This window comes from Virgibacillus sp. NKC19-3 (assembly GCF_019837165.1).
GTDB lineage: Bacteria > Bacillota > Bacilli > Bacillales > Amphibacillaceae > Virgibacillus_L > Virgibacillus_L saliphilus.
Map to the genome: position 1 here is coordinate 1,671,829 of NZ_JAGYHC010000001.1, position 461,373 is coordinate 2,133,201.

Annotated in this window: 434 protein-coding genes, 9 tRNA genes, 1 other RNA gene, 16 pseudogenes, 3 riboswitches and 6 other annotated features (2 of these 469 cut by a window edge); of the genes and pseudogenes, 344 read left to right on the forward strand and 116 right to left on the reverse strand. The window is 38.2% G+C overall.

Features of this window, described 5'->3' with window-relative positions; all coding sequences use genetic code 11:
• Together sigI and KFZ56_RS08040 are read left to right on the forward strand one after the other, a co-directional pair.
• A protein-coding gene (gene sigI / locus KFZ56_RS08035) for an RNA polymerase sigma factor SigI (protein WP_222641399.1) crosses the window boundary here: on the forward strand, window positions 1–341 show its end. The gene continues 505 nt to the left of window position 1, outside the view; 341 of the gene's 846 nt are visible here — the last part of the coding sequence; its start codon lies off the left edge, out of view; it ends in the stop codon at window positions 339–341.
• Window positions 268–942: an anti-sigma-I factor RsgI family protein gene (locus tag KFZ56_RS08040; RefSeq protein ID WP_446053752.1), complete on the forward strand. Its 675-nt coding sequence runs from the start codon at window positions 268–270 to the stop codon at window positions 940–942. Before sigI ends, KFZ56_RS08040 begins: the two co-directional genes overlap by 74 nt.
• Before the next feature lie 123 nt (window positions 943–1,065).
• On the opposite strand, the gene KFZ56_RS08045 is transcribed toward KFZ56_RS08040, so the two are convergent.
• On the reverse strand, window positions 1,066–1,302 hold the full coding sequence (locus tag KFZ56_RS08045) for a YhdB family protein (RefSeq protein WP_222641403.1): 237 nt from the start codon (window positions 1,300–1,302) through the stop codon (window positions 1,066–1,068).
• Between the two features lie 165 nt (window positions 1,303–1,467).
• Here KFZ56_RS08045 and KFZ56_RS08050 point away from each other — a divergent pair, with 165 nt between their 5' ends.
• From KFZ56_RS08050 to KFZ56_RS08085, 8 genes are all read left to right on the forward strand, one after another.
• A complete protein-coding gene (locus tag KFZ56_RS08050) occupies window positions 1,468–2,136 on the forward strand; it encodes a YhcN/YlaJ family sporulation lipoprotein (protein ID WP_222641405.1) in 669 nt (222 codons plus the stop codon).
• A gap of 157 nt (window positions 2,137–2,293) precedes the next feature.
• Entirely contained in the window at window positions 2,294–2,941 is a 648-nt protein-coding gene (locus KFZ56_RS08055) for a class I SAM-dependent DNA methyltransferase (RefSeq protein ID WP_222641407.1), read from the forward strand.
• A 2-nt stretch (window positions 2,942–2,943) separates the two neighbouring features.
• Window positions 2,944–3,405, forward strand: a complete 462-nt coding sequence (locus tag KFZ56_RS08060) for an S-ribosylhomocysteine lyase (RefSeq protein WP_222641409.1) — start codon at window positions 2,944–2,946, stop codon at window positions 3,403–3,405.
• A gap of 13 nt (window positions 3,406–3,418) precedes the next feature.
• Window positions 3,419–4,345 (forward strand): PLP-dependent cysteine synthase family protein, encoded by a 927-nt coding sequence (locus KFZ56_RS08065; protein ID WP_222641411.1) that lies wholly within the window; start codon window positions 3,419–3,421, stop codon window positions 4,343–4,345.
• 2 nt (window positions 4,346–4,347) lie between these two features.
• The gene (locus tag KFZ56_RS08070) at window positions 4,348–5,484 is read left to right on the forward strand and encodes a bifunctional cystathionine gamma-lyase/homocysteine desulfhydrase (protein ID WP_222641413.1); all 1,137 of its coding nucleotides are present in this window, start codon (window positions 4,348–4,350) and stop codon (window positions 5,482–5,484) included.
• 87 nt (window positions 5,485–5,571) lie between these two features.
• Window positions 5,572–6,945: a dipeptidase gene (locus tag KFZ56_RS08075; RefSeq protein WP_222641414.1), complete on the forward strand. Its 1,374-nt coding sequence runs from the start codon at window positions 5,572–5,574 to the stop codon at window positions 6,943–6,945.
• A gap of 63 nt (window positions 6,946–7,008) precedes the next feature.
• Complete coding sequence (locus KFZ56_RS08080; protein ID WP_222641415.1) at window positions 7,009–7,758, forward strand: (S)-benzoin forming benzil reductase; 750 nt, start codon at window positions 7,009–7,011, stop codon at window positions 7,756–7,758.
• A gap of 85 nt (window positions 7,759–7,843) precedes the next feature.
• Window positions 7,844–7,966: a YjcZ family sporulation protein gene (locus KFZ56_RS08085; RefSeq protein WP_222641416.1), complete on the forward strand. Its 123-nt coding sequence runs from the start codon at window positions 7,844–7,846 to the stop codon at window positions 7,964–7,966.
• Window positions 7,967–8,582: 616 nt separating this feature from the next.
• Here the strand turns inward: KFZ56_RS08085 and KFZ56_RS08090 are convergent.
• Genes KFZ56_RS08090 through KFZ56_RS08100 form a run of 3 tightly spaced genes read right to left on the reverse strand, consistent with a single transcriptional unit; the run spans window position 8,583 to window position 10,943 of the window.
• On the reverse strand, window positions 8,583–9,443 hold the full coding sequence (locus KFZ56_RS08090; protein WP_511262240.1) for a permease-like membrane multi-spanning protein: 861 nt from the start codon (window positions 9,441–9,443) through the stop codon (window positions 8,583–8,585).
• A 59-nt stretch (window positions 9,444–9,502) separates the two neighbouring features.
• Window positions 9,503–10,225, reverse strand: a complete 723-nt coding sequence (locus KFZ56_RS08095) for a hypothetical protein (protein WP_222641418.1) — start codon at window positions 10,223–10,225, stop codon at window positions 9,503–9,505.
• Entirely contained in the window at window positions 10,218–10,943 is a 726-nt protein-coding gene (locus KFZ56_RS08100; RefSeq protein WP_222641419.1) for an ABC transporter ATP-binding protein, read from the reverse strand. The genes KFZ56_RS08095 and KFZ56_RS08100 overlap by 8 nt, the downstream gene beginning before the upstream one ends.
• Window positions 10,944–11,089: 146 nt before the next feature.
• On the opposite strand from KFZ56_RS08100, the gene map reads away from it, so the two are divergent.
• The gene (gene map, locus KFZ56_RS08105) at window positions 11,090–11,842 is read left to right on the forward strand and encodes a type I methionyl aminopeptidase (protein WP_222641421.1); all 753 of its coding nucleotides are present in this window, start codon (window positions 11,090–11,092) and stop codon (window positions 11,840–11,842) included.
• A 293-nt stretch (window positions 11,843–12,135) separates the two neighbouring features.
• Here the strand turns inward: map and nhaC are convergent, their stop codons facing one another.
• Window positions 12,136–13,500, reverse strand: a complete 1,365-nt coding sequence (gene nhaC, locus KFZ56_RS08110; protein ID WP_222643943.1) for a Na+/H+ antiporter NhaC — start codon at window positions 13,498–13,500, stop codon at window positions 12,136–12,138.
• A 369-nt stretch (window positions 13,501–13,869) separates the two neighbouring features.
• On the opposite strand from nhaC, the gene KFZ56_RS08115 reads away from it, so the two are divergent.
• On the forward strand, window positions 13,870–14,601 hold the full coding sequence (locus KFZ56_RS08115; RefSeq protein ID WP_222641422.1) for an AzlC family ABC transporter permease: 732 nt from the start codon (window positions 13,870–13,872) through the stop codon (window positions 14,599–14,601).
• A pseudogene (locus tag KFZ56_RS08120) lies at window positions 14,598–14,890 on the forward strand (branched-chain amino acid transport AzlD family protein). The gene KFZ56_RS08115 and the pseudogene KFZ56_RS08120 overlap by 4 nt, the downstream one beginning before the upstream one ends.
• A gap of 59 nt (window positions 14,891–14,949) precedes the next feature.
• On the opposite strand, the gene KFZ56_RS08125 reads toward KFZ56_RS08120, so the two are convergent.
• Window positions 14,950–15,819: a cation diffusion facilitator family transporter gene (locus KFZ56_RS08125; protein WP_222641423.1), complete on the reverse strand. Its 870-nt coding sequence runs from the start codon at window positions 15,817–15,819 to the stop codon at window positions 14,950–14,952.
• A gap of 232 nt (window positions 15,820–16,051) precedes the next feature.
• On the opposite strand from KFZ56_RS08125, the gene KFZ56_RS08130 reads away from it, so the two are divergent.
• From KFZ56_RS08130 to KFZ56_RS08140, 3 genes are all read left to right on the forward strand, one after another.
• Window positions 16,052–16,285, forward strand: a complete 234-nt coding sequence (locus KFZ56_RS08130; protein WP_222641424.1) for an IDEAL domain-containing protein — start codon at window positions 16,052–16,054, stop codon at window positions 16,283–16,285.
• A gap of 184 nt (window positions 16,286–16,469) precedes the next feature.
• The gene (gene fumC, locus KFZ56_RS08135; RefSeq protein ID WP_222641425.1) at window positions 16,470–17,855 is read left to right on the forward strand and encodes a class II fumarate hydratase; all 1,386 of its coding nucleotides are present in this window, start codon (window positions 16,470–16,472) and stop codon (window positions 17,853–17,855) included.
• A 259-nt stretch (window positions 17,856–18,114) separates the two neighbouring features.
• A complete protein-coding gene (locus tag KFZ56_RS08140; RefSeq protein ID WP_222641426.1) occupies window positions 18,115–18,312 on the forward strand; it encodes an alpha/beta-type small acid-soluble spore protein in 198 nt (65 codons plus the stop codon).
• A 243-nt stretch (window positions 18,313–18,555) separates the two neighbouring features.
• Here KFZ56_RS08140 and KFZ56_RS08145 read toward each other — a convergent pair whose 3' ends face one another.
• On the reverse strand, window positions 18,556–19,653 hold the full coding sequence (locus tag KFZ56_RS08145) for an oligosaccharide ABC transporter ATP-binding protein MsmX (RefSeq protein WP_222641427.1): 1,098 nt from the start codon (window positions 19,651–19,653) through the stop codon (window positions 18,556–18,558).
• 90 nt (window positions 19,654–19,743) lie between these two features.
• A complete protein-coding gene (locus KFZ56_RS08150; protein WP_222641429.1) occupies window positions 19,744–20,634 on the reverse strand; it encodes a PucR family transcriptional regulator in 891 nt (296 codons plus the stop codon).
• A 585-nt stretch (window positions 20,635–21,219) separates the two neighbouring features.
• Here KFZ56_RS08150 and KFZ56_RS08155 point away from each other — a divergent pair.
• Together KFZ56_RS08155 and KFZ56_RS08160 are read left to right on the forward strand one after the other, a co-directional pair.
• Entirely contained in the window at window positions 21,220–21,579 is a 360-nt protein-coding gene (locus KFZ56_RS08155; RefSeq protein ID WP_222641431.1) for a YlbF/YmcA family competence regulator, read from the forward strand.
• Between the two features lie 515 nt (window positions 21,580–22,094).
• On the forward strand, window positions 22,095–22,865 hold the full coding sequence (locus KFZ56_RS08160; protein WP_222641433.1) for an enoyl-CoA hydratase-related protein: 771 nt from the start codon (window positions 22,095–22,097) through the stop codon (window positions 22,863–22,865).
• Between the two features lie 47 nt (window positions 22,866–22,912).
• Here the strand turns inward: KFZ56_RS08160 and KFZ56_RS08165 are convergent, their stop codons facing one another.
• Window positions 22,913–23,098, reverse strand: a complete 186-nt coding sequence (locus KFZ56_RS08165; RefSeq protein WP_222641435.1) for a YhzD family protein — start codon at window positions 23,096–23,098, stop codon at window positions 22,913–22,915.
• 228 nt (window positions 23,099–23,326) lie between these two features.
• Here KFZ56_RS08165 and KFZ56_RS08170 point away from each other — a divergent pair, with 228 nt between their 5' ends.
• The 7 genes and pseudogenes from KFZ56_RS08170 (at window position 23,327) to KFZ56_RS08200 (ending at window position 31,703) form a co-directional block, all read left to right on the forward strand.
• Window positions 23,327–24,226 carry an ABC transporter ATP-binding protein gene (locus KFZ56_RS08170; RefSeq protein WP_222641436.1) on the forward strand — a complete coding sequence of 300 codons (900 nt, stop codon included), beginning with the start codon at window positions 23,327–23,329 and terminating at the stop codon, window positions 24,224–24,226.
• Window positions 24,219–25,468 (forward strand): annotated as a pseudogene (locus KFZ56_RS08175) (ABC transporter permease). Before KFZ56_RS08170 ends, KFZ56_RS08175 begins: the two are co-directional and overlap by 8 nt.
• A 99-nt stretch (window positions 25,469–25,567) precedes the next feature.
• The gene (locus KFZ56_RS08180; protein ID WP_222641437.1) at window positions 25,568–26,794 is read left to right on the forward strand and encodes a metallophosphoesterase family protein; all 1,227 of its coding nucleotides are present in this window, start codon (window positions 25,568–25,570) and stop codon (window positions 26,792–26,794) included.
• 20 nt (window positions 26,795–26,814) lie between these two features.
• Window positions 26,815–29,778 carry an ATP-binding protein gene (locus KFZ56_RS08185; protein WP_255585318.1) on the forward strand — a complete coding sequence of 988 codons (2,964 nt, stop codon included), beginning with the start codon at window positions 26,815–26,817 and terminating at the stop codon, window positions 29,776–29,778.
• A 47-nt stretch (window positions 29,779–29,825) separates the two neighbouring features.
• A complete protein-coding gene (locus tag KFZ56_RS08190) occupies window positions 29,826–30,374 on the forward strand; it encodes a GbsR/MarR family transcriptional regulator (protein ID WP_255584938.1) in 549 nt (182 codons plus the stop codon).
• 111 nt (window positions 30,375–30,485) lie between these two features.
• Window positions 30,486–31,436 (forward strand): 3'-5' exoribonuclease YhaM, encoded by a 951-nt coding sequence (yhaM, locus tag KFZ56_RS08195; RefSeq protein WP_222641440.1) that lies wholly within the window; start codon window positions 30,486–30,488, stop codon window positions 31,434–31,436.
• Between the two features lie 66 nt (window positions 31,437–31,502).
• Window positions 31,503–31,703, forward strand: a complete 201-nt coding sequence (locus KFZ56_RS08200) for a sporulation YhaL family protein (protein WP_222641441.1) — start codon at window positions 31,503–31,505, stop codon at window positions 31,701–31,703.
• Between the two features lie 307 nt (window positions 31,704–32,010).
• Here the strand turns inward: KFZ56_RS08200 and KFZ56_RS08205 are convergent, their stop codons facing one another.
• The 3 genes from KFZ56_RS08205 to KFZ56_RS08215 form a co-directional block, all read right to left on the reverse strand.
• A complete protein-coding gene (locus KFZ56_RS08205; RefSeq protein ID WP_222641443.1) occupies window positions 32,011–32,985 on the reverse strand; it encodes a peptidylprolyl isomerase in 975 nt (324 codons plus the stop codon).
• Window positions 32,986–33,078: 93 nt separating this feature from the next.
• Window positions 33,079–33,264: a hypothetical protein gene (locus KFZ56_RS08210; protein ID WP_222644070.1), complete on the reverse strand. Its 186-nt coding sequence runs from the start codon at window positions 33,262–33,264 to the stop codon at window positions 33,079–33,081.
• A gap of 750 nt (window positions 33,265–34,014) precedes the next feature.
• Window positions 34,015–34,935 carry a glycine betaine ABC transporter substrate-binding protein gene (locus KFZ56_RS08215; RefSeq protein ID WP_255584940.1) on the reverse strand — a complete coding sequence of 307 codons (921 nt, stop codon included), beginning with the start codon at window positions 34,933–34,935 and terminating at the stop codon, window positions 34,015–34,017.
• 532 nt (window positions 34,936–35,467) lie between these two features.
• On the opposite strand from KFZ56_RS08215, the gene KFZ56_RS08220 reads away from it, so the two are divergent.
• Window positions 35,468–36,370, forward strand: coding sequence for a glycine betaine ABC transporter substrate-binding protein (locus KFZ56_RS08220; RefSeq protein ID WP_222641445.1), 903 nt, complete (start codon window positions 35,468–35,470; stop codon window positions 36,368–36,370).
• A 216-nt stretch (window positions 36,371–36,586) separates the two neighbouring features.
• On the forward strand, window positions 36,587–36,943 hold the full coding sequence (locus KFZ56_RS08225) for a DUF1878 family protein (RefSeq protein WP_222641446.1): 357 nt from the start codon (window positions 36,587–36,589) through the stop codon (window positions 36,941–36,943).
• An 8-nt stretch (window positions 36,944–36,951) separates the two neighbouring features.
• Here KFZ56_RS08225 and KFZ56_RS08230 read toward each other — a convergent pair whose 3' ends face one another.
• On the reverse strand, window positions 36,952–37,455 hold the full coding sequence (locus tag KFZ56_RS08230) for a GbsR/MarR family transcriptional regulator (protein WP_222641447.1): 504 nt from the start codon (window positions 37,453–37,455) through the stop codon (window positions 36,952–36,954).
• Window positions 37,456–37,954: 499 nt separating this feature from the next.
• Between KFZ56_RS08230 and KFZ56_RS08235 the strand changes: the two are divergent.
• From KFZ56_RS08235 to KFZ56_RS08245, 3 genes and pseudogenes are all read left to right on the forward strand, one after another.
• Window positions 37,955–39,168, forward strand: a pseudogene (locus KFZ56_RS08235) (quaternary amine ABC transporter ATP-binding protein).
• Complete coding sequence (locus KFZ56_RS08240) at window positions 39,161–40,003, forward strand: ABC transporter permease (protein ID WP_222641448.1); 843 nt, start codon at window positions 39,161–39,163, stop codon at window positions 40,001–40,003. The pseudogene KFZ56_RS08235 and the gene KFZ56_RS08240 overlap by 8 nt, the downstream one beginning before the upstream one ends.
• 81 nt (window positions 40,004–40,084) lie before the next feature.
• A complete protein-coding gene (locus KFZ56_RS08245; protein WP_222641449.1) occupies window positions 40,085–41,047 on the forward strand; it encodes a glycine betaine ABC transporter substrate-binding protein in 963 nt (320 codons plus the stop codon).
• Between the two features lie 130 nt (window positions 41,048–41,177).
• Here KFZ56_RS08245 and KFZ56_RS08250 read toward each other — a convergent pair whose 3' ends face one another.
• Both KFZ56_RS08250 and KFZ56_RS08255 read right to left on the reverse strand, forming a co-directional pair.
• Window positions 41,178–41,537: a YtxH domain-containing protein gene (locus KFZ56_RS08250; RefSeq protein ID WP_222641450.1), complete on the reverse strand. Its 360-nt coding sequence runs from the start codon at window positions 41,535–41,537 to the stop codon at window positions 41,178–41,180.
• Window positions 41,538–41,718: 181 nt separating this feature from the next.
• Window positions 41,719–42,150 (reverse strand): HIT family protein, encoded by a 432-nt coding sequence (locus KFZ56_RS08255; protein WP_222641452.1) that lies wholly within the window; start codon window positions 42,148–42,150, stop codon window positions 41,719–41,721.
• 486 nt (window positions 42,151–42,636) lie between these two features.
• On the opposite strand from KFZ56_RS08255, the gene KFZ56_RS08260 reads away from it, so the two are divergent.
• Both KFZ56_RS08260 and KFZ56_RS08265 read left to right on the forward strand, forming a co-directional pair.
• Window positions 42,637–43,383: an ABC transporter ATP-binding protein gene (locus tag KFZ56_RS08260; protein ID WP_222641454.1), complete on the forward strand. Its 747-nt coding sequence runs from the start codon at window positions 42,637–42,639 to the stop codon at window positions 43,381–43,383.
• The gene (locus KFZ56_RS08265) at window positions 43,376–44,587 is read left to right on the forward strand and encodes an ABC transporter permease (RefSeq protein ID WP_222641455.1); all 1,212 of its coding nucleotides are present in this window, start codon (window positions 43,376–43,378) and stop codon (window positions 44,585–44,587) included. Before KFZ56_RS08260 ends, KFZ56_RS08265 begins: the two co-directional genes overlap by 8 nt.
• 42 nt (window positions 44,588–44,629) lie before the next feature.
• On the opposite strand, the gene KFZ56_RS08270 is transcribed toward KFZ56_RS08265, so the two are convergent.
• Together KFZ56_RS08270 and KFZ56_RS08275 are read right to left on the reverse strand one after the other, a co-directional pair.
• Window positions 44,630–45,799: a M20 metallopeptidase family protein gene (locus KFZ56_RS08270; RefSeq protein ID WP_304956680.1), complete on the reverse strand. Its 1,170-nt coding sequence runs from the start codon at window positions 45,797–45,799 to the stop codon at window positions 44,630–44,632.
• Window positions 45,800–45,910: 111 nt separating this feature from the next.
• Window positions 45,911–46,345 carry a ferritin-like domain-containing protein gene (locus tag KFZ56_RS08275; protein ID WP_222643945.1) on the reverse strand — a complete coding sequence of 145 codons (435 nt, stop codon included), beginning with the start codon at window positions 46,343–46,345 and terminating at the stop codon, window positions 45,911–45,913.
• A 143-nt stretch (window positions 46,346–46,488) separates the two neighbouring features.
• Here KFZ56_RS08275 and KFZ56_RS08280 point away from each other — a divergent pair, with 143 nt between their 5' ends.
• From KFZ56_RS08280 to KFZ56_RS08290, 3 genes are all read left to right on the forward strand, one after another.
• Window positions 46,489–47,124, forward strand: a complete 636-nt coding sequence (locus KFZ56_RS08280; RefSeq protein WP_222641456.1) for a phosphatase PAP2 family protein — start codon at window positions 46,489–46,491, stop codon at window positions 47,122–47,124.
• 111 nt (window positions 47,125–47,235) lie between these two features.
• On the forward strand, window positions 47,236–47,667 hold the full coding sequence (locus tag KFZ56_RS08285) for a disulfide oxidoreductase (RefSeq protein WP_222641457.1): 432 nt from the start codon (window positions 47,236–47,238) through the stop codon (window positions 47,665–47,667).
• Between the two features lie 3 nt (window positions 47,668–47,670).
• Window positions 47,671–48,150 carry a thioredoxin family protein gene (locus tag KFZ56_RS08290; protein WP_222641458.1) on the forward strand — a complete coding sequence of 160 codons (480 nt, stop codon included), beginning with the start codon at window positions 47,671–47,673 and terminating at the stop codon, window positions 48,148–48,150.
• Window positions 48,151–48,546: 396 nt separating this feature from the next.
• Here KFZ56_RS08290 and KFZ56_RS08295 read toward each other — a convergent pair whose 3' ends face one another.
• Window positions 48,547–49,056 (reverse strand): antibiotic biosynthesis monooxygenase family protein, encoded by a 510-nt coding sequence (locus KFZ56_RS08295; RefSeq protein ID WP_222641459.1) that lies wholly within the window; start codon window positions 49,054–49,056, stop codon window positions 48,547–48,549.
• A 145-nt stretch (window positions 49,057–49,201) separates the two neighbouring features.
• Here KFZ56_RS08295 and KFZ56_RS08300 point away from each other — a divergent pair, with 145 nt between their 5' ends.
• The 4 genes from KFZ56_RS08300 to hemY all read left to right on the forward strand — a co-directional run bounded on the left by KFZ56_RS08300 (window position 49,202) and on the right by hemY (window position 54,928).
• Window positions 49,202–51,427, forward strand: a complete 2,226-nt coding sequence (locus KFZ56_RS08300; RefSeq protein WP_222641460.1) for a transglycosylase domain-containing protein — start codon at window positions 49,202–49,204, stop codon at window positions 51,425–51,427.
• A 105-nt stretch (window positions 51,428–51,532) separates the two neighbouring features.
• Window positions 51,533–52,567: a uroporphyrinogen decarboxylase gene (hemE, locus tag KFZ56_RS08305; protein ID WP_222641462.1), complete on the forward strand. Its 1,035-nt coding sequence runs from the start codon at window positions 51,533–51,535 to the stop codon at window positions 52,565–52,567.
• Window positions 52,568–52,589: 22 nt separating this feature from the next.
• Entirely contained in the window at window positions 52,590–53,525 is a 936-nt protein-coding gene (gene hemH / locus KFZ56_RS08310) for a ferrochelatase (RefSeq protein ID WP_222641463.1), read from the forward strand.
• Entirely contained in the window at window positions 53,525–54,928 is a 1,404-nt protein-coding gene (gene hemY, locus KFZ56_RS08315) for a protoporphyrinogen oxidase (protein ID WP_222641465.1), read from the forward strand. The genes hemH and hemY overlap by 1 nt, the downstream gene beginning before the upstream one ends.
• Before the next feature lie 208 nt (window positions 54,929–55,136).
• Here hemY and pepF (KFZ56_RS08320) read toward each other — a convergent pair whose 3' ends face one another.
• Together pepF (KFZ56_RS08320) and yhfH are read right to left on the reverse strand one after the other, a co-directional pair.
• The gene (gene pepF / locus KFZ56_RS08320) at window positions 55,137–56,951 is read right to left on the reverse strand and encodes an oligoendopeptidase F (RefSeq protein ID WP_222641467.1); all 1,815 of its coding nucleotides are present in this window, start codon (window positions 56,949–56,951) and stop codon (window positions 55,137–55,139) included.
• 202 nt (window positions 56,952–57,153) lie between these two features.
• Entirely contained in the window at window positions 57,154–57,282 is a 129-nt protein-coding gene (yhfH, locus tag KFZ56_RS08325) for a protein YhfH (RefSeq protein ID WP_222641468.1), read from the reverse strand.
• A gap of 98 nt (window positions 57,283–57,380) precedes the next feature.
• On the opposite strand from yhfH, the gene KFZ56_RS08330 reads away from it, so the two are divergent.
• The 18 genes and pseudogenes from KFZ56_RS08330 (at window position 57,381) to KFZ56_RS08415 (ending at window position 84,283) form a co-directional block, all read left to right on the forward strand.
• Window positions 57,381–58,109: an MBL fold metallo-hydrolase gene (locus KFZ56_RS08330; RefSeq protein ID WP_222641469.1), complete on the forward strand. Its 729-nt coding sequence runs from the start codon at window positions 57,381–57,383 to the stop codon at window positions 58,107–58,109.
• A 197-nt stretch (window positions 58,110–58,306) separates the two neighbouring features.
• Window positions 58,307–60,871 carry a type I restriction-modification system subunit M gene (locus KFZ56_RS08335; protein ID WP_222641470.1) on the forward strand — a complete coding sequence of 855 codons (2,565 nt, stop codon included), beginning with the start codon at window positions 58,307–58,309 and terminating at the stop codon, window positions 60,869–60,871.
• Window positions 60,871–62,133, forward strand: coding sequence for a restriction endonuclease subunit S (locus KFZ56_RS08340; RefSeq protein ID WP_222641471.1), 1,263 nt, complete (start codon window positions 60,871–60,873; stop codon window positions 62,131–62,133). Before KFZ56_RS08335 ends, KFZ56_RS08340 begins: the two co-directional genes overlap by 1 nt.
• Before the next feature lie 15 nt (window positions 62,134–62,148).
• Entirely contained in the window at window positions 62,149–65,235 is a 3,087-nt protein-coding gene (locus tag KFZ56_RS08345; protein ID WP_222641472.1) for a type I restriction endonuclease subunit R, read from the forward strand.
• A 159-nt stretch (window positions 65,236–65,394) separates the two neighbouring features.
• Window positions 65,395–66,402 carry a hypothetical protein gene (locus KFZ56_RS08350; RefSeq protein WP_222641473.1) on the forward strand — a complete coding sequence of 336 codons (1,008 nt, stop codon included), beginning with the start codon at window positions 65,395–65,397 and terminating at the stop codon, window positions 66,400–66,402.
• Window positions 66,403–66,482: 80 nt separating this feature from the next.
• Window positions 66,483–68,612, forward strand: coding sequence for a DEAD/DEAH box helicase (locus KFZ56_RS08355; protein WP_222641474.1), 2,130 nt, complete (start codon window positions 66,483–66,485; stop codon window positions 68,610–68,612).
• A gap of 75 nt (window positions 68,613–68,687) precedes the next feature.
• Entirely contained in the window at window positions 68,688–68,930 is a 243-nt protein-coding gene (locus tag KFZ56_RS08360; protein WP_255584942.1) for an AbrB/MazE/SpoVT family DNA-binding domain-containing protein, read from the forward strand.
• Window positions 68,930–69,267 (forward strand): annotated as a pseudogene (locus tag KFZ56_RS08365) (type II toxin-antitoxin system PemK/MazF family toxin). Before KFZ56_RS08360 ends, KFZ56_RS08365 begins: the two are co-directional and overlap by 1 nt.
• A 545-nt stretch (window positions 69,268–69,812) precedes the next feature.
• The gene (gene lplA / locus KFZ56_RS08370) at window positions 69,813–70,808 is read left to right on the forward strand and encodes a lipoate--protein ligase (protein ID WP_222641478.1); all 996 of its coding nucleotides are present in this window, start codon (window positions 69,813–69,815) and stop codon (window positions 70,806–70,808) included.
• A gap of 203 nt (window positions 70,809–71,011) precedes the next feature.
• Window positions 71,012–71,527, forward strand: coding sequence for a competence protein ComK (locus KFZ56_RS08375; protein WP_222641480.1), 516 nt, complete (start codon window positions 71,012–71,014; stop codon window positions 71,525–71,527).
• A gap of 458 nt (window positions 71,528–71,985) precedes the next feature.
• Entirely contained in the window at window positions 71,986–72,645 is a 660-nt protein-coding gene (locus KFZ56_RS08380; RefSeq protein WP_222641481.1) for a TVP38/TMEM64 family protein, read from the forward strand.
• A gap of 254 nt (window positions 72,646–72,899) precedes the next feature.
• Window positions 72,900–76,388: a helicase-exonuclease AddAB subunit AddB gene (gene addB / locus KFZ56_RS08385; RefSeq protein ID WP_222641483.1), complete on the forward strand. Its 3,489-nt coding sequence runs from the start codon at window positions 72,900–72,902 to the stop codon at window positions 76,386–76,388.
• Window positions 76,388–80,110 (forward strand): helicase-exonuclease AddAB subunit AddA, encoded by a 3,723-nt coding sequence (gene addA, locus KFZ56_RS08390; RefSeq protein ID WP_222641485.1) that lies wholly within the window; start codon window positions 76,388–76,390, stop codon window positions 80,108–80,110. The genes addB and addA overlap by 1 nt, the downstream gene beginning before the upstream one ends.
• A 297-nt stretch (window positions 80,111–80,407) precedes the next feature.
• Window positions 80,408–80,569: a hypothetical protein gene (locus tag KFZ56_RS08395; RefSeq protein WP_222641486.1), complete on the forward strand. Its 162-nt coding sequence runs from the start codon at window positions 80,408–80,410 to the stop codon at window positions 80,567–80,569.
• A gap of 13 nt (window positions 80,570–80,582) precedes the next feature.
• Entirely contained in the window at window positions 80,583–81,050 is a 468-nt protein-coding gene (locus KFZ56_RS08400; protein ID WP_255584943.1) for a cytochrome c oxidase subunit II, read from the forward strand.
• A 24-nt stretch (window positions 81,051–81,074) separates the two neighbouring features.
• Window positions 81,075–82,748 carry a cbb3-type cytochrome c oxidase subunit I gene (locus KFZ56_RS08405; protein WP_255585320.1) on the forward strand — a complete coding sequence of 558 codons (1,674 nt, stop codon included), beginning with the start codon at window positions 81,075–81,077 and terminating at the stop codon, window positions 82,746–82,748.
• 341 nt (window positions 82,749–83,089) lie between these two features.
• Window positions 83,090–83,722 carry an SCO family protein gene (locus tag KFZ56_RS08410; RefSeq protein ID WP_222641488.1) on the forward strand — a complete coding sequence of 211 codons (633 nt, stop codon included), beginning with the start codon at window positions 83,090–83,092 and terminating at the stop codon, window positions 83,720–83,722.
• A 3-nt stretch (window positions 83,723–83,725) separates the two neighbouring features.
• Entirely contained in the window at window positions 83,726–84,283 is a 558-nt protein-coding gene (locus tag KFZ56_RS08415; protein ID WP_222641489.1) for a hypothetical protein, read from the forward strand.
• 88 nt (window positions 84,284–84,371) lie between these two features.
• On the opposite strand, the gene KFZ56_RS08420 is transcribed toward KFZ56_RS08415, so the two are convergent.
• The gene (locus KFZ56_RS08420; RefSeq protein ID WP_222641490.1) at window positions 84,372–85,565 is read right to left on the reverse strand and encodes an ornithine--oxo-acid transaminase; all 1,194 of its coding nucleotides are present in this window, start codon (window positions 85,563–85,565) and stop codon (window positions 84,372–84,374) included.
• A 150-nt stretch (window positions 85,566–85,715) separates the two neighbouring features.
• Between KFZ56_RS08420 and KFZ56_RS08425 the strand changes: the two genes are divergently transcribed.
• Entirely contained in the window at window positions 85,716–86,081 is a 366-nt protein-coding gene (locus tag KFZ56_RS08425) for a YisL family protein (protein ID WP_222641491.1), read from the forward strand.
• A 170-nt stretch (window positions 86,082–86,251) separates the two neighbouring features.
• Window positions 86,252–87,739: an alpha-amylase family glycosyl hydrolase gene (locus KFZ56_RS08430; RefSeq protein WP_222641492.1), complete on the forward strand. Its 1,488-nt coding sequence runs from the start codon at window positions 86,252–86,254 to the stop codon at window positions 87,737–87,739.
• A gap of 23 nt (window positions 87,740–87,762) precedes the next feature.
• Here KFZ56_RS08430 and yppF read toward each other — a convergent pair whose 3' ends face one another.
• Window positions 87,763–87,945 (reverse strand): YppF family protein, encoded by a 183-nt coding sequence (gene yppF, locus KFZ56_RS08435; protein ID WP_222641493.1) that lies wholly within the window; start codon window positions 87,943–87,945, stop codon window positions 87,763–87,765.
• Between the two features lie 138 nt (window positions 87,946–88,083).
• Window positions 88,084–88,944, reverse strand: a complete 861-nt coding sequence (locus KFZ56_RS08440) for a fatty acid kinase binding subunit FakB (RefSeq protein WP_222641494.1) — start codon at window positions 88,942–88,944, stop codon at window positions 88,084–88,086.
• Window positions 88,945–89,156: 212 nt separating this feature from the next.
• Here KFZ56_RS08440 and KFZ56_RS08445 point away from each other — a divergent pair, with 212 nt between their 5' ends.
• The gene (locus KFZ56_RS08445; RefSeq protein WP_222641496.1) at window positions 89,157–89,999 is read left to right on the forward strand and encodes a YitT family protein; all 843 of its coding nucleotides are present in this window, start codon (window positions 89,157–89,159) and stop codon (window positions 89,997–89,999) included.
• 86 nt (window positions 90,000–90,085) lie between these two features.
• Here the strand turns inward: KFZ56_RS08445 and KFZ56_RS08450 are convergent, their stop codons facing one another.
• From KFZ56_RS08450 to KFZ56_RS08465, 4 genes are all read right to left on the reverse strand, one after another.
• Window positions 90,086–90,349, reverse strand: coding sequence for a NifU N-terminal domain-containing protein (locus tag KFZ56_RS08450; protein ID WP_222641498.1), 264 nt, complete (start codon window positions 90,347–90,349; stop codon window positions 90,086–90,088).
• 159 nt (window positions 90,350–90,508) lie between these two features.
• A complete protein-coding gene (locus KFZ56_RS08455) occupies window positions 90,509–90,709 on the reverse strand; it encodes a DUF3813 family protein (protein ID WP_222641499.1) in 201 nt (66 codons plus the stop codon).
• A complete protein-coding gene (locus KFZ56_RS08460; RefSeq protein ID WP_222641500.1) occupies window positions 90,710–90,859 on the reverse strand; it encodes a hypothetical protein in 150 nt (49 codons plus the stop codon).
• A 109-nt stretch (window positions 90,860–90,968) separates the two neighbouring features.
• Entirely contained in the window at window positions 90,969–91,802 is an 834-nt protein-coding gene (locus KFZ56_RS08465; RefSeq protein WP_222641501.1) for a Cof-type HAD-IIB family hydrolase, read from the reverse strand.
• 136 nt (window positions 91,803–91,938) lie between these two features.
• Between KFZ56_RS08465 and KFZ56_RS08470 the strand changes: the two genes are divergently transcribed.
• Together KFZ56_RS08470 and KFZ56_RS08475 are read left to right on the forward strand one after the other, a co-directional pair.
• Window positions 91,939–92,700: an alpha/beta fold hydrolase gene (locus KFZ56_RS08470; RefSeq protein ID WP_222641502.1), complete on the forward strand. Its 762-nt coding sequence runs from the start codon at window positions 91,939–91,941 to the stop codon at window positions 92,698–92,700.
• Window positions 92,701–92,814: 114 nt separating this feature from the next.
• Complete coding sequence (locus KFZ56_RS08475) at window positions 92,815–93,126, forward strand: metal-sulfur cluster assembly factor (protein WP_222641503.1); 312 nt, start codon at window positions 92,815–92,817, stop codon at window positions 93,124–93,126.
• Window positions 93,127–93,245: 119 nt separating this feature from the next.
• On the opposite strand, the gene KFZ56_RS08480 is transcribed toward KFZ56_RS08475, so the two are convergent.
• Window positions 93,246–93,938, reverse strand: a complete 693-nt coding sequence (locus KFZ56_RS08480; protein ID WP_222641505.1) for a Crp/Fnr family transcriptional regulator — start codon at window positions 93,936–93,938, stop codon at window positions 93,246–93,248.
• Between the two features lie 233 nt (window positions 93,939–94,171).
• On the opposite strand from KFZ56_RS08480, the gene KFZ56_RS08485 reads away from it, so the two are divergent.
• Entirely contained in the window at window positions 94,172–95,308 is a 1,137-nt protein-coding gene (locus tag KFZ56_RS08485) for a TIGR04053 family radical SAM/SPASM domain-containing protein (RefSeq protein WP_222641507.1), read from the forward strand.
• A 50-nt stretch (window positions 95,309–95,358) separates the two neighbouring features.
• On the opposite strand, the gene KFZ56_RS08490 is transcribed toward KFZ56_RS08485, so the two are convergent.
• Window positions 95,359–96,171, reverse strand: coding sequence for an undecaprenyl-diphosphate phosphatase (locus KFZ56_RS08490; RefSeq protein WP_222643947.1), 813 nt, complete (start codon window positions 96,169–96,171; stop codon window positions 95,359–95,361).
• A gap of 151 nt (window positions 96,172–96,322) precedes the next feature.
• On the opposite strand from KFZ56_RS08490, the gene KFZ56_RS08495 reads away from it, so the two are divergent.
• Window positions 96,323–96,655 (forward strand): hypothetical protein, encoded by a 333-nt coding sequence (locus tag KFZ56_RS08495; protein ID WP_222641508.1) that lies wholly within the window; start codon window positions 96,323–96,325, stop codon window positions 96,653–96,655.
• 72 nt (window positions 96,656–96,727) lie between these two features.
• On the opposite strand, the gene KFZ56_RS08500 is transcribed toward KFZ56_RS08495, so the two are convergent.
• Window positions 96,728–96,907, reverse strand: a complete 180-nt coding sequence (locus KFZ56_RS08500) for a YjzD family protein (protein ID WP_222641509.1) — start codon at window positions 96,905–96,907, stop codon at window positions 96,728–96,730.
• Between the two features lie 122 nt (window positions 96,908–97,029).
• On the opposite strand from KFZ56_RS08500, the gene KFZ56_RS08505 reads away from it, so the two are divergent.
• The 4 genes from KFZ56_RS08505 (at window position 97,030) to fabF (ending at window position 101,043) form a co-directional block, all read left to right on the forward strand.
• The gene (locus KFZ56_RS08505; RefSeq protein WP_222641510.1) at window positions 97,030–97,641 is read left to right on the forward strand and encodes a hypothetical protein; all 612 of its coding nucleotides are present in this window, start codon (window positions 97,030–97,032) and stop codon (window positions 97,639–97,641) included.
• 118 nt (window positions 97,642–97,759) lie between these two features.
• Complete coding sequence (locus KFZ56_RS08510) at window positions 97,760–98,719, forward strand: BMP family ABC transporter substrate-binding protein (protein WP_222641511.1); 960 nt, start codon at window positions 97,760–97,762, stop codon at window positions 98,717–98,719.
• A 119-nt stretch (window positions 98,720–98,838) separates the two neighbouring features.
• Entirely contained in the window at window positions 98,839–99,777 is a 939-nt protein-coding gene (locus KFZ56_RS08515) for a beta-ketoacyl-ACP synthase III (protein WP_222641512.1), read from the forward strand.
• A 30-nt stretch (window positions 99,778–99,807) separates the two neighbouring features.
• Window positions 99,808–101,043 carry a beta-ketoacyl-ACP synthase II gene (gene fabF / locus KFZ56_RS08520; RefSeq protein ID WP_222641513.1) on the forward strand — a complete coding sequence of 412 codons (1,236 nt, stop codon included), beginning with the start codon at window positions 99,808–99,810 and terminating at the stop codon, window positions 101,041–101,043.
• A 202-nt stretch (window positions 101,044–101,245) separates the two neighbouring features.
• On the opposite strand, the gene KFZ56_RS08525 is transcribed toward fabF, so the two are convergent.
• A complete protein-coding gene (locus KFZ56_RS08525) occupies window positions 101,246–102,751 on the reverse strand; it encodes a tetratricopeptide repeat protein (RefSeq protein WP_222641514.1) in 1,506 nt (501 codons plus the stop codon).
• A 372-nt stretch (window positions 102,752–103,123) separates the two neighbouring features.
• On the opposite strand from KFZ56_RS08525, the gene KFZ56_RS08530 reads away from it, so the two are divergent.
• From KFZ56_RS08530 to KFZ56_RS08565, 8 genes are all read left to right on the forward strand, one after another.
• A complete protein-coding gene (locus tag KFZ56_RS08530) occupies window positions 103,124–106,798 on the forward strand; it encodes a nitrate reductase subunit alpha (protein ID WP_222641515.1) in 3,675 nt (1,224 codons plus the stop codon).
• Window positions 106,788–108,263 carry a nitrate reductase subunit beta gene (narH, locus tag KFZ56_RS08535; protein ID WP_222641517.1) on the forward strand — a complete coding sequence of 492 codons (1,476 nt, stop codon included), beginning with the start codon at window positions 106,788–106,790 and terminating at the stop codon, window positions 108,261–108,263. The genes KFZ56_RS08530 and narH overlap by 11 nt, the downstream gene beginning before the upstream one ends.
• Before the next feature lie 41 nt (window positions 108,264–108,304).
• Window positions 108,305–108,880: a nitrate reductase molybdenum cofactor assembly chaperone gene (gene narJ / locus KFZ56_RS08540; protein ID WP_222641518.1), complete on the forward strand. Its 576-nt coding sequence runs from the start codon at window positions 108,305–108,307 to the stop codon at window positions 108,878–108,880.
• Window positions 108,881–108,979: 99 nt separating this feature from the next.
• Window positions 108,980–109,645 (forward strand): respiratory nitrate reductase subunit gamma, encoded by a 666-nt coding sequence (gene narI / locus KFZ56_RS08545; protein ID WP_222643948.1) that lies wholly within the window; start codon window positions 108,980–108,982, stop codon window positions 109,643–109,645.
• Window positions 109,646–109,733: 88 nt separating this feature from the next.
• Window positions 109,734–111,056, forward strand: a complete 1,323-nt coding sequence (locus KFZ56_RS08550; RefSeq protein WP_222641519.1) for an MFS transporter — start codon at window positions 109,734–109,736, stop codon at window positions 111,054–111,056.
• Window positions 111,057–111,116: 60 nt separating this feature from the next.
• Window positions 111,117–112,391, forward strand: coding sequence for a DUF438 domain-containing protein (locus KFZ56_RS08555; protein ID WP_222641520.1), 1,275 nt, complete (start codon window positions 111,117–111,119; stop codon window positions 112,389–112,391).
• 233 nt (window positions 112,392–112,624) lie between these two features.
• Window positions 112,625–112,831, forward strand: coding sequence for a YuzI family membrane protein (locus KFZ56_RS08560; RefSeq protein WP_222641521.1), 207 nt, complete (start codon window positions 112,625–112,627; stop codon window positions 112,829–112,831).
• Between the two features lie 77 nt (window positions 112,832–112,908).
• Window positions 112,909–113,670 (forward strand): YjbA family protein, encoded by a 762-nt coding sequence (locus KFZ56_RS08565; protein ID WP_222641522.1) that lies wholly within the window; start codon window positions 112,909–112,911, stop codon window positions 113,668–113,670.
• A 45-nt stretch (window positions 113,671–113,715) separates the two neighbouring features.
• Here KFZ56_RS08565 and trpS read toward each other — a convergent pair whose 3' ends face one another.
• Complete coding sequence (trpS, locus tag KFZ56_RS08570) at window positions 113,716–114,714, reverse strand: tryptophan--tRNA ligase (protein WP_222641523.1); 999 nt, start codon at window positions 114,712–114,714, stop codon at window positions 113,716–113,718.
• A gap of 53 nt (window positions 114,715–114,767) precedes the next feature.
• Window positions 114,768–114,947, reverse strand: a binding site (T-box leader).
• A 186-nt stretch (window positions 114,948–115,133) separates the two neighbouring features.
• On the opposite strand from trpS, the gene KFZ56_RS08575 reads away from it, so the two are divergent.
• The 7 genes from KFZ56_RS08575 to pepF (KFZ56_RS08605) all read left to right on the forward strand — a co-directional run bounded on the left by KFZ56_RS08575 (window position 115,134) and on the right by pepF (KFZ56_RS08605) (window position 123,415).
• Window positions 115,134–116,342, forward strand: a complete 1,209-nt coding sequence (locus tag KFZ56_RS08575; protein WP_222641524.1) for a putative glycoside hydrolase — start codon at window positions 115,134–115,136, stop codon at window positions 116,340–116,342.
• Window positions 116,343–116,540: 198 nt separating this feature from the next.
• On the forward strand, window positions 116,541–117,134 hold the full coding sequence (locus KFZ56_RS08580) for a GNAT family N-acetyltransferase (protein ID WP_222641525.1): 594 nt from the start codon (window positions 116,541–116,543) through the stop codon (window positions 117,132–117,134).
• Between the two features lie 298 nt (window positions 117,135–117,432).
• On the forward strand, window positions 117,433–117,828 hold the full coding sequence (gene spxA, locus KFZ56_RS08585) for a transcriptional regulator SpxA (RefSeq protein WP_222641527.1): 396 nt from the start codon (window positions 117,433–117,435) through the stop codon (window positions 117,826–117,828).
• Between the two features lie 348 nt (window positions 117,829–118,176).
• Complete coding sequence (mecA, locus tag KFZ56_RS08590) at window positions 118,177–118,857, forward strand: adaptor protein MecA (protein WP_222641529.1); 681 nt, start codon at window positions 118,177–118,179, stop codon at window positions 118,855–118,857.
• A 138-nt stretch (window positions 118,858–118,995) separates the two neighbouring features.
• Window positions 118,996–120,222 carry an ISL3 family transposase gene (locus KFZ56_RS08595; RefSeq protein ID WP_222640277.1) on the forward strand — a complete coding sequence of 409 codons (1,227 nt, stop codon included), beginning with the start codon at window positions 118,996–118,998 and terminating at the stop codon, window positions 120,220–120,222.
• Between the two features lie 115 nt (window positions 120,223–120,337).
• Window positions 120,338–121,525 carry a competence protein CoiA gene (locus KFZ56_RS08600; RefSeq protein ID WP_222641530.1) on the forward strand — a complete coding sequence of 396 codons (1,188 nt, stop codon included), beginning with the start codon at window positions 120,338–120,340 and terminating at the stop codon, window positions 121,523–121,525.
• 69 nt (window positions 121,526–121,594) lie between these two features.
• Window positions 121,595–123,415, forward strand: coding sequence for an oligoendopeptidase F (gene pepF, locus KFZ56_RS08605; protein WP_375540673.1), 1,821 nt, complete (start codon window positions 121,595–121,597; stop codon window positions 123,413–123,415).
• Window positions 123,416–123,724: 309 nt separating this feature from the next.
• Here pepF (KFZ56_RS08605) and KFZ56_RS20200 read toward each other — a convergent pair whose 3' ends face one another.
• The 4 genes from KFZ56_RS20200 to KFZ56_RS08620 form a co-directional block, all read right to left on the reverse strand.
• A complete protein-coding gene (locus KFZ56_RS20200; protein WP_255584946.1) occupies window positions 123,725–123,937 on the reverse strand; it encodes a hypothetical protein in 213 nt (70 codons plus the stop codon).
• A 700-nt stretch (window positions 123,938–124,637) separates the two neighbouring features.
• Window positions 124,638–125,531: a ClpXP adapter SpxH family protein gene (locus tag KFZ56_RS08610; RefSeq protein WP_222641532.1), complete on the reverse strand. Its 894-nt coding sequence runs from the start codon at window positions 125,529–125,531 to the stop codon at window positions 124,638–124,640.
• A gap of 17 nt (window positions 125,532–125,548) precedes the next feature.
• Complete coding sequence (locus KFZ56_RS08615; protein WP_222641533.1) at window positions 125,549–125,935, reverse strand: globin domain-containing protein; 387 nt, start codon at window positions 125,933–125,935, stop codon at window positions 125,549–125,551.
• Between the two features lie 81 nt (window positions 125,936–126,016).
• On the reverse strand, window positions 126,017–126,583 hold the full coding sequence (locus tag KFZ56_RS08620; protein WP_222643949.1) for a CYTH domain-containing protein: 567 nt from the start codon (window positions 126,581–126,583) through the stop codon (window positions 126,017–126,019).
• Window positions 126,584–126,719: 136 nt separating this feature from the next.
• On the opposite strand from KFZ56_RS08620, the gene yjbM reads away from it, so the two are divergent.
• The 3 genes from yjbM to KFZ56_RS08635 are packed head-to-tail and all read left to right on the forward strand — an operon-like array spanning window position 126,720 to window position 129,071.
• Complete coding sequence (gene yjbM / locus KFZ56_RS08625) at window positions 126,720–127,328, forward strand: GTP diphosphokinase (protein ID WP_304956681.1); 609 nt, start codon at window positions 126,720–126,722, stop codon at window positions 127,326–127,328.
• Between the two features lie 34 nt (window positions 127,329–127,362).
• The gene (locus KFZ56_RS08630; RefSeq protein WP_222641535.1) at window positions 127,363–128,172 is read left to right on the forward strand and encodes an NAD kinase; all 810 of its coding nucleotides are present in this window, start codon (window positions 127,363–127,365) and stop codon (window positions 128,170–128,172) included.
• Window positions 128,169–129,071: an RluA family pseudouridine synthase gene (locus KFZ56_RS08635; RefSeq protein WP_222641537.1), complete on the forward strand. Its 903-nt coding sequence runs from the start codon at window positions 128,169–128,171 to the stop codon at window positions 129,069–129,071. Before KFZ56_RS08630 ends, KFZ56_RS08635 begins: the two co-directional genes overlap by 4 nt.
• On the opposite strand, the gene prpE is transcribed toward KFZ56_RS08635, so the two are convergent.
• Window positions 129,052–129,795 (reverse strand): bis(5'-nucleosyl)-tetraphosphatase PrpE, encoded by a 744-nt coding sequence (prpE, locus tag KFZ56_RS08640; RefSeq protein WP_222641539.1) that lies wholly within the window; start codon window positions 129,793–129,795, stop codon window positions 129,052–129,054. The two genes, KFZ56_RS08635 and prpE, sit on opposite strands and share 20 nt — an antisense overlap.
• A gap of 130 nt (window positions 129,796–129,925) precedes the next feature.
• Here prpE and mgtE point away from each other — a divergent pair, with 130 nt between their 5' ends.
• Both mgtE and KFZ56_RS08650 read left to right on the forward strand, forming a co-directional pair.
• Complete coding sequence (mgtE, locus tag KFZ56_RS08645) at window positions 129,926–131,308, forward strand: magnesium transporter (RefSeq protein ID WP_222641541.1); 1,383 nt, start codon at window positions 129,926–129,928, stop codon at window positions 131,306–131,308.
• A gap of 205 nt (window positions 131,309–131,513) precedes the next feature.
• Window positions 131,514–132,038, forward strand: a complete 525-nt coding sequence (locus tag KFZ56_RS08650; RefSeq protein WP_222641543.1) for a CotO family spore coat protein — start codon at window positions 131,514–131,516, stop codon at window positions 132,036–132,038.
• 73 nt (window positions 132,039–132,111) lie between these two features.
• Here KFZ56_RS08650 and KFZ56_RS08655 read toward each other — a convergent pair whose 3' ends face one another.
• Window positions 132,112–132,567 carry a CotY/CotZ family spore coat protein gene (locus KFZ56_RS08655; RefSeq protein ID WP_222641545.1) on the reverse strand — a complete coding sequence of 152 codons (456 nt, stop codon included), beginning with the start codon at window positions 132,565–132,567 and terminating at the stop codon, window positions 132,112–132,114.
• Between the two features lie 190 nt (window positions 132,568–132,757).
• Here KFZ56_RS08655 and KFZ56_RS08660 point away from each other — a divergent pair, with 190 nt between their 5' ends.
• Window positions 132,758–132,961 (forward strand): hypothetical protein, encoded by a 204-nt coding sequence (locus KFZ56_RS08660; protein WP_222641547.1) that lies wholly within the window; start codon window positions 132,758–132,760, stop codon window positions 132,959–132,961.
• 248 nt (window positions 132,962–133,209) lie between these two features.
• Here the strand turns inward: KFZ56_RS08660 and KFZ56_RS08665 are convergent, their stop codons facing one another.
• From KFZ56_RS08665 to KFZ56_RS08690, 6 genes are all read right to left on the reverse strand, one after another.
• On the reverse strand, window positions 133,210–133,923 hold the full coding sequence (locus KFZ56_RS08665; protein WP_255584947.1) for a DUF421 domain-containing protein: 714 nt from the start codon (window positions 133,921–133,923) through the stop codon (window positions 133,210–133,212).
• Window positions 133,924–134,060: 137 nt separating this feature from the next.
• Complete coding sequence (locus tag KFZ56_RS08670) at window positions 134,061–134,489, reverse strand: GNAT family N-acetyltransferase (RefSeq protein ID WP_222641548.1); 429 nt, start codon at window positions 134,487–134,489, stop codon at window positions 134,061–134,063.
• A complete protein-coding gene (locus KFZ56_RS08675; protein WP_222641549.1) occupies window positions 134,486–135,004 on the reverse strand; it encodes a YjcG family protein in 519 nt (172 codons plus the stop codon). Before KFZ56_RS08675 ends, KFZ56_RS08670 begins: the two co-directional genes overlap by 4 nt.
• A 243-nt stretch (window positions 135,005–135,247) precedes the next feature.
• Entirely contained in the window at window positions 135,248–135,979 is a 732-nt protein-coding gene (locus KFZ56_RS08680) for an alpha/beta hydrolase (protein WP_222641550.1), read from the reverse strand.
• Between the two features lie 74 nt (window positions 135,980–136,053).
• Entirely contained in the window at window positions 136,054–137,874 is a 1,821-nt protein-coding gene (locus tag KFZ56_RS08685) for an ABC transporter ATP-binding protein (RefSeq protein ID WP_222641551.1), read from the reverse strand.
• The gene (locus KFZ56_RS08690; RefSeq protein WP_222643951.1) at window positions 137,864–139,546 is read right to left on the reverse strand and encodes an ABC transporter ATP-binding protein; all 1,683 of its coding nucleotides are present in this window, start codon (window positions 139,544–139,546) and stop codon (window positions 137,864–137,866) included. Before KFZ56_RS08690 ends, KFZ56_RS08685 begins: the two co-directional genes overlap by 11 nt.
• Before the next feature lie 375 nt (window positions 139,547–139,921).
• On the opposite strand from KFZ56_RS08690, the gene KFZ56_RS08695 reads away from it, so the two are divergent.
• Together KFZ56_RS08695 and KFZ56_RS08700 are read left to right on the forward strand one after the other, a co-directional pair.
• Window positions 139,922–139,993, forward strand: a tRNA-Val gene (locus KFZ56_RS08695).
• Window positions 139,994–140,375: 382 nt separating this feature from the next.
• Window positions 140,376–140,534 (forward strand): hypothetical protein, encoded by a 159-nt coding sequence (locus KFZ56_RS08700; RefSeq protein WP_222641552.1) that lies wholly within the window; start codon window positions 140,376–140,378, stop codon window positions 140,532–140,534.
• Window positions 140,535–140,594: 60 nt separating this feature from the next.
• Here the strand turns inward: KFZ56_RS08700 and KFZ56_RS08705 are convergent, their stop codons facing one another.
• Window positions 140,595–141,221 (reverse strand): metal-dependent hydrolase, encoded by a 627-nt coding sequence (locus KFZ56_RS08705; protein WP_222641553.1) that lies wholly within the window; start codon window positions 141,219–141,221, stop codon window positions 140,595–140,597.
• Window positions 141,222–141,413: 192 nt separating this feature from the next.
• Between KFZ56_RS08705 and KFZ56_RS08710 the strand changes: the two genes are divergently transcribed.
• From KFZ56_RS08710 to KFZ56_RS08720, 3 genes are all read left to right on the forward strand, one after another.
• Window positions 141,414–141,626: a YjzC family protein gene (locus KFZ56_RS08710; RefSeq protein WP_222641554.1), complete on the forward strand. Its 213-nt coding sequence runs from the start codon at window positions 141,414–141,416 to the stop codon at window positions 141,624–141,626.
• Window positions 141,627–141,844: 218 nt separating this feature from the next.
• On the forward strand, window positions 141,845–142,828 hold the full coding sequence (locus KFZ56_RS08715) for an ornithine cyclodeaminase family protein (RefSeq protein WP_222641556.1): 984 nt from the start codon (window positions 141,845–141,847) through the stop codon (window positions 142,826–142,828).
• Window positions 142,829–142,878: 50 nt separating this feature from the next.
• Window positions 142,879–143,061: a hypothetical protein gene (locus tag KFZ56_RS08720; protein ID WP_222641557.1), complete on the forward strand. Its 183-nt coding sequence runs from the start codon at window positions 142,879–142,881 to the stop codon at window positions 143,059–143,061.
• 75 nt (window positions 143,062–143,136) lie between these two features.
• Here the strand turns inward: KFZ56_RS08720 and KFZ56_RS08725 are convergent, their stop codons facing one another.
• Window positions 143,137–144,024: a fructose bisphosphate aldolase gene (locus KFZ56_RS08725; protein WP_222641559.1), complete on the reverse strand. Its 888-nt coding sequence runs from the start codon at window positions 144,022–144,024 to the stop codon at window positions 143,137–143,139.
• Between the two features lie 348 nt (window positions 144,025–144,372).
• Between KFZ56_RS08725 and KFZ56_RS08730 the strand changes: the two genes are divergently transcribed.
• Both KFZ56_RS08730 and KFZ56_RS08735 read left to right on the forward strand, forming a co-directional pair.
• A complete protein-coding gene (locus tag KFZ56_RS08730; protein WP_222641561.1) occupies window positions 144,373–145,317 on the forward strand; it encodes a threonine ammonia-lyase in 945 nt (314 codons plus the stop codon).
• Window positions 145,318–145,369: 52 nt separating this feature from the next.
• Window positions 145,370–146,080, forward strand: coding sequence for an MOSC domain-containing protein (locus tag KFZ56_RS08735; RefSeq protein ID WP_222641563.1), 711 nt, complete (start codon window positions 145,370–145,372; stop codon window positions 146,078–146,080).
• 367 nt (window positions 146,081–146,447) lie between these two features.
• Here KFZ56_RS08735 and KFZ56_RS08740 read toward each other — a convergent pair whose 3' ends face one another.
• Together KFZ56_RS08740 and KFZ56_RS08745 are read right to left on the reverse strand one after the other, a co-directional pair.
• On the reverse strand, window positions 146,448–148,367 hold the full coding sequence (locus KFZ56_RS08740; protein ID WP_222641566.1) for a vWA domain-containing protein: 1,920 nt from the start codon (window positions 148,365–148,367) through the stop codon (window positions 146,448–146,450).
• Between the two features lie 247 nt (window positions 148,368–148,614).
• Complete coding sequence (locus KFZ56_RS08745) at window positions 148,615–149,487, reverse strand: AAA family ATPase (RefSeq protein ID WP_222641568.1); 873 nt, start codon at window positions 149,485–149,487, stop codon at window positions 148,615–148,617.
• A gap of 387 nt (window positions 149,488–149,874) precedes the next feature.
• On the opposite strand from KFZ56_RS08745, the gene KFZ56_RS08750 reads away from it, so the two are divergent.
• The 6 genes from KFZ56_RS08750 to KFZ56_RS08775 all read left to right on the forward strand — a co-directional run bounded on the left by KFZ56_RS08750 (window position 149,875) and on the right by KFZ56_RS08775 (window position 156,620).
• Complete coding sequence (locus KFZ56_RS08750; RefSeq protein WP_222641570.1) at window positions 149,875–150,150, forward strand: hypothetical protein; 276 nt, start codon at window positions 149,875–149,877, stop codon at window positions 150,148–150,150.
• Window positions 150,151–150,234: 84 nt separating this feature from the next.
• The gene (locus tag KFZ56_RS08755) at window positions 150,235–150,501 is read left to right on the forward strand and encodes an atypical membrane-integrating protein (Mistic protein) (RefSeq protein WP_222641573.1); all 267 of its coding nucleotides are present in this window, start codon (window positions 150,235–150,237) and stop codon (window positions 150,499–150,501) included.
• A 217-nt stretch (window positions 150,502–150,718) separates the two neighbouring features.
• Window positions 150,719–152,305: a BCCT family transporter gene (locus tag KFZ56_RS08760; RefSeq protein ID WP_222641574.1), complete on the forward strand. Its 1,587-nt coding sequence runs from the start codon at window positions 150,719–150,721 to the stop codon at window positions 152,303–152,305.
• Window positions 152,306–152,440: 135 nt separating this feature from the next.
• Window positions 152,441–153,700, forward strand: coding sequence for a YeeE/YedE family protein (locus KFZ56_RS08765; protein WP_222641576.1), 1,260 nt, complete (start codon window positions 152,441–152,443; stop codon window positions 153,698–153,700).
• Between the two features lie 289 nt (window positions 153,701–153,989).
• Window positions 153,990–155,201, forward strand: coding sequence for a hydroxymethylglutaryl-CoA synthase (locus KFZ56_RS08770; RefSeq protein WP_222641578.1), 1,212 nt, complete (start codon window positions 153,990–153,992; stop codon window positions 155,199–155,201).
• A 297-nt stretch (window positions 155,202–155,498) separates the two neighbouring features.
• Entirely contained in the window at window positions 155,499–156,620 is a 1,122-nt protein-coding gene (locus tag KFZ56_RS08775; RefSeq protein ID WP_222641580.1) for an MFS transporter, read from the forward strand.
• A gap of 131 nt (window positions 156,621–156,751) precedes the next feature.
• Here the strand turns inward: KFZ56_RS08775 and KFZ56_RS08780 are convergent, their stop codons facing one another.
• Both KFZ56_RS08780 and KFZ56_RS08785 read right to left on the reverse strand, forming a co-directional pair.
• Window positions 156,752–157,633 carry a GNAT family N-acetyltransferase gene (locus tag KFZ56_RS08780; protein ID WP_222641582.1) on the reverse strand — a complete coding sequence of 294 codons (882 nt, stop codon included), beginning with the start codon at window positions 157,631–157,633 and terminating at the stop codon, window positions 156,752–156,754.
• Window positions 157,634–157,710: 77 nt separating this feature from the next.
• Window positions 157,711–159,090 carry a sigma-54 interaction domain-containing protein gene (locus KFZ56_RS08785; RefSeq protein ID WP_222641584.1) on the reverse strand — a complete coding sequence of 460 codons (1,380 nt, stop codon included), beginning with the start codon at window positions 159,088–159,090 and terminating at the stop codon, window positions 157,711–157,713.
• A 259-nt stretch (window positions 159,091–159,349) separates the two neighbouring features.
• Between KFZ56_RS08785 and pruA the strand changes: the two genes are divergently transcribed.
• From pruA to KFZ56_RS08835, 10 genes are all read left to right on the forward strand, one after another.
• The gene (gene pruA / locus KFZ56_RS08790; RefSeq protein WP_222641585.1) at window positions 159,350–160,897 is read left to right on the forward strand and encodes an L-glutamate gamma-semialdehyde dehydrogenase; all 1,548 of its coding nucleotides are present in this window, start codon (window positions 159,350–159,352) and stop codon (window positions 160,895–160,897) included.
• A 369-nt stretch (window positions 160,898–161,266) separates the two neighbouring features.
• Window positions 161,267–162,262: a proline dehydrogenase family protein gene (locus KFZ56_RS08795; RefSeq protein WP_222641587.1), complete on the forward strand. Its 996-nt coding sequence runs from the start codon at window positions 161,267–161,269 to the stop codon at window positions 162,260–162,262.
• A 167-nt stretch (window positions 162,263–162,429) separates the two neighbouring features.
• Window positions 162,430–165,162 (forward strand): UPF0182 family membrane protein, encoded by a 2,733-nt coding sequence (locus KFZ56_RS08800; protein ID WP_309228279.1) that lies wholly within the window; start codon window positions 162,430–162,432, stop codon window positions 165,160–165,162.
• 124 nt (window positions 165,163–165,286) lie between these two features.
• Window positions 165,287–165,393, forward strand: a riboswitch (SAM riboswitch).
• Between the two features lie 122 nt (window positions 165,394–165,515).
• On the forward strand, window positions 165,516–166,064 hold the full coding sequence (gene ssuE / locus KFZ56_RS08805) for an NADPH-dependent FMN reductase (protein ID WP_222641589.1): 549 nt from the start codon (window positions 165,516–165,518) through the stop codon (window positions 166,062–166,064).
• A 353-nt stretch (window positions 166,065–166,417) separates the two neighbouring features.
• Complete coding sequence (locus KFZ56_RS08810; RefSeq protein ID WP_222641591.1) at window positions 166,418–167,323, forward strand: hydroxymethylglutaryl-CoA lyase; 906 nt, start codon at window positions 166,418–166,420, stop codon at window positions 167,321–167,323.
• 53 nt (window positions 167,324–167,376) lie between these two features.
• Entirely contained in the window at window positions 167,377–167,985 is a 609-nt protein-coding gene (locus tag KFZ56_RS08815; RefSeq protein WP_222641593.1) for a helix-turn-helix domain-containing protein, read from the forward strand.
• Between the two features lie 443 nt (window positions 167,986–168,428).
• The gene (locus tag KFZ56_RS08820; RefSeq protein ID WP_222641594.1) at window positions 168,429–170,021 is read left to right on the forward strand and encodes a glutathione ABC transporter substrate-binding protein; all 1,593 of its coding nucleotides are present in this window, start codon (window positions 168,429–168,431) and stop codon (window positions 170,019–170,021) included.
• 82 nt (window positions 170,022–170,103) lie between these two features.
• A complete protein-coding gene (locus tag KFZ56_RS08825; RefSeq protein WP_255584950.1) occupies window positions 170,104–171,894 on the forward strand; it encodes a S9 family peptidase in 1,791 nt (596 codons plus the stop codon).
• A gap of 215 nt (window positions 171,895–172,109) precedes the next feature.
• Window positions 172,110–173,699: a glutathione ABC transporter substrate-binding protein gene (locus tag KFZ56_RS08830; protein ID WP_222641595.1), complete on the forward strand. Its 1,590-nt coding sequence runs from the start codon at window positions 172,110–172,112 to the stop codon at window positions 173,697–173,699.
• A gap of 76 nt (window positions 173,700–173,775) precedes the next feature.
• On the forward strand, window positions 173,776–174,984 hold the full coding sequence (locus KFZ56_RS08835; RefSeq protein WP_222641596.1) for a M20 metallopeptidase family protein: 1,209 nt from the start codon (window positions 173,776–173,778) through the stop codon (window positions 174,982–174,984).
• A 193-nt stretch (window positions 174,985–175,177) separates the two neighbouring features.
• Here the strand turns inward: KFZ56_RS08835 and KFZ56_RS08840 are convergent, their stop codons facing one another.
• The 3 genes from KFZ56_RS08840 to KFZ56_RS08850 all read right to left on the reverse strand — a co-directional run bounded on the left by KFZ56_RS08840 (window position 175,178) and on the right by KFZ56_RS08850 (window position 177,916).
• Window positions 175,178–175,342, reverse strand: a complete 165-nt coding sequence (locus tag KFZ56_RS08840) for a hypothetical protein (protein WP_222641597.1) — start codon at window positions 175,340–175,342, stop codon at window positions 175,178–175,180.
• 81 nt (window positions 175,343–175,423) lie between these two features.
• On the reverse strand, window positions 175,424–176,956 hold the full coding sequence (locus KFZ56_RS20165) for a multicopper oxidase family protein (protein ID WP_222641598.1): 1,533 nt from the start codon (window positions 176,954–176,956) through the stop codon (window positions 175,424–175,426).
• A 183-nt stretch (window positions 176,957–177,139) separates the two neighbouring features.
• Entirely contained in the window at window positions 177,140–177,916 is a 777-nt protein-coding gene (locus tag KFZ56_RS08850) for a 2-keto-4-pentenoate hydratase (RefSeq protein WP_222641599.1), read from the reverse strand.
• A gap of 139 nt (window positions 177,917–178,055) precedes the next feature.
• Between KFZ56_RS08850 and KFZ56_RS08855 the strand changes: the two genes are divergently transcribed.
• Entirely contained in the window at window positions 178,056–178,424 is a 369-nt protein-coding gene (locus KFZ56_RS08855; RefSeq protein ID WP_222641600.1) for a YuzC family spore coat inner layer protein, read from the forward strand.
• Between the two features lie 129 nt (window positions 178,425–178,553).
• Here KFZ56_RS08855 and dpaA read toward each other — a convergent pair whose 3' ends face one another.
• Entirely contained in the window at window positions 178,554–179,426 is an 873-nt protein-coding gene (gene dpaA, locus KFZ56_RS08860; protein ID WP_222641601.1) for a dipicolinic acid synthetase subunit A, read from the reverse strand.
• Window positions 179,427–179,612: 186 nt separating this feature from the next.
• Window positions 179,613–181,580, reverse strand: coding sequence for an acetate--CoA ligase (gene acs, locus KFZ56_RS08865; protein WP_222641602.1), 1,968 nt, complete (start codon window positions 181,578–181,580; stop codon window positions 179,613–179,615).
• 257 nt (window positions 181,581–181,837) lie between these two features.
• Here acs and KFZ56_RS08870 point away from each other — a divergent pair, with 257 nt between their 5' ends.
• Window positions 181,838–182,452: a YitT family protein gene (locus tag KFZ56_RS08870; protein ID WP_222641603.1), complete on the forward strand. Its 615-nt coding sequence runs from the start codon at window positions 181,838–181,840 to the stop codon at window positions 182,450–182,452.
• Window positions 182,453–182,459: 7 nt separating this feature from the next.
• Here KFZ56_RS08870 and KFZ56_RS08875 read toward each other — a convergent pair whose 3' ends face one another.
• The 7 genes from KFZ56_RS08875 to KFZ56_RS08905 form a co-directional block, all read right to left on the reverse strand.
• On the reverse strand, window positions 182,460–183,698 hold the full coding sequence (locus KFZ56_RS08875) for an MFS transporter (RefSeq protein WP_222641604.1): 1,239 nt from the start codon (window positions 183,696–183,698) through the stop codon (window positions 182,460–182,462).
• A gap of 12 nt (window positions 183,699–183,710) precedes the next feature.
• The gene (locus KFZ56_RS08880; RefSeq protein ID WP_222641605.1) at window positions 183,711–184,211 is read right to left on the reverse strand and encodes a DUF3231 family protein; all 501 of its coding nucleotides are present in this window, start codon (window positions 184,209–184,211) and stop codon (window positions 183,711–183,713) included.
• Between the two features lie 111 nt (window positions 184,212–184,322).
• Window positions 184,323–184,595, reverse strand: a complete 273-nt coding sequence (locus KFZ56_RS08885; protein ID WP_222641606.1) for a YqhV family protein — start codon at window positions 184,593–184,595, stop codon at window positions 184,323–184,325.
• Window positions 184,596–184,725: 130 nt separating this feature from the next.
• On the reverse strand, window positions 184,726–185,325 hold the full coding sequence (gene cysC, locus KFZ56_RS08890) for an adenylyl-sulfate kinase (RefSeq protein WP_309228348.1): 600 nt from the start codon (window positions 185,323–185,325) through the stop codon (window positions 184,726–184,728).
• A complete protein-coding gene (gene sat, locus KFZ56_RS08895; RefSeq protein ID WP_375540698.1) occupies window positions 185,325–186,479 on the reverse strand; it encodes a sulfate adenylyltransferase in 1,155 nt (384 codons plus the stop codon). Before sat ends, cysC begins: the two co-directional genes overlap by 1 nt.
• Entirely contained in the window at window positions 186,475–187,566 is a 1,092-nt protein-coding gene (gene cysP, locus KFZ56_RS08900; protein ID WP_309228281.1) for a sulfate permease, read from the reverse strand. The genes sat and cysP overlap by 5 nt, the downstream gene beginning before the upstream one ends.
• A gap of 16 nt (window positions 187,567–187,582) precedes the next feature.
• The gene (locus KFZ56_RS08905; RefSeq protein ID WP_222641609.1) at window positions 187,583–188,299 is read right to left on the reverse strand and encodes a phosphoadenylyl-sulfate reductase; all 717 of its coding nucleotides are present in this window, start codon (window positions 188,297–188,299) and stop codon (window positions 187,583–187,585) included.
• A 218-nt stretch (window positions 188,300–188,517) separates the two neighbouring features.
• On the opposite strand from KFZ56_RS08905, the gene KFZ56_RS08910 reads away from it, so the two are divergent.
• From KFZ56_RS08910 to KFZ56_RS08920, 3 genes are all read left to right on the forward strand, one after another.
• On the forward strand, window positions 188,518–189,213 hold the full coding sequence (locus KFZ56_RS08910; protein ID WP_222641610.1) for a 2-phosphosulfolactate phosphatase: 696 nt from the start codon (window positions 188,518–188,520) through the stop codon (window positions 189,211–189,213).
• Window positions 189,210–189,974 (forward strand): phosphosulfolactate synthase, encoded by a 765-nt coding sequence (locus KFZ56_RS08915; RefSeq protein WP_222641611.1) that lies wholly within the window; start codon window positions 189,210–189,212, stop codon window positions 189,972–189,974. Before KFZ56_RS08910 ends, KFZ56_RS08915 begins: the two co-directional genes overlap by 4 nt.
• A gap of 845 nt (window positions 189,975–190,819) precedes the next feature.
• Window positions 190,820–192,934, forward strand: coding sequence for an FIMAH domain-containing protein (locus KFZ56_RS08920; RefSeq protein ID WP_222641612.1), 2,115 nt, complete (start codon window positions 190,820–190,822; stop codon window positions 192,932–192,934).
• Window positions 192,935–193,234: 300 nt separating this feature from the next.
• Here KFZ56_RS08920 and thpD read toward each other — a convergent pair whose 3' ends face one another.
• Entirely contained in the window at window positions 193,235–194,137 is a 903-nt protein-coding gene (thpD, locus tag KFZ56_RS08925) for an ectoine hydroxylase (protein ID WP_222641613.1), read from the reverse strand.
• A 381-nt stretch (window positions 194,138–194,518) separates the two neighbouring features.
• Window positions 194,519–195,265, reverse strand: a complete 747-nt coding sequence (locus KFZ56_RS08930) for an SDR family NAD(P)-dependent oxidoreductase (RefSeq protein WP_222641614.1) — start codon at window positions 195,263–195,265, stop codon at window positions 194,519–194,521.
• Window positions 195,266–195,833: 568 nt separating this feature from the next.
• Between KFZ56_RS08930 and ectA the strand changes: the two genes are divergently transcribed.
• The 3 genes from ectA to KFZ56_RS08945 are packed head-to-tail and all read left to right on the forward strand — an operon-like array spanning window position 195,834 to window position 198,082.
• Window positions 195,834–196,364: a diaminobutyrate acetyltransferase gene (gene ectA, locus KFZ56_RS08935; RefSeq protein WP_222641615.1), complete on the forward strand. Its 531-nt coding sequence runs from the start codon at window positions 195,834–195,836 to the stop codon at window positions 196,362–196,364.
• A 4-nt stretch (window positions 196,365–196,368) separates the two neighbouring features.
• Entirely contained in the window at window positions 196,369–197,643 is a 1,275-nt protein-coding gene (gene ectB, locus KFZ56_RS08940; protein WP_222641616.1) for a diaminobutyrate--2-oxoglutarate transaminase, read from the forward strand.
• 52 nt (window positions 197,644–197,695) lie between these two features.
• Window positions 197,696–198,082, forward strand: a complete 387-nt coding sequence (locus KFZ56_RS08945) for an ectoine synthase (protein ID WP_222641617.1) — start codon at window positions 197,696–197,698, stop codon at window positions 198,080–198,082.
• Between the two features lie 321 nt (window positions 198,083–198,403).
• Here KFZ56_RS08945 and KFZ56_RS08950 read toward each other — a convergent pair whose 3' ends face one another.
• Window positions 198,404–199,798, reverse strand: a complete 1,395-nt coding sequence (locus tag KFZ56_RS08950) for an FAD-binding oxidoreductase (protein WP_222641618.1) — start codon at window positions 199,796–199,798, stop codon at window positions 198,404–198,406.
• A gap of 206 nt (window positions 199,799–200,004) precedes the next feature.
• Window positions 200,005–200,112, forward strand: a riboswitch (TPP riboswitch).
• Window positions 200,113–200,224: 112 nt separating this feature from the next.
• Here KFZ56_RS08950 and tenI point away from each other — a divergent pair.
• The 4 genes from tenI (at window position 200,225) to KFZ56_RS08970 (ending at window position 202,914) form a co-directional block, all read left to right on the forward strand.
• Window positions 200,225–200,842 (forward strand): thiazole tautomerase TenI, encoded by a 618-nt coding sequence (gene tenI, locus KFZ56_RS08955; protein WP_222641619.1) that lies wholly within the window; start codon window positions 200,225–200,227, stop codon window positions 200,840–200,842.
• A gap of 83 nt (window positions 200,843–200,925) precedes the next feature.
• A complete protein-coding gene (gene thiS, locus KFZ56_RS08960) occupies window positions 200,926–201,129 on the forward strand; it encodes a sulfur carrier protein ThiS (RefSeq protein ID WP_222641620.1) in 204 nt (67 codons plus the stop codon).
• 1 nt (window position 201,130) lies between these two features.
• Window positions 201,131–201,895 (forward strand): thiazole synthase, encoded by a 765-nt coding sequence (locus tag KFZ56_RS08965; protein WP_222641621.1) that lies wholly within the window; start codon window positions 201,131–201,133, stop codon window positions 201,893–201,895.
• Window positions 201,895–202,914 carry a thiazole biosynthesis adenylyltransferase ThiF gene (locus KFZ56_RS08970; protein WP_222641622.1) on the forward strand — a complete coding sequence of 340 codons (1,020 nt, stop codon included), beginning with the start codon at window positions 201,895–201,897 and terminating at the stop codon, window positions 202,912–202,914. Before KFZ56_RS08965 ends, KFZ56_RS08970 begins: the two co-directional genes overlap by 1 nt.
• 53 nt (window positions 202,915–202,967) lie before the next feature.
• On the opposite strand, the gene KFZ56_RS08975 is transcribed toward KFZ56_RS08970, so the two are convergent.
• Window positions 202,968–204,272 (reverse strand): S8 family peptidase, encoded by a 1,305-nt coding sequence (locus tag KFZ56_RS08975; RefSeq protein WP_222641623.1) that lies wholly within the window; start codon window positions 204,270–204,272, stop codon window positions 202,968–202,970.
• A gap of 479 nt (window positions 204,273–204,751) precedes the next feature.
• Between KFZ56_RS08975 and KFZ56_RS08980 the strand changes: the two genes are divergently transcribed.
• From KFZ56_RS08980 to KFZ56_RS09030, 12 genes are all read left to right on the forward strand, one after another.
• Window positions 204,752–205,147, forward strand: coding sequence for a cytosolic protein (locus KFZ56_RS08980; protein WP_222641624.1), 396 nt, complete (start codon window positions 204,752–204,754; stop codon window positions 205,145–205,147).
• A 24-nt stretch (window positions 205,148–205,171) separates the two neighbouring features.
• The gene (gene nrdR, locus KFZ56_RS08985) at window positions 205,172–205,636 is read left to right on the forward strand and encodes a transcriptional regulator NrdR (RefSeq protein WP_222641625.1); all 465 of its coding nucleotides are present in this window, start codon (window positions 205,172–205,174) and stop codon (window positions 205,634–205,636) included.
• A 28-nt stretch (window positions 205,637–205,664) separates the two neighbouring features.
• On the forward strand, window positions 205,665–207,023 hold the full coding sequence (locus tag KFZ56_RS08990; RefSeq protein WP_222641626.1) for a replication initiation and membrane attachment family protein: 1,359 nt from the start codon (window positions 205,665–205,667) through the stop codon (window positions 207,021–207,023).
• A 4-nt stretch (window positions 207,024–207,027) separates the two neighbouring features.
• Window positions 207,028–207,954 (forward strand): primosomal protein DnaI, encoded by a 927-nt coding sequence (dnaI, locus tag KFZ56_RS08995; RefSeq protein ID WP_222641627.1) that lies wholly within the window; start codon window positions 207,028–207,030, stop codon window positions 207,952–207,954.
• Between the two features lie 135 nt (window positions 207,955–208,089).
• A complete protein-coding gene (ytxC, locus tag KFZ56_RS20050) occupies window positions 208,090–208,722 on the forward strand; it encodes a sporulation protein YtxC (RefSeq protein ID WP_375540674.1) in 633 nt (210 codons plus the stop codon).
• The gene (gene ytxC, locus KFZ56_RS20055) at window positions 208,671–208,946 is read left to right on the forward strand and encodes a sporulation protein YtxC (protein ID WP_375540675.1); all 276 of its coding nucleotides are present in this window, start codon (window positions 208,671–208,673) and stop codon (window positions 208,944–208,946) included. The genes ytxC (KFZ56_RS20050) and ytxC (KFZ56_RS20055) overlap by 52 nt, the downstream gene beginning before the upstream one ends.
• A gap of 343 nt (window positions 208,947–209,289) precedes the next feature.
• A complete protein-coding gene (thrS, locus tag KFZ56_RS09005; RefSeq protein ID WP_222641628.1) occupies window positions 209,290–211,236 on the forward strand; it encodes a threonine--tRNA ligase in 1,947 nt (648 codons plus the stop codon).
• 327 nt (window positions 211,237–211,563) lie between these two features.
• Window positions 211,564–211,690, forward strand: a sequence feature (ribosomal protein L20 leader region).
• Window positions 211,691–211,764: 74 nt separating this feature from the next.
• Window positions 211,765–212,268, forward strand: coding sequence for a translation initiation factor IF-3 (gene infC, locus KFZ56_RS09010; RefSeq protein WP_222643955.1), 504 nt, complete (start codon window positions 211,765–211,767; stop codon window positions 212,266–212,268).
• 29 nt (window positions 212,269–212,297) lie between these two features.
• Entirely contained in the window at window positions 212,298–212,495 is a 198-nt protein-coding gene (gene rpmI / locus KFZ56_RS09015) for a 50S ribosomal protein L35 (protein ID WP_222641629.1), read from the forward strand.
• Between the two features lie 29 nt (window positions 212,496–212,524).
• A complete protein-coding gene (rplT, locus tag KFZ56_RS09020; protein WP_222641630.1) occupies window positions 212,525–212,881 on the forward strand; it encodes a 50S ribosomal protein L20 in 357 nt (118 codons plus the stop codon).
• 67 nt (window positions 212,882–212,948) lie between these two features.
• On the forward strand, window positions 212,949–213,227 hold the full coding sequence (locus KFZ56_RS09025) for a DUF1294 domain-containing protein (protein WP_222641631.1): 279 nt from the start codon (window positions 212,949–212,951) through the stop codon (window positions 213,225–213,227).
• 67 nt (window positions 213,228–213,294) lie between these two features.
• Window positions 213,295–213,867 carry a TVP38/TMEM64 family protein gene (locus tag KFZ56_RS09030; protein ID WP_222641632.1) on the forward strand — a complete coding sequence of 191 codons (573 nt, stop codon included), beginning with the start codon at window positions 213,295–213,297 and terminating at the stop codon, window positions 213,865–213,867.
• 37 nt (window positions 213,868–213,904) lie between these two features.
• Here KFZ56_RS09030 and KFZ56_RS09035 read toward each other — a convergent pair whose 3' ends face one another.
• Window positions 213,905–214,297: a sigma-w pathway protein ysdB gene (locus KFZ56_RS09035; RefSeq protein ID WP_222643956.1), complete on the reverse strand. Its 393-nt coding sequence runs from the start codon at window positions 214,295–214,297 to the stop codon at window positions 213,905–213,907.
• A 118-nt stretch (window positions 214,298–214,415) separates the two neighbouring features.
• On the opposite strand from KFZ56_RS09035, the gene KFZ56_RS09040 reads away from it, so the two are divergent.
• Both KFZ56_RS09040 and KFZ56_RS09045 read left to right on the forward strand, forming a co-directional pair.
• Entirely contained in the window at window positions 214,416–214,901 is a 486-nt protein-coding gene (locus tag KFZ56_RS09040; RefSeq protein ID WP_222641633.1) for a dUTP diphosphatase, read from the forward strand.
• A gap of 66 nt (window positions 214,902–214,967) precedes the next feature.
• A complete protein-coding gene (locus tag KFZ56_RS09045) occupies window positions 214,968–216,053 on the forward strand; it encodes a M42 family metallopeptidase (RefSeq protein WP_222641634.1) in 1,086 nt (361 codons plus the stop codon).
• Between the two features lie 463 nt (window positions 216,054–216,516).
• Here the strand turns inward: KFZ56_RS09045 and KFZ56_RS09050 are convergent, their stop codons facing one another.
• The 5 genes from KFZ56_RS09050 to sspI form a co-directional block, all read right to left on the reverse strand.
• Window positions 216,517–217,188, reverse strand: a complete 672-nt coding sequence (locus KFZ56_RS09050) for an ABC transporter ATP-binding protein (RefSeq protein WP_222641635.1) — start codon at window positions 217,186–217,188, stop codon at window positions 216,517–216,519.
• Window positions 217,181–218,320, reverse strand: coding sequence for an ABC transporter permease (locus KFZ56_RS09055; RefSeq protein WP_222641636.1), 1,140 nt, complete (start codon window positions 218,318–218,320; stop codon window positions 217,181–217,183). Before KFZ56_RS09055 ends, KFZ56_RS09050 begins: the two co-directional genes overlap by 8 nt.
• Entirely contained in the window at window positions 218,317–219,540 is a 1,224-nt protein-coding gene (locus KFZ56_RS09060) for an ABC transporter permease (protein ID WP_222641637.1), read from the reverse strand. Before KFZ56_RS09060 ends, KFZ56_RS09055 begins: the two co-directional genes overlap by 4 nt.
• A gap of 51 nt (window positions 219,541–219,591) precedes the next feature.
• A complete protein-coding gene (locus KFZ56_RS09065; RefSeq protein ID WP_222641638.1) occupies window positions 219,592–221,184 on the reverse strand; it encodes a DUF6583 family protein in 1,593 nt (530 codons plus the stop codon).
• A 250-nt stretch (window positions 221,185–221,434) separates the two neighbouring features.
• The gene (gene sspI / locus KFZ56_RS09070; protein WP_222641639.1) at window positions 221,435–221,659 is read right to left on the reverse strand and encodes a small acid-soluble spore protein SspI; all 225 of its coding nucleotides are present in this window, start codon (window positions 221,657–221,659) and stop codon (window positions 221,435–221,437) included.
• A 100-nt stretch (window positions 221,660–221,759) separates the two neighbouring features.
• Here sspI and KFZ56_RS09075 point away from each other — a divergent pair, with 100 nt between their 5' ends.
• From KFZ56_RS09075 to KFZ56_RS09090, 4 genes are all read left to right on the forward strand, one after another.
• A complete protein-coding gene (locus KFZ56_RS09075) occupies window positions 221,760–222,533 on the forward strand; it encodes a TrmH family RNA methyltransferase (protein WP_222641640.1) in 774 nt (257 codons plus the stop codon).
• Window positions 222,534–223,052: 519 nt separating this feature from the next.
• Window positions 223,053–224,087, forward strand: coding sequence for a phenylalanine--tRNA ligase subunit alpha (pheS, locus tag KFZ56_RS09080; RefSeq protein WP_222641641.1), 1,035 nt, complete (start codon window positions 223,053–223,055; stop codon window positions 224,085–224,087).
• A gap of 15 nt (window positions 224,088–224,102) precedes the next feature.
• Entirely contained in the window at window positions 224,103–226,529 is a 2,427-nt protein-coding gene (pheT, locus tag KFZ56_RS09085) for a phenylalanine--tRNA ligase subunit beta (protein WP_222641642.1), read from the forward strand.
• 910 nt (window positions 226,530–227,439) lie between these two features.
• Complete coding sequence (locus tag KFZ56_RS09090) at window positions 227,440–227,943, forward strand: DUF2798 domain-containing protein (protein WP_222641643.1); 504 nt, start codon at window positions 227,440–227,442, stop codon at window positions 227,941–227,943.
• Window positions 227,944–228,326: 383 nt separating this feature from the next.
• On the opposite strand, the gene rnhC is transcribed toward KFZ56_RS09090, so the two are convergent.
• Entirely contained in the window at window positions 228,327–229,259 is a 933-nt protein-coding gene (gene rnhC / locus KFZ56_RS09095) for a ribonuclease HIII (protein WP_222641644.1), read from the reverse strand.
• A gap of 172 nt (window positions 229,260–229,431) precedes the next feature.
• On the opposite strand from rnhC, the gene zapA reads away from it, so the two are divergent.
• The 11 genes from zapA to uvrC all read left to right on the forward strand — a co-directional run bounded on the left by zapA (window position 229,432) and on the right by uvrC (window position 242,298).
• Complete coding sequence (gene zapA, locus KFZ56_RS09100; protein ID WP_222641645.1) at window positions 229,432–229,695, forward strand: cell division protein ZapA; 264 nt, start codon at window positions 229,432–229,434, stop codon at window positions 229,693–229,695.
• A gap of 3 nt (window positions 229,696–229,698) precedes the next feature.
• Window positions 229,699–230,250 (forward strand): CvpA family protein, encoded by a 552-nt coding sequence (locus KFZ56_RS09105; protein WP_222641646.1) that lies wholly within the window; start codon window positions 229,699–229,701, stop codon window positions 230,248–230,250.
• A gap of 65 nt (window positions 230,251–230,315) precedes the next feature.
• Entirely contained in the window at window positions 230,316–232,034 is a 1,719-nt protein-coding gene (gene polX, locus KFZ56_RS09110) for a DNA polymerase/3'-5' exonuclease PolX (protein ID WP_222641647.1), read from the forward strand.
• A 33-nt stretch (window positions 232,035–232,067) separates the two neighbouring features.
• Window positions 232,068–234,410, forward strand: a complete 2,343-nt coding sequence (locus KFZ56_RS09115) for an endonuclease MutS2 (RefSeq protein WP_222641648.1) — start codon at window positions 232,068–232,070, stop codon at window positions 234,408–234,410.
• Between the two features lie 269 nt (window positions 234,411–234,679).
• Entirely contained in the window at window positions 234,680–236,374 is a 1,695-nt protein-coding gene (locus tag KFZ56_RS09120) for a long-chain-fatty-acid--CoA ligase (protein ID WP_222641649.1), read from the forward strand.
• Between the two features lie 123 nt (window positions 236,375–236,497).
• Complete coding sequence (fadR, locus tag KFZ56_RS09125) at window positions 236,498–237,085, forward strand: fatty acid metabolism transcriptional regulator FadR (RefSeq protein ID WP_222641650.1); 588 nt, start codon at window positions 236,498–236,500, stop codon at window positions 237,083–237,085.
• Window positions 237,086–237,136: 51 nt separating this feature from the next.
• Window positions 237,137–237,907: an enoyl-CoA hydratase gene (locus KFZ56_RS09130; protein WP_222641651.1), complete on the forward strand. Its 771-nt coding sequence runs from the start codon at window positions 237,137–237,139 to the stop codon at window positions 237,905–237,907.
• 24 nt (window positions 237,908–237,931) lie between these two features.
• Window positions 237,932–238,705, forward strand: a complete 774-nt coding sequence (locus tag KFZ56_RS09135) for an electron transfer flavoprotein subunit beta/FixA family protein (protein WP_222641652.1) — start codon at window positions 237,932–237,934, stop codon at window positions 238,703–238,705.
• 30 nt (window positions 238,706–238,735) lie between these two features.
• On the forward strand, window positions 238,736–239,710 hold the full coding sequence (locus KFZ56_RS09140) for an electron transfer flavoprotein subunit alpha/FixB family protein (protein ID WP_222641653.1): 975 nt from the start codon (window positions 238,736–238,738) through the stop codon (window positions 239,708–239,710).
• A gap of 358 nt (window positions 239,711–240,068) precedes the next feature.
• The gene (gene trxA / locus KFZ56_RS09145) at window positions 240,069–240,383 is read left to right on the forward strand and encodes a thioredoxin (RefSeq protein ID WP_222641654.1); all 315 of its coding nucleotides are present in this window, start codon (window positions 240,069–240,071) and stop codon (window positions 240,381–240,383) included.
• A gap of 136 nt (window positions 240,384–240,519) precedes the next feature.
• A complete protein-coding gene (uvrC, locus tag KFZ56_RS09150; protein WP_222641655.1) occupies window positions 240,520–242,298 on the forward strand; it encodes an excinuclease ABC subunit UvrC in 1,779 nt (592 codons plus the stop codon).
• A gap of 15 nt (window positions 242,299–242,313) precedes the next feature.
• Here uvrC and KFZ56_RS09155 read toward each other — a convergent pair whose 3' ends face one another.
• Window positions 242,314–242,751, reverse strand: coding sequence for a YslB family protein (locus tag KFZ56_RS09155; protein ID WP_222641656.1), 438 nt, complete (start codon window positions 242,749–242,751; stop codon window positions 242,314–242,316).
• Between the two features lie 318 nt (window positions 242,752–243,069).
• Between KFZ56_RS09155 and KFZ56_RS09160 the strand changes: the two genes are divergently transcribed.
• Genes KFZ56_RS09160 through sdhB form a run of 3 tightly spaced genes read left to right on the forward strand, consistent with a single transcriptional unit; the run spans window position 243,070 to window position 246,255 of the window.
• Window positions 243,070–243,690, forward strand: coding sequence for a succinate dehydrogenase cytochrome b558 subunit (locus tag KFZ56_RS09160; RefSeq protein ID WP_222641657.1), 621 nt, complete (start codon window positions 243,070–243,072; stop codon window positions 243,688–243,690).
• Between the two features lie 33 nt (window positions 243,691–243,723).
• Complete coding sequence (gene sdhA / locus KFZ56_RS09165; protein WP_222641658.1) at window positions 243,724–245,475, forward strand: succinate dehydrogenase flavoprotein subunit; 1,752 nt, start codon at window positions 243,724–243,726, stop codon at window positions 245,473–245,475.
• A 15-nt stretch (window positions 245,476–245,490) separates the two neighbouring features.
• Window positions 245,491–246,255 carry a succinate dehydrogenase iron-sulfur subunit gene (sdhB, locus tag KFZ56_RS09170; RefSeq protein WP_222641659.1) on the forward strand — a complete coding sequence of 255 codons (765 nt, stop codon included), beginning with the start codon at window positions 245,491–245,493 and terminating at the stop codon, window positions 246,253–246,255.
• A 58-nt stretch (window positions 246,256–246,313) separates the two neighbouring features.
• Here sdhB and KFZ56_RS09175 read toward each other — a convergent pair whose 3' ends face one another.
• Window positions 246,314–246,538, reverse strand: a complete 225-nt coding sequence (locus KFZ56_RS09175) for a helix-turn-helix domain-containing protein (RefSeq protein ID WP_222641660.1) — start codon at window positions 246,536–246,538, stop codon at window positions 246,314–246,316.
• A 351-nt stretch (window positions 246,539–246,889) separates the two neighbouring features.
• Here KFZ56_RS09175 and KFZ56_RS09180 point away from each other — a divergent pair, with 351 nt between their 5' ends.
• The 13 genes from KFZ56_RS09180 to yihA all read left to right on the forward strand — a co-directional run bounded on the left by KFZ56_RS09180 (window position 246,890) and on the right by yihA (window position 259,258).
• A complete protein-coding gene (locus tag KFZ56_RS09180) occupies window positions 246,890–247,342 on the forward strand; it encodes a MarR family winged helix-turn-helix transcriptional regulator (protein WP_222641661.1) in 453 nt (150 codons plus the stop codon).
• Between the two features lie 21 nt (window positions 247,343–247,363).
• A complete protein-coding gene (racE, locus tag KFZ56_RS09185) occupies window positions 247,364–248,173 on the forward strand; it encodes a glutamate racemase (RefSeq protein ID WP_222641662.1) in 810 nt (269 codons plus the stop codon).
• 154 nt (window positions 248,174–248,327) lie between these two features.
• Window positions 248,328–249,419 (forward strand): GerMN domain-containing protein, encoded by a 1,092-nt coding sequence (locus tag KFZ56_RS09190; protein ID WP_222641663.1) that lies wholly within the window; start codon window positions 248,328–248,330, stop codon window positions 249,417–249,419.
• A 193-nt stretch (window positions 249,420–249,612) separates the two neighbouring features.
• A complete protein-coding gene (gene rph / locus KFZ56_RS09195; protein WP_222641664.1) occupies window positions 249,613–250,362 on the forward strand; it encodes a ribonuclease PH in 750 nt (249 codons plus the stop codon).
• A 10-nt stretch (window positions 250,363–250,372) separates the two neighbouring features.
• Window positions 250,373–250,984 carry an XTP/dITP diphosphatase gene (locus tag KFZ56_RS09200; protein WP_222641665.1) on the forward strand — a complete coding sequence of 204 codons (612 nt, stop codon included), beginning with the start codon at window positions 250,373–250,375 and terminating at the stop codon, window positions 250,982–250,984.
• A complete protein-coding gene (locus KFZ56_RS09205) occupies window positions 250,981–251,493 on the forward strand; it encodes a metallophosphoesterase family protein (protein WP_222641666.1) in 513 nt (170 codons plus the stop codon). Before KFZ56_RS09200 ends, KFZ56_RS09205 begins: the two co-directional genes overlap by 4 nt.
• A 247-nt stretch (window positions 251,494–251,740) precedes the next feature.
• A tRNA-Gly gene (locus tag KFZ56_RS09210) sits at window positions 251,741–251,811 on the forward strand.
• A gap of 16 nt (window positions 251,812–251,827) precedes the next feature.
• Window positions 251,828–251,901, forward strand: a tRNA-Arg gene (locus KFZ56_RS09215).
• A gap of 128 nt (window positions 251,902–252,029) precedes the next feature.
• On the forward strand, window positions 252,030–253,022 hold the full coding sequence (locus KFZ56_RS09220) for a tetratricopeptide repeat protein (protein ID WP_222641667.1): 993 nt from the start codon (window positions 252,030–252,032) through the stop codon (window positions 253,020–253,022).
• Between the two features lie 135 nt (window positions 253,023–253,157).
• A complete protein-coding gene (tig, locus tag KFZ56_RS09225) occupies window positions 253,158–254,447 on the forward strand; it encodes a trigger factor (RefSeq protein ID WP_222641668.1) in 1,290 nt (429 codons plus the stop codon).
• A 376-nt stretch (window positions 254,448–254,823) separates the two neighbouring features.
• Window positions 254,824–256,104 carry an ATP-dependent protease ATP-binding subunit ClpX gene (gene clpX / locus KFZ56_RS09230; RefSeq protein ID WP_222641669.1) on the forward strand — a complete coding sequence of 427 codons (1,281 nt, stop codon included), beginning with the start codon at window positions 254,824–254,826 and terminating at the stop codon, window positions 256,102–256,104.
• A 252-nt stretch (window positions 256,105–256,356) separates the two neighbouring features.
• The gene (gene lon / locus KFZ56_RS09235; protein WP_222641670.1) at window positions 256,357–258,687 is read left to right on the forward strand and encodes an endopeptidase La; all 2,331 of its coding nucleotides are present in this window, start codon (window positions 256,357–256,359) and stop codon (window positions 258,685–258,687) included.
• The gene (gene yihA / locus KFZ56_RS09240) at window positions 258,674–259,258 is read left to right on the forward strand and encodes a ribosome biogenesis GTP-binding protein YihA/YsxC (RefSeq protein ID WP_222641671.1); all 585 of its coding nucleotides are present in this window, start codon (window positions 258,674–258,676) and stop codon (window positions 259,256–259,258) included. Before lon ends, yihA begins: the two co-directional genes overlap by 14 nt.
• A gap of 539 nt (window positions 259,259–259,797) precedes the next feature.
• On the opposite strand, the gene KFZ56_RS19860 is transcribed toward yihA, so the two are convergent.
• Window positions 259,798–260,001, reverse strand: a complete 204-nt coding sequence (locus tag KFZ56_RS19860) for a LiaI-LiaF-like domain-containing protein (RefSeq protein WP_309228282.1) — start codon at window positions 259,999–260,001, stop codon at window positions 259,798–259,800.
• A gap of 228 nt (window positions 260,002–260,229) precedes the next feature.
• Between KFZ56_RS19860 and hemA the strand changes: the two genes are divergently transcribed.
• From hemA to KFZ56_RS09280, 7 genes are all read left to right on the forward strand, one after another.
• Window positions 260,230–261,603: a glutamyl-tRNA reductase gene (gene hemA / locus KFZ56_RS09250; RefSeq protein ID WP_222641672.1), complete on the forward strand. Its 1,374-nt coding sequence runs from the start codon at window positions 260,230–260,232 to the stop codon at window positions 261,601–261,603.
• A 142-nt stretch (window positions 261,604–261,745) separates the two neighbouring features.
• A complete protein-coding gene (gene hemC, locus KFZ56_RS09255) occupies window positions 261,746–262,675 on the forward strand; it encodes a hydroxymethylbilane synthase (RefSeq protein WP_222641673.1) in 930 nt (309 codons plus the stop codon).
• Window positions 262,675–263,439, forward strand: a complete 765-nt coding sequence (locus tag KFZ56_RS09260) for a uroporphyrinogen-III synthase (protein WP_222641674.1) — start codon at window positions 262,675–262,677, stop codon at window positions 263,437–263,439. The genes hemC and KFZ56_RS09260 overlap by 1 nt, the downstream gene beginning before the upstream one ends.
• A gap of 2 nt (window positions 263,440–263,441) precedes the next feature.
• The gene (gene hemB, locus KFZ56_RS09265) at window positions 263,442–264,416 is read left to right on the forward strand and encodes a porphobilinogen synthase (protein ID WP_222641675.1); all 975 of its coding nucleotides are present in this window, start codon (window positions 263,442–263,444) and stop codon (window positions 264,414–264,416) included.
• A gap of 30 nt (window positions 264,417–264,446) precedes the next feature.
• Entirely contained in the window at window positions 264,447–265,739 is a 1,293-nt protein-coding gene (hemL, locus tag KFZ56_RS09270) for a glutamate-1-semialdehyde 2,1-aminomutase (protein WP_222641676.1), read from the forward strand.
• A gap of 136 nt (window positions 265,740–265,875) precedes the next feature.
• On the forward strand, window positions 265,876–266,913 hold the full coding sequence (spoVID, locus tag KFZ56_RS09275; protein ID WP_222641677.1) for a stage VI sporulation protein D: 1,038 nt from the start codon (window positions 265,876–265,878) through the stop codon (window positions 266,911–266,913).
• A 64-nt stretch (window positions 266,914–266,977) separates the two neighbouring features.
• Window positions 266,978–267,979 carry a protein kinase family protein gene (locus KFZ56_RS09280; RefSeq protein ID WP_222641678.1) on the forward strand — a complete coding sequence of 334 codons (1,002 nt, stop codon included), beginning with the start codon at window positions 266,978–266,980 and terminating at the stop codon, window positions 267,977–267,979.
• On the opposite strand, the gene KFZ56_RS09285 is transcribed toward KFZ56_RS09280, so the two are convergent.
• Complete coding sequence (locus tag KFZ56_RS09285) at window positions 267,976–268,164, reverse strand: YszA family small membrane protein (RefSeq protein ID WP_222641679.1); 189 nt, start codon at window positions 268,162–268,164, stop codon at window positions 267,976–267,978. The genes KFZ56_RS09280 and KFZ56_RS09285 overlap by 4 nt on opposite strands.
• 138 nt (window positions 268,165–268,302) lie before the next feature.
• Window positions 268,303–268,528, forward strand: a binding site (T-box leader).
• Window positions 268,529–268,671: 143 nt separating this feature from the next.
• On the opposite strand from KFZ56_RS09285, the gene KFZ56_RS09290 reads away from it, so the two are divergent.
• Window positions 268,672–271,317, forward strand: a complete 2,646-nt coding sequence (locus KFZ56_RS09290) for a valine--tRNA ligase (RefSeq protein WP_222641680.1) — start codon at window positions 268,672–268,674, stop codon at window positions 271,315–271,317.
• Between the two features lie 20 nt (window positions 271,318–271,337).
• Here KFZ56_RS09290 and KFZ56_RS09295 read toward each other — a convergent pair whose 3' ends face one another.
• Entirely contained in the window at window positions 271,338–272,207 is an 870-nt protein-coding gene (locus tag KFZ56_RS09295; RefSeq protein WP_222641681.1) for an ATP-grasp domain-containing protein, read from the reverse strand.
• Window positions 272,208–272,216: 9 nt separating this feature from the next.
• Window positions 272,217–273,101: an ATP-grasp domain-containing protein gene (locus tag KFZ56_RS09300; protein ID WP_222641682.1), complete on the reverse strand. Its 885-nt coding sequence runs from the start codon at window positions 273,099–273,101 to the stop codon at window positions 272,217–272,219.
• Between the two features lie 57 nt (window positions 273,102–273,158).
• Between KFZ56_RS09300 and KFZ56_RS09305 the strand changes: the two genes are divergently transcribed.
• From KFZ56_RS09305 to yajC, 27 genes are all read left to right on the forward strand, one after another.
• Window positions 273,159–274,436, forward strand: coding sequence for a bifunctional folylpolyglutamate synthase/dihydrofolate synthase (locus KFZ56_RS09305; RefSeq protein WP_222641683.1), 1,278 nt, complete (start codon window positions 273,159–273,161; stop codon window positions 274,434–274,436).
• Between the two features lie 115 nt (window positions 274,437–274,551).
• Window positions 274,552–275,400, forward strand: coding sequence for an SPOR domain-containing protein (locus tag KFZ56_RS19865; RefSeq protein WP_222641684.1), 849 nt, complete (start codon window positions 274,552–274,554; stop codon window positions 275,398–275,400).
• Window positions 275,401–275,896: 496 nt separating this feature from the next.
• Entirely contained in the window at window positions 275,897–276,586 is a 690-nt protein-coding gene (radC, locus tag KFZ56_RS09315) for a RadC family protein (RefSeq protein WP_222641685.1), read from the forward strand.
• A gap of 421 nt (window positions 276,587–277,007) precedes the next feature.
• Window positions 277,008–278,048: a rod shape-determining protein gene (locus KFZ56_RS09320; protein ID WP_304956683.1), complete on the forward strand. Its 1,041-nt coding sequence runs from the start codon at window positions 277,008–277,010 to the stop codon at window positions 278,046–278,048.
• A 12-nt stretch (window positions 278,049–278,060) separates the two neighbouring features.
• A complete protein-coding gene (gene mreC / locus KFZ56_RS09325) occupies window positions 278,061–278,930 on the forward strand; it encodes a rod shape-determining protein MreC (protein WP_222641687.1) in 870 nt (289 codons plus the stop codon).
• Window positions 278,930–279,469 (forward strand): rod shape-determining protein MreD, encoded by a 540-nt coding sequence (mreD, locus tag KFZ56_RS09330; RefSeq protein ID WP_222641688.1) that lies wholly within the window; start codon window positions 278,930–278,932, stop codon window positions 279,467–279,469. The genes mreC and mreD overlap by 1 nt, the downstream gene beginning before the upstream one ends.
• A gap of 29 nt (window positions 279,470–279,498) precedes the next feature.
• Complete coding sequence (minC, locus tag KFZ56_RS09335; RefSeq protein WP_222641689.1) at window positions 279,499–280,185, forward strand: septum site-determining protein MinC; 687 nt, start codon at window positions 279,499–279,501, stop codon at window positions 280,183–280,185.
• Window positions 280,178–280,975 carry a septum site-determining protein MinD gene (gene minD, locus KFZ56_RS09340; protein ID WP_222641690.1) on the forward strand — a complete coding sequence of 266 codons (798 nt, stop codon included), beginning with the start codon at window positions 280,178–280,180 and terminating at the stop codon, window positions 280,973–280,975. The genes minC and minD overlap by 8 nt, the downstream gene beginning before the upstream one ends.
• A 121-nt stretch (window positions 280,976–281,096) precedes the next feature.
• Window positions 281,097–281,864: a M23 family metallopeptidase gene (locus KFZ56_RS09345; RefSeq protein WP_222641691.1), complete on the forward strand. Its 768-nt coding sequence runs from the start codon at window positions 281,097–281,099 to the stop codon at window positions 281,862–281,864.
• Window positions 281,854–282,714, forward strand: a complete 861-nt coding sequence (locus KFZ56_RS09350) for a M50 family metallopeptidase (protein ID WP_222643957.1) — start codon at window positions 281,854–281,856, stop codon at window positions 282,712–282,714. The genes KFZ56_RS09345 and KFZ56_RS09350 overlap by 11 nt, the downstream gene beginning before the upstream one ends.
• A gap of 70 nt (window positions 282,715–282,784) precedes the next feature.
• Window positions 282,785–282,858 (forward strand) — a sequence feature (ribosomal protein L21 leader region).
• A 13-nt stretch (window positions 282,859–282,871) separates the two neighbouring features.
• The gene (gene rplU / locus KFZ56_RS09355) at window positions 282,872–283,180 is read left to right on the forward strand and encodes a 50S ribosomal protein L21 (RefSeq protein ID WP_222641692.1); all 309 of its coding nucleotides are present in this window, start codon (window positions 282,872–282,874) and stop codon (window positions 283,178–283,180) included.
• 12 nt (window positions 283,181–283,192) lie between these two features.
• A complete protein-coding gene (locus KFZ56_RS09360; protein ID WP_222641693.1) occupies window positions 283,193–283,522 on the forward strand; it encodes a ribosomal-processing cysteine protease Prp in 330 nt (109 codons plus the stop codon).
• Between the two features lie 14 nt (window positions 283,523–283,536).
• Entirely contained in the window at window positions 283,537–283,827 is a 291-nt protein-coding gene (gene rpmA, locus KFZ56_RS09365) for a 50S ribosomal protein L27 (RefSeq protein WP_222641694.1), read from the forward strand.
• Between the two features lie 143 nt (window positions 283,828–283,970).
• Complete coding sequence (locus tag KFZ56_RS09370) at window positions 283,971–284,495, forward strand: Spo0B domain-containing protein (protein ID WP_222641695.1); 525 nt, start codon at window positions 283,971–283,973, stop codon at window positions 284,493–284,495.
• 14 nt (window positions 284,496–284,509) lie between these two features.
• On the forward strand, window positions 284,510–285,790 hold the full coding sequence (gene obgE / locus KFZ56_RS09375) for a GTPase ObgE (RefSeq protein ID WP_222643958.1): 1,281 nt from the start codon (window positions 284,510–284,512) through the stop codon (window positions 285,788–285,790).
• A gap of 59 nt (window positions 285,791–285,849) precedes the next feature.
• Window positions 285,850–286,701 carry a prephenate dehydratase gene (gene pheA / locus KFZ56_RS09380; RefSeq protein WP_222643959.1) on the forward strand — a complete coding sequence of 284 codons (852 nt, stop codon included), beginning with the start codon at window positions 285,850–285,852 and terminating at the stop codon, window positions 286,699–286,701.
• A 127-nt stretch (window positions 286,702–286,828) separates the two neighbouring features.
• Entirely contained in the window at window positions 286,829–287,821 is a 993-nt protein-coding gene (safA, locus tag KFZ56_RS09385) for a SafA/ExsA family spore coat assembly protein (protein ID WP_222641696.1), read from the forward strand.
• Complete coding sequence (locus tag KFZ56_RS09390) at window positions 287,808–288,773, forward strand: phosphotransferase (RefSeq protein ID WP_222641697.1); 966 nt, start codon at window positions 287,808–287,810, stop codon at window positions 288,771–288,773. The genes safA and KFZ56_RS09390 overlap by 14 nt, the downstream gene beginning before the upstream one ends.
• Before the next feature lie 25 nt (window positions 288,774–288,798).
• Window positions 288,799–289,560: an NAD(+) synthase gene (gene nadE, locus KFZ56_RS09395; RefSeq protein WP_222641698.1), complete on the forward strand. Its 762-nt coding sequence runs from the start codon at window positions 288,799–288,801 to the stop codon at window positions 289,558–289,560.
• A gap of 52 nt (window positions 289,561–289,612) precedes the next feature.
• Window positions 289,613–290,176, forward strand: a complete 564-nt coding sequence (locus tag KFZ56_RS09400; protein ID WP_222641699.1) for a YhcN/YlaJ family sporulation lipoprotein — start codon at window positions 289,613–289,615, stop codon at window positions 290,174–290,176.
• 103 nt (window positions 290,177–290,279) lie between these two features.
• On the forward strand, window positions 290,280–291,011 hold the full coding sequence (locus KFZ56_RS09405; protein ID WP_222641700.1) for a YebC/PmpR family DNA-binding transcriptional regulator: 732 nt from the start codon (window positions 290,280–290,282) through the stop codon (window positions 291,009–291,011).
• A 93-nt stretch (window positions 291,012–291,104) separates the two neighbouring features.
• Window positions 291,105–291,707, forward strand: a complete 603-nt coding sequence (ruvA, locus tag KFZ56_RS09410) for a Holliday junction branch migration protein RuvA (protein WP_222641701.1) — start codon at window positions 291,105–291,107, stop codon at window positions 291,705–291,707.
• A 12-nt stretch (window positions 291,708–291,719) separates the two neighbouring features.
• Complete coding sequence (ruvB, locus tag KFZ56_RS09415) at window positions 291,720–292,727, forward strand: Holliday junction branch migration DNA helicase RuvB (protein ID WP_222641702.1); 1,008 nt, start codon at window positions 291,720–291,722, stop codon at window positions 292,725–292,727.
• Window positions 292,724–292,921 (forward strand): DUF2905 domain-containing protein, encoded by a 198-nt coding sequence (locus KFZ56_RS09420; RefSeq protein ID WP_222641703.1) that lies wholly within the window; start codon window positions 292,724–292,726, stop codon window positions 292,919–292,921. The genes ruvB and KFZ56_RS09420 overlap by 4 nt, the downstream gene beginning before the upstream one ends.
• 19 nt (window positions 292,922–292,940) lie before the next feature.
• Window positions 292,941–293,969, forward strand: coding sequence for a tRNA preQ1(34) S-adenosylmethionine ribosyltransferase-isomerase QueA (gene queA, locus KFZ56_RS09425; protein WP_222641704.1), 1,029 nt, complete (start codon window positions 292,941–292,943; stop codon window positions 293,967–293,969).
• A gap of 17 nt (window positions 293,970–293,986) precedes the next feature.
• On the forward strand, window positions 293,987–295,126 hold the full coding sequence (gene tgt / locus KFZ56_RS09430) for a tRNA guanosine(34) transglycosylase Tgt (RefSeq protein ID WP_222641705.1): 1,140 nt from the start codon (window positions 293,987–293,989) through the stop codon (window positions 295,124–295,126).
• A gap of 30 nt (window positions 295,127–295,156) precedes the next feature.
• Window positions 295,157–295,414, forward strand: coding sequence for a preprotein translocase subunit YajC (gene yajC, locus KFZ56_RS09435; RefSeq protein WP_222641706.1), 258 nt, complete (start codon window positions 295,157–295,159; stop codon window positions 295,412–295,414).
• 224 nt (window positions 295,415–295,638) lie between these two features.
• On the opposite strand, the gene KFZ56_RS09440 is transcribed toward yajC, so the two are convergent.
• On the reverse strand, window positions 295,639–296,019 hold the full coding sequence (locus KFZ56_RS09440) for a TIGR04086 family membrane protein (protein ID WP_222641707.1): 381 nt from the start codon (window positions 296,017–296,019) through the stop codon (window positions 295,639–295,641).
• A 602-nt stretch (window positions 296,020–296,621) separates the two neighbouring features.
• On the opposite strand from KFZ56_RS09440, the gene KFZ56_RS09445 reads away from it, so the two are divergent.
• Window positions 296,622–297,920 (forward strand): ArsB/NhaD family transporter, encoded by a 1,299-nt coding sequence (locus KFZ56_RS09445; RefSeq protein ID WP_222641708.1) that lies wholly within the window; start codon window positions 296,622–296,624, stop codon window positions 297,918–297,920.
• A 51-nt stretch (window positions 297,921–297,971) separates the two neighbouring features.
• On the opposite strand, the gene spoVB is transcribed toward KFZ56_RS09445, so the two are convergent.
• Window positions 297,972–299,522, reverse strand: a complete 1,551-nt coding sequence (spoVB, locus tag KFZ56_RS09450; protein WP_222641709.1) for a stage V sporulation protein B — start codon at window positions 299,520–299,522, stop codon at window positions 297,972–297,974.
• A gap of 116 nt (window positions 299,523–299,638) precedes the next feature.
• Here spoVB and KFZ56_RS09455 point away from each other — a divergent pair, with 116 nt between their 5' ends.
• The 8 genes and pseudogenes from KFZ56_RS09455 (at window position 299,639) to dtd (ending at window position 308,508) form a co-directional block, all read left to right on the forward strand.
• Window positions 299,639–299,935, forward strand: a complete 297-nt coding sequence (locus KFZ56_RS09455; RefSeq protein ID WP_222641710.1) for a post-transcriptional regulator — start codon at window positions 299,639–299,641, stop codon at window positions 299,933–299,935.
• Between the two features lie 71 nt (window positions 299,936–300,006).
• A pseudogene (gene secDF / locus KFZ56_RS09460) lies at window positions 300,007–302,264 on the forward strand (protein translocase subunit SecDF).
• A gap of 103 nt (window positions 302,265–302,367) precedes the next feature.
• Window positions 302,368–302,691 (forward strand): LapA family protein, encoded by a 324-nt coding sequence (locus tag KFZ56_RS09465; RefSeq protein ID WP_222641712.1) that lies wholly within the window; start codon window positions 302,368–302,370, stop codon window positions 302,689–302,691.
• 62 nt (window positions 302,692–302,753) lie between these two features.
• Window positions 302,754–304,541 (forward strand): single-stranded-DNA-specific exonuclease RecJ, encoded by a 1,788-nt coding sequence (recJ, locus tag KFZ56_RS09470; RefSeq protein ID WP_309228284.1) that lies wholly within the window; start codon window positions 302,754–302,756, stop codon window positions 304,539–304,541.
• On the forward strand, window positions 304,535–305,071 hold the full coding sequence (locus KFZ56_RS19870; RefSeq protein ID WP_309228285.1) for a single-stranded-DNA-specific exonuclease C-terminal domain-containing protein: 537 nt from the start codon (window positions 304,535–304,537) through the stop codon (window positions 305,069–305,071). Before recJ ends, KFZ56_RS19870 begins: the two co-directional genes overlap by 7 nt.
• Complete coding sequence (locus KFZ56_RS09475) at window positions 305,061–305,573, forward strand: adenine phosphoribosyltransferase (protein WP_222641713.1); 513 nt, start codon at window positions 305,061–305,063, stop codon at window positions 305,571–305,573. The genes KFZ56_RS19870 and KFZ56_RS09475 overlap by 11 nt, the downstream gene beginning before the upstream one ends.
• Window positions 305,574–305,840: 267 nt before the next feature.
• Complete coding sequence (locus KFZ56_RS09480) at window positions 305,841–308,042, forward strand: RelA/SpoT family protein (protein ID WP_222641714.1); 2,202 nt, start codon at window positions 305,841–305,843, stop codon at window positions 308,040–308,042.
• Between the two features lie 19 nt (window positions 308,043–308,061).
• On the forward strand, window positions 308,062–308,508 hold the full coding sequence (gene dtd, locus KFZ56_RS09485) for a D-aminoacyl-tRNA deacylase (RefSeq protein ID WP_222641715.1): 447 nt from the start codon (window positions 308,062–308,064) through the stop codon (window positions 308,506–308,508).
• Between the two features lie 30 nt (window positions 308,509–308,538).
• Here dtd and KFZ56_RS09490 read toward each other — a convergent pair whose 3' ends face one another.
• A complete protein-coding gene (locus KFZ56_RS09490) occupies window positions 308,539–309,567 on the reverse strand; it encodes an N-acetylmuramoyl-L-alanine amidase family protein (RefSeq protein WP_222641716.1) in 1,029 nt (342 codons plus the stop codon).
• Window positions 309,568–309,646: 79 nt separating this feature from the next.
• Between KFZ56_RS09490 and KFZ56_RS09495 the strand changes: the two genes are divergently transcribed.
• The 4 genes and pseudogenes from KFZ56_RS09495 (at window position 309,647) to ssrS (ending at window position 313,471) form a co-directional block, all read left to right on the forward strand.
• Window positions 309,647–309,820, forward strand: a complete 174-nt coding sequence (locus tag KFZ56_RS09495; RefSeq protein WP_222641717.1) for a hypothetical protein — start codon at window positions 309,647–309,649, stop codon at window positions 309,818–309,820.
• A 66-nt stretch (window positions 309,821–309,886) separates the two neighbouring features.
• Window positions 309,887–310,106, forward strand: a binding site (T-box leader).
• Window positions 310,107–310,162: 56 nt separating this feature from the next.
• Window positions 310,163–311,446: a histidine--tRNA ligase gene (gene hisS / locus KFZ56_RS09500; protein WP_222641718.1), complete on the forward strand. Its 1,284-nt coding sequence runs from the start codon at window positions 310,163–310,165 to the stop codon at window positions 311,444–311,446.
• Window positions 311,446–313,211, forward strand: a pseudogene (gene aspS / locus KFZ56_RS09505) (aspartate--tRNA ligase). The gene hisS and the pseudogene aspS overlap by 1 nt, the downstream one beginning before the upstream one ends.
• Before the next feature lie 66 nt (window positions 313,212–313,277).
• Window positions 313,278–313,471: non-coding RNA, 6S RNA (gene ssrS, locus KFZ56_RS09510), on the forward strand.
• Window positions 313,472–313,948: 477 nt separating this feature from the next.
• Here the strand turns inward: ssrS and KFZ56_RS09515 are convergent.
• Both KFZ56_RS09515 and KFZ56_RS09520 read right to left on the reverse strand, forming a co-directional pair.
• A complete protein-coding gene (locus KFZ56_RS09515; protein ID WP_222641719.1) occupies window positions 313,949–314,620 on the reverse strand; it encodes an RsfA family transcriptional regulator in 672 nt (223 codons plus the stop codon).
• A gap of 80 nt (window positions 314,621–314,700) precedes the next feature.
• Window positions 314,701–315,984: a replication-associated recombination protein A gene (locus KFZ56_RS09520; RefSeq protein ID WP_222641720.1), complete on the reverse strand. Its 1,284-nt coding sequence runs from the start codon at window positions 315,982–315,984 to the stop codon at window positions 314,701–314,703.
• A 141-nt stretch (window positions 315,985–316,125) separates the two neighbouring features.
• On the opposite strand from KFZ56_RS09520, the gene cymR reads away from it, so the two are divergent.
• The 17 genes from cymR (at window position 316,126) to mtnN (ending at window position 332,604) form a co-directional block, all read left to right on the forward strand.
• Entirely contained in the window at window positions 316,126–316,545 is a 420-nt protein-coding gene (gene cymR, locus KFZ56_RS09525; RefSeq protein ID WP_222641721.1) for a cysteine metabolism transcriptional regulator CymR, read from the forward strand.
• A 179-nt stretch (window positions 316,546–316,724) separates the two neighbouring features.
• The gene (locus KFZ56_RS09530) at window positions 316,725–317,867 is read left to right on the forward strand and encodes a cysteine desulfurase family protein (protein ID WP_222643960.1); all 1,143 of its coding nucleotides are present in this window, start codon (window positions 316,725–316,727) and stop codon (window positions 317,865–317,867) included.
• 15 nt (window positions 317,868–317,882) lie between these two features.
• Window positions 317,883–318,995, forward strand: coding sequence for a tRNA 2-thiouridine(34) synthase MnmA (mnmA, locus tag KFZ56_RS09535; protein ID WP_222641722.1), 1,113 nt, complete (start codon window positions 317,883–317,885; stop codon window positions 318,993–318,995).
• Between the two features lie 17 nt (window positions 318,996–319,012).
• On the forward strand, window positions 319,013–319,669 hold the full coding sequence (locus KFZ56_RS09540; RefSeq protein ID WP_222641723.1) for a tetratricopeptide repeat protein: 657 nt from the start codon (window positions 319,013–319,015) through the stop codon (window positions 319,667–319,669).
• Between the two features lie 29 nt (window positions 319,670–319,698).
• The gene (gene recD2, locus KFZ56_RS09545; protein WP_222641724.1) at window positions 319,699–322,014 is read left to right on the forward strand and encodes an SF1B family DNA helicase RecD2; all 2,316 of its coding nucleotides are present in this window, start codon (window positions 319,699–319,701) and stop codon (window positions 322,012–322,014) included.
• Window positions 322,015–322,082: 68 nt separating this feature from the next.
• On the forward strand, window positions 322,083–322,274 hold the full coding sequence (locus tag KFZ56_RS09550; RefSeq protein ID WP_222641725.1) for a YrzR-like zinc ribbon domain: 192 nt from the start codon (window positions 322,083–322,085) through the stop codon (window positions 322,272–322,274).
• Window positions 322,275–322,323: 49 nt separating this feature from the next.
• On the forward strand, window positions 322,324–323,394 hold the full coding sequence (locus KFZ56_RS09555) for an AI-2E family transporter (RefSeq protein ID WP_222641726.1): 1,071 nt from the start codon (window positions 322,324–322,326) through the stop codon (window positions 323,392–323,394).
• 43 nt (window positions 323,395–323,437) lie between these two features.
• Window positions 323,438–323,646 (forward strand) — a binding site (T-box leader).
• A gap of 179 nt (window positions 323,647–323,825) precedes the next feature.
• On the forward strand, window positions 323,826–326,465 hold the full coding sequence (alaS, locus tag KFZ56_RS09560) for an alanine--tRNA ligase (protein ID WP_222641727.1): 2,640 nt from the start codon (window positions 323,826–323,828) through the stop codon (window positions 326,463–326,465).
• 175 nt (window positions 326,466–326,640) lie between these two features.
• Window positions 326,641–326,907, forward strand: a complete 267-nt coding sequence (locus tag KFZ56_RS09565) for an IreB family regulatory phosphoprotein (protein WP_222641728.1) — start codon at window positions 326,641–326,643, stop codon at window positions 326,905–326,907.
• Window positions 326,908–327,321: a Holliday junction resolvase RuvX gene (ruvX, locus tag KFZ56_RS09570; RefSeq protein WP_222641729.1), complete on the forward strand. Its 414-nt coding sequence runs from the start codon at window positions 326,908–326,910 to the stop codon at window positions 327,319–327,321.
• 12 nt (window positions 327,322–327,333) lie between these two features.
• Window positions 327,334–327,624, forward strand: a complete 291-nt coding sequence (locus KFZ56_RS09575; protein ID WP_222641730.1) for a DUF1292 domain-containing protein — start codon at window positions 327,334–327,336, stop codon at window positions 327,622–327,624.
• Window positions 327,625–327,776: 152 nt separating this feature from the next.
• Entirely contained in the window at window positions 327,777–328,895 is a 1,119-nt protein-coding gene (mltG, locus tag KFZ56_RS09580; protein WP_222641731.1) for an endolytic transglycosylase MltG, read from the forward strand.
• Between the two features lie 34 nt (window positions 328,896–328,929).
• The gene (locus KFZ56_RS09585; protein ID WP_222641732.1) at window positions 328,930–329,571 is read left to right on the forward strand and encodes an O-methyltransferase; all 642 of its coding nucleotides are present in this window, start codon (window positions 328,930–328,932) and stop codon (window positions 329,569–329,571) included.
• A 13-nt stretch (window positions 329,572–329,584) separates the two neighbouring features.
• On the forward strand, window positions 329,585–330,214 hold the full coding sequence (udk, locus tag KFZ56_RS09590; protein WP_222643961.1) for a uridine kinase: 630 nt from the start codon (window positions 329,585–329,587) through the stop codon (window positions 330,212–330,214).
• 198 nt (window positions 330,215–330,412) lie between these two features.
• Entirely contained in the window at window positions 330,413–330,889 is a 477-nt protein-coding gene (gene greA, locus KFZ56_RS09595; protein ID WP_222641733.1) for a transcription elongation factor GreA, read from the forward strand.
• A gap of 320 nt (window positions 330,890–331,209) precedes the next feature.
• A complete protein-coding gene (locus tag KFZ56_RS09600; protein ID WP_222641734.1) occupies window positions 331,210–331,896 on the forward strand; it encodes a YrrS family protein in 687 nt (228 codons plus the stop codon).
• Window positions 331,897–331,911: 15 nt separating this feature from the next.
• Complete coding sequence (mtnN, locus tag KFZ56_RS09605; protein ID WP_222641735.1) at window positions 331,912–332,604, forward strand: 5'-methylthioadenosine/S-adenosylhomocysteine nucleosidase; 693 nt, start codon at window positions 331,912–331,914, stop codon at window positions 332,602–332,604.
• Window positions 332,605–332,715: 111 nt separating this feature from the next.
• On the opposite strand, the gene sigK is transcribed toward mtnN, so the two are convergent.
• From sigK to KFZ56_RS09650, 9 genes are all read right to left on the reverse strand, one after another.
• Window positions 332,716–333,420, reverse strand: coding sequence for an RNA polymerase sporulation sigma factor SigK (sigK, locus tag KFZ56_RS09610; RefSeq protein ID WP_222641736.1), 705 nt, complete (start codon window positions 333,418–333,420; stop codon window positions 332,716–332,718).
• A gap of 133 nt (window positions 333,421–333,553) precedes the next feature.
• Window positions 333,554–335,020, reverse strand: coding sequence for a UDP-N-acetylmuramoyl-L-alanyl-D-glutamate--2,6-diaminopimelate ligase (locus KFZ56_RS09615; protein WP_222641737.1), 1,467 nt, complete (start codon window positions 335,018–335,020; stop codon window positions 333,554–333,556).
• Window positions 335,021–335,142: 122 nt separating this feature from the next.
• A complete protein-coding gene (gene mnhG / locus KFZ56_RS09620) occupies window positions 335,143–335,514 on the reverse strand; it encodes a monovalent cation/H(+) antiporter subunit G (protein ID WP_222641738.1) in 372 nt (123 codons plus the stop codon).
• Window positions 335,498–335,806 carry a Na(+)/H(+) antiporter subunit F1 gene (locus KFZ56_RS09625; RefSeq protein ID WP_222641739.1) on the reverse strand — a complete coding sequence of 103 codons (309 nt, stop codon included), beginning with the start codon at window positions 335,804–335,806 and terminating at the stop codon, window positions 335,498–335,500. The genes mnhG and KFZ56_RS09625 overlap by 17 nt, the downstream gene beginning before the upstream one ends.
• The gene (locus KFZ56_RS09630; RefSeq protein WP_222641740.1) at window positions 335,803–336,279 is read right to left on the reverse strand and encodes a Na+/H+ antiporter subunit E; all 477 of its coding nucleotides are present in this window, start codon (window positions 336,277–336,279) and stop codon (window positions 335,803–335,805) included. Before KFZ56_RS09630 ends, KFZ56_RS09625 begins: the two co-directional genes overlap by 4 nt.
• A gap of 7 nt (window positions 336,280–336,286) precedes the next feature.
• On the reverse strand, window positions 336,287–337,768 hold the full coding sequence (locus KFZ56_RS09635; RefSeq protein WP_222641741.1) for a Na+/H+ antiporter subunit D: 1,482 nt from the start codon (window positions 337,766–337,768) through the stop codon (window positions 336,287–336,289).
• Window positions 337,761–338,099 carry a Na(+)/H(+) antiporter subunit C gene (locus KFZ56_RS09640; protein ID WP_222641742.1) on the reverse strand — a complete coding sequence of 113 codons (339 nt, stop codon included), beginning with the start codon at window positions 338,097–338,099 and terminating at the stop codon, window positions 337,761–337,763. Before KFZ56_RS09640 ends, KFZ56_RS09635 begins: the two co-directional genes overlap by 8 nt.
• The gene (locus tag KFZ56_RS09645; protein WP_222641743.1) at window positions 338,100–340,421 is read right to left on the reverse strand and encodes a Na+/H+ antiporter subunit A; all 2,322 of its coding nucleotides are present in this window, start codon (window positions 340,419–340,421) and stop codon (window positions 338,100–338,102) included.
• A gap of 392 nt (window positions 340,422–340,813) precedes the next feature.
• A complete protein-coding gene (locus tag KFZ56_RS09650) occupies window positions 340,814–340,978 on the reverse strand; it encodes a sporulation histidine kinase inhibitor Sda (protein WP_222641744.1) in 165 nt (54 codons plus the stop codon).
• Between the two features lie 369 nt (window positions 340,979–341,347).
• On the opposite strand from KFZ56_RS09650, the gene KFZ56_RS09655 reads away from it, so the two are divergent.
• From KFZ56_RS09655 to KFZ56_RS09705, 11 genes are all read left to right on the forward strand, one after another.
• Window positions 341,348–341,863 carry a YqeG family HAD IIIA-type phosphatase gene (locus KFZ56_RS09655; protein WP_222641745.1) on the forward strand — a complete coding sequence of 172 codons (516 nt, stop codon included), beginning with the start codon at window positions 341,348–341,350 and terminating at the stop codon, window positions 341,861–341,863.
• 3 nt (window positions 341,864–341,866) lie between these two features.
• Window positions 341,867–342,967: a ribosome biogenesis GTPase YqeH gene (gene yqeH / locus KFZ56_RS09660; protein WP_222641746.1), complete on the forward strand. Its 1,101-nt coding sequence runs from the start codon at window positions 341,867–341,869 to the stop codon at window positions 342,965–342,967.
• 11 nt (window positions 342,968–342,978) lie between these two features.
• Window positions 342,979–343,821, forward strand: a complete 843-nt coding sequence (gene aroE, locus KFZ56_RS09665) for a shikimate dehydrogenase (RefSeq protein WP_222641747.1) — start codon at window positions 342,979–342,981, stop codon at window positions 343,819–343,821.
• Window position 343,822: 1 nt separating this feature from the next.
• On the forward strand, window positions 343,823–344,113 hold the full coding sequence (gene yhbY, locus KFZ56_RS09670) for a ribosome assembly RNA-binding protein YhbY (RefSeq protein ID WP_222641748.1): 291 nt from the start codon (window positions 343,823–343,825) through the stop codon (window positions 344,111–344,113).
• A gap of 25 nt (window positions 344,114–344,138) precedes the next feature.
• On the forward strand, window positions 344,139–344,708 hold the full coding sequence (locus KFZ56_RS09675) for a nicotinate-nucleotide adenylyltransferase (RefSeq protein WP_222641749.1): 570 nt from the start codon (window positions 344,139–344,141) through the stop codon (window positions 344,706–344,708).
• Window positions 344,695–345,270 (forward strand): bis(5'-nucleosyl)-tetraphosphatase (symmetrical) YqeK, encoded by a 576-nt coding sequence (gene yqeK / locus KFZ56_RS09680; RefSeq protein ID WP_222641750.1) that lies wholly within the window; start codon window positions 344,695–344,697, stop codon window positions 345,268–345,270. Before KFZ56_RS09675 ends, yqeK begins: the two co-directional genes overlap by 14 nt.
• Window positions 345,271–345,627: a ribosome silencing factor gene (gene rsfS, locus KFZ56_RS09685; protein ID WP_222641751.1), complete on the forward strand. Its 357-nt coding sequence runs from the start codon at window positions 345,271–345,273 to the stop codon at window positions 345,625–345,627.
• A 3-nt stretch (window positions 345,628–345,630) separates the two neighbouring features.
• On the forward strand, window positions 345,631–346,383 hold the full coding sequence (locus tag KFZ56_RS09690) for a class I SAM-dependent DNA methyltransferase (RefSeq protein WP_222641752.1): 753 nt from the start codon (window positions 345,631–345,633) through the stop codon (window positions 346,381–346,383).
• 143 nt (window positions 346,384–346,526) lie between these two features.
• Window positions 346,527–347,126: a helix-hairpin-helix domain-containing protein gene (locus KFZ56_RS09695; RefSeq protein ID WP_222641753.1), complete on the forward strand. Its 600-nt coding sequence runs from the start codon at window positions 346,527–346,529 to the stop codon at window positions 347,124–347,126.
• Window positions 347,127–347,231: 105 nt separating this feature from the next.
• Window positions 347,232–347,798 (forward strand): ComE operon protein 2, encoded by a 567-nt coding sequence (locus tag KFZ56_RS09700; RefSeq protein ID WP_222641754.1) that lies wholly within the window; start codon window positions 347,232–347,234, stop codon window positions 347,796–347,798.
• Between the two features lie 19 nt (window positions 347,799–347,817).
• Window positions 347,818–350,106, forward strand: coding sequence for a DNA internalization-related competence protein ComEC/Rec2 (locus KFZ56_RS09705; protein ID WP_222641755.1), 2,289 nt, complete (start codon window positions 347,818–347,820; stop codon window positions 350,104–350,106).
• Window positions 350,107–350,374: 268 nt separating this feature from the next.
• On the opposite strand, the gene KFZ56_RS09710 is transcribed toward KFZ56_RS09705, so the two are convergent.
• On the reverse strand, window positions 350,375–350,509 hold the full coding sequence (locus tag KFZ56_RS09710; protein ID WP_222641756.1) for a YqzM family protein: 135 nt from the start codon (window positions 350,507–350,509) through the stop codon (window positions 350,375–350,377).
• 404 nt (window positions 350,510–350,913) lie between these two features.
• Between KFZ56_RS09710 and holA the strand changes: the two genes are divergently transcribed.
• Complete coding sequence (gene holA, locus KFZ56_RS09715) at window positions 350,914–351,933, forward strand: DNA polymerase III subunit delta (RefSeq protein WP_222641757.1); 1,020 nt, start codon at window positions 350,914–350,916, stop codon at window positions 351,931–351,933.
• A gap of 36 nt (window positions 351,934–351,969) precedes the next feature.
• Here holA and rpsT read toward each other — a convergent pair whose 3' ends face one another.
• Window positions 351,970–352,236, reverse strand: coding sequence for a 30S ribosomal protein S20 (gene rpsT, locus KFZ56_RS09720; RefSeq protein ID WP_222641758.1), 267 nt, complete (start codon window positions 352,234–352,236; stop codon window positions 351,970–351,972).
• A 187-nt stretch (window positions 352,237–352,423) separates the two neighbouring features.
• On the opposite strand from rpsT, the gene gpr reads away from it, so the two are divergent.
• The 37 genes and pseudogenes from gpr (at window position 352,424) to KFZ56_RS09900 (ending at window position 389,938) form a co-directional block, all read left to right on the forward strand.
• Window positions 352,424–353,527 carry a GPR endopeptidase gene (gene gpr, locus KFZ56_RS09725; RefSeq protein ID WP_222641759.1) on the forward strand — a complete coding sequence of 368 codons (1,104 nt, stop codon included), beginning with the start codon at window positions 352,424–352,426 and terminating at the stop codon, window positions 353,525–353,527.
• Between the two features lie 118 nt (window positions 353,528–353,645).
• A complete protein-coding gene (gene spoIIP / locus KFZ56_RS09730) occupies window positions 353,646–354,827 on the forward strand; it encodes a stage II sporulation protein P (RefSeq protein WP_222641760.1) in 1,182 nt (393 codons plus the stop codon).
• A 12-nt stretch (window positions 354,828–354,839) separates the two neighbouring features.
• Window positions 354,840–355,127, forward strand: a complete 288-nt coding sequence (locus KFZ56_RS09735) for a hypothetical protein (protein ID WP_222641761.1) — start codon at window positions 354,840–354,842, stop codon at window positions 355,125–355,127.
• Between the two features lie 161 nt (window positions 355,128–355,288).
• Window positions 355,289–357,097, forward strand: coding sequence for a translation elongation factor 4 (gene lepA, locus KFZ56_RS09740; RefSeq protein WP_222641762.1), 1,809 nt, complete (start codon window positions 355,289–355,291; stop codon window positions 357,095–357,097).
• A 174-nt stretch (window positions 357,098–357,271) separates the two neighbouring features.
• The gene (gene hrcA, locus KFZ56_RS09745; RefSeq protein ID WP_222641763.1) at window positions 357,272–358,303 is read left to right on the forward strand and encodes a heat-inducible transcriptional repressor HrcA; all 1,032 of its coding nucleotides are present in this window, start codon (window positions 357,272–357,274) and stop codon (window positions 358,301–358,303) included.
• Window positions 358,304–358,405: 102 nt separating this feature from the next.
• Window positions 358,406–358,984 (forward strand): nucleotide exchange factor GrpE, encoded by a 579-nt coding sequence (gene grpE / locus KFZ56_RS09750; RefSeq protein WP_222641764.1) that lies wholly within the window; start codon window positions 358,406–358,408, stop codon window positions 358,982–358,984.
• Window positions 358,985–359,016: 32 nt separating this feature from the next.
• Complete coding sequence (gene dnaK, locus KFZ56_RS09755) at window positions 359,017–360,852, forward strand: molecular chaperone DnaK (protein WP_222641765.1); 1,836 nt, start codon at window positions 359,017–359,019, stop codon at window positions 360,850–360,852.
• Between the two features lie 140 nt (window positions 360,853–360,992).
• The gene (gene dnaJ / locus KFZ56_RS09760; RefSeq protein WP_222641766.1) at window positions 360,993–362,123 is read left to right on the forward strand and encodes a molecular chaperone DnaJ; all 1,131 of its coding nucleotides are present in this window, start codon (window positions 360,993–360,995) and stop codon (window positions 362,121–362,123) included.
• Between the two features lie 61 nt (window positions 362,124–362,184).
• Window positions 362,185–363,123, forward strand: coding sequence for a 50S ribosomal protein L11 methyltransferase (gene prmA / locus KFZ56_RS09765; RefSeq protein ID WP_222641767.1), 939 nt, complete (start codon window positions 362,185–362,187; stop codon window positions 363,121–363,123).
• A gap of 19 nt (window positions 363,124–363,142) precedes the next feature.
• Window positions 363,143–363,889 carry a 16S rRNA (uracil(1498)-N(3))-methyltransferase gene (locus KFZ56_RS09770; protein WP_222641768.1) on the forward strand — a complete coding sequence of 249 codons (747 nt, stop codon included), beginning with the start codon at window positions 363,143–363,145 and terminating at the stop codon, window positions 363,887–363,889.
• A gap of 34 nt (window positions 363,890–363,923) precedes the next feature.
• Window positions 363,924–364,577, forward strand: coding sequence for a deoxyribose-phosphate aldolase (gene deoC / locus KFZ56_RS09775; RefSeq protein ID WP_222641769.1), 654 nt, complete (start codon window positions 363,924–363,926; stop codon window positions 364,575–364,577).
• Between the two features lie 184 nt (window positions 364,578–364,761).
• Window positions 364,762–364,938: a 30S ribosomal protein S21 gene (gene rpsU, locus KFZ56_RS09780; protein ID WP_072887896.1), complete on the forward strand. Its 177-nt coding sequence runs from the start codon at window positions 364,762–364,764 to the stop codon at window positions 364,936–364,938.
• 15 nt (window positions 364,939–364,953) lie between these two features.
• Window positions 364,954–365,400: a GatB/YqeY domain-containing protein gene (locus KFZ56_RS09785; protein ID WP_222641770.1), complete on the forward strand. Its 447-nt coding sequence runs from the start codon at window positions 364,954–364,956 to the stop codon at window positions 365,398–365,400.
• 229 nt (window positions 365,401–365,629) lie between these two features.
• On the forward strand, window positions 365,630–366,961 hold the full coding sequence (locus KFZ56_RS09790; protein WP_375540676.1) for an NfeD family protein: 1,332 nt from the start codon (window positions 365,630–365,632) through the stop codon (window positions 366,959–366,961).
• A gap of 41 nt (window positions 366,962–367,002) precedes the next feature.
• Window positions 367,003–367,998 (forward strand): flotillin-like protein FloA, encoded by a 996-nt coding sequence (gene floA / locus KFZ56_RS09795; RefSeq protein WP_222641771.1) that lies wholly within the window; start codon window positions 367,003–367,005, stop codon window positions 367,996–367,998.
• Window positions 367,999–368,028: 30 nt separating this feature from the next.
• A complete protein-coding gene (locus KFZ56_RS09800; protein ID WP_222641772.1) occupies window positions 368,029–368,532 on the forward strand; it encodes a YqfB family membrane protein in 504 nt (167 codons plus the stop codon).
• 126 nt (window positions 368,533–368,658) lie between these two features.
• Window positions 368,659–368,940, forward strand: a complete 282-nt coding sequence (yqfC, locus tag KFZ56_RS09805; protein ID WP_222641773.1) for a sporulation protein YqfC — start codon at window positions 368,659–368,661, stop codon at window positions 368,938–368,940.
• A gap of 25 nt (window positions 368,941–368,965) precedes the next feature.
• Window positions 368,966–370,198: a sporulation protein YqfD gene (gene yqfD / locus KFZ56_RS09810; RefSeq protein WP_222641774.1), complete on the forward strand. Its 1,233-nt coding sequence runs from the start codon at window positions 368,966–368,968 to the stop codon at window positions 370,196–370,198.
• 2 nt (window positions 370,199–370,200) lie between these two features.
• Window positions 370,201–371,169 (forward strand): PhoH family protein, encoded by a 969-nt coding sequence (locus KFZ56_RS09815; RefSeq protein ID WP_222641775.1) that lies wholly within the window; start codon window positions 370,201–370,203, stop codon window positions 371,167–371,169.
• Window positions 371,170–371,227: 58 nt separating this feature from the next.
• Window positions 371,228–373,360 carry an HD family phosphohydrolase gene (locus KFZ56_RS09820; RefSeq protein ID WP_222641776.1) on the forward strand — a complete coding sequence of 711 codons (2,133 nt, stop codon included), beginning with the start codon at window positions 371,228–371,230 and terminating at the stop codon, window positions 373,358–373,360.
• Window positions 373,360–373,824 (forward strand): rRNA maturation RNase YbeY, encoded by a 465-nt coding sequence (gene ybeY / locus KFZ56_RS09825; protein ID WP_222641777.1) that lies wholly within the window; start codon window positions 373,360–373,362, stop codon window positions 373,822–373,824. Before KFZ56_RS09820 ends, ybeY begins: the two co-directional genes overlap by 1 nt.
• Window positions 373,814–374,176, forward strand: coding sequence for a diacylglycerol kinase family protein (locus tag KFZ56_RS09830; RefSeq protein WP_222641778.1), 363 nt, complete (start codon window positions 373,814–373,816; stop codon window positions 374,174–374,176). The genes ybeY and KFZ56_RS09830 overlap by 11 nt, the downstream gene beginning before the upstream one ends.
• 735 nt (window positions 374,177–374,911) lie before the next feature.
• Window positions 374,912–375,814, forward strand: a complete 903-nt coding sequence (gene era, locus KFZ56_RS09835; protein ID WP_222641779.1) for a GTPase Era — start codon at window positions 374,912–374,914, stop codon at window positions 375,812–375,814.
• A gap of 97 nt (window positions 375,815–375,911) precedes the next feature.
• Window positions 375,912–376,058 (forward strand): YqzL family protein, encoded by a 147-nt coding sequence (locus KFZ56_RS09840; protein ID WP_222641780.1) that lies wholly within the window; start codon window positions 375,912–375,914, stop codon window positions 376,056–376,058.
• An 84-nt stretch (window positions 376,059–376,142) separates the two neighbouring features.
• Window positions 376,143–376,901, forward strand: a complete 759-nt coding sequence (recO, locus tag KFZ56_RS09845) for a DNA repair protein RecO (RefSeq protein WP_222641781.1) — start codon at window positions 376,143–376,145, stop codon at window positions 376,899–376,901.
• Between the two features lie 289 nt (window positions 376,902–377,190).
• Complete coding sequence (glyQ, locus tag KFZ56_RS09850) at window positions 377,191–378,069, forward strand: glycine--tRNA ligase subunit alpha (RefSeq protein WP_222643963.1); 879 nt, start codon at window positions 377,191–377,193, stop codon at window positions 378,067–378,069.
• Window positions 378,070–380,154 (forward strand): glycine--tRNA ligase subunit beta, encoded by a 2,085-nt coding sequence (glyS, locus tag KFZ56_RS09855; RefSeq protein ID WP_222641782.1) that lies wholly within the window; start codon window positions 378,070–378,072, stop codon window positions 380,152–380,154. It begins immediately after the preceding gene.
• Window positions 380,155–380,240: 86 nt separating this feature from the next.
• Window positions 380,241–380,870 (forward strand): transcriptional regulator CcpN, encoded by a 630-nt coding sequence (ccpN, locus tag KFZ56_RS09860; RefSeq protein WP_222641783.1) that lies wholly within the window; start codon window positions 380,241–380,243, stop codon window positions 380,868–380,870.
• A 15-nt stretch (window positions 380,871–380,885) separates the two neighbouring features.
• Window positions 380,886–381,687 (forward strand): annotated as a pseudogene (locus tag KFZ56_RS09865) (pyruvate, water dikinase regulatory protein).
• A gap of 405 nt (window positions 381,688–382,092) precedes the next feature.
• Window positions 382,093–383,072 (forward strand): annotated as a pseudogene (dnaG, locus tag KFZ56_RS19875) (DNA primase); the annotation flags it as partial.
• A gap of 39 nt (window positions 383,073–383,111) precedes the next feature.
• Window positions 383,112–383,903, forward strand: coding sequence for a DnaB-like helicase N-terminal domain-containing protein (locus KFZ56_RS19880; RefSeq protein WP_511262241.1), 792 nt, complete (start codon window positions 383,112–383,114; stop codon window positions 383,901–383,903).
• A 30-nt stretch (window positions 383,904–383,933) separates the two neighbouring features.
• Window positions 383,934–385,061 (forward strand): RNA polymerase sigma factor RpoD, encoded by a 1,128-nt coding sequence (rpoD, locus tag KFZ56_RS09875; RefSeq protein ID WP_222641784.1) that lies wholly within the window; start codon window positions 383,934–383,936, stop codon window positions 385,059–385,061.
• Between the two features lie 302 nt (window positions 385,062–385,363).
• Window positions 385,364–385,777, forward strand: a complete 414-nt coding sequence (locus tag KFZ56_RS09880) for a c-type cytochrome (RefSeq protein ID WP_222641785.1) — start codon at window positions 385,364–385,366, stop codon at window positions 385,775–385,777.
• Window positions 385,778–385,849: 72 nt separating this feature from the next.
• Window positions 385,850–386,586 (forward strand): annotated as a pseudogene (locus KFZ56_RS09885) (tRNA (adenine(22)-N(1))-methyltransferase).
• Window positions 386,555–387,667, forward strand: coding sequence for a Nif3-like dinuclear metal center hexameric protein (locus KFZ56_RS09890; RefSeq protein WP_222641786.1), 1,113 nt, complete (start codon window positions 386,555–386,557; stop codon window positions 387,665–387,667). Before KFZ56_RS09885 ends, KFZ56_RS09890 begins: the two are co-directional and overlap by 32 nt.
• A 39-nt stretch (window positions 387,668–387,706) precedes the next feature.
• Window positions 387,707–389,020 carry a DEAD/DEAH box helicase gene (locus KFZ56_RS09895; RefSeq protein WP_222641787.1) on the forward strand — a complete coding sequence of 438 codons (1,314 nt, stop codon included), beginning with the start codon at window positions 387,707–387,709 and terminating at the stop codon, window positions 389,018–389,020.
• A gap of 24 nt (window positions 389,021–389,044) precedes the next feature.
• Window positions 389,045–389,938: a deoxyribonuclease IV gene (locus tag KFZ56_RS09900; RefSeq protein ID WP_222643964.1), complete on the forward strand. Its 894-nt coding sequence runs from the start codon at window positions 389,045–389,047 to the stop codon at window positions 389,936–389,938.
• A gap of 39 nt (window positions 389,939–389,977) precedes the next feature.
• Here the strand turns inward: KFZ56_RS09900 and KFZ56_RS09905 are convergent, their stop codons facing one another.
• Window positions 389,978–390,265 carry a DUF2624 domain-containing protein gene (locus tag KFZ56_RS09905; RefSeq protein WP_222641788.1) on the reverse strand — a complete coding sequence of 96 codons (288 nt, stop codon included), beginning with the start codon at window positions 390,263–390,265 and terminating at the stop codon, window positions 389,978–389,980.
• A 151-nt stretch (window positions 390,266–390,416) separates the two neighbouring features.
• Between KFZ56_RS09905 and KFZ56_RS09910 the strand changes: the two genes are divergently transcribed.
• Window positions 390,417–390,812, forward strand: a complete 396-nt coding sequence (locus KFZ56_RS09910; protein ID WP_222641789.1) for a hypothetical protein — start codon at window positions 390,417–390,419, stop codon at window positions 390,810–390,812.
• 35 nt (window positions 390,813–390,847) lie between these two features.
• On the opposite strand, the gene yqfZ is transcribed toward KFZ56_RS09910, so the two are convergent.
• Window positions 390,848–391,192 (reverse strand): protein YqfZ, encoded by a 345-nt coding sequence (yqfZ, locus tag KFZ56_RS20205; RefSeq protein ID WP_511262242.1) that lies wholly within the window; start codon window positions 391,190–391,192, stop codon window positions 390,848–390,850.
• A 66-nt stretch (window positions 391,193–391,258) separates the two neighbouring features.
• Here yqfZ and KFZ56_RS09915 point away from each other — a divergent pair, with 66 nt between their 5' ends.
• The 11 genes and pseudogenes from KFZ56_RS09915 to KFZ56_RS09965 all read left to right on the forward strand — a co-directional run bounded on the left by KFZ56_RS09915 (window position 391,259) and on the right by KFZ56_RS09965 (window position 399,003).
• Window positions 391,259–391,891, forward strand: coding sequence for an NfeD family protein (locus KFZ56_RS09915; protein WP_222641790.1), 633 nt, complete (start codon window positions 391,259–391,261; stop codon window positions 391,889–391,891).
• A gap of 218 nt (window positions 391,892–392,109) precedes the next feature.
• Window positions 392,110–393,734, forward strand: a pseudogene (locus KFZ56_RS09920) (Na/Pi cotransporter family protein).
• Between the two features lie 246 nt (window positions 393,735–393,980).
• Window positions 393,981–394,055: transfer RNA gene (locus KFZ56_RS09925), tRNA-Asn, on the forward strand.
• Between the two features lie 3 nt (window positions 394,056–394,058).
• Window positions 394,059–394,132 (forward strand) — tRNA-Met (locus tag KFZ56_RS09930).
• Between the two features lie 20 nt (window positions 394,133–394,152).
• Window positions 394,153–394,228, forward strand: a tRNA-His gene (locus KFZ56_RS09935).
• Between the two features lie 31 nt (window positions 394,229–394,259).
• Window positions 394,260–394,336, forward strand: a tRNA-Ile gene (locus tag KFZ56_RS09940).
• Between the two features lie 10 nt (window positions 394,337–394,346).
• Window positions 394,347–394,439: transfer RNA gene (locus tag KFZ56_RS09945), tRNA-Ser, on the forward strand.
• 114 nt (window positions 394,440–394,553) lie between these two features.
• Window positions 394,554–394,626 (forward strand) — tRNA-Phe (locus KFZ56_RS09950).
• Between the two features lie 231 nt (window positions 394,627–394,857).
• Window positions 394,858–395,468: pseudogene (locus tag KFZ56_RS09955) on the forward strand (superoxide dismutase).
• Window positions 395,469–395,599: 131 nt separating this feature from the next.
• Complete coding sequence (locus KFZ56_RS09960; protein ID WP_222641791.1) at window positions 395,600–396,871, forward strand: MFS transporter; 1,272 nt, start codon at window positions 395,600–395,602, stop codon at window positions 396,869–396,871.
• Between the two features lie 80 nt (window positions 396,872–396,951).
• Entirely contained in the window at window positions 396,952–399,003 is a 2,052-nt protein-coding gene (locus KFZ56_RS09965) for a peptidoglycan D,D-transpeptidase FtsI family protein (RefSeq protein ID WP_222641792.1), read from the forward strand.
• A gap of 73 nt (window positions 399,004–399,076) precedes the next feature.
• Here KFZ56_RS09965 and KFZ56_RS09970 read toward each other — a convergent pair whose 3' ends face one another.
• Window positions 399,077–399,601, reverse strand: coding sequence for a hypothetical protein (locus KFZ56_RS09970; RefSeq protein ID WP_222644071.1), 525 nt, complete (start codon window positions 399,599–399,601; stop codon window positions 399,077–399,079).
• A 25-nt stretch (window positions 399,602–399,626) separates the two neighbouring features.
• The gene (locus KFZ56_RS09975) at window positions 399,627–399,857 is read right to left on the reverse strand and encodes a hypothetical protein (protein ID WP_222641793.1); all 231 of its coding nucleotides are present in this window, start codon (window positions 399,855–399,857) and stop codon (window positions 399,627–399,629) included.
• A gap of 283 nt (window positions 399,858–400,140) precedes the next feature.
• Between KFZ56_RS09975 and rpmG the strand changes: the two genes are divergently transcribed.
• From rpmG to KFZ56_RS09990, 4 genes are all read left to right on the forward strand, one after another.
• Window positions 400,141–400,290 carry a 50S ribosomal protein L33 gene (gene rpmG, locus KFZ56_RS09980; RefSeq protein WP_010530995.1) on the forward strand — a complete coding sequence of 50 codons (150 nt, stop codon included), beginning with the start codon at window positions 400,141–400,143 and terminating at the stop codon, window positions 400,288–400,290.
• 185 nt (window positions 400,291–400,475) lie between these two features.
• A complete protein-coding gene (locus KFZ56_RS09985) occupies window positions 400,476–400,964 on the forward strand; it encodes a 5-formyltetrahydrofolate cyclo-ligase (RefSeq protein ID WP_309228351.1) in 489 nt (162 codons plus the stop codon).
• A gap of 83 nt (window positions 400,965–401,047) precedes the next feature.
• On the forward strand, window positions 401,048–401,248 hold the full coding sequence (gene yqgO / locus KFZ56_RS20210; protein ID WP_511262239.1) for a protein YqgO: 201 nt from the start codon (window positions 401,048–401,050) through the stop codon (window positions 401,246–401,248).
• A 97-nt stretch (window positions 401,249–401,345) separates the two neighbouring features.
• Window positions 401,346–402,896, forward strand: coding sequence for a rhomboid family intramembrane serine protease (locus tag KFZ56_RS09990; protein WP_222641794.1), 1,551 nt, complete (start codon window positions 401,346–401,348; stop codon window positions 402,894–402,896).
• A gap of 281 nt (window positions 402,897–403,177) precedes the next feature.
• Here the strand turns inward: KFZ56_RS09990 and KFZ56_RS09995 are convergent, their stop codons facing one another.
• Window positions 403,178–404,035 (reverse strand): hypothetical protein, encoded by an 858-nt coding sequence (locus KFZ56_RS09995; protein WP_222641795.1) that lies wholly within the window; start codon window positions 404,033–404,035, stop codon window positions 403,178–403,180.
• Window positions 404,036–404,260: 225 nt separating this feature from the next.
• On the opposite strand from KFZ56_RS09995, the gene KFZ56_RS10000 reads away from it, so the two are divergent.
• On the forward strand, window positions 404,261–405,232 hold the full coding sequence (locus KFZ56_RS10000; RefSeq protein WP_222641796.1) for an ROK family glucokinase: 972 nt from the start codon (window positions 404,261–404,263) through the stop codon (window positions 405,230–405,232).
• A 550-nt stretch (window positions 405,233–405,782) separates the two neighbouring features.
• On the opposite strand, the gene KFZ56_RS10005 is transcribed toward KFZ56_RS10000, so the two are convergent.
• Window positions 405,783–405,956 (reverse strand): DUF2759 family protein, encoded by a 174-nt coding sequence (locus KFZ56_RS10005; protein WP_222641797.1) that lies wholly within the window; start codon window positions 405,954–405,956, stop codon window positions 405,783–405,785.
• 166 nt (window positions 405,957–406,122) lie between these two features.
• Between KFZ56_RS10005 and KFZ56_RS10010 the strand changes: the two genes are divergently transcribed.
• Entirely contained in the window at window positions 406,123–406,743 is a 621-nt protein-coding gene (locus KFZ56_RS10010) for an MBL fold metallo-hydrolase (RefSeq protein WP_222641798.1), read from the forward strand.
• Between the two features lie 137 nt (window positions 406,744–406,880).
• Here the strand turns inward: KFZ56_RS10010 and KFZ56_RS10015 are convergent, their stop codons facing one another.
• From KFZ56_RS10015 to comGA, 8 genes are all read right to left on the reverse strand, one after another.
• Window positions 406,881–407,123 (reverse strand): DUF2626 domain-containing protein, encoded by a 243-nt coding sequence (locus KFZ56_RS10015; protein ID WP_222641799.1) that lies wholly within the window; start codon window positions 407,121–407,123, stop codon window positions 406,881–406,883.
• Between the two features lie 72 nt (window positions 407,124–407,195).
• A complete protein-coding gene (locus KFZ56_RS10020) occupies window positions 407,196–407,894 on the reverse strand; it encodes a helix-turn-helix transcriptional regulator (RefSeq protein WP_222641800.1) in 699 nt (232 codons plus the stop codon).
• A 93-nt stretch (window positions 407,895–407,987) separates the two neighbouring features.
• The gene (locus KFZ56_RS10025; RefSeq protein WP_222641801.1) at window positions 407,988–408,383 is read right to left on the reverse strand and encodes a hypothetical protein; all 396 of its coding nucleotides are present in this window, start codon (window positions 408,381–408,383) and stop codon (window positions 407,988–407,990) included.
• Window positions 408,355–408,807: a competence type IV pilus minor pilin ComGF gene (locus KFZ56_RS10030; RefSeq protein ID WP_222641802.1), complete on the reverse strand. Its 453-nt coding sequence runs from the start codon at window positions 408,805–408,807 to the stop codon at window positions 408,355–408,357. The genes KFZ56_RS10025 and KFZ56_RS10030 overlap by 29 nt, the downstream gene beginning before the upstream one ends.
• Window positions 408,755–409,096 (reverse strand): type II secretion system protein, encoded by a 342-nt coding sequence (locus KFZ56_RS10035; protein WP_222641803.1) that lies wholly within the window; start codon window positions 409,094–409,096, stop codon window positions 408,755–408,757. The genes KFZ56_RS10030 and KFZ56_RS10035 overlap by 53 nt, the downstream gene beginning before the upstream one ends.
• Window positions 409,083–409,814: a competence type IV pilus major pilin ComGC gene (comGC, locus tag KFZ56_RS19885; protein ID WP_222641804.1), complete on the reverse strand. Its 732-nt coding sequence runs from the start codon at window positions 409,812–409,814 to the stop codon at window positions 409,083–409,085. Before comGC ends, KFZ56_RS10035 begins: the two co-directional genes overlap by 14 nt.
• Window positions 409,815–409,844: 30 nt before the next feature.
• On the reverse strand, window positions 409,845–410,897 hold the full coding sequence (gene comGB / locus KFZ56_RS10045) for a competence type IV pilus assembly protein ComGB (protein ID WP_222641805.1): 1,053 nt from the start codon (window positions 410,895–410,897) through the stop codon (window positions 409,845–409,847).
• A complete protein-coding gene (gene comGA / locus KFZ56_RS10050) occupies window positions 410,860–411,870 on the reverse strand; it encodes a competence type IV pilus ATPase ComGA (protein ID WP_222641806.1) in 1,011 nt (336 codons plus the stop codon). The genes comGB and comGA overlap by 38 nt, the downstream gene beginning before the upstream one ends.
• A 157-nt stretch (window positions 411,871–412,027) precedes the next feature.
• Between comGA and KFZ56_RS10055 the strand changes: the two genes are divergently transcribed.
• Window positions 412,028–412,207, forward strand: coding sequence for a YqzE family protein (locus KFZ56_RS10055; RefSeq protein WP_222641807.1), 180 nt, complete (start codon window positions 412,028–412,030; stop codon window positions 412,205–412,207).
• Window positions 412,208–412,238: 31 nt separating this feature from the next.
• Here KFZ56_RS10055 and KFZ56_RS10060 read toward each other — a convergent pair whose 3' ends face one another.
• Both KFZ56_RS10060 and KFZ56_RS10065 read right to left on the reverse strand, forming a co-directional pair.
• Window positions 412,239–413,027, reverse strand: a complete 789-nt coding sequence (locus KFZ56_RS10060; RefSeq protein ID WP_222641808.1) for a YqhG family protein — start codon at window positions 413,025–413,027, stop codon at window positions 412,239–412,241.
• 14 nt (window positions 413,028–413,041) lie between these two features.
• Window positions 413,042–414,676, reverse strand: coding sequence for a DEAD/DEAH box helicase (locus KFZ56_RS10065; RefSeq protein ID WP_222641809.1), 1,635 nt, complete (start codon window positions 414,674–414,676; stop codon window positions 413,042–413,044).
• Window positions 414,677–414,819: 143 nt separating this feature from the next.
• Window positions 414,820–414,909: riboswitch (glycine riboswitch) on the forward strand.
• Window positions 414,910–415,094: 185 nt separating this feature from the next.
• Here KFZ56_RS10065 and gcvT point away from each other — a divergent pair.
• From gcvT to gcvPB, 3 genes and pseudogenes are all read left to right on the forward strand, one after another.
• Window positions 415,095–416,208 (forward strand): annotated as a pseudogene (gcvT, locus tag KFZ56_RS10070) (glycine cleavage system aminomethyltransferase GcvT).
• Window positions 416,209–416,221: 13 nt separating this feature from the next.
• A complete protein-coding gene (gcvPA, locus tag KFZ56_RS10075; RefSeq protein ID WP_222641810.1) occupies window positions 416,222–417,571 on the forward strand; it encodes an aminomethyl-transferring glycine dehydrogenase subunit GcvPA in 1,350 nt (449 codons plus the stop codon).
• A complete protein-coding gene (gene gcvPB, locus KFZ56_RS10080; protein WP_222641811.1) occupies window positions 417,564–419,021 on the forward strand; it encodes an aminomethyl-transferring glycine dehydrogenase subunit GcvPB in 1,458 nt (485 codons plus the stop codon). Before gcvPA ends, gcvPB begins: the two co-directional genes overlap by 8 nt.
• A 39-nt stretch (window positions 419,022–419,060) precedes the next feature.
• Here gcvPB and KFZ56_RS10085 read toward each other — a convergent pair whose 3' ends face one another.
• On the reverse strand, window positions 419,061–419,432 hold the full coding sequence (locus tag KFZ56_RS10085) for a rhodanese-like domain-containing protein (RefSeq protein WP_222641812.1): 372 nt from the start codon (window positions 419,430–419,432) through the stop codon (window positions 419,061–419,063).
• 370 nt (window positions 419,433–419,802) lie between these two features.
• Between KFZ56_RS10085 and KFZ56_RS10090 the strand changes: the two are divergent.
• From KFZ56_RS10090 to KFZ56_RS10100, 3 genes and pseudogenes are all read left to right on the forward strand, one after another.
• Window positions 419,803–422,363 (forward strand): annotated as a pseudogene (locus tag KFZ56_RS10090) (vitamin B12-dependent ribonucleotide reductase).
• 138 nt (window positions 422,364–422,501) lie between these two features.
• Window positions 422,502–422,924 carry a transcriptional regulator MntR gene (gene mntR, locus KFZ56_RS10095; RefSeq protein WP_222641813.1) on the forward strand — a complete coding sequence of 141 codons (423 nt, stop codon included), beginning with the start codon at window positions 422,502–422,504 and terminating at the stop codon, window positions 422,922–422,924.
• Between the two features lie 107 nt (window positions 422,925–423,031).
• The gene (locus tag KFZ56_RS10100; RefSeq protein ID WP_222641814.1) at window positions 423,032–423,925 is read left to right on the forward strand and encodes a patatin-like phospholipase family protein; all 894 of its coding nucleotides are present in this window, start codon (window positions 423,032–423,034) and stop codon (window positions 423,923–423,925) included.
• A 167-nt stretch (window positions 423,926–424,092) separates the two neighbouring features.
• Here KFZ56_RS10100 and KFZ56_RS10105 read toward each other — a convergent pair whose 3' ends face one another.
• Window positions 424,093–424,476, reverse strand: coding sequence for an SA1362 family protein (locus tag KFZ56_RS10105; protein ID WP_222641815.1), 384 nt, complete (start codon window positions 424,474–424,476; stop codon window positions 424,093–424,095).
• 284 nt (window positions 424,477–424,760) lie between these two features.
• Between KFZ56_RS10105 and KFZ56_RS10110 the strand changes: the two genes are divergently transcribed.
• The 24 genes and pseudogenes from KFZ56_RS10110 to spo0A all read left to right on the forward strand — a co-directional run bounded on the left by KFZ56_RS10110 (window position 424,761) and on the right by spo0A (window position 445,800).
• Window positions 424,761–425,276: a YqhR family membrane protein gene (locus KFZ56_RS10110; RefSeq protein WP_222641816.1), complete on the forward strand. Its 516-nt coding sequence runs from the start codon at window positions 424,761–424,763 to the stop codon at window positions 425,274–425,276.
• Between the two features lie 95 nt (window positions 425,277–425,371).
• Window positions 425,372–426,433 carry a M24 family metallopeptidase gene (locus KFZ56_RS10115; RefSeq protein ID WP_222641817.1) on the forward strand — a complete coding sequence of 354 codons (1,062 nt, stop codon included), beginning with the start codon at window positions 425,372–425,374 and terminating at the stop codon, window positions 426,431–426,433.
• 31 nt (window positions 426,434–426,464) lie between these two features.
• Window positions 426,465–427,022, forward strand: coding sequence for an elongation factor P (gene efp, locus KFZ56_RS10120; RefSeq protein ID WP_222641818.1), 558 nt, complete (start codon window positions 426,465–426,467; stop codon window positions 427,020–427,022).
• A gap of 141 nt (window positions 427,023–427,163) precedes the next feature.
• Window positions 427,164–428,597 (forward strand): stage III sporulation protein AA, encoded by a 1,434-nt coding sequence (spoIIIAA, locus tag KFZ56_RS10125; protein ID WP_222641819.1) that lies wholly within the window; start codon window positions 427,164–427,166, stop codon window positions 428,595–428,597.
• Window positions 428,598–428,621: 24 nt separating this feature from the next.
• Window positions 428,622–428,828, forward strand: a complete 207-nt coding sequence (gene spoIIIAC / locus KFZ56_RS10130; protein WP_222641820.1) for a stage III sporulation protein AC — start codon at window positions 428,622–428,624, stop codon at window positions 428,826–428,828.
• A 5-nt stretch (window positions 428,829–428,833) separates the two neighbouring features.
• Window positions 428,834–429,226, forward strand: coding sequence for a stage III sporulation protein AD (spoIIIAD, locus tag KFZ56_RS10135; protein WP_222641821.1), 393 nt, complete (start codon window positions 428,834–428,836; stop codon window positions 429,224–429,226).
• Window positions 429,227–429,262: 36 nt separating this feature from the next.
• Window positions 429,263–430,453 carry a stage III sporulation protein AE gene (spoIIIAE, locus tag KFZ56_RS10140; protein ID WP_222641822.1) on the forward strand — a complete coding sequence of 397 codons (1,191 nt, stop codon included), beginning with the start codon at window positions 429,263–429,265 and terminating at the stop codon, window positions 430,451–430,453.
• A 10-nt stretch (window positions 430,454–430,463) separates the two neighbouring features.
• Window positions 430,464–431,090 (forward strand): stage III sporulation protein AF, encoded by a 627-nt coding sequence (gene spoIIIAF, locus KFZ56_RS10145; RefSeq protein WP_222641823.1) that lies wholly within the window; start codon window positions 430,464–430,466, stop codon window positions 431,088–431,090.
• Window positions 431,087–431,725: a stage III sporulation protein AG gene (spoIIIAG, locus tag KFZ56_RS10150; protein ID WP_255585080.1), complete on the forward strand. Its 639-nt coding sequence runs from the start codon at window positions 431,087–431,089 to the stop codon at window positions 431,723–431,725. The genes spoIIIAF and spoIIIAG overlap by 4 nt, the downstream gene beginning before the upstream one ends.
• Window positions 431,726–431,741: 16 nt before the next feature.
• Window positions 431,742–432,344: a SpoIIIAH-like family protein gene (locus KFZ56_RS10155; protein ID WP_222641825.1), complete on the forward strand. Its 603-nt coding sequence runs from the start codon at window positions 431,742–431,744 to the stop codon at window positions 432,342–432,344.
• 147 nt (window positions 432,345–432,491) lie between these two features.
• The gene (gene accB / locus KFZ56_RS10160; protein WP_222641826.1) at window positions 432,492–432,995 is read left to right on the forward strand and encodes an acetyl-CoA carboxylase biotin carboxyl carrier protein; all 504 of its coding nucleotides are present in this window, start codon (window positions 432,492–432,494) and stop codon (window positions 432,993–432,995) included.
• A 13-nt stretch (window positions 432,996–433,008) separates the two neighbouring features.
• The gene (gene accC / locus KFZ56_RS10165) at window positions 433,009–434,367 is read left to right on the forward strand and encodes an acetyl-CoA carboxylase biotin carboxylase subunit (RefSeq protein WP_222641827.1); all 1,359 of its coding nucleotides are present in this window, start codon (window positions 433,009–433,011) and stop codon (window positions 434,365–434,367) included.
• 37 nt (window positions 434,368–434,404) lie between these two features.
• The gene (locus KFZ56_RS10170; RefSeq protein WP_222641828.1) at window positions 434,405–434,794 is read left to right on the forward strand and encodes an Asp23/Gls24 family envelope stress response protein; all 390 of its coding nucleotides are present in this window, start codon (window positions 434,405–434,407) and stop codon (window positions 434,792–434,794) included.
• A gap of 299 nt (window positions 434,795–435,093) precedes the next feature.
• Window positions 435,094–435,474, forward strand: coding sequence for a transcription antitermination factor NusB (gene nusB, locus KFZ56_RS10175; RefSeq protein ID WP_222641829.1), 381 nt, complete (start codon window positions 435,094–435,096; stop codon window positions 435,472–435,474).
• A 15-nt stretch (window positions 435,475–435,489) separates the two neighbouring features.
• A complete protein-coding gene (gene folD, locus KFZ56_RS10180; protein WP_222641830.1) occupies window positions 435,490–436,347 on the forward strand; it encodes a bifunctional methylenetetrahydrofolate dehydrogenase/methenyltetrahydrofolate cyclohydrolase FolD in 858 nt (285 codons plus the stop codon).
• On the forward strand, window positions 436,344–437,540 hold the full coding sequence (gene xseA, locus KFZ56_RS10185; RefSeq protein WP_309228286.1) for an exodeoxyribonuclease VII large subunit: 1,197 nt from the start codon (window positions 436,344–436,346) through the stop codon (window positions 437,538–437,540). The genes folD and xseA overlap by 4 nt, the downstream gene beginning before the upstream one ends.
• A 145-nt stretch (window positions 437,541–437,685) precedes the next feature.
• Window positions 437,686–437,918: pseudogene (gene xseB, locus KFZ56_RS10190) on the forward strand (exodeoxyribonuclease VII small subunit).
• Window positions 437,919–437,920: 2 nt separating this feature from the next.
• On the forward strand, window positions 437,921–438,808 hold the full coding sequence (locus KFZ56_RS10195; protein WP_309228287.1) for a polyprenyl synthetase family protein: 888 nt from the start codon (window positions 437,921–437,923) through the stop codon (window positions 438,806–438,808).
• Between the two features lie 691 nt (window positions 438,809–439,499).
• Window positions 439,500–440,093: a hypothetical protein gene (locus tag KFZ56_RS10200; RefSeq protein ID WP_222641832.1), complete on the forward strand. Its 594-nt coding sequence runs from the start codon at window positions 439,500–439,502 to the stop codon at window positions 440,091–440,093.
• 20 nt (window positions 440,094–440,113) lie between these two features.
• On the forward strand, window positions 440,114–440,938 hold the full coding sequence (locus KFZ56_RS10205; RefSeq protein ID WP_222641833.1) for a TlyA family RNA methyltransferase: 825 nt from the start codon (window positions 440,114–440,116) through the stop codon (window positions 440,936–440,938).
• Between the two features lie 35 nt (window positions 440,939–440,973).
• On the forward strand, window positions 440,974–441,423 hold the full coding sequence (gene ahrC, locus KFZ56_RS10210; protein ID WP_222641834.1) for a transcriptional regulator AhrC/ArgR: 450 nt from the start codon (window positions 440,974–440,976) through the stop codon (window positions 441,421–441,423).
• Between the two features lie 26 nt (window positions 441,424–441,449).
• Window positions 441,450–443,183: a DNA repair protein RecN gene (gene recN, locus KFZ56_RS10215; RefSeq protein WP_222641835.1), complete on the forward strand. Its 1,734-nt coding sequence runs from the start codon at window positions 441,450–441,452 to the stop codon at window positions 443,181–443,183.
• Between the two features lie 275 nt (window positions 443,184–443,458).
• Window positions 443,459–444,739 (forward strand): SpoIVB peptidase, encoded by a 1,281-nt coding sequence (gene spoIVB / locus KFZ56_RS10220; RefSeq protein ID WP_222641836.1) that lies wholly within the window; start codon window positions 443,459–443,461, stop codon window positions 444,737–444,739.
• A 278-nt stretch (window positions 444,740–445,017) separates the two neighbouring features.
• A complete protein-coding gene (gene spo0A, locus KFZ56_RS10225) occupies window positions 445,018–445,800 on the forward strand; it encodes a sporulation transcription factor Spo0A (protein WP_222641837.1) in 783 nt (260 codons plus the stop codon).
• A 301-nt stretch (window positions 445,801–446,101) separates the two neighbouring features.
• Here the strand turns inward: spo0A and KFZ56_RS10230 are convergent, their stop codons facing one another.
• Both KFZ56_RS10230 and KFZ56_RS10235 read right to left on the reverse strand, forming a co-directional pair.
• A complete protein-coding gene (locus tag KFZ56_RS10230) occupies window positions 446,102–447,448 on the reverse strand; it encodes an aspartate kinase (RefSeq protein WP_222641838.1) in 1,347 nt (448 codons plus the stop codon).
• A 101-nt stretch (window positions 447,449–447,549) separates the two neighbouring features.
• Window positions 447,550–447,789 carry a DUF2627 domain-containing protein gene (locus tag KFZ56_RS10235; protein WP_222641839.1) on the reverse strand — a complete coding sequence of 80 codons (240 nt, stop codon included), beginning with the start codon at window positions 447,787–447,789 and terminating at the stop codon, window positions 447,550–447,552.
• A 135-nt stretch (window positions 447,790–447,924) separates the two neighbouring features.
• Here KFZ56_RS10235 and KFZ56_RS10240 point away from each other — a divergent pair, with 135 nt between their 5' ends.
• The 10 genes and pseudogenes from KFZ56_RS10240 to KFZ56_RS10285 all read left to right on the forward strand — a co-directional run bounded on the left by KFZ56_RS10240 (window position 447,925) and on the right by KFZ56_RS10285 (window position 459,651).
• Window positions 447,925–449,988, forward strand: coding sequence for a sigma-54 interaction domain-containing protein (locus KFZ56_RS10240; protein WP_222641840.1), 2,064 nt, complete (start codon window positions 447,925–447,927; stop codon window positions 449,986–449,988).
• A gap of 119 nt (window positions 449,989–450,107) precedes the next feature.
• Complete coding sequence (gene yqiS / locus KFZ56_RS10245; RefSeq protein ID WP_222641841.1) at window positions 450,108–451,019, forward strand: phosphate butyryltransferase; 912 nt, start codon at window positions 450,108–450,110, stop codon at window positions 451,017–451,019.
• A gap of 11 nt (window positions 451,020–451,030) precedes the next feature.
• A pseudogene (locus KFZ56_RS10250) lies at window positions 451,031–452,124 on the forward strand (Leu/Phe/Val dehydrogenase).
• Window positions 452,125–452,152: 28 nt separating this feature from the next.
• Window positions 452,153–453,243, forward strand: a pseudogene (gene buk, locus KFZ56_RS10255) (butyrate kinase).
• 12 nt (window positions 453,244–453,255) lie between these two features.
• Window positions 453,256–454,677: a dihydrolipoyl dehydrogenase gene (gene lpdA, locus KFZ56_RS10260; RefSeq protein ID WP_222641842.1), complete on the forward strand. Its 1,422-nt coding sequence runs from the start codon at window positions 453,256–453,258 to the stop codon at window positions 454,675–454,677.
• 21 nt (window positions 454,678–454,698) lie between these two features.
• Window positions 454,699–455,691 carry a thiamine pyrophosphate-dependent dehydrogenase E1 component subunit alpha gene (locus tag KFZ56_RS10265; protein WP_222641843.1) on the forward strand — a complete coding sequence of 331 codons (993 nt, stop codon included), beginning with the start codon at window positions 454,699–454,701 and terminating at the stop codon, window positions 455,689–455,691.
• Between the two features lie 15 nt (window positions 455,692–455,706).
• On the forward strand, window positions 455,707–456,690 hold the full coding sequence (locus KFZ56_RS10270; RefSeq protein ID WP_222641844.1) for an alpha-ketoacid dehydrogenase subunit beta: 984 nt from the start codon (window positions 455,707–455,709) through the stop codon (window positions 456,688–456,690).
• A 17-nt stretch (window positions 456,691–456,707) separates the two neighbouring features.
• Entirely contained in the window at window positions 456,708–457,964 is a 1,257-nt protein-coding gene (locus KFZ56_RS10275; protein WP_222641845.1) for a dihydrolipoamide acetyltransferase family protein, read from the forward strand.
• A gap of 102 nt (window positions 457,965–458,066) precedes the next feature.
• Window positions 458,067–458,498, forward strand: a complete 432-nt coding sequence (locus KFZ56_RS10280; RefSeq protein ID WP_222641846.1) for a BrxA/BrxB family bacilliredoxin — start codon at window positions 458,067–458,069, stop codon at window positions 458,496–458,498.
• Window positions 458,499–458,679: 181 nt separating this feature from the next.
• The gene (locus KFZ56_RS10285) at window positions 458,680–459,651 is read left to right on the forward strand and encodes an aromatic acid exporter family protein (protein WP_222641847.1); all 972 of its coding nucleotides are present in this window, start codon (window positions 458,680–458,682) and stop codon (window positions 459,649–459,651) included.
• 40 nt (window positions 459,652–459,691) lie between these two features.
• On the opposite strand, the gene prli42 is transcribed toward KFZ56_RS10285, so the two are convergent.
• Window positions 459,692–459,829 (reverse strand): stressosome-associated protein Prli42, encoded by a 138-nt coding sequence (gene prli42, locus KFZ56_RS10290; protein WP_222641848.1) that lies wholly within the window; start codon window positions 459,827–459,829, stop codon window positions 459,692–459,694.
• 220 nt (window positions 459,830–460,049) lie between these two features.
• On the opposite strand from prli42, the gene KFZ56_RS10295 reads away from it, so the two are divergent.
• Window positions 460,050–461,174: a M20/M25/M40 family metallo-hydrolase gene (locus KFZ56_RS10295; protein WP_222641849.1), complete on the forward strand. Its 1,125-nt coding sequence runs from the start codon at window positions 460,050–460,052 to the stop codon at window positions 461,172–461,174.
• Between the two features lie 94 nt (window positions 461,175–461,268).
• Window positions 461,269–461,373, forward strand: partial view of a DNA polymerase IV gene (locus KFZ56_RS10300; protein WP_222641850.1) — the start only. 1,152 nt of this gene lie beyond the right edge of the window; only the first 105 of its 1,257 coding nucleotides appear in the window; its start codon is at window positions 461,269–461,271; its stop codon lies off the right edge, out of view.

Below are 461,373 nucleotides of genomic sequence, written 5' to 3' on the forward strand. Positions count from 1 at the left end.
CTCGTGATTCTGCTGTTCATACAGCTAGGGTGATCAATGAGAATGAAGAACTGCGGGAATATGTTCAACGGAAGAAAAAATTGCCAATTAAGCGTTTAATGAATGATGTGGATGTCAGTAAAAAAACATTGGAACGAAACCGGAAATTCATATTAGCAATGTTTATTGTTCTCAGTGAAGATTATGTATATCTTAAAGATTATTTAAAGGGGTGGGTAGGTGAAAAAAGGGATCGTTATGGAGCAGCATCGTCTTTATACTATTATTATGACCAGAGATGGAGCGTTTCAAAAGACGACTCCAATCAAAGATGCTGTTATCGGCGCGGAGGTTTCCTATAAAGGATGGGTCTCTATCATCTTTTATTCTATACCAATACGATTACTTGTGATGGTATGTGTATTGGTATTATTTCTTGCGCCTTTTTATTTCATGATGGGTGAAAATGAAACATATGCATATGTCAATGTGGATATTAATCCAAGTATTGAATTAGAGATTGATGAAGATCTTGATGTTTATTCCATTCGTCCTGTAAATAAGGATGCAAAGGAACTTGTGAATGAACTAATAGAGTATCAAGATGCACAATTGGAAAAAGTCATTAGCATGATTATGGAAAAATGTGAAGAAAAGGAATTACTAAATGGAGAAAAAAATATGCTTGTTGGCTTCAGTTATATGAATAATGAGTCCGACAATAATCCTATTTCTGATCATTTGGAGCATCTTTCAATGGAGAGCTCAAATTGGGAAGTCGCAACCTTTCGTGTCCCAAAGGATGTAAGAGAAAAAGCGGAAAAAGAAAACAAATCAATGAACGAGATGATGGCAAAAACAATGATGGAAGATTCTGCGAAACAGACTGATTCGATGAATGAGGAAGAAAAAGCAATTATACATACATTTTATCATACCGAAAAAGAAAATCATTCAAGATGATGAGGCGGAACCTAAAGAGGCCCACACTAATCGGTGTGGGCCTCTATGCACTTGGTAAATGTTTCTTTTGTTAGCCAGTTGAGACTTGTTTCATTTTGAGACAAAGAATGGACAACATACATCCTATACTTCCATTATTATCTCTGGTTCGTGTTTCATTGCGTGGTCTATATAATAAAGAAGATTATCGTGGGAATTCATTATTTTTTCCTGATCGAGTGAATAATGGTAGGCATTTAAGAAAAGCTGGATTTTTTTTGACAGCATGTCATCGTCCGTTCTTACCATAACCACAAGTAAGTCATCCCACTGTCCCCAGAGCGTGTAGTATAACGCTTTATCGTAATCCGGAATATCCATTTTTCCCCTCCTTAAATAGTAAGGATACTACTATCTTTCCCGTATTTTATATATAATGACAGAAAGAAAAATGGTGTGCTTACCATAAATAGGTTTTCAAACAAAATAAGTATAATCCTGTTTCATTGTTACATACTAAAAGCAAATTAGTAAGGAGGAATTGCAATGAAATGGAAATTTTTTAGTGTTTTAGCTGTGCTTATATTAGCGCTTGCAGCATGTCAAGGTGATGGAACAGATAATAATGAAGGAACAGATGACAATAACGTTGAACAAACGCGGTATAATAACAACACCGGGGATGGCATGACTGATCGTGATAATACCATGCGAAGAGATTCAGAGCGAGGTCAGGATTCAAACCGAAACGACAATCAAGAAAATAATCAGTATGATGTTGCTGAAGAGGCTGCGGATCGGATAACAAATGAAGTAGATGATATCGATCAAGCATATGTCCTTACAACAGATAATAATGCATATGTAGCAGCTGGATTAGATGTTGACCGCAACGAGCGGAATGATGATACAGGTAACCAAAATAATGATCAACAAGGTGATGCAAGCATCAGTCAGAATAATAATAACGATGATGCCAACAATCAGAATAATGACAGGTATGATGATGAATTAAGCGATGATGTGAAAGAAGAAATATCAGAAATTGTAAAGTCCGTAAACAATGATATAGATAATGTATATGTTTCCACGAACCCTGAGTTCTTTGATTTAACCAATAATTATGTGGATGATGTCAATGAAGGTAGACCAGTTCGAGGGTTCTTTGATCAATTTGGTAATATGATTGAACGATTATTCCCTGAGAACAGCTAGTATCAATCAAATAAATGACGGGTATCCTTTCGAAATGGATACCCGTTTTTTCGTTTGCACTAGAAAAAGTCAGCAACATATGCTATTCTTATACATATAATTCATACTATCCATAGTAATTTACTGTGGTTTAATAAATTAATGGAGCTGAATGCCTATGGGACGGGAGTTTCTTGATATATTTGATGAATGGGCCAAAGATTATGATACCAGTGTGGCAGGGCTGGATCCACAATATGAAGAAGTATTTAAAAATTATGAAAATATTTTGAATGAGGTGGTTCAACATTCAGCTGGAACTGTGCTTGAATTTGGGGTTGGCACCGGGAACCTAACGGAAAAACTTCTCCGAGCCGGGCATCAGGTTATAGGAGTGGAGCCATCATATGCCATGCGAGAAATAGCATCAGCAAAATTATCTGATCTTACATTGTTGGAAGGGGATTTTATCACGTTTCCAAAGGTAGCATCGATAGAGACCATTGTAAGTACGTATGCATTTCACCATTTAACAGATCATGAAAAAGATACAGCAATCAGGCAATTCGCTGAAATATTACCGGAAAATGGAAAAATTGTGTTCGGTGATACGATGTTTACATCCATCGCGGCGAAGGAATCGATGATTGAGGCTGCAGAAACAAAAGGATTTACCCATTTAGCTGAAGATCTCCGGAGAGAATATTATCCAACAATCGATGTATTGCAAAACATTTTTGTTAAGCATCACTTTGATGTAACATTTAATCAGGAAAACAATTTTGTATGGATTGTAAAAGCAAATAAACGGAAGAGGAGTGACTAAACATGGCAGAGAAAATGAATGTAGAAAGCTTTAATCTTGATCACACAAAGGTGAAAGCACCATATGTAAGACTCGTCGGCATAACGGAAGGTGCAAATGGAGATAAGGTGTATAAGTATGATATTCGTTTCAAACAACCAAATAAAGCGCATATGGAAATGAGCGGGTTGCATTCGATCGAACATTTAATGGCGGAAAAGATTCGAAATCATATGGATAATGTTCTTGATATCGGACCAATGGGTTGCCAAACCGGTTTTTATTTATCCATTATAAACCATGATAATTATGATGAAGTATTGGATGCATTGGAAAAAACATTAATAGACGTGTTACAAGCGAATGAAGTTCCTGCATGTAATGAAGTGCAATGTGGCTGGGCTGCCAACCACAGCCTGGAAGGTGCCAAGGAAATTGCCCGCGAAATGTTGGATAAAAGAGCGCAGTGGCACGAGGTTTTTTAAGTGAGGCGAGCATATGGCAATTTATAGGTCAATTCAAGCATTAGTTGGGAAGACGCCTCTATTGGAAATTACCAGTTTCCCACTTCCAAAAGGCGTGCATTTGTTTGCAAAACTGGAATTTTTCAATCCGGGAGGAAGTGTGAAGGATAGGCTTGGTGTTGAATTGATTGATGATGCATTAGCAAGTGGTGCCCTTAAGGAAGGTGGTACGCTCATCGAGCCCACTGCTGGAAATACCGGTATAGGATTGGCACTTGCAGCTCTAGATAAAAACGTTTCCGTCATATTTTGTGTTCCGGGGCATTTTAGTCAGGAAAAGCTATCCATCATGAAGGCACTTGGAGCTCGTATTATTCAGACGCCTAAAGAGAAAGGCATGTCAGGTGCTATCGAAAAAACGAAACAACTCGTGAACGAAATACCTAACAGCTTTGCGCCACATCAATTTTCGAATCCTGCTAATCCAAGAGCTTATTATAAAACACTGGGACCTGAGATATGGAATGATTTAAATGGGAAAGTGGATGTATTTATTGCAGGTGCAGGAACTGGTGGTACGTTTATGGGAAGTGCGCAGTATTTGAAAGAAAGGAGTCCGGACGTAAAAACAGTGATCGTTGAGCCAGAGGGATCCATTATCGCAGGCGGAAAGCCAGGTGCCCATCTGACAGAAGGTATAGGGATGGAGTTTATGCCGGAATATATGGATTACTCCTATATGGATCAGATTCATACAGTATCAGATAATGATGCATTTCGGCTTGTTCAAGAACTTGCAAAAACAGAGGGTATACTTGTTGGCAGTTCTTCCGGATCAGCGATGTATGCCGCATTACAAGAAGCGAAAAATGCAAAGCCGGGAATGAATATTGTAACCGTTTTTCCCGATGGAAGTGACCGTTATTTAAGTAAACATATTTATTCAGATAAAGGAGAATAGGGATGCGAGCGAAGACAAAAATGATTCACGGCGGAATTACGAGTGATAAGGAAACAGGAGCTGTTTCTGTACCGATCTATCAGGTAAGTACGTATGAACAGGAAAGTGCAGGTAATCATAGTGGCTATGAGTATTCACGTACAGGAAATCCGACAAGACATGCGTTAGAGACTGTAATTGCCAATCTGGAAAATGCTACATCCGGTTTTGCCTTTGGCTCAGGAATGGCTGCCATAACCTCTGTGATGATGTTATTTGATACGGGGGATCATATTGTCATGACAGATGATGTATATGGTGGCTCTTACCGGCTAATGACTAGTGTGATCAATCGCTTTCAATTAGACCATACCTATGTGGATACCAGTTATCCCGAGAAAGTGGAAGCAGCAATTCAAGAAAATACGACAGCGATATTTATCGAAACACCGACAAATCCCTTATTAAAAATAACGGATCTTAAGAAAATGGCCGAAATCGCCAAAAAGCATAATCTATTTTTAATTGTTGATAATACATTTGCGACTCCATATTGGCAGCAACCGCTTGACCTTGGAGCAGACATTGTACTGCATAGTGCCTCGAAATATATTGGTGGTCACAGTGATGTCGTAGCAGGATTAGTGGCAGTAAATACTGCTGACTTAGCTGAAAGGCTTCATTTTATCCAAAATTCAGTTGGTGCAGTGCTCGGACCACAGGATTCATGGTTATTGATGCGCGGAATTAAAACGCTTGGCTTGCGTATGGAAGCAATGGAAACAAATACGAAAAAGATCGTAGAATTTCTGCAAGATCATGATCACGTTTCTAAAATATTTTACCCCGGTCTAAATGATCACCCTGGGCATGATGTTGCTGCAGGTCAAGCAGCGGGTTTTGGCGGTATGCTGTCCTTTGATGTAGGAAGTGGAGAGAAAGCTGATAAGGTATTGGATAAGGTAAATTATTTTACATTAGCTGAAAGTCTAGGTGCGGTAGAAAGTTTAATCTCTATCCCAGCAAAAATGACCCATGCTTCAATACCTAGGGACAGACGGTTGGAATTAGGAATAACCGACGGACTGATCCGTTTATCTGTCGGCATTGAAGATATCGATGATTTGATCGAAGATTTGAAAAATGCATTAGAAAGATAAGAAAGGATGGCCTGGCGGGCTGTCCTTTTTGCTTTATGGTATGCTATGCTAAAATAAGTATGATATTAGTCTTAGGAGGAATGACAAATGAGTGAAAAGGCATTGACCTATCTCAAGAAAAATCGTGATGATTTATTAGAGCGATTAAATAATTTTTTATCAATTCCAAGTGTAAGTACAGACAGCGCCCATAAACAGGATATAGAGGAAGCAGCAGGATTTTTGGTTACATATTTAAAAGATATCGGTTTTGAAAATGTAGAAAAGCAGGAAACGGCCGGACATCCACTTGTATATGCGGAATATAATGGGGCAGGTTCTAATGCGCCGACTGTATTGTTCTACGGCCATTATGATGTGCAACCAGCTGATCCACTTGAGTTATGGAATAGTGATCCATTTAAACCAGAAATAAGAGATGGGCGTTTATTCGCGCGGGGCGCTAGTGATGATAAAGGCCAGGTATTTATGCATCTTGCTGTTTTCGAAGCTTATATGAAAACAGAAGGAAAGCTACCACTAAATGTAAAAGTATGTATTGAAGGAGAAGAAGAGGTTGGTAGTGAGAATTTATATGACGTGTTGCATGCGAAAAGGGAGCAATTTGAAGCTGATTTCGCAGTAATCTCTGATTCCGGGATGGTTGCAGAAAATCAACCAACCATTTTATATGGCTTAAAAGGTTTCACGGGGATCGAAATTAATGTAACAGGGCCAGACCATGATCTGCACTCAGGGATGTATGGCGGGGCAGTTCGCAACCCAATTATGGCATTAAGTCACATCCTTGCTTCCATGAAAAATGAAAACGAGGTCATTACGATTGATGGTTTTTATGATGATGTAGAACCTCTAACAGATGAAGAGAGAAAATTAATTGCAGATGTTGAGGGAGAAGATTATCTTGAAGCAACGGGCGCGCCTGAGATCGTCTCAGAGAAGGGCTATACTGCAAAAGAACACACAATGGCACGCCCTACCTTTGAAATCAATGGAATCTATGGTGGCTATCAAGGAGAAGGAACGAAAACAATTATTCCATCATCAGCTACTGCAAAAATCACCTGTCGCCTTGTGCCGGGACAAGATCCGGAAAAAATTCAAACTTTGCTTGAGGACCATGTAAAGCAGGTAGCTCCAACAGGTGTAACGGTTGATGTAAAAAAAGAAAAATTATCATCAAAAGCCTATAAAGTGGAACCGAATCACGATTTGATTACGAAGGCAGCACACAGCTATACAAAGGCATTTGATAAAGAAACAGTATATATACGAATGGGCGGTTCCATCCCCGTTGTCGAGTGGATTGAGGGAATCTATGATATACCGATTGTGTTAATGGGCTTTGGAACACCTGATGATCGTTTGCATTCTCCGAATGAAAGCTTTCCATTGGATAGCTTTGATAAAGGAATGGAGACCTTGGCTTATTATTGGCAAGAAATCAATGGAAACAATTAGATGATTACCCATGTTCTCATGATTCAAGATAAACACGATGTGTACGAGGGGGGAATATAGAAAATGAAGGTTGCGATTATTACAGGAGTTTCGAAAGGCTTGGGCGAATCTGTTGCAACATTATTTTTGGAATCTGGCATAGATGTAATTGGAATTTCACGGAGTTCAAATGAGAAATTATCGAAACTTGGCTATAAAAACAATACAACATATCTTCATTATCCTTGTGATTTAGGGAATATAGCCGATTTAGAGAAAACATGTGAAGCGATTCATGAAGAAGTTTTCACAGAAGAGCTTACATCACTCTATGTCGTCAATAATGCAGCTGTAGTAGAACCCGTTGATCAAGCGATGAATATAGAAGCGGAAAGGTTAGCCCATCATATACAAGTCAATGCAATTGCTCCAATGGCTTTGATGAATTTATGTTTGAGGAAAGCTACAGATGCGCGTGTCCCTCTTTTCGGTGTGAACGTTACTTCGGGTTCTGCTGATAGGCCGGTGCACGGTTGGAGTGCCTACTGTAGCTCAAAAGCAAGTATCAATATGTATACACAAACGGTTGCACTGGAACAAGGAAACACAGAAAATAAAGTTATTGCATTCAATCCTGGTATTATGGATACAGAGATGCAGGAGCAAATTCGGGAAAGTTCGAAGGAAGCATTTACGGAAGTAGAAACGTTTCAGGATTATAAGAGGAATAATGTATTAAAAGACACTGATGCTGTTGGCAGTGTACTTGTAGATATCCTTACAGATGATGATATTGAAAATGGCAAAATATATAGTGTAGCCGATTATTTATAATTATTCATTTATACTTGTTCATGTCCCCTTCCTCATTCCTTTTCGTTGCATACACTGTATAGTAATCTGACAGGGAGGGGATTAAATGGGTGAAGGTGCAGCAGGGTATGGGTCTGGCCTTACGCTTATAGTCGTACTTTTTATATTGTTGATTATTATCGGTACCACTTATACAAGAGGTACCGGCGGATACAGTGGAGGATGTTAATAAAAAAAGAGAGGTGGCGGATCTTGAGTTTCTGCTGCCTCTTTTTTATTCGATTTTAAATGAATGGAGACGGAAGAATCTACCCGAGAAATCCGCTTTTCCGGAGCTGTTTTCTAAAAAAGTGTTGTCCTATGACACAAAATATATAAACAGCGACGTAACTACTATTTGCTATAATCGCCGTTCGGGTCAGCGAAGGGCGGATGCGCACCCTTAGGGCAAAGCCTCAGCTTCCTCGCGGAAAAACCGACGCTGCTTAAGTTTTCGGACACGTTGTTCTGAGCAGGAGCCACTGCCCTTCGCTGCCCCGAACTGGTGAGGAAGGCGGCAGCTACCACACTATTAGCGGAGGAAACGCACGTAGACTCCTGCGGGAGCAAAGGCCTAGATGAGACCCCGAAGTGCGCCAGCACGAGGTGGCTCATCAGCCCCCGCGGAAAGCGAAGTGTGTTTCCGGAGCGAATCCCTGCTCTCAATGAGTATTTGCAAAGGAATTATCATTACGTCGGTTTCCATCAACAGCGAAGATTGAAAAGCAACAATGCATACGAAAAGATCCTTTTTCCAATGATCCGACTTTGGTCTTCTGATTTCAAAAAAGCATGCGTAACGTTTTTTAAATCCGTTGCTGTTCATTCGCGTTGATTTTTCGCCGGAGTAATTGGTGAACGATACCTATAGCAATAAGCAGACAAACAAGTAAAATCAGTGAAGTCATCCATAGACCTTGAATGGTATTCATACTCCATATAAACAATACCATAACACCGAATAAACCTACCGTGTACAAAAGAGAGAAGATGCCGGTCATTCTAGCCTTAAATACTTCCTGTTCATCTGTCCAGTTTAGCTTAGGGGCTAAGAAATCAAGATAAGTACCCAGCGCGCTCGTAAACCAATTTGCAATTAAACTGAGAATCAGCCAACATGAAATCATCATTGCCGGAATTTGCAGGATCGTAATGAACACAATTAAAAATAATACAATCGCAATTAAATTGATGATCCAGGCTGTAGCTATTTTACTGAAGAAAACCTGCTTTGGATATAGTGGAAGAAATAAATTAGCCTCCCAGTTCTTTCCTTCCCGTGAAATAGATGAGATAGATGTAGCATTTGCAGCTAAAATAAATATTGCAGCCATAAACAACAGGAGTAAACTTTCTTTTTCAGAAAACATACGCATAAAACCTGCCAGTGAATCATTACGGGAATCGAGCATTAAAATAATTACAATAAAAACAGGGCCAAATAATCCCTGAATCACACATTGCATCAAGAATGTTGGTGTTCGGAAAATAATCCGTAATTCCTTTAGCATATAGGCCAACCATACAGGTCGCTTGGTTATTTGTTTTTTTACTTTCTTTTGCGATATTCTCCTTTTATTACTACTCCCACTACCTAATACCCCTTTTAGATAAAGCAATTGACCCATCCAAATGAAGAGAAAAAAAGCTCCTATACTGATCCCTATTAAAACAGCAAAAGAAAGAACACCTACCCAGGTTGTGCTTTCTGAAAGTGCTAATGTACTTACGAATGCAGGGGATAGGAAGCTGTAATCAGTTGCAGGAGGTCATCCCTTTCCTGCATAAAGGACGCAAAATTTCTAGTGATAACCTCATTATTTATATTAAGTCGCACGAGCACATTGATTAAGATAATAAAGAATAACGATAATATGCCTGCAAAAACTTTTGAGCGATCTTTATTTTTAGCAACATTGACAAAGCGCATAACAAGCATGACTAGGATGGAAGCAATCGTAAACGGAATAATGGGTAGCAACAAGAATAGGATAACTCCGAATAAATAATATAAAATAGAAGCTCCGCTTACACTTCCGTAAAAGTAAAATGCGGGTAAAAAGACAGCCCCGGCAGTGACATACAAGTACAAAAAAGGACTGGCTGCTTTTCCGAGCAATAATTGATAAGGCTGAAGCGGAAATGGAATAAACGAATGAATATCCTCTGCGAAATAAAACGCACTTATCACAGTTGCAATACTAATGAAAAATAAAAGCATATGAAGGCTCAAAAACAGTATTCCAAGGATAAGGGACTCCTGTCCGAATGGTTGTAGGAATTCATATAAGGCCTCAACCATAGTATGGATAAAGATTATATAAAAACCTAAAAATGGCAATAAGAAAAAGGCCGCCATAACATAAAGCCCAATTCGAGTACTGCTTTTACCGGCTTTCGAATATTGCATCTTAAGCATCGTTTTCATAACAAGTCGTGTTTTATTCATTATTCGTCAACTCCAGAAACACTTCCTCCAACGATTGATCGGATTGATATTGATCACGCAACTCATGCATGTCTCCATGAAAAATAAGCTGTCCATTATTAATGATTGCAACCTCATCGCATAATTGTTCGACAACCTCCAGGCCATGACTGGAGAAGAATACAGTATTTCCCTCATTGGCATGCGTGCGCATCATTTCTTTTAACATATACGAAGATTTTGGGTCGAGTCCGGTTAATGGTTCATCCAAAATCCAAATGGCAGGATCATGGATTAATACACCGGTAACAATAATTTTTTGACGCATACCATGAGAATAGGTTTGAATATAATCACCCAGTGCTTCGTAAATATTAAATTGCTTTGTTAGTCGCTCTATTCTTTCTTCTCGAATTTGCTTTGGGACGTCAAATATATCACCGATAAAATTTAAATATTCGATCCCTTTTAACCGTAGGAACATATCAGGTTGATCCGGCACATAACCGAATAGTTTCTTTGCAGCAATGGGCTTTTTTTCAATATCCAGGCCGTTTAATGTAACTTGCCCGCTGCTAATTGGTAAAATTCCTGTTAACATTTTAATCATTGTAGATTTTCCGGCACCATTAGGCCCTAAAAACCCAATAATTTTACCATCAGGAATAGTTAAATTTAACGAATCAATCGCTCTTTTTTCCCCTGGAAAATCCTTGGTAACGTCTTTAATTTCAATCAATGCGATTTCCCCCTACGTAATGTTTACTTACTGAAAGTGGTTTTGTTTTATGGTACACTCTATAGTGTAGATTTGATGCGTAACATGTATAATCAATAGTTTACCATATCTTTTAATGTATTTTGATGCATAGAAAGGAAGTAATTATGATTACAAGAAAAAGTAAGCGAGAAATTGAAAAAATGCAAGCTGCAGGTGATTTACTTGTTCAAGCACATAAGGAAATTGCTAAGATGATGAAGCCGGGTATTACTACAATGGAAATCGATACATTTATAGAGAAATATTTAGCTGAACACGGAGCTACTCCGGAGCAAAAGGGATTTAATGGTTATCCATATGCTATTTGTGCGTCAATGAATGATGAGATTTGTCATGGTTTCCCTAGGGAAGAAAAATTAAAAGAAGGGGACATCGTAACCATTGATATGGTCGTCAATTTAGATGGAGGTTTAGCCGATTCTGCATGGACCTATGCTGTAGGAAATGTGGATGAAAAAGGAAAACGCCTGATGGAAGTGACAAAAACATCATTAGATAAAGCGGTTGAACAAGCAAAAGTTGGAAATCGTATCGGTGATATTGGTCATGCCATTCAAAGTTATGCGGAAGGGGAAGGGTTTTCGGTAGTACGTGATTTTACCGGACATGGTATTGGGCCAACATTACATGAAGAACCAAATATTCCGCATTTTGGTCTCCCGAACAAGGGACTTCGTTTAAAAGAAGGCATGGTTATTACCATTGAACCGATGATCAATGAAGGCAGCTGGCAAAGCCAGATGGATACGAATAACTGGACAGCCAGAACTGTTGACGGAGGACGATCTGCACAATATGAACACACAATTGTAATTACAAAAGACGGTCCGCTTTTGACAACGGATCAGGATAAGTGAGTTCCCCTTAGCTGCGTGTAGTGTGTTTTCTGGAGCGAGGTTTATTATATTATTACTCCAATTCAATTGGAAGAATCGCAGCCGATATCAAAAAAGTAATGGTTACTTTAACGGCAAAGCATTAGAAGAAGGGGAATATTGAGGATAGCAAGCCATGTATGAATAAAAAGGTTGCCTGCTGGAAATTTCCGTAGGCAACCTTTTTCGTACACGTCTTTTCGCCAGAGTTGTTGCTTTTATGTCATAGGCACAACCGTTTAGAAAATACTTCGTGTAAAGCTCATGCACCATAGTTAACTTTTCAATGATCTGCCTCCAAATATAATGGTAATGATAGGACTGATTAAACAAAAGAAAGCAAATGGTAGATATGTGAGTACGGGAACATTGAGTACATCTGCGATAAAGACGCCACATACACTCCAGGGAACGAGTGGGTTGATGACAGTCCCGGCATCTTCTAGCGTTCGTGAAAGCGCCTTTTTGGAGAGCCCAGCTTTTTGATAAACGCCCTTATATGTTTCCCCTGTAAGCATAATGGAAAGATACTGTTCCCCGATTAATACGTTTACCCCAATGGCAGTTGCTGCAGTTGAAACAATAATGGTTCGTATTTTCTTGAGTTTTTCCTGAAAAGCAGCCAAAATACTTGGAATAATTCCGGTTACAAACAGGAGTCCGCCAAATCCCAAAGCTAAAATAACGAGAGATACCGTAAATAGCATGCTATTTATGCCACCTTTTGTTAATAACTCATTCACTGGCTCAAATTCTGTTGTAGCTGTGTATCCATTAAACCAAATATTCCATATTTCCGTCCATCCAAGTCCGCTCGTGATGCCTGCAAGTAATGTGGCAATCGAGCTACTGATACCCAGGGCAATAAATGCAGGTATCTTAAAAATGGTACAGATAACCAATATAAGTAAAGGAATCCATGACGTCCAATGGATGAGGTTGGTTGCGTCCAGCGCTGCTTGATAGTGATTTCCACCTTGTGTTGAAACGGCCTGATCCGGTGATAATAGCACAAATAAAATAAAAGCGATTATAAATGCCGGAATGGTAGTTAAACTAATATGTTTAATATGATCAAACAAATCCACCCCTACAATCGTCGATGCCAGATTGGTGGTATCAGATAATGGAGACATTTTATCACCGAAGAAAGCACCTGAAACAATCGCACCAGCTGTGATCGCCATAGATGCATCCATTGCACTGCCCATTCCAATAAAAGCGACACCAATTGTTGCCGTTGTTGTCAGGGAACTTCCGAGCGAAACGCCAATAATGGCTGTAATAGCAAATACGATTCCATAAAACCATGTACCACCAATAAAAGAAAACCCTACATTGATTAAAGCAGGAATGGTACCGCTAATCATCCAGCTGCTGATTAGAATTCCGATTAATAAAAATAAGAAGACAGCACCCATACCGGATTTTGCTCCGGTGATCATAGCTTCCTCCAGCGCTTTAAATGGAATTTGCCGTATTAATCCATACGCAACAAGAATGAATATACCAAGTAGTATGGGAATATGTGGATCTGTTCCTAATTCGACGATAAAATAACTAATTAAACCAATAATGACAATAAAAAAGATAATTGATTCTGTAACTGAAGGGTTATATTTCGGTTTGACCGGAAACATGCGTAAATCTCCTTTCTTCTTAAAATAAAAAAGCTCCATCCCTACATAGGGACGAAGCTCATTCTCCGCGTTACCACCCTGGTTGATGAACATGATCGTTCAACCACTCTCGTAAAATCCGTTATCGTGAATGTGTAATTCAATTATTTTCTGCCAAAGCTTGCACCAACCGCTCCGTCTCTTTAACTGCCTTTTAAAAATAACCTACTTCGCATTCTTGGATCATCGTATTCTTTTTTGTGACGTGATTAATATTGAATATACACGGTAAGTTGACCGTATGTCAACATTAATTTTCAAGGCATGGCTTTTTTATTTTTAAAAAATCAGATATAATAGTCTATAATTTTGGTTCAAGGGGGATAGGAAATGGGAACGAATGCAGCTGAAAATCAACATACAACACCATCTATACATATGTTCAGAAAAGGGCTTACAACCGGATTTCCCATTATGCTTGGTTACCTGCCAATTGCGATAACGTACGGAGTTCTAGCGAAACAGGCAGGGATGACTTTATCCGAATTAACGCTGATGAGCGTCATGGTTTTTGCAGGAGCCAGTCAGTTGATGGGTGCGAATATGATTGCTGTTGGCGCGGGTGCGTTGGAAATAATTATTGCCACATTTGTACTGAATTTTCGGCATTTTGTAATGAGCTTGTCTTTTATGAATCAATTGCGAAGCATCAGCTTAAAATGGAAGGCTCCATTGTCATTGGGATTAACAGATGAAACATTTGCTGTGGCTGCTTTAAATTCGAAAGAAGCAAAAATGGAAAAGGGCGTTCTTTTTTATACTGCAATTATTTTAATGGCTTATTTGTCATGGGTTTTCGGTTCTTTTCTAGGCGGAGTACTAGGGGAAGTTATTCCGGATCGATTGAGTCAGAGTATGGGAATTGCATTATATGCGATGTTTATCGGTCTATTAGTTCCTTCGGTGAAGAAAGAGCTAAAAGTTGGCTTTATTGCAATTATAGCGATGTTGATTAATACAATCTGTGTCTATTTGGGGATGAGCACAGGATGGGCTATTGTATTTGGTACGATTATTGGGGGAGCGAGTGGAATCTATTTACTAAAGGAGGAGCGGTCATGATTTTCTTCATTATTATTGGAATGTCGCTTGTTACCATGATCCCAAGGGTGATTCCTGCATTTGTTATCGATAAATTAGTATTTCGTGAGTGGATAAATCGCTGGTTAAATGCAATCCCCTATGCAGCTTTGGGGGCCCTTATTTTCCCGGGAATTTTATCCGTTATTCCGGATCGGCCGTACATTGGATTAATAGGGGGATTGTAGCCATTGGACTGGCATATATCGGTTTAAATGTTATCCTGGTAGTCATTGGAGGAATTATTACTGTATTTCTATTATCCATGTGATCTGGATAGGAATACGTATGTAAAACAGTTAAACAGGCTGTCCGCCCGTGACTGCCTGTTTAGTTATAATATGGTTCAATATGAATATGCGCGTACGTGATATGATATTGGTTGGCCAAATAATTTTCAATACGGTCTGTAATATCATGGCTTTCTTGAACATTCAATTTGGGATCCACCAGAATCGTAATTTCAATAAACGATTGATTACCATGTATACGACCTTTAATATCAACCACTTCTTTTACGTCCGGATCCTTGGAGATACTTGATTGTATTTGTTCAATTTTTTTCTCGTCAAAGCCATCTGTCAGCGTGTGCGTCGCATCTTTAAATATATCCCAGGCTGTCTTGCAAATAATGATTCCTACGATTAATCCTGCTAACGGATCTAACCAGAAAAGGCCAAATTGTGCTCCTATAATACCGATAAATGCACCAATACTTACTAATGCGTCGGAACGATTGTCCTGTGCTGCTGCATATAAAGCACTGCTTTCGGTTTTTCTGGCGAGCTGTACATTGTAGAAGTAAACGAGAAACATAACCAGTGCAGAGCCAAGTGCAACCCAGGCTGTTAGCAAATCAGGCTTTATAGATTCTTGTTCTATTACTTGTTGAATGGTGTTAAAAATAACCTGTAATCCAATAAATATCATAATAAACGCTGCAAATAAGGATGCAACGGTTTCTGCTCGATAATGTCCATAATGATGGTCTTCATCAGGCGGTTTTCTAGAAATTTTTAGGCCGACTAGAACGGCAATGGATGCCACCACATCGGTGGAATTATTTAAACCATCCGCACGTAAGGCTTCTGAATCGCCAATCTCGGCAACAATCAATTTAACAATGGCTAGAATGATATAAGCGCCAATACTAAGCCAAGCCCCTTTTTCTCCTCTTTTTAAGTTATCTGTATGATTCATAGTATAGCCTCCCGTGATCTTTAACATTCTAACAAAGGAGTATGTGGTGGGTCTAGAGAAACATTCAAGCAGCATGTTTAATGTATTGGAAAAGACAAAGTAAGTTTAGTATGGGAAAAATAAACAAGGGACATACGGACATTTACCTAAATTTAAAAATATACGTATTTTATATTGCAATTATTTGAAAAATCTAAGATAATAGGGAAAAGGAACAAAGGGGGCGTGTTCCGTGAAAAAGGAAAAGCGGCTGTTGCGATATTATCGCTATGAGGGAGAAATCCTTAAAGCCAGAAAAGAAATCCCGTTTGAATTTAAACTTACAGCGCGAATGATGTTAGATGAACAATGTTTTATATGGAATAAGGAAAAATTGGAAAAAGCAATTAATAATGCTATTGAAACTGGAAATAAACAGGAATTTATAAACTTAAGTGAATTGTTCAAGCAGTATGTATGGGAATAATACCAGATGCAAATAGCCTTGCCTTTGTTGGGCAAGGCTATTTTACTGGATAAGCGTAGCCGGAGAGGCGATAGAAAATGATTACGAAAACGATTTAATAAACGATGGTTTCATTATTTTAATCTCCATAAAATTTGATACAATAGAATGAGATTGAAACCAAGTACATAGGGAGGATAAGATAATGGATTATCGCATAGAAAAAGATACATTGGGAGAGATACATGTACCTGCAACTAAATATTGGGGTGCGCAGACACAGCGGAGTAAGCAAAATTTCCCAATCGGAAATGAACAAATGCCAACAGAAATTATCAAGGCATTTGCGATATTGAAGAAAAGTGCGGCAAAAGCTAATAACGACCTTGGCCTACTCGATAATAAAAAAGCAGAGGCTATTTTCTATGCAGCTGACCAAATTCTGGATGGTAAATTAAATGATCATTTTCCATTGGTGGTTTGGCAAACAGGTAGTGGTACACAATCGAATATGAATGTCAATGAAGTGATGGCATATGTAGGCAATCTATGGCTGGAGGATGCTGGCAGTGATTTAAAACTTCATCCAAATGATGATATCAATAAATCACAGAGTTCCAATGACACCTACCCAACAGCCATGCATATCGCTTCTGTTTTAAAACTGGAGGATACCGTACTTCCGGCTGTGCGCACATTAAAAGATACATTAAAAGTAAAAGTCGATGCATTTGAGGATATTGTAAAAATTGGACGGACACATTTGCAGGATGCAACCCCATTAACACTCGGGCAAGAGATAAGCGGATGGCATCGCATGCTGGAAAAATCCGAAATGATGATTAATGAAAGCACGCATTATTTAAGGGAGCTTGCTATTGGTGGAACGGCAGTAGGGACAGGCTTAAACGCACATCCAGATTTTTCAGAGAAGGTTTGTGCGGCAATTAATACATTTACAGGGAAAAATTTCATCTCCGCACCAAATAAATTTCATGCATTAACAAGTCATGATGAAACTGTTTATGCGCACGGATCATTAAAAGCACTGGCTGCAGATATGCTGAAAATAGCCAATGATGTTCGTTGGTTGGCAAGTGGCCCTCGTAGTGGTATTGGAGAAATTACGATCCCGGCAAATGAGCCTGGTAGTTCCATTATGCCAGGGAAAGTAAACCCAACACAGAGTGAGGCAGTAACTATGGTAGCAGCTCAAGTAATGGGAAATGATGCAACCATTGGTTTTGCAGCAAGCCAAGGGAATTTTGAATTAAATGTATTCAAGCCAGTGATTGCTTTCAACTTCTTGCAATCCTGTCAAATTTTGGCAGACAGCATTCTTTCATTTGATGAACGCTGTGCTCAAGGCATTGAACCAAATCACGAGCAAATCGAAAAATATTTAAACGATTCATTGATGCTTGTAACTGCATTAAATCCGCATATAGGCTATGAAAATGCAGCTAAAATCGCAAAAAAAGCATTTAATGATAATACCACGCTTAAAGAAACAGCGGTAGAACTGGGATTGCTGACTGCAGAGGAATTTGAAAGATACGTTAATCCTGAAGAAATGACATATCCAAAATAAAGAACAACAGCGGAAGCGCCCGGTTAGTAATGTACAAACCGGGTCATTCCGCAACAGTATTAGATGAATTTGACCTATCGCCCATTAACGGCTACTGCATTATCCGTCATCAAACTTGATAATTCCTATGTAAAAAATGTAAAACGGCTGTCCATCCTTTCATGATGGGACAACCGTTTTTTTGAACAATTTACCAACGATAATTTGTGATAAGTTACAGTAATTTGCTCACACTATTGATTACAGGGAGGTGAAAAACATGGCTAATAACAATTCAAATCAACTAGTTGTACCTGGCGTACAGCAAGCACTTGATCAAATGAAAACTGAAATTGCTCAAGAATTTGGCGTTAATTTAGGCGCTGATTCAACTTCACGCTCTAACGGGTCTGTTGGTGGTGAAATCACGAAAAGACTTGTTCAAACTGCTCAACAACAAATGAATGGACAACAATAATAATAACGATGGCTATTAGAGGTATCAACCTCTAAGTGATAGAGGGAGAGCTCACCGAAGCTTTCCCTCTATTTTAATATCCAACACAAAGATCACACGAACTGAAATAAATTGCTTACTGCTCATTTCTGGGCTTTATCATCTTTTTGGCTGAAACTAGAGTATACGCTTCCTATGCTAAGTTTGGCAATGTTTGTCATTTTTAATGAAACACTTTTGTATTGTCCAACCCTCTAATAAAAATTATCTTATCCGTAATTCTGTTTCCTGATCAAAGAAATGAGCGCCGTTTAAATCAAATGCCAAATCGATACTGGCACCACCCTTTATATCTGATCTTGAATCGACTTTTGCCACAAAGTCCTGCCCTTTTACTTTTGAATAAAGATATGTTTCTGCCCCCATTAATTCCGCAACGTCAATTTCTGCTGTAATTTTAGTTTCTGGTGAAGCATTAAGAAATGCTGGCTCATCATGAATATCTTCCGGGCGAATGCCAAGGGTCACCTTTTTGCCAACATAACCCTGATCACGCAACGTTTTCATTTTACCTTCCGGGACCTTTATTTTTATTTCTTCTAATTCGAAATGTCCTTCCGTTAATTCTCCGGTAAGGAAGTTCATAGATGGGGAGCCGATGAATCCGCCAACAAATATATTTTCAGGGTTATCATAAACCTCTTTCGGTGCACCAACTTGTTGGATAAATCCGTCTTTCATGACAACAAGTCGGGTTGCCATGGTCATTGCCTCTGTTTGGTCATGGGTTACATAGATTGTGGTTGTTTTTAAACGTTGATGAAGCTTTTGAATTTCAGCACGCATTTGTACACGTAGTTTAGCATCCAGGTTTGATAATGGCTCATCCATTAAGAATACCTTGGCATCCCGAACAATAGCACGTCCCAAAGCTACACGCTGACGTTGACCTCCTGATAAAGCTTTTGGTTTACGATCCAGGTATGATTCCAAACCTAAAATTCCAGCAGCATTATTCACACGTCTTTCGATTTCATCTTTCTTAAATTTGCGAAGTTTTAATCCGAATGCCATGTTATCATAAACGTTCATATGTGGGTACAATGCATAGTTCTGGAAAACCATAGCAATGTCACGATCTTTCGGTGCAACATCATTCATTTTCTGGTCATCAATATATAATGCACCCTCTGAAATTTCCTCCAGGCCTGCAATCATTCGTAATGTTGTTGATTTCCCGCAACCAGATGGTCCAACAAATACGATAAACTCTTTGTCTGTAATATCTAAATTAAAATCATCTACTGCAGTAACTTTCTTGTCATAGGTTTTTTGTATATTTTCCATACGTAATTCAGCCATTGTAAATCTCCTCCATTTATGTAAACGATTTATTAACCTAATTGTATAAAAGGAAGGACAAATAAGGAATAGGAAACATGCCCAAATATATCACTTGCTTTTGTGCATGTTTGCTAGTAATGCTAAATAAACAACCATTGCCTGGTTAAATTGGCGTACATCCATATCTGTTTTTTCGATAAATTTATCCAATCGATATTGCAGACTATTGCGATGCATATATAATTCTTTCGCTGCAAGGGATACATTTAAGTTGCATTCGATAAAAGTTTTGATTGTATGTAGGACGTCTTCATCTGTTGCAAATTCTTTTAGTACGATTGCAGTTATTTCACGCTTTAATTTTACATCTACTTGATCAAGTAGGTTATAGGTAATAGCATCGGTATAAGTAATAACTGATTTATCCGAGTATGTAAATGCTATTTCAGCTCCTTTTAGAAACAAATGGTAATAGCGGTGTATATCCTTTAGATTATCTAAATAAGGACCAACCAGGAATTTAATTTTTACATAGAGGTCACTCATTAATACATCAATAATTTGTCCATAGGAAATGTTCTCTTCTGTTTCAGCTGTTTGTTCTTCAATGATGATGCCTTCATTTTCGTTTTCCCATAAAATGGGGACGGATTTTGTAAAAAATGCATCGAGTGCCTCTTTAAATGATTTGGGATCTGTCTGGTTTTTCTTAATGGAAAAATAGACAAAACGATAAGGTGTTACTGCTTCGTTTTGGGCACCATTATTTATGCGTTGTTTCCATGTCTTTTCATTTTCTGTAGGTACGGGAAATTGTATATCATAGGGTGTTAGAAAAGCAGTTAAGATCGAAATATCTTTGGTTGTTAATTCGTCTTTATCAATACCGATAATGTTGTTCATATCGGTAATGAACCATTGATAATTGTCATTTATGTTATGGTCATGATCGTTATATTTAATCATTGATGGAAAAATGTTTTGCAATTGGTTAAGCATGTTAAAACCTCTTTTTGGTAGGCTGTTTTCTAAAAAGAATTAATGTTTTCGACACAAAAGATAGAAACTGCGACGTAACTTGAAGTATGATGCCCCCGCTCCGGTAATACATTTCGCTTTCCGCGGGCGGCTGGTGAGCCCTCTCATGCTAACGCACTTCGAGGTCTCACCTAGGCCTTGCCTCCCGCAGGAGTCTCCATGTATTTCCTCCGCTGGCAGTGAGTTTACTGTATTATTAACGAAGCAGTTTCATGCTGTCAGTAGTCCGGGTGAGTGGAGGGCAATCGACTCCTGCGGGAATAGCACGTGTCCGAAGACCCCGCAGGAAGCGGTTTTCTTCCGAGGAGGCTGAGGCCGTGCCCTAAGGTCCGCGATTGCCCGTAACGATCCCGGACGGTGGCAAATATTGCACACTACGTCGCAGTTTATATCAACTACGAAGATTTAAAAGCAATAATACTTACGAAAAGAGCCTTTTTGTTTTAGAAAAGAAATATCTGATTTAATAGATCTTTCACGAATTAGTATACATGAATCTTTACGTTTGTTATAGTTATTTTTAGAATAACTTAAGGAGGTAATGTCGTGCCAAATATTTATGATAGTGCATATGACTTAGAAAAAGCAATTCGTGAAAGTGATGAGTTTAAAAATCTGCAAGTAGCCTATGAAGCGGTGATGGCTGATGAATCTGCTAAGCAAATGTTTAACAATTTCCGTGATACCCAAATGAGTTTACAGGAAAAACAAATGCAGGGACAGGAAATCACCGAAGAAGAGGTACAAAAGGCACAACAGGTTGTCGAACTCGTTCAACAACATAGTGAGATTTCCAAATTAATGGAAGAGGAACAGCGATTGAACACAGTAATCAATGATGTGAGTCGTATTATTACTGCACCATTAGAAGAGCTGTACGGCAATCCGGAAGAAACAACAGAATAATAAAAAGAAACTTACAGGATTTGATTCTGTGAGTTTTTTTATTGCCTATGAAATTATAAAATGATTTGCTTGGGCATAACGTATTATTGATTAATGGCTACGTCCAGCTACAAGCGCCAAAAACGAGGAGATAACACGAGAGCTCCCTACGATAAAGAAGACTTGGCGACTGACAGGCCAACAGGCGCAGGCAGAGCCATAGTCGCACTTATGCCTGTGGCGAAAGTCATGATCGGTTCACTTGACAAAGGAAGGCCAACTAAGAACGGCCTTGCCGGCCAACGCACGGCTCCCCTGATGCAGGGGCATGATTCCTTTTCGCTTTCCAAGCATAAGATTCACGTAGATTTTCGCCATTCATTGGCGACAAGTCACGTTCATCTAATCTCAGTTGCAACGCGGGGGTCTCTACGTTTTAAAAAGGCGCTTTTCGCTTTTGTTCTTCTTAGCAGGGTTATGCAAAACAGTGTCGAATAGGTTAAAGGAGATAGACATTAAAAGGAGTTGTATTTATATTGGACACGGTAATATTGGAAAGCTATAACCATACTTCGTTTATTTATTTGAATCGCCCAGAGCGCTATAATGCATTTAACAAAAAAATGCTGAAAGAATTATGGAACGTCTTGGAAACGGTTGAGAAAAATGATGATAAAATTGTTATGTTAGCCGGATATGGAAATGCCTTCTCTGCTGGTGGAGATGTCGGGATGATGAAGGATTTTGCGGATAAGGAATTCTTTGATGATGTCATGAAGACGATTGGAAAAATTGTACTAAAACTCTATATGATGCCAAAGATTGTTCTTTCCGCGGTTCATGGGTCTGCTGCCGGATTAGGTCTTAGTTTAGCTTTGACGGCAGATTACGTCATTGCTCAACATGAAACGAGGTTGGGGATGCTATTTCTTGGAATCGGTTTAGCACCAGATGGTGGAGGTCATTTTTTACTGAAAGAGCGTCTTGGCACGAATAAGGCCAAGCAGTTCACATGGAACTTGAAACAAGTCGATGGGCAACAGGCAATGGCAATGGGACTTGTTGATATATTGACAGACAAACAAGTAGTTAAAGAAGCAATAGATATCGGACAAAAGCTTCTGGATATGCCATTAACGGCAATGCTTAAAACAAAAATGATATACCATATGAAGCAAAGAAAACTACTCGAGTATTATGTAGAGGAAGAAAGAAAAGCACAATGGGAACTGAGACATACGATGGACCATCAGGAAGGTGTACAGGCATTTTTAGAAAAAAGAAAGCCGGAATTTAAAGGGGAGTAAACGAAAAACGACTTCACTAAAAAATGGCTGAAGTCGTTTTAACTTTCTTACCGATGAAATAATATTAATTTGGCATCTGACGTTACACATCGGTGAGTATACTCGCTGTATCCTTCTTTTTCCAATCGTGATTGACCAATTTCCTTTGCTTCGTCAACGCTTCCCGCCTCAAAGGACTCATCCAGTAATTTTTCACCAGTTTGAGAGAAGACAGTTAATGCATATGATTTCAATGGAAAACCCTCCTTGGCCTGCTTTGTATTATATATTCTTGATTCATTCCAAAAAATCCTGCTTCAAGTCTAAATGAGAAAACATTTATCTTCAAAAAACGAAACTATTCATAAGTCAAAACGTATAGTATTATTGTTGACAGGTAAGTACGCATAGGGGCAGGTTTTGGCATCCGTCGTTAAAAGTGTGGGCATGCCAGGGTTTTTAATCGGGAAGGAGAGAGAAAGTTGACATTGAAAATCAAAGATGTAACAAAGCGGTTTGGTAATCATATGGCGGTCGACCATTTATCACTTGAAATACCAGAGAAAGAAATGTTTGGTTTTTTAGGCGGAAATGGAGCAGGAAAGACAACGACCTTCCGCATGATCTTAGGACTACTGGACATTACAGAAGGGGAAATTTCCTGGAATGGGGAGAGGATTAATTATGATAAAAGTCATTTGATCGGTTACCTGCCGGAAGAGAGAGGACTTTATCCGAAATTAAAGGTAAGAGAGCAAATTGTTTATCTTGGCAAATTACGAGGAATGCGTAAAGATGCGATAATCACTGAACTAGAGGCATGGCTCAATCGATTCAAAGTACCGGAATACATGGATAAAAAAATAGAAGAATTATCGAAGGGAAACCAGCAAAAAATCCAATTTATTTCGGCGATTATCCATAAACCAAAATTACTAATCTTAGATGAGCCGTTTTCCGGCCTCGATCCGGTTAATGTAGAAATGTTGAAAGAAGCTGTGATTGACTTGAAAGAAAGAGGAACATCGATTGTATTTTCATCCCATCAAATGGAGCATGTAGAGGAGTTATGTGAGCACTTATGCATTCTACATAAAGGTAAACCAGTAGTTCAGGGGACGTTACCGGAGATAAAACGAGCTTATGGCAGGAAGAGCTTAGTTATTCATGCTGATTTTCCGTTAGAATTTTTACAGGATTATCCCGGTATCGTTAGTTATAAAAGGGTAACAGAAGGCTGTGAGTTGGAGATTGAAAATGAGACAGTCGCGCGAGGTGTCTTTACGGAATTGCAAGGAAACGGATTTGTTCGTAAATTTGAGCTTGAAGAGCCCACGTTAAATGATATTTTCATTGAGAAAGTTGGTGCTTCTTATGAATAAATTCTGGATCATACTGTCACATACGTATATGACACGTGTGAAAACAAAGGCATTTTTAATTAGTACGATCATCACACTATTATTTATGGCTGGAGTCGCTAATATTCAACCAATTATGGACGCCTTCTCGGATGGGAGCAAAGATCAGATTGCTGTCATAGACGAATCGGGAGAGTTATTTGATCCTTTAAGCCAACGTATGGAACAAACAGATGAAAATGTAGAACTTGTTTTATTCGATGATACAGAAGAAGAGGCGAAAACAGCTGTTCAAGAGGAAGAATATCAGGCGTTAATAGTATTAACATTAAACGATAATCAATTACCCGAAAGCATCTATTTCGCAAATGATATTTCGGACAGCGGTAATCAAATGGTTATTGAGCAGCAACTGCAGCAATTAAAAGTAGCATTGTCCACACAGCAAGCGGGTATTGATGCGGAGACATTAGAGGAAATATATGCACCGGTGATGTTTGAGACGGTAGCATTAGATGAAACGGCTAAAACTTCAGAAGAGCTCAATCAAACGAGAGGAATTGTCTATATCATGCTTTTTGTCTTATACCTTGCAATCATTATTTACGGACAGATGATAGCAACGGATGTAGCAACGGAAAAGTCATCAAGAGTGATGGAAATTCTGGTATCCAGTGCTCCTCCTGTAACGCATATGTTTGCAAAGATTGCCGGTATAGCGTTACTGGGATTAACCCAAGTAGGTTTATTTGTTGGAATCGGGTATGCGTTAATTATGTCCAAACAAGAGGCATTGACAGGGGGGTTTTTGAATATCTGGGGATACAAGATGGTTCTATATCGGTATATATTTATGCGTTTGTGTTTTTTATACTTGGCTACTTGCTATATGCAACACTTGCAGCAATGCTTGGCGCACTGGTCAGCAGAGTAGAAGACGCAAATCAAATGATGATGCCAATGATTTTGTTAATTATGGTTGCATTTTTCATTGCGGTTTATGGCTTGAGTATTCCAGATTCTGCACTTGTTAAGGTAACTTCCTTTATTCCGTTTTTTGCACCGATGATCATGTTTTTACGTGTCGGAATGCTGGATATTCCAGCATGGGAAGTCGTCTTATCTATTGGATTATTAGTAGGAACTATTGTTCTGTTGGCGATTATCGGTGCACGTATATATAAAGGTGGTGTTCTCATGTATGGGGGAACGAACTCGTTAAAAGATGTGAAAAGAGCATTTACGTTATCGAAGAAGGAATAGAATTTAGTAAAAGGTCACTTGTGAGTGGCCTTTTGATTTCGAACGTGCATTCGCTATTCGTTTTTGCTAAAATAAGAGGGAAGAATAGAGGTGTAAAAAATGGCGAATCAAATTTCATTTATCCATGCAGCAGATCTGCATTTAGATAGTCTGTTTAAAGGATTAGCAGGTGCGCCTGATCATATTTTTCAGGAAATACTGGAAAGTACATTTACTGCGCTTGACTATTTGATCCAGGTCGCGATTGATAAACAGGTTGATTTCGTGCTTATAGCAGGTGATTTGTTTGATAATGAAAAACAAAGCTTAAAGGCACAGGTACGCTTGCGACGCGCTTTTGAAAAACTTGAATCCCATGACATACATGTTTATGCGTCGCATGGGAACCATGATTACATAAATGGAAACATGCATCCGGTTACCTATCCGGATAATGTGCATATTTTTCCGGATGAGCAGGTGAGGCAATTTGTGTATCATAAAGATGATCAAACAGAGGTGGCTATTTATGGATTTAGCTATGAAAATCGTGCAGTATTAACGAAGAAAGTGGATGAATATAGGGTGACAGATCCTTCTATTCCATACCACATCGCCATGCTACATGGGAGTGTTCAAAGTAATACAGAACATGATACTTATGCCCCTTTCCAAGTTCAAGATTTAGTGGAATATCCCTTTGACTACTGGGCACTTGGTCATATTCATCAGCGAGAGATATTAAAACAAGATCCGCCGATTGTTTATCCTGGAAATATTCAGGGGCGACATCGAAAAGAAACCGGTGAAAAAGGCTGCTACCATGTTGTACTAACAGAAACAGGTGCTGACATGACTTTTATTCCACTTCAAGCCATACGATTTCATATACTAACGGTTGATGTATCGATGTGCAATGAAATTCATCAAATCGAAAATAAAATTCAAGAAGCGTTGAAAAATTGCGTTTGCTCTACACCAATGCTTATTGATCTGACGTTAACCGGCGACAATTCAAAGCTCAAGGAATGGGAGAATGAAAACGATCTTGACGAAGTTATCGAACTTGTTAATGAAACACGAACCCATCAACAAAATTGGAAGTTTATTTTCAGATATTCCTTGGAAACGTATCATTCTTTGTTAGATACAGATTTATATAAAGGCGAACATTTCATTGGAGAATTAGCTCGTCATTTTGAAGAAGTAGCGATCCAGCCTTTTTTGAAAGAATTATATCAGCATAAACAAGCGCGAAAATATATCGAACCATTAAACCAAACAGATGAGGAGTTCGTAAAAACACAAGCAAAGCAACTATTATTCATGGAGCTACTTAAAGATTGAGGTGAGTTAGGTTGAAGTTAATGCATGCAACGATTTATGGTTTTGGTAAATGGGTTGATTATGACATTGATTTTACGAGTGAATCCGTTCAAATCATCTATGGAGAAAATGAATCTGGGAAAACAACCTTGCAGAAGTTCATTCTTTTTATGTTATTTGGCTTACCACCGAAACAGCGTGCTTTTTACCGTCCAAAAACAAGCGGGAAAATGGGTGGTAGATTGACCATTGTTGATCCGATCGAAGGAACATATACAATCGAGCGACTGGATGAGGTCAGAAATGGTGCGGCAATATGTTTCACTGATGATGGACAAGAACATGATGAAACGTGGTTAAAAGATCGTTTGAATGGGATGACATACAGCACGTATCAATCCATTTTTTCCTTCTCGGCTTTCGATTTACATGCACTTACAGAAATGAAAGAGGATGATTTTGGGGAAGTGTTGCTCGGTATTGGTTTAACCGGGTCAAATAATATTTATGCGATTGAAAAAAAGTTAGATAATCAAATTGGCGAGTTATTCAAGCCCTATGGAAAAAAGCCAGTAATGAATCAGCAACTTGAGGTATTGAACGAACGCTTTAAACATTTACATACGTTTCAAGCTGAGGAGGCGCAATACCGGGAAAAGAAAGCAAAAGCAGCCTCCTTAACAGATGAAATCAATACATTGCATCATGAGCTGCAACAGGAAAAAAAGAACCTGCTTTCGATAGAAAAGCATCAGCATGCATTACCGATTATTCATGATTATCATCATTGCTCCAAACAATTGGCAAGCTATCCTGCTGACATTGATTTCCCTGAAAATGGTGTCGATCGTCTGGAAAAAGTAAATGAAAAATTACTTCCTTTAACGAGTGAACTTGCTGCCTGGGAAGATAATCAAAAACAGTATCAGGAAAAAATATCAGCCCTAAAAGAAGAGCTGGAGAATAAATCTGTTCACAACCATGGGCAAGAACTACTCCGAAAAAAGGAACAATATAAACAAAATGAAAAGGACCTGGAAAGACTGCAAGCCGCAATCCATAAGAAAGACATGCAAATAAATGCAGGACTTGATGAATTGAATATCGCGTTAAACGCAGTTGATTTAGCTTCTATTGAATTTCCTTTTTATATCGAGAAAACATGGAATCAGCTGAAAAATGATGCCGATCAGCTGCACTTAGAAGAAAAACAATTGCAGCAAGAGAGAAACCAGGCAAAACAGCAACGAAATTATGTGATTAATCAGCAGCAAGAACTGGAAGAAGGATTGCTAACGGAGGAACGTTACCATGAACTGCATGAAAAAATAAATGAACAAAAAGAACATGATGTATTACAAAAGCTAAAACGTTATGCTGCCGATAAACGAAATGAATGGGAGGAAATCAAACAGGCGACAGACAAGAAAAGTAGGAATCTTTTGCTTGCAAGCATCTTATTCTCGTTATTGGCAGGTATAGGCGGGATCATTACAAATAGTATATGGATTTTCTATCTTATACCACTATTTGTTATCATCGGCATCGGGGGATGGCTATGGGGGAGAAGCACCATCACAAATATAGAAAATATGTTACTCCAAGAAAATCCCCAAGCACCTGCAATGCAGGCGACAGATGAAGAAAGAGAAGAGGCAGAAAGGTTACTTGCTCTCCATGATAAATATGCCAATGAATTACAGTCTTTAAAAGAACAATTAAAGGCTATCGATATCCAGTTTATTCAATGGGATGAAAAGCGTCGAATACATGTGGAGAGGGAAGAAGAATTAAATGCGCGAATAGCTGCCCAACACGAAACTTATCCATTTTTACGTGACATCGAAATCAGTTACTGGCCTGAATGCTTTCATCATTTGAGGCGCCTTTTAAACTTAGATCAAGAACGCCGGCACAATGACAGAGAATTCTACCAACTACAAGTAACCCAAGAAGAGATACGCCAAGAAGCTAATGCGTTTTTACAATCAACAAAATGGGAAACTCCTGCTACAACGATGGATGATGCATTTGCAACGATTGAACGGTTAATAAATACGTATCAAACTGCAATGAAGCAGTTGGAAAACTACGAAAACTTAATTGCAGAAAACAGGCAACAACAACGCGCTCTCAAACAAAAGATGCGCACGTATGAAAAAGAAATAACGGCTTTACTGGACATCGCGCAGGTAGAAAGTATCGATGCATTTTATAAGAAAGCAAAACAATTGGAGGAGAAACAAGAGATTGAAGCAACCATCAAACAGAGTCTTGAACAGCTTAGTGTGACCTTTTCACAAGCTGCTTTGAAACAAGCGCTTGAAGAAAACAATGATCAAGATACAATGGAAATCATGCATCAGCAATCGCAATCTAAAATTGATCAAGTGGAATTAAATATCAATGAAAAACGGCATCAACTTGCTGAAATAAATGCAACACTTAAGACATTGGAATCATCTGAGTCGCTTTCTGAAACGGCCCATCGATTTCAAATGGAGACGGAGTATTTAAATAAACAGGCGAAACAATGGGCTATTGTAAAGACAGCGAAGGAAATGCTTATCGAAACAAAGCGTAACTACCGGAATAAATATATAAATAGAGTGATCGATCAAGCGACCCACTATTTTGAAAAAATAACAGGAAACGCATATATCAAGATTTATGCGCCTACTGCTAATAGGCCATTTCAAGTAGAAGCAAATGATCATCTACGTTATACAGTGAATGAATTATCTCAAGGAACCATTGATCAATTGTATATTGCACTACGGATAGCAATAAGTGAGATAATGAGTGACAGGCATCAATTACCATTTATCATTGATGATGCGTTTGTACATTTTGATACCATGCGTACAAATCGGATTATGGAAATTATGGAGGAAATCGCCAAAGAGCAACAAATGATCATTTTTACGTGTAAGGACGAAGTGGTTGAATGTTCAAAAAGTGCTGAAATTATGCGTTTGGGGAATACAGTTCGCATAAATGAATAAATAATGATAAACTATTTTTAGAAATTATGCAGATGGAGGGACATCCATTGCCAGAGAAAAATGAGGCCAAAAACTGGGAAAAATATGATGATACGATTCAACGATTCATTCAAGTCATTGCAAAAAACATGAATTTGTATGGCATTACACCCTCTGTAGGACGATTATATGGCGTCTTGTATTTTTCCGGTCAGCCGATGACACTGGATGATATGCGAGAAGCATTGGTAATGAGTAAAACAAGTATGTCAACAGGGGTCCGAGCATTGAGCGAGATGAGAATGGTAGAATCTACCTTTAAAAAAGGAATTCGTAAAGACCTGTACGAATCAGAAGAAGACTGGTATAAATCCTTCACTTCTTTATTTGGTAATCGCTGGCGTCAACAAACAGAAACAAATATTGAAGAGGCGGAAGAAACCATCGCTGTGTTATATGAGCTATGGGATGAAACAGACGATGAGGAGTTAAAAGTTAAAATAGAAGATGATGTAGAAAGACTCCATTATGCAAAAAATTATTATGAATGGTTAATGAAATTCATTAATGTCATGGAATCTGGAGAGATTTTTAACTATATTCCAAAAAACCAATAAACATTACTGTAGGGATTGACATAAAAGAATAGGTTTGCATGCAATGAAATGATTGCATCAGCCAATTTTTCGTCGGTCTCTTTTTATTTAACAGGGGAAGGAGTTTTTTCAATGGGAAGGGGAATTGGATATACTGCCGTTGGCGATTCATTTGACGGTTATATGTTAATTAAAGAAGCGACAAAAGGTGTTGCAAGCAATGGAAAGCCTTTCTTAACCTTAATATTAAGAGATGCTACAGGTGAAATTGATGCAAAGCTTTGGGATGCATCCAAGGAGGATGAAACCGTATTTATACCGGAACAAATTGTTAGACTTAGCGGTGAAGTTAATCAGTTTCGCGGGAGAGCACAACTGAAAATCAAGTCTGTACGTCTTGCTCAACCTACAGATGGCGTTCGTGTCTCAGACTTTGTTGAAAAAGCTCCAGTTGAAAGGGAAATTTTATCGGAACGGTTAACGGAGGTCATTTTTGAAATGGAGAATCCGGTAATGCAGCGAATTGTCCGTGCATTTATTACAAAGTATCAAGAAGGAATATTAACGTACCCCGCGGCTTCTAAGAATCATCATGAATATGTCTCCGGACTGGCTCATCATATTGTAAGTATGCTTGCCATTGCCAGAGAATTACATAATCTATACCCGGAACTTAATAAAGATTTATTATATGCAGGAATTATATTACATGATCTCGGTAAGCTAAAGGAACTATCTGGTGTAGTGACAACAAGCTATACAACAGAAGGGAAACTGTTGGGGCATATCCCGATGATGGTAGAAGAAATCGGGCAAATGGCAAAAGAACTGCAAATGGAAGGAGAAGAAGAGGTGTTAATTTTACAACATGTCGTGTTAAGTCATCATGGAAAAGCAGAATGGGGGAGCCCAAAGCCGCCATTAGTTCGTGAAGCGGAAATCCTGCATTTCATCGATTTAATAGATGCGAAAATGAATATGTTAAATCGGGCATTGGATAAAGTTAAACCAGGTGAATTCACCGAGAGATTATTTGCTATGGATAATCGGGCATTTTATAAACCCCTATTTGAAGAAAAATAAGGTCATTTTTTCGCCTCTTTGTACATATATATGGGATTATGAGGATGGACAAGGGGGGCTGTATAAATGATACTTGGATTACCTTGGTGGGTTTTTGTTATGATCATTTGCATATTTCTAAGTGGTTTTATGGCGTTTAAAGCAATGCAGACAGATCGACGTCTCCAGAAACAGTCTATTGAACGTGAGGGGAAGGTATACATGGATCGCATAGCAGCAGAGCGCCAGTATAGAAATGAACAAAGAAAACGGCAAATGTCCGATTAAAGGAGAGGCTAGGACAAAAGTATTTTTAACAAATAGATTCCGAACATACATCGCTTCGGAAATATACTTCGCGCACCTTAGGGCGGCTGGTGAGCCCCCTTGTGCGCTTCGTGTTGCAAGTGGCTTCGAGGGGCAGCACTCCTCGCAAAAAAAGATTGCTATCGCACTTCGGTGTCTCACCTATGCCTTTCCTCCCGCTGGAGTCTCCGCATATTCCCTACGCTAAGTTTGATAATGTTCGTCTTTTTAATGAAACACGTTTGTTTTGTCCCAGCCTCATTAACTTGAACCGAAGGGTTGCAAAATATTAGCCCTCCGCGCCCTCATCATTATTCTCTTCTGTTTCAGCATCATCTGATTCCGTATCTTCAGATTCACCTTCCGATTCTGTATCACCGGATTCTTCCGGGTTTTGCTGTGCTTCTTCCGGTGGATCAAACAAGCCTTCAAATTCGTCAAGTTTCACATCTATATTTGCATTTTCCATTAATTCGCTTATTTTTTGTTGTGACTCGGCTGGATCTATTTGTTCAAGCGCCAGATCCTCACGAATACTGTCTTTCATATCTTCATATTCGCCAATTGATTCTTCTGCCTCACGTTTATCATTTACTTTAATAATATGAAATCCGTTCTCTGTGGCAACGGGGTCACTAATTTCTCCCTCTTCCATGCTGAAGGCTGCTTCTTCAAATGGAGGTACCATATCACCTACAGAGAAATAACCAAGATCGCCACCGTCTTCTGCGCTACCATCAATAGAATATTCACTGGCTAGCTCTTCGAAATCAGCGCCATCATCGAGTTGTTCCTTTACTTCACTCGCTGTTTCTTCATCTTCAACTAAAATATGTTGTGCGTCAATTTCTGTATTCCTGCGATCATATTCTTCCTGAATTTCTTCTTCTGGAATGTCTACATCTTCTGTAAGAGCTTGCTGCTGTAGCATACTAATACGTACTACTTCTCTGTATTCATCCTCATCTGTGATACCTTGTTGCTGAAGTGCCATATCAAATTGATCGCCAAGCTGATCTTTTGTAGCTTGTACTTCTTCATCGACTGCATCTTCGTCTACTTCATAGTTCTCTTCTAATACCTGCACGGTTACTAATTCCTGCAATAAGGCTTCACCATGACGGTCCTTTAACTCCTGATAAAACTCGTCCTGCGTAATCGTTCCTGCATCTGATTCAACAACTGCTTCATCTCCTGAATCAGAGCATGCTGCTAATGTGAATACGCCTGCTGTAATTGTTACAGCCATTGCCAGTTTTTTCATTCTACGAACACTCCTAATCTTATTATCACATTTTATGAACATATAAATAAATATACCATATTTTTGTGGCAGAAAAGTAGTTTTTATGTATAATTAGACCATTACATTTAAAACGCGTATATAGCCATTTACAAGTAAGATGAAAAGCATAAAATTAATGACCCGAAAAAACTTTCTCTGCTCTGCTATTTTCATTTCCATGATGCGGCAGAATTTATCATTTAATACGTTAAAAATAAGCAAGACAGCTAGCCCGAAAATAATAAAATAAAAAATCAATAAAAAAACCTCCCCCCAAAAGGTGCTTAGAAGCTTTAGACCAAAGCCGCTCCAGAAATATACTTCGCATACCTAAGGCGGCTGTCGGAGGCTCACCTATGCTTTTCCTCCCGCTGGGTCTACGTATATTTCCCCCGCTCAGCGGTATATCATTCGTCTAAGAGTTACTAATTTTTACTATCGTCCAAAGCACCTAATATTTCTCTATATATAAATATAACTTTACCAAAATATTAACAAGATGAACAGTGTGGATTTGAAATTGAAGGGAATAAAAATATGGAAGAGGCTCGGAGCAAGATCGTTGCGGCTCCATTTGAGGGAGGTGGGGATGTATATTTGGCGTTTAGTAGACCGTGTTCGGCATTCAATGCGTGCATATCGGGTTTCAACATTCAACGTTCGGCGTTCGTTGATTCTGTTTCGGGCTTCAGAGCTTGGACTTCGGCATTCGATGGACTACGTTCGGTATTTGCGCCTGGAATCGAGTTTCAGCGCATCGGATTCTTATTCTATGGTACATGGCTGGGACGGAACGGGTATATGCATGTATCATAGAATCATTCTATGGTACATGGAAAGGGGTAAAATTAGCATATCATGTACCATAGAAAGCACGCAGATTTAGGTTTCAACACTTAGACGACGATACTATCTATTTTCGCATCGTGATACCGGCTATGGTTAGGCTTCATGTCCCACACAGCAAAAAGATAGAACCGGGATGACGCAACATCCCGGTTCTATCTATTATTCTTCTCTTGGAATACCGTCAAGCCATTCGTCAACTTGATCGGGGTTATTTTCAATATATTCTTGGACCACATCAGCGGGATCCTGTTCTTCTTGGTGAACTTTTGGCATCATTTCTTCAATCATTTCATAATTCTCATCATATTGTTCTAGCACTTTATAAGCTCGTGGGGCGTCTTCTTCCAGATCATTACGGGCAACTGTATAAATTTGGTCGCCGTCCCCGCCGTATATTTCTTGTGGATCTTCAAGCATTTTCAAATCCATTGTGCCAAAGGCCCAATGTGGTTTCCACAATGGTACTACAATAGGTTCTTCATTATCAATGGCTGCTTGAAGTTGCGTAAGCATTGCTGCTTCGGAGCTTGCTGTCAATTCCCAATTATCCAAACCATAGTCTTCTATAACTTCCTGCGTATTTTCCATGATGCCAGCACCCGGGTCTATTCCGACAATTTCCCAATCGACGGATTCGCCAAGTTCCTCATTGTCCTTTAGATCCTCTATGGTATTTACATCTTCCATGTAACTTGGGACAGTTAAGGCGAGTGGTGCACTATCAAGTACTTGTTTGACTTGCGTAATATCTTCTTCATATTGTTCCCAGTACGATGCGTGCGTTGCTGGAAGCCATGCGGACGTATGGAAATCAGCTGAACCATCAGCAACACTAGACCACATCGCCCCAGCCTCTACTTGTGACAATTCAACATTATAGCCCACCATCTCAAGCAGGGCACCCAACATATGTGTACTAACTGTTTCTCTTGCCCATGCCACGTATGGTTGGGTCAAATCTTCCTGACCTATTTCAGGTCCTTCACTTGTCTCCTCAGAGCCCTCATCAGCAGAGGCATCATTGCTTGTTTCCTCGCTGTCATCCCCACCACATGCTGCTAAAAATAAGATAAGAATCAAGACGAAAAAACCCGAGATAAATTTAAATTTACGATTTGTAAATATGATAAAAACCCCCTTCATTAATATTTAGATTTGCGTATGTAACAGTTCTATAAAGTCAAGAACATTGTTAGTGTTTAACTATACGGCAGCACTAGTTAAACCAGCAAATTCACATAACTGCTTTTCATCATATCAAACTAGCAGCTATCATCAAAATGAGTATTTCCAAGCTATCAAGCTTATACAAAAATCTAAGGAAGATAGGGCCTATTAAATGAATATATTGAACTATTTTCATTTTATTTTTAAAAATAACCCGAAATTCACTATATTCTCTTTAATATCATAAAAAAGTTAACAAATAGAAGTTTACTAAAGGAAAATAGAGGTATTTTAAGCATGTACAAATTAAATGAACAGCATTTTATGATTATACAATTGAGTAGAGGAAGAAATTGATTTTGGACTTTGATATTGTAGCTCTGGAACGCTTATACTAATTAATAGTTTAAAAGTTGGAAACGAATAACCAAGGAGGAGAAACATCATGTTAAAACAAATTTTTGGGGGAATAGCTGTTTTGGCTATGTTGATAGCCTTAACAGCTTGCGGAGAAAACGAGGAAGCTAATGGTGAAAATGCTTCTATTGGCGAAGAACTTGATTATAATATCACAGGAATTGATCCAGGCGCAGGTATTATGGATATGACAATCGATGAAGTATTGCCTGCATATGGTATTGACGACACATGGGAAGTTCAGGAATCCTCTGAGGCTGGTATGTTAGCGGAGTTAACGAGTGCGATAGAAGAAGAGGAGCCAATCATTGTGACAGGCTGGATTCCACATTGGATGTTTTCCAGATTTGATCTGAAAATGCTGGAAGATCCTGAAGGGGCCTTTGGTGGGGAAGAAGATATAAACACCCTTGTACGTCTTGGTTTAGAAAAAGACATGCCTGGTGCATATACGTTCTTCGATCAATTCCAGTGGGAACCGGACCACATGCAAGATGTTATGATGAAAATTGAAGAAGGTCAATCCGAACAGGACGCAGCACAAGAATGGGTGGAAGATAATGAAGACCTGGTAGATTCCTGGACGGAAGGAGTCGAGCCTGGGAACGGGGCGGATGTAAAGATTACATATGTTTCTTGGGCCGATGTGATAGCAAGTTCTAATGTTGTAAAATACGTATTGGAAAATGAATTAGATTATTCCGTTGAATTAATACAAGTGGAACCAGGTCCAATGTTTGCCGGTGTTGCTGATGGTAGTGCAGATGCTACAATAGGTGCTTGGATGCCTACAACACACGCCTCGTATTATGAAGAGTTTGAAGGAGACTTTGAGGATTTAGGGGCTAACCTGACCGGTACACGAAATGGACTAACAGTTCCGGAATATATGGATATTGATTCCATTGAAGATTTAATAGAGGATGATTAAACGAATATATGTACAAATATACGTAGATCGTGAATCCATTTTGATTCGTCTCAAAATGGATTCATTTTTATTTTGTTGCTTTTTTGAAACGTTTTAGAAAAAAGAAGACTATTTTCATCTATTAGTGATTTTACGCTTTTATTCCCTAAAATTAGTGGTAAAATATTTAAGTGAATCCAGTATTTTTAAATCCGCTATTTGAGGGGGAGTTCATCATTGACAACGTTAAATAATAACGACACAACGTCCTTTCATTTACAATTACTTTCCACAATTATAGATCTGAATGCGTATCCATTTATTAACCTGATTATAGAAAATAATGTTACATATAAAGAGTTTAAGGAATTGTTTCATTTATTACAAACATTAGAAGCGCAATATAACATTCAAAAAGAAGAAGGGTTTTTGGATTTCACTTCTTTATTGGTACAATTTGCCGGCATGCTTACCGAGAAACTAGATCCCAACAGTACCATTTATGCATTAAAAAAAGAGGGATACTATCCTTCTTTACTAGCGGAATTCACAGTTATTATAGAGCGCGAAGAAAAAAGAATGAGAAGAGGATGAAATTTGGATCAGTCCGCTTCATCTATTCCCGTTTCCTTCATACTTCTAAATAACCTTTCTACAAGTATATGAAATTCTAAAATGTCATGCATACGCTCATACAGATTTGAGAGTTCTTCTGACGATTCTTCTTTCCTTTTCTGATCAATTAGATGTTTATTATTTTCCAGAGCATCTTTTTGGTGTTTGGTCGTATCAATCCATTTATTTATATAGGAGTTCATAAATGTTTTAAATAATTGATTATTAGCTTGATATAAATCCTTTCGAACCCCTTTTTTCCATACACGTGTAACAAGATTTAAATCTGATAAGGTGCGTACGCTTGTGCTCATGGAAGTTTTACTCTTACCCAAGGCCTCACTCATATCATCAAGTGTTAATGGTTCCTTTGAAAGATATAGATGAGCAAATAAACGTGCTTCCACGGGGCTTAAACCAAAATTCCCAACTGTTTTTGAAAATTCGATCATTAGATTATCTCTAATTTCTTCATTCTTAGGGATGCTCATATAAACCCTCCTAAAACATCGCTAAAATAAGGTTACACCAAATTCCATTATATTGAAAATTGATAGTTTGGTAGGAATTTTAAGGAATCTGGAGTAAATCGAAGGAATACCTATATAAATTCCGTACAGAATAAACTGTACAAAAATATATACAAAAACAACAGGATTTAATGGTTGTAATATAATTGCAATATGGTATATAGTATGAAGAGTGATTGAGACGAGGCAACTAAACGTAGCGTTTAATCCAATATAGTGTATTGGTGTTGTTTTATGGATTTATTCTAATAAAAAAGTCGCATGACTATTATCCTCGTTGTACAAGATTGCTAAAAAAGGGGGAAAATGGACATGGCAGGGTTCGGTGCTCTGTGGCTATGGGCAAACTCTAGTAAAGTTTGTTAATCAATTAAATGGATCATGCAGTATTTGTGAGAAACTAAAAACTATATAAAAGATTAACGGCATGCAAGTTTTCGTCGTTAAGAGAGGTGAAAAAATGAGTAAAATAAAGGTAGATCGATTAACGAAAGTTTTCGGCAGGCGCCCGAAACAAGCTGTCAAATACCTGGATGAAAACAAGGGTAAAGATGAAATTCTGGAGTTAACCGGAATGACAGTGGGTGTTAATCAAGCTACATTCGATGTTCAGGATGGCGAGGTCTTTGTGATCATGGGTCTATCCGGTAGTGGTAAATCCACACTAGTCCGCATGCTGAATCGATTGATTGAGCCAACTTCAGGTGATATTTGGTTCGATGGTGAAAACATAACAAAAATGAATAAGGAGCAACTGCGGCAAATGCGCAGGAAAAGAATGAGCATGGTGTTCCAAAACTTTGCTTTATTGCCGCACAAAACAATACTTCAGAATGCTGAATACGGCTTGGAAATTCAGAAAACAGACAAAGCTGAACGAGAAAAGAGAGCTAGTGAAGCGCTTGAACTAGTTGGTCTCGGTGGTTATTTGGATAAGTACCCAAATGAGCTTTCTGGAGGTATGCAGCAGCGGGTTGGTTTGGCAAGAGCTTTAGCTAATGACCCGGATATCCTTCTAATGGATGAAGCATTTAGTGCATTGGATCCATTGATACGCAAAGATATGCAGGATGAATTGATGGATTTGCAGCAATCCGTACACAAAACCATCATTTTTATTACACATGATCTGGATGAAGCACTTCGGATCGGAGACAGGATTGCGCTGATGAAAGATGGTGCGATTGTACAAATAGGTACAGCTGAAGAAATTTTAATGGATCCTGCTAATGATTACGTGGAGCGCTTCGTCGAGGACGTTAATCTTGCCAACGTATTCACAGCGAGTCATGTGATGAAGCGTGCCGAAACAGTGACCGTTGATCGGGGCCAAATGTTGCTCTTCGGTTAATGAAAGAAAATGGTGTATCCACGATTTATGTGGTTGACAAAAAACATAAATTACTTGGTTATGTAACGGCAGAGCAGGCTGCATCGGCATCCAAGGAAAGTAAAGGCCTTGAGGATATTGTAATAACTGATATTCCAACTGTACATCCGGACACATTGCTTGGGGATATATTTGAACCGATGGCAGATGATAAGGCACCATTATCCGTAGTGGATGATGAAGGTAGGTTGGTTGGAATTGTTGTTAGAGGAGCAATTATCGCCGCTCTTGCCGGTGATAATAAGGTATTGAACGGAAATGGGGGTGAAGAAGTACATGAATGATGCAGAAGGAACACTTTTCCCAAAACTTCCGTTGGCAGAATGGGTGGAATTGTTTGTTGACTTTTTAACGGACTCATTATCACCAGTATTTGATGCTATTTCTTCTGTAATTGGATTGATTACAGAGAATTTTGTGGTAGTGCTTGAGTTTGTTCCCCCTATTTTGCTGATTGTAATAATAGCACTTCTGGCATGGTGGGTTTCAAGTTGGAAACTCAGTTTGTTTGCACTTCTTGGTCTCGGTCTTATTAATAATCTTGGCTACTGGCCGGAAACGCTGGAGACCGTGTCATTGGTTATTGTCTCGGTTGTCGCATCAATGATCATCGGAATTCCAATTGGTATTTGGATGTCCCAGAAAAAAGCTGTGGAGACGGTGTTTACTCCGATTCTGGACTTTATGCAGACGATGCCTGCATTTGTTTATTTGATTCCAGCGGTTGTCTTCTTCAGCCTAGGGATGGTGCCTGGAGTTGTAGCTACGATTATATTCTCCATGCCGCCTACGGTAAGACTCACAAACCTTGGTATCCGACAAGTTGATGAGGAACTGATTGAGGCATCCAATGCATTTGGTTCCTCAACTGGTCAGAGGTTAGGTAAAGTACAAATACCACTTGCTATGTCAACCATCATGGCAGGGATTAACCAAACAATTATGCTTTCATTATCGATGGTTGTTATTGCCTCAATGGTTGGGGCTCCCGGTCTTGGTACAGTTGTATATAGAGCTGTAACACAGGTTGCAATTGGACCAGGCTTTGAAGGTGGTTTGTCTCTTGTTATCGTTGCGATGTTACTTGACCGTCTAACGCAAGGGGCAAATAAAAAGTAAGCATGTTTCCGGAATCTGTATCTTTATGGTGCAGATTCCGAACATATAAATAAATATTATATTAAAGGAGGTCAATTTCTTATGATTAAGAAATTTAGAGTGTTAGGCTTAGCTGTCGCGCTTGTGCTTGTTATGGTACTTGCAGCATGTGGCGGCGGAGATAGTGAAGAGGGAAGTGACAACGACTCCGGCGACAACGGCAGCGATGGCGGTGACGGCAATGGCGGCGTTGAACTTGGTGAATCAGATCTTGAGTTAACTTACGTTTCTTGGGCAGGTGCGTTGGTACGTACGCCTTTAATCCAAGAGCTATTGGAGGAAATTGGTTACGATGTTGAAGCCACACAAGTTGAAGGTGGTGCGATGTGGACCAGTGTTGCTCAGGATGATGCATCGTTTATGACGGCTTCATGGCTTCCAGTTACACATCAGGAGTATCAAGAGCAATATGATGATGACACGGAAGAGATCGGTGTATTCGTAGAGAAAGCACCACTGTCTATGACAGTTCCATCTTATATGGAAGATGTTAATTCGATTGAAGATCTTAAAGACAACGAAGAGCTAGGTGAAGCACTTGATTGGACGATTACAGGTATCGATCCTGGTGCTGGTGTTATGAATAGTACCGAGAATGCTCTAGAGGAATATGGATTGGACAACTGGGAACTTCAGTCAAGTTCTGAAGCAGGTATGCTATCTGAATTGCAGTCAAAAATTCAAAATGAAGAGCCAATTATTGTAACAGGCTGGAGACCACATTCGATGTTTTCAGAATTTGATCTAAAAATGCTTGAAGACCCTAAAGAAGTGTATGGTGGTGAAGGTGACCGAATCGGAGCTGTAGCACACACAAGCTTTGAAGAAGATTCACCGGCAGCATATGAATTCATTCAGCGTTTTACAGAAGACTATGACGAAGAAATGGAGACGGAGCTGCTTGTAGCTGTGAACGATGGAGCTACCGAAGAAGAAGCAGCAAGCCAATTCATTGAAGACAATCCTGACCTTGTTGAAAAATGGACAGAAGGTCTTGGCGAATAAAACATGAATGATTGAAAAAATAAAGCTGTCTCATCTTAAGATGAGGCAGCTTTATTACTGTCTTGATTCATGGAAGTAGGATACTTTAAAATCAGAACCTATTTGATAGAAGTGGATGCTTCCTGATTTTCTATTGCTTTTTAACCTTATCTTCAAGGTCTTTTAAACTTGTTTCGATCTGTTCAAGGTACTGATAGATGTTATCCTGATGAGGTTCTACTGTTTCCTTCCATTCTGTTACCGATTTTTTCATTTCCTTGGTAAGCTCTTTGATTAATACGGCTCCTTCTTTTGAAGTTTCGGTGATTTGGTTCCTTAGGCGCAGTCCGTCTTGCTTTAAGTTATTGATTAATGTTTTCATTTCTGTACCTTGCTCTCTAACCCGTCCGCGCAATTCACTACCGGATGTTGGGGTACTTAGCAAAGCAGCAGCGGCGCTTACTGCACCTCCAACCATAAATCCAAGTACAAATGATTTGCCTTTTGACATAAAAATATGCTCCCTTCACGCTACTTTTTATATCTATTTCTCTTTTTAGCTATGATCAAACATCTTTTTTGAAAAAAACCTCTGACATACGGTGTGCCAGAGGTTTTATAGATTTCCAGCTGCTTTTATTATACCAGATAGTTTCGTCAATAATAAGTACTAATTTTCAGATACAGGGATTTCAGGATTCAATTGTGTCTTTAATTTCCTTAGCCATTTGCTGCAAATCTTCTGATGAATAGTTGTCCGTATGCACGGTCCAATTGGATGAATAACCATCTCCATCTCCGTAACGCGGAATAACATGGATATGTAAATGGAATACGGATTGATCTGCAGGCTCTTCATTATTATTTAGTAAATTCATGCCAATTGGTTTATAAACGTCTTTAATGCCGCTGGCGATTTTGGGAACACGAGCAAATAATTCCCTGGCAACTTCCGGGGGAGTTTCATAAATATTTTTCGTGTGTGTTTTTGGAATTACGAGTGTATGCCCTTTCGTTACTTGGCTAATATCAAGGAAAGCATACACGAACTCATCTTCATACACTTTGGCTGAAGGGATTTCCCCATCAAGAATTTTACAAAAAATACAATCATTATGACTCATTAACGCTCACCACTCCTTCTTATTCTATATACTAATTGTATATAGAAAGGAGGTGGAATGTAAAGCTATACACTATTAAACAGGCATAACCCGCATATTGTGCGGGTCAGCCTGCCTTAAGAAGAAGGAGGATCGTAATATTTACGCTTCTGGACATTTCGTAAACAATACTGTTAAATTGCATTCGCTACTTAACTTTATTTGGTTTACAAAAACAGTTTTGTCAGCGTCTCAGCATGAATGGAGACTATCCTGGCAAAAGTGTTTTATATTATAGAAATGCCGATCACTAACACCTCATTTGTGGTTGACACGAATTACTTGCAGTGACTATCCTCGCTTCTTCAGTCCTTAGTTTGAACCGATTTTATTTTTTTATACGTACAGATTAAAAAATGTCGAAAAGAAGTGGACAGTTTCTTTTGGTATTGGGATGTAAAAGGTGATAAAATTTAGTATAAGTGATGAAAGCTGGGAGGAAACATTGTGGAACCATTGTTACATATTGAAAACCTCTACGGGGGATATACGCATAAAAATGTTTTACATGGCATTTCGTTTGATGTTTATCCAAAGGAAATTGTTGGGATGATTGGCTTGAACGGTGCCGGGAAGAGTACATCCATTAAACATGTTATTGGCTTGATGCACGCTAAAAAAGGAACGGTGGCGATTAATGGACAAACATTCACAGACAACCCCGCATCGTATCGAAATCAGCTGGCTTATATCCCGGAGATGCCGATATTGTACGATGAATTAACGCTTTATGAACATCTTCGCTTAACAGCAATGGCTTATGATATTGCTGAAAAAGATTTTGAAAAAAGATTGACGCCGCTCTTAAAGGAATTTCGAATGGAGAAAAAATTAAACTGGTTTCCTGTCCATTTTTCGAAAGGGATGCGGCAAAAGGTAATGATTATGTGCGCGTTTCTGATCGAGCCACCTTTATATATTGTGGATGAACCATTTGTTGGTTTAGATCCGTTGGGAATTCAATCGTACCTACAATTAATGGACGAGATGAAAAATAATGGATCCGGTGTATTGATGTCTACGCATATTTTAGCTACTGCAGAACGTTATTGCGATCGTTTTATTATTTTGCATGATGGCTTAATCCGAGCAAATGGAACATTGGAAGAGCTTCGGGAAGATTTCAATATGCCGCATGCTACGTTGGATGATTTATACGTGCAATTAACGAAGGAAGAAGATAGCCATGTTTAATTCTCAAGCATTTTTTAAACAGCGTCTTTCTGCGCATATGAAAGAATTGAGCCGTTATTTACGTTATATGTTAAATGGACATTTGATGATTGCACTATTTTTCTTTATTTCCGCCGTCGCTGTCTATTACCAGCAGTGGTTAGCACGTCTTCCGGAAGATTTCCCTACTTCGTTGATCATTGGTGTGCTGCTTGGCTTATTGGTAAGCTACAGTCCTGTTCGAACACTATTAAAGGAACCTGATCTGGTTTTTCTTATCGCTGCTGAAAATAAAATGCATGCTTATTTTCGTAATGCCCTTATATATAGTTTTGTGATTCAGCTATACGTCGTGTTGCTCCTTGTTGCTGCACTTGGGCCATTATATTTCGCTTCGTTTCCTGAGCGATCTGGAAATATGTATTTACTTATGATTGCTATTGTTCTTATCTTTAAAGTGGGGAACCTTATGGCAAATTGGTGGATGCTTAAAATAAGAGAACCAGGAATAAGGCAAATAGATCTGACGGTTCGTACATTGCTAAATATGACTGTATTCTACTTTATTACTCAGGGAGATATGCTGCTGGCAGGGATAACGACAGTATTATTTGCGGGATTATTTCTGTATGACTTTTATGTTTCCAGGAAGCAACCAGGAGTCGTTTGGGATCTATTAGTGGAAAAGGACCAACTTCGGATGCAGTCCTTTTATCGGATTGCCAATATGTTTGCGGATGTCCCTCATTTGAAGAATCGAATTAAAAAGCGACATTGGCTTGTATCTATCGTAAGCAGAATTCCTTTTGCACAAAGCTATACATTTGACTATTTATATCGTATTACGTTTGTACGCAGTGGGGATTATTTAGGGATGTACATTCGATTGTTTATCATCGGCGGGTTGTTTATTTATTTCATTCCTAATGTCTGGGTGCAAGTCTTGTTTGTACTGCTATTCTTGTATTTGAGTTGTTTCCAGATGATGACATTATATCAGCATCATCGGACCACGATGTGGCTTGATATTTACCCGGTAGGCAAAGATATTCGGCAACAGGCTTTGATTAAATTATTGTTTCAGCTAACGCTTTTTCAAACCGTATTATTTTCTTTGCTGTTCCTAATCATGCAGGAATATACCGGATTCATAATTGCCTTAATAAGTGGGACGGTGTTTACGTATCTTTTTATGAATGGATATGTGAAACGCAAACTTACGTAGAAAAGGGAAGCTCCAACGCTGGGGCTTCCTTTAGTATTAGTTTTATTTCCTTTGGTATGCAAAATAGGCCTGAATCAATGTTTTAGCGGCAATAGGTAGTGCGCGTTCGTCAATATCGAATTTCGGATGATGGTGCGGGTAAGGGTTGCCATCAAGATTTGCTCCAGTGAAAAAGTACGCTCCCGGTTTTTGTAAGGTGTAATAAGCGAAGTCTTCTCCCCCCATTACCGGAACCACTTCCTCGGCTTTATGAATTTCTTCCACTTCTTTGCTCGCTTCAAGTACTAGCTCTGCTTCATTTTTGTGATTTACTAATGGTGGATATCCTTTGACGTAATCAAAGGTATAAGAAGCATCATTCGTTACACATATTCCTTTGATTACTTTCTCCATTTCGGCAATGATTTTTTCCTGAATGTCTGGATTCAAGTACCGAACTGTACCGACTAATTTTGCCTGATCCGCTATAACATTGAAAGCATTGCCAGCTTCAAAAATTCCAACCGTTACAACGGCAGTTTCAAGTGGGTCTACGCGCCTACTCACAATTTGCTGGAGATGTGAGATCACATCAGATCCAAGAACAATCGCATCCTTTGTTTCATGTGGGTAGGCTCCATGCCCACCTTGACCTTGAATGACGATCTCAAACCGGTCAGCACCAGCCATGAAAACATCTTTAGATGTTTCCAAAACACCAAGAGGCGTTGTTGCCCAGAGATGTGTACCAAAAACAGCGTCGACGTGATCAATCGCACCAGAATCGACAATCGGTTTCGCTCCACCTGGTGCATATTCTTCTGCATGCTGATGCAGGAATTCAATTGTACCCGGCAGCTCTTCCTGGTATTCTTTCATTACCTTTGCAAGTGTAAGCAATGTAGCTGTATGCCCATCATGCCCACATGCATGCATTACGCCATCCACTTTTGATTTGTACGGTACATCTTTTTCATCTTGGATGGGAAGGGCGTCAAAGTCAGCTCGCAGCGCGACTGTTTTTCCGGGTTTTCCTCCTTTCAATGTTGCAATTATCCCATTGCCACCAACCTTTGTTTGATAAGGTATCCCTAACTTTTCATAAAAGGTTGCAATATAATTTGCGGTTTCGGTCTCTTGAAAGGAAAGTTCCGGGTGTTGATGTAAGTATCGTCTTATTTCCACCATTTCAGGGTATAAATTATCAATGGATTCATGTATGTTTTTAAGCAATGATGGTCCTCCTTTTGTTAATTGATGATGAAGCTAGTATAACACTTTTGATGGAAATGGGGGACCAAAAATAAAAAGATGCCCCGGATGGGACATCTATGACAAATTTTATTAAGATAGTCTAGGATCATCTAACAAGCGTTCAATTTCTTCTTTGTGATTGGTTTCATCAGCAATGATATCTTCCAGTTTTACAACTAGCTCTGTAAAACCTAATTCATCTGCTTGTTTTCTACGTTTTTCATATCGGTCAATTGTATCTGATTCTGCTTGAAGGGATGCTTCTAAAAGATCCTTCACTTCCGTTGGCCGTGGCACTTCAGCAGAAGCTGTTGTCGGTGTGCCACCAAGTGCGCTAATTTTTTCGGATAAATATAAAGCATGTCCCATCTCATCTGAGATTTCTGATTCGAAAAACGGCTTTAGTGCAGAACGGTATAAGCCTGAAACGACAGAGGCACTATACGTATACTGAATTGCAGCTCCATATTCATGTGCCAAATCCTCATTTAATCCATCAATTAAATTTTGCAAGCTTTTATCCATTTTAAGTACTTCGTTACTCATCATAATCCCCGCCTTTTTAAATTTTTTGTTTCATATACTACTTTTACATTTACTATTTTCCCCTTATATTTTTTTTCAAACATAATTTAAGCTATTATTTATATAGAGAGGGGCCAGATGATATGAAAAATAAGTGGGTACTTTTTATTTTTTGCCTGTTCGTATTGATGCTCTTTGTCGTAGGAGGATGGATAGGAAGGATCCTTAGTGGAGATGTTCCATATGTGGATCGGTGGACATATGGTCTTGTGGCGGGTCTGGAAGATTCCTGGATATATACCTTTTCTCGAGTCATGACTGAATTTGGTTCTTGGTCCTTTCTGCTGCCATTTACGATTATAATGGCTCTTATTTTGTGGCGGGTTTTTAAGGACTGGTTTCCAGCGTTGATTTTCAGTGGGGGAACCCTGATGAGCCATTTGTTAAATTTACTAATAAAGGAAATGGTTAAAAGAGAAAGACCGAGTATTCTGGAAGCAGCTAATGCAGAAGGGTATAGCTTTCCGTCGGGACACGCGATGATAGCAATGGTTTGTTATGGTTTATTGTCCTATTTTCTTGTGAAACAGTTAGCCTCATCCAGAGCTGTATTCGTTACACAATTTTGTTTTGCGTTTGTTGTTTTTCTCATTGGCATCAGTCGTTATCTCATTAACGTGCATTATGTAACAGATGTTGTTTCCGGTTTTTTTATTGGCTTTCTTTGTTTGATAGGATTCATTTACCTGTATGAATGTATTCAGAAGCAGCGCAGGTAAAAAATTCAAGAAATAGTCACAGTAGCCTATTTTTTTAAGCAAGGTTTTTGTTTTATTTCCGTAATATTTGTATACTATGAGGGTAATCGATAAGAGAGGATTTGTTTGTAGATGGGGAAAATGACCAAAAAGGGAGAAAACCTGTTATTACTGATGTGGGTACAAGCATTTATTGCTCTTTCAGGTAGTTTGTTTTATTCAGAGGTGATGGGATATATTCCGTGTGAACTTTGTTGGGTACAACGAATTTTCATGTATCCGTTAGTTATTATATATGGCGTAGCAGCGATTAAAAAGGACATTTCCATTGCTTTACCAGGTTTGATTTTAAGTGGGATCGGTATGTTTGTTTCCGCTTATCACTATTTGATTCAAAAGTTACCCGCATTGCAAGAAGCAGGGGACGCTTGTGGCCTTGTACCATGTAATGCAGCATATGTGAACTACTTTGGTTTTATTACGATTCCGTTCTTAGCCGGACTCGCATTTATTATTATTTTTGTATTACATCTTATGCTTCTAAAAACAACAAGGGGGAATTAATGTATGAAGAAGAAATTGTTTATCTTTGGTGGCATCATCATCGTATTATTTGTTGCGTTATACTTTGTCACGAGTTACCAGAATAATCAAACGGTCGAAAATGTGGATAATCCGTATGGAACAACTGATTTAGAACAGGGAACCATTGATCAGTTAGATGATCCAAATTATGACAACCAGGTTTTGCCTGACGAACTAAGTGAGACGATGGACAATGGAGAAGAAGTTACGGTTTATTTTTACAGCCCGGATTGCTCCTATTGTCAACAAACAACTCCTTACTTGGCTCCACTAGCTGAAGATATGGACGTGGATATGAAAAAATTCAACTTGTTGGAATTTGGTCAAGAAGGGATGGAATACGGTATTGAATCAACACCAACGTTAGTACATTATGAAAGTGGAGAAGAGGTTGCACGTTTAGTAGGTCAGCATCCTGAAGAGGAGTACGAATCATTTTTCGATCAATATGTTTTGAATTAAAAGGCTGTGACACAAAAGATATAAAACAGCGACGTAATGACAATTCTCTTTCAGGTAAAGTTTGTTGTTCTAATGATAGTTGAGTGCTTGGATACCGCTAAATTGTTCATAATCACTATTAAAAATTTCAAACCGCCTCTCCAGTTCGGGCGAGCGCAGGGTGGTGACTCCTGCGGGAATAGCACGTGTCTGAAGACCCCGCAGAGCGGTTTTCTCGAGGAGGCTGAAGCCGTGCCCTAAGGATGCGCATCCACCCGGAGCGATCCCGAACGGCGATTATAGGAAATACTTGTAGCACTTGCGTCTCATTTTATATCACATAAGATTTAAAAGAAACAATCCTTATGAAAAGAACCTTAAATAAAAAAGCTAACTAGGCAGCTAGTTAGCTTTTAGCTATTGATCCTCATCTTCCTCCGGCTCATGCATATGGTAAGTTGTGATAAACGGTTTGTTCGGGAAATATGCGGGTGGTTTGCTGGCTTGTCCCTGATGGGCTTTTTTAAATGCTTCGGAGTTTTTCCAGTTCTCAAAGTCTTTTTCGGACTTCCATTGTGTTAGCACAACATACGTATTCCCTTTCATAGGTCGCAAAAAGCGAAAGGCTTGAAATCCGGGCATCTTATCGGCGACATTTTGTCGGTTTTTAAAGCGGTCTTCAAAGATAGCTTTTCCGTCATCTGTTACAGGAATATTATTCATGACGACATACCCTTTTTCTTCCATGTAGCCACTGCCAATGATGATTTCATATGCTTTTCCCGATGAAAAAATGTTCTTGGATTCATCTTCATAATAAGCTAGTGTTCCTTCCTTGCTATTCATGAAGTAAATGTGAATTTCCTCATGTTTAGCTGCGATTTTTTGCAGGAAATCAACCGTCCCAATTGTCATAAATGCTTTCATATTCCATTCCCCTCTCAACATTGAATTAAATTCATCGTACCTCATAGAGGGATACATGATCAACTTGCAACCTGTGAAGATGTGTGACTTTCGAACTGTAGAAAATTGTCGTATAATGGGTGTGTTAATGTGCAGAGGTGAACAAATGGATAATGAATACAGGAGATTTGAAGGACCAAAACGATCTGATAAACATAAAAAGCATAAAGCTTTCGAGAATAAGAAACGGCGCCTACCCTGTAGACTTAAAATCTTTCTGATTACAATTGGAATTATATTAATCCTAGGATTGACCGGATATGGTACGATTTTAGTTGGTGGAGAATGGATTGTCGATGAGGAAGATTTAGTGCTGGACGCGACGACTGTGATTGAAACAACCGATGGAGAAGTTATCAGCAAATTATATGATGAAAATCGTACTCCCGTCTCGTTGGAAAAGATACCGGAACATGTTCAACATGCATTTACTTCTATTGAGGATAGGCGGTTTTATGATCATGGAGGGATTGATTTTAGATCCGTATTCCGTGCCGTTTTCCAGAACATTTTAGCGATGAATAAGGTAGAAGGTGCTAGTACAATAACACAGCAAGTTGCCAAGAATTTATTTTTAACGAATGACAAAACATGGGCGCGTAAAACGAAGGAAGTCATGGCTGCGTTAAATCTGGAACGTAAATATTCAAAAGATCAAATATTAGAATTGTACTTGAATGATATGTACTTTGGGGAAGGTATTTATGGAGTGGAAACAGCTTCCAATTACTTTTTCTCCAAACCCGTTGATGATTTAAGTGTTGCGGAAGGGGCGCTTTTGGCCGGGCTTGCGAAGGCGCCGAATGGCTACTCCCCCATCAACCATGCGGAAAAAGCATTAGACAGAAGAAATGTTGTGCTAAATGCCATGGAAGAAACAGGTGCTATTTCAACGGATAAACGGGTTCAAGAGCAAGAAAAACCCTTAGACCTGGATGTTGAGGAAAGAGAATCGAATCCATGGGTGGATAGCTATGTTGACCTTGCCATGAAGGAAGCTGCTGATAAACATGAATTATCCGTTAATGAACTAAAACGTGGGGGGTACCGGGTCATTGTAAATATGGATGAAGGTGCACAGCAAACTGCCTATGAACAATTTCAGAATGAGGATTACTTTCCAGGAAATACGGAAGGAACTCAAGGTGCCTTTGTTATGATGGAACAGGAAACCGGCAAAATTATCTCAGCTATTGGTGGCAGAGATTATCAGATAGGCGATTTGAATCGGACAACAGTGACAAGACAACCGGGTTCTACGATGAAGCCTATCGCAGTATATGGTCCGGCGATGACGCAAGAATACACGCCATTTACACTTATACCTGATAGACAAATGGACTATGATGATTATACAGTCACAAATGTCGATGATCAATACGAGGATATGGTAACGATGTATGATGCTTTGCGAACATCCAAAAACACTTCTGCGGTATGGTTGCTTGATCAAATAGGCGTAGACTATTCCAAAGAGTATCTTGCGCAATTGGGCATCAACTTAGAGGATGATGGTTTATCGATTGCATTAGGAGGATTAAGTGAAGGTCTAACTCCCATTGAACTCATGGAAAGCTATGGTATGTTTGCTCGTCACGGATCCATGATTGAATCATCTACGATTGACCGTATTTATGATCGGGATGATGAGATGATTGTTGAATCCAGTCCAAGTTCGCATGAAGTATTTAGTCCCCAGGTAGCGTGGAACATGACAGAGATGCTATTGGATACCGTAGAAAGTGGCACGGCAAAACATGGTGACTACAACAAGGCACTTGCAGGGAAAACCGGATCAACACAGCATGCTTTTGTAGAAGGAGAGACCAATGATGCTTGGTTTGTAGGTTATACACCTGAGTATACGACTGCATTATGGATGGGATATGATGAGGCGAGTGAAGATCAATATTTAACAGGTGGAAGTGAGTATCCGACAAGGCTGACAAAAGCTATATTAAGGGAAATGGATAATCAGGAAGCACTGACAGAAAGTTTTGCGAAACCTGATGATGTAGATGCACTTCCGGAGCCCATCGAGTTACCTCAAATAACAAATGTGAATGCCGATTATTCATTTGGAAACGGATCTCCTGGGTCTTCTTTGCTTCAAGGGAAATTAACGTGGGAGGGATCAACTGATGATCGCGTCGTTTACCGTGTTTATCGCAAGCAGGAAGGGATAGATAAGCGAGTGGGAGAAGTAGAAGGACAGACTGAATTTGAAATAGATACATTTGAACTTTTCGGTTCCAATACGTATTACGTTGTTCCCTACGACCCATTAACCAAATTGGAAGGGGAGCGGTCAAGTACCGTGAGCTTGCCTTGATAATTTAAACAAATTCATGACAAATATGTGCCATTACTGTACAGTCATTATATAAATGGATATAGTAAGTAAGGGAGTTAAGTAAGAAAAAGGATGAATGATGAGATGGGTAAAAGCATAAACAACACACTGATTAAGGCGTACAAGGGGGAAACCGTCGATTATACGCCTGCATGGTTCATGCGTCAGGCTGGAAGATCACAGCCGGAGTATCGCGAACTAAAACAAAAATATTCCTTATTTGAAATCACACATCAGCCTGAACTGTGCGCATATGTGACGCGTCTGCCTGTTGAGAATTACGGGGTTGATGGAGCAATTCTTTATAAAGATATTATGTCACCATTGCCTGCACTCGGTGTAGATGTCGAAATCAAGTCAGGAATCGGCCCAGTTATTCATAATCCGATTACCGAATATCAGGATGTTGAAAAACTAGGCATGATTAATCCAAGATCGGATGTTCCCTATGTGCTTGATACGATTAAGCTTTTAACAGAGGAACAGTTGGATGTACCTTTAATTGGTTTCAGCGGTGCTCCCTTTACGCTTGCAAGCTATATGATAGAAGGCGGATCGTCCAAAGATTATAGAAAAACGAAGGCCTTCATGTATCGCCATACGGATGCGTGGTTTGCGTTAATGGATAAACTGGCAGACATGACGATAACGTATGTAGAAGCACAAGTTGAAGCCGGAGCAAAGGCCATTCAGGTTTTTGATTCGTGGGTAGGCGCATTAAATGCCGCTGACTACCGTGTGTTTATAAAACCGGTTATGACAAGAATCTTTTCTGAATTACAGAAGTTGGATGTTCCATTGATCCTATTCGGGGTAGGAGCACGCCATTTATTGCTGGAATGGAACGATTTGCCTGTCGATGTGATCGGCCTGGATTGGCGCACAACGATTACGGAAGCACGTGAAATGGGTGTGACAAAGACTCTCCAAGGTAATTTGGACCCAGCTTTGTTGTTGACAAATTGGGAAACAATCGAGAAACGAACAAAGGTAATTTTGGATGACAGTATGAAAGATGGGAACCATATATTTAACTTAGGGCATGGCGTAACACCGGATGTCCATCCAGAAACATTGAAAAAGTTGACTAAACTAATTCATACGTATTCTAAAAGATAATATTCATGAAGAGGTGCTGAAAATGGGAAGAAAAAAAATAGGATTATTAGTAATGGCGTATGGAACGCCATATAAGGAAGCGGATATTGAACGTTATTATACACATATCCGTCATGGCAGAAAACCTGATGAAGATGCATTGCAGGATTTGAAAGATCGCTATAAAGCAATAGGTGGTATCTCACCATTAGCCAGAATTACCGAACAACAGGCAAAAGCAATCGAAGAAAATCTTAATGCCAAACAGGATGAATACGAATTTAAAGCATACATTGGTCTAAAGCATATTGAACCCTTCATTGAAGATGCAGTAGAAGAAATGGCGAAAGATGGAGTTGAGCAAGCTGTTTCGATTGTATTAGCACCGCATTATTCTACATTCAGTGTAAAGGCGTATAATCAACGTGCGAATGACGAAGCTGAAAAACATGGTGTCACACTCACTTCTGTGGAGAGCTGGTATAATGCACCAGGATTTATTGACTATTGGGCAATGCAAATTGATCGGGTTTATCGGCAAATCCCTGCAGATGAGAAGGAAAAAGCTGTATTAGTTGTTTCTGCACATAGTTTACCGGAGAAAATCTTGCAAGATGGAGATCCATATCCCAAACAGCTGGCTGAAACTGCGAGATTAATTGTTGAAAAAACCGCTATTAAAAATTATGAAATCGGATGGCAAAGCGAAGGTAACACGCCTGATCCATGGCTTGGACCGGATGTGCAGGACTTAACGCGTGATCTTTACGAACAAAAAGGATATCGCTCATTTATTTATGCTCCTGTTGGCTTTATTGCAGATCATTTGGAAGTTTTATATGATAATGATTATGAATGTAAAGTTGTCTGTGATGAATTGGGGGCAAATTATTATCGACCTGAAATGCCAAATGTACATCCGCAATTTATCGATACACTAGCTGATGTTGTTTTAAAAAAAGCAACGAGTGATGCGTGATGAAATATAAAAATATTGTTATTGTAGGTGGCGGTATTACAGGATTAACTGCAGCTTACTATTTACAAAAAGAGATAAAAGAACAAAGACTGCCATATAAAGTGAGAGTAGTGGAAGCAAGCCATCGACTAGGTGGAAAAATCAAAACGATGAAACGGGATGGCTTTACTATTGAACAGGGTCCTGATTCATTACTGGCAAGAAAACAACCTGTAGTAAAGCTTGTTGATGAGTTAGGGCTCCAGGATCAAGTTATTCGAAATGCCACCGGTCAATCTTATATTTTAGTGAAAAATAAATTGCATCAAATACCAAAGGGAACATTTATGGGAATCCCGAAAAATATACGTCCGTTGTTGTCTTCCAATTTAATTTCCGCTAAAGGGAAGCGAAAAGCGTTAATGGACTTAATTTTACCAAGAGGAAAAGAAACAGCTGACCAATCTCTTGGTACTTTCTTCCGACGTCGTTTCGGAAATGAATTGCTAGTCAATCAAATTGATCCGCTATTATCCGGAATTCATTCCGGTGATATTGATGAACTGAGCCTGAAGGCAACTTATCCTATTTTTCATCAACTAGAGCAAGAATACGGCAGTGTGTTGAAAGGTTTAAAGAAAACAATGCCAGAGCCAGCTAAAAGCAAGGAAAAAAATCCGACTGGTGCCTTTTTCTCGTTTGAAAATGGTCTTGAAACGTTAATTGATAGCCTTGCTGAGAATTTGGATGAAGGAACTGTAACGGTGAATCATGCAGTAGACCATGTGGAGAAAAAGGATTATGGCTACCATCTTTTACTAAGCAATGGAGAAGTGGAAAAAGCAGATGCTGTTATCATGGCTACCCCGCATTTCACGGTACCACAAATGTTTAGTCAATATGATTTCTTTAAACCGCTCGAATCCATGCCGGCAACGTCAACAGCAAATGTTGTTCTAGCTTTTGACCAATCAGCGATTAAAAAAGACATTGACGGGACAGGTTTTCTTGTATCCAGAAGCAGCGATTATCGAATTACCGCATGTACATGGACACATAAAAAATGGCCGACAACGACGCCGGATGGAAAAGTGTTATTGCGTTGTTATGTAGGCAGACCTAATGATCAGTCTGTTGTAGATATGTCTGATGCAGAACTGACCGAAATGGTCTTGAAGGATTTAAGGAAGACAATGAAAATAAAATCCGTTCCGGAATTCAGTGTGATTACACGCTGGAAAGATGCAAGACCACAATATACAGTAGGGCATTTGGAACGAATTACAGCAATTCGTAATCAGACAAGAACCCATTTGCCTGGTGTGATTTTAACCGGAAGTTCTTATGATGGTGTTGGGATTCCGGATTGTATTGATCAAGGTGAAAAGAGTGCTCGTGAAGTGGTAGAATTTTTGCAAAGGTAAATAAGACTGGCTCCAACTAAAGTTGACTTGGTTGGAGTCATTTTTTTATACAGGTAAGAAAGTATAAAATACTTTCTTACCTGTATAAGTGCACACTTGATTCTGAAGCAACATCGCCCGAATATACAAGAACATCACCCGAATGAACACAGCTGCTAAGACGAAATAAAGAATGGCCAGAAGTCTTTCCGGCCATTCAATACATCATCTATTCATAACTTTTTTCCAATTCATCAACAAGCGAACCAACGAAGGCGACAGCTTCTTTAATGGCGTCAGGTTTTGACATATCGACACCTGCTTGTTTGATAAGATCAAGTGGTTTTTTCGTACCGCCAGTTTTGAGTACATCAAGCCAACGATCGACTGCTGGTTGCCCTTCTGTTTGTATTTTACGGGAAACCGCAGTAGATACGGTCAAACCTGCAGAATACGTATATGGATATAGCCCCATATAATAATGCGGCTGACGCATCCACGTAAGACCTGCACCTTCGTCTAATGTGACCGTATCCCCCCAGAAGTTTTCCAGTGTTTCATATTTTTGTTGTGATAGAACCGTTGCAGTGAGTGGGGTATCCGCTTCTGCTAAATTATAGATTCGTCGTTGGAATTCACCTTCCAGTAAATGGGTAACGAAATTATGGTAGTACGTGCCGAGCAGTTGTGTGATAACCCAGCGTTTCATCCGTTTGTCATCGGTTTTGGCGAGTAAATGATTTGCTAACAGCATTTCGTTCATGGTTGATGGTGCTTCCACAAAATAAGTCGATGGACGCGTATTCACGAGTGATTGATTTTGACCCGCAAGATAGAAATGTCCTGCATGCCCTAATTCATGTGCTAGGACAAAAGCGCCACGCATGGTATCTGTCCATGTTATTAGAATATACGGATGAACACCATATGGGCTTGAGCAAAATGCGCCGGTTGATTTACCTACATTATCAGCGAAATCCACCCAACGATCTTGGATTGCTTTCTTCATTATTTCCACATATTCAGGGCCCATTACCTCGAGTGCTTCCAAAATCGTGGATGTGGCTTCCTCGTACGTCGTTTCCGGGTTAAAGTCGGGATCCAGGGGTGCTTTTAAATCGCTGAAATGTAGCTTATCCAGGCCAAGCTTTTCCTGTTTTAATTTTGCATAACGGCGCATATGCGGAGCCAATTCCTGTTGTATAACATCCAGTTGATTGTGATACATATCTTTGGTTACCTGTTGCGGTTGCAGGAGCATATCTGTTACAGATTCATAGGAACGCAAGCGTGCCATCGTAACTTGTTTTTTTACTTCTGTTGCATAGGTTGCAGCAAACGTATTTTGATACTGCTTTAATGTTTTGATAAATGAATCATATGCATTACGCCGTGCCTTTGTATCTGCAGTGAATTCATAGCGATCTTCATATAACGCAGCTGACATTGGGAGTTTAGCTCCATCTTCACCAGTAATTGAATCGAATTCCATATCAGAGGATTTGCTACGCTCGTAAATCATGTATGGAGCATTATGTACTTCACTAAGTGCTGCTAATGTTTCCTCGAGTTCAGGCGTAAGCGTATAAGGCCTTTTCTCCGCTATGTCCTGCAATGCTTTTTGATAAGTTTGCAACTTAGGTTCGTCCTGTAAAAATTTATCCATTGTTTCATTTGAAAGATGTAATAGTTCGGATTGCACAAAGGATAGTTTGGTTTGAATCGTTGCAAGTGCTGAAGATACTTTTGCCGAATCACGTTGATTGTCAGGATTCGTCCCATCAGCACTAGACTTTAAAGAAGCATAGGTTGCTACTCTGGTAATCCTTTCTTCGAGTTGCTCTTGGGCTGTGAGACCATTTAATAAGTTCGCGGCACTTGCACCCAATTGTCCTTTAAATTGTGTTACATTACTGACATCCTCCTGGACTTTGGCTAATTCGTGCTCCCATGCCTCATCAGACGTAAATAAATCGGTTAAGTCCCATTTTTGTTCTTCAGGAACCTCGTCGCGGCTCCATCTTTTCGTTGAAGTAGTTGTCATTTTCGTTCCCCCTCCACGATTATTTCGATGCTCTAAATAATTGTAATATAAAAACAATAGAAAAACAAAAAGAATGATACAAGTTTTCTGTTTTATTTGCGAGGGAAGAAAGTAGGGGAACCGTTCCCAAGTTTCCCGAACGATTCCCCTGTTTGTTGATAGGAAGTATCATGTTATAGTACAGTGAATAGGAAAAGACTCATTACCGTGCTGGGTGATCACAATCGTCACATAGGTTGATATAACAATCAGCTTTTTCGTGAATGTCATGGCCGCAATGTGCACATTTTTTACGAGGCAGGTTTCTAAAAAATTCAACAACGTTAATCATGGATATCCCCTTTGACTTGTTAAAAACATTGTACTATAACAGTATTAATCTAGTCAACAGTGTGTTACAACAAATTTAAAAAATGGAGTGATTTTTCGATGAAATTAACTGTAATTGGGTGCTGGGGTGGTTATCCTGCCCCAAATGGCGCAACATCTGCGTATTTAATTGAAAAAGATAATTTTGCGTTGCTGGTCGATGCAGGAAGTGCTGCTTTGTCCAAATTACAAACATACAAACAGGTCTCCGATATCGATGCAGTTCTCCTATCTCATTATCATCATGACCATGTTGCAGATATCGGTGTATTGCAATATGCCAAACGCGTACAATCTTACACGTTGGGGAATAAGGAAATATTGCCGATCTATGGCCATACGGATGATAAACAAGGTTTTGCTAAACTAACAGATGATTACACCAAAGGAATGGTTTATGATCCAAACACATCCCTGGAGTTAGGACCGTTTTCGATTACCTTTTTGCATACGGATCATCCCGTTGCCTGTTACGGCATGCGGATTACCGATGGAAAGAGCACGCTTGTTTATACTGCAGATACCAGCTTTAAAGAGGAATGGATTGATTTTGCCAAGGGAGCGGACTTGCTTATTACGGATTGCAATTTTTATGCGGAGCAGGATGGTTCGCAGGCGGGTCATATGACGAGTCGAGAGGGTGGTATGATTGCTGAAAGAGCGAGTGCAGGCGAATTGATGTTAAGCCATTTGCCGCAGTATGGAGAAAGGTCGCAGTTAGTAGGGGAAGCAAAGCAGAATTTTAAGGGTGTTGTTCATTTGGCGGAAGAAGGATTTCGGTGGGGATAGTTTTACAATAATAAATACAAAAAGTAATTTAGCTGTAATAGGAAAGATATTTTTAATGAGATTATGGTCCATAAGTATTACAATGGATGCAGCATACATTATTAAAAGAGGATATGAAAACTAAAAACAGGGTTTATTCAATTAAATATGAAATAACAGATATACACCAGAAAATGCAAATACAAGGGGAATAAATAATGATTACATCAGAAGAGATAAAAGGAAGACTTTGGGATGGTGCAAATAGATTAAGAGGATCAATGGATGCAAGTCGTTATAAAGACTATATGTTAGGTTTAATGTTCTATAAATTCCTAAGTGATAAAACGTTAGAGGCTTTTAAAGTAACGAGTGGTGAGCAAACAGATGACGAAACGGAATTGGTTGAATCATATCGGGAAGCCTATAAAGAATACGGAGAAGATTTAGTAATAATGATTCGTGATGTGTTAGGTTACTATGTGCTGCCCGATTATTTATATCAAACATGGTTGCAGGATATTCAAACGGGAGATTTTGAAGTACAAAAGGTAACAGATAGTTTAAATAACTTCGAACGAACAGTTGCAATCTCAAATGACTCTGATGATTTCAAGGGATTATTTGCTAATTCTACACTTGATTTGACTGATACGGCTTTAGGGAGCAATTTAAATGAACGTAGTAAAAATATAAAGGCCCTCATTTTACTTTTTGTCGATTTAGATATGGTTGCTTTACAAAAAGGTGATGTTTTAGGTGACGCATATGAATACTTAATTGGACAATTTGCAATGGAGTCAGGAAAAAAAGCTGGAGAGTTCTACACGCCACGTCAAGTAAGTGAAGTGATGGCACGAATTGTAGCGGAAACATCAAGCATCAAGTCCATTTATGACCCAACGGTTGGTTCAGGCTCGTTATTATTAACAGTTGGAAAGCATCTAACAGAAGAAGCACAAAAAAATATTCATTATTATGGCCAGGAAAAAAACACAGCGACCTATAACCTAACACGTATGAACTTACTTTTACATGGAGTACGCCCTGAGAATATGACTGTTAAAAATGGGGATACATTAGGACAGGATTGGCCGGAAGATCCACAGCGGCCAAATGAAGGGGTACTGTTTGATTCGGTGGTAATGAATCCACCATATTCCGCTAAAAATTGGAATAATGAAGAGCTAAAAGTAAGTGACCCACGGTTTGAAGTTGCAGGTGTCATCCCGCCTGATTCAAAAGGAGATTATGCATTCCTGTTACATGGATTGTTTCACCTGGGTCAAAATGGAACAATGGCAATCGTTCTGCCACATGGTGTGTTGTTTAGAGGTGGGACAGAAGGTGAGATACGGAAACGGTTATTAGAGAAGAACTATATCGATACGATTATCGGCTTGCCTGATAAAATGTTTACCAATACAGGCATCCCAGTTACAGTTATCATTTTGAAGAAGAATCGTGAGCTTGGTGCGCCTGTTTTAATGATTGATGCTTCTAAAAGCTTTATTAAAGTAGGAAAACAAAACGTCTTACAAGAAAAAGATATTGCGAAGATTGTCGATATATATACAGAACGTAAATCCGAAAAAGGATATAGCTATTTAGCAGAACAAAAGGATATAATTGAAAATGAATATAACTTAAACATTCCCCGTTATATTAACTCGGTTGAAGATGATATTGCACAGAATGTAGATGCACATCTATATGGTGGGATTCCACGTGCTGACATTGAACAATTAAACGTGTTACAGCAAACAGTACCGAATCTTTTGGAGCAATCACTAGAGGAGATTCGTCCCGGCTATGTTACGTTAACAAAAACAATTGATGAACTGATGAAGGTAGTTTTACAAGATGACCGTGTCGAGAAAAAGGCGGAAGAAATGAAAGCAAGTATAAAGGAATATACGGATGGATATTGGGAAGTGCTTAAAAATATCACAGATCTAAGTGATATACCGGATGTAAAAGAACGTATGTTAACGGATATTAAAAATACTCTATCATTGTTTAATCATGTCAATACGTATGATGGTTATCAAGTTATTGCAGAAATTTGGGAGGAGATGTTAATAGAAGATACAGAGAAGATTGCAAACAGTGATTTTTATACAGTTGGTCGTAAACGTGAACCGAATATGGTGACAAAAGGTTCAGGCAAAACGAAACGTAACGAACAAGATGGTTGGGTCGGTATGATTGTTCCGAATGACTTAATTAAAAATCATTTGTATGCAGATGATTTGGCTCAAATCGAATCGAAGAGGGAACGGTTACAAGAATTTGAATCACAATTGGCAGAATTAGTTGAAGCTACAAAAGTGGAAGAGAGCGAAGAAGAATTTGCGTTAAGTGATGCACTCAATGCAAATGAAGATGGATTTACGGCTAGTGGAGTAAAGGCAGAATTAAAAGCGACAAAAAAGGACTCATCAGCTTATGCGTTATTAAAAACAGTAGAAAACATGATAAGTGAAAAGTCAAAGTTAGATAAAGATGTGAAAGCATCGGAAAAGGAACTAAAAGTGCAGACAGAAGACCGTATTTTAGCCTTAACAGATGAGGAAATTGATTTTCTTGTGTATGAAAAGTGGTTCGGGAACGTGACGGAAAAAATGATTCGTTTGATTGAAGCCCCATTAAAAAATGAGATTCAAGCGGTTGAAATGTTACAAGAACGCTATACAAATACATTAACGTCAATCGAAGAAGAAAGTGAACAATTAGAAAATGATTTTGAAGAAATGATGCAACAATTGGTGGTGACTGACTAATGGAGCAAAGGAAATTAGTACCGAGGAGAAGGTTTGCAGGGTTTGTGGATGAGTGGAGTGAACGGAAGTTAGAAAAGACTCTTGATTTAATCAAAGATGGAACTCATGGCACACATAAAAATGTTGAGAATGGCGTTTTCCTTTTAAGTGCGAAGAATATAAAAAATGGGAAAATACATATAGATGATTCTGATAGAAAAATTTCTGAAGTTGAATACGAAGCCATTCATAAAACATTTGAACTTAAAATAGGTGACGTTTTATTAACCATTGTTGGCTCTATTGGGGAAAGTGCAATTATTCATGATGCAGTCGGCTTTACATTTCAACGTAGTGTTGCTTACCTTAGGCCAAATGAAAAAATTGTTTCAGAGTTCTTATATGCAATCATTAACACTAGTGAATTTCAGAAGGAATTAAAAAATAAACAAGTAAACTCAGCGCAATCTGGGATTTATTTAGGAGATTTGTCAGAAATACCGATTTTTTTTCCATGTATTGAAGAACAACAAAGAATTGGTAGTTTTTTCAAGCAACTAGACGAGATGATTGGAACCCAACAACGTAAAGTAGAGAAAGTAAAAGCGTTAAAATCTGCTTATCTTGCTGAAATGTTTCCTGCTGAAGGTGAATGTGTGCCGAAAAGACGATTTGCAGGGTTTACGGGGGCGTGGGAAGAACGATATTTATTTGATAACATAAAAAGAATTATTGATTTTCGAGGAAGAACCCCAAAAAAACTAGGTTTAAAATGGAGTGATATAGGATATCTTGCTTTATCTGCATTGAATGTTAAAAATGGCTATATTGATTTTAAAGCTGATGCTTATTATGGTAATCAAGATTTATATGATAAATGGATGCTAGGAAGTGAATTAAAAAAGGGGCAGGTTTTATTTACGACAGAGGCACCTATGGGAAATGTGGCACAAGTACCTGATAATAGGGGCTATATATTAAGTCAACGGACAATAGCCTTTGTTGTTATTCCCGAAAAGATTACTGACGATTTTCTTGCTGTACTTTTGCATTCACCTAGAACGTTTGCAAAACTATCTATATTGTCCAGTGGTGGAACAGCTAAAGGGGTGAGTCAAAAATCATTAGAACAATTTAAAGTTGCTGTACCAGTAAATTTAAAGGAGCAACAAAAAATCGGCAAGTTTTTCAAACAACTAGACGATAAAATCACCAATGCTGAACGAAAATTAGAAAAGCTAAAAGCGATGAAACAAGCGTTTTTACATGAGATGTTTGTATAGATGGGAGTGAGTAATGTGAGTAATGCACCAAAGAACGCTTCAGAGAAGACGTTCCAAGACAATTTTGTCAAAGAGATGCAAAAGTATAAATGGGAAGCACCTGACTTTTTAAATGGTAATAAACAAAAAGTTACTGTGAAACGTTTGATCGATCACTGGCGGGATGAGATAAACCGTATTAATGCCGACCAATTGGAAGGTGTACCATTAACAGATAATGAGTTTAGCCAAGTGATGGCACAAGTGAAGCAAATTGCGAATAGCTATGAAGCAGCTAAAATATTAGCGATGGAACAATCAAAAGGAAAGATTGATGGCATATACCGTGACGACCATCCCGACATTACAAGACAACAAATTACGCTAACGATTTTCAAAAAGGCACAGGTTAGTGGTGGTGATTCAAGTTATCGTATTGCTAGAGAAGTAGAATCACAAAATGATAACCGTTTTGACCTAGTGTTACTTATTAATGGTTTGCCACTCATTAATATCGAACAAAAACGAACAGATAAGACGTTAGATGAAGCATTTAATCAGTTCAAGCGTTATTACCGTGATGGAGAATACACCCATAATTTCATGGCTTTTTCTCAAATGATGGTTATTACATCGGAAGTTGCGACTCGTTATTTTGCAACACCAAAAACTATTAAGGATTTTAACCCAAGCTTTGTATTCCATTGGGCTGATGAAAATAATAAACCGGTCAACCATTGGGAAGATGTTATCTGCCAATTTCTGATGATTCCGATGGCACATCAAATTGTTGGTGACTATTTAGTTATTGATGAAGCCAAAGAAGAAGAAAATAGACGTCATATGATTATGCGGCCATATCAAGTACATGCTCTACAAGCAGTAGAAGGCGCTGCATTTGGATGGGATAACGAAAATAGAATTCCACATGGTGGTTTTGTTTGGCACACTACGGGGTCAGGAAAAACGATTACGAGTTTTAAAACAGCTTTATTTTTATCAACTCGAGGAGGATTCGACAAAGTCGTGTTTCTAGTTGACCGTAGAGAGTTGGATAACCGGACGAGTGAGAACTTTAAAGCATATGCTGCATATGAACCTGTTTCTGTTGATGATACAAAGCATACATATCAACTTAGAAAAATACTGAAATCATCTAACGGTGGGATTGTCGTCACAACGACATTCAAATTGAATGCGTTAGTAAAAGAGCTAGAAGAAGCACAAGATGAAAGTATAGCAAACAAGCGGATCGTTTTTATCATTGATGAGGCCCATCGTACGACAATGGGGAATATGATGGGAACGATCAAACAGTATTTTAGAAAAAATGGATTTTTCTTCGGCTATACAGGAACACCTTTATTTGATGAGAACAAAATAAAGGGAAAAATTAACGAAAAAAGTGAAGTAATCAATACAACAGAGAAATTATTCGGTCCGCAACTTCACCAATATACCATTGATGAGGCAATTGGTGATAAAAACGTGCTAGGTTTTTATGTCGATTATATGAATACAGGCGAATTTTCGAGTTATGATGATTTAAGAGAACAAATTATGGAACAGTTGAAACAAGAGCAACCTGATATGGCCGAACGGGAAATGGAACGCCTTGTATATAGTTGGTCAGAATTGGAAGTGGAACAGCAAGCACAAAAAAGAGACATCCTTGTGTATCACGATGATACGCATATTCCACGTGTGGTAGAGGAGATATTAAATAAATGGCCATCCCAATCACAGGGACAAGTATTCAACGCCATTTTGACAGTTGCCTATAAAAAGCGAGTGATTGCTTTTTATGATGAATTTAAGAAGCAATTAGAAGGTCGTAATGATATTCAATTAAACGTGGCGATGACGTTTAGTTTTGGAGGGGATGAAGAAAACGAACCGGTAGATCCAAGTGTCATAGAAGAGATGTTTCGAGATTATGCTTCTTTTACAGGGATTGAATTTGTCGCCGACGATAAGAAGCATGGGGAAGATGCTTACTATGAAGATGTTGTCGAACGGGCAACACGTGGTGGTAGTGGAAGAAATCCGAAGAATATTGACCTAGTTATCGTTGCAGACCAATTACTGACAGGATATGATTCCAAATTCATCAATACGTTATACGTGGACCGTCCACTTGAACTACAAAAACTTGTTCAAGCTTATTCTAGAACGAATCGTATATACGGTGAAGAAAAAGAGTTTGGCTCGATTATAAATTTTAAATATCCAAGAATCACAGAGGATATGGTTAATCAGGCACTAAAATTATATGGTAGTGGAGGCAAAAGTAGTAAGGCCATTGTTGAACCTTATGACACAGCCGTAGAAAAGTTCGCAATCAAAGTAAGTGAAATGACTCCTACGCTGCCTAACCCAACGAGTTGGCAAGAGATCACACATGATCAGGAGAAAAAAGAGGCTTTTATTCTTGCATACAAAGACAGTTCGGAGCAATTAAATTTCGTGGAACAGTATTATGAGTTTAAATGGGATGAACAAACGTTTGGTATCGATGAACATACATGGTTGCGCTATGTAGGTGCATATAAAAATTTAACTTGGGAAGAAAGAGACCCTGATCCTGTTACATCTCCAAACGCTCTAGCCGGAAAAACAAAGCTAGCAGGCACGCAAGTAATCGATGCTAATCATATCCTTAATTTAATTGGGGAAAAGGCTGTTTCATCTGATGGTAAACAAACCGTTGATACAGAAACATTACGTATCATTTATCAGCAAATAGAAGAATTAAGTAACATGGGGGATCATGAACAAGCAGAGCTTTTAAAAGAGTTTGTAATAGAGGAACTTGAGCCCGGAAATGTGTCAAGTGGAGTTAACTTTGACGAAGCGTTTGATAATTGGAAGAATGATAAAATGAAAGTAATACTCCAAGAGTCTGCTGAAGAATGGGGAGTAGATGGTGATATTCTTAAAGATTCAGTTGAAGCATATTCTGTTACAAGATCTGATGATATCCCCTTTAAAGATGACTTATTTGGTAGTGTGGAATTTGAATCGGCAATGAACCAAAAGGGAAAAAATAAGTTAGAACATAATATTGAGTTAATGAAATTTCTTCGTGAGGAAATACCGAAAATTAAATCGAAATATGATTAATTAAATAAGTTTCCTGTATATAGCCTGCCAGCGTATATTTTGACTACCTTTTATGAAAAATCCGTTTAAACTTGGGAAAACGTTGATTTAAACCGGTATGTGAATTTTCCATGTAATATGGAATAAATTAAAAATATACAAGGATTTGGAGGAACATCATTGAAAGTAAACGAACTCCGAGCAAAAACAGACAACATGAAGAAAGATGAACTCCAGGTACTGGTCGCTGAGATGTACAAACAAATACCGAAAAAGGTACGTGAAGAAAAACAAATTGATACACTTATCGATAATCCGCAAGTTTTCAAACAGGAAAAGAAAAAGGGGAAACAAGCAAAGGAAAAACCGGATTTTGCAAGTGTCGAGGATGAAGCGAAAACGTTTATGGAAAATGCCTGGGAGCAAAATTATTTTGCACCTAACCGCGAAATTCCTAAAAAAGAACGTTCCAAATGGCGGTTTACAGCTAAACGATTGGTGGATCAAATAACGGAACTCGGCCGCGAACCGGAATACCGCATGGAGTGCATCCACCTTTTAGAAGAATTATATCGGTTGTTTACGTATGCTTCGGGACATGTTGTATTTTCGAGTGATGAGCCTTTTTACACGATGCGAATTCCGCAGCTGGACTTCTTGAATCGTTTAATCACACTAAAAAAAGAAGAACAGGTGCCAGATAAATGGATTTCCGACTCCCTACAACTAATTGCAGGTAATGAAAACAATCATAATATATTACCCAGTGAATTGCTGGGGATGATGACTGGTATGTTAAACAATGCCCCACTCAAAGAGAAGGCTGGCCAGATCGCAGAAGATTTAGTTTACAAAAAAGAGACATACATAAAACAAACGAAGAAAATGGACTGGAGAGCAAAGTACGAAGCCGAGGAATATATTAACATATTGGTAGAAATGGTGTTCATATTGCAAAGTGAGCTTGGTGAATACGATACAGCAATCAACTTTTACAAAAAACGTCATCGCAAATTAAGAGATGAAGTGGATCTGTACATTTTACTGGAATGGATACGCCAATATCAGAAACGCTCGAAAGAATGGATGCGCGAATACGAGCAAGCCATTGAACGTGGTATCGAACCTCGTAGCACCCTAAAAGCGATGTATGATTATGTGAAGCAGGGAAATGAGTTACCTGAATAAATTCCTTTCTATACAGGGAGCACTGGTTCATGATCGAATGGGGAATAAAAAGAAATCGATCTTAAAAAAGGGGCTTAACCATGATCAACAACAAAAAAGATGTAAAACGCCTCGAATCAGAAGTTAATCACATCCTAGAAAATTGCAATCTCTTTTCCGAGGAGCATTTTAACAACCAAATCAAAGATGCCTGGCAAACGTTAAAGAGAATCAAAGTGCGGGAGAATGTAAAGACGATTCCGATCGACACGATTTCTACCTTGGAAAAAGGATTGCCGGTCAACGTATTAGTGGAGAACGGCTTCAGGAGTCTCTATGACATTCGTGATCAATCAGCTGCCGATCTGATGTACATTGATGGTATTGGTGAGAAATATGCTGATTCGATTGCAGAAGCTGTATCCAAAATTACAGAATCTGTTTATCAGCAGGCAAAGCCCAGAATCGATCCGGATGACTTATCTGGGGCTGAGATCGACCTGCTTGAGTCTATTTACAGGAAATGGGAACTCTTACCGACGTTGGAATCATTGCACACGGATGCTGACTATTTACATCAAACGATCATCCCTGATATGGAAACAGCGAAGAACAAGAAAGGCTTTGTAGGATCCCTTTTTCAATCAAAGACCGAAAAAGAACAAATCAAGGCAGCTTTTGATCGATTAAATGCTTACCAAGAGAATCTGGAATCTATTTACCAAAAACTGGATAAAATCATTCCATATACCGTGGACAGAGATGCGTTAATCCAGCATTTTGTGAAGGAGAACGCCGCTTATTATACGGAAATTGAAAAAGTAACGGACTTTGAACAGACGGAAGAAGCAGAAGATTTACCAGCAGGGATTGTAGAAACAATAAGAAATACAACACTCGATACGACAGGGCTGAAAATAGCATTAAGACAGTATCAGACATTTGGGGCAAAGTATGCCTTATACTACAGGCGAACATTGCTTGGCGATGAAATGGGACTGGGTAAAACCATTCAAGCGTTGGCTATGGTGAATCATTTATCCCAACGTAATCAGAAATATGCATTGGTTGTTTGTCCATTAAGTGTGCTTGCAAACTGGAAGCGAGAAATTGAGCAGCATTCGGAACTAAAAACGTTTATTTTCCACGGTCGCAATCGTGATGCGGAATTTGCAAAATGGCAAGCTCAAACCGGTGTTATCCTTACGACCTATGAGCATACATTACATATGAATCTTGAAGAAGAACAGCCTGTGGATGCACTAATTGTAGACGAAGCACACTATGTTAAGAACCCAGAGGCCAAGCGTTCCCAGCGAATCTATCAACTTGCAGCGAATGTCGAGTATGTTCTGTTTATGAGTGGGACACCACTGGAAAATAGGCTGGATGAAATGAAACAGTTAATGTCCGTCCTGCAACCGGATATTGCTGAAAAGTTATCGGAAAAATTACACTTACTGATGCCAAATGAATTTAGACAGCTCGTTGCTCCGGTTTATTTAAGGAGAAATAGAAAAGATGTATTAGCGGAGTTGCCCGAACTGGAAATCATACCACAGTGGACCAACTTTGGGGAAGAGGAAGAAGAGCACTATCAACAGGCGGTTATGGCAGGTCAATTAATGCTTATGCGGCGTGCTGCATGGTTGGGTGGCACACCAGGAAAATCACCTAAACTGGAAAAACTGTTGGATATATGTCAGGAAGCCTATGAGAATGGGCAAAAGGTATTGGTATTTTCCTTTTTCCGAGATGTCATCGACACCATCCAGCGGCATGTAAATGATAGAACATTTGAAGCCATAACGGGAGATGTTTCCAATGCAAGAAGGCAAGAAATCATTGATGCATTTACGGATGCACGGCCCGGATCTGTTTTGGTGAGTCAAATTAGTGCGGGTGGCGTTGGATTGAACATACAGGCTGCCAATATTGTGGTTTTGTGTGAGCCACAATGGAAACCGTCTACCGAAGAACAAGCTATAAGTCGTGCCTATAGGATGGGTCAATCGCGAAATGTGATTGTCTATCGGCTTCTGACAGAAGAAAGCATTGATGGAACGATGTTGGAGATATTGGGTGAGAAGGCTAATTTATTCGACCTATATGCCAGAGAATCCGATGTTGCTTCCCTTGCATTGCAAGAACATGAGGAATCGGAAGAAGAATCGATCAAGAAGAAAGTGTTGAAATTGGAGCAGGAACGGTTGGAGCAATATGTGGGGTGAGATTGAAGTGAAGATAGTTAGTAAAAAAGAAAGGACGGTACAATGTATTCAGAAAATAAAAAAGGGGTGTTCTCGATGACCGTTACAGCCAGGAAATGGGGAAACAGTATCGGTGTAAGTATTCCAGAATGGTTGGCAAATAAATATGACCTTGTCAATGGTTCGCAAATGGAAGTTGTCGATGGAGGAAATGGGATTATATTAAAACCGGTGGTGGAAGACGACCCTTCCCTTGATGAATTGCTATCTATGATCACGCCCGAAAATGAACATGAAGAGATTGACTTCGGGAAGCCAGAAGGAGCTGAGATAGGCTAATGCAAGCGCCAGAAAGAGGAGATTTAGTGACATTGAATTTCAGCCCTCAATTCGGGCATGAACAGGCAGGATTTAGGCCTGCTATCGTTTTATCACCAAAAAAATTCAATCAGGCACAGAAGTTTGCCTTTTTATGCCTTATTACAACCAAGAAAAAGGGTTATCCTTTCAAAATTGAACTACCCGAGGATCTGCCGGTTTATGGTGTTATTTTATCTGATCAAATTCGTAGTTTAGATTGGAGGTTCAAGGAAAAGCACCTGTCGAAATTGTAAATATATGTATTAAACGCATTCAAAAAATTCTATATGTGAGTGAATATACACGGGATAATTAGAGAATAGATATCGTCATCTAAGATCCTTCAATATGTATAATAAGATTTTTACACGGATAGAGTATAGACAAATAGATGCTTATTGCATATGTTTGTCTTAAAGATCCCCCAATTTGATAAAAGTTGCAGGTTAAACGATGAAAAACGATGAATGATTTGATGACGAAAGATGAGAACAAGGAGAAATAAGTTTCGGTATTGGATAAAAGCGGTGACATAGAGGATTATCTTATGTCACTTTTATTGTATGGATACATCAAAAAGATTCACCTTGTTGAAAAACACTCATGCTAAAGTTGAAGGCGCCTAAAACAACTGATTTACATAATCTAGTAAAGAAAGAAAACATAGGAGCGATAGAAATGGCGATAGATGTAGGGACCCTCTACACACATAAAGGCCGGATCTCATTTTTCGACGGCGGGTTATTTCAGTTCATCGGCGCAGAGTACAACTTTTGTGAATTGACCATGTATATTCATTGATTGCCATTATTATTTCCAGTAAACTATTTATAGGTGAAATGAAGAGAGAGGTGCTTACTAGTGAAATTTATAGACAATCAAGGGATTACAGATCCAACAATTAACCTGGCATTGGAAGAGTACGTTTTAGAAAACTTTGGCGAGCAGGATTCTTATTTATTGTTTTATGTGAACAAGCCTTCGATTATTATCGGTAGGAATCAGAACTCCGTTGAAGAAATTAATACAGAATATGTTGATGAGAACGGAATAAAAGTTGTTCGTCGTCTGTCAGGTGGAGGAGCGGTATATCACGATGAACAGAACCTGAATTTCAGTTTTATTACACAGGATGATGGAAATAGCTTTCAAAATTTCCAACGGTTCACGCAGCCAATCGTAGATGCATTAAATAAAATCGGTGTACCAGCGGAGTTACATGGAAGGAATGACCTGGCAGCCAATGGACGTAAAATTTCCGGTAACGCCATGTTTTCAACGAGAGGACGGATGTTCAGTCATGGCACGCTGATGCTTGATTCACAAATTGAAAACGTTGTTTCTGCTTTAAATGTCAATAAAGAAAAAATTGAATCCAAAGGGATCAAATCCATTCGTAGCCGTGTAGCCAATATCTCTGAATTTCTAGATGAGAAAATTAGCATGGATGAATTCAAAGCACTTATTTTGCGACATGTATTTGATGTGGAAGATGTTAAGGACGTTCCGCAGCATGAATTAACGGAAAAAGATTGGGAGAATATCCACCAAATCTCCAAGGAACGTTATCAGCAGTGGGATTGGAATTATGGTAAATCACCATCCTTTAATATTCAGGCATCCCATAAATTTGACGCTGGTCTGGTGGACGTTCGTCTGGATGTTAAAAAAGGCGTTATCGAAAATTGCAAGATTTATGGTGATTTCTTTGGTGTTGGAAATGTAGGAGTCATCGAGGATAGCCTGACCGGGGTTCGTCACGAGCGTAAAGCGATTGAAGAAGCATTGGCAGATGTTGATGTTCCACATTACCTAGGTCGAATTACGAAAGAAGAATTCATTAATTTAATCTATTAAGTGTCAGGCAGCTCATGGTAGAATGAGCTGCTATTTTTTATCAAAATAGAAATAACTCGAAAAATCAACTATTCCATTTGAAATTGTTATAAAATAAAAAGTTTTTTCACGGAAGGCTATTTTTTTGTAGCTTTTTATGTGGAAATTTGGTAAATTAATATTTAGCCACTTTCTTTTCGTTTAAAAACGAAAGGATGATAAACATGTATAATGATTTTTATACTCCAACTTATGAAATTACCCCAATGACCATGGCGGTTATCGTTCAACTCAGTGATAATGGCAATTCAATCAAAACCATATTGGAAGAAGACTTCGAATATATTGTCGACCAACCTCCTACTAAAATTATTGATTCAGCTTGCAAGTTCTTTGGGGCCAGCCTAAAAGGCAGACAGGACGGAACTCGCGATATTTGTGGATTAACACATAAAGCGCCTATCTCAATTGACCCTTCTAGCGGGATGTATTTTTTTCCGACATCCTCTCCAGCTAATGCTAAATGTTCTTGGATTGCTCATTCCCATATTGACCAAATCAATAAAGCTCCAAATCATCGTACAGAAATTAGTTTTAAAAATGGGAAGCAAGTTACGCTCGATGTCTCTTTTGGTTCCATGCTAAATCAAGTGCAGCGAACTGCGCAATATCGGTATCTACTTGATAATCGTATTAAATTTTTGCAAAAACATAAGACCGATATGGTAGCTGAGACGTAATCATGCGTTCTTGGGCCATTGCTTCTACTTTATTTCAAGTCACGGGATGAAAGTAGTTTCAACCATGTACTTAAAAATGAAAGCGATTCATTTCTGTTTTTCGTATTTCCATTTCTTCCGCTTCTTATTTTTTAAAAACACGACTTTAGTGCTTTAACCAAGCCTAGATTGAATGTCTATGCTGTCCGTTAACTGTTATCACCACTGAAAGAAAAAGGAATCATGAAGTCTTACTCGCAGATCTTCATCTATAAGATAGCGCATAAGTGAATCCCTTTATTGTATAAGAGCCTTAGTTCCGTGTATATATTATATAATGATAGAAAAATACAACCTAAATGGAAAAGAAAGTGGCTACATTTGACATATAACTATGCATTTTAAAATGTTTACATTAAAATAATATCATGGAACGAAATAAAAGGCGTTTGTATACATGAATGAGGAGATTTAACTTAATGTACTTAATGAACATCAATTTTTATGATTGGAAAGGGATTGTTGAAGACGAGGGCTGGGAGGAATTCATTCAGCAGTTGCTGCATGAGTATGAAAGTCTTGGACCGTTGCCGGGAGTTTTATTACCTTTTATTGAAGCACTTCTTCCTTTTCTGCCATTAGTCGTGTTTGTTATTGCAAATGCTGCAGCATATGGGCTATTGGAAGGATTTCTATTATCTTGGATTGGAGCCAGTTTAGGAGCTACTGTTGTTTTTCTCATTATACGTAAGCTCAGAAATACGAAAATCGTGAAATCAATACGCAAAAATAAACAAGTAAAGAGCGTAACGACGTGGCTGGAACGACATGGATTTGGTCCTCTTTTTCTACTCATGTGTTTTCCATTTTCACCATCTGCTGTTATTAATGTGGTAGCTGGTTTATCAAAGATTAGCATTCAGCAGTTTATTTTAGCTATTCTACTTGGGAAATCAGTGATGATCTTTTCAATTGCCTATGTTGGAGCAAGTATAACGGAATTTGCCAAAAACCCGGTACGAACCATTGTAGTTGGTATTTGTATTGTATTATTTTGGATAATAGGGAAATATATTGAGAAGAGATTGGAAAAAAAATCTTACTTAAAAGACAATCCGAGCATTCACCAAAAGGATTAAAAGCTTTCACACAGGGTATTAGGATGAATAGAATACAAAAATACCCCGAAGGAAGAAGTTGAAATGAAAAAATTATTGACTGCTAAATCAAACAAGGTTCTTCCTCGGCAAATAGCTATGTTAGAACTTGTATCTTTGATAGAATAAAGATACAAGTTCTATTTTTTAGGTTCTTTTTGTTAGTAATAGCTTTTAAAGCTTTGTAGTTGATATAAATGTGACGTAATTAACGTTAACATGAATGGGGGATGACGATGGGAATCCGATTTTTATTGGGAAGAGCTGGAACTGGAAAAAGCGGCAGGTCCCTTGATGAAATAAAAGAAAAATTGTTGGATGACCCACAAGGTCCGCCAATTTTTTATATTGTTCCGGATCAAATGACATTTCAGCAGGAATATGCCCTTTTCAACGATAGGGAGATAAAGGGAAGTATCCGCGGGCAAGTTGTTAGTTTCTCCAGGCTGGCATGGCGAGTACTCCAAGAAACTGGTGGTGGAACCAGACAATTCATTAGCTCTGTCGGTGTGCAAATGATGCTTCGGAAAATCATTGAGGAAAGACAGGGAGAATGGCGTATTTTTCAAAAAGCCATGGAGAAACATGGATTTCTACAGCAATTAGAGAACATGATTACCGAATTCAAACGATATGAGGTTACGCCGGATACGCTCGAAACTCAAATACATCAAATAAAGCAGTATGTACATAAAGAGCCTGGGGAAGAGGCTCTAGCTGCAAAGTTAGACGATTTGGCTTATATCTATGAAAAATTGATGCAGGCGCTTGAAGGTAATTACATGGATAGTGAAGATCAATTGAAGCTACTGGCAGCAAAGATTCAGGATGCAACATTACTGAAGGATGCTGAAATATATGTTGACGGGTTTCATCGTTTCACACCAACAGAGCTGACGGTAGTAGAAGCCTTAATGAAAAAATGTAAATCTGTCACAGTCACATTAACAGCGGATCCTCAGCATACAGAAGTATCCGAGCTGGACTTGTTTTATCAGACGACAGAAACCTATCATATATTACGAGAAATAGCCCAAAATAATCAAATTGATATTGAAGAAACAGTTAAACTGGATCCGTCGAATGGCAGATTCAAGGATCGCCCGTATTTAGCTCATTTGGAGCATAATTTCGACGTTAGACCTCCTGCAGTTTTTGACGGGGAAGTACCACTGCGTATTGCAGAGGCTGTTCATCCCCGAGCGGAGGTAGAGGGAGCCGCGCAGGAAATTATCCGGCTTGTTCGTGAGGAGAACTATCGATTTCAGGATATAGCTGTATTCATCAGAGAAACAGAAACCTATCATGATTTAATTGATACGATATTTCAAGATCATGATATCCCTGTATTTATCGATGAAAAAAGAACCATGCTCAACCATGCTTTGATCGAGTTTATTCGATCCGCATTGGATGTCGTTGAAGGTAATTGGCGTTATGATGCTATTTTTCGCTTGTTGAAGACAGGTTTTATTCCTTCCTCGGACCCCGATTTTCCCTTAACCAATGATGCCATTGATGAACTCGAAAATTATGTGCTGGAATATGGCATTCGTTCCAGATCGAGCTGGACCGGTGAGAAGGAGTGGATTTTTCAGCGTTTCCGAGGGTTCGACCAGGCAGCACAAACCGATGCGGAAAAAGAAATACAACAACGTGTAAACAAGTACCGCTATCAAGTCACGCGAGCACTGGCTCCCTTTGATGAGCAACTTAGAAATGCTAGCACGGTACAGGAATTATGTGAGATAACCTATACATTGTTGGAAAATCTTGATGTACCAACGCGCTTGGAGCATACAAGAGAGCGATACGATGATCGAGGAGAAGTAGAAAAAGGCAGGGAACAGGAACAAGTATGGAATGCAGTGATTCAGCTATTTGATGAAATGGTTGAGCTAGCTGGTGAAGAAAAGATGACATTATCGACATTTCGAACAACTTTAGATGCTGGGTTGGAAACATTAAAATTCGCACATGTCCCACCAACGATTGATCATGTGATCGTTGGTACGATTGACCGATCAAGAATTAGCGGAATTACGTGCGCCTTTTTGCTAGGGGTTAATGACGGTGTTTGGCCCATGAAGCCGGATTCGGATGGGATGATTAATGAACAGGAAAGAGAATTATTGGCCGGACATGGAATGCAATTAGCTAGTAGCAGCAAGCAACAATTACTGGATGACTGGTTTTACATGTATATTGCCTTTACAGCAGCCAAAGATCGAATTTGGGTTAGCTATCCACTGAGTGATGAAGAGGGTAAATCGAAAATGCCATCACAGCTGATCAAACGAATGGAAGACTTATTTCCGGCAAGACGTGATCATATTTTACTGCAAGATCCGGATGAATTGATAGAAGCAGATCGTTTTATTACTACCCCGTTAAAAACAAGGTCAGCATTAACAGCTCAATTAGCACGCGGGCGAAAAGGGTACCCGATCCATTCGATTTGGTGGCATGTACTGAATTGGTATATCGATCATTATCCGAAATACGGCATGACTCACACGATTTTACAGAGCTTATATTATCAAAATAAACCTATAAATCTAGCTTCTGAGACGGTAGAAAAATTATACCCTCAACAGGTAAAAGCAAGCGTATCTCGATTGGAATCCTATTATCGATGTTCGTTCCAGCATTTTGCAAAATATAGTTTAAATTTGGATGAACGAAAAACATATAAATTGGATGCTCCTGACATCGGACAGCTTTTCCACGAAGCTCTAAAAACAATTACAGAATGGATACAAGCCGATGGGAGAGAGTTTGCGCAACTATCGAAGCATGAAACAGATGATTATGCACAAAAAGCGGTGATCCATTTGGCGCCTATCCTGCAGCATCAAATATTACACAGTTCGAATCGTTATCAATATATACAAAAGAAATTACAGGATGTTATTGCAAGAGCAGCTTTTGTATTAAGCGAACAAGCAAGAAGAAGTGATTTTTCACCTGTAGGATTGGAAGTTGGATTTGGAAAGGGTCAAACACTTCCACCGCTTACACTTGATTTGGAAAATGGGTATGAACTTATGCTCCGTGGGCGAATTGACCGTGTGGATAAAGCAGTAAATGAAGAAGCATTATTCCTTCGCATTATTGATTACAAATCGAGTGCTAAGGGCTTAAATCTTCTAGAGGTTTATTATGGGCTCGCGTTGCAAATGTTGGCGTATCTGGATGTTGTACTATCGAGTTCCGAGCAGTGGCTGGGTTCCAGGGCCACACCAGCAGGAGTGCTTTATTTCCATGTGCATAATCCGATGATTTCCAAAAATGAAAAGGTGAACGATGAAGCCATTGAACAGGAAATTTTTAGAAAGTATAAAATGCAGGGCATGCTTTTGTCAGATGAAGAAATGATCAGGCAGATGGATACATCACTGGAATCAGGCTCAAGTCAAATTATTCCGGCTGGCGTCAAAAAGAATGGTGGTTTTTACAGCTATTCGAAAGTAGCGGATAAGGATACTTTTACGCGTTTGCAGAACCATATTCATCAATTAATGATGCAAGCAGGTATTGATATGACAGAAGGCGGCGTTCATTTAAATCCATATCAGCATAAACAGGAAATTGCTTGTACGTATTGCCCGTTTCATTCACTTTGCCAATTCGATCCAATCTTAGAAACAAATAATTACCGAAAACTGACAGATATGAAAGATGAGGATATTTTAGACAGACTCCGTAAAGGGGAGGGAAAATAATGGCCGCGTGGACAAAGGAACAAGAGGAAGCTATTTATACGGACGGCAGTGATGTGCTTGTAGCAGCGGCTGCCGGTTCTGGGAAAACAGCTGTATTAGTAGAGCGGATTATCCAAAAGCTGTTAAAAAAAGATAATCCGACTGATATCGATTCCCTGCTTGTTGTTACATTTACCAATGCTGCGGCACAAGAAATGCAGAGTCGCGTCGGATTGGCTCTTGAAGCAGCATTAGCAAAAGACCCAACATCTAATCACTTGAAAAAACAGCTATCGTTATTGCAAAAAGCTTCCATATCTACATTACATTCTTTCTGCTTGGACGTTGTTAAACAACATGCGTATTTGCTTGATATTGATCCGGCTTTTCGTATCGCAAATGATATGGAAACTGACCTGATCAAACAAGAAGTAATTGATGATTTATTTGAGGAATGGTATGGAGAAGAAGAGGAAGGGCTGGAAAATTTTTTCCCTGTTGTTGATCGTTTTTCAAGTGATCGTAGTGATGTGGAGGTAGAAGATTTAATTCTAAAATTATATCATTTTGCCATACAGAATCCATGGCCGGATCATTGGCTGGATCATCTAGCAGATGTGTATGAGATTCCTCAGGATTTTCGAGAATCTGAGTTACATTGGTTGACTATTATGAAACGTGAGATAAGCAGTCAATTTACTGCAATCGAGGAAGAAATGAATCAAGCCCTTGCATTAACGAAAGAAAGTGACGGACCTTATCCGTATGCAGATGCGATAGAATCTGATTTATCCAGCTTGCAAGAAGCGTTAGCCTCGCTCGAGTCTTGGGATGATTTACAAACTTTTATGGCACATCATTCGTTTGCAAAATTATCATCCAAACGAACGGATTGTGATGAAGCAAAGAAAGATAGCGTACAAACCCTGAGGAAAAGCTACAAAAAGCGTTGGAATGACATGCGGGATAAATGGTTCAGTCGCAATTTGGTGAGTCATATTGAAGATATGCGCGAGCTTGCGCCTATTATTCGGAAATTAACCGACTTAGTGAAACAATTTAAAGCACGTTTTACAGAACAAAAACGGGAAAAAGCGATTGTTGACTTTTCCGACTTGGAACATTTCTGTCTTGAGCTTCTTGTTGATAATTCATCAACGTTTGATAAACCTGTTCCGTCCCGAGTTGCTCATACATTGAAGGAGCAATTTAGTGAATTATTAGTAGATGAATATCAGGATACGAATCTGGTTCAGGAGACTATATTGACATTAATTAGTGATCAAATGGGTCCAGGAAACCGGTTCATGGTAGGTGACGTGAAGCAAAGTATTTACCGATTTCGACATGCGGAACCGTCGCTTTTTATACAAAAATATAAACAATTTGCACGACAAGATCATGTGGCTAAGCGTATTGACTTAGCTAGTAACTTCAGGAGCAGGGAGTATGTTTTAAACGGAACGAATTACATTTTCCGCCAGATTCTTGATGAAGAATTAGGGGAGATACGTTATGATGCAGATGCAGAACTGATTTATGCGAACCAGATGTACGATACATTAACGAACACAGAGGCAACCCCTGAGCTTCTTATTATTGACAGGGAAGCGGGGGATGACGACCCGCAGGAAGAGGAGGATTATCAAGATTTAGAGAAAGCACAACTAGAAGCAAGAGCTTATTCGGAGAAAATAAAATCCTGGATTGGCCAGAAAGATAACAAACCGCTCCAAGTTGTTGATAAAGAAACACAGGTTAAGCGTGATATGCAGTATCGTGACGTCGTTATTTTAATGCGTTCAATGACATGGGCACCAACCATTGTCGATGAATTAAAAAAGCAGGGTATTCCTGTATATGCTGAGCTTTCTACAGGTTACTTCGAAGCCATTGAAGTCAAAATTATGATTAGTTTACTGAAAGTTATTGATAACCCGAGACAGGATATTCCGTTAGCTTCCGTTCTTCGCTCGCCCATGGTTGGATTGAATGAAGAGGACTTAGCAACCATTCGACTTGCAGATAAAAACCATGCTTTTTACGATGCGGTGCAGAAGTTTAAGAGACAGAACACCGGCAGGCTGGCTGAAAAGATGGAACAGTTCCTTTCCCTTTTGGAGGAATTTCGCTTAGCAGCTAGACAAGGAGCTTTATCAGCGTTGATTTGGGATATTTATCGTGAGACAGGGTACTATGATTTTGTCGGTGGTATGCCAGGAGGACGTCAACGTCAGGCGAATTTGCGTGCACTATACGACCGGGCGAGAGGTTATGAAACAACTTCATTTAGAGGATTATTCCGCTTCCTGCGTTTTATTGAGCGAATGGAAGAGCGCGGAGATGATCTTGGTTCTGCAAGGGCGCTTAGTGAGCAAGAAGATGTCGTTCGAATTATGACGATTCATAAAAGTAAAGGACTCGAATTTCCGGTAGTCATCCTTGGAGCAATGGATAAGCAGTTTAATTTACAGGATCTAAGGCAGAAATATTTATTGCATAAAGATTTGGGCTTTGCAAGTAAATACATTGATCCCGTCAAACGCATTACGTATCCAACCCTATTTTACCATGCCGTACAGAACGAAAAATTACGCGAATTGTTGGCAGAGGAAATGCGAGTTTTATATGTGGCATTAACGCGCGCAAAAGAAAAATTAATAATGATCGGAAACGTTGCTTCATTTGAGAAAAAGCAACAAAAATGGCAAAAAATGAACAATCATGCAAATTGGGTGTTACCTGCACATTTCCGAAAAGAGTCTAAGACTTATTTGGACTGGGTCGGACCCGCCTTAATCCGGCATCAGGCAAATAGTGCGCTACGAACGGAAGACATTAGTGACGTGGTTCTGGATGATATACAAATGGATCCTTCCGACTGGGATGTTTCTATCATCCATGGCAGCTCGTTAGCTAATTTAGAAGAAACTGCAAGCGAGACAGAATTACAGTTGAAGGAAAATATTGTGAATTGGCAACCTGTGGAAGTTTATAATGGTTCGCTTGATAAGAAAGTTGATGAACGTCTGTCTTTCCACTATCCTTTTGAAGAAGCTGCCAGATCCCGAGCAAAGCAGACTGTAACAGAAATTAAGCGCCAACGCGAGATCAAGGATGAATATAGCGGGGATCAACTTGTTCAGGGCCCTCAGGCGCCAATTGTGAAACGGCCAACTTTCATGCAAAAGGAAAAAACTATTACTTCGGCAGAAAAAGGTACGGCAATGCATACCGTGATGCAGCATCTGCCAATGACGAAGCCACTATCCCGTGTTGAAATTGAAGAGAAAGTGGAAGCAATGGTGGAGAGTGAGCTACTGACGAAACAGGAAGCAGAAATAATTGATTTAGCTGCGATTGAGCAATTTTTCACAACAAGAATTGCTAAGCTAATGATGGAATCTTCTTCTATTTTACGTGAAATACCATTCAGTCTTACATTGCCAGCTAGAGAAGTATATGCGGCGTGGACAAGTGAAACAGATGAAAATGTCCTCATTCAAGGTGTAATCGATTGCCTCATACCAAGTGAAGCTGGTTGGATTTTAATTGATTATAAGACAGATGCCATTGTAGAAGCGGAATTTTCCGTCGATAAAGTAAAAGAAAAGCTAGTGAAAAAATATGAAACACAAATGAATCTGTACCGACATGCCATTGAGGAGATATGGAAACAGCCTGTAAAAGAAGCCTATCTTTATTTCTTTTCCAGAAATTTAGCGTTGCATGTGCCTAATTAAGTCAATATATATTTATAAGATCAGCTTTCTAATCAAGAGAGAGCGGATCTTTTTTTTATTCATTTTATTCGTCGATGTTCGTTTGTTCATCATTTGTTCACATGTGATAAGCAAGCGATTGTGATGAAATAGGAATTCCAATACTAAGTTTGTGAGTGTTGATAAGGTGTAAAACAGAGTAATTGCTTTAAAAACAATGTTATCTAAATCACAGATTAATGTGATTTAGATCACAACACAAAGCTTCGTTTCAACCTACAATATGAAGTAAGTTAACAGTAAGGAGGGGGATTTCAGATGGAAGCACCAAAAGATATGATCCCAAAGGATGCACAAGAGCAGGGAAAAGATGATGTGAAGTCGCTAAAGGGAACTTTATTCTCTTCCATCGTATTTGTTGGAGGTGGAATCACATTATTTATTGTCTTATTGTTTGTGATTTACATGATTCGAATATAAGGGAGGTTATCATTTGAAACTACATCGCTATGAAGAAATATGGCTTATTTTGGGTGTTGGAATTCTCGTTCTTTCGATGGTTATAACCGGTTACCAAACATTTGCACAAGGAATGGGACCACCTAGTGATACAGCACAGATTGATCCGCAGAAGGTGAATGAAACAGCACCTTTTGATAATCCTGGTGTATTTGAAGTAGGGGAGAATGAATACGAAGTTGTTATGACACTGCAAGCATTTGGATTTACGCCAAATGAAATTGAAGTACCTGCAGGAGCTGAAGTCACGTTTATAATGACGACAGAAGATGTGATACATGGCTTTCAAATCGCTGGAACGAATGTTAACGCGATGGTCGTTCCCGGGCGTATTCAAACAATAACAGAAACATTTGATGAACCTGGTGAATACTTGATTTTGTGTAATGAATACTGTGGGGCCGGGCACCAAATGATGAGTGCAACGATTACAGTTCATTAAAGAAGGGAGGAAAATATGTTGGAAATGGCAGCAAAAGAAACATTTAAAGAAAAAACAAATAAAGCATTGGGTGTGAATCCGGATGACGCACGCCTTACATTAACTTATTTTTCACTAGCATTTATTGTATTGTTTATCGGAGGAACGTTAGGACTTTTGCAAGGACTTAATCGTGCAGGATTGTTGGAATTGCCTGCTTGGTTTAATTATTATCAGGTATTGACAGCACATGGGATCCTCTTAATCCTTATATTCACTGCATTATTTATGGTTGGCTATTTCTATGCAGCTATGTCCCATACGCTTGGTGGTCTTATTTCTAAGGTTCGCAAAATGGGATGGATCGCGCTAGGGTTGATGTTAATAGGAACTGTATTGGTTGTTACAACTGTTGTCATGGATAAAGCGACAGTACTGTACACTTTTTATCCACCAATGCAAGCATCCCCCTGGTTTTATATCGGTTTAGTATTTATCGTATTCGGTGTTTGGACAGCTACACTTGGTGTATTCACAAATGCAGCGAGCTGGAAGAAGCGAAATAAGGGTAAGCATTTGCCTTTACTGTCTTTCTTTGCAGTAGGCGCATTCCTTCTCCTGCTCTTTGGATCTATTGGCGTTACGATTGAAGTTTTAACACTTATCCCATGGGCTTTTGGCTGGACAGAGACGGTTAATGTGATGCTTAGCCGGACTTTGTTCTGGAGTTTTGGACACACTTTGGTAAACGTTTGGTATTTCACCACAATTTCAGCATGGTATGTTATTGTACCAAGGCTCATCGGCGGAAGATTATTTAGTGATACATTGGCTCGGGTTGTTGTCATTTTATTGGTTATTTTAAACGTACCTGGTGGATTTCATCATCAGATCGTTGACCCTGGATTTACAGAAGGATTGAAATTCATGCATGTGTTTATGAGTCTATCCATTGCGTTTCCATCTTTAATGACAGCATTTGCGATGTTCGCTGTATTTGAACGTACCGGCAGGAAAAAAGGTGCAAAAGGTTTGCTGGGCTGGGTTAAGAAGTTACCATGGGGTGATGTTCGTTTCCTTGCACCAATGATTGCAATGATTGCTTTTATTCCAGCTGGAGCAGGTGGAATTGCCCAGACGAATAATCAATTAAATCAAGTTGTTCATAATTCCCTTTGGATAACCGGTCACTTTCATTTAACAGTTGGTACAACAGTAGTATTGACTTTCTTTGGAATTATGTATTGGTTAATACCACATTTAACGAAACGTGAACTTACACCTAAAATAAATAAACTGGGTATTATTCAAACGATTACGTGGACGGTGGGTATGCTATTTATGGCTGGAGCAATGCACTGGGTAGGGCTCTTAGGTTCTCCGCGCAGAACGTCTTACACCACTTACGGGGATAATGCAACAGCACTTGATTGGGACCCATACCTGTTCTTCCTGGCGATTGGTGGGACGCTTTTGTTTATAGGCGTTATTCTCATGGTCTATATTGTTTTCCATCTCATGTTTAAAGCTCCCAAGGGAAATACAGTGTTTCCTATTGCCCAACCGGAAGATGATGCATCCACACCGCCAAAATGGACGGAACGCTGGGGACTTTGGGTTGTGTTAGCAATAGCAGTTATCTCGATGGGTTATCTCGTACCAATTGTTGATCTGGTCGTTAATGCACCTCCAGGGTCACCACCATTTCAAACATGGTAATGAATGGAAATGAGAGACAGCTTTCCAATCGATGCATTTTTTAAGTTGCTTTTAAATTTTCGCCATTCCTATAAACTGCGGGCGTAGTGTGCCATACTCCTGTCGCTGTTCGGGTGTGCATCCTCAGGGAGCGACCTCAACCCCCCTAAGGTGCGAAAAATATATTTTCGTAGCGAATCTAAGCATCCAACTATCATTAGAACGGTTGGGGATTGCCACTACGTCGTTATTTTATATCTTTTTTGTCAAAGCGACAATGGTTTGAAATCGGCTTTTCGATAAGAAGGGTTATCTCTTTTCCCATCGTGTTTTTAAAAAATAGATTTCGGGGAGTGATCTCCATGGTTAAAAAAAGGCGTAATATAGTAGCAATTATTTTGACATTATTATTCGGTGTTGTGCTTTTTTATATAGGCACAGATGGTTTTCAAGCCTATACTGCCGAAAGTGCAAGAACAAAGGAGTTAATTGAAGAGCAGCCTGAATTTCCTGAAGTAACATTGGAAGATAGTAATGAAAGGGTCTATCCTTTTTCAGCGTTTGAAGATAAATATGTTATGCTTACCTTTATTTATACTTCTTGTACGGATGTATGTCTGGAATTGGAAATGAATCTGGCGCAAGTTTATAATCAGATACCAGCGGAATATATCGGAGAGGATATTGTTTTCTTAAGTATTAGCTTTGACCCAACAAGAGACGATCCGGAAACATTGACCAAATATAGAAATTATTTTAATAGTGATGGGGAAACGTGGCGAATGGCAAGAATAGCGGATCAAGAAGAATTGGATTATCTGTTGGACGAATTTGGTGTTATTGTTATACCAAATGGAAACGGAGACTTTACACATAACTCTGCATTTTATTTAGTGGATCCTAATGGGACATTAGTTGATGTGATGGATTATACCAAAATTGATGAAGCTGCAGCTAGAGTGACGTCCATTCTAAATAACGAAGAGGAGGGGTAACGGATGAAGCAAGCAATCTATGGACTAGGGCTGTATATCTTCTTATGCCTTCCTCCTGTTATTACGTTACTAGAATCCATTATGAGCTTCCATATGCATATGCAAATGCCTTTTCTCATTGTGGCAGGATTTCTAATGGCTCCCTTTTTTCAAAAACAATTTCCATATCTTTTTGAAAAGTGGAATCATAATGGTATTCCTGGGATCCTTCTATTTACTATTATTATGGCATACTGGTTAATTCCACGCACCATGGATGAAGCACTAACCATACATGCTGTTGAAATATTCAAATTCATTAGCCTCCCTTTTTTAGCTGGTGTGCCATTACGTGATAGTTGGAGAAAACTAAGTAAACTAGGTAAAAATATAATTTATATCGTTTTTAGTATCATGTTTGGGGTCATGGGCTGGTTATATGTTGCTTCACCTACTCAACTATGTAATAATTATTTAATCGTTGAACAAAAAACGCTTGGATGGGGATTTTTTGCCTTTGCGCTATGTATTATTATTTATTTTATACAATTGCTTTTTATCGATGAATCGGAATATGAATAAGTAACAGGAAAGAGTTGAAATGAAAGCTGGCTCTTTTCGAATGAAAACCACTCTTTTTTTTAGAGTGGTTTTCATTACATTCCTTATTTTATTGTAATACTTCTTTAATTTGATCCAGAGCCCAGTCCAAATCCTCTTTTTCAATAATGAGAGGGGGTGCGAAACGAATGACGTTTTCGTGTGTCTCTTTACATAATAGTCCTTTTTCTTTTAATGACTCACAATAGGGACGTGCACTTTCTGTTAATTCGACACCGATAAATAGGCCTTTTCCGCGAACTTCTTTTATGGTCGAATTATCTATTTTCTTTAATTCTTCTATCATATAATTTCCGAGCTCAAGAGAACGCTCATCCAGTTCTTCTTCTTCAATCACTTCGAGTGCTGCAAGGGAAACGGCGCATGCAAGCGGATTTCCGCCAAATGTAGAACCATGGGAACCAGGGTTGAATACACCAAGAATATCTTTGTTTGCGGCAATGCATGAAATGGGGAGGACACCGCCGCCTAATGCTTTGCCCAATATGAGAATGTCTGCTGTTACATCCTCCCAATCGCAGGCAAATATTTTCCCACTGCGTCCAAGTCCTGCCTGAATTTCATCCGCGATGTATAATACATCATTTTCGGTACAAATAGCACGTGCCTCTTTCAGAAAACCATCAGGTGGTATGTTAATGCCAGCTTCTCCTTGGATCGGTTCGAATAGGAAACCCGCAGTGTTTTTATGAATAGCTGCTTTTAATGCTTCACTATCACCATAAGGAATAATTTTAACCCCGGGTAGCAATGGTCCGAACCCGCGTTGATATTCTGCTTCTGAAGATAAAGATACTGCTGTCATTGTCCGTCCATGAAAATTGCCTTCACATACAATAATTTCAGCTTTATTATCTTCAACTCCCTTGACATCATACGCCCAACGGCGAGCTGCTTTAACAGCAGTTTCAACTGCTTCGGCGCCAGTATTCATTGGTAGTACCATTTCCTTGTTTGTCAGCTTACAAATTTTTTCATACCACAGTCCCAATTGGTTATTATGAAAAGCGCGTGAGGTCAGCGTTACTGCATCTGCCTGTTTTTTTAATGCATCAATGATTTTTGGGTGGCGGTGACCTTGGTTTAGTGCGGAATATGAACTTAACATATCCATATAGCGATTGCCTTCCGGGTCTTCCACCCAGATACCTTCAGCCTTTGATATTACGACAGGAAGCGGATGATAATTTTTTGCACCATATTCCTGTGCTTGGTCAATAAAATCCTGGCTGGAATGCATCATTAATCCCCCTCCAATCTCAACATAGATTCATATTTAGTATATCATTTTTTGGATCTAAGAAATACGAATAACTTTCCTGTGAAATTGCAATCATGATATGATAAGTTAAGTATAAGGAAAAAGATTACTGATTTTAAAGGAGGCAGATTCATGAATACACATTTACATGTCACGTCCTGGGTTCTTGCATTTATTTTGTTTGCAGTAGCGTACATATTACATAAACAAGGTAAGGCGAAAGGTGCGAAAATTGTACAGATGATATTACGATTGGATTATCTGTTGATTTTATATTCAGGTGGGGCGTTACTGGTAAATTATTTTAACAGTCCTATGATGGGTGAAGCTATTTTTAAAGGAATTGCCGGTATTTGGGCAGTGCTTGCTATGGAAATGATTTTAGTGAAAATGTCAAGACGTGAGCCAACGAAAAGTTGGTGGATTCAAGCTATTATTGCAGTACTTATCACAATTATTTTAGGATTTGGACGACTGCCAGGTGGCTTTTTACCATAAATATGTATAGTGAAGATGAAAAGGTTGTCTCAAATACAGAGGCATCCTTTTTCATTTAAGGAAAAATGAAATATTTTCAACAATATAAGGACTATTATTGACTATTTATAGGAAAAGTTAATAATAGAATAAGGTAATGATGACTGTTTATGATTATTTGGAGGGTCTACATGAAAAAAATAGCATTTATGCTTGTTACTATATGTCTAATTCTTTTGCATACAATTCCAATTGCTGCACAGGAAGAGAGTGCGGTGCAGGAAGAGATTATATACAATATATTAGTGGATCGTTATAACAATGGAAATGCGGATAACGACGATCAAGTTCAGATTGATGATCCCAAGGCATATCATGGAGGAGATTTAGAAGGTGTGATAAGCAAACTGGATCAATTGCAGGAAATTGGCATTACAACGATTTCTCTTTCCCCCATAATGGAAAATGCACCCGATGGTTACCATGGCTACTGGATTGAGGATTTTTATAATGTGGAGGAACAGTTTGGTACAATGGAGGACCTTCATACATTAATAGAAGAAGCACATGAACGAAATATAAAGGTGGTTATGGAATTTGTTACCAACTATGTTGTATCGAGCCACTCTCTGCTGAATGACTCTGAAACAGAAGATTGGGCAGAGGAAAGTAATGATTTAAACGTTGATTGGGCGGACAATGTTGCTGTATTAAATCAGAACAATCCGGAAGTGGAAGATTTTTTACTTGATGCTGCATCATTCTGGATGGATGAAACAGACATCGATGGATTTAAGCTTCATGCTGTTGATCAGGCATCGGAAAGCTTTCTTCAACATTTCACAGCACAACTAAAAGAAAAGGATGAGGATTTCTATTTACTCGGGGATATTTTACATACGGATGAGCGCGTCTCCGATTTAAAAGAAAACACGGACATTGATTTAATAGAGAATCAAGATCTTTATGAGACAATGACCGACGTTTTTTCAGAGGAAGGAAAACCGGTCTTAGATGTAGTTGAAACATGGGAAGAAAGTGGGGGAGATTCAGATATATTGTATGTGGACAACATGTATACAGAACGTTTTACTCAAAAATTCACAGAAAATGGCCGTAATGCTTTAACGACATGGACATTGGCCTTAACATATATGTATACAACACCTGGAGTTCCCAGCTTGTTTCAAGGGTCTGAGATACCGGTATACGGGGTGGACGCTGAGGCATCCCAAAGGCTTGTTAATTTTAACAGTGGTAATGATGAAATAAAAGAGTTCCTCTCCCAACTCTCTTCACTTCGAACGGAATTTCCGGTTCTATCCCATGGTGATTTCGAGCATGTTGGTTCCAGTGGTGGAATGACTGTCTTTAAGCGAACATATGGAGATGAATCCATATATATAGCTATTAACAATGATACGGAGCTCCAATCTGTTACTGTTAGTGATATTGAATCAGGGATGCAGCTTCGCGGACATCTTGGTGATAATATTGTACGGGAAAATAAGGACGGGGAATATAAGATAGGATTGGAAAGAGAGGTTGCTGAAGTTTTCGTGGTTGAACCTGATACAGGATTTAACTGGGCTTTTATTGGTGTCTTTGGAGGTATATTTCTTTTATTTGTTGGGGGAATTATTTATTTAACCCGCAAACAGAAAAAGAGAAGCGCGTAATGGGCTTCTCTTTCTATTGAACATTAAGCATATTCATGTACGGATATGGCACCTTCTTCATGTAAATAATAATAGGCTTTTCGATAATAATGAATACTAATTTGTCCAGTGACATATTTTCCTTGGTAAAAATCCAATAAATCGTTCGTCGATTCAGGGGATTGTTCTCGTTCGTTTTCATACGTATTCTTTAGTTCATCCCACATATCAAATCACCCCCATATATGTTATGTACAACCTTATATAAAATATATGTGGCATCTATTTGGTTCATTCCATTTCAGTTGATTAGAATGATTAAAAATACTGATTCAAGCAAATTTGCTTGAATCAGTATTGGAAAGTTATTTATTCATATTATTCATGAAAAAGAGTGCGATTGTTCCAGGGCCGGCATGGGCACCAATGACGGAACCTACCATTTCGATAATGACATCTTTAGGTTTAAATCTTTCTTTAATCATGGCAGCTAATGCTTCTGCCCTTTCGATATCATCACCATGACTAATTCCAATTGTTTGATTTTCAAGGTCAGTACCGCGTTCTTCCATGATTTCCAGCATACGCGGAAACAGCTTTTTGGATCCTCTTATTTTTTCAAGGGGGACTAATTTTCCGTCCTCCACGTGGAGAATCGGTTTGATTTTAAGTAATGAGCCGACAAAAGCTGCCGTTTTGCTGACACGACCACCACGGAGAAGATACTCCAAATCATCAACGGTAAAGATGTGCTCCATATGTGCTGCTTGATAAGAAGCAGCTTCATTGATTTCCTCAGCAGTGGCACCTTCTTTTGCAAGCATAGCAGCGTGCAAGACAATTAGGCCATAGCCGATGGATGCACATTTTGTATCGATTACATGCAACACTGCCTCAGGATATTCATCCTTTACTTCCATTTCCATCATTTTTGCTGTTTGATAGGTGCCGGATAGTCCGGATGAGAAAGCGATATACACTAAAGGTTGATTTTTCTTAGCGTAGGATGTAAAAATGGATTTGAAGGTTTGTGGTGGGACTTGTGATGTTTTTGGAGTCTTACCTTCTCTCATTGCATTATAAATTGTTGTTGGATTAATGTCTTTGACATCTTTATATTCTTTTTCATTGAGATGAACCGTTAATGGTACCATTTCAATATCATATTCGTTATAATGGTCTTTTGACAAATCACACGCAGAATCTGCCATAATTTTAGTGTTCATTTTTTTCACCTGCATTCATTATATGTATTTCTTTTAGTTTAAAGCTATCGAAGCCGATAGTCAAAGTATTTTTGGCGGATAGGAAAGGATGTACTTTCCTATCTGTTTCGTGTAAGGAAGGCCGGTTTCATTCTCTCAATTTTTTAACGGATATTACGTTTTCTTTTAAAATTGTAAAAATTTTATTTAAATTGCTGAACAAGGAGGTAGCTATGTTTATATTTGAAGCAAAGCGTATTGCTATTGTTATATTTGGTGCTGCATTAAATGCGATGTCATTGAATTTCTTTCTAATCGGCGCCAATGTTTATGCCAGTGGATTTACAGGAGCTGCCCAATTAACGGCTAGTATATTTAATGACTACTTAGGGTTAGGGGTTACTACAGGTATATTGTTATTTGTGTTCAATGTCCCTGTATTTATTTTAGGCTGGTTTAAGGTAGGTAAGGGATTTACTGTTTATAGTATGGTTTCTGTTTTATTTACCACTTTATTTTTGGAATTTATACCGGTAATTACATTCTCTGATGACATTATTTTAAATGCCGTATTTGGTGGTGTACTCGCAGGTGCTGGTGTTGGACTAACCTTGAAATTAGGGGCGTCAACAGGCGGCATGGATATTGTGGCAATGTTATTATCCCGTATGAGAGACAAGCCAATAGGAAATTATTTTTTACTGTTAAATGCAATTATCATCGTTTTTGCAGGAATCTTCTATGAACCGGAAAACGCACTTTATACAATGTTGACGTTATACGTAACGACACGGATTATCGATGCTATTCATACAAGACATCAGAAACTTACTGCGATGATCATTACACACAAAGCAGTGGAATTACAACATGAAATTCATAAGACTATGGTTCGCGGCATCACTATCTTACCTGCGAGGGGAGCCTATACAAATACAGATCAGAATATGGTTTACCTTGTCATAACCCGTTATGAATTATATGATTTGGAAAGAATTATTCATGAAGTTGATCCGAAGGCATTTACAAATATCGTCCAGACCACTGGTATATTTGGCGTCTTCCGGAAAGACTAAAGTTAAGGCCAGCTTGTAAGCAGCTGGCCTTAACTTTAATTACTGTATTATTTTTGAAGTTGTCTTACTGTTACGGATGTATGTACTTAATAACCGTATTTTTCAATAACTTCGGTGACTTTTGGTGTTAAATCATCCCACTGTGTACCAAATAGTTTATTTATCGTGATAAAATTTTGATATCCAAAAACATTATCAACACCTTCAAGTTGCATTAATTCATTCATAATTTCGTGTTCGCTTGTATCTCCGGGCATAACAGAAATACTGTTAGTGCCTTCGAATATAAGCTTATCTGATGTAAATTTTAATGCGTTTGGGTTTGGCGTAGCTTCAACATGTACAGCCATAAGTAATCCCTCCTAATCATACTTACCTTTATATTAGCAGAAATAGATAAAAGAAAAAAGTAAAAATTACCCCCATCAGGCGGATAGGGGTAATTGCCTGCTTGTTGTAAATCCTCCTCATCCCAAGAATGAGTTGGCAATTACTGTGCAAGACGAAAGTTAGCTTAACTGATTATGCTGTTTGAGCTGTTGCTCCAACTGTTGTAATTGTTGTTGCTCTTCGGGAGATGCATTACTTTTAGCATTTTGTATAGCATTTTGGGCAGCTTGTTTATCTTGCTCTGTCGTGTTATTTCCTGATTGGTCGTTCATGAAATTAGTAACAGCATTTTTAGCTTGTTGAAATAAATTGTTTTCCAACTAAAACCCTCCTACAGTGTGGTTGTCCGCTTCCGTACGTTTCCGCTCTACATCTGAGAAACGAGCTCGGTAAGGGAAACGTTCGTCATGTTTTCTGACAGAATCAACGTTATGTTGACTAAATCGTTTTGATTTACTCTGTTTTCCCATGATGATTCCTCCTTGAACGTACAACAAAAGTGAACGTTTAAAACGCTCACTTCTAGTATGGATTATTTTTTAAAATATATAGATGGAAATATACGGATTACAAATAAGTTTAAACGGATGGAACCTCCAGTTTTAAATATTCTTCCAGAAAAATACCGATTCCATCTTCTTCGTTCGTACTTGTAACATGATTTGCAATGGCTTTTAATTCATCAATGGCGTTGCCCATTGCTACACCAACACCAGCATAGTCGATCATTTCCAGATCATTATCCTCATCTCCGAATGCGATTATCTTATCTGGCTGAATATTAAAATAGTATGCAATCTTTTGAAGGCCGATCGCTTTATTCATGCCTTTTTTTACAATTTCAATAATATTCCAAGGGGCACCCCATTTGCGATGTTCGATAAGCTCTGCATGATAATCATCCAAGTGACGTCGCAGCTGATGAATATGATCTTCTTTCGGGTGAATAAGTAATGATGTCGGATCTACCTGCAGTTTATTTTTCAAATTACCAATCGTAAAAGGGGGATCATTTTGGGTATCCTGAAAGATCTGAAGGATTTGCTCGTCATATTGGTCAAGATAAATATCATCCATGACCTCTGCTAAAATGTTATTGACACCTAGTTCCATACTGGTGTCGATAATTTTATGTGCTGTTCGTATAGGCATGGGGTTATGGAGCGCGTTCCACTTATTATTTCCGGGATGATGGATAAGTGCACCATTAAAGTTAACCATCGGTGTGGTCAGTCCAAGATCCTGATAGTAGTTAATACTAGCACGATGTGGTCTGCCAGTGGATATAACGATAATATGCCCGACTTGCGCAGCTTTTCGTATCATTTGTTTGGTGTATGGACTAATTTCTTTTCGATCTGTTAATAGCGTTCCATCTAAATCTAAAGCAATTAAATGTTGTTTATTTTCCATTCATTTCACCTCGTCTGACAATAGTTTATAAGGGAATGCTACAGATGTAAAGCGTTTTTCTTAATTAGTTGCAATAGGATCAAACAAGATATTAGAATAAAGATAATCGAATAAATGAATAGTAGGAGACATGATGATGATAGGAGTTTACGAAGAGAATATAGGTAGGATCCCAAGTTTAATTGTCGTTGATTCGAAGAAAGAAAATCAAGCTTTACCTGTTCTTACATATTTCCACGGATTTACGAGTTCGAAAGAGATTAATTTGCCGCTTGCTTATTTATTGGCTGAAAAAGGATATCGGGTTGTGCTTCCTGATAGCCGATACCACGGTCAACGGGAGACGGATATCTCATCAGTTAAGAAGCAAATTTCATTCTGGGACATTGTGATGCAAAATGTAGAGGAACTAGAGACAATTAAAGATTTTTTCGACCAAAAAGGATTGATTTTAGATCAGCGATTCGGAGTAGCCGGAACAAGTATGGGAGGTATTACAACTTCTGCCGCCTTAACACAATATCCATGGATTAAAGCAGCTGCGGTACTAATGGGTTCTCCGAAAATAACCATTTACGCCAAAACATTGGTTAACAACTTTAAGAAAATGGGAGATCTCCCTATAACAGAGGAAATGATAGGAGATTTATACGAACAACTGGCTTATTATGATCTTTCCACACAAGCGGAAAAACTAGAAGGACGCCCCCTTTTATTCTGGCATGGTGAGAATGATGATGTTGTACCATTTGATCATGCGTATACATTCTATCAAGAGGCAAAAGAGCTTTATGAAAACCTGGAAAATATCAAGTTCTTGAAAGAACCCAAACGCGATCATAAGGTGAGCCGATATGCTATTCTAGAAACAGTGAAATGGTTTGAAAATCATTTATAATCAAGGTTTTAAATTTGTTAAAATGTATGTATTAAAGTGAGTTAAATCATTTAAAAAACGAAAAAATTGTGTTTAAATATAAATATATATATTATGAGGGAGGTTAGGCGAATAATGGATGAAGCGTTAAAGGAAAATATGTTGGGCGCGCTTGAAAATGTAATTGATCCGGAGTTGGGGATTGACATTGTTAATCTTGGATTAATATATGATGTGGATTTAAATGAAGAAGGTCTATGCACAGTAACAATGACACTAACTGCAATGGGCTGTCCACTGGCAGCACATATAGAACAAGATGTAAAAGGTATGCTGGAAGATATCCCCGAAATTAAAGATATCGATGTTAATATTGTTTGGAATCCACCATGGGGTAAAGATAAAATGTCACGTTATGCCAAGATTGCCTTAGGTATTCCGGATTGATATTGAACTTCTAAGGTTGACTCATGAATATAAAAAGGAGATGGCGCCATTAGCTGCTATCTCCTTTTTTTCGTTTTAGGCTGCTTCCTCCGCTAATACCCCAGCGCAAGAACTCTGTTTTACAAGAACTCATCTTCCAATGCTTCTATATTCAAAATCATAAAGCCTGCTTTATCTGTCGTGAAGCAATTTTTCTTTTTGAGCTGTGTCAAAGTACGGCTTACTGTTTCTCGACTGGATCCAATCATATTTGCTAATTCTTTATTGGTGAAGCGTGTGGTTACACGAATTTGCTGATCACTTATTTTCTTTCCATAATTTCTGGATAGGCGCAATAATAGCAGAATAATTTGTTCGTATGTATTACGCAAAACCTTCTCCTCAAGACGACCCTGCAAATCAACAATGATATCTCCTAGCACGCGCAATAATTTAACAGTGATTTCCGGATGTGTAATAAGAAATTGCTCGAATGAATGAATCGGAATATAGATCAGTGTTGCTTCTTCTAAAACTACCGCATGTGCAGGATAGTCATCCTGTCTAAAAAAGCCTTGATGTGGGAACATGTCGCCAGCTTGTAAGATATTTACAATTTGTTCTCGGCCTTGAAAATCTGTTTTATATATTTTTATTTTACCTTGATGTATGAAATAAACATTTGTTAATGGATCACCTTGCATGAATATGTGCGTTTTTTGCTGGTAAATTCGATTTTTAGCTAAATCAACAATCGGCTCCATTTCAAAGTCTGTGAGGTCTTTAAACATAGGAAACCGTTGTAAAAGTTCCTGAACGGATTGGTTTCTCATTCGGAAGCTCCTTTCAATCACTTCAAATACGGAGAATTTCTACTACTGCGATTATATCATGTGGGTACGTACAATAGCTTCTCAAATGTGACAAATTTTTAATTACATCGTGAAAATCGTATTTAACTGTGGGGAAACGCACATCTAGTTCATAACAAAGAAGTTATACTGTAACAGTAACCACACTTCAATTGTATTACAGTGAATAAAAAATGTTTAGGAGGGCAAACACAATGTATTCTCGTGATTATAATAAAAATCCGTTTATTGTGATTTGGGAGTTAACTCAAGCATGTCAATTAAAATGTCTACATTGTCGTGCAGAAGCTCAACATCACAGGCATCCGTTGGAATTAACATTTGAAGAAGGTAAAAAGCTGGTTGATGATATATATGAGATGGATAATCCAATGCTTGTATTTACAGGTGGGGATCCACTGGAGCGACCGGATGTTTTTGATATTGCTGAATATGCTGTTCAAAAGGGTGTTCGTGTATCAATGACACCATCAGCTACACCAAATGTAACAAAAAAGGCGATGAAAAAAGCAAAAGATGTAGGATTAGCAAGATGGGCATTCAGTATTGATGGTCATTGTAAGGAAATACATGACCATTTTCGTGGTACAGAAGGATCGTTTGATTTAACGATGAATGCGATAAGTTACTTAAATGAACTGGAAATGCCACTTCAGGTCAACACCGTTATCTCTACCTATAACTATAAATACTTAGAGGAAATGGCTGAAATGGTGGAAAATCTTAATTGTGTGTTATGGAGTGTATTTTTCCTTGTTCCTACAGGGCGAGGAAAGGAATCTGATATGATTTCACCAGCAGAGCATGAACGAGTGCTACGCTGGCTGTATATGTTATCCAAACGTGCTCCGTTTGATATAAAAACAACTGCTGCACAACATTATCGTCGTGTCGTTATACAAGGAAAAATGCGAGAAAGTAAAGGAAAAAGTGATAAGGAACGTATTTTCTATCAAGATGCATTAACAAACGGTAAAACCGATCAAATTGATGGACTAGGCCGTGCTCCTAAAGGGGTGAATGACGGAAATGGGTTTGTGTTTATTTCCCATACTGGTGATGTTCTGCCCAGTGGTCTGCTGCCAATCAAGGCAGGAAATATCCGCGAAACACCACTTGCAACGATTTACCGCACGTCAGAGGTATTCCAAAATTTACGCAATCCGGATAATTATAAAGGAAAATGCGGGATATGTGAATTCCGTCATGTATGCGGTGGCTCTCGGTCCAGAGCATACAATGTTACAGGAGATTATATGGAAAGTGAACCTTACTGTGTTTATATTCCAAAAGCAATGCGACAGAAGAAAAAGGTTAGGGAAGTAAAATAGAGAAAGGCTTCTGGCGTGTCGCTTGTAGAGATGCCGAAGCCCTTTCATATTTATAAAAATAAAATAACAAGTAAACCTACAACGACACAATAGTAGGAGAAATATTTCAGGTTCCCTTTAGCCATTATATTGATAAAGCCTTTTAAAGCAAAATATGTTGCTATAAACGCAGCTATAAATGCGATTATATATGGAATCATCAACGCACTAAAGTTTGGATCACGTATTATCTCAGGAACTTCTAAAATTGTTGTTCCTAAACTAACCGGGATATACAATAGGAATGAAAAGCGAAGTGCTGTTTCCTGCTTCATCCCGACTAGCATTGATGCAACAATGGAGGCTCCGGAACGGCTAATACCTGGAGTCACAGCAATGGTTTGAGCTAGTCCGACAATAATAGCATCTTTGGAAGATAGATCACCATCGTTTTTTCTGCCCCTAAGATTTCGAATCATCCAAATTGCCATAGCTGTGATCAGCAAGGTGAAACCAACAACGCTTGTACTGCTAAGTGTATCACCGATAATATCCCCAAACAATAAACCAACGATCCCTACTGGAATTGTACCGATTAAAAGGTAAAAAATAAATTGGAAATCGCTTTTGGCCTTTTTATCCTTTTTCGTTATAAAAAGAATGCCATGTTTGCTTAACCGATAAATATCGTGACGATAGATAAGGAGAACCGCAAGAAGGGAGGCAAAGTTAACAAATATTTCAAAAGAGAGCCCTCTTGCTTCAATTCCAAACAGCTCACGAACGATGATGATATGTCCACTCGAAGAAATAGGGAGCGGTTCTGTAATACCTTGAACGAAACCTAACAGTAGATATTGTATTAATGTCCACAGTTCTGTCATGAATTCCATGGAAAATCCTCCTTATAATTATGAGGTAAAGTCACCAAAAAACTTGATAAATATCATGTTTTCTTTATCCTTTTTTCATATATGATACAAGTCACCATCCACTGTCTAGTTGAATAGTCTAGATGGTGAGGAGGTTGAAAAGATGAATATGAATAACGACTATAATCATATATACGAATTATGTAAAAGTCATATGCATTCCTATGTGCTTGCTGAAATGGTTGATGGTACAAAGGTAGATGGTATCGTTACAGGATTGGATAATGAATATGTTTATATTGCTGTACCTATAGGTAATGGAGAGCCAACACACAACCACCATCATCACGATATGAATCGTCAATTTGGTTATGGTTTTGGCTATGGATACCCCGGTTATGGTTATCCAGGATATGGAGGGCCGCCAAGAAGGTTTAATAGGCTTGTATTGCCACTTGTTGCACTCACTGCATTAAGCGTATTACCATGGTATTAAGTCATTAGAATAACTATCTTTAAAAAGCAAACCCTTGCCAATCAGTTGCATAGGCAAGGGTTTATAATCCTTTCACTGTTCTTTTCTTTTCGGTAAAACAACTTCAGCTAAAACAATTGCTGCTACAGCAAAAATACCGGCTAAAATAAGGGTATCTGTAAAAACAAATGGTGAACCAGCCATACTGGTTAAAACATAGGAAACGACAGTACTAATTGCCACTGCCCAAAATATTGTCATTATGTAGCGCATTATTAACACCTCGTTTTTAAATATAAGATTCGTACATTTAAGTTCATATACTTTAATATAGTTTATCAAAAGAACGTATAAAATTAAAGTATTTATTTATCTTTACATATGGGGGGAATTTTATGTCCATGTTAATAGCTAATTGTGATCATTGGATTGGGTTTCATATTGCAAGTGTTTTACTTGAAAGAAGTTATACAGTTGATGGAATTGGCGATGAAAATAGTGATTTAGCAATGTTTTTGGGAAGGAATAGTTCATTTCACTTTGTAAAGTCGGACGTGAGCAAACAGTATGCGTTTGCGATTGTTATTGGTGACCAAGAAGGAAGTGATCAGTTTCAATCAGGGTACACATTGATGATCAATCCCACAAGGAAGGACAGAGTTAGCAATAGGGTAATAATAAATGCTCCATTACTCTTTGGGGAGTGGATGCCAATGAACGAACAGGGGGTTTATTGTAATAACTCATTTATTACGTTTGATTCTGATTATTTTCAAACAGAAGCTATTTACATTAAAGATTTTACAAATGGATTGCTGCAATGGTTAAAAACGGAAGAGCTTCCATCCCATTTGGAAGTACGGTCAGAAAAAAATAAAGAAAATCAGCATGTAAAACTTGAAAACGCCATCTACATTCGTGACAATAGACCTATGGAAGAAAAAGTGAGCAATGTATTGGAACATTATCGCATGTATAGCAATTTTTATGAAAATCTTTACGTATAAGCCGAGCTTTAGTTGTTATATACTCTTTAAATCGATAAAATGAATGCAATTGTTTAGAATAGATGTATAGGTGAAATTCTTTTACGAATGCCAAGTTTCTAAGATTGGAGTTTGCACAATGCTGAAAAATGTTTCAAGCCTTTTTATAGTAATATTTGTACTGATCATTTTATCAGGCTGTAGCAACTATTTTGACGGTGGGCAAATTCAAAATGTTGGTATGCTTGTGGATAGCTCCATCGATGATCAGGCATTGGCGGAAAAAGGATATGAGGGATTACAGGACATTGGTGAAAAGTATGAAGTAGACGTATTTTATGAGGAAAATGTAATGACAGAAGAAGAAACCATTGAAGCTGTAGATGCGTTCGTGGAAGACGGAGTAAATCTTATATTTGGCCACAGCAATATTTATGGGGCGCACTTTGCAGACATAGCGTCATCATATCCGGATGTTCACTTTGTCTATTTTAATGGTGGGTATGTTGATGAAAATGTTACTAGTTTGAATTTCGACTCACATGCGATGAGTTTCTTTGCAGGGATGGTAGCAGGTGAAATGACAGAGACGGATCAAATTGGAATGATATCCGCTTACGAATGGCAACCGGAAATTGAAGGTTTTTATGAAGGGGTGAATTATCAAAACCCTTCTGCTGAGGTACAAATCAAATTCAATAGTGATTGGAATGAAACAAATTCCGCACCGGAAATTTATGAAGATATGCGTGATGATGAGGTAGATGTATTTTACCCAACAGGAGATGCATATAGCACAGGTGTAATCGAGGAGGCCGAGGAAGACGGCTTATATGCTATTGGATATGGGTCGGATCAGTCGAAAATAGCTGAATCGACCGTGCTAACCAGCACAGTTCAACATATTGATAAGTTGTACGAGTTAGTTGCTGATGAATTTAATACAGAATCCCTCGAGGGAACTATTATGACATTTGACTTTCAGGATGAATTTATTTCATTGGGCCAGTTTAGCCCGGATGTCCCTAGGTATTTTCAGAACGAGGTAAAAGAAGCGGTCGATGAATATATAAATAATGACTTGTTGCCCAACCAATAGAAAAAACTGGTGCATATACATCAGTTTTTTTCTTGCCATATAAGCCAATATACATTATTATTAGTACCAAGTCATAATAATTACTAATAATATTTTTATGTATAAAAGGGGATGCGAATATGAGCGTTGGCGTACTTGGTACTGGACATTACGTACCGCCAAAAGTAGTTACAAATACGGATTTAGAAAAGCTTGTAGATACAAGTGATGAATGGATTCGTAGTCGAACCGGGATAGAAGAAAGAAGAATTGCCGATGATGATACAGATACATCTGACATGTCTTTTTTTGCTGCACAAAATGCATTAGACGAAGCAAATGTTAAAGCAGAGGACATCGACCTTATCTTAGTTGCAACGGTAACGCCGGATACGCCTTTTCCATCCGTATCCTGTATGCTTCAGGATAAGCTGGGTGCGAGAAAAGCTGCAGCGATGGATATTAGTGCTGCCTGTTCAGGATTTATGTATGGAATGGTCACTGCCAAACAATTTGTCGACACAGGAGTATATAAAAATGTACTAGTAGTTGGTGTTGAAAAGTTATCCAAAATAACCGATTGGTCTGATCGCAATACCTGTGTGTTATTTGGTGATGGAGCCGGTGCTGCAGTGATTGGTGAGGTTACAGAAGGAAAAGGCATTCTATCATTTGACCTTGGAGCAGATGGTAGTGGAGGCAAAGAATTATATCAGGATGAAAATGATTACCTTCAAATGAATGGCAGGGAAGTCTTTAAATTTGCGGTAAGACAAATGCCTGAATCATCGGTAAAGGTAATTGAGAAAATAGGTTATAATGAAGCTGATGTAGATTATTTAATCCCACATCAAGCGAATATACGGATTATGGAAGCGGCAAGAGAAAGACTTGGAATTTCTGAAGATAAGATGGCTTATTCCGTGAAAAGGTATGGAAATAATTCATCTGCATCGATTCCTATTGCCTTATCAGAAACTGTAAAAGATGGTAAAATAAAAGATAATGATTTAATTGTGTTAGTCGGATTCGGTGGTGGACTAACATGGGGTGCGATAGCACTGAAATGGGGCAAATAGGTTCACAATTGGATAGGGAGGTATACCTTTATGAATGACAGAAGAGTAGTTGTAACAGGAATGGGAGCAGTGACACCAGTAGGTAATGATGTTGAAACAATGTGGGATAGTATTATAGCAGGAAAATCAGGTGTTGATTTTGTAACAAAGGTTGACAAAGAGGCGTTTCCTGCAATTATTGCTGCAGAAGTGAAGGGTTTTGATCCTACTGATTATATGGAAAAAAAGGAAGCCAGGAAGATGGATCCATTTGCCCAATATGCCGTAGCTGCTGCAAAGATGGCCGTACAAGATGCAGCATTAACCATTGATGAAAATAATGCAAACCGTGTCGGTGTGTGGATCGGCTCCGGGATTGGCGGTATGAAAACCTATGAAGAACAGCATTCAAAGTTTAATGAAAAAGGCTATAAACGTGTGAGTCCCTTTTTCGTCCCAATGATGATACCTGACATGGCTGCGGGTCAGGTATCCATTCAATTAGGAGCAAAAGGAATTAATTCTTGTAGCGTCACAGCTTGTGCATCTGGATCCAATTCCATTGGAGATGCGTTTAAAGCTGTGCAGCGTGGTGATGTGGATTACATGATTGCAGGGGGAACAGAAGCCCCAATTTCCAATATGGCATTTGCCGGTTTCTCTTCAGCAAAAGCATTGTCTTTAAGCGAAAATCCGAAAGAGGCGAGCCGTCCCTTTGATAAAAATCGTGATGGTTTTGTAATGGGAGAAGGTTCCGGTTTATTAATCCTTGAAACGTTGGAAACTGCTCTAGAGCGCGGTGCGCATATTTATGGTGAGATTGTTGGATATGGCGCAACAGGTGATGCCTATCATATTACAGCCCCTGCGGAGAATGGGGAAGGAGCCGCTCGCGCTATGCAGCATGCCATTGATGATGCAGGTATTTCACCTGAAGACGTTGGTTACATTAATGCACATGGTACAAGCACTGCTCTCAATGATAAATTCGAAACCGTTGCGATAAAAGACGTTTTTGGGGAACATGCGAATAAGTTAGCGGTCTCTTCAACAAAATCGATGACAGGCCATTTACTAGGTGCCGGTGGTGGGGTGGAAGCTGTTATTTCCATAAAAGCAATGGAAGAAGGTATGATTCCAGCAACTATTAATTACGAAACCCCGGATCCGGATTGTGATCTTGATTATGTGCCGAATGAAGCAAGAAAACAGAATGTTGATGTTGTTGTCAGCAACTCATTCGGCTTTGGCGGACATAATGTATCGCTCGTGTTTAAAAAATATTAGAAAACGTGGTTGTCGCCTAGTTTTTGGGTGACAACCAAAGTTCGCACTTATGCAGTAAGAAAGTATTTGAGACTTTCTTACCTGCTAAATAAGTGATTGTAGAAATCGGGTTGCGTATGCTCGGTTTCTTTTTGTACGTTAGGAAAGTATAAAATTTGAGCACATGGGAATTTCAGCGTTGTAAAAATGTTTTCAAAGTGGTCTATACAAGGGATTGGATTTTGGCTAATTCATTCTCGTAGTCCTCTTTTTTGGCCAGTTGCCCTTGTCGAGTATAAAACTCAATGATCATAGATAAAGCCTCTTCCTTCAATCTTACATCGTTTGTTGTCTTCATCATTTCATAGCCCTTGTCATAACACTTTTCAATCCCTTCCTTGCTGCTTTCTGCTAATTTTTCTTGGCAGAAAGCAAGATGAATATAAGTCGTCCCTATTTCCACATCTTTTCCCGTAATCGAAAGTTGCTTATAAATGGAAAGAGCTTCATCATAATAAGGCAAAGCTTGCTTCCATTTTTCTTGCTTTGAAAAGTTAGCGGCGATGGCTTGTAATGTATTGCCATAATTTTTGGATGTCTTATGACCTTGCTGTTCCAATAATTTTAGAAGCTTGGTATACAGTGAATTGGCTTTTGCAAATGCTTGTTCCTGAGAATGGGCTTTACCCAAATAAAGAAGAAATTGTGCCCGTATTCGCGGAAGGTGCACAGAAAGAGGTAGTCCTTTCTCTAAATATTTTTTCGCTTGATCGAATTGTTTGCTTCTAAGGGAGAGCATGCCTAGTTTTACATAAGTAAGGACTGCTTGAGATTGGTTTTTCATTACCTGCAAAGCTGAATCATAGTAGTGTATCGCCTGCATGTCATTTTTTATAGATTCCTCTAATTCACCGAGCATGAGATAAGCTTTCATCAGGAGTTCCTCTGCTGTATCATCAAGCGATAAAAATATATTTTTCGCTTCTAATATGGTGTTATGTGCCTTTCTTAAATCGATATAATAATAAACTTCGCCTATATTTAACATGGTTTTTCCATATGTTTCCTTATCTTTCTCTTGGTTCACATTTTTCAACTGATTTTGATAAAGGGCTAAGGCATTATCATAGTCTTCCATTTTAATATAAGCTTTGGATATAGCATGAATGGTTTCAATCCTAAGCGGGTGGTTTTCAGGAAGATTTTTGCTGAAATATGCTAGGGCCTTTTTCATATGGTCAATTCCGCTTGCTATATCCTCTTCGTCCAAGAATAATTTACCAAGATGGCTATACACGAGACCGTACGCTGTTTCATCTTCTGGTCGCTTTTTATCCAACCAGTATAAAAGTTTTGCGAGGATCATCCTGGCCTTTTTTTCTTGGGCATATTCCCTTTCGAGCGCAGCATGTTTCAAGTAAGCGTCAATAATATGAGCCCCATCTTCTTCATTTAACTTCCCCACTAAGTTCAGCGCTTTACGAAAGTTGTGTGCTGCTGCTCCATAATTTGATTTGTTTTTATAATAAGTTGCTAATGTTATGAGTGATTTAAATGTTGTACTTGTGTTCATTTGTGATTCGTTTATAAGTTTAAGTTTATCCTCTATTTTATTGATCGATACCATGACTTGTTCTGTGTCTTGATGACCGGCGTGTATGTTTACTTCAGTGATGAGCGCTTTAAGTTCTTCGTCCAGGCCTATCTGCGTCCCTTGTTTATATTGCAACGTTCTTCACATCCTTTACCATTTTATAGCCGAATTGTAAAAACAAATGAACAACGAATCACTTTCATTTTATCAATAACGGTTCAAATATGGTGTGAACTATATCACATCCTTTCATGATGTAAAAAGTTATATCAATAAGCGTGGCGTTAATAGGTTTTCTTTATATCAGTTGTCATTTCTACGAAGCTTTGTTGTTTTGGTATTTATTTTTATCATGTTTTCAACACACACGTCTAATTCTATTTGTGTCAGCTTATTTACAAAAAATGAACGAAATAGTTACAAAAGTCACGATTGTGATCCAGCTCACATCAACCCGATTTTAAAAACGTCTAAACTTGGAATTAGAAACAAGGAGGAGGGGTTGATTTGAAAAAGAAAGTATCACCGCTTTGGCAAAAAATAAAATATTTGAAGCCTAAAGAAAAACACTCAGAAAACCATAGTGAATTACATGAAGGAAAACGTGAATGGGAAAATGTTTATCGAAATAGATGGCAGCATGATCATGTCATCCGGAGTACTCACGGTGTCAACTGTACAGGATCATGCAGCTGGAATATCTTTGTAAAAAATGGCGTTGTCACATGGGAAGGGCAGGCCTTGGATTATCCGTCCACAGACCCTGATATGCCGGAATATGAACCACGGGGCTGTCCAAGAGGAGCAAGTTTTTCTTGGTATATTTACAGTCCGCTGCGTGTGAAATACCCGTATGTCCGTAAACAATTATCCGACTTATGGCAGGAAGCTAAAGAACAACACAATAGTCCACTTCAAGCATGGGAAAGTATTGTAGAAAATAAAGATAAAGCCAAACGTTTCAAACAAGCACGTGGAAAAGGTGGGTTAGTCCGCGCTGAGTGGGACGATGTATTAGAAATCATTTCGGCCTCCATGTTGTATACGATTAAAAAATACGGTCCGGACCGTAACGTTGGATTTTCTGTTATCCCTGCGATGTCGATGCTCAGTGCTGCCTCGGGAATGAGATTTATGTCATTGATGGGCGGGGAGATGCTCAGTTTTTATGATTGGTATGCGGATTTGCCCCCAGCATCTCCGCAAATTTGGGGAGATCAGACAGATGTCCCTGAAAGTTCAGATTGGTTTAACTCGTCCTATATTATGACATGGGGCTCCAATGTTCCATTAACACGGACACCAGATGCTCATTTTATGACGGAAGCACGTTATAGAGGGGCCAAAGTCATCTCGGTCAGTCCGGATTTTGCAGAATCGACCACGTTTGCTGATGAATGGCTTTCCGTCAGACAAGGAACAGATGGTGCTTTAGCTATGGCCATGGGTCATGTCATACTAAATGAATTTTATGAAAAAAATCCAACACCTTATTTTATTGACTATTCGAAGCAATATACGGATTTCCCATTTGTTGTTCAGTTAGAAGAACAAAATGGAGCATTCACTGCTAATCGATATATGCATGCTGTCGATTTAGGAATGGAAACTGAAAACAATGAATGGAAACCAGCTATGTACAACAAAAATACAGATCGTTTCTCCATTCCGCAGGGAACAATGGGCTCCAGATGGGATGAGAGCGGTAAGTGGAATCTGGAACTAATTGATGAAAACACGAACGAAGCGATTGAACCTGCGTTAAGTTTTCTGGGAATAGAAGATGACGTCATTCAAATACAGATGCCGTATTACGACGAGCATACGAAAAAAGTATTGAAGCAAGCAGTTCCTGTTAAAAAAATAGAGTTGGATAACGAAACGAAGTATATAACGACGGTATATGATTTAATGACCGCTCATTATGGGATTGATCGGGGAATTGGTGGTGAAGTTGCTCATTCATATGAAGATATGGTGTCTTATTCTCCGGCATGGCAGGAGCAGATTACAGGGGTTGACCAAAACCTTGTTGTAAAAATTGCCCGAGAGTTCGCACAAAATGCGATTGATACAAAAGGTCGTTCCATGATTATTCTCGGTGCAGGGGTAAACCATTGGTATAATGCGGATGTCGCTTACCGAACGATCATTAATCTAGTCTTGATGGTCGGAGCGCAAGGCGTCAACGGCGGAGGCTGGGCCCACTATGTTGGTCAAGAAAAACTTCGTCCAGTTGAAGGGTGGACAACAATTACCAATGCAAAAGACTGGGGGGCTCCTAAATTGCAAAATGGTACTTCATTCTTCTATTTCCATACAGACCAGTGGCGATATGAAGAAGAACCTGTCAGCAATCTAGCTGCCGCAACAGTTGATAAAACCCGGTATGACCATCCTGCTGATTATAATGTACTCGCAGCAAGACTTGGATGGTTGCCATCTTATCCGACTTTTAATAAAAATGGCCTTGATATTTATAAAGATGCTGTTAATAACGGTTATGAATCAAAAGAAGAGATTGGTCAATATGTTGCAAAACAATTAAAAGATAAGAAATTAAAATTTGCTATTGAGGATCCAGATAATCCGGTGAACTTTCCACGAAATCTTTTTGTATGGCGAGCAAATTTAATTTCCAATGGAAAAGGTCATGAATACTTTCTGAAACATTTGCTCGGCACAACACATGGAATGTTGAATACGGAAAATGATTCCCTTCAACCTGAAGAGATCAATTGGCGTGACGAAGGTGCGGAAGGGAAGCTTGATTTATTAATCAATCTTGATTTTCGTATGTCTGGGACAGCACTTTATTCAGACATTATCTTACCAGCTGCTACCTGGTATGAAAAACATGATTTATCAAGTACAGACATGCATCCATTTGTTCATCCATTTAATCCGGCCATTACACCTCCATGGGAATCAAGATCCGACTGGAACATATTCCGTTCCTTAGCAAAAACTGTATCCAATATGGCAGAGGAACTCGATTTAAAGCCTGCTAAGGAAGTTTTTGCTGCACCCATTCAACATGATTCTCCGGGAGAGATGGCTCAAGCCATGGGGAAAGTGAAAGACTGGTCCAAAAATGAATGTGAACCTGTTCCGGGAAAGACAATGCCGAATATTAATGTAATTGAACGTGATTATAAAAATACGTATAACAAATTCATTTCCCTTGGACCAAATGTTGTTAACCAGCCTTATGGCGATAAGGACATGACATGGAATATGGAAGAAGCATATGAGGAACTGAAAAAACGTCTCGGGACGATAAATGGAACGGTTGGAGATGGCTGTCCGGATATTACCGAAGCCAAAAGTGCGAGTGAAGCTGTTCTGCTCATGTCTTCTACCACTAATGGAAAACTTGCTGTCAAGGCATGGGAATCGCTTGAAAAGAAAACCAACTTGGAGCTTAAGGATTATGCAGCAGGGAGAGAAGAAGAATTACTTGACTTTAAGCAAATTAATGCACAGCCGAAAACAACGATCACTTCACCGGCATTTACTGGTTCGATGAAGGAAGGAAAGCGCTATTCTCCATTTACAACAAATATAGATCGGCTTATCCCTTTTCGGACATTGACGGGAAGACAATCATACTTTATGGATCATGACATCATGAAGGAATTCGGAGAGTCGTTTGCAATTTATAAGCCGATATTGAATCTGTCACCGTTTAGATCAGATCGTCCAAAACCAGAAGGAAAAGAGATTACATTGAACTATCTTACCCCCCATAATAAATGGTCGGTTCATAGTATGTTCTTTGATTCACAACCTATGTTGACATTATTCCGCGGTGGACCAACGATTTGGCTAAATAAAGACGATGCGGAAGATATTGGTGTTGAAGATAATGATTGGATTGAGTGTTTTAACCAAAATGGTGTAGTTGCTGCCCGAGCAGTTGTCACGCACAGACTGCCAAAAGAGATTGCTTTTATGCACCATGCTCAGGATCGCCATATTTACGTACCTGGATCAAACCTATCTAAAAACCGCGGTGGTACGCATAATAGCCCAACAAAAATTTATATGAAACCAACGCATATGATCGGTGGTTATGGTCAACAGAGTTATGGATTTAATTATTACGGCCCGACTGGAAATCAACGGGACGTCAATGTTGTTATCAGAAAAATGGAGGAGGTTGATTGGCTTGAGGATTAAAGCGCAAATCGGCATGGTGATGAATCTTGATAAATGTATTGGATGTCACACATGCAGCGTGACATGTAAAAATACCTGGACTAACCGTCCAGGTACGGAATATATGTATTTTAACAATGTTGAAACAAAGCCAGGTATAGGTTATCCAAAACGCTGGGAGGATCAGGAAACATATAAGGGTGGCTGGGAACTTAGTGAAGGAGAGTTGCGCTTGAAATCCGGATCGAAAGCAACTAAGATGATGCAGCTTTTCCATAACCCTGATCAACCTGAATTGGATGATTATTACGAGCCTTGGAATTACGATTATGAGACGTTGATCGACAGTCCAGAGAAAAAATATCAACCGGTGGCTCGTCCAAAATCGGCTATCACAGATGAATTTATCGATCTTGAATGGGGGCCCAACTGGGAAGACGACCTTGCCGGTGGACATATTACGGCCCCTCGAGATCCGAACGTGGAAAAAATGGAAGAAGCGATTAAAACAGAATTTGAAGATGTTTTTATGATGTATCTACCGCGTATTTGTGAACATTGTATTAACCCAGCCTGTGTTTCTGCGTGTCCATCGGGTGCGATGTATAAAAGAGATGAGGATGGAATTGTTCTTGTTGATCAAGATTCTTGTCGTGCATGGCGGCATTGTGTATCATCTTGTCCTTATAAAAAGGTTTATTTTAACTGGAAAACAAATAAAGCAGAAAAATGCACCATGTGCTATCCACTTATAGAAAATGGGAAACCAACTATTTGTTCAGAAACTTGTGTCGGCCGAATTCGTTACGTAGGCGTAATGCTCTATGATGCGGATAAAGTTTTAGACGCAGCCTCTGTTGAGGACGAGCAGGAACTCTACCATTCCCAACTGGACATTTTACTAGATCCATTCGACCCGGAAATTATGAAACAAGCGAAAAAGGACGGTATTCCTGAAGATTGGATTAAAGCAGCACAACAGTCACCTATTTATAAAATGGTTGTCGACTGGCAAATTGCCTTACCACTTCACCCTGAATACCGGACAATGCCAATGGTTTGGTATGTACCTCCATTAAGCCCAGTTATGAATACAGTAGAAGGGAAAGGAAGTTCATTTGATAAAGATGATATTTTCCCCGCCATTGATAATTTGCGTATTCCAATTGAATATTTGGCAAATTTGTTGACTGCCGGGAATACGAAACAGATTCGCACTGTCCTTAAAAAATTAGCTGTTATGCGGAGTTATATGCGCGCTAAAACATCAGGAAAAACATTTGACCATGCGCTGGTTGAAGAAATCGGCATGAATGATGAAGAAATAACGAAAATGTTCCGTCTATTGGCTATTGCAAAATATGAAGATCGGTTCGTTATTCCAAAAAGTCATCGTGAAGATGTCTCCGATTTATATGACGAACAAGGTGTTTGTGGACTAAACTTTGATGGTGGTCCTGGGAGTTGTGGTGTGCTGATGAATTAGGTGCGTATCTCGCATGGAAAATGAATGAGAAGGTGATGTCTATGAAACAAAATGAACGTTCAAATGTTTATCAACTTATATCTTTTCTGTTTGAATATCCGTCACAAAAAATGCTGAAAAACATGCCTGAGATTAAAGAAGAAGTCGGCAAGCTACGTAATAAAAATATAAAAGAATCATTAACAACTTTTATTGCATCTATGGAAAACAGTAATTTAAATGATTGGCGTGATCAATATATTGCCTATTTTGATTTTGGCCGTTCCACCAACCTCTATGTGACTTATTCGCGATTAGGGGAGCAACGACAAAGAGGAATTGAACTATTAAAACTTAAAGAATTTTATCAGGCTTCTGGGTATGACGTCACGGATCTTGAATTACCTGATTATTTACCCTTAATGATAGAGTTTTGCAGCCAAGTTTCTGCTGAAACAAGCAACCAATTATTTAAAAAATACAAGGGTGAGATCAATTCAATTAGAAACAGTCTGGCTGAGAAAGGAGGCCAGTTCACCCCCTTATTTGATGCCTTGAACTTCCAAATGGAAGAAGATGGCGTGTTGCCGGAAAGTAATAAGAATGGTAATGAAATAGAGCCTATTTCAGAAAAATGACCGATATTGAATTGAAATGATGACTTCGGAGTGATTATCCATGCAGTCCAAAGATCATGTATGAGGAGGCAAGGGAATGGATTTATTAAATCTTGTTTTATGGGGGTTCTACCATATATTGTTCTCACGATTTTTATCGGGGGACACATATACCGCTATCAAAAGGATCAGTTTGGATGGACGACGAAATCCAGCGAATTTTTGGATAAGAAAAGTTTGAAAATCGGTTCTCATATGTTCCATTGGGGAATTATTTTCGTTTTTCTAGGACATGTTTTAGGGATTATCGTCCCTGCTGGTTTCTATGATTCAATAGGAGTTTCTGAACAAATGTATCATGTTGTTGCTCTCATTTTTGGAATACCTGCGGGATTGATCGCTTTAGTTGGACTCGTCTTACTTTGCTGGAGAAGGATAAACATGAAACGAATTAAAAAGACAACATCAACAAGTGATTGGGTGACACTTATTGTTTTGCTTGTTGTTATGGGGACTGGTTTAATCGCAACCTTTTTCAATGTTGATTCAAGTGGGTTTGACTATCGAACGACTATCGCCCCTTGGCTTAGAGGACTTTTCATCTTTAATGTCAATCCAGAATTGATGGTAGAAGTGCCGGTATGGTTCAAAATTCACGTTCTATCTTCTTTTTCTTTATATGTCGTCTGGCCATTCACGCGTCTTGTCCATGCGTTCAGTCTACCATTTATGTATTTTCGTAGAAGTTATGTCGTATACCGTAAGCTGGATAAAAGTCATCCTTGATAGAAATATGACGTTGAGACTCAGCAAATAGCGATTTATATTTTTCCATTTCCTTTTTTAAGGAAAGGTTAAGGAGGTTAATGTAAGAATGAAACAGTCTAACATTGAAGATAAACAACCTGAAATACTAAAGAAAGAGTATCGTCTTAAAGGAAGTCCGAATAGGGGCTTGCTTATGGCAACATTTGGATTTTTCATCGGATTTTCCGCGGTATCTTTGTTTGGAACAGTTGCTTCAGAGTTTAATAAGTTTTTAGGATTATCCGGTATCATGCTAGGATTCTTAGTGGGATTGCCGCAACTGCTCGGATCATTACTCCGCATACCTTTTGGTGCATGGGTTGATAAGGTCGGTGGAAAAAAACCAATGCTTATTTTACTTGGCATCTCAATTGTCGGGATGGTCGGATTAACGTCTATTCTTTACACGGGAGAATTAACAATGGGGAAATTCCCGTGGGTTTTATTGTTTGGCTTGCTTGGAGGTGCAGGTGTTGCGACGTTTTCTGTCGGAGTACCGCAAACGAATTATTGGTTTCCGACGAATAAACATGGGTTTTCATCTGGTGTTTACGGTGGTTTAGGTAATTTAGCTCCAGGGATTTTTAGTTTGATTTTGCCTACAATACTTGCCTTATATGGACTGGCAAATACTTATTTGATATGGCTCCTTTTTCTGATTGCTGGAACGATTATTTATGCCGTCTACGCTAAAGATGCTTATTCCATTCAAATCACGAATCAAGGGGTCAATGAAAGGGAAGCGAAGCGGGTAGCAAAAAAACTCGGACAGGAAGTGTTTCCTTCGGGTAATGCCGTTGATGCTTTGAAAAAATCAGCTAAAAACCCGCGTACATGGGCTTTGATTGCACTCTATTTCACTTCATTCGGAGGGTTTTTGGCTCTAACAACTTGGTTGCCAACTTATTGGACAGAGTTTCACGGACAGAGTGTTCGGATGGCAGGTGTTCTGATGGCCATCGGTTTCTCGATATTTGCTTCACTTATACGAGTATATGGTGGGAAGGCAAGTGATGATCATGGCGGGGAAAAGGTAGCCATAATCAGTTTTGCAGTTGCACTCCTTGGTGCATTAATGTTCGTAGTAACATCTACCTTTTGGATCGCTTTGCTGGCGGAGGTTATTCTTGCTGCAGGTATGGGGATTGCTAATGCTGCTATATTCAAACTGGTGCCAACCTATGTCAGCGACGCACCAGGCGGAGCCAGCGGCTGGGTTGGTGGCCTGGGAGCCTTTGGGGGATTTGTAATTCCACCGGTTATGGGATTGTTTATTGATATTTTTGGCGTATCTGGTTATCAGTATGGTTTTTTAGTTTTTGCAGCCTTGGCTCTTCTCTCGATAATCATATCCTACAATTTAATGAAAAATAATCCAGTGAAACAATAACAATAGGATTACGCTTATATTTTAACCAATGGAAGGAACCTAGCACAATGAGGTGAGAAAATGGCTAAAGCACAATATAACATGAAATTAATTAATATTTTAAAAGATATATTACATCGTTTACATGATACGGGTCCGTCAGAATCTATTCAAGAAGAGTTTGACCGACATTTTAAAGATGTGAATGCTGTTGAAATATTGTTGATTGTGCAGGAATTAAAAAGTGGAGACTATGGTATTACATCTCAGAATGTTAAGGAGTTATTCCGTGTTTATGCTCAATTGTACGGCCATTCAATGAATGAATGGAATATTCCTGAAACGCAACATCCAGGTCACCCAGTCCAAATTTTCGCAAATGAAAATAAAGCATTTTTGGAAATTTTTACTGAAATGAATAGTCTTTTAGAATTATTGGAAAAAAACCAACACCAATTGCAAGAAGATACGTTAGAAAGACTCAAGGAGCTTATGTCTTCATTAGGACAGTTCTATAACCACTATAATCGTAAAGAGAAGCTATTTTTCTCAATTTTGGAGCGATATAGGCATTATACGCCATCCAGAATCATGTGGAGGGATGATGATCGAATCCGTAACCTATATAAGGGAACCAAAAAAATGATGGAACGTATACCTGATATAGAATTTAAATACTTGAAGAAAACGTATCATTTATTTGAACGTCAATTTAAGGAAATGATTTTTGAGGAAGAATCATTTTTATTACCAATGCTTGCGTTAACCTTTCAAGAAGATGATTGGCTGGCTATCGCAAAGGAAAGTGACGCATATGGCTATTGTTTTGGTGAGCCGGAAGAAAAATGGGTGTCTCAACGAACGTCATTTATCGATGAGGAAGATGAAACGGATACAATAAATCATGCGAAAGATGCTGATATTCCAAGCCTTCCCTTTGGAGGTGGCTACTTAACAACACATGAAGCCAACCATATTCTTAACCATTTGCCACTAGAAATAACATTTGTGGATAAAAACGGTTTATTTAAATACTTTAATGAAAGAATCGATTCATCTGAGATGATGCTTGTACGGACACCAAGCTCAATTGGCCGTTTCGTAGCCAATTGTCATCCACCTAATAGTTTAGAGAAGGTTATGAACTTAATTCATGATCTGCAGTCAAAGAAACGCTCTTCTGAAAGTATGTGGTTTAAGAAAGGGGGGCGTTATGTTTATATCACGTATAAAGGTGTATTTGATGAGAATGGAGAGTACTTAGGAATTTTGGAGTACGTTCAAGATATTCAGCCTTTCTTAGATCTAACACGTGAAGTGAAAAAAGAACTTAGTCAACTAGATGAATCGTTTTAAGAGGAGGAAGTCCAGATTTAGTCTTGTTGACAATAATGAAAGGGAGGCGAAACAGCATATCTATTGGTATGCTGTTTCGCCTCCCTTTATATTTGGAATCTTTGAATGTGAGTCAATACCGAACCGGGGCTCACCCGAAACCCCTTTAGTAAATTACTAACCCCATTCATTTATTCATTTGTACAAGCATAAATTAGAATAATAGATAAGGACAAGCAGGGGACGGGATAAAGATGGGGTATGTATTTTTATTTTTAATCGGCTTTGGGATGGCTGTTTCCGGGGGAGTCACCATCATAGCATACATGAATTTACTACCAGCGGGATTAACATGGACGGATTATTTTATTTTTATAGGAGGCAGAATAGAATGTTACTTTCTGCTGATTGGATTTTTGATCATGGCGTTCGTCATTTATCGTATGCCAAACAACCTTTAATCTCATTTCATTCGAATATTTTTTTAAAATAATGGTCATAATGTATGTTAAGTTACGTTAAAAAGTGAGGGTTGTTTATGTTATATTTGCATGATGTTTGGGTGAATTGGTTTGAAGGAGAAGAAAACGGGTATAGCGTCTGTTACTTTCATGAATGGCGCAAAGATGACAAGATTGAATTATTAGATCAGGTTCCATTATTGTACATAACAGATGACTTATACAATTATATTGAAAATGACATGAATGAGCTACCTATAGTACTGCTTGATACGATTTATAAACGTGCTTATTCCCGCAAGGGTCAGGATCGAACCGTACTTGAATATGCTTGTATCATCACAGATGGCAAAGAAATACTGGCTCTTGATACCATTGGCTATCAAATTCCTATTCGTAAAAGCCGTTTAATACCAAGACAGGAGCAACTTGTATTCGATATGATTGAAAATAAAAAAGCCCAATCCTTTAAATTCGATGGTACCTCTTATGAGAAAGAGTACCACATGTTATCAATGCCACCTGAACTAGTTTTTGGCTTAACGAGAAGGGAACGTCAATTGAAGCAGCTGCTTATGATAGGGTTGGATCAGTTACGAACGACCAACAATTTAAAAGAGTTGCGGTATTGGCTTACCGAATGGGATCCAAAAAACTATCCATTTATCCGATTCATGAATGAAGATAAAGTATGGGACGCCCTTTATAATGGGGTGAAGCAAGGATGGAGCATGGCACATGAAGAATTATGTGCAAAATTAATCAAGGGGCAGCCTTTCCTTGAAAAAATGTTTGAAGCGGAAAATAATCAAGAGCAAAATACGTCGAAGCAAAAGTAAATCATTCAGTGAGACGGGGGATTCTCGCTCACTGAATGATTTTTTCTAACGTTTTTTCTTTTTGACCCTTCCTAATCCCATCGCTTTTTTTGCCTTGGCAACTGTTTTATTCGCCGTAAAAGCAGCTTTGTCTGCTCCCTGATCCAATATCTCATCTAATTTTTCCGAGTCGATTAATGCGTAATACCGGTCCTGAATGGGTTTTAGAACTTGAACAACTGCATTTGCGGTATCTTGCTTGAACACTCCATATCCTTTATCTTTATACGTGGATTCAAGGGATGCTATAGATTCTCCTGAACAGCTTGAATAAATGGTTAATAAGTTTGCTACACCTGGTTTATTTTCCTTATCAAATGCAACAATTCCATCTGAATCCGTAACAGCACTTTTAATTTTCTTCTCAATCCTTTTCGGTTCATCAAGCATGGAGATGAACCCTTTTTCATTGTCATCTGACTTGCTCATTTTCTTGGTAGGGTCCTGGAGCGACATAATACGTGCGCCGACTTCGGGAATGCTGATTTCAGGTATGGTAAAAATATCATTGAATTTATGATTAAAACGCTGTGCAAGATTTCTGGTAAGTTCTAAATGCTGTTTCTGATCCTCACCAACAGGGACTATATTTGTATTGTACAAAAGAATGTCTGCTGCCATTAGGGAAGGATAAGTTAACAATGCTGATGACACTGCTTCATTACCTGTCGATTTATCTTTAAATTGGGTCATTCGTTCCAATTCTCCAATATAGCTTATCGATTGCAGCATCCATCCTAGTTGTGTGTGTGCAGATACTTCTGATTGGATAAATAACGTAGCTTTTTCCGGGTCTAATCCAGATGCAAGGTACAGTGCTGCTAGTGAGCGAATATTATTTCTTAATTTCAATCGATCTTGTGGTACTGTAATAGCATGTTCATCGACAATGCAATAATAACATTGGTAATCATTCTGTAATTGGACAAATTGCTGCATAGCCCCTAAGTAATTTCCAATTGTCAATGTGCCGCTTGGCTGGATACCTGAAAAGATGGTTTTCATTTTACTTCACTCCGATTCTTTATTCTACATAAAAAAAGCCCATTTATCCCTCAAACAGGGACGAATGAACCGCGGTGCCACCCTTATTATCTTCACATTCTTTGTAAAGACCACTTTAAGTTACATCAGTTCCAAAGTCCAATTCCAAATTACCCTTGATACTTGTTTCCACCAACCACAAGTTCTCTAAAAACCAATAAGTAATTGTACTACGCCTTTTTCATCACTTTATATTCCATTTTTTTATTATTATATATAGCATTGTTGTCAAATGCAAGTAACTAGCAAAAAAGTCTTTTCCGTACTCCTCTTTATCCTTCTAAAAACTAAAAAATTCGACTTAATCCTCCATTTGTTGTTCAAATCTGACTTCATTTCGTATATACTAGGTTTAAAATACGTATTGGAGATTGAATGTGATGGAGAGAAAACGGCTTACGGCTTTTACATTTATAAGTATACTTCTCCTGGGGATAATGCTACCTATAAGTAGTAGTGGAGAAGAAGTACAAACAGCAAGTGCACATAAGGAAAGACAAACCAATATTAAATCGATTGATACAAGTGAAAGAATACAGCGTTTTACATATGATTCAGGCTATGATTTTGAATATCCTGATGCGGTGAGGGGTATCTATGTTACTGGAAATTCGGCAGGTGGCAGTCGCTTTGAGAGCCTCTTGGATTTAATTGACACAACAGATCTAAATACAATGGTAATTGATATCAAAGAAGATAATGGTAATTTAACGATGATACCCGAAGAGGGATCCCCGTATGAAGATATGGCGAAAAATTATATAGATGACCCTGATGAGATGATGCGGGTCTTAGAAGAGAAGGGCATCTATCCAATCGCGAGAGTTGTTGTTTTTAAGGATAGTGTGCTATCTAAGGAGCGCCCTGATCTGTCCTTTCAACAAAACGGAGAAGTATGGGTGAATAATAAAGGGGAAGCATTTTTAAATCCGTTTGAACAAGAAGTATGGGAATACAATGTTGAAATTGCGAAGATGGCTGCAGAAATGGGCTTTCAGGAGATCCAGTTCGATTATGTACGTTTTCCTGAAGGTTTTGAAAACCGGGATTCTGAGCTGGAATACACACTTGGGGATTACGAAAACTCCGAACTTGATGACGTGAAAAAACGTGTAGAGGCTGTAACGGACTTCGTAGCGTTTGCTCGAGAAGAATTGGCGTATTATGATGTTGACGTTGCTGCAGATATATTCGGTTACGCAGCTACGATTGAAGAAACACCAGGTATCGGCCAAAACTTTTCTAAGATATCGGAAAATGTCGATATCATTTCATCGATGATCTATCCCAGTCATTGGAGTCCCTATTTTGGTATAGAAAAGCCCGATACAGAACCATATAAGCTTGTTAACGAATATGCTCAAGTGGAAAATGAGGTGTTGGATGCCTTGGAAGAGACTCCAGTTTCAAGACCGTGGTTACAGGATTTTGAAGCACCTTGGTTATATAGTGGAGCAACCAAACAATATGGAAAAGAGGAAGTTGAGGCGCAAATCAAAGCATTGTATGAAAATGGGATTGATGAATTCCTGTTATGGAATTCCGGGAATACGTATACTGAAAATGTAGACTATATGATCGGAAAATAAGTTACAAAGCGAATCTCGTTACAAGATGAAGATTCGCTTTATTCTCGTAGACAGAGAAATATAAAGGAAATGTCATGTTTCCTAATAGGTAATCTTTCAGTTGGGAATGCTAAAATTAGTACTTATTTCATGCAGATTTAACAAAGGATCGTTTTTTCGTTATACTAAAAAAATCAATAAAAAATAAGGAGTTATGTTATGAATTGGTATGATAAGTTAAGTAAGTATTTCCCCGTAGAAGAGATGAAATCAAAAGCGCATATGGAAATGCTCTTAGATGAAAAGGGGGATGTTTACCATAAGGATGAAAGTTCCTTACATGTCTTAATGTTTGCGGAATTTGACTCATTCGTTTTTATTGACTATGTATGGGTTTCACCAGATGCAAGAGGGCAGGGAACAGGACATAAGTTAATGGAAAAACTAAAAAATAAAAACAAACCAATTATTTTGGAAGTGGAGCCAGTAGATTATGATGATTCAGATTCAGAGAAACGACTTCACTTTTACCACAGAGAAGGCTTCGCTCACGCGCAAAAGATTGATTACAATCGTCGTTCCCTGGCTACAAATGAGGATACCGCAATGGAAATCTTGTATTGGTCTCCAACGGATGATTCCGAAGAAGTGATTTTTCAAAAGATGAAAAAGATGTACGAGGATATTCATACGTATAAAGATAAAGAAATATATGGCAAGTCCTATCAATCGGTCGATGAAGTTCTAACGTATGAGAAAGACCGAGATTCCAAGGATATATTAGAAGGCATACATACAACAGAAAAATCCTAAAAAGTCCTTTTACGGAAATTCCCGTACACTAAGTTGTTGTATTTGTTTTGCTTGATTTTAAAAATATTTTCACGTGGCAGGTTTAATTGAAAATGATATAGGGTATGTTACTACTACATTGATAAATGTAAACAATTCATGAACATTTGAAAAAACCTTGATTTTTCTTGGAAATCCTCTACCTTTTAATTGACAAATGTAGTATAATTTACATATAGGGTTAATTAAACTTATTTTAATCTAATAAGTAGCTCAATGTTTATGAAAATACCCATTTTAGAATGAGGAGTGAAGTTTCATGGTAACACTTTATACCTCACCAAGTTGTACATCTTGCAGGAAGGCAAAAGCGTGGCTTGAGGAGCACAATATCCCATTTAGAGAAAGGAATATTTTTTCCGAACCATTAACGTTGGATGAAATAAAGGAAATATTACGGATGACGGAAGATGGAACTGATGAGATTATCTCGACTCGCTCAAAGGTTTTTCAAAAATTGGATGTTGATATTGATCAATTACCATTAAAAGATTTATTTAATTTAATCCAACAAAACCCAGGCTTATTGAGAAGACCAATAATTTTGGATGAAAAACGATTGCAAGTTGGATATAACGAAGATGAGATTCGACGGTTTTTACCAAGAACAGTACGTACTTTTCAACTACGTGAGGCGCAGCGAATGGTCAACTAATTCGTTCACAACTTTTAGGAAATACGAAATACAAATAAAAACGCAGATCCCTTTTTACTGGTCTGTGTTTTTGTTATATTAGGGTCAGGTGTCCCTTTAAATATTATGGGTGACAAATGTTTAGGAATGCTTTAAAATATGATATTAACCATTCATATAACAATTTATAAATTTGTAGGCATATTAATTTCCAAGAAGAATGAAGCTATCATACAATGGCAGTAGAAATATAAATATGAATGGTTAGAAATGTACGTTAACGGGAAATGGAATGGTAAATGATTTCACTATATATAAAGGTGAAGTGGTCTCTTCCACTTAACTATTTATAGAAGGGAGAGAAACAAAATGGAAATAGAAAGAATCAATGAAAATACGGTAAAGTTTTATATTTCTTATTATGACCTTGAAGATCGTGGGTTTGAGCGTGAGGAAATCTGGTATAATCGGGAGCGAAGCGAGCAATTGTTTTGGCAAATGATGGATGAAGTGAACTATAAAGAGGACTTTACGGTAGAAGGTCCGTTGTGGATTCAGGTTCAGGCAATGGATAAAGGATTGGAATTCGTTGTTACCAAAGCACAAGTCTCCAAAGATGGGGAGAATATTGAATTACCGACAGAAGATGGTGAAACAGTAGACGTACCTGTTGATAAGAAAATAGAAAATATGCTGGAAGATAAATATGGAAAAAGTCATGACCAAAGTGAGGAATTGGAAGAAGACAACCTATCAATTATTGTAAGGTTCCATGATTTCGAGGACGTCATTCAATTAAGTCATTACTTTGCAGCTTTCACAGGAAGTGCCCAAGATTCCCTGTATCACTATGATGAAAGCTATTACTTGTATATGGAGTTTTCTCATGAATTACTGGATGACGACGTACAAGAAGATTTCATTAGCCAAGTATTAGAATTTGCAGACGATACAGACGTGACCATTCACTTATTAGATGAATATGGGAAAAAGATATTTGAAACGGACACCTTTGCCCAAGTCAGATCTTATTTTCCAGTTGAAGTCTAGACACTCGAAAAAGGGTGTCTTTTTTTATGGTTCTACAATATATGTTGGGGTGTGAATCATTTTCTGAATAATATAAAGCACGCGAGCTCCTTATTTGTTAAACTGAAGTTAGCGAAAAAACAGATACAAAAGGAGTGCGTGCAATTGAATTCTAACATTCATTTACCAGGATTTGAAGCCTTTACGATCCAAAAGTCAGAAGAAGTTGACGGCATCTATTATCTTCATGTTGATAGGGAAGTAAAAAACCATCGTTGTCCGGCTTGTGGTGCTTATACATCAAATGTCCATGATTACCGGGTACAAAAGATTCAACATACCCGTATATTTGGCAGACAGGTTTATGTTTTCTATCGTAAGCGACGCTATGTTTGCCGATCCGGTTGCGGGAAGCGTTTTTATGAGGATAACCCCTTAGTGGAGCGTTATCAGCGACAGTCCATGGAGATGAAACAGGCCGTAGCGATGGAGCTTATTCACGGAAAAAGTTTCAGGGATGTTGCTCATCGATTTGATACATCCCCAACCACCGTTATTCGACGGTTCGATTATATTACGGCCCCGCTGTTGGATGAAACACAAACATTACCGGATGTGATTGCCATTGATGAATACAAAGGGGATGCCGGTGGAGAAACATATCAGACGATTATTGCCGATCCCGTAAATAGAAAACCGTTGGAAATACTGGCAGACCGTAGGAAAGAAACGGTAAAGAATTATTTACGGAAACATGGTGAACGCGTAAAGATGGTCGTGATGGATATGAGCCATTCGTTTAAGGCCGCTGTTGATCAAGCTTTGGGGCATCCTATTATCATCGCGGATCGCTTCCATTTTTGTCGGTATATCTATTGGGCTTTAGAAAGGGTCAGAAGACAGGAACAAAATGCTTTTGATGATTATGATCGCAAAAAATGTAAACGGATGAAACATGTATTTTATAAACAGCCGGAGACATTAACAGACAAACAAGCCTGGTATCTGGAACGATACTTACAAAAATCCGCCTATTTGAAACGGGCTTACCAACTTAAAGAGGCTTATCGATTATGGTTTGAGACAGCTAAAGAGAATGGCTCGAAACACTTGGGTGCAACGAAAGCGCATCTTTATGAATTCTATGACCTAGTTCGAGAATCGGGTGTTACGGAATTTGAACAGGCTATCGGGACCCTGCAGAATTGGCAGAAGGAAATTATGAATACGTTTGGTTTTGAACTGCATAACGGCTATATTGAGGGGATTAATAACCAAACCAAGGTTCTTAAGCGTAATGCATTTGGCTTTAAACGATTTGATCGCTTTCGGGCGAAGGTATTACTGCATCATCAATATAAAAAGCTGGATATTCGGGTGGCATAATAATAAGGAGTGAGCATACGCTCACCCCAACATTTGACAGAGAACCTTTTTTATTATTTTGCAGGAATTTATCCATCTCTGTCGAATTGGTATATATAGGAGGTGGTTTTATTCCATGTTACAGGCTCTAACAGAAAAGGGCAATGTGATTATGCTGTACACGCTGCCAAAAATAGAGATTGAAAAATTAAAACGCCAGTCGTTTTTTTGCCCTGCATGTAAGCAACCAGTAATTATCAAAGCAGGATTAAAAGTAATCCCTCATTTTGCACACCGTTCCACAACAAATTGCTCCACACACGAAGGAGGGGAGGGGGCTTACCATGAAAAGGGGAAATTACTACTGTATAAATGGTTAATCCATCAACAATTGGATGTTCAGCTTGAGACATTCATCCCGGAAATTAACCAGCGGCCAGATTTGTTGCTGTTGATAAATAGGAAAAGAATTGCTATTGAGTATCAATGTGCAAGAGTACAACCTGAGCAGATAAGACAGCGGAACGTGGGATATGCGCATGCCGGGATAACACCAATATGGATCCTGGGGGAAAATTTACTCCAAAGACAAACGAAACATCATCTGAAAATTGATCAGTATTCCCAACAGTTTATCCATCAATTTTCTTCTGATACCCCATTAATTTTATTTTACTTTTGTCCGCACACCCTTCAATTTATAACATTTCAGGATATTTTTTTTACACAAGCAAGACAGGCTATCGGTAAACTGAACGTTATACCATTAAAGCAAATGAATTTCACGCATATATTTATGGAAAAGCCATTTACACAAATGGAGCTTTATCAATTATGGAAAAAGGAAAAGTACAAATTCCGTTTAAAACCAGGAAGTCATTTATATGGGAAAGAATTAGCTTGGCGTCAATGGTTATATTTAAAAGGAACCCATATCGAATATTTACCGTCTATTATATTGTTGCCAATACCTGCTCAATACCGGATGAAGACTTCTTCATGGGACTGGCAGAGTCGGATAGCCATTGATCTATTAGCCCCGTTACCCATAGGAAGTGCTATTTCCACTACATTAGCGAAGCATTTTTTACAGCAACAACTTCTCAGTAAACAATATTTTCCCTTAATTTATTCTACTGAAAATCCTGTTATGCAATATCTACAGCTTTTAGCCCGCTTAAATATCGTGAGACAGAAAACAACCCATTCATTTACAAAAATCAATCCCATTAAATTTCATAAAAATATAGAAGAAGCTTTAAAGGCGGATAAAGCAATAATGGATTTTTTAATTGCAAAGGCTTCAAACAAAATCCAAGCATGATTTATGCATAATTCGTTATACTACTAATATGATCTTTGTTAAAGCGTTGTTCAAAAAGGAGGAAATATGTTGGCTAAAACGTCAAAAGAATTACCAAAACGCAGTGAATTACCTAAAGAAATGACATGGGACTTGGAAGCAATTTTTGCGACAGATGAAGAGTGGGAAGAAGAGTTAATGAAACTGAAAGCGGATATTCCTGAAATCGAGAGCTATCAAGGCAAGCTTTCTGAATCCGCTCAAAACTTGTATGACCTGTTTCAGTTGCAGGATAAGCTCTCGATGAGGCTTGGGAAGCTGTTTACATATGCGCATATGCGTTATGATCAGGATACAACAAATTCATTTTACCAAGCGTTGAACACGAAAGCTGAAAACCTACTTACGATAGCTTCTAGTTCCATGAGTTTTATTGTACCAGAAATTCTGGAAATGGATGAGGCTACCATAAAAGGGTTCCTTGAGGAAAAGAAAGAATTACAAGCATATCAAAAAACATTGGATGAAATTAATCGTCAGCGCCCCCATGTATTAAGTAAGCGTGAGGAGGCTTTACTGGCTGAGGCGTCTGAACCGATGTCAAATGCTTCGCAAACGTTCAGTATGCTCAATAATGCAGATCTAACCTTCCCTTCCATTACAAATGATGATGGGGAAGAGGTCGACTTGACACAGGGCAGGTTTATTGGATTTTTGGAATCACAAAATCGTGATGTTCGTAAGGAAGCTTTCAAAGCGATGTATGATACGTATGGAGCGTTTATTAATACATTTGCATCCACACTGATTGGAAATGTGAAGACCAATAATTTTAATGCGAAAATCCGAAACTATACATCAGCTAGGGAAGCAGCGCTTGATGATAATCATATTCCGGAACAAGTGTATGATAATCTGGTTGAAGCAGTTAATGAAAAACTGCCATTACTTCATCGTTATGCGGCATTGCGAAAAAAGGTATTAGAGCTAGATGAGTTGCATATGTATGACATGTATACACCACTTGTTAAAGATGTTGACATGAAAATACCTTATGAAAAGGCGCAACAGTATGTGCTTGAAGGTTTATCTCCACTTGGAGATGAATATATAGATATTTTGAAAGAGGGCTATGAGAATCGCTGGATTGATGTGGAGGAGAATAAAGGAAAGCGCAGTGGTGCCTATTCCTCGGGAGCATATGGCACAAATCCGTATATCCTGTTGAACTGGCAAGATAGTCTGAATGATACGTTCACACTTGCACATGAGCTTGGACATTCCGTGCACAGTTACTATTCCAGAAAAACACAGGACTTCCGCTATGGGAATTACTCAATTTTCGTAGCAGAGGTGGCATCAACAACGAATGAGGCCTTGCTGAATGATTATATGCTTAAAAATCTTGATGATGAGAAACAAAAGCTGTATTTGCTCAATCATTATCTGGAGGGCTTTCGTGGTACCGTATTCCGTCAAACCATGTTCGCTGAATTTGAACATGATATTCATAAACGACTGCAGGAAGGCGAAGCATTAACTGCGGAAAAACTAACGGAAATTTATTACGACCTAAATAAGAAATACTTTGGCGATGATGTTGTCTCAGATGAAGAAATTGGATTGGAATGGGCAAGAATCCCCCATTTTTATATGAATTATTATGTATATCAATATGCAACAGGGTATTCAGCTGCGACTTCCCTTGCCAATCAAATATTGGAAGACAAAGATGGTAAAGATGGTGCAGTAGAACGTTATATCAATTTCTTGAAGGCGGGAAGCAGTGAATATCCAATTGATATACTAAAGAAGGCCGGTGTGGATATGACATCCAAACAGCCCATTTTAGATGCCATGGATGTTTTTGAGGAAAAATTAAATGAATTGGAAGCATTATTGCTAAAATGAGCAGAAAACGAGACTGGAACAAAACAAACATGTTTAACTAAACGGACATTTCCCAAATTAGTGTAGGAAATATACGTAGATTCCATTGGGAGAAAAGGCATAGGTGGAACCTCTTGAAGACGGCAGCAATCTTTTTTACGAAGAGTGCTGCTCTTCAAATCACTTGCAACACGACGAGCATAATGGAGTCCCCTAGCCGTCCTAAGGTGTGCGACGTATATTTTTAGGAGTGGTATATATTCGGGATTTGATTTGTTCAACACCCTGTTGTCCCAGTCCCTCCTTTTAGTTAGTTGGTATAAATAGAGCTTAACCTCTAACTCTAGTAAACCCTGGGTGCTTTTTAACCTTTTGTCCATGGTACATACGCCTGTGGGCGAATGAATAAATGGTCATAAAAAGGCTTAAAAATAATAAAGGCAAGGTGATATACAACGGAATAATTTTCATGAGTCCAAGTATATTTAGGATGAGAGCAAATACGCTCAGTAATAGGAAAAAAAGGGGAAGAAGACGTTGCATTTTATTCAACTCCTGTCAATGTCATCGTTGCTTGTTACATTGTATGTGTCTTTTTTTGGAATAGAAGTGACATTTCTGTGAAACCATGCACAAACTTATTGCTTCTAATTCATTTTACTGGTATATTTAATTTGTAAGATAAACACAAACAAAACCCCTTTGTTTGATCATGAAACTTTCTCCCATCCCCCTTTGTATCTTACAAAGAGAGAGAATGAAAGGATACACGCTGCCCCGTGTATCCTTTATTTTTTTCTGTCATAGCAGAACAAAAGCGAAAAGCGCCTGGTTAAAAACGTAGAGACCCCCGCGTTGCAACTGAGATTAGATGAACGTGACTTGTCGCCAATGAATGGCGAAAGTCTACGTGAATCTTATGCTTGGAAAGCGAAAAGGAATCATGCCCCTGCATCAGGGGAGCCGTGAGTTGGCCGGCAAGGCCGTTCTTAGTCGGCCTTCCTTTGTCAAGTGAACCGATGATGACTTTCGCCACAGGCATAAGTGCGACTATGGCTCTGCCTGCGCCTGTCGGCTTGTCAGTCCCAAGTCTTCTTTATCGTAGGGAGCTCTCGTGTTATCTCCTCGTTTTTGGCGCTTGTAGCTGGACGTAGCCATTAATCAATAATAAGTTATGCCCAGGCAAATAATTTTATAATTTCTAGGCAACAAAAAAGTAAGCCTTTAGATGAAGGCTTACCATTTAATAGATATATTTCCAGAAAGACCCATATTTAACGGGGATCCTTTCTACTTTTTGTACCAACTGCAATTTTTTCATTTCTTTTTCTGCTTTTGCCTGTGTCCAATCATAGACAACTGCAATTTCTTTATTGCCAACAATACCATAAAAGGAAAGAAAATCTTCCAATGGTGGCTTTTCAGAAGGAATAGGCTCTTTTTGCAACATTTCTGCCAACACAAGTACATAAATATCATATGGATAAAGGCCGGATATCTTAATACCTTCTTGCTCAATGCTTTGATTGAAGAACACAATAGTTGGAATATAGTCTACTTCCATTTCCTTTGTTAATTTTAAATCAAGCTGTAGTGCTTTTTTGGCTGATTCTGAATATAAATCTTCTTTAAATTCATTTAAATCCAATTTTGCTTCCCTGGCACATTGGAATAAAACGTCTTCTTCCGAGATATTCTGTTTTTTAAGGAATACATTTTCCTGTACTCTGCGGAGAAAAATTCTCCCGGATTTTTTCCCTTGAAGTTCTGCAGCCTTTATTGCCAATGATGCAACCCATGGAAAAGAAACAGGATTCTCCATCCATAAATCACCATCACAGCTCATTCCGGTTCGTTTTGCCGTTTTTTCCCATATATCTTTTAGCTTTCTAGGTTTATCAAATGGCTCTTTGTTTAGTGTATTTAATTGCCCGCTTATGATCGGGCGAATCGTGAAAAATCGTCCATACTCAATTGACAGTTTTTTTAGGTATGGTTCTAAAGACCAACATTCCGGGCAAAGAGGATCAACAAAGACATAAATCTCAATTGGCTTTTGTACAAAATTAAAAAAGCTGTAATTAGCCGATGTGTGTGTCCGATTTGAGCATCTGAGCCCAGTTTGATTCCAACTCACATCGATTCTCCTTTCTCTTATTCCGGTGTGTTCATCATGTGGTTCGCAGTTAAAGTTAGCTTCTCAAATATGACTGTACGATAGGGTTCTTCTATTTCGACCGCTTGTAATGCCTCTTCCATACATGCAAGCCAAGCGTCTCTTCTTTCCGGTGTTATTGGAAAAGGTAAATGGCGTCTTCGCAGCATTGGGTGACCCCGCTCTTCAGAATAAACCTTAGGCCCTCCGAAAAACTGTGTTAAAAATAATCGCTGCTTTCTTGCAGTTTCGGTTAAATCATCAGGGAAAATAGGGATCAATGATGGATGTTGGGCAACACGGTTATAAAAGTGAGTTACAAGTTTATCGATTTGGTCAAAGCCACCAATAGCTTCGAATAGGTTTCCATGTTCAATCTGTGCCATTACTATTTCTCCTTGATAGTTTGTATATTATATTGTAGCAACAGAGTGATCTGTGAGCAACTTATCTGATTTACCTTTCCGTTATATGGTTTGGAAAAATCGTTCAATTTTATTAGGGGTATCTCTTTGTTGTATATCATGTTCTTTTAAAAGCGATTCAAATGCTTGTATCCCAATTTCTTGAGATGTTGCCTCCACTTCCAGCTCATAATCTTCTTTGCCATTAAATGTACTATAATCCAGTACAATAACGATGTTCGCATTCTTTAATTCATGGCGCTTTGTGGTCAAACGACCATAATAATGAAGATTTTGCGTTGAAATGGATTTATTTTTTAATTGCTTTGTTGTATGCGTTTTTGCTATGATATTACCTTGCATCCAGTTACGCACTTCCTCTTTCGTCAATGAATCATGCGTTTCAAGTAATCCATCTTTATGGGGTTCTTTCAAGGTTAATTGATATACGCCGTTTTTTTCTCTAATTCGCAGGGCGCATCCATTCTTTTTCAATGCAAAGTCGGTTGTCTCAAAGTAATAATTTGTTTGAGTTTGGCTATATTCAGGAAAAGGTAAATGGTATAATAGGCGATCAAATTCATCTTTTGTTAACATATTTTTATATTCAATTTCAATTTCTTGAGCCATTGGCAAAATGAAACCTCCTTATTTAAGGCGTATCGTTAGTATCGATTATGCAGAAGAAGAGGTGCATATGCAATGATTAGCCATTTTCGTATGTTATAATAAAATAAGTTTGAGATGAATGATAGGCGGTGTTGACTTGAATTGGAAAGCGTTACTTGCACCATATGCACAAGTTGTTGAAGAATTGAAAGTGAAACTAAAAGGAATGCGAACACAATTTGAATATGAATCCAGTGATTCACCGATTGAATTTGTTACAGGCAGGGTAAAACCGGTCGCCAGCATATTGGAAAAAGCGGAAACGAGACAAATATCGTTGGAAAACCTAGAAAAAGAGATGCAGGATATCGCGGGAGTTCGTGTGGTCTGTCAATTTGTTGATGATATATATACCATTGTTACGATGCTACGGGCACGAAAGGATTTATCTATCTTAGAAGAAAAAGATTATGTCTCTGAAAAGAAAGACAGTGGTTATCGTTCTTACCACATGATCATCGAATATCCGGTCGAAACCATTATGGGAGTTAAGATGATTATTGCGGAGATCCAAATACGTACCTTGGCAATGAATTTCTGGGCAACAAACGAACATTCTCTAAATTATAAGTATAAGGGTCAAATACCTAAAGAGATTAAAGGAAGATTACAGCGTGCTGCAGAGGCGGCTTTTAAATTAGATGAAGAAATGTCCAAAATAAAAAATGAAGTACAGGAAGCCAAACGGATTTTCCACCGGAAGTAAGTATAAGCCGGGGAGACGAGGAGGAGGGAAGCAAATGAAATTTAAAATCGTATCCAAAGGGGATGAAAAATCCAATGCGATTAAAGCAACTATGAAACAGTATCTTACTGACTTTCAGCTAGAATATGACAGAGAAAGGCCGGATCTTGTTATTTCAGTTGGTGGGGATGGAACATTTCTAGAGGCATTTCACAGATATTTACATTGCCTCGAATCGACGGCTTTTATTGGCATACATACAGGACATTTGGGCTTTTACGCGGATTGGACACCTGAGGAAGTTGAGAAATTAATTATTGAAATTGCAAAAACGCCATATCAGATCGTGGAATATCCATTATTGGAAGTGATCATCCGTCCTAAATCAGGTGGGAAGGAAGAGAGTTTTCTTGCTTTGAACGAAACGATGATCAAAACAACAGAAGGCTCCGTTGTATTTGATGTGAAAATAAAGGGAGAGCATTTCGAAACATTTCGTGGAGATGGTTTATGTGTTTCAACCCCTTCAGGAAGTACGGCTTACAATAAAGCGCTTGGTGGAGGAATTATCCATCCATCGCTTGAAGCGATACAGCTGACCGAAATGGCTTCCATAAATAATCGCGTGTTCCGTACAATCGGTTCTCCATTAATCTTACCTAAGCATCATACCGCATTACTGGAACCGATGGTCGACAGGAGTTTTTTAATTGCGATTGATCATTTTACAGCGAATTTTACAAACGTCAAATCCATTGAATGTCGTGTAGCAAAAGAAAGGATACGATTTGCACGATTCAGACCTTTTCCTTTTTGGAACAGGGTTCGAGACTCATTTGTTGCAGATGACGACACGTCAGTATGAATAGGAATGAATTAACGTGGATCATCAGTCAAGAGCATGACGGCATGCTTATACGTGATTACTTACAACGTATTCGAGGATTCTCAAGAAAAATGATCAAAACAGTGAAATTCAATGGTGGAAAGATTTTCGTTAACGGATCTATTCAAAATGTGCGCTACCTTTTATCAACTGGTGATGCATTGTTTGTACAATTTCCTGAAGAGAAAATTGGAGATAATATAAAACCGGAAGATATGGAGCTCACCATCGTATATGAAGATGAATTTATCATCGTCATTAATAAGCCTGCTGGGATTCCAACAATTCCATCTATGAAACACCCGTCAGGAACGGTTGTAAATGGAGTATTAGGTTATTATAAAAAGAATAATATCCCTTACACGGTCCATATTGTTACAAGGCTTGACATGAATACCTCCGGACTTGTTTTAATCGCAAAACACCGATGGAGTCATTCATTGCTTTCTGCCTCCCAGAAGTCCGGAAAAATATATCGGAAATATAAAGCTGTGATTGAAGGGCATCTTATGAAGAAAGAAGGGACGATAGACGCTCCTATTGGTCGGAAAGATGATTCTATTATTAAACGTACCGTGACCGAGACAGGGAAAAGAGCGGTAACCCATTATAAGGTTATTCGTGAACTCTCGGATCACTCTTTTATCGAGGCTGAATTGGAAACAGGTAGAACGCATCAAATTCGTGTACACTTTTCTCATTTCGCCTCGCCGATTGCCGGAGATGATTTATATGGTGGATCTACAGAAAAAATAGGGCGACAGGCATTGCATTGTTTTGAAATCAGCGTGGAACATCCGTTAACAAAGGAAATGATGGCCTTTCAAGCACCCCTTTTAGAGGATATGACAAGGTTGATTACGATGGAAAAGATCTAAATTTATCAGCCATATATGGCTGATTCGATGGAACGGCTATTATTTTCTCTTCAGGTAAACGAAAGGCGCTTAGCGCATTACCGAATACACATCCTGTATCGATGTTGATGGTTTTATTTACAATGCGCGGTTTATTCACAGGAGTGTGTCCATACACAATCCATTCGCTGCCGTGATAGTCTTGCGCCCAGTCTTTGCGTATCGGACGACCATGCATATCAGTATTACCAGTAACATCACCATAAAGAACAAAGCTTTCTACTTTTTTATCTGCATGACCAATATAAGATTCTTTTATGCCCGCATGTGCTACAATTGCCTGTACTTCTGGGATCTGCAGGTAGAGAGGGGCTTGCTCAACCAATGTCATGAATTTTCTTTTAATGCGTTCCTGTTCTTTCTTGCTACAAGCGTTGTATTCTGCAACTGTGGTCTCCAGTCCATGACGGATTTGAACATTGTTTCCCAAAAAGTAACGATACAGCTTGTTGCAATGGTTGCCAGGTACATATTTTGCTTTATGGTGTACGACGACCATATCATAAATAAGGTTGATAACCTGGATTGAAGCAGGGCCTCTGTCAGTGATATCTCCTAGAAATATAGGAATCCTTGCATCAGGATGGATATAAATCTTATTTTGTTTCCAGTAGCCCAATGCCTTAAACAGTTCATGCAATTCTTCCGTGCAGCCATGCACATCACCAATAACATCAATTTTCATCATCATTTCCACCTTGTCTTATTTTTAAGTTCACGTCATATAGTGTTGATTAAGATGCGTATATGTATAAGTGTACATGAGTTTAAATCATTTTTTAAGTAAATTTTTAGTGTAGAAAGGATGTGATGAAATGGATTCAACGAACAATTATAATGAAAATGATGATGTAACATATACAGAGCATTGGGAAAAGTTGCAAGTAGCATTAAAAGAGGAAGAAACGGCAGATTTTCGCAATGAATTTCTGGACTTGCATCCATATGATCAGGCTGTGTTTTTTTTCGAACAGTCCAAAGAAACCCGCTTGCAAATATATACCTATTTATCTCCGGAAGAAGTAGCAGAAATGATGGAAAACATTGAGTTAGACGATACGAAGATCTTTTTTGCGGAAATGGATCCACGTTTTGCGTCGATGGTGCTAGCGGAAATGGCAGCAGATAATGCAGTAGATATATTGAATGAACTGGATAAAGATCAGGTGGCCAGTTTTTTAACAATTATGGATAAACCTGCCGCCGAAGAGATTAAACAATTGTTGCATTATGAAGAAAAAACAGCCGGAAGTATTATGACAACTGAATTTATAGCTATTATGAAAACAAAGACGGTTAAACAAGCTATGCATCAATTAAAAGAGGAAGCACCAGATGCAGAAACGATTTATTATATATATGTGTTGGATGAAGATAAATGTTTAGTCGGTGTGCTCTCGTTACGTGATTTAATTATAGCGGATGAAGATGTTCATATTGAAGCAGTGATGAGCGAGAAAATTGTTTCCGTATCTGTGGCGAAAGACCAGGAAGATGTCGCCCAAATGATCCGAGATTATGATTTTCTAGCAGTGCCGGTTGTTGATTTTCAAGATCATTTACTTGGCATTATTACCGTTGATGATATTCTGGATGTTATGCATGAGGAAGCAAGCGAAGATTACTCCAAGTTGGCAGCTGTGGCTGATACGGACAGTCGCGATGATAGTGTGTTTATTTCAGCAAAGAAACGTCTCCCATGGCTGATTATCTTATTATTTTTAGGTATGTTTACCGCAAGCTTAATTGGGCAATTTGAAGATGCGCTTGAGCAGGTTGCTGTATTGGCTGTGTTTATTCCGTTGATTGCCGGAATGGCAGGAAATACGGGGACTCAGGCACTTGCAGTAGCTGTAAGAGGTCTGTCAACGGGGGATTATGGAAAGCAAAAGAAATCCAAATTGTTCTTGAGAGAAGCAGGGACTGGGTTGATCAATGGTATAGTATGTGGCATATTGATCACTATTGTTATTTATCTGTGGCAAGGGGATATTTTTCTTGGATTGCTGGTAGGAATTTCGATCATGGCTACGTTAATTGTAGCAACGCTTGCAGGATCGATACTTCCAATTTTAATGCACCGTTTTAACATAGACCCTGCAGTAGCATCAGGACCATTTATTACAACGATCAATGACATTATTTCCATTTTGATCTATTTTGGCATGGCAACCACGTTTATGGATTTTTTGATTTAACATGAAGGAAGCATCTCTTTACAGGGATGCTTTTTATATAGCGTGTGGAGAATCGACTCCCAGCATGAAAGTCACATCAAAGAGGAGAAAGAATCGACCGCAGGGCTAGAGAAAAGAACCCACGTAGACAGTCCCCTTAAGAACACATTTCAATTCCTGGGTTCATATAATGGGGTGACGCATTTTATAAAGGAGAGGTTATCGAATGAGAAAGAAGAAATTTGCGAAGGACCCATTGCTATACATTCATCAACCATCTACAAAAACACCAAAAGCGCCAATGCAGCATAATTATACGTCACCTCAAAGAAAGCGAAATAAAGAAGTGGAAGCTAGTACAGCAGATCCACAGACGCAATATGTTCCAAAAAAGTCACTGAATCGAAGTTTTTACAAGGAAGAAGCACTTTATTTTGATGAAATGGAATCGGAAGTGGAAACAAATGAAAGTGAAGAAAACGAAGATGATGAGGATAAAGAACCTATAGATGAAGAAAAAACGGAAAAAAGATTTAAAGATATGACATTGGATGAGAAGGTTGCTTATTTTGTAGATGCTCCGGAGTATGCGCCGAAATTAAGGTGTGAAGTCAAAACAGAGAAAAGGTCCTATCGTGGTGTCATTACAGACTCAAATGATGATGAGGTATTTATTCGAGTAGGGAAACGTTCTTCTAGTACAGCAGTTCCGATGGAAGAAATCATATCGATCCGATTGTTAGGATTTTAATGAAAAAATACACCAGGGAAAGGAGGAGGATTTCCCCCTTTTCAATGGTGTCATTTTTATTTTATCTTGTTAGTTAAAGTGCATTTACTGCTGGCAGGCAAGTAACATGGCAGAAGCAGCTAACATCTACAGTCATGCAGATACCAGTAGCAAGTAATGGTTTTGTATCTTGCTCACACGGGCTTTTCGGATCTCTGTTTCCATCTTTCGGATCTCTTAATAGCTCCAGTGTTGCACAGCAATCTTTTGTTACTTTTTTCACTCTAAAGTAGAAGCTCGATGTTATATCACCAATATCGTTCGGATTTGCACCATACCCTTTAAATGGCTTGCAACCATCCTTACAATATAAAATGATTGGTACTGTATCCAAACCATTACTATTATCTGATTCACCCAGTAAGTCGTTAATCGATTGTTCGCAGCTTGTGTCACAGCAATTCTCTACGACATCACTCTGCGCTTCTGAAATCTCTCTTAAAATGTCACATACACAGTTACCTGTGTCAAAATCTTTTCCACAACCCATGAATTATAACCCCTTCCAAAGTGTATTGACTTAGTTGTCTTTAATAGAATATGTGTTAAGACATGGATTGTGTGGGCGTTCAACTTAATTATCGAGATATTTAACCTATCATTTTACAGGTAGGTGAACACACCAAGATACCAAAGTGACATAGAATAATAACGATCCATATTCGTTAGGAGTGATTCAAGTGTCGGATAAAAAACAAGTTATCCATGTTAAGGATTTGGTGATTAAAGCGGATAACGTTCATATTGAGCGACCCCGTCATGATCCATTTTTTGGTCCTCTTCGGGGCGAACGTAACGTTGATGTAAAATCATCGGATCGTAAAAACGATGATAAAGAAGAAAACAGTGAAAACAAACCTGATCGAAGGTCTTTCTGGTTTTAAACGCCATTTCAGCCACTTTTCTTTATGTTAAATAAGAAAAGTGGCATATTTTTTCTTAAAATAGGGTAAATGCATACGTAAAAGGCCACTGTTGAGATGTGGTAATTTAGCGGTAACATCATATCAGTATAATAAACAAAATCGAATCAGTGCAGATAAACAAATCTTTTATTATGTGGAAACCCCATACTTTAGCTAGTGTTGTATAGAAACGAATTACACAACTGCTTCAATGAGAGGCGGTGTTTTTAGACATCATACTTGTCATGGTTTCTATTTACAAATGGCAACACGAACAGCTTTTTATCCTTTATATATTCTGCATAAAATACATCTTCTACTGTATTGAAATCTTGCTCTTTTAATTGTTCTAACAGCCATTCTTCGGTGAGATTTTTCTCTTTTAGATTATCGTAAATAATTTCGCCATCATTAATAAGTGATGTGGCAAGTTTAACATCTTGTGGTGAAGGTGAGACGTTCATATCACTCTTTGTAGGCGATTGGAAAGGTGATTTTTTTAAAACGGAAACAGTTCCGTTTGTTTCCAGTATGGCATGCTCGACTTCCTGAATTGAAAAAACATCTTTCGCTCGCAGTAAATTTTTTAGTTGATGAACATCAAGCTTATTCTTTTTCATCACATCCCGAATTAATTTACCGTTATAGATAATAATTGCTGGGCTTCCTTCTATGAGTGAACGTGTGCCTTTAAATTTCTGTGAAATAATTTCGGTTAAATATAATAAAGCCCCCCATAGTCCAATCACGAATGCTATTTGAGGTATTCCTGCTTTATCATCAAATAATGCATTCCCAACGAGTTCCCCTAAAATCAAGGATGCAATAAAATCAAAAGCTGTTAACTGTGAAATTTGAGTTTTCCCCAGTACTTTTGTCAATATAAATAAGGCAAAGAAGCCAAATAATGTTTCCCACAGCATTGGTAAATAATTTGTCAATTTATATGTCCCCCTATAAACATTTACGCTTTAGCATTACCGAATAACGCGAAAGTCATTCATTTTCAACAAGCAAAAAAAGGGGTTCGTTATGATTTATAACGAACCCCTTTTTCGTATCTAGCTAGTCGAACTAATTATTCGGATAAATGTTTAACCATAGTCACATGTGGAATACCGGCATCCATAAATTCGCCGGAAACGACCTCATAACCTAGACGTTGATAAAATTTTACTGCGTGTGTTTGTGCATTTAATTTAGCTTTCCTATAACCTTTGCTTGAGATTACCTCTTCCATTTGACGGATAATCTTTGTCCCATGTGATTTACCGCGATGTTTCTTTAGTATACAAATTCTCTCAAGCTTACCATAGTTGTCAGTAAATCGAAGACGGCTAGCTGCAATTGGTTCCTCGTCTTCATACCCAACAAAGTGGAGACATGTTTTGTCATGTTCGTCCACTTCTTCGTCAGGTGGAACTTTTTGTTCGTCAACAAATACAGTCATACGAACTTGATAAGCTTGATTTATGTCATTGCTGGTTTGGGCTAATTTAATATTCACACGTATTCCTTCCCAAATACAAATGTTTCATGCACCGACCATGAGCCATTATCCAATTGATATAACAGTTGAAACCGGTCAATTTCATCTTCAAATTGAATGTTTTTCATTTTTAGGCTTCCAAATACGTCGGAATATTCATCATTAGCTAGCTCTTGTGCGATTGTTATATGGGGAACAAAGGAATATGATTGATTCTCAGGAAATTTACCTTGCTGCATTTTTTTATTTAGGTCGATAAGTTCTTGAATCGGTTCCACTTTGAAATAAATGGTGTTTGTGACAGGGTAGAAGGTACTGACTTTGTTTACATTTATCGTAAAAGGTTCAAACTCGTTTGCTATCTTTTTCAACTCTGTCACCAGTTCTTCTATTTGCTTATCATTCGCTTCAAAAGATTCTTTTAACGTAATATGTGGCGGTACTAAATCATATCGTGGATCATAGCGCATTCTGTACGAATTTGCCTCATCTTGTATTGATTTTGATGGGAAAATAGCGATACCATATTTCATCATTAAAACCTCCTATAATAGTAATGATTATTTTCGTGCTTACGCTATATGATGGATATGTTTGTTCTTAGCAGGTAAGAGAACATAAAAATTCCTATCTGCATGAGTGCGAGCTTTGTATCACTGTAAAGGTTGACGATAACAAGTCCTTTAAAGTGAATAAATGAACATGGATTATATTTTATTATAACAGAAATCCCTATTAAATAGGAAGGTTATTTTTTGCAAGTTTTCTAAAACCCATTAAAACCCACCAAACATCGATGTCAACACACGCTTCATATCTTTTTGCCAATACTTCCATGTGTGCTGGCCACCCTCTAATTCATGATATGTATAACTCGCTCCTTTTTCTTGCAGGTAGTTGTTTAATGTCCTATTTGGTGTTAAAAAATCGACTTGACCATCAGATGTAGTATCAACAGCTGTCTCCTCTGTACCAATAGTATGGTAGATATCAATGGAATAGATATCTTTTGCATTTTCAGCTGCTGCTAATACATCCTCATCCACTAATGGGGACTGCATGATTACTTTGCCGAAAGTATTCGGGTATTTCAATGCTGTCATAAATGCCAACGTGCCGGCAAGCGAGTCCCCCATTAAGGCGCGTGATTTGCCCATATGGTATGTAGGAAGTTCCCTGTCCAGTAATGGGACAACTTCCGCAACGAGGAACTTGATGTAGGCCTCATTTTGCTTACCGTTTGGATGGTACTTTTCTCTACGATCATATTTATCCTGATAATGAATTCCCACAAAGATCGTATTCATTATCTCTTCACTATCATGTAGTCGATCGCTAAGTGTTGCGATTCTACCCATCTGGTAATAATCATCTCCATCTTGCATAATACAAATATGGTACTTGTATAGGGGTGAAAATGATTCTGGTTGATACAATTTCAATGTTATCGTTTCATCTAAGTAGTCACTGTTTATTTCTTTTTCAATCATCGTACCTTTTCTGCCCACTTGCGTACACCTCGATTACATTAAGATTTTTTCCAGTTTATGGACTGGATGTGATTAATTCGATTATAGGCGTATTAATTCGCTTTTTCTAATAATTGGCTTTTGTATAGTTTATAATAACGGCCATGCTGGCTGATCAGTTCTTCATGACTGCCCTTCTCTATTATTTTCCCATGCTCCATCATAATGATGGTATCCGCTTCCTGAATAGTGTTTAAACGATGAGCAATGACAAAACTGGTCCTGCCATGCATTAACCGTTTTAAAGCTTCTTGGATTTTTAACTCCGTAATGGTATCAATATTACTAGTGGCTTCATCAAGCACAAGAATTTTCGGTTCCGCAAGCAATGCCCGAGCAATCGTTAATAACTGTTTTTGGCCTTGGCTAATACCACTGCCTTTTGCATCAAGAATCGTATCGTATCCATGCGGCAGATTAGTTATGAATTCATGCGCATTTGCATTTATAGCAGCGTGGGTAACATCCTCGTCTGTTGCATCCAGACGACCATATCGAATATTTTCCCGGATCGTGGTATAGAAGAGGAAAGCATCCTGCAAGACAAATGCCATATGCTGCCTTAGATGTGTACGTTTGATGTTTTTCAGATCCATTCCGTCCAGTGCTATTTTTCCACTGTCATAGTTATAGAAACGCGAAATCAAATTAATGATTGTTGTCTTTCCTGCTCCAGTATGTCCAACAAAGGCAACGGTTTCGCCCGGTTTTGCTTCAAAGCTAATATTTTTTAAAATGGGTGTTTCTTCATAAGCGAAAGATACGTTATCGAATGTAATGTGACCCTTTGTTGATGGAAGCGTATTTGCTTCCTTTTCATCGATTTCCTCCTGTGTCTCATCAAGCACATTAAATACACGTTCCGCGCCTGCAATTGCAGAAAGTAGAACATTAAACTGATTGGAAAGTTCATTCAGCGGTCGCGTGAATTGACGTGCATATTCGGTGAAAATGACGATCACCCCAACCGTCACAAGCGTTGTATTAATGGCAAGGATTCCGCCAACCAGCGCGATTAACCCAAAGCTTAGAAAGTTTAACATATTCATTACCTTTGGAATGAAACCAGCAATGCATTGAGCCCAGAACCCTGTGTTTTTTAGCTTATTATTTCTTTCCTCGAATGCTTGAATGACTTGTTCTTCCTGAGAAAATGTTTTGACAACGTGTTGGCCTGATACCATTTCCTCTACATAGCCATTCACGTCTGCAATATCCTTCTGCTGCAATTTATACAGGGGACCTGTACGTTTAGTGATCCAACGTAAGGCATAAAGCATTGTAGGTATAACCGACATGGTTACGGCAGTTAATATGGGACTAAGATAAAGCATAACAGCAATGGTTCCCACAAGCGTCAATATACTGGAAAAGATTTGAATAACCGATTGATTTAACGTGTTGTTCACATTATCGATGTCATTGGTTAGGCGGCTCATTAATTCTCCATGCTGTCGTTTATCAAAATAGGAAATAGGTAATCGGTGAAACTGCTGGAATAGGTCTGCTCGTAAGGAATAAACTGTATTTTGTGCAACACCCACCATCCAGAAATTTTGTAGAAAAATGGATAGCGAGTGAAACAGGTAGACAAAAATGAGCCCGATTAACAATATACCAAGCCCGGTGCTTTCTCGGGTGACTATAAAATCATCAATCGCCATGCCGACCATAAATGGACCGAGAAGTGCTAATCCAGAGCTTATCATAACCATAAATATGACGAGCGAAAGTTTTCGTTTTTCTCTGGCTAAATAACTCCAAATCCGTTTGATCGTTGCTGTCACGTTCTTTGCTCTTTTCTGATCATCTTTCGTTACATGATCCAACGAAACTTTTTGATATTGAAAAGGGGCTTTTACGTTATTGGACATTGGTATACTCCTTTCCAAATTGTGATTCCACAATTTTGCGGTAGAGACCAGATTCTTTCATTAATGCATCATGAGAACCGATATTGAGAACGACTCCCTCATCCAGTAGTAAAATGCGGTCTGCACTTCTTGCTGTAGATATTTTTTGTGTAACGATTAGCGTTGTACACTGATAAACCTGAATCGCTTTAAGCAGCCTTGATTCTGTAGCCAGATCAAGTGCACTTGTACTATCATCAAGCATTAAAATTTTTGGGCTTCGGATGAGTGCGCGGGCGATGGAAATGCGTTGTTTCTGCCCACCGGATAAATTAACACCTTTCTGTCCAACCCTCGTCTCATATTGATCAGGCAGCTCCATAATCGTGTTATGGATCTGTGCATCTTTTGCAGCTCGGACAATATCTTCATACGTTGCATCCTTCTTACCCCAAGCGATATTATCTGTAATAGTTCCGGTGAAAAGCAGTGGACTTTGCGGAACATAACCAATACTGCCGCGAAGTTGATCCAGTAGATAAGTAGAAATTCGTTTGTCATCAATAAAAATTTCCCCACTTTCTGCATCATAAAGTCGAGGAAGCAATTGAAACAGGGTGGTTTTTCCAGATCCTGTAGAACCGATAATGGCAAGCCTTTCACCCGGTTGTAGTGTAAAGGTAATATTTGTTAATGTTTGCTTTTCTGCTCCCGGATAGTGGAAGGATACATGCTGATATTCTACTTTTCCGTCCGTAACAGTCTGTTTTTCATCTATGTCCTGAAGGTTCTGTACATTCACATCTAGGGTAAATATCTCATCTAAACGACCAGCGGATGCTTTTGTACGTGATAAGGCCATAATGATAAATGAAAACATGGAGATGGACATAGACACACGCAATGCGTAGTTGACAATGGTGACGACTTCACCGACAGAAGTCTGACCGGCAATTGCCTGTGCATTTCCAAACCAAATGATGAAAATAAGGCTCATGTTCATCACAAATAACAATACAGGCGTGGAAGCTTCCACAAATCGAAATGTCGTTTGGGTGGTATTTGCCAAGTCGCTGTTTGCCTTGATAAATCGGTTTTCCTCAAAATCCCGCCTGACAAAGGCTTTAATCAACCTCATCCCTGCTAGGTTCTCCTGCATAACGCGATTCACATTATCCACATGACGCTGCACTTTTGAAAACATTTTGCCAGAGAATGTAAGTACCCATAAAAGAAATAGAATAAGAAGTGGTACGGTAACTAGAAAAATTATCGCCAGTCCGGGATTAACAACAAATGCCATTACAACTCCGCCTATTACTAGTAAAGGAGCCTTTGCCATGATTCGTAGAGCCATAAATAGTGTATTTTGAATTTGCCGTACATCATTTGTAAATCTTGTTACAAGCGCGGACGCTGGATATTGATTTAAATTTCGGAATGAGAAATCCTGAATTTTTTCAAACAGCTTCTGCCGGATATCATATCCAAAAGCGAAACTCACATGTGCTGAATAAAATGAATTAAAAATGCCAGCTATGAACGCGATAAATGCGAGACTGATCATAATGCCGCCCCACATCAAAATATTATTTAAATCCTGATTCATCACTCCTTCATTTATCATTAACCCGAGGAAGAAAGGCAGCAATAACTCAATTGCAAGTTCCACGAGCATAAATGAATAAGCCATGACAATCGGAACCTTATATGCTTTTAAATAGGAAAAAGTCTTCACAAGTAACCTCCATCAAAGATAAGCAATTTTTCACTATTATAATTGGTAAAAAGGTTTTTTTCCAGTTTTTGTTTCGGGAAACGAAATGATTTCATGGAGTTGTATAAAGCGGCCAGGAGGGAGTGCTGATAAAATTGTCTAGACGCCGATAAACTCCGACAAGCGCTGATAAATAGGCGTAAAAGCCGATAAGATTATCATATGCGCTGATCAAATATGATATATCGAAATAGAACCGAGTAATTTTATATTGACAGATATGGTTTCATTATATATAGTAAATAGTGTTGGTAGACTCCTTCATGCTTCAGGGAGAATTCTATCGTCTACGAGCCGTTAGTTCAGCGGGAGAATACTTGCTTGACAGGCAAGGGGTCACTGGTTCAAATCCAGTACGGCTCATTTTGCACACGCATATTTTGAACAAGAAACAGCCCTTTTCTGTATAAAATTACAGGGGAATGGGCTGTTTTTCATTTGCCTCATCTCTACTTGATATCAGATCTACCTCGGAGGACGATTTTGTCGATACTTTTTATCGTCTTTCATGTCGTTCAACGCTTCTTTACTCTTATTTTTTGTCTTTTCTTTTTTTCCTTTTGGCATATGAATCCTCTTTTCTTTGTTGTAAAGGTCTAGCATATATTGTTTCCTTTATAGTTTGAACGAAGTTGATGAAAAGATGTATGGTATTCACTGACATTGGTAATGATTGACGAAATAAAAGCCGAGCGTCTTGCACATACTATTTATTGAAGGAAACAAGATAGAGGAGGTTCTTTTCGTGTCCGAAGAAAATAAAAATCGTAATAAAGATAAGAACAAGCAAAGAAATGTTATCAAATACGATACAAGTCCGAAAAACGAGAAAAATGATGCGGAGTTTGCCGCGAACAGCGAGTTTTTGAATTTAGATAATAAGAAGAACAAACGGAGACGATAAAAAAGATGAAGGTGTAGCGCGTTTCCATAGGAAATGCGCTACAGGCCTATAAGGAAATGTCTAGATTTCTTTTGACGAAATGGGCAAAAATAGTTTAATCCCTCGTTTGTTAAATGGAAGCAGCTTACTGTCTGCGATTAAATGGCTGATATAGCCTGCCAGACAAGTATAGAAAATGCCATTAACCCCAAGAGACAACTCCAACTCAGAAACAATAATCCCAAAGAAAATAACACCGATTATCGAATGGGTATAGCTACGATGTGAGACAAACGATGCGATTAAAATATAAATTCCAAATAGCATCATCCATGTTTCTTGTAAGGAGGACCCTCCTGCAAGGACACCGATTCCAGTGATGGTTAACATATGTTTTTGCTTGATGGACCAAGATAAGATAATCATCCCCAGTCCAATGCTGATACCAAGGTACCTATTCGTACTTACTCCCCCATAGAAACTGTATAAAACCATCGAAATTCCAATTAATAAAGCAACGGTCTGAATCACCTTATGAGATAGCGTAATTTTTCCTCGAAGCTTTCCATCAACATCGAGGTCGGGAATTAATCCTGAAACACCTCCAAGTCCAATGAAAAGAAGTGTTGTGGAAGGCGTAGTGTGAAAAGTGTTCGCTACGATAAATCCTGTTGCTATTCCAATTGCTGTATGTCCTGTGCCATTCACGTTTACTTCCACCTTTATAAAAAATGTAGCGATCTTGTACGCTCTGCTTTATTTTACAACAAAATATGGGTTCTGTTTAGAGGGAATTGGCATTTATTGTATATACTGCTTTCTTCATCCTCTCTTTTCCAGTCATAACTGTTTATATAAAAGTCATAATAAGATAAATAAGAGGAAGGAGTAGTGATCACAATGGGTGAACAATCGCAATTTCGAGCTGGACAAAAAGCACCGAATAACGGTGTTTATATCGAAAGTGGCGAAACAGGGAGTAATGTAAATGACCCGAAACAAATAAAATTGGAAACCGGAGAAAAATTTCCGGAAAACTCCAATCAAGACCGTGTATGGATTAATCAGCGGGACCTGCATAAACCTGGTGTTCAAGGAAGAAGTAATAATTAGTGGTGAGAAGCAGTCCTACAAAAGGTTTCCTATATATTTCACTTTTACCCCAAATTAACCCCATGATTTGGGGTGTTTATATGGCAAGTAGTTCCAGTTATTTGGTGTTTCATAAATACTAACGCAATAATTGAAATTATGTTAAAATTAATGTGGTATTTGCGTATGTTTATAAGGCATTTTTACGAATACATGAATCGTGGAGAAAGGAAGTTGTTATGCTTATTTTGACAGAGAAAGATATACAAGATCATTATCTGATGAAAGACGCGATTTCTGATCTAACGAAAGGTCTATGTTCCAAAAAGCAAGACCTTATCATGAACCCGCATCGTACGGTGATCGAAATCCCGGATAATCAAGCGTCCGTCTTATACATGCCGGGTGCGGAATTATCACAAAAGGTGGCTTCCGTTAAGGTTGTATCCATATTTCCTGAGAATCCGAAGCATGGAATGCCGACAACGCAAGGGGTTTTATTGTTGACTGATGCTCAGACGGGAAAACATCTTTGTATGATGAATGCTTCGTATTTAACTAGGTTAAGAACAGGCGGTCTTAGTGGTATTGCTACGGAGAGGCTAGCAAGAAATAATGGAAAAACATTGGGTGTTATAGGAACTGGGGCAATGGCGTTTGAACAGGTTTTAGGTGTGTTGGAAGTACGTGACATCGAAAACATTAACTTGTTTAATCGTACCAAGGAAAAAGCAGAACAGTTTAAAGAAAAACTGATGGCTCACGGTGTAAAGAAGGATATTACCATTGCTGCAAGTGCGGATGAAATTGTAAAATCAGCAGCTATTATTTGCTGTGCTACCCGTTCAAACCACCCTGTTTTTAATGGTGATATGTTAAGAGAAGGTACACATATTAATGGTGTGGGTTCTTATCTGCCTCATATGCAGGAGGTGGATGTCACAACCATTCAAAAAGCATCAAAGATTGTAGTTGATGATTTGAAGGGTGTTAAAGAAGAAGCTGGGGAACTTATATATGCAGATCGTGAAAGTGATTGGAATTTCTCTGATATATATGGGGAACTCAGTGGATTACCTGATGATAACAGATTAATACGGGAAAATGATAAAGAAATTACGTTTTTTAAATCGGTAGGTGCAGCCTATTTCGATTTGGTTGTAGCCATTGGTATCTATAATAAATTGAACCACTTAGGGATTGGGAACGAGGTTGATGTATAGAACAAGCTATTTTACTTGTAAAATAAATGAATGAAAATGAAGGGGATTATATGATCGATATAAAAAGGGCGGACGAAGAGCATGTTGAAGGCATTTCCAGCGTTTGCTCTAAAGGTTGTCTGGATACATATAAAGGGCTTAGAAGTTACGAAAATATAATCAGAAATAATGAGCTGTTTTATAATTATGAACGCATCTACCGGGAGTTAAAAGAAGCAGAGGGGTGGGACTAATAAATAACGCGAAAAAATAACGTATAGGTGAACATGCACTTATACGTTATTTCTATCTATTCTTATAGGATTTATTTATGTTATGGAAGCATCGTAGATTTTCTTAACAGAATCTTTTAACAAGGCATTGAATTCTTCATCTGATTGGTTAGCATTCAAAGGTTCGGATAAAGCTCTTGAGAAGCTTGCAATTAGCCCTTGATTAGCTGCTAGTTTTTCATTGGCTTCTTCAAGTGGGTAACCACCGGAAAGAGCTACAACTCTTACAACCCGTGGATGATCCATCAATTCTTTGTAGAAGTTGTCCACAGTTGGAATGGAAATTTTTATCATGACATTTTCATTTTCACTTAATTTATCCAATTGCTTTAGCATTTCTTCTTTTAAGAGTTCCTCAGATTTTTCTTTATCCTTACTATTTATATCTACTTCTGGCTCGATAATTGGAACTAAACCAGCAGCAAGAATTTGCTTACCTGTTTCAAACTGTTGATCGACAACATTCTTAATACCTTCAGGATTTGCTTCTTTTATAACAGAACGCATTTTAGTTCCAAAGATATTTCTTTCATTTGCTCTCTTTAGCAATCCATCTAAACCAGGATTAGGTTTCATTAATTGAACGCCATCAGCTTCCTCTGCGAGTCCCTTATCAACTTTTAAGAAGGGAACAATACCTTTCTCTTCCCATAAGTAATCGGCTGAGAAAAGCCCCTCAATTTTATTATCCATTGTTTGTTCGAATAAAATAGCGCCTAGAATAGAATCAGAACTGAAAGCAGGGGAGGTAATAATACGTGTTCTCATTTTATGAACGAGATCAAACATTTCTTCCTCACCGGAATATGAATCTTCCGGGATGCCATAAAGAGCTAAAGCTTTAGGTGTACTGCCACCACTTTGGTCGAGAGCTGCGATAAAACCTTTACCATTTTTAATGAAGTCTAATTGTTCGTCTTGCATGATTCCAACTCCTTATCTATTTTGTGAAAGTCGATGATTTATAGAAACCAACACAAACGTATCCTTTCATAATACATTGTACCAGTTGTGCATCCAAAAGTAAAAAGAACCTATTGAATCTGGAGAGAAATATTATATTTTTATGTTATCGATAGCGGTTAAGATAGAATGGAACCTGAAATCAAAAAAGGCAGAACTATGAAAGACAATCACCGGAAGCTAAGACAGTTATTTATCATTGAGATACGAAGGAATATGAGATAATATAGGTTACATTGAAAATGGGTAATAGGGTAAAAGTAGATAATGCAGGCATATTTTATTAGAAAGGTGTAAAAAGGTGATCACATGATTTCATTAAAAAATATCCATCAGGCTCGAGAACAGATTTCTGACACGATCCATCATACTCCTATCCTTTCATCGACACAATTTTCGAAATGGTGCGGCAATCAGATGTTTTTCAAAGCAGAGCACTTGCAACAGACGGGTTCGTTTAAAATTAGAGGAGCCACCAATCGAGTGAAAAAAGCGGTGAGGGAAGGAACGAAATATGTAACGGCAGCTTCTTCCGGAAACCATGGACAGGCTGTTGCATACATAGCGAACAAACTTGGAGTTCCTGCAACGATTGTCGTCCCTGAAGATGCTAATCAAAGTAAAATAAATGCGATCAAGTCATATAACGGAAAAATCGAGCTATGTGGAACGACTTCAGCGGAGCGGCTGCCACGAGCCCATGAACTAGCAACTGAACATAGCGGTATTTATATTCCTCCCTATGATGATCCATTTATTATTGCAGGCCAGGGCACGGTAGGCCTTGAGATTCTGGAGCAGGTAGAGGATGCGGACGTTGTCGTTGTCCCCGTCGGTGGTGGTGGGCTCCTTTCAGGAATTTTAACAGCTATTAAGGAGACAAATCCGAAGATAACGGTCATTGCTGTAGAGCCTGAAACGGCAAATGACACGGTTCTATCCCTGGAAAATGGGAAAATAACCTCCATTCCTAAAACGAGTACCATTGCTGATGGACTCCGTGCTAGCCAGCCGGGTGAGGTTACTTTCCCAATTGTACAGAAATATGTGGATCAAATTGTCATGGTAAGCGATGAAGAAATTCGTCGGGCACAATTTCTTGTTCTGGAGAGAATGAAGCAGCTGATTGAACCGTCAAGTGCTGTCACAGTTGCGGCAGCGATGAATGATAAGCTTGGTGTGGGCGGCAGCAATATTGTCTGTGTTCTTTCCGGTGGAAATGTTGATGTTCGGAATACTACGATGTTTAGTTAAGCTAATTCGAATTTTAGGTTGAAGAGAAATGTGAACGTAGGAGATGATATGGATGAGTCGACTCGTCATTGAGCGAATTATGATCGGAAAACCACAGACATTTGGGCAAAAAGATGCGAAGAATCCAATGGATCGAGAATGGACAAGTGGAATTGTAAAACGCACCGTCGCAGGGAAGGTTTGGGCAAGTGAAACCGGACTGGAAGGTGATGGGCATGGAGATCTTAAGAATCATGGTGGTGTGGAAAAGGCAATCTTTGTCTATCCCATCTCCCACTATGCCAAATGGCAGAAAAAGCTTGAACGAACGGATTTTACTATTGGTGCCTTTGGTGAAAACTTAGCCGTTCAAAACATCACTGAAGCAGATTTGTGTATTGGAGATATATTTCATATCGGAGCAGCTGTAGTACAAGTCTCGCAACCTAGACGGCCTTGCTGGAGACCTGCTCGTCGCTGGAGGATTAAAGATTTGGCAATAAAAATCCAACAAGAAGGCATGACAGGTTGGTATTTTCGTGTTCTTAAGGAAGGCGAGATTCAAGCAGGGGATTGTTTTAAGCTTCAAGAAAGACCATTCCCTGAATGGACTGTTATGAAATGTAATGATATTATGTATAATCAAAAGCAGGATCTAGAACAAGCAGCTAGACTTGCTGCTTGTGAGCTTCTTGCTCCAAGTTGGCGTGAATCGTTATCCAAGCGTGTACAGGGCAAGGGAAGTTCAACTAGTCGAAAGCGTGTGATAGGTCCTAATGAGTAAGTACCTTTTGTTCAGGCAAAAATGGATTATGCCCTTTTGAGATTAAGAGACTGGGACTGACGTGTTTTAACAAATAAAATTCGATCGTGCAATCACTTTGGAATTGTTCGTTTCGTGAAACACGGTTGTTTTGTCCCAGCCTTAGTATGTTTTAAGATACAATCTAGTTTATCATAACCTAATCATTTGTTTCCGGATCATTTAAGCATAGTCTATTTTTCCTTATGAACAATATCATGTGCTTCATCAAATTTGCGGCTGCTTTTCGGATTGGGCTCATAGGTTACTAAACTAACTTTATATATAATATTATACTCGGAAAACGTTTTCGCTCATTTGAGGCGAAAACAATCGCCTCCTATGCGTCTTAGATTGTTCGTAATAATAACTTCTTGAGTAGTGGTGCGAAGTGTTCGGGCAGTTGATCAACGCTTGGTATCATTAAACGTTGATTTCCGTATATATTTTTCATAATTAGATCTTCTCTTTCGTCGATTTCTCCGTCTGCTAAGAACATGCCGATGACATCGATTCCTTTCTTACGTGCTTCTGCTACTGCAACATTTGTATCGATAATCCCGTTTTGATCATAATTTGTTGCAGCTGGTTCACCGTCTGAGAAAACGAGCAGGAATTTATGTTTTTCTCTTCTCGCTGCCAATTCTTCTGTAATTACGCGTATGCTAAAGCCATCACGATTATCTTCTTCTGGCTCAAGCTGCATAATTTTAGCTCCTGTGTTTTTATAGAAGGAGTCTGTATAGGAATGGATATAGTGAAAATAATTCGGTTGATAACGTTCCTTTACATCATTTGCATCTTCCCAGAAGCCGATAATGGAGTGGGGGATCTTCAGTTGATTTAAAACCTCGTGAAATAGAATGACCCCTCTTTTTGCCTCAACCATTTTATTGTACATGGAGGCGGAACAGTCTACCAGGAGGGTGAAAACGGCGTCAATATCATTGGATTCTTCGCTTTTTTTATAAAAAACTCTTGGGTTTTCGTCCGTTACGATAGGCAGTAGTTTCTTTGATAATCGTCCCATGACTAGATCCTTTCGTGGAGTATTCATTTTGTGTTCTAGCGATTTTTCTATGGTTGACGCAAGCCTTCGCTTATATGATTGGATAGTGCGAACATTTTCCTGGTAGATGCGTTGATCTTCCGTAGAAGGTGGCGCTGCTTTCTTTATAATGGCAACTGCATGTTTATTTTCTTCACCGTAGAATGGTTTGCTTGATTGATTTCCTTCCACTGCCCCTTGCTCCTCCACTGTTTCGGTTTCTGAGTAATCATTATTGTCACTTTGCCCAGAAGATCCCTGAACTGTTCCCATAGCTTGATCTCCATCTTCTGTTTCTCTTGTTCCACTTCCTATGATACTTGTCTTCGTGCCAGCTTCTAGGTCAAATTGGAGAAAATTTTGCTTCCTGTCACTGTTTTGATTCTCTGTGTGCCAAGTTGAGAATCGTTCATCAAAATATTCATTATGCTCGTTATCAACGTCCTCTTTGTCATCATTTTCCAGTTCATCCGTACGTGTTAATTCATCAAATAATGTATTTTCTTCATTATTTTCTATATGAGCAATTGGAAAGGTAAAATAGACGTTGATCATATCCTTATAGGCCTTTTCTAATGGCAACCAAATTTGTTTGGCGATTTCTGCAGTATCATTTGTGTTTTTTGCTTCAAAAGCACGATAAAGTATTGGTTTTACTATCTTTAATTGATGTAGCTGTTGTTCATTTGCTTTTGGAAAAGTTGGATCTGGTTTATCTGCTTGAAGTACCAGGTAAATGAGACAAAACAATTCATCAAGGGGATAGCTTTTTGTTACGTTTGTAGCTAATTGTGTCTCAAAGTAGTGTTTTAGGTAATCTGTCCGAGTAACGAAATTCCTTTTTGTACCGGGGCGCTTCCTTTTTATGATTTCTTCCAATCGTAAATCTTCCAGTAATGTAAACAGTTGTGTAGCAAAACCTGGCAGACTTGATTGGTTTACTTCTTCTAAATACGTTTTCATGGCAGGGAGATAGGAATATTTTAATGTTCCAATTGTCCGTAAAAACACATCCGTTTTATACCCGTTTTCCTTTTTCTCTTGGTTGGTAATATCCCAAAAACTGCTGCCGGTTACTCGTTTATCACTTATGTCAATAAATGAGCCATATCGATATTCGAATTTTAAATCTGTATTATCCGATAAAATCGTGGAAAGATCTTGTAATTGTAGAAAAAGAGTCGTATCTATCTTGGAATCATCCCAGCGATTATATTTCATCCTCTTAACCTCCTTTCCCAGTTGAAAATTGGGTTTTTTGTTTTTTAAGCAAGGCTGTCTTCTAAAAGATTGGGGCTGTATCAAAGGTTCGTCCCACCGAAACCATTTGTTGCTTTTACTCCAAAATGCAGAAACGACAACGTAGTGTGCCATTTCTTTACCCGAATGGCGATGAGAGTGGCACACGCGTGACAGTTTCAATCAACGGCGAAAATTAATTCGCTAACAAATATATTATGAAAAGAAACTAAAACAATGTTTCTGCTACATTCTTTACAAATTCTTGCTCACGTTCTTCATCCAGCTTATCTACGATTGCTCTTAGAATAGCACGTTTTGGAGGGATAAGTACGCTCAGATCACATGCATCAAGTAGTGCACGAATGGATGCAGCATCTTCGGCGAGTTTCCCTTGGGATACGGCGCGGACGAGATCTTTGGATAAGGTGACGAATAAGTCGATTATTGTTTCGTCCGTTAATTTGGTATTGGTCTGGATTAACTCCTTTAATTGTTCTCCTTCAAGATACGGAACATCAATGACGACAAATCGGTTTTTAAGTGCTTCATTCAATGGGACGGTACCAACATAACCTTCGTTAATTGCAGCAATAACATTAAATCCTTCTTTTGCTGTGATGATTTCATTTGTGAAAGGATTGGTGACCGTTCTTCGATAGTCAAGGACACCGTTGATAAGTGGCAAGGTTTCCGGTTTGGCCATATTCACTTCATCAATATAGAGGAAGGTTCCATCTCTCATTGCACTCGTTACAGGACCGGGGACAAATTCAATCACTTGTTTATTTTCTTGATATGCCAGTGTTTTAAAGCCCATTAAACTTTCAGCATCAAGATCTACAGAGCAATTGATACTGAACATGGGCTGGCGAAATAAGTTCGATAACGTTTCTGCGAATTTGGTTTTTCCAGCCCCTGTTGGACCTTTCAATAAAATGTTTTTACCCATGCCAAGTGCCGAAATAGCGTCAATTAATAGCTCTATATTCGGTGGTACATAATCCGCTTGGCGAATCAATTCTTGAAACGTATTATCGTCAGATCGTTGATTTGTATTTAGAATGTCAGTTATATTTTTAGGTAGATGATAATGAGTCATTGATACGTACTCCTTTCCATGGCCATTTTAAACGTTAGCGGGGGTGTTTGTCACTTCCCGATGTTTGTAACAGTGATTACGCTATACAATAAGTAAATACGTTTTTAGTAACATAGTAGATCTGGTGAGTTGCTTACCGGTTCGTTTTATGTCAATCGTTTTTTACCTTATGCTTGGTATCCTATATTGCTTCATTTCCAATTCGATTAATATCGCCTTTTGATAAATTGGAGAAAAATATTGAGCGGATAGGTGCTGAAATTCTAAGAGACCGAAACGACCTTAATCACTACCTAATTGTAAGATACATCCATACATATGAAGGTGAATCTAAGGAACACTATATATAATTTCTTATCTATTCCACATTTATGGAGGGTTCATTTTATGGTACAGCAGGATATCCATCATCAATTACAACAAGTTAGTAAACAGCTACATGAAGCTCAAGCGACCGCTCGGCTTGCCCAGGGCTCTGATCTCAGCTTATTGGAACAAGCAAATCAGCAGTTAAGCCAAGTAGAGCGCATGTTGCAACATGTGCAAAACCAAGCAGGTACTGAGGCCACTGAAAATGCCCAATTTCAGCAAGCTTATGAACAGTTGCATGATACACGTCAGCAAGTACAGGAAGCACAACAAAATAATAACGATATTTTATAAATAGGAAGAAGGTAAGGCTTAAAAGAAGTCATGCCTTCTTTTATTTTATCATTTTTTGGACAAGCTAACTATCGGGTGATAAAAATGAAGGCAACGGAATTGGAACGAAAGTCGTTTGATAAATCGTTGGATGGTATTTTGGAGCTATTCAATAATTTGGAAGAGGATGTGCCGATTATTCTTTTTAGTGATGATGTCATTGAGAATATTGAACGCGCAAAAGAAAAATACGGGAATGAAACCATTAATCAAAAAATTAATGCCATTGTTGGTGAAATGCTTTCCTGGCTTAGTTTGGAAGAGACAGATAATGATTCCAAAGAAGAAGATACTACGGATAATGACTCTTAAATGTCTAGTTTCCATTTGAAGAGTAACAAGAGAGTCCAAATCACTGAATATAGAATAACTGTTTCGCTATATTGATACATCCGTTGAACGTTAAGAAAAAACTTTTTCATACACTTGGGCTATTATTTTTGATGAATTTTCCAATATTAACGCAGGTTTACAAATATAAACACGTGGTAAATAAAAATAGAATATTTGATTAATTGGAGGTTTCATCATGAGAAAGAAAAGTGAAGAACCGAGCAAACCAAAGTTAGTAGAACACAGAATTTTTGCTCCTTCTATGCTTATTATGATCGCTATTTGTATACCGTTTGCGATGTATCAGGATGAATCGCTAGAACTGTTAAACAGTATATTTAATCAGGTTGTGGAGATATTTAACTGGGGTTATTTGTGGTATGCCATTATCATGGTTATTCTAGGATTTTATATGTCATTTTCTAAATATGGGGATGTTGTTTTAGGCGATCCAATGGAAAAACCAAGATTCACGCTATTTGAATATGCTTCGATTCTCATTGCAATGGGGCTTGGATCTACTATTATGCGTACAGGGATGACCGAATGGGCTAATGTCGCAGTAGACCCTCCTATTGGTGTGGAGGCAATGTCAGCAGATGCGTTGATGTGGGGAAATGCCTATAGCATGTTCTTGTGGACGTTTCAAACCTTTGCTGTCTTCGTCATGGCAGCTCCAGCTCTGGGATATCTTGTTCATGTTCGGAAAAAACCGTTTATGCGAATTTCCGAAGCATGTCGCAGTATTTTCGGAGACAATTTTACAGATGGCATTGGCGGGAAAATATTGGACGTTATTTTCCTGGTAAGTATTCTTTCAGGTGCTGCGGTTACCTTAGGACTGGGGACACCAATTGTTACGTATAACTTGGCTGAAATTTTTAATATTGACATTACGTTTGGATTAACATTGATCGTAACGGTCGTATGGGTCTTCTTCTTCTCTATCAGTGCTTATTTAGGAATAGAGAGAGGAATTAAAAAATTAAGTACCTTTAATATGTATCTTGGCGGCGCATTTGCCTTGTTTATCATGATAGCAGGTCCGGGTGTATTCATACTTAATTATTTCACAGACTCAGTTGGTTTTCTGTTTACCCATTATACGGATATGATCCTCAATACGAATGCGGTGCATATGGGGGAAGACACACATATACAAAGCAACACCGTGTTCTACTTTGCTTATAATGCGACATGGGCTATGCTACACAGTGTATTTGCTGCAACGGTATCACGCGGAAGGACGATAAGGGAAATGATTATGACTTATTTATTTGCACCAATGCTCATAGCCTGGGGCGCTACAGCAGTTCTTGGAGGTCTTGGTGTAGAGAGATACTTGACTGGGGAAGTACCTGTCCTGGACATTGTTCAGGAAGATGCAATGGCAGCTATACCGGCGATATTGAATTCACTACCTTTATCCATAATCGCGCTTGTGGCATTTGTTGTTGTTGCTATGATCTTCATGATTACGACACTGGATTCGACAACATATACCATTGCATCTTATGCTGGAACGAGGAACATGAGTAAATCAGAACCTTCCAGAAATCTGCGGTTGATTGTTGCCACAATCATTACCGTCTTTGCCTTATTATTATTACGAATAGGGGGACTCCCTCCGCTGGAAGTAGTCTCAGGGCTCTTGGGGATACCAATTATTATATTACAGTTCCTGACTATTTACGCTGCTAAGAAAATGATGGATGAGGATAGAGCATGGGTAAATAATGTTAGGAAGAAAAAGCAACGGAAGCAACAACCGAATGATAAATAGAAGCGTCGGTATAAAGAAGGTGAGCCTGAAATTCGGGCTTGCCTTCTTTTGAATAAATTTCTTTGACACAATGGCGTTAAGCCGTTATTATAATAAAATAAATCCGACTAAATTTATCAAGAAAGGGTGTTTAAAGTGACAACGTCAGCATCTAGCGTACAATCTATAAGTGAAGTGAAAGATCCAGTGGAAAAAAGACCTGATTTAAATAAACCTCAAATTCCACTAATAATTGGAGGGCTAATTGTTAGTGCTATATTAATGATATATTTAATGATCACACAAAATAGTATTCAACCATTGTTACTTGTCATTGGTTTGTTACTTGGATATACATTATTCCATGCACGTTTTGGTTTCACCTCAGCATTTCGTAGATTCGCATCTGTTGGAAATGGGCAGGCTTTACGCTCACACATGCTAATGTTAGCTGTTGCTGTTACATTATTTGCTCCGATTCTAGCATTTGGCTATTCATTCTTCGGTGAAGAGGTTGCTGGGAATTTATCTCCAATTGGTGTTAGCCTCATCGTAGGTGCTTTCATGTTTGGAATAGGGATGCAACTTGGGGGAGGTTGTGCGTCCGGTACGCTTTATGCCGTTGGTGGAGGGCGTACTGTTATGTTTGTAACGCTATTATTCTTTATTGCTGGTTCAACAATAGGAGCAAAACACCTTCCTTTCTGGACGGAAGATTTACCTGCATTTAAACCTGTTTCTTTAGCAACTTCTACAGGGCTTGGTTATGGAGGCGCATGGGTATTATCGATTGTATTGTTTGGTCTGATCGCATGGTTTACTTTAGTAGTTGAAAAAAGGAAAAAATCACCTAAAGTGGCTTCAGTACCATCAGCAACTGGTTGGAAGAGAATTTTCCGTGGATCGTGGCCTTTGTTTGCTGCCGCGATCGCGTTAGCTGTTCTGAATGCTTTAACGTTAATGACTCGTGGTACACCGTGGGGGATAACCTCAGCTTTTGCTTTATGGGGTTCAAAAACGGCACAGTTCTTCGGAATTGATGTAGCGAGTTGGGGTTATTGGCAAGGTGCTAATGCTGCTGTACTGGAGTCATCGATTTTGACCGATTCTACCACTGTATTGAACTTAGGTGTAATCATAGGGGCATTTCTAGCATCAGCAGCAGGTGGACTTTTCAAGTTTACAAGAATGAATCCGAAAAATGTAACTGCAGCCGTTATAGGAGGTCTACTCATGGGATATGGAGCTCGACTTGCATTTGGCTGTAATATCGGTGCATACTTCAGTGGTATTGCATCATTTAGCCTTCATGGATATATTTGGGGGATCCTTGCATTAGCGGGAACCTTTGTAGCACTTTATCTCAGACCATTGTTTGGATTATCGGTGCCAAAATCAAAAGATTCGTTTTGTTGACGAAAAGCATAATGGACCACCATGTGTCTCAATACATGGTGGTTTTTGCGTGCCTGGTAATAGCAAATATGAGGCATTTTGGATATAGGAATCAACGGAAAGTGCGAGAAATCAATGCGGGAATGAGAAGAATCAACCAACTTCTTTCCATTTTCCATGCTACCCCAACAACGCTTCAATTGTGTTGAATAAAGCCTCTATATTATTATAAAGATTGTATAGGAAAACATCCTACAGACCTATCATCAAGGAATGTACACAACACAGAAAAAGCAAAGGAGAGCTTATCGTGGAAATTGGAATTGACAAAATTGGTTTTTACACCCCACATTTATATGTGGATATGAACAAACTCGCTTACGAAAGAAATGTTGAACCAGAAAAATTTACAATAGGAATCGGTCAGGAGAAAATGGCTATCGCACCGCTTACACAGGACCCGGTGACAATGGCAGCAAATGCAGCACTCGAAATTTTAGATGAAGAAGATAAAGAAAAGATTGACTTTGTTTTATTCGGAACGGAATCTGGTATTGATCAATCAAAATCAGCAGCAGTATATGTACACCGACTACTTGGTCTAAACGCACAAGCTCGAGCTGTTGAGGTGAAACAAGCTTGTTATGGAGCTACTGCCGCCATTCAAATGGCGAAAGGTCATATCGCATTAAATCCGGAAAGCAGGGTATTGGTGCTGGGCTCTGATATTGCGAGATACGGTTTGAATACCGGAGGCGAAGCAACACAAGGAGCTGGCGCTATTGCTATGGTTGTTAGTAAAGATCCAAGCATTATGGTATTTGAGGGCCCGAGCGCTTATTTGACTGATGACGTAATGGATTTCTGGCGTCCTGCGTATTCCGGGGAAGCATTTGTAGATGGAAAATTATCGAATGAGCAATATATTGCATTCTTTTCCCGTGCCTGGGATCAGTACAAAGCCAAAACAGGGTTGGAGCTAGCAGATTTTGATGCATTTTCTTTTCACTTGCCTTATACGAAGATGGGTAAAAAAGCACTAAAAGCTGTATTAGATGAAGGATCAGAAGCAGATAGTGAACGTTTATTAGCAAACCACCAAATTGGTGCGATATACAACAGAAATGTTGGTAATATTTATACCGCTTCATTGTATTTAAGTCTGCTTTCCCTACTTGAGCAAAATGAAGATTTGCAAGATGGCTCGCGAATTGGGCTGTTCAGCTATGGATCAGGGGCAGTAGGGGAATTATTTGCTGGCAGATTAAAGAATGGCTACCGGGAGCATTTACATGTGGAACGTCACCGTGAATTATTTGCCACACGTAAGGAAGTAACGGTTTCCGAATATGAGGAGATTTTCCAGGAAACTTTGCCAACGGACGGGTCTAGGCTTGAACTTGATATTCATCAGGATCCTGCAAACGTTTGTCTGTCGGGGATCGAGGGACATGCTCGCCAGTATGTGAATAAGGCAAGTGGTATTAGAGAAGAAAAAGTGGCGGCACATGTAGAACGTTGATAGTTGGTTGAAAAGATCCTTTTGGTGTGGGCAACATCAAAAGGATCTTTCCTCTACATTTAATCTATAAATCATTCAAATTAGCTTTTGACACGATGAAATATAAGCGCTAACATAAACTCACTTCCTGTTTTTTATGCTAAGATTAAAACGCGTTAGACAAAAGGGGTGATCACGTGAAAGAACATAGTCCGATATACAAGAATTTGTTCTTCTGGATTGTTATTATCTTGGTTGTGTTAGTAATTATTGCGATGATAAATGGTTTAACGTAGAATGTAGAAAGGAACTACATAGATGGCAAAAAATAAATATGATCCTATTAAACACTCGAATAGACATACCGAAAGAGATAAACGACTATTCTTCCTCTTATTCCTTGTATTCGGATTGGTTGCTTTGTTGTTGATCGTATTTGGTATTTATATTGTAATAGTAGATAGTGGGTTGTGGGCACTGTTGATTCTCTTTTTAGTAATTGCAGCACCCATGATATTTTTCGCACTTGCTTTTTATCCGAGGCAGAGAGAAGTCGTATACAGTTATGAATTAAACGACAATGGCCTTTATCAGCACTGGGAATATACGAAAACAGGAAAAGAAAAAGAAATTTATACTCCCTTTGAAGATATGGATAAAGTACTGATCGGGCATTTGCCGACCCGCATACCTGTACATAAAGGTCGGGATTATTTCCGGTTTGATGCACGGTTGATTTTGATGTATCAAGGAAATTATTTTGTCCAGGATTTCTATCCAATGGATGATCCAAATCAATGGATTGATAGATTTGCTGATGCGGGCATACCCATTCGCTATACAAACTACGATTTGTTTTCTGCATTTATCACAGCATACTATATTGAGGTAGATTTTTATGAGATGGAGAGCATCCCATGGGACTTTACCGGTGACCAATTGCGCCTGGGCGAGGAAAGTCACAGAAACCCTTTCCCTAAGTGGATATCAGAAGAGGGCGAAGAAAAGATTAAGACGGTAAAAGAGGATATAAAGGTTCCTAAAACAAGAAGAGCGGAAAAACTTACATTGTGGATGCTGTTTGTTTTTGCTGTGTTCTTTGGTAGTGTAATGATGCCGGGAATGCCGCTTGATGAAGATGGCGTTGTAAGCTTTGGAGAAGCATTATTTACTGCAATAATCATTAACGCGCTTATTCCTTTTGTTTTTGTTTATTGGAGGAGTTATACAAAATGGTATAATCCCATTCTTTATTTTATCGTAGTTAGTATAGGTAATTGCTTGGGTCTGTTTATCGTTTCGTTATTTAGGGATATACCGAACCTGTATGGTTCTATATTTATCATGAATATTTTTAATTTGTTTTTATGGGCCACTTTACTGATCTTTGTGAAAGGGATTAAGTTCATTGGCGATTATAAGAGAAAACATAATCTATAAGTCTTTGCTCCACTTTATCTCGGACTATTATTCGGGTTATCTATACCCAAATCAAAAGAGAAAATGATCACCATGTGCGTTATTCGCATGGTGATCATAATATTTTCAGCAAAGAGGGGGTGACTCCATTTTTAATCTCCCATTAATTTCTCCCAATTTGTTCTATCAATCCCATACAATATCCACGGGGAAGGTAACTCAAACCCGTGATTGGCAGGGAGTATTTGTGCTTCTTCTTTCGTTACATCCATCCATATGTACGTGTCTTCTCCTGTGGTTTCCTTTAAACTTTCGTAATCACTCGAGATTGTTTCCCATAATCCGGGCTGTGAGGTGATGTCGCTCCATGGATATACAGCATGCAGATAATGATTTTTCTTTTGATCGGTCTTAGTAATCAGCATGCGGGTTTGATCATTATTTTCATAAAACGCCCATTGTTCAAGGTCCTCGTCTTGAAATAGCTCCATGGAAGCGGGGAAGGGGTAATAACATTCATATGGAAAAACTTGTCCGGACTTCACATAAGTTTGGTTTATCCAATCTCTTTTTCGCTGCAAGTTGGTAACAGGATTCCAAGGTTTTGCACCTGCCGTGAGCGCGGAAGTATCTTTTGTAACAGCACCGTGTAAAGTTGCGTAATTGGATAGACCATTTTTCTCAATGACACGTTGTGCTGGTAAGTTATGCTCCTGTGTGTTAGCACCAGCCCACTGAATGTCAGGCTGATGAAATGCTGCGTGCAATGCATGGGTTAGCAGAGATGTGGAAAAGCCGTTTCCCTTGAATCTGCGGTCACTTCTAAGTCTGCCAAGCATGGCATAACTTCTCGCATAGATGGTATAACCCGCTATACTGACAAGTTGTCCATCCTGAAATAATCCAAACAAGTGATTATTTTCTTCGACAAGCCGCTCAAATATATTTTTTACATAATCATCTTCAATCCCGGTATCCAAAGCTAGAACCTGAGGAGAGTCGCCATAGTGCAAAGGCCGAATTGTTGTCTCCATCTATTATTCACTCCCTAAAAAGGTCATTTTAGCAGATATTATAAACTTTTTATTACGATAGGTAAAAGTCTCAGGCCCTATGTCTTTGGATCAATTCCGTACTTTCTAATCTTATTGTAAAGTGTCACCCGTGAGATCCCAAGTGTTTTCGCAGCTGCGGTTTTATTTCCATTATGTTGCCAAAGTGCCTCTTCCATTCGTTTTTTCTCCACATCTTCTTTTTCCTGAACCAACGAGTGGCTATCTATTTCCGGTTCCTTATTTGGGGTAGATGTACGGTGGAAAAAGGCAAGGATGTCCTGTTTTTTGATGACGGATTTTTCCGTGAGTATGATCACACGTTCGATCAAATTTCGTAATTCCCGTACATTGCCTGGCCAATGATATTGAAAAAGTGCTTCCACTGCATCTTGATCAAGTGTTGGAAGTGGTACTTCGTATTGAATCGCAAATTGATGGAGAAATAGTTTTGCCAGCTCGACTACGTCATTGATTCGCTGTCGTAATGGGGGCATGGTGATTTGAATGACATTTAAGCGATAAAATAAATCGGAACGAAATTGTTTTTCTTCCATTTGATGCTCCAGATTTTGGTTCGTTGCTGCGATGAATCGGACATTTATCGGTGTTCCAGAAGAGCTACCAACTTTATAAATGATATTTTCCTGTAGTACGCGGAGCAACTTTACCTGCATATCAAGTGGAAGTTCGCCAACTTCATCCAAGAATAAGGTACCACCATTTGCCATTTCAATTTTGCCGGTTTTCCCCTTTTTTTCGGCTCCTGTAAATGCACCACCTTCATAGCCAAATAATTCGCTTTCAAATAAGGCGTCTGGAATTGCACCACAGTTAACAGGAATGAACGGACCGTCTTTACGAGGGCTCGCCTCATGAATCGCTCGTGCGCATATTTCTTTACCCGTTCCACTTTCCCCAAGAACCAGGGTTGTAGCATCTGTTTTGGCTGCTTTACTTGCAATTTGAATCGTTTGCTGGAGTGGTAGGCTGTTTCCTTTTAATCGTGAAAAAGGGTTTTCTTCTGTATTTGTTGTATATACCTTTTGCCTTAATTCATTTAATGCTGTGGAGGTGGTGACTAAGTTATCATTTAGTTTTACAATTTGGCTGATATCCCGTTCCACAGATATTGCTCCAATCAGTTCTTCATCTTCTGTGAAAATCGGGGATGCATTAACAACCACATGTTTATCGCTACGCGGACGGTGGTACGTATCATGAACGGCTTTTTTCGCCTCCAGTACCTTTAAAGCCATTAAATCATCGTCATGGAAAAAGTCTGTTATATTTCTGTCTATAATATCCGTACGCTTAATGTTATACGTTTGTACAGCGGCATCATTCCAAAAAATTACTTCCTTATGCTGGTTGATAATCGTGATAGCATCATCTTCTGTAGCTAATACAGCATTCAGGTAATAATGTTCATAAGCCATTATACTCCCTCCATCTACATTGAATTGTAAATATAAGTGTAAATGAATTTTACACTATTGTAAATATAGTAAACGTGAATCGAAATGATTTTGATAGGCAAATGTTGCAGAGAAGGCGAATGGCTCATAGAAACATAGAAAAGTATATTGGCATGAATTTTGCATATGTAATGATGGAAGGGTTTCCATAGATATTTTTTGAACACGTAATGGTAATCGCTTTCAGTGTAAATTATAAAAAATCAAGGAGGTTTTTATTTTGGTTTTACCGTTTAAACATGAACCATTTACCGATTTTAACGATGAAACAAATAAAAAGGAGTTTGAGGCGGCACTCAGGAATGTGAAAAGTCAGTTAGGACAAGATTATCCATTAATCATCAATGGGGAGAAAATTTATACAGATGACAAATTGAATTCTGTTAACCCTTCCGATAAAAATCAAGTTGTTGGAAATGTATCGAAAGCAACAAAAAAATATGTAGATCAAGCGATGGAAGCAGCTGAGGAAGCCTTTAAAACATGGCGAACATGGACTGCGGTAGAACGTGCGGAAGTCCTGTATAGAACAGCAGCCATTGTGCGCCGTCGAAAGCATGAGTTTTCTGCATGGTTAGTATATGATGCGGCTAAACCATGGGGGCAGGCTGATGCAGATATAGCAGAAGGAATTGACTTCATGGAGTACTACGGGCGCCATATGGTTGAGCTAGCGAAAGGGAAAGAAATCAATGATCGTGTGGATGAAGAAAATACGTATTTTTATCAGCCGATGGGACCTGGTGTCACGATTCCACCATGGAACTTCGCATTTGCGATTGTAGCAGGAACGACGGTTGCGCCGATTGTAGCGGGAAACCCCGTGCTGTTAAAGCCATCTGAGAATACACCGGTGATCGCATATAAATTGGTAGAAGCACTGGAAGAAGCAGGTCTGCCAAAAGGTGTGGTGAATTTTGTGCCCGGGGACCCTGCTGAAATTGGCGATCATCTTGTGGATCATCCAAGTACCCACTTTATTAATTTTACCGGTTCCCGTGCAACTGGAACCCGTATTATCGAACGTGCAGCAAAAGTACAACAGGGGCAAACCTTCCTTAAGCGAGTGGTCGCTGAAATGGGGGGGAAAGATACAATTATTGTTGATGATAATGCAGACTTGGAGCTTGCTGCCCAATCCATTGTGCATTCCGCATTTGGGTTCTCTGGTCAGAAATGTTCTGCCTGCTCAAGAGCTATTCTGCATAAGGATGTATACGATGATGTGCTCCATCGCTGCGTGGAACTGACAAAAGAATTAACAGTAGGGAATTCGAGTGAAGAAAATGTTTATATGGGTGCTGTTGTTAATCAAAAACAATTTGATAAAATTAGCGATTATATTGAAATCGGAAAGCAAGAGGGAGAACTTGTTATTGGCGGAGAAACGGATGATACAAACGGTTATTTCGTTCACCCGACAATCTTCAAAGATTTAGATCCGAAAGCGCGTATCATGCAGGAGGAAATTTTCGGTCCTGTTCTCGGATTTGCAAAAGCCTCGGACTTTGATGAATTGCTCGAGATTGCAAATAACACTGAATACGGCTTAACCGGTGCGGTAATCTCTAATAATCGTGAACATTTAAATCGGGCGCGCTATGAATTCCAAGTAGGTAATCTCTATTTCAACCGTGGATGTACTGGAGCTATTGTAGGTTATCAACCGTTTGGAGGGTTCAAAATGTCCGGTACTGATTCCAAAGCAGGGGGGCCGGATTATCTGCAGCATTTCTTAGAGGCTAAAACGCTATCACAACATTTCTAGTAGGAGCTGGAATGAGGCTGGGACAAAACAAACGTGTTTCATTAAAAAGACGAACATTATCAAACTTAGCGTAGGAAATATGCGGAGACTCCAGCGGGAGGGAAGGCATAGGTGAGACACCGAAGTGCGATAGCAATCTTTTTTGCGAGGAGTGCTGCCCCTCGAAGCCACTTGCAACACGAAGCGCACAAGGGGGCTCACCAGCCGCCCTAAGGTGCGCGAAGTATATTTTTAGAAGCGATGTATGTTCGGAATCTATTTGTTAAAAATACTTTTGTCCCAGCCTCATTCTTCCTACTTATTCATGAGGGTTTACGCTTCATATCTAAATGCTGCAATTGTATACGTTACCTGAAAGGAGCAGCCGGCATGTCCAATCTAACAAGAGATTTTTTCATAAGCTTATCAAATAATAAATTATTGAATAAAAGTGCTAAAAAATGGGGGTTTCGTTTGGGTGCACAAAGGTTTGTAGCAGGCACCACAATTGAAAGCGTTACAGAAACCGTCAAGAAGCTCAACGGCCGTGGAATAAGCTGCACACTTGATCGTTTGGGAGAATTCGTATCTGAAAAAGAAGAGGCTATTGAAGCGAAGGGAGAATCTATTCGTCTCTTAGAAACAATTAATACGGAAAATATCGAGTGTCATATATCCGTGAAATTAACACAAATGGGACTGGATATTGATCATGATTTTTGTATCCAAAATATGCTTGAAATTTTGCATGTGGCAGATCGGTATAATATTTTTGTCAATATCGATATGGAAGATTATGCACATTACCAGCAAACACTCGATGTACTTCATATTTTAAGGAAACGCTATGAAAATGTGGGTACTGTTATGCAATCTTATCTTTATCGAACTGAAGCAGATTTGGAGAGCCTCAAGGATGTACGTCTCAGACTGGTGAAAGGAGCTTATAAAGAAAGTGAGGAAGTGGCTTATCAGGACAATGCAGCTATTGATCGTAATTTTATAACAATTGCTAAGAAAAGACTGCTTGGAGATACATTTACTTCTATCGCAACACACGACCATGATATCATCCATGAATTGAAAGATTTTATTGTAGAAAATAACATTAACAAAGAAAATTATGAATTTCAAATGCTTTATGGCTTTCGGAATGATATGCAGTATGGGCTTGCTAAGGAGGGATATAATTTTTGTACCTATATTCCATTCGGCACGGACTGGTTTGGGTATTTCATGCGTCGTATGGCTGAACGTCCGCAGAATATTAATTTAGTGGTAAAGGATACTTTCTACACAACGGAAAATAAGTTGAAAAAATTTCCGGTTGTCCTCGGAATTGTGGCAGGAACCACGTTGTTGGTTTTGTTGGGACGTAAGAAGTAGTGAATGCAGGTGGAATCTTATTTAGCTAGTCTTGTAAAATGAGTCATAGTAATCATACTATGACTTTTCGTGTTTATGATAAAAGTTATGTTTCATTGTTTTTAGAAAGAAAATACGTCACAAATCTGTTATCATTAATGAATAACAGAAACTAAGGGGGGTACTTTTTGAATAATGAAAGTAAAATGAGTGCCAAACAAGTAGAAAAACTGAAAAAGTTTGGTAGTCGTTTCGGTATTATAATAGGTATATTACTACTTCTTTTTGTTGTTGGATCGCTAGCATTTCATTGGATCACAGATTATATATGGATGAATAACCTTGATTTTGGGGGCGTGTTTACGACTATCCTGGGAAGTAAAGTATTGCTCGGAGTAGCGGGTTTTATCTTATTCTCCGTAGTTACATATTTCACTTTTTTCTGGATAATTCGTTCATACGTAACGCATTTTGATTCGCATCAGCTACCACCGGTTATTTTGAAGCGGAAAACAATGAATGCAATGATGCTTGGTGTTTCAATCTTGGCTGGACTTATTGGTAGCACAGTAGTACAAGGGATTGGATGGGAGCCTGCACTCAAACTTTTAAATCATGCTTCATTCGAACAAACGGATCCGTATTTTAATATGGATATTTCTTTTTATATGTTTGTTCTTCCTTTTTTGGAATTTATTGTTTATCTTTTACTTGGTTTAAGCATCTTTTTCCTTATTGTGCAGATCGGATCATACTCGGTGTTTAATATGTATCGAATGAGCCGTTCAGCTCAGTGGCATATGGGAATAACCTTAGGAACGATTGGAGTCCTCTTAGCTTGTAATCACTTGCTAATGCCATATAGTACATTGTTGACGAATCAGGTGAACCTTTTTCAACAAAGTGTTGTACATGGGATGAGTTATACGGATAGCCTCATCAATATACCAAAAGCTTATATTCTAGCAGCAGTAGCTATTATTGGAACCATTTGGATGATTATTGCACTGCGAAAAGGAAAGATCCAATCTATGTTCATACCTATTGTTACTTATGTTGGGGTTGTCATTGTCGGACAACTGGCATCTGTAGGTGTGCAACAATTTCTCGTACAGCCAAATGAATTTTATCAGGAAGAAGAGTTTCTGGAGCATAATCTTCATTTTACACAGGCAGCTTATGAACTGGAAGATATAAATGAAACAGAACATTCAGGTAATGGATCCTTAGACGAAGGATTGGTGGAAGATAATGAATTAACCATCAATAATGTACGGATTAATGATTCAAGACCACTGCTTGATGTATATAATCAGCTTCAAACATTTCGATCGTATTATCAATTTAACGATGTTGATATTGATCGATATGAAATTGGCGATGAATATGAGCAGGTTTTTATTGGAGCAAGGGAGTTAAGTACAGTCGATCTACCAGAGCAGGCACAAACCTGGGTGAATCAGAACCTGAGGTATACACATGGCTACGGAGTCACGATGAGTCATGTTAATGAGCTAACTGCTCAAGGTCAACCAGAATATATGCTACAAGATCTTCCGCCCGAGGGAGATTTGGATGTGTCTCGTCCTCAAATTTACTACGGAGAAGAAGATTACCCGAATGTAATCGTGAATTCGGAAGTAGATGAATTTGATTATCCTTCTGGTGATGAAAATATATCGAATCGATATGAGGAGGATTCAGGGATTTCATTAGGCGGGATTAACCGGGCGTTATTTGCTTTAAAAGAGGGATCATTTCGGATGTTCTTCTCTGATCAACTAACAGATGAAAGTCAGTTTCTTGAGACCCGAAATATTATGGATCGTGTTAATCGAATCGCTCCTTTTTTTGAATATGATTCCGATCCGTACATTTTTGTACGTGATGATGGCAGTCTGGCCTGGATGATGGACGCCTATCTAACAGGTGAAAGGTATCCATACTCAGAGTCTTATCAGAATAACGACAATTATATTCGAAACTCGGTGAAGGTGACTGTTGATGCCTATACTGGCGAAGTCGATTTTTATATTGCAAATCCGGATGATCCGTTGGTGCAGACATACCAGAAAATGTTCCCTGAATTGTTCACAGAGGAAATCCCAGCAGACGTGCAGGCTCATTTCCGCTTCCCTGAAAGATTATTTAGCATTCAAGCATCAATGTATGGTACGTATCATATGACTGATCTGGAAATGTTCTATAATCGGGAAGATGCATGGGAGTTCCCGACAGAGAAATACTTTAACGAAGATATTGAAATGGAACCATACTATGTAACAATGAAGCTTCCCGAATACGATGAGGAAGAGTTTATTCTGATGATGCCTTATACACCGAAAAATCGTCAAAATATGCTTGCATGGATCGGTGTACGTAATGATGGGGAATATTATGGTGAAAAATTTGTCTATCGTTTCCCAAGGCAAGAAAATATTTACGGTCCGCAGCAAATTGAAAACCGGATTAACCAGGATAGCACGATTTCTCAGGAATTGAATCTTTGGTCACAAGGTGGATCAGAAGTGATTCGTGGGAACTTACTTGCCATTCCAATTGAAGATACAGTTATATACGTCGAACCAATTTATATTGAGTCTTCCAATGAGACATCACTTCCGGAAGTAAAACAGGTTGTCGTTGCTTATGAGGACCACATCGTAATGGAAGAAACGTTTGAGGAGTCGATGGAGCAAATGCTCAATCTTGTGGATCCGAATCGTCAGCCAGATGAAGAACAAACATCTGAGGAAGAGCCGGGGGAACAAGAACAGCCAATTTCAGAATCTGACGAGCTATTACAAGAGTTTTCAGATCTATTCAATTCCTATCAAGATGCGTTAGCTGAAGGCGACTGGAATAAAGCTGCAGAAATTATGACAGAAATAGAAGACAAATTAACTGAGGAAGAACAATGATTGTAATAGAGAAAAGAACTCCAGAGGAATTTGGGGTTCTTTTCTCTAACATCATTATTAAAATTTTCAAAACTGACTTGACTTATCGGATTAATTAAAATACACTATACCATATAATTAAATATTCTTATCCAGAGAAGCTGAGGGATGTGGCCCTATGAAGCTTCAGCAACCTCTGACAAATGTTGGAAAGGTGCTAATTCCACCGAGAGTAATCTTGGGAGATAAGAGCGGAATATCAGATAAGCCCTCTTTCTCATTATAAGAAAAGGGGGCTTGTTTTAATGGCGAAGTGCAGAATTTCTTGCTAAGAGAATATAGTAAAAATGCATGGATAAGAAAGGATGATCATTATGAGTGAAATTGTTGTGATATCAGGAAGTCCTTCAGCCTTTTCGCGTTCAGAACAAGTGCTTAAATATCTAGGGAACTTACTTAAACAGGAACATTTCTCAGTGACTCATATTTCGATTAAAGATGTGCCGGCAGAGGAGGTATTTCAAGGGAAGTTTGATAGTCCGGCTATTCACGAAGTGACAGAACTAATCCAAAATGCCAAGGGTGTTATTGTTGGATCGCCAGTGTATAAGGGTGCCTATTCAGGAGTCTTAAAAGCGTTGCTTGATATTCTCCCACAGGATGTACTCAAACACACACCAGTACTTCCGCTGATGACAGGTGGGAGTGCGTCTCATTTGCTAGCGATCGAATATACCTTGAAGCCAGTGTTAGCTACGTTAAAAGGTCATAATTTAAAAGGTCTCTATCTGCTTGATCGTCAAATAGATAAAAGAAAAGAAAACCCCATTATCGATGAGGATATTTTACAACGTACGAAAAAGCAACTTCAGTATTTTACTGAGATCGTTAACAGGCAGGCCTCAACAGTGTTTTTAACCTGATTGGACGATTCATGAAATAGGAGGAGACAACTCAAAAAAAGGATGGAAGCATACACTTAGAGATATTTATCTATCCAAGGAGTAATTGCCGAATCATCACTCTGGAAAAAATACCAAAAGCGTATTGTAAAATAACTGTATGAAAAAAGAACCGGTGCCATTTAATTGAAAGGCACTGGTTCTTTTTATTTTTAAACAAAGGAGTTGACATTTTACCAACAATGACTATACACTTAATTCAACAAAGTTGAATACAATTATATATAGTTGAATAAAGTTAAAGTAATTAATTGTTTTTGTAAGCGCATTCTTATCACCTATTACTGACTATCTTTAACTAGGGAGGGAAGACCATGCAGCATTGGCCGGATTTTGTACAGGTAAAGGAAGTAGCACCTCGAGACGGTTTGCAGAATGAAAAGGACTGGATTTCGACAGACGATAAAGTGGCTTGGATTAATATGCTTTCTGAGTCAGGTGTCAAGGAGATTGAGTATTCGTCGTTTGTGCATCCGAAATGGATACCAAATCTTTCCGATGCACGAGAAGTAGGTAAGCGGATAATTAAACATCCGAGTGTTTTCTATTCGGCGCTGGTTCCAAATAGGAAGGGGCTTGAACATGCATTGGAAGCAGGTATTGATGGGGCTTCCGTGTTTATGTCCGCAAGCGAAACCCACAATAAGAAAAATATTAATAAAACGATAGCAGAAACATTCCCCGTGATGCGAGATGTTATCCGTGAAGCAAAGCAAGAGGGTAAGAGAGTAACAGGCTATGTTTCTACTGTATTTGATTGTCCGTTTGAAGGTAAGATAACACCTGATCAAGTTATCCATGTTTGTGATCAATTGTTTGAATATGGCGCAGATGATATTTCCCTTGGAGATACAATCGGTTCAGCTGTACCGTCGCAAGTGGATCAGCTGCTAGAAGCAGTTTTGGCCAACTATTCGGAAGAGAAAATCATCATGCATTTTCATGACACAAGAGGTATGGCTATTGCTAACATCATGCGTTCCCTGGAATACGGCATAACGCGATTTGACAGTTCTGTTGGAGGTTTGGGCGGCTGTCCTTACGCACCGGGTGCAGCCGGAAATGTGGCAACAAATGATGTATTATATCTTCTCCATGGCTTAGGGATAAAAACAGGCATTCAGGAACGCAAAATTCAAGAAGCAGCACTATTTATGCAAAATAAATTAGGAAAGTCATTACCAAGTAAGGCGCTCGCACATTATGTAAGTACAGCTTAAGTTTATATGTTTCTGTGAATATTCTCTCCTTGACTGTGAATGTTGGCTATTCTATGATTAAAGGCATACATTCGATTTATAAAGTAAAGGAGAGAGTCCCCATAAATCTTGATAATATTGGTAAAAAAATAAAACAAATACGAGTAAGAAGTAAAAAAACACAGCAGCAAATTGCAGATGAATGCGGTATCTCCAAAAGCTTATTATCCAAAATCGAAAACGGTCAAGCCGCTTCTGCAATCGCAACTTTATCCAAAATTAGCGACGCACTACAAGTGCCTCTCTCATGGGTGTTGGATGATAAATCGGAAAAAGAACTGGTACTACTTCCAAAAGCAAACAGACAGTCCAAAATTGGGGATGAAAATATGGGCTATTCCTATGAACTGCTCGCAAGTAGATCCCAGTATAATGGTGTAGAACCGACTATTGTTCACGTTACACCAAAGCATACGAACGATCGGCAGGAGGCTTATACCCATTCTCAAGATGAATTTATATTTATTCTCGAAGGTATGATTTACTTGTATTATGATGGGGAGGAGCATTATATGGAAAAAGGCGATAGTGCCTATTTTCAAGGATCAAAATCCCATTTATTTATCCCCGTCGATAATAATGGCGCGAAAGTATTAACATTATTTATTGATAGCCCATTGTAAACTTGATTTATTCTACCATTGAATATGACGTAAAGAGGCTGGGACAAAACAAACGTGTTTCATTAAAAAGACGAACATTATCAAACTTAGCGTAGGAAATATGTGGAGACTCCAGCGGGAGGGAAGGCATAGGTGAGACACCGAAGTGCGATAGCAATCTTTTTTGCGAGGAGTGCTTACCCTGAGAAGCCACTTGCAACACGAAGCGCACACGGGGGCTCACCAGCCGCCCTAAGGTGCGCGACGTATATTTTTAGAAGCGATGTATGGTCGGAATTTATTTGTTAAAAACACTTTTGTCCCAGCCCTTTTGATTTTAAATCTGTGCATAATTTCAAGAAATTTGAAAATCGATATTGTATGAAATGAAAATATAAGATATATTAGATATTATAATTTTCATCATTTGTCAAATTTCAACACACAACAGGGGGTAATCACAGATGAAAAAATCAAAAAATTCCGTTCTTATGCTGTTATTAATACTTGGTATGGTGCTTGCAGCTTGCGCAAGTGAGCCGGATGACGCCAGTGATACAACAGAAGAGGGAGGAGAAGGACAAAATGGAGGGGATCTAGTCATTACCACTGCCTCTGATGCAGTTTCCTTAGATCCGACGGGAGCAAACGATGTTCCATCCTTTGATGTACAATATAATATATTTGAAAATTTAGTAAAACAGGATGAAAATATGGAACTGGAGCCAGGGTTAGCAAAAAGTTGGGAAACGGTAGATGATCATACATGGGAATTTAAACTGCAAGAAGGCGTGACTTTTCATGATGGTTCTGCATTTAATGCGGAAGTTGTGAAGGCGAATCTTGAGCGTGTCATGGATCCGGATGTTGCAGCTCCTGCAGCCTATTTAATTGACATGATATCGGATATTGAAGTGGTAGATGATTATACGATTCGACTAACTACGGAGTACCCTTTCGGTAGTTTGCCGGCAAATCTTACACATTCTACAACGGCAATGGTTTCACAAGAGCAGATCGAGGAAGATTATACGGCAATGGAACAAGGAGAAGAACCTGGGAGTGTCATTAACCAACACCCAATAGGTACTGGTTATTTTACATTTGAAGAGTGGGATCCGGGGCAACAAATTCAGCTAACAAAGAATGAAGATTACTGGGATAAAGAGGCGTTGCTTGATTCTGTAACATTTAAAGTTGTTCAGGAAGATTTGACACGTATTGCTGAATTGGAAACTGGTGAATCACATATTACCAATCCATTGAGCCCTTCTGACATTGAGCAAGTTGAAAGTGCCGATGATTTATCTGTCGATCGACAGGGAAGTGTGTCCTTAGACTATATTGGTTTTAACATGGAGAAAGAACCATTTGATGATGAACGAGTTCGTCGTGCTATTTCAATGGCTGTTGATAAAGAACAAATTGTGGAAGGCATTTATAATGGTGTTGGAACTCCTGCTGTCGGCCCTTTAGCACCAAATGTATTTGGATATGATGAGGAACTAGACGGGATTGAATATGATCCGGAAGCAGCCCAGGAATTGTTAGCTGAAGCGGGATATGAAAATGGGTTTTCTACAACAATTTGGACAAATGATAGCCGCGAACGTGTTGATTTGGCAACAAATGTGCAATCACAACTTGAAGAAATCGGTGTCGATGTGGACATAGAAGTATTGGAATGGGGTGCATATATAGAACAGACAGGAAATGGGGATCATGATATGTTTGTACTAGGATGGTCTAATTCTACAGCGGATGCTGACATCGGGTTATATCCATTGTTTCACTCTGATAATGTTGGAGTACCAGGAAACAGAACGTATATCCAAGATGACGAAATCGATGCATTAATTGATGAGGGACGCCAAGCTACGAATGAAGATGAGCGCTTAGAAATCTATAGTGAGGCACAGGAAAAGCTCGTGGAAACAGCGCCAATGATTTATACACTTCATCAAGAATACTTACTCGGTGTACGTGAAGAAGTGAAAGGATTAACGCAGCTTCCTACTAAAATACTACAATTGAAGGATGTATATATCGAAGAATAATAGATGAAAAAAGCTGCCCCGAAAAAGCCGCAAGGATTTATTGGGGCAGTCTTCTTATAAAAATTCATAAAGGAAGTGTAAAATGACTAATACGACAGATCAAATGTTACTTAAATATTTAAATGTATATGGCGCATATCAACCTGCTGTCATCCCGAACCAGCATGCGTTTACATTTTTATCGAAAGAGACCGGTATACCTCAAGTTTGGAAATGGAATGGAAAAACATTTGACATTGAACCATACACCGATTTAGCAGATCGTGTTCTTTCGGTAAGTCATTCTCCATCTGGAAAGAAAACAATGATTGGAATGGATCATAACGGAAATGAAAAGCAGCAATTATATTTATTGACAAACGACGGTTCAACTGTGGAAGAACTTGTTGTTTCTCCAGAACATTTTCATGAATTTGGCGGTTGGTCTCCGGATGAAACAAAAATAACAATCGCAAGTAACCGTAGAGATCCAGGCTTTTTTGATATCTATGTACTTGATCTAAAAACGAAAAAAATGGAAGAAGTCTATAAGCACGATGGGAAATGTACACCTATTTGCTGGACGAAAGATGAGGAAAATATTCTTATAAGTGTTTCTGAAACGAACATTGATAACATAGTATATGTCCTGCATGTGGAATCAAAAGAGTTATATAGACTTGGAAGTAAAACTATCTCTGCCAGACATCATTCACTAGAGTTAACGAATGATGGAAAAGGTGGATTTCTTTCTTCTGATGTTGGTAGGGACACCATGGGGGTATTTAAATTCTCATTTGATGCGCCTTGGAATTTACAGGAAATGTTTGGTTCTACTAATTGGGATATTGAGGAAATAGCACTTTCTCCAAATGAGGATATGCTTGCATATACCGTAAATGAGGGTGGTTTCTCCAGTTTAATGATTTATAATCTTGAAAAACATTCCCATTATAAAGTTGAAACCTTGCCAACAGGTGTTTATCAATCGCCTTCATGGATCAAGGATGGAGAAATCGTTATTGGTGTAAAAAGTGCTGTACTTCCGGGGGATATTTGGAAGTTTAACTTAGAAGAAGAAAAAGCGGAACGTATGACCTACGTTGGGGAATCAAAAGATGTTGAAGGTTTATGGATGGAACCAGAATTACATAGCTTTTCTTCATTTGATGGATTAGAAGTGCCTTATTTTTATTATGGGAAACAGAAGCAATCTTGTCCTGTAGTTGTCTATGTCCATGGAGGACCAGAGCACCAAATACGCGCAGAATATAATCCGGTTATTCAATTTTTCGCTGCTCAGGGTTTTGCTGTTGTTGCACCGAATGTTCGCGGCAGCATGGGCTATGGCAGAAAATATGTCAAGCTGGATGATGTACGAAAACGGATGGATGCAGTTGCTGATCTGAAGTGGCTGGTGGAAGATCTTGTGAATACCCGTGGTGTTGATCGGGAAAAAGTCGGTATTATGGGTCGTAGCTATGGCGGATTTATGGTCCTTGCCGCTTTAACACATTATCCAAATATATGGGCAGCAGGTGTGGATATTGTTGGAATTTCACATTTTAAAACATTTCTTGAGAATACTGGACCATGGCGTAGAGCCTTAAGGGAGTATGAATATGGATCATTAAAATTAGACACGGATTTTTTTGAAGAAATCGCTCCTTTGAACCATACTAACACCATTACTGCCCCATTGTTGATTTTTCATGGAAGGAATGATACACGAGTTCCAGTAAGTGAGGCCATACAGTTAACGGATGATTTAAAAAACCAAAATAAACCAGTAGAGCTTGTTATCTTTGAGGATGAAGGGCATCAGACCGAAAAAATCGAAAATCATATTCATATGAATCGGAAAATCGTGGAATTTATGGAGACATTTTTATAGTCGGATGAGGCTGGGACAAAACAAAAGTGTTTAACTAAAAAAGACTATTTCCGAAGAGCTGTATGTTCGAAAAAGAATTGTCAAAACACTTTTTCTCAGCCTCTATTTAATTAAATCCTAGTAATTTTATCAAATTTGTTGTAAATAATGAAAACATGAATTATATTATAAGATATACATAACATGTTACATAATGAAAATGGGGGAAACGTTTCATGAAATTATCTCGAAAATTAATTCTATTAGTTACAATTCTTATTAGTGTTAATCTAGCAGCCTGTGCAGATGAAGCCGAAGATACTGCTGGCACTGAAGATGTAAACGAGGGAAATCAACAAGGGGGAGACCTGGTGATTGCTAGTGGATCTGACATCGTGACATTAGATCCAACCGGTTCCAATGATCTTCCGTCCTTCAACATTCAACATAACATCTTTGAACAATTAGTTCGTCAGGATGAAAATATGGAACCGCAACCCAGCCTTGCAGAAAGCTGGGAAAGCATTGATGATACAACGTGGGAGTTTAAACTCCGTGAAGGGGTTAAATTTCATGATGGTTCTGATTTTAATGCCGATGTCGTTAAGGCTAATATCGAGCGTATTCTTGACCCGGATATTGCAGCTACAGGTGCCAATAGACTGGAAATGATTTCGGAAGTTAAGGTAGTAGATGATTATACGGTTCATTTTATAACCGAATACCCTTTCTCACCACTTCCAGCACATCTTGCGAATAATGTTGCCGGCATGATTTCAATAGAACAAATTGAGGATGATTATGCAGCCATGGAAGAAGGGGAGGATCCTGGTAGTGTTATAAATCAAAATCCTGCGGGTACTGGTTATTTCAAATTTGAGGATTGGGAGCCGGGACAACATATTCGTCTTATTAAAAATGAAGAATACTGGGATGGGGAAGCAAATCTAGATTCTGTCACATTTAAAGTTGTCCCAGAGGATTTAACACGTATTGCTGAACTGGAAACGGGGGATTCCCATGTTTCCCATCCTTTAAGTCCTTCCGATATTGCACAGGTAGAAACTTCAGATAAATTATATGTGAATCGTCAGTCGAGTCTTGGAATAGATTATCTTGGTTTTAATCTGGAGAAAGAGCCATTTGATGATGAACGTGTGCGTCAAGCTATTTCGATGGCCATAGATAAAGAACAAATTGTCGAAGGTATTTACGACGGCGTTGGTATTACAGCTGCTGGGCCTCTTGCCCCTGATGTTTTCGGCTATGATGAAAGTATAGATGGTATTAAATATGATCCCGAAGCAGCTCAAGAACTATTAGCCGAAGCAGGCTATGAAGACGGATTTTCAACGACGATTTGGACGAACGAAGACCGGGAACGTGAGGACATGGCAACAAATGTTCAAGCTCAACTTGCTGAAATTGGAATAGATGTCGAAGTGAAAATACTGGAATGGGGTGCTTACCTAGATGAAACAGCAAATGGTAACCATGATATGTTCGTATTAGGATGGTACAGTGGTACGGGAGATGCTGATAATAGCTTATATCCATTGTTTCATTCGAATAATCTCGGTTCATCCGGGAATAAAACATTTACGCAAAATGATGATATAGATGCACAATTGGAAGAAGCACGTCAAGCTCCTCAGGAAGAACGTGTAGCATTATATAGTGAACTTCAGGAAATGCTTGTTGAACATGCCCCAATGGTATACATGCTTCATAAAGAATATTTATTAGGGGTAAGTGAAACGGTCAAAGGGTTGTCTCAGGCTCCAACCCAAATGTTGGAACTTAAAGATGCGTATATAGAAGAATAAGAGAAATAGAGGATTTTTTCAAAAGTATGATAGATTCAATTGAAGATGCTTCTAATCTTAAAAGGAGTGTACGAATTTGGCACCATTCGATAATTTACAGAAAACGTATCCGGAATTATATAAAAATATAAAAGCCGTTTTTAACAAAGTAGTGACGATAAGGCAGGATTTACATAAACATCCTGAGTTGGCATTCAAAGAAACTAGGACTGCTTCAATAGTAGCAGAGAACTTACGTGAATGGGGGTATGAGGTGCAGGAAGGGGTTGGCAAGACAGGAGTGGTCGGATTACTTAAAGGAAAGATGGATGGTCCTGTTGTCGGGTTGCGAGCAGACATGGATGCGCTACCGATGATGGACGAAATCAATCAACCCTACCGAAGTCAAAAAGAAAATGTAGCGCATACCTGTGGTCATGATTCTCATACAGCTATTTTACTAGGTGTTGCTAAAATACTTGCAGAAAATGGATTAGAAAAGGGAGCATTAAAAGTCATTTTCCAGCCAGCTGAAGAAATTGGTGAGGGTGCAGCAGCGATGATTGCTGATGGCGTATTGGAAAATCCAAAAGTTGATATGATGGCAGGTCTTCATGTTCATCCCACTGTTTCGACGGGAGCGTTTTCACTTGCTTCAACAGAATATAGTTGTGCTGCGATGGATCTTTTCGAGATTAAAATTCACGGAAAAGGTGGACATGCTGCTCATCCTCACACAACGGTGGATCCAGTATTAATAGCCGCACAAGTATTAGTATCCTTACAGCAAATTGTGAGTCGTCAAACAGATCCGCTTGATCCTGTTGTTTTGAGTATTGGTCAAATTCATGGCGGCACGAAAGCAACCATTATACCGGATGCAGTTACGTTAAGTGGCACGGTTCGAACCTTGAATCCTATTACACGAAAAGAGGTAGCGGAAAAAATAGAGTCCATTGCCAGAAGTGTATCGAGAGGTCTCGGGGGAGATTGTGAAATTACGTATAATTATGTTACTCCTTCCATTAAAATCGATAACACATTGCGTCACTTATTCGAGGAAACTGTCCATACGCTTTTTTCAAGTGAATCTTTAAAGTTAACAGCGCCATCGATGGGTGGGGAAGATTTTGCTTATTATACCCATGAGGTTCCATCCGTTTTTTTCCGTCTTGGAACAAACAGCGGGAAAAGAACGTCCTTTTCTAATCATCATTCAAAATTTGATGTGGACGAAGAAGCATTTTTGTATGGTATGGCTGTACTATGTCACTTAACGGAGTCGTATTTTGAACAGCATGAATAAGTGTGATCGTTGCGCTCCATGTTATTTCTTGGAGTTTTCTATACTATTTTGAGCCCTCTTCTTTATAACTAGCGTTAGATACAATCGTGTTGAATATAGTAAGAGCTTGCGCTATTTTTACTGATTTTCGGTCGTCATGAAATCTTCATGGCGACCGTTTAGGCTACATTTCAGGATTGTGATCTATAATAGATCACTTCCCACTTGACTTATACTCATCGTTTATAAGCCTCGTGACTCTAGTTGATTCTTCTTGTTTCACTTCGGTTTTGGTTGCTTTTTTGCCATAAGCATCTTCTTCATCCATACCTGGGGCAGCAGCACTATTTGATTGTTGCTTTCTTCGCGTTTTATCCATGAAATCCCTCCAATCCTTGTTATTTTGTCTTAACGTTGGGAAATTATTATAGAAAGTGTTTAGCTTAAAAATGAAGTAGCCTTATAAATCTTCCGAGTCGACTACGGTAAACGGACGCATCATATCATAATCTTCATGCTCCAGAATATGACAATGCCACACATAGTCTCCGGTATAGGAAGCAAATTTAGCGATAACGCGAGTAATCTGTGCAGAAGGTGCTGAAACTGTGTCTTTCCACCCCTGTTCATTCGGTTCTGGGGCTGTAGCTTTTCCTGTGAATACAATCCTTCCATCCTCATTATATAAGTCTAGGTCAAACGGACGCCGATCTAAAATCTGAAATTGAATGAGATGAATATGAATCGGGTGAGCAAATCCGGTAACATTCATGAAAGACCAAATTTCGGTATCGCCTAACAGCGGTTTTTCTGTGACTGGATCTGTCCATTTTTTATTATCGAGTAATAATAAAGGGCGTCCATATTCATCGGTTGTGCCGATTAGTTTTAAATTTCGTATTGCTCTAATATCGTTTTTCCTTAAAGAAGGGATACGGGATAATATTCTTGGGATGGTACTATGATCCTTTCCGGAGAGAGGAACACTTACATCAAATTGCATCACTTCACCCGTTTCATCAGCTGGATCGGCATCTGGACCGAGGTCATTTTTTAAAATAATCTTTTTCCCTTTATGATTTGAGAAATCCAGAATGACATCCGCACGTTCTGCTGGTTCCATCGCTAATTTGTTTATTTTTACCGTCTTTTGCATCAGACCACCATCTGATCCAATTTGATAAAAAGGCTGACCTGAATCAAGTGTTAGTTGATACGCTCGTGTATTTGATGCATTAAGGATTCGAAAGCGGTATTTCCTTGGTTCCACTTCGAAGTATGGCCACACCTTCCCATTCACGATGATTTTATCACCAAGAAAGGCTGGTACGATGGAAGGATCGGGTAAATGATCTAACGGGTCATCTGGCTGACGGGGATAAAATAGGGAACCGTCTTTATTGAATGATCGGTCAAGGATCACAAGTGGAATTTCATAGTCATCTTTTGGCAGATTTAATGCTTTTTCATGTTGATCTCGAATGATGTACATACCAACGAGCCCTGCATAAACATTGAGCCTTGTTATTCCCATCGCATGATCGTGATACCATAGCAGTGTAGCCCGTTGTTGATTGGGATATTCATATATTTCCCTTTCGAAAAACGGTCCCACTTCTTTAAAGCCTTTGGTATACCATGCTTCAGGGTAACCATCACTTTCTGGGCTGGTCATGCCTCCATGTAAATGGGTAACGGTTCGTACTTCAGGGTGATGGGCAACATTGTGAATGGACCTATCAATTGGGAGAATATGTTTGGCGGGAAGGTTATTCAGCCATTTTACCTGTATCGGATCACCCTGATTAACGTCAATGGTCGGTCCGGGGAATTGGCGATTGTATCCCCACAATCGGGTTGGGTTTAAGTCTCGATGCAATTTCTGTGTGAATTGCTCCATTTGTACCTCATAATACGCACCTTTCGTATTTATTTGTTTTGGTTTTAATGTGCTTATCATTGGTAATGGGTCCACAAACTTCTTGAGTTTCATTTATTTTTCACTCCTGTCATTAGGTATTAGTATAGTAGATGACAGAAGCCTCATTCGTGCACGGCGTTTTCCCTAGTTCCTGTGTTTCTTTTATATAGATTTGCAGGTTCAACGCCTGAAGTTACATTTAAAGAATAAGGATCTAAAGAACCCCGTCCTCAGAGCGTGAACGGGGTCGCTTACCTATTCGACTGTTATTTGAACGTTACCGATTGTACTGTAGCTAGCTTCATACGTTCCTTTTTCAATTCGAAGTGGGGAAATGAACGTTCCTGAGGAAATCACCATCCCTTTTTTCAAACTTCTATTATGGGCTGCCAGTTTCTTTGTCAACCAAGCCACGGCTGAAACTGGATTACCCAGTACGTTTGCTGAACGTCCTTCTCCGATTTTTTCCCCGTTATGGTACAGATCCATGTTAATTTCTTCTAATTCATTGAAAGATGGTGGGTCAACAGATTCTGAAAAAACAACACGTCCAGCTACCCCGTTATCGCATAAAAGATCGGCTAATGTGAAATTAGGAAACCAATCCTTGTAGCGGGAATCGGGAATTTCGAGCCCAGCAGCGATTTTACTTTTGCTTAGAATCTCATCTTCCGCTGCGCTAAAGGATAAATCATCGGTTAGTATAAACATTAATTCCGGTTCGACGAGCGGGTCAATCAGATTGGATAAACGGATTGTACTAGAGCTTTCTACCATACTGGTTGTTGTTAATGTACCATAAGCCGGTTCATTCGTGTTTGCTAATTCCTGCGTTTCCGGACTCGTCATACTAATTTTATAGCCGGTAATGTCTTCATCATAAAGCGCACATTTTTTCTGAACGAGTTGCTTCTGTATTTCGTATGCTGTTTGTTCATCTAATGTATAATCATACCGGATAAAATCAATAGGAGATTTCCTCTTTTGTGCATTCAATAGTTTATGTACAATGTGATCTATATCATTTGTCATAGAATTACTCCTTTCTAATATAAGAATAATAGAATTTTATGAATGTGTAAAACGAAAGAAAAGCTTTCATTCCCTTAAAAAGGCATAGTTGCATATATTGTTATTTATAATGCATGGTTGTAAGAAGGGAGGTCTGTTAATGTATTATGTATATCCCCTTTATTATTACCCAGCCTGCTATCATCATGCTTCAAGGTCAGTTCGTCAATACTCATCTGTGGACCCCGATCTTTTTCAACAGTCGGCAAATGAGACGAAAAAAATAATGAATGATGCAAATGTGATCATTGATGAATTAGCGGAGTCGCAAACATTTCATGAAAAATTAATGCAGGCTGCACAAGCTTCAGATCAAAATGAAGTTAACCGACTTATTCATTCTTTAGACATTGCAACAGAGGTGGATGTATCTTTTAATCCGGATAACTTACGATTGGAGTTTAGGTCAAAAACTGCTGATACGAATCTGGAATGCTGCCGGTTACTTATTGCGTTACGGTGGAGATAATTCTCGTATAAATGGGGGATTATGTTTTTCTATACTTGTGACCTTACAAACAATTTTCACTTTCCGAACTAACATGGAAAAAGCATCCCCAAAAATGTTGAAAGAGGAACACTCTTGGGGGAATAATTATTATTCTCCCAACAATTCTAAAAGCACTTGGGCAATAATTCTCCCGGCTGACTTAGGGGCCGTTTTTCCAGGTAATCCCAATGCATGTACAGCTTTGATTCCATGCTTTTTTGCAAATTCAAAATCAGTACCTCCAGGCTTTGAAGCGAGGTCTATGATGAGAGAAGATGGCTCCATAGCTAAAATAGTAGAAGAATCAATAATGCGATGCGGAATTGTATTAATGCAAATATCAACATCGCCTATATTTTTCTCTAAGTTACCTAATTGTATAGGCTTCAGTCCCATTTCCGTTATCCGAGCAATATCGGCAGCGCTTCTTACGCCTACCCGGACATCCGCCCCAACAGCATCAAAAAGTCGAGCAACTGTGATCCCAACTCTTCCAAAACCAAGTATCATCACGTTCGATCCATGAATTGTAACATCTAATTCATCCATTGCCAGGTTCAAGGCTCCTTCAGCGGTAGGAATAGAATTAAATATGGCCATGTCATCACGGGTGAATAAACGGACCAATCTTCTGTTGGTTGATGCGGATACTTGATCTAAAAACGAATTGGATGTACCTGTATAAATCGTACAATGCTCTGGTGTTTGTTCAAATAGATCTTCCGATAAATAAATGGTTTCATCAGCGTAATTAGCTCTTATTTCTCCAGCTATGTTTGTACCTCCCACAGGTAATATTATGGCATCTATCATACTCATATCCAATTTATCCAAGTCTGTTTGACGAATGGAAGGAGATTCAAACCTTAATTGACCGTATCCAATTAAAAAAATAGCTGCACCCTCAGCAGTTAACTTATCAATAACCTCCAGATATCTAGCGTCTCCACCTATGATGAGCAGCTTTTGGTTGTTTAACAAAGTCGATTCCACCTTTCCAGATTTTTAAATATGTAAATGGTACCTATATAAGATATTAATACGTTTGATAATTATGCTTATACAGATCTGTTTATTTTAAAAAAACACGGAAGGGAATAGGAAGGATTTAATAAATACATAGAAATATAGTCACTTGCAACAGATGTAAACAAGTGACTGTATTTTTTAGTTTAACGACGTTCTTGCATCGACGATTTCTTTGACATGTTCTACAGCTTCCGGATCTTCAAGCCCCGTTACATCACTGTAGACTTTTCCTTCTGCAATGATCTCCTTTAACAAACGGCGCATGATTTTTCCACTAACGGTCTTTGGTAAGGATTCAGTAAAAATAATAGCTTTTGGATGTGCGATCTTACCGATTTGTTGCTCAATTCGCTGGTTTATTTGTTCCTTAAGCGCTACTGTTTCTGCCATATCATCGACTAAACGAGCAAATACAACTGGAACTTCACCTTTTATCTCATCAGGGATACCAATTACAGCTGTTTCCGAGACCCCCTCACATTCCATGACAGCGCTTTCCATTTCCATCGTACTCAATCGGTGTCCTGCCACATTAAGCGCATCATCCGAACGGCCGACAACCCATAAGTAGCCATCCTCATCCACTAGAGCCAAGTCACTGGCAAAATAGCTTCCGTCTACTTGACTAAAATAGGTGCTGTAGTAGCGCTCAGGCTCCTTCCAAAGTGTACGGGACAGCATTGGGAACGGTTTCTTTATAATTAAATTGCCTAATGTACCAGGCTGAACAGAATTACCCTCACTATCTACGACGTCGAAGGCTGCACCTAAAAAGGGGAGACCTGTAGCTCCAGGTTTCATAGGTGTCAGCCAAGCTGCTCCTGCGATTGGAGATCCTGCTGTTTCTGTTTGCCCCCATGTGTTGTTCACATAAACATTTTCCTTGCCGAGTACCTCATATGTCCATTTCCATGTTTCCATATCAAACGGTTCTCCAACAAGCGAAATGACATCAAGACAGGATAAGTCATATTGCTTTAAGGTTTTTTCACCTGTGCTTTTTAACATTCGGAGTGCTGTGGGAGCTGTAAATAATTTATTGATACGATATTTTTCTATAATTTGATAGAAACGGTCTTTTGTCGGATAATCGGGTGCTCCTTCATAGACGACCGTTGTTACACCATTTGCCAGGGAGCCAACAATTCCCCAGATATGCATCGTTAACCAACCAACATCAGCGCTGCACCAGAAGACATCATCTGGGTGATGGTCCATGTGATACTTGGCGTAAATATAGTTTTGAATGACAAATGCCATTCCGGAATGGACGACTCCTTTTGGTTTTCCTGTTGTACCACTTGTATAAAACACAATTCCGGGATCATTGGCTTCGATTCGTTCCGGTTCGGAGTCAATGCTTGCGTTTTGGGTAAGTTCGTTCCACCAATAATCACGTCCAACCTTCATTTTGATATCTGAATTCAAGCGATTGACAACAATAACTGCTTCAATCGGAGTGATTTCTTCGAGGACATGATCTACCTTCTCCTTTAATGCAATAACTTTACCACGGCGCTCGGTTGCATCTGCAGTCACGATAACTTTCGCTTCAAAATTGGTAAGTCGATCTTTCAATGATTTTTCCGAATAACCGGAGAAGATAGTATTATATATGGCGCCAATACGAAAGCACGCTAATACAGCAATAAATGCCTCGGACAGGTTTGGCAGGTAAATCGCTACACAATCTCCTTTTTTAACACCGAATGAACGCAAGACATTCGCAAAGCGATTCACTTCAGCGAGTAGCATATTGTACGTGTAAAATGTTGTATCGCCATTTTCGCCTTCCCAGATGAGAGCTGTTCGATTTCCTGCGCCATTATCGATATGCCGATCCAGTAAGTTTACACATGGATTGCTAATCCCACCTGTAAAAAATTGGAAATCAGGAAGTTCTCCACTTATTGTTTCGTGCCATGGCTCGTACCATACAAGCTCACGAGCAACACTGTCCCAGAAGGAAGCAGGGTCTTTTTGGGATTGGTCCAAAAGTTCCTGAAAAGCTTCACTGCTCCCAATCGATGTGATTTGTTCCTTTTCTTTGGCCGGATAAACAAGCTCACTTTGTGATATCACTTTTAAAATGCCACTTACATCCATTTGCATTCTCCTTTAAATTTTATTTTACATTGTTACCCATATTATACATAAATTTCTGAATAAAATAAACAGATTTATTACCTTACGAAAAAGAAAATATAAGACATGCTACAACGTTCCTTTAGTCTCAAGCTTAAAAGCGGTCTTTTTGTTTTACTCATTATTCATCTTTGCTTGGAATAGAATAAGGAAGAAGCGTTGTCCAACTCTGTAGCCGTCATTCAGGTAATGCTAATCAATTAGGAAGGGGTTCCCACATGAAACAATTCATGATAAAAAATGGACTAGTAGTAACAGGGGGAGCCATTCAAGGGTTAGGAATGGGACTATTTCTATTTCCCCATTCTATTCCATCAGGTGGAGCTGCCGGAATAGCAGTAATGTTAAATTACTTGTTTGGCATTAGCACGGGGCTTGCGATGTGGATTGTAAATTTCTCCTTACTGTTATTTGGGGTCAAGTTTTTTGGAAAGCGATTTGTCATATGGACAATTGTCGGTATTACCGTAACATCTGCTACGGTTCATCTTTTCGAAGTCCATGGTTCTATTCCGAATCGAAATATATGGTATGATCTTTTCTTTGGGTCTGTATTTCTCGGAACAGGGGTTGGTATGGTTATGCGACAGGGAGTCTCTAATGGGGGATTTGGCGTCGTTGCCCTGATTATTTCTTCCGGGAGAAATCTTCTGCCCGGAAAACCCTTGTTTTACATTAATGGTTCTATTTTTCTAATCACCGGGTTCATTATTGACTTGAAAATAATACTTCTAGCTCTTGTAAGTCAATGGATTTCCACAAGAACAATCGATCTTATATGTCAAATGGATTTCAGGCGAACGTACACGTTAGATTGGAAGAAAAAAACGTAAACCATACTTACATATAGTTATAACGGAATGCTGTACTTTTGTTCACTTTTCCATCTTTTCCTTTTACATGCAGCAGGAATAAGACAAGCAAACCGACAATAAGCGTAAATGCAGCAATGGATAAAAACATGCCGGTGTTTGTCCAAGTCATCAGACGGGTAAATATGGGCGGTCCCAGGGCGACACCGAGAAATCGAACAGATCCGTATAAGGAAGTCACAAATCCTCTTCGTTCCTTTCCGACTGCTCCGGTTATGATACTATTTATGCATGGCAAAATAAGACCTGCGCCCACACTGCTGATGGCAAGTACTGCAAGAAAAGGGATAAGATTCTCGAAAAAAACAAGCGATCCATAGGATATGCTCATCAGAGCAAACCCAAATACGGAGAGCATTTTCATTTTTTCCAGATTCTTACCTATTTTGCTTCCTGTGATATAAGACGTTGTAACCATGACAAGTAAAGGTATTGCTAATATCAGTCCCTTCATAATGCCGTCAATGTTATAGTTTGTTTCCAATACATCTGATAAATAAAATAGGATTCCGAAAAGGGTGAATAGACAAGCTCCACCAGCCAGGTATGTGGTAAAAATCCATCTACCTTCATGCTTAAAGACACTTAACAATCCTCTGACATATTTAGGAAAAGGAGGAGGGGATTGCCGGTTACTTTTTTCTTTAATAAAAATCCATACAAGTAAAGCTGAAATTAAGCTAATGCCAGGAAATGCGAAAAAAACATCATACCAAGCGATTAGCGCTACAAGTGATCCAAGTATCGGTGATACGACTTTCCCGAGTCCATTCGATGCTTCAAAAATACCGAGAACTCGGCTTTGTTCTGCACCTTTAAACAAATCGCCTGTTAATGCCATTGCAATTGGAGCTGTACCTGCCGCACCAATACCTTGTATCGTCCGTCCAATGAGAACCCATATATAAGATTGCGAAAACATCATAGCGGCGAGACCGGCAAGCAATCCACCAAGTCCAAATAGAATTAACGATGGAACAATAATCATTTTTCGTGAAAAACGATCGGAAAGATAGCCGACAATGGGAATTGCGATCGCACCCGCAATAGAAAAAACAGTAATCGTTAAACTCACCTGTAGTTGAGAAAGTTCCAATGATGATTTCATTTGCGGTAAAATTGGGATCAACATGGAATTTCCCAGTGTCATCATAAGCGGAATGGAACCAATGGCAAAAATGGTCATGCCCTTATTTTGGGGTTTCATTTTCTCCACTCCTTACTTTATATTTATTGGCGGAGCAACAATCCAGCCTTTTTCTTTGATAATATGGAGTAGTTTTTGTTCATATTCTGCTTTTTGTGTATGGAATTCTTCAAACATTGTTTTGATGTCTTCCCGGATGGCGATTCCGATGATATAGCTACAGGTGATTTCTCCAGTTGTTAATTCTTTTTTAACCATTTCAGCGATTTCCGGATCTTGAAATCTGGCCCCCGCAGGAATATCCTGCACTTCTACATTTGGACGATCAGGCGGTGCAGGCGGTAACCTGATACCGGTTTGTTTTAGCAATGCTTCAACCTGTTGCGCTTCCATCGTAAATATATTTTCCAGAAGGTCTTCTAAAAGAATTCTTAAATCATGATCACCAGTATGATTGATGAAGACTTGCATGGTTACTAAAAAGCCCTTTGTACGATATAAATAAGTCCAAAGGTTAAAAACCTCTCCGGAATGTAATGGTTCTTCTTCTTGTTTTTCACCTAATATTCCCATGAGAATTACCTCCAACGCGTAATGTCTCCTTAGGATTCCTAAGAAGCTATAATTTATGCCTAAAAAGGATAAAGAATTGGTGTTTTAGCAGGTCTATGTAAATTTGGAGGGTCAACTTTTTACGCCATAAAGGATAAATAATACGCCAAGTATAATCCAAATGAATTTTTCGAAGGATAATTTATCAGCCATACCAAATAGACCAATGGTGGTAGTGATGAGAAGAACCAATGGACCTATAATGGCAAGTGAACTATTAATAATGAGTGCTTTATCAATTTCATTAAATCGAATCATAAGATATGCAGCAAAAATTTCGATAAAGCCGGATAGCACGCGTAAAAGTGCCATTCCAATGACAGTTTTTTCTAGTAAAGTAAACATCACTATTCCCCCCGTAAATTACTTCTTTCATTATATGCATGACTTGTCCACATAAGGACGGAAATGGAAAAAGTATTTCATCAAGCTAAACGAAGGCCTTTTGAGAAAGGCTTTCGTTTAACTAGAATATTTATATAATCCCTTTATCCTTTAGGTAATTGATTATTATTTCTGCTGCATCTTTCACGGTGTATCGTACGGTATCAATGGTTAGTTCAGGATTAACAGGGGGTTCGTAAGGGGAGTCGATCCCGGTGAAACCATGAATTTCTCCATTTCTTGCTTTTTGATACAAGCCCTTTGGGTCCCGTATTTCACAGATGTTGAATGGGCAATCAATAAATACTTCTATAAATTCTCCTTGCTCGAATCGTTTTCGAACTTGGTTTCGATCTTTTCGATATGGAGAAATGAATGCTGTTATCGCGATTTGCCCACTATCGACAAAGAGCTTTGCTGCTTCACCAACTCTTCGAATATTCTCTATGCGATCTTCTTGGCGAAAACCAAGTCCTTTGTTCAAACCGTGTCGAATATTATCTCCATCAAGTACATAACTTCTTATTCCAGATGTAAACAATTGATAATCCAGTTCGTTGGCCAGCGTTGACTTTCCGGAACCGGAAAAACCGGTAAACCAAATTACGCAGCTTTTATGATTGTTTACATGTTGTCGATCTTCTTTTGTTATAGCGGTCGGATGCCATACAATGTTTGGTTGAATCATGATTATTGCTTCACTTCCATTCCTGTTTTTGACATACCTTCGATAAGTTTGCTTGCTACTTCCGGACGGCTAAATTCTTTTGGAGGCATCTTTCCTTCTCGTAACATAGCTCTTACTTTTGTACCGGAAAGGGATACATGATCCTCCTTGGGGTGTGGACAGGTTTTAGCTGTTGCCATAGCCTCACATTTCTTACAATAAAAGCTGTTTTCGAAACAAAAAATCTTTATACCTATCTCTTCTTCCGAAAATTGACGGAAGATCTTCTGAGCATCGTAGGTACCATAATAATCACCTACACCGGCATGATCGCGCCCAACGATGAAATGGGTGCACCCATAATTTTTGCGAACTAATGCATGAAATATTGCCTCTCTTGGGCCTGCATATCGCATTGCTGCTGGAAATACAGACAAGCAAACACGCTGTTTTGGATAATAATTTTCTAATAGAACTTGATAGCATTCCATTCTTCGTTCACTAGGAATATCACCGTCTTTTGTTTCACCGACGAGTGGATGAAGAAGTAAGCCATCTACTGTTTCTAATGCTGCTTTCTGAATATATTCATGTGCCCGATGTACGGGATTTCGTGTTTGAAAGCCAACGATTGTTTCCCATCCTAACTGCCTAAACATATTTCTTGTCTCGGCAGGTTTAAGATTGTATTTTTGGAAAGATAGCTTTTGTGGATAATGAACCAGTGTAATCGGCCCGCCTAAGTAGATATTAGGGCGTTCTAATAATTTTTTTACACCGGGGTGATTTGGATCAGTGGTTTGATAAACTTGCTTTGCTTCTTCATTTTTGTCAGGTGTATACATTTCATGGACAGTCATGACACCATAAACGGTATGGTCTTGAACTAAATTAATCGTATCTCCGATATCAATGAAATTGGCTTTTTTATTATCAATAGGTAGCGTGATCGGAATACTCCATGGAAGCCCATTTTTTAATGTTATGTTATTCACAACAGATTGGTAATCAGCTTTACCCATAAACCCGGTTAAGGGACTATAGGCTCCAATGGCAAGTAGCTCCAAATCGCTCAAGGCTATTGGATCCAAATGTACTGTTTCGTTTTTCATATTGACTTTATATGTTGTATCAACACTGTTTATTAATAAACCACCATGAGGCTTATTCATCTTAATTACCCCCTATATTTTTAGGTACTACTTTTTCTTTGTATATCGACTGGGTTTTCTCGTCTGGTTTCCACAAACTTAATAAGTAAACGATTGTCATCAGTATTAATAATATAGCTATTCCTGATAAATCAAAGTCTACAAAGAATTTCACAAAATTATAGGAAATAACGAGAGACAAAATCGGCGAGATAACCCACGTTTTAACTAACTTTGCAATAATAGCTTCCTTCCATATTTTCCTACCTTTATCAGAAGTCCCAACCCCTAAAATGCTACATGTTGTCACTTGTGCATGGGGAACCGGGACACCAAAATAGGAAGCAATTATTACTAAAGTCGCCCCAATTCCCGATACAGCTCCTCCTTGTAATAAACTTAAATTTGTAATCCGCTTGCCATTTGTTTCAATTACTTTTCCACCGAGAAAAAATGCTCCCAGTGCAACAAATAGTCCACCGGTGAAGGTTCCTTGTTCAATGGTAATGAGTCCGGCAGCAACGAGTGGTCCAACAGAGTTAGCAACGTTATTCATTCCGGAAGAAAATGCTTCTAAAAAACCAACTAGAATAACGGCAGTAGCTAAAATTGTTTGCCATTTACCTATAGATAGGGAAGGGAATTTTTTCTCGATTACCCTAATGATTCGATTTGCAAAAAATGATAGTAAAAAGGCAGTAGTAGGCAGGACTATCCAATATATGACAATGGTGATTAGTGTATGAATGAATAGTGCATTAAATGCCATACCAACACCCACTATGGCTCCAACAGTAACTTCACTTGTTGATAAAGGAATACCACTCAGATTCGCTATAAATAAAGATATACATGCAGAACTAAGGATGATAAGAGCAATAGTGACAGAGATAACATTTTCCGGCACAATCCCTGAACCTAATGTCTTAACAACTGCTCCACCGCCTAATACCGCGCCGAGAAACACTCCTATTCCACAAACGAGTAATGCTATTTTTTTCGTTTTTATTGCGCCGGATCCATACGTGATCCCCATCGAAGCTGCTGCACCACTAGCTCCTATATTGGTAGCAAAAAAGTAAGCAATAAGAAATAAGAGTAATGTTGTTACCACTGTAAACAGTCCCTACTTAAGCTTGATGGATGCCGCATTCCTTTTTTTCAAAATTTGCCCATCTACCTGAACGTGCGTCTGCTTGTGTTCCTGATTGAACTGGGAGTGTACACATCTCACAACCGATACTTGGATAATGTTTGTCATGCAATTCATTGTAATCTAAGTTGTTTAATTTGATATACGTCCAGATATCGTCCCATGTCCAATGAATTAAAGGGCAAATTTTCACGCGTTGGAATTTGGTATCTTTGTTGATATACGCAGTTTTTTTTCTGCTGCTGGATTGTTCCCGCCTTAATCCGGAGATCCAGGCATCTACATGCGATAGTTCAGACTCCAGTGGTTCTATTTTTCGTAGATGGCAGCACAAATTGGGGTGACGTTCCCAAAGTTTGTCACCATGTTCATCTGCTTGTTGCTTCAAGCTCAAATCTGGTTTGGTCATTTTGATATGCAGACGTGGATATTTTTGTTTTACTTTTTCGATAAGGGAATAGGTTTCTTTGAAATGCAGACCAGTATCTAAAAATACGACAGTTGCTAGTGGATTAACCTTGGCAATAAGGTCAATAAGAACGATTCCCTCTGCACCAAAACTGCAGGCATAGGTAATCTTATCTTCATACACCTGGTAGGCCCATTTAATCACGTCCATGAAATCATTTAATTCAGACTCGAGCTGTCCGTGATCGTATTCATTCCAGTTTTCATAGGTTAGTTTTTTCTCCATTTTCCCCCCACTTTCTTTTTCGTTATTCCACAGTTTCTTCTAGGTGTTTGCCTTAGAGTAAATGTATTCAGATAGCTTACAGATTGTTAATGTGATAAGAGCCTATTTTTTCCTTTAGATAAAAAGTGTAACGAATAGGAATTGGGCGAATATACATAGTATGAGTATCCTGATTAACTACAGAAACGTTGAAAACACAAAGGTTGGGAGCAACATGTATGCAGGTAACGATTTATCAAGGTAGAAATTCTCCGCCAACAGCTGCAGATGTTACGATTGTGATTGATGTTATTCGAGCTTTTACAGTAGCACATTATGCTTTTATTCAAGGGGTTCGTCGTATATTTCTTGCAGAATCTGTAGAACAAGCGGTTCAGATGAAGAGGGAGAATCCTGAATATCTTCTGGCGGGGGAGGTGGATGGTTTACCCATTACTGGATTTGATTTGGATAACTCACCGTACCATATCCAGCAAAAAAATCTTTTAGGGAAAACACTTGTGCAAAAGACAACAAATGGGGTGCGAGCTACTTTAAATTGTTTGTCATCGGATCATGTTTTTGTCACAGGGCTTACCAATGCGAGACAAACAGCAAATTTTGTTAGGGAGACAGCCAACGAGGAAAAGGAGAAAACCGTTCATATCATTGCTTCCCATCCAAGTGGTGACGATGATCTTGCTTGTGCAGCATATATAAAAAGCATAATAGAGAATACTTCTGATTCTATTTCATTACTGGAGGTAAAGAAACGAATAAAACATGCACATGTGGCTAAAAAATTTTTTGATACGGGAAACAAAGCTTTTATGCCTGAAGATATCGCTTCATGCATCAAGGAATTAAATACGGATTTCGTTATGAAAGTGAAAAAAACATATGAGATACCAATGATTGAGAGGGTTCATGTATGACAGAAACGGGATTAGTTTTGCCAAAAAGGGAAATAAAGCCTAGAGAAACCGGATTAACCATTTTGATTGATAATGGTGTTTCTATGAATGTATTTAAAGATACCATAGCAAGTGCAAGTGATTATATCGATATTGTTAAATTTGGTTGGGGTACATCGCTTGTCACTCATGCGTTGGGACAAAAAATAGATTGGCTACGCAGGTATGAGATTGATTTCTTTTTTGGAGGTACTTTATTTGAAAAATTTCTAAGTCAGGACAAAGTCGAGGAGTACTTTAGGTATTGTCAAAAATTTAATTGCAATTATGTGGAAATATCGAATGGCACGATCCCCATTTCCAATCATACCAAGGCTAAATTCATCACGGATTTTTCCAGTGCATTTACGGTATTTAGTGAAGTAGGTAATAAAGATATTTCAGCGTCAAATGATCAGGACGGTGCGGAATGGATTGAAAATATTCATGAGGATTTAGAGGCTGGTGCAGCAAAAGTGATCACGGAAGCAAGGGAAAGTGGAACCAGTGGGATATGTAAGGAAGATGGGGAGATACGAGTTGATATTTTCGATCAAATAACAAGCTCAGGCATTCCGCTTGATAAAATGATTTTTGAAGCCCCAACGAAAAAAATGCAAACGTTCTTTATTCATCATGCAGGAGCGAATGTCAATCTTGCTAATATCGCTTTATCCGATGTCATTTCATTGGAGACATTACGTTTAGGGCTGCGTTCGGACACGTTTCATAGTCGTATTTAAAAAAGTTAGATAGGAAGAATGGTATAGAAAAAAACAAATAACCTGTTCATTTAGCAACTCTTATGCAAGAATCTGAATGATGAGATGTAGTGGTTTATGAGAAAAGCTAAGCTATGATCAGGATAGTGAGAATAAGTTTATGAAATAAATGAGAAGAGCCTGTGAAGTGACAGGTTCTTTTTATAGGTAATGAAATGTCTACATTCAGAATTCTGGAAATATAGTTTTTACGATTTAGCCAGTAATGGTAATAAGCGGGATTTTAGGAAGTTAAAGCTTACAAATACATGCATAATGAACTATATATTTTAGCTGCAAAATGGTCATAAATCCTGATTTTCCCATTATTGTAAAACTAATTTTGAAGTATTTATTTGTTAATAGGCCTATTTATTTATTTTTATTGTGTGAAAAAGATAGTATGAATCGGATAGAATTTGTAAAATGACTTAATATCAATAATTAGCGTTCTTTATAAAAAATAAATTCTATTAATCGGGTCTATATCCCATGAATTAAACTAGTAAAATATAGTTCTAATCTATTAATTTAGAAAATTGGGATTTTATTTGACAAAATTCAACAGCATTCTGTGTATATTTCTATTATACTTACACCAACAGCTTAGCTTCTACAAACATCATCGGTAATAGGAGAAGTAATCCTAAATTTTTTCGTAAAGGGGGGAAGTGTATCTAAATGTAAAAGCAATGAACGTTCATAGTGGTATACAGCATCTAATGTTTACACCATGCCATCATGACGTGTGGTTACATGATTAAAAAAATATAATAAAATGTTTACGGTTTTGGAAGAAAAAATCAATTTCTAAGGAGGTTATTTAATTGAACAAGCTTGGTTGGAAAATAGTAGTCTTATTTGTTTTGACTATATCGCTTTGGCAAACCAGTGAACTGAATGCGTTGGAAGATCCTGCATATGAAATGAATGATGCGGATGAATATGAAGCTGAAATAGATATCGCAGATGATGATTTATCTGAATGGACTAACCATGAGGAGTTAGGTGAAGAATTATATCGGATAGAAGAAGAAAGCAATGGAAATGTAGAAGTTGATGTATTAGGAAATTCCCATCAAAATAATGAGATTTACGCTGCTCGTGTAGGAGATGGGGATAGGGTACTTCTTATTGATAGTGAAATACACGGTAACGAAAAATCTGGAACCGAGGCAATTCTTTCAATGCTTGACACACTTGGGACAAGCAATGATCCTGAAGTGCAAGAGGTGCGAGATGAATTAACAATAATTACGGTTCCTAAGTTAAATCCTGATGGTTCAGAACTATCTCAGCGTCAAAATGATATTTCTTGGGATGAAGTTGTAGACAATCATCCACAACTTGAAGGAGCTGAACCAGCATGGTATTGGAGCGAGGAAAATAATGGCTTTGATATTAACCGGGATTTCAATCCAAACCTGGATTATGAGCCTCAACCTGAAGATCTTCCAGGAACAAGTGCAGACTTTGGTTTGTTTTTATCAAATGAATCTCGTATTCTTGCTGATTTATATCAAGATTTACAAGATGAATTCGGTGAAGTAGAAGCTTATGTGAATCTTCATCATATGGGAACCCCACAATTAGAAGGAACGGACGAAGATGTCACTGTTGCGCTAAGTTACCCTCCTCTAGGGCCAGAAAACAACCCAAAGTATGATGACTGGCCAGAGTTAGATCAAGACAAGTCACGACGTTATACAATGGCTGCTGCCAATGGCATGGAGGAGAATGCAGATAGCGATGAATATCCTGTTTTGGCACGATATACGAACCCTGATATCTATGATCTATCTGGTATAGCCTTAGGGGCGTTTGGGCTTAATGGAAGTGCATCTGTATTATTTGAAATGGCAGGTCAACAGCCACAGACTCCATACGATGAAGAGTTGATCGAAGTTGTTGAAGATGGACTATGGGGCATAGCCAACCAAATGGCAGATGATACTGTTGATGAAATAGATGGTGACGATTTTTACGATATTCCAAAATATTGGCCAGATGAGCCTAGTGTTTCTGAACCTGACCAATATTCCACAGACTTTACGGATGATGAAGTTGGCCAAACACCTAAGGATTGGTCTCCAATATGGCAAGGCCAGGAAGACCAATTTACAGTTTTAGATGAACCCAACCGATTGCAATATGTTGCAGGATCTGGCGTACGAGGTTTAACTTCGGATGTAGTTGGTGAAATTTTTGGAAGCGCTGAGATTTTTGGGCTTGTTCGTGGAAGCAATGTCCAGGACACGCTATTCGAAATTGGATTTCATATGTCTGGTTCTTCAACATATGAAAATGCTATTTATGCCGATGCACAAATGCCAAATGGAGATTCGGATGAAAGCACTATTCGAATTATGGAACGTAACGGTGGAAGTACAGAAACGCTTGCTTCCGAAGAACTTCCATTTACGTTAAAGGAAGAGGAATGGTATCGCGTGCTATTACAGAGGGATGCTGATGCCCTACGATTGAAAATGTGGCCAGATGGGGAAGAGGAACCTAAAACCTGGCAAGTTATCGAGACTCAAGGAAATAACTACGGTGGAAAAGTTGGTATTTCCCACTATACTCCAGGAGCAATCAATGATTATGCATTTATCGGTGTTGGCATTGGAGGTTTAGAAGCACCACACGCACCGGATGACCTTCTTGATCCAGATTTACCTGAAGACATCACAGCAGCTGAAATAATTACAATGGTGGAAAGCTTCGCCGAAGAAGGAGAATTTGAATCTGATGAAGTTGTTCATTCCCTGGTGACACACTTGAGGGCTGTAGGTCATTATGAAGATCAAAAAGAAACGGAAAAAGTCATCCAGCATATGGAAGGATTTCAAGATTTGCTCAATCACTACAAAGAAAACGCGTTGATCGCTGATGAAGCGTATGATATGCTCCTAGCGTATTCCGATAAATTGATAGAAGCATAGTGTGAACAATTCCCTGTGGCAGTAATCATCTGTCCCAGGGAATTTAAATTCATGAAGAAAAGGTTATAAATCAAGTAATATCAGTGTCAAACGTGATTTAAAAGAGAAGTATCAAGAGCGAGGATTATCTAAGATTAAAAGGAGAGGACTAATTTCATTTGGTAACATCCCAAGAAGTTGCCGGAAGTAAAAATAAATAATTAAAAAGAAAAGGCTGCCTCAGCGGAATAAACTCCAACTTGGGACAGCCTAAATTGATGTGCCAGTAATTTTAATTCAGGAAAGTTTCCTTGCTATTGCTTATCTACTACCACTTAGGGTTGCAGCACCTTCCCGTACTGCAATGAATTCAGGTCGTTCTTTCCCTCCTGAATATGGTCGGATCAATTGATTTTCAACGCTATTATAAACCATGAATAAATTGTTGCGGCTATATGGTGTAATATTACCGCTTGATCCATGCATGGTATTGCATTCAAATAAGGTAATGGCACCAGCTTTTCCGGTTGGTACGGAGATACCGCCTCCTTGATCAGCTAACCAGCGCAGGGTGTCATGATCAGGAACACCAAGTTTTTGTTTTTGCAGCGAATCTTTATAGTTATCATCAGGTGTTTCACCCGCGCAGCTGATATAGTAGTTATGGGACCTGGGTATAAGCATTAAAGGCCCGTTGAATGTATAGTTGTCGGATAAGGCAATCGATAGACTGACCGCTCTCATCCGTGGCATTCCATCTTCCACATGCCATGTTTCAAAATCCGAATGCCAATCAAATTCTTTGCCTGAGAATTCCGGTTTATAGTTGATTCTAGATTGGTGTATATAGACATCACTTCCAAGAAGATAGTTTACGATATCGAGCAGGCGCTGATCATTCGCAACTTGTTTAAAATAGTTGTCATCATGATGCACATGAAAAATTGATCTGATTTCTTCACTTTGTGGTTCACGGATCACTTTCTCAGAAGTGATATCCTGGCTAGCGTCCTGTAGTTCAAAAATACCGTTTTGCATTGCCATTACTTCCTGAGGAGAGAAGAAATCCTCAAGCTGCAAGAATCCATTTCTTTCATACGAATCAAGCTGTTCTTTCGAAAGGGGGGCTTGATTGTCTTTTGAACGATCTGTGTGAATCACAGGATCCTTTCGCTTTAAAATTTCCGGTTTGTTATTTTGGCGGGATGGATAAAGATCTTCCATTATAAACACTCCTATCAAAAAAATTTATTCCTTCGATGTCGCGTCTATAGTTGATTAATTACCGGCTTATTTAAGGAAACTTTCCTATGTTTCCCTATCTACCCTACTAGAACAACTAAAAAACATCAAAGTAGAAATATTAAGAAAAAACAAGCAAATCATCGCTTAGGAAAAATAAATGAAGTAGGGAAGCGTTGTTTTTAATAGATTGGATTTTTTGAAGATCATTGCGTGAATTTTAGGTTTATAGAGATGATAATGGATTACATTCTAAAGAGGTTGATATGGTATATAGTAAAAGCACCTCCCGTGTATGAGAATACGATTCAGAGGTGCTTCTTCATATCCTGTTATTGTGTACGGTCATAACGTTTCAAATCATTATGCTAGACCACCGTCAACGACCATTTCTTGAGCGGTAACATATGTTGATTCGTCGGAAGCTAGATACAAGATGATTTGAGCGATGTCATTTGTATTCCCAGCTCTCTTTAGTAGGGTCCCTTGGGCAAAGTCCTCAACTGTGATTCCCATACCATTTATAACATCATCTCCCATTTCAGTAACAATTAAGCCAGGGTGAACAGAGTTGACACGGATCTTGTCAGTACCTGCTTCTGCGGCAACGGCTTTCGTCATTAATCTTACGGCCCCTTTACTTGCACAATATAAGGAATGATTTTCTGAACCGTTTAAACCTGCAACAGATGACATATTAATAATGGATCCACTTTGGTGTTTGCGCATTAATGGCAAAATATGCTTCATACCTAAAAAAGTACCTTTAACATTAATGTCCATTAAGAAATCCCAATCATCTAACGTCGTATCCCCAACAGATTTAGCCATATAGACGCCCGCATTATTTACTAAAATGTCGACTTTACCATATGTTTCCTCTGCGATTTTTGTAACCTTTTTCCATTCGTCATCTTTGGAAACATCTTGGTGAATGAAAGTAGCTTCGCCATTTTGCCCCTTAATCATATCGACAACTTGTTTCCCCTCCGTTTCTTTTATATCTGTTAATATAACTTTTGCCCCTTCTTTTGCTAACATTATTGCAATACTTTTTCCAATACCTGCACTAGCACCAGTTACAATAGCTACTTTGTCTTCTACTCTCATGTTAATCCCTCCATTCAAAATATATATAAAGCCTCATAAGAGGTTTTATATCAATCATAATTATCTGAAAAATGTGATACGGATATTCAGAGCATATTGTTAAATATCGGCTTTAATCTAATACGTTTGTTTTATCTTGGTAGAATAGATGGTAAAAAGAGGAATACAATATCCTGTATCTATCTTTAGTATAATGCAATTTAGGGTAAACACAATATGTTTGTGAAACATTTCACAAATAGTTCATAATTACTACTGAAATCATTCTTACTCCATTCCATTAACTATATTTTTTCATTCTTCTTTTGCATTTAGAGAAATAATTATTGATGTATTAACTCCTGTATTTTTCCCTAATTCCTATAAATTCTGTCTATTCTTTATTATTTGGTCGTTATTTATAGGCTGTGGCAATTATTATTAATTAATCGAATAAAATCAAGTTTAAACGCGTTGTATAACGTTTAACGCGTTTTGACGAAAGGCTTTGTTTTATTTAATCTTAAATAGTACATCATTTACAACACATTTCGGAGGTGAGAGCATTAGCAAAAGCGGTATTGGTGAATTGACAAGGGAAAAGGACATAAAAACTGATTTTCATTTTCGTAAGCCGAATAAAGACGATGGTGCAGCTGTTTGGGAATTAATTAAACAAACTGGTGTGTTAGATCTTAACTCTTCTTATAGCTATCTCATGTGGTGTGAGATTTTTTCAGAAACATCGATTGTCACGGAAAGAGAAGGGGAGACTGTCGGATTTATTTCCGGGTTTATTCATCCGGATACACCGAATACATTGTTCATTTGGCAAGTAGCTGTTAATGAATCCGAACGTGGTAATGGATTGGGGACGAAAATGTTGTTTCAACTGCTAAACCGTGAACATTGCGGGGCTATTGAATATGTAGAAGCAACTGTATCTCCATCAAATACGCCGTCACGAAACCTATTTCAAGGTCTTGCCCAAAAGCTGAAGACCCATTGTGAGGTAGACGATTATTTTTCATCAAATGATTTTCCCGGAGAAGGCCATGAAGATGAATTATTGTTTAAAATCGGACCGATTGAAGAAGAAAAAATATGGATAAAAGGATGATTTCATGACAACGGCTTTATTAAGCGATAAGGAAATGAAAACGTTTGAAGAAATAGAATCGACCGTAAGAAGCTACAGCAGGGGATGGCCGACCATTTTTGAAAAGGCAAAAGGATATAAATTGTGGGATATAGAAGGAAAAGAGTACATTGATTTTTTTGCCGGGGCAGGAGCGCTGAATTACGGCCATAATAGTGATGCAATGCAGGAAAAATTAATTGAGTATATTAAAAATGATGGAATTATACACAGCCTCGATATGGGAACATCTCCAAGAAAGGAATTTCTCGAACGCTTCAAAGAAGTAATACTTACACCACGTAATCTCGATTATAAGATTATGTTTCCCGGCCCAACGGGTACAAATACCGTAGAAAGTGCGTTGAAAATAGCCAGAAAAGTAACCGATAGAGATACGGTGATTAGTTTCACAAATGCTTTTCATGGAATGACAATTGGATCGCTCTCGGTGACAGCTAATTCATTTAAACGTCATGGTGCGGGCATCCCGCTTCATCATACGGTATCCATGCCATTCGATGATTATGTGGAAGATCAGAATTCAATTGCTTATTTGGAAAGATTTCTAGAGGACAGCGGAAGTGGTGTTGCCCTGCCGGCAGCCATTATTCTGGAAACAGTTCAAGGAGAAGGTGGCATGAATGCGGCTAGGATGGAATGGATGAAAAAAATCGAACGTATTTGCAAACGTTGGGATATTTTATTAATTATTGATGATGTTCAAGCAGGTTGCGGACGAACTGGTACATTCTTTAGTTTTGAGCCTGCCGAAATTAATCCAGATATTGTCTGTCTTTCCAAATCAATTGGCGGAATTGGACTGCCCATGGCCATTACATTAATTAAACCAGAGTATGATCAATGGGAACCCGGTGAGCATAACGGAACATTCCGTGGAAATAATTTGGCATTTCTTGCAGCAACAGAAGCCTTGACTCATTGGGAGACAGATGAATTAAGTCATGCGATACAAGAGAAAGCCAGCATCTTGGCAGATATGGTCAACCATTGGGTGAAAAAATATCCCGAACTTAAGGCCGAAGCTCGTGGAAGAGGATTAATGCAAGGTATAGCAATCGACGTAGAAGGTCTTGCAAGTGACATTTGCGGAGAAGCGTTTAAGCGCGGTTTGATTGTGGAAACTTCCGGGCCGAATGATGAGGTTGTTAAATTCTTGCCACCACTAACGATTGAGCAAGAAGGGCTTGAGAAAGGACTCGGTATTCTTGATGATAGTATCAAGCATGTTCTTGCTTAAGCGACAATATACCAATGAATAGATATTTTATAATGGAAAAGGAGAAATCGAAATGATCGTAAAATCACTGGAAGAGATTGTTGGAACGGAAGATGAAACATCTGAAGAAAACTGGACGAGTCGCCGCTTTCTGTTGAAAAAAGACGGAGTAGGCTTCAGCATGAATGATACCATTATTAAAGCGGGAACAGATAATTTCTTCTGGTACAAAAATCATATCGAAGCAGTGTACTGCATTGAAGGCGAAGGTGAAATTGAAAAAGTCGAAACCGGTGATGTATACCAACTTAAAGCAGGAACGATGTATATCCTCAATGAAAATGACAAGCATCGACTACGCGCCAGAACGCAGATGCGCATGGTTTGTGTCTTCAACCCGCCACTTGTAGGAAGAGAAACACATAATGAAGAAGGATATTATCCGTTATTGACCGAATAGGGTTTAGAGAAGGAATCAGTCGCGGTTTAGTTTCTTCTTAATTTTTGGTAAGAAGAAGAGAGAATATTAATGGGAGGCGCACACTTCAGCTTGAGCTTCAGAATCATAGAGGGTCTCCTTCCTCATTATACACTCTAAGTAAAAGCACTTTCTCTGATAGGGAAGGTGCTTTTACGACTAGGAACGGCAAATTTTCTGTTCGAGATAGAGCTATGGTAAACTGGGAGAACGCGTCTCCATAACGGTAGAGGGTCGATCGGGAGAGAACCATACCTATACGGGAGCTACTCATCTTCCGGAAAAAAAGCACCACTACTACCCTCATTCTGCTGAAACATTCTGCTTCACAATCTTATTCGGGTTAAATAAATCACGCGGATCAAGCGTCGACTTTATTTTCTCCATCAGATGAAGCGCTTCACCATGTTCTTGTTTCTGATATTTTTGTTTTCCAATTCCAACGCCGTGTTCGCCGGTGCAAGTACCTCCACGGTTAAGCGCGTATTCAACGATGTGTTCATTTAATTGATTCGCATTTTGAACTTCTTCGGGGTTATTGAGATCAATCATTAAAAAAATATGATAGTTCCCATCACCTACATGCCCGACGATGCCGCCTTGAAGGCTTAATGCCCTTAGGGTTTTCCTTGCATCTTGAATAGCTCCTGCTAATTCAGAAATAGGGAGACAAACGTCCGTTATCATTAATTTTCTTCCCGGGTAGCCATGAGTGTAAGCGTAGAGTACATGATGTCTTGCTTCCCAAAGCTTATTCCGTGCTGCAGTTTCTGCTTCAAATGTTACTTCTAAACAGCCGAAGTCGTTGAGGATATCTTCCGCAAATGAAACATCCTGTGTTAGACCTGCTTCATTTCCGTGAAATTCTAAAAACAATGTTGGTACTTCTTTGTAGCCTGTTTCACTATATTGATTCGCTTGCACCATAGATGGCTCATCTAAAAGCTCCATTCTGGCAATTGGCACTCCGGCTTGTAATATAGCTGTGACAGCTTCGACTGCATCATCCACCATGTTAAATGATGCTCTTGCAGCTATTTGATGTTCTGGTATACCGTATACCTTTAGCGTTAATTCTGTAAAACAACCTAGTGTACCTTCAGACCCTACAAAAATGCCATTCAGATGATAACCGGATGATGACTTTTCCGCTAAATTGCCAGTGTGTATCGTTTTTCCGTCTACAAGTACAACTTCTAAATCTCGGACTTGGTCACGCATGATGCCATAGCGGACAGACATTGTTCCACTGGCATTCGTAGCAGCCATACCGCCAAGTGTTGCATCTGCCCCTGGATCTACTGGAAAAAATAACCCGTATTTTTTCAGTTCTTTATTTAATTGGGAACGTGTCACACCTGGTTGTACTTTTACTAGAAAATCTTTTTCCCGAATCTCCAGTATGCTGTTCATTAACGAAAAATCAATGGTTATGCCATGTTCGTAAGGGATAATATGACCTTCTAAGCTTGTTCCCAAGCCATAAGGAACAACCGCGATCTCATATTTATCAGCTAGACGAACAATTTCGCTCACTTCTTCAGCATTTTCAGGAAATACCACTACAGCTGGAGAACTTGGTGTATGATAAGATTCATCTGTGCTGTGTTCTTCCAGAACAGTCTCGTTCATGGTAACTTGATCTTTTCGCAACCATTTCTCTAATCCATGTATTACATTCGTTATTGCTGTTTCCATGGTTATTTCTCTCCCTTTTTAAATAGGTATGTTAAAGAAATTTCTGATTTTATAGTCTAGTATAAATGATGTGAAGTAGAAAATCTATAGCTTAAATACATAGGGAAGGATTATTCATTTCTACTGCTGTATAAGCGATATTAGATAATAAAAAACATTCCATTATTGACAAAATATTCATGCGTGTTAAAATAAAATAAAATGATATGAACTACTAGGGGTGCCTTTGTTAAGGCTGAGATTAAAGTTTCACTTTGAGACCCTTTGAACCTGATCTGGTTGATGCCAGCGTAGGGAAGTAATCTGCCGATGACTACAAAGCTAACTTATGTATTCTAGAGGGCCACTTTCTTTATGCGCTGCATGATGAAAAGTGGTCTTTTTTATATGTATATAAGAATCTATTAGATGGGTTGTGCCTTTGTCATGCCAAAACAATTACATGTTATTTCTACTGGCCGGCAATCAATGAAAACGTTTGTTACGATTGCAGGACAGATTCATAAATATGTGGATGTCATCCATGTACGAGAAAAGACATGGTCTGCCAGTAAACTTGTAGCTGTCGTGCAAGCATTAGCTGAAGAGGGAATTCCAGTTAAAAAAATAATGATAAATGATCGTATCGATATAGCATATATGATGAAGACAAACGGAGTGCAACTTACACACCAAAGTGCTGATCTTTCATTGGTAAAAGAATCTTTTCCTACTTTACAAATAGGTTGTTCCGTCCATTCTATAGAAGAAGCCATGGAGGCAGAGACAAAGGGTGCAAATTTCCTCCTTTATGGTCATATCTTTGCTACCTCATCGAAGCCAGGAATACCTCCGAGAGGACTTGATCATTTACAGAGGATAACAGAAACAGTTCATTTACCAGTCATAGCAATCGGTGGTATTATGCCGGAAAATACAAAGCAGGTACTAGCAGCAGGTGTAGAGGGAATCGCGGTTTTGTCAGGTGTATTATTAGCAAACGATCCTGTAGAAGCGGTTAAAGAATATAGAATAAATATGGAAAAGGGAGTGTATGATGAATAACCATTATGATGTCAGCATTGCTCGAGGAGGTGAAGGAAGATTCCATCGCTTATGATTCGAAATAGCTCAAAGGAGGTGAGAACATGACATTACAATTAAATGGGGAGATTGTAACGATACCAACAGCAGTTACCACAATTAAAGAAGTAATCGAACATTATAAGATAAGTAACCCTGTTGTTATTGTAGAACATAATGACCGAATTTTGGAAAAGAATGAGCATACTACTACAGAAATAGCTGATGGAGACAAAATAGAATTAATCCAATTTGTAGGAGGCGGTTAACATGTTAACCATCAACAAAAAACAATTTAACTCCAGATTATTGTTAGGTACAGGAAAATATCCAAATATTGATGTCCAGAAGCAAGCAGTGGAAGTGTCAAAGCCGGAAATCTTAACCTTCACTGTTCGCCGTATGAATATCTATGAGCCAAGTCAGCCGAATTTCCTTGAAAAGATTGATGTGGAGAAAGTTACGCTACTGCCAAACACGGCTGGAGCAAAAACGGCTGAAGAAGCTGTTCGTCATGCGAAACTAGCTCAGGCATCTGGCTTATGTGATATGATTAAGGTAGAAGTTATTGGTTGCGATAAGACCCTTCTTCCTGATCCTGTGGAAACGCTAAAAGCAACGGAAGAATTACTAAAAGAAGGATTCACCGTATTGCCATATACTTCCGATGATGTGGTACTTGCTAAAAAGCTGGAAGAGCTTGGTGCACATGCGATTATGCCAGGTGCTTCTCCGATTGGATCCGGACAAGGGATTATTAATCCACTCAACTTAAGCTTGATTATAGAACAATCAAAAGTTCCAGTTATCGTTGACGCTGGAATCGGTTCGCCTGCGGATGCTGCATTTGCAATGGAACTTGGAGCGGATGCAGTTCTTTTAAATACTGCTGTGTCAGCGGCAAGTGATCCGGTCAAAATGGCAAAAGCGATGAAGCTCGCTATTGAAGCTGGACGTTTGGCTTATGAAGCAGGAAGAATCCCGAAAAAGCGAACCGCAACGGCAAGTAGTCCAATGGAAGGAATGAGTGTCTGATGAATGATCGTTATTCCAGACAGACCCTGTTCACCCCAATTGGTGAGCAGGGTCAACAAAAACTAAAGAGAAAACATGTATTATTAATCGGTGCTGGAGCACTTGGAACAGGAAGTGGCGAATCCCTTGTTCGTGCAGGAGTCGGGAAAATAACAATCGTGGATCGCGATTATGTGGAATGGAGCAATTTGCAACGGCAGCAGCTTTATGTGGAGGTGGATGCGGCAAATCGGGTACCAAAGGCCATTGCCGCTAAGGAGCGATTACAGCAAATTAATTCAGAAGTAGAAATCGAGAGCCATATTCTGGATGTGACGCCTCAAGTATTTGAAAAACTAGCAGAAAACGTTGATTTGATTCTAGACGCTACAGATAATTTTGATATTCGCATGCAAATAAATGATATAGCACAAAAATATACAATACCTTGGATTTATGGATCCTGTGTTGCAAGTTATGGTATTAGCTTTACAATTATTCCTGGTAAAACTCCCTGTCTGCACTGTTTAATGGAGGATGTACCGATCGGTGGGCTAACGTGTGATACTGCTGGAATTATTAGTCCAGCTGCTAGTATGGTAGTTGCCTATCAAACAGCAGAAGCTTTAAAAATACTTACGGAAGATTGGGAGGCACTTAGTGGGAAGTTAGTTTCGTTTGATCTTTGGAAAAATCATCATTCCAAGATGAATGTTTCCAGTATGAAAAAAGCAGCTTGCTCTTCTTGTGGTGCAAATGCAACGTATCCCTTTCTTACTTTTGAAAATCAAACCAAGACGGCGGTTTTATGCGGAAGGGATACGGTTCAGATTCGCCCATCAAAGCGTGAAGATCGTGATCTACAGGGGATCGCCAAGATGCTTTCTACAATGGGAGGTAAAGTGGAACAAAATGATTTTCTTCTTTCTTTTACCATGGATAAGCAGCGGTTCGTTATGTTCCAAGATGGTCGTACACTCGTTCATGGGACGAAAGATATCACAGAAGCTAAAACACTTTATCATCGTTACTTTGGTTAACCCCACAGAATAAACTGTGGGGCAGTATTTATACAACAAACATTCTGATCGTCTTACTCAGCTACACGCTGTTGGTGGTCGTTGACATAATCTAGCGCCATCTCTACAGCTGTTCGCGCCTCGATATATCCCCATATATCATTAAGCATTGGTTGAGACGTTGTCTGGAGGATACTTTTTACATCATTGGGGCTAAGGGTTGGATTGGCTTCTAACATTTGTGCAATGACGCCTGCACATATGGGTGTGGCCATCGACGTACCGGATAATTGCAGGTAATGTTCATCGACGATTTGTTCAGGTAACTGTTGTTCCAGCTCAGATTCTGGTGCTAACAGAGAAATGATGTCTGTCCCTGGTGAATAGATATCCGGCTTAATCAATGAATCGATCGTTGGACCACGGCTTGAATAATCTGCAATATGATCGTCTGATCGCGTACCCGTATTCTGGTCAGACGTAGATCCAACAGTAATAATAAACGGATTAATAGCAGGTGTACTAATGGTTTTCTGCTCCGGGCCATTGTTACCAGCCGCTGCACAAACGACGATGCCGTTATGCCATGCTTCTTGTACAACCTGTGCTAGCGGGTCATCCCTATACGATTCATATGCTTGAGCACCCAGAGATAGAGAAATTATTTGAATATTATATTCTTCTTTGTGTTCCATACACCACGTAATTCCTTCAATGATGGTTGATAGTTTTCCCGCGCCATCCTTATCCAAAACCTTCACACCAATAACGGAAGCTTCAGATGCTGGAGCAATATATAAGCCATCTGACTTACTAGCATTTCCTGCTGCGTCGCCCGCGCAGTGTGTCCCGTGTCCATTATCATCGTAAGGATCGTTCTGATCGTTAATAAAATCTTTAAAAGCAATAATTCTATTATCGGGTTCCGTTAAATCTGCATGGGGATAGATTCCAGTATCAATGACAGCAACAGTTACACCGTTTCCGGTAAAGTCATGATGCTCTTGTACATCAACAGCTCCGATTTGTCTGCTTGCAATGTCCAGAAAGCATGTTACTTCACGGTCATAGAATATCCGATCAACTGCCTCATGATCCTTAATCTGTTTGATCATTTGCGGCGTTAACTTCCCGCCAACGGTTCCGTGGAATCGTAAGTCTTTGTCTAATTTACTGCGACTATCTTTTTGACAGGTATTCAGGAGATCGTCTCTTATAGCTTTGTCCGAATTCTTGTTAACGTAAACAATGACAGGTATATCATCAGTATTGCTGATTGCGTAAGGATCTTGTTTTCTTTTAACACGTAATTGTTCCACTAAACCTGGATCTAGTTTTCGACCAGCTTCTTCATACCATATTCTTTTTCTGTTACTCATTTTTTGCCTCCTCAGGATTTTAGTTTTAAAACCTACTAGCATTGGCAACAGTGGCACTAGAACAACGTGAGATCACCCCCTCTACTAGTTTTATAATTTAAACTATGTTTTTTCTTGGTAAAGAGAGTGAGTATCCTATCTAATTTGATCTAATAGGGGCTTGTCCTTTAATAAAAGCATAGCAGGGTAATAGAGAGTGGACAATCCATCTAAATAACTAACTTTTATGAATATATATATTATTTTGATACAAAAGTCTGAAGGAGAAGAGGCACATCACTATCGGTTTGCTTTGTCAGTATGTTTCGTTCAACTTCCTGAAATTTACAGAAGGAATTATTCTTGCATGAATATGGTAATAACTATTTAAAATAGGGGAAGTAGAATACAATATCCTTGAATAGGAAGACTTCTTTCGGAAGTTCTGTTAAAATAAAGTAATATACATATTACGATAACTTCGATTTGGGGTGGAGAGAATGTCATTTCGCAGTACAATTAATACGTATTTTAATAATCACGCAGAAACAAGCGAGAATCATGAGAATACATCACTTCAGACACATTATTATAAGACAACCAAAGATACAGGAATGCAAATGTTGGAGAATTTATTCATCCATTCTGATGGATATGAAATTAATTCCATTTCTAAAGAGCACGGTGAAATCAGTGTGCTTATGAAAAAGGGGAAGAAGGCATTTATTGTTGCTACAGTGATTATGGTTAGGCCGTATTATACAGCGATTGACTTTTCTGTGACAACGGAATCTGTTCTTCCTTTTGACTTCGGCTATAGTACAAAAGTGATCCAACAATTATATCAATGGATTAATAAAGATCTGTCATTAATCACGACAAGAGAAACGAGTTAATAATGAAAAACGGAGGCGTGCGAAATGAGATGTTCCAATTGCAACAATAAAAATACAAGAGTGCTCGATTCACGTCCGATTGAAGAAGGGGAATCCATACGCAGACGAAGGGAATGCGAAAATTGTGGTTTTCGATTTACGACGTTTGAACGGATTGAAGAAGTCCCCCTAATTGTGGTAAAAAAGGATGGGAATAGGCAAGTATTTAGCAGGGAAAAGCTGGTTCGGGGCTTAATCCGAGCCTGTGAAAAACGTCCAATTCCCCTTGATAAAATGGAGGAAATAGCCTCTTCTGTTGAAAAAGAACTTCGTAATGACGGTATTTCTGAAGTGGACAGCAATGAAATTGGTGAAATGGTGATGGACAGGCTATCCAAAGTTGATGAAGTGGCATATGTTCGTTTCGCCTCTGTCTATCGTCAATTTAAAGATATCAGTGTCTTTCTCGATGAATTGAAGGATTTAATCAATGCAGATAAAAAATCCTGATGTACCACAAAGAGGGAGAGTAAGAATAATGCATTTTATTGGAAAAATTTTGCCTGTGGAAGGATATTATGTTGTATTAAAAACGTATTTACCTGTTGACTACGGGAAATCATTAACTCATTTGTATCAACCGCTTATTGGTACTCACGCAGTTACGTTATATCAAACACTTCTGCATGACATGGAGTTGCAACGGGAAAGGGAAGCCCAAACGCATCATACATTAATGAATTATTTAAATATACCATTGGATGAGATCTACCAGGCAAGGTTAAAGCTTGAAGCCATTGGACTGTTAAAAACATATAAACAAAATACAGAAACAACCAATATGTACACGTACGAGTTGCAAAGTCCATTTGCGCCAAAGGATTTTTTCAAGGATGCAATGCTTACGCAGCTCTTATTTCATCATATTGGTGACGCTAAGTTTAAAGAGTTGAAGAACCATTACGTAACAACACCAAAAAGACAGATCGGAACAGATATAACAGCATCTTTCCATGATGTATTTCAAACGTTTGAGCCTTCCCTTGGGACAGTTGGAGTATCTTCAAATGAAGAAAAGCCGGCGACGTCAGAGCAAAAAACAGACTTTTCCTGGATAGAAATGATGTTAAAACAGCGGATGATCCCTGTGGGCAAAGTCTTAACACCAGAAAACAAAAAATTGATTTCTCAAATGATGCAATTGTATGATTTATATGCGCATGAAATAGATAAAAGTGTATTATGGGCATTAACTTCAGATAATAGGCTGGACGCAGAAGAATTTAAAACAGCCTGTCATGATCTGTTTAAACAAAAATATAATGATACACCCATCCAATTAAAAAATAAGGCTGTATCTAGTCAACATGAAACAACAAAGAAACCTGAAACAAAAGAGGACCAGCTTATCCACGAATTAGAAATAATCTCTCCGAAGCAATTACTGGAAGACCTCTCAAGTGGTAACCATGCTTCTGAACAGGATATGAGGGTTATACGTGGTGTAATGACAACACAAGGACTGCCTTCTCCTGTTATGAATGTATTGATTCATTATGTGTTATTGCAGTCAAACATGAAGCTATCCAAAGCATATCTGGAGAAGATTGCAAGTCACTGGTCCAGAGCTAATTTAAAAACAGCGAAAGAAGCCATGGCTTTCGCCAAAAAAGAAAAAGATAGATATCAAAAAGGTGCAGCTTCTAAATCCAAGTCAACCTATAGAAAAGCCGAATCAAATGAAGTTGTCCCGGATTGGTTTAAAGAAAGAAAGAATAAGAATCGTAAACAACAACCAGATACGAATAATATAGACACGACAAAAGAGCAAGAAGAAGTTGCTGCCATGCTACGTCAGTATTCAAGCAGAAACAAAAATAATCACATCCAAGGATGATAATATGGAACCAGTACAATCTACATTGAGAAAATGGATGCAGGAAAATAAGCATTTCAAAGAAAATTATACAAAAGTTAAACAGGAAGTGTTAAGTGACCCTGAAATTAAGGATTTTATAGCAAAACATCCGCAATTAACCCAACTGGAAATGGAGAAAAGTCTGATTAAACTATATGAATACAAGACACAATCCAAACAATGTGACCATTGTTCCTCATTTGGCGGATGTATAAATATGATTCAAGGGTATTCGCCTATTTTACATGTTGAAAATAATGAAATTCGTCTCTCGTATGAAAAATGCCATAATCGGATTGCATATGAAAAGCAAATCGAGCAGCAAAATTTGATTCAAAGTTTATATATGCCAAGAGAGATCTTGGATGCAACGATTGATGATATTGACAATGATGTTGAAAGAGTTCGTGCGATTCGTGAATTGATTTACTTTGTCGAGCAAGCAAAATCCGATTTGCCTAAAAAAGGAATCTATTTTCATGGTCCGTTTGGTGTTGGAAAAACGTATTTTTTAGGAGCTCTTGCCAATAAATTAAAAGAATACCACATTTCATCAACATTAATTTATATGCCGGAATTTGTTCGGGAAATGAAAGCGTCCATGAAAGATGATTCTATCAATGAGAAAATAGAACTTTTTAAGAAAGCAGACGTGTTGATGTTGGATGATATCGGTGCGGAAATGCAATCTGCCTGGTTTCGTGATGAAATACTGGGGTCTATACTGCAATATCGAATGATGGAAAAGCTACCGGTATTCTTCACTTCAAATTATGACTTGGATCAATTGGAAAGTCAGTTGGCGGCAACGCGTTCGGGTGTCGAAACGGTAAAAGCAGGTAGAATTATTGAACGAATTAAACAGGTTAGTAAATCGGTTGAAATCATTGGAGAGAATCGCAGAGAATAAAATGGAGAAAAGGTGGTAGACAGGATATCCTGTCTACCACCTTTTCTTACTTTAACTAGTTTCAATGGTTTATACATGTTTTCAATTATCCGTCCATATAATGTAACAGTTTGGTGTTGGGTGAGGGTGATTGTATTGCTTGAAATTTATTTTGAATCAGATAAGGAAGTAATTCGTTTTTGTGAACAGTTATTCAGTTACAATAAGCAAATTGAATTACACTGGAAAACGAACAAAGATTGGGGGAATCATTTACAATTAGAAAATAAGTTACCTGAAAATGAATTGATTGAGACTATAGCACAATCAATGACGGATGTTTTTATTGCGCACCGTTTAAGGAACATGATAGAAAGTACCATTAAAAGGATTTATTATTATACCAATAGTGATGAAATCGAACGGATTTTGGATTTGACAGAATGGATTTTTGCGGGAGAAAATGCCGATAGTCTGCAAGTAAGAAATACAGAAGACCCAAGTCAAATATTAAAATCCTTATTTAGCGCATCAATAAAAAACGAAACAACAATCCATTATGATTCCATCATACAATTTCGTTTGAAAGATTTTAGAAATCAACTTATTCACTATGTGGGACTTGCTATTGATGAATTTAAGCGGGAGGAAGATCATCAGGCTTTTGTGAATATGCTTCGTGAATACATTGTAAAAAAGATCCGAGCTTTGATACGATTCATGTATTACAGGGGAATATGTTTACTTTTTATAAACATAATGGTAAACAAATTTCAACAATGGAGTTAAGAAGTCTTATGAAAAGCGAACCACTCTATATAGTTGGATTGGACGAAGATGAATTAAATTTGGCGCCGCTTGTTGCTATGGCACCGAAAAAAATCAAAATGTATGGGGATGACCCATCTGAGCCGAAGACATTAACAGTCATTAATGTTTTTCAGGAAAAAGTAGATTTCAAAGCCTATCATCATTTTCCATTTCAACATTTGTTAAAAAAACAACAGAAATAGGCTTGATTTTATAATTATAAACGGCTATAATACAGGTTATATATCATGTAGGTAAAAGGTAAAGACGAGGATACGATTATTTTATCTTTGTATAGAAAAGAGAAGGAAGCCAGCGGCTGAAAGCTTCCACTATGCATACAAATAATTACCGCCTTCGAACCCTGCTATGGAAATGTCAGTAAATAGTGGCGTATTATCTGCGTTAAAGATTGATGAAGCCATCAAATGATGGAAAATAGGGTGGAACCACGACGTCTCAGGCGCTCGTCCCTTTGCGTAACTTGCAGAGGGATGGGCGTCTTTTTAACGTCTAAAAGATATATTATATGAAGGAGCGATTACTATGGCAGCAGAAATTTCAATTACATTTCCGGACAGGACAGTGAAACAATTCCCGTCAGGTACAACTGGGGAAGAAATTGCAGCTTCGATTTCTTCAGGTTTAAAGAAACAGGCAATAGCGATTAAGCTGGATGATGAACGCGTTGATTTAAAACGTGAATTGCATCATGGTGGAAAGATTGAAATTATAACGTATAAAGATCAGGAAGGTATAGAGGTGATGCGTCATTCTACGGCACACCTAATGGCTCATGCTATAAAGCGCATTTATAAAGACGTTCAATTTGGTGTTGGTCCAGTCATTGAAGAAGGATTTTACTATGATATGGATATGGAGCATAAGATAACACCGGAAGACCTTCCGAAAATAGAGAAAGAAATGAAGCGGATTGTTGATGAAGCACTGGAGATTAAACGCATGGAAGTATCACGTGCGAAAGCAAAAGAAATGTTTCGTGAAATCGGGGATGATTTGAAGCTGGAATTGATTGATGCGATTCCTGAAGACGAACAGGTTACCATTTATCAGCAGGGTGAATTTTTTGATCTCTGCCGTGGTATACATGTACCTTCAACCAATAAAATTAAAGCCTTCAAACTATTAAGCATTTCTGGTGCATATTGGCGCGGAGACAGTAATAATAAGCAACTGCAACGTATCTATGGGACAGCCTTTGAAAAACAATCTCAGGTAAATGACTATCTGAATTTATTGGAAGAACGTAAGGAACGTGACCATCGCAAGCTTGGAAAGGAACTGGATATTTTTACTGTTAATCAGGAAGTTGGACAAGGCCTGCCACTTTGGCTCCCTAAAGGTGCAACAATCCGGCGACAGATTGAACGCTATATTGTAGATATTGAAGAGAGACTTGGCTATGATCATGTGTATACACCTGTTTTAGCAAATGTGGATCTATACAAAACAAGCGGTCATTGGGATCACTATCAGGATGATATGTTCCCTACGATGGAAATGGATAATGAAGAGCTTGTATTACGCCCGATGAACTGCCCGCACCATATGATGGTTTTTAAAAATCAGTTATGGAGTTATCGTAATTTACCTGTTCGAATTGCGGAACTTGGCACCATGCATCGTTATGAAATGAGTGGTGCTCTTGCAGGGCTTCAGCGAGTAAGGGCGATGACATTGAATGATGCGCATATTTTTGCAAGACCGGAGCAATTAAAAGAGGAATTCACCCGGGTTGTGGAGCTTGTACAAAGGGTTTATAAAGACTTTGGTATAGATGATTACTATTTCCGTCTGTCCTATCGTGATCCAGAGGATAAAGAAAAATACATCGACAATGATGAGATGTGGGAGAAAGCGGAAAGCATGTTGAAAGAAACAATGGAAGACATGAACCTGGATTATGTTGAAGCAATAGGAGAGGCCGCCTTTTATGGTCCGAAACTGGATGTACAGGTACAAACGTCATTAGGTAAGGATGAGACCCTTTCAACGGTACAACTGGATTACCAGTTGCCGGAACGTTTTGATTTAACCTATATTGGAGAAGATGGAAAAGAACACCGCCCAGTGGTTATCCATCGCGGAGTCGTATCAACAATGGAACGCTTTGTGGCATTTCTGATTGAAGAATATAAAGGAGCCTTCCCTACATGGCTCGCACCAGTACAAGCAAAAATCATTCCAGTGTCACCACAGTTTCATTTGGATTATGCAAAAGAAATAGAGGATAAATTAAGACGTCAAGGCTTACGTGTTACGATTGATGAACGAGATGAAAAAATCGGCTACAAAATCCGGGAAGCACAAACACAGAAAGTACCTTTTTCATTGGTCTTAGGAGATGATGAAGTGAAGGAGAACGCAGTGAATGTTCGCAGGTACGGGGAAAAACAATCGGAAACACTAGGTTTCGACGACTTTGTTGCAATGATCAATAAGGAAGTTGAGGAAAAGACGCTAAGAAAATAACAGGTCTGTTTCGTTGTTGTCTTTGTCACAAAAGATAGAAACTGCGACGTAGTGAAAGTAACTTTATGAGAAGGTTCTCGTTCTAATGATAGTTAAGCGCAGGGATACCGCTACGGAAATGTCACAGTTTCTATCAACTGCAAGCTTTAAAAGCAACAATGTTTACAAAAAGGGCCAATATAAAGAATGCGAGCCAGGAATACGATTTTGTATTCTTGGCCTTTTCATGTAGACATGTTATACTATATGTAACATTAGATTAAAAGTTTTATTTGACATTATCAAATGAAGCTGTTATTCTAAATTGGTTGCAAAAATAAATGATCTAAAGACAAGTAGAAGCACCCGCTTCTCACCTGATCGACGCTGGATGCAGCAGTTGACTGGTTCATATTCTTCTCATCATGATTAGGAGACGTGTGGGTGCATATTGTACCGACACTTTTTTTATTAAAAAATTTACTTGTCCATTATAGATCGATTTCGTTTCTTAAAAAAATTTGGAGGTGGCTGGCAATTAGCAAAGAAATGAATGTCAATGAAAAGATTCGTGCTAAAGAAGTACGTCTTATCGACTCAAATGGGGATCAACTTGGAGTGAAATCACGTAATGAAGCGTTGGATATTGCACAAACCAGAAATCTGGATTTAGTATTGGTTGCTCCAAATGCAAAACCACCAGTTTGTCGTATCATGGACTTCGGGAAATATCGTTTTGAACAGCAAAAGAAAGAAAAAGAAGCGCGCAAAAAACAAAAAGTAATTAACGTAAAAGAAGTACGTTTTACGCCAGGAATCGGCGACCACGATTTTGAAACAAAATTAAAAAACGCTAGAAAATTCCTTCAAAAAGGGGATAAAGTTAAAGCAGCCGTTCGTTTCCGTGGACGTGCGATCACACACAAGGACCTTGGACGGGAGGTTTTGGATCGTTTTGCTGATGAGGTTAAAGATATAGCAACGATTGAATCTAAACCCAAAATGGAAGGTCGCAATATGTTTATGATGGTCGCTCCGGCAAAAGAGAAATAATCACTCAGGTTAACAAGGAGGAATTCACGATGTCTAAAATGAAAACACACAAAGGGTCTCAAAAACGTTTTCGAAAAACAGGTACTGGTAAACTTAAACGGTCACATGCTTACACAAGCCATATGTTTGCACATAAATCACAAAAGCAAAAGCGCAAATTACGCAAGAGTGCTATTGTATCGGCAGGAGACTATCGACGTATTAAAACAATGATGCCTTATAAATAAATAAATCGATTTACTAGGAGGGAATTATTATGGCACGTGTAAAAGGTGGAACAGTAACGCGTCTACGTCGTAAACGCGTCTTAAAACTAGCAAAAGGTTATTATGGCTCAAAAAGAGCATTATTTAAAACAGCGAAACAACAAGTGATGAAATCAGGTATGTATGCATATCGTGACCGCAGACAGAAAAAACGGGACTTTCGTAAATTATGGATTACTCGTATTAATGCTGCAGCTCGCATGAATGATCTATCCTATAGCAAATTAATGCATGGATTAAAAGTAGCAGGCGTCGACATTAACCGTAAAATGTTGTCAGATCTCGCTATCAATGATGAACAAGCATTTAATCAACTAGCAACCAAAGCAAAAGAGGCTCTTAAATAAATGTCAGTGTTAAGGCCAAATCCAACTTGAGAATGGGTTTGGTCTTTTGTGATTAAAGGAGTAAACGATGAACGAATTAAACACAATCATCATTTATATATTGGGTGTAAATGCAATTACTTTTTTCTTGATGGGGAGGGATAAAACTAGAAGCAAAAAGCAGCAGTACCGCATACCTGAACGTACATTTTGGATATTATCGGTATGCGGTGGCTCACTAGGATGCTATAGTGGAATGAAGGTGTTCCGGCATAAAACCAAACATCGATCCTTTGTCATCGGCATGCCTTTCTTAATCATCTTCCAACTTATAGGAATTGCCTACATATTCGTTTCCGTGTCATAAAGGCTCGTCTATTGTCATATACATGTACGAGGAACATTCAAATAGGAATAAAAGAAGGAGGTTAGGTATGGAGGTTTTTGGGAATTACTTGATGGCCTTCATCGAGACTGGTGGACTGTTTGCCCCAATTCTTTTCATTAGTTTCCATCTACTACGGCCATTGTTCTTTCTCCCTGTTGTTTTCATATGTATTTCAGGTGGTATATTGTTCGGGGCGGTTGCAGGAACCATTTATTCCATTATCGGTATTACCTTGTCTAGTGTTGTTTTTTATTTTATTATAAGATGGATGCCGAAATCATTTCATAAATTAGTGGATGTAAAAAAGAAAATGATAGGTAAAAATGCGGAGTTAACAACATCACAAATTACACTCCTACGGCTTGTACCATTTATTCATTTTCACCTTTTATCACTCTGTCTCATTGAAATTTCTGCAAGTTTTAAAGATTATACGAAATCATCTTTATTATCTAATATCCCTTTAGCATTAGTATATACTTCCGTTGGCGGTTGGATATCTAATTTAACCCCACTTCACATCTTCGTATTTTTAACCGCATTATTACCATTTCTTTATCTATTAAGAAGAAAGGAGATTATTATTAAGTGGCAGGAATTCTTCCAGGTAAGTACGTAGGAAAAAATCACTCGTCTATGAAAAGATGAGTGATTTTCTAATTCATATTGGTTAACAATAGCTGATTAATGGGGTGTTTCCATTCAATTTTGGCGTAGGGGTAGCGTATCAGTATTTCACGCTCCAAAAAATATAAATCCTCCCGCGTTAATCCCCGTAATTCCAGTGGGTCACGGACAGTAACATGTACATTTACAACTTCAAATGCTTCCTCGGTGGTACCAAGGTATTTTTCCCCTTCAAATAAACATCCTTTGTACGTAAATTGAAGGTTTTTTTTACTATCTTCCAGTTCGTCTACAAAGTAAAATGTATTGGACTCTTTGGCAATACGCAATCTTCTTTGGGGATTGCGTATATATTGAATCACTGTATAGACGAGGAGACCAAGTGCTATAAGTATTAATACCCGAAATAAAATAACGATCATCATGAACCGTCTCCCTGTTATTTATTATCCTATTATACGATTTGAGCTTTTACTTGGTTTCACTATTTGCGAGAATTCATGATACAATCATAAAAAAAGGAAATGAGGTAATTTCAAAATGGATTGGAAGGCACTATATTCCATGCAAGAACAATTGGACAATTATATTGAGGAAAAACATGACTTACGAAAAAGGGATGTTTTTCAGGAGAAATGTCTCGCACTACTCGTAGAGCTTGGTGAACTTGCCAATGAAACAAGATGTTTTAAATTTTGGAGTGAAAAACCAAGGAATGAAAAAAGCATTATATTGGAAGAATATGTTGATGGAACTCATTTTATTTTATCATTAGGAATCGAAAAAGGGTATCAATATGATGGTAGAGAATTAGGCATAACGGTACGAAACGAAACCGAACAATTTAACCATGTATTTGAAGCCTGTACCATTTTTAAGCAAGATCCAACAGAAGAAAATTATGTACGTCTATTTGAAAGCTATATACAGCTTGGCGGATTACTAGGATTTACAGAAGCTGATATTCAGGATGCCTACTTAAAGAAAAATGAAGTGAACTATGCACGGCAAGATCAAGGATACTAATGAAATAGTTGGTTCTTTCATAAAATGCAGGTATAATTATAAAACATAAGGAGGAATTAGGTACATATGGTAAAATCAGATGAGACACTAACCATGTTAAAAGATTTAACAGATGCAAGGGGTATTCCAGGAAACGAAAAAGAAGCTAGAGATGCGATGGAACGTTATATTAAGCCTTATGCGGATGAAATATTCACAGATAATCTGGGAAGCTTAATTGCTAAAAAGACAGGCACTAAGAATGGCCCCAAAATTATGATTGCAGGACACTTGGATGAAATTGGTTTTATGGTAACCCGGATTGATGATAATGGATTTGTTTATTTCCAGACAGTTGGAGGCTGGTGGAATCAGGTGATGCTAGCACAGCGTGTAACCATTATGGGGAAAAATGGAGATGTGACAGGGGTCATTGGTTCAAAACCACCACATGTCCTTTCTGCAGAGGAACGAAAAAAGCCGGTTGATATAAAAGAAATGTTTATCGATATTGGAGCATCAAGCAAAGAAGAAGCAGCGGAATTTGGTGTAATACCGGGTAACGCCGTTGTTCCTTATTTTGAGTTTACACCATTAAAAAACGAGAAAATGTTGTTGGCAAAAGCTTGGGATAATCGAATCGGAATCGCTATTGCTATTGAGGTATTAAAACAGCTGAAAGACGTAGATCATCCCAATATTGTTTATGGTGTAGGAACGATTCAAGAAGAAGTTGGACTGCGTGGTGCCAAAACTTCTGCACATGCCATTGAGCCGGATATCGGATTTGGTGTGGATGTAGGTATCGCTGGTGATACACCTGGTATCTCTGATAAGGATGCAGCTAGTAAATTAGGAAAAGGTCCGCAAATTATTTTATATGATGCATCTATGATTTCACATAAAGGGGTGCGTGAGTTCATTGTAAATACAGCGGATGAGCATGAGATACCATATCAGTACGCCACAATGGCAGGCGGTGGAACAGACTCTGGCTCCATCCATCTGACAGCAAACGGTGTACCGTCCTTATCCATCACGATTGCCACACGTTATATTCACACACATGCCGCTATTTTACATCGTGATGACTTTGAAAACGCAGTTAAATTAATTGTAGAAGCGATTAAGAAATTAGACAAAGACACCGTAAAAGATATTGTGTTATCTTAAAAGCTGTTTTCTAAAAGATTTAGACTATACCAAAGGTTCGTCCTGTCGAAATCATTTGTTGCTTTTGGCCATAAAAGCGATCAACTGCGAAGATTCAAAAGTAACAATACTTTCGAACAGCGTCTATCCGTAGGAAAGAGAGGCTGGGACAAAACAAAAGTGTTTAACTAAGAAAGCGAACGTTTCTGGGAATATTACAAAGACTTCGGCGGGAGGCTCATAGCCGCCTTAAGGTGCGCGACGAATATTTTTAGAAGCGGTGTATGTTCGGAATTCATTTATTAAAAACATTTTTGTCCCAGCCGTTTTACGTGTTAAATAAGAATCCATAACCATCGGTACGATGTCGTTGTGAAATATTAATCTATTCCCCAAGCATCCCTCTACATGCTGAATCATCCAGTGGATAATAGTTGGAGATTGATCTATTTTACTATAATTGTGGTTAGGGCAATAGGGACCATTACGACGAAATTATTTCTTTGCCGGCTTCTTTAAGAATCTCTTCATAAAAAGGGTCTTCACCTATACATATGACACGATCACATAAGCTGATAATCTCGTCCATATCATGACTTGTATAAATGATTAATGTCCCTTTTTCGAGCGCCAGTTTGTTTAAATAGGCTCCAATTTCTTTGCGTGATTTCAAGTCAATACCAACAGTAGGTTCATCCAATAATAAGAGGGTAGGGTCGTGGATGAGGCTGATTGCTAGATTTAATTTTCGTTTCATCCCACCAGATAATGCTTTAACAGGCTCTTTCCATTTATTAAGCTTCATATCCAGACAAATTTGGTTTAGCTCATTTTTAGCTTTCTTTTTCCAGGAAAGTTTTTCGAAAAAAACCATATTTTCTTCTACGGTAAACTCATCCCAAATGGCAATATCCTGTGGAACAAAGCCAATTTGTTTTCGGATATCCTTTTTATGTTTATGATAAGGCATGTCATATAAGCAAAGAGATCCGTTTGTAGGCTTTTGCAATGTTGCAATAATATGGAGTAGGGTTGATTTTCCTGCACCATTCTCACCCACCAGTCCAATAATTTCACCCTCCTTTGCTGCGAAAGATATATTTTTTAAAATCGATTTTTTTCCGTATGTTTTAGATAAAGTATTCACATTAAGCATTGGTTTTCTCCCTTCTTACGTACCAAAGTAGGATGATGATGAGTGATAGGAATAACCACAGATTCACACTACTACCTGATAGAAAAGGCTCCAGTGGGTTCATGTATTCCAGCCATTCGAAGTAATTTGTAATCCCATCGACAGGTATTATAGCCCCGCTTGTAATAGCAATAACCAATGTAAGAGCAAAGGAAATGCTATAGTACTGGTATAGATGTTGAAAGGCCAATGCCAGTACAAAAGAACCTGTAATCAGTGTGAAACGATAGATCAGCAATGTGCCAATAAATGATATACTCATCTGTTCATCATGAAGCAAATAGAAAGTTAGTACAGCCACAAGATCTATACCAAATAGCAGAACTGTATATAATAAAACGTTTTGCAGTAAGTAAGCTTTAAACGGCATACGTATAAATGCAAAACGTGATCGCAGGCTTGGCCTTTGTTCTTTAATAACCCAATCAAACAGAAGAAGTGTGGATAGCACACTGAAAACCGCCCACAGGCCCCATATGTTCCATATTGTTACATCATTGCCTCCCATTTCTGCCTTTTCATCTTCTCCAGAAAAAGAAAACGTCGTATGCAATAAATTTTCATCTGCTTCTATTTGTTTGCTTTTTTCTGCAACTTCTTCTTGGGTCCATCGTTGCTTTGGATTATACCTTTCACTCAAATTATCGACTGTGTTCGCTGCCTTTGTTCTAGCTGTATCTTGTTGTACATAAGAGATCATCATTTCCCGTACCGGTGTATATGCAAATGAGAGATCCGATTGATAGCTTGTAATTAACCGATTACGGCTACCGCTTTGTACTTGTTCTGCGTACCCTTCCTGGATAATGAAAACACTATCTAACTCATGTCTCTCCAACAGCAGAAGCCCCTCCTCCTGTGTTGTTTCATAAATGCGAAGTAGAGGTGTTTCTTTCAGGGATTGTAAAAGGTCCAAAGCGAGCGGTGTCTTTTCTTCCATTGCAACACCAACTGGAATTTTACTTTCCTCTTGGACAACTTCCGTGGCATGAACAATAATGCTTGCTGCAATGATAGGAAAAAGAAGCCAAAACAGGACGGTGGGCCATTGTTTTTTCCAATGCATCAGACGTGTTTGAAATATGCTGCTCATTCCTTTAAACGCTCCTTCCACAGCGAAAATCCAAGTAAGATAAAAAGCGAAACTAAATTCATCAAGAGTAATGGAATATAATTTGCATACAGACGCCCGCGCAGCAGGATTTCCTGCAATCCGTTAAACGCTTCATGGGAAAAGCTATACATCAGTACGTCCTGTATATGTAATGGAAAATAGATAGTTGGAATAATGGCACCGCTACTCAATAGCAATATCCCACATATCAATGATTGAATGAGTAAACGAAGCTTCTGTGACGGTAGGGCCATTTCCACAATAGCAAAACTTTGCAGTAATACAATACTATATAAAAGTGTAATCAGCACAATGCGTAGATAATCATCAACAATCAAGTCAAAATGTAGTGCACGCCCTAAAAGCACAAAAGAAGCAACTGCAAAAACGAAAATTACCAGTAGTGTAACACATATTTTTGCAAATATTTGTCTGATTTCCGTAACACCATAAAGCTTCATTCGCTGCTTCATGCGTAGGTTTTCTTCTTTGCTTAGAAAATTATAAATGCTGAAAAGCCAAAGCGTGACTATAATAAACCATCCAGCGACTCCATAATAATGAACAGGTGAACTCGTAGCATGATTGGATACTTGCTCATCATTCATGATTCTGTCTTTTCCAATAGTATAAAAAAGAAATTCCTGAAATTGATCAAACAACAAATCATTGCGCTCGTCTGCGTTCAAACCTAATTCACGTCCGTAGTGATTGATTGTTAGAATATTTGCCTGCGCCGTACTGATATGCCTCGTAACACTATCGATGAGCTCGTGAATGACGTAACTCTCCGTAGGTGCCTCGGGGTTACCAATGACCGGAAATTCAACGGAGGTTCCCTGATATAAATGATCGGTAAAGTTATCAGGAAACATAACATATGCACTCAGTTCATTACGTTCAATCGCTTCAACTGCTTCGTCTTCTGACATACTATGTATTTGAATATATTCGCCCAAAAGGGACGATTCATCAATAAATTCTACCATTAATTGCGTTTCATTGGATTGATCTAAATCTACCAATCCTACATGAACGGGATTATCTTCAGGTGGGAGAATGAGTGTAATAACAATTGTTGCAATCAACCCCACGATGAAAATAGGAAAAATGAAAAGAAGAGGAAGTGAGAGCCACTTCCTCCTGAGCTGCATAATATGATTCTTCATAAATAATAGACTATGTTTGATGGAATGCATGGTTCCACTCCCGTTTCATTTCATGTTTCAAGTCATTAACCAAAGGTACATTTATGGGAGCCCTGGTCCGCCTCCCATTAGACCAAATAACCACGCTTGAAATTGTGGTGTGATTTCATGTTCAAGAAAATCCGTAAGTTCATTTTCACTCATACTACCTAAATCCTTTATATTCTCTTCATTAGGCATTTCAACACTGTCAATAGTTTCCGAATCAATCATCACTTGTAGCGCAAACATATCTTGGCTAATTTCCGGGCTTTCCATGGAAAAATGATGTTCGGAGTTCATTTGATCGTTATCATATGCTGAAGAGCCGGACCAGATTAGCATTCCACTCGTTCCAGCTTGGTCAAAGGAAAATGTTCGATCAAAATCTCTTGTGCCATCATTTAGCGATTCTTTGCCTTCATAAGTCAGTGTGACGTCTTCTACTGTTAGATTAATAGAGTCTGTGGCATTATCGTCTTCCCAGGATAGATTACCTGCAATATTTGCAGTACCATCTGTAATAGAGTCTGAGACTCCTAGATCGTAGTTAAAGGTTTGGTTATCATCCTGAAGCAGTTGTGTTCCGTTTACAGTGAAGCTTACTAGATCCTCGGCAGTAGATCCCATATCTACTTGGAATTCACGTTGGGCAATCACGTCATCATAGACCCAGATGGTGGAAGTCAACCCATCAGGAATCTGAAAATCTTCTAAACCATTGATCGCTTCACCTATGGCTGTTTCATATTCATTTATAAATTGATCGAATTCATCGTCCATAGCTGGTGTCCCCATAGCTGGTGTCCCCATAGCCCCCGCTACAAATTGATCTCGCATCATTTCTTTGATTTTCTCATCCTGTTGCATTTTTTCCAAAACGGTGGTCATTATTTCTTTTAACTGCTTTTCTGTAAGATGAAAGGTAATTTTTTCTGTATCCAGCGATTCGTCATCTACCTGAATGGTTTCATCTGTAGATTCAAATGCATCATCAGGGGTTTCATTGTATACCATTTTTCCATATTCCTCTTGGAAATATTCGATATCTTCATTGAATGCATCTGTACCTTCAAATAAGCTTTCCAAATTCATACTTTCCTCACCTGTAAAAGCATTGGGATCTAATTTTTGCATCAGATTTCCAAAATCTTCATCTCTTAACTGAAGCAATTCATCCATAAAGGGCAGACCAGCCGTTACCTCATCTGCTGTTACATAGAAGTCAAAGTCGTCTATCTCCATTCCTCCAATATTTGCCTGGAGTTCAGCAGATGCTTGCTCATTTTCCATATCACTGGCACCCGTTATCGAAATAGTTGAATTGTTTATGATCTGGGAAGGACTAACTGCACCCATACCACTCGTTTCATTCGGGTCGTTATATTCTGCAGCTAGTTCCAACGTTTGTTTTACAGGGTTTTCCTGGGAATGGTCTATCCAGTCCAGTTCCTGCTGATAACGTTCTTCGAATTTTTCGCCCATAAATTCCACTGTGTTTTTCTCTGCTAAAAAGTACTGCTCTTTTTCCGAAAAATTTAATAGAACAAAAGCTGCTACACTTCCGCCAGCGACAACAACGACTGTAATGATAATAGCAATTAAACCTTTGGAAAAGCCCTTTTTCTTCTCCTCGTTATCCACTGTTTCCCCCATTACGCCTCTCCTTTCTTTTTTGCACCTTATCATTATATGTATTAGAAATAAAAAAGACCAATACAATAAAGTATATGGTAATTTTATAGCATTTACGACAAATATAGTCAAATTTTTCATGAAACGAATGATTTCAAAAAGACTGGAACAAAAGTGTTTTTACCATCTAAATTTCGAACATACATTGCTTTGGAAAGGTTCGTTTATTTAGTATAAACACTTTTGTTTGGTCCCAGCTTTTTTTGTTTACTTATTGTCCGTCTACCGCTTGTTTAACACCTTGCTCCAATGTGTCAACCATGGTTTGTTTCTCTTGTTCATCTGCTTGCTTCCATATTAATTCAAAGATAACGCCGAGTCCGGGGAGCATTTTCTCTTCCCCTTCTTGGATGGCATCAACTATGGTTGCTTCTAGCTGATCTTGATCATTTGTAGCAATGTTGGATAAGATGGCTTTACGCAAGTTTAAGTCCATTTCATTCACCTCATTTATAAAATTCGCTTAAGGATAGTTTGACCAGTACCAGTAATAATATGTATGATAAAAAGAGACATAAGGAAGAGGATTGAATGACATGATTACATCAATAAGGAATAATAAAGTAAAAGCATGGCGGAAGCTACATAAAAGAAAAGAACGTATCCATTCTGGAACATTTCTTATCGAAGGGCTTCATTTAGTGGAAGAAGCTTGGAAAAGTGACTGGATAATAGAAGAAATCATTGTGATTGATGCGCTTGAATTACCATATTGGAGCGGAGAATTACCCGTTGAATTCGTCAGTGATCCCGTTTTTCAGTATATTTCTCAAACAAAAACACCACAGGGAATAGCTGCAGTTGTGAAAATGAGTTGCCCGGTTAAGCCAGCAGGTAATCATTTGCTATTAATTGATGCCGTGCAAGATCCCGGTAATCTGGGAACAATGGTTCGAACTGCGGATGCTAGTGGGTTTGATGGAATTGTCTTAGGTAATGATACAGTTGATTTATATAATGACAAAGTGATTCGAGCAACACAGGGATCTTTGTTTCATGTGCCTATTTTTCAGGCAAACCTCAAGGACGAAATAATGGAATTGAAACAACATGGGTTTCATGTATGGGCAACAGCACTGTCAGATAATGCAAAACCTTATTATGAAATGGCAACGAATGATAAACTTGCACTAATGGTTGGAAATGAGGGATCCGGATTACAAACTGAATTACTGCAACTTGCAGATACGATTGTAACTATCCCGATTTATGGCAAGGCCGAATCGCTTAATGTCAGTGTCGCTGCAGGTATTTTAATGTATCATGTTAAATTAGTTGCAGATTCGAACGAAACTAATTATAATATATAGTAATAATGCATAACACAAGCATCGAAAGAGTCAAATAACAATTTAGCAGCGGGAAAGGGAAGAAGTGCCTGGACTGAGAGCATTTCTACCGTATTAAATGTTATTATTTCACTCTGGAGCTGACACTTAGACCTTGTAGAAATAAGTAAAGGTGTTCCGGACTTCTATCCGTTATCATATCAAAGTTGGATACGTATGTATCAACAAGGGTGGTACCGCGAATAAACAGCCTCGTCCCTTTTAGGGAATGGAGGCTGTTTTTATTTTGGCTTTTACAAGTTTGTTGTTTTTCGATAAAAAATAAACTGCGACGTCGTTACTTATTTGTTATAACCACCATTTGCTGCCCCGAACTGGGGAGGGACGTTGATATTTTAAACCCACTTCCAGTGAAATGTGTTTCCGAAGCGGGGGTTAAAGCATCAATGTTAATTTCATTATATGCCACCATTTCCATCAACTGCGAAAAATAACAAAACTTATGAAATGACCCATTTATTTTAAGGAGGTAATCATTGGATGAAAGATCAATTGGAAGCAATACAAACAGAGGCACTGGAAAATATTGCTAAGGCAGATGAGCTAAAACAGCTTCAGGATATAAAAGTAGCTTATTTAGGCAAAAAAGGTTCGTTAACCAGTGTGTTAAGAGGCATGGGGAAACTTTCCAAAGAAGAGCGACCTGCTGTTGGGGAAATTGCCAACCAGGTAAGGGAGACGATAACTAAAAGCCTGGAGCAAAAAAACGAAGAATTAGAGAAGCAAGAGCTTGAAAAACAATTAGAAGGAGAAACCATTGATGTGACGTTACCTGGACGCCCAGTGCAAGTAGGTGGGCCGCATTTATTAACGAAGATTATTGAAGAGATTGAAGACTTATTTATCGGAATGGGCTTTGAGGTAAAGGAAGGCCCTGAAGTAGAAACGGATTACTTTAATTTCGAAGCATTGAATTTACCTGAAGGTCACCCTGCAAGAGATATGCATGACACATTTTACATTACAAATGACTTGTTATTACGTACACATACCTCGCCTGTCCAGGCAAGAACGATGCGTTCTTATGATGGCGGGGATACAGTGAAAATGATTTGTCCAGGCAAAGTTTACAGACGGGATACAGACGATGCGACACACTCCCATCAATTTACTCAAATGGAAGGACTTTATGTAGACAAGCATGTGCGGATGAGCGACTTGAAAGGAATATTAGATGTATTTGCTAAAAAGATGTTTGGAGAAGATCGTGAAATACGACTGCGTCCAAGTTTCTTCCCGTTTACAGAGCCTTCCGTCGAAATGGATATTTCCTGCAAAGTTTGCGATGGAGAGGGCTGTTCTGTATGTAAAAACTCGGGTTGGATCGAAATTTTAGGTGGTGGTATGGTTCATCCCAACGTCCTGGAAATGGCTGGATTTGATTCGAAAGTCTATAGTGGTTTTGCTTTCGGTATGGGACCTGACCGTATCGCTATGTTGAAGTATGGCGTGAATGATATTCGTCAATTTTATACCAATGATAAACGATTTTTAAAACAATACCATAAAGCATAGAGGAGGAAAGTATTGATGTTCGTATCATTAAATTGGTTAAGGAATTATGTTGATTTAGGACACTTAAGTCCCCAGGAACTTGCGGAGGCAATTACCAAGTCTGGAATTGAAGTCGATGGAATTGAATATATGGCTGAAGAAATCAAAGATGTGGTTATTGGGTATGTGGAAACTTGCGAAGAACATCCGAATGCGGATAAGCTAAGTCTTTGCAGCGTTGATGTTGGAGAGGAGAAACTGCAAATCATATGTGGAGCTCCAAATATCAGGCAAGGCCAAAAGGTAGCTGTTGCGAAGCCTGGTGCTGTTTTACCCGGAAATGTTAAAATCAAAAAAACGAAACTGCGTGGCGTCCAGTCAAATGGTATGATTTGTTCCATGCAAGAATTAGGCCTGAAAGAAAAATATCTGCCAAAAGAGATTTCAGATGGAATTATGGTCCTTCCTGACGATGTCTTAATTGGTGAAAGTGTTCGTCCGATCTTAAATCTGGATGATGTAGTGCTGGAACTTGATTTAACTCCAAACCGGGCTGATAGTTTATCCATGCTAGGTGTTGCTTATGAAGTAGCAGCTATTTTAGATAAATCCATTCTCTTACCTCGTGAAGATGTAGAAGTAAGTGAAGAAGATGCGAATGCATATATCGATGTAGAGGTAGAAGATACAGAATTAAATCCATATTATGGTGCTTTTGTAATTCGAAATATTGAAATAAAACCTTCGCCACCATGGATTGCTAACTATCTGATGGCTGCAGGGATACGTCCCATAAACAATGTAGTAGATATTACGAATTTTGTATTACTTGAATACGGGCAGCCACTACATGCTTTTGATTACGATCGCCTAGAATCTGAAAAAATTTTAACGCGACGTGCTAGACAAGGAGAGCAGCTTGTTACCTTAGACGGGAAAGAAAGGATATTATCCGAAGAAAATCTCGTGATTACGAATGGAACCGATCCAATTGCATTAGCTGGAGTAATGGGGGGAGCAAGTACAGAAGTAACAGAAGATACGACTACTGTTTTATTGGAAGCGGCGTATTTTGCGTCAGCTGCGGTAAGAAAGACAGTGAGAGATACTGGTCTTCGCAGTGAATCCAGTACCCGGTTTGAAAAAGGAGTGGATCCCAATCGTGTGAAATCAGCAGGGTTTAGAGCATCTCAGTTATTACGGCAATATGCTGGAGGAGAGGTACTCGCAAATGTTGTGGAAATTGATAAATTAGATCATTCCGAAAAAACGGTAGAAATAAATCTGGATGAAATTAATCAACGACTGGGAACAACTATTTCAAACCAGGAGATCGTCCATATTTTAAATAAGCTGCGTTTCAACTTCAAACAGAATGATAAAAACTTTACCGTTTATGCTCCGACACGACGTCAGGATATTCAGATTTTTGAAGACATGCTGGAAGAAGTTGCTCGGATTTACGGGTATGACCATCTACCATTCACATTACCATTCGGTAAGTCACATGCCGGAGGTTTAACCGAACGTCAGCGACTCAAACGAAAGGTGAAAAATTATCTTGAAAGTGCTGGACTGATGGAAACTATTACACATTCTTTGACCAGCGAGGATAATATTTCAATGTTGATCAGTCCGGAAATAAAAGCAACATCTCCGAATTCGGTTGAGCTGGCAATGCCAATGAGTGAGGACCATAAATATTTGCGACTAAGCTTATTGCCGGAATTATTAGCTACGCTTGCTTATAACAAGGCCAGAAATCAATCTGATTTGAGTTATTATGAACTTGGTGCCATATTTATTTCAGATGAAAACGTGTTAAGAGAACAACCGGATGAACCATTGCGTTTAGCTGGTGCATTAACAGGAAATTGGATGGAACAACCATGGCAGCAAGAGAAAAAAGTTGTTGATTTCTATGTGGTGAAAGGGGTGCTCGAAGGATTGTTTGATTACCTTGAAATCCCGGTTACATTTAAACAGGAAAAACTTCCTGACATGCACCCTGGTCGGACTGCAACCTTGCTTTTACGTGATAAGGTGATTGGATTTATGGGACAACTTCATCCACAAATAGAAAAGGATATGGATCTAAAAGAAACATATGTATTTGATGTGAACATGGAGGAAGTTCTGGCAGCTTATACGAATCATCCGACCTATCAGGAAATACCTAAATATCCATCCATTGCAAGAGATATTGCCTTTATTCTCGATGAAGAAGTAGTAGCCGGGGAAGTAAAAGAAATGATTGAAGAAGTAGGGTCCCCGCTTGTAAAAAATGTAGAGATTTTTGATGTTTATCAAGGCGAGAATGTACCCGAAGGCAAAAAATCGATTGCTTATAGTCTGCTGTATCAACATCCAGACAAAACATTACAGGATGATGAAGTAGAGCAGTCATATCAGGAAATTGTTGAAAAAGTAAATGCTACATTTAATGCATATGTTCGATCCTAGGTAAAGGGGATTTTTAATAAAGATTGGTGCTTGTAAATCATCGAAGTTGATAGAAACTGCGACGTAGTGAAAGTAACTTTATGAGAAGGTTCTCGTTCTAATGATAGTTAAGCGCAGGGATACCGCTACGGAAATGTCACAGTTTCTGTCGCTAAAATTCATTCGTATTCAACACCGAACTGGTAAGAGAGCCTCGATATGTCTGATATGCTTACAAATGCAGTTTAATGGTAGGAATTGGACCACCAGCGGAGGAAACACATGTAGACTCCTGCGGGAGCAAAGGCCTAGATGAGACACCGAAGTGCGGTTAGCACGAGGAGGCTCATCAGCCCCCGCGGAAAGCGAAATGTGTTTCCGTAGCGGTATCCCTACGCTCTCAACCAATGCTTGGAAAGAGTATGGCACACTACGTCGCAGTTTCTATCTATTTTGTCAAAAAGTATTGAAAAAACTACACGACTACAATCGTAAGTAGTTCGCTTACCGTGGAGAAAATGAAAAATCTCAGTATGATTTTCTTATCAAACAGCAACTCTTTTAGATAGTCATTAACAAGTTAATTAAAAGGAAAGTGATGCATTAAAAACACATTGCTTTTCAGTGGAATTTGGCATACAAATAAACAGCTCAGTTAATATGTTACTGAGTTGTTCTTTTTTAATATTATCCAACAATCGCGCCCCGATTGTTGGATATCGTTATTGAAGTAAGGGGAGATTAGTTAAACAACACAATCCATTTTTGCTCACATATATTCACTTTTTTCAAGACTAGAATTCATTTGAAAATCTGTTTATAATTAAATAATCAGTGTGTAGAGATATTGGTATGAGTTTTACGAACCAAAAATATATGTCGAATGATACGTCTGCCATCTGAAATTTTTATTTTTTCGGAGGGTGAAAATATGCATAGGGAAGATAGACTGCCTCAAAGCCCAAATGAAGGCATAATATTTATGTTGATTATTTCGATTATTTCCGTCAACACTATCGCACCGATTATTATGGGGATGGAATTCAGTTTCAGTAAGGAAAATTACTTGGAAACCTTAAAGGTTATTCCGATTATGTGGATTATCGTCATCATATTAGTAAGGTTTGTTGCGGGACCATTAATTGGTAAAGTGATGCCAAAATTTGTGGGAAAAACAGATGGATTTAATGCCAGAATTTTATTAAATACTTTATTGAATGTTACAGTCTTATCTATTCTTCTTACAATTATCGGAACTTGGTTTGGCTCGCAACAAATAAGCCTTGAACCTTTTCAGAACTTTTTTCATAGTTGGTTTAGGAACTTTGGTGTAGCATTTTGGATTGAGTTGTTAATTGCACAGCCCATTGCAAGATTTGCAATGAAAAAATTACATTCAAAACAAGCAAGTAAAGCAAAGGCTGTTAATCTTTGATAAGTATTAAACATAGTCATAGCCGATAGGTTTTTTTATAACCTATCGGCTTTTAATTTACTAATTGCATCCGTTACATTAGGTATATCTCTTCACAATGTCTTCTTAATTTTAGCATAATACCAAAACTTGTTTCTTCCACAATCTGGATCGTTTGTTGAATACCCTTCATATAATTTTTCGTTAATTTAGGAATACATATTTATTTTAACATAAATATTCAGGATGTATTGTGAAATTCAGGAGAAATTTGGAATCACCTTATATATATGAGGCGATTCCAATCACATATTTTATACGCAATGTCTAAACGTTGAGCTGATTTATGTGACTTGGTTTTCGTCACAGTAAGTGAACTACTTACTACAACCATCGTGTCGCTTCTATATATACATTCTTGCCTTTTTTGTATTAGCAAAATGCGTTTTTGCACAAGTGTCCAATATTGCTTCCCCTTGGGAGTTGATTATTTTTGCTATGGTTTGGTCGACTTTTTTGGAAGCGCCTTTTGGCAGGGGAACGCCCAATTGTTCGGACAGTTTATCCATTTCCTTCAAAAAACTAGTTCGGGCGATAATGGATCCTGCAGCAACTGCGATTGAGTAACTTTCAGCTTTTGTCATAAAATACGTATTTTCCGCTAGCGTTTGATTTTCAGATGAAATATGTTTCTTAAACATCGACGGCTCGCAAAATTGATCAATGATGATCCCGTCGACCGGCTGATTACCTATTTTCTTCATAAGATTATTGATAACTTGCTGATGCAGTACGGCTTTCATTTTTCCTTGCGTCCATCCTTGACGTTGGAGTTTGTTATATTTTTCATTATGCAAAACGAGCAAGGAATAGGGGATCTTAAATTTTACGATTTCCTTGGCCAATTTGCGGATGGAAGAATCTGTTAGCTTTTTCGAATCTGTGACACCTATACGTTTTAACTCTTCAATTTGACGGGTTTCAATAAAAACACCTGCAACGGTAATTGGCCCAAAGTAATCTCCTGTACCAGCTTCGTCTGAACCAATATGATTGCGTTTGAATAATGTAGGTGGTGGAGTGTATTCCGTTGTTCCTTGTTTGCTTGGTTGTTGTCTTTTTGCTGCTGTATCTGTTTTTTTAACCCACTTTTGTGCTTCTTTCTCTGGTGCGCTGCCTTGAAAGAGTACTTTTCCGGATTTATAGGCTGTTACAGTGGCATTTGCGGTTTTGGCACGAAATACTGCCCCTTGAGGTGGGGCTGTCAATGTATTTTGATAAACATATTTCATTTTTTCAATCGTTTCCTGTGGTAATATATCTACACGTTGTGGCATGATGTTCGCTCCAATCTATTCCAATATCTAAACTATAGCAAAACTTATGAGGGATTGAAATGGCAAAGTAGAAATGGCGTCGCTAATACGTTAAGTGCTTCGTGGTTTCCTAATCCCTTCACTTCATGTTAATATAAAGTGAACAATATTTCTCGAGCAGGAGGACTGCTGTGTGGCTCACGGTGATAAACAACGCATAACAGTGGATATACATAATAAAACATATACAATAATTGGTGAGGAATCTGTATCACATGTTCGTATGGTCGCGAGCTTGGTAGATCAGAAGATGAACGAAATTCATGAACAGAACAAGCATCTTGATACAACGAGACTTGCTGTTCTTACTGCTGTGAATACAATGAATGATTATTTGAAATTAAAAGAAGACTATGCTAAATTGGCAGGCTCACTCAATAGGAAAGAGGATAAGTAAAATATGTTTGATGTCATTTTAATCATATTCCTGATTTTTGGTTTTTTGATTGGATTAAAAAGGGGATTTATTCTTCAACTCTTTCATTTGATCGGTTTTATTGTAGCGTTTGTTGCCGCAATCCTTTACTATGATGAGCTTGGAGCAAAGCTTTCCCTATGGATCCCATACCCGGAACTATCTGACGGTGCATGGGCTGACTTTCTTGATTCTTTACCCCTTGAAAATGCGTTCTATAATGCAATTGCTTTTGCCATTATTTTCTTTGCTGTAAAAATATTATTGCAAATCATTGCCTCCATGCTGGATTTTGTAGCGTATTTACCAGTTTTAAAATCCATAAATAAAGTGCTGGGAGCTGTATTAGGGTTTGTAGAAATTTACCTGATACTTTTTATTGTATTATACATTCTGGCATTAACACCTATTGAAATCGTACAATCCTGGATAACGGGCTCATCAATAGCAATATTTATAATCGAAAACACACCGTATTTCTCAGGTAAACTAGCCGAATTATGGTTTGAACATGTAGCTGTTTTTTTAAATAACTAGGTTATTATAAATATTTAGAGAAACCTCCATCAACAGAGGGGAAAAGATAAGCAGGTGGTAAATAGATGAAGGTTAATAAAAAAGATGTTATTAAACTACTGGAAACAATTGCCCTCTATCTCGAACTCAAAGGAGAGAATCCGTTTAAGATTTCTGCATACCGCAAAGCAGCTCAAGCACTTGAGGCGGACGATAGATCACTTGGGGAAATTGCTGATTTTACAAAACTAAATGGAATTGGTAAGGGAACAAGTACGGTGATTGAGGAATATGTACAAACTGGAAGATCCGAAACATTACTGCAGCTGGAAAAAGAAGTACCAGCAGGCCTGATACCATTACTTGATCTTCCTGGTTTAGGTGGAAAAAAATTAGCAAAACTATATAAAGAGCTTGGGGTTACAGATGCGGAATCGTTAAAAACCGCATGTGAAAATAAGCAAGTGGAGCATCTTGCAGGATTTGGCAAAAAGTCAGCAGAGAAGATTTTGATAGCACTAGGGGATATGGATAAGCGCCCGGAACGATTACCGATTGCAATCATGCTTCCTATTGCTGAGAAAATAGAAGCTTATGTTCAGGGAATTGCTGAAGTGGAAGATTATTCTCGTGCCGGCAGTTTGCGTAGAATGCGTGAAACAATTAAAGATATTGATTTCATCATTGCAACAGAGGAACCTGAGAAGGTTCGCGATTCTCTGCTAGAATTAGATGATATGAAAGAGGTAATTTCAAAGGGAGATACCAAAGTGTCTGTTACATTAAAAGCTGTTTATGATATAAATGTTGATTTCCGACTCGTGAAAAAGGAAGAGTTCGCCTCAACATTGCATCATTTTACTGGTTCAAAAGAGCATAATGTAGCAATGCGTCAGCTTGCCAAGGCACGTGGTGAAAAAATAAACGAATATGGCATTGAAATAGAAGAAACAAATGAAATTCTTACCTTTCCAACAGAGCAGGAATTTTTCAACCATTTTGGATTAACCTATATCCCACCAGAGGTTAGAGAAAACACAGGGGAAGTCGAAGCCTTTGAAGAAGACATTTCCTTGATTGATCTAGGCGATATACGAGGTGACATGCACTTGCATACTACTTGGAGTGATGGTGCGCAGTCATTAGAAGAGATGGTGAATCAAGGGCGCATGAAGGGATATGAATTTATGGCAATCACCGATCACTCCAAATATTTGCGGGTTGCTGGAGGTCTGGATGAAACCAGATTAAGAAAACAACGTGAGGAAATAGGAAAATTAAATGAGAAATATAGAGATATCCATATATTTTCCGGTGTGGAAATGGATATTTTACCAAATGGGGAACTGGATTTCTCGAGTGATTTCATACAGGAAATGGATTTTGTTATCGGGGCTATACATTCGAATTTCAACCAGGAGCAATATCAAATAATGGATCGCTTATATGCAGCACTGGAAAATCCGTATGTATCCCTAATCGCGCATCCCACCGGGAGATTAATTGGACGGCGCGATGGATACAGCGTTGATATGGATAAATTGATTCAAAAAGCTAAAGAAACGAACACAGCACTAGAAATAAATGCAAATCCAAACCGTTTGGATATTTCATCGGAATGGGCACGTAAAGCACAAGCTGCAGGTGTTACATTAGCGATCAACACAGATGCACATAGTTATCCCATGTTGGATCATATGGAATATGGTGTAGCTTCTGCAAGAAAAGGCTGGATAGAAAAAGAAACCGTTATGAACACTTGGCCCAAAAAGAAATTAATGGAGTACTTTAATCGTAATAAGTGAACATATTGCTACGCGCTAAAGGAGTAAGAGCGTATGAATGATAGAATTCTCCGTACAATGGAATTTGAAAAAGTCATTGAACAATTAAATAATCAGGCAGCAACTTCATTGGGAAAGGATCTTGCTTCCAAACTTCAACCATCCACGGATATAAGTGTAGTCCAAGATTTGCAACGTGAGACGGATGAAGCAATGCAGATTATACGCTTAAACTTGTCCATTCCTTTAGGCGGAATTACTGATATTCGAGCAAGCCTAAAACGAAGCGTTATTGGGGGCGTTCTTTCCACAAGGGAAGCTTTGGATGTTGCAAATACGATTTATGGTGGTCGACAAGTAAAAGCTTTTATGGAGGACCTGGAAGAAGATCTTCCCATTCTACAAGAGCTTGTAACGCAAATTACACCACTTAGAGATCTAGAAAAACATATAAAATTAAGCATTGATGATCATGGACATGTGATGGATAGTGCTTCTGAGAAACTGCGTGGTATTCGTTCCTCCATTCGTACGTTTGAAAGCAGGGTACGTGATAAGCTAGATAGTTACACCAAATCAAATAGCAATATGTTGTCTGATTCTATTATAACGATAAGAAATGAACGGTATGTCTTGCCAGTAAAACAAGAACATCGCGGTTCCATTGGAGGTATTGTTCATGACCAATCCGCTTCTGGTCAAACATTATTTATGGAACCGAAAGCAGTGGTTGATCTTAATAACCAATTACAGGAAGCTAATGTCAAAGAAAGGCAGGAAATCGAGCGAATTTTACGCGTGATCAGTGAACATATCGCAGAGCAGGAGACACTTTTACATGAAAATGTTCGGGTTTTAGCCCAAATCGATTTCATGTTTGCCCGCGCTAAACTAGGCAGGCAAATGAAAGCAGTAATGCCAATCATGAATGAGCAAGGCATTATTAAAATGGCTCAGGCACGGCATCCGCTTATATCAAGCGATGAAGTAGTTGCAAATGACGTAGAAATTGGAGAAACCTATACGGCTATCGTCATTACAGGACCAAATACAGGTGGAAAGACCGTTACTTTAAAAATGGTTGGCTTATGTACATTAATGGCCCAATCCGGCTTGCAGATCCCGGCGTTGGATGGATGTGAAATGGCTGTGTTTGAAGACGTGTTTGCAGATATTGGTGATGAGCAATCAATTGAACAAGATTTAAGTACTTTTTCTTCTCATATGACGAATATTGTAGATATCCTGAACCATGTCAATCATAAAACGCTTGTATTATTTGATGAGCTTGGTGCTGGCACAGATCCACAAGAAGGTGCTGCATTAGCCATGTCTATTCTGGATGATGTTGTATCTAGAGGCGCCCGTGTTATTGCTACAACCCATTATCCAGAATTAAAAGCATATGGCTATAATAGAGATAATGTTGTTAACGCATCTGTGGAATTTGATATGGAAACACTTCAACCAACCTATCGCCTACTGATAGGTGTGCCAGGGAGGAGTAATGCGTTTGATATATCCAAACGTCTAGGTTTACATGATTCCGTGATTGAACAAGCCAAAAGTCATGTTGGTGTTGATTCCACAAGTGTTGAAAATATGATTGCTTCATTGGAAAAATCTCAATTGGATGCGGAGAAGGATTATCAAGAGGCACATCAGGTTTTACTGGAAAGTGAAAAGCTCCGGGAGGATATGGAGAAGCAATGGGAACAATTTAATCAAAAACGGGAAGCGTTATATAAAAAAGCGGAAGAAAAAGCAGACAAAGCATTAAATAAAGCACGGGAAGAAGCGGAATTAATCGTTGATGAAGTTCGTTCGATGAAAAATAATACCCAAATAAAAGAACATGAATGGATTGAAGCGAAGAAAATGCTCGAAGAAGCCAAACCTAATCTTTCTCAAAAACAAGATTCCAAAAAGGAAGCACCGAGCAAAACCAATACACCATTACATCCGGGTGATGAAATTAAATTAAACACCATAAATCAGCAGGGTACAGTGCTTGAACAAGTGAATGAGCACGAATACCTTGTGCAAGTAGGAATTATGAAGGTGAAGGCAGAACGTGAGGACCTTCAGTTAATCGGTAAACAAAAGGAAAAAGTTGAGGAGCCGGTAACAACGGTCAAGGGATCTAACTACCATGTTAAAACAGAGCTGGACATACGGGGCGAGCGTTTTGAAGACGCGATGTCAAAATTGGAAAAATATATGGATGATGCGTTACTTGCCGGTTATCCTAAAGTATCCATTATCCACGGAAAGGGAACCGGTGCACTGCGCAAGGGCGTACAGGAGTTTGCACGAAACCACGCAAGTATTGCTTCATCAAGACCAGGATCCTCAGGAGAAGGAGGCAGTGGTGTTACGGTAATCGAATTTCGTTAATACGAATCCTATTTTAACTCGTATAATGGGACCCTGTTCTTAAAACTTGAGTTACGGGGTGTCATTATGATTCGTATTTTTATTTCATATCCCAAGTTGCAATATAAGGGGAGAAAGCTGTTGGAAACGTTAGCTAAAGTATGTATCATTGTAGCAGTTATTTTTTTAATTGTAGGCGTTATTTATTTAATTTAAAAAATACAAGCTCAAATTTCAAAAAATAGAAATTAATCGGTATAATGGGTTATAATATAGTAGTAAAGGAGGAGATGTTATTGCATCAAGTAAAAAGGTGGCACAAGCATTACCCAACAGAAATACCGACCACTATTGATTATGACAAGAAGTCCCTGCATGCATTTTTGGCTGAAAGTGTTCAACGCTACCCTAAAAAGAAAGCGCTTCATTTTATGGGAAAGGAGCTATCTTATAACGAACTTTATGCGCAAACGAGGAGAATGGCAAACTACATGCAGTCCTTAGGATTACAAAAGGGAGATAGAGTTGCTGTAATGTTGCCAAATTCACCTCAAGCCGTTATTAGTTATTATGCTACACTGATGGCCGGAGCAATTGTTGTACAAACAAATCCCTTATATAAAGAGAGGGAATTGGAATACCAATTGAAAGATTCCGGGGCAACATTTATTGTTTGTCTGGATATTTTACTGCCTAGGGTCACAAATGTACGCGCAAATACAGATTTGAAACATACGATTGTTACCGGGATTAAAGACTACTTACCGTTTCCGAAGAATGTCATGTATCCATTTATTCAAAAGAAGCAGTATAATATGGTTGTGAAAGTAGAACAAAGCAATGAAACGCATCTGTGGCAGTTCATGATGGAAAAAAGCACGGAGGATTTTGAAGAAGTGGATGTTGATCCAGTGAATGATTTGGCGTTATTGCAATACACCGGCGGAACCACGGGAAATCCAAAAGGGGTTATGCTAACGCACTATAATTTAGTGTCAAATGTACAGATGTGCGTTTCTTGGTTATATAACACCAAAGAAGGAGAAGAGGTTGTTTTAGGTGTATTACCATTTTTCCATGTATATGGTATGACGACAGTAATGAATATGGCGGTTATGCAAGGGTTCAAAATGATTCTGTTGCCTAATTTTGATGCTGAAGAGGTGTTGAAAACAATACAAAAACAAAAACCAACTTTATTTCCAGGAGCCCCAACGATTTATATCGGAATTTTAAGCCATCCGGCCATCAATAAATATGACTTGTCGTCCATTCAGGCTTGCATAAGTGGTTCTGCTCCATTACCCGTAGAAGTACAGGAACAATTTGAAAAAATTACCGATGGAAGTTTGATAGAAGGATATGGACTAACAGAGTCATCACCGGTTACACATGCCAATTTTGTTTGGGGGAATCGGGTGAATGGCAGTATTGGTGTACCTTGGCCTGATACGGATTCGAAAATTTTTAGGATGACATCCGGTGAAGAAGCAGATATAGGTGAAGTTGGAGAGATTGCTGTAAAAGGTCCACAGATTATGAAAGGGTACTGGAATAATCAAGAGGAAACAGATAATGTATTGAAAAATGGCTGGTTATTTACAGGTGATCTCGGCTATATGAACGATGAGGGTTATTTTTTTGTCGTGGATCGCAAAAAAGATGTCATCATTGCTGGTGGTTATAATATTTATCCAAGAGAAGTAGAAGAAGTGCTTTATGAGAATGAAGGCATTCAGGAAGCAGTTGTAGTAGGAATACCGGATCCGTATCGCGGGGAAACAGTGAAGGCCTATGTTGTATTAAAGGAGGGATATGCACTGACAGAAAAAGAATTAAATGCTTATTGCAGAAAGCATCTTGCAGCATTTAAAGTGCCGAGAGCTTATGACTTTCGCGAAGAATTACCAAAAACAGCTGTAGGGAAGATTCTAAGACGACAATTAATTGACGAAGAAAAGACGCAAAAAGAAAGCAGCCTTTGAACTTACTCTCTTTTTTAGGCAATAATGAAACAAGCTTTGCATTGACATAATGAAATTCGAGTTTTACAATAAATTTATGAATGATTATTCATTCATTTTATTGTTGAATTCAAGGAGATTATTATGAAAAAGACGAAACCAAAGTACAATCAAATCATTGAAGCAGCTGTAGAAGTAATTGCAGAAAATGGATATCATGCATCACAAGTTTCCAAGATTGCCAAAAAAGCAGGAGTAGCAGATGGAACGATTTACCTTTATTTCAAAAATAAAGAGGATATTCTGGTTTCTGTTTTTGAAGAGAAAATGGGACAATTTATTGAGCGAATTATTGAAAGTATTCAAGAAATGAAAAGTGCAAGCAGTAAATTACTCACATTGATTGAAATGCATTTTAGACAGCTTGCAGGGAATTATCATTTGGCAATTGTTACCCAATTGGAATTAAGGCAGTCAAATGCTGCGTTGCGTTTTCAAATCAATAACGTGTTAAAACCATACTTAGCAGTCATGGACGGTATTGTTAAAGAAGGGATGAGTGATTGCACATTCAGGAATGACTTGAACGTTCACCTTGTTCGCCAGATGGTATTTGGAACCTTAGATGAAATTGTTACAAATTGGGTAATGAAAGAAGGGAAATATGATTTAGTAAGTCAAGCTCCCATCGTTCATGATTTACTAATAAATGGACTTTCTGGAAAAGAATAGTTTTCAAAATTTGAATTTTCATTTATACTTATGCAAAGGAGGTTGTGATTCTTGGCTATAAAATATGAAGCAATTAACAATATTGCTTATTTAACAATCCAAAGCCCCCCGGCAAATGCATTATCCAGTACATTATTAACTGACCTTGCGAAGCATCTTGATCACGTTGAACAAGATACGACTATTAAAGCAGTTGTCGTAAAGGGGGAAGGAAAATTTTTCTCAGCTGGTGCAGATATTAAAGAATTTACATCGCTGCAAAATACGTCAGATTTGAAATCGCTATCAAATAGGGGGCAACAGCTCTTTGATCGGATTGAACATTTTTCTATTCCGGTTATTGCATCGGTTCATGGTGCTGCTTTAGGAGGAGGATTAGAGCTTGCGATGGCTTGTCATATCCGAATTGTTACAGAGAATGCTAAGCTCGGCTTGCCAGAGGTCATGCTGGGGATTATTCCCGGTTTTGCGGGTACGCAACGTTTACCCCAATATGTTGGATTGAACAAAGCGTATGAAATGATTTTAACCGGAGAGCCTATCAGCGGTAGTGAAGCGCATACTTTCGGTCTTGTTAATCATGTAGTAACAGATGAAGAACTAGATTCTAAAACTAGTAAACTGGCAGAGAAAATTGTAGCAAAAAGTAAGCTTACGATAAATAGTGTTATGTGCCTTATTCCATATGCAAAAACAGAACAATTTTCAGAGGGTGTGCAAGCGGAAGCGGAAGCGTTTAGCGAAATATTTGATTCCGAGGATGCAAAGGAAGGTATACAAGCCTTTATTGATAAGCGAAAGCCTAGATTTCAAGATGAATAAACATTTTAAAGGAGGAGAAGCCCCATGAATATTTATGTATTATTAAAGAAAACGTTTGATACAGAAGAAAAAATAAATATATCAGATGGTCAAATTGAAGATGATGGTGCAGAATATATCATAAATCCATATGATGAATATGCAGTTGAAGAAGCAATCACCCAGCGTGATACTCATGGTGGAGAAGTTACTGTGGTAACAATTGGAGATGGTGAATCGGAGAAGCAATTACGTACAGCTCTAGCGATGGGGGCAGATAAAGCGGTATTAATTAATACAGAAGATGACCTTGAAGAAGGAGACCAATATACAACTGTGAAAATCTTAAAGGCCTTCTTTGAAGAAAGGGATGTGGATTTAATTCTTGCCGGTAACGTTGCTATTGATGAAGCAAGTGGTCAAGTTGGGCCAAGATTGGCAGATAGCTTAGGAATCTCATATGTCACTACAATCACAAGTCTAAACATAGATGGGGACAACGTTCATATTGAAAAGGATGTTGAAGGTGATGTAGAAGTTTTAGAGACAAGCCTTCCTGTTCTTGTCACATGTCAACAAGGTTTAAATGAACCAAGATACCCTTCATTGCCTGGTATTATGAAGGCGAAAAAGAAACCATTGGAAGAATTGGAAATGGATGATCTGGATTTAGACGAAGATGATGTAGAAGCAAAAACGAAAACAGTTGACGTGTTTCTTCCACCAGAGAAAGAGGCAGGAAGAATGCTGGAAGGAGAAGTAGAGAACCAGGTCGAGGAATTGGTTTCTTTGTTGAAAAAGGAAGATAAAGTACTATAAACGTTTCAAATTAGAAAGGAGAAATGTGACGTGCGTGATAAATTACTTATTATTGGTGAAAATAAAGACGCTTCATTGCGTAATGTAACATTTGAAGCAATTGCAGCTGCGAAAAAAATAAATGAAAGTAGCGAAATTGTTGGAGTCATACTTGGTGATGAAGATTTAACGAATCAGGCACAAGAAATGATCTATTATGGTGCAGATCGTGTAGTAACGGTGAAACATGATAATTTGAAATCATATACATCAGAAGGCTACGGACAAGCGTTAATGGCTGTTATCAATGAAGAATCTCCAGCGGGAATTGTGATGGGGCATACCGCTATAGGTAAGGATTTAACACCGAAGCTCGCGAACAAATTGGAAACCGGGTTGGTATCAGATGCGGTACAAATTGAAGCGGATGGGGATAAGGTAGAATTTATCAGACCCATTTATTCCGGTAAAGCATTTGAAAAGAAAATAATTACAGATGGTTTAACGTTTGTAACAATAAGACCTAATAATATTCCTGCGCTTGAACGTGATGAAACACGTACTGGAGATATAACGGAAAAGGATATCGATGTTACAGACATCCGGACTACTATTAAAGATGTAATCCGTAAAGCTTCTGAAGGGGTAGATTTATCTGAGGCAAATGTTATTGTTGCCGGGGGACGTGGCGTAAAAAGTGAAGAAGGATTTAAGCCATTATATGAATTAGCTGACGCGTTAGGAGGGGCAGTAGGTGCTTCACGTGGTGCATGTGATGCTCAGTATTGCGATTACTCTCTTCAAATTGGCCAAACCGGTAAAGTTGTAACACCTGATCTTTACATTGCTGTTGGAATTTCCGGAGCCATTCAGCATCTGGCTGGTATGTCCAATTCAAAGGTCATTGTAGCAATAAATAAAGATGCAGAATCAAATATCTTTAATGTTGCTGATTATGGTATTGTTGGTGATCTGTTTGAAATTATCCCTAAATTAACGGAAGAAATCAAAAAGGTAAACCAATAATTAAGTTCAAAGGGGGCCTGATCATTATTTGGTCAGGTCTTTTATCTTTGACTTTTTGTAAACATGGTTGCTTTTAAAACTGCGCGGCTGATGTGAAGTGTATTTTAACCTAGCGCTCCGGAAATATATTATGCTTTCCGCGGGAGGCTGGTGAGCTCGCGGAAAGCATCCACCCTTCACTGACCCGAACGGCGATTTTAGCGGATAGTAATTACGTCACAATTTCTATCTATAGCTCAAAAACAAGATTAAATAGATCCAGCGTTTTTGTTATTCGTATAAGCATTGTATTAGCGTGGATAGAATATCGATGATATACTCATGATAAGTTTTAAGATGAATAAGGAGGAATGAACGAATGGCTATCGTACATGTGTCAGATCAAGATTTCGCGAAGGAAACTTCTGAAGGATTGGTATTAGCTGACTTTTGGGCACCATGGTGCGGACCTTGTAAAATGATCGCACCAGTACTGGAAGAAATCGATGGCGAAATGGACGAAAAAGTTCAAATCGTTAAACTTGATGTAGATGAAAATCAGGAAACAGCTGGTAAATACGGTGTGATGAGTATTCCAACATTGTTACTATTCAAAGATGGTGACGTTGTAGATCAGGTTATCGGCTTCCAACCGAAAGAAGCACTTGTTGATTTAATTAACAAACATGCATAAAATATAATAATATAGCAAAATACGATGAATCCCTTGTTGCATCATGTAGCAAGGGATTATCTTTAGTTTATATATGAATAAAATCAAAAATAAAAGTCGTCCTCTTTTAAAGATAAATCCGAGGGAATGAGATACAATGAACGAAGTTATAAAAGAAAAATTAGCCATACTACCTGCCCAGCCAGGGTGTTACTTAATGAAAGACAAACAACATACAATTATATATGTGGGAAAGTCCAAGTTGTTAAGGAACCGTGTTCGTTCTTATTTCACAGGTGCTCACGATCGTAAAACGCAACGTTTAGTGCAAGAAATAGAGGATTTTGAGTACATTGTGACTACTTCAGAAATTGAAGCATTGATTCTGGAAATGAATTTAATAAAGAAATATGATCCAAAGTATAATGTGATGCTAAAGGATGATAAAACATACCCCTATTTAAAAATAACATCTGAGCGTCATCCTCGATTATTAATTACTCGGAATGTGAAGAAGGATAAAGGAAAATACTTTGGGCCATACCCAAATGTGATCGCCGCAAGAGAAACGAAGAGGTTACTCGATCGATTATATCCATTGAAGAAATGCAATAATCCGCCGGGCCGTCATTGTCTTTATTATCACATGGGGCAATGTTTAGCATGCAGTGAACATCCTCCTTCTGTGGAGACTTATAAAGCTATTTCACAACAAATCACCTCGTTTCTAAATGGGGGTTATAAAGAAATTAAGAAAGAATTAAACCAAAAAATGCATGAAGCTAGTGAAGAACTTAATTTTGAAAGGGCGAAAGAGCTACGAGACCAAGTACAACATATTGAAGTAGTCATGGAGCAACAAAAGATGACGTTAAATGATCGTTCCGACAGAGATGTTTTCGGTTACAGCTATGATAAGGGATGGATGTGTATTCAAACATTTTTTATTAGACAAGGAAATCTGATTGAGCGGGATGTAGCCATTTTTCCGTTTTTCGATGAGCCGGAAGAATCTTTTATTAGTTATATTGGTCGATTTTATCTTCATCAGAACCATCCGAAGCCAAAGCAAATATTGCTCCCGATCGGAGCAGATAATGAATTGGTAAAGGAATTGCTGGAGGTTGATGTTCATACACCATTTCGAGGGCGCAAAAAAGAATTGGTGGAGCTGGCAATGAAAAATGCAAAAATTGCTTTGGAAGAAAAATTTTCTTTAATTGAGCGGGATGAGGAAAAAACGGTACTGGCAGTGGAACAACTTGGAGATGTGCTCCATATTGAGACCCCAAAACGCATTGAGGCTTTTGATAATTCCAATATTCAAGGAGTGGATCCTGTTTCGGCCATGGTTGTTTTTATTGATGGTCGCCCAAATAAGAAGGAATACCGTAAGTATAAAATAAAAGATGTACAGGGACCAGATGACTATGAGACAATGCGGGAGGTTATTCGGAGGAGATACAAAAGAGTCTTAAAGGACAATTTGCCATTACCTGACCTTATCATGGTTGATGGTGGTAAAGGGCAAATGAGTGCGGCTCTAGATGTATTGGAAAATGAATTGGGGCTGGACATCCCTTTATGCGGATTGGCAAAGGATGATAAACACAGAACCAGTGAATTATTATACGGTGTACCACCAACGGTCATTCCATTATCAAGAAAATCCCAGGAATTTTATCTCGTGCAACGAATACAGGATGAGGTTCATAGATTCGCCATTTCCTTTCATCGTCAATTACGCGGTAAGAATCTTTTTCAGTCGGAATTAGACAAAATTCCAGGTGTTGGCCAAAAGCGCAGAAGATTATTATTAACGCATTTTAAATCCATCAATGAAATTAAAAATGCCTCGTTAACAGAGTTAACCAGGCTAGGCATCCCTACAGATATAGCGGAGTCTATCAGGATACATTTAAATGAAGAAAGATAGCTTTAGCTATCTTTCTTACTCTGTGTAAATTACTGTAAATTCAATTTGATGTATTTTGTGGTTGATTGCCTCTACACATTCACATTCTCTTTCATTTATCATTTGAATGGCTTCTGCCAAGAACCCCGCTTCTAAACGAAATTCTGTCTCAAATGAGGCGTTTAGTCGTTGCACTACTGCATCTGCCATTAGATGGAATACTAGCTCTTTTCTTTTCTCTTTTATCAGTTCCAAATTTCCCCAACCTAATTTATCGAAAATATAATAGATATCTTCGATCGCCTTTATATCCAGTTTTCTGGCTAGGTTTCTTCCCATGAAATATAAGAGCGTATTGGACTCTTTGCCTAATATTTCAGGTAAACTTATGTACCTGAGTACATCATAGCCGGCGCCGGCGGTATGTAATTCGTCAAGTTGAGAAACGGAAAGTGATTCCTTTTTTTGTGCCATGAATGCCATCCCTTCTTTATATAAAACTAACATTTCCTTTGCTATGTAGTAGTTTATTAGTATTATTATCTATATAATTAAGTGATTACGCAAGTATTCAAAGCATTTTTTTATTCTATTTAAATATAGCAAATATCTAATTATCTAAATTTAATGCCTGCTTTTCTTGACGCTAATTGGACTTAGAAGTACAATATATATGTCACAATTTGTACAATATCTGGCAGTATGAAGATGAAACGGTCTTGTACAATCCTATTTGTCTGGTATGTGTACAGAAATGAATATTCTAACTTGATAAGCTAAGGGGGGTAACACATGGCGGGACAACGTGAGTTTTATTACAGAAGGTTACACTCGCTATTAGGCGTGGTTCCAATTGGGATATTTCTGGTTCAGCATTTAATTGTGAACCATTTTGCTGTGTATGGGGAAGAAAGTTTCAACAAGGCAGCAGGTTTTATGGGAGGGCTTCCATTTGTGCTGTTGCTCGAAATTTTTGTGATTTATTTGCCGATACTATTCCATGCAGTACTAGGGGTTTATATTGTATTTGTAACACGGAATAATAAGAGAAGTTACGGCTATCTCCGTAACTGGTTATTCTACCTGCAACGCTTTACGGGAATTGTTACCTTAATATTTATTGTATGGCATGTATGGGAGACGCGTATACAAATCGGCATGGGTAACGTGGATTTGAATTATAGTCTAATGGAGGGCATTTTAACCAATCCGATTATGTTTTGGTTTTATGTTATTGGTGTTCTTTCAACGACATTTCATTTTGCAAACGGATTATGGAGTTTTTTAGTAACTTGGGGGATTACACAATCGCCAAAATCACAAAAAATATCTACATATGCAACATTAATCCTATTTCTTGGAATCAGTTATCTTGGCATAAGAACGCTAATTACATTTGCATACGGCGTATAATATTTCCTATATAAAAAAGGAGTGAGTAATACCATGAGTAATCGTAAAATCGCTGTCGTTGGTGGCGGGCTTGCCGGATTAATGGCAACAATAAAAGCAGCCGAGGCAGGCGTAAATGTAGACCTCTTTTCTATTGTACCTGTAAAACGTTCTCACTCTGTATGTGCGCAAGGCGGAATCAATGGTGCAGTAAACACAAAAGGTGAAGGAGATTCACCAGCTATTCATTTAGATGATACCGTTTATGGTGGTGACTTTTTAGCAAATCAACCACCGGTAAAAGCGATGACAGATGCAGCACCCAGTATTATAAATATGCTGGATCGAATGGGTGTTATGTTTAATCGTACACCAGAAGGGCTGTTGGATTTCCGTCGTTTCGGTGGAACGCAACTCCATCGTACAGCCTATGCAGGTGCAACTACAGGACAGCAGTTGTTATATGCACTGGATGAGCAGGTTCGCCGTTATGAGGTAGAGGGCCTGGTAACAAAATATGAAGGTTGGGAATTCCTCGGTGCCATCATCGATGAAGATGGTGTTGGGAAAGGAATTGTAGGGCAAAATGTTACAACACATGAAATAAAATCCTTCCCTTCAGATGCTACCATTTTTGCTACAGGTGGTCCTGGAATCATTTTTGGAAAATCAACAAACTCAATGATTAACACAGGATCCGCTGCTAGTACTTTGTATCAGCAAGGCGCAGCATATGCAAATGGGGAGTTTATTCAAATTCATCCAACAGCAATACCTGGAGATGACAAATTACGCCTTATGAGTGAATCAGCTCGTGGTGAAGGTGGACGTATTTGGACATATAAAGACGGGGAACCATGGTATTTTCTGGAAGAGAAGTACCCGGCATATGGTAATCTTGTACCTCGTGATATTGCAACAAGGGAGATATTTGATGTTTGTGTGAATCAGAAGCTTGGAATTAATGGTGAAAACATGGTTTATCTTGATCTATCACATAAAGATCCGAAAGAGCTGGACATTAAGCTTGGTGGGATTATCGAAATCTATGAAAAATTTGTAGGAGAAGATCCACGTAAAGTTCCTATGAAAATTTTCCCAGCTGTTCATTATTCGATGGGAGGATTATGGGTAGATTACAATCAAATGACAAGCATTCCTGGGATATTTGCTGCCGGGGAGTGTGACTATTCGCAACATGGAGGAAATCGCTTAGGTGCTAACTCCTTGCTATCTGCCATTCATGGTGGTAATGTCGCAGGACCTAGTGCCATTAAATATATTGACGGGCTAGAGACGCATGTTGAAGACCTTCCGTCTGATCTATTTGAAGCAAGAGAGAAAGAAGAACAAGAGAAGTTCGAATCTCTTATGAAAATGGACGGAAGTGAAAATGCCTACCGCCTTCACAAAGAGCTTGGAGAGTGGATGACAGACAACGTTACAGTAGTACGTGACAATGAAAAATTGTTGCAAACAGATGAAAAGATCGTTGAGCTTCTGGAACGCTGGGAGAATATTGGTGTAAATGATACAGCTCGCTGGAGTAATCAGGGCGTTATGTTTACACGTCAATTAAAAAACATGCTTCATTTAGCACGCGTAATCACTCTAGGGGCCTACAACCGTAATGAAAGTCGCGGAGCACATTACAAACCTGAATTCCCTGAACGTAATGATGAAGAATGGCTGAAAACGACAATTGCGAATTTTGATCATGAGACGGAATCTCCTGTAATAAGTTATGAAGAAGTTGATACATCATTGGTTAAACCTCGTAAGCGTGATTATTCTACATCAAAGTGAAGGGAGTAATGAATAATGGTTGAAGAACAAACAGTTACATTTATCATAACTAGACAAGATGATCCGGAATCAGCCCCGTATGAGGAAACGTTTAATGTTCCTTATCGTAAAAATATGAATGTCATTTCCGGATTAATGTCGATTCGAGAAAATCCAGTAAATGCAAATGGGGAAAAAACAGCTCCCGTTTATTGGGATATGAATTGCCTCGAAGAAGTCTGTGGTGCCTGTTCTATGGTTATTAATGGAACAGCCGCACAATCTTGTGCAGCCCTAGTTGATGATTTAGAGCAACCGATCCGTTTAGCACCAATGGATACATTCCCGGTGGTACGTGATTTAATTGTGGACCGGGAGCGCATGTTTGATGCGTTAAAACAGATTAAAGCATGGATTCCGATTGATGGTACCCATGATTTGGGTCCAGGTCCTCGTATGCCGGAGAAAAAACGCCAATGGGCCTACGAACTTTCAAAATGTATGAGTTGCGGGGTTTGCCTTGAGGCTTGCCCAAATGTGAATGATAAATCAAATTTCATCGGGCCTGCTGCTCTGTCACAAGTTCGTTTATTTAATTCACATCCAACAGGAGAAATGAATGCTAGTGAGAGATTAGAAGGTTTAATGGAAGAAGGCGGAATTGATGGTTGTGGGAATGCCCAAAACTGTGTTCAGGTTTGTCCAAAAGGTATTCCATTAACAACTTCCATTGCTGCAATGAATCGCTCAACAAATATTCAAGCATTCAAGAACTTCTTTGGAAGTGATCATGCACATTAATTTGTATACGATATAGATAGTAAAAAAACCGACTTCCAATTAAGGAAAGTCGGTTTTTTTAAAGCTTTAGTTCCCCCATGCGAAGAAGCTCAACTACTGCCTGAGAACGCCCCTTGACTCCTAATTTTTGCATAGCATTTGAAATGTGGTTACGGACAGTTTTTTCAGATATAAACAGATCCTGGGCAATTTCCTTTGTTGTTTTATCTTGAACCAAGAGTTCGAATACTTCTTTCTCACGCTTCGTTAATAATTGCTTCGGTTTATACGAATTGTCCTTCAAATGTTAACCCCTCCTTGCTGTCACAGAGCTGCAACTGAAGGGAAATTATTTAGTCTCTACAGTTTATGAAAACCTATAAAAATAGTGCGTGGATTTTTATGATACCCTCCCTCCTTTTTTGCAGTATACGTTTATCAAAAACCAAATCGTGAATCTTCCTAGAGGATAGAAACTGCGACGGGAATTGCACACTACGTTTGCAGTTTCTATTTTTTGTGTCACAAACAATCATTTTTAAGAAACGACATTATAAAATAAAAGGCTTTTTTGATATAATGATATAATAGTGGTGTGGGTAGTATATACTATCTGCATGCTTTACGCTTGCAAAAAGTTTATAGGGGGGATCTTTTGGATAATCACGTACCGACAGAAGCTATTGTAGATGTAGAAAAAAGGCTCAGATATATAGCCGGTGTTATTAAACAACATGGACGTAAAATATTAAACAACTATCCTATTACCTCTCCACAATTTGTTGCGATACAGTGGTTGATGGATGAAGGCGATTTAACAATTGGTGAGCTATCCAAGCGAATAAGTCTAGCTTTTAGTACAACAACAGATTTGGTGGATCGGATGGAAAAGAACAACCTTGTTGAGCGAGTTCGTGATTCAAATGATAAACGTGTTGTTCGAATTCATGTATTGGATAAGGGGAAAACCATTGTTCATGAAGTAATTGCGAAACGTCAGAAATACTTGGGTGAGGTTTTAGATAAGTTCTCTGATGGGCAAACGCAGGAATTAAGTGAGTTATTAGCATTTCTATATGATGAAATGAAAAGTGTAAATGAAAAATAATAGTATAGAAGAGGGATATGTTTGGAGCGAGCAATCGGCGTTATCGATTCCGGCGTTGGCGGCCTAACTGTAGTACATGAGCTTATGCGTCAACTGCCTAAAGAGAAATTAATTTATCTAGGAGATACAGCAAGATGTCCCTATGGTCCAAGATCAAAAGCAGAAGTACAAAAATTTACGTGGGAAATGGTAGAATTTTTGCTGGAAAAAGATATAAAAATGCTTGTTGTTGCATGTAATACCGCAACTGCGTTTACGTTAAAAGATTTACAGGATCGTTTACCTATTCCAGTTATCGGTGTCATTCAACCTGGTGCACGTGCTGCAATTAAATTTACAAAAAATAACCACGTTGGTGTGATCGGTACAGAAGGTACGATCAGAAGCGGGGCTTACACCAATGCATTGAAACATATTAAGTCCCAGATTCATGTAAATGCATTAGCTTGTCCCTTATTTGTACCAATGATTGAGCAGGGAATACTATATGGAGATCAGGCTGATAAAATTGTGGAAGATACATTAGAACCAATGAAAGTAAAGAATCACATGGATACATTAATCCTTGGGTGTACCCATTATCCATTGATAAAAAATACGATACAAGCAGTAATCGGCAATCAGGTGACTGTTATTTCATCAAGTGAAGAAACAGCTAGGGAAACAAGTACCATACTCGAGGTTCATCAATTAGTAAATAAGAGTGATCAGATCCCAGTGCATCAATTTTTCACGACGGGCGATATGGATATGTTTATCAAAATATCAGAAAGCATTTTTCAACACCCAACTTCCCACATGGTAACAATTAAAAAGGCAGCCATTGGTTAAAAAAGGAGTACCGGACTTTAGACATTTTACTTCATAAAAATTTGTTAGCTCGCGCAAGTACATCGTTGTTCTCATAAAAAATTTGTTAGGGTTGGTCTATTTTTATAAGGAAGCTCGTATATATACTAGTACAACCATCATAGGGGGGAATGACATGCACAAGCGCGGGATTCTTTTGACTGGAACGTTAACTGTCTCCATTATATTAACAGGATGTATGCAGGGGGAACAATCAATTGAGGAAATGGATCCACCTCAAGATGCAGAAGAAGTGAATAATACGGAAGATACGCCATCATCAAGTGAAGAAGCGGCTGAAGACGAAGATATTGCGGAAGAAGGGAATGCAGAAGAAGAAGCTTCTGAAACGGTGGCAAGAGAGCTGTATTTACTCGATGCCAATGGAATGGTTGCTTCCCAGACATTGGAATTACCAAACCCTGATTCAAAAGAAGTGGCAACACAAGTCATTGAGTATTTAGTGGAAGGTGGCCCTGTTACCTCGATGTTGCCAAATGGATTCCAAGCCGTTTTACCTGAAGGAACTGAAGTATTAGGCTTGGACCTGCAGGAGGATGGAACACTTACCGTTGACGTCTCCAGTGATTTTGAAAATTATGAAGCTGAAAATGAAGTGAAGATACTGGAGTCTATGACACACACATTAACACAATTTGAAAACGTGGAGAAAATACAGTTACAGATCGAAGGCGAAACGCAAGAAGAAATGCCAGTAAATGGAACACCAATTAAAGAGGGGTACTCCAGAGCAAATGGAATAAATATTACAAAAACAGATACGCTCGATTTACTGGATAGCCAAGCTGTAACGATGTATTACCCGGCAGAGCACAATGAAAATCGTTATTATGTACCTGTTACACAGTATGTGGAAGGGGAGAATGAAGAAATATTCGGCTCCATTGTTGAAGAAATGATTCAGGGGCCGGGATTAAATACAAATGTGACCCATGTTTTTAATCCTGAAACCCTATTAACAGATACACCAGTATTAGAAAATGGAGTACTTGAGTTAGTCTTTAACGAAGGAATACTTGCAGATCCGGAACAGGCGATGATTTCAGATGAAGTAATGGAGACAATCGTTCGAACATTAACAGAACAGCAAGATGTCGAAGCTGTTGATATAAAGGTAGAAAATGTAGAGCAATTGGTTAATGAAAATGGGGAAACGTATGATGAACCTGTTACCAAACAATCATTTTCACCTACGGAAAAGCTTTAAACGAAGGGGCTATACAACTTAGCCTCTTTTTTGCTTGGCAGATAAGAAAGTATAAAATACTTTCTTACTGCATAAGTGCGGGCTTTGATTGTCCCCTAAAGGCTTGGTGACAACCAAGTTTTCGAATACATAATTTGGTGTAGGTTTGGTAAAATTATGTTAAGCTAATGGGTGTAATAAGGAGGATTTATGAATGAGAAACGATGAGCGTCAACCAAATGATTTACGGTCGGTAACCATTACGTCAAATTACATTACGCATCCGGAAGGCTCTGTTTTAATCGAGGTGGGGGACACGAAGGTGATTTGTAATGCAAGCATCGAGGAGAGGGTTCCTCCGTTTATGCGCGGTCAGGGAAAGGGATGGATTACGGCTGAATATGCAATGCTTCCAAGGGCTACAGCACAACGGAATATCAGAGAGTCATCCAAAGGGAAAGTCAGTGGCAGAACAATGGAAATACAACGATTAATCGGCAGAGCTCTACGTTCGATTGTTGACTTAGATAAAATAGGAGAACGAACCATTTGGGTTGATTGTGATGTTATCCAGGCGGACGGTGGTACAAGAACGGCATCGATTACCGGTGCATTTGTAGCGGTTGTTCTAGCATTTGGAAAATTACTGGACAAGGGAACAATCAAAAAAATGCCTGTAACTGATTTTTTAAGTGCAATTTCTGTAGGAATTTTACCGGATGGAATGGAAATTCTGGACTTGAATTATGAAGAAGATTCTCGGGCTTACGTCGACATGAACATTGTTATGACAGGATCCGGGGAGTTCGTTGAAATTCAGGGCACTGGAGAGGAAGCAACGTTTTCAGGCAGTCAATTACAAACGATGCTTCAGCTTGCAAATGAAGGTTTAGATCAAATTACCAAAAAGCAAAAAGAAGTAATAGGCGATTTATCGAAACGGATAGGTGAAACTATTATATAGGAGAATAAGAATGAAACAAGTCATTATAGCAACCAAAAATCGTGGGAAAGCGACAGAATTTAAAGATTTCTTTGCAGTATATGGTATAGAAGCCGTTTCTTTGTTGGATTTAAAGAGAGATATCCCTGATGTCGAAGAAACCGGCATAACATTTGAAGAAAATGCTGTTTTAAAAGCTGAAGAAATAGCAGCTAGATTATCGTCGCCTGTTTTGGCAGATGATTCAGGATTAATGGTTGATGCTTTAAATGGCAGGCCGGGTGTTTATTCAGCAAGATATGCAGGAGAGCCAAAAGATGATCAGGCGAACATCGACAAATTATTGGGTGAATTACGTACAGTGCCGGAAGCGGAACGAACAGCAAGATTTGTTTCTGTCATAGCAATTGCCATACCAGGTGAAAAGACGATCATTCGTAAAGGTTATTGTGAAGGAAGCATTGCATTTTCCCAAACGGGGGAAAATGGTTTTGGATATGATCCCATTTTTATTCCTGAACATTACATAAAAACAATGGCACAGCTTTCAAAAGACGAAAAGAACCGGATAAGTCATCGAAAAAATGCGATTGCGCTTCTGGAGGAATCGATAAAAACAATTGCTGGGAGGGGCTCTGAATGACCAAGGTTTTAATACTTAGTGATAGCCATGGGCTACGTGATCAAATTACAGAAATAAAAGAACGTCATCATTTAAAACACATGATTCATTGCGGTGACTCTGAATTAGACATGGATGCCATGGAGTTAGATGGATTTATTAAAGTGGGAGGAAATACGGATCATGATACCCGGTTTCCTGAAGAACAAATATTAACTATCGATGGACTCTCTTTCTTTGTCACTCATGGACACCTTCATCAAGTGAAGGCAAATTTGATGACGATAGGGTACCGGGCGGAAGAAATGAATGCCAAGGTTATTTGTTTTGGACACACCCATATCGCTGGTGCAGAGCAAATAGGTGAGCAACTTTTTATCAATCCGGGAAGTATACGATTGCCTAGAAATCGTTCAGAGAAGACATATGCTATCATGGAATTTGATCGTACAGATGATATCACAGTTACTTTCCATACGGTTGATAGAGGAGATATTGTAGAGGAATTAACATATCATGCTTCATTATAAGGGTGTGTTCAAAAGGAGGTTAAAAGGGGCCAAGAAGTTCGAAGGGGAGAAACAAGCGTTTGTGTGAACATTGAAGCGTCGTTTTCACCGGACTTTTGAACACCTCTATAAAGCAATGAGCTTGTCGATATGATTCGACAAGCTATGCTTTTAAACTTTTTCCGGATAAACTATTGACAAAAAAAAGCTCAATGCATATAATAAATCTTGTTCGTTAAAATTATCGATATAAATATTCTAATACTGTGCGGGTGTAGTTTAGTGGTAAAACCTCAGCCTTCCAAGCTGATGACGAGGGTTCGATTCCCTTCACCCGCTTCATTTACATAAATATGTCCCAGTAGCTCAGCTGGATAGAGCAACAGCCTTCTAAGCTGTGGGTCGCAGGTTCGAATCCTGCCTGGGACATCATCAAGAGAAACCTATAAAATTGAAATAGGTTTCTCTTTTTTATCATTTTTAGGTTTCATTAAACAGGAGTATGGGAAAATAGCTGAAGACATCATGTACAATTTAAAAAAGAGAGAGGTGAATAAATGCAAAATAAATCCGATCAAGATAATGTTATTTTATTTCCTAAATGGAAAACATTATTGGAAGAAGAAAGTCTGCAAGCACTTAAAGAAAAAAGATACGAAGAAGCCTTGTCCAAATTAAATAAATTATTAAGCTATCAAGTGAATAGCTATGAGATTGTTATTGGCAAATTAATTAGTTTAATGGAACTAGGACGTTACGGGGAAGCTCAAGATATCTGCGAAGAATTGTTACAACATAGACATAAAGATGAAAGCTATTACCATTATGTACATATTTATTTAACATTATTATTTCAGACAAGCCAATATGAGCTGTTAATGGAACAAGTAGTTTATGAATATGAAAATAATGCTATCCCATCTACGGTGAAAGAACAATTTCAGCAACTTTATGATATGAGTGAAAAAATGCAAAACGATCTGTTTATTGAAAAATCGACGGCATATTTGGACGAGCTTATTTCTGCCTTTTACGAAAATGATCATAGAGAACAATGGCGGCTGATTGAAAGCTTAAGAAAGACGAAATCTAGTCCAACCAATACCATTATCAAATTTTTAGTAAATGAAAATGTTCATCCTGTTACGAAAACAGCCATTTTTCATTGGTTACAGGATCATGAAATTACACATGAGGTGGATATACATAAATTAGGTTTACAGCTACGTGTTAAACCGGTTGATGTTACGGATATAAAATCACATCAACTGTTTAAACAGCTCGTGCTAATGATTAGTGGACTGGAACAAAAAGACCCCACTTTATTTCATTTATTACATCAACTTCTTTATCGATATACATATGTGCGTTATCCGATCATGCCCCGGATGGAGGATGTTAAGCTTATAGCAGAAGCTTTAAAAATCACAGGGGAATCGTATTTAAATATACATACGAATACTGGCGAGAAGCGAAGCGAAGATGTTAATCGATATATGGAAGAAATCAAACTTTGTGAAACCTTGTATCTGGGTATAATTGAAGAATAAATGAGCACATAGCTATAAATCCTTGAAAGGCCCAGTAATTATGTTATAATGAGATGGTTGAAAATGTGATCATTATATGTTAAATAATGAACGTTAAAAAGGAATGGATATCAATAGATTTTGGAGGGAATTTTTATGGTAGCAAAATGGGAACAACAAGAAGGAAATACTGGTGTATTAACATTTGGAGTTACTGCAGATGAATTTGAAACAGCATTAGATCAAGCGTTTAAAAAAGTTAGGAAAGACATTGAACTTCCTGGATTTCGTAAAGGAAAAATTCCACGTAAACTTTTTGAGAGCCGTTTTGGTGTAGAGTCCTTGTATCAGGACGCAGTAGATCTCATTCTTCAAGATGCTTATCGCAAGGCAATTGATGAGACAGGAATTCAGCCAATTGAACAACCAGAAGTGGATATTGAAACACTTGAAAGAGGGAAAGATGTTGTTTTTACAGCGAATGTAAATGTAAAACCGGAAGCAACTCTTGGTCAGTATAAAGGGTTAGAAGTGGAAGAACAATCCTCAGAAGTAACGGATGAAGAAGTGGATGAAGCGATAGAGAAACTTCAACAAGAGCATGTTGAGCTGGTAGTAAAAGAAGAAGGAACCATTGAAGAAGGCGATACGGTCGTGATGGATTTTGAAGGTTTCATGGACGGCGAACCTTTTGAGGGAGGAAAAGCTGAAAACCATTCCCTTGAGATTGGCTCAGGTCAATTTATTCCAGGATTTGAAGAACAACTAATTGGTAAGGACCTCGATGCAGAGACTAGTATCAATTTGACATTTCCAGAAGACTATCATGCAGAGGAATTAGCCGGAAAAGAAGCTACATTTCAGGTGAAGATTCATGAAGTTAAATATAAAGAATTTCCGGAACTGGATGATGAATTCGCAAAAGATGTCGATGAAGAAGCGGAAACGCTTGATGAATTGAAACAAAAGAAAAGAGAAGAACTAGAGTCACAAAAAGAACAGGAAGCTGAAAGGCAAAAACGTGATACCCTGCTTGAAAAAGCAGCAGAAAATACGCAAGTAGAAATACCTGATGCAATGGTAGATACAGAGCTGGATCAAATGATTAAAGAATTTGAACAACAGTTGCAGCAGCAGGGAATGACGATGGAAATGTATACACAATTCTCTGGGCAGGATGAAGACGCAATGAAAGAGCAAATGAGAGAAGATGCGGAAAAACGTGTTAAAACAAATCTTACACTAGAAGCGATTGTTCATGCAGAAAATCTGGAAGCAACCGATGAAGATGTGGATGCAGAACTGGATAACATGGCAGGTATGTACGGCATCGAGAAAGATCAATTAAAACAAATATTAGGTGGAAATGCTGAAGCAATTAAAGAGGATTTGAAATTCAAAAAAGCACTTGATTTCCTAGTCGAACAAAGTAAAACTGTAGAATAACTAACATATGTTTATTTACAGGTGAATATGGTAAATACTAACAAGATGCAGACGTCCCGCATCTTGTTTCCCTTTTATTAGAAGAAGTTGTCCGCCTATTATGCTTTTTTAGTATAGTGGTTTAAATGTTACAAATGCACGATTTTATTTTAGAAAGTAACATATAGTAAGTAATAAGGTTTGACTTTTTCATACCGTCAGATAGTATAAGGTTATGAGTGCGAGATTGATACGTTGTCTGAACATCTTCTCGTAGATACCAAATATGGGAATGTCTTTTGTTTTGTTTTTTAATTTTGATCTGATATGATGACTTTAAAGTTGAATTCTAAAGTGAAACTTAGGAGTAGATCTAAACTTTTAGGGGTGAGATTACATGCGTAAGTATAATGAAGAAAAAGGACAGTTGAAATGTTCCTTTTGTGGAAAGAGTCAGGATCAGGTTCGTAAGCTAGTAGCCGGTCCAGGCGTATATATATGTGATGAATGTATTGAACTTTGCACAGAAATCGTTGAGGAAGAACTGGGAACGGAAGAAGAAGTAGAATTAAAAGAAATTCCGAAGCCAAGGGAAATTATGGAAACATTGGATGATTATGTTATTGGTCAGGATAAGGCTAAGAAAAATTTATCAGTAGCGGTTTATAATCATTACAAACGTGTTAACAGCCCATCAAATTCTGATGATGTGGAAATTGCCAAGAGTAACATTGCAATGCTCGGGCCAACAGGCAGTGGTAAAACATTGTTGGCACAAACATTAGCACGTATTATTAATGTACCGTTTGCAATGGCAGATGCAACTTCTTTAACAGAGGCCGGATATGTAGGTGAGGATGTTGAAAATATCCTTTTAAAACTGATACAGGCAGCTGATTATGATGTTGAAAAGGCTGAAAAAGGTATTATTTATATCGATGAAATTGATAAGGTTGCACGTAAGTCAGAAAATCCTTCCATTACTCGTGATGTTTCGGGGGAAGGTGTACAACAGGCGTTGCTTAAAATCATTGAAGGTACTGTAGCAAGTGTCCCTCCACAGGGAGGAAGGAAGCATCCACATCAGGAATTCATTCAAATCGATACAACGAATGTTCTATTCATTGTTGGTGGTGCATTTGATGGTATCGATCAAATTGTTAAACGCAGACTTGGCCAAACTGTTATTGGATTTGGTGGTTCCAATGATAAGGCTCAAGATATGGGAGTAGGAGAATTACTTCAAAAAGTATTACCAGAGGATCTTCTGAGCTATGGCCTTATCCCGGAATTTATTGGAAGAATTCCGGTTGTGGGAAGTTTGGAACCGCTGGATGAACATGCATTGGTAGAAATTCTAACAAAACCGAAAAATGCACTCGTAAAACAATATGAGAAGTTGTTTGAAATGGACGATGTTGAATTAGAATTTGAAGAAGAAGCGCTTATAGAAATAGCTAAAAAAGCAATCGAACGTAAAACGGGGGCTCGTGGTCTACGTTCTATTATTGAAAGCATTATTCTTGATGTCATGTTTGAGTTACCATCACGAGAAGATATAGATAAATGTGTGATAACCGCAAACACGGTTAACGAAGAAAATGGCAGCCCTAAGCTTATTTTTAGAGATGGGACTGTACGAGAAGGAAATAATACACTTCCGAAAGAGAGCGCCTAAAAAGCTTTCGATTGATATCTGGGACTGACTGGGCATAATTCCTCATTTATACATGTTAGTGCAGGAAGTAATGCGTTTGGTCAGTCCCTTTTTTTATTATTTTTTAATACATAAAAAAGAGAATATCAGGTATAATGAAAAAGATAAGTGTGCTATATTTTTCCATATATATTTACAAATGAATTAGTTTTCTTTAAACTTTAAGGACATATGCAAGTATAAATAATAATACATACCATGGAGGTACATACGATGGCAAAAGAAACTACCCAGGTTCCCCTCCTTCCATTACGCGGATTACTTGTATTTCCGTCAATGGTCTTGCACCTTGATGTAGGCAGAGATAAGTCTGTAGCAGCATTGGAACAAGCAATGATGGGTGATCAGACCATATTTCTAGCAGCCCAAAAAAAGGTTAGTCTGGAAGAGCCTGAATCCAAAGATATTTATCAGATCGGAACATTAGCAAAAGTAAATCAAATGCTCAAACTCCCAAATGGTACACTCCGAATTCTAGTGGAAGGAATACATCGTGGAGAAATAATCCAATATATGGAAAACGAACAAGAATTTGTCGTAGAGATTGAAAAAATCGAGGATATTCACGGGAAAACAAACGAAGAAGAAGCGCTAATGCGTACGTTACTAGAACAATTTGAGCAATACATAAAGCTTTCCAAAAAAATTACACAAGAGACTTTTGCGACTGTATCTGATATTGAGGAACCGGGAAGACTGGCAGATATTATCACATCCCATCTATCTTTAAAAATAAAAGATAAACAAGAATTGTTGGAAACGAAAGATATCAAACAAAGACTAAACACCCTTATTAAATTGATTTCCAATGAACAACAGGTACTTGACTTGGAGCAAAAGATAGGGCAGCGTGTAAAAGGCTCGATGGAAAAGACGCAAAAGGAATATTATTTACGTGAGCAATTAAAAGCTATTCAAAAAGAGCTTGGTGAAAAAGAAGGTAAAACAAGCGAGATTGGTCAATTAGACGAAAAAATTGAACTCTCCGATATGCCTGATTCAATAAAGAAAGTAGCGAAAAAAGAACTGGGAAGATACGAGAAAGTACCACAAAGTTCTGCGGAAAGTTCCGTCATCCGTAACTATTTAGAATGGCTTATTGCATTACCATGGACACAGAAAACAAAAGATACGATTGAGATTCACAAAGCAGAGAAAATCCTGAATGCTGATCATTATGGTCTAGACAAAGTGAAAGAACGTATATTAGAATATTTAGCTGTGCAGAAGCTTACCAATTCTATCAAGGGGCCCATACTTTGTTTGGTCGGTCCCCCGGGGGTAGGGAAAACATCATTGGCTAAATCCATTGCACGTTCGATAAACAGGAATTTTGTCCGAATTTCATTAGGTGGCGTTCGTGATGAGGCAGAGATAAAAGGGCATCGTAGAACGTATATAGGTGCAATGCCCGGCAGAATTATTCAGGGCATGAAAAAAGCAGAAACAATCAACCCGGTGTTCCTACTGGATGAAATCGATAAGATGTCAAATGATTTTCGTGGAGACCCATCATCAGCGATGCTTGAAGTGTTGGATCCGGAACAAAACAGTAACTTCAGCGATCATTTTATTGAAGAAACATATGACCTGTCCAATGTTCTATTTGTTGCAACCGCAAACTATGTCACTAATATACCAGGCCCATTACTAGATCGAATGGAGCTTATTTCCATCGCTGGTTATACAGAACTAGAAAAGCTGCACATTGCTAAAGAACATTTATTAAACAAACAATTAAAAGAAAACGGATTGAAAAAAGCAAACCTACAGCTGCGCGATGATGCCATGCTAAAGCTCATTCGCACATATACACGTGAAGCAGGTGTTAGAAATCTGGAACGACAGCTCGCTACATTGTGCAGAAAAGCTGCTAAAATCATTATCTCCGGTGAGAAGAAACGAGTCATTGTTACGGAGAAGAGTCTTGAAGATTTACTCGGCAAGCCGCTATACCGCTATGGCTTGATGGAACAAGAGGACCAGGTTGGCGCGGCGACAGGTTTGGCTTATACAGCAGCGGGTGGTGACACCTTATCCATTGAGGTTTCCCACTACCCTGGTAAAGGAAAACTTACCTTGACGGGTAAACTTGGAGATGTTATGCAGGAGTCTGCACAGGCGGCTTTTAGCTATATTCGGTCAAGAGCCAGAGAGTTACATATTGCGCCAGATTTTTATGAAACCTATGATATGCATATCCATGTCCCTGAAGGAGCGACCCCCAAAGATGGCCCTTCAGCAGGCATCACGATGGCAACAGCTCTTGTGTCCGCACTCACAGGAAGAGCAGTAAAAAAAGAGGTTGGTATGACTGGTGAAATTACACTACGTGGACGTGTACTGCCGATTGGCGGATTAAAGGAAAAATCGCTAAGTGCCCATCGAGCTGGAATATCTACCATTATTATACCTGAGGAAAATGAAAAAGATATTGATGATATACCGGAAAGTGTACGTAATGATTTAACCTTTATCAAGGTAGGACATTTAGATCAAGTTCTGGAACATGCACTTGTGGAGGAAGAAAATGAAAGTAACTAATGCGGAAATCATCATTAGCGCCGTTAGTCAGAAGCAATATCCCAACGCCCGTCTACCGGAGATTGCACTAGCAGGACGTTCGAATGTAGGCAAATCATCATTCATTAACAAACTGATTAATCGTAAAAATTTAGCAAGAACCTCATCAACACCTGGTAAGACACAGACATTAAACTTTTATAAAATAAATGATGCTTTCTACTTTGTCGATGTACCGGGGTATGGCTATGCCAAAGTATCGAAAAAGGAACGTGAGAAATGGGGCCAAATGATGGAGGAGTATTTTCAAACGAGAGGCACGTTAAAGGCTGCTGTATTGATTACGGATATCCGTCATGAGCCAACGGATGCAGACGCACAAATGTATGATTTCTTAAAGTACTTTGAGTTTCCTGTACTTGTTGTTGCTACAAAGCTAGATAAAATTGCCAAAAACAAAAGACAGCAGTATCTAAAACGGACAAAAGAAACATTGCAAATGGAACCAGAAGATGAACTGTTACCTTTCTCCGCCGAAACCGGCGAGGGAAAAGACGAAGCTTGGCGTTTCATGAAAAAATATCTAACATAAAAAGATAAGCTCCCTCGTTTGCGATGTAATACTATCCAACAGGGAGCTTATCTTATTTTCGCTCATTTCAAAGCACCGCCACCTTTAAACCTCCCCAGTTGATGTAAACTGCGACGTAGTGTGCCATTCTCTTTCCAAGCATTGGTTGAGGCATTCGCTACGCTCAACTATCATTAGAAAGAGAGCCTTCTCATAAAGTTACTTTCACTACGTCGCAGTTTCTAGTTTTTATGTGAATAACAACTTTTTAGAAAATAGCCTTTATTTTTTCTTTCGTAGTAGAATAATGCCTATGATAATAAGTGCGATCGGCCAATAATCTTCTATATAATCAAGGACCACGTAAATCCAATCGAGCCATTCTGGTACCTCTATGGGAAAGATCAAAATAATAGAAATACCTATAAGCAGAATACCGGCGAATAAACCATCACGGGTCTGCATATAACGAATAATAAATGCAATCCCTATAATAAGTAGGTAAACAGCCCAATGGTCAATCCAAAAATTATAGTGATGCAGGCCATGTAAATGAATGCCTACCCTAGAATAATCGTACCAACAAATAAAAGCTGGTATTTCTTTTTTGTATAACTATACAGCAGTAATGAAACTCCAATAATAATCAGCAGTGTAGGCAAGGAATAAAAATCGGTGAGTATTGGGATCTTCAACTGTCGAAGTAGAAAAAATAATCCAATCCCGATTAATATATATGCCGCAAGTGAGTTTCTTTTCTTCAAGTCATACACCCCAAGTCAGTTATAAATTGATTTCTTGCTAATTGAACGTGGTTATGGTAAAGTACATCCCGAGTTCAATATTTATACGTTTTATCCTATCATATTGTTTCAGAAACTGTTCACATTTTCAAAAAAAGTGACCGAACTTATATGATATAATAGAAGATATATGGCTTCACATATGTTCACCATGAACATATTCCTAAAGTTTTGGTGGGGGTAGATAAAGTGCACATATTGAAAGTTGGGTTTAATTATAAAACAGCCCCTGTAGAAATAAGAGAAAGACTCACATTTTCAGAGCAATCCCTTCATGAAGCAATGAAGGTATTAAAAGAACAGAAAAGCATTCTGGAAAATGTGATCGTTTCTACATGTAATCGTACGGAAATCTATGCAGTGGTTGATCAAATTCATACAGGTCGTTATTATATAAAACAATTCCTGGCCGATTGGTTTCAAATGGATAAGGAGGATTTCGCTGCTTATTTACGAATCAAAGAAGATGACAGTGCATTTGAGCACTTATTCCGGGTATCTACGGGCCTTGATTCGATGATTTTAGGGGAGACGCAAATCCTTGGCCAGGTGAAGAATTCTTTTTCAGCATCACAGAAGATGGATGCGACTGGAACTATTTTTAATGAACTTTTTAAACAGGCAATTACCTTTGGAAAACGAGTAAGAAAGGACACAGCAATTGGCGCACATGCCGTATCGGTAAGCTTTGCTGCTGTTGAGTTAGCTAAGAAAATATTTGGCGACTTAACGCACAAACATGTTGTCATTCTTGGTGCCGGGAAGATGGGTGAGCTTGCGGCGAAAAATCTTCAAGGATCAGGAGCGACTGATATTACGGTTGTAAACCGGTCTTTTGAAAAAGCAGAAGCGTTGGCCAGAAGATTTAATGCAAAGCCGGCACATGCAGATAATTTAGCAGATATAATGGCAAGGGCAGATATTTTGATTAGTTCTACGGGCTCGGATTCAGTTTTATTGACGAAGGAAATGATTGAATCCATTCAAACACAACGAAAAGGAAGCCCGTTATTCCTTGTTGATATTGCAGTACCGAGAGATCTGGATCCAGCTATCAGCGAATTGGAGAATGTATTTTTACACGATATAGACGACTTACAGCATATTGTTGATGCGAATCTTGAATCGAGAAAAGAAGCAGCAAAAGAAGTTGAAATCATGCTTGAAGCAGAAATTGTTGCATTTAAAGAATGGTTAAAAACACTAGGTGTAGTTCCAATTATTTCTGCATTGCGACAAAAGGCATTATCCATTCAAGGAGAAACAATGGAGAGTATCGAAAGAAAAATGCCAGATCTAACAGAACGTGAGAAAAAAGTATTAAATAAGCATACGAAAAGTATCATTAATCAATTATTAAAAGAACCGATTACACAGGCAAAAGAACTGGCTGGTACAGATGGAGCAGATGATGCACTGGATTTGTTTATAGATATTTTTGGCATTGAAGAAGAAGTAAAGTCCGAAATGGATAAACAGACAGAAAGCAATGATACCATTTCAAACTTAAAAAAGGAAAAAAAGATAGCTTTTCCTATAATTGAGAAGATAACCAGCATGTAAGCTGAGATGATGGTTAAACTGAAAATCATTCATTATTGTTTACGTTTATCATAACCAGAAGGCGAGACGTGCCAGCTTTCTGGTTCGTTCGTATGGCTTGACAGCCGCCTGTTTTAATTAGCAGACTTTAGGAGGATGTTGGATGCGTAAGATCGTCGTTGGATCAAGAAAAAGTAATCTTGCACTAACACAAACGGAGTGGGTCATTGACCAATTAAAAGAAGCTGGTCTACAGAATGAATTTGATGTACGTAAAATCAGTACAAAAGGGGATCGTATTCTGGACGTTACCTTATCGAAAGTAGGCGGTAAGGGTCTGTTTGTGAAAGAAATTGAACAAGCTATGTACAATAAAGAGATTGATTTCGCTGTACATAGTATGAAAGATATGCCATCTGAAATGCCGGAGGGACTGATGATTACTACTATTCCGGTAAGGGAAGATCACCGTGATGCCTACATTGCAAAAAATAATGTAGCCTTAAAGGATTTACCAGCTGGAGCCATTGTCGGAACCAGTAGTCTGCGCCGGCAAGCTCAGATTGCAGCTGCAAGACCTGATGTTACGATCAAATGGATTCGCGGAAATATCGAAACACGTTTGCGGAAATTAGAGGAAGAGGATTATGATGCGATAATTCTAGCTGTATCGGGTCTGAAGCGTGTCGGGTTGAGCGAAGAACTCATTACAGAATACCTTGAACCGGATGTTTGTGTTCCAGCAGTTGGGCAAGGGGCGTTAGCAATAGAATGCCGCGAAGATGACCATGAGCTTCATCAATTATTGGCAATAATCAATGATGGACAAACAACCAAAACGGTTACTGCGGAAAGAACATTTTTACATTTGCTTGAAGGCGGTTGTCAGGTTCCAATTGGTGGTTATGCATATTTAGAAGGTGAAGATATTATTTTACATGCATTGGTAGGAACACCGGATGGTAAGACAATGTTAAAAGAAGAGGTTCGTGGTACAGATCCAAAAGCTGTCGGGGAAGAAGCTGCGAACAAACTTATTGACCAGGGCGGAAAGAAAATAATCGATCAGGTTAAAGAGGAGCTTGACCAGTAATGGCAATTTCATTACGTGACAAGAAGATCCTGATAACGAGAGAGGAGAAACAAGCGAAAACGTTTTCTGATAAAGTTTTAACGTATGGCGGATTACCAATTGTAGTGCCTCTTTTGAAAATTTCATGCAAGGATCGGGAGGAAAATAAACGGATTTTTTCGAATGTCAATCGCTATGAATGGATTTTTTTTACGAGTTCCAATGGCGTAAGCTGTTTTTTCCAATTAGCCAAACAATATCACGTAAACAATGCCATTTTAAAAAACAAACGATTAGCTGTTGTAGGTCATAAAACAGAGAATACATTAAAAACATTCGGGTATGCTGCTGATTTCACTCCGACGGTATATAATGCAGATACTATGGCAAATGAGTTTTTATCAATATATACAGGTTCAGGTCCTATTCTACTGGTACGGGGTAATCGTTCCAGGGATGTTCTTCCTACTGTGTTTGCAGCGCATGGGATAACGTACGATTCCGCTCAAGTTTATGAAATGTCTTATAACTATCAAATGGCAGATCGCTTAAATACGACGCTAACAAATACGTTTGATTTTATAACATTTACAAGTCCGTCGACAGTTGAGGCTTTTGTTGAAATGACATCGATCCCTCATGAGGCAACATGTGTATGCATTGGCACAACTACGCAGAGGCGTGCAAGTGAATTAGGCTTTACGTCTATTTTAACACCAGAAGAATTTACAATAGACGGTATGTTACAGTGTATAAGTAATTATATCGCTCAGGAGGAGTTATGAAAATGACAAAAGATTTCGATCGGCATCGTAGGTTAAGGTCATCTTCCTCGATGCGCGCGTTAGTCCGTGAAAATCATTTACGTGCAGAAGATTTTATTTATCCAATGTTCGTGGCGGAAGGAGAAAATATTAAAAATGAAGTTGCTTCCATGCCGGGAGTGTTTCAAGTTTCGCTTGATTTACTGCATGATGAAGTGAAGGCGACCGATGAACTTGGAATTAAGGCGCTAATGCTTTTTGGTGTTCCGATGGAGAAAGATGAACAGGGGACAGGAGCTTTTCATGAACATGGTATTGTACAGGAGGCTACCCGACTAATTAAACGGGATTTCCCGGAAATGCTGGTCGTTGCAGATACATGCCTGTGTGAATATACATCCCATGGTCATTGCGGCGTTATCCATAATGGTGATGTTGATAATGATGAATCGTTGAAATTATTAGCTAAAACAGCGGTATCCCAGGCCAACGCAGGTGCAGATATCATTGCACCATCGAACATGATGGATGGATTTGTAACCGTTATTCGACAGGAACTGGATGAGGCAGGTTTTAAGAATGTTCCGATTATGTCTTATGCGGTAAAATATTCCTCAGCTTTTTTTGGTCCTTTCAGAGATGCTGCCGACAGTACACCACAATTCGGTGATCGCAAAACCTACCAGATGGACCCCGCTAATCGGATGGAGGCGTTACGTGAAGCTCAATCAGATATCAAAGAGGGTGCGGATTTTCTGATTGTCAAACCTGCACTATCTTATCTTGATATCGTACGAGATGTGCGAAATACTTATCATGTACCCGTCGTTGCTTATAATGTAAGTGGTGAATATTCCATGGTAAAAGCAGCCGCACAAAATGGCTGGATTAATGAGCAGGAATTAGTGATGGAAAAATTAACGGCCATGAAACGTGCAGGAGCAGACCTTATTATCACTTATTTTGCAAAAGACGTAGCAAAATGGTTGAATGAATAGGAAGCAAATAATATGCAGTGAGGGTGATTAATGGTGAAAAATTTCAATAATTCTATAGACGCGTATAAGGAGTCGGTTGATTTAATGCCCGGTGGAGTGAATTCACCGGTTCGGGCATTTAAATCTGTCGACATGTCCCCGATTTTTATGGACCATGGTAAAGGATCTAAAATTGTTGATATCGATGGTAATGAATATATCGATTATGTACTAAGCTGGGGCCCTTTAATCTTAGGACATGCCGATGAGCGTGTTGTCTCCAAGTTACAGGAAGCTGCTGCAAAAGGGACGAGTTTTGGTACGTCAACCATTATTGAGAATAAGCTCACACAACTCGTCACGGAGCGGGTACCATCCATAGATATGGTTCGCATGGTAAACTCTGGAACTGAAGCAACCATGAGTGCGCTTCGTTTAGCCAGGGGATATACAGGAAGAGATAAAATATTGAAATTCGAAGGAAATTACCATGGACACGGTGACTCCCTATTGATTAAAGCTGGATCCGGTGTCGCTACTTTAGGATTACCTGATAGTCCAGGTGTCCCGGAATCGATTGCAAGCAATACGATTACTGTCCCATATAATGATGTTGAGAGTGTTCGCTATGTATTTGAACAATATGGCGAGGATATCGCGGCAGTTATAGTAGAGCCTGTCTCCGGAAATATGGGCGTTGTTCCGCCGCAAGATAATTTCCTGCAGGATTTACGCAAAATTACGGAAGATAATGGTACGCTATTAATTTTTGATGAAGTCATGACAGGTTTCCGTGTGGGATATAATTGTGCACAAGGCTACTTTGGAGTAATACCTGATTTAACTTGTCTTGGAAAAGTTATTGGTGGTGGTCTACCAGTAGGTGCATATGGAGGAAAACGCGAAATTATGGAAAATATTGCGCCAACCGGTTCCATTTATCAAGCTGGGACATTATCCGGGAATCCATTAGCAATGATCTCCGGATATGAAACATTGGGTGCACTAAGTGAATCCGATTATGAAATCATTAATCAGAAAGTCGATAAATTGATGGAAGGCTATAAACAAGCCGCTAATGATTTCCAAATACCACTCCAAATTAATCGTGCTGGTTCGATGGTTGGTGTTTTCTTCACCGATGAACCTGTTATTAATTTTGAGACAGCACAAACAGCCAATTTGGATTATTTTGCTCAATACTACAGAGGGATGATAGAAGAAGGTATATTTTTGCCACCTTCTCAATTTGAAGGATTATTTCTGTCCACAGCACATACCGATCAAGATATTGATAAAACGATTCAAGCAGTTCGGAATGTGTTTTCCAAAATTGAAAAGTGATGTACCAATGTTTAAAAGCTATTCCATTTCGGGATGGCTTTTTTCATTATGTAAGCATAATAGCGGATTATAACTCATATAATTCTTAAGACATATCAGCTTATGGAATATTTTTTGCCTGAAGGGAGGAAGTCATTTGTCAAACGATCAATCTGTATTCAGCTTTGAGCTAAATGAATCCCTTTATTTTGAAAAGGGACAGGAAGTTGCAGAAATAAGAGGAATTTCACTGGATCCGGAAATATCTATTCAATCCTTTCATGAGTATATTTCAATAAGAGGCGTCATTGAATTAAATGGGGAGTACCAGAAAGTAGAATATCCGGAGGAAGAACCTTATCCAAATGATTTTGAAGATGTGCATTCCAATCGCTACGTAGAAAGTGTTATCGATACGGAAGATGGTACTGCAGCATTTTCTCATCAGTTTCCAGTGGAAATTTCCATACCTTCTTATCGTGTCACAAATTTAGATGATGTAACGGTTAACATTGCATCCTTTGATTATGAAATACCGGATCAAAATCAGTTAAAATTAACTTCCACAATTGTAATTGACGGTATCAACAGTCAGACAGACCGTGAAGAAGAGGAGGATGTGGAAGAACAAGTGAAAGTGGATGAGGCTTTCCAATTTGAAGTTAAAGAGGAGCCGGAAAAAGAATCACCTGATATGATTGCATCCATTGATCCTACAGATATTCCTGCATTATCTACGGAAACGGAAGAAGAATCAATAGAGGATAACCGTTGGAAAACAAAAAAATCACAAACGTTAAAAGAATTCTTTGATAACCTATCATCGAAGGAGGAGGAAGAGACTGCACCGGAGTTCTCGGAGGATCCAAACGATTATGAATCCCCGGAGTTTCCCGAAGATCCACAAGATTTCTCCAATGATAATTACACAGAAGAATCACATGAAATTTATGAAAGTATGGAAAGTCGCTCGGCGTCGATGGAAAATGTAAGCTATCTATCTGATATGTTCAGAAATACGGAAGAAGAACAGTATACGAAAATGAAACTTTGCATCGTTCAGGAGAAAGATACTATTGATACAATCGCAGAGCGTTATCAGATATCTGCATTACAATTAATAAAACAAAATCAACTAGATGATGAATATAAGGTAACAGAAGGTCAATTGCTGTACATCCCTAATAGGAAATAAAATCACACCCCTTGATTAACAGAACTCAAGGGGTCTCTAATTTTAAATCCGGGTGGTGAATGAATTGGAAGTATTGAAAAAGGTGTTAAACTCCTATGCTATTTATCCTTTAGCGATAGAAGAAGTAACCGAAAGACTGTTTCGAGTAAGCGACGGTCAACGAGAATATGCGCTGAAAAAGAGTTTATTATCCAAAGAATCATTGGCAAACTTTGAAAATGTATATCATACAGCATTCTCTCAACATATAGCCACTATTTTACCTGTGTATTTGACGAAAAGCGGGAATCTTTATACGGAAATGAACCAAACCATCTTTTATTTAACCCCCTGGATAGAATATTCTAATACGAAACAAAGTCAGTTAATTGAAAACCTTTATAAAAATATAGGTGCTGTCCATGCAAAAACAAAGCAGACACAACTCATTTCAACGGAAAGACTAATTCGTGAATTCACTACATACAAAGCATTTTGCGAACATGCCGCAAACGAATTAATCACATTTGTGCAGCAATTTGAGAAAAGTAGATTTATGTCCCCATTCGAACTATTAGTTTGCACACATTATCGAGATTTGGAATTTACGTTAAAAGAAATCATCAAACGAATTCAACACCTTATTGATGAACAAGAAGAGGAAATAAGCTGGAATTTTAGTTTATGTCATGGTAACGTAAGGATCTCCCATACGTTAGGAGCACATATGATAAATTGGGAAAATGCGTATTACGATAATGCTGTCATGGATTTAGCCGCATTTTTCAAACAGGAAGTTAGTCACTATGATCAACCCCGTGACGCACTCATGGAACAGTTCTCGACATATAACCATGAAAACGAATTGAATCAACATGAATTGAATCTGCTTATCATTCATTTATTGAACCCAACCAATTATCTAAAGATTGTACAGCAATATGCCGGCCACACTTCTGTAGATACGATGGTGACTCGTGTAAGGAAATTACAGCACGCCCATCGTCAGCTTTTATTTGGTCTGCAGTTCTCAAAATATGTGGAGACGGAATATGAAGTATCTTCCTTGGATGAACTTGAAAGTTAAATCCATTCCAAGTAAAAGGCAATAAACAAACCGACTAAAAGGCCTAATAAAAATACATCTAATGTTGTGGGAAAGAGTAATGTCCGGATCAATTGAAAGATTAGAATGGGTAATGTCACTCTTTCTATAATAATAATACTACGCCTTGCCCATGGTGGTAATTTATACCGATAAAAACGTGCCAATTTAAATCACCTCTTTGTTAGCAGATTCACATAATGGTTTTATTTTTAATATACTATGTATATAGGTACTGGTTTTGTGCAAAATTAGAATTAATAGTTGACGAAATGGTTCCTTATGGATAAAATGAACATTAATATGAAAAAGCTTTGATAGGGAGCGTACAAAATAATCACCTACAGAGAGGGAATAGAAGCTGAGAATTTCCCGGAAACGATGTTTTGGAAGGTCGCCCTTGAGCAGCGTCTCTGAACGATAAGTAGGAGAATGCCGGTATTTGCCGTTATCCATCAATGAAGTGTACAAATCTGTGATGATTTGTAAACAAAGGTGGTACCACGGAAATAAACCCTTTTCGTCCTTTTTAAGGATGGAGAGGGTTTTTTATGTAAGGTTCCAATCGTAAGTATTGTTGCTTTTAAATCTCCGCAGCTTATATTTTTTGTGTCAAAAGCAATAATCTTTTACAAAGCAGTAATCGTTACTAATAAATGAAGGAGACGTTTTTTATGGATGAAGAGCAAAAGACTTCACTGCCGTCTAAATATCATCCAAAGGCAGTTGAAAAGGATAGGTATCAATTTTGGCTGAAAGGAAAATACTTTGAAGCAACAGGTGACCCGGAAAAAGAACCATTTACCATTGTTATTCCACCTCCGAATGTAACTGGAAGACTACATTTGGGGCATGCATGGGATATGACCATGCAGGATACGATTTCCCGAATGAAACGAATGCAGGGCTATGATGTATTATGGTTACCAGGGATGGATCATGCCGGTATTGCGACACAGGCCAAAGTAGAGGCAAAGCTAAAAGAACAGGGGAAAAACCGCTATGAATTAGGACGGGAAAAGTTTATGGCGACTGCCTGGGAATGGAAAGAAGAATACGCTGATTTTATTCGTTCGCAGTGGGAGAGTTTAGGTCTTGGACTGGATTATTCACGGGAACGATTTACACTTGATGATGGTTTGTCGGATGCGGTAAAAGAGGTTTTTGTAACATTATATGAAAAAGGGCTTATCTATCGCGGGGAATACATCATAAATTGGGATCCTAAGACGCGCACTGCTCTTTCGGATATCGAAGTCATTTACGAAGAGGTTGAAGGTAAATTTTATCATATGCGATACCCGATAAAAGATAGTGATGAAACCATTGAAATTGCTACAACAAGGCCAGAAACCATGTTGGGTGATACAGCAGTAGCTGTTCATCCTGAAGACGGGCGCTACACGCATTTAATTGGTAAAACGGTTATTTTACCAATTGTAGGACGTGAAATCGAAATTGTAGCGGATGAATATGTTGATATGGAATTAGGTTCCGGTGCGGTTAAAATTACACCGGCACATGATCCGAATGATTTTGAAGTTGGTAATCGCCATAACTTAAAACGCATTCTCATTATGCATGAGGATGGATCTATGAACGAGAATGCCGGTAAATATGAGGGACTTGATCGCTTGGATTGTCGCGAGCAGATTGTGAAAGACCTTCAAGAGCAGGGTGTGCTATTTCACATTGAAGAGCGCATTCATCAGGTGGGGCATTCTGAACGGAGCGGTGCTGTTGTTGAACCATATCTGTCGACGCAATGGTTTGTTCATATGCAGCCACTGGCAGATGCAGCAATGGCATTGCAGGAAAAAGATGAAAAAGTGAATTTTGTACCGGAGCGTTTTGAAGGGACATATTTACATTGGATGGAAAATATTCGTGACTGGGTCATCTCCCGTCAGCTTTGGTGGGGGCACCGTATTCCTGCGTGGTATCATAAAGAAACGAAAGAAATATATGTTGGAAAAGAAGCTCCTGCAGATATCGAGAATTGGGAGCAGGATGAAGACGTATTGGATACATGGTTCTCTTCTGCGTTGTGGCCATTTTCGACAATGGGATGGCCGGATGTAAATGCCACAGATTTTAAACGTTATTTTCCTACTGATGTATTGGTAACCGGGTATGATATTATTTTCTTCTGGGTAGCACGGATGATTTTTCAATCCAAGGAGTTTACGGACCAAAGACCGTTTAAAGATGTACTCATTCATGGACTAATTCGTGATTCTCAAGGACGGAAAATGAGTAAATCATTGGGCAATGGTGTTGATCCCATGGAGGTTGTTGATAAGTATGGGGCAGATTCCCTTCGTTATTTCTTATTAACTGGATCTACACCGGGACAAGATCTTCGTTTCCATTGGGAAAAAGTAGAATCCACATGGAACTTTGCCAATAAAGTATGGAATGCCTCCCGTTTTTCATTAATGAATATGGAAGGATTTACGTATGAAGATATCGATTTAACCGGGGAAAAATCGTTGGCTGATAAATGGATTTTAACGAGATTGAATGAGACGATTGATCATGTTACGAAAAATACGAACAAATATGAATTTGGCGAAGCGGGCCGTCATTTATATAATTTCATCTGGGATGAGTTATGCGACTGGTATATTGAAATGGCGAAACTTCCACTGTACGGTGAAGATGAAAGGAGGAAAAATACAACACGCTCTGTTCTGGCTTATGTTCTAGATCAAACGATGCGCATGCTTCACCCGTATATGCCATTTGTTACAGAAGAAATTTGGCAGCAACTGCCACATCGTGGAGAATCAATTGCCATTGCTACGTGGCCTGAGTTACGTAGCGAATTCCACGATGAAGTTGCTTCCACAGAAATGAAACGACTGGTATCGATTATTAAAGCTGTACGTAATATCCGGGCGGAAGTGGATACGCCGATGTCCAAACAAGTCAAACTTCTGATACAAGCCGAGGACAATGCTATTGTTGCAGAACTTGAGAACAATCGCGATTACTTGGAGCGTTTCTGTAATCCAAGCGAATTGACGATTTCAAGTCAATTGGATATACCGGAACAAGCGATGTCAGCAGTTATAACAGGTGCTCAAGTTTACCTTCCACTTGAAGGATTAATTGATGTTGACAAAGAAATAAAGCGACTTGAAAAGGAACTCTCTAAATGGAATAAGGAAGTTGAACGTGTGAAGAAAAAGTTAGCAAATGAAGGATTCGTAAACAAAGCACCTCAAGCAGTCGTCGACGAAGAAAAACAAAAAGAACAAGATTATTTGGAAAAGCAAGCAAAAGTGAAGACACGTTTGGAAGAGCTAAAAGGATAATATAAGCGGAATTCCCAAGTCTAAGCCTGGGAATTCCGCTTATTTATTTCTGATTTTATATGTGTTACATATTTTTGTAAAATATTTATATTGCTAACTGCGCTTAGTGTTCTTGAACCTACCACGTCTTCTATTTCATTAAATAGTAATTCTCCATTTACCCCGATTAAAAAATCAATACCTACCATATCAAAATGAAAATGATTGGTAATCTTGTTTATGATTTTACGTTCATGTTCTTGAAGTTCATACAACCGAGCGGAGCCACCGAGTTTAAAATTGGCCCTAAAATCGTTGTTGTTTTCCCTTAGGATCGCACCAATAATTTCGTTGTCTACCACAAATACACGTAGATCCTTGCCCAGCTGTACAGGAGTAGCCTGGATGAGATAATCACCATGACTGGTAGCAGATACATACTTGAACCACGCTTGTTCATTTTCCATATAATAAACCTCATTTCCGCCTCTCCCAATTGTTTCTTTTACAACAAAGGGGTAGGGGATAGGGGGGATGTTCGGTAGCATATCTTTTTTGAAATAAAACGTATCAACCATCGGAATATCTAGATTTATCATATGATGGTGGGTTAAAGCTTTATCATTACAAATGTGTGATATAGTAGCTGAATTAAAAACGATGATGCCGCACGCCTCTAAGTGTAGGTTTAATAATGGTTCAATCGTTCGTACAATGACAAACTCCGGTTTAGGGTTAGTTTTTTCATTTCTTTTCACCATTCGTTGCTGATTTTGGATACCAATCGTTATTTCTTCACGCAGGACTAATTCAAGTGATAAATGCTGCTGCCTAGCTTCATCAATAAACCAATCGATATAACGCTTATTTTGATCGACATCTTTTCTGCTGTAAATTAACCACCCATACATATAAGCAACTCACTCCCAAAGAATATAGTCCATGATATAATCCGCTACATTTATTCCGGTACAGTCATACATATTACGAATATGTGCGTTGGAATTAACCTCACAAATGAATGGAGATTGATCTGGTCCGAATAACAGATCCACCCCGGCAAAATCAGCTCCAATTGCATTCGTAGCCGCAATGGCTAGTTCTTTTTCTGAATCTGTTGGCTGGTAAGCTTCCATTATTCCTCCGGAGGAAACATTGGATCGAAAATCATCGATTGCCCATCGCTTCATTGCGGCCACTACCCTATTTCCAACAACATGCAGACGCATATCTTTTCCAAAGCTTGAGGAAATGAATTCCTGAAATAAAAATGGTGTTGCTTGAAGGTTTTCAACCTTTGCTTGTAATTCTTCCTTTGTATGTACCAAATAAACTTGCTGGCCAAAAGAACCGAAAGCTTCTTTAACAATCATTGGCAACCCAAGCCTATGAATGGCAAGTTCTATATTGGTAGTGTTTGCTATTGCGTTCGAAAAAATCTTCGGTGCAATGATCGTTTTGGGTATTGGCAATTTGTGTCTAGCCAAATGTTGATAGGTATCAATCTTATCATCACTGCGCTGGATGGCTTCTGCGCTGTTATATATAGGAATTCCCAGTGACTCCAATTGTTTGGCTAAATAGATATCCTTATCTGCAAAAACGACATAATCAGGTAAGATTTGCTTTTCTTGCTGTAGTAGATCTATTTCACCGCGTCCTAGATAAGCAAACAGCTCATTGTTCTTGTAGATTGTCGTCTCGCTACCTTTTCTTGTTGCAGCATCCTGTATCCATTTGGCAAAATCCAGAAATTTATCACCGGGTAAATTCCCGTTATATATAATCCATCCTTGTAAATTCATTGAAGACGCCCTTTCTGCTATACTAATTAGTAATTGATATAAAAAGTAGGTGTACATATGTTTGAAAATGTTGAACAGGTTGAAGCTTTTTTTGCGAGCAGAAAATCACTGGGGATAAAACCAGGATTAGACCGGGTCAATGCATTACTTTCGTTAATGAATAATCCCCAGAACCATATGCGGGCCATCCATGTTGCCGGAACCAATGGTAAAGGTTCGACGATCCATTTTATGAAAGATGCCCTAAAAGCAAACGGCTATCAAGTTGGCGTATTTACTTCACCTAGCATGACAGGGTTAAGGGGGCATATCATGATAAATGACAGTACCATACCTGAAGCTATTTTTCTGGAATTAATGCGTGCTGTTCACCCTGCCATTAAACAGTTAGATCGTAAGTCCCAAGCTCCAACAGAATTTGAAATTATGACGGTGCTTGCATTTATGTATTTTTCAACCCATACAGATATTGCTCTTATTGAAGCAGGAATGGGGGGACGTGAAGACACAACCAATGTTTTTTCACCTATTTTATCTATTATAACAAATGTTGCAAGAGATCATACTGCTTTTTTAGGTGATACAACAGCAGAAATCGCATATCAAAAAGCCGGTATTATTAAAAATCATGTGCCGGTTGTTAGTGGCGATTTGGGCAGGGAAGCATTACATGTCATAGAAAAAGAAATCCTATTACGTGATACACAACTTTATCAGCTGGGGAAGGATTTTAGCTGTACAAATCTTAAGAAAAAGGGAACTGTACAATATTTTTCATGGCGAAGAGTCAGGGGATATTGTGCTAATATTGCTATTCAAATGCAAGGAGATCATCAAATAAAAAACGCGTCAATTGCGTATATGGCATTGATACAATTAATAGATAATGGATATAAGTTAGATCTAGAACGAGCAATAATCGCAATGGGAAATACACAGGTTCCGGGGAGATTTGAGATGATTTGGCGTGATCCTGTAATCATCATTGATGGTGCACATAATCCAGCGGCAATGCAGGTCTTTATAGATACGGTGACGGAAAATTATAAGAGCAAAGAACGACATCTTTTATTTGCCGCTTTTCGCGATAAAGAAATTGATACAATGCTGAATCAGCTAAGTACCTATTTCTCTTCTATAACGCTCACTTCATTTGATCATCCGCGCGCAGCACAAGCTGATGTGTTGTATCAAGCAACGAATGCAGGAGACAAAGGCATCTGCAGTGATTGGGGAGACGCCATAAAGAAAATGATGCAACATCAGGATCGTTATTATTTTATAACGGGGTCATTAACCTTTATTGCCAGTGTAAGAAATTACTTTAAGCAGTGAGAAGAAACGTATTTTATGTAGAACGATTTTTAAAATAGAGTGACAACATTCGTCTTACTTTTTAACTCGTCTATGCTAGAGTAAAACAAATCAATCTGGCAATGGAGGGAAAAAAGTGGACAAGAAGAAACTTATTATATGGAAAGTAGGAAAATCAAAAAAAGATAATAGGGAGCATGCAGCAACGCTTCAAGGCACCGGAGATGACTCAGTTCCTGTATTTGCTAGAGAAACGGATCATAAACCATCGAGCAAGCGAAACAAATGGAAATCTTTTAAACCAATTATAGTAACGACTATTTCTGCTATAGCAATTGGTTCTATTTTGGGTGTTTTTATGTTGCGAATGTTTGTCGGTGTCGATAGTGATTTGACCGCAAATAATAATGCTCCAGCGGCAACAATTGATGCAGAGGATGAGGATAGTAATGCCGAGCGTATGACAGCTAGCATGGAACAAATGAATGCTTATGTGTTACAAGGCGGTGTGTTTTCAGATGAAACGAACGCCGAAGCGTGGGTAAGTAATTATGAACAGGCCGGATTTCCAGGTTTTATTTGGGAGAGGGAAGGGCAATTTTTTCTTCTATTAGGTCTAGCGAATACTGAGGAGCATGCAGAGCAATTGGCTAGTCAGTTAAAAGAACAAGAATTTGATATTTATGTAAAAGAGTGGAGCACGGAAGAAGGAGAGGTTGATCTCACAGAAGAGGAGCATGAATGGCTTCAATCTTTCCAGGAAAATTGGCAGGACGAGCTAAATGCCTTGGAGAATGACGAGGGATTAAAAGTAGATAACTGGGAAGCTTTAATGGAAAATTACCCGGATGACTCGGAAGATTTGACTGACTTACAAGAAACACTGTCGGGCCTTCGGGAATCGACCCAGGCACAAACTGAAGAACTCGAAGCACAGCACATTCTATTACAATTATGGAAGCAATACAGCGAAATAATAAAATAAAGTTATTTTCGTATGTGTTTATTGCTTGTAAACGTTTGTAGCTGATATAAACTACAACGTAACCTCCCGACCGCTCCGGAAATACATGTAGACTCCTGCGGGAACAAATGTCTTTGGTGGGACGAGCATTTATGCGCAGTCCCAGCACGTGTCCGAAGACCCGGTAGGAAGTGGTCTTCTTCCGAGGAGGCTGAGGCCGTGCCCTAAGGATGCGCATCCGCTCTTCACTGACCTGAACGGCGGTTACAGCAAATAGTTACGTCGCCGTTTATATTTTTTATGTAAATGAAGCAATCTTTTAGAAAATATCTGAAATGAAATATATCAACTACCACTTTTCTATTTTAGGTCGTTGGAAATTTGCTAAAACATTATTTTCCTATGGGGAAAATTGCGGTTTGCGGGATGTCTGAGTCTTGAAAATGCCATTTCACTGATTTGTTTCCTTTCGTTTAACGCTATAAGATAAAGATATCTTAGTTAAGGAGGAGGAACAATGGCTGTTTCATCAATTATGATTAAGGATGTTCCTAAGGAAGACCGGCCCAGAGAACGTCTATTGAAGCTAGGATCTGCCCATTTATCAAATCAGGAATTATTGGCAATTTTGCTTGGGAGTGGAACAAAAGAAGAATCAGTAATGGTTTTATCCAACAGGGTTTTAATGCATTTTGAAGGGTTAAAATTGTTAAATGATGCTACAATTGAAGAGTTAATGGCAATAAAGGGGATCGGTGAAGCTAAAGGGGTTTTAATGCTTTCAGCTATTGAACTTGGAAAAAGAATGAACCAGTATAAGATAAATGACCGATATATTGTGCGTTCTCCGGAAGACGGGGCAAATTATATCATGGAGGAAATGCGCAGCTTAAAACAGGAGCATTTTGTTGTTCTGTTTTTAAATACAAAAAATCAGATTATCCACAGGCAGACTATTTTTATTGGCAGTCTAAACACTTCGGTTGTCCATCCAAGGGAGGTATACCGCGAGGCTGTCAAACGCTCTGCTGCTTCTATCATTGTCGCTCATAATCATCCTTCCGGCGACCCATCGCCCTCCCAGGAAGATATCCATGTTACGAGACGGTTAGTTGAATCAGGGAAAATGATTGGCATCGAACTCTTAGACCATTTAATTATCGGTGATAGAAAGTTTATATCTTTAAAAGAAAAAGGATATCTATAAATAACACTATCTATTTTACTATTTTTTTCGTATAATTATATAGACGACTTATAAAGATAAAGCGCCAACTTCGATGTTTATTGAAAATGGCGCTTATTAAGATTGATCATAAGAAGTTCGAAGCTTTAAGGTATTGGTATGTATCCAAAGGCGGCTAAAAAGAGTCGGGATGGCTGCGTTGCAGGTGTCCTGGAATGGAAATCGAAAAGCAAGCTTAAACGGAATTGGGTTGACTTCTGTGCTTGTTAATGACATCCTTTCTTAGCAGAAGTTACCCTGTGAACTGCCATTTATTAGGTTTTTTAAATCCCGAATTAGGGATTCGTTAAAAAACGATGATGATGTTAATTGCATCACATAAAATTTATCGATATAGTAAGACTATATACAAATGAATTGTGATTTGGAGAGGGAGATTTTTTTGGGAAGATTCAGTTTGTCACAAGATTTAGGGATAGATTTAGGTACTGCCAACACACTGGTATTTGTGAAAGGAAAAGGTGTTGTTGTACGTGAGCCAACCGTAGTTGCCAAAAACATTGAAACCGGTGATATAGAAGCAGTAGGCAGTTCAGCGCGTAATATGGTAGGCAGAACACCGGGGAATATCTCTGTTGTCCGGCCGATGAAAGATGGTGTCATTGCTGATTATGATACCACTGCTGTAATGATGAAATATTATATTAAAAAAGCAATGCGAAATCGTTCTTTTTTTGCTAAAAAGCCAAGTGTCATGATCTGTGTTCCATCCGGAATTACAATGGTAGAAGAGCGTGCGGTTATCGATGCAACAAAGCAGGCTGGTGCAAAGGATGCATTTCCCATTGCTGAGCCTTTTGCTGCTGCTATTGGTGCAGGATTACCTGTATGGGATCCTACAGGCAGTATGATTGTTGATATTGGTGGAGGAACAACAGAGGTCGCCGTTATTTCATTGGGTGGCATCGTGACAAGCAAGTCGATACGCACGGCTGGTGATAATATGGATGATGCCATTATTCAATTTATTCGTAAACAGTATAATCTTATGATCGGTGAGCGGTCTGCTGAATCCATTAAAATGGACGCAGGAACTGCTGGTGAAGCAAAAGAAGATAAGACGCTGGATATTCGCGGGCGTGATTTATTAACCGGTTTACCGAAAACAATAACAATAACAGCTAAAGAAGTAGCGGATTCTTTAAAAGATACCGTAGAGTCAATAGTGGAAGCAGTTAAAAACACATTGGAGCTTACTCCACCTGAATTAGCTGCAGATATTATGGATCGGGGTATTGTATTATCAGGAGGAGGCTCCCTTTTAAAAAATATAGACCAAGTCATTAGTGATGAGACGAATATGCCCGTTTTTGTAACAGAAGATCCTTTGGATGGTGTAGCAATTGGAACAGGTAAATCATTGGAATATATTCAACATTTCCGTTCCCATCCAAACGTATCCTCTCGTCCATCAGTAGAATAAGTAGGTGTTTTGATGTCATTTTTTCGCAAGAGAAGATTATTTATTCTTTTAATTAGTTTTATTATACTTGTTGCATTAATTGGGTTTTCATTAAGGGATCGAGAGAATCTAACCATAGTAGAAGAATTTATTAATGATTCGGTTGGGTGGACACAGAGTGTCGTTCATGCTCCAGTTAATTTTGTAACAGATATATTCGCCAATATCGAGGATATCCGGAATACGTATGAGGAGAACCAGGTTTTAAAAGAAAAATTATCGGAATATAAAGGGCTAATTTATGATGTACAGGAACTTGAAGAGGAAAATGAGGAACTAAGAGATACGCTTGAAGTTACGGATTCAATCAGGGACTATAATCCAATTCAGGCAACTGTTGTATCCCGTTCTCCCGAGCGTTGGGTTGAGCAGATTTCAATTAATAAAGGTCAGCAGGATGGTATTACCGAGAACATGGCTGTTATTACTGCTGAGGGTATGGTAGGTAAAATCCAACATGCGCACCAATCAACTTCAACCGTTCAGTTGCTTACTGGTTTTGATCAGTTTAATCGGATTTCTGCTACTGTCTCTCGTGATGAGGGAGAGGATATATTTGGAATGATTGAGGGATTTGATGAAGAAAGTAATTCTCTTTTATTCCGGATTATCGAAGAGTCTGATGAGGAACTAGAAGAAGATGAATTGATTGTATCATCAGGTATGGGAGGCGTTTTTCCGGCAGGTTTACCAATCGGTACAGTAAAAGAAACGGTCCCTGATCAATATGGATTAACACAAACAGCACTAATTGAACCAGCAGCTGATATGTACGATATTAATCAGGTAATTGTGGTAGATCGTGCATTGGAAGGCAGTAATAATGAAGAGGAGAATGAGTAATGAAACGTTTATATTTACCGCTCATCCTCTTTCTGTTACTCATACTGGAAGGTGTGGCACTTGAAATATTACCATCCGGTTTATTCATGAGTGATTTATTTATTGTTTCGCATTGGGTGCTTGGTTTTTTAATGCTTATGGCCGTTTTCTATGACAAGGAATATACATATTTCTCCGTGCTTTATGCATTGATTTTTGGGTTGTTAATCGACATCGTGTATACAGGAGTATTAGGAGTTTACATGTTTTCCTATGCATTGGTAATCTATATTGTTCACAGGTTACGTAAAATGCTTCACAGCAATATTTTTGTAACACTATTATTAGGTGCTATCGGGATTGCCTTATCAGACATTTCCGTCCATACTATTTTTAAAGTTGTCGGCGTTACGGATGTATTGTGGAGGGATTATTTTCTGTATCGGCTATTACCAACCGTTTTAGCTAATCTCTTATTCCTTGCTGCTTTATATCCTATTCTAATGAAGTCCCTCCTTAGATGGGGACAAGAACAATTATCTAGGAGTAAATCATTATAATGATGATGTTTTTTAATGAGGTGATTTGATTGCGGGACAACAAACAATTAATAACGATTAAAGGTACAAGAGATGGGCTCACCATATTTATCGACGAGTCTTGTTCCTTTATAGACGCTGTCACTGAACTTACAGAAAAAATTGTGGCAAGCCGTCCAAAAGAAAATGAACCAATTGTATCTGTAACAGTGCAATCAGGTAACCGCTATTTATATGAAGAACAAAAAGATCAATTAAGAAACGTCATAAATGAAGCCAATCGGTTTACCATTCATTCTTTTGAATCAGATGTTATTCTAAAGGAAGAAGCTCTACTGTGGAAAGAAGATAGTGAAATAAAAGCTATTAATCAGATTGTTCGGTCAGGTCAGGTTTTAGAAGTTACTGGAGATCTCTTACTTATAGGAGATGTGAATCCTGGAGGAAAGATCGTTTCAACAGGTAATATTTATGTTATGGGAAACTTATTCGGGATTGCACATGCAGGGGTAAATGGAGATAGAAATGCATTTATAGCTGCTTCTTATATGAAGCCCAGTCAACTGCGAGTAGCTGATTATATCAGTCGTGCTCCTGACTATGAGTCTGATGGTGTGTATATGGAATGTGGTCTTATCGACGAAAAACAGGATAAAATTATCATTGATAGACTACAAATTATTTCACATAAAAGAAGCGAGATTAGTGGATTCGAAAGGAGGATTACTAATGGGTGAGGCAATTGTCATTACTTCTGGAAAAGGCGGTGTTGGGAAAACAACCACAACAGCCAATATTGGAACAGCACTGGCATTAAACGAGAAGAAAGTATGTTTAATAGATACAGATATTGGTCTGCGAAATCTTGATGTCATCATGGGACTTGAAAATCGGATTATTTTTGATATTGTGGATGTCATTGAGGAACGATGTAACGTAAAACAAGCACTCATTAAGGATAAACGATTTGACGATTTATCATTGTTACCTGCCGCACAAACAAGTGATAAATCATCGGTAACAACAGAAGGTATGCATAAAATCATTACCGAATTGAAGCAGGAATATGATTATATTGTTATTGATTGTCCGGCAGGTATTGAGCAAGGATTTCAAAATGCAATTGTTGCAGCTGATAAGGCCATTGTTGTAACCACGCCCGAGAAATCTAGTGTCAGGGATGCAGATCGGATTATTGGTTTGTTGGAAAAAGAAGATATGGATCCGCCAAGTCTGGCTATTAATCGTATACGTAATCACATGATGAAAAATGGTGACATGCTTGAAGTTGATGAAATTGTCCAGGTGCTCTCCATTGATCTTATTGGAATCATTATTGATGATGATGAAGTTATTAAAGCATCCAATAATGGACAACCAGTCGCCTTAAATGCAAGTTCTAAAGCATCTATTGCTTATCGTAATATTGCTCGAAGAATACTCGGAGAAACCGTCCCATTGCAATCCTTGGAAGAAGAAAAAGGTGTATTTCAGAAAATGAAAAAGTTTTTTGGGATGCGGTCATAGCGAATGTTTCATATTGGGATTTTATCAACGATGAAAAGGTGAAACTCTCCCTAGTTCATTCATATACACCTCATTCTTCTCATAGAATGTTATAAACGTATGAGAAGGATTGTGAGGATAAATGAATAAAGGGGTTAAGAAAGTTCGCCAATCGATTGAACAACGTAAGAAAACACGTGGATTGACTGGTAATGAAAGTTCGAAAAAGCAATTACCAGTACCATTTCCGCAAGAGGAAGAAAAGCATGGTTACTTTCCAAGTTTTTCGGATACGACATTTGAGAGTAATACAGGCCATAAATTTCCTTATCGGTTCATGCTGAAGGGTGTTTTATCTGTCATGCTTTTTTTCGGGGTGGCTTTATTGGGGCAAACAGATGCAGCATTCCTTCAGAAACCCAAAGAATGGACGAGCAGTGCATTAACAGATGAATTCCCATTTGCTAAAGTAAATATATGGTACCAGGAAACCTTTGGAAGCCCGTTAGCTCTTACACCTCAAAACGATCAAGTTGCAGTCAGCTCAAATCAGGAGGGCTTGCCGGTGTCCGGCGATGTGACAGAAACGTTTCAGGTGAATGGTACTGGGATTATGATAGCTCCGGATGAAACTGCCGATGTAGCAGCATTACGTGATGGCGTTGTTGTCTTTGCCGGAAATGATCGGGAAACAAATAATACGGTAGTCATTCAGCATGCGGATGGCAGTAGTTCAACCTACGGCCATTTAAGTGCGGTTGATGTGCATTTATATCAATTTGTGGCAAGTAATCAACGGGTTGGTCAATTTACTCCAACAGCGGAAAGTGAAACCGTTTATTTTTCGATTGAGCAGGAAGATGACTATATTGACCCGGTTCAGGTGATACAAGTTGACGATGCGCCGTAATTATTTACCAAAAATTCACGTCCATCCCGTATTAATCGTGTTTCTCTTTATTTCTTTTGTCACAGGTACATTTATGGAATTAGCTATTATTGTAACCATTGTTTTATTCCATGAACTCGGCCATTATATTGTAGCCATTGTTTTTAAGTGGCGTATTCAAGGTATTATGCTATGGGTCTTTGGCGGGGTCATGGATACGGATGAACATGGGAACAGATCCATCCGAGAAGAGGCTCTTGTTACTGTTGCGGGTCCATTTCAGCATTTCATTATTTACCTGTTCTTATTTTTCCTGGCTTCTACTGATTTTATAGCTCCTTCTATTTTGGAGTTAATTTTTTATTATAATACGGTAATCCTTGTATTTAACTTACTTCCAGTTTGGCCATTGGATGGCGGCAAGCTTTTATTTTTAGGCTTATCCGCATTCTCACCATATAAGAAGGCGTATCAGTCGGCTATTATTTTTTCCATGATCATCAGCTTGCTCGTGTTGATATTTCAGTTGATTCTTTTTCCATTCACATTAAGTGCTTTTTTGGTTATGCTATTTCTGTTTATGGAAAATAGGTCAGAATGGAAAAAAAGATATTATGTGTTTATCCGCTTTTTATTGAAGCGTTATGAAGGAAATACAGCTGTTAAAGCTGTAAATCCCATCGTCGTGCCGCATGAGGCCACTTTGATGGATATATTTGCCCGGTTCAGACGGGAGAGGAAACATCCTATTTATATTACATATCCGGACAATAAGCGAAGGTCTGTCGATGAAACAGATTGTTTGCTCCTGTTTTTTCGTGAAAAGCAGTATAATAAAACAATTGGTGAGGCAGTTCATTATATCTCATAAAAAACTTCAGCCTATTCTTGACATGCCTTTAGTAAACATGATATTATCAATACGTTAATTTATTGTAGCACCAGTGCTACAACCGCACAGATCAGGTTATAAACTAAAATCTTTAGTGCCTGTATGGCGAGTCTGAGTTGATTAGGAGGTGCAAGTTATGTATGCAATTATTGAAACAGGCGGTAAACAAATAAAAGTTGTTGAAGGCCAGGAGATTTACGTGGAAAAAGTGGATGCAGATGACAACAATTCTGTTACATTTGAAAATGTGCTTTTTGTAGGCGGAGATAATGTTAAAGTTGGAGCTCCATATGTTGATGGTGCAACTGTAACTGCTAATGTTCAAAAACATGGCCGTCAGAAGAAGATTACGGTTTTCAAATACAAACCGAAGAAAAACTACCATCGTAAGCAAGGCCACCGTCAACCATACACAAAATTAGTCATTGACAAAATCAATGCATAAAGGTATCTGCATATGATTCATGTAACGGTGTATCGATCAAATAACCTGATTACAGCTTTTCAAATCACCGGACATGCAGATAGTGGACCATATGGTTATGACTTAGTATGTGCAGGTGTATCAGCTGTTTCCATTGGAGCGGTGAACGCAGTAATGGAATTATGCCAGGTAGAACTGGAAATTGAACAGGGAAGTGAAGGTGGATATCTACATGTCACTTTACCCGAAACACTTGATGGTGTGTTAATGAAAAAGGCTCAGCTCTTATTTGAAGGTATGCTAATTTCATTAAAATCGATTGAAATGGAATATAGACAATTTATAACAATACAGCGTGTATAGGGAGGTGCAAGATAATGCTACGTCTGGATTTACAATTTTTCTCACAGAAAAAAGGTGCAGGTAGTACAAAAAACGGACGTGATTCCGAGTCCAAACGCCTTGGTGCTAAACGTGCTGACGGTCAATTTGTAACTGGTGGATCTATTTTATTTCGTCAACGCGGTACAAAAATTTACCCAGGTGAAAATGTAGGTCGTGGTGGAGACGACACCCTTTTCTCCAAAGTAGATGGGGTTGTACAATACGAACGCTTTGGTCGTGATCGTAAAAAAGTGAGTGTCTATCCCCAAGCGCAAGAAGCATAATGATAGAATGTTAACTCCAACCAGCTATTTGGTTGGAGTTTTCCTATTTTTTGGCAGAAAGATTGCTACGTTTTCGCAACAATCTAATTGCTTGCAATGAAGTTTTCCTGTTTTTCTGCTATACTTTAGGTGGGGTGAGATATATGAGGGCGGATGAAGTGGTGCAGGTTTTACAGTATTACAGGCACGATTTAATGAATCATTTGCAAATTGTACAAGGTTATTTAAGTATGAAAAAAGTAGATAAGGCAGAAGCTAAATTAAAAGAAACGCTTGACTATTATAATGAGGAACGCAAACTGATGAGTTTAAATGCGCCTATGTTTATGTTATGGCTTCTACAATTTAACAGTATGTTTCATAATTGGCGTATAACTTACCACATACATACCGAATGCAAAGATTTGCGCACGATTGATAGACAATTGACAGAACAATCTAAGCATATTATAAATGCTCTAAGGCAAGCGTTGGATGACACTCAACTAGTTGAAGTGAACTTAGAATTAAATGAAATACCAAATCCCCTCCAAATCGAGATTCGTCTTTTTATTGAAGGAGAAGATCGTCTGAAACTAAATAGAGAAAAATTGAATCTAAGTAATGTAGTAGATATGGATGAAAAATCAAGCGGTATATGCTGTGTATTTTCGATTCCATGTCATTGATGAGGTGAATAATGATGTTTGTGGATCAGGTAAGTGTATATGTGAAAGCAGGAGATGGTGGGAATGGTCTTGTAGCATACCGCCGTGAAAAATACGTACCAAAAGGCGGTCCTGCCGGTGGTGATGCTGGAAATGGGGCAGACATCATTTTTGAGGTGGACGAAGGACTTAATACATTAATGGATTTTCGCTATAATCGCCATTTTAAGGGAAAGCGTGGAGAAAATGGGAGAAGCCAAAATCAACACGGAAAAAATGCACTAGCTTTCATTATTCCAGTACCTCCTGGTACGACAGTAACGGATGAGGAAACAGATGAAGTGATTGCAGATTTAACCACACATAAGCAACAAGCTGTAATTGCGAAGGGTGGAAGAGGTGGACGTGGAAATTCACGTTTTGTGAGCCCACGAAATCCTGCTCCGGATATTGCTGAAAATGGGGAACCCGGACAAGAACGAAATATTAAAGTGGAATTGAAATTAATAGCTGACGTGGGCCTTGTTGGTTTTCCAAGTGTAGGTAAGTCCACATTCATTTCTGTTGTTAGTGCAGCAAAGCCTAAAATTGCTGATTATCATTTTACAACATTAAGCCCAAATCTTGGTGTCGTTGATACAAGGGACCAGCGAAGCTTTGTATTAGCTGATTTGCCCGGTCTGATTGAAGGAGCGCACAAGGGAACTGGATTAGGACATCAATTTCTTCGTCACATTGAACGGACAAGAGTTATTGTTCATATGCTTGATATGGCAAGTACAGAGGCGAGAGATCCCTATGATGATTATATAAAAATTAATCAGGAGCTAAAAGCATACGATGAGAAACTAATGAGCAAACCGCAAATCATTGCAGCAAATAAAATGGACATGCCTGGTGCGGAGGAAAATTTAGCGTTTTTTAAAGAAAAAGTAGGAGAAGATTTTCCGATATATAAAATATCAGCTTTGACGAAAAATGGATTAAGCGAAATTTTGTTTGCTATTGCGGATAAATTAGATACGATTCCGAAAGCACCAATAGAAGTGGAAGACACGGAAGAAAAGGTAGTCTACCGTTATCAGAAAGAGGAGGCGCCATTTAAAATATCTCGGGACCCAGATGGTGCTTATGTTCTATCAGGCGATAAAATTGAAAAGTTATTTAAAATGACGGATTTTAACAGGGACGAGGCTGTACAACGCTTTTCCAGACAGATACGCGGAATGGGTGTTGATGAAGAACTACGAAAACGTGGAGCCAAAGATGGAGACACCGTTCGTCTACTTGAATTTGAATTTGAATTTACGGAATAAAAGAATAAAATGTTAACGATAAAAATTTGGGTTACGGTTCGTGAGGGGAGAGAAGCTTGGTGACTACGATAGGATATTTAGGACCTAAAGGAACATTTACAAAATTAGCAGTGGACACTGCTTTTAATGGGGAACATAAACAAGGTTTTGACACAATCCCTGAATGTATTGATGCTGTTGAGAAAAAACAAATAGATATCGGTGTCGTGCCATTGGAAAATGCGATAGAAGGAACTGTGCAGTTAACAGTGGATTATTTGGTGCACCAAGTTCGCTTACCAATTGAGGCTGAAATCGTCGTTCCCATTCAGCAGCATTTACTGGTACATCCGGATTTTTCCGGGGAACTTTCCGAAATTAAAGAAGTCCATTCCCACAGTCATGCAATCGCACAATGCCATCAATATATACATCAGCATCTATCATGTGCGAAAATAAGCTTTTCGGCTTCCACAGGGAAGGCTGCTGAAATGGTTAGTGAAGGGAATACGCATGTAGCAGCTATTGGAAATGAATTAGCGGCGCGTGAGTTCGGATTGAAAATTATGCAGGAAAATATTCATGATTATCCAAACAATCATACACGGTTTGTCGTATTGACAAAAGATAAGGATAATTTAACGATCAATCACCCCGTTCAGTCGGAGAAAACCAGTCTACTGATAACTCTGCCAAGTGATCGTGCAGGTGCATTGCATCAGGTGCTTTCAGCTTTTGCTTGGCGGAAAATGAACTTATCAAAAATTGAATCTAGACCAATGAAGACCGGACTAGGCAATTACTTTTTTATTGTCGATGTCGAACAACCTTTTGATGATGTGCTTTTTCCCGGGGTGAAAGCTGAACTGGAAGCACTCGGATGTCAAGTGAACGTACTAGGAACATATCCTGTTTTCCAGATGGATATTTAATTACACCGTCGATCTTCTCATGAAGTTCGGCGGCTTTTTTAAATAACTTTCAACTTTTCTCCTTTTATTGCATATGTTGATATTAGTAATTAGCCCAGTTTCAGAAATGAGAGGAGTTTGGTTTGTTTTGAAAATACACATTGTTCAAAAAGGAGATACATTGTGGGAAATATCCAAGAGTTATGGTGTTGATTTCGAACAGGTTAAAGAACTCAATTCACAATTATCCAGCCCGGATATGATCATGCCCGGCATGAAAATAAAAATACCTGGTTCATCAAAGACGGTGAAAAAGGAAGATACGTCCGTTAAAGAAACATATAAGGAGCAGCAGGTTCCATATAAAGATATCTCTCCAAAGCCGATGCCAGTGATAAAAGAAGATGATAAAGAGAAACCAAAAACAGTGGAACCCCAAATTCCAGTAGAGCCATTGCCGAAAATGCCAATACAGAAAGAAAAACAAAAGCCGATAGAGCCATTGCCAAAAATGCCAAGTCAGAAGGAAAAACCGATACAGAAAGAAAAAGCCAAGCCAATGTTAGAGCAAGACCACTATACAACGGTTGATTTTCCAAAAATAAAACAACAATACACGGAAACGAAAGATAAAATCCCTGAAAAAGCGGATAAGGATATAAAACCAAAGCCACATCCACAGCCACCGATGCAGCAGCCGATGCCTATGCCAATGGTTCCAATGTGCTGTCATATTGTGCATCCTTGTTACCCACCAGCACCATTTCCTGCAATGGGGGCTGTGCCTGAAGGTTTTGGGCCACCACCACAGCCAATGATACATCCTGACTTCCATCCGCAAATGCCTGGAGCTATGATGCAACCTAAAAAGGATTGTGGTTGCGGACAAAAGGATCCATTCATGCCACCACAGCCGATGCCATCGTTTGAAAAAGAACACCATCAGCATTTTAAGCCACAATATGGAAACGAAAATATGCATGAATTTGAATTCCACCGTCAAATGCCACCAAGCGCGATGTATCCACCACATTTTGGTGATGGTTCAATGAAAAATCATCCATATCCAGACCCACCTGCTTATCCGGAATTTTCACCATCTCATCAGGAAGAGGATGAAGATAAACATGAACATGAATAGTTCGAAACAAGGAGACGAATTTAAATATCGTCTCTCTTCTTTTTTATCTAAAGAAGGAAAAATGTTACCACTAGAGAAAATTTCCTTCATAAATTCTTCTGTATTTTTGATTCAAACGGTTGAGAATGAGAAACTTATATTAAAAAAGCATAACAAGCAAGAAAATGTGAATCTGCAATGGGACTTCTTTGATGAAATTGACAAGTCCAATGTGGTCCCTTTTAAAAGGTATCCAAATGGACGTAAAATAATAAGTAGAAATAATAAATATTGGACAATAACACCATTTATCGAAGGAGAAAAATTAAATTATAATCTAGCTGCAGATAGACTGGAAGCTGTCAAAGCACTAAAAAATTTTCATTACAGCGCCAAAAATATTCATATTACAAATGTTCCAAGGGGGGATTATTTATTCATGCAGTGGTATCAACGGTTTTTATTGTTTAAAAAAACCGCCCCCATTTTTAAAAAACATGGTTTTGAAAATTTATATAAGGATATAGTACAACTAACGACCATCCATTTACGTCTGATAAGACAATTTCCTTGGGAAAGCTATGAATTAGCTGCTAAAAGGAAAGGTGAGTGGATACATGGTGATGTTGCTTCCCATAATTTTTTGCGGCAAACTGGTACACATATCATTGATTTTGATTTATTGACGTGTACGACACAAATGCATGATTATATTCAATTAGGTCAACGATTCCTACCTTATATAAATTGGGATCCTGATAAGCTGCTTGCATACCAGATGGTACAAGAAAGCGATGTTAAGGCTTGGGTTTATGCGATATGTATTCCAAGTGATGTTATGAGAGAATGGCTTCATTATTTATATAGGAAACCGGCATCAGGAAGATATCGTTATTTAGCAATCATGGAAAAAGCTTGGATTAAACGAAGTAATTTTGTTAAAAATAGTAAATTGATGCTAGAATCGATATAAGGCAATTAGAGGAGTGAATATCAAAATGAAAAAACATGTAGAAGCTATCGTAGAATGGTTACAGCAACAGGTGAAGAAAGCAGGTACTAAAGGTTTACTGGTAGGCGTGAGTGGCGGACTTGATTCCGCAGTAGTTGCTCATTTAATCAAAAGGGCAGCTCCTGATGCTTCATTAGGGGTATTGTTACCAATCCAGACGCAAACCTCTGATATGAAAGACGCCCAAAACGTTATAAAAAGCTGTGATATCGATAATATAACAGTCGATTTGACTCAAACCCATGCAGATATGTATGAATCCATAACTAAACAATTAGAGGGGAAAAATCAATTTAATGTGGATAATGATCAACTGGCAGGAGCTAATCTTCGGGCAAGATTACGTATGAGCACCTTATATGCATTAGCCGCAAATTACAATTATCTCGTTGTAGGAACAGATAATGCCTCTGAATGGTATACAGGCTATTTCACGAAATATGGGGATGGTGGTGCTGACATCCTGCCACTGGTCGATTTTACCAAGCAAGAGGTACGGGAAATGGCAGCTTACCTCGGTGTTCCTGAAAACTTAGTCAACAAAGAACCAAGTGCTGATTTATGGGAAGGTCAGACAGACGAAAATGAAATGGGAACAACCTATGACAAAATTGATGCCTACTTAAATGGAGAGGAAATTCCTGATAAAGATAAAGAGATCATTGAGCAAATGCATATTAGCACGGCACATAAACGAGAGCCTTTACCACAATTTAGAAGATCCAATCATTCATCTTCCTTATATTGACTTGTGTAAAAAAACCTCCCTAATCCAAACTAATCGTAAGGGAGGTTTTAAAATGTATAAAAAAATCTTATTTCCTTTATTGGTCATTACCATGTTATTTGTTGCTTGTGCCAATACGGACACGGATCATACGCAAACCACAAATGAAAACTCCACCACGCAGCCTATCCATTATGAAACAGAAGAAGAACAAAATAATAGGTTAAATACAAGAGATCAAACCATTGGAGATCGAGGTGGCTATCCACAAAGTGATCAGAATGGAGTCAATGCATCCGATTATAGCAATGGATACACCGATGAATTTACAGATGAAGAATCAGAAGAGCTTTCCAAGCAATTAAAAGACAGAAAAGATATTGTCCAGGCACAAGTCGCCTCTACTGATGACCGGGTCATCGTTGCAGTTATCTTAAAAGAAAAATATATTGATCATGATATAAAAGATTCGATTGAATCGGAGGTAAGTGAAGCGATACCGGATAAAGAAATAGTTGTATATACAGATGATGCATACTGGGACCAAGCGAAAAATCTGGACGCCAGATCAGGTTCAAAAAACAAAAATTATGATGTAGAGGACTATATTAAAGATTTTTTTGAGAGAAATGATTAGGTTTTTCATTTATGTGAACGCTTCTTCGTGAAGGTTTTTCTTTTCCCATTCCCCTTTTTTTGATATAGTTAAAAAGGAAATAATCGGGAGAGGAGAATATCCGATGGCTGGTCATTCGAAGTGGAAAAATATACAGAGAAGAAAGAATGCACAGGATGCTAAAAAAGGGAAAATTTTCATGCGTCATGCTAAGGATATCTATACGGCGGCAAAACAGGGTGGTGGGGATCCAGATACCAACCCCATGTTGAGAACTGCAATAGATAAAGCGAAATCAGATAATATGCCCAATGACAATATTAACCATAATATAAAGAAAGCAACTGGTGCCCTTGATGGAGTAAACTATGAAGAAATTACCTATGAAGGTTATGGACCTGGTGGGGTTGCTGTTATTATTAATGTATTAACAGATAATAAAAATCGTACTGCATCCGAGGTCAGGCATGCGTTTAAGAAAAATAATGGTAACTTAGGCGAAAATGGCAGTGTGTCCTTTATGTTTGACCGAAGAGGTTATATTGTTATTTTAAATAAAGACGGCGAGATTGATGAGGATGAAATAACATTGGAGGCACTTGAAGCGGGTGCAGAAGATGTTGTTACTGAAGATGAGGTGTACGAAATTTACACAACGCCTGAGCATTTTCAGGAAGTTTTAGACCATCTAAAAAACAGTGGTTATACAATCGAAGACAGTGAAGTTACACTTTTCCCGCAGACTTACAGTCGCTTACCTGACGATGATGAACAAAAAATGTTAAATCTGATTGAAACGCTGGAAGAAAATGAAGATGTACAAGACATTCATCATAATTTGGAGGAATCCGACTAGGTAAAAACTTCTATTCGCTTTAAAAGGAATAGAAGTTTTTTAAATGTTGGATAGGTATGGTAAAATGAAAGATGGAATAAAGGAGAAGGTTGCATGATTGCATATATAAAGGGAAATCTTACATATATACAAGAAGATTCAGTTGTGGTGGATGTCCATGGTATTGGTTATGAAATAGTTTGTTCCAATCCTTTTGTCTTCCAATCCTCCTTAAATCAAGAAGTATTGATTCATACATTTCATTACGTGAGAGAGGATACCCAAGTACTATATGGCTTTAAAAATGAAGAGGAAAAACAGCTGTTCATCAAATTGATCTCCGTATCCGGAATAGGCCCTAAAGGAGCATTAGCTATATTAGGTGCGGTAGACGTTGCTGGATTTATTTCAGCTATTGAACGTGAAGATGATAAATTTTTAACAAGCTTTCCAGGTGTCGGAAAAAAGACAGCAAGACAGATTATTCTTGACCTAAAAGGTAAATTAACGACCATGCTGATGATTTCAGATCAAATGGACGTTGAATCTCCTGATACAACAAGTGAAGGACTCCTGGAAGCAGAGGAAGCATTAAAAGCACTAGGATATACAGAACGAGAAATTAAAACAGTTATTCCAGAGCTGCGAAAAGAAAATACGACCAATACAGATGAGATCATTCGCAAAGCACTGGCATTATTAATGAAACATTCATAAGGGGGGATAATCATGGAAGAAGAGCGTATGGTCACCGGTGAACTGCAAAGCGATGAAGCTACAGATGAGCTTAGTCTTCGGCCTACAACGTTAAATCAGTATATTGGTCAGCATAAAATAAAAGAAAACCTAACTGTATTTATTCAAGCGGCCAAAATGCGTGAAGAACCGCTTGATCATGTTTTACTATATGGACCTCCAGGTCTTGGGAAAACAACATTAGCAGCAATCATTGCGAATGAAATGGATGTTCATTTTCGCACTACTTCCGGGCCTGCAATCGAACGTGCTGGTGATTTGGCAGCGATCCTTTCTTCCCTTGAACCTGGTGATGTGTTGTTTATTGATGAGGTGCATCGGCTTCCACGTGCAGTAGAAGAAGTCTTGTATTCGGCTATGGAAGATTTCTTCCTTGATATTGTAATCGGTACTGGACCCAGTGCTCGTTCGGTGCGAATAGATTTACCACCTTTTACACTTGTTGGTGCTACAACGCGTGCAGGTCTCCTGTCTGCTCCTTTGCGCGATCGTTTCGGTGTTCTGAGCAGATTGGAATTTTATGATCCTGATGATTTGCAGTTGATTGTAGAGCGAACCTCCGCTATTTTTGAGACAACGATTAGGAATGATGCAGCTGCTGAAATAGCTTGCAGGTCCCGAGGAACGCCGCGCATTGCTAATCGGTTACTCAAAAGAATCCGTGATATATCACAGGTAAAAGGGGAAAGTAAAATTAGCTTAGAAACCACCAATGTTGCATTAGAGATGCTTCAGGTAGATGACGTCGGTTTGGATCATATGGACCATAAGCTTTTAAAAGGACTTATGGAAGGATTCAAGGGTCGTCCGGTAGGTCTGGATACACTTGCAGCAACGATAGGAGAAGAATCGCAAACGATTGAAGATGTTTACGAACCTTATTTACTGCAAATCGGCTTCGTGCAACGCACGCCTAGAGGAAGAATTGCAACACCGAAGGCTTATGAGCACTTTGGAATGAAAGTGAATGAAGAGCAATGAATATTGGTAAGCTGTTTATTATACTGGGTATTGCATTTTTAATCATTGGTATTATATGGACATTTATTGGGAGATTACCAGGTGATATCAGTTTTCGGAAAGGAAATTTCTCCTTCCATTTTCCAATAATGACCTCTATTCTTGTAAGTCTTATTTTGACACTTATCTTTTTTATCATTGGAAGGTTTCGTTAAGTTGTAAAGGAGTTTCATCATGAATATAGAAGAATTTGATTTTGACTTACCAGAAGAATTAATTGCACAGACTCCGCTTAATGACCGGGCTAGCTCGCGTTTGCTCGTTTTAAATCGGCATACAAAAGAAATCAATCATGCGCATTTTACAGATATCAAAGCATATTTTAACGAAGGGGATTGCCTCGTTTTGAATGATACCCGTGTTCTTCCGGCGAGATTGTATGGCGTAAAACAAGATACTGGAGCTGAGGTGGAGATATTGTTGCTCCATCAAGACTACAGCGACAGTTGGGAGGTTTTGGCGAAACCAGCGAAAAAAATTAAAATTGGCACCGAGATCAGCTTTGGGGAAGGTAAACTGAAAGCTGTTTGTACGGGGGTTAAAGACCATGGTGGACGCATATTGGAATTTTCCTATACTGGTATCTTTTATGAAATTTTAGACGAGCTTGGGGAAATGCCATTGCCTCCATATATAAAAGAGAAGTTATCTGAACAAGAACGATATCAGACCGTTTACGCCAGAGAAGAAGGTTCGGCAGCTGCACCGACAGCGGGTCTGCATTTTACAGAGGAATTATTGGATGAATTAAAAGCAATGGGGGTGGAAATTGTTTTTATCACGTTGCATGTAGGTCTTGGCACATTCCGTCCGGTAAATGTAGAAAATATTGATGATCATAAATTGCATGCTGAATTTTACCACATGTCAAAAGAGGCGGCAGAAACGCTCAACCGTGTGAAAGCGAGGGATGGAAGGATTATTTCTGTTGGGACTACATCAACGAGAACACTTGAGACCATCGCGCGTGATAACCAAGGCGTATTTGAGGAGGCAAGTGGTTGGACAGATATATTCATTTATCCTCCATATGAATTTCAGGCTATTGATGGGTTAATTACCAATTTCCATCTGCCAAAGTCCTCGTTAATCATGCTTGTGAGTGCCTTAAGCGATAAAGAAACCATACTCTCCGCATATCGGGAAGCTGTTAAAGAGCGATATCGATTTTTCAGCTTTGGTGATGCGATGTTAATTTTATAGTAGAGGAAATGAATAATATGCCATCTATAACATATGAATTTATTAAAACGTGTAAACAAACAGGAGCAAGGCTTGGGCGAGTCCACACACCACATGGGTCGTTTGATACACCCACATTTATGCCTGTTGGTACATTGGCAACCGTTAAAACGATGAGCCCGGAAGAATTAATGGGAATGAATGCGAATATTATTCTTTCCAATACGTACCATTTATGGCTTCGTCCTGGTGCGGATATCGTACAGGAAGCAGGGGGGCTTCATCAATTTATGAATTGGGATGGGGCTATCCTGACTGATTCTGGAGGTTTTCAGGTTTTCAGCCTAAGTGATATGCGGGAAATCAAGGAAGAAGGAGTTCATTTTCGTAATCATTTAAACGGGGAAAAACTATTTTTATCACCGGAAAAAGCGATGCAAATACAAAATGCACTTGGGTCTGATATTATGATGGCATTTGATGAATGCCCTCCGTATCCGGCGTCCTATGATTACATGAAATCTTCCGTAGAAAGAACGTCTCGCTGGGCAGAAAGATCCTTAAAGGCGCATAATCGCAAGCAGGATCAAGGTCTATTTGGCATTATTCAAGGCGGTGAATATGAAGAACTGAGAAGGCAAAGTGCTAGGGATCTATCTTCGTTGGATCTACCAGGTTATGCTATTGGAGGACTTTCTGTTGGTGAACCAAAAGATGTTATGAATCGGATGTTGGAGTTTACCACACCATTATTGCCTGCGGATAAACCACGTTACTTAATGGGCGTAGGCTCACCGGATTCATTAATTGATGGGGCAATCCGGGGGGTTGATATGTTTGATTGTGTGCTGCCAACCAGAATTGCCCGAAATGGGACATGCATGACCTCAAACGGAAGATTAGTCGTAAGGAATGCGAAATATGCACGAGATTTTGGTCCCATTGATGCCAGTTGCGACTGCCATGTATGTAAAAATTATTCCCGAGCGTATATCCGTCATTTAATAAAATGCAAGGAAACATTCGGTTATAGACTTACTACTTATCATAACTTGTATTTTCTGTTAAAATTGATGAAGCAAGTACGAATTGCGATAAGCGAAGATCGTCTTGGTGACTTTAAAGAGAGATTCTTTGAACAATATGGATTAAATCAGCCTGGTGCAAAGAATTTTTAAAAGTAAACACTCAGAAGGGAGGGAAACGAAATGGAGATGCTCGTATCATTATCACCGATTATATTAATGTTTGTCATTTTTTATTTTCTACTGATCCGTCCACAGCAAAAGAGGCAAAAGCAGGTAAAACAAATGCAAGCGGATCTTCAAAAAGGAGATGCTGTTGTCACCATTGGTGGCCTTCATGGTGAAGTTCATGCGATTGATGAACAAACTGTAGTCATCGCATCCAGTGATGGGGTTAAACTTACATATGACCGTTCAGCTATTCGGGAAGTGAAGTCATAAATAGGAAGAGGACAGCGCAAATGCACTGTCCTCTTTTCATTTGGTTGTCATCTAAAAGACTGCTGCATGTGACGCAAACAATATAAACTGTAACGTAAGTGTGCGATCGCTCCCATCAGCCGCCCTAAGGTGTGCGAAGTATATTTCCGTAGCGGTGAATTAACAAGCACAGCCGTTTACATCACTGCGAAGATTTCACAATACTTATGAAACAAGCTGTTTATTTATTCGCTTGCCGGTCCGGCGGTATTTACCCCAATGACACCGCCGAAAAGTGCTGCTATTATATAACCAATGTGATGCAGTAATTGTTCCAATGAAAACATTTGCTGGTAGCCTAAGTACTGCACTAAAAAAATGAAGAGTGTGAAACCTAGGCCGATAACTCCTCCAATAATCCAACCTCTCACCTTTCCTTTAACACCTGCAACAATCCCACCAAGGAATAATGCTAGTAATCCAATAGCCAATGTTACCCATGTTAAAGTGGGTTCATTAAATGTCGTGAAACTGAGAAAGAATGCTAAAATAACGCTGGCGATAAGAATGAACCCCAATACAACAATCCAACCATACAGTAAGGCAATGAATTGATTTTTTCGCATGAAAATCCCTCCACGTTTGTCCATTTACAACATTTTATTCATCAATTTATAAAATAGACGAAAAATATTTTGTTTTTCTCTGCATAGACATGAATATAGGATATTTTTAAGAAGGCTGTTTTTTAACAGATTGTTGCTATTGTCCAATAAATAGAAACTGTGACGTAGTGTGCAATATTCATCGCCGTCCGGGATCGTTACGGGCAATCGCGCACCTTAGGGCACGGCCTCAGCCTCCTCGGAAGAAAACCGCTTCCTGCTCAGGTCTGGACACGTTATTCTGAGCAGGAGTCGATTGCCCTCCACTCACCCGGACTACTGACAGCAAGGAGGCAGTACCGTTTTATTACACTAATAATATATAGTAGCTAATGCTAGCGGAGGAAATACACGAAGACTCCTGCGGGAGGCAAGGCCTAGGTGAGACCTCGAAGTGCGCAGCGCGAGAGGGCTCACCAGCCGCCCGCGGAAAGCATAGTGTGTTTCCGGAGCGGTGGTTAAAGCATCAATGTTATTTTCAAAATACGTCGCAGTTTCTATCAACTGCAAAGATGTAAAAGCAACGATACGTATAAAAGAGTCTAAATGAAAGAAGGTGTATAATGGATATCATTCTTGCAACGACTATTTTTCTGGTCAGTTACTTTTTTATCATGACTGATAGGATAAATCGGGCAGTTGTGGCACTTTCAGGTGGTACGTTATTATTGCTCACAGGGATTTATACGGTAGATGATGTTTTTTTGAATTATATTGACTGGAATACAATCGCATTATTATTTTCTATGATGGTGTTGATCTCAATTACGGAAAAAACCGGTCTGTTCAGTTTTATTGCCATTCGTTTTGCACAAAAAGTTCGAGGATCTCCTCTACCATTACTGTTTGGTGCGGGTGTATTAACAGCGATTGGATCCGCATTATTAGACAATGTAACAACCGTTTTAATATTTGTTCCTATTATGTTAAAAATAACGAAGATGCTTCAATTACCTTCATTTCCTTTTTTATTAGTCATTATTTTCAGTTCGAATATTGGAGGTACAGCTACTTTAATTGGGGACCCACCCAATATCATGATTGGTCAGGCCGTGGAGCACCTGACATTCTCATCCTTTTTAATTCATTTAGCGCCACTTGCCTTGATTATGTTTATGGTGATGCTAATAGTCATCTATTTTCTTTTCCGTAAGTCATTGCGTAATCTGGAAATAAATAGTGATGAACTAATGGCAATGAATGCTAAGGAACATTTAATAAAATCACCAATGTTGTACAAGTCTATTACCGTTTTACTCATGACGATTACTGGTTTTATGATGCACGCCTTTCTACATATTGAATTAACGGTCATTGCGTTATCCGGAGCAATTTTACTCTTATTACTAACAGAGCGTGAACTTTCGACAGAACTCATTTTTGAAAAGGTAGAATGGGTCACATTGTTTTTCTTTATTGGTCTCTTTGTATTGGTTGGAGGGCTTGAGGAAGTTGGGGTAATTGATGAGATGGCAAGAGCAATCGTTCTTACCACAGATGGTGATTACACAAGTACGGCAATATTAATTTTATGGGTTTCAGGATTGTTTTCAGGTGTTGTTGATAATATCCCGTTTGTGGCTGCGATGATTCCAGTGGTTCACGAGTTTGAAAGTTATGGAATGATGTATTTGGACCCGATTTGGTGGTCCCTGGCCTTAGGCGCATGTCTTGGAGGGAATGCCACATTGGTCGGAGCATCCGCCAATGTTGTAGTAGCAGGGCTTGCAGAAGGTGCGAAACAGAAGATTCCCTTCATTCGATTTATGCTGTACGGAGTTCCTTTTGTCTTATTATCGCTTGTGATAGCTTCTATTTATATTTATTTGCGTTATTTATTGCCTTATATGGGACAAACCTGAAAAAAGCGGTGCTTATTTAAGAATAAGTGCCGCTTTTTTTGAACATCCTCTTTATATAAACTTTTGAATAACAGGAATTTGTTTTAATTCCTCTTTTGTAATGAATTTTAATAAGAAGAGAAACACGATATATATACATGTTAATACGATTAATACGATAAGGAAAATGACAATATGGGGGTTCATATGTTCATATATTTTTTTAAGCAAATCTCCTGCGCCCCATGTTAGCCCAATTAGGCCGATCATTTTGCTGATATCCTTAAAAGGAATGGAGAAGCCAATTGTTTTCTGCAGTGCAGCTAAATGTAATAATGTTACCAGTACTACACCTACAGACATTGCAATTGCTACCCCCATAATACCAAAGTTCGGGTTAGAGGCAAGGAAGACCAGTACTATAAATTTACATGCTGCACCAATCAAGCTATTCCACATCGCCGGTCTAGCTAAGTCAAGTGCTTGTAAGGCAGCTTGTAATGGGGATTGAATATATAATAAAATAAAAAAGGGAGCCATCAGAATCAAAAAATGACTTGCATTAGCCGTTCCATACATATATGTTAAAATGGGAACAGAGAAAAGGGAAAGCACAATTGTAGCAATGGCTCCAGATGCAAAGGAGATCCGGACAGATTGATGGATCCGATAATGAATTAACTTCTTGTCTTGTTTTGCTGCTGCTTCAGAGATTGAAGGAACAAGCGCAATGGACAGAGATTGGGTTATGAATGTGGGCAAGAATAATAATGGAATTACATAACCGGTCAATTCTCCGTATTGTTTGGTTGCCATTGAAGCCGAATATCCTGCAAGGGCTAAACTTTGTGCAACCAATATCGGTTCCAGAAAATTTGAAATCGAGCTTATCAAACGGCTTCCGGTACTGGGGAGTGCGATCGAGAATAATTCTCTTAATACATGTTTACTCCTTTTTAAATAGGTGAAAAAATGGGCGCGTATTTTAATGGTTTTCTTTCGTTTGAATCGATGAATCATATAAAGGAGTGAAGCAAATTCACCTAGAATAACGCTAAACATGGCACCAGCAGCTGCATATTCAACCCCATAAGGTAGAAGGACTTTGATAAAAATGGCTACACAGGTGATTCGAACAACTTGTTCAATCACTTGAGAATAGCTTTGTGGTTTCATATTTTGTTTTCCTTGAAAATACCCTCTTAGGACCGAAGATATCGCTATAATAGGAACAATCGGACTTATTGCCAGTAACGGGTATAATGTGCGATCATCTGTAAGCAAGGTTGTGGAAATAAATGGTGCTGCAAAAATCATGGTTACTGTGAAAATGACACTGGATATTCCGGTAATAATCAAGGATACCGTTAGTATTTTCTTAATTTTGGTTTGGTCATTTTTTGCTTCGGCTTCCGCAACACGTTTTGCTATAGCAACAGGCAATCCAAGCTGTGTGAGCGTCATGACTAAAAACAATGTTGGTATTGCCATCATATATAGGCCGACACCTTCCTCGCCCATTAGTCTAGCAACGACTAAACGGTTGATAAAGCCTAAGAATCTGGTGATCATGCCAGCCAGTATTAATATTAAAGCGCCTTGTAAAAAAGTTTGTTTGGCCATCTCCAAGACCTGCCTTCTCAAAAAATAAAATTTAATATACAATGATATATATGCAAGTATTTGGGTCAAGCATGACAAGTTGGAAATATATACTCCGAATAATAGGAGGGAAGAACGTGGACATCGTACAAAGCGTAAATGAATGGAAAGATACAGTTAAGCCAGCTTTAAATAGTAAAGTAGATGAATTTCGTATAATGGGATATACGAAGGCTAATCATGAGGATATTTGGAATTGCCTTGTCCAAAAAGTTTGGAAAGGTAATCCTAACAAGCGTTTATATGAAATTGTACAGGATATATTTCATCTAGGGTCTAATGTTTATTTGAGCTATTTAACTGTAAATGCATATCAGGATGATGATTTAATGGCTTCAATTACTGCTTTAACGAATGAAACGAATAGTGAATAATTAATGTGAGTTTTTGAACAACCTCTAATACATAGTGGATTACCCGTATAGATTAAGGGAGGAAATAGTGAATGAAAAAGCGAGGCAGAATTGTTGCCTTTTTTCTAATCGTACTTGTTTTTGCCGGAACGATTGGATCAACGGTTACTGGAATTACAAAGGATATAAATTTAGGATTGGATCTGCAGGGTGGATTTGAAGTACTATATGAAATTGAACCTGTAGATGAAGAACAAGAAGTGTCAAGGGATTTATTAGAAGGTACGGTAGAAACATTAAACGACCGAGTGGATCGTCTGGGAATTAGTGAGGCAAATATAGATATTGAAGGAGAGGACAGGATACGGGTCCAGTTAGCAGGGGTTGAAAATCAAACTCAAGCTAGAGATATGCTGTCAACTTCGGCCAGACTTTCTTTTCGCGATGTACATGATAACGAGTTGCTTGATGGGTCAGATGTAAGTGAAGGAAGTGCAACGCAGGATTTTGATCAACAGACAAATTCGCCCATTGTAACATTGCAATTACAAGATGCTTCAAAATTTGGGGAAGTAACAACGGAAATAAGTCAAATGACACCACCTGAGAATCTGCTTGTCATTTGGATGGATTATGAGGAGGGGGATTCTTTTCAGGAAGAGATGGAAAAAGAAGACCCTAAATATGTTTCTGCACCAGCTGTGTCAGAGCCGTTAAACACAACCAATGTGCAAATCACCGGAGACTTTACGGTTGAATCTGCACAACAATTGGCAGACATTATTAACTCTGGCTCCTTACCAGTTAATATGACAGAACTATACTCTACGTCTGTAGGAGCACAATTTGGTGAAGAGGCGTTAAATCAAACCATTTTTGCAGCATTTGTAGGAATTGGTTTAATCCTTTTATTTATGATCGTTGTTTATCGTTTTCCAGGTATAATCGCAACGATTAATTTAGCCATTTACACGTATTTGGTTTTATTAGTATTTGATTTAATGAATGGTGTATTGACTCTGCCTGGTATAGCTGCTTTGATATTGGGTGTTGGTATGGCGGTTGATGCGAACGTAATTACGTTTGAGCGAATTAAAGAGGAATTGCGATCAGGTAAATCGGTAATGTCTTCCTTTAAAACGGGGACAAAAAATTCATTATCAACCATTTTTGATGCCAATATTACAACCTTACTGGCCGCATCGATACTATTTATATTTGGTACAAGCTCTGTAAAAGGCTTTGCAACGATGTTAATTGTCAGCATATTAATCAGCTTCCTTACAGCAGTATTTGGAACCAGACTTCTCTTAGGGCTATGGATGAAGAACCGCTTTTTAGCAAATCATAAAGGCTGGTTTGGGGTTAAAAAAAGCGACATCAAAGATATTGCGTCTAATAATCAGGAAGAGCCAAGAATCTTTAATCGTGAGGTTAGTGTAGTAAAACATCGGAAAAAGTTTTTTATCATTTCCATTGCAATTGTGGTAGTCGGTACTATTTCGTTTGCTTTGTTCCAGCTAAATCCGGGCGTTGATTTCTCTAGTGGTTCACGGGTTGAAGTGGTATCAGATAGTAGTTTAACAACCGAAGAAGTGGAAGAAGGTTGGGAAGCTCTTGATCTGGAGGCAGAGTCCATCGTTCTTTCAGGTGATAATAATGATGTAGCGGTGACGCAGTTTGATACTGTGCTTTCAGAAGAGGAAGTAGCAGAAGTACAGGAGTTTTTTGGCGAAAAATATGGGACAGACCCCAGCATAAGTGTTGTATCTCCAATTGTCGGTCAAGAACTTGTGAAAAATGCGATATACGCTGTTGCGATCGCTTCTGTTGCGATGATCATCTATGTAGCGCTTCGATTTGAGTTATTCTTTGCTATAACGGCGATTATCACATTATTGCATAATGTATTTATCATGCTTGCCGTATTCAGCTTCACCCAGATTGAGTTTGATGTAACGATTGTAGCAGCTGTGTTGACGGTTGTCGGATATTCCATCAATGATACCATTGTGATATTTGATCGGATTAGAGAAAATCTACGTATGAAGAAAAAACGGGTAACATCTGCAAAGGAATTGGCAGTTATTGTAAACAGAAGTTTGGTACAATCATTTCCAAGAAGTATTAACACAACCATTACAACATTGATTGCTGTCTTGGCATTTTTATTCCTGGGAGCCCAATCGATCACCGGTTTTGCTATTGCATTAGCAGTAGGGTTGGTAGCGGGAGCCTATTCATCATTATTCCTTGCATCCCAACTGTGGTTGGTATGGCGTAAGAGAATGATCAAAAAAAGGCCTGTTGATTTTACAAAGAAAAAAAGGTGGAAGGACCACAAGTATAAAATGCGCAAGCCCTTGTTACATATAGTAGCAAGGGTTTATGCTTAAAAAAATAGAAAAAAGGGTATGTTTCATTGTACGAAGATCAAAGGGAGGTTTCTGATATTGAGAGGGCAGACATATGTTATTTTCGCTATTATTTTTGTAATCATTATAGCGGTTTTTGCGGTGACAAATGTGGATCCGGTGGAAGTGAATTATTTATTCTGGAGTGGGGAATCACCACTCATCTTAATTATATTATTTTCCGTATTGATGGGAGGAATAATTACAGCTGCTGTTGGGATGCTGAAAATGTTCCATTTGCAACGGGAAGTGAAGAAATTACAGACGGAAAATAAAAAGATGCGCCAAACACTTCAGGATAACAATCTCGTGGAAGAAGAAGCGGACAAAGAATTAGAAGAGAAAGGTCATACAAAAGAATAAACGAATTCTAATTGCTCCCCCTGGCTCTACTCATGTATAATAGATTAGTCAGGGGTGAAATTATGTTAAGTAGCAAGGCGAATTGGAAAATGAATACAATTCAAGATGATATAGAACAATGGATGGAAGATTCAAATGACTTATCTCCTGTTCTAAAAGAACTTTTACGACAACGACGGATTACTACTGCAGCAGAAGCTTCCAAATTCTTATCGCCTGAGATAGAAGATTTACAAAGCCCGGCAGGACTAGCTTCGATTAATAATGCTGCAGAACGTGTACATACAGCAATAGCTAATCAGGAAAAAATTCTTATATTTGGTGATTACGATGCGGATGGTGTAACTTCTACTACAGTTCTATTAAAGGCTTTAATAGAACTGGGTGCAGATTGTGACTATTATATACCAAATCGATTTACGGAAGGATACGGACCAAATGAAGAAGCATTTACACAAGCATATAACAATGGTGTTCATGTAATCATAACCGTGGATACTGGAATTGCTGCCGTTCATGAGGCTGATCTTGCTAAACAAATGGGGATGGATTTAATCATTACCGACCATCATGAAGTGCATTCACAATTGCCGGATGCTTTTGCTATTATTCATCCGAAGTGTTCACCAAATTATCCATTCAAAGAGCTTGCCGGTGTCGGTGTAGCCTTTAAATTTGCCCAAACGTTGTTAGGCTATTTCCCAAAGCAGCTTTTAGCATTCGTGGCAATTGGAACCATTGCTGATTTGGTTCCATTAGTAAATGAGAATAGAGTTCTGGCTTATTATGGTTTACGTGCGCTTACATCAACCACGAATCATGGTATAATAGCATTAAAACGTGAATGTCATATCGAAGGAAATGTGACCGAAGAGGATATTGGATTTTCAATCGGCCCAAGAATCAATGCAGTTGGAAGGCTTCAGAACGCTGATTTAGCAGTCCGATTATTAATGACGGAAGACCAGGACGAAGCGGATAATATAGCTCGTATCGTCCAACAATTAAATCAGGAAAGACAACAAATCGTTAAGGATATTGTTCAGGAAGCAGAGCAAATGCTAGAAACCAGAGAGAAAAAAGATGTCATTATGGTTGCAAAAGAAGGATGGAATGAGGGGGTACTCGGAATTGTTGCATCAAAGCTTGTTCAAAAGTTTGATAGGCCGGCCATTGTGCTGTCGATAAAGTCAGACGGGTCTCAAGTAAAAGGTTCTGCAAGAAGTATACCCGCATTTGATCTCTTTCAAAACTGTATGGAAATTAAGGAATACTTCACAACATTTGGTGGACATTCACAAGCAGCAGGTATGACGTTTCCAATGGAAAATTTCACATCTATCCAACATGCGTTACATACACGTATTAATGAGCAACTAAATGAAGCGGATTTCAAACCGGTCATTGAAGTGAACAAAACTATTGTGGTTCCAGAAATTAACGAAAAATTGATCCATGAAATTAATAAACTTGCCCCCTTTGGAATAAGCAATCCAAAGCCTGTCTTTCAATTAAAGGATGTCCCTAGTCAGGTCCGTCAAATTGGAAGTATGAAAAACCATCTTAAACTCCAATTTAAAAAAGATGATGGGATTGTTGAAGGTATCGGATTTGGCATGGGAGAGCTTTATCCGTATATTTCACCGCACACACCAATTACAGTTGTAGGTGAGCTCGGGATCAACGAATGGAACGGCAATAAAAAAGCACAAATCATAATGCGGGATATGAGGATTGAGGATTGGCAGTTATTCGACCATAGAGGCAAAAGAAATGTGGACCTTCCTCTCTCTGTAAAAAATAGGAAACTGGGTATATGCTATAATGCTGACCAACTCCCCCCTTGGTAGAGCCTATTACATATGAGACAGATGTAACTACTTTAAGTGAAGCAGAAGAATTATATATTTTTGATTTACCGCCAGACTTAAAAAGGTTAAGGGAAATTATAAAAGCAACGAAACCGATTAATATACATGCATGTTATATCCTAGAAAATAGTATGTATTTAAAGGCTTTTCCAACAAGAGAAGAATTTAAGTGGTTTTATGCGTTTATTTACAAAAGAAGGTCAGTGGATTTAAAGCGGGAAATGAAGGTCATCATGGATGCTAAAGGTTGGAATAAAGATCATATATTATTTATAGCGAACGTGTTTTTTGAGTTGGAATTTGTTAAAATAGATAATGGTATGATTGAAATAAACGCTAATCCTGTTAAGAAGGATTTGCAGGATTCGAAGTTTTACCAGGAGCGATTAATCCAAGCAGATATAGAAAAAGTATTATACTATTCAAACTATCAGGAATTAAAACAGTGGTTTTCAAAGTCCATGGACCATTTGAGTAATCACGAGGAGGAACGAGCCAATGGATTATAAACAATATGTTAACATAGTGGAGGACTGGCCAAAAGAAGGGATTCGATTTAAGGATATTACTCCACTTATGGATAATGGAAAAGCATTTAAATCTGCAGTGGATGAAATTGTTACATTCGCTCGTGAGAAGGAAACGGACATTATTGTTGGCCCGGAAGCACGCGGTTTTATTATTGGATGCCCGGTTTCCTATGCCTTAGAGATTGGATTTGCACCAGTAAGAAAGGAAGGAAAATTACCACGCGAAGTAATTAAAGTAGACTATGGGTTAGAATACGGTAAAAACGTTTTAACCATCCACAAGGATGCCATCAAACCAGGTCAACGTGTGTTAATTACCGACGACTTACTTGCAACAGGTGGTACAATAGAAGCAACGATACAGTTAGTAGAACAACTTGGCGGAATTGTAGTTGGATGCGCATTTATAATCGAATTGAGTTATCTCGATGGGATGGAAAAACTAAAGGGATATGATGTTCTAAAATTAATGACCTACTAACAAATATCTTAACAGGTCTGACGAAGTAAAGTTAAATCGTCAGGCCTGTTATACATTTATCAGATTTCAAAAATAATGGCTTTTTCGTATGTATGTTTTACAAATCTTCGCAGTTTATATCTTTTTCTGCCATAAGCAACCCCCTCTTGTAGAAGACAAACAAAAGTAATAAATGGACACAGAAAGAAATAAAGCATATAATAAAACTATTTACCCTATATTTATGAACGCTCGGAGATTTACTTCCAGAAAAATAAAGGTGATTCAATGGCAAAAGATAATATTTTAACAATAGAAGATATTTTAACAGAAGTCGGTCAATTCCTACCAGAAGAGGATATTACTTTTATTCGACATGCGTATGAATTTGCAGCAGATGCCCATCGAGATCAATATCGGAAATCAGGCGAGCCTTATATTCACCATCCTGTTCAAGTTGCGGGTATCTTAGTTGAATTAGGAATGGATGCTGAGACAATCGTCGGTGGCCTGTTACATGATGTCGTTGAAGATACGGATGTAACAGTTGAAGAGTTAGAGGATGCATTTAACAGAGAAGTGGCCATGCTTGTTGACGGGGTAACGAAACTTGGTAAAATCAAATATAAATCAAAAGAAGCCTTGCAGGCAGAAAATCATCGGAAAATGTTTGTTGCAATGGCAAAAGATATTCGCGTTATCCTGATTAAGCTTGCAGATCGTCTGCATAATATGCGTACACTCAAACACTTACGTCCAGATAAACAACGTCGTATTTCCAATGAGACATTGGAAATTTTTGCGCCACTGGCACACCGTTTAGGTATTTCAACCATAAAATGGGAACTCGAAGATACGGCATTAAGGTATTTAAATCCTCAACAATATTATCGTATTGTGCAATTAATGAGGCAAAAAAGGGAACAACGTGAATCGTATATCGAAGAGGTAATGAAAGAGGTCTCTAATCAGCTGGAAGATGTCAATATAGAGGCCGATATGTCCGGTAGACCAAAGCATTTATATAGTATTTATCGAAAAATGGTAGATCAAAACAAGCAATTTAATGAAATTTATGATTTGCTAGCAGTACGGATTATTGTAGACAGTATTAAAGATTGTTATGCAGTACTCGGAATCATCCATACATGCTGGAAGCCAATGCCTGGACGGTTTAAAGATTATATTGCAATGCCGAAACCAAATCTCTATCAATCGCTGCATACGACTGTAATTGGTCCTAAAGGTGACCCATTAGAAGTACAAATTCGAACCAAGGAAATGCACGAGATTGCCGAATACGGTATTGCGGCACATTGGGCTTATAAAGAAGGGCTTCAGGCCAACAGGAATGATAAATCATTTGAAGAAAAGCTCACCTGGTTTAGAGAAATTTTGGATTGGCAAAATGAAGCACATGACGCAGAAGAGTTTATCGAATCACTTAAAGTTGATTTGTTTTCTGATACGGTCTATGTGTTTACACCAAAGGGTGATGTGATTGAATTGCCTTCCGGATCTGTGCCACTGGATTTTGCTTATAAAATTCATACAGAAGTAGGAAATAAAACGATTGGATCTAAAGTCAACGGTAAGATGGAGCCACTTGATTATGAATTGAGGAATGGGGACATTATCGAAGTGATGACGTCTAAACATTCTTATGGTCCTTCACAGGATTGGCTAAATATTACCCAAACGTCACAGGCCAAAAATAAGATTAGACAATTTTTTAAAAAGCAACGGCGTGAAGAAAATGTCATGAAGGGCAAAGAAGCAGTGGAAAGAGAAATACGTGCACTTTCCATTCAGCCAAAAGAAGTTTTGACGCCTGACAATATGCAACGTGTTTATGAAAGATTTAATTTTACGAATGAAGAAGATATGTATGCAGCAGTAGGTTATCAAGGTATAACAGCCGCGCAAGTGGCAAACCGTCTTACAGACAGAATTCGTCAGACGAAGCAAAAAGAAAAGGACCTTGAACAAACACTTGAAGAAGTAAAAACAGATGATAAGAATAAAAAGATAGATAAACGAGATTCCGGTGTTAAAGTTGAAGGTGTGGATAATTTACTTGTCCGATTATCAAAATGTTGTAACCCGGTACCAGGAGACAAGATTGTTGGATATATAACCAAAGGCAGAGGTGTTTCCGTTCATAGAGCTGATTGTCCAAACGCTCAAACAGAGGATGCGAAAGAAAGATATTTGCCGGTGGAATGGGAAGAAAATCAGACAGCAAAAAAACAGTACCATGTCGATTTGGAAATCTCCGGATATGACCGTAGAGGTTTGCTAAATGAAGTTCTGCAGGCAGTGAATGAGACAAAAACAAATATTACCCAGGTAAATGGTCGTTCTGATAAAAATAAGATGGCTATTATTCAGATAACCATACTGATTCATAACACGAACCATTTACGAAAAATTGTGGAACGAATCAAACAAATTAAAGAGGTCTATACAGTTACCCGAACCGTACATTAGTAAAGGATGAGAGTCAAAAATGAAAGCAGTTATCCAACGCGCAACAAATGCAAGTGTTACTGTAAATGATGAAACAGTTGGGGAAATAGAGCACGGGTTTGTTGTACTTCTCGGTGTGACCCATGACGATAATATAGAAGATGTGAATTTTCTTATCAATAAAATTATCCATTTGCGTGTTTTCGAAGATGAAAACGGCAAAATGAATCTTTCTTTGAAAGACACAGCAGGTAGTATATTGTCCATATCACAATTCACATTATATGGAGACACACGTAAAGGAAGGAGACCCAATTTCCTGCAGGCTGCTAAATCAGATCAGGCGGATGAACTATATCATCAATTTAATCAATTGCTTAGAGATCAGGATGTTCCTGTGGAAACTGGCGAATTTGGAGAAATGATGGATGTTCGCTTGACGAATTCAGGTCCAGTAACATTTATTTTAGATAGTAAAGAGAAATAGAAATAGGATGGTAATAAATCTATCCTATTTCTATTTATTTGCAAAATACTTCCCTAATCCGTTTATAATCCCTGTTACTAATTTCTTCTGGTAGACACTTGTTTCAAGTAGTGATTCTTCTTTCGCATTAGATATGAATCCTAATTCCAACAATAAAGATGGCTTAAGTCCTTGGCGGATGACAAACAAATCTTCATTTGTTGTACCCCGATTATCTGCCTCTGTTTCTTTTATGATTTCCTCTTGGACATATGTGGCTAATTCTTTATTTTGTTCATGATAATAATAGGTTTCCACACCAGTAACACTAGGGGATTCAGGTACACTGTTATAATGAAGACTTAAAAAAACATCGGTATCCATGGCATTTGCAAAACTAGCTCTACTTCCAAGAGAGATAAATTCATCTTCTGGTCTGGTGAGAAGTACTTCTGCTCCTAGGATACGGAGTTCATGTGCTAGTTCTTGTGCTGTTACATACGCAATGTTTTTCTCGTATATGCCAGATGTGCCAATTGCACCTACATCACGTCCGCCATGCCCTGCATCAATGACAATTGTTCTATTTTCAAAACCAGTTGAATAGGAGGTTTCTTTATTTTCATCAACAATGTTTTTTAGCACAAAACCAGATACGTCTTTGCTTGTGATTTCGTACCAGTCACCCTCTTCGCCGATAACTTCATAATTGTCTCCTGCATCAGCGAAATGAATGATGTCATACCCTGTAGATGGGCCATTGCGTAGTTGTGTATCGGAATGTTGAATGGTTATGTTTTTTTCTGAAGAGTCTTGCTGATCCCTATTAATCGTTATGTATTCAGTGATTATCCAGCCTGTTCCTTCGTCCAGTTTGATTTTCGTCCAATCATCCTGTCTGTCAATAACAGTGTATACGTCATTGATAGTAGCTTGTCCTATTAGATCAAATTCAGTTCCGGGCCCACTGCGGATATTTAGATTATCTTCATGAATCACAGCTTCATCTGCATGAACGGCAATGACCAGGATGAAATTGAAGCAAACCATGAGAAAGAAGCCGATTGTTATTGTCTTCAATGGATAAAAACCTCCTTAACCTAAGTATAATAAAAACGTTACATATAGGCAAAGCTAATACAAATGAGGAGGGGGTTATATGCGATTACATGAGAAACAATGGAATGTTAATAGTCATACGGATATGCTGGATGTTAACTTCCACCGTTTTATGGAATTGGAAGGGCACGCGACCCATATGGAAATAGCTGAGGAGTTAGGGGTATCATTAGGTGAAGTGAAAATGTTAAAGAAAAAGATGAATCGTGCTTGACATTCGCACTTGAAGCGATTAATATAATAGACATTCAAGTCAGTACATCATCAACTTAATTTAACATGGAACCCGAAAAAGGAAAAAGTAATTGAAACCCATATGAGCAGAGAGAAAATGTCATAGGCTGCAAGCATTTTCACATGATGATTCAACGAAAGACATTCCCTAGGCTTTATATCGAATAATAAGTAGGTATAGACGTTTTGCAGGCGTTATCTGTGTAGAGCGGATGCATTTTTAGCATCAACCAGGGTGGCAACGCGGGTATACTCTCGTCCCTTATTTATTATGGGGGCGGGGGTTTTTTCTGTATAAAAAAGTAATCGAGGAGGTAATCAAATGGATATGAAAGCGCCGAGAGGTACGGTTGACATTTTACCGGAAGATGCCCTGAGATGGCAATATATTGAAGATCATATTAAAAAGGTATGTCACAGGTTTCATTTTAATGAAATTCGCACACCCGTATTTGAACATACGGAAGTTTTTCAACGTGGTGTAGGGGACTCCACGGATATCGTTCAAAAAGAAATGTATACATTTGAAGATCGAAGTGGAAGAAGTTTAACACTCAGACCGGAAGGGACAGCTTCCATTGCGCGAGCTTTTGTAGAGAATAAACTGTTTGGAAGTTCCAATCAGCCAGTGAAATTATATTATTTTATGAATTTGTTTCGTTATGAACGCCCGCAAAAGGGGAGAATGCGTCAGTTAAATCAATTCGGTGTGGAAGTATTGGGGAGCGCTGATCCAGCGATAGACGCTGAAGTTATTGATTTGGCGATGACCTGCTACCAGGAACTAGGGTTAACAAACTTAAAATTAGTTATTAATTCATTGGGTGATAAGGAAAGTAGAAATAATCACCGTAAAGCATTGGTGGATCATTTCACACCGTATAAACACGAACTTTGCAATGATTGTCAAGTTCGTTTGACACAGAACCCATTGCGGATTTTAGATTGCAAAACCGACCAGGATCATCCGGCTATGAAAACCGCTCCTTCCGTACTGGATTATCTGAATGAGGAATCAAGTCGCTATTTTGAGAAGTTAAAAGATTATTTAACAATGATGGGAATAAACTATGTTGTTGATCCAAATCTTGTTCGAGGATTGGATTATTATAATCACACCGCTTTTGAAATTATGAGCGAAGCAAAAGGCTTTGGTTCGATCACTACCTTAGCAGGGGGCGGCAGATATGATGGATTGATTGAAGAATTTGACGGCCCTAGAACACCTGGGATTGGTTTTGGAATGGGGCTAGAGCGCCTTCTGATGGCATTAGAAGCAGAGGAAAGGGAAATTCCTACTGCTAAGCAATTAGATTGTTTCCTTGTCGCAGTTGGGGAACAACCTGAAAAGGAAGCCGTACGTCTTATTCATGAGTTACGGAAAAATAATATCCAAGTAGATAAAGATTATCAGGGCCGTAAAATGAAAGCCCAATTTAAAGCTGCTGACCGGTGGAAGGCGAGGTATGTTCTGATCTTAGGTGAGGATGAGTTGGAAAAGCAAATCGTCAATGTAAGATCAATGGATAGCGGAGAACAAGAAGAACTCCCCATATCACAGTTAGTTGAGCGTATGCAGGAAAAGCTTCTAGGAGGAAAAAAATAATGAGTGAACGTATATTAGCTGGAACATTACGTGAGATGAATGTTGATCAAACGGTGCTGTTAAAAGGATGGATACAAACTCGTCGTGATTTAGGGGACCTTATCTTTATTGATCTGCGTGATAGATCAGGAATTGTTCAAACTGTCTTTAAACCTGATGCATCAGCGGAGGCTTTGGAAATAGCTGAATCAACCCGCACAGAATATGTCGTTGAAATAAAAGGGAAGGTTTTAAAACGTGATGAAACAACCATCAATCCAGCAATGAGTACAGGAACGATCGAAGTGATAGCAACAGATATAACGATTTTAAATAAATCAAAAACACCACCATTTCTTATCGAAGATGATACAGATGTGTCTGAAGATTTACGTTTGAAATACCGGTATATCGATTTGCGTCGAAATGCTTTGCAAGAAACATTTAAGCTTCGTCATAAGGCAACTCAAGCTGTGCGAAACTTCCTAAATAATGATGGTTTCTTGGAAATGGAAACACCAATTTTAACAAAAAGCACACCAGAGGGAGCTCGCGACTATCTTGTTCCCAGTCGGGTTCATCCCGGCGATTTCTATGCATTGCCGCAATCACCGCAACTGTTCAAACAATTGATCATGATGAGTGGGTTTGAGAAATATTACCAAATTGCAAGATGCTTTCGGGATGAGGATTTACGTGCGGATCGCCAGCCGGAATTTACACAAATCGATATTGAGACATCCTTCCAAACAAGTGATGATATAATGACAATGACAGAAGAAATGATGCAATACGTGTTAAAAGAAACGAAGGACATCGATATCTCATTACCGTTGAGGAGAATGCCTTATGATGAGGCGATGGGACGTTTTGGTTCAGACAAACCTGACACTAGATTTGGGCTGGAATTGATTCATGTAAACGATGTTCTGCTACATTCTACTTTTAACGTGTTTCAGGGGGCCATTGAGTCGGGAGGAAAGGTTTGTTTATTAAACGTGAAAGGACAAGCCGACAATTTTTCCCGTAAAGATATTGATAAACTAACCGAATTTGTGAAAATATATGGTGCGAAAGGTCTCGCCTGGTTAAAAGTAGAAGGGGGAGATTTAAAAGGCCCTATAGCTAAATTTCTATCTGATGAGGAAAAGACAGGACTAATCTCGTCTTCAGAAGCAAGTGATGGTGATTTGTTACTTTTTGGATCCGGTAAGTCGCAGGTTGTTTATGATAGCTTGGGGCTCTGCGTTTGAAACTTGGCAGGCAGCTGAATCTAATAGATGAGTCAAAATTCAATTTTCTCTGGGTGACAGATTGGCCGTTACTGGAGTATGATGAATCGCTTGGGAGATACTTCGCTGCCCATCATCCATTCACATCACCAAAGGAAGCTGACATCGATAAATTAACCACAGATCCCGGGAGTGTCCGTGCGAATGCTTATGATCTTGTTTTAAATGGGTATGAATTAGGCGGGGGATCGATAAGAATTCACCAGAAAAAATTACAAAATCAAATGTTGAAGGTCTTAGGATTCACGGAAGAAGAAGCAAATGAGCAATTCGGCTTTTTACTGGAGGCGTTGGAATATGGAGCTCCACCACATGGCGGCGTAGCACTGGGCTTAGATCGAATTGTTATGCTACTAGCAGGCAGATCAAATTTACGCGATACTATTTTATTTCCGAAAACGGCATCAGCATCTGATTTACTAACAGACGCACCAAGTGGAGTGATCGATACACAATTAGATGAACTGGGTATCACATTAAAGCCGAAAACATAAATATATTTTATTGATAAAAAAAGGTCGTTGTGTTAAGATAAAATTATAAATTAATCAACGATACTATCAATCCTGATGTGTTCGTTTATGATAAGTGTTTTGACCGAACACCTATATACTTGGGAGCTTGAAATTGTTTCTATGTTGCGTGCATGCCTTGATTTACCTAATTCGAGGAAGCACAATATACATAGAACAAAGCACCCACCTGCTTGAAGCGGGATCAAAGCTTACAATTGAACGGCACAATCGGGATTATCGTATACATAAGAAAAACGGACTATGTTGGTACGCTTAAACAGTGAATACCAACATAGTCCGTTCTATATTTAAAGATAAGAATGTATCATCTGGATGGGGAGTAATTCTTATTCAGGAATAGCTATATCCAGCTCCGTGCACCAAAAACTAGGAGATATCACGACACGCCCGACGATAAAGAAGACTTGGCGACTGACAACCGACTTCATCTAATCTCAGTTGTGTCGCTCCAATCTCTACGTCTTCAAACGCGCACTGCGCTTTTGTTCTTGCCCAGGAAATTATAAAATGATTTGCTTGTGGATAACTTATTATTGATTAATGGCTACATCCAGCTACAAGCGCCAAAAACTAGGAGATTTCACGTCGCTCCCTACGATAAGTCATCATCGGTTCGTTACCTCACCGTGATTCCTTTATCTCAGTTGCGCCGCTCCAATCTCTACGTTTTTAACCAAGCGCTTTTCGCTTTTGTTCTAATTTGAGCCATGAGCTAATTGTTGCAGATTCCCATTTTTATCCATTCGGAATGCCGGTGTTGGCATTGTTCCCTGATCATCAAGAACCGTCATTTTTCTTGCTCTTTCCATGATTTGAATAAATGCTTGGTAATCTTCCTGAATCGTAGACAGCTGTTTTTCCGACTGCGCTAATTGCCTTTCCAAGGATTGTACTTGTTCTTTCAATTCCATATTCTCTTTCTGAGCATGCTCAAGTGACACTTTTGATTGATTGGAAGCATGATAGTCTTTTTTGACTTTCCGCAAAAATGTAATAACCATATCCATGGTAATAGAAGGTTCTTCTATTGCTGGTGTTGGGTAGGCATCCGCTTTTTCTTCAACCGTGTCGCCCTCACTATTTTTTGGAAGTGTTACTACCGGTTGTTTTGTTTTTTGTGTTGTTCCTAACATTGCCCGTTTTTTCTCTTTGCGTTGTCTTTTTGCAAGATCAATAGCATTATCATATTTCATACGGACTTCTGCATTCCAGCGAAATCCGCAAGCCGCTGATGTACGATTTAGTTTATCACCGACTTCTTCAAATGCATTTAATTGTGTGCTTCCTTCTCTAATATGGCGCAAAACCGTTTCTGCCAATAATAGATCATCTTCATGTGACCAGGCATCCTGTCTGACTTTCACCATTATGTTCAACTCCTTTTTTCTGGTAACATAATTACATAGATTTGATGTTTACTATGTATTATTACCATATAAAAAAGGAATTATACCTGCTTATTTTTATCATGCTGTATTTTTTCATAAACTTGTTTGATGGCTTTTTCAAATTTTCCGGAGTTCTTTGGCTTATAATAGTGTTTCTCTTTTATAGAATCAGGTAAATATTGTTGATTGATCCAGCTATTCTCATAGTTATGCGGATATTGGTAGGTATTCCCCCTGCCGAGTGCTCCTGCGCCTTGGTAATGTGAATCTTTTAAATGGGCCGGGATCTCTCCACTCTTGCCATTATGAATATCAGCTAATGCCTCATCAAGAGCCTTGTAAGCTGTATTTGATTTTGGTGACAGACATAATTCCACAATGGCGACAGCTAAAGGAATTCTTGCTTCCGGAAATCCCAATCGTTCTGCTGCCTGCACGGCTGCAACTGCGCGAGGTCCGGCTTGTGGACTCGCGATACCAATATCTTCATAAGCTGTTACGATCATACGGCGTGCAATAGACTCCAGATCTCCTGCCTCAATCAACCTGCCTAAGTAGTGAAGAGCTGCATCGACATCACTGCCGCGAATGGACTTTTGAAAGGCTGATAGCACATCATAATGTGCGTCTCCCCCTTTATCATGTGAGAAGCTTTTCTTTTGCATACATACTTCTGCCGTATCTAGATGAATCACAATTTGACCTTCCTCGTTTTCTGGTGTGGAAGAAACGGCTAATTCAAGCCCATTTAGAGCAGCACGTATATCGCCATTTGCACTACCAGCAAAATGATCCATCGCTTCATCTGTGATTTCAAGCTTTTTATTTCCATAACCATTTGTGGTGTCTTCCACCGCACGCTTTATTGCAGTATGTATATTGGCAGCGGTTAATGGGTGTAATTCAAAGAGATGGCATCTGCTTCGGATTGCAGGATTAATCGAGTGATATGGATTACTTGTTGTACAACCGATCAATGTAACTAAATTACTTTCCAAGTGTGGTAATAGAAAATCCTGCTTTGCCTTATCCAGACGGTGGACCTCATCTAAAACCAGAACAACCTGTCCCATCATTTTTGCTTCTTCAACAACAATTTCCATATCCTTCTTTTTATCTGCAACCGCGTTAAGGGTTTTGACTGGCATGTCTAAACTTTTAGCCAATGCAACAGCCATTGAAGTTTTTCCTGTTCCGGGTGGGCCGAATAATATCATGGAAGCCAGACGTTCAGCCTGTACCATGCGATTTAAAATTTTACCTTCGCCAACAAGATGTGATTGGCCGATAATATCTTCTATGTGTGCAGGTCTCATTGTTAAGGCAAGTGGTGTTTGTTTCATTCATAACGTCCTTTATAAAAATAATAGTTTGTTGATTTAGTTTTGATAACATGCAAGAAGTAGTGATTTCATGCTATAATATCATGTATTAAATGTCTACTGATAATGAAATGAATCGAATGAATAATAGAGGTGTATGAATTGAAAATTTCAACCAAAGGAAAGTACGGTTTAACGATAATGATTGCTTTAGCAAAAAAACACGGAAATAGTCCAACATCACTTAAATCGATAGCACATGATAATAATTTATCCGAACATTATTTAGAACAGCTTGCATCACCACTGCGAAATGCAGGCCTTGTTAAAAGTGTTCGGGGGGCCTATGGTGGCTACGTATTGGCAAATGATCCAAAGGAAATTACCGCCGGTGATATTATTCGTGTACTGGAAGGTCCTATTACGCCAGTAGAAGGAATCGAAAATGAAGAAGCAGCCAAGCAAGAGTTGTGGATGCGAATTCGCGATGCGGTGAAAGACGTGCTTGATACAACAACCTTGGATGATTTAAGTCATCATAATGAAGACGAGCCACAAGAGGCGTATATGTTTTATATTTAATAGGTTGTTAGCTAGGAGTTTATTGCTTTGTCATAAAAGATAGTAACTGCGACGTAGTGATTGATTACTATAATTACCGTTAGATACGCATCCAAAAAGGAATTCATGAACAAATCGCTTATTTCGTTGATTTTCACTAATGTAATTACGGTATCTAAAATTAGGAAGGAAATGTAATGATGGAACAAATATATCTTGATCATGCGGCAACAACGCCAATGGATAAAGCAGTTGTGGATGCTATGTATCCTGTATATGCGGACGTATTTGGAAATCCGTCCAGTGTGCACGCGTTTGGTCGAAAAGCGAGACAGCAGCTAGACGCAGCAAGACGTGTGATGGCTGATAGCATCCATGCCAGTGAAAAAGAAATCATTTTTACAAGTGGTGGAACAGAAGCAGATAATTTGGCACTTATTGGCACCGCAATAGCTAATCGGCATAAAGGAAATCATATAATCACTACAACGATTGAACACCATGCCACGCTTCACACATTAGAAAACTTGGAACAACAGGGATTTGAAGTAACGTATTTACCTGTTTATGAAGACGGGAAAATAGCCTTGAGTGATCTGGAAAAAGCATTAACAGATGAGACGATTCTTGTTTCAACTATGTTTGTAAATAATGAGACAGGGGTTATTCAACCAGTTGAAGAAATTGGTGAACTACTCCGAGATCATCAAGCTTATTTTCATACAGATGGGGTTCAAGCTTTTGGTCTGATGGATATAGATGTGAAAGCGATGGGAATAGAAATGTTAACCGCATCAGCGCATAAAATTAATGGTCCCAAAGGTATTGGTTTTCTATATGTGGATGAAGATGTTAAATTAAATGCGCTCCAATTCGGTGGCCAACAGGAAAGAAAACGCCGACCGGGAACCGAAAATGTAGTCGGGGCGACCGGTTTTAAAAAAGCGGTTGAACGGGCAATGGAGAATAAAGAAGAACGAAGAAGAGATTATCACTATTATAAAGAGCAGTTTTTGGAAGAATTAAGAATCAATAACATTGACTTTGACGTGAATGGGGACTATGATGCAACGATAGCTTCCATTGTCAATGTAAGTTTCCCGGGCATGCATGTTGAAACCCTCCTTACGAATTTCGATCTGGAGGGGATTGCTGCGTCCAGTGGCAGTGCATGCACGGCGGGATCTGTAGAGCCATCTCATGTGTTAGCCGCGATGTTTGGTGAAAATAGTATATGTTCAACCAATTCCATTCGATTTAGTTTTGGCATATATAATACAACGGAAAACGTCAAAGAAGCTGCAAGAAGGGTTGCAAAAATTATAAAACGATTAAGCTCATAAAGGAAAGTGATTCAAATGAAAAGCAATGAAAATATACGGGTTGTAGTTGGAATGAGTGGTGGCGTTGATTCATCTGTGGCCGCATTACGATTGAAAGAACAAGGGTATGATGTTGTCGGCATTTTTATGAAAAACTGGGATGATACCGATGAATTTGGTGTATGTACAGCGACGGAAGATTTTGATGATGTTGTCCGAGTATGCAATCAACTGGATATTCCATACTACGCTGTTAACTTTGAAAAACAATATTGGGATAAGGTGTTTACGTACTTCTTAGATGAATACAAAGCAGGTCGGACACCAAATCCGGATGTAATGTGTAATAAGGAAATTAAATTTAAGGCATTTCTGGATCATGCATTGTCATTGGGGGCAGATTATTTAGCTACCGGCCATTATGCGAGGGTTCGAAATAATAACGGGCGCTATGAAATGTTACGCGGCGTGGACGACAATAAAGATCAAACGTACTTCTTAAACCAATTATCAGCGGATGTATTGGAAAAAGTCATGTTCCCACTAGGAGAAATCCCAAAATCACGAGTTAGAGAAATTGCACTTGAAAATGAACTCGTTACAGCTACGAAAAAAGACAGTACTGGAATTTGCTTTATTGGTGAACGTAATTTTAAAAATTTCTTAAGCGAATATTTACCCGCACAACCAGGTGAAATGAGAACATTGGATGGTGTAGTAAAAGGCAGCCATGATGGGTTGATGTATTATACCCTGGGACAACGTCAAGGGCTTGGAATTGGCGGTTCCGGTGATCCGTGGTTTGTTGTCGGGAAAAATCTGAAGGAAAATGTACTATATGTGGAACAAGGATTTGCTAATGATAAGTTATATTCAGATGGACTTATCGCTACAGATGTGAATTGGATCAATCCGGATGTTTTAAAAAATAATTTCACATGTACGGCTAAATTCCGTTATCGTCAACAAGACAGTGACGTAAGCGTAAATGTTCTTGAAGATGGCAAGGTATATGTTAATTTTGCTGAAAGAGAACGTGCTGTTACACCCGGACAAGCCGTTGTGTTTTACGATGGTGATATTTGTCTAGGTGGAGGAACGATCGATGAAATCGTGAAGGATAATAAGTCACTTGATTATGTTGGTTAAGTAAGGGGCTCAATTTTATGGATAAAAACGAACAGGCTATAAATTATATGAAAGAAAGTAAATACGAAGAGGCTGCCGGTATCTTTTCAGAGATAATCGAAGAAGATCCTGACGATCCGGTTGGCTATGTTAATTTTGGCAATTTATTATTGCATGTTCATGATCTAGCTCGTGCACAGCGTTTTTTTGAAAAAGCGATTGAGTTGGATCCATACGCTGCCACTGCCTATTATGGACTCGGAAATCTTTATTTTGAACAGTCTATCTACCCAAAAGCACAGGCGAATTTTCAAAAGGCAATTGAATTGGGACTTGTCGAAAGCGATGTGTATTACCTGCTGGGAATGACATATCAATACCAGGAACATTATAAACTTGCCCTGCCATATCTCCTACGTGCAACAGAACTGGATCCGGAAGATGAAGAAGTGAAGTTTCAATATGGGCTATCACTCGCACAAAGTGATCATATTAAAGATGCGGATCCTATTTTCAGGCAGGTGTTAAAAGAGAATCCAGAGCATAGTGACGCGCATTATAATCTGGGGGTTATTGCCTTATATAATGAAAATGCCGATGAAGCATTAAGGCATTTTGATGAGGCACTACGTATACAACCAGATCATTTGCTGGCAGCGAACGGGAAGAAAAATGTGGAAGATGCATGGACATAAGAAAGACGTTGAGATTTGGGGTTGTTTTGATGGGGTTAGACAGACAATCTAATGAAGAAAAAGGATATATAAAAGGGGAACTTCTCTATACGATTTTTCATAATGAAGAAGAGCATTTTTCTATTGCGAAAATCCGTATTCAGGATACGAATGAGGACTATAATGAAAAAGAGATTGTTGCCAAAGGATACTTTTCCAATCTTCAAGCACAAACTGACTATTACTTTTATGGTGATTTTGAGCGACACCCCAGATTCGGCCTGCAGTACAAAGTATTGTCCTATAAAACGTATATTCCGGATACAAAGGATGGGCTGATTGCCTATCTTTCCAGTGACTTATTTTATGGTATTGGAAAGAAGACAGCCAAACGTATTATAAAGCACTTGGGGGAGAATGCAATAACGAAAATTTTAAACGATGCCGATGTTCTGACGGATGTCCCTGGTTTAAAACAGGAAACAGCAGATATATTGGCTAAAAACCTCCAGGAAAACCAGGGCTTTGAGCATATTGTTGTCTATTTATCGAAATATGGCATTGGCTTAAAAATGGCTCAGAAAATCTTTCAGGAATATAAAGAAGATGCGATTTCTATATTAGAAGAGGATCCTTACCAGTATGTTTTTGATATTGAAGGCTTTGGATTTCAAACAGCAGATGAGATAGCGAAACAAAATGGTCTTTCCTTATCACACCCAAACCGTATTGGAGCGGGGTGTATCTATGTCCTGCAGAAAAGCGTTCAGGATGGACATGTTTATTTACCATTAAAGCATTGTATGAGACAAATGCTGGAGTTGCTTTCAAATAACTCTTTATCTGAGGAACTGATCAAAGATAGATTGAATGATCTCAATACAATGAAACGGATTATCATTCAGGATGAAAATGTATATTTACCATCACTCTACTATGCAGAAGACGGGTTTGCATCTCACTTAAGCAGAGTTATTGATAAACCGGTGAAAGAGAATATTCCCTTAGCAGAATTGATGAAAATAATCGGTGATATAGAGGAGACGGAAGTATTAAGTTATGGGAAAGAACAATTTACGGCAATTAATCAAGCGCTGCATTCGAAAGTTATGATACTTACGGGGGGACCGGGAACAGGGAAAACAACGGTTATTAAAGGCATCCTTAATGCCTATGCTACTATTAATCATTTGTCACTTAATCCTTTTGATTATGACAATGAAAAAGTGTTCCCTTTTGTACTAACTGCACCGACAGGAAGGGCTGCAAAGCGTTTAACTGAATCCACAGGACTTCCTGCTGTTACGATTCACCGTCTGCTAGGCTGGGATGGAAAGAATGGATTTGAAAAAAATCAAAACGAACCGCTGGCAGGAAATTTTTTAATTGTAGATGAATTCTCCATGGTAGATATTTGGCTAGCCAATAACTTATTTAAAGCAATACCAGATGACATGCAAGTACTTATTGTAGGTGATGAAGACCAGCTTCCCTCTGTGGGTCCAGGTCAGGTATTATCCGATTTATTAAAAAGTGACCGTATTCCATTTGTAAGCCTTCATGAGGTATATCGTCAAAAAGAAGGTTCTAAGATTATTCATCTTGCCCATGAAATTAAAAATGATACGGAAATAACATTGCAAAATGATAAAGATTTCAGTTTTATTCCATGCAATGAACAACAGATGCTTGCTGTGATTATGACCATTTTTTCAAAAGCAATGGAAAAAGGGATTGATGTCAAAGATATACAAGTTCTAGCACCAATGTATCGAACAAGGGCCGGTATTACGATGATTAATAAAGAACTTCAAAAGCTGATTAATCCAAAAACATCCAGACGGAGGGAAGTAAAATTTAACGAGGTTATCTACCGGGTAGGTGATAAAGTCCTGCAACTTATCAATCAACCGGAGCAAGGGGTTTATAATGGGGATATCGGTGAAGTGGCTGCCATTTTTGAAGAAGATGAAAGTAAGGAGAATGTGGAACAATTGGTCATCTTATTCGAAGACAAAGAAGTGGTTTATGAACGTAAAGATTACGTGAATATCATGCACGCGTATTGTGTGTCGATTCATAAATCACAGGGCAGCGAATTTCCAATTGTAATTTTGCCGATTGTTTCTAGCTATAATCGTATGCTTCGAAAAAATCTGCTCTATACAGCAATCACAAGAAGCAAAGAGTCACTGATTATTTGCGGACAAGAGCAGGCATTCCTGCAAGGCGTAAGGACAATGGATACAAATAAACGATATACAAATTTAAAAGAACAATTAACAGAAAGGATTGTGGACATTCCGCAGGCTCCCCTGGAGGGAACTGAAGCTGAAAAAGAAATTACACCGTATGATTTTATGTGAATGTATATTTTATAAACATTCGGGTTAGCATAACATAATAAATTTATTTCATAGAGGAGTTTAAATGTATGATGCGATGCCCGAATTGTAATGGAAAGGATATAGGAAAAATTGGTGCACAAGACTATTATTGCTGGACATGTTTTATTGAAATGTCTGTGATCAATAATGAATTAGCAATCCATCAAGTGGAAGCGGATGGTTCTTTGAGTTCACTTAATGATCTGTTTTCTGAAGAAGAAAGGAAAATGCAATGGTAACCTTTAGTTGCAAAAGCAAAACCACTTTTGTACTAAGGGGAGATAATATATGATCCGAAACAAAAAAGCAATAAGTGTTCTTTATTGGCTTGTCACCGGTATTTTTGTTTTTTTATTCGCTTATTTACTCGTTAAACTGTTCCCATTGTATGGAGCTGTTTTTTCATTTCTATTGCGGTTATTATCTCCGTTTCTTGTTTCCTTATTAATTGCTTATCTCCTTTATCCGATCATTAAAAAAATACACAGTTACAATATACCAAGAGGTATAGCAGTTCTCTCCATTTATATATTATTTTTTGGGATTACCGCTTATGTGATTTACCGTGTTTACCCTGCTGTTATGCATCAGTTACAAGATTTAAAGGAGCAATTGCCTGTTTTCATTCGTATGTACGAGAATCTTATATACCAGTTATATGAATATACATCATTTTTACCGGAAACTGTTCATGACAAGATAGATGGATTGATCACAAGAGTTGAAACCTCCCTTGAAAATATATTGGATAAATTAGTCGGTGGTGTTACCAGGATTTTTGATGCGATTATATTTCTAACGGTTATCCCTGTTCTCGTATTTTACTTCCTAAAGGATTATAATAAACTAAAGGATTATGTGAAGACGTTTATCCCAGAAAAATATCGTGCGCAGACAAGCAAATTGGTTCACGCCATTGATAAAAGTTTAGGCAGTTACATACGTGGACAATTACTTGTTTCTTTACTTGTTAGTTTGGCCACATGGATTGTTTTCCAATTTTTAAATATAAATTATGCACTGCTTCTAGCGATTATTATGGGGATCACAAATCTTATTCCCTATTTCGGGCCAATCATTGGAGCCGTTCCAGTGATGGCTATCGCACTTACAACGTCTTGGAAATTAGTCATATTTGTGCTGATCGCCATATTGGCTATTCAAGTTATTGAAGGGAATTTTTTATCACCGTATATTGTAGGGAAAAGTATTAATATCCATCCAATAGCGATTATATTTGCATTACTATTAGGTGGGGAGCTATTCGGCGTAATTGGGTTGATTGTCGCAGTACCTTTATTGACAATATGTAAAGTGATTACAGAACATGTTATAGCGATGAAACACGGTATCGATTGACATTCAACTTAAAGTTTTTTATACTATTGCTAAGATTATATATATTAATGCGTTTGAAGGTTATAAGTACATGATAGCTGGTTTAAAGAGAGGGATTTTCATTTGGCTGGGAAGAATCCTAATGCGGCGTCATGGAAAGCTAAACTGGAGTACGGTTAATACCCGTCGGTTTCATACCGTTAACATGACTGAGTGATGAATAATTATTTATTGTTCATAATAAGGGTGGTACCGCGATATCTCGTCCCTGTATTGTTGCAGGGAGGGGTTTTTTTATTTTGGCTCTTTTCGTAAGTATTGTTGCTTTTATATCGTCGCAGTTTCTATCTATTTTGCCAAAAGCAATAAATGTCTTCGGTGGGACGAACCTTTGTATAGTCCCAATCTTTTAGAAAAAGCATGTCAATATTTTAAACATGGGAGGGTAATAAATGAAACAGTTAACATCGGCTGAGGTAAGGCAAATGTTTATTGATTTTTTTAAGGAAAAAGGACATCGTGTGGAACCAAGTGCCTCATTAGTTCCAAAGGAAGACCTGACATTACTATGGATAAACAGTGGGGTAGCAACGTTAAAAAAATACTTCGATGGCCGCATCATTCCGGAGAATCCACGAATTGTCAATGCGCAGAAAGCCATTCGTACAAATGATATTGAAAATGTAGGATATACGGCAAGGCATCATACGTTTTTCGAAATGCTTGGGAATTTTTCTATTGGGGAGTATTTTAAAAAGGAAGCCATTGAATGGGCTTGGGAGTTTTTAACAAGTGAGAAATGGGTAGGCTTTGATAATTCGTTATTAGCCGTGACCGTACATCCGGAAGACGACGAAGCCTATGATATTTGGTTACATGATATTCAAATTCCAAAAGAACGTATTATACGTTTAGAAGAAAATTTTTGGGATATCGGAGAGGGGCCAAGTGGACCAAATACGGAAATCTTCTATGACCGTGGAGAAAAATATGGGAATAACCCCAATGATCCAGAGCTATATCCGGGTGGAGAAAATGAACGTTATTTGGAAATATGGAATTTAGTTTTCTCGCAGTTTAATCATAATCCCGATCATACGTACACGCCACTTCCAAAGAAAAACATTGACACCGGACTCGGGTTGGAGCGAATGGTTTCCGTTATTCAGGACACGCCAACCAATTTTGAAACAGATTTATTCATGCCGATCATCCGTAAGACAGAAGCGCTGGCAACAACTGTGTATGGAAAGAAAGAAGAGAGCGATACTGCTTTTAAAGTGATTGCTGATCATATCCGCACCGTAAGTTTTGCTATTGCTGACGGCGCAGTACCATCAAATGAGGGACGGGGTTATGTGTTGCGTCGATTGCTTCGAAGAGCGGTTCGCTTTGCAAAAGAAATCGGTATTGACAAACCGTTTATGCATGAACTCGTCCAAACCGTTGGAGAAATTATGAAAGATTTCTACCCGGAAGTTTTAAAGCAAAAAGAATTTATTGAACGTATTGTTAAGGTGGAGGAAGAGCGTTTTCATGAAACATTGAATGACGGATTGGAAATACTAACTTCCATCATGGAGAAAGAAAAAAGAAAAGGGAGCACTGTCTTCCCTGGGGTAGAAGTGTTTCGTTTGTATGATACGTATGGATTTCCTAAGGAATTAACTGAAGAATATGTGGAGCAGCAAGGCTTTACCATAGACGAAGAAGGATTCAATGCGGAAATGGAAAAACAACGGGAACGGGCCAGAAATGCACGCCAGAAGGTTGATTCCATGCAAGTACAAGAAGGTGTTTTAAGTGAAGTGGATGTAGAGAGTACGTTTATCGGCTATGATCATTTAGAAGTAGAAACGAGAATCGAAGCCATTATAAATGGAAAAGACAAAGTAGAATCCGCTAATGCAGGGGATGATGTATTTATTTTTCTAAAGGAAACACCGTTTTATGCTGAGAGTGGTGGTCAGGTAGCAGATAAAGGATGGATATATACGGATCGTGCATCTGCTTATATAGAAGATGTACAAAAATCTCCGAAGGGACAACATGTTCATCGTATGACTGTGAGAGATGGAACATTTTCTACAGGAGATCAAATAAAAGCAATGGTTGATCGTACATTTCGCACGTCTATTATTAGGAATCACACGGCTACACATCTCTTACATCAAGCCCTGAAAGATGTGCTCGGCGACCATGTTCATCAGGCAGGTTCACTTGTAACCCCTGAGAGATTACGTTTTGATTTCTCCCATTTCACAGCTGTTTCGAAAGAGCACTTGCAAAAAATCGAGCAAATTGTAAATGAAAAGATATGGAGTTCTCTCCCTCTCCTTATTGATCATAAAAAAATAGAGGAAGCAAAAGAGATGGGCGCAATGGCTTTATTTGGCGAAAAATATGGAGATATTGTTCGGGTTGTCCAAATAGGAGATTATAGCATGGAATTATGTGGGGGCACGCATGTTCAAAATACGTCCGAAATCGGCTTGTTCAAAATCATCTCTGAAGGCGGCATAGGCGCTGGAATAAGAAGGATCGAAGCGGTTACCAGTAAACAAGCCTATGAATTTTTAACAGATAAAGTAAATCTACTACAAGAATCAGCACAATTAGTTAAAACAAATGAAGAAAATCTGCCGGAGCGTATTGAAGGCTTATTCCAGGAAATAAAAACCATCCAAAAAGAAAATGAGTCATTGAGTGCAAAGTTAGCTAATGTAGAAGCTTCATCTATATTAAATCAAGTGAGAAAAGTAGATGATATACCATTACTCACGAAGCAAGTGAGTGTGAAAGATATGAACCAGTTACGAAACATGATGGATGATTTAAAGCAAAAGCTGGATTCAGGCATCATATTGCTAGCTGCAGAAAATAATCAAAAGGTACAATTTGCTGCAGGTGTATCGAAAGATTTAATTGACCGTGGTTTTCATGCCGGTCATCTGATCAAACAGGCGGCTCAAATTTGTGGAGGAGGCGGTGGCGGCCGTCCAGATATGGCTCAAGCCGGTGGAAAAGATCCGGAAAAAATAGACGCTGCCCTTCAATTTGCGGAGCAATATATACGCGAAAATGCAAAATAAAAATATTCGCTATAGGAATCAATAGAAAAAGTTATAATAAACACTGAAAACATGTTAAACTGGCTATGAAAGTAAAAATTGGGCGTAAACGTATAATGTTCAAAGCAAAGATAAACATTTTGCTATTCTTTATTAAAAGCTATTACTTTAGTTATTCTAAGAATGAGGTGTCACGATGAGCTCTATTGATAAAACGATGAAATTTAATTTTTCGGAGGAACCATTTGATCAGGATATTAAAGAGATCGTCTTTACAGTGCATGAAGCACTTCAGGAAAAAGGCTATAATCCGATTAATCAAATTGTGGGTTATTTATTATCAGGTGACCCTGCATATATCCCAAGATATAAAGATGCTAGGAACTTAATTCGAAAAGTCGAACGGGATGAAGTTATTGAAGAACTGGTAAAATATTATTTAGAACAGCAAAAGGAAGAATAAATGAAAATCATTGGTTTAGATGTTGGTTCTAAAACCATCGGCATTGCTGTAAGTGATGCGTTAGGATTAACCGCTCAAGGTTTAACAACGCTTAAATGGGATGAAAATGACATTCGTTCTGCTGATATAGCATTGAAAGAAATTATAACGAACCATGAAATTGGAAAGGCTATAGTTGGCTTACCTAAAAATATGAATGGTACAATTGGCGAACGTGGACAAGCATCAGAAAGGTACGCTAAGCATATAGAGGATACTCATGAAATTCCAACTGTATTATGGGATGAACGATTGACAACTGTTGCGGCTGAGCGTGTGTTACTGGAAGCAGATATGAGCAGGAAAAAGCGGAAAAAAGTTATTGATAAAATGGCTGCAGTAATGATTCTGCAAAGTTACCTGAATCAAAAGTAAAGGAGTGATATAATGGCACTTGAAGAGAAGGAACGGATCATTATACCGGATGAAAATGGAGAGGAACATTTATTTGAAGTTCTTTTTACGTTTGATGTTGATCAGACAGAACATTCCTATATCGCTTTAATTCCGGTTGAAAGAGCAGAGGAAGAAGAAGTAGAGGTTTATGCTTTTCGTTATGAAGAAAAAGCAAGCGATGATGATGACCTAGCCCTATTTCCTATTGAATCAGATGAAGAATGGGAAATGGTTGAAGAAACGCTGCATGCGTTAACAGAAGAAGAAAACGAAGGGGAATAATACGAGGTCCATCGCTTATCATTCGGTGTTTTTTCCAATAACCTTTATTAGCTGATGTCTGGACTGGACATCAGCTATTCTTTTATAATTAGATCATAATGGAATATCCTGTCGATTTTTAGTATAATATATCAGACGGGAGGAGGATATGAATGTTCAGGAAGAAGAAAACAGGCAGTTATAAAGACAATCTAAATTTACGAAACGATGAAGTTACGACGGTTCGTAAAATAGTTGCAATTATAATAATAGCACTTATCCTTATCCTTGTCGCTGGCGGTATTTCGGGGTATTTGTACATTAAATCCTCACTAGGGGCCGTTGATCCTGAAAGTGAGGAAGAAATAGAAGTTGCTATCCCTATTGGGTCCTCTTCCTCTGAAATAGCAGAAATACTGGAAGAAAATGGCCTTATCCAGGATGGCCGCATCTTTCGTATTTATGTGAAATTTAATAATGAATCTGATTTTCAAGCTGGAGATTATACCTTTTCACCATCTATGACAATCGACGAGATCATTAACTCTTTAGAAAATGGAAGGGTTATGGAAGAACCTATTTATACCATTACGATTCCAGAAGGGCTAGATATGGAAGAAATAGCAGAAATTTACGCAGAAAACTTGCATTTTAGCAAGGAAGATTTTTTGAATCAGGTCAATGACCCTGATTATATAGAAGAGCTGATCGAAGCATATCCAACTATCTTGTCAGAAGATATTACGGATCCGTCCATTCGAACGCCTTTGGAAGGTTATCTCTATGCAGCAACTTATAACTTTTACACAGATGAACCAACTGTGTCTTCTATTGTAGAAAAAATGCTTGAACAAACTGAATCAGTTCTTGCTCCCTATATGGATGAAATCGCCGAACAGGAGCTTACTATTCATGAAGCTGTAACATTTGCTTCTGTCATAGAAAAAGAATCAGGTTTAGAGGATCAGCGTAATAAGATTTCCGGCGTATTTTATAATCGATTGGAAGAGGGAATGCCCCTGCAAACAGATCCAACTGTATTATATGCATTAGGTGAGCATAAGGATACCGTTTTGCAGGAAGATCTGGAAGTTGATTCACCATATAATACGTATCAGGTAAAGGATTTGCCAGTAGGCCCAATATCGAATTTTGCCGAAAGTGCGTTGGAAGCAGTAGTTAATCCAGAGGAATCCGATTATTTATATTTCCTGCATGACGGTGAAGGAAGTATATATTATGCTGAAACTTATGAGGAACATTTAGAATACAGGGAAGAACATATTGAATAGAGCTATTCATATAAAAAGCAAAAGAGGTATCAGCATGGAAGAAGAGTTGGCAAATTATTTAACGAAGGTGCTGCCAATACAAAGAAACTGGGTAATGGAAATGGAGAGAGAAGCAAAAAAAGAAAATGTACCCATAATGGAACCGGCTAGCATGCATTTCGTCATGTTATTAATTAAAATCATGAAACCAAAGCGAATACTGGAAATTGGTACAGCAATTGGTTATTCGGCATTACGGATGGTAGAAGCATACCCGGAAGTATCCATCATAACGATTGAAAAAGACAATGAGCGATATCAAAAAGCAATGCAATATATAAAAGAGCAGAATAAAACAGAAAATATTACCGTTGTTTATGGAGATGCATTCGAAAAGATTGAAGCTATGGCTGCGAAAAGGGAATCATTCGATGTAATTTTCATTGATGCAGCAAAAGGACAATACAAACGTTTTTTTGAGCTTGCCAGCCCAATGTTAGAAAATGGTGGCTTAATTCTTTCCGATAATGTATTATTTAGAGGACATGTTATACATCCTGAAGAAGCCCATTCCCGACATAAAAAGATGGTAGAGCGCATTCAAAACTATAATATTTGGCTAACCAAACATCCAGATTTTACAACATCTATCGTTCCTATTGGAGATGGAGTTGCGATTAGTCTTAAAAATGGTTGAAGGGAATGAGATTATGCAGGATAAGCCTGTTGTTATCGGTGTGGCAGGTGGAAGCGGAAGCGGGAAAACATCTGTAACAAATTCGATATGCGAACGTTTTACTGACAAAACAATTCTTGTTATTGAACAGGATTATTATTATAAAGATCAAAGTCACTTACCATTAGAGGAAAGACTCAACACCAATTACGATCATCCGCTTGCATTTGATAATGATTTATTAATTGATCATCTCCATAAATTAATGAATCGAGAAACAATTGAAAAACCAGTCTACGATTATAAACTTCATACCCGTTCGAATGAAGTTATTCCGGTAGAACCGAAGGATGTTATTATTCTGGAAGGTATCCTAATTTTAGATAATCCAAAATTAGTTGATTTAATGGACATTAAAGTGTTTGTTGATACAGATGCAGACTTAAGAATTGTAAGACGGCTTTTAAGAGATATAAAAGAGCGTGGAAGATCGTTGGATTCAGTTATTGATCAGTATATAAACTATGTTCGACCATCACATCTGCAATTCATAGAACCAACTAAGCGTTATGCGGATATTATTATTCCGGAGGGTGGACAAAATCATGTGGCAATTGACATTATGGCCACAAAAATAGAAACAATTTTGTCGAAAAATGGTTGAGCAGATTGTTCAAAGGAAAAGAAATATACTTTTCCTTTTGTTTGAAAACGTCTTAAAATTATTTTATAAAAGTATTGATAATTAAATAAAAATCTGCCATAGTAATATTTAATATAATTCATTTAAGAAAATTCCTGAGCAATTGTAAAATATTGCTCATTTTGAATGTAGCAGTGAAAAGAAAAGGGAGTGTTTTAAATGGCAATAGAGAAAAGTTATTATATGACGCAAGAGGGTAAAGAGAAATTAGAAGAAGAGTTGCATGAGTTAAAAACCACGAAAAGACAGGAAGTAGTTGAACGTATAAAAGTTGCTCGTGATTTTGGTGATCTATCGGAAAACTCAGAATATGATGCTGCAAAAGATGAACAAGCATTTGTTGAGTCACGGATTGCCCAAGTTGAAAAAATGATTCGCAATGCAGTTATTATTGAAAATGATAATAATAATCCGGATATCGTCTCTTTAGGTAGATCGGTGACGTTTAAGGAATTACCGGATGGGGAAGAAGAGACCTACAGGATTGTAGGAAGTGCAGAGGCGGATCCATTCGAAGGGAAAATTTCAAATGATTCTCCAATGGCTAAAAGCCTTATAGGCCATGAGATTGGTACAGAGGTTGCTGTAACAACCCCTGGTGGAGATATTCAAGTGAAGATTGTAAGGGTAGAATAAAGCTGTAGATCATATCTGTAATAAAAGCGGAGCTGTATTTCCGCTTTTATTGCTATTACATAAGAAGTTTCTATTTAAAAGTGGGTCCACTTCAAATCTATGATTGAAAATGCATGAATAATTGGGTAATGACACTAGCTAGTGTGAGGAAAAACTTGAAGCCTCCTCGAAAAAAAACAATTTTCTTTGTGCGTTGCCATGCTGCCGCAGCCTTGTACTATGGCAGATCGTAGTGCAAGGCTGATTTATCATCTTTAGATTGTGGTAGAGACCCTTAAAAGTATGACACGATGTGTATAAAAATAGGGAGGGAACATAACATGGGGGACTCTGATAAACATTCACGCCTCAATAAACATGAAAAACGGCGAAAAAATACAAAATTAATTTCCATTCTTCTTATAATTGGTGCCATCCTTGTGATCATATTGCTTGGTGTGTGGATTTTTGGAGGTAGTAGTGATGAAGGATCGGACGAGCAAAATGAGCAATCTGCTGAGACTTCGGAGGAAGAAGATGATGCAGAGGACGATATCATAATCGAAGATGATGATCCTCAAAATGATGCTTCAGAAGAAGATGCAGAAGACGAAAAAGATGAAAAAGATGAAGAAGAAAATGAAGACGAGGAATCCAATGAAGAAGCTAGTGAAGATGAGGATGATGACGTAGAAACAGAACAAGTTGAGCCATCGGATGGAAATGTTTCAGAAGCGTATACAGGTGATTGGGAACCTGTGGGTACAGAACAAGAAGGCTCTCATACGACTGATTACAGCGATGGTTCTCAGGACCGAATTGAAATCGATCAAGCAGCTGCTGCAGCTACAGAGTTAGATGAAAGTAGTATGTCAACATATTGGGTTGGTAATGACGGAGACCAAAAAGTTGTTGCGACAGTTGGAAATGAGAATGAAGAAACGTATTATCGTGTCTTTTTATCTTGGATAGACAATGAAGGATGGCAGCCCACAAAAGTTGAAGAATTACATGAACTGCAGTATTAAGTTGGAGGATTGTATATGACGATCGGTATTATTGGGGCAATGGATGAAGAAGTTGCTTTATTAATGGATAATATGGTTGATAAGGAAGAAAAAACGATTGCAAATTGTTTATTTGTGAGAGGTATGTTACTTGAGAAAGAAGTTGTATTATTAAAATCCGGGATTGGTAAAGTAAATGCAGCGATGGCTACAACCATTATGCATGAACGTTTTTCTCCGTCTCATATTATAAATACGGGATCTGCAGGTGGATTCACGAAGAATCTTGAGGTAGGTGATGTTGTTATTTCAACAGAGGTCGTCCATCATGATGTGGATGCGACTGCTTTTGAGTATGCTTACGGACAAGTGCCAGGTATGCCTGCGATGTATGCCGCAGACGCTGGTTTAATAGCGAAGGCGATAACCGCGGTAAAGGAATTAAACATTCAATATGAAGAAGGTATTATTTCTACAGGAGATTCATTTATGGATGATCCCAACAGGGTAGCTTTTGTACATGAAAAATTCCCTGCTATGATTGCAGCAGAAATGGAGGCTGCTGCTGTTGCACAGGTTTGTTATCAATACAATAAACCATTTGTCATCATTCGTGCCTTATCAGACATTGCCGGAAAACAATCCTCGGTGACATTCGATGCTTTTCTAGGAAAGGCGGCCAAGAACGCTGCAAATTTAATCATGTCTATCCTTAAAGAAATGGAATAAGAAAGGAGCCTGGGACAAAACAAACGTGCTTAACTAAAAAAAAAACATTTCCGAAGTGATGTATGTTCCGAATTTATTTGTTAAAACACTTTTGTCCCAGCCTTTTATTCCTTATCCTCTTCGTTCATTTCGATAATATTCATGAAATACTTTCATTAACGCTCTTTTTTCAATTCGGGAGACATAACTCCGTGATATGTTTAATTTTTTGGCTATCTCACGTTGCGTCATTTCTTTGTAGTCATTTAACCCATAACGATAAACAATTACTTCTCTTTCTCGATTGTCAAGAATGGTAAAATAATCCTGCATTTTTTCTATTTCCATATTTAATTGAATAAATTCGATAACATCTTCGTTTTCTGCCTCCAGAATATCAATTAAACTAATTTCATTTCCTTCTTTATCCTGCCCGATAGGGTCTTGGAGGGAAACGTCTTTTTTTACTTTTTTAAGTGCACGTAAATGCATTAGTATTTCGTTTTCAATGCATCGTGCAGCATATGTTGCAAGCTTCGTACCTTTATCGACAGAGAAGCTTTCAACCCCCTTAATTAAACCAATTGTTCCTATTGAGATTAAATCCTCCATATCTTCTCCGGTGTTCTCGAATTTCTTTACAATGTGTGCTACTAGGCGTAAATTATGTTCGATGAGCTTATTTCTAGCATCTTCATCGCCGTTTTGCATTGCCTTAATGTATTTTGCTTCCTCATCCGGCGGTAGGGGTTGTGGGAAGGCGTGATTTTTTACATAGGAGACGAAGAAGACTGCCTCTTTGATAAGTAGGGCGAGAACGCTTAAAATTCCGGACAAACGCGTGCACCTCCTAATGTTATATGGGTATTTGCCTATATAACATCTTTATGTGGAATTTAGAGTTTCGTGTCTGTCCTTCTTCATTTAAATAAAAAGGTGCCCTAAAGTTTACGCCTGACACCAATAACAATTAGTTATATTTTAAAAGCAACTCTGCTTCAGCAATTTTCACATCACTATGAGGATGCTTTTTGTTTTTAATGATTTGTGTTTGTTCTTGGCCTTTACCGGCAAAAACAAGTATGTCTCCGGGCTCACTCATTGTAATGGCGTGAGTAATAGCTTCTTTGCGATCGGATAGTAATATATAATTATCGTGTAGCATTCCTTTTTCCATATCCAATAAAATGGCATGTGGTTCCTCAAATCTTGGGTCATTGACGGTTAATATAACATAGTCAGCAATGGATGCTTTTTCAGCCATGAGCGGACGTTTAGATCTATCTCTGTCTCCACCCGTTCCCACAACGAAAATAAGTCTGTTTTGTTTAAAAGGTAAAACAGATGCAATAGATTTTTCAATAGCATCTGGTGTATGTGCATAATCCAAATACATCGTAATCGGGGCATGGAGATCCAATTTTTCCATTCTTCCATGGATTGGATGTAAATCTTTTATTATGGTTGTTAAATAAGCCACAGACATTCCTTTAGCAAATAAGGAAGCTATTGCTGCCAATGCATTATATACATTGAATTCCCCGAGTAACTTTAGCTCTACATCAAACGTTCCTTCAGGTGAATGTAATGTAAATTGTGTTTTGTCCTGATAATATTGGATAGCTTTTGCTTGGAAATGCGATTGATTGACAATACTGTAGGTTATGACTTCGACAGGTGTAAGGGAACTATATATATCTGACCATGGATCATCCACATTGAGTACCACATATTTTTCTTTTGTTAAATCATTTCCCAACTGGGAAAACAGTAATCCTTTGACATAACCATATTGATCCATGGTCTTATGATAATCCAGATGATCTTGCGAAAGATTTGTGAATGTGACAATATCAAAATCCACACCCCATAGACGTCCTTGAGATAGTCCATGGGAAGAAACTTCCATAACCATATTACTTGTGTTTTGGTTCACCGATTTACGAATCAACTGTTGATTTGTTAAACAATCAGAGGTGGTATTGTTGCTGGGTATTATTTCCCCCTCGAGTTCTAATCCGATGGAACTGGAAAGGGCCGTCTTTTGATTATCTTTTTGTAACAGTGCTTTTATTAAATTGGTTACAGTCGTTTTTCCATTTGTACCGGTAACACCAAAAAGGAACATTTGCAGGGAAGGGTAGTCGAAGAATTTATTCGCAAGAAGTGCCATTGCTTTACATGTATCATGTACAACTACTAAAGCCGCTTTATCATAATCAATATGCAATTTCTCTTCAGCTAAAATCAACTTTGCGCCGTTTTTAATCGCATCTGAATGAAAATCATGGCCGTCCGCGGTATATCCGCGTATACATACAAATAATGCGTTATTTTCAACTTTTCTGGAATCATGCTGGATGGATGTTATGTCATTTGGCAGTGTTCCATATATTTTTTTCAATCGTAAACTGGATAGTAATTCAGTAGTAATCATATTGTATAACCTCTCATAATTTTGTATTACTTATATAATTCCATTTAAAAATGATGCTATGTATGGCAGTTTTAAGGAAGAAAAAAAGTGACATTGTCATGTCACTTTTTGAGAGTTTCCCTTTATTTCATTTTACGCTTATTATCAATTGCTTCCTGATATGCATCATTTCTATGTTTAAGGATCGGTTTAATACCCTGAGAATGTGCTGCTCTGCCTAGCATGTGTGCAGCTACTGGGGAAGTTAATAATATAAACACGATGGCTAATAATAATTTCCCACTTACAATTGATTCGTTTACATACAGAAATAAAAATGCCCCCGTTAAAACACATGCAATACCTAATGTAGGTGCTTTTGTAGCAGCATGTAATCTTGTATACAGATCAGGGAAACGGACCATTCCGACAGCTGCTGACAAGATTAAAAATGTTCCTGTCAATAGGAGTAGTATGGTTAATATGTTTATAATTATCTCAGTTATCTCTGTCAATTATAACACCCTTTTCCAGATATTTTGCAATAGCGAGTGTACCTAAGAAAGCAAGTATACCAATTAACAATACAACATCATTTAATTTGTCGGTAATCAGTAATATAGACATCAATCCAGCTATTCCCATTAAATCAATACCCATAGCATCCAGTGCAATGGCTCGATCCGCCTGTGTAGGACCTGCTATAATCCGGTACAAGAGCAAAATAAGTGCTATAGATATCCCTGCTAGGCAAATAAGTACAGTGATTTCAAGAATTTTCTCTGTTAACACTAGAAAATCCGTCATCTTGTCACCTCCATGATAGCTTTCTCAAACGTATTTTTAATGGAACGAATTTCTTCATCTATATTTTCAATATTCATGGCGTGAATGTATAATTTGGAATTATCCTCTGATACTGCAATCGTTAATGTTCCTGGAGTTAATGAGATGAAATTTGCTAACAAGTTAATTTCCCAGTTACTCGTTAGATCAAGCGGTAACTCAAAAATTCCCGGTTCCACGTCAGGTTCAGGCGTGTAAATATACTTAACCATTTCAACATTTGACAAGACTAATTCCTTGGTAAATATCAAAACTAGTTTTATTATCTTGAAAAATCGATGCATATAGAAGTTTCCCGGAATAAACCGCCTTAATAAAAACAGTAAAAGTATCCCTAATAAATATCCAGTGATAAAACTGACACCTGTATAAGATTCACTTAAAAACATCCACATAACTGCAATGATTAAATTAATAACTATCTGAAAGGCCATAGTTTGATTACTCCTTTAATACAGAATCAATATAGATTTGTGGATCAATCAAATTTGTTGCAATCGAATCAACAATTGGATAGAAAAATTCTGCTCCTATTCCTAATACAACGGAAATTGCTAGTAAGATTGCAATTGGTGTGATTAATCCCTTTGTCGGTTTTATTTCAAGTGTTGTACTTTCATCTTTGCTCCCCCAAAAGCCTTTGATGAAAATCTTCATGATTGAATAAAGAATTAATAAACTGGTAGCCAACGTTATAATGGCAATAATAATTTCGCCACTTGCAAATGCTCCTCTTAGAAGCAGTAATTTTCCAATGAAACCACTGAAGGGTGGAATACCTGCTAAAACAAATGCAGCGATAAAGAGCAACCATCCAAGAAGTGGATAATAATGGATTAAACCACTCATTTTGCGTAAATCCGAGGTTCCTGCAATATAAACAATGGCACCTACTAATAAAAATAGGACGGATTTAATAATCATATCATGAACTAAATAATAAATAGAACCACTTAATCCATCAGCATTGAATACTCCTATACCCATGAGAATAAACCCAATAGCAGGTATGATGTTATATGCTACGATTAGTTTAATGTTATTTGTCGATAGGGCACCAATGACGCCAAAAATCATCGAAAGACCGGCGATCCAAATAAATACTTCATGGGTTAAATCTATTTTATGAATAAAGATGAGCGAGAACACACGAAGGATGGAATACACTCCCACCTTGGTTAATAATGCGCCAAACAATGCTGATATAACCGGATTTGGAACAATATACGATTTTGGTAACCAATAATATAGTGGGAAAAGCGCTGCCTTTGTTGCAAATACAAAAAACAGCAATATTCCAACTGTCGTCAGGATTCCTTGTTGATCAACCTCCTGAACACGTTCAGCAATATGCGCCATATTTACTGTTCCAACAACTCCATATAAAAAAGCAACTGCGGTTACGAACAACATAGACGAAAATAGGTTAATTAACAAATATTTAAGTGATTCCCGCAGCTGAACCTTTCCTCCTCCAAGAACAATTAATGCATAGGAAGCCATTAATAAAACCTCAAAAAACACGAAAAGGTTAAATAAATCTCCGGTTATAAAAGCACCGGAAACTCCTGTTATAAGGAAAAAGAAAAAGGGGTAGAAATAAAATCTTTCTTTATCACCGAGTCCAGCATGTGGTGCATAAAAAGCGCATGCTGTTGTAATTATATTTGTTGTTAGAAGGAGAACAGCAGCAAGTGTATCTACGACTAATATAATTCCATACGGTGCCGCCCACGCCCCGGTTTCCAATATGATTGATCCATTTTCTACGACATACCAAAAAATGTATCCACTAGCACCTAGACTGATTAGGGAAAAAACCTTCGTCAATCCGCGTGAAATCTTCACTTTGGAATTGAAAAAGATCAGGATGATAGCGGCAGTTAATGGAATGATGATTGGTAATACTGCTAAATTACTCATTATCCTCACCCCTTAACTGTTCCATATCATCTGTATTATTCTCTTTCGTTGTTCGGTATGCCAGAACTAATAGAAGACTTGTAACCCCGAAGCTGATAACGATCGATGTCAGGATTAATGCTTGCGGCAGAGGGTCGGTGTATTCAGATACACCATCGGTCAACACAGGTGGCTGACCAGTTTTTAATCCACCCATGGTAAAAATAAACACGTGGGCCCCGTGTGTAAGCAACGTAGTACCAATAACGATTCGAAGTAATTGTTTTTGTAATATGTTGTAAATAGCAGTTGCAAATAAAATACCTGCTAAAATTGATGTCATGATTTCCAATTATTTCGCCCCCTTATTCTTTTTTAGTTTAATGAGGCTGTATATGGCGAGTGCTGCGATTCCAAGAACAGTGATTTCAAACAATGTATCCAAGCCACGCATATCAACCAGGATAACATTAACAACGTTATCGCCCCCACCCAATGTATAGGATGTTTCCAAGTAATATTCAGAAATAGAATCAAACCAATCCGTACTATGTGCTGAAATTCCTATTAATGCCATTAATGTACCAAAGCCTATGGAAATGGTAGCATTCGTAATCTTACTACGGGCTGATTCTTTTCTTTTTTTCAGTTTCGGTAAGTGATAGAAACAAAGTAAAAATAATGCAACAGTAACTGTTTCTACAACAAATTGTGTTAGTGCGATATCCGGTGCCCGGTAAATAACAAATAGCATCGCAATACCATAGCCAACAACACCTAATACCAAAATTGCAGCGATATTATTTTTGGTGAAAATGGTTGCCAAAGCGGCGATAACCATAACAAGGATGATAGATAATTCAATCAACGATACGTCAGCTGCATTGTCAACATTAATGGTAAAACCTTCTGTTGCAAACATAAATCCAAATGTAATAATTAATGTAGCTCCCAAAATAAGGGACATATATGTTTTTAATGATCCATTCATATACACGTTTGTGATTTTTGCGGTGTAAGGTTCTATTTTTTGTATAATTGCATCATATACCCTATTAAAACTCATCTTACCAGGTAGAACGCGATATACGCTGCTCCATTTTTTACGTGTTCCAAAAAGCAAAATACCAACGCCAACTACAGCTAATGACATTAATAAAGGTGGATAAGCAAACCCATGCCAGAAGCTAACTTCCTGAAATTCCACTGCGCTATTTACAGCTGAAGCTGCATGCTGCAGGAATGGAGCGTTGACCATATTAGGGAATAAGCCAATTAGTATAACGCCTAAGACAAGGATAATTGGTGGTATTAACATCCCAATTGGTGCTTCATGTGGTTTTTTAGGCAATTGATCTAATTGTTTCGGGCCGGTAAATGTACCAAAAAAGAAATACATGGAATAAACAAATGTAAAAATGCTGCCGAGTACTGCTAGATATGGCATTGCCTGACTGAATAGATTTGCTTCTGTTAAACCTAATGTTGCATCAAAGAATAGTTCTTTACTGTAGAAACCATTTAAGAATGGGAGGGGAACTCCCGCCATTGAAAAGGTTGCAAATAAAGTAAGTGTTGCTGCAATAGGCATAAATGTTACGAGGCCACCTAATTTGCGGATATCTCTTGTACCTGTCTCGTGATCGATAATTCCGGCAACCATAAACAAGCTTCCTTTAAAGGTTGCATGGTTTAAGATATGGAATACAGCTGCAAATACTGCAGCTTGTGTGCCAAAACCAAACATGGCCATAATCATACCTAATTGGCTTATCGTGGAATATGCTAATATGGCTTTTAAATCCGTCTGTCGAACGGCCATATAGGATGCCCAACATAACGTTAGTATCCCAACTAGACTTACAATAATAACAAACCATTCATATGTTGAAAATATAGGTGAGAACCTAGCTACTAGATATATTCCTGCTTTAACCATTGTTGCTGAATGTAAGTACGCACTAACAGGTGTGGGTGCCTCCATTGCATCTGGCAACCATATATGGAAGGGAAATTGAGCTGATTTCGTAAAAGCTCCTAAAAGAATGAAAATAAGTATAAGCGGTAAATACTTACTGCTCATAATAACATCTACTTGTTCGATCATCCCCTGAATACTTGCTGTTTCGGTAATGACATATAGTAGAGTAAATCCACCAAGCATGCTTAATCCACCGAAAATCGTTATGAGCATTGACTTTAAGGCACCATACCTGGAGCGCTCTTTGAAATGCCAATACCCAATTAACAGAAATGAAGAAATGGATGTTAATTCCCAAAATGTATATAATACGAAAACATTATCGGATAACACAACACCAAGCATAGCTGTCATAAACATGAGTAAGTAAACATAGAAACTTCCCAATTTTTCTGCTTTATCTAAATAAAATATAGAATAAAGGACGACAAGTGCCCCAATACCGCTAATAAGTAAAACGAATAATAAGCTTAGTCCATCGAGGTAAAAGTCAAAATCTATCCCCAAAGAAGGGATCCAGTTGTACGTTTGCCTCAGCGGGCTAAAGTCACTCCCAATAAATTGAATAAAATAAAGGAAAATAATAAAGGGGACAAAAAATACAAAATAACCAGTATGTATTCTTTGTTTCATTTTGCTTAAAAAAGGAATGAAACATGCAATAAGAAGTGGTGCTAATACTGCGACTATCATTTAGTGGGATTCCTCCTTAATAATTTAGTAATTAGATGTAGCTTCTGACACAAAATAGGAAAAACGGTCTTCCTCATTATGGACAATGTAAGAAATATCATTCTTTTTTGCAGTAGGAGGTATAAAGCTTACCGTCTGCATAAGGGGAGTTAAAGCATAATGCAAGTGTTCTTACTTGGATATGTAGATTTCTGTTACAATAAAAAAAACTTGCCTAAGCTCGTATATTATCCAAGAAATAGTTTATCACAGTTTAGCTTGAAGAAAAATAAATAACCCCTATGATCTTAAGATATCACAGGGATTACGTTTGTAGAAATAGGTATATGAAAGGCTTAAATAAAAAGGAGGCTTGTCTATTAGCCAAGATCCGATTCGCCTTCATTTTTCTATTATTTTATTGATGTGTACTGACCTGATCTTGAATTTCCTAATTTGTGGGTTAAATGTCTTCTATGAATTTCTTCTTCAATTAAGGCAAGAAAATCAGGGCTTAAATTTAATTCATTTGCTTTATGATAAGATTCCAATAATAGTGCATCTGACAAATGCTCCATAAATACAGCCCTCCTAAAAAGGATCAAATTCCAGTTATAAGCTAATAATAATTTACCATGATTCGAAGATCTGGACAAGGTAAAAGTTATCTACATAAGCCTGTAGATAACTTGTGCACAATAATTTATTACATGTTATAAATACCTTGATGTCAACTAATTATTTGTGAACAAAGTTATCCACATTGCGAACAATGGAGGAATTTGTCGAACGTTTTTTTAAAATAATAGCGAATAAAACGCATTTTTATAACGTCTATAATCATATAGTTATAAGTTTTCCTTTATTAATTTGTAAAGTTATTATAGGATTGGTATATGTAATTATGGCTTAAATGTTATTTGAAAAGGAATAATGAGGTGTAAGCAGTGTTGAAAAAATTGTTGCCAAATAAACATGTTAAACGTATATTTGACATTCAACCAGCATTTTTAAAAGAAAAAGGGATAAAAGGGATTATCACAGATCTGGACAATACGCTTGTAGCTTGGGATGTAAAGGATGCTACGCCAGAAGTGGTACAATGGTTTAAGCTTATGAACGAACATGATATTCAAGTGACCATCATTTCAAATAACAAGCAGGAGCGAGTAAAGATATTTTCTGAACCACTGGGAACTCCATTTGTATATAGTGCGCGAAAACCATTAAGCAGGGCTTTTAATACAGTAGCGGAAGGTATGGGGTTAAAAAAAGAAGAGGTTTTGGTTATTGGTGATCAGGTATTAACGGATGTTCTTGGTGGAAATATTTCTGGATTTTACACTATTTTAGTCGTTCCGATCGTCCAGTCAGATGGCAAATTAACGAAAGTTAACCGGCAGATAGAGCGGCGAATTTTAAATTATATGCGAAAAAAAGGGAAAATAAGCTGGGAGGAATAAGTTTTGGAATCAATCTATTGTCAGGGCTGTGGAGCCAAGATTCAAACTTCAAACCCGGAGTCGGCTGGTTACACACCGAAATCTTCACTTGCGAAAGAAAATATATTATGTCAAAGATGCTTTCGTCTAAAACATTATAATGAAGTGCAGGATGTCTCTATCACAGACGATGATTTCCTGGAGATGGTAAGCAGTATTAGAAAGACCGAGGGACTAGTTGTGCATGTTATTGACATCTTTGATGTTGATGGAAGTTTAATAAAGAGTCTTCCTAGAATTATTGGTGATAATCCAATTGTATTAGTAGGAAATAAAATAGATTTATTACCGCAATCTACCAATAAACGTAGACTGACGCAATGGCTCAAGTCGCAAGCAAAAGAAGCTGGTGTTACTGTGAGTGATGTTTTCTTGATATCCTCAAAGCAAGGTCATGGAATACAAACGTTAACTCATCAGCTTGAGGATTACCGTGCTGGTAGGGACATCTATATTGTAGGCACGACCAATGTTGGGAAATCAACATTTATTAATCGGTTAATCAAGGAAACAAGTGGGGAAAATGACGTAATAACAACCTCTTACTTCCCTGGAACGACACTCGGATTCATCGAAATTCCACTGGATAACAAAACATCCATCATTGATACGCCCGGCATTGTTAATAAACAACAGATGGTACATTATGTTTCAGATAAGGATGTAAAATTGATTACACCGAACAAAGAAATTAAGCCAAGGGTTTATCAATTAAATAGTTCACAAACTTTATTCTTTGGTGGCTTGGCAAGGTTGGATTTTATTAAGGGGGACCAATCATCCTTTGTATGTTATTTTTCAAATCAGCTGCCAATACATCGGACAAAATTGGAGAACGCGGATGCGCTTTATGAGAACCATGTTGGCGATCTCTTATCACCCCCTAATGCGAAAACACTCGAAAATTTGCCGCGTCTGACTAAAAGCACATATCGTATTACAGGGGATAAAACAGATATTGTATTCCCGGGGCTTGGTTGGGTAAGTATAGCCGGGGCTGGTGCAACTGTTATTGTACATAGCCCAAAAGGTGTAGCAATTTCTGTTCGAAAATCATTAGTTTAGGAGGGGAGTTTATGTACCGGTTTGCACTTATTGGATATCCAGTAAAACACTCACTTTCACCATGGATACATGAAAGCTTTCTGAATAAAGCTAACTTGGAAGGGGAGTATTCAATATATGAGATACCTCCAGATGAACCCTTTCCTGCGAAGCTCAATCGATTAATGGATGATCAAGTAGATGGATTTAATGTTACGGTTCCATATAAGGAGAAGATCATTCCTTTTTTGGATGATGTTGATGACGATGCCGCAAGGATTAAAGCAGTAAATACAGTTGTCAATCGCAACGGCAAATGGATAGGCTATAATACAGACGGAGTAGGGTATTTACGATCATTAGAGAATAAATTTCCGGACTTCTACTTGGATAAATTTAAACGTATTCTCCTGATTGGGTCTGGTGGTGCGACACGGGGGATATACTATGCACTTGTTCAAGCCGGATTTTTGCATATCGATATAACCAACCGAACGACAGAAAAGGCTGCAGAAATAGCAAAATTAAAAAATGTCACTGCAGCTACTGCAATTCTGTCATTGGAACAGGCTGAGGAGATGTTGCAAACATATGATGTGATCATTCAGACAACATCGGTTGGGATGAAACCAGATCAAGAGAAAGTTATATTTCGTGTAAACCAGCTCAAATCTCCAAGTATTGTCAGTGATATTATTTACCAGCCACTGGAGACCAAACTCTTAAAACAAGCGTATGATGCAGGTGCTAGCGTGCATTTTGGACATACTATGCTCTTATATCAAGCACAGTATGCGTTTGAAATATGGACAGGCAAGAAAGTTCCCATAGGTGATATGGATGAGCGCCTACAACGACATTTGGAAGGAAGATAATATGTTAACAGGAAAGCAAAAGCGGTTTTTACAAGCAGAAGCGAATCAATTAAAGCCGATTTTTCAAGTTGGCAAATCGGGTGTTAATGATAATATGGTTGAAACAATCAACGATGCCTTGGAAAAAAGGGAATTAATGAAGGTGAGTGTTCTGCAAAATAGTCTAGAGGATAAAGATACCGTAGCAGAGCAACTGGCTGAAGGAACTGGAGCAGAAATCGTGCAAATTATTGGTAATAATATTGTACTATATAAGGAATCAGAAGAGAACAAGCAAATAAAGCTCCCGTAAAATGGTTCAAGTAAGGAGACCTAAGATGAAACGTGTCGGCATATTAGGAGGAACATTCGATCCGCCACACTTGGGGCATTTGATAATAGCGGAAGAAACACGGATCGCCCTTGATTTAGAAGAGATATGGTTTATTCCATCCTATACACCTCCGCATAAAACATCAGCAAAGTCGAGTGTAGAAGATCGAATAAATATGGTGAAAAAAGCAATGAAGGGAAATTCCTCTTTTAGATTGAATACGATTGAAGTGGAACGTTTGGGCAAATCCTATACGTTTGATACCATGAAGGCATTACGTCAAGCGTATCCGACGATTGATTTTTATTTTATAATCGGAGCAGATATGGTTGAATTCCTTCCACATTGGGATCGAATTGATAAACTTATGAACCTAGTAACATTCGTTGGTGTAAAAAGGCCGGGCTACGAGCTAAAGACGTCTTATCCAATTGTGGAAGTAGGTATACCTTTGATGGACTTATCTTCAACATGTATAAGAAATCGATTAGAAAGTGGAAAGACAGTTCGTTATTTAATACCGGAAACCGTTTATTCTTACATTAAGGAGAAGCAGTTATATGAAAATAGATGAAGCAGTAACTCTTGTAAAACCTCATTTAACAAAGGAACGATTTGATCATACCCTACGTGTTGCTGAGACTGCGGTCATTCTTGCGGATTTATATCATGAATCAAGGGAAGAAGTAGAACTAGCAGCCATATTCCATGATTATGCGAAACAACGCCCGTTAGATGAACTTAAAAGATGGATTGAAAAGACCCGCTTGCCGAAAGATTTACTTCATTATCACCACGAATTATGGCATGGGCCTGTCGGGGCTATTCTTGTAGAGAGGGAATTTGGAATACAAAATTCAGGAATACAAAATGCTATTTATTACCATACGACTGGAAGAGCATATATGAGTAAAATAGAAATGATCATTTATTTGGCAGATTATATTGAACCAGGCAGAAGTTTCCCTGGGTTAGATGAGGTAAGAGAAATGGCCAGAGAAGACTTAAGACGTGCATGTTGGATGGCGACACGAAATTCGATTCATTATTTAATGCAAAAAAACGCAACGATTTATCCAGATACATTTCATGCATATAATGATTTAACCAGAGGTTTAGATGGAGGTAATTCGTAGATGGAAAATAAAGAAATTATTCAAGTTGCTGCAAAAGCTTGTGATGATGTCAGGGCAGAGGATATCATTGCTTTAGATATGAATCAGGTTTCTCTGATCACCGATTATTTCTTGATTTGTCATGGTAATACCGAACGACAGGTACAGGCTATTGCCAGATCGATTAAAGAGGCGATGGAAGAAAGAGACTATTCTATTAAGCGCATGGAAGGGATGGACCAAGGCAGGTGGGTACTTGTCGATATTGGTGATGTCGTGTGCCATATTTTTCATAAAGATGAGCGAAATTATTATAATTTGGAGCGTCTATGGGGCGATGCCGTTAGAGTAGAATTAAACATTGGACAGGAAGATTAATGAATGGCTTATAACCAAATGGCTTATGTATATGATAAACTTATGGCTCATGCTCCTTATGATCAATGGATCAACTTCACACAGAAAGCAATCAACCAATTCGAAAAAAATATTGAATATATAGCTGATTTGGGTTGTGGAACCGGAGAAATTACAACTCGGCTGGCGAGAGCAGGCTATCGGATGATAGGGGTAGATTACTCGACAGAAATGCTTGCTTATGCTGAACATAAAGCAAGTGAAGAAGGGCTGCATGTCCAATGGATGTGTCAGGATTTAAGGCAGATGCATGGTTTGAAACGTCTTGATGCGGCCATTAGCTATTGTGACGTCATCAATTATATTACGACGGAAGAAGAATTAAGAAATGTTATGAATGGGGTAGCGAATGCGTTGAATGATGGGGGATTGTTTATTTTTGATATTCATTCCATGTACCATGTAGAGCATGATTTGATCAATCAAACATTTGCCGATGTTACCGAAGATGCGTCCTATATTTGGTTTTGTTCAGAAGGGGAATCACCTGGAGAGATGTACCATGATTTAACATTTTTTGCCTTAAATGGAGAAAAATATGAAAGATTTGATGAATTTCATCATCAGCGTACATATTCTATTTTATTTTTTAAAGAAATATTATTGGATGCTGGATTTGAAAATATAAAAATATATGCTGATTTCTCCTTGAAAAATGAGGTTATTGATGAAAAAGCAGAGAGAATTTTCTTTTTAGCGGAAAAAAGATCGGGATAATACAAAATCACCGATCTTTTCTTTTTTAAAGGATTTATATTAAAACTTGTCGAATTAGTATATAATCGGATTGGTTCTTCGTTTGTTCACGCCATCCACCGCATTTTCCCACTCATTTTTTATCCTGAAGGAAGTGACATGATTTGGTTGATTTACTTAAAAAAGGGGCATTTTTTATTGCGATTGCAGGTATAGTCGGAATTTTTCTCTTTTTTACCAGCGATGATAGTGTTGAAGAAAGCGAGACAGAATTTGATGTTGTAACATCGTCGTTGGATGCTGCAGAAGAACAAGAAAACACCGGAGAACAAGAAACGATAACGATGGTTGATGTAAAAGGAGCTATAACGAAGCCAGGAGTATATGAAATGGAGCGTGAGTCTCGTGTCAATGATGTTATTCAAATGGCAGGGGGGTTTACGAAAGATGCAGATCAAACGCAAGTAAATCTAGCGCAAAAGGTTCAAGATGAAATGATTATTATCATTCCAAAAGAGGGGGAAGAGGCAAAAGATGGTGGGGGTAATGGAAATGATCATTCTGATTCCGAAAAGATAAAAATGAATCATGCAACACAGGAGGAAATAGAAAATCTGAATGGAATCGGTGCATCTAAAGCACAAGCTATTATCCAATATAGGGAAGAGCATGGATTATTCCAAACAGAAGAAGATTTACTTGAAATTTCCGGTATTGGAGAAAAAACGCTTGAGAACTTTCGTAATGATATTCAAATTCCTTAGTATATTGACGAGAAATAATTCTGCATCTAAACTAGAATGAAAGAGTTCGCATGACAAGCATCGGCGGCGCTTGATGCTAAGCAAAATGTAAAGGAGATTGTCTAAATGGGAAGAATTGCTTGGAATCAATATTTTATGGCTCAAAGCCATCTATTAGCACTACGGAGCACATGTCCAAGACGGATGGTAGGTGCTACGATTGTTAGAGAAAAGCGAATTATAGCTGGAGGATACAATGGAAGTGTTTCCGGAAGTGTTCACTGCATGGATGAAGGTTGTTATGTCATTGACGGTCATTGCGTTCGTACCGTGCATGCAGAGGCAAACGCCTTACTGCAATGTGCAAAATTTGGTGTGCCAACTGAAAATGCGGATCTCTATGTAACCCATTTTCCTTGCCTGCAATGCTGTAAACAGCTTATTCAAAGCGGGATAAACACCGTATATTATGCCGAAGATTATAATAATCACCCTTATGCGATTGAATTATTTCAAGAAGCAGGTGTGGAGATGAAAAAGGTAGAATTAGATTATTTGGCAGTAGACACAACCTATCAGGAAAAGGCTGAACTTGTTAAAGAGCTACTTGACAAAGTGGACGCAACAGCCGATAGCGGTGATCAGGAATTATCTATTTTAAAGCATAAAGCAGAAGAGCTATTTAAAATATAATATAAAGGTGATTAGATAAGTGAAAGGATATTGGCATTTTACTGCGATTTCAGTAGCAATAGGTATTCTTACCATTGTTTTTGATAATTATTGGTTTATAGCTGGTTTTCTCCTATGGTTATTTTATTTATACTATTATGAACGGTTAGGGAAAGTACCTATTTTCTTCTCCTTAACCTTCTTCCTCTTTTTTATTTTGTACATTCCTGCGATTGATGAAGCGAATGTAAAACCACCTCCAGAATCAACGCCACATACAGGAAAGATAATCGGCCCGGTAAATAGCACAACAGAGAAAATTGATTTTCTCTTTCAAGATAACGAATCTGAAAGTAAGGTATTAATCGTCTACTTTCCCGATAACAACGATAACCCTCCCCCCTTAGAAGAAAATCCAACAATAAAACATGGAGCAACATGTATGATAAAAGGGGATATGGAAATCCCTGAAGGAAGCACGAATCCAGGACAATTTGATTACCGTAACTATCTACTAACGAATGATATTTCCTATCAGCTAATCGTTCATACATTAGATGATGTACAATGTGAAGGATCGGGTTTTCTTCATCGTATATACATGATCCGCGATACATTATTGCACCAAATTGAGGCAAATTTAAGTAAAGAAACGGCGTCTTGGCTAAGTGCATTGGTTTTAGGGGATGACAGCCTAATAAGTGAAGATACTGTTGAATTGTTCCAAAGGTGGAGCTTATCTCATATATTAGCGATTTCGGGTCTCCATATAGGATTGGTTGTTGGTATCGTTTATTTTCTGTTGATTAAACTAAATATCGTTACGAAGGAAAAGGCACAGTGGATTATGATTTTTTTCCTGCCGATATACGCTTTGATTGCTGGAGGAGAGCCTTCTGTCTGGCGGGCGAGTACTATGGTTCTGATTTTCATTATTTTAAATAAAACGAAGTTACAAATTAGTATTACCGATGTATTAAGCATTGTCTTTCTTCTACTCGTTTTATTTGATCCGTTTGTCGTGTATCATATAGGATTTCAATTATCATTTATCGTTACATTTGGATTAATTTTATCTAGAAAATGGATTTCTGAGACAAACACCCGCTATATGCAGGTTTTTCAAATTGGTTTTATCGCACAAATGATGATTTTACCGCTTCTATTAGCCTACTTTTCAACTTTTCAACCATTATCCGTTCTTTTAAATTGGATTATTGTTCCATATTTCTCCCTATTTGTCATACCTTTGATGTTTATGTTATTACTACTGGCACCATTGCCATCTTTTTTCACTTTGATTTTTGATTTGTTGTTTGTTTCTATTCATAAAATGGTGATTGGGTTTATTGAATTAGTGGATGCGCATTTGAATTTCCCTTGGGTTATTGGGAAGTTACCAATTGGTATTACTGTACTATATTACATTTTATTATTTGTATTCATGAAAAATTTGCAACATAAAAGATTAAAACAAGCATTTACTTACGGGTGTGGGGTTGTGATTTTAATAACGTGTGTTGCTGTCAGGCCATATTTTTCTCCGGTGGGAACGGTTACGATGCTTGATATGGGACAAGGAGATGCGTTTGTTATTGAGTTGCCATATCGGCAGGGTGTCATTTTTAGTGATGCAGGTGCTCGTTTTTCATTTGAGGATATGGAACCATCAGACAGTGTTTATAAACAAATTATTAAGCCTTATCTGTATGCAAGAGGGATCAATAAAATAGATGCTATTTTTTTAAGTCATGAGGATATGGATCATATTGGAAGTGTTCCATTTATGATAGAGGAAATGAATGTTGAGAAAGTCATAATTAGTAATTTTTATGAGTTAAGTCAAGGGACGCCTGAACTTGTTGATGATAACGACGTTCAAATTCAACGAGTAGAACGTAATGAAATGGTAGAGATAAATGGGCAAGCATTTTATGTGCTTGCACCAATTAAAGATCAGCTTTCACCAAATGAAAATTCGCTTGTTTTATATACGGCATTAGGAGGTAAATACTGGCTTTTCACTGGCGACATTGGAAAAAGTGAAGAGAAGGAAATCATAGGAGCGTATCAGAACTTACCAGTGGATGTGTTAAAGGTGGCTCATCATGGAAGCGATACATCTACAGATGAGGCATTTTTGGACCATATTAATGCTGATTTTGCACTGATTTCTGTAGGAGAAAATAATTCCTATGGTCATCCATCATCAAAAGTACTCGAAACACTAAAAAGGAAAGAATTAAACATATTACGCACCGACTTAGATGGAGCTGTTCAGTATCGATTTAAAGATAAAGAAGGAACATTTTTCAAGTATCTACCATAGGTTATCTTATCATACATGTAAAAGAGACCGGGACAAAAGTGTTTTTGGCAAATAAATTTTGAACATACATCGCTTCTAAAAATATACGACGCGCACCTTAGAGCGGCCGGTGACCCCCCTTGTGCTCGTCATGTTACAACTGATTTCAAGAAGTTGCACACCTCACATATTTTCTACGCTAGTTTAACCATGTTCGTCTTTTTTATTAAACACGTTTGTTTTGTCCCAGTCTCTTCTTTCATGAACTATTTTTGTGTTATTTCATATCCTATTGTGTAACGACGCTTACAACAACGCCTATAGCAAAAATCAAGATAAAGAAAACAAATGAGAAGGCAAAGCCTTTAATGGAATCAGATACATCATGATTTTTGGACTGTGGATTTTGTTCAAATTCGTTCACATCGATCCCTCCTACCCTATATATTCATTAGTATAAAATAAATACGAGGAAAAATCCACTTTTGGATGAAATTTGTTTTTCAAGGTTGTTCAAAAAATTTGTTAAAACTGCTCGCACAGAGGACTATCTGCTAAAATAACTTAGCTGATGCGATCCCTTTTTTGAATATGCTCTTTTTTCTTTTGGCAATTCTAGAAAGACTTAACATCTATACTTTTACTTAGACAGGATATTATAAATAACACAAACATCGTTTAACATGTAGATCCTAGGGCTATATGTTAAGCGTTCATATAGATTGTAGAGGGAAATTGAAACAAAATTTCCCTCTAAACATCAAATTTCCTTGCTATCTTCAGGCTTTCGTTTTAATATGAATTATAGATATAAATGGAGGGGATAACGTGTCATATTTGGAAGTATTGCAACAAATAAAAAAGAAGAATATATCCCCGGTTTTTTTACTTTATGGATCTGAATCCTATTTTATACAGAATTTAAAAAAACAATTGACAAAGGAAGTATTAGCTGATGATCTGGATAATCTAACCACCTACGATTTGGAGGAAACTCCTATACAGGAAGTCATTGCAGATGCAGAAACATATCCTTTTTTCGGCGAACGAAAATTGATTATCGCGAATAACCCTGGCTTTTTAAAAGCAAAACCGGATAAATCTCCTTTTGAACATGATCTGGATGGGCTAAAGCGTTACTTGGAGTCTCCTGTTGATTACTCTATACTTGTCATCATTGCTCCATATGAAAAAATAGATGAACGGAAAAAAATAACTAAAATCCTTAAAAAAAATGCAACGGTTGCGATATGTGAACCTATAAAAGAGTATGATCTAGCAAAATGGCTTAAGAATCTTGCCAGCCAGCTACACGTAACAATTGCAGATGATGCATATGAAATTTTTGATACAGCGCTATCGGCTAACCTGCAGCTACTTGAAAATGAATTAACAAAAATGGCTAGCTTTGTCGGAGAGAATGGAACCATAACGAGAGGTATCGCCGAGAAATTAATTTCTCATACCACAAATGGATCTTCACTTAGACTTGCGGATGCCGTTATTGAACGTAATTTACATAAGGCAATTGCTGTATATAAGGATCTTGAAAAAATGAAAGAAGAACCAATAGCACTAATTGGTTTACTTGCTTACCAGTTTCGAATGATGCTGCGTGTAAAGCTCTTAAAATCAAAAGGCTATAGTCAACCCCAAATCCAAAAGCAACTTGGCGTACATCCCTATGTTGTTAAAATGGCCTTAAAAAGAGAAAAACAATTCACTGCTAAAAGATTACAGGATATTATGGATAGGCTGGCAAATACGGATGCCGAAATGAAAACAGGAGAAATGGAGAAAGGTTTAGCATTTGAATTATTATTATATGAATTGGTACAAGCATCGTAAAAATAAAAACGATCCAAATAACTGGATCGTTTTTATTTATGCGCTAATACTATTTACCATATTGGCTATACGGGATTTTTGGCGATCTCCATTATTTTGATGAATAACCCCTTTTTGAATAGCCTTGTCGATATGTTTGGTTGTTTCTTGCAAGGCAAGTTTAGCATTTTCTACATCATTCGCTGCAACTAATTTTTCTACACGTTTGATTTTTGTACGCATTTCTGACTTTTGTGCTTGATTATTCTCACGTTTTTTATTGTTTGTATCCACACGCTTAATTGCTGATTTTATATTAGCCATGATTTCACCTCCCAGATGAATGAAATACTTTCATAAGTTTATTATCTTCAATTACGAAAGAATAACTTCTGAACAAAAGTCATTTTACCAAAGGAAGGCTATGTTTTCAAGTAGCTTATGTTCGTATGTTTTTGCTTAAGATGTGAATTCTATTACTAAAGTGCAGAAGAAAGGATGTTTCATTAAAATGGAAAATAAGAATAAAGTACCTCAAATCAGAACGGACTTAGCAATAGAAGCACGGGATATGTATGTAGAAACAAATGAAAAGGAAGAACAGGAAAAACAAATGAAAGGCGTAACAGTAAAAGAGCGGAAAGAAGATAATATAAAGATCTCTTATGTTGAAATTGACGAGGAGGGTGGTGCATTAATAAATAAGAAAGCCGGATCGTATAGTACGATCTATGCGGATGGGGTTAAACGGCAGGATACGAGCAGACAGGAGTCAGCAGCCAAAATCCTTGCTAAAGAGCTAGAACAATTAATGCAAAAAAATAATATAACAAAAGATAATACCGGTTTAATAGTTGGTCTTGGGAATTGGAATGTAACACCAGATGCATTAGGGCCTATGGCTGCAGAAAAGATACTTGTAACAAGTCACTTATTTAAAATGGAGCATGAAACAGTTTCGGAAGGATATCGTTCTGTAGCAGCTGTAACACCTGGTGTCATGGGTGTTACAGGACTTGAGACCAGTGATATTATAGTCGGTATTGTGGAGAAATTCAACCCTGATTTTATTATTGCGGTTGATGCACTTGCATCGCGGTCCATTGAGCGCATTAATGAAACCATCCAACTGTCTGATTCGGGAATACATCCTGGTTCAGGTGTTGGAAATAAGCGAAAAGAACTTAGTAAGGAAACATTAGGGATTCCTGTTATGGCAATAGGCGTCCCAACCGTTGTTGATGCTGTAACGATTACCAGTGATACGATAGATCTTTTATTAAAACATTTTGGTAGGGAAATGAAAGAAAAGGATAAACCTTCTAAATCATTAGCTCCTGCGAGTTTATCATTTGGACATAAGGAATTCAGTGAAGAAGATCTTCCAGATGCGGAAAAACGGAAAACCTTCCTTGGGGTAGTTGGTGGTCTATCAGAGGAAGAAAAAAGGAAGTTAATAGACGAAGTATTGACCCCTGTTGGGCATAATTTAATGGTCACACCAAAAGAGGTGGATGGTTTTATGAAAGACATGGCGGATGTAATTGCAAACGGCATTAATGCAGCATTACATGAGAAGGTGGATGTTGATAATTTCTCTAACTACACGAGATAAATAATAGCTGTTCTCTATTGATTGATTCTATAGAAAAACATATTTGGTTCTAGTTCCTGAAATTATATCATAGAGTTTAGGAGAGGGAATAATTCATGATTTCAGGAAGGGTGGAACCATGCCTTTAGGAAGCAATTATCATCGTGATCGCAAGGGGAATCGAATCACGACTGTTTATAAAAAAAGTGCGATGTATCTAGTCAGTATTGTCATTTTGTTTGTATTTATTGGCATATTGACAACGATTCAGCCTGGTTATCGATTTTCGTCAAGTACGGTCACAGAGTGGACGAGTGATATAGATGGGTCTATATTTTTATCTTTATTGGGAATGGAAAATAGAGCGTTTAATCAAGTTTCCCCTAATAATGAGACGTTACCTGATATATCCGCTACCCTTTTTCAAATAGCTACAAGTATCAAACCGAATGATCCAAGGAGTTTACTTGGAAACGAAGTACCGGGCTTTTCGATTTTTGACAGTCAAATATTGATTGCAGGTGAAGGGACAGATTATACAAACCTCCCTGTAGAGTCTTCACCGCCGTTAGAAGAAGTGTTAAAGGATCGTGAGGCTGTTATAGCAGAAGGGTCAACTGACAACGCTAAAGAAGAGGAAGAAAAAGAAAGCACACCGAGCACCGGTGATAGTGATGTTGTATATCTTTATAACACACATAATCGTGAGTCTTTTTTACCGCATTTACCTGATGTAACCGATCCTGATCAGGCATTTCACGATGAAGTAAACGTAACAAAAGTAAGCGAGAGATTTGCTGATTCTTTAGAAGCTAAAGGGATTGGAACCATTGTCGATGATACTGATATTGCGAACGTACTTAGTGAAAAGGGCATGAGTTTTGGCCAATCATATGATGCCTCACGAGATGTAGTTGAAGAAGCCTTTGCCTCTAATGATGACATACAGTATATTTTTGATTTGCATCGGGATTCTGTAACTAGGGATGTAACAACCAAGGAAATAAACGGGGAGCCGTATGCCAGAATTATGATTGTTGTCGGTGCCGAACATGAAGCGCATGAGAAGAATTTGGAATTCGCTACTGAATTGCATTATTTGTTGGAAGAAGAATACCCCGGTCTAAGCAGGGGAGTTTTTCCGAAAGAAGGATCTGGAACAAATGGCGTATTTAATCAGGATGTATCTGAAAATGCATTAACGCTGGAGTTAGGAGGAATTGAAAATAATATGGAAGAATTAAACCGATCAGCAGACGCACTGGCAGATGTATTTAGTGAATTTTATTGGGATGCAGAAGAAGTGGATACTGACTCATAGGAGGTATGGGCTATGACTCGCTCATTTATTGTTATTTTATTACTCGCTGTGTTTTTTCTAACAGGTATGCTATATGGGATGGATAATAAAAATACTGCTGTGAACGATGAATCCGATCAAACAGTTGTGATTGAGGAAGAAGAGGTAGAGACAGTTGAACCTTCCTCCACCGATGTTATGGATAGGCAGGAACCAGTCCATTTCATACAAAAGGCAGCTTCGTTTCTGGAGGTAGGCGTGAAAGGTTTTTACGAGGTAGTTGTGCAACTATTATATCAGATCTCCCAATTGTTTTTTTAAACTATGCTAAGGCTCTGTCAAAGCATGTTGATAAGGGCGTGCTTTTGTTTTTTTATTGAATCTAAGTGATTGCATTGCTATAATCAAAGCTAGTATTGCCGCCAGATAAATTGACGCTTTTATCTAATGTGGTAAAAGGGATGTAGGAGTGAGAATCATTAATGGTGAAACAAAACAGAAACGTACGAAACTTTTCGATTATAGCTCATATTGATCATGGCAAATCAACATTAGCTGATCGGATCTTAGAAAATACCAAAGCGTTAACACAACGTGAAATGAAAGAGCAGTTTCTTGATGGAATGGATTTAGAACGTGAACGAGGAATTACGATAAAATTAAATGCAGTACAGTTGGAATATACAAGTAATAGTGGTGAGGAATTTATTTTCCATTTAATTGATACACCTGGACATGTTGATTTCACATATGAAGTCTCCAGAAGTCTCGCTGCCTGTGAAGGAGTTATATTAGTAGTAGACGCAGCACAGGGGATCGAAGCACAAACCCTAGCAAATGTGTATCTTGCACTTGAAAACGAATTGGAAATAATTCCTGTTATTAATAAAGTTGACCTTCCAAGTGCTGAACCGGAGCGCGTTAAAAAGGAATTAGAGGATATTATCGGCATTGATGGAGATGATGTCATCTTAGCTTCAGCAAAATCAAACATTGGGATTGAAGATATACTGGAGCGAATTACAGAGGTTGTTCCTGCTCCCAGTGGAAATGAAAATAATCCTTTAAAAGCACTTATTTTTGATTCATTATACGATTCTTATCGCGGGGTTATCGCATATATTTCGATAAAGGATGGTTCCGTTAAAGTTGGCGATAAGATTAAAATGATGGCTACAGGGAAAGAATTTGAGGTTAACGAAGTTGGTGTGTTTTCACCACAGCCACTTAAGAAGAAAGAATTACTTGTTGGTGATGTCGGGTATTTAACAGCATCCATAAAAGATGTGGGCGATTCGCGTGTCGGTGATACAATTACCCATGTAAATAGAGAAGCGGAAGAAGCTTTACCGGGTTATCGTAGGTTAAATCCGATGGTTTTCTGTGGCTTATACCCGGTTGATGCAAATAATTATAATGCTTTGAGGGAGGCACTGGAGAGATTGGAGTTAAACGACTCTTCCCTCCAATATGAACCGGAATCTTCACAAGCACTAGGATTTGGATATCGTTGTGGGTTTTTGGGGTTATTACACATGGAAATAATTCAGGAGCGAATTGAACGTGAATTCAATATTAATTTAATCACTACTGCTCCTAGTGTTATCTATGAAGTGAAACTAACGGACGAAGAGTTTATAGAGGTGGATAACCCGTCATTGATGCCGGATCCGCAACAAGTACAGGAAATAAGTGAGCCCTATGTTAAAGCAACAATTACAGTGCCAAATGAATATGTAGGCCCCGTAATGGAAATAGCACAGAAAAAACGAGGGCAATTCATGGATATGCAATATCTAGACGATATTCGGGTGAATATTATTTATGATATCCCATTATCCGAAATTGTTTACGATTTTTTTGATCAATTGAAGTCTCATACGAAAGGATATGCTTCATTTGATTATGAATTAACGGGTTATCGAATTTCAAACCTTGTAAAAATGGATATTTTATTGAATGGAGATACAATCGATGCATTATCGTTTATCGTACATCGGGATTTTGCACATGAACGTGGCAAGCAAATTGTTGAAAAGCTCAAGAATCTGATTCCAAGACAGCAATTTGAGGTTCCGGTTCAAGCAGCTATAGGAAATAAAATTGAGGCACGTTCCACGATTAAGGCTCTAAGAAAAGATGTAACGGCGAAGTTGTATGGTGGCGACGTTACACGGAAGCGTAAATTGCTGGAAAAACAAAAAGAAGGTAAAAGACGAATGAAAATAGTTGGATCTGTAGAAGTCCCACAAGAGGCATTTATGGCCGTATTAAAAATGGATGATGACTAATCATGACGAAGGGGAACCTAGAGGGCATTTTGTTGCCAAAGAGTTTCCCCTTCTTTTTTGCGAATCCTTTTTTAAAATAAGTAATACATGTTTATTGACAAAGAAATAATGATTTGATAATTTATTAATAGCATTAGCACTCGCTTATTAAGAGTGCTAACAGAGGTGATTATCATGTTGACAGAAAGGCAGTTATTGATTTTGCAAGTAATTATTGATGATTTCATTGAGTCAGCAACTCCGGTGGGCTCTCGTGCCATTTCTAAAAAAGATAATATACCTTACAGTGCTGCAACGATAAGAAATGAAATGGCCGACTTGGAGGAAATGGGTTTCTTGGAGAAGACACATTCCTCTTCAGGAAGGGTACCTTCTGAGCATGGTTATCGTTATTATGTGGATAATCTGATAGCACCAATTTCCAATCAGACCAATACAAACGTTATTAAGGATTTTATTGCGGATGGTTTTTTTGAATTTGAGCAAATGGTTCAAATGTCGGCAGAAGTGTTATCCGAACTAACGAATTATACATCCATCATTTTGGGGCCTGAATTATATGAAGCAAAATTAAAACAGCTGCAAATCGTTACACTCTCATCGCACACGGCTGTCGCTATTCTAGTAACAAATACAGGCCATGTAGAGCATCGATCGTTTTCGATCCCTGTTGAAATTAATCCACTCGATCTAGAAAAAATGGTCAATATCCTAAATGAGCGATTGTATGGAGTACCGGTTGTCCGTCTGCAGGAAAAGTTTAATACTGAACTCACCTCATTTATGAAATTGTATGTGGATGACTTTGACAAATCATACGATTATTTAAAGGCAGCTTTCTTTAACGAATCTCCGATTAAACTGTATATTGGTGGAAAATCCAATATGTTAATGCAGCCCGAATTCGATGATGTAGATAAGATTCGCTCTTTCTATTCCATGATTGAAAAGGAAGATGAAATAGCACATCTATTGAAGCGAACAAACGAGGGAATAAGGGTGACAATTGGAAATGAGAATAAGATAGATGCTATAAAAGACTTCAGTTTAATTACAGCGGCCTATCAGTCAGGTGATGGTCAAATGGGAACCATTGCATTACTTGGACCAACAAGAATGGAGTATAGAAAGGTAATTACATTGCTGAATATTTTATCAAATGAGATGACAGACGCATTACACATGTGGTATAAAAACAATGAATAATAAAAGTCTTGTTCAAACAATGAGCAATAGGGTTATCTGGTTTCATTCAAATGTTATTCATGGTATAGTCTTATTTGGTTATTTTAAATTGGAGGTGTTACGGTGGAAGAGCATGATAAAGATACAACACTAGAAGATGATGTTGATCAAAAAGATGAATCTGAACAAATAGAAGTGATTGATTCAGAAGAAACAGAAGCAGGAACCTCGGAAGAAACAACGAAGGATCCTACGCAAAAGGAAATGGAAGCATTAAAAACAGAAAAAGATGAATTAAATGATCGATTGCTTCGATTGCAGGCGGAATTTGATAATTTCAAGAAGCGGTCACAAAAAGAAAAAGAAGTGGATCGCAAGTATAAATCACAGGATCTGGTAAATGAATTACTACCGGTAATAGACAATTTTGAAAGAGCTTTGCAAGTAGAAGTAACAGATGCAACTTCCAGCCTTATTGAAGGTATCACAATGGTATATCAGCAATTTAAAGATGCACTCAAATCTCAAGGTGTGACAGAGATTGAAGCAGAAGGTAACGTATTTGACCCAAATCTGCACCATGCAGTGATGCAAGTGGAGGAAGAAGAATGGGAATCAAATACAGTTGTAGAAGAATTACAAAAAGGGTATATGCTGAATGATCGCGTTATTAGACCAGCAATGGTAAAAGTAAATAAATAATTTGTATGTAGCAGTGAAGGAGGAAAACAGTTATGAGTAAAATAATTGGAATTGATTTAGGAACAACAAACTCAGTTGTAGCAGTAATGGAGGGCGGTGAATCTGTCGTTATCCCTACTCCTGAAGGGAATCGAACAACACCATCTGTAGTTGCTTTTAAAAATGGCGAGAGACAGGTCGGAGAAGTAGCAAAACGCCAAGCAATTACAAATCCAAATACCATTCAATCTATCAAACGTCATATGGGTACAGATTACAAGGTAACAATTGAAGATAAAGATTATACACCACAAGAGGTGTCTGCGATCATCCTGCAGCATATTAAATCATATGCTGAAGAATATCTCGGGGAAACAGTTGAGAAAGCTGTCATTACAGTACCAGCTTATTTCAATGATGCAGAGCGTCAAGCTACGAAAGATGCAGGTAAAATTGCTGGACTAGAAGTAGAACGTATTATTAATGAGCCGACAGCTGCAGCATTGGCCTATGGTATAGACAAAGAGGATCAAGATCAAACCATTCTTGTATATGACCTTGGTGGAGGTACATTTGACGTATCTATCCTAGACATCGGTGACGGTACATTCGAAGTTATTTCCACAGCCGGGGACAATCGTTTGGGTGGTGACGATTTTGACGAACTGATCATCGATTATATGGTACAAGAATTCAAAAAAGAAAATGGCATTGACTTATCTAAAGATAAAATGGCGACACAGCGTTTGAAAGATGCTGCTGAAAAAGCGAAGAAAGAGTTATCCGGTGTTTCCCAAACTCAAATATCACTGCCATTTATTACAGCAGGAGAAGCTGGACCGTTGCATATGGAAATGAATTTAACGCGTGCTAAGTTTGAAGAACTTACTTCTGATTTGGTAGAACGTACAATGATCCCTGCACGAAAAGCATTATCCGATGCTAACTTAAGCGCAAATGAAGTAAATAGAGTTATTTTAGTTGGTGGTTCAACACGTATCCCTGCTGTTCAGGAAGCAATTAAACGTGAAATCGGAAAGGATCCATCTAAAGGAGTTAATCCGGATGAAGTTGTAGCACTAGGCGCAGCTATCCAAGGTGGTGTGCTCCAAGGTGACGTGAAAGATGTTGTTCTGTTGGATGTTACGCCGCTTTCCCTAGGTATTGAAACAATGGGTTCTGTTACTACAAAATTAATTGAACGTAACACAACAATACCAACAAGTGAATCCCAAGTGTTCTCAACAGCTGCGGATAACCAGACTGCTGTGGATATTCATGTGCTTCAAGGTGAACGTGAAATGGCGGCAGATAATAAAACATTGGGTCGTTTCCAATTAACAGATATTCCACCAGCACCAAGAGGCGTTCCTCAAATCGAAGTGAAATTTGACATTGACTCCAATGGTATTGTAAATGTTAGTGCGAAAGATATGGGTACAAACAAAGAACAATCCATTACGATCAAATCATCTTCAGGACTTTCGGATGAGGAAGTTGAAAAAATGGTCCATGAAGCGGAAGAAAATGCAGAAGCAGATAAAAAACGCCGTGAAGAAGTAGATTTACGCAATGAAGCAGATCAGCTTATTTTCACCACAGATAAAACAATTAAAGATCTCGGTGACAAAGTAACAGATGAAGAAAAACAAAAAGCAGAAGATGCAAAAGAAGAATTGAAAAAAGCAATCGAAGCTGATGATATCGAACAGATTAGAGAAAAGAAAGATGCATTGCAAGAAGAAGTACAACAGCTTACGGTTAAACTGTATGAGCAAGCGCAGCAAGACGCACAAGCTGCACAAGAATCACAAGATGGACAAGGCAGCGATGATGTAACTGATGCGGATTACAAGGAAGTAGATGACGAAGCAGATAAAAAAGAATAGAATGTAATGGGAAAAGGTCAAAGTCAGGATCCTCTTGACTTTGACCTTTTTTAGAAGGATCCTCTCTAAGCAGATTTGCCACGAGGGATCAAGTGATGATAAGATAATATTTATGCTAGTCTCGGGAGAGTGATCAACAAGTGAGTAAGCGCGATTATTATGATGTGCTTGGAGTCAGCAAAGATTCCTCGAAAGAAGATATAAAAAAAGCGTATCGGAAATTAGCCAGAAAATATCATCCGGATGTTAGTGACGAAGAAGATGCAGCGGAAAAATTCAAAGAAGCAAAAGAAGCGTATGAAGTGCTAAGTGATGAACAAAAACGCACCCAATATGATCAATTTGGGCATGCAGGTGCGCAAAACCAAGGATTTGGTGGCTTCGGTGGTGGAGCACAGGACTTTGGCGGTTTTGGTGATATCTTTGATATGTTCTTTGGTGGCGGAGGAGGCCGTAGAAGGGATCCAAATGCACCACAGCAAGGAGCAGATCTACAATATACAATGACACTGGAATTTGAAGAGGCTATTTTCGGGAAAGAAACAGATATCCGTATTCCAAAAGAGGAAAATTGCGAGACATGTAATGGTTCTGGTGCCAAACCTGGAACGAAAGTTAATACATGTTCTCATTGTAATGGTTCTGGTCAATTAAATACGGAACAGAACACACCCTTTGGCAGAGTTGTTAACCGCCGGGTATGCCATTATTGTAACGGAACCGGAAAAATTATTCCGGAAAAATGTACGACATGTGGTGGATCCGGTAAAGTGAAAAAGCATACGAAGATTCATATTTCTATTCCTGCAGGTATTGATGAAGGGCAACAAGTCCGTGTATCCGGAAAAGGAGAAGCAGGTGTGAACGGAGGCCCTCCCGGTGATTTATATGTGCTTGTTCAAGTAAAACCCCATGATTTCTTTGAACGAGAAGGGGATCATATTTACTGTGAATTACCATTAAACTATGCTCAGGCGGCTCTAGGTGATGAAGTGGAAGTGCCTACTGTTCATGGCAAAGTGATGTTAAAAATACCAGCAGGAACGCAAACGGGTAAAACCTTCCGCATGAAAGGAAAAGGTGCGCCAAATGTTCGGGGATATGGTCATGGAGATCAAAATATTATTGTAAAGATAGTTACACCTACGAAGTTGTCTGAGCGTCAAAAAGAATTATTGCGTGAATTCAATGAAATTGGTGGAAATGAGTCAACGAATGAGCAGGACAGTTCTCTTTTTCAACGTTTTAAAAATGCTTTTAAAAGTGAATAATGATGTGAGCCTCACATCGCTATGTACAAATGGCTTATATAAATGAAATGAGTGAATCGAAATGAAATGGTCAGAAATATGTATTCATACAACAAATGAAGCAATGGAACCAATTTCCAACATATTAAATGAAGCTGGTGCCAATGGGCTCGTTATTGAAGATCCATTGGATTTGGTCAAAGAGCGGGAAACATTTTTCGGCGAAGTCTATGAGTTGAATCCGAATGAGTACCCGAAAGATGGTGTGTATATTAAGGCATACCTTCCAGAAGATGAACATTTAGATAAAGTAGTAGAGCAGATAAAACATGCTATTGCAGATCTAGAGAACTATGGCATCGATATTGGAAAAAACCATATAACATTACGCGAAATAAATGAGGAAGATTGGTCAAACGCATGGAAAAAATATTATAAACCAATTCATATTTCTGACAAAGTAACGATAATACCTACTTGGGAAGAATATACACCAGTTTCCAACAATGAAACGATCATTGAACTTGATCCGGGAATGGCTTTTGGAACAGGAACTCATCCAACGACAATTCTCAGTATCCGAGCACTGGAAAAGCATGTAAAGAATGAAGATGTCGTCATTGATGTTGGTTCTGGTTCCGGTGTGTTAAGTATCGCCTCAGCTTTGCTAGGTGCTAGTAATGTACACGCATATGACCTGGATGATGTGGCGGTAAAAAGCACGAAAACAAATGCCGAACTAAATCAATTGGATAATCAAATCATAGCGAAACAGAATAATTTACTTGATCACGTTGATATAAAAGCAAATATTATCGTGTCCAATATTTTAGCTGAAATTATTATACAGTTTGTTCAGGATGCATGGAAAAACCTCGATTTTGGTGGTTTATTCATTATGTCTGGTATTATTCAAGCGAAGCAAAAGGTAGTAAAAGATAAATTAGAGCAACATGGATTTGAAATTGTGGAAGTTGATGCGCTGGAAGATTGGATTTCTATTACAGCCAGGAAAGTTTAAATAAAAGTAGGTGTCTAACTTGCAACGATACTTTATTCCTTCTGCAGATTGGCATATGACTGAAGTTACCATAAGAGGTGATGATGCCCATCATATAAGCCGTGTGATGCGCTGTAGGGAGGGAGACAAAATCATTTGTAATCACCCGGATGGAATGGCTGCGATTTGTAAGATTATCTCTATCGAACAAAATATTCAAGCAATTGTTCAAGAATGGTTGAATGAAACAGTTGAACTTCCCATTACTGTAACTATTGCTCAAGGATTGCCCAAAGGTGATAAATTTGATCTTATACTACAAAAGGGAACAGAACTTGGCGCGCATTCATTTATTCCTTTTCAAGCGAATCGTTCCATTGTTATATGGGATGAGAAAAAGGCAATTAAGAAGATGAATCGTTTCAGAAAAATTGTGAAAGAGGCAAGTGAACAAAGCCACCGAAATCAGATCCCTGAGGTTCATTCACCCGTGACGCTTCCTGCTTTAATCGAGGAAAGTGCTGCTTATGATGTAAAGATTTTCCCATATGAAGAAGAAGCAAAAGTAGGCAACCATCAAAAATTTGGGAGCATCATGAAAAGAATAGAACCCAATCAGCGTTTATTTATCTGTATTGGCCCTGAAGGTGGTTTTTCTAAAGAAGAAGCGGAACATCTAAAAGAAAACGGATTCCACTCGGTTCGATTGGGTCCACGAATACTACGAACAGAAACGGCAGCTTTATATATGCTGTCATGTATTTCCTATCAATTGGAAGAATTATAGCGTACTTTACTCCTATTCAGAGAGGAAGTTAATAATGAATAAAGAATTAGCTAAGTATATTGATCACACTGCATTGAAGCCGGATACGACAAAAGAAGCAATCCAACAAATTGTCGACGAAGCAATATCCTACGAATTTGCTTCGGTTTGCGTGAATCCATATTGGGTGCCCTATTGTTATGACCGTTTAAAGGATACATCCGTAAATGTTTGTACGGTTATCGGGTTCCCATTAGGTGCAACCTCTACAGCGGCAAAAGTTTTTGAAACAGAGCAAGCTATTAAAGATGGAGCAGCAGAAGTGGATATGGTTATCAATGTTGGAGAATTAAAATCTGAAAATGACGAAGCAGTAAAGAATGATATAAAAGCAATTGTTAACGCAGCTAAAGGTAGAGCATTGACAAAGGTTATAATTGAAACATCATTACTGACCAACGAGGAAAAAGTCCGAGCATGTCAATTAGCAAAAGAGGCAGGGGCTGATTTTGTAAAAACATCAACCGGATTTTCTGGTGGAGGCGCAACAGTGGAAGATGTTACGCTAATGCGTCAAACAGTAGGTAATGAAATGGGGGTAAAAGCGTCCGGAGGTGTCCGTGACAATAAATCGGCAGTTGAAATGGTTGATGCCGGAGCAACCAGAATAGGAGCAAGTTCCAGTGTTGATGTAATCCAAGAAAATTAAAATTATGGCAGGTTGACGAAAGGAAATATTTCCTAAATTGTAATGAAGAATCTATTTTTTGGTTAAAGAGAATAATAACTAGTTGACCTATAATCCGGAATATATTATACTTTATAAAGACATATGGAAATTATACATATGTCTTTATAATCCTGTTTTGTGCTTTGGAGGGAGGGAAATTAGCATGTCAAATACAACTCGCGTCCGTAAAAACGAGTCTCTTGAGGATGCTCTTCGTCGCTTCAAGCGTAGCGTATCAAAAAGTGGTACACTGCAAGAATATCGTAAACGTGAACATTATGAAAAGCCTAGTGTTCGTCGTAAAAAGAAATCTGAAGCTGCAAGAAAGCGCAAATATTAAAAGAGGTTGGGGAGCATGAGACTACTTGAACAGCTGAATCAAGATATGAAGCAAGCAATGAAGGACAAAGACAAAGAAAAACTAGGTGTTATTCGCATGATAAAAGCTTCATTACAAAATGAATTGATAAATCTTGGTAAAGAAAATCTTTCGGAAGATGAAGAGTTAACCATCCTATCCAGAGAGTTGAAACAAAGAAAAGATTCCCTCCAAGAATTTAAATCAGCTGGACGCCATGATCTTGTTGAAAAACTTGACGATGAAGTCAATATTTTGCAGGAATATATGCCCAAGCAGCTAACAGATGATGAGCTGAAGGTAATTGTACAACAGGCAATTCAAGAAGTTAATGCAACATCCAAAAAAGATATGGGTAAAGTGATGAGTGCAATAATGCCTAAGGTTAAAGGCAGGGCAGACGGTGCTCAAATAAATAAACTTGTACAGAGACAATTAAGTTGATTAAATAGAGGTTCTTGTCATATATATTTGACAAGAACCTTTTTAGTCAGTTAAAAACTATAACTACTTTTTTAACTTCCTAGCGCTACTAGGTTATTGCCAAGTTTTTACTAACAGTATCACCTTTGGGGTTGTTTATGATATTATTTAATTAGATTGTATATAAAATGAAACCAATTTCCATGATTTTCGTATATGAGGTAGGCACCAAAAGAGGGAGGTGAAAATATTGCCAGGCAAGAAACGTTCCATATACATAATTTTATTGTTTTCACTCTTTTTGACAGTAGTAGCGAATGTAGGTCAACCTGTTAAAGCGGAAGAGAATGGTGCTGGAAAATTGGTTCATATTATACCAATCGAAAATGAAGTAGAACGTGGTCTGGAAGCTTTTTTAACCCGAGCAACCCAAGAAGCTATTGATGAGGGTGCCGATCATATCGTTTTTGAAATTAATACACCAGGCGGACGGGTGGATGCTGCAGGAGAAATTGCCGGGTTACTTCAAAATTTAGATATTCCAACAACTTCTTTTATTGTTAACCAAGCATTATCAGCAGGATCATATATCGCACTAAACACGGATAATATTTATATGGAGTCACAAGCAACAATGGGAGCTAGTGGTATTATTACGCAAGACGGAAATGCTGCTGATCAGAAAGCGCAATCTGCATGGCTTGCTTCCATGAGAAGTGCTGCGGAATCTAAAGGAAGAGATCCGCTCTATGCGCAAGCGATGGCAGACCCTAGTATAGATCTTGCTGAATATGGTGCTCCTGAAGGACAATATTTAACGCTTGATCCTCATTCAGCAGTAGAGGTCGAGTACGCACAGGGTATTGTAAATAATCGAGCCGAAGTGTTGCATGAGCTTGGTTTATCGAATGCAACTGTTGTTGAAGCAGAAACAGCGCTTGCAGAGGATGTTGCCAGATTTTTAACAAATCCTGTTGTAATCCCAATTTTGCTGTCTGTAGCCAGTCTTGGTTTAATTCTGGAATTATTTTCACCGGGTTTCGGTATACCTGGTGTGGTGGGAATTGTGTCATTATTGTTATTCTTCTATGGTCATTTTATAGCTGGGTTAGCGGGGACAGAAGCTATAGCTCTACTTATTATAGGAATCGTTTTAATCATTGCTGAGTTCTTTGTGCCTGGTGGAATTGTCGGTGTTCTCGGCGCTTTAGCAGTGGTAGGGTCATTGTTGATGTCCGGTTACGATTTAGGGCATATGTCGATGAGTATAGGAATTGCTTTTTTGGTAGCAGTCTTAGCTGCTGTTATTCTATTTAGAAGGATTGGCATGGATAAAGGCCTCTTTCGCCATATTATATTAAAGGACCAAACAACAACGGAACAAGGTTATGTTTCATCCCGTAATCGTTTGGAATTAATCGGTTTGGAAGGTATTGCAGTAACTCCCTTGCGGCCCTCTGGGGCAGGAGTGTTTAATGATGAGCGATTGGATGTGTTATCAGAGGGATCATTCATCGACAAAGGTAAGCGGATAAAAATTGTGAAAGTAGAAGGAGTTCGAATTGTCGTTCGAGAATTATAACAAAGTGAAGAAATTTATATAAAACAGGGAGGAATTTTAGCATGGAAATATCACAACTGATGCCGATTATTATAATCGCGCTAATCTTGATTGCTATAGCCATTTTGTTTACGTTTATTCCGGTAATGCTATGGATAAGTGCACTAGCAGCTGGAGTTAAGGTAGGAATCTTTACATTAATTGGAATGCGCTTACGTCGAGTTGTGCCCAATAGAGTAATTAATCCTTTAATTAAGGCGCATAAAGCAGGATTAAACGTGCAAACCAACCAGCTTGAGAGTCACTACTTGGCTGGTGGTAATGTAGATAGAGTGGTAAATGCACTTATCGCAGCACATAGGGCCAATATTGAATTACCTTTTGAGCGTGGCGCCGCTATTGATTTAGCAGGTCGTGATGTACTTGAAGCGGTGCAAATGAGTGTTAACCCAGAAGTAATTGAAACTCCATTTATTGCAGGTATTGCAATGGATGGAATCGAAGTAAAAGCAAAAGCAAGAATTACGGTTCGTGCTAACATTGATCGTTTAGTTGGTGGTGCAGGAGAAGAAACCATTATTGCACGTGTTGGTGAAGGTGTTGTAAGTACAATTGGTAGTTCAGATGCACATACGAAAGTATTAGAAAATCCAGATTCAATTTCACAGACCGTATTAGCGAAAGGACTCGACTCAGGTACTGCTTTTGAAATTCTATCGATTGATATTGCTGATGTTGACATTGGTAAAAACATTGGTGCTATCTTACAAACAGATCAAGCTGAGGCAGATAAAAACATCGCACAAGCGAAAGCCGAAGAGCGTCGCGCAATGGCCGTTGCACAAGAACAAGAAATGGTTGCACGAGTTCAAGAAATGCGTGCGAAAGTTGTGGAAGCTGAAGCAGATGTTCCACTTGCACTTGCAGAAGCCCTGCGTTCAGGTAATTTAGGAGTAATGGATTATATGAGTTATAAAAATATTGATGCCGATACAGATATGCGTGACTCTATCGGTAAATTGACAGAAGAAGATAATGATGATAATAACCCGAAATAAGCTAATCCGAGTCAGTGAAGGAGGGTTATTGTGGGATCGCTTATAGAATTGATTATGGATAACCTGTTTATTGTTGTTATTATTATTGCTGGAATAATCGGTTTTTTTAGAAATAGTTCTGCGGAACAAGAACAGGATAGAAGGCAAACGAATAGACCCAGACCAACGTCAACTTCGGCTCCTTCTGGTGGAGATAATCAGCCACAACAAAGAAGGGCTCATGAGGCCCCATCCAATCAGCCAGCTCCTGCTTCTATTGAAGAACAGCAAAGTGAACAATTGGGACGTTTGGCCAACCAACTGCAAACTGAAACAAAGGATGCCATGGAAAAACTCCCACATGACGCGATTATTGGAAACACGTTACGCGAGCCTAACAAGAACAGTTCCGTGGAGAAAGAAGCTTTAAAAAAGCAGATTAAAGGTAATTTAGGAAAAACCGGATTGGTAAATGGCATTATTATGTCTGAAGTTTTAGGTTCGCCTAGAGCTAGGAAACCATACCAAGTGAATCATGTAAAACGAAATAAATAAAGACTATTCAAGAGTCATTAACAAGCTAGGTTGTATGTACCTGTCCTTGTTGATGGCTCTTTTTGCTTTATTGTTCTTATCTTTTCATCTCCGTCATAAATATGGTTATGAGAGGGGGATGCACTAGTGAAAAAATGGCAGCAGCATATCCGTCCTTGGTTAGTGAAATATCTTGCACTTCCTTCTGATGTGATGCTTGAATTACCCCGAATAACGATAATCGGACAAATTCATGTCTATATTGAAAACCACCAGGGATTAGAAACATATTCTGATACGGAACTTAAATTAAAAACAAATAAAGGATTTATTCGAATTACAGGATCTGCCTTTGTATTAAAAATGATGCTACCCGAGGAAATTTTATTGGAAGGTACAATTTCAGACGTAACATTTATTCCTGATTAATATTTGTTGATTGAAGGAGGACGAAATGAGGTATAAACAAGGGGCACTTATGACAGGATATGTAACGATTTTAATTAAAGGGGACAGGCCGGAGTTATTTTTTCAAAAATGTATGCGACAAGGTATTCTTGTATGGAATATAAAAAAAACAGCGGATGATGCATGTATCGGGAGTGTTAGACTACATGATGTAAAAGAGCTAAAAACAATAAAAAGGAAAACAAATCATAAATTAACCTTTATAGATAAAAAAGGATGCCCTTTTCTTATAAAACGGTTTACGAAAAAAAGACAACTTATGCTTGGGTTGGTGATAAGCGTAATGCTCATCATATTCTTATCGAATATCATCTGGGAGGTTCAGATCACTGGTGTTCCAACGGAAGTTGAAGAAAAAATCAGTAAACAGTTAGATGAGTATGGCGTTCATTCCGGGGCATGGATTTTTACATTGGATGAGCCTACTGCTATTCAAGATCAATTAATAAAAGATGTGCCTGAACTGTTATGGGTTGGTGTAGAACAAAAGGGGACAACCTTTTACCTTGAAGGTGTTGAAAAGTCAGTTGTCGAGGAAAAAGAGTCTACGGGCCCGCAACATTTGGTTGCAACCAAAAAGGGTGTCATTAAAAATATGTATGTCTCAGAAGGACTCCCCCGGGTTGCAGTTAATGACTACGTTGAGCCGGGGGATGTGCTAGTCTCTGGTATCATTAATGAAGAAAACGAGGACAGTGAAGAAGGAGAAGAAGACAAGGAGAGACAATTGGACCTCGTAGCTGCTGATGGTGATATAACAGCAACTACTTGGTATGAGGTTTCCGTCAATGTTCCATTAGGGGGTGATTATGAAATGCTTAGTGGGAATCAAGAAAAGAAGTATTATATAAGCCTAGGAAACCTGCGATTCCCAATATGGGGACTTGGAAATCCAGACTATGAGGATATTCATAGAGAAACGAATGAGACTCCTATCCATTTTTTGAAATGGCAATTACCTGTCACATTTATAGATACCACTTTAAGCGAAAAGCTGTATCATAGTGTTGAAAGGACAAAAGAAGAAGCAATCAATACAGGTATAATGCAGGCGAAAAATGAGTTGCAATTACAGTTAGGGCCAGAGTCACAAATCATCTCCGAGAAAGTTTTGCATGAAACAACCGAGCGTGGTAAAGTTAAATTAAACTTATATATTAGTGTAGAAGAAAATATTGCCAAAGCTGAACCAATTGAACCTTTAAGTCAAGGAGATTGATTATGTCGGAAAACCTTACAGTTATAGACTTACAATTAACAAGTTCAAGCGAAGCGTTAGCTTTGTTTGGAACCAATGATAAATATTTAAAACAATTGGAAGAAAAATTAAATGTTTCTATTGTAACGCGAGGGGAAAAAATTAGTGTTTCTGGATTAGATGAAGACATCTCACTTGTGCAGGACGTTCTTTTAGCCTTATTATCCGTTATTAGGAAGGGGCTATCGATTTCGGAGCGGGATGTTATTTATGCAGTTGATTTGGCAAAATCTGGAAAAATAAAGCAATTTGAAACACTCTATGAAGATGAGATAACAAAGAATGTAAAAGGAAAGCCGATCCGGGTTAAAACATTAGGGCAAAAAGAATATGTTGCTAATATCAGAGCAAATGATCTTGTTTTTGGTATTGGGCCTGCAGGTACTGGTAAAACTTATTTAGCTGTTGTAATGGCCGTTCATGCGTTAAAAAATGGTCTGGTAAAAAAAATTATATTAACACGACCTGCGGTTGAAGCAGGAGAAAGTCTAGGGTTTTTACCTGGTGATCTAAAGGAGAAGGTAGATCCATATCTAAGACCATTATATGATGCATTACATGATGTACTTGGTGTGGAACATACCTTGCGTTTACTTGAAAGAGAGGTAATAGAAATCGCTCCACTAGCATATATGCGTGGACGAACCCTTGATGATGCTTTTGTTATATTGGATGAAGCACAGAATACAACACCAGAGCAAATTAAGATGTTCTTAACTCGTTTAGGGTTTGGATCTAAAATGATTGTTACCGGTGACGTTACACAAATAGATTTACCACAAGGAGCGACATCAGGCCTTAAAGTTGCAAGTAATCTTTTGTCTTCTGTTAAAGGGATAGCCTTTATACACCTTGATCAGACAGATGTAGTTAGACATCCATTGGTACAACGAATTATCGATGCTTATGAAAAAAATAGTTCGCATTCTTAGGTAAGCTAATAAGATTAAATTATTTATTTCTAAACAATTCGTAATACGGGGTGAACAAATGAAAAAGAGAATGAAGGTTCCTATAAAAAAGGCATTGTTCCATACGAAAAATCAATGGTTTTTAATCGTATTACCTGTATTTGTATTGGGTATTTTTTTCTTTTTTATAACATTAAATAATGTTCACACCCAAACGTATGATTTAGAACGCTTTACTAGTGCGAAAGAAACAATACGATCTCCTGTAACGGTTGAGAAGGAACAGGAAACAGAGCAAAGGACGAGAGAAGCTGTCCAATCTGTTGAAGATCGATTTAACATATCAAACGAAGTAACCGAGGAACGCGTTGCATATATTGAAGAAATTTTCGATGCCATCGCAACATTAGAAGAGGAAAATCTTGATACGGAAGAAGAGGATACAACTAGTCCACTAACAGACTTGGAGAAAGTTCAGCAATTAAAACAGATATTATCTCCTGAAATAGCGAATGCTATAAGTGATGATGTATTCATACAACTTATCGATTTACCTACTAGCGCTCGGGAAGAAGGAAAATCGCTATTTATTTCTGCTTTAAAGGAATCAATGGAAAGTGGTGTTCGCACGGAAAATAGAGAATCTGCAGTTGCAAATGTAAAGCAACGTATTAAATATTCAGCACTTCATGCAGATACAAAAGATCCTTTAACACAGATAAGTGAATTTGCAGTTGTTGAAAATGCTTTTTTCGATGTAGAAGAAACAATGGAAGCACGAAAAGAGGCAGCAAGTAATGTGGAGCCTGCATTAATACGAGCAGGTGATGTTATTGTCCAAGAAGGGCAAATCATAACAAACGGAATTCATGAAGAACTTGGGTTGACCGGACTTTTAAATAATGAACGAAATATCTATCCAGCTATCGGGTTAGCTGTGTTAATCACCCTTATATGCAGTGTGATTGCATATGAAATGTTCAACCTTTCCAGACAGAATCGGTTAGATAAAAGCAAAATCATTTCTGTCTTCTTTATTAGTATTATCGTTATTGCTCTTATGAAAGTAGTAAGTTTATATACAACAGAAGGAAGTGAATTATTTTATATTGTGCCGGTTGCTACAGGAGTTTTGTTAATTAAACAACTAATTAGTGAACGACTTTCCATTATTCTTAGTACACTTTATGCTATCTTGGGAAGTATCATTTTTAGTGACATACCCGGCTCATTTAATGTTGAAGCTGGAATTTATTTCTTTTTCTCCCAACTTGCTGGAATTCTTTGTTTAATACATGTAAAAGATCGTTTAGCAATCCTAAAAGCGGGTATTGGAATGACGATAGTACATGTTACAGTTGTATTATTATTTATATTTCTTTCATTTGAAAATTATGCGTTAAGTGATCTATTTACGCAATTCAGTTTCGCCATTGCTTCTGCTTTTCTTTCAGCAGTGTTGACACTTGGATTACTGCCTTTTTTTGAAACAGGTTTAGGAATCCTATCCGATTCAAAATTATTACAGCTCTCGAATCCGAATCAGCCATTGCTTAAAAAAATATTAACGGAGGCTCCAGGTACATACCATCATTCTGTAATGGTAGCAAACTTGAGTGAAACAGCATGCGTAGCAATAGGTGCCAACGGATTACTAGCAAGAGTTGGCGCTTATTACCATGATATAGGTAAAACATTGCGTCCTCATTATTTTATTGAGAACCAATTATCCCTAAAGAATCCGCATGATCAAATGTCGCCGGGAGAAAGTGCAGAAATAATTATCAGCCACCCATATGATGGAGCTGAAATGTTAAAAAAACACCGACTTCCGAAAGAAATTATTGATATTGCTAAACAGCATCATGGTACAACTTTATTGAAATACTTTTATTATAAAGAAAAAGAAATTAATAAACAGGTAAGCGAAAAAAACTATCGTTATCCAGGCCCCAAGCCACAAACAAAAGAAGCAGCCATTATTTGTATATGTGATTCGGTCGAAGCGGCAGTACGTTCATTACAAGAACCAACGGAGGAAAAAATTGAAGAAATTGTCGCATCGATTGTGAATGATCGTATGCTGGATGGCCAATTTGATGATACCCCAATCATGTTAAAAGAACTTTACACAACTCAACGAACGATTTGTGAAACACTTAAAGGTATTTTTCATTCGAGAATTCAGTATCCTATGAAGGAGGCAAAATAATGTATATTGACTTTCATGATTCAACCAATTCTGTTCCTACCGATTATATTGATTTATTACATCGTCTACTTTTATTTTCAGCTGAGCAAGAGGGAGTTTCCAAGGAAGCTGAAATATCAGTGAATTTCGTGGATGATAAAGAGATCCAAGAGTTGAATCGTAATTATAGGCAGCAGGACCGGCCAACAGATGTTATTTCCTTTGCTTTGGAGGATACGGTCGAAGGGGAATTAGATATTATCGGTGAAGATATTCCATTAGTTTTAGGAGATATTGTTATCTCTGTTGATAAAGCGAAGGAACAGGCCATAGAATATAACCACTCCTTGGAGCGGGAAGTGGGTTTTTTAACCGTACATGGATTTCTTCACTTATTGGGATATGATCATCAAGAACAGCAAGAGGAAACAATTATGTTTCAAAAACAGGAAGATATATTGAGGAAGTTTGGCATTGAAAGGTAGAAAAAAGCCGCTTGGATTTTCCTTCGCTTGGAATGGGATACGTGAAGTTATCAGAACAGAACGGAATTTTCAAATTCATCTCACTGTTACGCTCTTTGTTGTAATAGCAGGTTTTTTCTTTCGATTGTCAAATATTGAATGGGGAATTCTTGTTCTGGTTATCGGTTTGGTGTTAGTTACGGAAATGACAAATAGTGTTATTGAAAAAATGATGGATTATATAAAACCAGATATGCATCCAACTGCACGTGTGATTAAAGATGTAGCTGCAGGGGCCGTTTTAATGGCAGCACTGATTGCAGTTATTATAGGACTATTGCTATTTCTTCCAAAACTTTATATGCTATTTTAGAATTGCCCTGTTAGTCAGGGTTTTTCTTTTTACATAAGGTTGTTTCTACTTCTGGCACAAAAGATAGAAACTGCGGCGTAGTGAAAGTAACTTTATGAGAAGGCTCTCGTTCTAATGATAGTTGAGCGTAGGATACCGCTACGGAAACACATTTCGCTTTTCGCGGGGGCTGATGAGCCTCCTCGTGCTAACCGCACTTCGGTGTCTCATCTAGGCCTTTGCTCCCGCAGGAGTCTTCATGTGTTTCCTCCGCTGGTGGTCCCATTCCTACCGTTAAACTGCATTTGTAAGCATATCAAACATATCGAAGCTCTCTTACCAGTTCGGTGTTGAATACGAATGAAATTTAGCGACAGAAACTGTGACATTAGCGGAGGAAATACACGGAGACTCCGGCGGGAAGAAAGGCATCGGTGAGACCCAGTAGTGCGCACGTCAGGAAGGGGCTCACCAGCCGCCCTAAGGTGCGCGAAGTTGTATTTCCGTAGCGGTATGCCTACTCTCAACCAAAGTTTGCAAAATGAAATATCACTTTGTCGCAGTTTACATCAACTGTGATGATTAAAACGAAAAGTACGTTATGAATAGGTTCTTACAACCAATCATGTGAAAATACCAGGGGTTGTGTCTTATTTTATAGAAGAAGAGAAACTTTTTAAAGGTTTTGTCGAATGGATGAAAGCTGGGTATATTTGTAGTATTATAAAACATAAGAAGTGCATGGAGGATTACAAGATGGAACAAATTTTTAAATCTGGATTTATTGCAATCATTGGCAGACCGAATGTTGGAAAATCAACATTTATGAACAAAGTTATTGGCCAGAAGATCGCTATCATGAGTGATAAGCCACAAACTACAAGAAATAAAATCCAAGGTGTATTAACCCAGGAAGATGCACAAATGGTCTTTATTGATACACCAGGTATTCATAAACCAAAGCATCGATTGGGTGATTTTATGATGCGGATTGCTGAAAACACATTAAATGAAGTTGATGCTATCTTATTTATGATTGATGCAAAAGAAGGATACGGTAAAGGAGATCAATATATTTTAGATCGTCTGCAGCAGGTTAAACGTCCTGTATATTTAATTATCAACAAAATAGATTTGATTCATCCAGACGACCTATTTTCCTTAATCGAGCAATACAGGGTAAAACTTACATTTGAAGAAATTATTCCTATTTCTGCCCTGCAAGGAAATAATGTAGGACATCTACTTGATGTGTTGAAGACACATTTGCCAGAAGGTCCGAAGTACTATCCGGAAGATCAAGTGACCGATCATCCAGAGCGTTTTATTATCAGCGAGTTAATAAGGGAAAAGGTTCTAGCGTTAACAAAAGAAGAAATACCGCATTCCGTAACCGTGGTTATCGAGAATATGGAAACAAGGGAATCAAATGCTATATTTATTCAAGCTACCATAATAACCGAGAGAAAAACACAAAAGGGAATACTAATTGGTAGGCAGGGAAGCATGCTGAAAAATATTGGGAAAAGTGCCCGAAAAGATATTGAAGCTCTACTTGGCACAAAAGTTTATGTAGAACTATGGGTGAAAGTAAAGGAAAATTGGAGAAACAGGCAAAGTCAACTTACACAATACGGTTATCGTGATGACGAATATTAAACATGGTAAATTTTTATACTAATTGTTTCTGCAGCTGTGGAAATTCTAAGTAGTGAGTTACATTTTCAAACATGTTAAAAGAAAGGTGGGGTTTCTTGTGATCGATATTACTTGGAAGCTGTTCAGTCAAACGGGAAACATTGAAACCTATTTATTAATGAAAGAGTTGGAAAATGATTCAAAGTCACATGAGGTCACACAGACTGCAAATGTGGATAGTAGACCACTAAATACAAACGTATAAGTAATAAGCACTGTCGCTTTAATGGACGCGGACCCGATTAACTTTAGAATGTTGATTAATCGGAGAAGATTAGAGGTGTGAGGCGTGCTCGAAAAAATGGATGGAATTATTATTAAGACACAAGATTATGGTGAAACACATAAAATTATAACCATTTTTAGTAAAAAGCTTGGGAAGTTCTCTGCTATTGCCAGAGGAGCAAAAAAACCGAAAAGCAGAATGGCTGCAGTCACGCAGCCATTCATATATGCTCAATTTTTTGTTTATGTCAATAGTGGACTGAGTACAATTCAACAAGGAGAAGTGATATATTCATTCAGATCCATTCGTGAAGATATTATAAAAACTGCCTATACAGCTTATATTACAGAATTGACAGATAAACTTACCGATTTTCAAACGCCGGATATTTATATATATGATCAATTATATCAAACGATGAATTGGATTTCCGAAAATGAGGATGTAGATATCCCGATCATGATGTATGAGTTAAAACTGTTTAAAAAGGGTGGATTTGCACCAATCGTTGATAGATGTGTTCATTGTGGAAATAAAGATACGATTGCAGCCTTTTCTATTGCAGAAGGGGGATTGTTATGCAATCGCTGCAGGCATTTGGATCAAGAAGCGATTTCCATACCTTCATCAGTAGCTAAACTCCTGTATATGTTTTCAAGCGTTGATCTTGAAAGAGTCGGTTCTATTTCTGTCAAAACAAAAAATAAACATTTACTAAGGCGAATTTTGGATGCTTATTATGATCAGTATGGGGGCTACTTTTTAAAATCACGTAACGTATTAAATCAATTGGAACTTTTTAGATATGAGAATTCTTATTGACATATATGAATAGATACAGTATTATTTATACATAAATTCAATAAAAATGATATGTATTGCTAAGAAGGAGAATAGTACTTATTTGACTATTGGTAGCGAGTCCAGATCAGTGTAAGCTGGATAATAGAAGAATAAGGAATGGCACTCTGGAGCAAATATAATAAGTGGCTCTAATTTTATGAGCAAATAGGGTGGAACCACGGCTAAAAACCCGTCCCTATGTCTATATTTAGACATAGGGACGGGTTTTTAATGATGTGTCTAAAGAAAGTAGGGAGGAATTGTGATGATGAGTATCCAAGAAATCATTTTAAAACTTCAGAAACACTGGTCTGAGCAGAATTGTATTATTATGCAAGCTTATGATGTAGAAAAAGGGGCAGGAACAATGTCACCAATGACATTACTGCGCAGTCTTGGGCCGGAACCATGGAATGCGGCATACGTAGAACCATCACGAAGACCAGCGGATGGTCGCTATGGAGAAAACCCGAATCGATTGTATCAGCATCATCAATTTCAAGTTGTTATGAAGCCATCTCCGGATAATATTCAAGATTTATACTTGGAGTCATTGGAACAGCTTGGGATTGATCCACTGCAACATGACATCCGCTTTGTGGAGGACAATTGGGAAAATCCAACCCTTGGTGCTGCTGGATTAGGCTGGGAAGTATGGCTAGATGGGATGGAAATTACACAATTCACATATTTCCAGCAAATTGGTGGACTAGAAGCGAGTCCCGTAACAGTAGAATTAACCTATGGTATTGAACGTCTGGCATCTTATATTCAAGATAAAGAAAATGTATTTGATTTAGAATGGACAAATGGGGTTACGATAGGAGATATATTTTTTCAACCGGAATACGAACATTCAACCTATACATTTGAAGAATCAAATACCGATATGTTGTTTCAGTTATTTTCCATGTATGAACAGGAAGCAAAAGTAACCATGGAAAAAGGGCTGGTTTTCCCGTCTTATGATTATGTACTAAAATGTTCGCATACATTTAATTTGCTTGATGCAAAAGGAGTTATATCTGTAACAGAGAGAACCGGTTATATTACAAGAATCAGGAAGTTAGCCAGAAGTATTGCAAAGACTTATGTTGCCGAAAGAAAACGGCTTGGATTTCCTATGTTAAAAAAGGAGGCGAAATAAATGGGGAAAGATGCCTTATTTGAAATTGGACTCGAAGAATTACCTGCACGATTTATCGATGATGCAGAAGATCAACTTGCTGAGCGGACAAAAAATTGGTTGGAAGAAGAACGAGTATCTTACGGAAGTATAACAACGTTTTCTACACCAAGAAGACTCGCCGTAAACATTCAAGACATGGCAGAAGAGCAAACAACGATAGAAGAGGAAGCAAAAGGACCAGCGCTAAACATAGCTAAAGATGAAGAAGGCAAGTGGTCAAAAGCAGCATTAGGCTTCACAAAAGGGCAAGGAAAAACAGTAGAGGATATCTATACAAAAGAGGTAAATGGAACCTCCTATATTTTTGTTAAAAAACATATCGAGGGAAAGAAAACCACGGATTTATTACCCGAGTTTAAAGCAATCATTACGTCCATCCAATTCGGAAAAAATATGCGTTGGGCTGAGGAAACGCTAAGATATGCTCGACCGATCCGTTGGCTTGTAGCTTTGTTCGGTGAAACTGTGATTCCTTTTGAAATTGCTCAAGTAAAAACAGGTAATAAAACATTCGGTCATCGGTTTTTAGGAGGAACAATCACACTCAAAAAGCCATCAGAATATCAATCCGCTTTGCGTAAAAATTTTGTTTTGGTTGATACCAATGAGCGTGAGCAGTTGATTTTAGACGGAATAAAGAGGCTGGAAGAAAAGGAAAACGTCCAAATTCCCGTTGACCAGGAACTACTGGATGAAGTACGTAATTTAGTGGAATATCCAACTGTATTTATTGGTTCATATGATCAAAAGTTCCTGCAGTTGCCTTCAGAAGTATTAATCACATCTATGAAAGAGCATCAACGTTATTTTCCTGTGAAGTCTAAGGATAATGATCTCCTTCCTTATTTCGTTGGTGTTAGAAATGGCGATGACCACGAGCTTGAGACTGTTATAAGGGGAAACGAAAAGGTACTTCGTGCACGGCTGTCGGATGCGCAGTTTTTCTATGAAGAGGATCAAAAACATTCCATTGATTCCTATTTAGAAAAACTAAAGCGTGTTGTTTTCCAGGAAAAGTTAGGAACGATCAGTGATAAAGTAAAGCGTGTGGTTCATCTTACCACCAAGCTGGCAGATTTATTGAATATTGATGAAAAGGCAAGAGATATAGCTGTAAGGGCTGCAGAAATAAGTAAGTTCGATTTAATGACAAATATGGTAAATGAATTTACCGGTTTACAGGGAGTAATCGGAGAAAAATACGCTCTTCATTATGGTGAGGATAAAAATGTATCGAAAGCAATAAGGGAGCATTATTTACCTAAGCAGGCAAATGGGGAGCTACCTGAGTCACTTGCAGGTTCGATTGTAAGTGTTGCTGACAAACTGGATACCATTGTAGGCTGTATTGCCGTAGGGTTAATACCAACAGGTTCAGCAGACCCGTATGGTTTGCGTAGACAGGCGACAGGGGTACTTCGTATCTTGAAAGACAATAAGTGGAATGTTTCATTCGAGCGTCTGTTAGACATCACCCAAAATCTATACCAACTTATGGATATTGACCAAGAGGATAGTGAAAAAGTGAAAGACAACCTGCATGAATTTTTCCAGCTTCGTACTGCGTATTTGCTCAACGAAGTACACATTGAACAAGACATTGTGCATGCAGTGCTAAATAGGGAAATTGGTGTTGTACATTATACATTTTCAAAAGCGAATGTCTTAACAGCAAAACGTAATGACGATCAGTTTAAGCATATTCAGGAAGCGTTGGTTCGTGTCTTAAAGTTATCAACCAACTCCAATCAATCAGACATATATCCGGCATTTTTTGAGACAACAACAGAGCGGACATTATTTGAAATGTATCAATCTGTATGCGGTAACTACCATGAAGCTAAGCAGGAAATGAAAGCAGATTGCGCTTTGGCCAAACTTGGGGAACTAGCTGATCCTATTCATCATTTCTTTGAATATAATATGGTAATGGCTGAAGATAAGCAGCTCCGGGAAAACCGTCTTGCCCTTATAAATAAGATTGCTTATTTAATAACCGACTATGCTGATTTGTCAGCTGTAGAGTGGAAACAACACTTTTAAAACACAGGCGCATATTTTCTTTTGCTCATAATTAGTATATAATACTTGGACATAGTATGTCATAGTGTTTTTTAGGTGGTGAGAAGGTGGAATTATCTAATAGGCAACAACAGATCATTGAAATTGTTAAAGATAATGGACCTATTACCGGTGAGAAAATTGCGGATCGTCTACACTTGAGACGAGCTACATTGCGTCCGGATTTGGCTATATTGACAATGGCTGGATTTTTGGAAGCTAGGCCCCGTGTCGGCTATTTTTATACTGGCAAAACTGGTTCTGAATTACTTACTGAAAAAATTAAAGAATATAGAGTTCATGAATTCCAACATGTACCAATTGTAGTGAAAGAACACACATCGGTATATGATGCTATTTCCACCATGTTCTTGGAGGATGTCGGCACATTATTTGTTGTCGATGATAGTGCCTGTATAATCGGTGTACTTTCCAGAAAGGATTTGCTGCGAGCTAGTATTGGCAACCAGGATTTAAACGCTATCCCTGTCCATATTATCATGACAAGGATGCCCAATATAACTGTCTGTAGAAAAGAAGATCTATTGATTAATGTTGCACAGAAATTAATTAATAATCAAATCGATGGAGTACCGGTTGTGAAGGATGCCCAAGCTGGACTGGAAGTGGTAGGACGTATTACGAAAACTACGATAACGAAAGTGTTTGTTGAACTGATTAGACAAGACGATATATAAGGGGAGTGAGCTTCTATGGATGGTAAACCAATTGTTTATGTGCTATCTGATTCTGTTGGGGAAACAGCTGAACTCGTTATTAAAGCTGGTTTAAGCCAGTTTAATAATGGGGAATTTAAAATACAACGGATTCCATATGTGGAAGATATAGGAACGATTAATGAAGCCATTCAGTTAGCGAAGGAAAAAAGGGGATTATCGGCTTTACATTGGTAGATCCCGTCTTAAGAGATTATTTAAATGATCAGGCAAAACAGATGAATATAGAAGCTATTGATATTATGGGGCCAATGTTATCAGCTATGGAGCGCGTTTTTGACAGTCCTCCCAGACTAGAGTCGGGGTTAGTTCATAAACTTGATGAAGATTATTTTAAACGGGTGGAAGCCATTGAATTTGCTGTAAAATATGACGATGGACGGGATTCAAGAGGAATTGCGAGAGCAGATATCATTTTAATAGGTGTGTCACGCACCTCCAAAACCCCTTATCTCAATATTTGGCTCATAAGCGATTAAAAGTTGCGAATGTGCCCATTGTCCCAGAAGTGGACCCACCGGAAGAATTATTCGATGTTGATCCAAGAAAATGTATCGGGTTAGCCATTAGTCCGGAAAAATTGAATGAAATTAGGAAAGAACGTCTCAAAGCTTTGGGTTTAGGTGATCAAGCAACTTATGCAAATATAAAAAGAATTCATGAGGAGATCGATTATTTTAATAAAATAGTTGAAAGAATAGGGTGTGAAGTTATTGATGTTTCCCATAAAGCTGTTGAGGAAACAGCAAATATGATTCAACACACCATTAATAAATAATAGTAATTCTGTTAGACGCTTCTTGAATATAAACAAGGTGAAAAAGCATTCCATAAGTTTATGGCATGTTTTTTCCTCTTTTTTCTACTAAATTCCTACTAATTTTTATAAATCATAGACTTTTTTATAGCATTTTGTCCATACTGTATTATAATTAACATTTGTGCAAAGTTATATATGATATCAAGCTGGTATTCTGAAAAGTAAAACATTCAAAATAAGGAAGGATAATCATATCCAGAAGTAGAATTAATGTAAAGTAGGTAAGCAAGACAAAAGAATGGAGAAGAAGATCCTTCAAAATGTAACAAGAAGGAAATTTTTTTCAAGTTAGAGAAAAAAATGTCGAATGATGAAGGATTTTTTCATATGCATCTCGAATATTAATGCAGAATGGTGATTTATATGGCCAATCAAATACCAGATGAAGTGGTAGAAGACATTCGTAAGGCTAATGACATTGTTGATGTAATTGGCGAGTATGTACAATTGAAGAAACAAGGAAGAAATTATTTTGGCTTATGTCCATTTCATGGTGAAAATACTCCTTCTTTTTCAGTTACGCAGGAAAAACAAATTTTTCATTGTTTTGGTTGTGGAAAAGGTGGAAATGTAATGACGTTTCTGATGGAGATGGAGAACTATTCTTTTTATGAAGCATTACAATTTCTTTCCAATCGAAGTGGTATAACCCTACCGGAATCAGGGGTTAAACAAGAATCGTCTTTATCCAGTGAAAATCAAGGGATTCTATCCGCCAATGAATGGCTTACGAAACTTTATCATCATTTATTAAGATATACGAAAGATGGGAAAGAGGGATATACCTATTTTCGAGAAAGAGGACTTGAAGACGAAACAATTGAGGTATTTCAATTAGGATTTGCACCTAATGTAAAAGATTTCACCAGAGATTTCCTTGAAAAAAGGGCTTTCATCAACAATTATTAATAAAAGCAGGTTTACTATCATTAAATAATGATAATAGTGTAACTGATCGTTTTAAAGGAAGAGTAATCTTTCCAATCCGTAACCATCTAGGTAAAACAATCGGATTTGGCGGTCGCACCATTACGGGGCAAGAACCTAAATATCTAAACAGCTCCGAAAGTGATCTGTTTCAAAAAGGCAAACTTTTATTTAATTTTGATTTAGCTAAAAAGCATATTCGCAAGAAAAATGAAGTAATCTTATTTGAAGGGTATATGGATGTTATAGCAGCATACCAGGCTGGCGTTAAAAATAGTGTTGCTACACTGGGAACTGCATTATCACAAAATCAGGCTAAGCTCTTAAAACGCTATGTTGATACAGTGATATTGTGTTATGATGCCGATGATGCCGGTCTTGAGGCGACATATAAATCTGCAAATTTACTGCGTCAGGTTGGCTGTCATGTTAAAGTTGCTAATTTAAAGGATGATATGGATCCGGATAATTTTATTAGTGAATATGGTGCACGCGTTTTTGAGAATGAAGTAATAAAAGCAAGTGATACGTTTATGAGTTTTTATATGCGTTATTTGAAAAAAGATTATAATTTAAGTCTTGAAGGAGACCGCATAAATTATATAGAAGAGGTTCTAAAACAGCTTGCAGTGATTGAGAGTTCCATTGAACGGGAATATTATATTAAAGAGCTAAGTAATGAATATAATATTTCTGTAGATACGTTAACAGATGAAATATATGCACATCGACAAAAGTTGGGAATTCATAAGGATAAGAGAGAAAAGAACAGATATACTAATAGGAAAGCAAACACTGATACTGAAAAATTACTGCCGGCTTTTCATAATGCTGAAAGACAGCTTATTTCATATATGTTGCAAGATACGCATATTACTGATAAGGTGCAAAAGGAATTAGGGGCAGCCTTTAACATAGATGAGCATAAAATAATTGCAACACATCTATATGCTTTTTATGAAGAAGGTCATCCAGCTGATGTTAGTTTGTTTATTGAAAATTTAACAGACGAAAGCATCAAGGATCTAGTTATTGAAATAGCAATGACACCGATGCTTAAGGATATCAGTGATAAAGAGATCAATGATTATATTACTATTATTCGTGCTCAAACAAACGATATAGTCAGCATTAAATCGCTTCAAGAACATCAGAAATTAGCTGAACAACAAAATGATCCACTAAAAGCAGCTGAGATTCTTCAGCAAATCATTGATATACAGAAGCAATGGAAGCATACAAATTGAATTACAATGTAGTCTGGAAGGAGGGGACTCATGGCCGAAAATAAGCCTTCACAAATAAAGCAAAATGAAGCAGAACCAGAACAAACAATGGAACAGGCAAAAGAACAATTAGTAGAAGCAGGTAAAAAGCGCGGTGTTTTAGCTTATGAAGAAATTGCGGACCGTTTGTCCAATTTCGCTATTGAATCAGATCAAATGGACGAGTTTTATGAGCACCTGTCAGAACAAGGTGTGGAAGTCATAGGCGAGTCGGAAGATGACCCCAGTATGCAGCAAATAGCGAAAGAGGAAGAGTTTAATGTAAATGATTTAAGTGTCCCATTGGGCATAAAAATTAACGATCCTGTTCGTATGTATTTAAAAGAAATAGGTCGTGTTGACCTGTTATCAGCTGCGGAGGAAATTGATCTTGCCACCCGTATCGAAAAGGGCGATGAAGAAGCAAAACGGCGCCTATCCGAAGCAAACCTACGCCTAGTTGTCAGTATCGCCAAACGTTACGTCGGGCGTGGAATGTTATTTCTTGACCTTATTCAAGAAGGAAATATGGGCTTAATAAAAGCAGTGGAAAAATTTGATTATCGAAAAGGCTTTAAATTCAGCACATATGCAACGTGGTGGATCCGTCAGGCAATTACACGCGCCATCGCTGACCAGGCAAGAACAATCCGTATACCGGTTCATATGGTTGAAACCATTAACAAACTTATTCGAGTGCAGCGTCAATTATTACAGGATTTAGGACGGGAGCCGACACCGGAAGAAATCGGTGAAGAAATGGAGTTATCACCTGATAAAGTTCGTGATATTCTTAAAATTGCTCAGGAACCTGTGTCACTCGAAACTCCAATCGGTGAAGAAGATGATTCCCATTTAGGTGATTTCATCGAAGATAATGAAGCAGTATCACCATCTGACCATGCTGCATATGAACTTCTTAAAGAACAACTGGAAGATGTACTTGATACACTTACTGACCGCGAAGAAAATGTATTACGCCTGCGTTTTGGTCTTGATGATGGCAGAACCAGAACGTTAGAAGAGGTTGGGAAAGTGTTTGGTGTAACCAGAGAAAGAATCCGCCAAATAGAGGCAAAAGCGCTTCGTAAACTAAGACATCCAAGCAGAAGCAAACGACTAAAAGACTTTTTGGATTAATTTGTTTAAGTCATTGGTCACCATCCACGTGAACAATGACTTACCCACTCTTTTCTTTCTCTGCTTGTGTTATCGTTTTCAATGCTTTGGTTTTTATTTTACTCTAATTCTTCATGGATTGCAAATGCATATAAAAATTTTTGCTGTATCATTAAAGCTCTTTTGATGATCTCTTTATATTTTTAATATCTTTTTAATAAATTTCATATCGTATCTCTTTAAACCAATCGGATTATAGAGTAAAATATATATAGTCTTTTTCAATATAGAAAAATATGGATTATACATAAGGAGGAAATACAATGAAAAGAAATCCAGTCATCCCTTATGCTGTTATTGCTGTTTTAGGGATACTCACGGTCCTGGTTATCTCTCTGGTTGGTGTAGGGCAACGTGATGATATTCAACAGGCTGAAGAAGGCAATGGAGAAGAACAGCAGGAAGAGTCACAAGAAGGGGAAGAATCCGGTGAAGACGCTGAAGGTGGAGAAACAACAGAAGATCCATCTGAAGTTTTTGAATCGAATTGTGCAAGCTGTCACGGTTCCGATTTATCCGGTGGAGCTGGCCCTGAATTAGCAGAGGTTGGCGACAGATTATCAGAAGATGAAATTCGAGAAACGATTATTAACGGTACAGATGGTGGCATGCCTGGTGGCCTAGTTGACGATGATCAAGCAGAAGCGATTGCAACATGGCTGGCAGAAGGTCAGTAATAAAATATATATAAGAAAAGCTTTCTGCTATCATCAGAAAGCTTTTCTTTTTAATCGGAAAGTGGAGATTTAATGAAGAATCGGATAAAGTTATCAAAACGGTTGGACAAAGTTGCATCGTACCTTCCTAAGGGTGCTTTTTTTGCCGATATCGGCTCAGATCATGCTCATCTACCTTGTTTTATCTGTATGCAAGATAGAACGGCTAAGGCTATTGCCGGTGAATTAAATGAGGGGCCAGCCCGTAGCGCATTGGACAACGTGGACTTATACGGATTGTCAGATGTTGTTGATGTTAGATTAGGTAATGGGTTATTCGTGTTAAAAAAGAACGAAGTCAGACAGCTTGTTATCGCAGGTATGGGGGAGCACTGATTAGAGCCATTTTGGAAGATGGCAGAGGAAAGCTGGGATCCGTACAACGGATAATAGCCCAACCTAATATTGATGCAAGAAGTATCCGCAGGTGGTTTTTAGAAAATGCGTTTACAGTTACGAATGAAGAAATCATTGAAGATAACGGGCATATTTATGAAATTATCGTAGCTGATAGAGGGGAAGTGCATAGTCCTTATACAGATGATCGGAAAGAACAGCAATTGCTCTTTGGTCCATTATTATTAAAGCATAAATCAGACACATTTTATAAAAAATGGGAATCGGAATACGAAAAGTTGCATTTTGTTATAAATCAAATGAAGGAAGCAAACGTACAAGATCTGGAGAAAATAGAGAGATTTGAAACGGAATTAAGATGGATAAAGGAGGTAGTAGGTGATGATGACGAAAGTGAATTCGAATATTTTTGATATAATGGAGGAGTGGGCACCATCTAGTCTTTCATATGAATGGGATAACCCTGGTCTGCAAATCGGATCTTATCATAATCCAGTAAAAAAAATAATGATTACATTAGATGTACTCGAGTCTGTAGTTGATGAAGCTATTGAAAATAATGTTAGCCTTATTATTGCACATCATCCACTTTTATTTAAGCCAATCAAAAAAATAAATGTCGATATACCACAAGGTCGAGTTATTCATAAGTTAATGCAACATAATATTTCTGTATATGCATCACATACGAACTTAGATATCGCAGCCGGTGGCGTTAATGATATGTTGTGTGATGCTTTACAACTGAAATCTCGTGAGGTGCTTGCAGAAACAAGTGGGCAGAAATTGTATAAAATTGTTGTTTATGTTCCTACCTCACATATCAATGAAGTACGTGAGGCTTTTCATACTGGTGGGGCAGGATATATTGGAAATTATAGTCATTGCACTTTTCAAGCAGCTGGTAAAGGCTCCTTTAAACCACTTGAAGGAACAAATCCATATATCGGGAATCAAAATGAAGTAGAAAAGGTCGATGAGTTTAAAATCGAATCAATTGTGCAAGAAGAAAAGCTGTCGCAGGTTATACGTGCTATAATAGATGCACATCCTTATGAAGAGCCTGCCTATGATATCTTTCCACTGGAAAACAAAGGGACATCCTTAGGACTTGGAAGAATAGGAGCCCTTGATCACGCAGTGACATTAGGAGCTTTTTGCAGACATGTTAAAGCTGCTTTTGGTATCTCGGATCTTCGTGTTAGTGGAGATTTAACGAAAGAAGTAAAGTGGGTAGCGATTTTAGGAGGTAGTGGAGAGAAATATATCGATACTGCTAAGGAAAAGGGAGCAGATGTATATATAACTGGTGATATGTCTTTTCATGCAGCCCAAGAAGCTTGGCAATGCGGATTATCTGTTATCGATCCAGGGCATTATATTGAAACGATAATGAAAAAAGGAGCAAAAGATTATTTAGATGACAAACTTACAAATGACAATATAGAAGTTATCGTATCACAAGTTAATACAGAGCCTTTTCAATTTATGTAAGAAATGATGATCCCGAATCAACAAGAAGGAGAACTTTTTATGGAAAACGAAAACAATCATTTCAGCAACTTTTCTTTTCATCCCGTGTTGTATAATGTTGTCGAGAAGCTGGGGTTTTCACGTCCTACTCAAATACAGCAACAAGTTATTCCGGCCGTTTTAAAAGGAAAAAGTGTAATCGGAAAGTCTCATACTGGTACTGGAAAAACACACGCCTATTTGCTGCCATTATTAAATCAGATTAATGAGAGTAAACGGCAGGTGCAGTTTGTTATAGTTGCTCCCACAAGAGAACTTGCAACGCAAATTTATGACGAAGTGAAAAAAACAATTCATTATGCGGATAAAAACGGCATATGGGTTGCGAAACTTCTAGTAGGTGGCACAGATAAACAAAAGGCAATGGAAAAGCTGAAAGAGCCACCACATATTATTGTCGGTACACCTGGTAGAATGTTGGATTTAGTGAAAGAAAATGCTGTTTCCATTTACTCTGCTACCTCATTTGTAATTGATGAAGCAGATTTAATGCTAGATCTTGGCTTTATTAATGATGTAGATCAATTATTGATTCGTTCACGAGCAGACATTCAAATACTTGCCTTTTCTGCGACGATACCACAGCGATTACAACAATTTTTTGACAAATACCTGGAAGATCCATTACATGTTAATGTAAATAGTCATCTTTCACCAGAGACGATGGAACATTATTTAATTGATGTAAAGCATCGGGACACGGCTGATAGTATTATGGAAATTTCCAAAACGATTCAACCCTATTTAGCAATCATTTTTACCAACGGGAAAGAAATGGCTGATAATTTAGCTGGTTCTTTGCAACAAAAAGGATTGGACGCTGGCATTATCCATGGAGGGCTCGCTCCTCGTGAGCGCAAACGGATGCTCAAAGAAATTCAAAATCTCCGGTATCAATATATTGTTGCAACAGACTTAGCTGCAAGAGGGATTGATATTAAGGGAGTTAGTCATATCATTAATGCTCAGCTCCCGAAGGAGGAAGACTTTTATATTCACCGCGTAGGCAGAACAGCAAGAGCAGGGATGAGTGGGACAGCGATAAGCCTTTACCAGGAAACGGATATTAAACTCATCAAGAGGTTGGAACAAAATGGAATTCATTTTCATTATGCCGACGTTAAAGGAGGAGAGTGGCAGGAAGCAAAATCTTGGAACGAGCGTCAATTACGAAATAAAACGACAACAAATATAGATAAAGAAGCATGGAAATATGTCCCTAAAAGAAAAAAAGTAAAACCAGGCTATAAGAAAAAAATGAAACAGCAACAGGACACTATTAAAAGACAATTAAAGAATAAGTATAAGAAATAGGAATAAAGGAAGAGGTGGATGGATTTGCTTAAAATTGGATCACATGTATCGATGAACGGAAAGAAAATGCTTCTTGGTTCAAGTGAACAAGCAGCCTCTTATGGTGCTAATACGTTCATGATCTATACGGGAGCGCCTCAAAATACAAGACGGAAACCGATAGAAGAGTTAAATATTGAAGAAGGTACGGAGCATATGGAAAAAAATAAGATCTCTGATATTGTCGTTCATGCTCCGTACATCATTAATATAGGTAATACCGTTAAACCGGAAACGTTTGATTTAGGCGTTAATTTTTTACGTAATGAAATTGATCGAACAGCTGCCATAGGCGCAAAACAAATTGTGCTTCATCCTGGTTCACATGTTGGAGCAGGATCTGAAGAAGGGATTAAGAAAATTATCGAAGGATTAAACGAAGTCCTGGAGACAGATAAAGATGTGCAAATAGCACTTGAGACAATGGCAGGTAAAGGTTCAGAAATAGGAAGAACATTTGATGAACTGGCGAAAATCATGGATGGTGTAACAGAAAATAATAAATTATCCGTATGTTTGGATACATGTCATATCCATGATGGAGGGTATGACGTTGTCCATGATTTTGATGGGGTACTGAACCACTTCGATAAGGTTATTGGCTTAGATCGTCTAAAAGTTGTACATGTGAACGACAGTAAGAATGACCGGGGAGCTCATAAAGATCGTCATGAAAATATTGGTTTTGGCTATATTGGCTTTGATGCACTGGAATATGTTATTAAACATCCACAGTTACAAGATTTACCAAAAATATTGGAAACGCCGTATGTGGGTGAGGATAAAAAGAACAAAAAAGCCCCATATAAATTTGAAATCAATATGATAAAAGAAGGGACTTTTGATCGCGAATTAAAAAATAAAATTGTTAATAGTTGATAAAAGAGGAATAACACTGCCGGTGTTATTCCTTCTATCTTATTCTGTAAATAAATAATCCACGCCATATGATTTAATTAATTCATTAAATAAGAGACGTGCTTTTTTTGCAGTATCTACATTCGTTATGCGAGCAAGCTCTTTAAACATCTTCTCCCGATCTGCTGTGCGAAATGGATCAATCGAAGCTGTTTTTAAATATGCTGTTATTTCCTGGGCTTCTGAAAGATTTAGTGAAAATCCATATTGCTTGCCGTATTGAAGTAAATCTTCAGGTGAAAGCTGTTTTAATTTTTGTCTTACCAATTCTTTAATAAAAATGGACATAATCATGCTCCCTTAACAGATTCTATTTACTATATGCATCATTCTTAAAAAGTTGCAACACAGCTTTTGGCAAAATGTAACACAAGTTAGATAACGATAAATCCATAAACTATAGATGTACCTCAATCCAGAAATAAGGGAGGTCTTAGCTATGGATGAATTTAATAGTCAACGAAACCAAAATGTCGAGGATCGATCCAATGATCACCAGCTGCAAAAGAATGAAGATTATGTTGGTATTGAACCGGACAGTTCCAGAAATGAGGAATTTGCCAGCGAAGTAACGGCAGACGATCATATCAGTGACCGACAACCGGTAAGTGAACAGAATGAACACATGGAAAATGATGTAAATAGTACGTATGGTTGGATAGGTGTAGCTTTATCCATTATATCCTATTTTATGATGCCAATCATACTAGGTGGCGCAGGGATTATTCTTGGTTTCATATCAAGATCCCGGGGTGCAGACACCTTAGGTAATATTGCGATTGCTGCAGGGGCGATTTCGATTATCATTACACTTTTTATTCTTCCTTTCATTTAATTAAGATAAGGGCTGAATTTCTTCAGTCCTTATTTTTATGGGTCAGGATACAAAGGAAAGTAATAATAAGTGTGAGGCTTAAGGTTATGTGGATCCATAGATGGATTAACGGTATTAAAATCTGTTAAGATTTGTGTAGGGTCCATTTTTTCAAGATTCCTATTGTTATTTATTCGTTCTACAATCGATAAAACCGTCTCACCGGGTTCTGCTTTAACCTGAATGACAGTAAACGGTATTTCTGAGGATGGTTGGCTTATTTGATTGGGTTTATCTTCTAAAGCAGGTGGACTTCCTAATGATAAGTCGTTATATATACTAATACCAAGTAATATAATTAATACATATACAAAGGTTTTTTTATGAAATCCATATTTTATACCCCTTTTTTATTGAAACAATTTATAATAGTAGTACGTACAATTTAGTAGGAAGGAGGAAATATATTGGATATATTTTCTTTAACATGGATAGGCCTTGTTATTACTGGACTTGGTACATTATTTTTAATTGGTGAAGTTTTGGTTAATATGCGTGGGATATTTGCATTATTAGGTATCGGATTTATTACAGTATATTTTGGAGCGTATGTAGAAACAGGCTCTTTTACCATCATGTTTATTATTTACTTTGTTGGATTATTACTTATTATCATTGACGGAAAAGTAGTTAACGATGGAACCCTTGCTACCATCGGTTTGGCTACAATGTTAGCTTCCGTTGGCTTAGCGGCACCGGATTTTACTTCAGGACTGTATGCAGTTATAGGTGTCCTGTTGGGGGGAGGCGCTTCTTTCTTTTTCTTGAAAGTGTTCAAACGAAGAGAAATGTGGACAAAGATCACGCTGAAAGATCAATTAACAAAAGAGGCCGGTTATAATTCCATGAACATGGAATATGAAGCATTGGTTAATGAAGAAGGGATTACTTTAAATGACTTGAGACCGACCGGGACCATAAGGATTAATGAAAAAGATTATAGTGCAGTGTCAAATGGACAATGGGTTTCTAAGGGGACTCCAGTTCGGGTTGTACAGGTAGATGGAACGAAAATACTTGTTGAAAAAATAAACATATAAATTTCAAAGCGTCTTCCATGTTTTTTTCATGGAAGATTTTTTCGCATTTGCATTTCATGTTTTTCAATGTAAAGAATAGATAAAAACAAAGGAAAAGAAGAGAAATGTTAAGTTATTGTTAATTATTTATAAAGATCCTTTACAAATCATCCTTATTCATTTAATAATAGTAGGGGCATGTGACAAGTTTCAACATGAATAAAGGGGCGATACAACAAGTGGATATCGATTTACAAACACTGTTATTTGAGTTCATTGGTGGATTAGGTATTTTTCTTATTGGTATAAAATTTATGGGGAAGGCCTGCAAAAATCAGCCGGTGACCGCTTAAGAGACATTCTGGATAAATTTACCAGTAATCCTTTTTTAGGAGTACTGGCTGGTATGATTGTAACCATACTGATTCAAAGCAGTTCTGGTACAACAGTGTTAACCGTTGGACTTGTGAACGCTGGGTTTATGACGTTTAGACAAGCCATCGGTGTTATAATGGGTGCTAATGTTGGTACAACGGTAACAGCGTTTATTATTGGTATCGATTTGGGTGCATATGCTTTACCAATTATTGCGGTAGGTGCATTTTTGTTATTCTTCTTTAAACATCAAAAGGTTACAGCAGTGGGACAAGCAATATTTGGTTTCGGTGCCTTATTTTTTGGTTTAGAGTTAATGAGTAGTGGAATGTCCCCATTACGCAGCTTAGAGGCCTTTCAAGAATTGACCATAAGTATGAGTACATCACCAATTTTAGGTGTTGTGGTTGGTACAGTGTTTACACTGATTGTTCAAAGTTCTAGTGCAACGATAGGAATAATTCAAGGTTTATTTGCTCAAGGTGCCATTGATTTGGGAGCTGTATTACCGGTGTTGTTTGGTGATAATATAGGAACAACGATCACGGCTATATTGGCATCCTTAGGTGCCTCTGTGGCAGCAAAAAGAGCTGCTTATACACATGTGATATTTAATGTAGTAGGTGCAACTATCGGTATTTTATTATTAGGTGTATTTACACAATATGTCATGTTTTTACAAGAACAATTCAACTTAAATGCAGAAATGACGATAGCATTTGCACACGGTAGTTTTAATATCGCAAATACACTGATACAATTTCCTTTTATTGGTGCGCTGGCATGGTTTGTTACAAAATTAGTCCCAGGTGAAGATACGATTATCGAGTATAAGCCGAAGCATTTGGATCCAATTTTTATTCAGCAATCATCTACATTAGCATTAGATCAAGCAAAATCCGAAATAATTCGCATGGGTGAATACGCATCAAAGGGATTAGAAGAAACAAACCTGTATTTGACCACGAATCAGCAGAAACATTCCGAAATGGCAGTACAAGTAGAAGGAGCTCTAAATAATTTAGATCAAAAAATAACCGAGTATCTTATTAATATATCTGCAGGTTCACTGTCTGAGGCTGATAGTGCAAAACATACATCGTTAATGGACTCCGTACGCGATATTGAGCGAATTGGAGATCACTTTGAAAATATTCTTGAATTAATTGATTATAAAATAACGAACAAGGTTCAAATAACAGAACATGCGCAGGAAGACTTAAATAACATGTTTGATTTAACAATCATGACTGTAAAACAAGCTGTACAATCGCTTGGTCGAATGGACAGGGAAGAAGCTCTGGCGGTCATTCAAAAAGAAGACCAAATAGATAAAATGGAGCGTAATTATCGAAAGAAACATATTATACGGGTGAATGAAGGTCGATGTAGTGCATCAGCTGGAATTGTATTTGTTGATATTATAAGCAATTTAGAAAGAATTGGAGATCATGCTGTAAATATTGCTGAGGAAGTTTTAGAAGAATAGCGATTAAACGAGAAGGGCTTTCGGGTCCTTCTCTAGGTTGCTGTATTAGATCATTGAAATCTTTTTCGTTTTTTCTTGAAATCTATTATGGAAAGTGCTATAGTAAATAATGTTGTTTTAGATAACGCTATTACACATATGCACACGTTAATTTAAAATGAAAAAATTGTTGACAGTTTCTGTCGAACATGTTAAATTATATTTCGTCGCTGTTCTTTTTATTTGTAAGAAGAAATTGTTAAATATTCCACAGTAGCTCAGTGGTAGAGCTATCGGCTGTTAACCGATCGGTCGTAGGTTCGAATCCTACCTGTGGAGCCATGTGGCGGTGTAGCTCAGCTGGCGAGAGCGTACGGTTCATACCCGTGAGGTCGTGGGTTCGATCCCCTCCACCGCTATCACTTACAAAAATCAAACGGCGGTCGTGGCGAAGTGGTTAACGCACCGGATTGTGGCTCCGGCATTCGTGGGTTCGATCCCCACCGGTCGCCCCATATATACATAAGAAAAACTTTTATTAAAGTTGGACCCTTAGCTCAGCTGGTCAGAGCTATCGGCTCATAACCGATCGGTCGCAGGTTCGAATCCTGCAGGGTCCACCATATACTATTAGGAGGAATACCCAAGTCTGGCTGAAGGGATCGGTCTTGAAAACCGACAGGGGTGTCAAAGCTCGCGGGGGTTCGAATCCCTCTTCCTCCTCCATAGAATTAACTAGATGTCAACAAATATCTTATAACGTAACCTATCCAAAACATCCTTGAAATCATATTGAAGTGACATAAAATGCGAGAAATCATTTAGGAATACATATCATTAGGCTCGGTAGCTCAGTCGGTAGAGCAACGGACTGAAAATCCGTGTGTCGGCGGTTCGATTCCGTCCCGAGCCATCGTGTTATTTTAACAAGCTATGTGCTTGTTTTTATTTTTTGTTCGTTTGTTGTAATTTTCAAATTTATAAAACATTTAAAATATATGTTTTAATCTAGTGCAAAAGGGAAGGAAATATATAAAGGATATTTACCTATGCATAAAATTTGCATATGGTATTAGGCTTTGATAACCTTGATTAAAAGGGTGAATTTTCAGCCCCTTTAATACACATAGAGGAGGAATTAGAAATGGCAAAATTTGAATTACCGGAACTACCTTATGCGTATGATGCATTAGAGCCAACAATCGATAAGGAAACGATGAACATACACCATACGAAGCATCATAACACGTATGTCACAAAATTGAATGGGGCTTTAGAAGGGCATTCAGACCTTCAAAATAAATCGCTTGAAGATTTATTAAGTAATTTGGATGCTGTACCGGAAAGCGCTCGTACGGCAGTTCGTAATAATGGCGGTGGCCATGCTAATCATAGCTTGTTCTGGAAAATACTCTCACCTAATGGGGTGGAGAGCCATCTGGAGAATTAGCTGATAAAATAAATGCGAAATTTGGCAGCTTTGATAAATTCAAGAAAGAATTTGGAAATGCTGCAACAGGTCGCTTCGGTTCAGGTTGGGCATGGCTTGTTGTTAATAACGGAGAGCTTGAAATAACAAGCACACCTAATCAGGATACACCTGTAATGGAAGGAAAAACTCCAATTCTAGGTCTGGATGTTTGGGAGCATGCATATTATCTTAAATATCAAAATAAGCGTCCGGAGTACGTTGCTGCATTCTGGAATGTAGTAAACTGGGATGAAGTTGCTAAAAACTATAACGAAGCAAAATAAGTAATTTAATTAAAAAAACACGGGAAACTTTCCCGTGTTTTTTAATTTCGATTATTATTTAAAGGAAGGCTTTCTGCATATCTGATACTCATTTGCTTAAACTATAATTAATAAAAAAAGGAGTATCCGTGATGCGAAAAAGTCTGCAGTATTACCAAGATAAATTTGATATCAATCGTGATTTATTACTCTTATTACTGGTCGGAGGTCTTTATTTTTTAGGGATATTTCTCTCTAATACATTTGTTAACATTTATCTATGGAAGCAATCAGGTGATTATATTACTATTGCTGTATATAATTTAGCTATATTCTTGTTTCAGCCAGCTACGTTTATTTTGGCTGGAAAACTGGCTAAAAAAGTAGATCGTGTTATTGTGTTACGATTAGGAGTGATTTTTTTATCTTTTTTCTTTTTATGTGTGCTCATCATTGGAGAAAATGCCTCTACTTATAATTTTCTGCTGGGGAGTTTGCTCGGAATTGGGTATGGATTTTATTGGTTGGCATTTAATGTTTTAACTTTTGAAATTACGGAACCGGAAACAAGGGATTTTTTCAATGGATTTTTAGGTGTCTTGCAATCTTTTGGTGGAATGATTGGACCTTTATTAGCAGGTACAATTATCGCTAAAATGACAGCAAACCTTGGTTACACAACTATTTTCACCATTTCATTTATTTTATTTATTTGTGCGGTAGTATCAAGCTTTTTCCTAAATCGTCGCAAGGCAGAAGGAAGTTTTCACTTCAGGCGAATTTTGGAAGAAAGACGGCATAATAAAAATTGGAACCGGATTTTAAATGCCCATGTTGCTCAAGGATTAAGAGAAGGAATGTTTGCGTTCGTTATTACGATTTGGGTCTATTTAATCACAAATAGCGAATTTGCTTTAGGTGTGTTTAATTTATCTTTATCTGGGCTTTCGTTTATTTTTTATTTAGTGGCTACAAAGTTTATCAAACCATCCATGAGAAAAAAGGCCATTTTTATTGGAGCGTTAATTCTTTACTTATCGATATTTATTATTTTGTTTGAAATGAGTTATCTGCTCATGATCATTTATGCTATTTTTATTGGAATTGCTTATCCGATTATCAATGTTCCTTATGATTCATTGACCTATGATGTAATAGGGAAAGCTTGGAAAGCAAAGGATTTACGTGTCGAATATATTGTTGTTCGCGAATTATTTGTTAATATTGGACGTGTTTTATCAATTGGTATTTTTCTTATAGCTGTTTCTGTTTTCTCAGCTGAGGAAATAATTCCGTGGTTATTGGTCATTTTTGGAACAGGCCATTTATTTATTTATGTTTTTGTAAAAAATATTTACCTGAGCAGTCCAAATAACAAAGATGTGATGATCAAAAATCAAATAACCGATGAAAAAAATCGTTAATCCTGTTCGAATTTCATGAAATAAATGGTATAATAGAGGGAAGTAAGTCGTCATGAAGTAATTTATATGGGGGAGAATAAATGGTAAAAAAGAAAAAAAAGAAAAAGGCACAGCTTCCTTTTCGATTAAATATACTATTTTTCGTTGTATTTTTATCTTTTTCTGTATTAATTCTTCAACTGGGTGTTGTACAGATTTTAAATGGGGAAAGCTTTCAAGAAGAAATTGAACGCACGATAGAAGATACATCGAAAGTTCCGGTTCCACGGGGCAAAATATATGATAGTAATCACGATGTTGTGGTTGACAATAAACCGTTATACTCGATAACATATACGCCGCCCAAAAGCGTACAGGCAGAAGATCGGTTGGAGGTGGCAGAAGATTTAGCCGCATTTATTTCCATGGACACCGATGGGATTACCGAACGAAACAGGCAGGAATACTGGTACTTGAAAAACGAGGATGAAGCAGAGAGCCGTGTATCAGATGAAGAGGCGGAAGAGATGAGTGATTCCGAACGCTATAATACAGTTTTGGATCGAATCTCGGAAGAAGAGATAAGTGATTTTTCTGAAGCGGAAGAAGAAGTAATTGCTATTAAGAAGGAGTTAGACAAGGCACAGTCATTAACACCTCAAATTGTTAAAAATAAAGAGGTAACGTCAGAAGAATATGCTCTTGTTGCTGAACATCTCGATGATTTACCTGGTGTTAATGCAACAACAGACTGGAATAGAGAATATCCATATGATGAAACTTTCCGTAATCTTCTTGGTGCCATTACGTCACAGGAGGAAGGAATTCCTGGAGATCAAGAAGAATATTATGTCACAAGGGGATACAGTAGAAATGATCGTGTCGGCAAAAATGGCTTAGAAGAACAGTATGAAGATGTACTAAGAGGTACAAAGGAACAGATTCAATATTCAACAGATAAGAGTGGAAATGTTGTTAATACAGAAACGGTTGTAGAAGGAGAGCGCGGTAAAGATTTAGTATTAACCATTGATATGGAATTCCAAGAACAGGTGGATGAAATTGTTCGTGAAGAATTAGATAAAGCGATAAGTGAAGAACCATATGAAAATCGGAATATAGAAGATGCGCTTGCTGTCGTTATGAATCCACAAACTGGTGAATTATTAGCGGTATCCGGACAAAGTTATGACAGAGAAAAAGATGAGTTCAATAATACTGCTTCTAAAGCATTATATGACGCGCATCGACCAGGATCGATTGTAAAAGGTGCAACGATGTTAGCAGGCTACGAGTCTGAAGTTATTACACCGGGACAAACATTCTATGATTCACCAATTAAAATTGCTGGAACAGAGGAAAAATCATCCTGGAAGAACTTAGGGTTAGTTAATGATCTGAATGCTTTACAACAATCATCCAACATATACATGTTTCATCTTGCTATGCGTATGGGTGGTGAGTATAATTATCAGCGAAATGAAACTGTATCATTTGATTCGGGTGCTTGGCAGGAGATGCGTAACTACTTCAGGCAATTTGGTCTTGGTTCAGAAACAGGTATTGATTTCCCATTTGAATCTACTGGCTTTGTAGGTTCCCAAGGTAATGCTGGTAATTTTATGGACTATGCAATTGGCCAATTTGACACCTATACTACCTTGCAAATGGCACAATATGTATCAACAATCGCTAACGATGGGTATCGTGTTCAACCGCATTTCCTGAAAGAAATTCGAAACCCTGTTGCTTCAGAAGATAATTTGGGCACTATCTATAAACATCATAATACCGATGTATTGAATAGAATTCAAATGGATCAGGATAAGATTGATCGCGTGCAGGAAGGATTCCGTCAAGTATTTCAAACCTCCGATGGAACGGGGTACAATTATTTTGGAGACAAGGATTATAATCCTGCCGGTAAAACAGGTACGGCAGAAAATGAAGTATATGAGGATGGAGACGTGGAACAATATACAGAGAATCTCAGTTTAGTCGGATATGCTCCTTTTGATGAGCCGGAAATAGCGTTTGCGGTTATTGTTCCAAATACCGGAGATGCTAGTGGAGTCAATCACTATATCGGAGAAGGAATTCTGGATACGTATTTCGATTTAAAAGAGGATAGAAGTGAAGAAGACGAGGAATAAGCCCTTAGCTGGATCTTCATATTCATTAAAAAAGCTATATTGCAGCAAATGTTCAGATGCTGCAATATAGCTTTTAATTTGCGATATGTTCAGCTATTTCATAAAAACTCATGTCGCTTGATACTTCATGTTCTCCGATTTGTATATACTCCTCATAGCCCTCTTCATTCAGGTATTGGCTAAATTCCGCAGCATCGTCTATTATATCGTTCTCGGCCAATGATGAACTAATGGTGCCAGAATCCATACCTTCTTCTATATTTAATGTATACGATGTTTCTGTATCCACATCTGTTGTATTATCTTCTTCTGAACCATTTTCATCGGTTTCTTCCGCGTCCTGGTTTTCTGATTCGTCGCTTTCAGATTCCTCGGATAAAGTGTCTTCATTTGAATTACTTCCGTCATTTACCGATAGTGAAATGTATTCGGATTCCGTCAAAACATGATAACCTTGTTCCTCAAGTGTCGAGATCATCTCATCAGAGGATAGCGGTTTGGTTTCATTTGATGGCGGATCAAAAAAATAAACTACAATCAGCATAATTAGCCCAGCTGTAAATAAGCCTATTGCGAATGAACGTACTGGTTGTTTCATATTTTTCTCCTTCTTTTCTATTAAATTATGAATTATTTTTCTCCTTTTTAGAGCGTGAATCTTGCATGATATCCTCTGAACGTAATTTCTCTTCCAGAATATTAATTTTTTTCTTCATCTGATATGTATCCTGCATGGTGGAGATAGAAAGCTGTTCCACTTGACTTTCCAAGTCTTTAAATTTATCATTCATGAAAAATGATGAGATAAATAAGACGATAGCAACAATTATTATAGCAATTCCTGCAACAATCATTTGAGTCCCTCCATTTCATTTATAGTAGTTATCTATTTATGATACAGTATTAGTTATAACATAGAAATAAAAATGGGGAAACACTATTTTTTGTTCTAGAGTTCTTGATAATTATTAAAACATCTGCTATTATAATTAGGTCTGATGTGCACTAAAAGCAGTTTATAAAGAAAGCTTATTACACTTAAGAAAAAGTGAATTTCTAAGGATAATAACAAAAACGTAGTATGTGATTGCTTGTTGGCAAAATCCTGCGTTTTTCTAAAAGTTTGGAGGGAAAATGATGCGCGTAAATATTACTTTAGCTTGTACAGAAACAGGAGACCGTAATTATATTTCAACTAAAAACAAACGTACTAATCCGGAGCGTTTAGAGCTTATGAAATATAGTCCACGCTTAAAGAAACATACACTGCACCGTGAAACAAAATAATTGGTACTAGGACAAACTCTTATCAGCTTCATTGGTAAGAGTTTATTTTCGCTGATAAGGTTTAAAAACTTCCGCATTTACATAAGCGCAACTATTCTGATAAGAGGTGATTTTTTGGATAAAAAGCAGTTGCGAAAATCTGCAATCGCCACACTAAAGAATATTACAGGAATAAATAGGCAAAAATTGAAGAACAATTAACAGCAAATCTTGTTCATTCTACCCTTTGGGAAGAGGCAGACTCAGTGGGTATTACCATAGCAAAGGGATTTGAATGGGATACCATACCTGTCATTGAAACTGCATGGAAGCAAAACAAAATCGTATGTGTACCAAAATGCTTTCCACAGGATAGAAAGCTTACATTTTATCAATTGAAGAGTTATGATCAATTGGAAGTCGTTTTTAACAATTTATTGGAACCAAAACCGGATGAAACAAGGGAAGTCGCCAAAGCTGCCATTGATTTATTGATCGTGCCTGGATTGCTATTTGATAAAAATGGCTATCGTGTTGGATTTGGTGGGGGATACTACGATCGTTTTTTAATGGACTACCCCAATGAAACAGCTTCTTTATTACACAAAAGTCAATTAACTGAAACAATCCCTACGGAGGAATTCGATCTTCCTGTTAAGCATCTGATTACGCAAGATGGTATAGATAAGCTATAAGGTTAGGGTTCATTTTATGCATAATTGTCGTGCTAACGGAAAATAACTAATAACACCATAAGTAGAAAAGGGTGTTTGTTTAGATGCGATTTATTATCATTTTTGCTAGTGCTATAACTGCAGTTTCCGTTCTTTATAAATGGCGGTATCGAGTAATGAATACAATCTTGGCGATAAGTTTCTTACGGAGAATTGTAGTATCTCTTTCGATGAGGATGCCAGCAATAAGAAAGAAGGTCTTACCAGGATTATTTAATAGACAATCAAGTCATTCATTTTACTGATGAGTAAAAGAAGTTGTTTCGTTAAGCAGCTTCTTTTTGCTTTTTGTGGGAAAAAGCATTACTGTTTTGGTATGATGTATGGGGGGAGAGGAAATGTATGTATCTGGATGAAAACTATACCATGTACGAAATAGCGTATTATTTGGTTGCTCATGAACATTTTGATGTTTTGGAAATAAGTGAAAAAGAGGAAGAAATATGGTTGGAAAAGTATTCCAAAAATACATCGACGGTAGTACGGCTTTTACATAAAGGATTTGACTGGAAAAATCATTTAAAAAAAGATATCGCACTGGTATTTCAAAAAGCGAAAGCCATCAAGCGATTATTGGCTGGTAAACATGTGGAATTGCATAATGTTTATGTGTCCGCCCATGCCCCGGTAGATGACTGGGAAATTTTAAGGAAACCAATGCAATTAAACGAGAGAAATCCGGTAAAGATGAATGTATATTATTTAGCAGAAGATGACTTAACCGAAGAAAAAGAAAGGCTCTTTACAGATATTGGCTCCACTTCAAGCCCGAGTTCAGATGCGCTGACTGTTACTGCAAAAGAAGAAGCGGTTGAACATTATAAACGTTTTTTAATGAATGCGTTGCATCATAAAAAGCAAGAAGCTAAAAATGTATTTTCATTCGGTAAGCCATTCCTGACTTATTTGTTATTAGGTATAAATATTATTCTATTCTTTATATTTGAAAGCACTGGTAGTAGTACATCTATTGATCACTTGATTGAATTCGGTGCAAAGTATAATCCGGCAATCGTAGAAGAAGGGCAATGGTGGCGCATTATCAGCTCTATGTTTCTGCATATAGGATTCTTACACTTACTTATGAATATGCTAGCAGTATACTATTTAGGAACATTAGTAGAAAGAATGTATGGTTCATGGCGTTTTTTTGTTATTTATTTCCTTGCAGGTATCGCTGGAGGGCTTGCAAGTTTTGCATTTAGTACAAATGTATCTGCCGGTGCATCCGGTGCACTATTTGGCTTGTTTGGGGCTATTTTGTTTTTCGGTTGTATTCATAAGAAATTGTTTTTTCAAACGATGGGTAGTGGGGTTCTGCTATTAATAGGAATTAATATTGTATTTGGTTTCACCATTTCACAAATTGATATGGGAGCCCATCTTGGAGGGTTAATTGGAGGATTTATTGCTTCAGCTATTATTCATTTGCCAAAAAATAAAAACGTTCGTATACAGTTTCTAGCGTTTATTGTTTATTTGCTTATGACGTATGGATTAGTAGCATTTGGCTTGCAGCATAATGTGAACAGTCAATCCTATCAATTAATGAAGATAGAAGAATTACTCATGGAAGACAATTACGAGGGAGTAATCGATATTGCTGACCATGCACTAGAGCTATCAGGAGATCTCGAGGCGACTATATTATTTCAACGGTCTTATGCTTACATTGAAATGAATCAAGTTGATCAGGCAATTGAAGATTTAGAGAATAGCATCAAATATGATGATGCTTTGCCGCAAGCTTACCAGAATCTAGCTCTCCTCTATTATAATAAAGGGGAGGAAGAAAAAGCAGAAGAAATGGTACAGACGGCTTATGAAATGAACCCGGATGATGAGGATGTTATAACGTTATATGAAGAAATTACAGGTGAGAATGTGAATTAAAAATAAGAGGCTCGGACAAAACAAACGTGTTTCATTAAAAAGACGAACATTATCAAACTTAGCGTAGGAAATATGCGGAGACTCCAGCGGGAGGGAAGGCATAGGTGAGACACCGAAGTGCGATAGCAATCTTTTTTGCGAGGAGTGCTGCCCCTCGAAGTCGCTTGCAACACGAAGCGCACAAGGGGGCTCACCAGCCGCCCTAAGGTGCGCGAAGTATATTTTTAGAAGCGATGTATGTTCGGAATTTATTTGTTAAAAACACTTTTGTCCCAGCCCCTTTAAAATGAATAGTTTTGAATAAGTTTTTCTTTCTTACCATTTAATTCAAACAATACAAGTAAATGATCGTTGTCCTTATCGAATAATACAATCGGAACAAAGCTTTCCAGCTTATTATTTTCTGTATTGGCCGCTGGAATAATATAATTTTTGTATACACCTTCCCATAATTGGCCAATGACTTTATTTGTTTGTTCCTGTGTCATGGAAGGGAGAGGTTGATTGTTATAGTGATATAAATTTGTAAGTGGAACAGCAAGATAGGATTCACTGGAAATGTTAAAATGGGTAAACAGTTGATGCCAATGATGCAGTAATTGTTGTTTTGTTGTACGATCGAGTAATTCCTTCCATTCGTTTTGGGCTTTGTTCTTAGGTGAGTGAAAAGCTTCAAGTGGTGTAGCTGGTGAATCTATTACATACAGGTGATCGTTGGACATCTGATGGATACTTTTAATTTCATCATTCGGATAATGTACCTCACCATGATGAAACGAAATAGCTTGAAAGTAACTACTATCTTCACTTAGAAGTGCTTCTTCCAAATAAATAGATTCCGTATCCTGCATCCATTTACTATGAACCCCTCTTAATCTACCGTTGTCAAATAACAATGATGCATCTTGACGTAGATACATTTCCTTACCGCTTCTGGAATTGCTTGTCCAATCTATCTCATACGAGTCATTTCCTTTAGCAGTAGACAGTTCCAAGCTTGTATTCGCATGGGTAAAAGGAGTTTTCTCATCGATAGGAAAATATGTAATAGCAGGAGAGGTATTCATTTTTACAAAATAAACAATGCCAAATAAAGTGATTAATGATAGTGCAATTGTAATAAATATCCAATTCTTCATCATTGTCATTCCTTTAAATAACGTGACTTTCTTAAAAGGTATGTGCAAAAAGCAATATTTATGCTTTGTTTGGTAGATGATCTTGTTTTCTCATAGATATATTTATTCCTAATGAAGGTGAGATTTGATATAATTGTATGTACTGATTTTCAAATAATAAAAATGGGTGAATTTACCTTGTGAAAAAAGTTACAATTATGTACGTGGGGAAATGGGGAGCAAAATATGGACAAAATAATAATTGGTGCGGATATTGGTGGAACAACAGTTAAAATTGGATTTATTAATAATGAAGGTGAAATATTAAAAAAATGGGAGATACCAACCAATAAATCAAATGGAGGCGTCTCCATCATTGATGATTTATGGCAGTCGATTCGTATTCAGTTAACAGCATTAAATTTAACTACAGACATGGTATTAGGCATTGGTGTAGGTGCACCAGGTTTTATCGATGGAGACACTGGATTTGTTTACGAAGCGGTCAATATTGGTTGGAAAAATTTTGAATTGGCGGCGCAATTGAAGGACAAATCTGGATTACCCGTATTTGTGGAAAATGATGCAAATATCGCGGTATTAGGTGAAAATTGGAAGGGTGCCGGAAATCAGGCACGAAATGTCATTGCCATAACGTTAGGTACTGGAGTTGGTGGTGGAATTATTGCAAATGGCGAGATACTAAATGGTGAAAATGGCATGGCCGGAGAGATTGGCCATACAACGATAGATCCGCATGGTCATCTATGCAATTGTGGTCGCAGCGGCTGTTTGGAAACGATTGCTTCTGCTACAGGTATCGCACGTCAGGCCATGGATAAACTCCAAAACAACTCAATAAGCAGGTTATCAACACATTATCAGCAAACAGGAACTGTATCTGCAAAAGATGTATTTGATTTAGCCAAAAGTGGAGATACCGACTGCAAACATATCATCCATGACACTGCGGATGCGCTGGGACTGTTTATCGCGAATATGGGAACCATCATTAATCCCTCTAAAGTACTTATTGGCGGTGGTGTCTCTAAAGCGGGAGATCAACTACTTGATGAAATTAAAAATGCTTTTCACAAATATGCTCTGCCTCGTGTCAGTGATATTTGTGAAATGAAAATAGCTCGGTTAGGAAACGATGCCGGAATCATTGGCGGTGCATTTTTTGTCCGTCAAAAGTTACTGGATATTACATTTTAGGCTTTTTGCCGATAAAAAAGCTATTTTAACAATCGTCATATTTAGATAAAATATAAGATGAGGCTTAATTAGGAAATGTTGGCTAATCGCTTGAATTTAGTTGCACGAAGGAAAGGTTTATGAATGCAAGGCTTCGGTACTAATATATTCCAAGATGATATCGTTTATGGTGAATGATTGCGATTGATGGTTTTGAGGAAGAGAAGTAAAAAATAAAAGCTGCTTTTAACAAATATTAAAGCAGCTTTTATAATAGTTGAGGAGGCTGGGACAATTCAAACGTGTTTCATTAAAAAGACGAACATTGCCAAACTTAGCGTAGGAAATATGTGGAGACTCCAGCAGGAGGGAAGGCACAGGTGAGACACCGAAGTGCGATAGCAATCTTTTTTGCAAGAAGTGCTGACCCTCGAAGCCGCTTGCAACACGACGAGCACAAGGGGGCTCACCAGCCGCCCTAAGGTGCGCGAAGTATATTTTTAGAAACGATGTATGTTCGGAATTTATTTGTTAAAAACACGTTTGCCCCAACCTCTTGCTAATCTTTATTTTATGCGCCGGAAATTTCTGAAATGATAGTGGCAATTGAAAAAAAGCCAAATGCTAAGGTTGCAATTACTGAGAATCCTAATGCCAACAAATTCTTGTATTTAAGTTGACGAATGACGGATACAACAGATAGTAGAGCAATCAATAAAAATAAAATCGCCAAAATGGTATGCATTTATTTTATCCTCCCTTATTCCTTCCTAAATAATCAGTATTGATGTAGGAACTACTTTTGTATTATTATGTAACCAAGTAAGTATATTATTTATTTTATAATAGAAATGGGCTTTTGTCGAGGTATATCCTCAAAGTTTAAAAATAGGTTGTTTGGAGGTTTTTGCATGGATATAAAAGGGATGTCTTTAGGTCCAATAGGCACGAATTGTTATATTGTATATGATGATCACAATGCTCTAATTATCGACCCTGGCGGGGAAGCGAACAATGTAATTGATTTTTTACATAAAGAAGATCTCACTCCCCGAGCTATTCTATTAACACATGCGCATTTTGATCATATAGGGGGAGTAGAGGATTTGCGTAACTATTATGATTTGGATGTTTATTTACATGAAAATGAAGCATCCTGGTTGGAAGAACCACGTTTAAATGGATCCATCTCTTTTATTGGAAAAGAAATAAAAACAAAGCGGGCAGAATATATGTTAGAGCCTGGTGAAATACATTTAGCCCCGTTCACGTTTCAGGTAATTCATACACCAGGACATTCGCCAGGAAGTGTTAGCTTCATTTTCAAAGATGAAGGTTTTGTCATTTCCGGCGACGTTTTATTTCAACAAGGAATTGGTCGAACTGATTTGCCAGGTGGAGATATGAAGCAACTAGAAGACAGTATACGCTTTTCTCTTTATCAACTAGATGACACGTTGGTCGTTTACCCAGGTCATGGCTCAAGAACAACTATAGGGAACGAAAAGGCAAACAACCCGTTTGTGCAATAAAAGATAAAGGGTGTTATAAAAATAGTGCATGCTTCGTAACTATTGTTGCTTTTCAATGTTGGCTGTTACTTGACAATGGCGATATGAAAAATAAAAAGAACCCTGCGTATGTATGTAAAGCGGGGTTCTTTTTATTTTTAGTGTCCGAAACCAGGTACAAGTATAAATTCAGAATACCAAGTAAAGCCAACCATGAACACGGTAAGATAAGCACCGAATAAATACATATACATACGTTCGGATAATTTTAAGTAGCTTAATGTAAGGAAAAATGCCGTTTGAACGAGGAATAATAGTGCAGTTTGCAGCATATCGCCAACATAAAACATTACTGTAAAAATACCCGTCCAAAAGGCACACACACGAAACATTCGATCCATGCTTTCCCCTCCTTTTGGTAACCTTATCATTGTCATTATAAACTAGGAAAGATAACTTGTAAACGAATCTTGTTAAACAATTGAAAGTTTTGCTGTATACGTACAATTTTCACAGCCTTGGAAAATATTGTCTTCTTCGATAAGATCAACTTCTGTAAATAATGCTTCAAACATTCCTTTTAAAAAAGCATGGTGCATTTTACAAACCATTGTGTGATTGGTGGAGGCAATTTCCTTAAATGGGCAATTACTAATTTGAAATGAAATACGATTCGAATCTGCATGGTGAACAAAACTAGGATACATTCCTAACATTGTTCCTGCATCTTGTAAAATTTTAACTTTTTGTTCTGTGTTGAGTTCTTGGGAAGCGCCCGACGTGTTGTATTGTTCCATTATTTGATTTCCGTACTTCTCCCCAGTTGTATATAGTGCCTGTTTACCTGGATCACCGAGTTCTGCAAATGATTCAAGTGCAATGGTGGATAGAAGTTTATAGTCCCGGTGTGGAAAATTAAGTTCAACGACTTCGTCGGATAAGCGATATAATCTACTTGGCCTTCCTCCTTTCCCGGTCTTTTGGGCATAGGAAACAATCATGTTAACATCTTCTAATTTTGATAAATGGAGCCGAGCTACATTTGGGTGAATATCAAATTCTTCAGCGATTTCTACTACACTAACCTCTTTATGATATTTAATGATATACTGGTAAATATTGTACCTTGTTGGATCACTTAGTACATTCGTAACCTTTAGTGTATTTTCCATCAAAATTCACCTCACCATATTTATTACCTTTATTATAATAAATATACGGGCCTAAGTGGGCGATTTATCGGCTTTGTTGGTAATTGTTCACATTTAATCTTCAGCATCCTTATTATCTTGGTCCTGTTGCCATGTATGTGTTATAGAATAGACGGCGTTTTGGTCGGTTGTTATTTTAAAATACATTTCATACCTGTCCTCATCTGATAAAGTGTGTGTGATTTTGACATCACCATCAGGGAATGTGTAATATGTTTCACCGCTGCCCATTTCCTTTGTTTCATTTTCTTCTTTGAATTTGGCATGCGCCATTTGGAATAATGTCTCTATTTTGATTTGCTCCATGTGTTTCTCGGTTATCTTACCGTCATTGGCATACATCGTAATCGTAGCTGTAATAAAAATAAATACAATTGCTGTCACAAAAAGTACGTAGGGGAAAAAGAAACCTGCAGCATGATTATTCATAAAAAATAATTGTCTTTTCATATTGTTCTCCTTGCATTGAAGTGACTGTTGCATGTATACCGTATGGAAGTTCGGTAAAAGTTATATCTTCTATATCACGTAAATATATTTCATGGCCTCCATGATCGGTTTTCCGTCGAATGTGTTTTCCGTATTTTTCAATAGTTGCTGTTGTTTCATTTTCAAGTGTGAGAATTAAGGCAGATGATTCAATCGTAAAACTTGTTGCTTTAATGACATCATCCCGTAAAAAATGGAAGAACTGGTGCGTGGATACTTCTTCATAATGGGAAGAAGTATCCGTAATAGTATTGATTAAATAACCTGTGAAAGGGAGGGTTACAGCTATAATGGAAATACTGAATAGAATAGAGACAAGCGTAAATCCCCGATCATTTTTCCCTATAGCCATATAAACATATAACTTCTTTGCTATTTTTGACATTTTGCCACTTGGCACATCCTTTGACTAACTCATTTTCATCCTGAAATTCAAATGCGACCGTTTTATTGTGAATCGTTTCATTGTAATTTGTTGGCAATGCAGTATCTTGTTGATAAAGATAGGGTTGCAATGCATCATGTAAATGGTAACTAAACATGCGCCGATCACTTAAAAGTGCTTGATGTTCCGAAATAAGGGATAGGATAGGAACAACAGTTGTTATAACCATCATGAGTACACTTGATGCTACCAGAACCTCCACCAACGTAAATCCATTATTCTTCAACAATATATCCTCTTCCTTTCCCGAGTGGGAAGACAACGAAGTAGGTACTATGCTTTGAGGTCATTTTAATCCTGCCGGGCTGCCTTATTGTTCCAGTTGATTTGAAAGATATTTCTTTCATCACACGTGGATCCACTTCCCAACCATCGGGGTAATACCTGGTCTTCATTGTTTTTCTTCCATGAATCATCTCATAACTCTCATTATGGAACTTGATGTATACTCTTTTATCGTCTGTAGTTGTTGTAGCAAGGTGTTGAATAAATAGAACATCGTATTGGAATGTTTCCAGAAATTGCTCAGATTGATGTTTTTGTAAACCGGAAATATTTAATGGAACATGAAGTAGTAATAGAATAGATAGAATGGATAGAACCAAAAGTAATTCGACGAAGGTAAATCCGCGTTGGCTTTTCATGTTAATTGGCAGAGACATCCCATTATCAATGGATAGCGTATTCCCATTCGAGCATTCCGTTTGATCAGGGGTAATATATTCGTTATCAACTAATGCTTGTATGGTTCCAGGTTTTGATCCTTCTTCCAGTTCATATAATTCCACTTGGCTTTGTACGAGACTTATAAGCGCATCACAACCCGTCCCATGGACATCGCCGCTTCTATCACTTAAATTAGGTATAAACAGGATAATCAGGACAGATATAATCATTAATACAATAAGCATTTCAATGAGTGTAAAACCTCGATTATTTTTAAACATACGATTTTCTCTCCTTTACGTTGATTGAATTTAAATTGATTGAATTAATTCGAACATTGGCCACATTAAAGTCATATAAATAAAAATGATAAAACTTGCTAATACAATAAAAAATATTGGTTGAATTAGTGTGAGTGCTTTCATTATTTTTCGTTGTATTTCCTCCGTAAGTATCTCTGCATATACATCTAGATCCTTCTCCAATGCATGAACATCTGCATTTCTTTGAAAAATGGAAGCAAGTTGGTTTTCCAAAAAGGACATTTGTGAAAGCAAGCTAGCAATGGGTAAGCCACTCATTAATTCTTCTGTCATTAAATGAGAGTAGTGTGCAATGATTGGTAATTTCTTTTGGCTGGATATCTGCGTTAGAATTTCTCTGAAGGACATGCCGGTTTTCAAAAGGGTACTAAAGTGTGTTGCAAAGAGAAAGGAGGTTTGTAGCTTTAAAAATGTTCGGTATATCGGTAGACTGTTATAAAATCTAATTTGTTTTGTTATGGTAAGCCTATGTTTGGTAAAGTGCCAAATAATGATCGCTATCAAAAGCAAAGCGATTAGAACAATTACTAAATTACCCAAGAAATCAATAATGAAAATAGATACGGAGACCATAGAAGAAGCTTCTGTGCTTGTTTGAAAAAGTTCTGCAAAGGATGGAAGCACATATTGTTTAATAAAGTAAAGTAGTAAAGAAAAAATAAGTAACAGGATTAATGGATATCGTATGATTTGTTGAAATTTTTTCATATATTTTATTCGGTGTTCGTACATCTCAATACATTTACCGATACTACCTTGCACGTCTCCGTTGACTCTGACAAAATATAAATAAGTGGTAATCGTTTGATGAAATGCCGCTTTGTCAAACGCTTTATCAATAGGATATCCGTTTTTGACAGCATCCGTAATTTCTGTTGCGGGTATAATGAGCTGTTTGTCCCATTTGATTACTTCTAAAGCTTCGATTAATGGATATCCATTGTTTAATAATCGATTTAACCGTTTTAAAAAACGTAATTGAATGTCACTTGAGCGTTTGTCCTTACGAATTCTTATAAATCTCTTCAGAGATATATCCATATGCATAAGCCTTCTTTCTTAAGTGGTCAAAGGTATGAAATGTGCTTGTTGCATCGTCATCTACTCCCACTATTGTGTTTTCCAATCGTTCACCTTCTAACAGTTCAAGTATTGCTGCTCGTCTTTTCGTTGTTGCATGGATTTGAATAGGCAATAATTTTAATGCTGCCACTGCGATAAGTGATTGTTGCAAATCGGTTTGTTTTAATCCCATTTCCAGTAGACGATGGACTGTTCCTGTCGCGTTTTTAGCATGTAACGTACTTAGTACAAGATGGCCAGTTAGCGAAGCATCAAAAGCAAACTGTGCTGTGGCTTCATCACGAATTTCCCCAATCATGATAATATCCGGGTCATGTCGGAGTGCAGCTTTTAACCCGGTTTGATAGGTGATACCGGCTTTTTCGTTAATCTGTACCTGTAAAATATTATCCATTTCTTTTTCAATAGGGTCTTCCAATGTAATCGTTTGATAGGAGTTTTCATTTAGAGTCGTTTGTAAGAGAGAATACATGGTTGTAGTTTTCCCACTCCCAGTTGGACCAGTAAATAATACAATACCAGCCTGGGCCATAATCCATTCCTTCAGTTTAGTTAATTGATTTGGAAAAAGAAAAAGTTGGTCAAGCGAAAGGTTTTCTTCCTGTGGAAGGATTCGAATGGCTAAGCTTTCCAATAAATTGACGGGAAGTGTGGACAATCTTAGGGAATATGTTTGCTTGGATGCTTGATGCGTAATGGTGCCATTTTGTGGTTTTCTGATTTCACCAATATCCATTCCGGATGTGAATTTATAGTACGTTAATAACAATTGATACTGTGCACTTTCTAAATACTTATAAAAAATTCGTTTCCCGTGGATGCGAAAATAGACATTGGTGTGATTTTGAAAAGGGTAAAAATGAATATCCGATGCTTGGACTTCGAAGGCTGCAGTAAGAAGTTCATTCGATATTGCTGCAGCAGGATTCAAAAGCGTTCACCTCCTTTTTAATTTGCAACACTTACTATATTCGACGCATTTTGCTAAATTCCTTCTTTTTTTCAAAAGTTTTTCAAAAAATATAGAAGGTATAAGTTTAATTGGTACTGTAAAAGCTAGGACTAGAAACTATTAAGAGGTGATAACCATGTCCGGAAATGATTATGTAAAATTTATGACGGAACAAGTGGTCACATATATTGATTTACCTGCTGAAGAAAGAAAAAAGCGCAGAGCAGAACAAAAAAAGCCCCCTGCAACTTACAGTAGTCGCTGGTTGGGGATTTTGCCATTCGCGCTAAAAACAATTTGGAAAAAGGCTCAATAACAGGTGCTTATGCGCAACACCTGTTATTTTTCTATGCAAACGCATCCTCCGTAAGATAAAAAATACCTCCATTAATTACTTCATAGGATATGTATGGTTCATAACGTTTTTTGATTTCAATCAATTCTTTTTGCTTTTGTTCTTGCATTGTTTCTGTTTGTTCTGTATAAAAATGATGTAGCATTTGTATTTCTTCATCTAATGCTTTCCATGATTCTTCGGCCCATTCATGTGTTTGATTTTCAATGTAATTATCAATGACCGACTGGATGCGAAGATAACCGCTATTTATTTTAATAAGCGGTGAAATGGGGTAACAATAATCAGATATGGACATTTGAAGCGATACTTGCTGCATTATCTCCATCATTTCTACTTTCATTATTCCGCTGACTAAATGCAATCCGAGTGAAAAAACTTCATCCTTTTTTTGCTTTCCAACATAGCTTACCTTTAAATTTATCACCAACCAGGGGTAAAGCGGGGTATTTTGATTGGTTTTCACCTTTTGGAATAATTTAGTAACCTTTTCATTTTGTTTAAGCTGGTTAAGTATTTGTTGTAACCGTGGGCTTCCGAAATGAATCCATTCCCCTTTTTCTTCTCGCTTTTCCGGGTTCGTGATGAGTGTAAGTTTCATTGGCTCACCGGCATACCCCGTGTTCTTCACATAATGCCAATAGAACGGACGATTCATTAACGCCCTATCCATTTCTTCTGTTAATTGTACTGTTAATACACCATCCTCATTAAAAATGAGTTCACACTGATTTGCGGTAAAATAATCTTGCAGGAATTCATGTAAATTAGTAATTGCCATAGGAACGCTCCTTATTATCTCGCGTTATCACGAGTATGTTTAATAATAGATGAGAGATTGTCCAATTTAATTTTAGCTTCACCTGTTGATGTAGATGTTGCATAAATATTTTCAATTTCCGTTTCCATATCTGTTATATCAAGCTCAGCTAAAATATCATCCAGATGACCAATAACTTGCTCAAAAAGGTTGATTTTTTCATATAGCAAGTTCATAATATGTTCTTCGATTGTATCCTTGATTGCAAAATTATATACATGGACATCTTTTTCCTGACCGTAACGATGGATGCGTCCAATACGTTGTTCTAATCGCATCGGATTCCAAGGTAGGTCATAATTAATCATATGATTACAAAATTGCAGATTTATACCCTCACCGCCTGCCTCTGTAGCAATTAAAACCTGTGCATGATCTCTGAAAAGTTGCCGCATCCAGTCCTTTTTCCCTTTTTTGAAACCACCTCTAAAAGGAACAGAAGAAATTCCCTCTTGTTGCAGGTACCATTGCAGGTAATATTGGGTAGCCCGGTACTCGGTAAAAATAATTACTTTTTCATCCCCAATTGCTTTCAGTAATTCAACCACTTTTTCTGCTTTTATATGGTGAGGTAATTGTTCAATTTTTGACAGTACCGACTGAATTGAATCTTTATTATCTCCTTCCATTGCTAATTTTTGAAGGGATAAATAACAAGCCTCACGTGACGAGCATAATTCTCGTAAAAAAGTAATCTTGGAAAAAGAGGAAAAAGGCATTGTTATATGATTAAGTTCCTCGTAAACCTCCATCTGTTCCGGTGCAAAATCAACCCAAACCGTTTCAATATTACGATTGGTATTATTCAATGTTGTATCTTGTCTGGTGTTACGAATCATTACTTTTTGGATTAGTTGCTTCAAATATATGTCCTGTTTGATTTTCTTGCGATCCTTTCCGTATTGGTTGAGAAATGAATCGTAATTACCCAAATGACCTGGCCTTAATATCGAAACCAGGTTAAATATTTCAACAAGTCGATTTTGAACAGGAGTTGCTGTTAGTAATAAACAGTATTTCTTCTTTAACAAACGAACAAAGGAATAGTTTTTTGTTTTATGATTTTTTAACTTATGGGCTTCATCAATCAATATAAAGTCATAGTCGATATCCAATATATTTTCACGATGCGGGGAACGCTTTGCCGTATCCATCGATGAAATAATAACATCAAACTGATCCCAGGAATAATTTTTTCTGTGGGCAACCGCTGGGATATAAAATTTTTCATTTAGTTCCTTCACCCACTGGTTTACGAGAGAGGCTGGAACGAGGATAAGGGCTTTTTTCACTAAGCCTCTAACCATGTATTCTTTTAATATGAGACCCGCTTCAATGGTTTTGCCGAGGCCAACTTCATCAGCTAATATAGCACGGCCGTTCATGTTTTCGATTGCTTGCTTTGCTGTTTCAATTTGATGACCTAAAAATTCAACATGTGGTAGATATTCCAATGCGCGTAATCCGGAAAATGCAGGCGCAATTTTCGTAAGCTCAGCTTGATAAGCCATAGAAAAAAGATCCCATGATGAAAACTTGCCTTCCTTCTCAAAACTGGATTGCAGCTGATCAATGAATGTTGAATCTTTTTGTAAGTGAATAGACGTCATATGATACTTCCTTTTTTAATGGATTAAAATGAAATTAAAATATATTCTATATATTCTCCAGCAGTTATATGCTATAATGAAGTTAGATTTTTCACGTGATGCTTGTAATAGTATAACCAAATAAGCCATTTTCATAAAAGCGAATGAATACAAGGGGAGAGTTTACGTATAACGTAACGCCGAAGGAGCAAGCATTCCGCGAATCTCTCAGGCAAACAGACTCTTGTAGGACGCACCTCTGGAGAGTGTTTACGAACGAGTAGACCACCCACGAAGCAAGTATCTATGCGAAAATGCCGAATTTTCCTGTATAGATATGCAACTTTCTGGTATGAAGACAGAGATTTCCTGGTATCTGGTATCAGTGAAATCTCTGTTTTTGTGTTTTTTAGAATAAATATAAAAAGGAGTGGATGGGTTGAGTGAGTTAAAACGAACACCGTTATTTCCGGAGTATGAAAAATTGGGGGCAAAAACAGTCGATTTCGGTGGCTGGGATCTTCCAATACAATTCTCAGGTATTAAACATGAACATGAGACCACAAGAAACAAAGCGGGTTTATTTGATGTTTCACATATGGGGGAAATTACTGTAAAGGGTCAGAAAAGTTTGGAATTCCTGCAAAAGATGACAACAAACGATGTATCAAAACTAACCCCAGAACGTGCTCAATACACGTTCATGTGCTATGAAAACGGTGGTACTGTTGATGACTTTATCATTTATATGTTGGAAGAAAATGATTATTTATTGGTAGTGAATGCAGCTAATACAGAAAAAGACTTCGATTGGCTAAAGGAAAACAATGACTATAGCGGAGAAGATGTAAGCATTGCCAATGTATCAAATAATTATGCGCAATTAGCCGTACAAGGTCCCGAAGCACAAAAAACTGCAAAAGGTAACGAATACAGATTTATGTGAAATTAAGTTCTTCCGTTTTTATAGTGATGTTTATTTCACGTCCATTGATGTACCTGCCATTGTGTCACGCACAGGTTATACAGGGGAAGACGGATTTGAAATTTATATTGATAAATCATATGGAAGCGATTTATGGAGGTTAATATTGGAAGCTGGAGAACATGAAGGAGTGGAACCTATTGGATTAGGTGCAAGAGACACCTTACGTTTTGAAGCAAATTTAGCACTTTATGGACAGGAGCTTTCCAAAGATATAACACCAGTTGAAGCTGGGTTGAAATTTGCTGTAAAGGTTCATAAAGAAGCGGACTTTATTGGAAAGAAAAAATTAAAGCAGCAGATTGAGTATGGACCAGCGAGAAAACTTGTTGGGATTGAAATGATTGATAAAGGAATCCCTCGTCATGGATATGGGGTATATAGTGGGGAGGAGGAAATCGGGTTTATTACTTCCGGTACACAATCCCCAACATTGAATAAAAATATCGGATTAGCTTTAGTGAAAGCAGAATTTGCGATAGAAAACACAGAATTATATGTTCAAGTTCGAAAACGTAAGTTAAAAGCGACAGTTGTAAAAACACCATTTTACCAGCGAGCGAAATAGGGAGGGATTAGTAATGGAATTTCGTTATTTACCGATGACAGAAGCGGATAAGAAAGAGATGTTAGATACAATTGGGTTAGAGTCAACGGATGATTTATTTTCTGATATTCCGAGTAACGTGCGTTTTAAAAGAGAACTTAATCTCAAACAACCTGCAAATGAAGCACAATTAAAGAAGGAATTAACCGTAATGGCAAATAAAAATGCAAACGTAGCATCGTATAGTTCCTTTTTAGGTGCGGGGGTTTATGATCATTTTATTCCATCTGTCGTAGATCATGTTATATCAAGGTCAGAATTTTATACTGCGTATACACCTTATCAGCCGGAAATATCTCAAGGCGAACTTCAGGCGATCTTTGAGTTCCAAACGATGATTACGGAATTAACAGGTATGGACGTCGCAAACTCATCGATGTATGACGGAGGAACCGCACTTGCTGAAGGGGTAACTCTGAGCGCGGCACAAACGAAGAAGAAAAAAATTCTCGTCTCCAAGGCCGTCCATCCTGAATCAAGGGAAGTTATTAACACCTATGCTAAAGGACCTAATCTAGAAATTATAGAAATTGATTACCGTAATGGGCTTACTGACTTAGATCAGCTTTCAAGAGAATTAGATGAAAATACAGCAAGTGTTGTACTACAATATCCAAACTTTTTTGGACAAATTGAACCACTCGAGAAGATCAATGAATTAATCAGACAACAAAAGAAAACCATGTTTATTGTTTCCAGTAATCCGTTGTCGTTAGGTTATTTGACGCCACCGGGGGAATTTGGTGCTGATATTGTTGTCGGGGATACGCAAGTATTTGGAATACCGGCACAGTTTGGTGGCCCGCACTGTGGATATTTTGCAACAACCAGTAAATTAATGCGCAAAGTTCCCGGTCGCTTGGTTGGACAAACAAAGGATGAAGATGGTATGCGCGGTTTTGTATTAACATTACAGGCAAGAGAACAGCATATTAGAAGGGATAAAGCCACATCCAATATTTGTTCAAATCAAGCATTAAATGCATTAGCAAGCTCTGTTGCGATGAGTTCCATCGGGAAGCATGGATTGAAAAAAATGGCGAAATTAAACATGCAAAAAGCTCGCTATGCAAAACAAAAGCTGGAACAATCCAATATTTCTGTCGTTACGGAAGGGGCTTTCTTCAATGAATTAGTTGTGAAACTAGTTGATTCGGTAAGTGAAATTAATTCAAAACTACTGCATAAAGGGATTATTGGTGGTTATGATCTTGGACAGGCGTATCCGGAACTTGAAGGCCATATGCTAATTGCTGTAACTGAAAATCGCACAAAAGAAGAGATTGATACTTTTGTTAAAGAACTGGGGGATATCAATGGCTAATAATGATTTTCCATTAATTTTTGAACGTAGTAAAGAAGGAAGAACGAGTTATAGTTTACCGGAAATGGATGTTCCTGAAGTAGAATTGGATGAGGAATTGGAAAGCTCTTATATTCGCGAATCTGCTCCTAATTTACCTGAAGTGAGCGAGTTGGATATTATCCGACATTATACAGGTCTTTCCAATCGGAATTATGGGGTGGATTCAGGTTTTTATCCACTCGGATCTTGTACGATGAAATACAATCCGAAAATAAACGAGGATGTTGCACGTTTGGACGGATTCAATCATATTCATCCACATCAAAATACCGAGAGCGTCCAGGGTGCAATGGAAATGATGTATGAATTGCAAGCCTCATTACGGGAAATTACCGGAATGCATGAAGTATCACTTCAGTCTGCAGCAGGAGCCCAAGGCGAATGGACCTCCCTAATGATGATTCGTGCATTTCATGAAGCAAATGGTGATTTTAATCGTACAAAAGTCATTGTTCCTGATTCTGCACATGGAACGAATCCTTCCTCAGCGGCTGTTGCCGGATTTGATGCAGTTACCGTTAAAACGAATGATCATGGTTTAGTTGATATAGAAGATTTAAAAGGTCTGGTCGGAAAAGATACAGCAGCATTAATGTTAACCAATCCGAACACATTAGGTTTATTTGAAACTGAAATTAAAGAGATGGCAGAAATCATTCATGGTGTGGGCGGAAAATTATATTATGATGGAGCTAACTTGAATGCCATTATGGGCTATGCAAGACCAGCAGATATGGGATTTGATGCAGTGCACGTAAACCTACACAAAACATTTACAGGCCCACACGGTGGCGGAGGTCCTGGATCTGGACCGGTAGGTGTATCCCAAGAACTCGAGCCATTTTTACCAAAGCCAATACTGGTTAAAAATGAAAACAAATACGATTTTGACTATGATAGGCCAAATTCGATTGGCAGAATAAAACCTTATTACGGAAATTTTGGAATTAATCTTCGTGCCTATACGTATATCCGTACAATGGGGGCAGAAGGACTTAAGAAAGTTAGTGAATATGCTGTATTAAATGCAAATTACATGATGCGTAAACTTGGAAAAGCATATGACCTCCCATACCAGCAACACTGCAAACATGAATTTGTTTTATCAGGAAAAAAACAGAAGAAATTGGGTGTTCGAACGCTGGATGTGGCCAAGCGATTGCTTGATTATGGTTATCATCCACCAACGATATACTTCCCGTTAAATGTGGAAGAAGCAATGATGGTTGAGCCAACAGAAACAGAATCCAAGGAGACATTGGACGGGTTTATAGATTCCATGCTGTCTATTGCTGAAGAGACAGAAAATAACCCTGAATTAGTTCAAGAAGCTCCGCATCATACAATTGTTAAACGCATGGATGAAACAACGGCAGCAAGAAAGCCAATTTTAAGTTATACGAAATAAGAAAAAGGCTCAAGGTTAAAGATACCTTGAGCCTTTTTCTTATTTCGTCTTAATTTTACCAGTCCATTTTTTGAATCCGCCTTTTAATTGGCTAATATCTTGGTAGCCTTTCTTGCGTAGGAGTTGTGCAGCTCGTGCAGAGCGTGAACCACTTTGGCAATAAAGGTATACCGGTTTATCTTTTCGGATTTCTACTAATCGCTGTTTCATTTGTGTTACCGGAATATTTCTAGCACCCAGAATATGTCCTTTATCAAATTCTTGGGGCTCTCTTACATCTATAAGTTGCGCTTTTCGATAACCTTCACGAAATTGGTCCTGTGTTAAAACCTTTAAAAAATTACGTTGTCTGAAATAACGAAACACACCAAACGCAATCAGAGCAACAATTGCTATTACTAAAAACTCCATTGTATTTCCCCGTATTTCACATTTGTACTACTACTATTATAGGGTGTTTAGGCTATTTTTTCAAAGTTTTTTCTTGCCATTAGGACAAAACTTCGTATTTATACGTATTGTCTTTTTTTGCAGTAAAGAAGTGTAAAAGGAGATATATGTAAAGCTCGAAATTGTTGATAGTTAGTATAAAAGCTATAAAAGCTTGAAAATCTTTTATTTACTATTGAAAATTTCGTTTGTTTGTTATTGACAAATTATACTTTATTTGCTTTGAACACAATATATAGTGTTTTTTATCTTTTACTATCAATATATTGTTTAAAATGAATGATCTGTGGTATCGTGTAATTATAAAACTTAATAGTAAAGGGGCGATAACATGTCGATAGCTGTTGAAAAAAAACTCGGGATTAATGTGGAGAAGCTTAATGAAGATATTAAATTATTCCCACAGGTATATCCCATTACTGCGGATATGAAGCTTCGTCATACAGGCGTTTCTCGTTTAGTAATGCTGGATCGATATGCTTTTAAGGATACACAAAAGAAAACATTAAAAGAGGGCGATTTTGTTGTCTTAACAGTCAAAGCAGATCCTAAATTTCCAGCTCGTGGATTAGGAATTGTTAAATCAATCGATTGGACGAAAAAGGAAGCAAATATCCGGATAAATGATGAATTTCTATCTGTGCTAGATGACGAAAGTGAAGCAGCAACAGGGATTGTGCGGCGAAATATAAGTGTTATTGATAAACCGTTGGAAGTGTATTACGAGCAAATAGCAAAAAGAAATGCTACTGGACTTGCAAGTGTGGAGCAAACAAACAATGCAAAACAAGAATGGGCTGCTAAGTTCAATGATGAGTTGGTAAACATGAATTTTATACCAGCAGGAAGGGTATTATACGGGGCTGGGGCAGATACGGATGTAACCTATTTTAATTGTTATGTGATGCCTTATATTAAAGATTCCCGGGAAGGCATATCCGATCATCGTAAACAGGTAATGGAAATTATGAGTAGAGGTGGGGCGTCGGAACGAATGGATCTACCTTAAGACCCCGCAATACATTGGCAAGAGGTGTTAATGGAAAATCATCCGGATCGGTATCATGGCTTGATGATATTGCGAAACTGACTCATTTAGTTGAGCAAGGTGGTTCAAGGCGTGGAGCACAAATGATAATGTTAGTAGATTCTCACCCCGATATCATTGAATTCATTATTTCTAAAATGCAAAATCCAAGAATTTTGCGTTATTTGATTGAAAATATAGAGGATGAGCAAATCAGACAGCTGGCACAGGAGAAATTGAACTTCACTCCATTTACAGAAACAGAAATGGATCTATATCAGGGGATTGTTAATTACAGTTCAATGCCAGGATTAGGGGGATTTACGCAGGCGGCGATAAACCAAGCGGAAGAAAAATTGCAAACGGGTGGTACGTATACTGTTCATAACCCGGAATTTTTAACTGGAGCGAATATTTCTGTCTGTTTGACGAAAGAATTTATGGAAGCAGTTGAAAATGATGATTATTATGATCTCCGCTTTCCAGATGTTGAAAATTATACGAAAGATGAAATGGCAGCATATAATGAAAATTGGCATGATGTCGGTGATGTTCGAAAATGGGAAAAAATGGGGTATGGTGTGCGCACTTATCGTCATGTAAAAGCCAGAGAATTATGGAATTTAATCAATATTTGTGCAACATATGCAGCAGAACCAGGTATTTTCTTTATCGATAATGCGAATGACATGACAAATGCTCAAGCATATGAAGACCAGGTAGTGGCGACAAATCCATGTGGTGAGCAACCACTTGCTCCTTATTCGGTTTGTAACCTAGCAGCAGTAAATCTTGCTGAAATGGCAAATAAAGATACGAAAACAGTTGATTTTGAAAAATTAAAGCAAACTGTAAAGACTGGAGTTCGCATGCAGGATAATGTAATTGATGCGACACCATATTTTTTAGAAGAAAATAAAAAGCAAGCACTTGGTGAACGCCGAGTCGGATTGGGCGTCATGGGCTTGCATGATCTTTTGATCTATTGTGAAACAGCATATGGATCAAAAGCAGGCAATGAATTGGTGGACAAGTTATTTGAAATCATTGCTACCACAGCCTACCGCCAATCCATTGAGCTTGCTAAAGAAAAAGGAAGCTTCCCGTTCTTAATTGGTAAAACAGATAAAGAAACAAAAGAACTACGAGAAGCGTTCATCAACACCGGTTATATGAAAAAAATGCCCGAAGATATAAGAGAAGCAATACTTGAAAATGGTATTCGCAATTCCCATTTATTGACTGTTGCTCCCACAGGAAGCACAGGTACAATGGTCGGAGTTAGCACAGGGTTAGAGCCATATTTTTCCTTTTCTTATTACAGAAGTGGGAGACTTGGGAAATTTATTGAGGTTAAAGCAGGTATTGTACAGGAATATCTAGACAAAAATCCGGAAGTAGATTCGAATCATTTACCACATTGGTTTGTGGCTTCGATGGATTTAACTCCTGAAGCACATGCTGATACACAATGTACTATCCAGCGCTGGGTGGATAGTTCTATTTCCAAAACGGTAAATGCGCCAAAGGGGTATACCGTTAATCAGGTAGAAAGTGTTTATCGTAGGTTGTACAATGGTGGAGCGAAAGGTGGAACGGTTTATGTAGACGGCAGTCGTGATTCCCAAGTGTTGACACTAAAAGCGGAAGAAAACACTGTAGGCGAGCAAACAGAGTTATTCCATGACACTGAAAAACCGAAAGTCGTATTAATGGACACTGTACAAGAATTGGAAAAAACGAATGTATCCATAGGTTCCGAAGTCGGAGACACCTGTCCTGTTTGTCGAACAGGTAGAGTTGAAGATATAGGTGGCTGTAATACATGTACAAGTTGTAATGCTCAATTGAAGTGCGGATTATAAATAAAAGAATTCCCAATTGAAGAGCTAAGATAAGCAGTTAGCTCTTTTTTTGCTTGTTTTACCTTCTGTTTTACGATATCCTCATAGTATAGAAACATTGTTGCCTTTACTAAAAAACTTTTGAAATGAGGAGATTTCATGCCTACGCCTAGTATGGAAGATTATATTGAACAAATATACAATTTAATAGAAACGAAAGGATATGCACGAGTTGCCGATATTGCAGAAGCATTAATGGTACATCCATCCTCTGTAACAAAGATGGTCCAGAAATTGGATAAAGACGAGTATTTGCACTATGAGAAGTATAGGGGGCTTGTACTCACTGCCAGAGGGAAAAAAATCGGAGAACGGTTGGTATTCCGACATGAATTGTTGGAAGAATTTCTTGGAATAATTGGTGTAGATGAAGAGAAAATATATGAGGAAGTAGAAGGCATCGAACACCACCTAAGTTGGAATTCCATTGATCGGATTGGCGATTTGGTAAATTATTTCAAATCTGATGAAAATCGTATATTGCAATTGAGGCAGCTACATATGGAAAACGAACAAGATTAAAAGCAGCTTTCACATAACAAGTTCCAATTGATTACATTTGAATAATGGGTTCTATTCTTCCTTTCTTGTGCTTAAAAATATAAAAAGAAGAATAAGGGAGCGAACTCATGAAAATTGATGGTGTGTTTTCTGGCGGTGGAGTAAAAGCTTATGCATTTGTAGGTGCACTTAAAAGCATAGAAAAGAACACATTACAATTGGAACGTGTTGCGGGTACTTCTGCTGGAGCTATTGTAGCATCCTTTGTAGCTGCCGACTATTCGACGGATGAAATTGATGAAATGCTTGGTGAATTAGATTTAAAAGACTTTTTAGATCCACCATGGTTAAGTAAATGGATCCCTTTTAGTAAATGGTTTTTTTTATATTTTCAACTAGGCATATATAAGGGTGATAAGTTAGAGCATTGGTTGTACCAACATCTGGCTAAAAAAAATATTTATACATTTCATGACCTTCAACCAGGGTATCTTAAAGTGATTGTAAGTGACCTGTCATTAGGTAAATTAGTTGTCATTCCAGATGATCTAAAACGAATTTATAATATCGAACCCAATTACTTCCCAGTTTCAAAAGCTGTGAGAATGAGTGCGGGATTTCCCTATTTCTTTATGCCAAAAAAACTACCCGGGCGTTCAAAAAAGAAAAGTATCATTGTTGACGGAGGACTATTAAGTAATTTTCCACTATGGGTGTTCGAAAATAAAACGAAAAGAAATGATCGTCCAATTTTAGGGGTGAAATTAAGCGAAACGGTCGAAAAGCAAAATCAGCCCAGAAAAATTAAAAATGCTTTTGATATGTTTTTGGCTCTGTTTTCAACAATGAAACAAGCACATGATACCAGGTATATTTCCAAATCGTATAATAATCATATTATTTTTATTCCTGTAGAGGATATTGGAACTACGGACTTTCAAATTACTGAAGAAACGAAGGAAGTGTTAATCGAAACGGGGATGAAGGCTGCAGATCAATTTTTAAAGGGCTGGCCAAAGTAGGAAATCAATTCGGAAACAAGGGTACCAACTTTTCCCCCACGGCTAAGTTGAGCCTTGAGCCTACTCCTCCAACGGAGAAGTCCTTTTTATCGTAATGGAGGAATGTGAAGTTGGGATTGCTGAAGTTCGTCCCGCCCTTCTTAATGTAAAAAGATAACCGGGCTTCCCTAAAAGGAAGCCCGGTCTTTTTTCTTGTGCTTATTTCCGTCAATTACACGTAGGTGTGGTGCACGTTTATTTACTTTTTTCTTTATTTGCGTTTGCTGCCTATTAGCAGTTGTTGTTTGGTGAGTTGCCTTGGGCTGTTTATATTTTGCTTTTGATTGTTTAACAGCTTTTTTGTATTTTTGCATGTCATTCGAAGGGGTTCTTTTTCTGAGAAATACAAAATAGAATACCGCAAAAATTGCTATACCAATCCCGAGCGTAATAAAAATACTAGTGAAGAAATTTACCGTGTTTGTGAATAGTTGTGATACTATTCCTATCACTGCTAAACCGATCAGTGTATAGATCAATATGGACTTGACGGACATTTTATTACGAGGCATCAGAAAGTCCTCCTTTCACGTTTCTCATTTACTATCTGTATACCACGAATGAAGGATTTATATCATGATATTTCCAAAAACATGTAAAAAGATTTGTTATTATTATTTCCTTTTCAACTTAAAGTATTCAACTTAAGTAACATTTTTAATTACTTTTTAACCGACAATCGTTATTACCTTTATTTTACTAGAAAAAATGCATAATAACTAGCCTAGAGTTTTATAAATAAGGTTTATGATAGGTTTTGGGTGAATTGGTTATAATAAATATAGAGGTGGATGTTATGAGTGAAGAAAATCAGCAATCAGAAAAAAATAGAACGGGAGAAGATCCCCAGTCCATCCTACCACGTTCCTTATTAACAGGTTTTATTGGTGGGTTACTTTGGGGGGTTATTGGAGTGATTATGTATTATTTCAATTTTTCCGAAGTAAGCATAAAAAGTTATTTGTTGCGTTCATGGACAACAGCAACATGGACGGATACCTGGCTGGGTGATATTGTGTCTATCTTATTAGTTAGCGTAATCTCTATATTGTCGGCTTTTATCTATTATGGATTGTTTAAAAAAATAAACTCCATGTGGTTTGGAATAGCATATGGAATCATCCTTTGGGGTATTGTTTTTTATGTATTTCAGCCCATTTTCCCAAACGTCCCACCAGTCACCGATCTTAATGCAAATACGATTGTATCAACGATTTGCTTATATACTCTATATGGAACCTTTATTGGATATTCCATATCATATGACTATCATGATACAAAATTAAAGAAGCCGCGAACTCAAAGCCAATAGTATCACATAATCATTATTCAAATGTATTCTTTTATGATACACTAAAAGTTCGCAGCATATCGTTTTTGTAGAAGAATGAGAAGGGGATGAGTATAATGGAGAAACTTATAAAACTGAGAAATGGATTGGAAGCTAACAATTTAGACGCCATTTTAATTACAAGTGCTATTAACAGACGGTACATTACAGGTTTCACTGGCACTGCGGGCGCAGCTATTATCAGCAAGAATGAGGCCAAATTTATTACAGATTTCAGATATACAGCACAAGCAACAGCGCAGGCGGAAGGATTTGAAATCATAGAACATAAGCAGGCTATAGAATTAGAAATGAAAGAACAGATAAAAGATATGAATGTGAAAAGGCTTGGTTTTGAGAAAGATCACGTAACTTTCAGCAAGTACGAGGAATATAAACAAGTAATCGATGCAGAATTGGTACCAATCAGTGGCCTGGTGGAAGACATACGTTTATTTAAAACAGCGGACGAGCTTTCCATTATGAAAGAGGCCGCTAAAATTGCAGATGAGGCATTTGAACATATTCAAGCTTATATTAAACCAGGAGTTAGAGAAATAGATATTTCAAACGAACTTGAATTCTTTATGAGAAGGCAAGGTGCTACTTCCTCAAGTTTTGATATAATCGTTGCATCTGGCATGCGCTCAACACTTCCGCACGGCGTTGCATCAGATAAAAAAGTAAGCTCAGGAGAACTGGTTACATTGGATTATGGTGCCTTATATAATGGATATTGTTCAGATATTACAAGAACCTTTGCAGTTGGCGAAATAAGTAATGATCTTAAAACGATCTATGACACTGTATTAAAAGCAAACTTGCAAGGGATTGAGGGCATTAAACCAGGTATTACCGGAAAAGAGGCAGATGCATTAACAAGAGATTATATTGAAGAAAAGGGGTATGGCGATTATTTCGGACATTCAACAGGCCATGGTTTAGGTCTTGAAGTACATGAAGGTCCAAGCTTATCCTATAGAACAGATAAAAAGCTTGAGACAGGTATGGTCGTTACTGTTGAACCTGGAATTTATGTTCCTGGTGTTGGTGGATGCAGAATAGAAGATGATATTGTTATTACAGAAACAGGGAATGAACGATTAACGTTTGCTAAAAAGGAACTAATTCAATTATAAGTCTTGTATTTAGGGTGAGGAGGACATAAACATGATTTCAGTAAATGATTTTAAGACAGGCCTAACGATCGAGGTGGACAATGATATATGGCAAGTTATGGAGTTTCAGCATGTAAAGCCTGGTAAAGGTGCGGCTTTTGTCCGTTCCAAACTCCGTAACCTGCGAAGCGGAAACATTCAGGAAAAAACATTTCGTGGTGGAGAAAAGGTAAGTAAAGCACATATTGAGAATAGGAAAATGCAATATTTATACGCTTCTGGTGAATCCCACGCATTCATGGATACTGACACATATGAACAAGTCGAGTTACAGACAAGTGATATTAAAGATGAATTAAAATTTATGAAAGAGAATATGGAAGTGCAGGTTATCACATATGAGGGAGAAATCCTTGGGATAGAACTGCCTAAGAATGTTGAATTGGAAGTAACAGAGACAGAGCCAGGGATTAAGGGAGATACAGCGAGTGGTGGTTCAAAACCTGCCACGTTGGAAACCGGTCATATTGTTCAAGTTCCGTTTTTTGTTAACCAAGGAGAAGTCTTAGTCATAAGCACTACGGATGGAAAATATGTTTCTCGAGCTTAATTTTTATATCTAAAGTAAACATGCAGTGCGCCTTTTATAGGTGCACTGCATGTTTATTTTTCGTATTTACTGGCTTGTCATATTTTTATCCTTTATACATACATTTATTATAAAGCTACTACTAAGAAGTGAGGATATGCGATGGAAGAAATTTTAAGGTTATTTCCTGCAGAGATGAGACAAGCCATAAACACTAAAATTGCTAGTAAATGGCAGTCATTACAGGAAATTCGGTTTCGCCTTCATTATCCTGTTGAATTAATTTTTGATGGGAAGACCGAATGGGTGACTAGCATGAGACCAAATAAACAAGACAGCATATTTATTGTAAATCAATTAAGTGAGTTTTCCTTGTACCGAATGGAAGATGAACTTCGGGAAGGTTATATTACGATCGAAGGTGGTCATAGGGTTGGACTTGCAGGTAAAGTCAACACTATAAATGGTGCTGTCAAGGCAATTCAATACATCACATTTTTAAATATTCGAATTGCAAAGGAAGAGATTGGAGCAGCGCTAGAGGTTATTCCGTATATGTACCAGAAAACGTATCTTAATACACTTTTTGTTGGACCTCCTCAAACTGGGAAAACAACGATAATACGGGATGCCGCAAGACTGATTTCATCTGGTTGGCGTAATATAGCTCCGCGAAAAGTTGGTGTCATTGACGAGCGATCTGAAATTGGAGCTTGCATAAAAGGTATACCGCAACATGATTTAGGGTTAAGAACCGATGTAATGGATGCCTGCCCGAAAGCGGAAGGTATGATGATGATGATTCGATCGATGTCACCAGATGTACTTGTTATCGATGAAATTGGTAGCAGAAAAGATGTCGAGGCTTTAATGGAGGCCATAAATGCTGGTGTCATAGTTATCTGTACGATACATGGAGATACACTGGAAGATCTTAAGAAACGCCCGTCCTTACATTCTTTATTTCAGCAAAAGGTGTTCGGCCGAGTAATTTTATTAGAAAAACATAATCGGCCAGGGCATATTCAACGCATCTATAATAAAGATGAAAAAAATATTTTACAGAAATCGGGTGCTTACCGGATGAAGTGGATTGGAGCACTTCTTTTCATAGGCACAACAACTTGGGTAGGATTTGAATGGAGTCATGTGCTGAACAATCGGCCAAAACACATTAGACAACTAAAAAATGCCTTGCAAATATTGGAAGCGGAAATATTGTATAGTCAACTACCTTTACAAGATGCATTTACAACAATAGCGAGTCAGATTCCTGAGCCAATGAGAACATTCTTTCAAGCTTTAAGTACAAGTATGCAGGAAAATAATAAAGACTTGGTTGGATTTTGGGATAAACATGTCAATGCGTTGATGAAGGAGTCCGCTTTAGGAAGTAATGAAGGAGAAATTTTGAAACAATTCGGAAGAACACTTGGTCAACACGATTTTTACCAACAACAAAAGCATATTCAATTAACAGTAAGTCACCTAGATCGTGAACTGGAAGAAGCAAGAGATAACCAGTTTAAATATAGCAAAATGGCTAAAAGCTTAGGAGTCTTATGCGGATTATTCATCGTATTGCTGCTCATGTAGTATTAGCAGGAAAGGGGTACATCCATGCTTGCAGATGCATCCATTTTATTTCAAATTGCCGGGATAGGAATTATTGTAGCATTAATTCATACCATATTGAAACAAATGGGGAAAGAGGAAATCGCTCAATTTGCCACATTATTAGGGTTTATTATCGTTCTCGTTGTGGTTATAAACAGTCTTTCTGATTTATTTCAACAGATTAGATCCGTATTTCTTTTCCAGGGGTAGAATTCATGGACATCTTACAAATCGTAACACTTGGGATTATCGCAACGATTTTATATATCGTGTTAAAAGATTTACATGCTTCATTTGCTTTTTTTCTTATTTTAATAACTGCGATTATCATTTTTTTCATTGTGGTTCAACAAATTGGGACAATCATTCAACTCATTGATTCATTAGGAGAAAAAGCTAATATCGACGGAATGTATCTAGAAACTATTTTAAAAATTATTGGTATTGCGTATCTGGCCGAAATTGGATCAAGTATAACGAAGGATGCTGGTCTTGAATCTGTTGCAGCGAATATTGAGCTTGCTGGGAAAGTGTTTATTTTATTACTAGCCATACCAATCATCACTGCACTAATCGAAGCTATCATAAGCTTTTTACCTGCTACATAATTAGCACAAGTTTTCTAAAGGGGAGAATTCGAGTGGATGAGACTTAATACATTATTTATTATCATTTTATTCACTTTCTTTTTATTCCCTATTGGAGTTTCCAATGTATATGCTGAGGAGCAATCAGAACAAGAAGAGAAAGATATGGAAGATGCCATCCTTGACGAAGTCTCTTTAGATAGCATTCAGGAGCAATGGGACATATTAATTAACGAGTATGGTGGCTATTTGCCTGAACTTGAGAAAACGAGTATTTATGAGTTTATAAAAAATGATGGAGATTCCTTTTCTTTAAAGAGTATAGTAACAGGGTTTATGGAATTTTTATTTCATGAGCTGATTCAAAACGGAAGACTACTTGGTCAATTACTTATGCTTACCCTTTTTTCTGTCGTGCTACAAACCATGCATAATGCTTTTGAACGTAGTGCGGTGAGTAAGGTCGCCTATTTTGTAGTCTATATTGTGCTTATCTTTTTAGCATTGAATAGCTTTTATTCAGCTGTTTCTTATGCGACGGAAGCTATCGATGCAATGAGCAGTTTTATGATTGCTCTATTACCACTTGTTCTTGGATTGATGGCAACATTTGGAAATGTTCTTGCCGTATCTTTTTTTCATCCCATCATTATTTTTCTCGTTAATGCAAGTGGTATTCTTGTTTCCAATTTTATTTTGCCATTATTGTTCCTATCTGCTTTGTTATTAATTGTGAGCAGTTTAAGTGATCATTATAAAGTTACACATTTAGCTGATTTATTTAAGACAGTTGGAATGGGGACCCTTGGGGTGTTTTTTACAATATTTCTAGGTGTCATGTCCGTGCAGGGAGCTGTCAGTGCGGTACAGGACGGAGTGGCTATGAAAACAGCGAAATTTGTAACAGGCAATTTCATTCCGGTTGTCGGCCGGACATTTACAGATGCAGCAGATACGATTTTAAGTGCAACATTATTGTTGAAAAATGCTGTAGGTATGGTTGGCGTTATCATTATCATCTTTGTAGCTTTGTTTCCTGCCATTAAGATATTTGCCATTGCAGTTATTTATAAAATAGCAGCGGCTGTATTACAACCAATTGGAGACGGGCCTGTGATTACCAGTCTAAATACGATCAGTAAATATATTGTCTATGTATTTGCTTGCTTATTGGCAGTATCCTTTATGTTTTTACTTGCTATTGTCATTATCGTTGCAGCCAGTAATATTACCTTACTCTTACGATAGGATGGTTTACATGGACGCGCTTATACAATGGGTTACACAAATTATCATATTTCTACTGCTAGCGGCAATAGTCGATCTATTGGTTCCTACAACTCCCATGAAAAAATACATTAAATTAGTCGTCGGATTAATTTTGATTTTAATATTATTACAGCCGATATTCTATCTTTTTAACGTTAATATCCAAAATGAGCTCGAAGCCTCATTCCTACAGGTTTCAGAGGAGACTTCAAATAATGAATCAGTAGAAAATTTGATCGAATTGCAAAAAAATGAAATACAAGACTCCCAAGATGCATATATTTTAGAACAAATGGCTGTCCAATTAAAAGATTTAGCAGAAGATCCTTTACTGGAGGAACATCAAGCAGAAATTAGAGACATTCAATTTCTTTTTTCATCAGAAGAGGAACTTACTTTTGAAAATTTGGAAGAAGTCATTGTTTATCTACAGGAAGCAGATGAGGAAGATGAGGAGGGAGCAGTTGATTTAGTAAAGGATGTAGAAATTAACACGAATGACCCGGTCGTAGAGGAAGAAGAACAGGATAGTGAGGAAATCAAATCCTTATTACGTGAAGTCTGGGAATTGCATAATAAGGAAGTGACTATTACATGGGAGGGAGGGGCATCTTGATACCAAAATTTGAAAAATTCTTTCGATCAAAAAATAAAGATGACAGTACGAAATCTCCATCCAAGAAAAAAGGGTATATCGTTGTACTTGCTTTAGCCGGGCTATTGCTACTTATTTTAAGCAATGTTTTTTCTTCCCCCGAGGAGTCTGATATGGATCCTGCCAATCTTGATAATGAAGCAGCAGATAATGATTCACAAGAGTCAAGAGTAGAGGAAGCTTCTGCAACAATGGATGTAGATGAACTGGAAGAGAGCTTTAAAAATGATTTGGAAGGTATGTTGAATAAAATACAAGGGGTGTCCGAAGTTGAAGTAATGGTTAATTTGGATTCAACAAATATTAAAGTCTATGAAAAAAATCTAATAAAGGGTATGCAGACTACAGACGAAGATGATACCAATGGTGGAAAAAGACAGGTAGAAGATAATACGGAAGATTCGGAAGTTGTTCTCGTCAGGCAAGGGGATAAAGAAGTTCCTTTATTAACAACTACAGAAAAACCCGAAGTAAGAGGTGTATTTGTAGTAGCGAAAGGAGCAGATCATGCCAACGTAAAAAAATGGATGGTTGAATCCGTATCGCGCGTACTTGATGTTCCATCACATAAAGTTTCTGTAATGCCAAAGAATTAAGGAGGAATAATGAATTATGTTAAAAAAACAAACGGTGTGGCTATTAACAATGTTGAGTTTAATGATTGTACTGAGTGTCTATTATATGACTTCAGATAGTGAAGATATAGCTTATATTGATGATGGGCAAAGTGACCAGGGGGAAACGGTAACAACTGATTCATCCGAAACAGAATCAGAAATAGGAGACGATGCAGAAGTTGACGATATTTCTAATGTCGGACAAGATGAATTGTTCACTACATTGCGAATGGAGGTTCAGGACGACAGAAGTATGAAAAAAGACCGTTTAACAGAAATTGTGGCTTCTAGTACGGCTTCTTCAGATGAGAAAGACCAAGCTCTACAGGATATTGATGTATTAGAAGAAGCAGCAACAAAAGAATCCATTTTAGAAGAGCAAATAATAGGTGCTGCCGCTTATCAGGATGTATTAGTTCGCTCAGGCGATGATAAAGTACATGTTCATGTTAAATCAGATGACTTATCTGAATCAGAGGCTAATAATATTATGCAAATGGTAAAAGATGAGTTTGGAGAAGTAACAGTGGATGTGAATTATCAGCCCACAGAAGGTGAAAATGGATCGGAAAGTGAAACAGAAATGGAAGGTGAATAAAAAAGCTGAAGTCATCCGGGCGCTAAAGAGTCGTCCGGATTTTTGCTATGCTTCCATAATTACAGGTAGCAACTAAACGATAAAATTGTTATAATTGGATAGATATTGATACGAATTTTTCACATAAAAATGAAGGAGTCGGTGAAAATGTTAACAATTGAGGAATTGCGGGAAGTTATCACATTGATTGATCAATCATCCATCAATGAATTTACATATGAAACGGATGGGACAACCATTTCAATGAAAAAAACAAATGGAGTAACAGAGCAACAGCTAGTGAATACACGGGCAGATCAACCAGCTCAAGAGACACCTGAAGTAGCATTAAAAGAAGAAGCTGTTAAGGTAACATCAGAACAACAGCAGCCTGAAGAAAATCAAGTAAACCAAGAAAGTAATACAGCGTATGATTATGAAATTGTATCTCCAATGGTTGGAACACTTTATACAGCACCAACCCCTGAAAGTGATGCATATGTAACCAAAGGATCGACGGTGAAAGAAGAAACGGTTGTTTGTATCGTTGAAGCAATGAAATTATTTAATGAAATAGAAGCAGAGGTAACAGGTGAAATCGTAGAAATTATGGCTGAGGACGGCGAGCTTGTAGAATATGGCCAGCCTTTATTTCGAGTAAAGAAGCAGTAAGGGGATGGAGAGATTGATTAAGAAATTGTTGATCGCTAACAGAGGCGAGATTGCAGTACGGATTATCCGTGCATGTAAAGAACTGGATATTGAAACAGTTGCCGTCTACTCTGAAGCGGATAAAGAAGCATTACATGTTCAATTAGCAGATGAAGCCTATTGCATCGGTCCTGTTTTAAGCAAAGATAGTTATCTTAACTTCACGAATATCATGAGTGTAGCAACGTCGGTAGAGGTTGATGCTGTCCACCCAGGGTATGGATTTCTAGCTGAGAATGCCGATTTTGCAGAAATATGCAAAGCATGTAATATAAGTTTTGTTGGACCAACTCCTGAAGCAATTCAAAAAATGGGGATAAAAGACGTTGCAAGAGAAACGATGAAGAAAGCAAATGTTCCTATTGTCCCGGGTTCAGAAGGGGTTATTGATAATGAACAGGAGGCAATTGAAATTGCTCGTGTAATTGGTTATCCTGTAATTATAAAAGCGACCGCCGGCGGTGGAGGAAAAGGCATTCGAGTTGCTAAAACAGAAGAAGAGCTAATCAAAGGAATACGGGTGACGCAGAAGGAAGCTGAAACATCATTTGGAAATCCTGGTGTGTATATTGAGAAGTTCATCGAAGACTTTCGCCATATTGAAATCCAAATTTTAGCAGATAAGCATGGAAATATAGTACACTTGGGAGAAAGGGATTGTAGCATTCAAAGAAGGTTGCAAAAATTAATTGAAGAAACCCCTTCTCCGGCAATAACACCTGCAATTCGTAAGAAAATGGGAGAAGCAGCTGTAAAAGCCGCAAAAGCTGTGTCCTACGAGGGTGCTGGTACAATTGAATTTATTTTTGACAGAAAAAGTAACGAATTCTATTTTATGGAGATGAATACAAGGATTCAAGTAGAGCATCCAGTTACAGAAATGGTAACAGGAATAGATTTAATAAAAGAGCAAATAAATATTGCGAACAATGAAAGATTATCTTTTAATCAAACAGATATAGATTTTGATGGCTGGGCAATTGAATGCAGAGTTAATGCTGAGAACCCATTTAAAGATTTCATGCCTTCAGCTGGTGAGATAGATATGTATCTCCCGCCTGGAGGATTAGGTGTAAGAATTGATTCTGCTGCATATCCTGGTTATAGGATACCTCCTTACTATGACTCCATGATTGCCAAATTGATAGCATATGGATCTAGTCGTGAAGAAGCAATTAAACGAATGAAACGTTCGTTGGATGAGTTTGTCATTGAAGGGGTGCATACCACGATTCCCTTTCACCGGTTAATTATGGCCCATGACGTTTTTGTGCATGGAGAATTTAATACGAATTTTCTGGAGGATCATCCGATTTTAGAAGCTAAAGAATGATAAGAAAGGATTTGTATTTTATACGAGGAGTGAGATAATGAGTGAACAACCACTGTTGAATGTGAGTGATGATTCAGGTTTAGGAACTGTTGAAATAGCTCCCGAAGTAATTGAGGTTATTACAGGATTAGCATCTACAGAAGTAGATGGCCTATTTGCGATGCGGGGTAATTTTGCCTCAGGCGTGGCAGAACGCCTTGGGAAAAAGGCTCATAATAAGGGTGTTAAAGTTGAGCTAACCGATAATGGGATTTTAATCGATCTTTATGTTATATTACATTTTGGTGTCTCTATTCCACAAGTGGCACAAAACCTACAATCAAGTATTAGACAAACATTAAAAAGCATGACCGCTTTGGAAATTGATGAAATTAATGTCCATGTTGTTGGTATTCAAATGGACAATCAGACAGAGATGGATGAATAAATAAAATGAATGGATGAAGGTCAAAAGATTCTACTTATGATCTTCATTCTTTAGCTTATGATTGTTTCTGGAATATATCCTCTTATCGTGCTATTATTTGTAGAGGATGTTCAAAAAAGACCGTTAAAAATGACAGATCGAATTTTATATGAATGCTTGCTTTATAGTTCCTCACGTATTACGGTTTATACGTTCCGATACTTAGAGCTACGCTATCTCGAACTTCTTGGTCCTTTTTATCCACCTTTTTGAACACGTACTTGGTTACGGATATAAGATAAGCTAAAAGGAGTTCTAAAATGAATCGACATACAGCAAGAGAAAAGGCATTTCAAATTCTGTTTCAATTAAATATAAACAATAATAGTACAGACCAGGTAATGGATGAACTTCTGGAAAATGAAGAACGTGATGTGTTCTTAACAACACTTGTAGAAGGTGTTATAAACACCACTTCTGAAATCGATGCGATTATTGTAAACCATCTAGAAAATTGGTCACTGGATCGAATTGCCTTTGTAGAAAAAACAATACTCAGAATTGCTACATATGAAATACATTTTCTGGTCGATATCCCGAAAAATGTTTCGATAAACGAAGCCATCGAGTTAGGGAATACGTACGGTGATGAGAAATCAGGTAAATTTATCAATGGTGTTTTGTCTAAAATTATAGCGTGAGAGGTGATGTTGGCTATGTCTGCTAGTATCATTAATGGTAAAGAACTGGCACATGATATAAGACAGAATATGAAGGAGGAAGTTTCGCAGCTAATCATAAATGAGGGAGTAACACCACATTTAACCGTAATCATCGTTGGAGACAATCCTGCATCGAAGTCATATGTTAGAGGAAAGCAAAAAGCATCTAATGAAACCGGAATCTCTTCAGATGTCATTGAATTTCCATCGTCTATAACAGAAGAAAAATTATTACAAGTGATCCAAGAGCTAAATAAAGACCCTAAGGTTCATGGTATTTTAGTTCAACTTCCACTTCCGGATCATATAAGAGAAGAACACGTTATTGTTACGATCGATCCAGCCAAAGATGTGGATGGTTTTCATCCCATGAATATAGGTAGAATGATGACAGGTGAAGATACATTTTTCCCTTGTACACCCTACGGTATTATAACAATGTTAAAATCAAAAAACATTCGAATAGAAGGAAAGCATGCTGTCATCATTGGTCGAAGCAATATTGTAGGAAAGCCTGTTGGCCAATTGTTACTTAATGAAAATGCGACGGTTACATACTGTCATTCAAGAACAGAAAAACTAATGGACCATACAACTAGAGCAGACATCATCATTGCAGCAATCGGACAACCAAACGTAATAACCATGGACTATTTAAAACAGGGAGCGATCGTAATAGATGTTGGGATTAATCGCTTGCAAGATGGCTCATTAACCGGTGATGTCGATTTTGATAATGTGAAACAAAAAGCGTCTTACCTAACCCCTGTACCCAAGGGTGTTGGTCCAATGACAATAACCATGTTATTGAAAAACACGATCAAAGCTGCAAAAGGACTGTCTAAACAGTGAGGGATAACTATTTAACAGTTACCGCGTTAACTAAATATATCAAAAGGAAGTTTGACACAGATGCTCACTTAAAAAATATTTGGCTTAAAGGTGAAATTTCTAACTTTAAGCATCATAGCCGGGGGCATATGTATTTAACGATTAAAGATGACCACACGCGTATACAAGCAATTATGTTTGCCGGAAATAATCGATCACTCAAATTCAAGCCTGAAAGTGGTATGAATGTATTAATTCAAGGTGATATAAGCGTTTTTGAACCGTATGGTCAGTACCAATTATATATTCAGCAAATGGAGCCTGATGGCATTGGCTCTTTATATTTAGCGTTTGAACAACTTAAAGAAAAGCTACATAAACAGGGTGTTTTTGATGCTGTCCATAAAAAGAAAATTCCATTATACCCGGAGCATATAGGTGTTATTACGTCTCCAACCGGTGCGGCGATACGTGATATTATTACTACGATAAAGCGACGATACCCGATTGTGAAGACGACTATATTACCAGTACTAGTTCAGGGATCAAATGCAGCGTTATCTATAAAACAGGCCATTGAATTAGCAAATGAAAAGGCAATATTTGATGTATTAATTATTGGCCGCGGTGGAGGTTCCATCGAGGAATTATGGAGTTTTAATGAAGCATTAGTTGCGGAGGCTATATTTCAGTCTACCATTCCGATAATCTCTGCCGTTGGACATGAAACGGACGTTACCATCAGTGACTATGTTGCTGATCTACGCGCACCGACGCCAACCGGTGCAGCAGAACTTGCAGTACCATCCCAAATCGAATTGAAAGACAGAATAAATGCAAATGAACAATCGTTAACCAAAGAAATGAATGCAACTATTACACAATGTAAAAACCATTTGCAGCGAATGAGGAAGTCTTATGCATTTCGCTATCCGGAGCAACTGCTAACGCAAAAAGAGCAAGAACTTGATAAACATGTAGAAAGCCTCGAGCGAGCAGCAGTAAATCATAAGGATAAGAGTGATAAAGCATATAAGAATCTTGTAACACGTTTTGTAGCGCAGCATCCAGAAAAGCAGATCAAACAATCCCAAAATCATTTACGTCAGTTAATAAGGCAGCAAAACCACCATATATCACAAATTGTGGATCGAAATAAAATGCAATTATCTAATACAATCGAAAAATTGACCTTATTAAACCCTTGGAGATAATGAAACGCGGTTTTGCTTTGCCTTATACTTCTGACGGAAATATAATTAAATCCGTTAAACACGTAGATACGCAAGATATCATTACAGTAAATATAAGTGATGGAAAACTGGACGCGAAAGTTTTAGATATAGAGGGGGGAGAATAATGACAAAAGAAGAAGAGGTATCTTTTGAAGAAGCAATGAAGCAATTGGAAGAAATAATAGCAAAGTTAGAAGAAGGTGACGTCCCTTGGAAAAAGCGATTAATTATTATCAGGAGGGGATGAATCTTACAAAGCTATGTAATGATAAACTAAAAAATGTTCAAGTTAAGATGACTCAAATTATGAATGAGCAAGGAGAACTTGAGCAGTTTGAAATGCAGGAGGAAGAATGACGGTGGATGCAAACCTGACTGAATATATACAATCAAACAAAAAGATTTTTCAGGACTCGTTAAGGACTTTTCTTCAAAAACTTGATATCCCCACCCAGCTGAAAGAGTCCATGCTTTATTCAGTAGAAGGGAGTGGAAAAAGACTACGACCTATCTTGGCGTTGGCTAGTTACGAGGCGTACAGTAAGGATGTTGCTTCGAAAGTATACTCATCGGCAGCAGCCTTAGAATTTATTCATACCTATTCGCTTATTCATGATGATCTTCCAGCTATAGATAATGACGATTATAGGCGAGGTGAACTGACAAATCATAAAGTATTTGATGAGGCAACTGCTATTCTTGCTGGTGATGCATTATTAACATATAGTTTTGAAATTATATCGAATGATCCTCTCTTAAGAGATAATCAGAAAGTGGAACTTATAAAAAGATTATCCCATTCCAGCGGTCCTTCTGGAATGGTAGGCGGACAACTACTGGATATAAAAGCAGAAAACAATGCAGTCACATTAGAAGAGCTTGAAAATGTTCATGCACTGAAAACTGGGGAATTAGTAAACTTTGCGATTTTTGCAGGTGCCTTTCTTGCAGAGGCGACAGAAGACCAATTGCGTCATTTGCAAGAATTTGCCTATTATTTAGGCTTAATTTTTCAAGTACAGGATGACATTTTGGACGTAACTGGTGATCCGGGGAAGGTTGGAAGACCCGTTGGCGGTGATGAAGAAAACGAGAAAAGTACATTTCCAAAAATCCTCGGTTTAGAAGGCGCGATTCAAAAAAAGAGCGAATATGTAACCATAGCAAAAGAGGCGCTAAGAAAGGCAAATGCACAAGATTCCTATTTAATGGCGCTAACCTATCATTTTAGTCAAAGAGACCATTAAATTATTGAACAACTTCTTGTATAGAATTTTTTTCGACATCATGTTATAATAAAAACATACAAGGAATGGTGCAGTATTCTAGTCAGTCCTCCGTTCCTGAAGGCGGGCCTAAAAATCCGCCAAAGGGCATATCGATGAAGTTCCTTGTGTTGGCTTGAGGCGCCCAGCCTTGGGTCGATGCTGGGAGTTAAGGTTTTCGGGCGATCCACAAAGGCATGTGGGCGTTGACCCGATTACCGTGGAGGCCCATCTCTGTAGTGGTGACTAAGCTAGGATCCATTATGGACTGGGGTATGAACCTGCCTAATTGGAATAGGGATATTCAATTTGCAGCGTAGCCTGCCTTGAGTGGTGCTGAGGGGATTAGAGCCTACTGTAACCATTCGGTTGGCCACTGAATGGTTACTTTTATCTCTATGAAAGCAGCTCTGCAAAAGAGGCTAGGGTTCGGTTAAAGACTGTTGAGGAAATCTCCTAGACTGTTTGAAGACGTTTAAAAGGGATTATAGTGTGGACTAAGTGGTAATCCAGTCGAACTTCCGGTGACGGAGTTCAGGTGCATTTAATGGGGAACCGCCCTAGATGGTAACATGGGGTAAGCACCGGGGAAAACCTACTGGACCTAAGCCGCAGTTTTAACCTTTTAAATGACCATTCCTTCCTTACATAAATTTTTCATTTGAGGCTGATTATGGATATAAAAATAAAGAAATCACTTAGATTTAGTTTGACTATCGCCGTTATCACTTTTGTGTTAGCGGCTATTTTTTCAATAATATCTTCGTCTATTCTAAGTGGAGTTATATGGTTTATAGGTTTACTTATCGTATTTATCATTGTATTTATCGGAGTTTTATTTGATACACTTGGAATAGCAGCCACAGCAGCAAATGAAACGCCCTTCCATGCGATGGCGGCCGAAAAAGTAAACGGGGCCAAGGAAGCTGTGGCAATTACGAGGAATGCAGACAAGTTTGCCAGTTTTTGTAATGATGTCATTGGGGATATATCTGGAATTGTGAGTGGTAACGCTTCTGCAATTGTTATTTTACAAATTGCTAATTTATTCGGTAATGGAGATGGCTCTACTTTACATCTTGTGTTATCCGTTGTATTGACCAGCTTTGTTGCAGCTCTTACCGTTGGAGGAAAAGCTATCGGTAAAACACTTGCCATTCATTCATCTACCAATATAATCCTATTCGCTGGGAAAATAGTAGCAATTCTTGAATCTAAATTTAAAATACGAGTTCTTCCTGATGAAAATAAAAAAGATCCATCATAAGAACGCTAGTGAAGGAAACCATGAATATGAAAAAAATACGTCTAGATGAACTACTAGTAAATCGAAATATAATGGAAACAATGGAGAAGGCCAAGCGAGTTATTATGGCTGGTCTCGTTTTCACCGGCCCAATTCGTTTGGATAAGCCAGGAATGCAAGTCGATGTAACGGCCCCTATAACCATTAAGGGAAAGGAAATTCCATATGTAGGACGAGGCGGATTAAAACTTGAAGCAGCCTTGCATTATTTTTCGGTTTCCATTAAAGATAAAATCATGATAGATATCGGATCTTCAACCGGCGGCTTTACAGATTGTGCACTACAAAATGGCGTATTGCAAAGTTACGCAATTGATGTTGGATACAACCAATTGGATTGGAAATTAAGAAATGATGATAGGGTTATCGTTATGGAAAGAACAAACTTTCGCTATGTAACCTCTGATATGCTTGAATATGGTATACCTAATTTTGCGTCCATAGACGTCTCATTTATTTCCTTGAAATTAATTTTTCCAGTACTTCGTCAATTATTAGCTCCAGATAGTGATGTTATAGCACTTGTTAAACCGCAATTTGAAGCTCCCAGAGATCAGGTTGGTGAAAAGGGGATTGTGCGTGATAAGGCCGTACATCATAGCGTTTTAAAAAAGGTTATTGATATAGCCCATGAAGAATCATTTGAACTGTATGATCTCACATATTCACCGATCACAGGCGGTGATGGTAATATTGAATTTTTGGTATGGTTTGGTTGGAAAAAGATAGGAACAGGATATACGATTACGGATGAACAGCTGAAAGAAGTAGTTGGTGAAGCACATCATGCATTGAAATCCATTTAATACAGCGTTATATTCTCTAAGGCGGAGGGCTGCAAATGAGTAAAATACAGCGTCATATCAAGATACGTGATTTAATTACAAACAACGAAATAGACACACAAGATGAGCTTGTCGATCGATTAAAAAATCTAGGGTACAATGTTACCCAGGCAACCGTGTCCCGGGATATAAAAGACCTACACCTTGTGAAAGTTCCATCAACAAATGGAAAATATAAATACAGCCTGCCTGCAGACCAACGATTTAACCCCTTGGATAAACTAAAACGTTTAATCATGGATGTATTTGTAAAAATAGACCACGCTAGTCATTTTATTATTTTAAACACACTTCCGGGAAATGCACATGCGGTAGGTGCTTTAATCGATAATTTAGATTGGGAAGAAATTATGGGTACGATATGTGGGGATGATACTTGTTTAATTATTTGCAGGACGGAAGCGGATACGGAAATAATTAAGGAGCGTTTTTTAAATATGTTGTGAGTTTTTCTATAATGGAGTGAACAAATATGTTAACAGAATTATCCATTCGTGATTTCGCGATTATTGATGAAGTATCTATTACATTTAATGATGGCCTTACTGTTTTATCGGGAGAAACCGGTGCAGGTAAATCCATTATCATTGATGCTGTCCAATTATTGGCAGGTGGACGTGGTTCTGTAGAGTATGTACGGCATGATGCAAAAAAAGCAGAAATAGAAGGATTGTTTACCATTGATCATAAAAATCATCCGATCTATGAGCTGAACAAGGAGTATGGCATAGAAATTACGGATGAACAGGTTGTCCTACAACGAACAATAACAGCAAATGGAAAAAGTATATGCAGAGTTAATAATAAATTGGTGACCTTAGCTATTCTCAGGGAATTTGGCAAGAAATTAATTGATATTCATAGTCAGCATGAAACGCAGTCTCTAATGAATCCCGAAACGCATATTGAATTACTTGATGCTTATGATCCTGTTCCAATAGCAGCAGCAAAAGAGGAGTATACCCATTTATTCAACAAGCTTGCTACGCTGAAAAATAGATATGAAAAATTGAATGACAATGAGCAAGAAACGGCGCATCGTTTGGACTTATTAGAGTTCCAAATGAAGGAACTTGAACAAGCAAATCTGGTTCCGAATGAAGATGAAGCTCTTGAGGAAGAAAGACTTTCATTGGCTAATTTTGAAAAGATACATACCGCCCTTTCGGATGCGTATAATGCCTTATATGGTGAAGAAAAAGGGTTGGAATGGTTAAGTGTGGCTCAACAGGCATTACAGGATAACAGTCAATATGATCACTTCATCGCAAAAACATCAGAGGAAGTATCCAATAGTTACTTTACCCTTGAGGAATTAACATATGATCTACGTAATCATATTGAAAGTCTGCAGTATAGCCCGGAACGCTTAAATGAAATCGAATCACGTCTGAGTGAAATAAATCGATTAAAGAAAAAGTATGGATCAACGGTTAACGATATACTGGCATACATGGCAAAAATTGAAGAGGAAATCGAAGAAATAACAAATAAGGATTCTCATTTAACAAAACTCGCAGAACAAATGAATGAAACTGCTAAGGATGCATATCTGGAAGCTTGTCAACTGCATAATATTCGAAGAAAAGCCGCTGATTCATTAATGAAGGATGTTCATCAGGAATTAAAGGGCTTATATTTAGAAAAAGCATCTTTTTCTATTTCCTTTGATCATAAACAGCATGAGCGATTGGTACAGAATAATGACTATACGTCCATAGATCTGCATAAAAACGGGTTCGATCACGTTCGATTTTTGATCTCTACAAATACAGGAGAGCCTTTAAAACCGCTAAATAAAGTCGCCTCCGGAGGTGAACTTTCACGAATTATGCTTGTCCTTAAAAAAATATTTGCCAAACATCAAGGTGTAACAAGTGTTATATTTGATGAAGTGGACACAGGAGTCAGCGGACGTGTAGCACAAGCAATAGCAGAAAAAATATATCAAATATCCAGTGAATCGCAAGTCTTATGTATCACGCATTTACCACAAGTAGCAGCTATGGCTGATACACATAAGTTGATTGAAAAACAGGAAATAGGGAATCGTACTGCAACCACTGTTTCAGAATTAACAGTGGAAGAGAAGATTGAGGAATTAAGCAGAATGATGACTGGAACGAAATTAACAGAAACCGCAAAAGAGCACGGACAAGAATTACTTCATATGGCATCAGCATTTAAAAATAAAAAATATGGATAACATTGATTAAAAAGTCAGAAACTATACTATATCTGGCTTTTTTAGTTGTAAACTTTTTTGAAGAAAATTTACCGTGATTAACAATAATCGACAGGTATTTTTACCATTACCTCTCCAATATGCACGTTATACATCTTTTCTTTTATTTATAAAAGGAAATGTTACACATCTTTCTTATGTTTCACCAGTTTAAAACAGGTGTTATTAGGTCAAATTAGAAGTACAGAAATAAATCATTATGGTATGGGTTTGGAACGAGGAGAGTGAAATGGAAATTGAAACAGTCAAATATAATTCGAATTAGCGTAGGTGTATTACTCCTCATTGCTTTATTGGCAATTCCTTTTTTTACCCCAATGCAAAAGTATCTTTCCATCCCAAATGATATTGTTACCTTTAATAACCAATCACCGATAGAAGTGCCAGGTTTAGGAAGTAATGTACAGGTGAGTGCATCTGATGATAACATCCAGGCAATCGATTCCTCAGAATTTTATGCTGAAGAACCGGGAAGTAGCGAGTTGGTATATGATGTTGCTGGATTTCCAATTAAAAAGGTGGATTTATCTGTTTTAGATGATATTAGAGTTATCCCGGGTGGACAATCCATTGGTGTAAACCTTCATACACAGGGAGTACTCGTCGTCGGTCATCATCAGGTAAAGGGGCAAAATGGAAAATTATCACCAGGAGAAGAAGCGGAAATTAAAGTTGGTGATGTTATATTGGAAATCAATGGGGAATCGATTAAAGAAATGGAAGAGGTTAAACCAATCGTTAAAGAAGCAGGAGAAAATGGCGAAAGTTTAGATGTAACGATTAAGAGAGCTGATGAAACCATGGAAACAAAGTTGCAGCCGATAAAGGAGGATAATGAATATAAAATTGGCTTGTATATTCGCGATTCTGCAGCCGGTATTGGAACAATGACATTCCATGAACCGGAGTCAGATAAATATGGTGCACTAGGTCATGTTATTTCGGACATGGATACGAAAAGACCAATCGAAATTCATGATGGAACAATTGTAGAGTCTTCTGTTAATTCCATCGAAAAAGGGAACAACGGTACACCAGGAGAAAAGCAAGCCAGATTTTCCACAGATAAAAATGAAGTAGGAACGATAACCAAAAATAGTCCATTTGGTATTTTCGGGGAATTGAATGATTCCTTAAACCAAGGAAGTAGTTATGATGAACCTATGCCAGTTGCATTATCCCATGAAGTAGAAGAAGGACCTGCAAAAATTCTCACGGTCGTTGAGGATGAAGAAGTGGAAGAATTTGATGTAGAAGTTGTCAGTAGTGTTCCACAAAAGTTTCCTGCTACAAAAGGAATGGTTATTGAAATAACGGATCCAGAGTTACTTGAAGCAACAGGTGGTATCGTACAGGGAATGAGTGGAAGTCCCATCATTCAAAATGGAAAAATTATTGGAGCAGTCACACATGTATTTGTAAATGATCCTACTTCCGGTTATGGAGTCCATATTGAATGGATGTTGGAAGAAGCAGGTATAAATGTATCTAATGAAGAAGAACAGAAAGCCGGTTAATATAAATGGCTCGTTACAACGAGCCATTTATATTTGATTTGTGTATTTTGAATATTTTTTATTTTATGATATAATTATAGAAAATATTTTCGACAAATATTGTCATAAATTATCGATTTATATCACATGCAGGCGAAATATTGAGTAAATCAAAGAAATCTTAAAAAAAACCAATATTTTTCTAATAAAAGAAGGATATTTAAAACTTTTGTAGAATAAGTAAAGAAGAAGGGCTAAAGAGCTTAAGTTTAAATGACATAAAGGAGGATCTTTTAAAGGTGAATAAGATATCGGTTGGTTTAGTGGACGATAACAAAGAATTGGTGCAGTTAATGGAGGAATATTTTGGGGAACAGGCAGATATTGACGTTATTGGTACCGCCCATAATGGCAGAGATTGTTTAAATATGCTGGAGGATATGGAACCGGATGTATTGGTTTTAGATATTATTATGCCTCATATTGATGGATTGGCGGTACTAAATCAGATAAGAGAAATGGAGGGAAGAAATAAACCTAGTGTAATTATGCTGACAGCTTTTGGTCAAGAAGAAGTCATGAAAAAGGCTGTCGATTTAGGGGCTTCCTATTTTATATTGAAACCATTTGATATGGATAATTTAGCTGAACAAATACGTCAGGTAAATGGAAGCAGTGTGTTTATCCCTGACTCATCAAATAAAGCATCTAAAAAAGAGCGGAAGAAACAAGATTTAGAAGCGAATATAACGAATATTATTCATGAAATTGGCGTACCAGCACACATTAAAGGTTATATGTATTTACGTGAAGCAATTACAATGGTATATAACGATATTGAACTTTTAGGATCTATTACGAAGGTGCTTTATCCAGACATTGCCAAGAAATTTAATACGACGGCATCTCGTGTGGAAAGAGCTATTCGCCATGCGATAGAGGTAGCATGGAGCAGAGGAAATATCGAATCCATTTCAGCGTTATTTGGCTATACTGTCAGTATCTCAAAGGCAAAACCGACCAATTCCGAATTTATTGCAATGGTCGCTGATAGGTTGAGACTGGAACATAAAGCGAGTTAAATAAGGACAAAAAGAGGTTGGGACAAAACAACGTGTTTCATTAAAAAGACGATACATTATCAAACTTAGCGTAGGAAATATGCGGAGACTCCAGCGGGAGAAAAGGCATGGGTGAGACACCTAAAGACGCAGATAGCAATCTTTTTTGCGAGGAGTGCTGCCCCTGAGAAGTCACTTGTAACACGACGAGCACAAGGGGGCTCACCAGCCGCCCTAAGGTGCGCGAAGTATATTTTTAGAAGCGATGTATGGTCAGAATTTATTTGTTAAAAACACTTTTGTCCCAGCCTTTTTTAATTTTTCATTCAAAAAAGGCGATATATAATGATTGAAGTGCACGGTCCAAACCTTCTTTTTCTATTCCGAACATTAAGGACACTTCCGAGGAACCTTGGTTAATCATGACAATATTGACATTTGCTTCAGCGAATGCTGCTGTTGCTTTTCCTGCAATGCCTATCGTATTCATTAACCCCTCACCGACAACCATAATTACGGCTAAATCTTTTTGAATGGCTACCATATCTGGATTGAGTTCATTTTTAATTCGGCTTATAATGTTATTTTCCTTTTCAGATGTTAATTTACTCTGACGAATAATTACTGATAAATCATCAATCCCGGATGGGGCATGTTCAAAGGAAACTCCTTCCTCTTCAATGATTTGTAGCAGCTTACGTCCGAATCCCACTTCTTGGTTCATTAAATATTTACTTACATATAAACTGCTAAAACCGGTATCGCTCGCAATTCCGACTACACATTTTTCATCGCTTCTTTTTTCCGCAATGATATGGGTGCCGGGAAGGTCCGGTTTATTGGTATTCTTGATGCAGACAGGGATCTGCGCCCTAAAAGCAGGGATAAGTGCCTCATCATGGAATACGGAAAATCCGGCATAGGATAATTCGCGCATTTCCTTATAGGTTAATGTTGTTATTTTTTTAGGATTACTGACAAAATTTGGGTTAACTTTATAGACTGAATCTACATCGGTGAAATTCTCATATAATTCTGCTTTTACCCCAGCGGCAATAATCGACCCTGTTATGTCTGAACCGCCTCGTGAAAAAGTCATCAACTTTCCACTCTTGGAATATCCAAAGAAACCGGGTATAACCAATATTCCGTCTTTTTTTCGTAAAGCGTAGATATCTGAAAAGCTCTCTGATAGTATATGTGCATTTCCCGGTTCGTTACTGACGATAATTCCAGCCTCCTGAGGATTTATATAGCTTGCCTGGAGACCGATTTCATTCAAGTATGCACTTAAAATTTTAGCTGAGCTATCTTCACCAATCGCTTTCAGTGCATCGAGTTTTATTGCTTCTTCATCGTCATTTTTTAATACGGCATGTATAGATTGTTCAATATCCGTTACGATAGATGGTGGCAGTTGTAGTTCTTCAATAATTTCGCTAAAGCGATCAACGATGATATTCATATATTCTGTGTAAGGTTCATCATTTTTAAAAGCATTTCCAATCTGGATTAACATGTCGGTTATTTTGAAATCTTTTTTATTTCTTTTCCCTGGAGCAGATACGACAATGAATTTCCGATTTGAATCTGTTTTAATGATGTTTCCTACTTTTTCGATCTGTGTTGCACTTGCAACGGAACTTCCCCCAAATTTAGCTACTTTCATCTCTAAAAATTCCTCCCGTAGTAGTGATTTTTATATGATAACATACATTTCCAGGTCTGTTTAGACAAAATAAAGGTAAAAGATGGAATAAGTCTCCATCTTTAGTCTGTACGTTTATGTTTTTTTTGAATAAGGTTTTTTTTCTTATCACGATGCACAAGAAAGCCACCTATAAACCAGATTCCCCCCACTAACAATACGATGCCTATAAAAAATTGAATTCCTGCGTGAAAGAATATCGGATTAAATTCATGGAATAATGCATCACGCATAAGCTTTATTCCATATGCCGCAAGAATTCCAGGAATGAATAATAAGGATACAGCGATGATTCGAATCATTTCATTTCCCCTCTATATGTACAAACTAAACATAGTATATCAAAAAAAATTCCGTTTAGAAATGAAATGCAATTTGCTAAATCTTGCAAGATATCGTATGATAAATGTATGCAAAAAAATGCAGGGTGGTATAACATGAAACGTGTGCTTATTGTTGGGGCAGGCAAAGGCGGAACGTCACTTTTAAAGATCTTAAACGCTGCAAAGCGAATGAAAATCGTAGGTGTTATCGACCATAATAATGATGCCAAGGGACTTGAGCTGGCGAAAGAATACCGTATTCCAATTGATAATGATTGGAAAAGCTGGATCGATGAACGAATTGATATTATCATTGAAGCAACAGGTGATGAGTCTGTTTTAGCAGATATGATGAAATTAAGAAATCGTAATACCATTATTATTCCCGGAACCGTAGCATACATAATTTCTGAGCTTTTTGATGAAAAGGAAAGCTTATTGGAACGAATAAAACTACAAATGAACAACCAGAAACTAATTCTAAATAATATCCGTGATGGAATGATTGTTATTAATGATCAGGGAATGGTTCAATTTGTGAATAAGAGCGCTGAACGAATTATCGGATATTCTAAGGAAAAGTGTGAAGGACAGTATATAAAAAATGTTATCCCGAACTCAAGATTGCCGCAAGTTCTGATGAGTCAACGAAAAGAAGTGAATCAGAAACTTTTTCTAAAGAATAATAAGAAAGTCATTACAACCCGTATCCCAATCATCAATGCCGATAATCATTTAATCGGAGCTTTTGCTGTATTTAAGGATATAACCGAGGTTATGAACTTAGCAGAAGAAAACACAGATTTAAAAGAAATAAAAACAATGTTGGAAGCCATTATTCAATCATCTGATGAGGCAATAAGTGTCGTTGATGAGAATGGAAAAGGACTTATTATTAATCCGGCCTATACTCAAATCACGGGAATGAAGGAAGACGATGTTGTTGGACAACCGGCGAGTGCGGATATATCCGAAGGTGAAAGCATGCATATGAAGGTACTGCAAACCAGGCGTGCTGTTCGCCGTGTACGAATGAAGGTAGGACCAAGGAAAAAGGAAGTACTTGTGAACGTAGCGCCGGTAATCGTTGATGGGAAATTAAAAGGAAGTGTCGGCGTCCTACATGATATTTCTGAAATACAAGCATTAACATCGGAATTAAAACGGGCTAGGCAGATCATTCGAAATTTAGAGGCAAAATACACGTTTGACGATATTATCGGGACCTCTCCTGAAATGAGACTGGCATTGGAACAAGCTAAGGTAGGAGCCAGAACTCCCGCAACTGTTTTACTTCGAGGTGAATCAGGAACGGGAAAAGAACTTTTCGCACATGCCATCCATAATGAGAGCGACCGAAAACATAATAAGTTTATCAGGGTTAATTGTGCTGCAATCGCGGAATCCATATTGGAAAGTGAACTTTTCGGATATGAAGAAGGAGCCTTCTCAGGTGCAAAACATGGTGGCAAAAGAGGGCTGTTTGAAGAGGCGAATTCGGGAAGTATTTTTCTAGATGAAATTGGGGAGCTATCCTTAAATATGCAAGCAAAATTGCTTCGTGTATTACAAGAAAATGAAATTGTTCGGGTAGGTGGAACGGATCCAATAGCCTTGGATGTGCGAATCATTGCTGCTACAAATGTTAATTTGGAAAAGGCAATTATGAATCGTTTTTTTCGTGAGGATTTATATTACCGATTAAATAGGCTCCCTATTTTTATTCCATCTTTACGTGAAAGAGAAACCGATTTACCGGAATTAGTTGATCATATTATACAACGAATTAATGCGGATTATGGAAGAAACGTCCGTGCAATAGACGGGGAGGCGCTTGTTAACTTACAGAAATATCAGTGGCCGGGCAATATCCGTGAACTGGAAAATGCGATTGGGCGAGCCATCATTTACATGGATATGAATGCAGAGATCATTAAACCGGAACATATACCGAAGTTAGAGATTTCATCAGCTAACTCGGTACATAGCGGTTTATCGGTCAAAAAGGATCGAACATTGCAAAACGCTGTTGAAAACTATGAAAAAGAATTTATTCTTGAAGCATACAAACGAAATGAGTTTAATAAGACAAAAACAGCCAAGGATTTAAATATCTCCATAAGAAACCTTTATTATAAGTTGGATAAATACAAACTTGAAAAAACAAGCATGCAATAACTTTCATGTCTGCAAATAATTGCAATGGTGCGGAATGTGATAAATGAAGCGCTTACAAATACAAAAAGTTGGCATGCCTTTTGCTATAAGAGTTATAGAGGGTGGGTAAGGAGGGAAGTATGAAAAAATCATTAGCATCCTTGAAAATCGATGTTCAACAAGAAACAAAACAAATGGTTGCAGTGGCAAATGCTGCAGATAAAGAAGTGCTTTTAGCAGTAAAGGCTGCTTTAAAGGAGGAGTTATGCTTTTTCCTGCTGTTTGGAGATGAAGCCCAAATAACTGCCATTGCCCAGCATATCCATTTAGATTTATCAACAAGCGAAATTATTGTTCGACATGAACGTACGGATGAAGCTATTGCTCATGCGGCCGTTTTAGCTGTTCATCATAATGAAGCGCAGATTTTGATGAAAGGAAACCTTTCTACAAATCAAATATTAAAGGCAGTACTAGATAAAGAACATGGGCTACGCACAGGTAAAGTATTATCCCATGTGGCACTTTTTGAAATACCGAACCAAGATCGTCTGTTATTTCTAACAGATGCGGCGATGAATATTGCCCCAAGCCTTCAAGAAAAGGCCGAGATCATTAATAATGCAGTCCATGTCGCGCACGGAATTGGAATCAAGCAACCTAAAGTTGCTGTAATTACGCCAGTCGAAGTGATTAACCAGGCGATGCCATCGACTATAGATGCAGCAGCTTTAACGCAAATGAATAATAGAGGACAGATAAAGGACTGTCTTATTGATGGTCCATTAGCTTTTGATAATGCGATATCCCTAGAAGCCGCACGTCACAAAGGTATTCATTCAGATGTTAGTGGATCAGCTGATATCTTAATGGTGCCATCCATAGAAGTAGGAAACGCGTTATACAAGTCGTTTATATACTTTGCAAGTGCTGCGGTTGCAAGCATAATTAGTGGTGCCAAGGCTCCGATAATTTTAACATCCCGTGCTGATTCAGCTGAAAATAAAATACATTCGTTGATATTCGCACTAGTATCATCTAAAACATTTTAGGAGGATTATACATGGAAATATTTAATTCTATGGAAAAGTATGATTATGAGCAATTGGTTTTTTGTCAAGATAAAAATTCCGGGTTAAAAGCAGTTATCGCCATCCATGATACAACGCTTGGACCGGCACTTGGCGGTACAAGAATGTGGACATATAATTCGGAAGCTGAAGCGATTGAGGATGCCTTAAGATTAGCAAAAGGGATGACATATAAAAATGCTGCAGCCGGGCTAAACCTTGGTGGTGGAAAAACAGTAATTATGGGGAATCCGAAAATGGATAAAAGTCCCGAACTATTCCGTGCATTTGGACGGTATATTCAGGGATTAAATGGACGCTATATTACAGCAGAAGATGTAGGGACAACAGAACAGGATATGGATATCATTCATATGGAAACAGATTATGTGACAGGAATTTCAAGGTATTCTGGAAGTTCAGGAAATCCTTCCCCAGTAACTGCTTACGGGGTATATAAAGGGATAAAAGCTGCAGCAAACGAAGCTTATGGCGACGAGTCCTTAAAAGGGAAAACAATTGCTGTTCAGGGTGTTGGAAATGTAGCCTACGCATTATGTGAATACTTGCATAAAGAAGAAGCAAAATTAATCGTAGCAGATATTAATAAAGAAGCTGTAAGTCGTGCTGTTGAGGCGTTTGAAGCAGAGTCTGTTGACCCAGAAGCTATTTATGATGTTGATTGTGATATTTATGCTCCATGTGCACTTGGCGGAGTTATTAATGATGAAACAATACCAAGATTAAAAGCTAAAGTTATTGCAGGATCTGCAAATAATCAATTAAAAAACTCCGAACATGGTGATATTATTCATGAAAAAGGAATAGTTTTCGCACCGGATTATGTGATCAATTCCGGTGGGGTGATAAATGTGGCGGATGAATTAAATGGATATAATCAGGATAGGGCTATGAAAAAAGTAGAAACGATTTATGATAATTTAGCAAAGGTATTTGAAATTTCCAGACGTGATAATATTCCTACATATGCTGCAGCAGATAGGATGGCAGAAGAAAGAATTAAATCATTAAAAATTCAAGAAATCAATTTCTATTAAATGAACATCACATATTAAGCAGAAGATAAAGCTTGCAATTTTGAAAATGGAGGTCAGATTTTGCAATCAATATACCGCGTTCTGGTCATAAATCCAGGATCAACATCAACGAAAATTGGCGTTTTTGATGGTGAAAAATGTATCGTTGAAAAAACGATCCGTCATCATTTGGATGATGTACACAACTTCCAGCGAATTATAGATCAATATGATTTTCGTAAAAAGGTAATCCTGGAAACCTTGGATCATGAAGGAATCAATATATCAAAATTAAATGCTGTTTGTGGCAGGGGCGGGTTGTTAAGGCCTATTGAAGGTGGTACTTATGAAGTGAACGAATACATGCTAAAGGATTTACAACGTGGCCTGAACGGAGAGCATGCTTCTAATTTGGGGGAATCCTTGCTTATGAAATAGCGTCAGGATTAAATATACCTGCATATATCGTTGATCCCGTTGTTGTAGATGAATTAGAAGAGATAGCCAGATTTTCAGGAGTGCCGGATATCCCGAGGAAAAGCATATTTCATGCGTTAAATCAAAAAGCGGTTGCTAGAAAAGCTGCAATGGATTTAAATGAAAATTATAATAGCATCAATATGATCATCACCCATATGGGTGGTGGGATAACCATAGGTGCTCACCAGAACGGAAAAGTTATCGATGTTAATAATGGACTGCATGGAGAAGGACCGTTTTCTCCTGAACGCGCGGGAACTGTTCCTGCTGGCGATTTAGTTTCCTTATGCTTTTCCGGGCAGTATTACCGGGATGAAGTAATGAATAAAATCGTCGGTCAAGGTGGCTTAATGGCCTATTTACAAACCAATGACGCGGTTGAAATAGAAAAAAGAATAGAAAATGGAGATAAGGATGCAGAGCTCATCTATGAAGCCATGGCTTATCAAATAGCCAAAGAAATTGGTTCCATGAGTACTGTATTGTATGGAAATGTAGATGCAATTGTTTTAACTGGGGGCCTTGCTTACGGTAAGAAATTTGTTGATATGATAACCAAGCGCGTTAAATGGATAGCTGACACCATGATTTACCCGGGAGAAAATGAATTGCAGGCATTAAACGAAGGTGTGTTAAGGGTACTAAAAGAAGAAGAAAGCCCTAAAGTGTATCCGAGTCTAAATGCATGAGGAGGGAAACATATGACAAAAGAGTATGATTTGGTTGTAATTGGCGGAGGAACTGGAGGATATGTTGCTGCAATAAGAGCATCTCAACTGGGTATGCAGGTAGCTATCGTGGAAAAAGGAGAACTTGGCGGAACTTGCCTTCACCGAGGTTGCATCCCTTCCAAAGCATTATTACGTAGTGCCCAAGTTTACAGGCAAACGATGGAGGCAGCCGATTTCGGTATAGAAACAAAAGATACCACATTAAATTTCGTAAAGGTGCAAGAAAGAAAAAATGACGTTGTTAAAAAATTACATCAAGGCGTTCAAGGGTTAATGAAAAAAGGTAAAATTGATGTATATGAAGGATTTGGCCGAATTTTAGGACCAAGTATCTTCTCTCCGATACCTGGTACGATTTCTATTGAATATGAAAACGGAGAGGAAAATACCATGATTGTTCCTAACAATGTATTGATTGCAACCGGATCAACTCCTAAATCACTCCCTGGACTTGATATTGATGAATCGTTTGTTATGAGTTCTGATGGAGCATTAAATATGGAAGAATTACCTAAATCTATTATAATTGTAGGTGGTGGTGTAATAGGAATTGAATGGGCATCTATGCTTAGAGACTTCGGTGTGAATGTTACTGTTGTAGAGTACTTAGATCAGATCCTTCCAACAGAAGATGAGACAGTAGCTAAAGAAGTTGAGAAGTGTTTGAAACAGAAAGGGGTAACCTTTGTTAAAGGTGCCAATGTTCTAACTGATACACTATCAAAGGATGAAAACGTGACTATAGATGCTGAAATAAAAGGAGAACATAAAACCTTTAAAGCAGATAAGATACTGGTATCTGTTGGTCGCAAGGCAAATACAACGAATATTGGCCTGGAAAACACGGATATCAATGTTGAAAAAGGATTTATTCAAACGAATAAGTATTTCCAAACAAAACAATCGCACATCTATGCCATAGGTGATGTGATTGGAGGAATGCAATTAGCACATGTGGCATCACATGAGGGAAAAGTGGCTGTAGAACATATGGCAAGCCAGGATCCGTTACCAATTGAATATACGACTATTCCATCTTGTATCTATTCAAATCCAGAGGCTGCTCGTGTTGGACTAACAGAGGAACAAGCCAAAACACAAGGATATGAAATCAAAATCGGAAAATTCCCGTTCAACGCAATTGGAAAAGCGCTTGTACATGGAGAATCAGATGGTTTTGTAAAAATAGTTGTTGATAAAAATACAGAGGACATATTAGGTATCCATATGGTTGGTCCTCATGTTACGGACATGATTTCCGAAGCAGGGCTTGCAAAAGTACTGGACGCAACACCTTGGGAAATTGCACAAAGCATCCATCCACATCCAACACTTTCAGAAGTAATGGAAGAAGGGGCACTCGCTGTTGAAGGGATACAAATCCATGGATAAACGAACAAGGAGGTACCTTAAATGACTACAAATCGTCATGAAGCATTAGGTTTAACAGATAACCAAGTATTAGATATGTTTAAAACAATGCTATTAGCAAGGAAAATTGATGAAAGAATGTGGCTGTTAAATCGCGCAGGTAAGATACCATTTGTTATTTCCTGCCAAGGACAAGAGGCAGCTCAAGTAGGAGCATCTTTTGCCTTAGACCGTGAAAATGATTATGTTGCCCCATATTATCGCGATCTTGGCATTGTTCTTGCATTTGGAATGACTACCAAAGATCTTATGTTATCCGGTTTTGCCAAAGCAGCGGATCCTAACTCTGGCGGTAGGCAGATGCCCGGACATTTTGGCCAAAAAGAAAACAGAATTTTGACTGGATCCTCCCCTGTTACGACACAGCTTCCCCATGCAGTTGGCGTGGCATTAGCCGCTAAAATGGAGAAAAAAGATATTGTTTCGTTTACAACGTTGGGTGAAGGCTCGTCGAACCAGGGAGATTTTCATGAAGGTTTAAATTTTGCCGGGGTACATAAATTACCTGTTATTACGATGGTAGAAAATAATAAATATGCCATTTCTGTACCGGTTGAAAAACAACTAGCAACGGAGAAAGTATCTGATCGGGCCGTGGCATATGGCATGCCGGGATATACCGTAGATGGAAATGATCCTCTGGCAGTATATGAAGTCGTTAAAGCAGCAAGAGATCGGGCCATCAATCAGGAAGGGCCAACATTAATAGAAGCAATCACCTATCGCTTTACTGCACATTCAAGTGATGATAATGACAGCTCCTATCGCGATAAAGAAGAAATAGAAGAAGCGAAGAAAAATGATTCGATTATCACATTTGCAGCTTATTTAAAAGGGTTGAGTATTCTAACGGATGAAATAGAGAAAGAAATAAACGAAGAGATTAGCACGTTGGTTAATGAAGCTACAGACTACGCTGAAAACGCGCCATATGCGGCATCTGAAACTGCTTTAGACTATGTATACGAACAGTAGGGAGGGAAATATACGATGCCAGTAATGTCATATATTGAAGCAATAACGTCTGCTTTAAAAGAAGAAATGCAACGAGATGAAAAAGTATTTATCCTAGGGGAAGACGTTGGGAAAAAAGGCGGAGTTTTTCGTGCAACAGATGGTTTATATGATGAGTTTGGCGGGACTCGTGTATTGGATACGCCACTTGCCGAATCAGCGATTGCCGGAATAGGTATCGGGGCAGCTATGTATGGATTGCGTCCTATAGCTGAAATGCAATTTGCAGATTTCATCATGCCTGCTGTAAATCAAATTATTTCAGAAGCGGCTAAAATCCGCTATCGCTCTAATAATGACTGGAACGCTCCGATAACCATTCGCGCTCCATATGGTGGTGGCGTACATGGAGCATTATATCACTCTCAGTCTGTTGAGTCGGTATTTGCCAACCAGCCAGGCTTAAAAATCGTTATGCCATCAACACCTTATGATGTAAAAGGGTTATTGAAGGCCTCCATTCGTGATAATGATCCGGTGTTATTCTTTGAACATAAGCGTGCTTATCGTCTACTTAAAGGCGAAGTGCCGGACGAAGATTACGCTCTTGAGATTGGAAAAGCGGATATAAAACGCGAGGGATCGGATATTACAATTATTACTTATGGTTTAAGTGTACATTTTACCCTTCAGGCTTCCGAAAAGTTAGCTGAAGAAGGGATTGATGCACATATTCTTGATTTAAGAACGGTATACCCATTGGATAAAGAAGCAATTGTGAAGGCTGCGAAAAAGACAGGAAAAGTGTTATTAATCACAGAAGATAATAAAGAAGGCAGTATTATCGGAGAGGTAGCAGCTATCATTGCTGAGAACTGTCTGTTCGATTTAGATGCCCCTGTGCAGCGTTTGGCTGCCCCGGACGCACCTTCCATGCCATTTGCACCGACCATGGAAAAGTATTTTATGATCAATCCGGAAAAGATAGAACAAGCAATGCGGAACCTGGCAGAATTTTAATTAAAAGGAGGGGTAGTATGGCAGTAGAAAAAATAAATATGCCTCAATTAGGTGAGAGTGTAACAGAAGGAACCATTAGCTCCTGGTTAGTCAGTGACGGGGATAACGTGAATAAATATGACCCCATTGCCGAAGTACTGACAGACAAAGTAAATGCCGAAGTACCATCATCATTTACCGGTGTTATCAAAGAGCTTGTAGCACAAGAAGGAGACACCATTGCTGTAGGAGAATTAATGTGCTATATCGATATAGAAGAGGAAGTCACTGCATCTCCAACAGACACAGATTCTAAAGAAAAGAACAATACAGAAAAGATAGAAACACCGTTAGAAGATCGGTCCATGAAAAAACGTTATTCTCCAGCGGTTCTTAGAATGGCACAGGAAAATGATATCGATTTGGAATCGATCAATGGAACTGGCCGTGGCGGTAGGATTACCAGAAAAGACATTGAAAAAAGAATTGCCTCCGGGCAGACGGAAGAACCGAGCCCATCTGATGCTAAACAATTTGAGAAGGAAACAACGCATCCGGTAAAGGAACCTTCTACACACACACAAACAGTACAAACCGGTGACATTGAAATTCCGGTTACAGGGGTTCGTAAGGCAATCGCGCAGAATATGGTTCGCTCTACGCAGGAGATTCCACATGCCTGGATGACTGTAGAAGTTGATGTAAGCGATCTTGTCAATTATAGAAACCAGATAAAGCAGGAATTTAAACAAAAAGAAGGATTCAATCTAACTTTTTTTGCTTTTTTTGTAAAAGCAGTAGCTCAGGCATTAAAAGATTTTCCACAGCTTAATAGCATGTGGGCGGAGGATAAAATCATCCAGCGGAAAGACATTAACATCTCTATCGCTGTTGCGAAAGATCAAGAACTTTTCGTACCAGTCATTAAGCATGCAGATGAAAAAAGCATTAAAGGTATCGCAAAAGATATTAATGATCTTGCTATAAAAGCACGGTCGAATACGTTAACAGCTGATGATATGCAAGGCGGTACGTTTACGGTTAACAACACAGGATCTTTTGGCTCGATTCATTCCATGGGACTCATTAACCATCCACAAGCAGCTATTCTACAAGTGGAATCTATTGTCAAACGCCCTGTCATTATCAATGACATGTTTGCAGCAAGAGATATGGTCAATCTCTCTCTCTCATTGGATCACCGTATTTTGGATGGGCTTGTTAGCGGAAATTTCCTTGCACGTGTGAAAGAACTTTTGGAAAAAATGAATAAAGATACGATGAATGTCTATTGAACTCATCATGACATAAGCATTTAGAATTGAAATAATCGGATAAAGTTGATAAAGTTATAGTATGCTACATTATACTTAAATTTAAAAGGGATGTAAGTTCATATGGATTTTAACCTATTCATGAACGACGTGGTAGATGTTGCTCGCAAAGATGTAAGAGAAGCTGGTTATCAAGAGCTTACAACTGCAGAAGATGTTGATAATGCCCTAACGAAGGAAGGCACAACGTTAGTAATGGTCAATTCAACTTGTGGTTGCGCTGGTGGAGTTGCTCGTCCGGCTGCAGCGAATTCTGTTCATTATGATAAGCGTCCGGATAATCTAGTCACCGTATTTGCTGGGCAAGATCGTGAAGCAACAGAAAAGGCTCGTGAATATTTCGAAGGATATCCGCCATCTTCACCTTCATTTGCATTTTTAAAAGATGGTAAAATTGTTACAATGTTAGAGCGTCATGATATAGAAGGATTTAGCGCTGTTGATGTTGTTGGCAAACTTCAAACTATCTTTGATGAACATTGTGCAGAGGTCTAGCAATTAGCCCGTATGAATACGCGAGTGGGGCTTTCGCCTTTATTTGGAGAAAGACTCCGTCGTTTTTCTATACAAGGCTGGAGAATCTAGTGTTCAAGAGACTGTCTCTATTTTTAGTGGGTCAGTCTCATTTTATTACAACTAATATGATTATGTTCTAAAAAATAAGGGAGTTTTTACCGTGAAAATTGGCTATCGAACCATTAAGACTGCAATAGGTGTCCCTATTGCAATTTCGATTGCTCAATTCTTAGGCCTGACAAACTTTGTATCCGCAGGCATATTAACCATATTATGTATCCAACCTTCAAGGAAAAAATCATTCTTAACTGCTTGGCATCGTTTTTTTGCTTGTATTTTGTCCATTTTATTTTCATTTATTTTCTTTGAAACCATTGGTTACAACGCCATTGCTTTAGCTTTAATGTTAACGGCGTTTATTCCGACAACGGTTTATCTGAAAATCACACCCGGAATAGGAACCAGTTCGGTCATCACGTTGAATTTATATAGTTTTTCCAGTATGTCATCGACATTTATTATCGAACAGCTTTTCATCATCATTATTGGGATAGGTATCGCTCTTCTTTTAAATGTATATATGCCCAGCCTGGATGTAGATTTAAAGAAAAAACAAAACAAACTGGAAGCCAATTTTAAAATTATATTATATGAAATTGCCCTATACATAAGAAATAAAAATGTGGTATGGGACGGTAAAGAAATAGCAGAAACAGAAGAAATTTTACAAGAAGCCGAAGATTTAGTAGAGCGTGACAAGGAAAACCATCTATTGCGAGGCAATCATATTTACCATGATTATTTTGAAATGCGCATGCGGCAGTTTGAACTATTACAGCGGATGCTCCCACTTGTGACGAAATTACCGAACAAAGACTCCATCTCTGAAAAAATCGCCAACTTTTTTGAGAATTTATCAGAATCTGTGCATCCGGAGAATACAGCAGGTTTATTCCTGGATGATTTGGAAGCATTGCGGAGAGAATTTGATCAGGAAGATCTTCCACAAACTCAGGAGGAATTTGAAACAAGAGCGAATTTATTCCGCTTACTACATGACATTGAAGACTATCTAAATTTGAAAAGAAAATATAAAAAGAGTGATATTAAAAGAAAAAGCAGTGGAGAATAAAAAAGACTGGAACCTGATACAGGAATCCCAGTCGACTCTTTTATATAAACATTGCAAGGCCAGCGGTAAGCGATGACAGAAGCATCGCAAGAATCATGATATAGATTATTATTTTTGATCTGCGTTCACGCTTGGATGGTTTTCTTTTTGTTTGTTCGCTACCTTGTTTTGCAACCATATAAACCCCTCCTTTATTTGGCGCATCCTAGTTGTATTTTATCGTTAATTTAGATATGGAACAAGTATTAAAAAACAATGAATAATAAATAAAGAGAAAGACATCGGATTAGCTAAACGTTGGAATTAATGCATGATTTCATTGAAGTAAAAAGATAATAAGTATGAGATAAACGAAAGCTTACCTTTATTGTAAAAAATACGTTGGAGGGTTTATAACCATGAATACAATAAATCAGGAACGGTTAGTTAATGAGTTTTTTGAACTTGTAAAGATTGATTCAGAGACAGAACATGAAGCGGATATAGCTGAAGTATTAAAACGCAAATTTAAAGATTTAGGTCTAGAAGTAACGGAGGATGCAAGTAAAGCAAAAACAGGCCACGGTGCCGGTAATCTTGTTTGTACATTAAAAGGGAATAAAGAAGGAGCAGATCCAATTTATTTCACTTCCCATATGGATACAGTTGTTCCAGGCAATGGAATTAATCCAGCTATCCAAGATGGTTATATTGTTTCAGATGGTACGACGATCTTGGGTGCAGATGATAAGGCGGGACTCGCTGCTATGCTGGAAGCGATCCGGACCATGAAAGAAAATGCAATAAAGCATGGAGATATCCAATTTGTTATCACAGTTGGCGAAGAATCCGGATTAGTAGGAGCAAAAGCCTTGAATCCTTCCCTATTAAACGCAAAATATGGCTATGCCATTGACAGCAATGGAGCGGTAGGCGATATTATCGTTGTGGCACCTACACAAGCAAAGCTTTCTGCCGTGATTAAGGGAAAAACGGCACATGCCGGTGTAGCACCTGAGAATGGAGTTTCTGCTATCACCATAGCAGCAAAGGCAATTTCCAATATGCCGCTTGGTCGAATCGATAAAGAGACGACAGCCAATATTGGACGATTTGAAGGTGGGAATAAAACAAATATCGTAGCAGATCATGTTGAAATTTTAGCAGAAGCCAGATCACTGATTCCAGAAAAAATGCAAGCACAAGTTGCAAAAATGAAAGAAGCATTTGAAAAAGCAGCTGAAGGACAAGGTGGTTCTGCTGACGTAACGGTTGATATAAAATATCCTGGATATAATCAACAAGAAGGTGATCAAGTTGTTGAAATTGCACGACAAGCGGCTAGTGAAATCGGTCGTACTAGCAAATTATTAGAAAGTGGTGGCGGCAGTGATGCGAATGTTATTGCCGGCTTTGGCATCCCTACCGTTAATTTGGCTGTTGGATACGAAGAAATCCATACAACAAATGAGCGAATACCTGTTAAAGAACTGGTGAAAATCACGGAATTAATTACAGAAATTAGTAAACAGGCGGCAAAATAACAAAGTATACAAGGACTCTTCAAGGTTGAAGAGTCCTTGTATATGTTATACTAAAATTAGTACGAATTATCTAATCATAAAGGATGGAATCTGTATGGAACAGCCGAGTCCAGGAAAAGGCCGGATTATTTTTCATATTGATATGAATTGTTTTTATGCATCTGTAGAAATGGCCCATGATCCAAAACTCAAAGGCATC

Bases quoted from the DNA above. Each gene is read 5' to 3' on its own strand.
- addA (WP_222641485.1), top strand. From the start codon at position 76,388: ATGGCCGCGTGGACAAAGGAACAAGAGGAAGCTATTTATACGGACGGC.
- KFZ56_RS09345 (WP_222641691.1), top strand. From the start codon at position 281,097: ATGAATAAAGGGGTTAAGAAAGTTCGCCAATCGATTGAACAACGTAAG.
- KFZ56_RS08070 (WP_222641413.1), top strand. From the start codon at position 4,348: ATGCGAGCGAAGACAAAAATGATTCACGGCGGAATTACGAGTGATAAG.
- narJ (WP_222641518.1), top strand. From the start codon at position 108,305: ATGAAACAAAATGAACGTTCAAATGTTTATCAACTTATATCTTTTCTG.
- KFZ56_RS08915 (WP_222641611.1), top strand. From the start codon at position 189,210: ATGACAGAAACGGGATTAGTTTTGCCAAAAAGGGAAATAAAGCCTAGA.
- KFZ56_RS09060 (WP_222641637.1), bottom strand. From the start codon at position 219,540: ATGCATTCCATCAAACATAGTCTATTATTTATGAAGAATCATATTATG.
- KFZ56_RS09975 (WP_222641793.1), bottom strand. From the start codon at position 399,857: ATGATTGTTGCAGGAATTGCTATAATAATTGTTGCTATCGTCTTATTT.
- KFZ56_RS08505 (WP_222641510.1), top strand. From the start codon at position 97,030: ATGTCCATGTTAATAGCTAATTGTGATCATTGGATTGGGTTTCATATT.
- KFZ56_RS08490 (WP_222643947.1), bottom strand. From the start codon at position 96,171: ATGACAGAACTGTGGACATTAATACAATATCTACTGTTAGGTTTCGTT.
- minD (WP_222641690.1), top strand. From the start codon at position 280,178: ATGGGTGAGGCAATTGTCATTACTTCTGGAAAAGGCGGTGTTGGGAAA.
- mecA (WP_222641529.1), top strand. From the start codon at position 118,177: ATGGAAATAGAAAGAATCAATGAAAATACGGTAAAGTTTTATATTTCT.
- tenI (WP_222641619.1), top strand. From the start codon at position 200,225: ATGCCAAAACAATTACATGTTATTTCTACTGGCCGGCAATCAATGAAA.
- KFZ56_RS20200 (WP_255584946.1), bottom strand. From the start codon at position 123,937: ATGCAACGTCTTCTTCCCCTTTTTTTCCTATTACTGAGCGTATTTGCT.
- yqeK (WP_222641750.1), top strand. From the start codon at position 344,695: ATGAAAATAGATGAAGCAGTAACTCTTGTAAAACCTCATTTAACAAAG.
- KFZ56_RS08240 (WP_222641448.1), top strand. From the start codon at position 39,161: ATGAATGATGCAGAAGGAACACTTTTCCCAAAACTTCCGTTGGCAGAA.
- KFZ56_RS20165 (WP_222641598.1), bottom strand. From the start codon at position 176,956: ATGAAACTCAAGAAGTTTGTGGACCCATTACCAATGATAAGCACATTA.
- dtd (WP_222641715.1), top strand. From the start codon at position 308,062: ATGAAAGCAGTTATCCAACGCGCAACAAATGCAAGTGTTACTGTAAAT.
- KFZ56_RS08410 (WP_222641488.1), top strand. From the start codon at position 83,090: ATGGTTAAAAAAAGGCGTAATATAGTAGCAATTATTTTGACATTATTA.
- KFZ56_RS09050 (WP_222641635.1), bottom strand. From the start codon at position 217,188: ATGCTTAATGTGAATACTTTATCTAAAACATACGGAAAAAAATCGATT.
- KFZ56_RS08230 (WP_222641447.1), bottom strand. From the start codon at position 37,455: ATGAGCATCCCTAAGAATGAAGAAATTAGAGATAATCTAATGATCGAA.
- KFZ56_RS08080 (WP_222641415.1), top strand. From the start codon at position 7,009: ATGAAGGTTGCGATTATTACAGGAGTTTCGAAAGGCTTGGGCGAATCT.
- KFZ56_RS08720 (WP_222641557.1), top strand. From the start codon at position 142,879: ATGATCGATATAAAAAGGGCGGACGAAGAGCATGTTGAAGGCATTTCC.
- KFZ56_RS09105 (WP_222641646.1), top strand. From the start codon at position 229,699: ATGTTTGATGTCATTTTAATCATATTCCTGATTTTTGGTTTTTTGATT.
- KFZ56_RS10240 (WP_222641840.1), top strand. From the start codon at position 447,925: ATGAAACGTGTGCTTATTGTTGGGGCAGGCAAAGGCGGAACGTCACTT.
- rplT (WP_222641630.1), top strand. From the start codon at position 212,525: ATGGCACGTGTAAAAGGTGGAACAGTAACGCGTCTACGTCGTAAACGC.
- KFZ56_RS08185 (WP_255585318.1), top strand. From the start codon at position 26,815: ATGCATGCAACGATTTATGGTTTTGGTAAATGGGTTGATTATGACATT.
- KFZ56_RS08300 (WP_222641460.1), top strand. From the start codon at position 49,202: ATGGATAATGAATACAGGAGATTTGAAGGACCAAAACGATCTGATAAA.
- KFZ56_RS08725 (WP_222641559.1), bottom strand. From the start codon at position 144,024: ATGCAAGACGAACAATTAGACTTCATTAAAAATGGTAAAGGTTTTATC.
- KFZ56_RS10030 (WP_222641802.1), bottom strand. From the start codon at position 408,807: ATGTCAAAAATAGCAAAGAAGTTATATGTTTATATGGCTATAGGGAAA.
- ectB (WP_222641616.1), top strand. From the start codon at position 196,369: ATGACAACGGCTTTATTAAGCGATAAGGAAATGAAAACGTTTGAAGAA.
- gcvPB (WP_222641811.1), top strand. From the start codon at position 417,564: ATGGCTAATAATGATTTTCCATTAATTTTTGAACGTAGTAAAGAAGGA.
- KFZ56_RS08880 (WP_222641605.1), bottom strand. From the start codon at position 184,211: ATGGGAATATTAGGTGAAAAACAAGAAGAAGAACCATTACATTCCGGA.
- KFZ56_RS09690 (WP_222641752.1), top strand. From the start codon at position 345,631: ATGGCTTATAACCAAATGGCTTATGTATATGATAAACTTATGGCTCAT.
- rpsU (WP_072887896.1), top strand. From the start codon at position 364,762: ATGTCAAATACAACTCGCGTCCGTAAAAACGAGTCTCTTGAGGATGCT.
- KFZ56_RS08255 (WP_222641452.1), bottom strand. From the start codon at position 42,150: ATGAGTCATAATGATTGTATTTTTTGTAAAATTCTTGATGGGGAAATC.
- KFZ56_RS08335 (WP_222641470.1), top strand. From the start codon at position 58,307: ATGATTACATCAGAAGAGATAAAAGGAAGACTTTGGGATGGTGCAAAT.
- spoIIIAA (WP_222641819.1), top strand. From the start codon at position 427,164: ATGGAAGAAATTTTAAGGTTATTTCCTGCAGAGATGAGACAAGCCATA.
- deoC (WP_222641769.1), top strand. From the start codon at position 363,924: ATGAATAAAGAATTAGCTAAGTATATTGATCACACTGCATTGAAGCCG.
- KFZ56_RS08425 (WP_222641491.1), top strand. From the start codon at position 85,716: ATGAATACACATTTACATGTCACGTCCTGGGTTCTTGCATTTATTTTG.
- KFZ56_RS09445 (WP_222641708.1), top strand. From the start codon at position 296,622: ATGGATATCATTCTTGCAACGACTATTTTTCTGGTCAGTTACTTTTTT.
- accB (WP_222641826.1), top strand. From the start codon at position 432,492: ATGTTAACAATTGAGGAATTGCGGGAAGTTATCACATTGATTGATCAA.
- KFZ56_RS09160 (WP_222641657.1), top strand. From the start codon at position 243,070: ATGGCGGGACAACGTGAGTTTTATTACAGAAGGTTACACTCGCTATTA.
- KFZ56_RS08785 (WP_222641584.1), bottom strand. From the start codon at position 159,090: ATGGCTTATGAACATTATTACCTGAATGCTGTATTAGCTACAGAAGAT.
- KFZ56_RS08550 (WP_222641519.1), top strand. From the start codon at position 109,734: ATGAAACAGTCTAACATTGAAGATAAACAACCTGAAATACTAAAGAAA.
- KFZ56_RS09515 (WP_222641719.1), bottom strand. From the start codon at position 314,620: ATGGTGAAAGTCAGACAGGATGCCTGGTCACATGAAGATGATCTATTA.
- ruvB (WP_222641702.1), top strand. From the start codon at position 291,720: ATGGAAGAAGAGCGTATGGTCACCGGTGAACTGCAAAGCGATGAAGCT.
- yppF (WP_222641493.1), bottom strand. From the start codon at position 87,945: ATGTGGGATGAACTAAAGAATACGTATGAAAACGAACGAGAACAATCC.
- KFZ56_RS08470 (WP_222641502.1), top strand. From the start codon at position 91,939: ATGATAGGAGTTTACGAAGAGAATATAGGTAGGATCCCAAGTTTAATT.
- KFZ56_RS08840 (WP_222641597.1), bottom strand. From the start codon at position 175,342: ATGGATAAAACGCGAAGAAAGCAACAATCAAATAGTGCTGCTGCCCCA.
- obgE (WP_222643958.1), top strand. From the start codon at position 284,510: ATGTTTGTGGATCAGGTAAGTGTATATGTGAAAGCAGGAGATGGTGGG.
- KFZ56_RS08440 (WP_222641494.1), bottom strand. From the start codon at position 88,944: ATGAACACTAAAATTATGGCAGATTCTGCGTGTGATTTGTCAAAAGAC.
- ytxC (WP_375540675.1), top strand. From the start codon at position 208,671: ATGTTTACTTTTTATAAACATAATGGTAAACAAATTTCAACAATGGAG.
- rpmA (WP_222641694.1), top strand. From the start codon at position 283,537: ATGCTACGTCTGGATTTACAATTTTTCTCACAGAAAAAAGGTGCAGGT.
- KFZ56_RS09045 (WP_222641634.1), top strand. From the start codon at position 214,968: ATGGTAAAATCAGATGAGACACTAACCATGTTAAAAGATTTAACAGAT.
- alaS (WP_222641727.1), top strand. From the start codon at position 323,826: ATGAAACAGTTAACATCGGCTGAGGTAAGGCAAATGTTTATTGATTTT.
- KFZ56_RS08150 (WP_222641429.1), bottom strand. From the start codon at position 20,634: ATGCTTAACCAATTGCAAAACATTTTTCCATCAATGATTAAATATAAC.
- KFZ56_RS09585 (WP_222641732.1), top strand. From the start codon at position 328,930: ATGGAAGAAGAGTTGGCAAATTATTTAACGAAGGTGCTGCCAATACAA.
- KFZ56_RS09675 (WP_222641749.1), top strand. From the start codon at position 344,139: ATGAAACGTGTCGGCATATTAGGAGGAACATTCGATCCGCCACACTTG.
- KFZ56_RS10155 (WP_222641825.1), top strand. From the start codon at position 431,742: ATGTTAAAAAAACAAACGGTGTGGCTATTAACAATGTTGAGTTTAATG.
- KFZ56_RS08265 (WP_222641455.1), top strand. From the start codon at position 43,376: ATGTTTAATTCTCAAGCATTTTTTAAACAGCGTCTTTCTGCGCATATG.
- KFZ56_RS09200 (WP_222641665.1), top strand. From the start codon at position 250,373: ATGAAACAAGTCATTATAGCAACCAAAAATCGTGGGAAAGCGACAGAA.
- sspI (WP_222641639.1), bottom strand. From the start codon at position 221,659: ATGGACTTAAACTTGCGTAAAGCCATCTTATCCAACATTGCTACAAAT.
- glyS (WP_222641782.1), top strand. From the start codon at position 378,070: ATGGGGAAAGATGCCTTATTTGAAATTGGACTCGAAGAATTACCTGCA.
- ssuE (WP_222641589.1), top strand. From the start codon at position 165,516: ATGAGTGAAATTGTTGTGATATCAGGAAGTCCTTCAGCCTTTTCGCGT.
- KFZ56_RS08475 (WP_222641503.1), top strand. From the start codon at position 92,815: ATGGATGAAGCGTTAAAGGAAAATATGTTGGGCGCGCTTGAAAATGTA.
- thpD (WP_222641613.1), bottom strand. From the start codon at position 194,137: ATGGAAGATCTTTATCCATCCCGCCAAAATAACAAACCGGAAATTTTA.
- KFZ56_RS09400 (WP_222641699.1), top strand. From the start codon at position 289,613: ATGTATAAAAAAATCTTATTTCCTTTATTGGTCATTACCATGTTATTT.
- KFZ56_RS08395 (WP_222641486.1), top strand. From the start codon at position 80,408: ATGGAAGCACCAAAAGATATGATCCCAAAGGATGCACAAGAGCAGGGA.
- fadR (WP_222641650.1), top strand. From the start codon at position 236,498: ATGAAAAAGACGAAACCAAAGTACAATCAAATCATTGAAGCAGCTGTA.
- yhaM (WP_222641440.1), top strand. From the start codon at position 30,486: ATGGGAAGGGGAATTGGATATACTGCCGTTGGCGATTCATTTGACGGT.
- KFZ56_RS09970 (WP_222644071.1), bottom strand. From the start codon at position 399,601: ATGAAACAACCAGTACGTTCATTCGCAATAGGCTTATTTACAGCTGGG.
- KFZ56_RS09995 (WP_222641795.1), bottom strand. From the start codon at position 404,035: ATGAAGAATTGGATATTTATTACAATTGCACTATCATTAATCACTTTA.
- KFZ56_RS09300 (WP_222641682.1), bottom strand. From the start codon at position 273,101: ATGAATTTACAAGGATGGATTATATATAACGGGAATTTACCCGGTGAT.
- KFZ56_RS09475 (WP_222641713.1), top strand. From the start codon at position 305,061: ATGGATTATAAACAATATGTTAACATAGTGGAGGACTGGCCAAAAGAA.
- radC (WP_222641685.1), top strand. From the start codon at position 275,897: ATGGCTGTTTCATCAATTATGATTAAGGATGTTCCTAAGGAAGACCGG.
- yhbY (WP_222641748.1), top strand. From the start codon at position 343,823: ATGTTAACAGGAAAGCAAAAGCGGTTTTTACAAGCAGAAGCGAATCAA.
- KFZ56_RS08775 (WP_222641580.1), top strand. From the start codon at position 155,499: ATGGCAAAAAATAAATATGATCCTATTAAACACTCGAATAGACATACC.
- rpmI (WP_222641629.1), top strand. From the start codon at position 212,298: ATGTCTAAAATGAAAACACACAAAGGGTCTCAAAAACGTTTTCGAAAA.
- KFZ56_RS08820 (WP_222641594.1), top strand. From the start codon at position 168,429: ATGAAAAAATCAAAAAATTCCGTTCTTATGCTGTTATTAATACTTGGT.
- KFZ56_RS09040 (WP_222641633.1), top strand. From the start codon at position 214,416: ATGGATTGGAAGGCACTATATTCCATGCAAGAACAATTGGACAATTAT.
- spoIIP (WP_222641760.1), top strand. From the start codon at position 353,646: ATGCCTTTAGGAAGCAATTATCATCGTGATCGCAAGGGGAATCGAATC.
- KFZ56_RS08675 (WP_222641549.1), bottom strand. From the start codon at position 135,004: ATGAAATATGGTATCGCTATTTTCCCATCAAAATCAATACAAGATGAG.
- KFZ56_RS08060 (WP_222641409.1), top strand. From the start codon at position 2,944: ATGGCAGAGAAAATGAATGTAGAAAGCTTTAATCTTGATCACACAAAG.
- pheS (WP_222641641.1), top strand. From the start codon at position 223,053: ATGAAAGATCAATTGGAAGCAATACAAACAGAGGCACTGGAAAATATT.
- KFZ56_RS09360 (WP_222641693.1), top strand. From the start codon at position 283,193: ATGATTCATGTAACGGTGTATCGATCAAATAACCTGATTACAGCTTTT.
- mnmA (WP_222641722.1), top strand. From the start codon at position 317,883: ATGAAAAGCAATGAAAATATACGGGTTGTAGTTGGAATGAGTGGTGGC.
- KFZ56_RS10170 (WP_222641828.1), top strand. From the start codon at position 434,405: ATGAGTGAACAACCACTGTTGAATGTGAGTGATGATTCAGGTTTAGGA.
- KFZ56_RS09055 (WP_222641636.1), bottom strand. From the start codon at position 218,320: ATGAGCAGCATATTTCAAACACGTCTGATGCATTGGAAAAAACAATGG.
- prmA (WP_222641767.1), top strand. From the start codon at position 362,185: ATGAAATGGTCAGAAATATGTATTCATACAACAAATGAAGCAATGGAA.
- KFZ56_RS08750 (WP_222641570.1), top strand. From the start codon at position 149,875: ATGGTACAGCAGGATATCCATCATCAATTACAACAAGTTAGTAAACAG.
- KFZ56_RS09420 (WP_222641703.1), top strand. From the start codon at position 292,724: ATGAATATTGGTAAGCTGTTTATTATACTGGGTATTGCATTTTTAATC.
- fabF (WP_222641513.1), top strand. From the start codon at position 99,808: ATGAATGACAGAAGAGTAGTTGTAACAGGAATGGGAGCAGTGACACCA.
- addB (WP_222641483.1), top strand. From the start codon at position 72,900: ATGGGAATCCGATTTTTATTGGGAAGAGCTGGAACTGGAAAAAGCGGC.
- nrdR (WP_222641625.1), top strand. From the start codon at position 205,172: ATGAGATGTTCCAATTGCAACAATAAAAATACAAGAGTGCTCGATTCA.
- KFZ56_RS08430 (WP_222641492.1), top strand. From the start codon at position 86,252: ATGAAAAAAATAGCATTTATGCTTGTTACTATATGTCTAATTCTTTTG.
- KFZ56_RS08740 (WP_222641566.1), bottom strand. From the start codon at position 148,367: ATGAAATATAATCGCTGGGATGATTCCAAGATAGATACGACTCTTTTT.
- trpS (WP_222641523.1), bottom strand. From the start codon at position 114,714: ATGAAAACCATCTTTTCAGGTATCCAGCCAAGCGGCACATTGACAATT.
- KFZ56_RS10115 (WP_222641817.1), top strand. From the start codon at position 425,372: ATGGAGAAACTTATAAAACTGAGAAATGGATTGGAAGCTAACAATTTA.
- gcvPA (WP_222641810.1), top strand. From the start codon at position 416,222: ATGGAATTTCGTTATTTACCGATGACAGAAGCGGATAAGAAAGAGATG.
- pepF (WP_222641467.1), bottom strand. From the start codon at position 56,951: ATGACAACTACTTCAACGAAAAGATGGAGCCGCGACGAGGTTCCTGAA.
- KFZ56_RS08145 (WP_222641427.1), bottom strand. From the start codon at position 19,653: ATGGCTGAATTACGTATGGAAAATATACAAAAAACCTATGACAAGAAA.
- KFZ56_RS08510 (WP_222641511.1), top strand. From the start codon at position 97,760: ATGCTGAAAAATGTTTCAAGCCTTTTTATAGTAATATTTGTACTGATC.
- KFZ56_RS09550 (WP_222641725.1), top strand. From the start codon at position 322,083: ATGATGCGATGCCCGAATTGTAATGGAAAGGATATAGGAAAAATTGGT.
- dnaI (WP_222641627.1), top strand. From the start codon at position 207,028: ATGGAACCAGTACAATCTACATTGAGAAAATGGATGCAGGAAAATAAG.
- hemH (WP_222641463.1), top strand. From the start codon at position 52,590: ATGGGAAGAAAAAAAATAGGATTATTAGTAATGGCGTATGGAACGCCA.
- udk (WP_222643961.1), top strand. From the start codon at position 329,585: ATGCAGGATAAGCCTGTTGTTATCGGTGTGGCAGGTGGAAGCGGAAGC.
- mreD (WP_222641688.1), top strand. From the start codon at position 278,930: ATGAAACGTTTATATTTACCGCTCATCCTCTTTCTGTTACTCATACTG.
- yihA (WP_222641671.1), top strand. From the start codon at position 258,674: ATGAAAGTAACTAATGCGGAAATCATCATTAGCGCCGTTAGTCAGAAG.
- KFZ56_RS09520 (WP_222641720.1), bottom strand. From the start codon at position 315,984: ATGAAACAAACACCACTTGCCTTAACAATGAGACCTGCACACATAGAA.
- lon (WP_222641670.1), top strand. From the start codon at position 256,357: ATGGCAAAAGAAACTACCCAGGTTCCCCTCCTTCCATTACGCGGATTA.
- trxA (WP_222641654.1), top strand. From the start codon at position 240,069: ATGGCTATCGTACATGTGTCAGATCAAGATTTCGCGAAGGAAACTTCT.
- infC (WP_222643955.1), top strand. From the start codon at position 211,765: ATGAATGTCAATGAAAAGATTCGTGCTAAAGAAGTACGTCTTATCGAC.
- mltG (WP_222641731.1), top strand. From the start codon at position 327,777: ATGTTCAGGAAGAAGAAAACAGGCAGTTATAAAGACAATCTAAATTTA.
- hemC (WP_222641673.1), top strand. From the start codon at position 261,746: ATGCGTAAGATCGTCGTTGGATCAAGAAAAAGTAATCTTGCACTAACA.
- KFZ56_RS08045 (WP_222641403.1), bottom strand. From the start codon at position 1,302: ATGGATATTCCGGATTACGATAAAGCGTTATACTACACGCTCTGGGGA.
- hisS (WP_222641718.1), top strand. From the start codon at position 310,163: ATGGATATGAAAGCGCCGAGAGGTACGGTTGACATTTTACCGGAAGAT.
- KFZ56_RS10020 (WP_222641800.1), bottom strand. From the start codon at position 407,894: ATGGAAAATACACTAAAGGTTACGAATGTACTAAGTGATCCAACAAGG.
- KFZ56_RS08360 (WP_255584942.1), top strand. From the start codon at position 68,688: ATGACCGTTACAGCCAGGAAATGGGGAAACAGTATCGGTGTAAGTATT.
- KFZ56_RS08065 (WP_222641411.1), top strand. From the start codon at position 3,419: ATGGCAATTTATAGGTCAATTCAAGCATTAGTTGGGAAGACGCCTCTA.
- KFZ56_RS09350 (WP_222643957.1), top strand. From the start codon at position 281,854: ATGCGCCGTAATTATTTACCAAAAATTCACGTCCATCCCGTATTAATC.
- KFZ56_RS10025 (WP_222641801.1), bottom strand. From the start codon at position 408,383: ATGAAAAGACAATTATTTTTTATGAATAATCATGCTGCAGGTTTCTTT.
- mntR (WP_222641813.1), top strand. From the start codon at position 422,502: ATGCCTACGCCTAGTATGGAAGATTATATTGAACAAATATACAATTTA.
- KFZ56_RS10060 (WP_222641808.1), bottom strand. From the start codon at position 413,027: ATGGCAATTACTAATTTACATGAATTCCTGCAAGATTATTTTACCGCA.
- nusB (WP_222641829.1), top strand. From the start codon at position 435,094: ATGAATCGACATACAGCAAGAGAAAAGGCATTTCAAATTCTGTTTCAA.
- KFZ56_RS09025 (WP_222641631.1), top strand. From the start codon at position 212,949: ATGAACGAATTAAACACAATCATCATTTATATATTGGGTGTAAATGCA.
- aroE (WP_222641747.1), top strand. From the start codon at position 342,979: ATGTACCGGTTTGCACTTATTGGATATCCAGTAAAACACTCACTTTCA.
- KFZ56_RS09540 (WP_222641723.1), top strand. From the start codon at position 319,013: ATGGATAAAAACGAACAGGCTATAAATTATATGAAAGAAAGTAAATAC.
- KFZ56_RS08500 (WP_222641509.1), bottom strand. From the start codon at position 96,907: ATGCGCTACATAATGACAATATTTTGGGCAGTGGCAATTAGTACTGTC.
- KFZ56_RS09965 (WP_222641792.1), top strand. From the start codon at position 396,952: ATGGTAAAAAAGAAAAAAAAGAAAAAGGCACAGCTTCCTTTTCGATTA.
- KFZ56_RS08710 (WP_222641554.1), top strand. From the start codon at position 141,414: ATGGGTGAACAATCGCAATTTCGAGCTGGACAAAAAGCACCGAATAAC.
- KFZ56_RS08200 (WP_222641441.1), top strand. From the start codon at position 31,503: ATGATACTTGGATTACCTTGGTGGGTTTTTGTTATGATCATTTGCATA.
- KFZ56_RS08745 (WP_222641568.1), bottom strand. From the start codon at position 149,487: ATGACTCATTATCATCTACCTAAAAATATAACTGACATTCTAAATACA.
- KFZ56_RS08275 (WP_222643945.1), bottom strand. From the start codon at position 46,345: ATGGATAAAAGCTTGCAAAATTTAATTGATGGATTAAATGAGGATTTG.
- KFZ56_RS09405 (WP_222641700.1), top strand. From the start codon at position 290,280: ATGGCTGGTCATTCGAAGTGGAAAAATATACAGAGAAGAAAGAATGCA.
- greA (WP_222641733.1), top strand. From the start codon at position 330,413: ATGGCAATAGAGAAAAGTTATTATATGACGCAAGAGGGTAAAGAGAAA.
- KFZ56_RS10270 (WP_222641844.1), top strand. From the start codon at position 455,707: ATGCCAGTAATGTCATATATTGAAGCAATAACGTCTGCTTTAAAAGAA.
- KFZ56_RS08630 (WP_222641535.1), top strand. From the start codon at position 127,363: ATGAAATTTAAAATCGTATCCAAAGGGGATGAAAAATCCAATGCGATT.
- KFZ56_RS09905 (WP_222641788.1), bottom strand. From the start codon at position 390,265: ATGTCCATTTTTATTAAAGAATTGGTAAGACAAAAATTAAAACAGCTT.
- hrcA (WP_222641763.1), top strand. From the start codon at position 357,272: ATGTTGACAGAAAGGCAGTTATTGATTTTGCAAGTAATTATTGATGAT.
- spoIIIAE (WP_222641822.1), top strand. From the start codon at position 429,263: ATGAGACTTAATACATTATTTATTATCATTTTATTCACTTTCTTTTTA.
- KFZ56_RS08085 (WP_222641416.1), top strand. From the start codon at position 7,844: ATGGGTGAAGGTGCAGCAGGGTATGGGTCTGGCCTTACGCTTATAGTC.
- ybeY (WP_222641777.1), top strand. From the start codon at position 373,360: ATGTATATTGACTTTCATGATTCAACCAATTCTGTTCCTACCGATTAT.
- KFZ56_RS08445 (WP_222641496.1), top strand. From the start codon at position 89,157: ATGTTTATATTTGAAGCAAAGCGTATTGCTATTGTTATATTTGGTGCT.
- KFZ56_RS09895 (WP_222641787.1), top strand. From the start codon at position 387,707: ATGGAAAACGAAAACAATCATTTCAGCAACTTTTCTTTTCATCCCGTG.
- KFZ56_RS09135 (WP_222641652.1), top strand. From the start codon at position 237,932: ATGAATATTTATGTATTATTAAAGAAAACGTTTGATACAGAAGAAAAA.
- KFZ56_RS08655 (WP_222641545.1), bottom strand. From the start codon at position 132,567: ATGGGTTGTGGAAAAGATTTTGACACAGGTAACTGTGTATGTGACATT.
- KFZ56_RS08040 (WP_446053752.1), top strand. From the start codon at position 268: ATGACCAGAGATGGAGCGTTTCAAAAGACGACTCCAATCAAAGATGCT.
- KFZ56_RS09075 (WP_222641640.1), top strand. From the start codon at position 221,760: ATGATTACATCAATAAGGAATAATAAAGTAAAAGCATGGCGGAAGCTA.
- KFZ56_RS08055 (WP_222641407.1), top strand. From the start codon at position 2,294: ATGGGACGGGAGTTTCTTGATATATTTGATGAATGGGCCAAAGATTAT.
- KFZ56_RS08780 (WP_222641582.1), bottom strand. From the start codon at position 157,633: ATGGAGACAACAATTCGGCCTTTGCACTATGGCGACTCTCCTCAGGTT.
- era (WP_222641779.1), top strand. From the start codon at position 374,912: ATGGAACAAATTTTTAAATCTGGATTTATTGCAATCATTGGCAGACCG.
- KFZ56_RS08330 (WP_222641469.1), top strand. From the start codon at position 57,381: ATGAAATTAACTGTAATTGGGTGCTGGGGTGGTTATCCTGCCCCAAAT.
- polX (WP_222641647.1), top strand. From the start codon at position 230,316: ATGAAGGTTAATAAAAAAGATGTTATTAAACTACTGGAAACAATTGCC.
- KFZ56_RS08970 (WP_222641622.1), top strand. From the start codon at position 201,895: ATGAATGATCGTTATTCCAGACAGACCCTGTTCACCCCAATTGGTGAG.
- hemL (WP_222641676.1), top strand. From the start codon at position 264,447: ATGGTGAAAAATTTCAATAATTCTATAGACGCGTATAAGGAGTCGGTT.
- spoVB (WP_222641709.1), bottom strand. From the start codon at position 299,522: ATGGCCAAACAAACTTTTTTACAAGGCGCTTTAATATTAATACTGGCT.
- dnaK (WP_222641765.1), top strand. From the start codon at position 359,017: ATGAGTAAAATAATTGGAATTGATTTAGGAACAACAAACTCAGTTGTA.
- KFZ56_RS08950 (WP_222641618.1), bottom strand. From the start codon at position 199,798: ATGGAAACAGCAATAACGAATGTAATACATGGATTAGAGAAATGGTTG.
- rsfS (WP_222641751.1), top strand. From the start codon at position 345,271: ATGGAAAATAAAGAAATTATTCAAGTTGCTGCAAAAGCTTGTGATGAT.
- KFZ56_RS09990 (WP_222641794.1), top strand. From the start codon at position 401,346: ATGTATCTGGATGAAAACTATACCATGTACGAAATAGCGTATTATTTG.
- comGC (WP_222641804.1), bottom strand. From the start codon at position 409,814: ATGTTTAAAAATAATCGAGGTTTTACACTCATTGAAATGCTTATTGTA.
- yhfH (WP_222641468.1), bottom strand. From the start codon at position 57,282: ATGATTAACGTTGTTGAATTTTTTAGAAACCTGCCTCGTAAAAAATGT.
- prli42 (WP_222641848.1), bottom strand. From the start codon at position 459,829: ATGGTTGCAAAACAAGGTAGCGAACAAACAAAAAGAAAACCATCCAAG.
- KFZ56_RS09910 (WP_222641789.1), top strand. From the start codon at position 390,417: ATGGATGAATTTAATAGTCAACGAAACCAAAATGTCGAGGATCGATCC.
- KFZ56_RS09115 (WP_222641648.1), top strand. From the start codon at position 232,068: ATGAATGATAGAATTCTCCGTACAATGGAATTTGAAAAAGTCATTGAA.
- KFZ56_RS10265 (WP_222641843.1), top strand. From the start codon at position 454,699: ATGACTACAAATCGTCATGAAGCATTAGGTTTAACAGATAACCAAGTA.
- hemY (WP_222641465.1), top strand. From the start codon at position 53,525: ATGAAATATAAAAATATTGTTATTGTAGGTGGCGGTATTACAGGATTA.
- spxA (WP_222641527.1), top strand. From the start codon at position 117,433: ATGGTAACACTTTATACCTCACCAAGTTGTACATCTTGCAGGAAGGCA.
- KFZ56_RS08515 (WP_222641512.1), top strand. From the start codon at position 98,839: ATGAGCGTTGGCGTACTTGGTACTGGACATTACGTACCGCCAAAAGTA.
- ahrC (WP_222641834.1), top strand. From the start codon at position 440,974: ATGAGTAAAATACAGCGTCATATCAAGATACGTGATTTAATTACAAAC.
- KFZ56_RS08810 (WP_222641591.1), top strand. From the start codon at position 166,418: ATGCAGCATTGGCCGGATTTTGTACAGGTAAAGGAAGTAGCACCTCGA.
- KFZ56_RS08875 (WP_222641604.1), bottom strand. From the start codon at position 183,698: ATGAAACCCCAAAATAAGGGCATGACCATTTTTGCCATTGGTTCCATT.
- KFZ56_RS09370 (WP_222641695.1), top strand. From the start codon at position 283,971: ATGAGGGCGGATGAAGTGGTGCAGGTTTTACAGTATTACAGGCACGAT.
- KFZ56_RS08290 (WP_222641458.1), top strand. From the start codon at position 47,671: ATGAAGAAGAAATTGTTTATCTTTGGTGGCATCATCATCGTATTATTT.
- KFZ56_RS09190 (WP_222641663.1), top strand. From the start codon at position 248,328: ATGCACAAGCGCGGGATTCTTTTGACTGGAACGTTAACTGTCTCCATT.
- yqgO (WP_511262239.1), top strand. From the start codon at position 401,048: ATGCGATTTATTATCATTTTTGCTAGTGCTATAACTGCAGTTTCCGTT.
- KFZ56_RS08405 (WP_255585320.1), top strand. From the start codon at position 81,075: ATGGCAGCAAAAGAAACATTTAAAGAAAAAACAAATAAAGCATTGGGT.
- tgt (WP_222641705.1), top strand. From the start codon at position 293,987: ATGCCATCTATAACATATGAATTTATTAAAACGTGTAAACAAACAGGA.
- clpX (WP_222641669.1), top strand. From the start codon at position 254,824: ATGCGTAAGTATAATGAAGAAAAAGGACAGTTGAAATGTTCCTTTTGT.
- KFZ56_RS08280 (WP_222641456.1), top strand. From the start codon at position 46,489: ATGAAAAATAAGTGGGTACTTTTTATTTTTTGCCTGTTCGTATTGATG.
- folD (WP_222641830.1), top strand. From the start codon at position 435,490: ATGTCTGCTAGTATCATTAATGGTAAAGAACTGGCACATGATATAAGA.
- KFZ56_RS10000 (WP_222641796.1), top strand. From the start codon at position 404,261: ATGGACAAAATAATAATTGGTGCGGATATTGGTGGAACAACAGTTAAA.
- KFZ56_RS08830 (WP_222641595.1), top strand. From the start codon at position 172,110: ATGAAATTATCTCGAAAATTAATTCTATTAGTTACAATTCTTATTAGT.
- KFZ56_RS09305 (WP_222641683.1), top strand. From the start codon at position 273,159: ATGTTTGAAAATGTTGAACAGGTTGAAGCTTTTTTTGCGAGCAGAAAA.
- fumC (WP_222641425.1), top strand. From the start codon at position 16,470: ATGGATTATCGCATAGAAAAAGATACATTGGGAGAGATACATGTACCT.
- KFZ56_RS09820 (WP_222641776.1), top strand. From the start codon at position 371,228: ATGAAAAAGAGAATGAAGGTTCCTATAAAAAAGGCATTGTTCCATACG.
- KFZ56_RS08495 (WP_222641508.1), top strand. From the start codon at position 96,323: ATGAATATGAATAACGACTATAATCATATATACGAATTATGTAAAAGT.
- KFZ56_RS09035 (WP_222643956.1), bottom strand. From the start codon at position 214,297: ATGATCGTTATTTTATTTCGGGTATTAATACTTATAGCACTTGGTCTC.
- mgtE (WP_222641541.1), top strand. From the start codon at position 129,926: ATGGATTCAACGAACAATTATAATGAAAATGATGATGTAACATATACA.
- rpsT (WP_222641758.1), bottom strand. From the start codon at position 352,236: ATGGCTAATATAAAATCAGCAATTAAGCGTGTGGATACAAACAATAAA.
- KFZ56_RS08730 (WP_222641561.1), top strand. From the start codon at position 144,373: ATGATTTCATTAAAAAATATCCATCAGGCTCGAGAACAGATTTCTGAC.
- uvrC (WP_222641655.1), top strand. From the start codon at position 240,520: ATGAACGAAGTTATAAAAGAAAAATTAGCCATACTACCTGCCCAGCCA.
- KFZ56_RS09700 (WP_222641754.1), top strand. From the start codon at position 347,232: ATGGGAAGAATTGCTTGGAATCAATATTTTATGGCTCAAAGCCATCTA.
- KFZ56_RS10235 (WP_222641839.1), bottom strand. From the start codon at position 447,789: ATGATTCGAATCATCGCTGTATCCTTATTATTCATTCCTGGAATTCTT.
- recJ (WP_309228284.1), top strand. From the start codon at position 302,754: ATGTTAAGTAGCAAGGCGAATTGGAAAATGAATACAATTCAAGATGAT.
- efp (WP_222641818.1), top strand. From the start codon at position 426,465: ATGATTTCAGTAAATGATTTTAAGACAGGCCTAACGATCGAGGTGGAC.
- KFZ56_RS08375 (WP_222641480.1), top strand. From the start codon at position 71,012: ATGTATAATGATTTTTATACTCCAACTTATGAAATTACCCCAATGACC.
- KFZ56_RS10015 (WP_222641799.1), bottom strand. From the start codon at position 407,123: ATGGATCGAATGTTTCGTGTGTGTGCCTTTTGGACGGGTATTTTTACA.
- KFZ56_RS10065 (WP_222641809.1), bottom strand. From the start codon at position 414,676: ATGACGTCTATTCACTTACAAAAAGATTCAACATTCATTGATCAGCTG.
- KFZ56_RS08930 (WP_222641614.1), bottom strand. From the start codon at position 195,265: ATGAGAGTAGAAGACAAAGTAGCTATTGTAACTGGTGCTAGTGCAGGT.
- KFZ56_RS09030 (WP_222641632.1), top strand. From the start codon at position 213,295: ATGGAGGTTTTTGGGAATTACTTGATGGCCTTCATCGAGACTGGTGGA.
- KFZ56_RS10205 (WP_222641833.1), top strand. From the start codon at position 440,114: ATGAATATGAAAAAAATACGTCTAGATGAACTACTAGTAAATCGAAAT.
- KFZ56_RS08340 (WP_222641471.1), top strand. From the start codon at position 60,871: ATGGAGCAAAGGAAATTAGTACCGAGGAGAAGGTTTGCAGGGTTTGTG.
- KFZ56_RS08465 (WP_222641501.1), bottom strand. From the start codon at position 91,802: ATGGAAAATAAACAACATTTAATTGCTTTAGATTTAGATGGAACGCTA.
- KFZ56_RS09565 (WP_222641728.1), top strand. From the start codon at position 326,641: ATGAGCTCTATTGATAAAACGATGAAATTTAATTTTTCGGAGGAACCA.
- KFZ56_RS08650 (WP_222641543.1), top strand. From the start codon at position 131,514: ATGAGAAAGAAGAAATTTGCGAAGGACCCATTGCTATACATTCATCAA.
- thrS (WP_222641628.1), top strand. From the start codon at position 209,290: ATGGCAGCAGAAATTTCAATTACATTTCCGGACAGGACAGTGAAACAA.
- KFZ56_RS08415 (WP_222641489.1), top strand. From the start codon at position 83,726: ATGAAGCAAGCAATCTATGGACTAGGGCTGTATATCTTCTTATGCCTT.
- spoIIIAD (WP_222641821.1), top strand. From the start codon at position 428,834: ATGGACATCTTACAAATCGTAACACTTGGGATTATCGCAACGATTTTA.
- KFZ56_RS09630 (WP_222641740.1), bottom strand. From the start codon at position 336,279: ATGGCCTTTCAGATAGTTATTAATTTAATCATTGCAGTTATGTGGATG.
- rpoD (WP_222641784.1), top strand. From the start codon at position 383,934: ATGGCCGAAAATAAGCCTTCACAAATAAAGCAAAATGAAGCAGAACCA.
- KFZ56_RS10010 (WP_222641798.1), top strand. From the start codon at position 406,123: ATGGATATAAAAGGGATGTCTTTAGGTCCAATAGGCACGAATTGTTAT.
- KFZ56_RS09625 (WP_222641739.1), bottom strand. From the start codon at position 335,806: ATGACGGATTTTCTAGTGTTAACAGAGAAAATTCTTGAAATCACTGTA.
- KFZ56_RS10100 (WP_222641814.1), top strand. From the start codon at position 423,032: ATGAAAATTGATGGTGTGTTTTCTGGCGGTGGAGTAAAAGCTTATGCA.
- rplU (WP_222641692.1), top strand. From the start codon at position 282,872: ATGTATGCAATTATTGAAACAGGCGGTAAACAAATAAAAGTTGTTGAA.
- ruvA (WP_222641701.1), top strand. From the start codon at position 291,105: ATGATTGCATATATAAAGGGAAATCTTACATATATACAAGAAGATTCA.
- KFZ56_RS09495 (WP_222641717.1), top strand. From the start codon at position 309,647: ATGCGATTACATGAGAAACAATGGAATGTTAATAGTCATACGGATATG.
- KFZ56_RS08220 (WP_222641445.1), top strand. From the start codon at position 35,468: ATGTTAAAACAAATTTTTGGGGGAATAGCTGTTTTGGCTATGTTGATA.
- KFZ56_RS08355 (WP_222641474.1), top strand. From the start codon at position 66,483: ATGATCAACAACAAAAAAGATGTAAAACGCCTCGAATCAGAAGTTAAT.
- KFZ56_RS09600 (WP_222641734.1), top strand. From the start codon at position 331,210: ATGGGGGACTCTGATAAACATTCACGCCTCAATAAACATGAAAAACGG.
- KFZ56_RS08205 (WP_222641443.1), bottom strand. From the start codon at position 32,985: ATGAAAAAACTGGCAATGGCTGTAACAATTACAGCAGGCGTATTCACA.
- KFZ56_RS08990 (WP_222641626.1), top strand. From the start codon at position 205,665: ATGCATTTTATTGGAAAAATTTTGCCTGTGGAAGGATATTATGTTGTA.
- recD2 (WP_222641724.1), top strand. From the start codon at position 319,699: ATGGGGTTAGACAGACAATCTAATGAAGAAAAAGGATATATAAAAGGG.
- KFZ56_RS09785 (WP_222641770.1), top strand. From the start codon at position 364,954: ATGAGACTACTTGAACAGCTGAATCAAGATATGAAGCAAGCAATGAAG.
- KFZ56_RS09440 (WP_222641707.1), bottom strand. From the start codon at position 296,019: ATGCGAAAAAATCAATTCATTGCCTTACTGTATGGTTGGATTGTTGTA.
- KFZ56_RS09120 (WP_222641649.1), top strand. From the start codon at position 234,680: ATGTTATTGCATCAAGTAAAAAGGTGGCACAAGCATTACCCAACAGAA.
- lpdA (WP_222641842.1), top strand. From the start codon at position 453,256: ATGACAAAAGAGTATGATTTGGTTGTAATTGGCGGAGGAACTGGAGGA.
- KFZ56_RS08420 (WP_222641490.1), bottom strand. From the start codon at position 85,565: ATGATGCATTCCAGCCAGGATTTTATTGACCAAGCACAGGAATATGGT.
- yqfD (WP_222641774.1), top strand. From the start codon at position 368,966: ATGAGGTATAAACAAGGGGCACTTATGACAGGATATGTAACGATTTTA.
- KFZ56_RS08735 (WP_222641563.1), top strand. From the start codon at position 145,370: ATGAGTCGACTCGTCATTGAGCGAATTATGATCGGAAAACCACAGACA.
- KFZ56_RS08285 (WP_222641457.1), top strand. From the start codon at position 47,236: ATGGGGAAAATGACCAAAAAGGGAGAAAACCTGTTATTACTGATGTGG.
- rnhC (WP_222641644.1), bottom strand. From the start codon at position 229,259: ATGCCACAACGTGTAGATATATTACCACAGGAAACGATTGAAAAAATG.
- KFZ56_RS09960 (WP_222641791.1), top strand. From the start codon at position 395,600: ATGCGAAAAAGTCTGCAGTATTACCAAGATAAATTTGATATCAATCGT.
- KFZ56_RS08560 (WP_222641521.1), top strand. From the start codon at position 112,625: ATGGGGTATGTATTTTTATTTTTAATCGGCTTTGGGATGGCTGTTTCC.
- KFZ56_RS08140 (WP_222641426.1), top strand. From the start codon at position 18,115: ATGGCTAATAACAATTCAAATCAACTAGTTGTACCTGGCGTACAGCAA.
- KFZ56_RS08115 (WP_222641422.1), top strand. From the start codon at position 13,870: ATGGGAACGAATGCAGCTGAAAATCAACATACAACACCATCTATACAT.
- KFZ56_RS08485 (WP_222641507.1), top strand. From the start codon at position 94,172: ATGTATTCTCGTGATTATAATAAAAATCCGTTTATTGTGATTTGGGAG.
- KFZ56_RS08885 (WP_222641606.1), bottom strand. From the start codon at position 184,595: ATGTTTACTTTACTAGAAAAAACTGTCATTGGAATGGCACTTTTACGC.
- KFZ56_RS10200 (WP_222641832.1), top strand. From the start codon at position 439,500: ATGGATATAAAAATAAAGAAATCACTTAGATTTAGTTTGACTATCGCC.
- spoIIIAC (WP_222641820.1), top strand. From the start codon at position 428,622: ATGCTTGCAGATGCATCCATTTTATTTCAAATTGCCGGGATAGGAATT.
- mtnN (WP_222641735.1), top strand. From the start codon at position 331,912: ATGACGATCGGTATTATTGGGGCAATGGATGAAGAAGTTGCTTTATTA.
- rph (WP_222641664.1), top strand. From the start codon at position 249,613: ATGAGAAACGATGAGCGTCAACCAAATGATTTACGGTCGGTAACCATT.
- KFZ56_RS09295 (WP_222641681.1), bottom strand. From the start codon at position 272,207: ATGTATGGGTGGTTAATTTACAGCAGAAAAGATGTCGATCAAAATAAG.
- KFZ56_RS08460 (WP_222641500.1), bottom strand. From the start codon at position 90,859: ATGGGAAAACAGAGTAAATCAAAACGATTTAGTCAACATAACGTTGAT.
- KFZ56_RS10280 (WP_222641846.1), top strand. From the start codon at position 458,067: ATGGATTTTAACCTATTCATGAACGACGTGGTAGATGTTGCTCGCAAA.
- KFZ56_RS08575 (WP_222641524.1), top strand. From the start codon at position 115,134: ATGGAGAGAAAACGGCTTACGGCTTTTACATTTATAAGTATACTTCTC.
- recN (WP_222641835.1), top strand. From the start codon at position 441,450: ATGTTAACAGAATTATCCATTCGTGATTTCGCGATTATTGATGAAGTA.
- KFZ56_RS08870 (WP_222641603.1), top strand. From the start codon at position 181,838: ATGAAACAATTCATGATAAAAAATGGACTAGTAGTAACAGGGGGAGCC.
- KFZ56_RS09735 (WP_222641761.1), top strand. From the start codon at position 354,840: ATGACTCGCTCATTTATTGTTATTTTATTACTCGCTGTGTTTTTTCTA.
- gpr (WP_222641759.1), top strand. From the start codon at position 352,424: ATGGAAAATAAGAATAAAGTACCTCAAATCAGAACGGACTTAGCAATA.
- KFZ56_RS09480 (WP_222641714.1), top strand. From the start codon at position 305,841: ATGGCAAAAGATAATATTTTAACAATAGAAGATATTTTAACAGAAGTC.
- KFZ56_RS08245 (WP_222641449.1), top strand. From the start codon at position 40,085: ATGATTAAGAAATTTAGAGTGTTAGGCTTAGCTGTCGCGCTTGTGCTT.
- KFZ56_RS08050 (WP_222641405.1), top strand. From the start codon at position 1,468: ATGAAATGGAAATTTTTTAGTGTTTTAGCTGTGCTTATATTAGCGCTT.
- KFZ56_RS08815 (WP_222641593.1), top strand. From the start codon at position 167,377: ATGATTAAAGGCATACATTCGATTTATAAAGTAAAGGAGAGAGTCCCC.
- KFZ56_RS09650 (WP_222641744.1), bottom strand. From the start codon at position 340,978: ATGGAGCATTTGTCAGATGCACTATTATTGGAATCTTATCATAAAGCA.
- KFZ56_RS09065 (WP_222641638.1), bottom strand. From the start codon at position 221,184: ATGGGGGAAACAGTGGATAACGAGGAGAAGAAAAAGGGCTTTTCCAAA.
- KFZ56_RS08580 (WP_222641525.1), top strand. From the start codon at position 116,541: ATGAATTGGTATGATAAGTTAAGTAAGTATTTCCCCGTAGAAGAGATG.
- KFZ56_RS08565 (WP_222641522.1), top strand. From the start codon at position 112,909: ATGTTATATTTGCATGATGTTTGGGTGAATTGGTTTGAAGGAGAAGAA.
- KFZ56_RS08690 (WP_222643951.1), bottom strand. From the start codon at position 139,546: ATGGCTTATTCATTTATGCTCGTGGAACTTGCAATTGAGTTATTGCTG.
- KFZ56_RS09575 (WP_222641730.1), top strand. From the start codon at position 327,334: ATGGCACTTGAAGAGAAGGAACGGATCATTATACCGGATGAAAATGGA.
- KFZ56_RS08825 (WP_255584950.1), top strand. From the start codon at position 170,104: ATGACTAATACGACAGATCAAATGTTACTTAAATATTTAAATGTATAT.
- KFZ56_RS08635 (WP_222641537.1), top strand. From the start codon at position 128,169: ATGAATAGGAATGAATTAACGTGGATCATCAGTCAAGAGCATGACGGC.
- KFZ56_RS09290 (WP_222641680.1), top strand. From the start codon at position 268,672: ATGGATGAAGAGCAAAAGACTTCACTGCCGTCTAAATATCATCCAAAG.
- KFZ56_RS08295 (WP_222641459.1), bottom strand. From the start codon at position 49,056: ATGAAAGCATTTATGACAATTGGGACGGTTGATTTCCTGCAAAAAATC.
- KFZ56_RS09880 (WP_222641785.1), top strand. From the start codon at position 385,364: ATGAAAAGAAATCCAGTCATCCCTTATGCTGTTATTGCTGTTTTAGGG.
- queA (WP_222641704.1), top strand. From the start codon at position 292,941: ATGAATATAGAAGAATTTGATTTTGACTTACCAGAAGAATTAATTGCA.
- map (WP_222641421.1), top strand. From the start codon at position 11,090: ATGATTACAAGAAAAAGTAAGCGAGAAATTGAAAAAATGCAAGCTGCA.
- KFZ56_RS08715 (WP_222641556.1), top strand. From the start codon at position 141,845: ATGCTTATTTTGACAGAGAAAGATATACAAGATCATTATCTGATGAAA.
- KFZ56_RS08975 (WP_222641623.1), bottom strand. From the start codon at position 204,272: ATGAGTAACAGAAAAAGAATATGGTATGAAGAAGCTGGTCGAAAACTA.
- KFZ56_RS08795 (WP_222641587.1), top strand. From the start codon at position 161,267: ATGTCCAATCTAACAAGAGATTTTTTCATAAGCTTATCAAATAATAAA.
- KFZ56_RS08855 (WP_222641600.1), top strand. From the start codon at position 178,056: ATGTATTATGTATATCCCCTTTATTATTACCCAGCCTGCTATCATCAT.
- KFZ56_RS08600 (WP_222641530.1), top strand. From the start codon at position 120,338: ATGTTACAGGCTCTAACAGAAAAGGGCAATGTGATTATGCTGTACACG.
- KFZ56_RS09220 (WP_222641667.1), top strand. From the start codon at position 252,030: ATGCAAAATAAATCCGATCAAGATAATGTTATTTTATTTCCTAAATGG.
- KFZ56_RS08250 (WP_222641450.1), bottom strand. From the start codon at position 41,537: ATGTCAAAAGGCAAATCATTTGTACTTGGATTTATGGTTGGAGGTGCA.
- floA (WP_222641771.1), top strand. From the start codon at position 367,003: ATGGAAATATCACAACTGATGCCGATTATTATAATCGCGCTAATCTTG.
- KFZ56_RS08125 (WP_222641423.1), bottom strand. From the start codon at position 15,819: ATGAATCATACAGATAACTTAAAAAGAGGAGAAAAAGGGGCTTGGCTT.
- hemB (WP_222641675.1), top strand. From the start codon at position 263,442: ATGACAAAAGATTTCGATCGGCATCGTAGGTTAAGGTCATCTTCCTCG.
- yqiS (WP_222641841.1), top strand. From the start codon at position 450,108: ATGAAAAAATCATTAGCATCCTTGAAAATCGATGTTCAACAAGAAACA.
- KFZ56_RS09260 (WP_222641674.1), top strand. From the start codon at position 262,675: ATGGCAATTTCATTACGTGACAAGAAGATCCTGATAACGAGAGAGGAG.
- KFZ56_RS10005 (WP_222641797.1), bottom strand. From the start codon at position 405,956: ATGCATACCATTTTGGCGATTTTATTTTTATTGATTGCTCTACTATCT.
- KFZ56_RS09645 (WP_222641743.1), bottom strand. From the start codon at position 340,421: ATGATAGTCGCAGTATTAGCACCACTTCTTATTGCATGTTTCATTCCT.
- KFZ56_RS10230 (WP_222641838.1), bottom strand. From the start codon at position 447,448: ATGAAAGTAGCTAAATTTGGGGGAAGTTCCGTTGCAAGTGCAACACAG.
- KFZ56_RS09615 (WP_222641737.1), bottom strand. From the start codon at position 335,020: ATGATTACTACTGAATTACTATCCAGTTTACGATTGAAAAAAATATAT.
- KFZ56_RS08945 (WP_222641617.1), top strand. From the start codon at position 197,696: ATGATCGTAAAATCACTGGAAGAGATTGTTGGAACGGAAGATGAAACA.
- lepA (WP_222641762.1), top strand. From the start codon at position 355,289: ATGGTGAAACAAAACAGAAACGTACGAAACTTTTCGATTATAGCTCAT.
- KFZ56_RS10085 (WP_222641812.1), bottom strand. From the start codon at position 419,432: ATGGAGTTTTTAGTAATAGCAATTGTTGCTCTGATTGCGTTTGGTGTG.
- KFZ56_RS08180 (WP_222641437.1), top strand. From the start codon at position 25,568: ATGGCGAATCAAATTTCATTTATCCATGCAGCAGATCTGCATTTAGAT.
- KFZ56_RS08910 (WP_222641610.1), top strand. From the start codon at position 188,518: ATGCAGGTAACGATTTATCAAGGTAGAAATTCTCCGCCAACAGCTGCA.
- KFZ56_RS08905 (WP_222641609.1), bottom strand. From the start codon at position 188,299: ATGGAGAAAAAACTAACCTATGAAAACTGGAATGAATACGATCACGGA.
- KFZ56_RS09890 (WP_222641786.1), top strand. From the start codon at position 386,555: ATGATGACGAAAGTGAATTCGAATATTTTTGATATAATGGAGGAGTGG.
- KFZ56_RS08620 (WP_222643949.1), bottom strand. From the start codon at position 126,583: ATGGCTCAAGAAATTGAAATTGAATATAAAAATATGTTAACAAAAGAT.
- KFZ56_RS10110 (WP_222641816.1), top strand. From the start codon at position 424,761: ATGAGTGAAGAAAATCAGCAATCAGAAAAAAATAGAACGGGAGAAGAT.
- tig (WP_222641668.1), top strand. From the start codon at position 253,158: ATGGTAGCAAAATGGGAACAACAAGAAGGAAATACTGGTGTATTAACA.
- KFZ56_RS08555 (WP_222641520.1), top strand. From the start codon at position 111,117: ATGGCTAAAGCACAATATAACATGAAATTAATTAATATTTTAAAAGAT.
- KFZ56_RS10105 (WP_222641815.1), bottom strand. From the start codon at position 424,476: ATGCCTCGTAATAAAATGTCCGTCAAGTCCATATTGATCTATACACTG.
- thiS (WP_222641620.1), top strand. From the start codon at position 200,926: ATGACATTACAATTAAATGGGGAGATTGTAACGATACCAACAGCAGTT.
- KFZ56_RS08380 (WP_222641481.1), top strand. From the start codon at position 71,986: ATGTACTTAATGAACATCAATTTTTATGATTGGAAAGGGATTGTTGAA.
- KFZ56_RS08755 (WP_222641573.1), top strand. From the start codon at position 150,235: ATGAAGGCAACGGAATTGGAACGAAAGTCGTTTGATAAATCGTTGGAT.
- KFZ56_RS08480 (WP_222641505.1), bottom strand. From the start codon at position 93,938: ATGAGAAACCAATCCGTTCAGGAACTTTTACAACGGTTTCCTATGTTT.
- yajC (WP_222641706.1), top strand. From the start codon at position 295,157: ATGGAGATGCTCGTATCATTATCACCGATTATATTAATGTTTGTCATT.
- KFZ56_RS08980 (WP_222641624.1), top strand. From the start codon at position 204,752: ATGTCATTTCGCAGTACAATTAATACGTATTTTAATAATCACGCAGAA.
- KFZ56_RS09530 (WP_222643960.1), top strand. From the start codon at position 316,725: ATGGAACAAATATATCTTGATCATGCGGCAACAACGCCAATGGATAAA.
- narI (WP_222643948.1), top strand. From the start codon at position 108,980: ATGGGGGTTCTACCATATATTGTTCTCACGATTTTTATCGGGGGACAC.
- KFZ56_RS09155 (WP_222641656.1), bottom strand. From the start codon at position 242,751: ATGGCACAAAAAAAGGAATCACTTTCCGTTTCTCAACTTGACGAATTA.
- spoIIIAF (WP_222641823.1), top strand. From the start codon at position 430,464: ATGGACGCGCTTATACAATGGGTTACACAAATTATCATATTTCTACTG.
- pheT (WP_222641642.1), top strand. From the start codon at position 224,103: ATGTTCGTATCATTAAATTGGTTAAGGAATTATGTTGATTTAGGACAC.
- KFZ56_RS08075 (WP_222641414.1), top strand. From the start codon at position 5,572: ATGAGTGAAAAGGCATTGACCTATCTCAAGAAAAATCGTGATGATTTA.
- sdhA (WP_222641658.1), top strand. From the start codon at position 243,724: ATGAGTAATCGTAAAATCGCTGTCGTTGGTGGCGGGCTTGCCGGATTA.
- KFZ56_RS08685 (WP_222641551.1), bottom strand. From the start codon at position 137,874: ATGTCCAATAACGTAAAAGCCCCTTTTCAATATCAAAAAGTTTCGTTG.
- KFZ56_RS08095 (WP_222641418.1), bottom strand. From the start codon at position 10,225: ATGAATAAAACACGACTTGTTATGAAAACGATGCTTAAGATGCAATAT.
- KFZ56_RS10275 (WP_222641845.1), top strand. From the start codon at position 456,708: ATGGCAGTAGAAAAAATAAATATGCCTCAATTAGGTGAGAGTGTAACA.
- KFZ56_RS08760 (WP_222641574.1), top strand. From the start codon at position 150,719: ATGAGAAAGAAAAGTGAAGAACCGAGCAAACCAAAGTTAGTAGAACAC.
- mreC (WP_222641687.1), top strand. From the start codon at position 278,061: ATGTCATTTTTTCGCAAGAGAAGATTATTTATTCTTTTAATTAGTTTT.
- KFZ56_RS09635 (WP_222641741.1), bottom strand. From the start codon at position 337,768: ATGAGTAATTTAGCAGTATTACCAATCATCATTCCATTAACTGCCGCT.
- KFZ56_RS10295 (WP_222641849.1), top strand. From the start codon at position 460,050: ATGAATACAATAAATCAGGAACGGTTAGTTAATGAGTTTTTTGAACTT.
- KFZ56_RS19880 (WP_511262241.1), top strand. From the start codon at position 383,112: ATGGATCCGGATAATTTTATTAGTGAATATGGTGCACGCGTTTTTGAG.
- rpmG (WP_010530995.1), top strand. From the start codon at position 400,141: ATGCGCGTAAATATTACTTTAGCTTGTACAGAAACAGGAGACCGTAAT.
- KFZ56_RS08450 (WP_222641498.1), bottom strand. From the start codon at position 90,349: ATGGCTGTACATGTTGAAGCTACGCCAAACCCAAACGCATTAAAATTT.
- KFZ56_RS08850 (WP_222641599.1), bottom strand. From the start codon at position 177,916: ATGACAAATGATATAGATCACATTGTACATAAACTATTGAATGCACAA.
- comGB (WP_222641805.1), bottom strand. From the start codon at position 410,897: ATGGATATATCTCTGAAGAGATTTATAAGAATTCGTAAGGACAAACGC.
- hemE (WP_222641462.1), top strand. From the start codon at position 51,533: ATGGGTAAAAGCATAAACAACACACTGATTAAGGCGTACAAGGGGGAA.
- acs (WP_222641602.1), bottom strand. From the start codon at position 181,580: ATGGATGTAAGTGGCATTTTAAAAGTGATATCACAAAGTGAGCTTGTT.
- nadE (WP_222641698.1), top strand. From the start codon at position 288,799: ATGAAAAAACATGTAGAAGCTATCGTAGAATGGTTACAGCAACAGGTG.
- KFZ56_RS08965 (WP_222641621.1), top strand. From the start codon at position 201,131: ATGTTAACCATCAACAAAAAACAATTTAACTCCAGATTATTGTTAGGT.
- KFZ56_RS09555 (WP_222641726.1), top strand. From the start codon at position 322,324: ATGATCCGAAACAAAAAAGCAATAAGTGTTCTTTATTGGCTTGTCACC.
- KFZ56_RS09390 (WP_222641697.1), top strand. From the start codon at position 287,808: ATGAACATGAATAGTTCGAAACAAGGAGACGAATTTAAATATCGTCTC.
- glyQ (WP_222643963.1), top strand. From the start codon at position 377,191: ATGAGTATCCAAGAAATCATTTTAAAACTTCAGAAACACTGGTCTGAG.
- KFZ56_RS08615 (WP_222641533.1), bottom strand. From the start codon at position 125,935: ATGGCACAGATTGAACATGGAAACCTATTCGAAGCTATTGGTGGCTTT.
- KFZ56_RS09205 (WP_222641666.1), top strand. From the start codon at position 250,981: ATGACCAAGGTTTTAATACTTAGTGATAGCCATGGGCTACGTGATCAA.
- sdhB (WP_222641659.1), top strand. From the start codon at position 245,491: ATGGTTGAAGAACAAACAGTTACATTTATCATAACTAGACAAGATGAT.
- KFZ56_RS10055 (WP_222641807.1), top strand. From the start codon at position 412,028: ATGTCCGGAAATGATTATGTAAAATTTATGACGGAACAAGTGGTCACA.
- prpE (WP_222641539.1), bottom strand. From the start codon at position 129,795: ATGAAAATTGATGTTATTGGTGATGTGCATGGCTGCACGGAAGAATTG.
- KFZ56_RS09815 (WP_222641775.1), top strand. From the start codon at position 370,201: ATGTCGGAAAACCTTACAGTTATAGACTTACAATTAACAAGTTCAAGC.
- KFZ56_RS09090 (WP_222641643.1), top strand. From the start codon at position 227,440: ATGCATAGGGAAGATAGACTGCCTCAAAGCCCAAATGAAGGCATAATA.
- nhaC (WP_222643943.1), bottom strand. From the start codon at position 13,500: ATGTTTCCGGTCAAACCGAAATATAACCCTTCAGTTACAGAATCAATT.
- ruvX (WP_222641729.1), top strand. From the start codon at position 326,908: ATGAAAATCATTGGTTTAGATGTTGGTTCTAAAACCATCGGCATTGCT.